The organism is Pseudomonas sp. PSE1(2024) (genome assembly GCF_050990555.1).
GTDB lineage: Bacteria > Pseudomonadota > Gammaproteobacteria > Pseudomonadales > Pseudomonadaceae > Aquipseudomonas > Aquipseudomonas aphyarum.
In genome coordinates this window covers 3,580,290-4,031,705 of sequence record NZ_CP158967.1, presented here as the reverse complement: position 1 = coordinate 4,031,705, position 451,416 = coordinate 3,580,290, and the positions used below count along the sequence as shown (strand labels likewise).

Annotated in this window: 439 protein-coding genes and 3 pseudogenes (2 of these 442 running past the window's edge); 208 read left to right on the top strand and 234 right to left on the bottom strand. The window is 60.6% G+C overall.

The genetic code is table 11. The annotated features are described in order from the left end of the window. Nucleotides 1-67 carry the 3' portion of an ATP-dependent Clp protease ATP-binding subunit ClpA gene (gene clpA, locus ABTV87_RS18265; protein ID WP_007951436.1) on the top strand. The gene continues 2,204 nt to the left of window position 1, outside the view, so only the last 67 of its 2,271 coding nucleotides appear in the window; its start codon lies off the left edge, out of view; the stop codon is at nt 65-67. Nucleotides 68-841: 774 nt separating this feature from the next. On the opposite strand, the gene infA is transcribed toward clpA, so the two are convergent. From infA to aat, 3 genes are all read right to left on the bottom strand, one after another. Further along, complete coding sequence (gene infA, locus ABTV87_RS18260) at nt 842-1,060, bottom strand: translation initiation factor IF-1 (protein ID WP_002553999.1); 219 nt, start codon at nt 1,058-1,060, stop codon at nt 842-844. 112 nt (nt 1,061-1,172) lie between these two features. After that, nucleotides 1,173-1,880, bottom strand: a complete 708-nt coding sequence (locus ABTV87_RS18255) for an arginyltransferase (RefSeq protein WP_221533695.1) — start codon at nt 1,878-1,880, stop codon at nt 1,173-1,175. Between the two features lie 58 nt (nt 1,881-1,938). Then, the gene (gene aat / locus ABTV87_RS18250; protein WP_433898074.1) at nt 1,939-2,619 is read right to left on the bottom strand and encodes a leucyl/phenylalanyl-tRNA--protein transferase; all 681 of its coding nucleotides are present in this window, start codon (nt 2,617-2,619) and stop codon (nt 1,939-1,941) included. 522 nt (nt 2,620-3,141) lie between these two features. Between aat and ABTV87_RS18245 the strand changes: the two genes are divergently transcribed. From ABTV87_RS18245 to cysG, 6 genes are all read left to right on the top strand, one after another. After that, nucleotides 3,142-5,550, top strand: a complete 2,409-nt coding sequence (locus ABTV87_RS18245; RefSeq protein ID WP_045121862.1) for a DNA translocase FtsK — start codon at nt 3,142-3,144, stop codon at nt 5,548-5,550. Between the two features lie 78 nt (nt 5,551-5,628). After that, nucleotides 5,629-6,249 (top strand): outer membrane lipoprotein chaperone LolA, encoded by a 621-nt coding sequence (gene lolA / locus ABTV87_RS18240; protein WP_007958184.1) that lies wholly within the window; start codon nt 5,629-5,631, stop codon nt 6,247-6,249. Nucleotides 6,250-6,273: 24 nt separating this feature from the next. Beyond that, nucleotides 6,274-7,596 carry a replication-associated recombination protein A gene (locus ABTV87_RS18235; RefSeq protein WP_064597723.1) on the top strand — a complete coding sequence of 441 codons (1,323 nt, stop codon included), beginning with the start codon at nt 6,274-6,276 and terminating at the stop codon, nt 7,594-7,596. After that, complete coding sequence (gene crcB / locus ABTV87_RS18230) at nt 7,596-7,970, top strand: fluoride efflux transporter CrcB (protein WP_064380678.1); 375 nt, start codon at nt 7,596-7,598, stop codon at nt 7,968-7,970. The genes ABTV87_RS18235 and crcB overlap by 1 nt, the downstream gene beginning before the upstream one ends. A gap of 15 nt (nt 7,971-7,985) precedes the next feature. Continuing rightward, nucleotides 7,986-9,266 (top strand): serine--tRNA ligase, encoded by a 1,281-nt coding sequence (gene serS, locus ABTV87_RS18225; RefSeq protein WP_007958190.1) that lies wholly within the window; start codon nt 7,986-7,988, stop codon nt 9,264-9,266. Beyond that, entirely contained in the window at nt 9,267-10,661 is a 1,395-nt protein-coding gene (gene cysG, locus ABTV87_RS18220) for a siroheme synthase CysG (RefSeq protein WP_007958191.1), read from the top strand. Between the two features lie 45 nt (nt 10,662-10,706). Here the strand turns inward: cysG and ABTV87_RS18215 are convergent, their stop codons facing one another. The 8 genes from ABTV87_RS18215 to ABTV87_RS18180 form a co-directional block, all read right to left on the bottom strand. Further along, nucleotides 10,707-11,708 carry a glutathione S-transferase family protein gene (locus tag ABTV87_RS18215; RefSeq protein WP_433898073.1) on the bottom strand — a complete coding sequence of 334 codons (1,002 nt, stop codon included), beginning with the start codon at nt 11,706-11,708 and terminating at the stop codon, nt 10,707-10,709. A gap of 91 nt (nt 11,709-11,799) precedes the next feature. Further along, nucleotides 11,800-12,801, bottom strand: a complete 1,002-nt coding sequence (locus tag ABTV87_RS18210) for a glycosyl transferase family protein (protein ID WP_433898072.1) — start codon at nt 12,799-12,801, stop codon at nt 11,800-11,802. After that, a complete protein-coding gene (locus ABTV87_RS18205; RefSeq protein WP_433898071.1) occupies nt 12,798-13,133 on the bottom strand; it encodes a TusE/DsrC/DsvC family sulfur relay protein in 336 nt (111 codons plus the stop codon). The genes ABTV87_RS18210 and ABTV87_RS18205 overlap by 4 nt, the downstream gene beginning before the upstream one ends. After that, nucleotides 13,130-13,423, bottom strand: coding sequence for a sulfurtransferase complex subunit TusB (gene tusB, locus ABTV87_RS18200; protein ID WP_007958198.1), 294 nt, complete (start codon nt 13,421-13,423; stop codon nt 13,130-13,132). Before tusB ends, ABTV87_RS18205 begins: the two co-directional genes overlap by 4 nt. Next, a complete protein-coding gene (gene tusC / locus ABTV87_RS18195; protein WP_433898070.1) occupies nt 13,423-13,779 on the bottom strand; it encodes a sulfurtransferase complex subunit TusC in 357 nt (118 codons plus the stop codon). The genes tusB and tusC overlap by 1 nt, the downstream gene beginning before the upstream one ends. 1 nt (nt 13,780) lies before the next feature. Then, entirely contained in the window at nt 13,781-14,173 is a 393-nt protein-coding gene (gene tusD / locus ABTV87_RS18190) for a sulfurtransferase complex subunit TusD (protein WP_045121864.1), read from the bottom strand. Between the two features lie 100 nt (nt 14,174-14,273). After that, the gene (locus ABTV87_RS18185) at nt 14,274-14,975 is read right to left on the bottom strand and encodes a YoaK family protein (protein ID WP_007958213.1); all 702 of its coding nucleotides are present in this window, start codon (nt 14,973-14,975) and stop codon (nt 14,274-14,276) included. A 24-nt stretch (nt 14,976-14,999) separates the two neighbouring features. Continuing rightward, a complete protein-coding gene (locus tag ABTV87_RS18180) occupies nt 15,000-15,329 on the bottom strand; it encodes a DUF6388 family protein (RefSeq protein ID WP_433898069.1) in 330 nt (109 codons plus the stop codon). A gap of 135 nt (nt 15,330-15,464) precedes the next feature. Between ABTV87_RS18180 and ABTV87_RS18175 the strand changes: the two genes are divergently transcribed. Then, nucleotides 15,465-15,815: a hypothetical protein gene (locus tag ABTV87_RS18175; protein WP_007958217.1), complete on the top strand. Its 351-nt coding sequence runs from the start codon at nt 15,465-15,467 to the stop codon at nt 15,813-15,815. 63 nt (nt 15,816-15,878) lie between these two features. Here ABTV87_RS18175 and ABTV87_RS18170 read toward each other — a convergent pair whose 3' ends face one another. Next, complete coding sequence (locus ABTV87_RS18170) at nt 15,879-16,304, bottom strand: GNAT family N-acetyltransferase (RefSeq protein ID WP_011334932.1); 426 nt, start codon at nt 16,302-16,304, stop codon at nt 15,879-15,881. A 137-nt stretch (nt 16,305-16,441) separates the two neighbouring features. Between ABTV87_RS18170 and ABTV87_RS18165 the strand changes: the two genes are divergently transcribed. The 4 genes and pseudogenes from ABTV87_RS18165 (at nt 16,442) to ABTV87_RS18150 (ending at nt 19,538) form a co-directional block, all read left to right on the top strand. Then, on the top strand, nt 16,442-16,879 hold the full coding sequence (locus tag ABTV87_RS18165) for a hemerythrin domain-containing protein (RefSeq protein WP_007958228.1): 438 nt from the start codon (nt 16,442-16,444) through the stop codon (nt 16,877-16,879). Between the two features lie 222 nt (nt 16,880-17,101). Further along, nucleotides 17,102-17,737, top strand: coding sequence for a lytic polysaccharide monooxygenase auxiliary activity family 9 protein (locus tag ABTV87_RS18160; RefSeq protein ID WP_007958235.1), 636 nt, complete (start codon nt 17,102-17,104; stop codon nt 17,735-17,737). 40 nt (nt 17,738-17,777) lie between these two features. Next, a pseudogene (locus ABTV87_RS18155) lies at nt 17,778-18,779 on the top strand (chitinase); the annotation flags it as partial. 168 nt (nt 18,780-18,947) lie between these two features. After that, nucleotides 18,948-19,538 (top strand): NUDIX domain-containing protein, encoded by a 591-nt coding sequence (locus ABTV87_RS18150; RefSeq protein WP_064380653.1) that lies wholly within the window; start codon nt 18,948-18,950, stop codon nt 19,536-19,538. Here ABTV87_RS18150 and ABTV87_RS18145 read toward each other — a convergent pair. Continuing rightward, complete coding sequence (locus ABTV87_RS18145) at nt 19,535-20,050, bottom strand: methylated-DNA--[protein]-cysteine S-methyltransferase (protein WP_433898068.1); 516 nt, start codon at nt 20,048-20,050, stop codon at nt 19,535-19,537. The two genes, ABTV87_RS18150 and ABTV87_RS18145, sit on opposite strands and share 4 nt — an antisense overlap. A 136-nt stretch (nt 20,051-20,186) precedes the next feature. Between ABTV87_RS18145 and ggt the strand changes: the two genes are divergently transcribed. The 3 genes from ggt (at nt 20,187) to ABTV87_RS18130 (ending at nt 23,643) form a co-directional block, all read left to right on the top strand. Next, on the top strand, nt 20,187-21,914 hold the full coding sequence (gene ggt, locus ABTV87_RS18140) for a gamma-glutamyltransferase (RefSeq protein WP_102718740.1): 1,728 nt from the start codon (nt 20,187-20,189) through the stop codon (nt 21,912-21,914). A gap of 66 nt (nt 21,915-21,980) precedes the next feature. Then, nucleotides 21,981-22,514 (top strand): cysteine hydrolase family protein, encoded by a 534-nt coding sequence (locus ABTV87_RS18135; protein ID WP_007958242.1) that lies wholly within the window; start codon nt 21,981-21,983, stop codon nt 22,512-22,514. A 109-nt stretch (nt 22,515-22,623) separates the two neighbouring features. Then, a complete protein-coding gene (locus ABTV87_RS18130) occupies nt 22,624-23,643 on the top strand; it encodes a lysozyme inhibitor LprI family protein (protein ID WP_433898067.1) in 1,020 nt (339 codons plus the stop codon). 9 nt (nt 23,644-23,652) lie between these two features. On the opposite strand, the gene ABTV87_RS18125 is transcribed toward ABTV87_RS18130, so the two are convergent. Further along, on the bottom strand, nt 23,653-24,294 hold the full coding sequence (locus ABTV87_RS18125; protein WP_041475350.1) for a TetR/AcrR family transcriptional regulator: 642 nt from the start codon (nt 24,292-24,294) through the stop codon (nt 23,653-23,655). Nucleotides 24,295-24,418: 124 nt separating this feature from the next. On the opposite strand from ABTV87_RS18125, the gene ABTV87_RS18120 reads away from it, so the two are divergent. Both ABTV87_RS18120 and ABTV87_RS18115 read left to right on the top strand, forming a co-directional pair. Then, nucleotides 24,419-24,877, top strand: a complete 459-nt coding sequence (locus tag ABTV87_RS18120) for a GNAT family N-acetyltransferase (RefSeq protein ID WP_433898066.1) — start codon at nt 24,419-24,421, stop codon at nt 24,875-24,877. Between the two features lie 122 nt (nt 24,878-24,999). Next, a complete protein-coding gene (locus ABTV87_RS18115) occupies nt 25,000-25,614 on the top strand; it encodes a hypothetical protein (protein WP_085602563.1) in 615 nt (204 codons plus the stop codon). A 52-nt stretch (nt 25,615-25,666) separates the two neighbouring features. On the opposite strand, the gene ABTV87_RS18110 is transcribed toward ABTV87_RS18115, so the two are convergent. Both ABTV87_RS18110 and ABTV87_RS18105 read right to left on the bottom strand, forming a co-directional pair. Continuing rightward, nucleotides 25,667-26,212, bottom strand: coding sequence for a hypothetical protein (locus ABTV87_RS18110; protein ID WP_085602565.1), 546 nt, complete (start codon nt 26,210-26,212; stop codon nt 25,667-25,669). 77 nt (nt 26,213-26,289) lie between these two features. Continuing rightward, the gene (locus tag ABTV87_RS18105) at nt 26,290-26,586 is read right to left on the bottom strand and encodes a DUF7693 family protein (protein WP_085602567.1); all 297 of its coding nucleotides are present in this window, start codon (nt 26,584-26,586) and stop codon (nt 26,290-26,292) included. Nucleotides 26,587-26,761: 175 nt separating this feature from the next. Here ABTV87_RS18105 and ABTV87_RS18100 point away from each other — a divergent pair, with 175 nt between their 5' ends. Next, nucleotides 26,762-28,207, top strand: a complete 1,446-nt coding sequence (locus tag ABTV87_RS18100) for a SulP family inorganic anion transporter (protein ID WP_433898065.1) — start codon at nt 26,762-26,764, stop codon at nt 28,205-28,207. Nucleotides 28,208-28,333: 126 nt separating this feature from the next. Here ABTV87_RS18100 and ABTV87_RS18095 read toward each other — a convergent pair whose 3' ends face one another. Next, complete coding sequence (locus ABTV87_RS18095) at nt 28,334-28,858, bottom strand: carboxymuconolactone decarboxylase family protein (protein ID WP_433898064.1); 525 nt, start codon at nt 28,856-28,858, stop codon at nt 28,334-28,336. Nucleotides 28,859-28,992: 134 nt separating this feature from the next. On the opposite strand from ABTV87_RS18095, the gene ABTV87_RS18090 reads away from it, so the two are divergent. After that, nucleotides 28,993-29,814, top strand: a complete 822-nt coding sequence (locus ABTV87_RS18090; RefSeq protein WP_433898063.1) for a cupin domain-containing protein — start codon at nt 28,993-28,995, stop codon at nt 29,812-29,814. 3 nt (nt 29,815-29,817) lie between these two features. On the opposite strand, the gene ABTV87_RS18085 is transcribed toward ABTV87_RS18090, so the two are convergent. Next, a complete protein-coding gene (locus ABTV87_RS18085; protein ID WP_085602576.1) occupies nt 29,818-30,711 on the bottom strand; it encodes a DMT family transporter in 894 nt (297 codons plus the stop codon). Between the two features lie 89 nt (nt 30,712-30,800). On the opposite strand from ABTV87_RS18085, the gene ABTV87_RS18080 reads away from it, so the two are divergent. Together ABTV87_RS18080 and ABTV87_RS18075 are read left to right on the top strand one after the other, a co-directional pair. Then, nucleotides 30,801-32,132, top strand: a complete 1,332-nt coding sequence (locus ABTV87_RS18080) for a PLP-dependent aminotransferase family protein (protein WP_433898062.1) — start codon at nt 30,801-30,803, stop codon at nt 32,130-32,132. 55 nt (nt 32,133-32,187) lie between these two features. Then, nucleotides 32,188-32,574 (top strand): c-type cytochrome, encoded by a 387-nt coding sequence (locus ABTV87_RS18075; RefSeq protein WP_433898061.1) that lies wholly within the window; start codon nt 32,188-32,190, stop codon nt 32,572-32,574. 49 nt (nt 32,575-32,623) lie between these two features. Here ABTV87_RS18075 and ABTV87_RS18070 read toward each other — a convergent pair whose 3' ends face one another. Continuing rightward, nucleotides 32,624-33,508 carry a LysR substrate-binding domain-containing protein gene (locus ABTV87_RS18070; protein WP_221533710.1) on the bottom strand — a complete coding sequence of 295 codons (885 nt, stop codon included), beginning with the start codon at nt 33,506-33,508 and terminating at the stop codon, nt 32,624-32,626. A gap of 160 nt (nt 33,509-33,668) precedes the next feature. Here ABTV87_RS18070 and ABTV87_RS18065 point away from each other — a divergent pair, with 160 nt between their 5' ends. From ABTV87_RS18065 to ABTV87_RS18055, 3 genes are all read left to right on the top strand, one after another. Beyond that, entirely contained in the window at nt 33,669-34,970 is a 1,302-nt protein-coding gene (locus tag ABTV87_RS18065) for an NAD(P)/FAD-dependent oxidoreductase (protein ID WP_433898060.1), read from the top strand. Between the two features lie 51 nt (nt 34,971-35,021). After that, nucleotides 35,022-36,110: a polyamine ABC transporter substrate-binding protein gene (locus ABTV87_RS18060; RefSeq protein WP_433898059.1), complete on the top strand. Its 1,089-nt coding sequence runs from the start codon at nt 35,022-35,024 to the stop codon at nt 36,108-36,110. Nucleotides 36,111-36,212: 102 nt separating this feature from the next. Then, nucleotides 36,213-36,548 (top strand): hypothetical protein, encoded by a 336-nt coding sequence (locus tag ABTV87_RS18055; protein ID WP_127798661.1) that lies wholly within the window; start codon nt 36,213-36,215, stop codon nt 36,546-36,548. Nucleotides 36,549-36,621: 73 nt separating this feature from the next. Here the strand turns inward: ABTV87_RS18055 and ABTV87_RS18050 are convergent, their stop codons facing one another. Next, nucleotides 36,622-36,984 (bottom strand): hypothetical protein, encoded by a 363-nt coding sequence (locus ABTV87_RS18050; RefSeq protein WP_085602588.1) that lies wholly within the window; start codon nt 36,982-36,984, stop codon nt 36,622-36,624. A 269-nt stretch (nt 36,985-37,253) separates the two neighbouring features. Between ABTV87_RS18050 and ABTV87_RS18045 the strand changes: the two genes are divergently transcribed. Further along, nucleotides 37,254-37,730, top strand: coding sequence for an Hcp family type VI secretion system effector (locus tag ABTV87_RS18045; protein ID WP_433898058.1), 477 nt, complete (start codon nt 37,254-37,256; stop codon nt 37,728-37,730). A gap of 61 nt (nt 37,731-37,791) precedes the next feature. Here ABTV87_RS18045 and ABTV87_RS18040 read toward each other — a convergent pair whose 3' ends face one another. Both ABTV87_RS18040 and ABTV87_RS18035 read right to left on the bottom strand, forming a co-directional pair. After that, complete coding sequence (locus ABTV87_RS18040) at nt 37,792-38,193, bottom strand: hypothetical protein (RefSeq protein WP_433898057.1); 402 nt, start codon at nt 38,191-38,193, stop codon at nt 37,792-37,794. Nucleotides 38,194-38,319: 126 nt separating this feature from the next. Then, nucleotides 38,320-38,889, bottom strand: a complete 570-nt coding sequence (locus ABTV87_RS18035; protein ID WP_433898056.1) for a chorismate mutase — start codon at nt 38,887-38,889, stop codon at nt 38,320-38,322. Between the two features lie 66 nt (nt 38,890-38,955). On the opposite strand from ABTV87_RS18035, the pseudogene ABTV87_RS18030 reads away from it, so the two are divergent. From ABTV87_RS18030 to ABTV87_RS18010, 5 genes and pseudogenes are all read left to right on the top strand, one after another. Further along, a pseudogene (locus tag ABTV87_RS18030) lies at nt 38,956-39,114 on the top strand (phosphotyrosine protein phosphatase); the annotation flags it as partial. Nucleotides 39,115-39,131: 17 nt separating this feature from the next. Then, nucleotides 39,132-39,692, top strand: a complete 561-nt coding sequence (locus tag ABTV87_RS18025; RefSeq protein WP_433898055.1) for a nucleotidyltransferase family protein — start codon at nt 39,132-39,134, stop codon at nt 39,690-39,692. A gap of 116 nt (nt 39,693-39,808) precedes the next feature. Beyond that, complete coding sequence (locus ABTV87_RS18020) at nt 39,809-41,164, top strand: MATE family efflux transporter (RefSeq protein WP_433898054.1); 1,356 nt, start codon at nt 39,809-39,811, stop codon at nt 41,162-41,164. A gap of 91 nt (nt 41,165-41,255) precedes the next feature. Then, complete coding sequence (locus ABTV87_RS18015; RefSeq protein ID WP_433898053.1) at nt 41,256-41,813, top strand: YceI family protein; 558 nt, start codon at nt 41,256-41,258, stop codon at nt 41,811-41,813. 65 nt (nt 41,814-41,878) lie between these two features. Next, complete coding sequence (locus tag ABTV87_RS18010) at nt 41,879-42,565, top strand: GNAT family N-acetyltransferase (protein ID WP_085602605.1); 687 nt, start codon at nt 41,879-41,881, stop codon at nt 42,563-42,565. A 70-nt stretch (nt 42,566-42,635) separates the two neighbouring features. On the opposite strand, the gene ABTV87_RS18005 is transcribed toward ABTV87_RS18010, so the two are convergent. After that, a complete protein-coding gene (locus tag ABTV87_RS18005; RefSeq protein WP_433898052.1) occupies nt 42,636-43,076 on the bottom strand; it encodes a hotdog fold domain-containing protein in 441 nt (146 codons plus the stop codon). Nucleotides 43,077-43,232: 156 nt separating this feature from the next. Here ABTV87_RS18005 and ABTV87_RS18000 point away from each other — a divergent pair, with 156 nt between their 5' ends. Next, complete coding sequence (locus tag ABTV87_RS18000) at nt 43,233-43,859, top strand: TetR/AcrR family transcriptional regulator (protein WP_433898051.1); 627 nt, start codon at nt 43,233-43,235, stop codon at nt 43,857-43,859. A gap of 193 nt (nt 43,860-44,052) precedes the next feature. On the opposite strand, the gene ABTV87_RS17995 is transcribed toward ABTV87_RS18000, so the two are convergent. Then, nucleotides 44,053-44,685 carry a TetR/AcrR family transcriptional regulator gene (locus ABTV87_RS17995; protein WP_433898050.1) on the bottom strand — a complete coding sequence of 211 codons (633 nt, stop codon included), beginning with the start codon at nt 44,683-44,685 and terminating at the stop codon, nt 44,053-44,055. Between the two features lie 100 nt (nt 44,686-44,785). Here ABTV87_RS17995 and ABTV87_RS17990 point away from each other — a divergent pair, with 100 nt between their 5' ends. Beyond that, nucleotides 44,786-45,370 carry an NAD(P)H-dependent oxidoreductase gene (locus tag ABTV87_RS17990; protein ID WP_433898049.1) on the top strand — a complete coding sequence of 195 codons (585 nt, stop codon included), beginning with the start codon at nt 44,786-44,788 and terminating at the stop codon, nt 45,368-45,370. Between the two features lie 3 nt (nt 45,371-45,373). On the opposite strand, the gene ABTV87_RS17985 is transcribed toward ABTV87_RS17990, so the two are convergent. Together ABTV87_RS17985 and ABTV87_RS17980 are read right to left on the bottom strand one after the other, a co-directional pair. Beyond that, on the bottom strand, nt 45,374-46,492 hold the full coding sequence (locus ABTV87_RS17985; RefSeq protein WP_221533722.1) for a P1 family peptidase: 1,119 nt from the start codon (nt 46,490-46,492) through the stop codon (nt 45,374-45,376). Between the two features lie 39 nt (nt 46,493-46,531). After that, the gene (locus ABTV87_RS17980; RefSeq protein WP_433898048.1) at nt 46,532-47,635 is read right to left on the bottom strand and encodes a polyamine ABC transporter substrate-binding protein; all 1,104 of its coding nucleotides are present in this window, start codon (nt 47,633-47,635) and stop codon (nt 46,532-46,534) included. Nucleotides 47,636-47,747: 112 nt separating this feature from the next. On the opposite strand from ABTV87_RS17980, the gene ABTV87_RS17975 reads away from it, so the two are divergent. Then, complete coding sequence (locus tag ABTV87_RS17975; protein ID WP_433898047.1) at nt 47,748-48,521, top strand: helix-turn-helix transcriptional regulator; 774 nt, start codon at nt 47,748-47,750, stop codon at nt 48,519-48,521. Between the two features lie 6 nt (nt 48,522-48,527). Here the strand turns inward: ABTV87_RS17975 and ABTV87_RS17970 are convergent, their stop codons facing one another. Then, nucleotides 48,528-49,469, bottom strand: coding sequence for a class I SAM-dependent methyltransferase (locus ABTV87_RS17970; protein WP_433898046.1), 942 nt, complete (start codon nt 49,467-49,469; stop codon nt 48,528-48,530). A 188-nt stretch (nt 49,470-49,657) separates the two neighbouring features. On the opposite strand from ABTV87_RS17970, the gene ABTV87_RS17965 reads away from it, so the two are divergent. Both ABTV87_RS17965 and ABTV87_RS17960 read left to right on the top strand, forming a co-directional pair. After that, nucleotides 49,658-50,071 carry a response regulator gene (locus ABTV87_RS17965; RefSeq protein WP_085602624.1) on the top strand — a complete coding sequence of 138 codons (414 nt, stop codon included), beginning with the start codon at nt 49,658-49,660 and terminating at the stop codon, nt 50,069-50,071. A gap of 63 nt (nt 50,072-50,134) precedes the next feature. Further along, nucleotides 50,135-50,803, top strand: a complete 669-nt coding sequence (locus ABTV87_RS17960; protein ID WP_221533725.1) for an HAD family hydrolase — start codon at nt 50,135-50,137, stop codon at nt 50,801-50,803. Here the strand turns inward: ABTV87_RS17960 and ABTV87_RS17955 are convergent. Beyond that, complete coding sequence (locus ABTV87_RS17955; protein WP_127798626.1) at nt 50,797-51,456, bottom strand: methyltransferase family protein; 660 nt, start codon at nt 51,454-51,456, stop codon at nt 50,797-50,799. The two genes, ABTV87_RS17960 and ABTV87_RS17955, sit on opposite strands and share 7 nt — an antisense overlap. Nucleotides 51,457-51,588: 132 nt before the next feature. On the opposite strand from ABTV87_RS17955, the gene ABTV87_RS17950 reads away from it, so the two are divergent. After that, the gene (locus ABTV87_RS17950) at nt 51,589-52,506 is read left to right on the top strand and encodes a pyridoxal-phosphate dependent enzyme (protein WP_433898045.1); all 918 of its coding nucleotides are present in this window, start codon (nt 51,589-51,591) and stop codon (nt 52,504-52,506) included. Between the two features lie 254 nt (nt 52,507-52,760). Here ABTV87_RS17950 and ABTV87_RS17945 read toward each other — a convergent pair whose 3' ends face one another. Continuing rightward, nucleotides 52,761-53,132 (bottom strand): endonuclease domain-containing protein, encoded by a 372-nt coding sequence (locus ABTV87_RS17945; protein ID WP_433898044.1) that lies wholly within the window; start codon nt 53,130-53,132, stop codon nt 52,761-52,763. A gap of 127 nt (nt 53,133-53,259) precedes the next feature. Here ABTV87_RS17945 and ABTV87_RS17940 point away from each other — a divergent pair, with 127 nt between their 5' ends. Beyond that, nucleotides 53,260-53,859, top strand: a complete 600-nt coding sequence (locus ABTV87_RS17940; RefSeq protein WP_207983178.1) for a DinB family protein — start codon at nt 53,260-53,262, stop codon at nt 53,857-53,859. On the opposite strand, the gene ABTV87_RS17935 is transcribed toward ABTV87_RS17940, so the two are convergent. Then, nucleotides 53,774-54,700 (bottom strand): LysR substrate-binding domain-containing protein, encoded by a 927-nt coding sequence (locus tag ABTV87_RS17935; RefSeq protein WP_085602635.1) that lies wholly within the window; start codon nt 54,698-54,700, stop codon nt 53,774-53,776. The genes ABTV87_RS17940 and ABTV87_RS17935 overlap by 86 nt on opposite strands. 63 nt (nt 54,701-54,763) lie before the next feature. Beyond that, the gene (locus tag ABTV87_RS17930; protein ID WP_085602637.1) at nt 54,764-55,657 is read right to left on the bottom strand and encodes a LysR substrate-binding domain-containing protein; all 894 of its coding nucleotides are present in this window, start codon (nt 55,655-55,657) and stop codon (nt 54,764-54,766) included. Nucleotides 55,658-55,769: 112 nt separating this feature from the next. Between ABTV87_RS17930 and ABTV87_RS17925 the strand changes: the two genes are divergently transcribed. The 3 genes from ABTV87_RS17925 to ABTV87_RS17915 are packed head-to-tail and all read left to right on the top strand — an operon-like array spanning nt 55,770 to nt 58,022. Then, complete coding sequence (locus ABTV87_RS17925; protein WP_210709800.1) at nt 55,770-56,792, top strand: aldo/keto reductase; 1,023 nt, start codon at nt 55,770-55,772, stop codon at nt 56,790-56,792. Next, nucleotides 56,789-57,586 carry an SDR family NAD(P)-dependent oxidoreductase gene (locus tag ABTV87_RS17920; protein ID WP_085602641.1) on the top strand — a complete coding sequence of 266 codons (798 nt, stop codon included), beginning with the start codon at nt 56,789-56,791 and terminating at the stop codon, nt 57,584-57,586. The genes ABTV87_RS17925 and ABTV87_RS17920 overlap by 4 nt, the downstream gene beginning before the upstream one ends. A gap of 25 nt (nt 57,587-57,611) precedes the next feature. Then, nucleotides 57,612-58,022 carry an SRPBCC family protein gene (locus tag ABTV87_RS17915; protein WP_102718238.1) on the top strand — a complete coding sequence of 137 codons (411 nt, stop codon included), beginning with the start codon at nt 57,612-57,614 and terminating at the stop codon, nt 58,020-58,022. Nucleotides 58,023-58,159: 137 nt separating this feature from the next. On the opposite strand, the gene ABTV87_RS17910 is transcribed toward ABTV87_RS17915, so the two are convergent. Continuing rightward, on the bottom strand, nt 58,160-59,554 hold the full coding sequence (locus tag ABTV87_RS17910) for a sensor histidine kinase (protein WP_207983173.1): 1,395 nt from the start codon (nt 59,552-59,554) through the stop codon (nt 58,160-58,162). Continuing rightward, on the bottom strand, nt 59,532-60,215 hold the full coding sequence (locus tag ABTV87_RS17905) for a response regulator transcription factor (RefSeq protein WP_007952956.1): 684 nt from the start codon (nt 60,213-60,215) through the stop codon (nt 59,532-59,534). Before ABTV87_RS17905 ends, ABTV87_RS17910 begins: the two co-directional genes overlap by 23 nt. Nucleotides 60,216-60,405: 190 nt before the next feature. Between ABTV87_RS17905 and ABTV87_RS17900 the strand changes: the two genes are divergently transcribed. Beyond that, nucleotides 60,406-60,714: a hypothetical protein gene (locus ABTV87_RS17900; RefSeq protein WP_433899869.1), complete on the top strand. Its 309-nt coding sequence runs from the start codon at nt 60,406-60,408 to the stop codon at nt 60,712-60,714. 193 nt (nt 60,715-60,907) lie between these two features. Continuing rightward, nucleotides 60,908-61,846 (top strand): hypothetical protein, encoded by a 939-nt coding sequence (locus tag ABTV87_RS17895; protein WP_085602646.1) that lies wholly within the window; start codon nt 60,908-60,910, stop codon nt 61,844-61,846. Between the two features lie 165 nt (nt 61,847-62,011). On the opposite strand, the gene ABTV87_RS17890 is transcribed toward ABTV87_RS17895, so the two are convergent. After that, complete coding sequence (locus tag ABTV87_RS17890) at nt 62,012-63,034, bottom strand: terpene synthase family protein (protein ID WP_433898043.1); 1,023 nt, start codon at nt 63,032-63,034, stop codon at nt 62,012-62,014. 48 nt (nt 63,035-63,082) lie between these two features. Continuing rightward, complete coding sequence (gene uppS, locus ABTV87_RS17885; protein ID WP_170929399.1) at nt 63,083-63,835, bottom strand: polyprenyl diphosphate synthase; 753 nt, start codon at nt 63,833-63,835, stop codon at nt 63,083-63,085. Nucleotides 63,836-64,145: 310 nt separating this feature from the next. Here uppS and ABTV87_RS17880 point away from each other — a divergent pair, with 310 nt between their 5' ends. The 4 genes from ABTV87_RS17880 to hcnC all read left to right on the top strand — a co-directional run bounded on the left by ABTV87_RS17880 (nt 64,146) and on the right by hcnC (nt 67,904). Then, a complete protein-coding gene (locus tag ABTV87_RS17880) occupies nt 64,146-64,685 on the top strand; it encodes a hypothetical protein (RefSeq protein WP_085602650.1) in 540 nt (179 codons plus the stop codon). Nucleotides 64,686-64,931: 246 nt separating this feature from the next. Continuing rightward, nucleotides 64,932-65,246 carry a (2Fe-2S)-binding protein gene (gene hcnA, locus ABTV87_RS17875; RefSeq protein WP_207983171.1) on the top strand — a complete coding sequence of 105 codons (315 nt, stop codon included), beginning with the start codon at nt 64,932-64,934 and terminating at the stop codon, nt 65,244-65,246. Then, nucleotides 65,243-66,652 carry a cyanide-forming glycine dehydrogenase subunit HcnB gene (gene hcnB / locus ABTV87_RS17870; protein ID WP_085602652.1) on the top strand — a complete coding sequence of 470 codons (1,410 nt, stop codon included), beginning with the start codon at nt 65,243-65,245 and terminating at the stop codon, nt 66,650-66,652. Before hcnA ends, hcnB begins: the two co-directional genes overlap by 4 nt. After that, nucleotides 66,645-67,904, top strand: coding sequence for a cyanide-forming glycine dehydrogenase subunit HcnC (gene hcnC / locus ABTV87_RS17865; RefSeq protein WP_085602653.1), 1,260 nt, complete (start codon nt 66,645-66,647; stop codon nt 67,902-67,904). Before hcnB ends, hcnC begins: the two co-directional genes overlap by 8 nt. Nucleotides 67,905-68,058: 154 nt before the next feature. On the opposite strand, the gene ABTV87_RS17860 is transcribed toward hcnC, so the two are convergent. After that, nucleotides 68,059-69,867 carry a monovalent cation:proton antiporter-2 (CPA2) family protein gene (locus ABTV87_RS17860; protein WP_179694481.1) on the bottom strand — a complete coding sequence of 603 codons (1,809 nt, stop codon included), beginning with the start codon at nt 69,865-69,867 and terminating at the stop codon, nt 68,059-68,061. Nucleotides 69,868-70,031: 164 nt separating this feature from the next. Here ABTV87_RS17860 and ABTV87_RS17855 point away from each other — a divergent pair, with 164 nt between their 5' ends. Further along, nucleotides 70,032-70,946 (top strand): LysR family transcriptional regulator, encoded by a 915-nt coding sequence (locus tag ABTV87_RS17855; protein ID WP_039767273.1) that lies wholly within the window; start codon nt 70,032-70,034, stop codon nt 70,944-70,946. Here ABTV87_RS17855 and ABTV87_RS17850 read toward each other — a convergent pair. The 5 genes from ABTV87_RS17850 to ABTV87_RS17830 form a co-directional block, all read right to left on the bottom strand. Then, complete coding sequence (locus tag ABTV87_RS17850) at nt 70,936-71,706, bottom strand: substrate-binding domain-containing protein (RefSeq protein WP_085602657.1); 771 nt, start codon at nt 71,704-71,706, stop codon at nt 70,936-70,938. The genes ABTV87_RS17855 and ABTV87_RS17850 overlap by 11 nt on opposite strands. A 10-nt stretch (nt 71,707-71,716) precedes the next feature. After that, nucleotides 71,717-73,009, bottom strand: a complete 1,293-nt coding sequence (locus ABTV87_RS17845; protein ID WP_064380585.1) for an MFS transporter — start codon at nt 73,007-73,009, stop codon at nt 71,717-71,719. Between the two features lie 143 nt (nt 73,010-73,152). Next, nucleotides 73,153-74,214 (bottom strand): M48 family metallopeptidase, encoded by a 1,062-nt coding sequence (locus tag ABTV87_RS17840; RefSeq protein ID WP_433898042.1) that lies wholly within the window; start codon nt 74,212-74,214, stop codon nt 73,153-73,155. A gap of 238 nt (nt 74,215-74,452) precedes the next feature. After that, the gene (locus tag ABTV87_RS17835) at nt 74,453-75,289 is read right to left on the bottom strand and encodes a M48 family metalloprotease (protein ID WP_433898041.1); all 837 of its coding nucleotides are present in this window, start codon (nt 75,287-75,289) and stop codon (nt 74,453-74,455) included. 24 nt (nt 75,290-75,313) lie between these two features. After that, on the bottom strand, nt 75,314-75,910 hold the full coding sequence (locus ABTV87_RS17830; protein WP_039767265.1) for a LemA family protein: 597 nt from the start codon (nt 75,908-75,910) through the stop codon (nt 75,314-75,316). 204 nt (nt 75,911-76,114) lie between these two features. Here ABTV87_RS17830 and ABTV87_RS17825 point away from each other — a divergent pair, with 204 nt between their 5' ends. Both ABTV87_RS17825 and ABTV87_RS17820 read left to right on the top strand, forming a co-directional pair. Then, nucleotides 76,115-76,423: an RcnB family protein gene (locus ABTV87_RS17825; RefSeq protein WP_064597595.1), complete on the top strand. Its 309-nt coding sequence runs from the start codon at nt 76,115-76,117 to the stop codon at nt 76,421-76,423. 100 nt (nt 76,424-76,523) lie between these two features. Then, nucleotides 76,524-76,988, top strand: a complete 465-nt coding sequence (locus tag ABTV87_RS17820) for a hypothetical protein (RefSeq protein ID WP_221533742.1) — start codon at nt 76,524-76,526, stop codon at nt 76,986-76,988. Between the two features lie 3 nt (nt 76,989-76,991). Here ABTV87_RS17820 and ABTV87_RS17815 read toward each other — a convergent pair whose 3' ends face one another. Continuing rightward, on the bottom strand, nt 76,992-78,068 hold the full coding sequence (locus ABTV87_RS17815) for a sensor domain-containing diguanylate cyclase (RefSeq protein ID WP_258711965.1): 1,077 nt from the start codon (nt 78,066-78,068) through the stop codon (nt 76,992-76,994). A 160-nt stretch (nt 78,069-78,228) separates the two neighbouring features. Here ABTV87_RS17815 and ABTV87_RS17810 point away from each other — a divergent pair, with 160 nt between their 5' ends. Beyond that, nucleotides 78,229-78,567 carry an FKBP-type peptidyl-prolyl cis-trans isomerase gene (locus ABTV87_RS17810; protein WP_007952931.1) on the top strand — a complete coding sequence of 113 codons (339 nt, stop codon included), beginning with the start codon at nt 78,229-78,231 and terminating at the stop codon, nt 78,565-78,567. 72 nt (nt 78,568-78,639) lie between these two features. On the opposite strand, the gene ABTV87_RS17805 is transcribed toward ABTV87_RS17810, so the two are convergent. From ABTV87_RS17805 to ABTV87_RS17780, 6 genes are all read right to left on the bottom strand, one after another. Next, on the bottom strand, nt 78,640-78,930 hold the full coding sequence (locus tag ABTV87_RS17805) for a hypothetical protein (RefSeq protein WP_256578410.1): 291 nt from the start codon (nt 78,928-78,930) through the stop codon (nt 78,640-78,642). A 43-nt stretch (nt 78,931-78,973) separates the two neighbouring features. Next, entirely contained in the window at nt 78,974-79,213 is a 240-nt protein-coding gene (locus tag ABTV87_RS17800) for a pyocin S6 family toxin immunity protein (protein ID WP_085602667.1), read from the bottom strand. Between the two features lie 15 nt (nt 79,214-79,228). Then, nucleotides 79,229-80,452, bottom strand: a complete 1,224-nt coding sequence (locus ABTV87_RS17795) for a colicin E3/pyocin S6 family cytotoxin (protein WP_127798599.1) — start codon at nt 80,450-80,452, stop codon at nt 79,229-79,231. 209 nt (nt 80,453-80,661) lie between these two features. Further along, a complete protein-coding gene (locus ABTV87_RS17790; protein ID WP_127798597.1) occupies nt 80,662-80,943 on the bottom strand; it encodes a hypothetical protein in 282 nt (93 codons plus the stop codon). A gap of 9 nt (nt 80,944-80,952) precedes the next feature. Further along, the gene (locus tag ABTV87_RS17785; RefSeq protein ID WP_433898040.1) at nt 80,953-81,324 is read right to left on the bottom strand and encodes a DUF6124 family protein; all 372 of its coding nucleotides are present in this window, start codon (nt 81,322-81,324) and stop codon (nt 80,953-80,955) included. 435 nt (nt 81,325-81,759) lie between these two features. Further along, entirely contained in the window at nt 81,760-82,860 is a 1,101-nt protein-coding gene (locus tag ABTV87_RS17780; RefSeq protein ID WP_433898039.1) for a cytochrome P450, read from the bottom strand. Between the two features lie 79 nt (nt 82,861-82,939). Between ABTV87_RS17780 and ABTV87_RS17775 the strand changes: the two genes are divergently transcribed. After that, nucleotides 82,940-83,701 carry an ArsR/SmtB family transcription factor gene (locus tag ABTV87_RS17775; protein ID WP_433898038.1) on the top strand — a complete coding sequence of 254 codons (762 nt, stop codon included), beginning with the start codon at nt 82,940-82,942 and terminating at the stop codon, nt 83,699-83,701. Here ABTV87_RS17775 and ABTV87_RS17770 read toward each other — a convergent pair. Continuing rightward, nucleotides 83,698-84,441, bottom strand: a complete 744-nt coding sequence (locus ABTV87_RS17770; protein ID WP_433898037.1) for an SDR family NAD(P)-dependent oxidoreductase — start codon at nt 84,439-84,441, stop codon at nt 83,698-83,700. The two genes, ABTV87_RS17775 and ABTV87_RS17770, sit on opposite strands and share 4 nt — an antisense overlap. A 262-nt stretch (nt 84,442-84,703) precedes the next feature. Here ABTV87_RS17770 and ABTV87_RS17765 point away from each other — a divergent pair, with 262 nt between their 5' ends. Next, a complete protein-coding gene (locus ABTV87_RS17765; RefSeq protein ID WP_085602681.1) occupies nt 84,704-85,924 on the top strand; it encodes a putative DNA modification/repair radical SAM protein in 1,221 nt (406 codons plus the stop codon). Then, nucleotides 85,921-86,760: a TIGR03915 family putative DNA repair protein gene (locus tag ABTV87_RS17760; RefSeq protein WP_433898036.1), complete on the top strand. Its 840-nt coding sequence runs from the start codon at nt 85,921-85,923 to the stop codon at nt 86,758-86,760. The genes ABTV87_RS17765 and ABTV87_RS17760 overlap by 4 nt, the downstream gene beginning before the upstream one ends. Before the next feature lie 52 nt (nt 86,761-86,812). Here the strand turns inward: ABTV87_RS17760 and ABTV87_RS17755 are convergent, their stop codons facing one another. The 5 genes from ABTV87_RS17755 to ABTV87_RS17735 all read right to left on the bottom strand — a co-directional run bounded on the left by ABTV87_RS17755 (nt 86,813) and on the right by ABTV87_RS17735 (nt 93,023). After that, on the bottom strand, nt 86,813-87,832 hold the full coding sequence (locus ABTV87_RS17755) for a branched-chain amino acid aminotransferase (protein ID WP_085602685.1): 1,020 nt from the start codon (nt 87,830-87,832) through the stop codon (nt 86,813-86,815). A 236-nt stretch (nt 87,833-88,068) separates the two neighbouring features. Beyond that, nucleotides 88,069-89,442 carry a dihydrolipoyl dehydrogenase gene (gene lpdA / locus ABTV87_RS17750; RefSeq protein WP_221535598.1) on the bottom strand — a complete coding sequence of 458 codons (1,374 nt, stop codon included), beginning with the start codon at nt 89,440-89,442 and terminating at the stop codon, nt 88,069-88,071. A 4-nt stretch (nt 89,443-89,446) separates the two neighbouring features. Beyond that, the gene (locus ABTV87_RS17745; RefSeq protein ID WP_433898035.1) at nt 89,447-90,727 is read right to left on the bottom strand and encodes a dihydrolipoamide acetyltransferase family protein; all 1,281 of its coding nucleotides are present in this window, start codon (nt 90,725-90,727) and stop codon (nt 89,447-89,449) included. Then, on the bottom strand, nt 90,728-91,786 hold the full coding sequence (locus ABTV87_RS17740; protein WP_003224000.1) for an alpha-ketoacid dehydrogenase subunit beta: 1,059 nt from the start codon (nt 91,784-91,786) through the stop codon (nt 90,728-90,730). It lies immediately after the preceding gene. 1 nt (nt 91,787) lies between these two features. Beyond that, nucleotides 91,788-93,023, bottom strand: a complete 1,236-nt coding sequence (locus ABTV87_RS17735; RefSeq protein WP_007965287.1) for a 3-methyl-2-oxobutanoate dehydrogenase (2-methylpropanoyl-transferring) subunit alpha — start codon at nt 93,021-93,023, stop codon at nt 91,788-91,790. A gap of 185 nt (nt 93,024-93,208) precedes the next feature. Between ABTV87_RS17735 and bkdR the strand changes: the two genes are divergently transcribed. Further along, nucleotides 93,209-93,697, top strand: coding sequence for a Bkd operon transcriptional regulator BkdR (bkdR, locus tag ABTV87_RS17730; protein WP_085602691.1), 489 nt, complete (start codon nt 93,209-93,211; stop codon nt 93,695-93,697). 14 nt (nt 93,698-93,711) lie between these two features. Here bkdR and ABTV87_RS17725 read toward each other — a convergent pair whose 3' ends face one another. Continuing rightward, complete coding sequence (locus tag ABTV87_RS17725; RefSeq protein WP_258711959.1) at nt 93,712-94,572, bottom strand: tyrosinase family protein; 861 nt, start codon at nt 94,570-94,572, stop codon at nt 93,712-93,714. A gap of 127 nt (nt 94,573-94,699) precedes the next feature. Next, entirely contained in the window at nt 94,700-95,563 is an 864-nt protein-coding gene (locus tag ABTV87_RS17720) for an MBL fold metallo-hydrolase (RefSeq protein ID WP_433898034.1), read from the bottom strand. 98 nt (nt 95,564-95,661) lie between these two features. Here ABTV87_RS17720 and ABTV87_RS17715 point away from each other — a divergent pair, with 98 nt between their 5' ends. Genes ABTV87_RS17715 through ABTV87_RS17705 form a run of 3 tightly spaced genes read left to right on the top strand, consistent with a single transcriptional unit; the run spans nt 95,662 to nt 98,093 of the window. Then, a complete protein-coding gene (locus ABTV87_RS17715; protein ID WP_007952897.1) occupies nt 95,662-96,000 on the top strand; it encodes an ArsR/SmtB family transcription factor in 339 nt (112 codons plus the stop codon). Nucleotides 96,001-96,038: 38 nt separating this feature from the next. After that, nucleotides 96,039-97,283: an FAD-dependent oxidoreductase gene (locus ABTV87_RS17710; protein ID WP_433898033.1), complete on the top strand. Its 1,245-nt coding sequence runs from the start codon at nt 96,039-96,041 to the stop codon at nt 97,281-97,283. Between the two features lie 9 nt (nt 97,284-97,292). After that, nucleotides 97,293-98,093, top strand: coding sequence for a sulfite exporter TauE/SafE family protein (locus tag ABTV87_RS17705; RefSeq protein WP_433898032.1), 801 nt, complete (start codon nt 97,293-97,295; stop codon nt 98,091-98,093). 47 nt (nt 98,094-98,140) lie between these two features. Here the strand turns inward: ABTV87_RS17705 and ABTV87_RS17700 are convergent, their stop codons facing one another. The 7 genes from ABTV87_RS17700 to ABTV87_RS17670 all read right to left on the bottom strand — a co-directional run bounded on the left by ABTV87_RS17700 (nt 98,141) and on the right by ABTV87_RS17670 (nt 105,393). After that, nucleotides 98,141-99,421, bottom strand: coding sequence for a TRAP transporter large permease (locus ABTV87_RS17700; RefSeq protein WP_221535593.1), 1,281 nt, complete (start codon nt 99,419-99,421; stop codon nt 98,141-98,143). Beyond that, on the bottom strand, nt 99,421-99,948 hold the full coding sequence (locus ABTV87_RS17695) for a TRAP transporter small permease (protein WP_127798573.1): 528 nt from the start codon (nt 99,946-99,948) through the stop codon (nt 99,421-99,423). The genes ABTV87_RS17700 and ABTV87_RS17695 overlap by 1 nt, the downstream gene beginning before the upstream one ends. A gap of 78 nt (nt 99,949-100,026) precedes the next feature. Beyond that, a complete protein-coding gene (locus tag ABTV87_RS17690; RefSeq protein ID WP_085602705.1) occupies nt 100,027-100,998 on the bottom strand; it encodes a TRAP transporter substrate-binding protein in 972 nt (323 codons plus the stop codon). 61 nt (nt 100,999-101,059) lie between these two features. Further along, nucleotides 101,060-101,953: an SMP-30/gluconolactonase/LRE family protein gene (locus ABTV87_RS17685; RefSeq protein WP_085602707.1), complete on the bottom strand. Its 894-nt coding sequence runs from the start codon at nt 101,951-101,953 to the stop codon at nt 101,060-101,062. A gap of 47 nt (nt 101,954-102,000) precedes the next feature. After that, the gene (locus ABTV87_RS17680) at nt 102,001-102,825 is read right to left on the bottom strand and encodes an NAD-dependent epimerase/dehydratase family protein (protein ID WP_085602709.1); all 825 of its coding nucleotides are present in this window, start codon (nt 102,823-102,825) and stop codon (nt 102,001-102,003) included. A 149-nt stretch (nt 102,826-102,974) separates the two neighbouring features. Then, nucleotides 102,975-104,270, bottom strand: coding sequence for an OprD family porin (locus ABTV87_RS17675; RefSeq protein WP_433898031.1), 1,296 nt, complete (start codon nt 104,268-104,270; stop codon nt 102,975-102,977). A gap of 172 nt (nt 104,271-104,442) precedes the next feature. After that, nucleotides 104,443-105,393, bottom strand: coding sequence for a polysaccharide deacetylase family protein (locus ABTV87_RS17670; RefSeq protein ID WP_433898030.1), 951 nt, complete (start codon nt 105,391-105,393; stop codon nt 104,443-104,445). Between the two features lie 196 nt (nt 105,394-105,589). On the opposite strand from ABTV87_RS17670, the gene ABTV87_RS17665 reads away from it, so the two are divergent. Then, nucleotides 105,590-107,245, top strand: a complete 1,656-nt coding sequence (locus ABTV87_RS17665; RefSeq protein ID WP_433898029.1) for an MFS transporter — start codon at nt 105,590-105,592, stop codon at nt 107,243-107,245. Next, nucleotides 107,242-108,384 carry an HlyD family secretion protein gene (locus ABTV87_RS17660; RefSeq protein WP_127798562.1) on the top strand — a complete coding sequence of 381 codons (1,143 nt, stop codon included), beginning with the start codon at nt 107,242-107,244 and terminating at the stop codon, nt 108,382-108,384. Before ABTV87_RS17665 ends, ABTV87_RS17660 begins: the two co-directional genes overlap by 4 nt. 2 nt (nt 108,385-108,386) lie before the next feature. Here ABTV87_RS17660 and copD read toward each other — a convergent pair whose 3' ends face one another. The 3 genes from copD to ABTV87_RS17645 are packed head-to-tail and all read right to left on the bottom strand — an operon-like array spanning nt 108,387 to nt 110,092. Further along, nucleotides 108,387-109,244 carry a copper homeostasis membrane protein CopD gene (gene copD / locus ABTV87_RS17655; protein ID WP_433898028.1) on the bottom strand — a complete coding sequence of 286 codons (858 nt, stop codon included), beginning with the start codon at nt 109,242-109,244 and terminating at the stop codon, nt 108,387-108,389. Between the two features lie 3 nt (nt 109,245-109,247). After that, nucleotides 109,248-109,610 (bottom strand): copper homeostasis periplasmic binding protein CopC, encoded by a 363-nt coding sequence (gene copC, locus ABTV87_RS17650; protein ID WP_108562568.1) that lies wholly within the window; start codon nt 109,608-109,610, stop codon nt 109,248-109,250. A 47-nt stretch (nt 109,611-109,657) separates the two neighbouring features. Next, the gene (locus ABTV87_RS17645; protein ID WP_085602722.1) at nt 109,658-110,092 is read right to left on the bottom strand and encodes a GNAT family N-acetyltransferase; all 435 of its coding nucleotides are present in this window, start codon (nt 110,090-110,092) and stop codon (nt 109,658-109,660) included. A gap of 146 nt (nt 110,093-110,238) precedes the next feature. Between ABTV87_RS17645 and ABTV87_RS17640 the strand changes: the two genes are divergently transcribed. Continuing rightward, nucleotides 110,239-110,859 carry a TetR/AcrR family transcriptional regulator gene (locus ABTV87_RS17640; RefSeq protein WP_007952885.1) on the top strand — a complete coding sequence of 207 codons (621 nt, stop codon included), beginning with the start codon at nt 110,239-110,241 and terminating at the stop codon, nt 110,857-110,859. A gap of 125 nt (nt 110,860-110,984) precedes the next feature. Here ABTV87_RS17640 and preA read toward each other — a convergent pair whose 3' ends face one another. The 3 genes from preA to hydA all read right to left on the bottom strand — a co-directional run bounded on the left by preA (nt 110,985) and on the right by hydA (nt 115,246). Beyond that, complete coding sequence (gene preA / locus ABTV87_RS17635; protein ID WP_433898027.1) at nt 110,985-112,259, bottom strand: NAD-dependent dihydropyrimidine dehydrogenase subunit PreA; 1,275 nt, start codon at nt 112,257-112,259, stop codon at nt 110,985-110,987. Continuing rightward, entirely contained in the window at nt 112,260-113,627 is a 1,368-nt protein-coding gene (locus tag ABTV87_RS17630; RefSeq protein ID WP_433898026.1) for an NAD(P)-dependent oxidoreductase, read from the bottom strand. 179 nt (nt 113,628-113,806) lie between these two features. Then, nucleotides 113,807-115,246 carry a dihydropyrimidinase gene (gene hydA / locus ABTV87_RS17625; RefSeq protein ID WP_433898025.1) on the bottom strand — a complete coding sequence of 480 codons (1,440 nt, stop codon included), beginning with the start codon at nt 115,244-115,246 and terminating at the stop codon, nt 113,807-113,809. 621 nt (nt 115,247-115,867) lie between these two features. Here hydA and ABTV87_RS17620 point away from each other — a divergent pair. Together ABTV87_RS17620 and ABTV87_RS17615 are read left to right on the top strand one after the other, a co-directional pair. Continuing rightward, nucleotides 115,868-117,352, top strand: coding sequence for an NCS1 family nucleobase:cation symporter-1 (locus tag ABTV87_RS17620; RefSeq protein WP_433898024.1), 1,485 nt, complete (start codon nt 115,868-115,870; stop codon nt 117,350-117,352). Nucleotides 117,353-117,477: 125 nt separating this feature from the next. Continuing rightward, entirely contained in the window at nt 117,478-118,764 is a 1,287-nt protein-coding gene (locus tag ABTV87_RS17615; RefSeq protein ID WP_433898023.1) for a Zn-dependent hydrolase, read from the top strand. Here ABTV87_RS17615 and ABTV87_RS17610 read toward each other — a convergent pair. From ABTV87_RS17610 to ABTV87_RS17570, 9 genes are all read right to left on the bottom strand, one after another. Next, nucleotides 118,754-118,951: a hypothetical protein gene (locus ABTV87_RS17610; protein WP_433898022.1), complete on the bottom strand. Its 198-nt coding sequence runs from the start codon at nt 118,949-118,951 to the stop codon at nt 118,754-118,756. The genes ABTV87_RS17615 and ABTV87_RS17610 overlap by 11 nt on opposite strands. A 150-nt stretch (nt 118,952-119,101) precedes the next feature. Beyond that, a complete protein-coding gene (locus ABTV87_RS17605) occupies nt 119,102-120,490 on the bottom strand; it encodes an amidohydrolase family protein (protein ID WP_433898021.1) in 1,389 nt (462 codons plus the stop codon). Nucleotides 120,491-120,502: 12 nt separating this feature from the next. After that, nucleotides 120,503-121,858 (bottom strand): nucleobase:cation symporter-2 family protein, encoded by a 1,356-nt coding sequence (locus tag ABTV87_RS17600; protein ID WP_007952866.1) that lies wholly within the window; start codon nt 121,856-121,858, stop codon nt 120,503-120,505. A gap of 245 nt (nt 121,859-122,103) precedes the next feature. Beyond that, nucleotides 122,104-123,153 (bottom strand): CobW family GTP-binding protein, encoded by a 1,050-nt coding sequence (locus tag ABTV87_RS17595; RefSeq protein ID WP_433898020.1) that lies wholly within the window; start codon nt 123,151-123,153, stop codon nt 122,104-122,106. A 66-nt stretch (nt 123,154-123,219) separates the two neighbouring features. Next, nucleotides 123,220-123,843, bottom strand: coding sequence for a UbiX family flavin prenyltransferase (locus tag ABTV87_RS17590; RefSeq protein ID WP_433899868.1), 624 nt, complete (start codon nt 123,841-123,843; stop codon nt 123,220-123,222). An 11-nt stretch (nt 123,844-123,854) separates the two neighbouring features. Beyond that, entirely contained in the window at nt 123,855-125,240 is a 1,386-nt protein-coding gene (locus tag ABTV87_RS17585) for a UbiD family decarboxylase (protein ID WP_433898019.1), read from the bottom strand. A gap of 261 nt (nt 125,241-125,501) precedes the next feature. Continuing rightward, nucleotides 125,502-126,407 (bottom strand): amidohydrolase family protein, encoded by a 906-nt coding sequence (locus ABTV87_RS17580; protein WP_007952854.1) that lies wholly within the window; start codon nt 126,405-126,407, stop codon nt 125,502-125,504. Between the two features lie 4 nt (nt 126,408-126,411). Beyond that, on the bottom strand, nt 126,412-127,341 hold the full coding sequence (locus ABTV87_RS17575) for an amidohydrolase family protein (RefSeq protein ID WP_007952852.1): 930 nt from the start codon (nt 127,339-127,341) through the stop codon (nt 126,412-126,414). 229 nt (nt 127,342-127,570) lie between these two features. Beyond that, nucleotides 127,571-128,461, bottom strand: coding sequence for a LysR substrate-binding domain-containing protein (locus ABTV87_RS17570; protein ID WP_433898018.1), 891 nt, complete (start codon nt 128,459-128,461; stop codon nt 127,571-127,573). A 118-nt stretch (nt 128,462-128,579) separates the two neighbouring features. On the opposite strand from ABTV87_RS17570, the gene ABTV87_RS17565 reads away from it, so the two are divergent. From ABTV87_RS17565 to ABTV87_RS17540, 6 genes are all read left to right on the top strand, one after another. Next, the gene (locus tag ABTV87_RS17565; RefSeq protein ID WP_011334796.1) at nt 128,580-129,044 is read left to right on the top strand and encodes a (2Fe-2S)-binding protein; all 465 of its coding nucleotides are present in this window, start codon (nt 128,580-128,582) and stop codon (nt 129,042-129,044) included. Then, on the top strand, nt 129,044-131,251 hold the full coding sequence (locus ABTV87_RS17560) for a molybdopterin cofactor-binding domain-containing protein (RefSeq protein WP_433898017.1): 2,208 nt from the start codon (nt 129,044-129,046) through the stop codon (nt 131,249-131,251). The genes ABTV87_RS17565 and ABTV87_RS17560 overlap by 1 nt, the downstream gene beginning before the upstream one ends. Before the next feature lie 6 nt (nt 131,252-131,257). Further along, nucleotides 131,258-132,148 (top strand): LysR family transcriptional regulator, encoded by an 891-nt coding sequence (locus ABTV87_RS17555; RefSeq protein ID WP_007952844.1) that lies wholly within the window; start codon nt 131,258-131,260, stop codon nt 132,146-132,148. Nucleotides 132,149-132,225: 77 nt separating this feature from the next. Next, entirely contained in the window at nt 132,226-133,716 is a 1,491-nt protein-coding gene (locus ABTV87_RS17550; protein WP_433898016.1) for a helix-turn-helix transcriptional regulator, read from the top strand. Between the two features lie 179 nt (nt 133,717-133,895). Next, on the top strand, nt 133,896-134,138 hold the full coding sequence (locus ABTV87_RS17545) for a DUF1652 domain-containing protein (protein ID WP_084776931.1): 243 nt from the start codon (nt 133,896-133,898) through the stop codon (nt 134,136-134,138). Nucleotides 134,139-135,052: 914 nt separating this feature from the next. Beyond that, entirely contained in the window at nt 135,053-135,649 is a 597-nt protein-coding gene (locus ABTV87_RS17540) for a trimeric intracellular cation channel family protein (protein WP_433898015.1), read from the top strand. Nucleotides 135,650-135,694: 45 nt separating this feature from the next. Here the strand turns inward: ABTV87_RS17540 and ABTV87_RS17535 are convergent, their stop codons facing one another. Both ABTV87_RS17535 and ABTV87_RS17530 read right to left on the bottom strand, forming a co-directional pair. Further along, on the bottom strand, nt 135,695-136,462 hold the full coding sequence (locus ABTV87_RS17535; protein ID WP_085602758.1) for an SDR family oxidoreductase: 768 nt from the start codon (nt 136,460-136,462) through the stop codon (nt 135,695-135,697). A 38-nt stretch (nt 136,463-136,500) separates the two neighbouring features. Beyond that, entirely contained in the window at nt 136,501-137,568 is a 1,068-nt protein-coding gene (locus ABTV87_RS17530) for a phosphotransferase family protein (RefSeq protein ID WP_085732037.1), read from the bottom strand. A gap of 190 nt (nt 137,569-137,758) precedes the next feature. Here ABTV87_RS17530 and ABTV87_RS17525 point away from each other — a divergent pair, with 190 nt between their 5' ends. Beyond that, complete coding sequence (locus ABTV87_RS17525) at nt 137,759-138,154, top strand: DUF4280 domain-containing protein (RefSeq protein WP_007958887.1); 396 nt, start codon at nt 137,759-137,761, stop codon at nt 138,152-138,154. A gap of 144 nt (nt 138,155-138,298) precedes the next feature. Here ABTV87_RS17525 and ABTV87_RS17520 read toward each other — a convergent pair whose 3' ends face one another. From ABTV87_RS17520 to tssB, 13 genes are all read right to left on the bottom strand, one after another. After that, nucleotides 138,299-138,841, bottom strand: a complete 543-nt coding sequence (locus tag ABTV87_RS17520) for a toxin-antitoxin system YwqK family antitoxin (protein WP_433898014.1) — start codon at nt 138,839-138,841, stop codon at nt 138,299-138,301. A 12-nt stretch (nt 138,842-138,853) separates the two neighbouring features. Then, a complete protein-coding gene (gene tssI / locus ABTV87_RS17515) occupies nt 138,854-140,863 on the bottom strand; it encodes a type VI secretion system tip protein TssI/VgrG (RefSeq protein WP_433898013.1) in 2,010 nt (669 codons plus the stop codon). A 54-nt stretch (nt 140,864-140,917) separates the two neighbouring features. Next, nucleotides 140,918-141,868 carry a hypothetical protein gene (locus tag ABTV87_RS17510; protein WP_085602766.1) on the bottom strand — a complete coding sequence of 317 codons (951 nt, stop codon included), beginning with the start codon at nt 141,866-141,868 and terminating at the stop codon, nt 140,918-140,920. 20 nt (nt 141,869-141,888) lie between these two features. After that, on the bottom strand, nt 141,889-142,803 hold the full coding sequence (locus ABTV87_RS17505) for a hypothetical protein (RefSeq protein WP_433898012.1): 915 nt from the start codon (nt 142,801-142,803) through the stop codon (nt 141,889-141,891). Between the two features lie 36 nt (nt 142,804-142,839). Further along, nucleotides 142,840-143,673, bottom strand: coding sequence for a hypothetical protein (locus ABTV87_RS17500; protein WP_085602770.1), 834 nt, complete (start codon nt 143,671-143,673; stop codon nt 142,840-142,842). Nucleotides 143,674-143,798: 125 nt separating this feature from the next. Beyond that, nucleotides 143,799-145,295: a hypothetical protein gene (locus ABTV87_RS17495; RefSeq protein WP_258711938.1), complete on the bottom strand. Its 1,497-nt coding sequence runs from the start codon at nt 145,293-145,295 to the stop codon at nt 143,799-143,801. A gap of 77 nt (nt 145,296-145,372) precedes the next feature. Then, a complete protein-coding gene (tssH, locus tag ABTV87_RS17490) occupies nt 145,373-147,913 on the bottom strand; it encodes a type VI secretion system ATPase TssH (RefSeq protein WP_433898011.1) in 2,541 nt (846 codons plus the stop codon). Between the two features lies 1 nt (nt 147,914). After that, the gene (gene tssG, locus ABTV87_RS17485; protein ID WP_433898010.1) at nt 147,915-148,940 is read right to left on the bottom strand and encodes a type VI secretion system baseplate subunit TssG; all 1,026 of its coding nucleotides are present in this window, start codon (nt 148,938-148,940) and stop codon (nt 147,915-147,917) included. Then, the gene (gene tssF / locus ABTV87_RS17480) at nt 148,904-150,697 is read right to left on the bottom strand and encodes a type VI secretion system baseplate subunit TssF (protein WP_433898009.1); all 1,794 of its coding nucleotides are present in this window, start codon (nt 150,695-150,697) and stop codon (nt 148,904-148,906) included. The genes tssG and tssF overlap by 37 nt, the downstream gene beginning before the upstream one ends. Further along, nucleotides 150,681-151,124, bottom strand: coding sequence for a type VI secretion system baseplate subunit TssE (tssE, locus tag ABTV87_RS17475; RefSeq protein ID WP_007958868.1), 444 nt, complete (start codon nt 151,122-151,124; stop codon nt 150,681-150,683). The genes tssF and tssE overlap by 17 nt, the downstream gene beginning before the upstream one ends. A 15-nt stretch (nt 151,125-151,139) precedes the next feature. Then, entirely contained in the window at nt 151,140-151,637 is a 498-nt protein-coding gene (locus tag ABTV87_RS17470) for an Hcp family type VI secretion system effector (RefSeq protein ID WP_007958866.1), read from the bottom strand. A 76-nt stretch (nt 151,638-151,713) separates the two neighbouring features. After that, nucleotides 151,714-153,198 (bottom strand): type VI secretion system contractile sheath large subunit, encoded by a 1,485-nt coding sequence (gene tssC, locus ABTV87_RS17465; protein ID WP_433898008.1) that lies wholly within the window; start codon nt 153,196-153,198, stop codon nt 151,714-151,716. Between the two features lie 29 nt (nt 153,199-153,227). Further along, the gene (tssB, locus tag ABTV87_RS17460; protein ID WP_007958861.1) at nt 153,228-153,770 is read right to left on the bottom strand and encodes a type VI secretion system contractile sheath small subunit; all 543 of its coding nucleotides are present in this window, start codon (nt 153,768-153,770) and stop codon (nt 153,228-153,230) included. A 228-nt stretch (nt 153,771-153,998) separates the two neighbouring features. Here tssB and ABTV87_RS17455 point away from each other — a divergent pair, with 228 nt between their 5' ends. Genes ABTV87_RS17455 through tssA form a run of 5 tightly spaced genes read left to right on the top strand, consistent with a single transcriptional unit; the run spans nt 153,999 to nt 161,509 of the window. Further along, the gene (locus ABTV87_RS17455) at nt 153,999-154,445 is read left to right on the top strand and encodes a type VI secretion protein (RefSeq protein WP_085605091.1); all 447 of its coding nucleotides are present in this window, start codon (nt 153,999-154,001) and stop codon (nt 154,443-154,445) included. A 46-nt stretch (nt 154,446-154,491) separates the two neighbouring features. Continuing rightward, on the top strand, nt 154,492-155,823 hold the full coding sequence (gene tssK, locus ABTV87_RS17450) for a type VI secretion system baseplate subunit TssK (RefSeq protein WP_433898007.1): 1,332 nt from the start codon (nt 154,492-154,494) through the stop codon (nt 155,821-155,823). A gap of 18 nt (nt 155,824-155,841) precedes the next feature. Further along, nucleotides 155,842-156,606, top strand: coding sequence for a DotU family type IV/VI secretion system protein (locus ABTV87_RS17445; RefSeq protein WP_085602784.1), 765 nt, complete (start codon nt 155,842-155,844; stop codon nt 156,604-156,606). Then, entirely contained in the window at nt 156,603-160,424 is a 3,822-nt protein-coding gene (locus ABTV87_RS17440) for a type VI secretion system protein (RefSeq protein WP_433898006.1), read from the top strand. The genes ABTV87_RS17445 and ABTV87_RS17440 overlap by 4 nt, the downstream gene beginning before the upstream one ends. Beyond that, on the top strand, nt 160,421-161,509 hold the full coding sequence (gene tssA, locus ABTV87_RS17435) for a type VI secretion system protein TssA (RefSeq protein WP_433898005.1): 1,089 nt from the start codon (nt 160,421-160,423) through the stop codon (nt 161,507-161,509). Before ABTV87_RS17440 ends, tssA begins: the two co-directional genes overlap by 4 nt. Here tssA and ABTV87_RS17430 read toward each other — a convergent pair. Together ABTV87_RS17430 and ABTV87_RS17425 are read right to left on the bottom strand one after the other, a co-directional pair. Beyond that, entirely contained in the window at nt 161,506-162,474 is a 969-nt protein-coding gene (locus ABTV87_RS17430; protein WP_007958849.1) for a 2-hydroxyacid dehydrogenase, read from the bottom strand. The genes tssA and ABTV87_RS17430 overlap by 4 nt on opposite strands. Nucleotides 162,475-162,646: 172 nt before the next feature. Continuing rightward, nucleotides 162,647-163,030, bottom strand: coding sequence for a tautomerase family protein (locus ABTV87_RS17425; protein WP_433898004.1), 384 nt, complete (start codon nt 163,028-163,030; stop codon nt 162,647-162,649). 273 nt (nt 163,031-163,303) lie between these two features. Here ABTV87_RS17425 and ABTV87_RS17420 point away from each other — a divergent pair, with 273 nt between their 5' ends. The 3 genes from ABTV87_RS17420 to ABTV87_RS17410 all read left to right on the top strand — a co-directional run bounded on the left by ABTV87_RS17420 (nt 163,304) and on the right by ABTV87_RS17410 (nt 165,256). Beyond that, nucleotides 163,304-163,498 (top strand): hypothetical protein, encoded by a 195-nt coding sequence (locus ABTV87_RS17420; protein ID WP_074688773.1) that lies wholly within the window; start codon nt 163,304-163,306, stop codon nt 163,496-163,498. A 51-nt stretch (nt 163,499-163,549) separates the two neighbouring features. Next, nucleotides 163,550-163,720, top strand: coding sequence for a hypothetical protein (locus tag ABTV87_RS17415; protein ID WP_167748742.1), 171 nt, complete (start codon nt 163,550-163,552; stop codon nt 163,718-163,720). A 255-nt stretch (nt 163,721-163,975) separates the two neighbouring features. Further along, on the top strand, nt 163,976-165,256 hold the full coding sequence (locus ABTV87_RS17410; protein ID WP_039767145.1) for an HAAAP family serine/threonine permease: 1,281 nt from the start codon (nt 163,976-163,978) through the stop codon (nt 165,254-165,256). A 301-nt stretch (nt 165,257-165,557) separates the two neighbouring features. Here ABTV87_RS17410 and acnB read toward each other — a convergent pair whose 3' ends face one another. Beyond that, nucleotides 165,558-168,167 (bottom strand): bifunctional aconitate hydratase 2/2-methylisocitrate dehydratase, encoded by a 2,610-nt coding sequence (gene acnB / locus ABTV87_RS17405; RefSeq protein WP_045121882.1) that lies wholly within the window; start codon nt 168,165-168,167, stop codon nt 165,558-165,560. Nucleotides 168,168-168,636: 469 nt separating this feature from the next. Here acnB and ABTV87_RS17400 point away from each other — a divergent pair, with 469 nt between their 5' ends. Beyond that, entirely contained in the window at nt 168,637-169,107 is a 471-nt protein-coding gene (locus ABTV87_RS17400; RefSeq protein ID WP_085602792.1) for a DUF1289 domain-containing protein, read from the top strand. A 45-nt stretch (nt 169,108-169,152) separates the two neighbouring features. Here the strand turns inward: ABTV87_RS17400 and ABTV87_RS17395 are convergent, their stop codons facing one another. Continuing rightward, nucleotides 169,153-170,016, bottom strand: a complete 864-nt coding sequence (locus tag ABTV87_RS17395; protein WP_085602794.1) for a universal stress protein — start codon at nt 170,014-170,016, stop codon at nt 169,153-169,155. 159 nt (nt 170,017-170,175) lie between these two features. Here ABTV87_RS17395 and ABTV87_RS17390 point away from each other — a divergent pair, with 159 nt between their 5' ends. The 3 genes from ABTV87_RS17390 to ABTV87_RS17380 all read left to right on the top strand — a co-directional run bounded on the left by ABTV87_RS17390 (nt 170,176) and on the right by ABTV87_RS17380 (nt 172,919). Further along, nucleotides 170,176-170,784 carry a tRNA-(ms[2]io[6]A)-hydroxylase gene (locus ABTV87_RS17390; protein ID WP_085602796.1) on the top strand — a complete coding sequence of 203 codons (609 nt, stop codon included), beginning with the start codon at nt 170,176-170,178 and terminating at the stop codon, nt 170,782-170,784. 140 nt (nt 170,785-170,924) lie between these two features. Beyond that, nucleotides 170,925-171,632 carry a response regulator gene (locus ABTV87_RS17385; RefSeq protein WP_007958821.1) on the top strand — a complete coding sequence of 236 codons (708 nt, stop codon included), beginning with the start codon at nt 170,925-170,927 and terminating at the stop codon, nt 171,630-171,632. Continuing rightward, complete coding sequence (locus ABTV87_RS17380; protein ID WP_221534263.1) at nt 171,633-172,919, top strand: ATP-binding protein; 1,287 nt, start codon at nt 171,633-171,635, stop codon at nt 172,917-172,919. 34 nt (nt 172,920-172,953) lie between these two features. On the opposite strand, the gene ABTV87_RS17375 is transcribed toward ABTV87_RS17380, so the two are convergent. Both ABTV87_RS17375 and moaA read right to left on the bottom strand, forming a co-directional pair. Further along, nucleotides 172,954-173,853: a bestrophin family protein gene (locus ABTV87_RS17375; RefSeq protein ID WP_127798524.1), complete on the bottom strand. Its 900-nt coding sequence runs from the start codon at nt 173,851-173,853 to the stop codon at nt 172,954-172,956. 29 nt (nt 173,854-173,882) lie between these two features. Beyond that, nucleotides 173,883-174,881, bottom strand: a complete 999-nt coding sequence (moaA, locus tag ABTV87_RS17370) for a GTP 3',8-cyclase MoaA (protein ID WP_262161108.1) — start codon at nt 174,879-174,881, stop codon at nt 173,883-173,885. A 357-nt stretch (nt 174,882-175,238) separates the two neighbouring features. Between moaA and ABTV87_RS17365 the strand changes: the two genes are divergently transcribed. From ABTV87_RS17365 to ABTV87_RS17350, 4 genes are all read left to right on the top strand, one after another. Continuing rightward, nucleotides 175,239-177,563 (top strand): FdhF/YdeP family oxidoreductase, encoded by a 2,325-nt coding sequence (locus tag ABTV87_RS17365; protein WP_433898003.1) that lies wholly within the window; start codon nt 175,239-175,241, stop codon nt 177,561-177,563. Between the two features lie 109 nt (nt 177,564-177,672). Further along, entirely contained in the window at nt 177,673-179,088 is a 1,416-nt protein-coding gene (locus tag ABTV87_RS17360) for a cytochrome ubiquinol oxidase subunit I (RefSeq protein WP_433898002.1), read from the top strand. A gap of 17 nt (nt 179,089-179,105) precedes the next feature. After that, entirely contained in the window at nt 179,106-180,122 is a 1,017-nt protein-coding gene (gene cydB, locus ABTV87_RS17355) for a cytochrome d ubiquinol oxidase subunit II (protein ID WP_085602805.1), read from the top strand. Further along, nucleotides 180,109-180,264, top strand: coding sequence for a DUF2474 domain-containing protein (locus ABTV87_RS17350; protein WP_102687029.1), 156 nt, complete (start codon nt 180,109-180,111; stop codon nt 180,262-180,264). The genes cydB and ABTV87_RS17350 overlap by 14 nt, the downstream gene beginning before the upstream one ends. Before the next feature lie 183 nt (nt 180,265-180,447). On the opposite strand, the gene ABTV87_RS17345 is transcribed toward ABTV87_RS17350, so the two are convergent. Next, the gene (locus ABTV87_RS17345) at nt 180,448-181,299 is read right to left on the bottom strand and encodes a CAP domain-containing protein (protein WP_433898001.1); all 852 of its coding nucleotides are present in this window, start codon (nt 181,297-181,299) and stop codon (nt 180,448-180,450) included. A 198-nt stretch (nt 181,300-181,497) separates the two neighbouring features. On the opposite strand from ABTV87_RS17345, the gene ABTV87_RS17340 reads away from it, so the two are divergent. Beyond that, nucleotides 181,498-182,118, top strand: coding sequence for a cell wall hydrolase (locus tag ABTV87_RS17340; RefSeq protein WP_127798514.1), 621 nt, complete (start codon nt 181,498-181,500; stop codon nt 182,116-182,118). Here the strand turns inward: ABTV87_RS17340 and ABTV87_RS17335 are convergent. Next, complete coding sequence (locus ABTV87_RS17335; protein WP_433899867.1) at nt 182,115-183,002, bottom strand: LysR family transcriptional regulator; 888 nt, start codon at nt 183,000-183,002, stop codon at nt 182,115-182,117. The genes ABTV87_RS17340 and ABTV87_RS17335 overlap by 4 nt on opposite strands. Before the next feature lie 103 nt (nt 183,003-183,105). Between ABTV87_RS17335 and ABTV87_RS17330 the strand changes: the two genes are divergently transcribed. After that, nucleotides 183,106-184,506: an MFS transporter gene (locus ABTV87_RS17330; protein ID WP_433898000.1), complete on the top strand. Its 1,401-nt coding sequence runs from the start codon at nt 183,106-183,108 to the stop codon at nt 184,504-184,506. Here the strand turns inward: ABTV87_RS17330 and ABTV87_RS17325 are convergent. The 4 genes from ABTV87_RS17325 to ABTV87_RS17310 form a co-directional block, all read right to left on the bottom strand. Next, entirely contained in the window at nt 184,451-185,866 is a 1,416-nt protein-coding gene (locus ABTV87_RS17325) for a heavy metal sensor histidine kinase (protein ID WP_433897999.1), read from the bottom strand. The genes ABTV87_RS17330 and ABTV87_RS17325 overlap by 56 nt on opposite strands. Beyond that, a complete protein-coding gene (locus ABTV87_RS17320; RefSeq protein ID WP_007950581.1) occupies nt 185,863-186,534 on the bottom strand; it encodes a heavy metal response regulator transcription factor in 672 nt (223 codons plus the stop codon). Before ABTV87_RS17320 ends, ABTV87_RS17325 begins: the two co-directional genes overlap by 4 nt. A 12-nt stretch (nt 186,535-186,546) precedes the next feature. Further along, nucleotides 186,547-186,804 carry a DUF2790 domain-containing protein gene (locus tag ABTV87_RS17315; protein ID WP_085602814.1) on the bottom strand — a complete coding sequence of 86 codons (258 nt, stop codon included), beginning with the start codon at nt 186,802-186,804 and terminating at the stop codon, nt 186,547-186,549. A 147-nt stretch (nt 186,805-186,951) separates the two neighbouring features. Next, on the bottom strand, nt 186,952-187,665 hold the full coding sequence (locus ABTV87_RS17310; protein WP_227232878.1) for a murein L,D-transpeptidase catalytic domain family protein: 714 nt from the start codon (nt 187,663-187,665) through the stop codon (nt 186,952-186,954). 151 nt (nt 187,666-187,816) lie between these two features. Between ABTV87_RS17310 and ABTV87_RS17305 the strand changes: the two genes are divergently transcribed. Further along, nucleotides 187,817-189,430 (top strand): L,D-transpeptidase family protein, encoded by a 1,614-nt coding sequence (locus ABTV87_RS17305; protein WP_085602816.1) that lies wholly within the window; start codon nt 187,817-187,819, stop codon nt 189,428-189,430. Nucleotides 189,431-189,460: 30 nt separating this feature from the next. Here the strand turns inward: ABTV87_RS17305 and ABTV87_RS17300 are convergent, their stop codons facing one another. Further along, nucleotides 189,461-190,201: a hypothetical protein gene (locus ABTV87_RS17300; protein WP_085666530.1), complete on the bottom strand. Its 741-nt coding sequence runs from the start codon at nt 190,199-190,201 to the stop codon at nt 189,461-189,463. On the opposite strand from ABTV87_RS17300, the gene ABTV87_RS17295 reads away from it, so the two are divergent. Then, nucleotides 190,200-190,400 (top strand): hypothetical protein, encoded by a 201-nt coding sequence (locus ABTV87_RS17295; RefSeq protein ID WP_221534277.1) that lies wholly within the window; start codon nt 190,200-190,202, stop codon nt 190,398-190,400. The two genes, ABTV87_RS17300 and ABTV87_RS17295, sit on opposite strands and share 2 nt — an antisense overlap. Before the next feature lie 289 nt (nt 190,401-190,689). Here ABTV87_RS17295 and ABTV87_RS17290 read toward each other — a convergent pair whose 3' ends face one another. Both ABTV87_RS17290 and ABTV87_RS17285 read right to left on the bottom strand, forming a co-directional pair. Then, nucleotides 190,690-191,205, bottom strand: coding sequence for an HvfX family Cu-binding RiPP maturation protein (locus tag ABTV87_RS17290; RefSeq protein ID WP_221534279.1), 516 nt, complete (start codon nt 191,203-191,205; stop codon nt 190,690-190,692). Between the two features lie 57 nt (nt 191,206-191,262). Then, nucleotides 191,263-191,466: an HvfA family oxazolone/thioamide-modified RiPP metallophore gene (locus tag ABTV87_RS17285; RefSeq protein ID WP_007950576.1), complete on the bottom strand. Its 204-nt coding sequence runs from the start codon at nt 191,464-191,466 to the stop codon at nt 191,263-191,265. 241 nt (nt 191,467-191,707) lie between these two features. Between ABTV87_RS17285 and glsB the strand changes: the two genes are divergently transcribed. Both glsB and ABTV87_RS17275 read left to right on the top strand, forming a co-directional pair. Beyond that, on the top strand, nt 191,708-192,616 hold the full coding sequence (glsB, locus tag ABTV87_RS17280; RefSeq protein ID WP_258711927.1) for a glutaminase B: 909 nt from the start codon (nt 191,708-191,710) through the stop codon (nt 192,614-192,616). Nucleotides 192,617-192,685: 69 nt separating this feature from the next. Then, nucleotides 192,686-194,188 (top strand): aldehyde dehydrogenase family protein, encoded by a 1,503-nt coding sequence (locus ABTV87_RS17275; RefSeq protein WP_085602827.1) that lies wholly within the window; start codon nt 192,686-192,688, stop codon nt 194,186-194,188. Between the two features lie 48 nt (nt 194,189-194,236). On the opposite strand, the gene ABTV87_RS17270 is transcribed toward ABTV87_RS17275, so the two are convergent. The 3 genes from ABTV87_RS17270 to cynS form a co-directional block, all read right to left on the bottom strand. Further along, on the bottom strand, nt 194,237-194,896 hold the full coding sequence (locus ABTV87_RS17270; protein ID WP_007950573.1) for a carbonic anhydrase: 660 nt from the start codon (nt 194,894-194,896) through the stop codon (nt 194,237-194,239). A gap of 11 nt (nt 194,897-194,907) precedes the next feature. After that, nucleotides 194,908-195,144 (bottom strand): DUF2790 domain-containing protein, encoded by a 237-nt coding sequence (locus tag ABTV87_RS17265; RefSeq protein ID WP_433897998.1) that lies wholly within the window; start codon nt 195,142-195,144, stop codon nt 194,908-194,910. An 84-nt stretch (nt 195,145-195,228) separates the two neighbouring features. After that, nucleotides 195,229-195,693: a cyanase gene (gene cynS / locus ABTV87_RS17260; RefSeq protein ID WP_011334741.1), complete on the bottom strand. Its 465-nt coding sequence runs from the start codon at nt 195,691-195,693 to the stop codon at nt 195,229-195,231. A gap of 120 nt (nt 195,694-195,813) precedes the next feature. On the opposite strand from cynS, the gene cynR reads away from it, so the two are divergent. Then, the gene (gene cynR / locus ABTV87_RS17255) at nt 195,814-196,692 is read left to right on the top strand and encodes a transcriptional regulator CynR (RefSeq protein WP_433897997.1); all 879 of its coding nucleotides are present in this window, start codon (nt 195,814-195,816) and stop codon (nt 196,690-196,692) included. Between the two features lie 74 nt (nt 196,693-196,766). On the opposite strand, the gene ABTV87_RS17250 is transcribed toward cynR, so the two are convergent. Beyond that, the gene (locus tag ABTV87_RS17250) at nt 196,767-197,096 is read right to left on the bottom strand and encodes a hypothetical protein (protein ID WP_085602835.1); all 330 of its coding nucleotides are present in this window, start codon (nt 197,094-197,096) and stop codon (nt 196,767-196,769) included. Between the two features lie 127 nt (nt 197,097-197,223). Here ABTV87_RS17250 and ABTV87_RS17245 point away from each other — a divergent pair, with 127 nt between their 5' ends. After that, nucleotides 197,224-197,595, top strand: a complete 372-nt coding sequence (locus tag ABTV87_RS17245) for a hypothetical protein (RefSeq protein ID WP_052026217.1) — start codon at nt 197,224-197,226, stop codon at nt 197,593-197,595. A gap of 12 nt (nt 197,596-197,607) precedes the next feature. Here the strand turns inward: ABTV87_RS17245 and ABTV87_RS17240 are convergent, their stop codons facing one another. Both ABTV87_RS17240 and ABTV87_RS17235 read right to left on the bottom strand, forming a co-directional pair. Next, a complete protein-coding gene (locus ABTV87_RS17240; RefSeq protein WP_433897996.1) occupies nt 197,608-198,111 on the bottom strand; it encodes a GNAT family N-acetyltransferase in 504 nt (167 codons plus the stop codon). Between the two features lie 47 nt (nt 198,112-198,158). Further along, the gene (locus ABTV87_RS17235; RefSeq protein WP_433897995.1) at nt 198,159-200,102 is read right to left on the bottom strand and encodes a DNA topoisomerase III; all 1,944 of its coding nucleotides are present in this window, start codon (nt 200,100-200,102) and stop codon (nt 198,159-198,161) included. A 278-nt stretch (nt 200,103-200,380) separates the two neighbouring features. On the opposite strand from ABTV87_RS17235, the gene ABTV87_RS17230 reads away from it, so the two are divergent. Then, complete coding sequence (locus ABTV87_RS17230; RefSeq protein WP_433897994.1) at nt 200,381-201,787, top strand: serralysin family metalloprotease; 1,407 nt, start codon at nt 200,381-200,383, stop codon at nt 201,785-201,787. Between the two features lie 94 nt (nt 201,788-201,881). On the opposite strand, the gene ABTV87_RS17225 is transcribed toward ABTV87_RS17230, so the two are convergent. Beyond that, the gene (locus tag ABTV87_RS17225) at nt 201,882-203,096 is read right to left on the bottom strand and encodes an MFS transporter (protein ID WP_085602844.1); all 1,215 of its coding nucleotides are present in this window, start codon (nt 203,094-203,096) and stop codon (nt 201,882-201,884) included. A 182-nt stretch (nt 203,097-203,278) separates the two neighbouring features. On the opposite strand from ABTV87_RS17225, the gene ABTV87_RS17220 reads away from it, so the two are divergent. Further along, a complete protein-coding gene (locus ABTV87_RS17220; protein WP_085602857.1) occupies nt 203,279-203,647 on the top strand; it encodes a DUF427 domain-containing protein in 369 nt (122 codons plus the stop codon). Nucleotides 203,648-203,701: 54 nt separating this feature from the next. Here ABTV87_RS17220 and ABTV87_RS17215 read toward each other — a convergent pair whose 3' ends face one another. The 4 genes from ABTV87_RS17215 to ABTV87_RS17200 form a co-directional block, all read right to left on the bottom strand. Next, nucleotides 203,702-204,328, bottom strand: a complete 627-nt coding sequence (locus tag ABTV87_RS17215; protein WP_433897993.1) for a hypothetical protein — start codon at nt 204,326-204,328, stop codon at nt 203,702-203,704. 38 nt (nt 204,329-204,366) lie between these two features. Continuing rightward, the gene (locus ABTV87_RS17210) at nt 204,367-205,209 is read right to left on the bottom strand and encodes a hypothetical protein (RefSeq protein ID WP_433897992.1); all 843 of its coding nucleotides are present in this window, start codon (nt 205,207-205,209) and stop codon (nt 204,367-204,369) included. Between the two features lie 155 nt (nt 205,210-205,364). After that, nucleotides 205,365-206,987 (bottom strand): MFS transporter, encoded by a 1,623-nt coding sequence (locus ABTV87_RS17205; protein WP_085602859.1) that lies wholly within the window; start codon nt 206,985-206,987, stop codon nt 205,365-205,367. Nucleotides 206,988-207,068: 81 nt separating this feature from the next. Further along, nucleotides 207,069-208,718, bottom strand: a complete 1,650-nt coding sequence (locus tag ABTV87_RS17200) for a GMC family oxidoreductase (RefSeq protein ID WP_433897991.1) — start codon at nt 208,716-208,718, stop codon at nt 207,069-207,071. A 133-nt stretch (nt 208,719-208,851) separates the two neighbouring features. On the opposite strand from ABTV87_RS17200, the gene ABTV87_RS17195 reads away from it, so the two are divergent. Continuing rightward, nucleotides 208,852-209,739, top strand: coding sequence for a LysR family transcriptional regulator (locus ABTV87_RS17195; RefSeq protein WP_258711914.1), 888 nt, complete (start codon nt 208,852-208,854; stop codon nt 209,737-209,739). A 99-nt stretch (nt 209,740-209,838) separates the two neighbouring features. Continuing rightward, nucleotides 209,839-211,101: an MFS transporter gene (locus ABTV87_RS17190; RefSeq protein ID WP_433899866.1), complete on the top strand. Its 1,263-nt coding sequence runs from the start codon at nt 209,839-209,841 to the stop codon at nt 211,099-211,101. Between the two features lie 21 nt (nt 211,102-211,122). Here the strand turns inward: ABTV87_RS17190 and ABTV87_RS17185 are convergent, their stop codons facing one another. The 7 genes from ABTV87_RS17185 to ABTV87_RS17155 are packed head-to-tail and all read right to left on the bottom strand — an operon-like array spanning nt 211,123 to nt 217,414. Then, entirely contained in the window at nt 211,123-212,490 is a 1,368-nt protein-coding gene (locus tag ABTV87_RS17185; RefSeq protein ID WP_085602865.1) for a sensor histidine kinase, read from the bottom strand. Beyond that, nucleotides 212,487-213,149 (bottom strand): response regulator, encoded by a 663-nt coding sequence (locus ABTV87_RS17180; RefSeq protein WP_085602867.1) that lies wholly within the window; start codon nt 213,147-213,149, stop codon nt 212,487-212,489. The genes ABTV87_RS17185 and ABTV87_RS17180 overlap by 4 nt, the downstream gene beginning before the upstream one ends. An 11-nt stretch (nt 213,150-213,160) precedes the next feature. After that, nucleotides 213,161-213,805 carry a tetratricopeptide repeat protein gene (locus tag ABTV87_RS17175; protein WP_085602869.1) on the bottom strand — a complete coding sequence of 215 codons (645 nt, stop codon included), beginning with the start codon at nt 213,803-213,805 and terminating at the stop codon, nt 213,161-213,163. Continuing rightward, on the bottom strand, nt 213,802-214,611 hold the full coding sequence (locus ABTV87_RS17170) for an SDR family oxidoreductase (protein ID WP_085602871.1): 810 nt from the start codon (nt 214,609-214,611) through the stop codon (nt 213,802-213,804). Before ABTV87_RS17170 ends, ABTV87_RS17175 begins: the two co-directional genes overlap by 4 nt. Next, nucleotides 214,598-215,272 (bottom strand): TenA family transcriptional regulator, encoded by a 675-nt coding sequence (locus tag ABTV87_RS17165; RefSeq protein ID WP_221534310.1) that lies wholly within the window; start codon nt 215,270-215,272, stop codon nt 214,598-214,600. The genes ABTV87_RS17170 and ABTV87_RS17165 overlap by 14 nt, the downstream gene beginning before the upstream one ends. Further along, the gene (locus tag ABTV87_RS17160) at nt 215,269-216,750 is read right to left on the bottom strand and encodes an AMP-binding protein (RefSeq protein WP_433897990.1); all 1,482 of its coding nucleotides are present in this window, start codon (nt 216,748-216,750) and stop codon (nt 215,269-215,271) included. The genes ABTV87_RS17165 and ABTV87_RS17160 overlap by 4 nt, the downstream gene beginning before the upstream one ends. Next, nucleotides 216,740-217,414, bottom strand: a complete 675-nt coding sequence (locus ABTV87_RS17155; RefSeq protein ID WP_085602876.1) for a thermostable hemolysin — start codon at nt 217,412-217,414, stop codon at nt 216,740-216,742. Before ABTV87_RS17155 ends, ABTV87_RS17160 begins: the two co-directional genes overlap by 11 nt. Before the next feature lie 206 nt (nt 217,415-217,620). Here ABTV87_RS17155 and ABTV87_RS17150 point away from each other — a divergent pair, with 206 nt between their 5' ends. The 6 genes from ABTV87_RS17150 to ABTV87_RS17125 all read left to right on the top strand — a co-directional run bounded on the left by ABTV87_RS17150 (nt 217,621) and on the right by ABTV87_RS17125 (nt 223,112). After that, nucleotides 217,621-218,169 (top strand): cytochrome b, encoded by a 549-nt coding sequence (locus ABTV87_RS17150; RefSeq protein WP_258711908.1) that lies wholly within the window; start codon nt 217,621-217,623, stop codon nt 218,167-218,169. A 135-nt stretch (nt 218,170-218,304) separates the two neighbouring features. Continuing rightward, nucleotides 218,305-219,996: a DUF2599 domain-containing protein gene (locus tag ABTV87_RS17145; RefSeq protein ID WP_433897989.1), complete on the top strand. Its 1,692-nt coding sequence runs from the start codon at nt 218,305-218,307 to the stop codon at nt 219,994-219,996. A 75-nt stretch (nt 219,997-220,071) separates the two neighbouring features. Then, on the top strand, nt 220,072-221,310 hold the full coding sequence (locus ABTV87_RS17140) for a DUF2599 domain-containing protein (protein ID WP_433897988.1): 1,239 nt from the start codon (nt 220,072-220,074) through the stop codon (nt 221,308-221,310). 114 nt (nt 221,311-221,424) lie between these two features. After that, on the top strand, nt 221,425-221,727 hold the full coding sequence (locus ABTV87_RS17135; RefSeq protein ID WP_007950555.1) for an ArsR/SmtB family transcription factor: 303 nt from the start codon (nt 221,425-221,427) through the stop codon (nt 221,725-221,727). 63 nt (nt 221,728-221,790) lie between these two features. Further along, entirely contained in the window at nt 221,791-222,786 is a 996-nt protein-coding gene (locus ABTV87_RS17130) for a zinc-dependent alcohol dehydrogenase family protein (RefSeq protein WP_433897987.1), read from the top strand. Continuing rightward, entirely contained in the window at nt 222,783-223,112 is a 330-nt protein-coding gene (locus ABTV87_RS17125) for an antibiotic biosynthesis monooxygenase family protein (RefSeq protein ID WP_433897986.1), read from the top strand. Before ABTV87_RS17130 ends, ABTV87_RS17125 begins: the two co-directional genes overlap by 4 nt. A gap of 69 nt (nt 223,113-223,181) precedes the next feature. Here ABTV87_RS17125 and ABTV87_RS17120 read toward each other — a convergent pair whose 3' ends face one another. Beyond that, nucleotides 223,182-223,538 carry a hypothetical protein gene (locus tag ABTV87_RS17120; protein WP_221534320.1) on the bottom strand — a complete coding sequence of 119 codons (357 nt, stop codon included), beginning with the start codon at nt 223,536-223,538 and terminating at the stop codon, nt 223,182-223,184. Nucleotides 223,539-223,710: 172 nt separating this feature from the next. Here ABTV87_RS17120 and ABTV87_RS17115 point away from each other — a divergent pair, with 172 nt between their 5' ends. Then, complete coding sequence (locus ABTV87_RS17115; protein ID WP_433897985.1) at nt 223,711-225,252, top strand: phospholipase effector Tle1 domain-containing protein; 1,542 nt, start codon at nt 223,711-223,713, stop codon at nt 225,250-225,252. Further along, a complete protein-coding gene (locus ABTV87_RS17110) occupies nt 225,252-225,905 on the top strand; it encodes a DUF2931 family protein (RefSeq protein WP_433897984.1) in 654 nt (217 codons plus the stop codon). The genes ABTV87_RS17115 and ABTV87_RS17110 overlap by 1 nt, the downstream gene beginning before the upstream one ends. Nucleotides 225,906-226,471: 566 nt before the next feature. Here the strand turns inward: ABTV87_RS17110 and ABTV87_RS17105 are convergent. The 3 genes from ABTV87_RS17105 to ABTV87_RS17095 all read right to left on the bottom strand — a co-directional run bounded on the left by ABTV87_RS17105 (nt 226,472) and on the right by ABTV87_RS17095 (nt 228,487). Next, the gene (locus ABTV87_RS17105; protein ID WP_085602893.1) at nt 226,472-226,711 is read right to left on the bottom strand and encodes a hypothetical protein; all 240 of its coding nucleotides are present in this window, start codon (nt 226,709-226,711) and stop codon (nt 226,472-226,474) included. Nucleotides 226,712-226,775: 64 nt separating this feature from the next. Then, nucleotides 226,776-227,879: a DNA alkylation repair protein gene (locus ABTV87_RS17100; RefSeq protein ID WP_221534324.1), complete on the bottom strand. Its 1,104-nt coding sequence runs from the start codon at nt 227,877-227,879 to the stop codon at nt 226,776-226,778. 2 nt (nt 227,880-227,881) lie between these two features. Then, on the bottom strand, nt 227,882-228,487 hold the full coding sequence (locus ABTV87_RS17095) for a glutathione S-transferase (protein ID WP_433897983.1): 606 nt from the start codon (nt 228,485-228,487) through the stop codon (nt 227,882-227,884). A 409-nt stretch (nt 228,488-228,896) separates the two neighbouring features. Between ABTV87_RS17095 and ABTV87_RS17090 the strand changes: the two genes are divergently transcribed. The 3 genes from ABTV87_RS17090 (at nt 228,897) to ABTV87_RS17080 (ending at nt 231,451) form a co-directional block, all read left to right on the top strand. After that, on the top strand, nt 228,897-229,301 hold the full coding sequence (locus tag ABTV87_RS17090) for a TraR/DksA family transcriptional regulator (RefSeq protein ID WP_039767046.1): 405 nt from the start codon (nt 228,897-228,899) through the stop codon (nt 229,299-229,301). 228 nt (nt 229,302-229,529) lie between these two features. After that, a complete protein-coding gene (locus tag ABTV87_RS17085) occupies nt 229,530-231,134 on the top strand; it encodes a methyl-accepting chemotaxis protein (RefSeq protein ID WP_433897982.1) in 1,605 nt (534 codons plus the stop codon). A gap of 113 nt (nt 231,135-231,247) precedes the next feature. Continuing rightward, complete coding sequence (locus tag ABTV87_RS17080; protein ID WP_085602902.1) at nt 231,248-231,451, top strand: hypothetical protein; 204 nt, start codon at nt 231,248-231,250, stop codon at nt 231,449-231,451. A 6-nt stretch (nt 231,452-231,457) separates the two neighbouring features. Here ABTV87_RS17080 and ABTV87_RS17075 read toward each other — a convergent pair whose 3' ends face one another. Together ABTV87_RS17075 and ABTV87_RS17070 are read right to left on the bottom strand one after the other, a co-directional pair. Then, nucleotides 231,458-231,694, bottom strand: a complete 237-nt coding sequence (locus ABTV87_RS17075; protein WP_007950543.1) for a DUF2789 family protein — start codon at nt 231,692-231,694, stop codon at nt 231,458-231,460. Between the two features lie 39 nt (nt 231,695-231,733). Then, nucleotides 231,734-231,997 (bottom strand): hypothetical protein, encoded by a 264-nt coding sequence (locus ABTV87_RS17070; RefSeq protein ID WP_085602904.1) that lies wholly within the window; start codon nt 231,995-231,997, stop codon nt 231,734-231,736. 408 nt (nt 231,998-232,405) lie between these two features. Between ABTV87_RS17070 and ABTV87_RS17065 the strand changes: the two genes are divergently transcribed. The 3 genes from ABTV87_RS17065 (at nt 232,406) to ABTV87_RS17055 (ending at nt 234,212) form a co-directional block, all read left to right on the top strand. After that, nucleotides 232,406-232,876, top strand: a complete 471-nt coding sequence (locus ABTV87_RS17065) for a hypothetical protein (RefSeq protein ID WP_007950541.1) — start codon at nt 232,406-232,408, stop codon at nt 232,874-232,876. Next, complete coding sequence (locus ABTV87_RS17060) at nt 232,873-233,070, top strand: hypothetical protein (protein WP_085602906.1); 198 nt, start codon at nt 232,873-232,875, stop codon at nt 233,068-233,070. The genes ABTV87_RS17065 and ABTV87_RS17060 overlap by 4 nt, the downstream gene beginning before the upstream one ends. Before the next feature lie 128 nt (nt 233,071-233,198). Continuing rightward, complete coding sequence (locus tag ABTV87_RS17055; RefSeq protein WP_115078290.1) at nt 233,199-234,212, top strand: ABC transporter substrate-binding protein; 1,014 nt, start codon at nt 233,199-233,201, stop codon at nt 234,210-234,212. Nucleotides 234,213-234,249: 37 nt separating this feature from the next. On the opposite strand, the gene ABTV87_RS17050 is transcribed toward ABTV87_RS17055, so the two are convergent. Further along, complete coding sequence (locus ABTV87_RS17050) at nt 234,250-236,382, bottom strand: TonB-dependent receptor (RefSeq protein WP_433897981.1); 2,133 nt, start codon at nt 236,380-236,382, stop codon at nt 234,250-234,252. A 93-nt stretch (nt 236,383-236,475) separates the two neighbouring features. Beyond that, nucleotides 236,476-236,862 carry a DUF2946 domain-containing protein gene (locus tag ABTV87_RS17045; protein ID WP_085602912.1) on the bottom strand — a complete coding sequence of 129 codons (387 nt, stop codon included), beginning with the start codon at nt 236,860-236,862 and terminating at the stop codon, nt 236,476-236,478. Nucleotides 236,863-236,956: 94 nt separating this feature from the next. Here ABTV87_RS17045 and ABTV87_RS17040 point away from each other — a divergent pair, with 94 nt between their 5' ends. Then, nucleotides 236,957-237,397: a DUF3995 domain-containing protein gene (locus tag ABTV87_RS17040; protein WP_007950535.1), complete on the top strand. Its 441-nt coding sequence runs from the start codon at nt 236,957-236,959 to the stop codon at nt 237,395-237,397. Here ABTV87_RS17040 and ABTV87_RS17035 read toward each other — a convergent pair. The 7 genes from ABTV87_RS17035 to ABTV87_RS17005 form a co-directional block, all read right to left on the bottom strand. Further along, nucleotides 237,394-237,756 carry a Na+/H+ antiporter subunit G gene (locus tag ABTV87_RS17035; RefSeq protein ID WP_007950534.1) on the bottom strand — a complete coding sequence of 121 codons (363 nt, stop codon included), beginning with the start codon at nt 237,754-237,756 and terminating at the stop codon, nt 237,394-237,396. The genes ABTV87_RS17040 and ABTV87_RS17035 overlap by 4 nt on opposite strands. Then, entirely contained in the window at nt 237,753-238,031 is a 279-nt protein-coding gene (locus tag ABTV87_RS17030; RefSeq protein WP_007910754.1) for a K+/H+ antiporter subunit F, read from the bottom strand. Before ABTV87_RS17030 ends, ABTV87_RS17035 begins: the two co-directional genes overlap by 4 nt. Continuing rightward, nucleotides 238,028-238,516, bottom strand: coding sequence for a Na+/H+ antiporter subunit E (locus ABTV87_RS17025; RefSeq protein WP_007950533.1), 489 nt, complete (start codon nt 238,514-238,516; stop codon nt 238,028-238,030). Before ABTV87_RS17025 ends, ABTV87_RS17030 begins: the two co-directional genes overlap by 4 nt. Beyond that, on the bottom strand, nt 238,513-240,192 hold the full coding sequence (locus ABTV87_RS17020) for a monovalent cation/H+ antiporter subunit D (RefSeq protein ID WP_221534341.1): 1,680 nt from the start codon (nt 240,190-240,192) through the stop codon (nt 238,513-238,515). Before ABTV87_RS17020 ends, ABTV87_RS17025 begins: the two co-directional genes overlap by 4 nt. Further along, complete coding sequence (locus ABTV87_RS17015; RefSeq protein ID WP_003192163.1) at nt 240,189-240,533, bottom strand: Na+/H+ antiporter subunit C; 345 nt, start codon at nt 240,531-240,533, stop codon at nt 240,189-240,191. The genes ABTV87_RS17020 and ABTV87_RS17015 overlap by 4 nt, the downstream gene beginning before the upstream one ends. Next, complete coding sequence (locus ABTV87_RS17010; protein WP_221534342.1) at nt 240,533-243,433, bottom strand: monovalent cation/H+ antiporter subunit A; 2,901 nt, start codon at nt 243,431-243,433, stop codon at nt 240,533-240,535. Before ABTV87_RS17010 ends, ABTV87_RS17015 begins: the two co-directional genes overlap by 1 nt. A 105-nt stretch (nt 243,434-243,538) precedes the next feature. Then, on the bottom strand, nt 243,539-244,477 hold the full coding sequence (locus ABTV87_RS17005) for a DMT family transporter (protein WP_221534344.1): 939 nt from the start codon (nt 244,475-244,477) through the stop codon (nt 243,539-243,541). A gap of 85 nt (nt 244,478-244,562) precedes the next feature. On the opposite strand from ABTV87_RS17005, the gene ABTV87_RS17000 reads away from it, so the two are divergent. From ABTV87_RS17000 to ABTV87_RS16985, 4 genes are all read left to right on the top strand, one after another. After that, nucleotides 244,563-245,126: a helix-turn-helix domain-containing protein gene (locus ABTV87_RS17000; protein ID WP_007950529.1), complete on the top strand. Its 564-nt coding sequence runs from the start codon at nt 244,563-244,565 to the stop codon at nt 245,124-245,126. Nucleotides 245,127-245,342: 216 nt separating this feature from the next. Further along, nucleotides 245,343-246,746: an LLM class flavin-dependent oxidoreductase gene (locus ABTV87_RS16995; protein ID WP_221534345.1), complete on the top strand. Its 1,404-nt coding sequence runs from the start codon at nt 245,343-245,345 to the stop codon at nt 246,744-246,746. Nucleotides 246,747-246,936: 190 nt separating this feature from the next. After that, a complete protein-coding gene (locus ABTV87_RS16990) occupies nt 246,937-247,251 on the top strand; it encodes a hypothetical protein (protein ID WP_433897980.1) in 315 nt (104 codons plus the stop codon). A 173-nt stretch (nt 247,252-247,424) separates the two neighbouring features. Further along, entirely contained in the window at nt 247,425-248,852 is a 1,428-nt protein-coding gene (locus ABTV87_RS16985) for an FAD/NAD(P)-binding protein (RefSeq protein WP_221534348.1), read from the top strand. A gap of 64 nt (nt 248,853-248,916) precedes the next feature. Here the strand turns inward: ABTV87_RS16985 and ABTV87_RS16980 are convergent, their stop codons facing one another. From ABTV87_RS16980 to ppnN, 5 genes are all read right to left on the bottom strand, one after another. Beyond that, a complete protein-coding gene (locus tag ABTV87_RS16980) occupies nt 248,917-249,168 on the bottom strand; it encodes a hypothetical protein (protein ID WP_085602928.1) in 252 nt (83 codons plus the stop codon). Between the two features lie 108 nt (nt 249,169-249,276). Continuing rightward, complete coding sequence (locus tag ABTV87_RS16975; RefSeq protein WP_433897979.1) at nt 249,277-250,011, bottom strand: substrate-binding periplasmic protein; 735 nt, start codon at nt 250,009-250,011, stop codon at nt 249,277-249,279. A gap of 162 nt (nt 250,012-250,173) precedes the next feature. Beyond that, on the bottom strand, nt 250,174-250,551 hold the full coding sequence (locus ABTV87_RS16970) for a hypothetical protein (RefSeq protein ID WP_085602932.1): 378 nt from the start codon (nt 250,549-250,551) through the stop codon (nt 250,174-250,176). A gap of 151 nt (nt 250,552-250,702) precedes the next feature. Further along, nucleotides 250,703-251,440 carry a response regulator gene (locus tag ABTV87_RS16965; RefSeq protein WP_433897978.1) on the bottom strand — a complete coding sequence of 246 codons (738 nt, stop codon included), beginning with the start codon at nt 251,438-251,440 and terminating at the stop codon, nt 250,703-250,705. A 59-nt stretch (nt 251,441-251,499) separates the two neighbouring features. Then, nucleotides 251,500-252,873: a nucleotide 5'-monophosphate nucleosidase PpnN gene (gene ppnN / locus ABTV87_RS16960; RefSeq protein ID WP_007950520.1), complete on the bottom strand. Its 1,374-nt coding sequence runs from the start codon at nt 252,871-252,873 to the stop codon at nt 251,500-251,502. 211 nt (nt 252,874-253,084) lie between these two features. Between ppnN and ABTV87_RS16955 the strand changes: the two genes are divergently transcribed. Beyond that, the gene (locus tag ABTV87_RS16955; protein WP_433897977.1) at nt 253,085-253,606 is read left to right on the top strand and encodes a DUF3087 domain-containing protein; all 522 of its coding nucleotides are present in this window, start codon (nt 253,085-253,087) and stop codon (nt 253,604-253,606) included. Here the strand turns inward: ABTV87_RS16955 and ABTV87_RS16950 are convergent. Then, nucleotides 253,603-253,989 (bottom strand): DUF2784 domain-containing protein, encoded by a 387-nt coding sequence (locus ABTV87_RS16950; protein ID WP_433897976.1) that lies wholly within the window; start codon nt 253,987-253,989, stop codon nt 253,603-253,605. The two genes, ABTV87_RS16955 and ABTV87_RS16950, sit on opposite strands and share 4 nt — an antisense overlap. A 155-nt stretch (nt 253,990-254,144) precedes the next feature. On the opposite strand from ABTV87_RS16950, the gene ABTV87_RS16945 reads away from it, so the two are divergent. The 3 genes from ABTV87_RS16945 to ABTV87_RS16935 are packed head-to-tail and all read left to right on the top strand — an operon-like array spanning nt 254,145 to nt 255,341. After that, entirely contained in the window at nt 254,145-254,843 is a 699-nt protein-coding gene (locus ABTV87_RS16945; protein WP_221534353.1) for an AzlC family ABC transporter permease, read from the top strand. Continuing rightward, a complete protein-coding gene (locus ABTV87_RS16940; RefSeq protein WP_164872179.1) occupies nt 254,843-255,154 on the top strand; it encodes an AzlD domain-containing protein in 312 nt (103 codons plus the stop codon). Before ABTV87_RS16945 ends, ABTV87_RS16940 begins: the two co-directional genes overlap by 1 nt. A gap of 40 nt (nt 255,155-255,194) precedes the next feature. Continuing rightward, the gene (locus ABTV87_RS16935) at nt 255,195-255,341 is read left to right on the top strand and encodes a hypothetical protein (RefSeq protein WP_258711893.1); all 147 of its coding nucleotides are present in this window, start codon (nt 255,195-255,197) and stop codon (nt 255,339-255,341) included. A gap of 44 nt (nt 255,342-255,385) precedes the next feature. Here ABTV87_RS16935 and ABTV87_RS16930 read toward each other — a convergent pair whose 3' ends face one another. From ABTV87_RS16930 to ABTV87_RS16915, 4 genes are all read right to left on the bottom strand, one after another. Beyond that, a complete protein-coding gene (locus ABTV87_RS16930; RefSeq protein ID WP_041475322.1) occupies nt 255,386-255,658 on the bottom strand; it encodes a hypothetical protein in 273 nt (90 codons plus the stop codon). A 267-nt stretch (nt 255,659-255,925) separates the two neighbouring features. Next, complete coding sequence (locus ABTV87_RS16925; protein WP_221534357.1) at nt 255,926-256,606, bottom strand: SOS response-associated peptidase; 681 nt, start codon at nt 256,604-256,606, stop codon at nt 255,926-255,928. Nucleotides 256,607-256,659: 53 nt separating this feature from the next. Beyond that, on the bottom strand, nt 256,660-257,499 hold the full coding sequence (locus ABTV87_RS16920; RefSeq protein ID WP_433897975.1) for an ABC transporter permease: 840 nt from the start codon (nt 257,497-257,499) through the stop codon (nt 256,660-256,662). A gap of 61 nt (nt 257,500-257,560) precedes the next feature. Next, nucleotides 257,561-258,547: an aliphatic sulfonate ABC transporter substrate-binding protein gene (locus tag ABTV87_RS16915; RefSeq protein ID WP_085602940.1), complete on the bottom strand. Its 987-nt coding sequence runs from the start codon at nt 258,545-258,547 to the stop codon at nt 257,561-257,563. A gap of 293 nt (nt 258,548-258,840) precedes the next feature. Between ABTV87_RS16915 and ABTV87_RS16910 the strand changes: the two genes are divergently transcribed. From ABTV87_RS16910 to ABTV87_RS16900, 3 genes are all read left to right on the top strand, one after another. Next, complete coding sequence (locus ABTV87_RS16910) at nt 258,841-259,788, top strand: ABC transporter substrate-binding protein (RefSeq protein WP_433897974.1); 948 nt, start codon at nt 258,841-258,843, stop codon at nt 259,786-259,788. Nucleotides 259,789-259,922: 134 nt separating this feature from the next. Continuing rightward, nucleotides 259,923-260,822, top strand: coding sequence for a polysaccharide deacetylase family protein (locus tag ABTV87_RS16905; RefSeq protein ID WP_433897973.1), 900 nt, complete (start codon nt 259,923-259,925; stop codon nt 260,820-260,822). Between the two features lie 123 nt (nt 260,823-260,945). Further along, nucleotides 260,946-261,188 carry a DUF1652 domain-containing protein gene (locus ABTV87_RS16900; RefSeq protein WP_007950507.1) on the top strand — a complete coding sequence of 81 codons (243 nt, stop codon included), beginning with the start codon at nt 260,946-260,948 and terminating at the stop codon, nt 261,186-261,188. Nucleotides 261,189-261,191: 3 nt separating this feature from the next. On the opposite strand, the gene ABTV87_RS16895 is transcribed toward ABTV87_RS16900, so the two are convergent. Further along, complete coding sequence (locus tag ABTV87_RS16895) at nt 261,192-261,554, bottom strand: NUDIX hydrolase (RefSeq protein ID WP_127798447.1); 363 nt, start codon at nt 261,552-261,554, stop codon at nt 261,192-261,194. Between the two features lie 197 nt (nt 261,555-261,751). Here ABTV87_RS16895 and ABTV87_RS16890 point away from each other — a divergent pair, with 197 nt between their 5' ends. Next, the gene (locus ABTV87_RS16890; RefSeq protein WP_007950503.1) at nt 261,752-261,940 is read left to right on the top strand and encodes a hypothetical protein; all 189 of its coding nucleotides are present in this window, start codon (nt 261,752-261,754) and stop codon (nt 261,938-261,940) included. 59 nt (nt 261,941-261,999) lie between these two features. Here ABTV87_RS16890 and ABTV87_RS16885 read toward each other — a convergent pair whose 3' ends face one another. Continuing rightward, on the bottom strand, nt 262,000-262,239 hold the full coding sequence (locus ABTV87_RS16885) for a hypothetical protein (protein WP_007950501.1): 240 nt from the start codon (nt 262,237-262,239) through the stop codon (nt 262,000-262,002). A 176-nt stretch (nt 262,240-262,415) separates the two neighbouring features. Here ABTV87_RS16885 and ABTV87_RS16880 point away from each other — a divergent pair, with 176 nt between their 5' ends. Then, nucleotides 262,416-262,751 carry a hypothetical protein gene (locus tag ABTV87_RS16880; protein WP_085602948.1) on the top strand — a complete coding sequence of 112 codons (336 nt, stop codon included), beginning with the start codon at nt 262,416-262,418 and terminating at the stop codon, nt 262,749-262,751. Between the two features lie 62 nt (nt 262,752-262,813). Here ABTV87_RS16880 and ABTV87_RS16875 read toward each other — a convergent pair whose 3' ends face one another. Next, nucleotides 262,814-263,362 carry an RrF2 family transcriptional regulator gene (locus ABTV87_RS16875; RefSeq protein WP_221534365.1) on the bottom strand — a complete coding sequence of 183 codons (549 nt, stop codon included), beginning with the start codon at nt 263,360-263,362 and terminating at the stop codon, nt 262,814-262,816. Nucleotides 263,363-263,699: 337 nt separating this feature from the next. Between ABTV87_RS16875 and ABTV87_RS16870 the strand changes: the two genes are divergently transcribed. Further along, entirely contained in the window at nt 263,700-264,905 is a 1,206-nt protein-coding gene (locus ABTV87_RS16870; RefSeq protein ID WP_433897972.1) for an NAD(P)/FAD-dependent oxidoreductase, read from the top strand. A gap of 55 nt (nt 264,906-264,960) precedes the next feature. Here ABTV87_RS16870 and ABTV87_RS16865 read toward each other — a convergent pair whose 3' ends face one another. The 3 genes from ABTV87_RS16865 to ABTV87_RS16855 are packed head-to-tail and all read right to left on the bottom strand — an operon-like array spanning nt 264,961 to nt 266,241. Continuing rightward, nucleotides 264,961-265,239: a Rho-binding antiterminator gene (locus tag ABTV87_RS16865; protein ID WP_433897971.1), complete on the bottom strand. Its 279-nt coding sequence runs from the start codon at nt 265,237-265,239 to the stop codon at nt 264,961-264,963. Nucleotides 265,240-265,243: 4 nt separating this feature from the next. After that, a complete protein-coding gene (locus tag ABTV87_RS16860; protein ID WP_007950496.1) occupies nt 265,244-265,501 on the bottom strand; it encodes a DUF2024 family protein in 258 nt (85 codons plus the stop codon). Beyond that, complete coding sequence (locus ABTV87_RS16855) at nt 265,501-266,241, bottom strand: hypothetical protein (RefSeq protein ID WP_433897970.1); 741 nt, start codon at nt 266,239-266,241, stop codon at nt 265,501-265,503. The genes ABTV87_RS16860 and ABTV87_RS16855 overlap by 1 nt, the downstream gene beginning before the upstream one ends. A gap of 117 nt (nt 266,242-266,358) precedes the next feature. Between ABTV87_RS16855 and ABTV87_RS16850 the strand changes: the two genes are divergently transcribed. Then, nucleotides 266,359-266,925 (top strand): MarR family winged helix-turn-helix transcriptional regulator, encoded by a 567-nt coding sequence (locus ABTV87_RS16850; protein ID WP_258711887.1) that lies wholly within the window; start codon nt 266,359-266,361, stop codon nt 266,923-266,925. A gap of 185 nt (nt 266,926-267,110) precedes the next feature. Continuing rightward, nucleotides 267,111-267,716, top strand: a complete 606-nt coding sequence (locus tag ABTV87_RS16845) for a DUF6338 family protein (protein ID WP_433897969.1) — start codon at nt 267,111-267,113, stop codon at nt 267,714-267,716. Nucleotides 267,717-267,858: 142 nt separating this feature from the next. On the opposite strand, the gene ABTV87_RS16840 is transcribed toward ABTV87_RS16845, so the two are convergent. Continuing rightward, nucleotides 267,859-268,758: a LysR substrate-binding domain-containing protein gene (locus ABTV87_RS16840; protein ID WP_007950480.1), complete on the bottom strand. Its 900-nt coding sequence runs from the start codon at nt 268,756-268,758 to the stop codon at nt 267,859-267,861. Between the two features lie 126 nt (nt 268,759-268,884). Between ABTV87_RS16840 and ABTV87_RS16835 the strand changes: the two genes are divergently transcribed. Together ABTV87_RS16835 and ABTV87_RS16830 are read left to right on the top strand one after the other, a co-directional pair. Continuing rightward, complete coding sequence (locus ABTV87_RS16835; protein ID WP_433897968.1) at nt 268,885-270,252, top strand: MFS transporter; 1,368 nt, start codon at nt 268,885-268,887, stop codon at nt 270,250-270,252. Between the two features lie 24 nt (nt 270,253-270,276). Next, the gene (locus ABTV87_RS16830) at nt 270,277-271,551 is read left to right on the top strand and encodes a glucarate dehydratase family protein (RefSeq protein ID WP_085602979.1); all 1,275 of its coding nucleotides are present in this window, start codon (nt 270,277-270,279) and stop codon (nt 271,549-271,551) included. A 42-nt stretch (nt 271,552-271,593) separates the two neighbouring features. Here the strand turns inward: ABTV87_RS16830 and ABTV87_RS16825 are convergent, their stop codons facing one another. After that, nucleotides 271,594-272,478, bottom strand: a complete 885-nt coding sequence (locus ABTV87_RS16825) for a LysR substrate-binding domain-containing protein (protein WP_085602981.1) — start codon at nt 272,476-272,478, stop codon at nt 271,594-271,596. 159 nt (nt 272,479-272,637) lie between these two features. On the opposite strand from ABTV87_RS16825, the gene ydiJ reads away from it, so the two are divergent. Next, on the top strand, nt 272,638-275,667 hold the full coding sequence (gene ydiJ, locus ABTV87_RS16820) for a D-2-hydroxyglutarate dehydrogenase YdiJ (protein WP_085605105.1): 3,030 nt from the start codon (nt 272,638-272,640) through the stop codon (nt 275,665-275,667). A gap of 115 nt (nt 275,668-275,782) precedes the next feature. Next, nucleotides 275,783-276,952: a DUF1624 domain-containing protein gene (locus ABTV87_RS16815; RefSeq protein ID WP_433899865.1), complete on the top strand. Its 1,170-nt coding sequence runs from the start codon at nt 275,783-275,785 to the stop codon at nt 276,950-276,952. 6 nt (nt 276,953-276,958) lie between these two features. On the opposite strand, the gene ABTV87_RS16810 is transcribed toward ABTV87_RS16815, so the two are convergent. Beyond that, nucleotides 276,959-277,864 (bottom strand): LysR family transcriptional regulator, encoded by a 906-nt coding sequence (locus ABTV87_RS16810; protein ID WP_085602983.1) that lies wholly within the window; start codon nt 277,862-277,864, stop codon nt 276,959-276,961. Nucleotides 277,865-277,994: 130 nt separating this feature from the next. Between ABTV87_RS16810 and ABTV87_RS16805 the strand changes: the two genes are divergently transcribed. Continuing rightward, a complete protein-coding gene (locus ABTV87_RS16805; protein WP_433897966.1) occupies nt 277,995-278,825 on the top strand; it encodes an oxidoreductase in 831 nt (276 codons plus the stop codon). A 120-nt stretch (nt 278,826-278,945) separates the two neighbouring features. Here ABTV87_RS16805 and ABTV87_RS16800 read toward each other — a convergent pair whose 3' ends face one another. Then, nucleotides 278,946-280,337, bottom strand: a complete 1,392-nt coding sequence (locus ABTV87_RS16800; RefSeq protein ID WP_433897965.1) for an aldehyde dehydrogenase family protein — start codon at nt 280,335-280,337, stop codon at nt 278,946-278,948. 103 nt (nt 280,338-280,440) lie between these two features. Here ABTV87_RS16800 and ptrR point away from each other — a divergent pair, with 103 nt between their 5' ends. Together ptrR and ABTV87_RS16790 are read left to right on the top strand one after the other, a co-directional pair. Next, on the top strand, nt 280,441-281,322 hold the full coding sequence (gene ptrR / locus ABTV87_RS16795) for a putrescine utilization regulator PtrR (RefSeq protein WP_007950470.1): 882 nt from the start codon (nt 280,441-280,443) through the stop codon (nt 281,320-281,322). 88 nt (nt 281,323-281,410) lie between these two features. Further along, nucleotides 281,411-282,073, top strand: a complete 663-nt coding sequence (locus tag ABTV87_RS16790) for a M24 family metallopeptidase (protein WP_433897964.1) — start codon at nt 281,411-281,413, stop codon at nt 282,071-282,073. Between the two features lie 45 nt (nt 282,074-282,118). Here the strand turns inward: ABTV87_RS16790 and ABTV87_RS16785 are convergent, their stop codons facing one another. Continuing rightward, entirely contained in the window at nt 282,119-283,684 is a 1,566-nt protein-coding gene (locus tag ABTV87_RS16785) for an aldehyde dehydrogenase (NADP(+)) (protein ID WP_433897963.1), read from the bottom strand. After that, nucleotides 283,681-284,319, bottom strand: a complete 639-nt coding sequence (locus ABTV87_RS16780) for an isochorismatase family cysteine hydrolase (RefSeq protein WP_221535716.1) — start codon at nt 284,317-284,319, stop codon at nt 283,681-283,683. The genes ABTV87_RS16785 and ABTV87_RS16780 overlap by 4 nt, the downstream gene beginning before the upstream one ends. A 99-nt stretch (nt 284,320-284,418) precedes the next feature. Here ABTV87_RS16780 and ABTV87_RS16775 point away from each other — a divergent pair, with 99 nt between their 5' ends. Then, nucleotides 284,419-284,916, top strand: a complete 498-nt coding sequence (locus ABTV87_RS16775; RefSeq protein ID WP_207983034.1) for a winged helix-turn-helix transcriptional regulator — start codon at nt 284,419-284,421, stop codon at nt 284,914-284,916. A gap of 70 nt (nt 284,917-284,986) precedes the next feature. Here the strand turns inward: ABTV87_RS16775 and ABTV87_RS16770 are convergent, their stop codons facing one another. The 6 genes from ABTV87_RS16770 to ABTV87_RS16745 form a co-directional block, all read right to left on the bottom strand. Next, complete coding sequence (locus ABTV87_RS16770; RefSeq protein WP_433897962.1) at nt 284,987-286,402, bottom strand: purine-cytosine permease family protein; 1,416 nt, start codon at nt 286,400-286,402, stop codon at nt 284,987-284,989. A 288-nt stretch (nt 286,403-286,690) separates the two neighbouring features. Next, on the bottom strand, nt 286,691-287,839 hold the full coding sequence (gene argE / locus ABTV87_RS16765) for an acetylornithine deacetylase (RefSeq protein WP_433897961.1): 1,149 nt from the start codon (nt 287,837-287,839) through the stop codon (nt 286,691-286,693). Further along, nucleotides 287,836-288,513, bottom strand: coding sequence for a DUF1028 domain-containing protein (locus ABTV87_RS16760; protein ID WP_433897960.1), 678 nt, complete (start codon nt 288,511-288,513; stop codon nt 287,836-287,838). The genes argE and ABTV87_RS16760 overlap by 4 nt, the downstream gene beginning before the upstream one ends. A 27-nt stretch (nt 288,514-288,540) precedes the next feature. Then, nucleotides 288,541-288,957: a RidA family protein gene (locus ABTV87_RS16755; RefSeq protein ID WP_007950460.1), complete on the bottom strand. Its 417-nt coding sequence runs from the start codon at nt 288,955-288,957 to the stop codon at nt 288,541-288,543. Nucleotides 288,958-289,015: 58 nt separating this feature from the next. Then, the gene (locus ABTV87_RS16750) at nt 289,016-290,323 is read right to left on the bottom strand and encodes a flavin-containing monooxygenase (protein ID WP_085603004.1); all 1,308 of its coding nucleotides are present in this window, start codon (nt 290,321-290,323) and stop codon (nt 289,016-289,018) included. 259 nt (nt 290,324-290,582) lie between these two features. After that, the gene (locus tag ABTV87_RS16745; protein ID WP_085603006.1) at nt 290,583-291,401 is read right to left on the bottom strand and encodes an alpha/beta fold hydrolase; all 819 of its coding nucleotides are present in this window, start codon (nt 291,399-291,401) and stop codon (nt 290,583-290,585) included. 181 nt (nt 291,402-291,582) lie between these two features. Here ABTV87_RS16745 and ABTV87_RS16740 point away from each other — a divergent pair, with 181 nt between their 5' ends. The 8 genes from ABTV87_RS16740 to ABTV87_RS16705 all read left to right on the top strand — a co-directional run bounded on the left by ABTV87_RS16740 (nt 291,583) and on the right by ABTV87_RS16705 (nt 305,250). Then, a complete protein-coding gene (locus ABTV87_RS16740) occupies nt 291,583-292,032 on the top strand; it encodes a winged helix-turn-helix transcriptional regulator (RefSeq protein WP_085603008.1) in 450 nt (149 codons plus the stop codon). Nucleotides 292,033-292,183: 151 nt separating this feature from the next. Further along, nucleotides 292,184-293,890: a ShlB/FhaC/HecB family hemolysin secretion/activation protein gene (locus ABTV87_RS16735; RefSeq protein WP_433897959.1), complete on the top strand. Its 1,707-nt coding sequence runs from the start codon at nt 292,184-292,186 to the stop codon at nt 293,888-293,890. Nucleotides 293,891-293,914: 24 nt separating this feature from the next. Then, a complete protein-coding gene (locus tag ABTV87_RS16730) occupies nt 293,915-302,530 on the top strand; it encodes a DUF637 domain-containing protein (protein ID WP_433897958.1) in 8,616 nt (2,871 codons plus the stop codon). Next, nucleotides 302,527-302,880: a DUF596 domain-containing protein gene (locus ABTV87_RS16725; protein WP_221535665.1), complete on the top strand. Its 354-nt coding sequence runs from the start codon at nt 302,527-302,529 to the stop codon at nt 302,878-302,880. The genes ABTV87_RS16730 and ABTV87_RS16725 overlap by 4 nt, the downstream gene beginning before the upstream one ends. 136 nt (nt 302,881-303,016) lie before the next feature. Then, nucleotides 303,017-303,655: a hypothetical protein gene (locus tag ABTV87_RS16720; protein WP_258711880.1), complete on the top strand. Its 639-nt coding sequence runs from the start codon at nt 303,017-303,019 to the stop codon at nt 303,653-303,655. A 221-nt stretch (nt 303,656-303,876) separates the two neighbouring features. Then, a complete protein-coding gene (locus tag ABTV87_RS16715) occupies nt 303,877-304,356 on the top strand; it encodes a hypothetical protein (RefSeq protein WP_258711879.1) in 480 nt (159 codons plus the stop codon). A 122-nt stretch (nt 304,357-304,478) separates the two neighbouring features. After that, complete coding sequence (locus tag ABTV87_RS16710; protein ID WP_258711878.1) at nt 304,479-304,949, top strand: hypothetical protein; 471 nt, start codon at nt 304,479-304,481, stop codon at nt 304,947-304,949. Beyond that, complete coding sequence (locus ABTV87_RS16705; protein WP_258711877.1) at nt 304,942-305,250, top strand: hypothetical protein; 309 nt, start codon at nt 304,942-304,944, stop codon at nt 305,248-305,250. Before ABTV87_RS16710 ends, ABTV87_RS16705 begins: the two co-directional genes overlap by 8 nt. A 104-nt stretch (nt 305,251-305,354) precedes the next feature. Here ABTV87_RS16705 and ABTV87_RS16700 read toward each other — a convergent pair whose 3' ends face one another. Both ABTV87_RS16700 and ABTV87_RS16695 read right to left on the bottom strand, forming a co-directional pair. Next, on the bottom strand, nt 305,355-306,398 hold the full coding sequence (locus ABTV87_RS16700) for an LLM class flavin-dependent oxidoreductase (protein ID WP_007950451.1): 1,044 nt from the start codon (nt 306,396-306,398) through the stop codon (nt 305,355-305,357). 67 nt (nt 306,399-306,465) lie between these two features. Continuing rightward, complete coding sequence (locus ABTV87_RS16695) at nt 306,466-306,951, bottom strand: flavin reductase family protein (protein ID WP_064597301.1); 486 nt, start codon at nt 306,949-306,951, stop codon at nt 306,466-306,468. A 325-nt stretch (nt 306,952-307,276) separates the two neighbouring features. On the opposite strand from ABTV87_RS16695, the gene ABTV87_RS16690 reads away from it, so the two are divergent. Together ABTV87_RS16690 and ABTV87_RS16685 are read left to right on the top strand one after the other, a co-directional pair. Next, nucleotides 307,277-308,683: a purine-cytosine permease family protein gene (locus ABTV87_RS16690; protein WP_433897957.1), complete on the top strand. Its 1,407-nt coding sequence runs from the start codon at nt 307,277-307,279 to the stop codon at nt 308,681-308,683. A gap of 252 nt (nt 308,684-308,935) precedes the next feature. Next, nucleotides 308,936-310,036, top strand: a complete 1,101-nt coding sequence (locus ABTV87_RS16685) for a polyamine ABC transporter substrate-binding protein (protein WP_007950448.1) — start codon at nt 308,936-308,938, stop codon at nt 310,034-310,036. Nucleotides 310,037-310,157: 121 nt separating this feature from the next. On the opposite strand, the gene ABTV87_RS16680 is transcribed toward ABTV87_RS16685, so the two are convergent. Next, the gene (locus tag ABTV87_RS16680) at nt 310,158-311,147 is read right to left on the bottom strand and encodes a TerC family protein (protein ID WP_085603028.1); all 990 of its coding nucleotides are present in this window, start codon (nt 311,145-311,147) and stop codon (nt 310,158-310,160) included. Between the two features lie 159 nt (nt 311,148-311,306). Between ABTV87_RS16680 and ABTV87_RS16675 the strand changes: the two genes are divergently transcribed. Continuing rightward, on the top strand, nt 311,307-312,290 hold the full coding sequence (locus ABTV87_RS16675) for a Dyp-type peroxidase (RefSeq protein ID WP_433897956.1): 984 nt from the start codon (nt 311,307-311,309) through the stop codon (nt 312,288-312,290). A 38-nt stretch (nt 312,291-312,328) separates the two neighbouring features. Here ABTV87_RS16675 and ABTV87_RS16670 read toward each other — a convergent pair whose 3' ends face one another. Both ABTV87_RS16670 and ABTV87_RS16665 read right to left on the bottom strand, forming a co-directional pair. Continuing rightward, nucleotides 312,329-314,041, bottom strand: coding sequence for an amidase (locus ABTV87_RS16670; protein WP_221535673.1), 1,713 nt, complete (start codon nt 314,039-314,041; stop codon nt 312,329-312,331). Nucleotides 314,042-314,179: 138 nt separating this feature from the next. Next, complete coding sequence (locus ABTV87_RS16665; protein ID WP_064597283.1) at nt 314,180-314,968, bottom strand: AraC family transcriptional regulator; 789 nt, start codon at nt 314,966-314,968, stop codon at nt 314,180-314,182. A gap of 84 nt (nt 314,969-315,052) precedes the next feature. Here ABTV87_RS16665 and ABTV87_RS16660 point away from each other — a divergent pair, with 84 nt between their 5' ends. Beyond that, nucleotides 315,053-316,051: a bile acid:sodium symporter family protein gene (locus ABTV87_RS16660; protein WP_085603035.1), complete on the top strand. Its 999-nt coding sequence runs from the start codon at nt 315,053-315,055 to the stop codon at nt 316,049-316,051. 3 nt (nt 316,052-316,054) lie between these two features. Here the strand turns inward: ABTV87_RS16660 and ABTV87_RS16655 are convergent, their stop codons facing one another. Further along, nucleotides 316,055-316,978, bottom strand: coding sequence for a LysR family transcriptional regulator (locus ABTV87_RS16655; protein WP_221535674.1), 924 nt, complete (start codon nt 316,976-316,978; stop codon nt 316,055-316,057). 130 nt (nt 316,979-317,108) lie between these two features. Between ABTV87_RS16655 and ABTV87_RS16650 the strand changes: the two genes are divergently transcribed. Continuing rightward, nucleotides 317,109-317,384, top strand: a complete 276-nt coding sequence (locus ABTV87_RS16650) for a DUF2798 domain-containing protein (RefSeq protein WP_085603039.1) — start codon at nt 317,109-317,111, stop codon at nt 317,382-317,384. Between the two features lie 12 nt (nt 317,385-317,396). On the opposite strand, the gene ABTV87_RS16645 is transcribed toward ABTV87_RS16650, so the two are convergent. Then, nucleotides 317,397-318,002 (bottom strand): LuxR C-terminal-related transcriptional regulator, encoded by a 606-nt coding sequence (locus ABTV87_RS16645; protein ID WP_433897954.1) that lies wholly within the window; start codon nt 318,000-318,002, stop codon nt 317,397-317,399. A gap of 113 nt (nt 318,003-318,115) precedes the next feature. Here ABTV87_RS16645 and ABTV87_RS16640 point away from each other — a divergent pair, with 113 nt between their 5' ends. Next, nucleotides 318,116-319,753: an ATP-binding response regulator gene (locus tag ABTV87_RS16640; protein ID WP_221535676.1), complete on the top strand. Its 1,638-nt coding sequence runs from the start codon at nt 318,116-318,118 to the stop codon at nt 319,751-319,753. On the opposite strand, the gene yecR is transcribed toward ABTV87_RS16640, so the two are convergent. Beyond that, the gene (gene yecR, locus ABTV87_RS16635; RefSeq protein ID WP_007950440.1) at nt 319,725-320,033 is read right to left on the bottom strand and encodes a YecR family lipoprotein; all 309 of its coding nucleotides are present in this window, start codon (nt 320,031-320,033) and stop codon (nt 319,725-319,727) included. The two genes, ABTV87_RS16640 and yecR, sit on opposite strands and share 29 nt — an antisense overlap. A gap of 60 nt (nt 320,034-320,093) precedes the next feature. Continuing rightward, nucleotides 320,094-320,408: a hypothetical protein gene (locus ABTV87_RS16630; RefSeq protein ID WP_007950439.1), complete on the bottom strand. Its 315-nt coding sequence runs from the start codon at nt 320,406-320,408 to the stop codon at nt 320,094-320,096. A 444-nt stretch (nt 320,409-320,852) separates the two neighbouring features. Here ABTV87_RS16630 and ABTV87_RS16625 point away from each other — a divergent pair, with 444 nt between their 5' ends. Further along, nucleotides 320,853-321,521, top strand: coding sequence for a hypothetical protein (locus ABTV87_RS16625; protein ID WP_433897952.1), 669 nt, complete (start codon nt 320,853-320,855; stop codon nt 321,519-321,521). Between the two features lie 396 nt (nt 321,522-321,917). Here ABTV87_RS16625 and ABTV87_RS16620 read toward each other — a convergent pair whose 3' ends face one another. The 3 genes from ABTV87_RS16620 to ABTV87_RS16610 all read right to left on the bottom strand — a co-directional run bounded on the left by ABTV87_RS16620 (nt 321,918) and on the right by ABTV87_RS16610 (nt 325,664). Continuing rightward, nucleotides 321,918-323,096 carry a trans-sulfuration enzyme family protein gene (locus ABTV87_RS16620; RefSeq protein ID WP_221535677.1) on the bottom strand — a complete coding sequence of 393 codons (1,179 nt, stop codon included), beginning with the start codon at nt 323,094-323,096 and terminating at the stop codon, nt 321,918-321,920. Continuing rightward, nucleotides 323,093-324,469 (bottom strand): pyridoxal-phosphate dependent enzyme, encoded by a 1,377-nt coding sequence (locus tag ABTV87_RS16615; RefSeq protein WP_085603045.1) that lies wholly within the window; start codon nt 324,467-324,469, stop codon nt 323,093-323,095. Before ABTV87_RS16615 ends, ABTV87_RS16620 begins: the two co-directional genes overlap by 4 nt. A gap of 259 nt (nt 324,470-324,728) precedes the next feature. After that, a complete protein-coding gene (locus ABTV87_RS16610) occupies nt 324,729-325,664 on the bottom strand; it encodes a Ppx/GppA family phosphatase (protein WP_007957392.1) in 936 nt (311 codons plus the stop codon). Nucleotides 325,665-325,959: 295 nt separating this feature from the next. Between ABTV87_RS16610 and ABTV87_RS16605 the strand changes: the two genes are divergently transcribed. Together ABTV87_RS16605 and map are read left to right on the top strand one after the other, a co-directional pair. Next, a complete protein-coding gene (locus ABTV87_RS16605; protein WP_011334623.1) occupies nt 325,960-326,220 on the top strand; it encodes a ParD-like family protein in 261 nt (86 codons plus the stop codon). Further along, the gene (map, locus tag ABTV87_RS16600) at nt 326,217-327,008 is read left to right on the top strand and encodes a type I methionyl aminopeptidase (RefSeq protein WP_085603048.1); all 792 of its coding nucleotides are present in this window, start codon (nt 326,217-326,219) and stop codon (nt 327,006-327,008) included. Before ABTV87_RS16605 ends, map begins: the two co-directional genes overlap by 4 nt. Before the next feature lie 141 nt (nt 327,009-327,149). On the opposite strand, the gene ABTV87_RS16595 is transcribed toward map, so the two are convergent. From ABTV87_RS16595 to ribBA, 5 genes are all read right to left on the bottom strand, one after another. After that, a complete protein-coding gene (locus tag ABTV87_RS16595; RefSeq protein WP_433897951.1) occupies nt 327,150-328,304 on the bottom strand; it encodes an ABC transporter ATP-binding protein in 1,155 nt (384 codons plus the stop codon). Nucleotides 328,305-328,321: 17 nt separating this feature from the next. Further along, on the bottom strand, nt 328,322-329,131 hold the full coding sequence (locus ABTV87_RS16590; protein WP_007957396.1) for an ABC transporter permease: 810 nt from the start codon (nt 329,129-329,131) through the stop codon (nt 328,322-328,324). A 6-nt stretch (nt 329,132-329,137) separates the two neighbouring features. After that, nucleotides 329,138-330,085 (bottom strand): ABC transporter permease, encoded by a 948-nt coding sequence (locus tag ABTV87_RS16585; protein WP_085603052.1) that lies wholly within the window; start codon nt 330,083-330,085, stop codon nt 329,138-329,140. After that, the gene (locus tag ABTV87_RS16580) at nt 330,082-331,107 is read right to left on the bottom strand and encodes an ABC transporter substrate-binding protein (RefSeq protein ID WP_134023306.1); all 1,026 of its coding nucleotides are present in this window, start codon (nt 331,105-331,107) and stop codon (nt 330,082-330,084) included. The genes ABTV87_RS16585 and ABTV87_RS16580 overlap by 4 nt, the downstream gene beginning before the upstream one ends. Before the next feature lie 166 nt (nt 331,108-331,273). Then, nucleotides 331,274-332,383: a bifunctional 3,4-dihydroxy-2-butanone-4-phosphate synthase/GTP cyclohydrolase II gene (gene ribBA, locus ABTV87_RS16575; RefSeq protein WP_433897950.1), complete on the bottom strand. Its 1,110-nt coding sequence runs from the start codon at nt 332,381-332,383 to the stop codon at nt 331,274-331,276. 65 nt (nt 332,384-332,448) lie between these two features. Here ribBA and ABTV87_RS16570 point away from each other — a divergent pair, with 65 nt between their 5' ends. Both ABTV87_RS16570 and ABTV87_RS16565 read left to right on the top strand, forming a co-directional pair. Then, nucleotides 332,449-332,742, top strand: coding sequence for a DUF1330 domain-containing protein (locus ABTV87_RS16570; RefSeq protein WP_248740711.1), 294 nt, complete (start codon nt 332,449-332,451; stop codon nt 332,740-332,742). A gap of 138 nt (nt 332,743-332,880) precedes the next feature. Beyond that, nucleotides 332,881-333,363, top strand: a complete 483-nt coding sequence (locus ABTV87_RS16565; RefSeq protein WP_433897949.1) for a hypothetical protein — start codon at nt 332,881-332,883, stop codon at nt 333,361-333,363. Between the two features lie 57 nt (nt 333,364-333,420). On the opposite strand, the gene ABTV87_RS16560 is transcribed toward ABTV87_RS16565, so the two are convergent. From ABTV87_RS16560 to ABTV87_RS16530, 7 genes are all read right to left on the bottom strand, one after another. Continuing rightward, nucleotides 333,421-333,984: an NUDIX hydrolase gene (locus tag ABTV87_RS16560; RefSeq protein ID WP_007957402.1), complete on the bottom strand. Its 564-nt coding sequence runs from the start codon at nt 333,982-333,984 to the stop codon at nt 333,421-333,423. A gap of 1 nt (nt 333,985) precedes the next feature. Then, complete coding sequence (locus ABTV87_RS16555; protein WP_085603063.1) at nt 333,986-334,738, bottom strand: GntR family transcriptional regulator; 753 nt, start codon at nt 334,736-334,738, stop codon at nt 333,986-333,988. Between the two features lie 58 nt (nt 334,739-334,796). Continuing rightward, nucleotides 334,797-335,186, bottom strand: coding sequence for a carboxymuconolactone decarboxylase family protein (locus ABTV87_RS16550; RefSeq protein WP_085605114.1), 390 nt, complete (start codon nt 335,184-335,186; stop codon nt 334,797-334,799). 133 nt (nt 335,187-335,319) lie between these two features. Beyond that, entirely contained in the window at nt 335,320-335,805 is a 486-nt protein-coding gene (locus tag ABTV87_RS16545; protein ID WP_074688589.1) for a flavin reductase family protein, read from the bottom strand. 12 nt (nt 335,806-335,817) lie between these two features. After that, the gene (locus tag ABTV87_RS16540; RefSeq protein WP_085603065.1) at nt 335,818-337,299 is read right to left on the bottom strand and encodes an aldehyde dehydrogenase; all 1,482 of its coding nucleotides are present in this window, start codon (nt 337,297-337,299) and stop codon (nt 335,818-335,820) included. After that, entirely contained in the window at nt 337,296-338,129 is an 834-nt protein-coding gene (locus ABTV87_RS16535) for an alpha/beta fold hydrolase (RefSeq protein WP_085603067.1), read from the bottom strand. The genes ABTV87_RS16540 and ABTV87_RS16535 overlap by 4 nt, the downstream gene beginning before the upstream one ends. A gap of 32 nt (nt 338,130-338,161) precedes the next feature. Further along, on the bottom strand, nt 338,162-338,752 hold the full coding sequence (locus ABTV87_RS16530) for an amino acid synthesis family protein (RefSeq protein ID WP_007957412.1): 591 nt from the start codon (nt 338,750-338,752) through the stop codon (nt 338,162-338,164). Nucleotides 338,753-339,077: 325 nt separating this feature from the next. Here ABTV87_RS16530 and ABTV87_RS16525 point away from each other — a divergent pair, with 325 nt between their 5' ends. Both ABTV87_RS16525 and ABTV87_RS16520 read left to right on the top strand, forming a co-directional pair. After that, on the top strand, nt 339,078-340,106 hold the full coding sequence (locus ABTV87_RS16525; protein ID WP_085603070.1) for a WD40/YVTN/BNR-like repeat-containing protein: 1,029 nt from the start codon (nt 339,078-339,080) through the stop codon (nt 340,104-340,106). Nucleotides 340,107-340,134: 28 nt separating this feature from the next. Next, nucleotides 340,135-342,519 carry an efflux RND transporter permease subunit gene (locus tag ABTV87_RS16520; protein WP_007957414.1) on the top strand — a complete coding sequence of 795 codons (2,385 nt, stop codon included), beginning with the start codon at nt 340,135-340,137 and terminating at the stop codon, nt 342,517-342,519. 84 nt (nt 342,520-342,603) lie between these two features. On the opposite strand, the gene ABTV87_RS16515 is transcribed toward ABTV87_RS16520, so the two are convergent. The 3 genes from ABTV87_RS16515 to ABTV87_RS16505 all read right to left on the bottom strand — a co-directional run bounded on the left by ABTV87_RS16515 (nt 342,604) and on the right by ABTV87_RS16505 (nt 346,413). Then, nucleotides 342,604-343,323, bottom strand: coding sequence for a FadR/GntR family transcriptional regulator (locus ABTV87_RS16515; protein ID WP_115078210.1), 720 nt, complete (start codon nt 343,321-343,323; stop codon nt 342,604-342,606). A gap of 93 nt (nt 343,324-343,416) precedes the next feature. Continuing rightward, complete coding sequence (locus ABTV87_RS16510; protein WP_433897948.1) at nt 343,417-344,379, bottom strand: IS110 family transposase; 963 nt, start codon at nt 344,377-344,379, stop codon at nt 343,417-343,419. A gap of 297 nt (nt 344,380-344,676) precedes the next feature. Then, nucleotides 344,677-346,413 (bottom strand): IlvD/Edd family dehydratase, encoded by a 1,737-nt coding sequence (locus ABTV87_RS16505; RefSeq protein ID WP_433897947.1) that lies wholly within the window; start codon nt 346,411-346,413, stop codon nt 344,677-344,679. A 193-nt stretch (nt 346,414-346,606) separates the two neighbouring features. Between ABTV87_RS16505 and ABTV87_RS16500 the strand changes: the two genes are divergently transcribed. From ABTV87_RS16500 to ABTV87_RS16465, 8 genes are all read left to right on the top strand, one after another. Further along, nucleotides 346,607-347,929, top strand: coding sequence for an MFS transporter (locus tag ABTV87_RS16500; RefSeq protein WP_007957417.1), 1,323 nt, complete (start codon nt 346,607-346,609; stop codon nt 347,927-347,929). Between the two features lie 36 nt (nt 347,930-347,965). Further along, complete coding sequence (araD1, locus tag ABTV87_RS16495) at nt 347,966-348,958, top strand: AraD1 family protein (protein ID WP_433897946.1); 993 nt, start codon at nt 347,966-347,968, stop codon at nt 348,956-348,958. Between the two features lie 9 nt (nt 348,959-348,967). Then, nucleotides 348,968-350,548: an aldehyde dehydrogenase (NADP(+)) gene (locus ABTV87_RS16490; RefSeq protein WP_433897945.1), complete on the top strand. Its 1,581-nt coding sequence runs from the start codon at nt 348,968-348,970 to the stop codon at nt 350,546-350,548. Nucleotides 350,549-350,777: 229 nt separating this feature from the next. After that, complete coding sequence (locus ABTV87_RS16485) at nt 350,778-351,086, top strand: DUF5629 family protein (protein ID WP_085605117.1); 309 nt, start codon at nt 350,778-350,780, stop codon at nt 351,084-351,086. Beyond that, nucleotides 351,083-352,258, top strand: coding sequence for a lactonase family protein (locus ABTV87_RS16480; RefSeq protein WP_433897944.1), 1,176 nt, complete (start codon nt 351,083-351,085; stop codon nt 352,256-352,258). Before ABTV87_RS16485 ends, ABTV87_RS16480 begins: the two co-directional genes overlap by 4 nt. 156 nt (nt 352,259-352,414) lie before the next feature. Beyond that, nucleotides 352,415-352,594 (top strand): hypothetical protein, encoded by a 180-nt coding sequence (locus ABTV87_RS16475; protein WP_011334602.1) that lies wholly within the window; start codon nt 352,415-352,417, stop codon nt 352,592-352,594. Nucleotides 352,595-352,849: 255 nt separating this feature from the next. Beyond that, nucleotides 352,850-353,062: a hypothetical protein gene (locus ABTV87_RS16470; protein WP_085603084.1), complete on the top strand. Its 213-nt coding sequence runs from the start codon at nt 352,850-352,852 to the stop codon at nt 353,060-353,062. Next, nucleotides 353,059-353,316, top strand: coding sequence for a hypothetical protein (locus tag ABTV87_RS16465; RefSeq protein ID WP_433897943.1), 258 nt, complete (start codon nt 353,059-353,061; stop codon nt 353,314-353,316). Before ABTV87_RS16470 ends, ABTV87_RS16465 begins: the two co-directional genes overlap by 4 nt. 5 nt (nt 353,317-353,321) lie before the next feature. Here ABTV87_RS16465 and ABTV87_RS16460 read toward each other — a convergent pair whose 3' ends face one another. The 10 genes from ABTV87_RS16460 to ABTV87_RS16415 form a co-directional block, all read right to left on the bottom strand. Continuing rightward, nucleotides 353,322-353,906 (bottom strand): glutathione S-transferase, encoded by a 585-nt coding sequence (locus ABTV87_RS16460; protein ID WP_221535534.1) that lies wholly within the window; start codon nt 353,904-353,906, stop codon nt 353,322-353,324. Continuing rightward, the gene (locus ABTV87_RS16455) at nt 353,903-357,544 is read right to left on the bottom strand and encodes an AAA family ATPase (protein ID WP_433897942.1); all 3,642 of its coding nucleotides are present in this window, start codon (nt 357,542-357,544) and stop codon (nt 353,903-353,905) included. The genes ABTV87_RS16460 and ABTV87_RS16455 overlap by 4 nt, the downstream gene beginning before the upstream one ends. Next, nucleotides 357,541-358,785 carry an exonuclease SbcCD subunit D C-terminal domain-containing protein gene (locus ABTV87_RS16450; RefSeq protein WP_433897941.1) on the bottom strand — a complete coding sequence of 415 codons (1,245 nt, stop codon included), beginning with the start codon at nt 358,783-358,785 and terminating at the stop codon, nt 357,541-357,543. Before ABTV87_RS16450 ends, ABTV87_RS16455 begins: the two co-directional genes overlap by 4 nt. Nucleotides 358,786-358,880: 95 nt before the next feature. Further along, a complete protein-coding gene (locus tag ABTV87_RS16445) occupies nt 358,881-360,521 on the bottom strand; it encodes a BatD family protein (RefSeq protein WP_433897940.1) in 1,641 nt (546 codons plus the stop codon). Beyond that, a complete protein-coding gene (locus tag ABTV87_RS16440) occupies nt 360,518-362,254 on the bottom strand; it encodes a vWA domain-containing protein (protein ID WP_085603096.1) in 1,737 nt (578 codons plus the stop codon). The genes ABTV87_RS16445 and ABTV87_RS16440 overlap by 4 nt, the downstream gene beginning before the upstream one ends. After that, the gene (locus tag ABTV87_RS16435) at nt 362,251-363,330 is read right to left on the bottom strand and encodes a vWA domain-containing protein (protein WP_085603098.1); all 1,080 of its coding nucleotides are present in this window, start codon (nt 363,328-363,330) and stop codon (nt 362,251-362,253) included. Before ABTV87_RS16435 ends, ABTV87_RS16440 begins: the two co-directional genes overlap by 4 nt. Beyond that, nucleotides 363,323-363,820, bottom strand: coding sequence for a DUF4381 domain-containing protein (locus tag ABTV87_RS16430; RefSeq protein WP_007959331.1), 498 nt, complete (start codon nt 363,818-363,820; stop codon nt 363,323-363,325). The genes ABTV87_RS16435 and ABTV87_RS16430 overlap by 8 nt, the downstream gene beginning before the upstream one ends. Further along, nucleotides 363,817-364,761: a DUF58 domain-containing protein gene (locus ABTV87_RS16425; RefSeq protein ID WP_007959332.1), complete on the bottom strand. Its 945-nt coding sequence runs from the start codon at nt 364,759-364,761 to the stop codon at nt 363,817-363,819. Before ABTV87_RS16425 ends, ABTV87_RS16430 begins: the two co-directional genes overlap by 4 nt. A gap of 5 nt (nt 364,762-364,766) precedes the next feature. After that, nucleotides 364,767-365,726 carry an AAA family ATPase gene (locus tag ABTV87_RS16420; RefSeq protein WP_007913915.1) on the bottom strand — a complete coding sequence of 320 codons (960 nt, stop codon included), beginning with the start codon at nt 365,724-365,726 and terminating at the stop codon, nt 364,767-364,769. Between the two features lie 280 nt (nt 365,727-366,006). After that, nucleotides 366,007-366,360: a hypothetical protein gene (locus tag ABTV87_RS16415; protein WP_003225678.1), complete on the bottom strand. Its 354-nt coding sequence runs from the start codon at nt 366,358-366,360 to the stop codon at nt 366,007-366,009. Nucleotides 366,361-366,876: 516 nt separating this feature from the next. On the opposite strand from ABTV87_RS16415, the gene ABTV87_RS16410 reads away from it, so the two are divergent. Further along, nucleotides 366,877-371,763: an NAD-glutamate dehydrogenase gene (locus ABTV87_RS16410; RefSeq protein WP_207982997.1), complete on the top strand. Its 4,887-nt coding sequence runs from the start codon at nt 366,877-366,879 to the stop codon at nt 371,761-371,763. An 84-nt stretch (nt 371,764-371,847) separates the two neighbouring features. Here the strand turns inward: ABTV87_RS16410 and ABTV87_RS16405 are convergent, their stop codons facing one another. The 5 genes from ABTV87_RS16405 to ABTV87_RS16385 form a co-directional block, all read right to left on the bottom strand. After that, nucleotides 371,848-372,393, bottom strand: a complete 546-nt coding sequence (locus tag ABTV87_RS16405) for a hypothetical protein (RefSeq protein WP_085603102.1) — start codon at nt 372,391-372,393, stop codon at nt 371,848-371,850. Between the two features lie 244 nt (nt 372,394-372,637). Continuing rightward, nucleotides 372,638-373,351, bottom strand: a complete 714-nt coding sequence (locus tag ABTV87_RS16400) for an ATPase (RefSeq protein ID WP_433897939.1) — start codon at nt 373,349-373,351, stop codon at nt 372,638-372,640. Nucleotides 373,352-373,579: 228 nt separating this feature from the next. Next, the gene (locus tag ABTV87_RS16395) at nt 373,580-373,999 is read right to left on the bottom strand and encodes a cupin domain-containing protein (RefSeq protein ID WP_433897938.1); all 420 of its coding nucleotides are present in this window, start codon (nt 373,997-373,999) and stop codon (nt 373,580-373,582) included. A gap of 203 nt (nt 374,000-374,202) precedes the next feature. After that, complete coding sequence (locus ABTV87_RS16390) at nt 374,203-374,496, bottom strand: putative quinol monooxygenase (protein ID WP_007959339.1); 294 nt, start codon at nt 374,494-374,496, stop codon at nt 374,203-374,205. A 120-nt stretch (nt 374,497-374,616) separates the two neighbouring features. Further along, complete coding sequence (locus ABTV87_RS16385; protein WP_433897937.1) at nt 374,617-376,053, bottom strand: PLP-dependent aminotransferase family protein; 1,437 nt, start codon at nt 376,051-376,053, stop codon at nt 374,617-374,619. A 311-nt stretch (nt 376,054-376,364) separates the two neighbouring features. On the opposite strand from ABTV87_RS16385, the gene ABTV87_RS16380 reads away from it, so the two are divergent. Further along, complete coding sequence (locus tag ABTV87_RS16380; RefSeq protein ID WP_007959341.1) at nt 376,365-376,805, top strand: carboxymuconolactone decarboxylase family protein; 441 nt, start codon at nt 376,365-376,367, stop codon at nt 376,803-376,805. A gap of 155 nt (nt 376,806-376,960) precedes the next feature. Here ABTV87_RS16380 and ABTV87_RS16375 read toward each other — a convergent pair whose 3' ends face one another. Beyond that, nucleotides 376,961-377,275: a hypothetical protein gene (locus tag ABTV87_RS16375; RefSeq protein WP_433897936.1), complete on the bottom strand. Its 315-nt coding sequence runs from the start codon at nt 377,273-377,275 to the stop codon at nt 376,961-376,963. A 123-nt stretch (nt 377,276-377,398) separates the two neighbouring features. On the opposite strand from ABTV87_RS16375, the gene ABTV87_RS16370 reads away from it, so the two are divergent. Genes ABTV87_RS16370 through ABTV87_RS16360 form a run of 3 tightly spaced genes read left to right on the top strand, consistent with a single transcriptional unit; the run spans nt 377,399 to nt 379,665 of the window. Continuing rightward, nucleotides 377,399-378,145, top strand: coding sequence for an STN domain-containing protein (locus ABTV87_RS16370; protein ID WP_433897934.1), 747 nt, complete (start codon nt 377,399-377,401; stop codon nt 378,143-378,145). After that, nucleotides 378,142-378,693, top strand: coding sequence for an RNA polymerase sigma factor (locus tag ABTV87_RS16365; protein ID WP_011334580.1), 552 nt, complete (start codon nt 378,142-378,144; stop codon nt 378,691-378,693). Before ABTV87_RS16370 ends, ABTV87_RS16365 begins: the two co-directional genes overlap by 4 nt. 33 nt (nt 378,694-378,726) lie before the next feature. After that, complete coding sequence (locus tag ABTV87_RS16360; protein ID WP_433897933.1) at nt 378,727-379,665, top strand: FecR family protein; 939 nt, start codon at nt 378,727-378,729, stop codon at nt 379,663-379,665. Between the two features lie 141 nt (nt 379,666-379,806). Here the strand turns inward: ABTV87_RS16360 and ABTV87_RS16355 are convergent, their stop codons facing one another. Next, nucleotides 379,807-380,415: a prepilin-type N-terminal cleavage/methylation domain-containing protein gene (locus ABTV87_RS16355; RefSeq protein ID WP_433897931.1), complete on the bottom strand. Its 609-nt coding sequence runs from the start codon at nt 380,413-380,415 to the stop codon at nt 379,807-379,809. Next, nucleotides 380,412-380,864 carry a type II secretion system minor pseudopilin GspH gene (gspH, locus tag ABTV87_RS16350; RefSeq protein WP_433897930.1) on the bottom strand — a complete coding sequence of 151 codons (453 nt, stop codon included), beginning with the start codon at nt 380,862-380,864 and terminating at the stop codon, nt 380,412-380,414. The genes ABTV87_RS16355 and gspH overlap by 4 nt, the downstream gene beginning before the upstream one ends. A 133-nt stretch (nt 380,865-380,997) precedes the next feature. Here gspH and ABTV87_RS16345 point away from each other — a divergent pair, with 133 nt between their 5' ends. The 4 genes from ABTV87_RS16345 (at nt 380,998) to ABTV87_RS16330 (ending at nt 386,172) form a co-directional block, all read left to right on the top strand. Further along, nucleotides 380,998-381,429, top strand: coding sequence for a type II secretion system protein N (locus ABTV87_RS16345; RefSeq protein ID WP_433897929.1), 432 nt, complete (start codon nt 380,998-381,000; stop codon nt 381,427-381,429). A gap of 273 nt (nt 381,430-381,702) precedes the next feature. Then, on the top strand, nt 381,703-383,532 hold the full coding sequence (locus ABTV87_RS16340; RefSeq protein WP_433897928.1) for an AAA family ATPase: 1,830 nt from the start codon (nt 381,703-381,705) through the stop codon (nt 383,530-383,532). A 574-nt stretch (nt 383,533-384,106) separates the two neighbouring features. Beyond that, complete coding sequence (locus ABTV87_RS16335) at nt 384,107-385,069, top strand: hypothetical protein (RefSeq protein WP_433897927.1); 963 nt, start codon at nt 384,107-384,109, stop codon at nt 385,067-385,069. A 197-nt stretch (nt 385,070-385,266) separates the two neighbouring features. Beyond that, nucleotides 385,267-386,172, top strand: coding sequence for an SMEK domain-containing protein (locus ABTV87_RS16330; protein WP_433897926.1), 906 nt, complete (start codon nt 385,267-385,269; stop codon nt 386,170-386,172). 192 nt (nt 386,173-386,364) lie between these two features. Here ABTV87_RS16330 and ABTV87_RS16325 read toward each other — a convergent pair whose 3' ends face one another. Then, complete coding sequence (locus tag ABTV87_RS16325; RefSeq protein ID WP_433897925.1) at nt 386,365-386,847, bottom strand: GNAT family N-acetyltransferase; 483 nt, start codon at nt 386,845-386,847, stop codon at nt 386,365-386,367. 546 nt (nt 386,848-387,393) lie between these two features. Here ABTV87_RS16325 and ABTV87_RS16320 point away from each other — a divergent pair. Beyond that, the gene (locus ABTV87_RS16320; protein ID WP_085730684.1) at nt 387,394-387,780 is read left to right on the top strand and encodes a DUF6124 family protein; all 387 of its coding nucleotides are present in this window, start codon (nt 387,394-387,396) and stop codon (nt 387,778-387,780) included. Between the two features lie 195 nt (nt 387,781-387,975). Here ABTV87_RS16320 and ABTV87_RS16315 read toward each other — a convergent pair whose 3' ends face one another. The 6 genes from ABTV87_RS16315 to gspI form a co-directional block, all read right to left on the bottom strand. Then, on the bottom strand, nt 387,976-388,389 hold the full coding sequence (locus ABTV87_RS16315) for a hypothetical protein (protein WP_433897924.1): 414 nt from the start codon (nt 388,387-388,389) through the stop codon (nt 387,976-387,978). Between the two features lie 51 nt (nt 388,390-388,440). After that, nucleotides 388,441-388,782, bottom strand: a complete 342-nt coding sequence (locus tag ABTV87_RS16310; protein ID WP_433897923.1) for a hypothetical protein — start codon at nt 388,780-388,782, stop codon at nt 388,441-388,443. Continuing rightward, nucleotides 388,779-389,402 carry a hypothetical protein gene (locus ABTV87_RS16305; protein WP_433897922.1) on the bottom strand — a complete coding sequence of 208 codons (624 nt, stop codon included), beginning with the start codon at nt 389,400-389,402 and terminating at the stop codon, nt 388,779-388,781. Before ABTV87_RS16305 ends, ABTV87_RS16310 begins: the two co-directional genes overlap by 4 nt. Nucleotides 389,403-389,438: 36 nt before the next feature. After that, nucleotides 389,439-389,936 carry a PAAR domain-containing protein gene (locus ABTV87_RS16300; RefSeq protein WP_433897921.1) on the bottom strand — a complete coding sequence of 166 codons (498 nt, stop codon included), beginning with the start codon at nt 389,934-389,936 and terminating at the stop codon, nt 389,439-389,441. Nucleotides 389,937-390,287: 351 nt separating this feature from the next. Next, nucleotides 390,288-390,650: a DUF6124 family protein gene (locus tag ABTV87_RS16295; protein WP_025109836.1), complete on the bottom strand. Its 363-nt coding sequence runs from the start codon at nt 390,648-390,650 to the stop codon at nt 390,288-390,290. A 605-nt stretch (nt 390,651-391,255) separates the two neighbouring features. After that, the gene (gspI, locus tag ABTV87_RS16290) at nt 391,256-391,636 is read right to left on the bottom strand and encodes a type II secretion system minor pseudopilin GspI (RefSeq protein ID WP_433897920.1); all 381 of its coding nucleotides are present in this window, start codon (nt 391,634-391,636) and stop codon (nt 391,256-391,258) included. A gap of 146 nt (nt 391,637-391,782) precedes the next feature. Between gspI and gspG the strand changes: the two genes are divergently transcribed. The 9 genes from gspG (at nt 391,783) to ABTV87_RS16245 (ending at nt 414,117) form a co-directional block, all read left to right on the top strand. Continuing rightward, nucleotides 391,783-392,241, top strand: coding sequence for a type II secretion system major pseudopilin GspG (gene gspG, locus ABTV87_RS16285; protein ID WP_085610505.1), 459 nt, complete (start codon nt 391,783-391,785; stop codon nt 392,239-392,241). A 7-nt stretch (nt 392,242-392,248) separates the two neighbouring features. After that, entirely contained in the window at nt 392,249-393,202 is a 954-nt protein-coding gene (gspK, locus tag ABTV87_RS16280) for a type II secretion system minor pseudopilin GspK (RefSeq protein WP_433897919.1), read from the top strand. Then, nucleotides 393,199-394,344: a type II secretion system protein GspL gene (gene gspL, locus ABTV87_RS16275; RefSeq protein ID WP_433897918.1), complete on the top strand. Its 1,146-nt coding sequence runs from the start codon at nt 393,199-393,201 to the stop codon at nt 394,342-394,344. The genes gspK and gspL overlap by 4 nt, the downstream gene beginning before the upstream one ends. Further along, nucleotides 394,337-394,882, top strand: a complete 546-nt coding sequence (gene gspM, locus ABTV87_RS16270; protein WP_433897917.1) for a type II secretion system protein GspM — start codon at nt 394,337-394,339, stop codon at nt 394,880-394,882. Before gspL ends, gspM begins: the two co-directional genes overlap by 8 nt. Next, the gene (gene gspD / locus ABTV87_RS16265; protein WP_433897916.1) at nt 394,879-397,230 is read left to right on the top strand and encodes a type II secretion system secretin GspD; all 2,352 of its coding nucleotides are present in this window, start codon (nt 394,879-394,881) and stop codon (nt 397,228-397,230) included. Before gspM ends, gspD begins: the two co-directional genes overlap by 4 nt. Beyond that, nucleotides 397,227-398,633, top strand: coding sequence for a type II secretion system ATPase GspE (gene gspE, locus ABTV87_RS16260; protein ID WP_039768906.1), 1,407 nt, complete (start codon nt 397,227-397,229; stop codon nt 398,631-398,633). The genes gspD and gspE overlap by 4 nt, the downstream gene beginning before the upstream one ends. Continuing rightward, entirely contained in the window at nt 398,633-399,844 is a 1,212-nt protein-coding gene (gene gspF / locus ABTV87_RS16255) for a type II secretion system inner membrane protein GspF (protein ID WP_433897915.1), read from the top strand. The genes gspE and gspF overlap by 1 nt, the downstream gene beginning before the upstream one ends. A 485-nt stretch (nt 399,845-400,329) precedes the next feature. Further along, the gene (locus ABTV87_RS16250; RefSeq protein WP_258711857.1) at nt 400,330-401,439 is read left to right on the top strand and encodes a substrate-binding domain-containing protein; all 1,110 of its coding nucleotides are present in this window, start codon (nt 400,330-400,332) and stop codon (nt 401,437-401,439) included. Between the two features lie 189 nt (nt 401,440-401,628). Next, nucleotides 401,629-414,117 carry a filamentous haemagglutinin family protein gene (locus ABTV87_RS16245; protein WP_433897914.1) on the top strand — a complete coding sequence of 4,163 codons (12,489 nt, stop codon included), beginning with the start codon at nt 401,629-401,631 and terminating at the stop codon, nt 414,115-414,117. 48 nt (nt 414,118-414,165) lie between these two features. Here ABTV87_RS16245 and ABTV87_RS16240 read toward each other — a convergent pair whose 3' ends face one another. The 3 genes from ABTV87_RS16240 to ABTV87_RS16230 all read right to left on the bottom strand — a co-directional run bounded on the left by ABTV87_RS16240 (nt 414,166) and on the right by ABTV87_RS16230 (nt 415,836). After that, nucleotides 414,166-414,507: a type II toxin-antitoxin system RelE/ParE family toxin gene (locus ABTV87_RS16240; RefSeq protein WP_081493596.1), complete on the bottom strand. Its 342-nt coding sequence runs from the start codon at nt 414,505-414,507 to the stop codon at nt 414,166-414,168. Continuing rightward, the gene (relB, locus tag ABTV87_RS16235; protein WP_007959401.1) at nt 414,440-414,634 is read right to left on the bottom strand and encodes a type II toxin-antitoxin system RelB family antitoxin; all 195 of its coding nucleotides are present in this window, start codon (nt 414,632-414,634) and stop codon (nt 414,440-414,442) included. The genes ABTV87_RS16240 and relB overlap by 68 nt, the downstream gene beginning before the upstream one ends. Nucleotides 414,635-414,888: 254 nt before the next feature. Continuing rightward, entirely contained in the window at nt 414,889-415,836 is a 948-nt protein-coding gene (locus ABTV87_RS16230) for a SphA family protein (protein ID WP_007959403.1), read from the bottom strand. A 212-nt stretch (nt 415,837-416,048) separates the two neighbouring features. On the opposite strand from ABTV87_RS16230, the gene ABTV87_RS16225 reads away from it, so the two are divergent. The 11 genes and pseudogenes from ABTV87_RS16225 to ABTV87_RS16175 form a co-directional block, all read left to right on the top strand. After that, on the top strand, nt 416,049-417,083 hold the full coding sequence (locus ABTV87_RS16225; RefSeq protein ID WP_007959404.1) for an AraC family transcriptional regulator: 1,035 nt from the start codon (nt 416,049-416,051) through the stop codon (nt 417,081-417,083). Between the two features lie 57 nt (nt 417,084-417,140). Further along, on the top strand, nt 417,141-418,028 hold the full coding sequence (locus ABTV87_RS16220; protein ID WP_433897913.1) for a Dyp-type peroxidase: 888 nt from the start codon (nt 417,141-417,143) through the stop codon (nt 418,026-418,028). Between the two features lie 9 nt (nt 418,029-418,037). Continuing rightward, nucleotides 418,038-419,006 carry a Gfo/Idh/MocA family protein gene (locus ABTV87_RS16215; protein WP_433897912.1) on the top strand — a complete coding sequence of 323 codons (969 nt, stop codon included), beginning with the start codon at nt 418,038-418,040 and terminating at the stop codon, nt 419,004-419,006. A 95-nt stretch (nt 419,007-419,101) separates the two neighbouring features. After that, nucleotides 419,102-419,848: a GntR family transcriptional regulator gene (locus ABTV87_RS16210; protein WP_085603142.1), complete on the top strand. Its 747-nt coding sequence runs from the start codon at nt 419,102-419,104 to the stop codon at nt 419,846-419,848. A 2-nt stretch (nt 419,849-419,850) separates the two neighbouring features. After that, the gene (locus ABTV87_RS16205; protein WP_433897911.1) at nt 419,851-421,581 is read left to right on the top strand and encodes a fumarate reductase/succinate dehydrogenase flavoprotein subunit; all 1,731 of its coding nucleotides are present in this window, start codon (nt 419,851-419,853) and stop codon (nt 421,579-421,581) included. A gap of 25 nt (nt 421,582-421,606) precedes the next feature. Continuing rightward, a complete protein-coding gene (locus ABTV87_RS16200; protein WP_007959413.1) occupies nt 421,607-421,852 on the top strand; it encodes a 4Fe-4S dicluster domain-containing protein in 246 nt (81 codons plus the stop codon). Nucleotides 421,853-421,962: 110 nt separating this feature from the next. Further along, nucleotides 421,963-423,366, top strand: coding sequence for an ABC transporter substrate-binding protein (locus ABTV87_RS16195; RefSeq protein ID WP_433897910.1), 1,404 nt, complete (start codon nt 421,963-421,965; stop codon nt 423,364-423,366). A gap of 125 nt (nt 423,367-423,491) precedes the next feature. After that, nucleotides 423,492-424,265, top strand: coding sequence for an ABC transporter permease (locus ABTV87_RS16190; RefSeq protein WP_085654177.1), 774 nt, complete (start codon nt 423,492-423,494; stop codon nt 424,263-424,265). Further along, nucleotides 424,265-425,113 carry an ABC transporter ATP-binding protein gene (locus ABTV87_RS16185; protein WP_085603153.1) on the top strand — a complete coding sequence of 283 codons (849 nt, stop codon included), beginning with the start codon at nt 424,265-424,267 and terminating at the stop codon, nt 425,111-425,113. The genes ABTV87_RS16190 and ABTV87_RS16185 overlap by 1 nt, the downstream gene beginning before the upstream one ends. Then, complete coding sequence (locus ABTV87_RS16180; protein WP_433897909.1) at nt 425,110-426,072, top strand: HEAT repeat domain-containing protein; 963 nt, start codon at nt 425,110-425,112, stop codon at nt 426,070-426,072. Before ABTV87_RS16185 ends, ABTV87_RS16180 begins: the two co-directional genes overlap by 4 nt. Then, nucleotides 426,069-426,338 (top strand): annotated as a pseudogene (locus tag ABTV87_RS16175) (DUF971 domain-containing protein); the annotation flags it as partial. The gene ABTV87_RS16180 and the pseudogene ABTV87_RS16175, both read left to right, overlap by 4 nt. A gap of 7 nt (nt 426,339-426,345) precedes the next feature. On the opposite strand, the gene ABTV87_RS16170 reads toward ABTV87_RS16175, so the two are convergent. After that, nucleotides 426,346-428,004, bottom strand: a complete 1,659-nt coding sequence (locus tag ABTV87_RS16170) for a phosphoethanolamine transferase (protein ID WP_433897908.1) — start codon at nt 428,002-428,004, stop codon at nt 426,346-426,348. 317 nt (nt 428,005-428,321) lie between these two features. Between ABTV87_RS16170 and ABTV87_RS16165 the strand changes: the two genes are divergently transcribed. From ABTV87_RS16165 to ABTV87_RS16150, 4 genes are read left to right on the top strand one after another with little or no spacing between them, the layout of a single operon-like run. Continuing rightward, complete coding sequence (locus ABTV87_RS16165) at nt 428,322-429,140, top strand: hypothetical protein (protein WP_139834452.1); 819 nt, start codon at nt 428,322-428,324, stop codon at nt 429,138-429,140. Beyond that, nucleotides 429,133-429,660 (top strand): hypothetical protein, encoded by a 528-nt coding sequence (locus ABTV87_RS16160; RefSeq protein ID WP_433897907.1) that lies wholly within the window; start codon nt 429,133-429,135, stop codon nt 429,658-429,660. Before ABTV87_RS16165 ends, ABTV87_RS16160 begins: the two co-directional genes overlap by 8 nt. Next, nucleotides 429,647-431,260 carry a hypothetical protein gene (locus ABTV87_RS16155; RefSeq protein ID WP_433897906.1) on the top strand — a complete coding sequence of 538 codons (1,614 nt, stop codon included), beginning with the start codon at nt 429,647-429,649 and terminating at the stop codon, nt 431,258-431,260. The genes ABTV87_RS16160 and ABTV87_RS16155 overlap by 14 nt, the downstream gene beginning before the upstream one ends. Then, nucleotides 431,226-431,603, top strand: a complete 378-nt coding sequence (locus ABTV87_RS16150; RefSeq protein ID WP_433897905.1) for a hypothetical protein — start codon at nt 431,226-431,228, stop codon at nt 431,601-431,603. The genes ABTV87_RS16155 and ABTV87_RS16150 overlap by 35 nt, the downstream gene beginning before the upstream one ends. Before the next feature lie 47 nt (nt 431,604-431,650). Here ABTV87_RS16150 and ABTV87_RS16145 read toward each other — a convergent pair whose 3' ends face one another. Continuing rightward, entirely contained in the window at nt 431,651-432,388 is a 738-nt protein-coding gene (locus ABTV87_RS16145; protein ID WP_085603165.1) for a TorF family putative porin, read from the bottom strand. Nucleotides 432,389-432,490: 102 nt separating this feature from the next. Continuing rightward, on the bottom strand, nt 432,491-434,245 hold the full coding sequence (locus ABTV87_RS16140; RefSeq protein ID WP_433897904.1) for an amidohydrolase: 1,755 nt from the start codon (nt 434,243-434,245) through the stop codon (nt 432,491-432,493). 103 nt (nt 434,246-434,348) lie between these two features. Between ABTV87_RS16140 and ABTV87_RS16135 the strand changes: the two genes are divergently transcribed. The 8 genes from ABTV87_RS16135 (at nt 434,349) to ABTV87_RS16100 (ending at nt 443,221) form a co-directional block, all read left to right on the top strand. After that, nucleotides 434,349-435,266, top strand: coding sequence for a LysR family transcriptional regulator (locus ABTV87_RS16135; protein WP_273901140.1), 918 nt, complete (start codon nt 434,349-434,351; stop codon nt 435,264-435,266). 188 nt (nt 435,267-435,454) lie between these two features. Further along, on the top strand, nt 435,455-436,072 hold the full coding sequence (lexA, locus tag ABTV87_RS16130) for a transcriptional repressor LexA (RefSeq protein WP_039768874.1): 618 nt from the start codon (nt 435,455-435,457) through the stop codon (nt 436,070-436,072). Then, nucleotides 436,072-436,689, top strand: a complete 618-nt coding sequence (imuA, locus tag ABTV87_RS16125) for a translesion DNA synthesis-associated protein ImuA (protein WP_085603171.1) — start codon at nt 436,072-436,074, stop codon at nt 436,687-436,689. The genes lexA and imuA overlap by 1 nt, the downstream gene beginning before the upstream one ends. A 7-nt stretch (nt 436,690-436,696) precedes the next feature. Next, nucleotides 436,697-438,112, top strand: coding sequence for a Y-family DNA polymerase (locus ABTV87_RS16120; RefSeq protein ID WP_085603173.1), 1,416 nt, complete (start codon nt 436,697-436,699; stop codon nt 438,110-438,112). After that, nucleotides 438,088-441,186 carry an error-prone DNA polymerase gene (locus ABTV87_RS16115; protein ID WP_433897903.1) on the top strand — a complete coding sequence of 1,033 codons (3,099 nt, stop codon included), beginning with the start codon at nt 438,088-438,090 and terminating at the stop codon, nt 441,184-441,186. The genes ABTV87_RS16120 and ABTV87_RS16115 overlap by 25 nt, the downstream gene beginning before the upstream one ends. A 294-nt stretch (nt 441,187-441,480) precedes the next feature. Next, nucleotides 441,481-442,167: a CsgG/HfaB family protein gene (locus ABTV87_RS16110; protein WP_162130490.1), complete on the top strand. Its 687-nt coding sequence runs from the start codon at nt 441,481-441,483 to the stop codon at nt 442,165-442,167. 29 nt (nt 442,168-442,196) lie between these two features. Further along, nucleotides 442,197-442,565: a DUF4810 domain-containing protein gene (locus ABTV87_RS16105; protein WP_258711848.1), complete on the top strand. Its 369-nt coding sequence runs from the start codon at nt 442,197-442,199 to the stop codon at nt 442,563-442,565. After that, nucleotides 442,562-443,221 carry a DUF799 domain-containing protein gene (locus tag ABTV87_RS16100; RefSeq protein ID WP_007959444.1) on the top strand — a complete coding sequence of 220 codons (660 nt, stop codon included), beginning with the start codon at nt 442,562-442,564 and terminating at the stop codon, nt 443,219-443,221. The genes ABTV87_RS16105 and ABTV87_RS16100 overlap by 4 nt, the downstream gene beginning before the upstream one ends. 148 nt (nt 443,222-443,369) lie before the next feature. Here ABTV87_RS16100 and ABTV87_RS16095 read toward each other — a convergent pair whose 3' ends face one another. From ABTV87_RS16095 to ABTV87_RS16065, 7 genes are all read right to left on the bottom strand, one after another. After that, nucleotides 443,370-444,029 (bottom strand): flavin reductase family protein, encoded by a 660-nt coding sequence (locus tag ABTV87_RS16095; protein ID WP_011334531.1) that lies wholly within the window; start codon nt 444,027-444,029, stop codon nt 443,370-443,372. 11 nt (nt 444,030-444,040) lie between these two features. Next, nucleotides 444,041-445,528 (bottom strand): amidohydrolase family protein, encoded by a 1,488-nt coding sequence (locus ABTV87_RS16090; protein WP_433897902.1) that lies wholly within the window; start codon nt 445,526-445,528, stop codon nt 444,041-444,043. Further along, a complete protein-coding gene (locus tag ABTV87_RS16085; protein WP_433897901.1) occupies nt 445,525-446,721 on the bottom strand; it encodes an amidohydrolase family protein in 1,197 nt (398 codons plus the stop codon). Before ABTV87_RS16085 ends, ABTV87_RS16090 begins: the two co-directional genes overlap by 4 nt. Nucleotides 446,722-446,872: 151 nt before the next feature. Further along, a complete protein-coding gene (locus ABTV87_RS16080) occupies nt 446,873-447,925 on the bottom strand; it encodes an extracellular solute-binding protein (RefSeq protein ID WP_221534872.1) in 1,053 nt (350 codons plus the stop codon). An 18-nt stretch (nt 447,926-447,943) separates the two neighbouring features. Then, nucleotides 447,944-448,732 carry an ABC transporter permease gene (locus ABTV87_RS16075; RefSeq protein WP_007959453.1) on the bottom strand — a complete coding sequence of 263 codons (789 nt, stop codon included), beginning with the start codon at nt 448,730-448,732 and terminating at the stop codon, nt 447,944-447,946. Next, a complete protein-coding gene (locus ABTV87_RS16070; RefSeq protein ID WP_007959454.1) occupies nt 448,729-449,646 on the bottom strand; it encodes an ABC transporter permease in 918 nt (305 codons plus the stop codon). Before ABTV87_RS16070 ends, ABTV87_RS16075 begins: the two co-directional genes overlap by 4 nt. A 1-nt stretch (nt 449,647) precedes the next feature. After that, complete coding sequence (locus ABTV87_RS16065; RefSeq protein ID WP_096819984.1) at nt 449,648-450,733, bottom strand: ABC transporter ATP-binding protein; 1,086 nt, start codon at nt 450,731-450,733, stop codon at nt 449,648-449,650. A 140-nt stretch (nt 450,734-450,873) separates the two neighbouring features. On the opposite strand from ABTV87_RS16065, the gene ABTV87_RS16060 reads away from it, so the two are divergent. Next, nucleotides 450,874-451,416: the 5' portion of a GntR family transcriptional regulator gene (locus tag ABTV87_RS16060; RefSeq protein WP_085603191.1), read on the top strand. 147 nt of this gene lie beyond the right edge of the window; only the first 543 of its 690 coding nucleotides appear in the window; the start codon lies at nt 450,874-450,876; the stop codon falls past the right edge of the window.

Sequence of the window (451,416 nt, the reverse complement as noted above, 5' to 3'; positions counted from 1 at the left end):
GGTTCACATCGACATCAAGGATGGTGAGTTGACGTTTGACTTCGAGACCACCGCAGAAATGGCTTGATGGCCGGGAAGTGAAAAGGCGCCTTCGGGCGCCTTTTTATTGTCTGTTTGTTTGGTGTGAATATCCGTTGTTGCGGTAACGGCTTCTTAGGGTTCCGCCCTTACGGCGGGTCACTTTTGGCAAACGCCCCAAAAGTAACCAAAAAGTCTCTAACCCTGACGTACGGCCCCTCGCTGAGGCTCGGGGTTCCTTCGCTCCGTGATTGATCCGGGGGCATCGCCTACGGTTTGCTTCGCTGCACCTCCTCTCGATGCATGCGGCTGCGCCGCACGGTCGCTGCGCTCCCACCCCCGGATCAATCCCTCCACTCAGCCTGCCGACGGGCCCTGCGATCAAAAGCGGTACTCGAGCTAACGCTCATCGTGTTGCGTGGTGAGGAGCGGGGGCTCTTGATCTGGCTTTTGCTTTGGCTTTTGATTTTGATTTTTTGCCCCTTCGGCAGGCCGAGCGGAGGTGTCCATCAGGGGGTAGGCGCGTAGCGCCGTGCGGCGAAGCCGCATACATCGAGAGGAGGTGCAGCGAAGCAAACCGTAGGCGATGCCCCCTGATGGACACCGTAGCGAGGGAACACTGAGCCTAAGCGAAGTGCCGTACGCCGGGGCGTAGACTTTTTGGTTACTTTTGAGGCGTTTGTCAAAAGTGACTCGCTGTAAGAGCGAAACCGCCAGCGGCAGCTCCCGAAGCAACGGATATACCCCCAAAACTCAAGCACAAACCCAAAACCCAGACAAACAAAAACGCCCGGCAAATGCCGGGCGTCTTGTATTGACTTGATTAGCGAGCGCGGTAAGTAATACGCCCTTTGCTCAAGTCATAGGGCGTCAGCTCGACGCGCACTTTGTCACCGGTAAGAATACGAATGTAGTTCTTGCGCATCTTGCCGGAAATATGCGCGGTTACGACGTGCCCATTTTCCAACTCCACACGAAACATGGTGTTGGGCAGGGTGTCGACGACAGTGCCTTCCATTTCGAAGCTGTCTTCTTTCGACATGCAGTAAAGCCCTCGGTATCCAATGAATGGCCCGGTGCAACTGCGCCAGGCAAAAGCGGCGTGCATTGTGCCCGAAAAATGGGGTTTACGCCAAGGGGTTTAGGGTTTGCGTTTAGTTCAGGATGACCCAGCGCTGATTGATCAGCAGTTCGATAGGCCGATATTGGGTCTTGTAGCTCATCTTTTTGCAGTTTTTGATCCAGTAACCCAGGTACACCGCCTCAAGCCCCAGGCGCTGGGCTTCGGCGATTTGCCAGAGGATCGCGTAGCGCCCAAGGCTGCGGCGTTCTTCCTGCGGTTCGTAAAAGGTGTAGACCGCCGACAGGCCGTTGGGCAGCAGATCGGTCACGGCAACTGCGAGCAACCGTCCGTCGAGCCGGAACTCGTAGAAGCGTGAGAAGGGCAGGTCGCGTACCAGAAAAGTCGAGAATTGATCGCGGCTCGGCGGGTACATGTCGCCGTCGGCATGGCGCTGTTCGATGTAGCGCTGATAGAGGTCGAAGTACTCTTCGCTGAACGCCGGCTTGACCGGGCGCACCTGCAAATCGATGTTGCGCTTGAAAATGCGTTTCTGCTGCCGGTTGGGGTTGAACTGCGCCACAGGAATGCGCGCAGGCACGCAGGCATTGCAGTTCTGGCAATGCGGGCGGTACAGGTGATCGCCGCTGCGACGAAAGCCCATTTCTGACAGGTCTGCGTAGACATGCACATCCATGGGCTGGCTCGGATCGAGAAACAGGGTCGTCGCCTGTTCCTCGGGCAGATAACTGCAAGAGTGAGGCTGAGTGGCATAAAACTTCAACCGCGCCAACTCGGTCATGATCAACCCTCAAGGGTAAGCTGGTGAATTAAGTGTAAGCCACGCGCGCAAAAGTCGCTCAGCAAACCCAGGTCGCGTGATTGGGTTGATCGAGGTGTCGGGCCAGATATTCAGCGAATGCAGAGCGGGAAATCGCCCGGGCGCCAAGGCTGTGAAGGTGGTCGGTCGGCATCTGGCAGTCGATCAGCACGAAACCCGCTTCTTTCAGATGTTGCACCAGCGTGGCAAAGCCGTACTTGGAAGCATTGTCCGCGCGGCTGAACATCGACTCGCCGAAGAACAGTTGCCCCATCGCCAGGCCGTACAGGCCGCCGACCAGTTCGCCCTCATCCCAGACTTCCACCGAATGGGCAAAGCCGCGTCGATGCAATTCGATATAGGCGTCCTGCATCGCTTCGGTGATCCAGGTGCCATCGGCGTATTCCCGGGGAGCGGCGCAGGCGTGGATTACGGCGTCGAAATCCTGATCGAAGGTCACTTGATAACGCTGTTTGCGCATCAATTTGCCGAGGCTGCGCGAGACGTGCAGTTCGTCGGGAAAAAGCACGGTGCGCGGATCCGGCGACCACCAGAGAATCGGCTGACCTTCGGAAAACCATGGAAAGCAGCCGTGACGATAAGCCTGGATCAAGCGATCGGCGGAAAGGTCACCACCGGCCGCCAGCAATCCGTTGGGATCGCGCATGGCCTTTTCCAGTGGCGGGAAAATCAGTGAATTGCGTTGTAACCAAGTCAGCATGGCGTCCAGGCTTGCAGAAGGGGAGGGCGGTGGGCGCTGGGCCCGCGGTAAAGTGTGCCGGGAAATGACGCGAATGTCCTCCGTTGCAGTGCGGCTTTTGCGTAGCTGCAACTTGAGCATCCGGATGCGGTCGTAATCGGGCGTTGCACCGGTGCGGGCAAGGTTGCCGATGCCAATGTGTGGCGCTCAGGGGAGATAAGGCGCGAATGCTTCGCTACGTTCATCAAATACACCTCATAAGCCTTTGTCACAAAAGGTAATGCATGCTCAAATTGAACGCCGGGTGTTGTGCGTTTGGCTATGCTTGAACCTGGGGCCTGGAAGCATGGCATCGAACGCGCAAACCCGTACAATGCCGGGCTGTTACAGAATATTCGCCGCGTGCCGTGTTTATAAAAGGCGGGGCGCAGTGTTAAAAGTAGTCTCCGTTGCGCCCGTCAATTTTTTTACCTGCCTGGATTGGGCAGTTTTTTATCGTCATTCAATAGATGGACGCGCCTCTGGCGCAGGAAAAGAAGCGTTTTGAAGAAATCCACGGAAGCACCAAAAACAGTCGTTCCGCTCTGGCGCCAACAGTTGCACTACCGGCTCAAGGAAGGTGCATTGATCGCCATCGGCGCCTTGTGCCTGTTCCTGATGATGGCGTTGCTGACCTACGGCAAGGACGATCCGGGCTGGAGCCACAACAGCAAGATCGACGACGTGCAGAACTTCGGCGGCCCGGCCGGTTCCTACAGCGCCGACATCCTGTTCATGGTGCTGGGTTACTTCGCCTACATCTTCCCGTTGTTGCTGGCGATCAAGGCGTATCAGATCTTCCGTCAGCGTCACGAACCGTGGCAGTGGAGCGGCTGGCTGTTTTCCTGGCGCCTGATCGGTCTGGTGTTCCTGGTGTTGTCCGGCGCTGCGCTGGCGCACATCCATTTCCATGCTGCCACTGGTTTGCCCGCTGGCGCCGGTGGTGCGCTGGGCGAAAGCCTTGGTGATCTGGCCCGCAATGCCCTGAACATTCAGGGCAGCACGTTGCTGTTCATCGCACTGTTCCTGTTCGGCCTGACGGTGTTCACCGACCTGTCGTGGTTCAAGGTGATGGACATCACCGGCAAGATCACCCTCGACCTGTTCGAACTGTTCCAGGGCGCGGTCAACCGCTGGTGGTCGGCGCGTACCGAGCGCAAGCAACTGGTCGCGCAACTGCGTGAAGTCGACGATCGCGTGCATGACGTGGTTGCACCGACGGTCACCGACAAGCGCGAGCAGGCCAAGGTCAAGGAGCGTCTGATCGAGCGCGAACAGGCTCTGAGCAAGCACATGTCCGAGCGCGAGAAACAGGTTCCGCCGGTCATCGCGCCGGCCCCGGTCAAGGCGCCGGAGCCAAGCAAGCGCGTGCAGAAAGAGAAGCAGGTGCCGTTGTTCGTCGACAGCGCCGTGGAAGGCACCTTGCCGCCGATCTCGATCCTCGATCCTGCAGAAAAGAAACAACTCAATTATTCGCCCGAATCCCTGGCGGCGGTCGGCCACTTGCTGGAGATCAAGCTCAAGGAATTCGGCGTCGAAGTCACCGTGGATTCGATTCACCCCGGTCCAGTCATTACCCGTTACGAAATCCAGCCTGCTGCGGGTGTGAAGGTCAGCCGTATCGCCAACCTGGCGAAAGACCTTGCACGTTCGCTGGCCGTGACCAGCGTACGGGTGGTCGAAGTGATTCCGGGCAAGACTACGGTCGGTATCGAGATTCCCAACGAAGACCGGCAGATCGTGCGCTTCTCCGAAGTGCTGTCGACGCCCGAGTACGACAACTTCAAATCGCCGGTCACCCTGGCCCTGGGCCACGATATTGGCGGCAAGCCGGTCATCACTGACCTTGCGAAGATGCCTCACCTACTGGTGGCCGGTACCACCGGCTCCGGTAAGTCGGTGGGCGTGAACGCGATGATCCTGTCGATCCTGTTCAAGTCTGGCCCGGACGACGCCAAGCTGATCATGATCGACCCGAAAATGCTCGAGCTGTCGATCTACGAAGGCATTCCGCACCTGCTGTGTCCGGTCGTGACCGACATGAAAGACGCCGCCAACGCCCTGCGCTGGAGCGTTGCCGAGATGGAGCGTCGCTACAAACTGATGGCGAAGATGGGTGTACGAAACCTGTCCGGCTTCAACGCCAAGGTCAAGGAAGCCCAGGACGCCGGCGAGCCGCTGAGCGATCCGCTGTACAAACGCGAAAGCATCCACGACGAAGCGCCGCTGCTGCAGAAGCTGCCGACCATCGTCGTGGTCGTGGACGAATTCGCCGACATGATGATGATCGTCGGCAAGAAGGTAGAAGAACTGATCGCCCGTATCGCGCAGAAGGCGCGTGCGGCCGGTATCCACCTGATCCTCGCGACCCAGCGGCCGTCGGTGGACGTGATCACCGGCCTGATCAAGGCCAACATCCCGACTCGGATGGCGTTCCAGGTATCCAGCAAAATCGACTCCCGGACCATCATCGACCAGGGCGGCGCCGAACAACTGCTCGGCCACGGTGACATGCTCTACATGCCGCCGGGCACCAGCCTGCCGATCCGGGTTCACGGCGCCTTCGTGTCCGACGATGAAGTTCACCGGGTGGTGGAAGCCTGGAAACTGCGCGGCGCGCCGGAATACAACGACGACATCCTCAACGGTGTCGAAGAGGCGGGCAGTGGTTTCGAAGGCAGCAGCGGCGGCGGTGACGGCGACGATCCGGAAGCCGACGCGCTGTATGACGAAGCCGTGCAGTTCGTACTGGAAAGCCGCCGTGCCTCCATCTCCGCTGTACAGCGCAAGCTGAAGATCGGCTACAACCGTGCCGCGCGCATGATCGAAGCCATGGAAATGGCCGGGGTCGTGACGTCGATGAACACCAACGGTTCCCGCGAAGTCCTGGCCCCTGGCCCGGTACGCGACTGATTCGATACCCTGATCCAAATGCAATGGACGGTGCATGAAGCGCCGTCCACTTTCCCACGAGTATTCAAGAGGACTCCCATGCGTCTTATCCGCATGTTGCTGCCGGTACTGGCTCTGACCACCCTCACGGCTCACGCCGATGACAAGGATGTGGCTCGCCTGACCCAATTGCTCGAAACATCCAAGACCCTGACTGCCAATTTTTCCCAGCTGACCCTCGACGGCAGCGGCACCCAGTTGCAGGAAACCACCGGCGACATGACGCTGCAGCGTCCGGGCCTGTTCTACTGGCACACCAATGCGCCAGCCGAGCAGACCATGGTGTCCGACGGCAAGAAGGTCACCCTGTGGGACCCGGATCTGGAACAGGCCACCATCAAGAAGCTCGATGAGCGCCTGACCCAGACGCCAGCCCTGTTGCTGTCCGGCGACGTTTCGAAGATCAGCCAGAGCTTCGACATCAGCGCGAAAGAGGCCGGCGGCGTGATCGACTTCACCTTGAAGCCGAAAACCAAGGACACCCTGTTCGACAGCCTGCGTCTGTCGTTCCGCAACGGTCTGGTCAATGACATGCAACTGATCGACAGCGTCGGCCAGCGCACCAACATCCTGTTCACCGGTGTGAAGGCCAACGAAGCGGTCCCGGCATCGAAGTTCAAGTTCGACATCCCGAAGGGTGCCGATGTGATCCAGGAATAAACACAGAGGTTTCAACGGTACGTGATGGATCTGTTTCGCAGTGCACCGATTGCCCAGCCACTGGCCGCCCGTTTGCGGGCGACCAATCTGGATGAGTACGTCGGTCAGGAACACGTGCTCGCTCGCGGCAAGCCTTTGCGCGAAGCGCTGGAGCAGGGTGCCCTGCATTCGATGATCTTCTGGGGCCCGCCGGGCGTGGGCAAGACCACGCTGGCGCGGTTGCTGGCGGAAGTTTCGGATGCGCACTTCGAAACGGTCTCGGCGGTCTTGGCCGGGGTCAAGGAGATCCGTCAGGCGGTGGAAATCGCCAAGCAGCAGGCCGGCCAGTACGGCAAGCGCACGATCCTGTTTGTCGATGAAGTGCACCGCTTCAACAAGTCTCAACAGGACGCCTTCCTGCCGTACGTTGAAGACGGCACGCTGATCTTCATTGGCGCCACCACCGAGAACCCTTCTTTCGAACTGAACAACGCATTGCTGTCGCGGGCGCGAGTCTACGTACTCAAGAGCCTCGACGAAGCGGCGTTGCGCAAACTGGTGCACCGCGCGCTGACTGAGGAGCGTGGTCTGGGCAAGCGTCATCTGACCCTCAGCGATGAAGGCTTCCAGATGCTGCTGTCCGCCGCCGACGGTGATGGCCGGCGCCTGCTGAACCTGCTGGAGAACGCCTCGGACCTGGCCGAAGACCACAGCGAGATGGGCACCGAGCTGCTGCAAAGCCTGCTCGGCGACACTCGCCGACGTTTCGACAAGGGCGGCGAAGCGTTCTACGACCAGATTTCTGCGTTGCACAAGTCGGTGCGCGGCTCCAATCCGGACGGCGCGCTGTACTGGTTTGCGCGAATGATCGACGGCGGCTGCGATCCTCTGTATCTGGCCCGGCGCGTGGTGCGCATGGCCAGCGAAGACATCGGCAACGCCGACCCCCGCGCCCTGAGCCTGTGCCTGGCCGCGTGGGAAGTGCAGGAACGTCTCGGCAGCCCGGAAGGTGAGTTGGCAGTGGCTCAGGCCATCACCTATCTGGCTTGCGCGCCGAAAAGCAACGCGGTGTACATGGGCTTCAAGACCGCGCTGCGCGCCGCCGCCGAACACGGTTCGCTGGAAGTGCCGCTGCACCTGCGCAATGCGCCGACCAAATTGATGAAGCAATTGGGCTACGGCGACGAATACCGTTACGCCCACGACGAACCGGACGCCTACGCGGCCGGCGAAGACTATTTCCCGGAAGAACTCGACCCGATTCCGTTCTATCAACCGGTGCCGCGCGGCCTGGAGTTGAAGATCGGCGAAAAGCTCAACCACCTTGCCCAACTTGATCGTTTAAGCCCCCGGCAGCGGAGAAAATAGTGGTTCCATTGATCGTTGCAGTCTCCGTCGGCGGGATTGCCGGCACCTTGTTGCGCTTCGCCACCGGTAATTGGGTCAACGCCAATTGGCCGCGGCACTTCTATACCGCGACGCTGGCCGTTAATATCGTGGGCTGTCTGCTGATTGGCGTGCTGTACGGCCTGTTTTTGATACGCCCGGAAATACCGATCGAGGTACGTGCCGGGTTGATGGTCGGCTTCCTCGGGGGGCTGACGACTTTTTCATCCTTTTCACTGGATACGGTGCGCCTGCTGGAAAGCGGGCAAGTGCCGCTGGCCCTGGGCTATGCGGCCATCAGCGTATTCGGCGGGCTGCTCGCGACCTGGGCCGGCCTGTCCCTGACCAAACTTTGATAACGAGAAACCGACATGCTCGATTCCAAACTGTTACGTAGCAACCTTCAGGACGTAGCGGACCGCCTGGCTTCCCGTGGTTTTGCCCTGGATGTCGCGCGCATCGAAGCGCTGGAAGAACAGCGCAAGACCGTCCAGACCCGCACCGAAGCACTGCAGGCTGAGCGTAACGCGCGTTCCAAATCCATCGGTCAGGCCAAGCAGCGTGGCGAAGACATCGCGCCGCTGATGGCGGACGTCGAGCGCATGGCGGGCGAACTGAGCGCCGGTAAAGTCGAGCTGGACGCGATCCAGACCGAACTGGACTCGATCCTGCTGGGCATTCCGAACCTGCCGCACGAATCGGTACCGGTCGGCGAAGACGAAGACGGCAACGTCGAAGTCCGCCGCTGGGGCACGCCGACCGCTTTCGACTTCCCGGTTCAGGACCACGTGGCCCTGGGCGAGAAGTTCGGCTGGCTCGACTTCGAAACCGCCGCCAAGCTGTCCGGCGCGCGTTTCGCGCTGCTGCGTGGCCCGATTGCCCGTCTGCACCGCGCACTGGCGCAGTTCATGATCAACCTGCACGTCACCGAGCACGGCTACGAAGAGGCTTACACGCCTTATCTGGTTCAGGCCCCGGCGCTGCAAGGCACCGGTCAACTGCCGAAGTTCGAAGAAGACCTGTTCAAGATCGCTCGCGAAGGCGAGGCCGATCTGTACCTGATCCCGACCGCCGAAGTGTCGCTGACCAATATCGTGGCCGGTGAAATCGTCGATTCGAAACAGCTGCCGATCAAGTTCGTTGCCCACACCCCGTGCTTTCGCAGCGAAGCCGGCGCGTCGGGTCGTGACACTCGCGGCATGATCCGTCAGCACCAGTTCGACAAAGTTGAAATGGTCCAGATCGTCGAGCCGTCGAAGTCGATGGAAGCGCTGGAAGGCCTGACCGCCAACGCCGAGAAAGTCCTGCAACTGCTGGAGCTGCCTTACCGCACCCTGGCGCTGTGCACCGGCGACATGGGCTTCAGCGCGGTCAAGACGTACGACCTGGAAGTGTGGATCCCGAGCCAGGACAAGTACCGTGAAATCTCGTCGTGCTCCAACTGCGGCGACTTCCAGGCCCGCCGCATGCAGGCGCGTTTCCGCAACCCGGAAACCGGCAAGCCTGAGCTGGTGCACACCCTGAACGGTTCCGGTCTGGCGGTCGGTCGTACCCTGGTTGCCGTGCTGGAAAACTACCAGCAGGCCGACGGTTCGATCCGCGTGCCGGACGTGCTGAAACCGTACATGGGTGGCCTTGAGGTCATCGGCTAAATGAAATATCTGCCGCTGTTTCACAACCTGCGCGGCAGTCGTGTGTTGGTCGTCGGTGGGGGGGAGATTGCCTTGCGCAAATCCCGCCTGCTGGCCGATGCCGGTGCGCTGCTGCGGGTGGTCGCACCTGAAATCGAAGCGCAACTGCGCGAACTGGTAGCCGCCAGCGGTGGCGAATGCCTGCTGCGTGGCTACGCCGAAACGGATCTGGACGGTTGCGGGCTGATCATTGCCGCCACCGACGACGAAGCGTTGAACGCGCAGGTCTCCGCCGATGCCCATCGGCGTTGCGTACCGGTCAATGTGGTCGATGCGCCGGCGCTGTGCAGTGTGATCTTCCCGGCGATCGTCGACCGTTCGCCGCTGATCATCGCGGTCTCCAGTGGCGGCGATGCGCCGGTGCTGGCCCGGCTGATCCGCGCCAAGATCGAAACCTGGATTCCTTCGACCTATGGCCATCTGGCCGGTCTGGCTGCGCGGTTTCGCGATCAGGTCAAAGGCCTGTTTCCCGATGTGCAACAGCGTCGCGGTTTTTGGGAAGACGTGTTCCAGGGGCCGATTGCCGATCGTCAGCTGGCTGGTCAGGGCGCCGAGGCCGAGCGTCTGTTGCAGGCGAAAATCGACGGCGAAGCGAGTGTTACCACTGGCGAGGTGTATCTGGTGGGCGCAGGGCCGGGCGATCCGGATCTGCTGACTTTCCGCGCCTTGCGCCTGATGCAGCAAGCCGATGTGGTGCTGTACGACCGCTTGGTGGCTCCGGCGATTCTTGAACTGTGCCGTCGCGATGCCGAGCGTGTCTACGTCGGCAAGCGTCGCGCCGATCACGCTGTGCCGCAGGATCAGATCAACCAGCAACTGGTGGATCTGGCCAAGGCCGGCAAGCGTGTGGTGCGGTTGAAGGGCGGAGATCCGTTCATCTTCGGCCGTGGCGGCGAAGAGATCGAGGAACTGGCGGCCCATGGCATCCCGTTCCAGGTGGTGCCGGGCATTACGGCGGCCAGCGGTTGCGCGGCGTATGCGGGGATTCCGCTGACTCATCGCGATTATGCGCAGTCGGTGCGTTTCGTCACCGGGCACTTGAAGGACGGTTCGACCGATCTGCCATGGGCCGACCTTGTCGCGCCGGCGCAGACGCTGGTGTTCTACATGGGCCTGGTGGGGTTGCCGGTCATCTGCGAGCAGTTGATCAAACATGGTCGTGCTGCCGATACCCCGGCCGCGCTGATCCAGCAGGGCACCACGGTCAATCAGCGGGTCTTCACCGGCACGCTGGCCGACCTGCCGCGTCTGGTGGCGGAGCATGAAGTGCATGCGCCGACTCTGGTGATCGTCGGCGAAGTGGTGCAACTGCGCGAGAAACTGGCGTGGTTTGAGGGCGCTCAGGGTCAGATCTGACGACTCTGAAGGGATCGTTCCCACGCTGTGGGAACGATCCTGCTCTCAACCTCTGCGCCAGACCCCTTTGCCGCCCAACCGGTCCCGGTCATGGGCAACAGTGAAATCCTGCTTCGGCCCCTTCGGCACCACCCCGGTCGGGTTGATGGTCTTGTGGCTGCCGTAGTAGTGATTCTTGATGTGCTGAAAGTCCACGGTCTCGGCAACGCCCGGCCACTGGTACATCTCACGCAGCCAGTTCGACAGATTCGGATAATCGCTGATCCGCCGCAGATTGCATTTGAAATGCCCGTGATACACCGCATCGAAGCGAATCAGCGTGGTGAACAAGCGCACGTCCGCCTCGGTCAGGTATTCGCCCGTCAGATAACGATTGGCGCCCAGCACTTGCTCCAGATGATCCAGCTCGGCAAATACATCATCGAACGCTTCTTCATAGGCCTTCTGCGAGGTCGCGAAACCGGCGCGGTACACACCGTTGTTCACGGCAGGGTAGATCCGCTCGTTCAGCGCATCGATCTCGCTGCGTAATGGCGCTGGATAGAAGTCCAGATCGTTGCCGGTCAAGTCATCGAAGGCGCTGTTGAACATGCGGATGATCTCCGCCGATTCGTTGCTGACGATGCGCTTGAGCTTCTTGTCCCACAGCACCGGCACGGTGACGCGGCCGGTGTAGTCGGCGGTGTCGGCGGTGTAGCGCTGGTGCATGAAATCGAAGTGGTCGAGTTTTTCGCCGGTCGAACCGAGGTTCTGGTCGAAGGTCCAGCCGTTTTCCAGCATCAGCCAGCTAACGACGGAAACATCGATCAGGCTTTCCAGGCCCTTGAGCTTGCGCAGAATCAGCGTGCGATGCGCCCACGGACAGGCGAGGGAGACATAAAGGTGATAACGCCCGGCTTCGGCAGTAAAACCGCCTTCACCACTCGGGCCCGGCTCGCCGTTGCGAGTGACCCAGTTGCGACGCTGCGCCTGTTCGCGCTGGAACGCGCCGTCCTTGCTGCTTTCGTACCACTTGTCCTGCCAGCGGCCGTCGACGAGTAAACCCATGATCAAGACTCCAGAAACCAATATTCGTTGGAGTCGAGTCTATTCCGATGAGTTCGAACAAAAAGCGCAAAGATCGGGCGTTAATGATCGGTTAAATCGATTTGTCCCGCGCGGCCCAGTATTGCTCGGCGGTTTCGAAAGCCTGCTCACGGCTCTGACCGAGGCCGCGCAGTGCCAGCGCCATGGTCGAAATCAACGCCATTTGCGGGTAACTGTCGACCACATCGCCACGCCAGACGGCCTTCAAATGCTCGATATCCAGCGAAGAAGGTTTGACGTGACGCTGCGCCGACAGCTGCGGCCATTCCTCGTCCCAGCTCTCGCCGCCGGTGGTGCCGTACAGGTGACTGTCGGCATCCGGGTTGATCTCGATTTCGCCGCCGTCACCCTTGATCACGATCGCCGTGTCGCCGAGCAGGCCGCTGGCATCGCGGTGCACCGCTTGATAGCCGGGGTGGAAAATACTCTGCAGGCCGCAACGCGCGCCCAATGGATTGAGGATTCGCGCCAGCGAATGGATCGGCGAGCGCAGGCCGAGGGTGTTGCGCAGGTCGATCATCCGTTGCAGCTGCGGCGCCCAGTCCACCAGCGGCATGAACGCCAGGCCACCGTTATCCAGCGCCGTGCCGACCTGTTGCCAGTTGCGGCACAGCGGAATGTTCAGCTCACCGAGCAATTGTTCGGAGTACAAGCGCCCGGCGGTGTGCGCGCCACCGCCGTGCATGAAGATGCGCACGCCGTTCTGCGCCAGGCACTTGGCGGCCAGCAGATACCACGGCAGATGACGTTTCTTGCCGGCATAGGTCGGCCAGTCCAGATCAACGTTCAGCGCCGGGGCCTGCAAGCGCTCGCGCAGGGCCTCGGTGAAGCCGGCCATTTCCTCGGCGCTTTCTTCCTTGTGCCGCAGCAGCATCAGGAAAGCACCGAGCTGGGTTTCTTCGACCGCTTCGTCGAGCACCATGCCCATGGCTTGCCGCGCTTCCTCGCGGGTCAGGTCACGGGCGCCGCGCTTGCCCTTGCCGAGGATGCGCACGAACTGGGCGAACGGATGCTCGGCGGGCGTTTCGAGGGTCAGCGCTGGATAGTCGGTCATAGGCAATTCGTCGGTTTGGGCAGGCCCGCCAGTTTCGCGGCGAGTTTGGCAGGGGTGCCTTTGAACAGTCGGTTCAGGTGCAGGCTGTTGCCTTTCTCCGCGCCGAGTTTGAGCGCGGTGTACTTGATCAGCGGCCGGGTGGCCGGCGACAACTGGAATTCGGCGTAGAAGCTGCGCAGCAGTTCGAGGACTTCCCAATGTTCCGGGCTCAGCTCGATGTCTTCGGCAGCGGCGAGGGCGCTGGCGACTTCGGCCGACCAGTCGTTGAGGTCGACCAGGAAGCCGTCCTTGTCCAGTTCAATGGCGCGGGCGCCGACATTCAGCGCATTCATAGCCAGCTGTTGACCTTGTCGTGGTGGATCGACAGCTCGACGAAGGCCGGGTAATCGATGGCTTCGGCCCAGTCCGGAATCTGCACGGCACGGGCTTGCGCGTCTTCGGCCAGCACGAACAATTTCACCTTACGCGATTCCAGCGCACTGAACGGCGCAGTGCCGGGTTGCAGCGCATAAGCGGCATCGCCAGACAGCAACAGCGCATCGGCAGCGCCCAGCAGGCGCAGGCAACTGGTCAGGCGTTCGTCGCCGAACGGGGAGTGGGACAAAACATGCAAAGTCGACATCAGAGGGTGATCACCTGGTCGTAACGGTCAATAAGGGCGGTGATTTGTTCGGCGGCCAAAGGCTGCGCCTCGTCCAGCGAACGATCGCCGAGGCCGCGAGCACTGGCGCTTTCGGCGCAGTAGAACAGCTCTTCGACACCGAACATCGGCAGCGCTTGCAGATTGGCGCTCAGGTCTTTCTGTTGCAGGGCCTTGGCGTTTTGTCCGGTGGCCAGTTGCAGCACGCCGTCGTCGAGAAACAGCAGACCGATCGGCAGATCGAAGGCGCCGCCGGCCAGCACGATGTCCAGCGCTTCGCGGGCGCCGGGGCCGGACCACGGCGATTGGCGGCTGATAATCAGAAGGGACTTGGCCATGTCATGCGCCTCCGAAACAGATGAGGCGGTCGGCATCCTGCACCGCATCATGCAACTGGCCGAGGCCGGACAATTCCCACGGTGCGCTGACGGCCACGGCGTCACGTTGATAACGCCCGGCTTCCTCGGTATTCAACACGCCACGGCGCAGGGCTGCGGCGATGCACACCACGCCGTCGAGGTTTTGTTCGGTGATAAAGGTTCGCCACTGTTTGGGCAGGTCCAGTTCGTCCTGCGGCGTGACCACGGCGTCGGACGCGTTGTGGACTCCGTCCTGATAGAAAAACAGCCGGACAATCTCATGCCCGCCGGCCAGCGCGGCCTGAGCGAACAGCAGGGCGCGGCGCGAGGAGGGCGCATGGGCGGCGGAAAACAGCGCAATGGCGAACTTCATGACGGACTCGATCAGCAAAACTGCGGCCATGATAAAGCTTTCTCGGTGGGGCGGCGAAGCGGATGTTTCCCGCGCCCGTTTCGATGCAAGCAGGTGTCCGTCAACGCGGCATGTAGCCCAACTGCCAACGCCGCGGAATCTTCAGGGTCAGCAGCCCCAGTACGGCGGCAAACAGTCCGCTGACCAACATCGCCTTGAGCCCCAGATGATGTTCCAGCACTGCCCCCAGAATGGCGCCGACCAGCATCCCGCTCCACGGCACCAGTTGCACCCGCCAGCCGCTTCGCCGTTCGCCGAGCACCCACCGGCCCAATCCACGGCCGAATCGGGACAGGGCGCCGGTGACGTACGTCAGCCCGACCGGCAGACCGTTCACTTCTTCCACCGCCGCGTTGAGCATGCCCATCGCAATGATCGCCGCCAGCAGGGCCGGCAGTTGCGTGTCAAAGGGCCAGGCCGCCAAACAGAGCAGGGCGGCGATGGATAGCAGCAACGGCAGCGCCCGCCGACCACCCAGTCGGCTGACCACAACCCCGAGGGCATTACCGACAATGAACGTGGCGACCAGCAGGATCAGCCTTAACGTCAGTGCGCTGTCGCCATCACTGATCGCCACCGCCAGCCGCGTGGTGTTGCCGCTCATGAAGGAAACGAAATCGCCGCTGGCCATGAAGCCGATGGCGTCGGTCATGCCGGCCAGTACCGACAGGCTGGCAACCAGCGCCAGGCCCACACGGCCGCGCCATTTCTGTATATGAAGATGCCCGGGGCTGGCGCGGTGGGTCGAGGTGGAAGGCAACATCGAGGCAGCGTCCTTGAGCGGGGTTTACGGTTCTATGCCATACAGCTCGCAATACTCAAGCCAGTCCATGCCGGCCATTTCCGCCACTTCGCGATGCACTTCCAGGCGTTGCGCCTGATACTCCTCGGGCGTCGCGGCGGTGAGCTGCAAGGTCAGTTCCCAGGCAAACAGACCCTGGCTTTCGGCCTCGGCTTCGAACGCTTCGTGCAGGCGTTCTTCGCGGTACTGCGCTTGGGTTTCGCCCTTGGCCTGGGCTAGCAGCGGGTTGAGGTGATCGAGGGCTTCGCGCAGTTCCGGACGCGCATCGAGAAACAGTTTCAAGGCCTGTTCGTGTCGCTGGTCAGTAGGCGCCATGGGCTTTCCTTGTAAGGCTGATGACCGTTAATGTGCCGCAGCGGCCGGTATGTGTCGCGTTCTAAATGCAGTAAAGCAGAACGATTTTTGGCGTTGCGGTGATACAGTCCGCTTTTTTCCGAATGAGCGAATGCAATGCGAATGCTGATGGTGGCACTGGCGGCAACCCTGCTGGCCGGTTGCGCGGGTTCGGCGATGGAAGACGCCCGCACGCAAACCCCTTACAAGACCCTGAATTCGGATAAACCCGAAAAAGTCGTGGCCCAGTGCGTGCAATTCGCCTGGCAGGACGAAGCGGTGTTCGGCGTGGACGCAGCGGCTTATCTGCAACCGGGCAAGAAGGGCGGTTCGACGGTCTACACGCGTTCGGCGGAGTCGTTCGTCGACTTGACCACGGATGCGTCCGGCACGGTTTTGAATTACTACGCGCAGAAGGATGATTTTGTGGCCAAGCGCCGCTTGGCGGCGCTGGCGACCTGTCTGTAACGGGCAGCTGAATGCGTTGACGCTACGCGACCCTCGCCAGCCTGCGGGCGGGGGGCGCTGAACTCAATCAATCAAACGCTTCTGGAAGAAATGTCGCTTGTGCCCCAGCGGATAATCCACAATCTCGCCACACTCGGTATACCCCAGTTTTTTGTAGAACCCGGGCGCCTGAAAATCAAAGGTATCGAGCCAGATCCCTACGCAGTCTTTTTCCCGGGCGAATTCCTCGACCATGTTCATCAGCTTCGAGCCGATTCCCTGTCCCCGGCCTTCTTCCGGCACCGCCAGCAACTCGATAAACAGCCACCGATAAAACGTGTGCCCATAGAGGCCACCGAGGATCGCGTCGTTATCGTCGCGCACGAGCAACGCGACCGGTTCGTACAGCGAAGGCCCGGCTTTGGCGATGTTATGGGCACGCAGGGGCGCCAGGATGGCTGCGCGCTGTTCTTCGGTAGGGTCCTGTGACAGCTCGATCCGCAACGTCATGTTGTCTTCCTTGTAGTAATGAATCGGCAGCCTATCGCGCCGCAGCCGATTGAAGCAATCGCTTGGAACCGTCGCTCCTGCGCCGGGGTCTAGCCCTTTAGGGCGTCCATCCGGAACGCGTTTGCCTGGGAGATTCCATGAACATTTTCGAAGCCCTGCGTGAAAGCCACGATCGTCAGCGGACCTACGCGAAATCGTTGATCAAGACCAGCGGTGACACCCCGGAAAGGGTGGAGGCCTACAAGCAACTGAAGGCTGAGCTTCAGGCTCACGAAACGGCCGAAGAGCGCCATTTCTATATCCCGCTGATGGAGTTCGACAACGGTGTCGACCTCAGCCGCCATGCCATCGCCGAGCACCATGAAATGGACGAAATGATGGAAGAGCTCGACGAGACCGAGATGTCCAGCCCGGCCTGGCTGGCCACGGCGAAAAAGCTCTCGGAGAAGGTCCATCACCACCTGCAGGAAGAAGAGCAGAAGTTCTTCCAGATGGCCGGCAAGCTGCTCGACGACAAACAAAAGGAACAGCTCGCCGGGCAGTATCAAAAGGAGTTCGAGGCGCAGCTTCCCTGAACCGGTGAATGCAGGTTTTTGTAATGACGCGGTGTAGTCTTTTTGCCATGCGTCAGGTGAGCGTCGTCGCAAAGCACTGTGTTTATATACAGTATTTTCGGCGTTTTCGAGTTTCGCCGAGGCCGACTGCGACAAAACCACCGATGGACAAAAAATCCCCCTCCGTTAGCTTGAAGGCCTCTCCTCGGACAGGAGAGTTCTTAAATCAACGGAGTGAAAAACATGAACCAACCACAAGCTCAAACCCAACTGCGACACGGTCGCGTCATTTCCCCTGCAAGCCGCGGCGCGGTGGCGATCGAGCAAGGATTGCTCGGCGGCTGGCAGGTCAATGAAATGGAAGGCGGCAAGAACTTCCCGGCACTCGCGGCCGGCCCGTTCCCGGCGCCATTCGAAAGCGACAATCCGAGCGTCGTACCGCCGGCTGACGGCTATATTCTCAGTGGCGGCAAGAACGACGCACGTGATTGTGTGAACTTCACCGCAGAAGAAATGAGCAAGAAACTCGGGCGTCCGTTCTCCTGGCCGCTGCTCAATGTCACCCCCGGTCAGACCCTTGAGGTCAAATGGGAGTACACCGCGCCGCACACCACCCGCGGTTATCGCTGGCTGATCACCAAGGATGGCTGGGACCCGAAACAACGCATCACCCGAGCGCAACTGGAAGCGCAACCGTTCGCCGAGGATTTCTATCCGCAAGTGCCGTACTACAGTCATTCGGCGGAATTGAAAGCCAAGGTCAATCACGCCGTGAAACTTCCGGGCAACAAGCAGGGTCATCACGTCATCGTCCTGATGTGGATCGTCGCCAACACCGGCAACGCCTTCTATCAGGCCTTCGATGTGGACTTCAAATAAGCCCGCAACGTCAATCCCACACGTTCTGAAGGATTAGAACATGTCAAACATCGACTTCACCCTATTGAAAAACCAGGCCAGCGACGCGGCGTCGCTGATGCCGACTCTTGCCGGCAAGAAGATCCTCATGGGCTTCTGGCACAACTGGCCGGCCGGCCCGAGCGATGGTTACCAGCGCGGCCAGTTCGCCAACATCGCGCTGGAAAACGTGCCGAAGGAATACAACGTGGTCGCGGTGGCCTTCATGAAGGGCAGCGGGATTCCGACCTTCAAGCCGTTCAACGTTTCCGATGCCGAGTTCCGTCGTCAGGTCGGCGTGCTCAACAGTCAGGGGCGGGCGGTGCTGATTTCCCTGGGCGGTGCCGATGCGCACATCGACTTGCGCGCCGGTCAGGAGCAACCGCTGGCCAATGAAATCATCCGTCTGGTGGAAACCTACGGCTTCGATGGTCTGGACATCGATCTTGAACAGAGCGCGATTGATTTCGCTGCCAACAAGACCGTCCTGCCGGCCGCGCTGAAACTGGTCAAGGATCACTACGCCGGCCAAGGCAAGCATTTCATCATCAGCATGGCGCCGGAGTTTCCGTACCTGACCACCTCCGGCAAATACGTCGGTTATCTGCAGGCGCTGGAAGGCTATTACGATTTCATCGCTCCGCAGTTCTACAACCAGGGCGGCGACGGGGTCTGGGTGCCGGAAGCCAATAACGGCAACGGGGCGTGGATCGCCCAGAACAACGACGCGATGAAAGAGGACTTTCTCTATTACCTGACCGAGAGCCTGGTGACCGGTACTCGCGGTTTTACGAAGATCCCGGCGGACAAGTTCGTCATCGGCCTGCCGTCCAACGTCGATGCGGCCGCTACCGGCTACGTGATCGACAAAACCGTAGTCGGCAACGCGATGAAACGCCTGGCGGTCAAAGGGCATCCGATCAAGGGCCTGATGACCTGGTCGGTGAACTGGGACAACGGCACCAGCAAGGATCGCGTGCCGTACAACTGGGAATTCAGTCGGCGTTATGGACCACTGATTCACGGGGCGCCGTCTACGGCGCAGGGCACTGATGCCGCAACGGTGAACGTGGCACATCAGTAGTCAATGAACGAAAAGCCCGGTAGCGCTGCCGGGCTTTTTTTTCGTCGGCGGTTCGCATCAATTCACCTACCATGGCCATCTTCCGATGACAAAAAAGGATCAGGCGTCATGTCCAACACAGCCGAGCGGGTCAACATCGTCGATACCCAGGTGTTGTCCCACGACTGGTATCTGCTGAAGAAAATCACCTTCGACTATCACCGCAACAACGGTGACTGGCAGCGTCAGACGCGCGAGGTCTACGACCGTGGCAATGGCGCGGCGATCCTGCTGTTCAACCGCGAGCAACGGACCGTGGTGCTGACCCGGCAGTTCCGTCTGCCGGTGTTCGTCAACGGTCATGACGGTTTGCTGATTGAAGTGGCGGCCGGACTGCTTGAAGGCGCGGCGCCAGAGCAGCGCATCCGCGACGAGGCCGAGGAAGAAACCGGTTACCGCGTGCATGACGTGAAGAAGGTGTTCGAGGCCTACATGAGCCCCGGCTCGGTGACCGAGAAACTGCACTTTTTCATCGCCGAGTACGATGCCTCGTCAAAGGTCAGTGAAGGGGGCGGTCTGGAAGAGGAAACCGAAGAGCTGGAAGTGCTGGAGTGGCGTTTCGACGACGCGCTGGCGGCGTTCCAGCGCGGCGAGATTTGCGATGCCAAGACCATCATGCTGCTGCAATACGCGGCGATGAATAACCTGTTCGGCGGTTAAAACAGATCGCCGGTTTTACCGATGTCCGACCACTGGCCACCCTCCAGGGTCAGCAAGCGCTCTTTGGCTTCAAGGCCTCCGGCAAACCCGGTCAGTTTTCCTGAGGCGCCGATGACTCGATGGCACGGCGCAATGATCGAAATCGGATTGCGCCCGTTCGCCGCGCCGACGGCACGCACCGCACTCGTGTGGCCGATCTGTTCGGCGATCTGGCTGTAGGTGCGGGTTTCGCCAAACGGAATGGTCAGCAGCGCGGCCCAGACCTTTTTCTGGAACTCGGTGCCGGCAAAGTCCAGCTCCAGATCGAACGCGTTTCGCGTTCCTGCAAAATATTCTTCCAGCTGACGCGCGGTTTTCATCAGCACCGGATTGTCCGGTGATTCGCTCATCGGCCCGAGGCGCACCCGGTTCGGTTTGTCGTTTTCCCAGAGGATGGCGGCCAGACGTGAGCCGTTCGCGACCAGCTTCAACTCGCCGACAGGCGAGGGCAGGGTGATGAACGTATAGGCCATGGGAAAAACTCCGGTACGGGGGCGAAAACTGCGCCCAGCATACTGCCGGATCGGGGAGGCGCAAACCGTAATCGCGGCCATACTGGCTGATGCTCTTGAAGCGCTTTCCTACCTTATAAAAAGAAGAGACCGACTCATGAAGTACGAACCTTTTGCCAAATCGCTGATTGCGACCTCATTGGCGCTCAGCTGCCTCATGGCCCACGCCGCCTCGGTTGCCCCGGTCGCCGCCGAAAACGGCATGGTGGTCACCGCCCAGCACCTGGCCACTCACGTGGGTGTCGACGTGTTGAAAAGTGGCGGCAACGCGGTGGATGCGGCGGTCGCCGTGGGCTATGCACTGGCGGTGGTTTACCCGGCGGCGGGCAACCTCGGTGGTGGTGGTTTCATGACCATTCAACTGGCGGACGGACGCAAGACCTTCCTCGACTTCCGCGAAAAAGCCCCGCTGGCCGCGACAGCCAACATGTACCTCGACAAGGACGGCAACGTCATTCCGGATCTGAGCACCCGTGGCCACCTCGCGGTCGGCGTTCCGGGCACTGTGTCCGGCATGGAGCTGGCGCTGAGCAAGTACGGCACCAAGCCGCGCAAGGAAATGATTGCCCCGGCCATCAAGCTGGCCGAAGACGGTTTTGCGCTGGAACAGGGTGACGTCGAGCTGCTGGAATACGCCACTGACGTGTTCAAGAAAGACATCAAGGATTCCGGTGCGATCTTCCTGAGCAACGGCGAACCGATGCAGGTCGGGCAGAAACTGGTGCAGAAGGACCTGGGCAAGACCCTGCGCACCATTTCCGAAAAAGGCGCCGACGGTTTCTATAAAGGCTGGGTGGCCGACGCCATCGTCACCTCCAGCCAGGCCAACAAGGGCATCATCACCCAGGCCGACCTCGACAAATACAAGACCCGCGAACTGGCCCCGGTGGAGTGCGACTATCGCGGCTATCACGTTGTGTCCGCACCGCCGCCAAGTTCCGGCGGGGTGGTGATCTGCCAGATCATGAACATCCTCGAAGGCTATCCGATGAAGGATCTGGGCTTCCATTCGGCCCAGGGCATGCACTACCAGATCGAGGCGATGCGCCACGCGTACGTGGATCGCAACAGCTATCTTGGCGACCCGGATTTCGTGAAGAACCCGATCGAGCACCTGCTGGACAAGAACTACGCGACCAAGCTGCGTAACGCGATCCAGCCGCAGAAGGCCGGTGTGTCGGCAGAACTCAAACCCGGCGTCGCCCCCCATGAGGGCAGCAACACCACGCACTATTCGATCGTCGACAAATGGGGCAACGCGGTCTCGGTCACCTACACCCTCAACGACTGGTTCGGTGCGGGCGTGATGGCGAGCAAGACCGGGGTGATCCTCAACGATGAAATGGACGACTTCACCTCCAAGGTCGGCGTGCCGAACATGTACGGCCTGGTGCAAGGCGAAGCCAACGCCATCGCTCCGGGCAAGGCTCCGTTGTCATCGATGAGCCCGACTATCGTCACCAAGGACGGCAAAGTGGTGATGGTGGTCGGTACGCCGGGTGGCAGTCGCATCATCACCGCGACCCTGCTGACCATGCTCAACGTCATCGACTACGGCATGGGCCTGCAGGAAGCGGTCGATGCGCCACGCTTCCACCAGCAGTGGATGCCGGAGGAAACCAACCTCGAAGACTTCGCCGCGAGCCCCGACACGAAGAAGATTCTCGAGAGCTGGGGCCACAAGTTCGCGGGCCCGCAGGACGCCAACCACATCGCCGCGATCCTGGTCGGTGCACCGTCGCTGGGTGGTAAACCGGTCGGCAAGAACCGCTTTTACGGCGCCAACGATCCACGGCGCAACACCGGGTTGTCATTGGGTTACTGAGCAGAGTAAAAAGGGGGCGGGCACACGTCCGCCCCTGTCTCAAGGACCGATCAAGGAAGGCTCACCATGACCACCGCATTGCTGATCATCGATGTCCAGCGCGCCCTGTGCACAGGCGAATACGAATGCCACGACATCAAACGGGTGATCGATACCATCAACGGCCTCAGCGCCCGCGCGCGTCAATCGGGTGTGCCGGTGGTGTTGATCCAGCACAACGAAAAGGACAGTCCGTTAGCTCACGGTGCCGAAGGCTGGCAACTGGCTGACGGCCTGGCCACCACACCCGGCGATCTGCGCGTCGACAAGACTGCGAACGACTCGTTCTACCAGACCAACCTGCAGAAACTGATCCCCCGGGAAGATTTCGACCGCCTGGTGATTTGCGGTCTGCAAACCGATTACTGCGTCAACGCCACCGTGCGCCAGGCCCATCAACTGGGCTACGACGTGGAGCTGGCGGCCGATGCGCACTCCACCGTCGACAACGGCAACATGAGCGCCGAAGACATCATCGCCGAACACAACAAGGACTGGGCGCACCTGACCGGTTCCGTGGCGCGGATCGATGTTAAGCCGGCGGCCGGGATCACATTCTGACTCGTTCTTGCGCAAGAGCCCGGTTGCCCGCGAGCAACCAGTGAAAAATCCAGAGCATCGACAGCCCGGGCCCGGCATACTGCCGCCGCCTCAGGAATGGAATCTGTCGATGCTCGCTTTCAATCTCCGTCACGCCTTGCTGCTGACCTCTCTCGTATTTGCTACCTCCTCGCACGCTGCCAGTTTCGACTGTGCTGGCGCTTCCAGCCCGGTTGAAAAAGCCGTTTGTGCGGATCCGTATACCTCGAGTCTCGATGAAAAACTCGGGGCGCTCTGGCGGACAGCGGTGGCGCAGGTAGCTGATCCGCAAGCGCTCAAGGCTGATCAGCGTTCATGGTTGAAACAACGCAATCAATGCGCTGCCAATAGCTCCTGCCTGCGCCGTGAATATTTGATGCGTCTGAAAGCGCTTGAATACGTGGCCAAGCCTTTCAGCTGGGATGCCACCTGGCAGATGATTCCGTGGGGCGTTTCATCGGCGGCAGAAGTCACAACCAAGCGTGTGGACGCCACGCATATTGCCTTTGATGTTTCTGCGTCAAATGGTGGCAACTCTGGTGATATGGACGGTGTGGCCACAATTGACGGTGCCGTAGCGCATTTCGCTGAAGGCAACTGCACCCTGAAGTTCAGCGCGCTCAACGGTTTGCTGGATGTTGATTCCGACGGAGGTGAGGGGGCTTGTGGTGGCGGGATGGGCGTTTACTACGATGGAAGGTATGTGGCATCTGACCAACCGATCGCGATTGAATACGACTTGCTGAGCCTTGGCGTTGTGCGTACGCAGCAAGAAGATCTGGCATTACGCACGTTGCTCAAAAATGACTATCAGACGCTGCTGCAAAATAGCGGCTCAATGGCAGCCGGCGAGACCTCTGGTGATGTGCCGGGGGGTGAGGTCAATGAGTTCTGGCTGCGAGGCCTGGCTTCCAGCAACGCGGCGATTCTGATGAGCGCGCCGGGCGGCCGAGTTTGGCTGGTGTTATTGGTTTTCGATGAGCAACGCAAAGTCAGGGCGCGGTATTACACCAACGTTCCCAAATGGAAAAAGCGGGTGCCTGATGTGCTGCTGGCATGGCGTGAACGTTTGGCGGGGGATGCGACACTACCTCTGGACCTGATGCCCTGACTCTCCCGTTCAGGTCGCAAACATCAACCTGCGAACATCACTCACCGGCTCGGACACCGCTCCGCTCAACACCAACCGCGTAATCGTCTCCGCCGCCACCGCATAATCCTCATCCTGCGGCACCTCCCGCCCGGTGATGCGCCCCATCTGCCAGCCAATGTTGGTGTAGGTGCGCGTCGCCGACCAGATAAACAGCATTAAATGCTCTGGATCGACCGGCGCCAGCAGCCCGCGATCGATCCAGCTGCGCAGGCACTCGACATTGCGCCGGGCTTCGCCGTGCAGCAGGTCGCGGCATTCGTCGGGCAACTGGCGGCCACCGAGCAGCAACTCTCCGCTGAAAACCTTGGCGATCGCCGGATGCTCGCGGGCAATGCGGATACGGGCGGCGACGTAGGCGCGCAGGCCGATCAGCGGATCATCACTCTCGCGCAGCACCGCCGAGGCTTCCAGCAACGGTTCGACGAAGCCGAGCAGCACTTTGCCGTAAAGGTTTTCCTTGCTCTGGAAGTAGTAATACAGGTTGGCCTTGGGCACACCGGCACGGGCGGCGATGTCGCGGGTCTGGGTCGCGTCGAAGCCGTTGGCGGCGAATTCTTCACTGGCGGCGGCCAGGATCAGTTGCTGGTTGCGTTCGCGGATGCTGCTCATGGACGGCATGGAGGGTCTGGCCATTTCGGGTTCGCAATATACAAAACCATATAGCGAATAAGCCAGCGAACTCGCTCCTCAGCGCTATGCTGGTTTCAATTTCGGTAACCTCAGGAAAGTGACAATGACCCTTCAGGCACTGCGCGCCACGACGATTCACCTCGACGCGGTGGCGAAGCTGTTCGACGCCTATCGCGGTTTTTATGGCCAGCCGTCAAATCTCGAGCAATCGCGGACCTTCATCGCCGAACGCATGGCCTTTAATGAATCGGCGATTTTTCTGGTTGAGGATGAAAGCGGTGAGGCGCTGGGATTCGTGCAGTTGTACCCGACGTTTTCTTCGATAGACGCCCATCGCACATGGCTGCTCAGCGATCTGTTCACTACGCCGGCCGCCCGTGGTCGTGGGGTCGGGCGATTATTGATGAACACCGCCCGCGACTTTGCCGTCGAAACCGGCGCCAAGGGCCTGGTGCTGGAAACCGCCACCGACAATTTCACCGCCCAGGGATTGTACGAATCACTCGGCTGGGTGCGCGATACGGGCTACTACACGTACACCCTCGATTTGCGCCAAAGCTGAGTCGGCGCGAACTTTTTCACGGTTTTCCCGAATCAGGTCTTTTCCCGGACGTAGACGATCACTAGAATCCGCCCCGGCGCTCCGCAATGGAGGCTCTTTGATATCACTTTAGGGACGACATCATGCAATTCGGGAAAATCCTTGCGCTGGGTCTGGTGCTCGCGCTGGGCGGCTGTGCCAGTTTCACCAAGGACGAAGTGGCCCCGGTCACGCTGCCATCGATGGCCAGCTACGCCAACAAGCCAAACGTCTATGTCGATTTCGACTTTTACCAGGGCGAGCCGAAAAGCGCTTCAGCCGTGGAAATGCCACAAGCTCGTGACATGCTCAAACCGCAACTGCAAACCGTCCTGAAGGATTCCGGTTTGTTCGGTCGTGTCACCTTCGACAAGTTCGAGAAGCAGCCCGGTGACTACAGCCTGCGCCTGAAAATGTACAACCATCCACCGAATGGCGGTCAGATGGTGCTGGCGTTCATCAGTGGTCTGAGCATGACGATCATCCCGGCCTATGCCACCGACCAGTACACCATGAGCCTGGAAACCCTCGATCAGCAAGGTCAGCCGCTGTCCACCGCGAGTAACCACGACGCGGTCGGCACCTGGATGGGCATCTGGTTCCTTCCGCTGGCGTTCAATACACCGAAAGCAGCAGTGACCGATACGTTCACTCGGCAGGTCAATGCGTTGCTCAAGGAATGGGCCGACAGCAACCGTCCGAAATATTCGGGTATCTGACTCACTCCAGCAGCAAAAAAAAGAGCCGCAATCGCGGCTCTTTTTTTTGCCCTTACTTCAGGGCCTGAATGAACTGTGGATCGCTGTACAGATTCTTCAGCAAGTCCTGCAGCATCGGGTTGTAAGCGTTGGTCGCGTTGGGAATCGCGATAACACCGAAAAAGCTGCTGTCCCACTGATGGCTGACATCTTTGGTGGCGTCGTACACCACATCGTTGCCATTGCGCAGGGTGAAGCGCGCAGCGATGGTGCCGTCACCTGTGCCCATACCGGCGTTCAACTGGTTCTTCACCACCAGCACTTGCAGATGACGGGTCGCCTGCGGGTCGAGCAGACCGGCCTTGCGCAGTTCTTCGGTGATCGCGTCCTGGATATGCGCCGGGATGCTGCCTGTCGGCGACTTGATCGGGTTGGCGCGGACCATCAACGAGCCTTCACCCGACTCGGCGGTAACCTGTGGATTGCTGATCGCGTGCAGCGGCGGGGTTTGCTTGAGCTTCTGAACGTTGTCGAAGCTTGGCTCGTAACGGGTCATGGTCATGCCACAGCCTTGCAGGAGCAGAGCAAACAGCGGGACCAACAGCAGCGATTTTTTCACGGCAGTTCCTTGCGCGTTGAGAAGGGGGGCGAATTATGGGCAGAGTGCCATCATTGGGCAACTCTGTTTGCCGTCCATCATTCACGTTGACGCAACAAACCCTCGATCTGCGCCAGCTCCCAGGTACTCAGCAGACTGACCGGGTCGGTGCCGAAACGCTGCCGGGTGTCGAGCGTCCACTCGCGACCGTCCGGGCAAAGACAATCAGCGCAGTGATGCAAGCGCCGGCCGTCGAAGTCCAGGTGCAAACGCCAGCCTTCGATGTCGACCGCAACCCGATCCGCTCGCGCGTCCATCACCCGCAAGGCACACACGCCCAACGCGGCATCGCGCAAGCGCTGGCACACTTCGCGGCTGGTCAGTTCGGTCGACATCCGGTGCTCCAATGGCTTAAAACAGCGCGCCAGCATAGAGCGAACGCCAACGGTTGTCAGCGATCACTGGCCCACGCCGGGGCATTTGCGTAACATCTGCAACCCTCTTTTTCCGCGGCGCTCTTTTGCGCAAATGCATGCGGCCGCGCCCGTCGGCCGCTCTGTCAGGTAAGCCATGAAACCGATTCGTCTGCGCGCCGATGTCCTGGCCGGACTCACCACCTCGTTTGCCCTGTTGCCCGAATGCATTGCGTTTGCGCTGGTGGCTCACCTCAACCCCCTGATGGGCCTGTACGGCGCCTTCATCATTTGCACGCTGACTGCGTTGTTCGGTGGCCGACCGGGCATGGTCTCCGGCGCGGCCGGTTCGATGGCGGTGGTGATCGTCGCGCTGGTGGTGCAACACGGCGTGCAGTACCTGCTGGCGACGGTGTTGCTCGGCGGCTTGATCATGATGGCGTTCGGGCTGTTGCGGCTGGGCAAACTGGTGCGCATGGTGCCGCACCCGGTGATGCTCGGGTTCGTCAACGGTCTGGCGATCATCATCGCGCTGGCGCAACTGGAGCATTTCAAGAGCGGTGAACAGTGGCTCAGCGGCACGCCGCTGTACCTGATGACCGGGCTGGTGCTGCTGACCATGGCCATCGTCTACATCCTGCCGCGCCTGACCCGCGCCGTGCCGCCGGCGCTGGTGGCGATCCTCGGCGTCGGATTGCTGGTCTACCTGTTCGGCCTGCCAACCCGCACCCTCGGCGACATGGCGCACATCGCCGGCGGCCTGCCGACGTTCGCGCTGCCGGACATCCCGTGGACGCTGGACACCCTGCGCATCATCGCGCCCTACGCGATTCTGATGGCGTTGGTCGGCCTGCTGGAAACCCTGCTGACCCTCAATCTCACCGACGAAATCACCGAAACCCGTGGCTATCCGGATCGCGAATGCGTGGCGCTGGGCGCGGCGAACGTGGTTTCCGGTGCGTTCGGCGGCATGGGTGGTTGCGCCATGATCGGACAGACCGTGATCAACCTGAGTTCCGGCGGGCGCGGGCGTTTGTCCGGGGTAGTGGCCGGGGTTTTGATTCTGCTGTTCATTCTGTTTCTGTCGCCGCTGATCGAGCGGATTCCGCTGGCGGCGCTGGTGGGAGTGATGTTCGTGGTGTCGCAGCAGACCTTTGCCTGGGCTTCGCTGCGGGTGCTGAACAAAGTGCCGCTCAACGATGTGCTGGTGATCATCGCGGTAACTACCATCACGGTGTTTACCGACCTGGCCACGGCAGTGCTGTGCGGGATCATCATTGCGGCGCTGAATTTTGCCTGGCAGCAAGCGCGCGAGTTGTACGCCGATGAACATCTGGAAGCGGACGGCAGCAAACTGTATCGCCTGCACGGCACGTTGTTTTTTGCCTCGACCACGCCGTTCCTCAATCAGTTCGACCCGGCCAGTGACCCGCAACGGGTGACGCTGGATTGCCGGCACCTGAGCTTTGTCGATTACTCGGCCATCGCCGCGCTGAAAACCTTGCGCGAACGCTACGCCAAGGCCGGCAAGCAGTTGCAGGTGTTTCACCTGTCCGAGCGCTGCAAGAAGTTGTTGAAACGCGCCGGGGTCGATCACGACTGACGCGTCCGACGCAGTACAAAATTCAATGTGGGAGCGAGCTTGCTCGCGATAGCGGAGTATCAATCGACAAAGATGCTGACTGATCCACCGCCATCGCGAGCAAGCTCGCTCCCACTGTTTTTTGCATTACGCTGGATTTTCGATTGCGGGGAAATCGATGTCGGTCAGCGCCACGTTGTTCAGGTAGTTGGTGAGGGTTTGCGCGGCGACGACGGCGATCACTTCGATGATCTTCTTGTCGTCGATGCCGGCGGCGCGGGCGGCGGCGATCTGTTCATCGCTCAGATGACCACGGGTTTCGGTCAGTTGATGGGCGAGGGTGGCAAAAGCATTCAGCCGACCGTGACGCGCTTCGATGATTTCTTCTGCTGCCAGCCCGGCCTTGCTGGCGAACAGGGTGTGCGCCGCCAGGCAGTAATCGCAACCGTTGACTTGTGAGGTGGCCAGATACACCGCCTCTTTTTCCTTGGCGCTCAGTGAGGTCTTGCCCAGAGTGGCCGAGATTTGCACGTAGGCATCCAGCGCGACAGGCGCAGTGGCCAGGGTCTTGAACAGGTTCGGCAGGAAGCCGATTTTTTTCTGCACGCCTTCAAGTGTCGGGCGAGTGGCGTCGGTAGCGGTTTCGAGGCTGAGAGGGGCGATGCGGCTCATGGTGATTCTCCGAAAGTCCGGTGCGAAGTGCGCCGGGGATGGAGTGAATGCTACGGAGCGCGACTGGTGCCTTGGGTGCAAATCGTCGAGGATATGCGACAGATCGTCCAAACCTGTCCTTGCGAGAATCAGTCATGGATCGCCTTTCTACGTTGCTCAGCCATTTCGGCGTCAATGCCGGCACCTTTCACAGCGGCACGTTTTGCGGGGTGAGCGCCTACGGCGGTGATCAGGTGTGCGGGCATGTGCACCTGTTGCAGGCGGGCGAGTTGTTGCTCAAACCGGGTAATGATCCTGAAATCTCGCTCAACGAACCGACCCTGATCTTTTTCCCCCGCCCCATGGCCCATCGCTTGTTCGCCAACGAAGCCATGGGCACGCAACTGGTGTGCGCTTCCCTGACCTTCGACGGCGGCGCGGGCAATGCTTTGGCGGCGGCGCTGCCGGATTATCTGGTGCTGAAACTCGCCGACCTTCCGGAAATGACCAACACCCTGGAGTGGCTGTTCAAGGAAGCCTTCGATGGGCACTGCGGGCGCGAAGCGGTGATGGATCGGCTGTTCGAATTGCTGGTGATTCTGCTGCTGCGCCACCTCATCAGCAGTCGCAACCAACAGCCGGGGATGATGTCGGGACTGGCCGATCCGAAGATTTCCCGAGCCTTGAACCTGATGCACGAGCAACCGGCCAAGGCCTGGAGCGTCGCTGAACTGGCGAGCGCCGCCAACCTGTCCCGCGCCGGTTTCGCCGAACACTTCCGGCGGGTGGTGGGGCAGACGCCGGTGGATTATCTGGTGAGCTGGCGGATCAGCCTCGCGCAAAAACGCCTGCGCGAGGGACGGCCGATTGCCCTGATCGCCGAAGAGGTCGGTTATGAAAGCCCTTCGGCGCTGGCCCGGGCGTTTCGGCGTAAGACCGGGCTCAGCCCGCGAGAATGGAAATCCGGTGCGAGCTGAAAACTATTTGGCGAATTTCTTCGCCCCGGCCACGCACAGGATCACCCCCAGGGTGACCACGAGCATGCCGACGCTGACATGTTCATGCAGCAAGGTCGCGGCCAGTGCCAGGCCAAAAAACGGTTGCAGCAATTGCAGCTGTCCGACCGCCGCAATTCCGCCCTGAGCCAGCCCGCGATACCAGAACACAAAACCAATCAGCATGCTGAACAGCGAAACGTACGCCAGACACACCCACGCCGACACACTGATACCGCTGAACGAGGCGGGCGCCAGCCACACGCTCAGCACGGCCATCACCGGCAGCGACAGCACCAGCGCCCAACAGATCACCTGCCAGCCGCCGAGGGTGCGCGACAGTTTTGCGCCTTCGGCGTAACCGAGGCCGCAGGCGAGAATCGCCGCCAGCATTAGCAGATCGCCAGTGGGCGAGGCGGTCAGGCCTTGCGAGATAGCGAAGCCGACCACCAGCGAACTGCCCAGCACCGAAAAAATCCAGAACACCGGACGCGGCCGTTCACCGCCGCGCAACACGCCGAAAATCGCCGTCGCCAGCGGCAGCAATCCTACAAACACAATGGAATGCGCTGACGTCACGTATTGCAGCGCCAAAGCCGTCAACAACGGAAAACCCACAACCACGCCCAGCGCGACGATCAGCAACGACAACCACTGATCCCGCGCCGGACGCCGTTCGCGAAACAACCACAGCAAGCACAACGCCAGGGCGCCGGCGATGGTCGCGCGGATGACGGTGAGAAATACCGGGTCGAATTCCAGCACCGCCAGCCGCGTGGCCGGCAGCGAGCCGCTGAAGATCACAACGCCGATGAAGCCATTGATCCAGCCGCTGGTTTTTTCCAGGGCCGGGGTGCCGAGTTGGGTGGTTCGTTCCATACGCATTGCGCTCAGTGGTGGGTTGCGTTGAAACAATCCTAGGGACGAGAATCAGGACAATCAAAGAATTGTCATGGATACAGCCCGACATGCCGCGCTCCCGTTACAAGACCCTCGTCGACACCTACGCGGCGGACATTCGCAGCGGTCGTCTGCTGCCCGGCACTCGCTTGCCGACTCATCGGCAACTGGCAGCGAGCGAAGGGCTGGCGCTGGTCACGGCTTCGCGGGTGTACGCCGAACTTGAGGCCATGGGCCTGGTCAGCGGCGAAGCCGGGCGCGGCACGTTTGTGCGGGAAACGTCGTTGTTGCCGGGGCAGGGCATCGACCAGAAAGACGTCGCGGTCGGCATGATCGACCTCAACTTCAACTACCCGTCATTGCCGGGGCAGGCCGAGCTGCTGCGCACCGCGTTGCGGCAACTCGCGTTGTCCGGCGACCTTGAAGCGCTGCTGCGTTATCAGCCCCACGCCGGTCGCCAGCATGAACGGGCCTCGGTGGCGCGGCATCTGCAAATGCGGGGTTTGAGTGTCGAGGCCGAGCAGGTGCTGATCGTCAACGGCGCCCAGCAAGGGCTGGCGGTGACGCTGATGGCGCTACTCAAGCCCGGCGATGTGATCGCTGCCGACGCGTTGACCTATTCGGGATTCAAAGTGCTGGCCGAAGCGCTGCACCTGGAAGTGGTGGCGATTCCCGTCAATGAGCAGGGCCCCGATCTGGCGGCCTTAGACAAACTCTGCCGCCAACGACCCGTGCGTGCGGTTTACAGCATGCCGACCCTGCACAACCCACTGGGCTGGGTGATGCCTTTGGAGCAACGTGAGGATTTGATCGAGATTGCCCGCCGGCATGATCTGACGATCATCGAGGATGCGGCCTACGCCTTTCTGGTCGATAACCCGCCGCCCCCGTTGGCAGATCTGGCACCGGAGCGCACGGTCTACGTGTCGGGCCTGTCGAAAAACATCGCCACCGGCCTGCGTGTCGGCTTCATCGCCGCGCCGGTCGAGCAGGTGGCGGCGCTGGAACGGATCATCCGCGCGACGACCTGGAACACCCCCGGCGTGATGACCGCCATCGCCTGCGGCTGGCTCGACGACGGCACCGTCACCTTGCTCGAAGCGCAAAAGCGCAGCGACGCCCAGGCCCGGCAAGTTCTGGCCGCGCAGATCCTCGAAGGCCTGCCGACTGTCGGCCATCCTTCTTCGTATTTTCTTTGGCTGCCGCTGCCGGAAGATGTTCGGGCCGACCACATCGTGGTCGAATTGATGCACGAACAGGTTTCCGTTACCACCGCCGAACCTTTCGCCGTGTCTACCCATGTGCCCCACGCGATTCGTCTGGCGCTGGGCTCGGTGGACATGCTTGTCCTGCGTCAAGCCTTGCTCAAAGTCCGCAAGGTCGTGGGCGCCTACCTGTAGCGCAACTTGCCGCGCACGATTACCCTTGGCGCCGCCGACGATCTGGAAAACCCTGATGAAAAACGCTGCATTAACGTTCGCCCTGATCCTCAACGCAGGCCTGCTCAGCACGCCAGCACTGGCTGCCGGGGACGCCGAGGCCGGCGCAAAAATCTTCCCGCGCCTGTGCGGCGGCTGCCACCAGGTCGGCGAATCCGCCCGCCCGGGCTTCGGCCCGGAACTCAACGGTATCATCGGTCGCCCGGCCGGGACGTCGGCGAATTACGTGTATTCCGACGCGATGAAAAACTCCGGCCTGACCTGGAACCGTGAAACGCTGACGGCGTATCTGAAGGATCCGAAGGGCGTGGTGCCGGGGACGCGGATGATCTTCTGGGGACTGAGTGACGAGGAGAAGATCGATAATCTGTTGGCGTATTTGCAGACGTTCTCTCAGCAATGAAGATCCGGTGAGGGAGCTGCGTAAGGCAGCTCCCGCGTGAATATCGTACTCATGTCGCGCGCTCAGCCTGCCCGGCAAACCACCCCATCACCACCGCACAAGCCGGATGCGCAGCCGCCGACGGCTGCAAGCACAACGAATAAATCCCTCCGGTTTTCAGCGGTTGCCCGAACGGCACCACCAGCACGCCGCGCTCGATGGATTCCGCCGCCAGCGTCATGTCCGTCACTGCGACGCCCAATCCCCGCGCCGCCGCATCCAGTGCCAGTTCATCGAGGTTGAACGGGATATGCCGGTAATCCTCCAGCGGTTTGCCGTCGTTCGCCGCCAGCCATTCGATCCACGCCTGACGATCCGCCGAGCGATGCAGCAGCGGGAAGCGCAGCAGTTCTTCCACTGAGCGCGGCGCATCGGCAAGGCTCGGGGCGCAGACCGGCACCAGGGTTTCCTGAAACAGGGTCAGGCAATCCGGATCGCTCGATTCGGTCGGCAAGTAAAGGATGTAGGCGTCACTGTCGCTGGTCGGTTCGACGATTTCGGTGGCGACGGTTTCGATGGCCAGCGAAACCTCGGGATGACGCAGGTAAAAGTCGCTGAGTTTGGGCAACAGCCAGCGCACCGCCAACGACACATGCATGCGAATGCGGAACGGGCGTTTCTGCGGTGTCAGGCGTTCTTCGAGGGTTTTCAGCTGCTCGAAAATGCTCCGCGCGCTGGCCAGAACCTGCTCGCCTTCCGGGGTCAGGCGCAGGCTGCGGCTGGTGCGCAAGAACAACGGGACGTTGAAGTGGCTTTCCAGCTGCTGGATCTGCCGGCTGACGGCGCTTTGAGTCAGGCACAGCTTCTGCGCGGCCAGGGTGAAGCTGCCGGAGTTGGCGACCTCTACCAGCGCCTGCATGGCTTGCAGCGACGGGACGTGGCGAATTTTATCCATGCGTTTTCCGAATGGCTCGATGATTTCTTAGCGTTGGTGAGGCGTTCGAAGACCTTATAGATTCTAGCTCTGGTGGTGATCTTCACAACGTGGGCATGCGATTCACGCATGGCCATGGTTGGAAGGCAAGCCGCCGAATGACCGTCGAATGAGGTGATGCATGGAAAATGTCAGTGGCTGGATCGCGCAAACCGCAAGCGCTGCGCAGCGGGATCGCCTGAGCGGTGCGCAAAAGGCCGACTGGCTGGTGATCGGCGCCGGAATCACCGGTCTCAGCGCCGCCCATCATCTGGCCGAGATGCACCCGCAGGCACGGATTGTCGTGGTTGATCGTCAGCGAGCGGCGCAGGGCGCTTCGGCGCGCAACTCGGGTTTTGTCGTCGCCCATGAACATCCGGCGGACAGCGAATTGATTGGCGGGCAGGGCTTTGCCGGATTTGAAGTCGACACGATGATTTCCCGCGCGGCCAGTGAAGAAGTCCGAGAACGGATTGCCCGTCACGCCATCGATTGCGACTTCCGTGACAGCGGCTATTTCTTCGCGGTCAACGATCCGGCCAAGCTCAATCAGGTCGACGCCAAACTGGCCACGCTGCGCGTACTCGATGCCCGCGCGGAGTTTCTGCAAGGCGAGGAGCTGAGCCGCAAACTCGGCACTCCTCACTATCAGGCTGCGATTTGGTGCGGTAACGGCAACGCGTTACTGCAACCGGCCAAATACGTGAAGGGTTTGCTCGATGCACTCCCGGGCAATGTCAGCGTGTACGAAAACACCGACATCACGGGGCTCGAGCGTTTGAGTCAGGGACGGATTCGGGCCAATTCACTGGATGGCAGCATCGAGGCAGGAAAGGTACTGGTCTGCCTGAACGCCTTCATTCCACGGGTCGGCATCGATGACAGCGCCACGTTTCCGATGGAACTGAGTGCCAGCCTTACGCGCCCGCTCACGGACCAGGAGTTCGCTGCTATCGGTTCGGTCGAACCGTGGGGCGTGCTGTCGACTCGTCCGCTGGGCGCCACGGTTCGGCTGACGCCGGATCGCCGGGTGATGATCCGCAACACCGCCGAATACCGCACGCGGGACCTCTCCAGCAGCGAACTTGCGCTGCGTCGTCAACACCATGTCCGGGGTTTGCAACGGCGCTTTCCGTTCCTCGGCGAGCACGACATCCAATACACCTGGACCGGCCATTTGAGCGCGACCCGCAGCGGTCAGGCGTATTTCGACCAGGTGGAAGAGGGCGTGTTTGCCGTCGCCGGTTGCAACGGCTCGGGCGTGGCGCGCGGAACCTTGTGGGGGCGACTGCTGGCGGAACTGGCATGCGGCGTCGATTCGCCACTGCTGCAATCGGTAAGGCAACGGGCCCAGCCCGGCTGGCTGCCGCCGCGACCTTTCTTCGATATCGGCGCCATGGTGCGCATGCGCGTGGAGGCGGTCAGGGCCAGAACAGAAATCTGAAAATTCGCACATCCCACAAGAACAAAAGCCACTCAATTCAGGTGACAGAACATGCGCGTCCACACACTTTCCCTGGCGGTCTTGCTCGCCACCGGTTCCTCGTTCGCCCTGGCCGATGAAACCGTCAACATCTCCAACTGGAGCAGTTACATCGCCGACGACACCCTGGCGAACTTCACCAAAGACACCGGCATAAAGACCACTTACGACATCCACGACAGCAATGAAGTGCTGGAATCGAAGTTGATGACCGGCAATACCGGTTACGACGTGGTCAGCCCGTCGAACCACTTTCTGTCGCGGCTGATCAAGGCGGGCGCCATCCAGAAACTCGACAAGTCGCAGCTGCCGAACTGGAAGAATCTCGATCCGCAGTTGATGCAGAAACTTGAAGTCAACGATCCGGGCAATCAATACGGTTATCCGTACATGTGGGGTACCGCCGGTATCGGCTACAACGTCGAGAAGATCAAGGCGATCTTCGGCAACACCGATGTCACGCGTTCGTGGAAGCTGTTTTTCGAAGAGGACAACATCAAGAAGTTGAGCCAGTGCGGTGTAGCGATCATCGACAACCCGACCCAAGTGTTGCCGATCACGCTCAACTATCTGGGCTTGCCGCCGCACAGCCACGAACCGGCGGATTACAAAAAGGCCGAAGCCGCTTTGTTCAAGATTCGCCCGTACGTGCAGTACTTCCATACTTCGAAGTACATCAGCGATCTGGCCAATGGGAATGTTTGCGCAGTGATCGGCTTCAACGGTGATGTTGTGCAGGCGGCTGCCAGTGCCCGGGAAGCGAAGAACGGTATCGACATCGCTTATTCGATTCCCGAAGAAGGCACGACCCTGTGGTTCGACATGGTGGTCATGCCGAAAAACGCGCCCCACGAAAAGAACGGCTACGCCTACATGAACTATCTGCTTGAGCCGAAGGTGATCGCCAACATCAGAAACAGCATTCACTACGCCAACCCCAACGCGGCAGCCGATGAGTTTCTGACGCCGGCGGTGAAACAGGATTCGGCGATCTATCCACCCAAAGCGGTGATGGACAAGTTGTTCACTGTGGAAGAACTGCCGGCGGCGATTGCCCGACTGACGACGCGCTTGTGGACCCGGCTTAAAACCAACACTTGAATATGAAACATGGCCTGGTTTGATACTAATGCGCCATCACTTGCGGTAAAGTGCGCGCCGCCCGAGAGACGGATCCCGGGCGTTTTCCCATGGAGTCTTGAAGTGAAATACCTCAGCAAAGTCGTCGCCGCCGCCCTGATCGGTGCGGTTCTGGCAGGTTGCACCGGCACCCCGATGAACACTAAACAATACGACAGCAGCCAATACACCGTGATTGGCCACAGCGAAGCCACCGCCACCGGTCTGCTGCTGTTCGGCGTCATCCCGATCCAGCAGAACAACCGCTTCGTGCGCGCCCAGACTGCCGCGATCAAAGCCAAGGGCGGCGACGCCATGATCAACACCCAGGTTCAGGAAAACTGGTTCTGGGCATGGGTTCTGACCGGTTACACCACCAAGATCTCCGGTGACGTGGTCAAACTGAAAACCGTTCAATAAGTACCGGTTGGACGTGAAAAAGCCCGGCTGATCAGGCCGGGCTTTTTGTTTGTGCAGCGGTAGAGCGTTTGACTCATGCGACGCGGCGTTCGATCAGACGGTCGGAACCACCTTCAGCGACGCGGCGTTCGATCAGACGATCCGAACCACCTTCAGCAACGCGGCGTTCGATCAGACGATCGGAGCCACCTTCAGCGACGCGGCGTTCGATCAAACGGTCGGAACCACCTTCAGCGACGCGGCGTTCGATCAGACGATCGGAGCCACCTTCAGCAACGCGACGTTCGATCAAACGATCCGAACCACCCTCAGCTACTCGACTTTCAATCAACCGGTCCGAACCGCCTTCGGCGATCATGGTGTGTGCGGGTTTGGCTGCAAAAGCGTTGACTGCAAGAACCGAGAAAGCGATGCCGAGAAGGATTTGGCGTTTCATGATCGTGTGCTCCAGGGGTGTTGTTTGTTGGGTATGGAGCCGATATTACGCCGGGGATTTTTTATGAGAACTTCATTGCGCTGATGGTGACTATCGACGCAGGCGATGCAGCGAAATCGATAGTAAACAGTTGAGCGGTGTCGCGATTAAAACACGCTTGAAGTTATGGGAAGTGTCTGTCAGTTAACGACTTTCACTTTCGGAAGCACCCTACATAAAGTGATGGTTACATCCACTAATCTGTTGCTCTTGCACAAGGAGTGACAGGTATGGCCAATCACAGTTACATGACCATCGAAGGGAAAACCCAGGGACTTATCTCGGCAGGGTGCTCGACACCGGAAACTCTGGACAACAAAGGTCAGGCCGGACATGACGATGAAATCAGAGTGTTGGCCTTTGCCCACAACCGGATGAACACCGACAAACTGATCCACAGTCCTGTCGCAATCACCAAGTGGATTGACCCGTCTTCGCCCTTGTTGGCGCGGGCACTCTCCAACAGAGAGGAAATCGACTGCTCTGTCAGCTTCTATAGAACTTCGCCGTATGGCATCGAGGAAAAGTACTTCACGATAAAGATCGGCGGGGGAGTGATTGCCGACATCACCCTGGACGTTCCCCATGCCATCCAGCAAAACGACGTTGCTCCACAGGAACGCCTCGCCATCCGCTATCGCGATATCACCTGGACCCATCATCTGGCGGGCACCAGTAGTTACAGTTTCTGGGACGCCGAGGAGTGAATAAGGCAGGCAAAGAAAAGCCCGGCTGATCAGGCCGGGTTTTTCTATATGCGCTGCTTACTTATGCAACGCGGCGTTCGATCAGACGGTAGGAACCGCCTTCAGCAACGCGGCGTTCGATCAAGCGATCGGAACCACCTTCAGCGACGCGACGTTCGATCAAACGATCAGAACCACCTTCAGCGACGCGACGTTCGATCAAACGATCAGAACCACCTTCAGCGACGCGACGTTCGATCAGACGATCAGAACCACCTTCAGCAACGCGGCGCTCGATCAGACGATCCGATCCACCTTCAGCAACGCGGCGTTCGATCAAACGATCCGAACCACCCTCAGCCAAGCGACTTTCAATCAACCGATCCGAACCGCCTTCGGCGATCATGGTGTGGGCGGGTTTGGCTGCAAAAGCGTTGACTGCAAGAACCGAGAAAGCGATGCCGAGAAGGATTTGGCGTTTCATGATCGTGTGCTCCAAGGGTGTTGTTTGTTGGGTATGGAGCCGATGTTACGCCGCGGATTTTTTATGAGAACTTCATTGAACTGATGGTGACTATCGACGCCAGCAATGAATGCCAAGACCCTTGTTCTAGGGCACCAGCGACCGAATGCACAGCTCTCCGGTGGCGCGGGTCAGGGCCAGTTCATGCAGCGCATCACGGGTCAGACCGGTGCGCGCCTTGGCCAGCCACGCCGGGCAGTTCCGGTCGTGGCGATAGGGCGTGAAGTCGGCGTATTGCTGCAGCAGACGGGTTTGCAACTCATCCAGACGCGGTCGAATCTGCTTGCCCAGATCCGGGCGCGGCGTGTCCGGCGCGGCACCGGCTGCCTGCCACTGTGCGAGCAAACCGTATTGCACCAGTTTGTTGGCCTCCATCTGTGCGGCGATCAACTGCGCGACGTCTTCCGGGTCGAGCTTGCGTTCGGCGGCCAGCTTGCGGGCGTTGTCGATCACCTGCGCCTCACGGGGACTGTCCTGGATCGGCTTGCCGCTGTCCCATTTGGTCAGGGCGACGAGGTCGCCGATGTTCAGGCGTTCGTTCAGAGTTGCTACTAAAGGTTGCAAGGATTCGGGTACGGCACCCGTTGTGGCAGCTTGCGCGGTGTTAGTGACCAGCACCAGGAGCGTGCAGGCGAGCAGGCGTGGAGATTGAAGCATGATAAATTCTCGAACGTTGTAGAGTTGGAAAAGCGTCATGGTCGAGTATTGGCATGGAGTCAGCCGGTGTTGAAAGTACTTTTTATTTGTAGCCAGAATCGTTTGCGCAGTCCGACAGCCGAACAACGGTTCGCTGATTGGCCCGGCGTGGAAACTGCGTCGGCGGGTACCGATCGCGAGGCGGGTGTCCCGGTCAGCCCTGAACTGTTGCATTGGGCTGACCTGACGACCGCAGAAACCCAATGATGCTAAAAGCCAATCTTCATGCACTCATGGCAAGTGATCGCGCACGCATGCAAATTCTTGAGATTGTAAGAGGATTGCAGCTGCCTGATTGCTGGGTCGCCGCTGGATTCGTACGTAGTCTGGTCTGGGATCATCTTCATGGACGGGTGTTCTCTGCATTGCCTTCTGATGTAGACGTCATTTGGTACGACGCGGATGACGCAAGTCCAGAGCGGGACGCGCAGTTGGAGTCATTATTAATGACGCTGGACAGCAGCATAAGTTGGTCGGTCAAGAATCAGGCAAGGATGCATCAGCGTAACGCCGATCAGCCCTATGCTTCTGCAACCGAAGCAATGATGTTCTGGCCTGAGACGGCTACAGCCATAGGCGTCAGACTTGGTGCCAACGGCATTATTGAAATAGCTGCACCGTTGGGCCTGCAGGATCTGTTTTCCCTCGTTGTCCGCCCTACGAGCAGGTTCCTCGCCGAGAAACATTCGATCTATCCGGAGCGTGTCCGCGCCAAGTGCTGGCATCTTGATTGGCCGCTTTTGCAGATCATGATGGAACGATGAACTCAGCTTCATACGCTTTTAATCAGACAGAAAAATCTTCACTGCTATTACCTCCGACAAGTCTCAAAACATCTAGCGTAATATCCAGGCAATCTTCCACCCGAGACGGACCCTCAATGCAAACCCCCGCTCAATCCCCCCTTTGGAAAACCTACCTGCTGTTCCTGGCCCCAATGGTGCTGTCGAACTTCCTGCAATCGATGTCCGGCACGGTCAACAGCATTTACATCGGTCAGATGCTCGGCACGCAGGCGCTGGCGGCGGTGTCGGGAATGTTTCCGATCATTTTTTTCTTTATCGCGCTGGTCATCGGTCTGGGCGCCGGGGCAGGGGTGTTGATCGGTCAGGCGTGGGGGGCGCGTGAGTCGCATATGGTCAAGGCGATTGCCGGGGCGACGTTGTTGTTGGGGGTGTTGATCGGGCTGGTGGCGGCGGTGCTGGGCAGTGTGTTTGCGCGTCAGGCCTTGCAGGGTTTGGGCACTCCGGCGGATGTGCTGGATGATGCGGTGGCCTATGCCCGGGTGATGATGTGGACCTTGCCGGTTGTGTTGGTGTACGTGCTGTTCACCCAGTTGTTGCGCGGGGTGAGCGACACGCTGTCGCCGATGCTGGCGCTGTTGCTGTCGACCGTGGTCGGGCTGGCGCTGACCCCGGCGTTCATTCGCGGCTGGTTCGGCTTGCCGCAACTGGGGATTCAGAGCGCGGCGTTCGCCGGTCTGGCCGGTACGCTGGCGGCGATGGCGTGGCTGTCATGGAGCCTGATCCGCAAGGGCCATCCACTGGCGCCGGATCGCGAGTTCTTCGCGGCGCTGCGACTGGACGGCGCGATTCTCGGCAAGGTGTTGCGCATCGGTCTGCCGACCGGGGTGCAGATGATCGTGCTGTCGCTGTCGGAGCTGGTGATTCTGGCGCTGGTCAACCAGCATGGCTCGCAGGCGACGGCGGCGTATGGTGCGGTGACGCAGATCGTCAACTACGTGCAGTTTCCGGCGCTGTCGATTGCGATCACCGCGTCGATTCTCGGCGCCCAGGCGATCGGTGCCGGACGGCTGGAGCGGATGGGGCCGATCCTGCGCACCGGGTTGTGGATCAACGTGTGCCTGACCGGCGGCTTGATCCTGGCGGGTTACCTGTTGTCGCACTGGTTGCTGGGGCTGTTCCTGACCGAAGACTCGACCCGGGCGATGGCCGAACACCTGTTGCACATCATGTTGTGGAGCCTGTTGATCTTCGGTTTCCAGGCGATCATCGGCGGCATCATGCGCGCCAGCGGCACGGTGCTGGTGCCCGTGGGCGTGGCGATCATCTGCGTGCTCGGCGTGCAGTTGCCGGCGGCCTACTGGCTGGACGGGCAGTTCGGTTTGCAGGGCGTGTGGATGGCGTTCCCGATTGCGTATCTGGGGATGCTGGTGTTGCAGACGCTGTATTACACACGGGTGTGGAAGCATCAAAAGATCGAGCGGTTGGTGTGACGGACTGATCCGGGTGGGCGTTGGCGGAACTGGCGCAAGTGATGGATGTTTGCTTAAGTCATTCGAGACCCATCGGGCGCCGGAGCATTCCATGTCGATTCGATTGTTGTTGGCTGCCGCGTGTTGCCTGATTGTCGTCCCTGCTGCAAATGCGGTGGAGTACACCCGGGTCAACACCACCGCCAGCCAGATCAGTTTCACCTATAACCAGATGGGCTCGCGGATGTACGGCACGTTCGGCAAGTTCGACGCGACGCTGGACTTCGACACCGACAACCTCGCCAGCGCCCGCACCACGCTGCACATCGACCTCACCAGCATCGACGCCGGCAGCGAAGACGCCAACACCGAACTGGTGAAACCGGCATGGTTCGACACCGATAAATTCCCTGTGGCGGTGTTCGAATCGACCCGCTTCAGTCCGGCCGGCGACAACCGTTATCTGGTCGACGGCCACCTCACCCTCAAAGGCATCACCCGTGAGGTGCAGGTGCCGGTGCAACTCAAACCCGACAGCAGCATCGGCATCTTCGACGGTGAACTGGTGCTCAAGCGCGACGAGTTTGGCCTCGGCGCAGGGGAGTGGGCGGACACCGTGGTGTCGAAGGACATCGACATCAAGTTCAAAGTGGTGGCGCCGCAGCAGTGACGCGTTCGGTCCTCAGCGCGTTGGCGCGGTATGATGGCGGCGTTTTCCGCCGGAGTCCGCCCGCCATGCCCCGCATCACCCACTACAAATCCCCATGCCCCGAAGGCGTCAACAGTCAGATCCTGCAGATGGTGGTCGACAACCTGACCGACATCAGTGCCATCGGCCTCGGCCCGAGCAACCTGCTGTACAACGTCTATCAGTACGCGGTCGGCTACGAGGTGCATCTGTATCTGGAGGCGTTGAACGGCGAGAAGGGCACCGAGGTGGAACTGCTGGTGGCCACCGACGACGATGATCCGGAGCAGGTGCTCGGCTTCCTGTTGTACCTACCGGTGCAGGGTGATTGGGAGGCGTGCAACGTGGCCTATCTGGCGGTGCGCGAGGGGCATCGGCGTCAGGGCGTGGCCCGTTCGTTGATCGCGGACATGGTGGCGCGTTACCCCCATGCCGAGCTGACCTGCAGCGTCGGCAAGGTGCCGTATTTCGAGGCGCTGGGCTTTGAAGTGCTGGGCCAATTGGAGACGCAGGTGCTGATGAGCACCCGGCACTACCGCAGCAACGGGCTGCGCGGTTTTATCGACACGACGCCGATTTACCGTTCGCTGGAAGTGCAGCAGATCCACACCTACCTGCTGCAAAAGCACGGCAAGCGGGCGATGCTCGATGCCGAAAAACAGCGCGACCGGCATCTGGATCAGGTCACTCGGCGCACCGAAGAATTTGTCCGCCAGCGCCTGACCGTTCACTGATCCCTTCTCTTTGAAACGACGAAAGCCCTTGTTGCGATCAGCGCAGCAAGGGCTTTTTGTGCGTGTGAAATCAGGACAGTTTCACGTTCATGGTGATCCGCGCCGTGAACACTTTCTTGCCTTCGGCGTCGTGGACATCCACTGGCACGATCTTGTCGCCTTCGGTCTGCCAGTCCAGTCCTTCGCCATTGGCCACGGCGGTAACGTCGGTCTTGGCCTTGGCCAGGTATTCGACGGTCATGCCTTTTGGAATCCAGCGTACGCCGGCGGGAATCGACACGTCAGTCATCATCCCTGCCGCCAGTTCAGCGGCATTGCACAGGGCGATAGCGTGCACGGTGCCGAGGTGGTTGGTGATCTCGCGGCGGTACGGCACTTGCACCTGCGCGGAACCTGCCCGCAACTCGGTCACCAGCGGATTGATGGTGCTGAAGTACGGTGCGACCTGGCAGGCCATCTGGCTGAACGCCTGGGAACCGACACTGTTGAACATGCTGAGAAACTGACTCATGGGTGAAGCCTCGCGGTTAGGGGATTTACAGAATCATGTTCCGTTACAGAATATTGTTCTGTAACGGAACGGTATTCTGTCCGCGGGAAATCTGTCAACCTGTGCGCGTTTCGATCATCGGCACGGATGTGCCCTTTACCCGGAATTTCAAGGCCCATGGACACCGCAGATCTACTCGAACGCAGCTACCCCGGCCGCCGCGCCGAACTCAAGCGCGACATCTTTCGCAAGGCCCTGCGCCTGTTCAACGAGCAGGGCATCGAGGCCACTACCATCGAAATGATCCGTGCCGAGTGCGACACCAGTGTCGGGGCGATCTACCACCATTTCGGCAACAAGGAAGGGCTGGTGGCCGCGCTGTTCTTCACTGCGCTGGAGGATCAGGCGCGCCTGCGCGACGCTTATCTGGCCGACGCGACGACCACCGAAGAGGGCGTGCAGGCGCTGGTCTACAGCTACGTGGATTGGGTCGAGAACCAGCCGGAATGGGCGCGGTTCCAGTATCACGCGCGTTATGCCGTGACCCGGGGCCCGCACAAGGATGAACTGGCCGAGCGCAACAAGACCCGCAATCTGGGCCTGCGTACCTGGCTGGCCGAGTCCGGGCGCGTGGCTGAACTCAATGAATGCCCGGCCGAGCTGTTGCCGTCGCTGATCGTCGGGCAGGCCGACAGCTATTGCCGCGCGTGGTTGTCCGGGCGAGTGCAGGGCAGTCCGAAGACTTATCGTGAATTGCTGGCCCAGGCCACGTGGCGTTCGATCCGTCGAGAACCCGAACGCTGATTTTCAGAGACAAAAAAAGAGCCTCAAGACTCTTTGATGGGGAGGAAGTAGAGCCCGCGAGGCTCAAGATGCGCATGAAGCCAGGTGCGGGCTTGATTGGGGTTCAGAGCACCCGCACCTACGCAACGGCTTGGCGGACCAAGCGACTGCGTAGTTCCATCGTAGGAAGGTGGGAGGACGCGCTCAAGTACCGTCAGTCACCTGCCTGGGTGGCGCGGGCGGCGGCTCTTTCGACCATCGCAATGATGGTTGCCAACAGCTCGTCACGGGCCTGTTCGGCGCTGATTTCATCGGTGGCTGCCGCTTGCGACAGGGCTTCGGCGGCGCCGAGCATGGCGCGCAATCCTGCTTGTCCGATCTCTGCGCCGTCAGCGAATGGCGAAAGCACACTGCGGCATTTCTCCAGAAAGATCGCCTCGTATTCGCGCTTGATCTTCTCCAGTTCCGGCGTACTCGCCAGGGCCGCAATTACCCCCGGAATCTCGTTGCCCTGGGTCAGCACGCAATCAACATACGCCGTGGCAATCACCGTCGCGGTGCCGCTCAAGGTCGCTTCGGCATTGGCCAGCGCCGCGTCCATCAGCGCCGTCTGGCGCCGGTCGAAATCCTGATACAGGGCGGCGAGCAAACCGGCGCGGGTGGTGAAGTGGTCGTAGACCACCGGTTTGGTCACGCCGGCCTTTTCCGCCAGATAACCGAGAGTCAGGGCGTCGGTGCCTTCTTCGCTAATCAGCTGCCAGGCCATGTCGAGCAACTGGCGCTGGCGGTCTTCCCGGGACAGGCGTCGACGGGGTTGTGCGGATTCGGGGATTTCAGTGGTTGACATTGCTTATATACCAAACGTAACTTACTTAAGGTAACTTACTAAACGTAGCTTATCGAAAGGATAAGCCCTTGGTCAGCAATCACCAACCGGAGATTTCCCCATGCACGCATTGATTGTTGTAGATCACGATGATCCACGTTCGCTGACCCACGCATTGGCGCAACAGATTGCCAAAGGCCTGTCGGAAAGCGATCCATCCCACACCTTCGAAATCGCCGACCTGCACGCCGAAGAATTCGACCCGCGCTTTGGCGTGGCCGACTGGGCGGTGCATCACCGCGAATCCGCGCCACCGGCGGACGTGCTGGCCGAGCAGGCACGCATCGACCGCGCCGATGCGCTGGTGCTGGTCTATCCGGTGTTCTGGTGGTCGATGCCGGCGCTGCTCAAAGGCTGGATCGACCGAGTGTTCAGCAATGGCTGGGCGTACGATTTCGACGGTGATAAGACGCAAAAGAAGCTCGGACGATTGCGCGTGCACCTCGTCGGACTAGGCGGGGCGGATGTGCGCACTTACGAGCGCCATGGCTACGGCGCGGCGATGAAGACACAGATCGATCACGGGATTTTCGATTACTGCGGAGCGACGGTGGCGGGCTCGGCGTTGTTGTTGGAGTCCGAGTCGAGCGATCCGGCGAGGCAGTTGCAGGCGGCGCGCGAACTCGGACTTGGGTTGTTCCGCTGAATGTCAGCGAGCGCCCGGCCACCCGGCTTTATCCAGGGCCGCGAGCAGGGTGGCGGCATCCAGCCCCGGCACCGAATGCCCGTTGCCTTCGGTGCTCTCGCTGGCCAGCAAGGCGTTGATGATCGCTTCTTCCACCGCCTCGGTCGCCGCCAGAAATAACTCGCTGATGTGGTCGTTGTTGACCATCCGCAAGCCGTCGCAAGTCGATGCACCTTTGCCTTCGTAAGCGGCGGGCGGGATATGACCGTTGCCGGTGGCGAAGGCGATGAAGATGTCACCGCTGTGATCCTCATTGCCGCCACCGGTGCGCGCCAGACCGAGGCTCGCCCGTTGCGCCAGTCGCGTGCATTGATGTGGCAACAGCGGTGCATCGGTGGCGAGGGCCACTACGATCGAGCCCATGCCCGGATGCGGCAACGAAGCCCGCAAGAATGGTGAATCCACTTGTTCCATGTAGCGCCCGACCGGGTAGCCGTCGACCCGCAACTCGCTGCGAATCCCGTGGTTGGCCTGCACGATCGCGCCTACTGTCCAGCCGCCCTGAGCCTTGCTCAAGCGGCGCGACGCGGTGCCGATCCCGCCCTTGAATTCATGGCAGATCATGCCGCTGCCACCGCCCACCGCGCCTTCCTGCACCGGGCCGTCAACGGCATTGCTCATCGCTTCGGCCACATGCTTGGGCTTCACATGAAAGCCGTTGATGTCGTTGAGCAAGCCATCGAAGGTTTCCAGCACCACCGGCATGTTCCAGTAGAGCCGACCGTCGTCCGGTTGCTGCGCGCGATCCAGTTCGATCAAGGCATCGCGCACCACGCCGAGGCTGTGGGTGTTGGTGAAGGCGATCGGACTGGTCAGCAGGCCGGCTTCGCGAATCCACTCCAGTCCTGTGGCATCACCGTTGCCGTTGAGTACGTGGACGCCGGCGAAACACGGTTGTGCGTTGGTCGAACCGGCGCGGGGTTCGATCAGGGTGACGCCACTGCAGATGTCACGACCGCTGGCGCTGCGGCCGCGCACGTTGCTGTGGCCGACCCGTACGCCGGGTACGTCGGTGATGGCGTTGAGCGGGCCGGGTTGCAGTTGACCGATGCGGATATGGAGATCGCGGGCACGTGGTTTCATTGATGTTCTCTCTGTTGAAGGCAGTGATTCGAAGGGTTGTTACTGGCCGTTCTTGACCTTGCTCCACACCCGCGTACGCACCCGTTCGGTGGCTTTGGGCAAGGGTTCGAGGGTGTACAACGTGGCCATCGCCGTGGCTGACGGGTACACCGCCGGGTTGTCGCGGGTGGCCTGGGCAACCAGCGCCGTGGCAGCGCGGTTGCCGTTGGGGTAGGACAGGTGATCGCTGACCGGCGCAATCACATCGGGCCGCAGCAGGTAGTCGATGAACGCCAGGCCTTGGGCCGGATGCGGTGCGTCCTTGAGCAAGACCAGCGTGTCGAACCACACCGGCGCGCCTTCTTTCGGCAGGCTGTACTGAATCTTCACGCCGTTGCCGGCCTGCTCGGCGGTGGTCTTGGCTTCGAGCATCGCGCCGGACCAACCGACCGCCACGCAGATGTTGCCGTTGGACAGATCGCTGATGAATTTCGAGGAGTTGAAGTAGGCAATGTGCGGGCGCAGTTTCAGCAGCAGCGCTTCGGCTTTCTGATAATCCTCGGCCTTGGTGCTGTTGGGTGGCAGGCCGAGATAGTGCAGCGCGACCGGGAGCATTTCCGACGGCGAATCGAGCATCGCCACGCCGCACTCGCCGAGTTTGGCCAGGTTCTCTTCCTTGAACACCAGATCCCAGGAATCCAGCGGGGCCTTGTCGCCCAGCACGGCGCGCACCTTGTCGACGTTGTAGCCGATGCCGTTGGTGCCCCACAGGTAAGGCACTGCGTACTGGTTGCCGGGGTCGTTGTTGGACAGTTTGTTCAGCAGGTCGTTGTCGAGGTTCTTCCAGCCTGGCAGTTGGTCGCGGGGCAGCGGGGCGAGGGCGCCGGCCTTGATCAGGGTCGGCAGGCTGAAGTTGCTCGCCACCACCACGTCGTAGCCGCTGCGGCTGGTCATCAGTTTGCCTTCCAGTACTTCGGCACTGTCGAAGGTGTCGTAGACCGGTTCGATACCGCTGTCACGCTTGAAATCATGCAGGGTGTTCGGGCCGATGTAGTCGTACCAGTTATAGACATGCACGCTCGGCGCATCGGCCGCCTGCGCACTCAGCGCCGCGGACAAAATGCCCATCAGACCCAGGTTGATATACCCACGATGACCACGCATGATGCGGCACTCCTGGCCTGTTGGCAGGCCGGTGATGAACAGGAGTGGTCAGCCTATCGGGCGGGCCGCGCCGCACCCATTCCCATCATGGGTTACTCAAAAGGGGTAGAGCGTGGACGCGTTGCTGCAGGAATTGCCAGTGCATCAGAGCCTGTCGCGAGTGTTCGCTTCGGTCGGTCAGGACGGTTTCTGGCGGGCGCTGGTCGATACGCTGCGGTTGCTGGTGCCGTTGGACAATGCGCTGGTGGCGGTGATGCAGACGGGGCGGCCGCCGCAATTGCTGATCGACTTCGACAGTCAGGGCCGTGCCGACGAGCAGGAAGAACTGGCCGGTTACTGCGCCGGCATGTACCTGCTTGATCCGTTCTATCAGGCCGCCTGCGCCGGGATCTCCGACGGTTTGCACAGCCTTGCATCCGTGGCGCCGGACCAGTTTCTGCACAGCGAGTACTACCAGAGTTACTTCCGCTCGGTGGTCGGCGCGGATGAGCTGCAATTTCTGGTCAACCTCGACGACGGCGTGCTCGGCTTGTCGATGGGCCGCTCGACGGCGTTCGGTTTGCAGGAGCAGGGGCGCCTGCTCTGCGTGCGGGATTGGGTGCTGTCAGCGATGCGTCGACATGTGCAGTTGATGCCGCCGCAAGGCGCGGCGGTCGAGGCGCCGGTCGGCGATATTGCGGCGCTGCTCGACCGCTTCGACGCCCGTCTGACCGCGCGCGAGATCGATACGGCGCGTCTGATTCTTCAGGGCTTTTCCAGCAAGGCCATCGCCCAGCACATGCACATTTCGCCGGAGACCGTGAAGGTGCACCGGCGCAATCTCTATCACAAGCTCAACGTCACCGGGCATGGCGAGTTGTTTGCGCTGGTGTTGCGGCCGCGCTGACCGGAATCAGCGGATCTGCTTGAACAGCAGCGCCTTCAGACCGCTTTCCGGGTCGATATCCGGAAACTCCGGCGGGTTCTCCAGCCGTTGCTCGAAGCGCAGGCTCGGTGCTTCCTGGGTCACGCCGTCGATCAGGAAGTCGGAACCGAACGAAGGATCGTTCATGCAGGCCAGCACCGTGCCCTGCGCCGTCAGCAGTTCCGGCAGACGGCGCAGCACGCGCTGGTAATCTTTGGTCAGCAGAAAACTGCCTTTCTGGAACGACGGCGGGTCGATGATCACCAGATCGTATGGGCCGCTGTTGATCACCTTGCCCCAGGATTTGAACAGGTCGTGGCCGAGGAAGCTCACCTTGCTCAGGTCATGCCCGTTCAGTCGGTGATTGTCGCGGCCCCGGCTCAGCGCGGCGCGGGACATGTCGAGGTTGACCACGTGACTGGCGCCGCCCTCGATGGCCGCCACCGAAAAACCGCAGGTGTAGGCGAACAGGTTCAGCACCCGTTTGCCCGCCGCGTGTTCGCGCACCCAGTTGCGCCCGTAACGCATGTCGAGGAACAGCCCTGCGTTTTGCTTGCGGCCCAGATCCACGCGGTATTTCAGCCCGCCCTCGACGATGGTCATTTCGTCGATTTCTTCACCCAACAGCCATTCGGCGGTGCTTTGCGGCAGGTAACGGTGCTGGATCAGCAAAGTGTGGGCGCCGGACTGCTGCCATGGCGCCGAACCGGTGATCTCCAGCAGCAGGCGCTTGAGGTCTTCCAGCTGCGAAGCCTCGGGTTCCTTGAACAGCGACACCAGCACCACGCCTTGCAGCCAGTCCACGGTGACTTGCTCCAGCCCCGGCCAGCAACGCCCACGCCCATGGAACAGGCGCCGGGTTTCGGCCGGAGCCGAAGTCAGCGCGGTGAGCAGGTGAGCATGGAGAACGGCGAGGGCTTGAGGGTTCATCAATCGGGATCGGCCAGCAAAAGGGCGCGCATTTTAACCGCAATAACGTGTCGGTGACTGCCCGTCGAACGGCTGTTATCGAAAAGACCTGTATCAAAAATGAATTTCTGTAGAAGGCGCTGCTCATACCAGATAAGCAGCGGGATCAAGCCGCTAAATCGTTCATGCAATTCAGGGAGTGCCAGTTCATGTGTCCAATTCCGACGTCGAGCGCGCACCTTCCTGGCGGGTTGATTCTGGTAGTCGAGGACGATCCGTTGATTCTGGAGTTTCTGTGCGAAATTCTTCAGGAGGAAGGTTTCAAGGTCGAGCCGCAGACCAGTGCCGATGCGGCTTCGCAATATCTGGAGAAGCACGCGCCGGAAGTCGCGTTGCTGCTCACCGACATCACCATGCCCGGCACCCTTAATGGCGCGGACCTGGCCAATCTGGTCGGCGAGCGCTGGCCGGACAAACCGGTGATGGTCATGTCCGGTTATGAAACACCGGAAACCTCGGGCGTGAAGCATCCGGTGGCGTTTATCAAGAAGCCGTGGGCCATCGGCCAGTTGCTCGATTGCGTGGACGGTGCGTTCAAGTCCAAGGCGCCGCGTCTGCACTGAAGCACCGCGCAAGTGCTACATTGCCGGGCATCGTTGCCCGGCCCCTTGCGAGGAAGTGATCTTTTGTCTGCTCACGATGCTGTTTTCAACCGCGCGTTCGGCGCGTTCCTGTTCGACATGGACGGCACCGTCCTCAACTCCATCGCTGCCGCCGAGCGGATCTGGTCCGCCTGGGCCGTGCGCCATGGGGTGAACGTCGAGACGTTCCTGCCGACCATCCACGGCGTGCGCGCCATCGACACCATCACGCGTTTGAACCTGCCGGGCGTGGACGCCGAGGCGCAAGCGGCGTTCATCACCGAGGCGGAAATCGAAGACGTCGAAGGCATTGTCGAGATTCCCGGCGCAGCGGCGTTTCTCAAATCGTTGCCGGCGGATCGCTGGGCCATGGTGACCTCGGCGCCACGGGATCTGGCGCTGCGGCGGATGGCGGCGGCGGGGATTCCTGAACCTGCGGTGATGATCACCGCTGAAGACGTGACCGCCGGTAAACCGGATCCGGCGGGTTATCGACTGGCGGCCAAACGTCTGGGCCTGGAACCGGCGGACTGCCTGATTTTCGAAGACGCCACCGTCGGCATTCAGGCCGCCGAAGCCGCCGGTGCGCCGTTGATGATCATCACCACGACTCACCAGCATCCGCTTGAAACCGCACACGCGACCATCGCCAGTTACCGCGAAATTGCGCCGAGCATCGACAGCGACGGCCAGTTGCGCCTGCAACCTCAATAAACCCCCGGCACCAAGCGCCAGCTGCGGGCGCAATAGGCGTCGTATTCGGCGCCGAACTGCGTGCGCAGCAGGGCCTCTTCGGAGTGGATGCGGGCGATCAGCGGGATCAGCGTCAGCGCCGCCAGCAACAGGCCTACCACCGAGCGAAAGGCCAGGGCCCAACCGATCGCATTGACCACCAGCCCCAGATAACTGGGGTTGCGCAGATGCCGGTAGATGCCCTCGGTCACTAGCCGATGCCCCGGCTGAATCGCCACCAGCCCGCTGAACCGATGGCCCAGCACAAACACAGGCCACAAGCGCAATCCACCACCAACGATAAACAGCAACGCGCCCAGCCAACGGGTACCTTCGCGGCCGACGGTCCAGAAACCGATGCGGTCGCAGTAAGCCGGCAGAAAGGCACTGACCAATCCAATGACCGCGAACGCCGGAATCACCCAGCGATTGGCCCGGTCCTCGCGCTCGCCGGTGCTCAGATTCACTTCCGTAAACAACGACGCCACCACCATGGCCAGCGTGGCCAGGGCCACCACGACCAACGCGCCGTGAGAAAAAAACACCGCCACGCCACCGATGCCCCACATCGCCAGGCCCAGATAGGCGAGGGTGGCGAGCACTGCGACCACGGTCATTTGCGCAGACATTTTCATAGGCACCTCACAGCTGTTCCGTTCAGTGTAGATCCCGGCACGATCCCCGGCGTTTAACCGCCGGCAGGGCCGTGAACTAAACTTCAGGCAGAGACGTTCCGATCATCCGATCCGCCGCTTCGGGAGTCCGCCATGCTGCACATCCGCACGCCGCTGATCCTCCATCCGACCCTGTCGACCGCGTCCCGGCGCATCTGGCTGAAGCTGGAAAACCTGCAACCGTGCGGCTCGTTCAAGTTGCGCGGGATGGGCTTGTTGTGCAGTCAGGCAGCGGCGCAGGGCAAGCGCAAGGTCGTGTGCCCGTCCGGCGGCAATGCCGGGCTGGCCACGGCGGTGGCAGCGGTCAGCCTCGGCCTGCAAGCCTGCATCGTGGTGCCGCACACCACACCGGAAGCGACCCGCGCACGTATTCGCCGCACCGGCGCGGAGGTTATCGTCCACGGCAAAGTCTGGGACGAAGCCAATCAGAGGGCGCGGGAACTGGCCAGCGCGGCAGACACCGAATACGTGCCGGCCTTCGACCACCCGGTGTTGTGGGAAGGGCACAGCTCGATGGTCGACGAAATTCTCGACGACTGCCCGCAGGTCGATACCGTGGTCACGTCGGTCGGCGGCGGTGGTTTGCTGGCGGGAATCCTCACCGGGCTGCTGCGCCACAACCGCCGAGACTGCCGCATCATCACCTGCGAAACCACTGGCGCCGCCTCGCTCGCTGCGGCCGTCCAGGCCGGTCACCCGGTGCGCCTGAGCCGCATCGACACCGTCGCCACCTCCCTCGGCGCCGCGCAGGTGGCGGCTTGGCCGGTAGAGCATATCGGCGAGTTCGATCATGAATGTCTGGTGCTGTCGGATGACGACGCGATCATGGGCGTGGTGCGATATGCCAGCGATTTGCGGCAATTGGTGGAGCCTGCGTGCGGGGTTTCGCTGGCGGTGGCGTACCTCGATCATCCCGCGCTGGCGGGGGCTCGGGATGTGGTGGTCATTGTTTGTGGTGGGGTGAGTATCAGTGCGCAGCTGGTGGCGGGGTGGGCGCGGTTGGGGATTTGAACGCTCAGGGATTGCGCGTCGACCGCTGGCCCTCACCCCAGCCCTCTCCCGGAGGGAGAGGGGGCCGACCGAGGTGTCTTAAGAGGTACATCGACCTGAAAAACCGAGTCGATTATGCATTCCAGGCATCGATCTGAAACACAAAGTCGATTACGGATTCACCGCAGATTTTTCAGGTCGATGTATCCCGACAATATCCCCCAATCGGCTCCCTCTCCCTCCGGGAGAGGGCTGGGGTGAGGGCGCTTTTCGGATCAGGATCGCGATCTCAATACCTCGGCAACCCGCACAATCTGCTCCAACACATCCCCCATCTGCCGAATCACCTCCAGATTGCTAAACCGCACCACCTCAATCCCCAACCGCTGTAGATAAACCGTACGCCGCCGGTCATGAATCTCTCCCGCCTCCTCAAAATGCTGCCCCCCATCCAGCTCCACGGCCAACTTCAATTCCACACAATAGAAATCCAGCACAAATGGCGGGACCGGCACCTGCCGGCGAAATTTCAGCCCCGCCACCTGCCGCGCCCGCAGCTTCTGCCAAAGCAGTTGTTCGCAATCGGTCTGGGAGGTGCGCAAGTGGCGGGCAAACTGGCGTTGGGCGAGCGTCGGGCGATTTTGCATGCTTCACGTCCTTGTGAAGGGGATGGAGATTTCACTGTAGACCCGACCAATAGTCAGCACCACCGCCATTCCCGCCAGAGAGGTCTATCCTAGGCGGAGCCCTTTTTCGTGCCTACGGTGACCCGCGATGATCAATCTGGCCACGGCCCATCTGCTCACGGACTACAAGACCTGGGCCAATCAGCGTCTGTTCGATAGCCTGCAAGCGCTGCCGGCTGGGGAGACGACGAGGGAGCGCAAGACGGTTTTCAAGAACATGATCGGTACGCTGAACCACATCTACGTGGTCGACCGGATCTGGCAAGCGCACCTCGAAGGGCGCGAGCATGGTTTCACGACGTCCCATGATCTGGTGCACGCCGACCTCGGCGAGTTGCGCCAGGCCCAGCAGGAAGTCGATGGCTGGTATCGCACCTGGAGCGCGCAGCAGACCGAAGCGTCGCTGAACCGCTCGATTGATTTCAAATTCGTCTCCGGCGATGGCGGCACCATGAATGCCGGGGCGATCCTGATGCACGTGATCAACCACAACAACTACCACCGTGGCTGGGTGGTGCAGATGTATTTCGAGATCCCGCAGATGCCGCCGATGACTGATCTGCCGGTGTACCTGCGCGAGGTCGACCCGGGGTTCAAGCCGATCAGTGCGCCTGCGGTGGAAGAGGCGCCGACATGTGATGGGCAATCAGCGAGCGCAACCAGCGTTCCGCCGGATCGTTGTCGTTGACCCCGTTCCAGACCATCGACAGCTCCGAAGGCACGATGTCGAACGGCGGGTCGTCGGCACGCAACACGCTGCTGCCTTCGACCAGCGCGCAGGCGGCGAAGTCCGGCACGGTGGCGAGCATGTCGGTGCCGGCCAGAATCGCCCGCAGCGGAGCGAATTGCGGCACCGCCAGCACCACGCGCCGGGCGCGGTTGATTCGCGCCAGATCGTTGTCGATGGCCCCGCCCAGATCCCCGGAAAACGACACCAGCGCATGGGGGCGTTCGCAATACTCGTCTAGGGTCAGTGCGCCGGGACGGTCGTCGCCGCGCAGGATCTTGCAGCGCAGATCCCGCAGTTTTTTGCGTTTGGCATTGGCCGGCAATTCGGTGGTGTAACTGACGCCGACGGAAATTTCCCCGGACGCCAGCATCGACGACATCAGCAGGAAATTCACCCGGCGAATCACCACCACCACGTCCGGTGCCTCTTCACGCAATTGCTTGAGCAACGGCGGCAGCAGGCCGAACTCGGCGTCGTCCGACAGACCGATGCGAAACACGTCGCGGCTGCTCAGCGGGTCGAAATCCTTGGCCCGGCTGACCGCCCCTGAAATGGTGTCCATCGCCGGCTGCAATTCCTTGAGGATCGCCAGCGCCCGCTGGGTCGGCTCCAGCACGCGGCCGTTGCGCACCAGTAACGGGTCGTCGAACAGGTCGCGCAGTTTCGCCAGTGAAGCACTGACGGCGGGCTGGCCGAGGAACAGCTTTTCCCCGGCGCGGGTCAGGTTTTTTTCGAACATCAGGGTTTCGAAAATCACCAACAGGTTCATGTCCACGCGACGCAGGTCATTGCGGTTCATGCCAGAAGACTCGCTGGTTTTTTGGGTCTTCTCAGTAAAGCAGCAAAGTCTTGGGCTGTCGGGTCACTGGGCGGGATCGACCCCGGTCAATACCTTGCGAAACGTTTCCACCAGCGGCCGCAGGTTGATCCGGTGCCACGCCGCCCATAACGGCGTGGTGAACGCCAGCCACGGCACTTCCCGCAGCACCACGCCCGGCGGCGCGTTATGGCTCAGACCTTTCTGAATCATCGCGATCCCCAGCCCCGAGGCCACCAGCCCCAACGCGGTAAACGGCTCCGTGGCCTGCATCCGCACATCCGGGGTGAAACCTGCGCGAATGCAGGCGCTGACGAACTCATCGTCGGCCCCCTGGCGAGGCTGCACGCCGATCCATTCCTGATCGGCCAGATCCGCCGGGGTCAGCGATGGCAGTTGGTTCAGCGGGTGATGTTCGGGCAGCGCCAGCAGCATCGGGTCGTCCAGCACCTGAAAGCCCAGCAGATCCGGGTCGTCGATCGTCGGCGGCTCACTGACCAGCGCGATATCGAGGCTACGCTGACGCAGGCCTTCGAGTTGTTCGGCGGAACTCAGGTTGTACAGCGCGACATGCACGTTGGGTCGATCCACTCGCAGCACGCGCAAGGCATTGGGCAAGACCCCGGCGTGCATCGCGTTTTCGATGTAGCCGATGCACAGGCCGCCTTCTTCGCCACGGCCCAGGCGTTTGCCGAGGGATTCCAGGCGATTGGCGTGGGTCAGCAGGGCGCGGGTTTCGGCGAGAAAGGTCTGGCCGTCGCGGGTCAGGCGGATGCGCTGCTGGCTGCGTTCGAACAGGGTCAGGCCCAAGCGCTCTTCGAGCTGGGCGATCTGCCGGCTCAGGGGCGACTGGGAAATGTGCAGGCGCTCGGCGGCGCGGCCGACGTGTTCTTCCTCGGCGACGGCGACGAAGTAGCGCAATTGGCGGATGTCGATCATGTCAGACCTTCAGGGACTCAAGTGCTGCGGATTATGTCTTGGACGGTCTGAGTGGCGCAATCTAGGATCTGCTCAACGGTCAACACCGACCACGAACTACGAGGACAGAATCATGAGCTTGAAAGACAAACTCCCCGGCCAACTCGGCTTCGGCACCGCGCCACTGGGCAACATGTTCCGCGCCATTCCTGAAGAAGAAGCCCAGGCCACCGTGCACGCGGCGTGGGAGGCCGGCGTGCGTTACTTCGACACCGCGCCGTTCTACGGCTCGGGCCTCTCGGAAATCCGCCTCGGCGAAGCACTGTCCCGCTACAAGCGCGACGACTATGTGCTCAGCACCAAGGTCGGCCGGGTGATTCTCGATGAAGTCGAAGACGCCGCCGCCCGGGATCTGGGCGAGAAAAGCGGGGTGTTCGAACACGGCCGCCCGAACAAGATCGTCAACGACTACAGCGCCGACGCCACCTTGCGTTCGATCGAAGACAGCCTCAAGCGTCTGAAAACCGATCGCCTCGACATCGTCTGGGTCCATGACATCGCTCAGGATTTCTACGGCGACCAATGGCTCGAGTACTTCAATCAGGCCCGCACCGGTGCCTTCAAAGTCCTGACTCGCCTGCGCGAAGAAGGCGTGATCAAGGGCTGGGGCCTGGGCGTGAACAAGGTCGAGCCGTGCGAGTTGACGCTGGACCTGACCGAGGCGCAGCCTGACGGCTTCCTGCTGGCCGGCCGCTACACCTTGCTCGACCACGACCGTGCCCTGCAGCGCTTGATGGATTCGGCGCGGGCGCAGAACGTTGAAATTGTGGTCGGCGGCCCCTACAGCTCGGGGATCCTGGCCGGCGGTGCGCACTTCGAATACCAGAAGGCCAGTCCTGAAATCGTTGCCAAGGTTGAGCAGATCAAACGCATCGCCGCGGCCCACGGCGTCGATGTCAAAGCGGCTGCACTACAATTCTCGCTGGCCAATCCGGCCGTGGCGGCAGTGATTCCCGGCGCGAGCAAACCGGGGCGGATCGCTGAAGATGTGGCGGCGCTGTCGGCGGTCATTCCGGCCGGTTTCTGGCAGGCCATGCGTGAAGCGAAACTGGTGTCCGAACGTGCACCATTACCCATCGACGAGGTGAAAGCATGAAGATCGATCTGAGCGGAAAACTGGCGATTGTCAGCGGCAGCACGGCGGGCATCGGTTTGGGCATCAGCCAGTCGCTGGCCGAAGCGGGCGCCACGGTGGTGGTGATCGGTCGCGATTCGGCCAAGGTCGAACAGGCGCTGGCAAGCATTCGAGACAAGGTGCCGGGCGCGCAACTGCGCGGTCTGACGGCGGATCTGGGCACGGCCGAAGGCGCGCAGAAACTGTTCGCCGCCGAACCGAAAGCCGACATCCTGGTGAACAACCTCGGCATCTACAACGCCGTGGACTTCTTCGACGCGCCGGACGATGAGTGGACGCGCTTCTATGAAATCAACGTGATCTCCGGCGTGCGCCTGTCGCGGCATTACGTGCCGGCGATGGTCGATCAGGGCTGGGGCCGGGTGATCTTCCTGTCTTCGGAATCCGGCGTGGCCACCCCGGCGGACATGATCAACTACGGCGTGACCAAAAGCGCCAATCTCGCGGTGTCCCATGGCCTGGCCAAACGCCTGGCGGGCACCGGGGTTACGGTCAACGCGATCCTGCCGGGGCCGACCTTCACCGACGGTGTCGAGGAAATGCTCAAGGATGCCGCCGCCGAGTCTGGCCGCAGCCTGCGTGACGAAGCCGACGCCTTTGTGCGCCGGGCCCGTCCGAGCTCGATCATCCAGCGCGTCGCGGATGTCGAAGAAGTCGCGCACCTGGTTACCTACATCGCTTCACCGCTGTCTTCGGCCACCACCGGCGCCGCTTTGCGGGTCGATGGCGGCGTAGTCGACAGCCTGACAATCTGAATTTATCGAGAGAGACTTTTTATTTATGGCAACAGCATCAGCAACGATCGACATCCCGGCTTCGGCCGATCAGGTCTGGCAATTGATTGGCGGCTTCAACACCTTGCCGGACTGGCTGCCGTTCATTCCCAACAGCGAACTGAGCGAAGGCGGGCGCGTGCGCACTTTGCAAACCGCTGACGGTGCAGTGGTGGTCGAGCGTCTGGAAACGTTCGATAACGCGGGCAAAACCTACAGCTATTCGATTCTGCAGGCACCGTTTCCGGCCACCGATTATCTGGCGACGATTCGTGTGGAAGCCCAGGGGCAGGGCGCGAAGGTGACGTGGTCGGGACGCTTCACGGCCAAGGGCGTGAGCGATGAGGAAGTGGTGGCGCTGTTCAGCGGGATCTATCAGGGTGGCCTCGAAGCGCTGCGCGCTAACTACCCCGCTTAAGTTGATGATCGTTCCCACGTCGAGGCGTCGAACCGTCCGCGTGGGAATGCAGCCCTGGACGCTCCGCGTCCCTTCCAGAGCTGGAACGCGGAGCGTCCCTTGAGGCATTCCCACGCAGAGCGTGGGAACGATCTATCTCAAGATTGTGAAATCAGGCTCTGCCGACAATCCAGCACCAGCTTCGCCCCGCCCAGATCGCTGCGTCCCACCTCAAGACTGAACCCATGCAGGTTGACGATCGCCGCGACGATCGACAGCCCCAGGCCAAAGCCATTTTGCAGTTGCCCGCCCTCGGCGCGGTAGAACCGCTGGAACACCGCCTCCCGTTCCGACTCGGGAATGCCGGGCCCGGAGTCATGCACTTCGATCCGCGTATGCCCCGCATCATTGACCCCGCGCAGCACCACCGTGCCACCGGCCGGGGTGAACTTGATCGAGTTGCTCAACAGGTTCGCCAGCGCTTCAAACAACAGCGCCCGATCACCGTTCAGCATGGGTAGGGTTTCCGGCATGTTCAGCTCGAAACGCAGCTCGTCGTCTTCAGCCAGCGGCAGATAGAACTCGTGCAGTTCCTGCAGCAACAACACCGGATCGAGCTCGACAAACCCCGAACGCCGCTGACGATCCTCCAGTTCGGAAATCCTCAGCAACCCGCGAAACCGCGCCATCAGCGTATCGGCCTCGGCCAGCACCAGATCCAGTTGCGCCGCTTCCGGCGAGCCTTCGCCAGCCTGCTGTTGCATGCGATACAACTGCGCGCGCAAACGGGTCAGCGGGGTGCGCAGGTCATGGGCGATGTTGTCGCACACGCCTTTGACTTCATTCATCAGGCGCTCGATGCGATCAAGCATGGCGTTGACGATGGCGGCGAGCATGTCCAGTTCATCGCGGCGATTGGACAGCGGCAAACGGTGCGTCAGGTCGCCAGCGACAATCGACTGGGCGCTGGCCTGGATCGCCCGGATTCGCCGCAGCGGCCGACGACGCAGCAAATGCCAGCCGATGATTCCCGGCACAATCGTCAGCGAAACGCCCCAGAGCAAGGCATGCAGAATGATCTTCGTCACCGCGAACAGCGAACCGTTGTCGCGCAACAGCACCAGCCAGCGGCCGTCGCGGGTCGGGGTGGCTACCGCGTCGCAGCTGTCGTTAGGCAGGGTCGGGTCGTCGGAGTCGGCGCATTCGCTGAGCATGTGGATCTTGCCGTCCAGCGGCAGGCCCTCGGGGATCTTCTGCAATGCGCCGCCGAGGTAGCGATGCTGGGCATCAAACAGCCCGTAGGCGTCGATGCCGCGAATGTCGAAGGTCATGCTGGCGGCAAGCGCGTCTTCCAGCTGATCGCCGCGAAAGTGCGAAAACAGATGCTGACGTTGCATCAGCGAGTGCTTGGCCAAATTGTCGAGATAACCGGACACCTCGAAGTACATGACCCCCATGAGGATCGCACTCCAGGCCACGAACAACGAACTGTACAGCGCCAGCAAACGGCTGCTGGAAGAGCGCCAACCGTCAGACGGGTTCGGCAATGACATAACCCGAGCCTCGCACCGTGCGGATCAGCGGGACATTGCCCGGCGGGTCGATCTTCTTGCGCAGGCGGCCGATGTGCACGTCGATCAGGTTGGTGCCGGGGTCGAAGTGATAGCCCCAGACCTCTTCGAAAATCATCATCCGCGACAGGATCTGGCCGCTGTTGCGCATCAGGAATTCAAGCAACTTGTACTCGGTCGGCAACAGCGTCAGCACCTGCTCGGCGCGGCGGGCTTCGTGGCTGATCAGGTCGAGTTGCAGATCCGCCACCTGCAACGTGGTCGGCTGCGCGCCGTTGCTGTTCTGGCGGCGCAGCAACACTTCGACCCGGGCAGCCATTTCGTCGGTGGCGAACGGTTTGGTCAGGTAGTCATCGCCGCCGGCGCGCAAGCCGCGCACACGCTCGTCGACATCGGAGAGGGCGCTGATCATCAGGATCGGCGTCGCCACGCCCATGGTGCGCAGGGTGGTGACGATGGCCAGGCCATCAAGCTCCGGCAGCATGCGGTCGAGGGTAATCAGGTCGTAGTTGCCGCTGACAGCGCGGTCCAGGCCTTCACGGCCGTTGTCGACCCAGTCCACGTCGAGGCCGTGGCTGCTCAGTTCGGCGACAATTTCCCGGGCGGTCACGGCGTCGTCTTCGATGGTCAGGATGCGAGTCATGGTGGGCCTGCTGGTCTGTTCAAACGCAATGGCAGCATTTTGCCAAGATTTTGCGCGGGCGCTTTAAATTAACTTTCATGTTTTAGCCGTCATTAGTCGCAGTCGCCGAATTATTTTGTGAAACGTTGATATCATCTGGCCACATTTTTCAAGGAGTGAAGCCGTGAGCCGGTTGATTCGTGGTGGCTGGATGCCGATGGCCGGGATGTTGCTGGCGCTGCTGAGCGCTTCGGCACTGGCCGCCAACACCCCGTGTTCCGGGAAGAAGGGCGGCATCGCTCGCTGCGACGGCGATCTGTTCCTGTGCAATGACGGCTCCATCAGCGGCTCGAAAAAGAGCTGCGCCGCCATGTTCGGCATCCGCGAACAGGTGAGACCGCAGCAATTTCTGCAAAGCAACGATGGGTGTGATTGCGGCACCGGCTCGTTCTGCACCGGGCCGCGCGGCGGCGTGTATTGCCTGACTCCGAGTGGCAAGAAAAGCTACAAACGCAAATGACCGGGGTTTTGTGCCAATGCATAAAACCCGCTGTTATCGACCCGTTGTTGCAATTTGCATGGTCTTAGGAAGTTCAGACTTTTTAAGCAATTGAATTCAAACGATTTATTTAATGTTGGCGACTGGCACGGTCACTGCAATTCCTCTGATGACGAGTTGTAACACCATTTTTCATGCCTGGAGCACTACAACAATGAATAGATCCTCTGATGGGTTTTATCCTGCCTACGAAGGAGAGTCGAGCAACGTCTCGGGCGTGTCCTGGGGCGCGATCTTCGCAGGGGCTGCCGCTGCAGCGGCACTTTCGCTGATTCTGGTGCTGTTGGGATTCGGTCTGGGCTTCTCCGCCGTTTCACCGTGGGCCGGGGAAGGCGTCAGCGCCAAGGGCCTGGGCATTTCAACGATCATCTGGCTGGCCGCCACACAAATCATCGCCTCGGGACTGGGTGGCTACATCGCCGGTCGCCTGCGGGTGAAATGGGCCAACATGCACGGTGACGAGGTGTACTTCCGCGACACCGCCCATGGCTTCCTCGCCTGGTGCGTGGCGACATTGGTGACCGCGACGCTGGTGGTTGGCTCGGTCAGCAGCATCGTCAGCGGTGGTGTACAGGCCGGTGCAAGCGTTGCCGGTGGCGCAGCCAGTGCGATGACACAAGCAGCCGGCACTGCAGCGGCCAACACTGACAGCGATCAGTACGGCTACTTCGTCGACAGCCTGTTCCGCGACGATCGTCCCGCCGCCGTCAGCGATGACGCCGCCCGTGGCACCGTGACCCGAATCTTCGCCCAGAGCCTGGCGAACGGTCAGCTCAGCGCCGAAGACCGCACCTACCTCGCCCAACTCGTGGCCCAGCGTACCAACCTGACCCAGGCCGACGCCGAACGTCGGGTCGATGAAATCTACGCCCGCACCCAGAAGGCAATCGCCGACGCCAAGGTTAAAGCGCAACAAGCCGCCGACACCGCCGCCAAAGTCGCTGCCCTGACCTCGCTGTGGATGTTCATCGCGCTGCTGGCCGGTGCGTTCTTCGCCAGCCTCTCGGCCACCTTCGGCGGTCGCCGCCGGGATGCGGTCGAGTACGTCGAAGTCGAAACCTACACCACGACCACGCTGCCGCCAGTCCGTTAATCAAGGAGAACCACCATGCGCTCACTACTGCTGTTTTTCCTCGGTGTTCCAATCCCGATCATCATCCTGATCGCCCTGTTCGTGCACTGATTCCTTGAGGCACATGCCTTGGCCGCTTCCACCTTCGGGTTGAAGCGGCTTTTTCGTCGAGCATGGGCGGACGATCTAACCAACGTTAGCGTAGTGCTTTGAGAGGGCATACCGAGGAGAGTTGAGTGCCCAATCGTAATGCCCTCTCAACTCTGAGCGCATGGCATTAAGAAAATGAAGACATTGCAGGCTTGCATGCTGGCTGCAAGTTTGTTCCAGGTGTAAAAATTCCGCCATCAGTTTGTTATGGCTATCAGCTGCGAAGTTTATGGCGTCCTGTGCATCAAGTCCTTTGTGGAAAATTAGAGTGGCAGGGTAGTTGAGAGATAATGTATGAGGCTCGTCCCGTTCCTTTGGAAAAGAAAAAATGTCATTGCAATACGCCGTCAAACTGGTAGTTATTGCAATCAGTTTGCGAATTTCTTTGCTTTGGTATTCTTCAGAAGGTACTTCGCGTTGCATTGCTACGTCTTGAAGTGCAAGTCCAAGGGGTGTGGCTGTCGTAAATTTTCTTCCACTAAGATATTCGTTCGGTGTTGGGAGTTTATTTGCCTGGTGCCACCCGGCCTCCCATATAAGACCGAGGAAATAGTAGCTGGCTGCTTCAGCGCAGCGCATATATTGAGTGGCTGAGCAAAAATTTTCTAAACGCTCCCATAGATCAGCAGTTGCGTCTCCCAAAGTATTCAAAAGCGCTATTTGATCCGATGGGTAAATCGAAAAATCGAAAGTTTTTCTGTCGAATGTTCTTGGTGCGTCCATTATTTCACGCAGCCAAAGCTTAACGCGGCAAAGCTCTGCAGGTTGTTTTCCGAGAAAACCACAGTCAGCAATGATGTCGTCGATAACGAAAAGCCATCCGAATACATAGGTTATGAGTTGCAATCCATCAGCTGTGGCGTTGGGATATTCTCTCGCGGCAAATTCACCGAAGCGACCATGGTGAACGGCAAATGCAAGTTTTTCATTTTCTAGTAATTTGTGCAGGGACAACCACTCGATCATTTGTGTATCGACTAATTCTGCTGACGGATGTTTTTCGGATGGGAAAGGATAATTCAGGAAAGGGAAATCAAGATGGTTTTTTGTCGAGAACATAACGCGCGGCCCCTTGAAGTTATCATTGTCGATGGATAATTTTTATAGTTAATAACCAATACGACGCTGCCGTATTGCGAAACTTTGCAGTGCTAGATCAAAATCCTCACGGCTGAAGTCTGGCCAGTAAGCAGAGCAAAAGTGCAGTTCGCTATATGCGCATTGCCACAGCATAAAGTCGGAAAGACGTTGCTCTCCTGAAGTTCTAATTACCAAATCCGGATCGGGATTTGCTGCGCTGTATAAGTTATTTTTTATTTCATCGATTGAGATTTTATAGTTCGGCGTCCTTGGCGAGTTTTTATGAATGCGTGTAGCCAGTATTTCTTGAAGTGCGTGAATGATTTCCAGTTTTCCGCTATATGCCACGCCTATGTTGACGCGAGTTCCACTGATTGTTCGGGTGCTTGATTCCGCATCAGAGATGATCTTGATCAATTTTTCTGGAAGAACACTTTTCTCGCCAAAAAAAGTCAAACGCCATTTGCGGCTGTCGACGAGTTGCTCAATCACTTCGGCGATGGTTGTCAGTAGATCCTCAACTTCGGAAGGTTCACGTTTCAAATTGTCTTTAGAGAGAGGCCATAATGTAACCAGGGGAATGGAGTTTTCTTCACACCATGAAAGCAGCCTGTGTACTGCCTCACCTCCTTTGCGATAACCCTCTCGCGTGGACACTCCATTCGCTCGTGCCCAGCGTCTGTTTCCGTCGAGAATGACTGCCAGATGCTGAAGCCGCTGATTGGTTGAGTTGAGAGAAAGATTCAAAATTTCTGAAGGCTTTTGGCTCGCAGTATTCATCATCGATCGTCCTTGATTTCTGTCTTGTCCAGGTGGGACGAGGAGGTTAGGCGCCACTCAGGATGCGGGCTTTTCAAAAAGTGCATAACTGTAAGAAATACCAATCTTTTATATCGTTATTGACTAAAGAAGACGTGATTTGAACCTTTTTTGATGGATGTCGTGATGTCTTGGTCAGCTGTTACGAATCGCGGGGATAACAAATTATCCCGCGTGCATCTGAGGTTTTTGCTTTCTGGTAGGTAAGCGGCGATTATCTCGCGGCAGAAGTGGGATGGCCGTTTCTGTCTTTTATTTAAGGATGAAGACGTTGGACAAGAAGGAAATCAAACGCCAGCTGGATGAGATGCTCGATGCAGGACGATCGAAAAACGAAACCTTCAAGGCGTTTTCCGGTGGAGCGGTCAAGGATCGGGTCCTGGCTTACTGGATCGGTTCGCGAATTGACCCTCAGCTGCGCCGGCAGCATGCGCGCAAGGTCACGATCCTGATCGTCCTGACCTGTATTCAGGCACTGCTCGGCGCGCTCGCCGGTTTTTTCATGGGGCTGGACATCGGTGTCGGATTTGCCCTGGTATTCACGCTGATCGCCGCCGGTATTCCGCTGCTGTTTGCCTGGGGCTTCTATAAATATTCCGCTCAGGCTTACACCATTTACGTGATCCTCACGCTCAGTCAGATTTCTCGCCTGTTCAAAGGCTATTCCGAGGATCCGGTATCCACCCTGATCGGTGCAGGCCTGACCTTGGCGATGGTGTTTTTTGTGGCGTGGCTGAAAACCAAACTGTTCCCCGATCTTGGTTTCATCGGGTCGAAAAAGATCAAGGGCCAGTTCGTCTTCTCCAACTGATCGGCGGCAGAACCGCACAGTCATTTCCATGGCCTGGATCAATATTCGTCGGCGCAATATCCCCTACCGTGAAATTTCCAGGCCCTTGCCGCTGGATCGACTACATTGCTCGCGCGCACTTTGCTGCGCGAGCGGAACCAACCTGCCGGCCCGATAGAGAGCGATAACCCCCACGAGCCGGCGAGGTGTAGTGCAGCAAGGAGCTGTTTCAACCTCACCTGAACCTTTTCACGGATGATCATCGCAATGCACTGCCTAGAAAGAACCTTCGATATCCAGCCTTTGGCGCAGGCGGATATGACTGTCCACATCAACGGCCAGCCGGTCACCGCCGCCATCGGCGAAACCGTGCTCAGCGTCATTCAGTCCCTCGGCGTGCGCCAGGTCGCGCGCAACGATCACAACCAGGTCAGCGGTGCCTATTGCGGCATGGGCGTGTGCCAGTGCTGCCTGGTGAAAATCAACGGCCGGCACAAGCGCCGCGCCTGCCAGACCGTGGTGCGCGAGGGCATGCTGATCGAAACCCAGGTCAACCGTATTCACGGGCAGGAGGTGGTATGAGCCTGCATCCGGTGATCGTCGGCGGTGGCCCGGCGGGAATGGCCGCGGCCATCGAACTGGCCCTGCACGGGGTGCGCTGCACCTTGCTCGAAGAGGCCTCGCGTTTGGGTGGAGTGGTCTATCGCGGGCCGCTGCGTGACGGTGTGCAGCTGGATTATCTGGGGCCGCGCTATTCCGAGGCGTTGGGCAAACTGCACGGTGATTTTCAGGAGCAATCCGGGCTGATCGACGTGCGCCTCAACCACCGCGTGGTCGGCGCCGAAGGCACGCGCTCGCTGGTGGTGCTGGACGGTGACGAGCGTCTGCACGAAATCGAATACCCGCAGCTGCTGCTGGCCGCCGGTTGCCACGAACGCAGCGTACCGTTTCCCGGCTGGACCTTGCCCGGCGTGATCATGCTTGGCGGCCTGCAATTGCAGATCAAAAGTGGCGTGGTCAAACCGCAGGGCCCGGTGGTGATCGCCGGTACCGGGCCGTTGTTGCCGCTGGTGGCGACCCAGTTGCATGCGTCGGGCGTGAGTGTGGCCGGGGTCTACGAGGCCTGCGCATTCGGCAAGATCGCCAAGGAAAGCCTGGCACTGCTGAACAAGCCGCAGCTGTTCCTCGATGGCTTGAGCATGCTCGCCTACCTGAAACTGCACGGCATCCCGATGAACTACGGCTGGGGCGTAGTCGAAGCGCACGGCGAAGGCGAATTGAAAAGCGTCAGCGTGGCGCCGTACTCGGCGACGTGGGAGCCGGACATGAGCCGCGTCGAACGCTTCGAAGCAAAGACCCTCGCGGTCGGTTACGGCTTCATTCCGCGCACGCAACTGAGTCAGCAGATGGGCCTGGATCACGGCTTCAGCGACGACGGTTACCTGCGCGCCAACGCCAACATCTGGCAGCAAAGCAGCGAGCCCCACGTGCATCTGGCCGGTGACATGGGCGGGATTCGCGGCGGCGAAGCGGCGATGCTCGCCGGCAAGATCGCTGCCACTTCGATCCTGCTGCAACGCGGCGTGCTGGAAGAAGAGCTGGCGCGCGTCCGTCGCGACCGTTATCTGGGCAAACTCAAAGCCATCGTACGATTCCGCGCGGCGGTGGATCGCTACACCGAACGCGGCGTCGGACAGACCGCATTGCCGGCTGCCGACACGGTGATCTGCCGCTGCGAACACGCGACCCGCGCCGACATCGACCGCGCGCTGGAGCAGGGCGTGCAAGACATCGCCAGCCTGAAAATGCGCACCCGCGTAAGCATGGGCGACTGTCAGGGACGGATGTGCGTCGGCTATTGCAGCGACCGCTTGCGTCAGGCCACCGGGCGCAAGGATGTCGGCTGGCTGCGGCCACGTTTCCCGATTGATCCGATTCCTTTTTCCGCGTTCCAGTCCCTCGGCACGGAGGCCGTTTCCCATGAGTAAGTTCTATGACGTGGTCATCGCCGGCGGCGGTGTGATCGGCGCGTCCATCGCCTATCAACTGTCCAAGCGCAAAGGCCTCAAGGTCGCGCTGATCGACGCCAAGCGCCCGGGCAACGCGACCCGCGCCTCGGCCGGTGGTCTATGGGCGATTGGCGAGTCGGTGGGCCTCGGTTGCGGGGTGATTTTCTTCCGCATGATGTCGGCCAATCGCAAGCGCGAAACTCAGGGCGCGGCGGTGGCGGTGGACTCCAGCACGCCGCACATCCTTCCGCCGTCGTTCTTCGATTTTGCCTTGCAGTCCAACGCGCTGTACCCGGCGTTACACCGCGAGCTGCGCGACAACCACGGGATGGATTTCAAGTTCGAAAAGACCGGGCTCAAATTCGTGATTTACGACGATGAAGACCGGTTGTACGCCGAGCATATCGTCGGCTGCATTCCGCACCTGGCCGATCAGGTTCGCTGGCTCGATCAGGCTGCATTGCGCGAGTCCGAGCCGAGCGTCAGTCATGAGGCTCGCGGGGCGCTGGAGTTTCTCTGCGACCATCAGGTCAGCCCGTTCCGCCTGGCCGACGCCTACGCCGAAGGCGCCCGGCAAAACGGCGTGGACATGTACGTCAACACCAACATCACCGGCGTGCTGCATCACGGTATGCGGGTGACTGGCGTACAGACGGCCGAAGCCGGGGTGTTTCACTGCAAGACCCTGATCAACGCCGCTGGCGCATGGGCGGCGGATTTGAGCGAGTGGGCCACGGGCATTCGCATTCCGGTGAAACCGGTGAAAGGCCAGATCCTGCTGACCGAGCGTCTGCCGAAAATCCTCAACGGTTGCCTGACCACCAGCGATTGCTACATGGCTCAGAAGGACAACGGCGAGATCCTGATCGGCAGTACCACCGAGGACAAGGGCTTCGACGTCACCACCACCTGGCCGGAAATCGCCGGGCTGGTGCAGGGCGCGGTGCGTTGTTTGCCGGAACTGGCGGACATCAACCTCAAACGCACCTGGGCCGGGCTGCGGCCGGGCTCGCCGGACGAGTTGCCGATTCTCGGGCCGATGGCCGGGGTGGAGGGTTATCTCAACGCCTGCGGGCATTTCCGCACTGGTGTGCTTACGTCGGCGATTACCGGGGTGTTGCTGGACAAACTGGTCAACGATGAACCGCTGCCGCTGGACATCACGCCGTTTCTGGCGGACCGGTTTGAAGTGGCGCCCGTGCAGGAAGAGCGGGCGCTGGAGATGGCCTGACTTGTGATCGTTCCCACGCTCCGCGTGGGAATGCCTCAAGGGACGCTCCGCGTTCCAGCTCTGGAAGGGACGCGGAGCGTCCCGGGCTGCATTCCCACGCAGAGCGTGGGAACGATCAGGGTCAGGCGGTCGGGCGCGCGCAGTGTGCGGGAACTCAGGACTTGCCCGATTGCTCTTCCAGTTGATCCGACTCGAACAACCGGGCCAGTTCCGCCCGGGCTTCCTGAGCGGTCTGCAGCACTTTGGCCGCGTCGTCGTACACCGCGTGTTGAGCCTCGAGCACCTGTTCGTCATGGTGCTTGAAGCGCTTGATCCGCGCATCGGCCTGGGCCTGGGTCAGACCGAGGCCAACCAGCGTGCGGCGGCTCATTTCCAGACTTGAGTAATAGGTCTCCCGGATCGGATCGGCGCCGACATCCACCAACCGATGAACATGCTGCCGGTTACGCGCCCGGGCGATGATCTTCATGTGCGGGTAGAGCTTGCGCACGATCTCGGCGGTCTTGATGTTGGTCTCCGGGTCGTCCGTGGCAATCACGAAATATTCCGCCTCGCCGACCTTGGCCGCGCTGAGGATTTCCGGGCGCATCGGGTCACCGTAGAACACCGGCACGCCACCAAAACTGCGCGACAGTTCGATGGTTTCCACCGAGGTGTCCAGCGCGACGAACTTGATGTTCTGCGCCCGCAGGATCCGCGCCACGATCTGGCCCATCCGGCCCATGCCGGCGATCACCACCCGTGGAGTTTCGGTTTCGATCTGGCGGAATTTCTCCGGTACTTCCACCGGCTGCACCTTCGGGCTGACCAACCGTGCGCAGATCAGCAGCAACAACGGCGTGACCGCCATCGACAGGGTGATGGTCAGCACCAGCAAGTCATACAGACGCGGTTCGAACAGACCCTGATCGCGGCCGATCTTGAACACCACGAACGCAAATTCACCGCCCGCCGCCAGCACGATGCCGAGGCGAATTGCACTGACCTTGTTCAATCCACCGGCCAGACGCCCGACCACAAACAGCAACGGCAACTTCAGTGCGATCAGCAATAGCGTCAGACCCAGCACCGTGATCGGCGCACTGAGCAGCAGACTGAGGTTGGCGCCCATGCCGACGCTGATGAAAAACAGCCCCAGCAGCAGGCCTTTGAAGGGTTCGATTTGCGCTTCCAGTTCATGGCGATATTCCGAATCCGCCAGCAGCAGGCCGGCGAGAAATGCGCCCAGCGCCATTGAAACGCCGACCATATCCATCAGCCACGCGGTGCCGATTACCACCAGCAACGCGGTGGCGGTGGACACTTCCGGCAGACCGGTTTTCGCCACTACGCGGAACACCGGGCGCAACAGATAACGTCCGCCGATCACCACCACGGCGATGCTGCCCAGCACCTGCAAACTGTGGCGCACATCGTCGGCGGTGCTGGTGTGGTGATCGACGCCCGCGAGCATCGGCACCAGCGCGATCAGCGGAATCGCGGCGATGTCCTGGAACAGCAGAATCGCAAACGCCAGGCGACCGTGGGGGCTGGTCAGCTCTTTGCGCTCCGCGAGGCTTTGCAGGCCGAAAGCGGTGGACGACAGGGCCAAGCCCAGGCCCAAGACAATCGCGCTGTTCAACGGCTGGCCGAACACCGACAACGCCAGCACGCCAATCACCGAACCGGTCAGCAGCACCTGCGCCAGACCCACGCCGAACACCGATTTGCGCATCACCCACAACCGTCGCGGCGACAGCTCAAGGCCGATGATGAACAACAGCAGCACCACGCCCAGTTCCGAGATATGGCTGACGCTTTGCGGATTGCCGATCAGGCCCAGCACCGACGGGCCGATGATGACCCCGGCAAACAGATAACCGAGCACCGCGCCCAGTTGCAGGCGCTTGGCCAAGGGAACGGTGAGCACGGCGGCCAGGAGAAAGACGACGGCGGCTTGCAACAGATTGCCTTCATGGGGCATGAGCGGAACTCCAGTAACGCGGTACGGCGGGGGGCGACAAGGATAAAGGCTGAAATGATTGCAGATCTACCGCACAGCCTGCTTGAGCAGATGTGCTTCTGTAATAATTTGCATCAATTGGTTACATTTATAGCCTCAGCGAATCAATTCCTCCCGAGTCTTCCATGGCCATCAACTTCGACCTCAACGACCTGCAAGCCTTTCGCGCCGTGGTCGAGCAGGGCAGTTTCCGCAAGGCCGCCGACACCGTGCGCCTGTCGCAACCGGCCCTGAGCCGGCGCATCGAAAAGCTCGAAGACGCCCTCGGCGTGAAGCTGTTCGAACGCACAACGCGCAAGGTCAGCCTGACCCAGGCCGGACGCGGTTTCATGCCCAGCGTCGAACGCTTGCTCGACGATCTGGACGTCGCGTTGCTCGGCATCAGTGAAGTCGCCTCTAATCGGCAGGGCCACGTAACCGTCGCTTGCGTGCCGTCGGCGGCGTATTACTTCATGCCGAGCGTAGTCGCCCGTTATCACCAGCAGTTCCCGCGAATCAAAGTCAAAGTCCTCGATTCCAGCGCCCACGACGTGCTGAGCGCGGTGGTCAATGGCGAGGCGGATTTCGGCCTGAGTTTCATGGGCACCCAAGAGGCGGGCGTGGATTTCGAGCCGTTGGTGCAGGAGAGTTACGTGGTCGCGTGTCGCCGCGATCATCCGCTGGCCGGGCGCAGCAGCGTGACCTGGGACGAGTTCTACCGGCAGGATTACATCTCGCTCGACAAGACTTCGGGCAACCGTTTTCTGCTGGATCAGGCCTTGGCCAAAGTGGTGCCGCAGCGCCCGAGCATCTGCGAGACGCGGCATGTGACGACCATGATCGGTCTGGTGGAAGCGGGGTTGGGCGTGGCGGCGGTGCCGCTGATGGCGATGCCGGCGGCGGATCATCCGATTCTGACGCGGGTGCCGCTGACCGAGCCGCAAGTGATGCGCAGCGTCGGCATCATCAAACGCCGGGGTCGTACGCTGACCCCGGCGGCACTGGAACTGGAGCGGCTGGTGGTGGAAATGAAGGTCCAGCCGCCGACGGTCAGCGCTTGACCGAATCCAGCCCGGTGGCCTGTACGTCAGGCTGGGCGGCGGGTGCGGCGAGGTATGCGAGCAACGCCTTGGCTTCCTGCGGGTGCTGCGCACCTACCGGAATCCCCGCTGCAAATCGTGTCACCGACTGCACCGATTCAGGAATCTTTGCCACAAAACTCACACCCGGCACCGGCAGCAATTCGCTGACCTGCTGAAAACCCAGTTGATAGTCGCCAGTGGCGACCACCGAGCCCACCGGGATTTTCGGGATCATCTTCGCCTTGGGTTTCAGCTGATCTTCGATGCCGAGTTTCTTGAACAGTTGCTGCTCGATGTACACGCCACTGGCGCTGTCGGAGTAGGCTACCGATTTCGCATCAAGCAGGGTTTTCTTAAGGTTGTCGACGTTGCTGATGTCCGGTTTCGGCGCGCCTTCGCGCACCACCAGGCCAATTCGCGAATCCGCCAGTTCCACCCGCGACGCCGGATCGACCTTGCCTTGCTTGATCAGATCATCGAGGGCGTAGCCGACCATGATCACCACGTCGGCCTTTTCACCACGGGCGAGGCGATTGGGGATTGCCTCCGGCGCCTTGCCCATCGACGGGCCGAGTTGGGTGTCCAGCGTGTTGCCGGTGGCGGCGGCGAATTTCGGCCCGAGGATCTTGTAGGCGGCAGTGAAGCCTCCGGAGGTCATGACTCGCAGTTCTTCGGCCTGGGCCGCAACGTTGAACGCAAGACCGGCGAGCAGGGCTGTAACGGTAAACAGTTTTTTCATGGTGATGTTCTCAGGCAGTAACAGGTTGCAGACGACCGCCGGCCCGGCGATACAGATAAAGCGTCGCGCCCAGTGCGCAGAGCGCGCCGATGCTCATCCAGTAACCCGGTGCGGCTTTGTCGCCGGTGTACTGGATCAGGAAGGTCGACATCGCCGGGGTGAAGCCGCCGAACACCGCCGTCGCCAGGCTATAGGCCAGCGAGAAACCCGCCACCCGCACTTCCACCGGCATGATCTCGGTCAGCGCCGGAATCATCGCGCCGTTGTACAGGCCGTAGATAAACGACAGCCACAACAGCGACAGCAGCATGTGGCTGAAGCTAGGCGCCTGCACCAGGTACGACAGCGCCGGATACGTGGTGGCCAGGGCCAGCAACGCCATGGCGATCAGCACCGGACGGCGGCCGACGCGATCGGACAATGCGCCGCCAATCGGCAGCCAGAAGAAGTTGGAAACACCCACCAGCAGCGTCACCAGCAACGCATCCGATGTGCTCAGGTGCAGCACGGTTTTGCCGAAGGTCGGTGCGTACACGGTGATCAGGTAGAACGCAGTGGTAGTCAGGGCAACCATCAGCATCCCGCCCAGCACCACGCCCCAGTTCTGACCGAGGGTGCGGAACACTTCCTTCATGCTTGGACGATGTTTGCGAGCAGCAAACTCTTCGGTTTCCGCGAGATTGCGCCGCAGAAAGAAGATGAACGGCACGATCATGCAGCCGACGAAAAACGGAATCCGCCAGCCCCAATCGGCGACCGCTTCCGGCGCCATCCATTGGTTCAAACCGTAACCGAGCGCTGCTGCGACGACGATGGCCACCTGCTGACTGGCCGACTGCCAGGCGGTGAAAAAGCCTTTGCGACCGGGCGTGGCGATCTCCGAGAGATACACCGAAACCCCGCCCAGTTCGGCACCGGCGGAGAAGCCTTGCAGCAGCCGCCCGATCAACACCAACGCCGGGGCGAACAGGCCAATGGTTTCGTATCCGGGCACCAGCACAATCAAGATCGTGCCGCTGGCCATGATCGACAGGGTGACGATCAAACCTTTGCGCCGACCGACGTCATCGATGTAAGCGCCGAGCACGATAGCCCCCAGCGGACGCATCAAAAAGCCTGCGCCGAACACCGCAAAGGTCATCATCAGGGACGCGAACTCACTGCTCGCCGGAAAGAACACCGCCGCGATCTGCGTGGCGTAGAAACCGAACAGAAAGAAGTCGAACTGTTCGAGGAAGTTACCCGAGGTCACCCGGAAAATGGCGCCGGCTCGCGAGCCGCCGTGTGGGATTGAGGCTGTCATAGAAAAGTACTCCACCGCTTTTATGACGTGCGCGACGGGGAGGCGGCGCACGGTTCTTATTGGGGCGGATAGTGGCGCGCAGGGATCGATTTGTTAATTGCATTGTTGGCATGGATTGATGTGCTATGCAGATCAATGGCGTGCTATGGCAGCTGTTTCGGCGGCGCTGCCTGTACGGTTCTGGCGATCATCGAGTCTTGCGCTGGTGCGGCGATGCTCACAAAAATCCCGTCCCAGTCAGGGTCTATCCTGCGAATGCGTTCACGCAGATCCGGATGACCCGAGAGCAGAAGAGAGCTGGAAGTGCCAGGGCCGAAAAACAGGTGGCTGAACTCGGCGGCGCGGGCAGCCTTGAGGGTCGAGCCCATTTTGTACCCGCCGATTTTCTTCAGTGCTCCGGCGATACTGTCGGGGTTGCGGGTGTATTGCACGGCGGTCGCATCGGCCAGGAATTCGCGTTGCCGGCTGACCGCAGCCTTGATCAGGTTGCCGAAGAACGTCCCGGAGAATCCGACAATGCACAGCGCGGTGCCAAACATGCTGACCAGAATGGTCGGCTGCTTACGATTGGCAGATGAGTGTGGCGTGTCCTCAAGACCGCGCAAGAGATGGTTTCCCGCCAGCCCGATCACCATGATCCCGTGGACGACCGCGACCAGTTGAGTGTTCAGGCGCATGTCGCCGTTATAGATATGGCTGAATTCGTGGGCGATCACGCCTTGCAGTTCATCGCGTGACAAAAGGCTTATCGCACCTTGAGTGACGCCGATCACTGCATCCTGAGGGGTGAAACCGGCGGCAAATGCATTGATGCCCTGATCCGGCAACAGGTACACGCAAGGAACGGCGGTGCCAGAGGCCAAGGCCATTTCCTCCACCACGTTGACCAGGCGGCGCTCTTCCAGAGTCCGCGCGTCATGGTTGATCAGACGACCACCCAAACGGCGCGCGACCACTTTTCCGCCCCCTGTCAGTTCGACGTATTTGACCAGCCCGCCGAGCAACACAACAGCCGTTACCAGCGCTGCAATGATCGCGAAAAACTGCCAGTTTTCCGCCAGATCCTCGAGCGTTTTGCCGTACGAGATCGGCAGAATCAGGAGCATGAAGGACACGAGAATCAAGCCGAGTACGGCGAGAAACATCAAGATCACGAGCTGCACCGAGCGACGTTTGGCCCGGCACTGTTGTTCAAAGAAATTCATCTGACCATCCGTGGACGTGGAGGCTGAATCAATCCGCGGTTGCCGCCATCTGATCTGGCACCGGTTTGCCCGCTGCGGCAGCCGTCGTAAAACTCCCGTCCCACTGTGGATCGATCCGACGAATCCGCACGCTCAGATCAGGGTGGGTCGCAAACATCCGGCTCAGCCAACCTGATCCGCCTGTGCTGAAGAACAAATGACTGAATTCGGCGGCACGGGGGGAGTTGATGATGGAGCCTTATTTATGGGCGCCGATTTTTTTCAGGGCGCCGACAATGCTTTGCGGATTGCGCGTGTATTGCACCGCGCTCGCATCGGCGAGGAATTCACGCTGGCGACTGACAGCCGCCTTGATCAAATTCCCATAGAGATTTCCGATAAATCCGGCCACGCACAGTGCGAAACCGAGCGCAAAAACCACCAGCATCAACCGCGCGTCGCGTTTGTCGCGCTTGAGCAGGCTGGCCATTATGTAAGTGCCAGCCAGCCCCAGCACCAACAGGCCGTGCACCACCGCTACTAACTGCGTATTGAGGCGCATGTCACCGTTGAAAATGTGGCTGAATTCGTGGGCGATCACCCCTTGCAGTTCTTCTCGGGTCAGTAGTTTCACTGCGCCACGGGTCACACCAATGGCCGCGTCCTCCGGTGTAAATCCGGCCGCGAAGGCATTGATGCTTTCGTCGGGTAACAGATACACCGCCGGCATGCAGGTGCCGGAGGCAATCGCCATTTCTTCGACGACGTTCATCAACCGCTGCTCGTCCAGGGTTCGCACATTGCCATTGAGCAGGCGGCCACCCAGTTTTTCCGCGACGACCTTGCCGCCCGCGCGCAGCTGCCGATATTTCAGCAGACCGCCAATCACCACGACGCTGCTGATGAACGATGCGATAACGGCCATTGCCAGAAACGCGTCCGCCAGCGTGCCAGTCCCGCTCAGGTAATCCTCAAAACCATTGAAGACGAAGGGCAGGCTGGTCATCCCGATCAGCATGACAATCGCCAGAATCATCATGCACACCAGCCGTTGCGTCTGGTTTCGGGCCTGGGTTTGTCGTTCGAAAAAGTTCATCGGGCCATCCATGGAGAGAAGAAGTCAGAAAGAAACGTTGGGCGCGGTCTTGATGGCCAGCGTATCGGCAAACTTCAACGGAACCGCATCCTCGCGATGGCCAAAACTGGCCGCCAGCAGCACCGCCGGAAAGCTCTGCTTGAGCGTGTTGTAGGCCATCACCGCGTCGTTGAACGCCTGCCGCGCGAAGCTCACCTTGTTTTCGGTGCTGCTCAGCTCTTCGCTCAGTTGTTGCATGTTCTGCGAAGCCTTGAGTTCCGGATAAGCCTCCAACGTCAGGTTCAAGCGACCCACCGCGCTGCTGAGTGCGCTGTCCGCCAGCCCCAATTGCGCGATGTTCTGGGCGCTGCCCGGTTTCGCCTGTGCAGCCTCAAGTCCGGCCACGGCGGCATTGCGCGCGGCGATCACCGCTTCAAGGGTTTCGCGCTCATGGGCCAGATAACCCTTGGCGATGCTGACCAGATTGGGGATCAGGTCATAACGGCGTTTGAGCTGCACTTCGACCTGGGCAAATGCGTTCTTGATCTCGTTGCGCCGGGCAACAAGTTTGTTGAAAAGACTGACAGCGTAGAGCCCCAGAAGCGCCAGCAACACCAGATTGACGATGAGATAGATTTTCACGGTGATGTCCTTGTTCACTCTGTGGGGGCGCGCGATCTTATCGCAAATGGATGCCGTTGACTGTATTCGCCCGGTGGCGGACGAGCCCGGATCGCGTTCCGGGGCGCGACTACAATCTCCGGTTCAGCATCATCAAAAAACAAGGAATGATTCCAGAACCCCGCAGTCGGAGTTCAGGTATCACAAATCTCAGGAGGTTCACCGATGAACAACAAGACCCTAATCGCCAGCCTGGCCCTCGTCGCCGGCATCGCCGGGATCAGCCCCCTCGTTCAAGCGGCGCAAACCTCGAACGACACCGTCGAACAATCACCGACCGGCAACCGCGAACTGAACGTCAACGACCGCGCCCCGGATATCTACCAGCGCAGCGAAAAAGCCATCAAAAACTGGAAACAGAAAGGCCTCAAGCAGCCGGAACCGCAGGCGCAGTGGGTGCAGATCAATGACAAATACGTGATGGTGATGATCACCAACGGGACTATTGTGGCGATTCAGCCGGTGGAGCGCTGACCTCAAGCAACAATTGGCCATGGACGGTTGATTGCATTCGAGCGCCGTTCCGGTAAAACGCGAGGGGCGTTTCGAGTGACTGGATGTCAGGAGCAATTCGTTGGACAAGAAACCCCTTTATCGCAAAGAAAACACCACCGCCCATAACGTTTGGCGCAATAACCCGGGCGGGCATTACCGGCATCAGCGAAACACCAAGGCTGAAATCCATAGCGAGGCTACACGCGGTTCGATGCATGGCATCAAGCATCATGGCTACGATTACACGCCGTTGTTTCGCTTTCTGTTGTCGCGTGTCGGCGGTGATTGGGACGAGATTTTCAGTGAAGCCGTGTCGCGGCTGGATCGGCAGGAACCCGTGTTCTGGATGGTCGCTCTGCATGAACATGAGCGAAGGGATGTGGTGGGGGTGGGTGAGTCCAGTATCTACAGCGGGTTATACGTCGATGAGAACAAGCGCCTGCAAATCGTCAATCCCGCCCTCAAAGCCGAAGACATGACGCCCAGTTGCCAGTGCTGCACGCATACCTTCAATGGCGTTGTATTCGGTACGCCCGAGCGCTGAAATTCAATCAGCCCGGCCATGACTGAGCGTCTGCCCGCCGCCCAATCGATACTGATTATTCCCGCTGCGCTTGGCCTCATACATCGCCAGATCCGCAATGTGCAGCAAGCGGTCCATGGTCGGTGCGTGGTCGGGGAAGACGGCGACGCCGAGGCTGGTGCCGATGTGGCGTTGTTCGTTGCCGATGGGGATTGGCGGGGACAGTTCGATGAAGATTTTCTGGCAGATGCTGCGCGCTTCGTCCTGCAGGTTCAGGCCGGGGGCGAGGCCTTGCAGGATGACCACGAATTCGTCGCCGCCGATCCGTGCGACGGTGTCGCTGACCCGCAGGATGCGTTTCAGGCGCGTGGCGGTGGTGATCAGAACGCGGTCGCCGGCGGCGTGACCGTAGCGGTCGTTGATCGCCTTGAAGCCGTTGAGATCGATAAATACCAGCGCCACCCGCGTTTCGGTCACGCGGGCATGTTCGAGTGCTTCCGATAGCCGTTCTTCCAGCACCAGCCGATTCGGCAGGCCGGTCAGCGGGTCGAAATGAGCGAGGTGCTGGAGGTAGCTGGCCGAGGCCTTTTCTTCGGTGATGTCGCGCACCACGCCCATCATCTTGATCACCGCGTCGTGATCGTTGCGCACCACATTGCCGGTTTCCCGCAGCCAGCGAATCGTGCCGTCGGGCCAGACCACGCGGTATTCCTCATCGTGGTTTTCACCGGTCTCCAGGCAACGCAATTCCCCGGCGCGCACCCGGGCGCGGTCGTCGGGGTGTACGCAGGAGCAGAACAGTGCGTAGGAGGGTGTCACTTCGCCGATCTTGAACCCGAACATGCCGAAGATCGCGTCCGACCAGTAGAGCCGGTCGGTGTCGACCTCCCAGTCCCAGGTGCCGATCCGGGCGAAATACTGGCTGCGCTTGAAGCGGTCGGCGTCGCCATCCTGCCGGATGTTCTGGCCCTCGGCCGCACGTGTGAGCAGTTCGCGATACTCGGCGAGTTGCTGACGAAGCTCGCGCACTCGGCGGATCAGAACGGCGATCACGACCATCAGCACAACGACAATGGCGAAGCTGATCCAGAGTTGAGTCATTCAAGCGTCGCTGTCATGGCGTATCGATCCGGGAGTGATGGCGTGTCGCTATCTTAATTCACGGCCAATGCCGGAAACAGCGGCAACCTTGGGTCAAACGGTTGCCAATGGCCGGCATTTCTGGGAAAACGGCGGCCAGCGGAACAATAGAGCGAATGTTATGAATGATGAACTGCAGATAATCGATCTTCAGCCCGGTGACGGAAAAGCCGCCGTCAAAGGCGCGTTGATCACCACCCAATACACCGGTTGGCTGGAAGACGGCACCGAATTCGATTCGTCCTGGAGCCGGGGGAAGCCGTTTCAGTGTGTGATCGGCACGGGCCGGGTTATCAAGGGTTGGGATCAAGGGATCATGGGCATGCAGGTGGGCGGCAAGCGCAAGCTGCTGGTGCCGGCGCATCTGGGTTACGGCGAACGGACGATGGGCAAGATTCCGCCGAATTCGAATCTCGTGTTCGAGATTGAGTTGCTGGAGGTTTTGACGCGGGAGGATTGAAGCTCGTGGGGGAGTACGTTGTGATGAGGGGCGTTCCTGATCACAACGTCCTGCATGCAAGGGCCCGATGAATCAGGTAAATGCCTCAATGTCGTCAAGCGTGTCTGCGATCACGCCTTCCAGGGAGGGGAATCTTGTCTTTGCTTCTTCCAGGGCCGCGAAGGCAATGTCTTTGTCCAGTTTGCCGTGCCTTCGAGCAATGTGGCCCAAAGCGGTAATGGCAGATGCGACAAGCGACTCATTGCTGCTGGCGAAATACTTCAGGCAGGTTTGCTGAGCCCAGATTCTGTCTGATTCGTTCAAGCCAATAGAAATCAATCCAGCGACAACATTCCTTTCCACGCCGCTTTTAAGAATCCTCACTGCTTCATCGTGGTTCTGTTGGTTCTTGATAGAAAAGACTCAACTATTCCCGAACCCCGATAAAAAGATCTAGTTCAGTTGGTAGGTGTTCATTAAGGACTGACGCAATTTGCCGGACCTGACCGTCATTCAATATCCATTCTCCGGCCTCGCTTTCTTCCAGGCTTTCCCAACCCAGCAACGCTAAAACCGCAGCTTCTGCCTCAGGCTTCACCGTCAGTTCAAACTTCAAAGAGTCGTCCTCTTCATCACCTTTCAAAAAGCCACTTATCCATAAAAACATTAAAAGCCTCCTGTATTACTTCGGGGTAGATCTCTCGGGGTCTGCGGGATCTATTTGTTCACCGGTTTCGTGGTTGAATTCACCAAGGTGTTTGCCTTGTTTGTTGTAAAGCTCAATAGCGCCAGTCTTGCTATCCCATTCATATATTCGCCCCTTCCGGTCCTTCCAGCGGCTTCGCTTGCCTCCTCCACCCTGAACGCTGCTTTTTGATTTGACTGGTTGGGCATCCGGGAATGCGGGCAGTGTGCGTGGGGGCCTGTGGTATTTGATATCACCGCCCAGTGCTGGCCTGGAGAGCACAACATACAGAGGCTGCACCCCGGAGTCAGCCGGAAACACAAGGATGAAATCCTCGTACTCCGGCGGATAGATCGGGTTGACGATGATTTTGTCTGCTTGCTCAGTCGGCGGATAAATCCAGATAGTCGGAGTTTGTGGGGCACCTTCCAGCGGTGGGATACCCGAGGTGCTGGATGAATCGACGGCAGGCGTCCAGGTCAACGTGACGCCATTGCCAAAGTCAGCCACTTGGCGAGAGCCTTGGGCTGTGAACTGCACAACCGGAATCATTTCCCAGTCAGGGCGCTTTTGAGTGTTGTACCCGTACCCTTTGAGACTGCCATCGGGCTGTTGCTCTACCTGTAGTCGAATACGTGTTCGGCCTTCCTTCAGCGATCTGAGCTGTTCTTCGGTATAGAGTGAACTGTCACCAAGATTGGATGGCCACAAAAGTGCAACCATGCCCGCCAAAGCACCTGCGGCAACACCGCCCGTGATTGCGCCCACACTGGATATGGCGCTTGTGCTGGTGCCAATAGAAGCCGAGCCTCCCAAGAGAAGCGTGCCTATAGCAGACGGTAACTTGGCACCACCTATTCTTTTGAGGGTGATATTTCCCGCCGCGTCTAATTCGCGGCCACCGAGCAAGGTGAATGCTCCAAAGTCAGCCAGTCGTTCGACCGGGATAAACCCTGCGGGGCTTTCATGGTTGATGACGCCGTCGGGGAGGTTGCAGCTCTTGGTAAATACACACCCTAGGGCGCTGTGTTGATTCGGTTGTTGAGACTGCCGAAGAAAGCGATCTTCGTAGGCTTGTTGCCTGGCCTGCATCTCGTCGTACTTTTTTTGTCTGGCGTTCTGCTCTGCCAGTTCGGTAGCAGTCATGTAGCGGGTAGTGATGTGGTGCCCGTCGCCTGAGGGGGGATTTTGTATTCGGGGAATATCTGATTTTCGAGCCATGAGCGTCCTTGTTCCAACTTTTAAAGCGTTGGGAACGCTATCTGAATGAGCATTTGAAAGATGTAGGACGGTTCTGAAGCTCAAACGGTTGTTACAAAATGACGCTCTCGGCAAGATCCGTGGAGCGATTTCTTATGAGTTGTAAACACAAAACCCGCTGCCTCCCTCAACGGAGGCAGCGGGTTTTTTCTTGCCTTATGCCCCAGGTGTTACGCAGCCATCGCCATCTCATCCAGCGTCGCGGCAACCGTGCCGGTCAGGCTTGGAAATCTGCGTTTTACGCTGGTGAGTGCCGGCAGCAGGCGGGTGCGGTCCAGTTCGCCATGGTCTCGGGCGAGTTGGGTGAGGGCGGTGAGTGCGGCGCTGACGATGGATTTCCGTTCGCTCTCGAGCAGTAGCAGACAGGCTTTTTGGGCCCATTGGCTGTCTTTCTCGTTGAGGCCGATGGAGATCAGGGCGGCGACGATGTGTGCATCGGATTTGCTTTCCATGGGTGTTCCTCAGGTCGTGGCATCGAGAGTGTCCAGCGCCCGGTTCACCGCAAGTTCGCCACACATCACCACTTGGGCGATGCCCAGCACGGTGCTGCGGTAGGGCGGGTCCAGCAGTGCGGCGAAGTCGCTGAGCATCACGCTGGCCGAAGTCATCGATTCGCAGGCGTGGGCCAGCAGGGCATGTTGATCCAGGTCGGGGGCGACGTGGAACATGCGGCCGGGGCAGTGTTGTTTCGGGGCGGTGGGTTTCAGGTAGTGATCGAGGGCGCGTTCGGCGGCTTCGTGGAGTTTTTTTGAATCGGTGGAGGAGTAGGGCGAAGTCGGGTCTGATTCGGACGGTAAGTCTGTTTCCGGTGGATTAGGCGTTGGCTTGATCATTTGCTCAGAGTCTCCAGTAATGCTGGCACCCATTTCGCGACTAAACGATTGGGTGGCAGCCATGCGCAGGTTAGTCGACCGGGACTCCAGGCTTTACCGGCGCACCCGAAGGCGCCCTGCGCACAGCTACCATTGAGCGCAGGCGCAAAAGCACCTGACTGAATGACTGCATGCGAAGTTGGAGAACACCGAGCGACTAAACCCGTTCACTGACCATTCAGTGATGCGAATCAAGTTACGGGCAGGCTCCAAACTGCACAAGCCGGCGGATTCTGGCGTAGTTGTAGGCAAAGGCGCAAGGCGATGTAGCCTCTCGGATGAGGGCAAAATGATGCTTCATTTTTCAGTCCGCCATCGCGAGCAAGCTCGCTCTCACAGGGTTGTGCGTTCTCTCAAATTCCCTGTGGGAGCGAGCTTGCTCGCGATGGCAAATGTTCATGCACCGACAATGCTGAACATCGGAATTCTCCCGTTCAGCGAAGGCCGGTAGTGCCACGCGAGTCTTCCCGGATCAATGTCGCGGGCGAGGATTTCGGTGAGCGTGGCGCTGGCGATCGTCATTGCCAGCATCTGCCCGGGACATTGATGCCGACCGCTGCCAAACGTGAAACTGCGGCGATTCGGGCGATCAGGCATGAAGCGATCCGGGTTTTCATTGAGTGCCGGGTCGCGATTGGCCGAAGCCAACAGCACTAGAATCACGTCGCCGGTTTCCAGCCGCACGCCGTCGATTTCACAGCTGTTTGCCACAAATCGGCGGGTGTTCTGTACCGATGGATCGAAGCGTTGGACTTCAGCCAACAACGAATCCACTGACGCGTTGCGTAATTCAGGCTGACGCTGCAACGCCACCAAAGCATTGCCGATAAGCCCGGCGGTGGCCTCGAACGTCTGCGAGCAGAGGCCGATCAGGTTGGCGAGCAGCACGTCCTCATCGCCGACGAATCGCTGTTGGATGTCGGCGAGAAACGGGTTCGGGTCCGCCAGCAACTCAATGAAGTACCCGCGCAATTGCTCCGCCGCCCGATGCGCTGCCGCCAGTTGCAGTTCATTGCTCAGCGGCGACAGGCACGTCGCGAAATCCGCCGTCAGTTCACTGATTACGCGGGCCTGCGCCGGGGTGAATCCGAGCATCGATGCAACCACGCACACCGGGCCGCGAAACATGGCTTTATAGAGGCCGTCGGCATCGTTCGTTATCAGCCGCGCGGACACCAGAGCGCCGACTTCTTCCCGATCAATCAACCCCAGCGGCGGCTCGATAGCCGAACGCGGGCAACGCTGAGCTTCGCTGTCATTCATACGCATCAAAAGGCCAAACACCTTGCCCGCCATGCCATCGACGATGGCTTTGGGCACCGGCTCCTGCACCGGGCGCACCCGGCAATCCGGATGCGCCAGCACTGCGCACACCGCCCGGGCGCTGCTGGCCACCCACAGTTTCAATCCGTGATGAAAGGTCAGCCCGCCCGCCGCGCGCAGTTCGGCGTAGTAGGGATAGGGATCGGCGTGAGTCGCAGCGATGATCGGGTCCATGGATCGCAACCTTGTCGGTGGGGAAAGTGTTGCTACTATCTCCAGTCCTTGAGGGCGATGATTCGTCCGGGAGCGAAATATGCACACAGAACATCAAGACATCGGCGTCTCGCAAGTGGCCGCCGCCATCGCGGAACCGGCGCGGACCAAAATGCTGTGCTCGCTGATGGACGGCCACGCCCGCACCGCCACAGAGCTTGCAACCCTCGCCGACGTCAGCGCCTCGACCGCCAGCGCTCACCTGGCCAAGCTCAAGGACCTGGCGCTGGTGCGCCTGCACGTGCAGGGGCGTCACCGTTATTACAGCCTTGCCGACAAGCGCGTGGCCCAGGCGCTGGAAGCGCTGATGGTGATCGGCCAGAACCCCGCGCCGACCTTCAAACCGCACACGCCGGATCGCCTGCAATTCGCCCGCACCTGCTACGACCATATGGCCGGGACGCTCGCGGTGTTGTTGCATGACCGCCTGCTTGAGGCGGGATGGCTGGTGGAAACCGATGAGCAGGTTTATCGCCTCAGTGACAGCGGCGAGGCGTTTTTTGAGGGGCTGGGCATTGAGGTCAAGGATCTGTCGACGTTGCGTCGACGGTTCGCCTGCCCATGTCTGGACTGGAGCATGCGTCGGCCGCATCTGGGCGGTTCGCTCGGGGCGGCGTTGTTGCAGGCGGCGTTGAAGCGCAAATGGGTGACGCAGGATCTGGACAGTCGCGCGCTGACATTGACGGTGCAAGGGCGCCGAGAATTTGCGTCGCGCTGGGGTCTGGTTTTGCCGGAGTCCGGGCGGGATTCGTCAGGTCGCCAGTTAGCTGATTCCACGCCCGGATCGGTGCATGCGCGTTAGCTCAAGGTGTATCCGCTGTCGACCACCCAATCCTGACCGATGACGCCGCGTGCGCCATTGCCCAGCTGGAAAAGAATGACGTCGGCCACTGCCGCAGGTTCGAGAAACTGCCCGCTCAAAAGACGTTTGTTGACGCCTTGGGCGATGTCCCCGAGCGCTTCGTCACTCAGGCCCAATGTCGACCAGATCGGCGTTGCGGTCGGGCCGGGGGAGACGCAATTGATGCGCACGCCATGAGGGGCCAGCTCGACCGCGAGGGTTCGGGCATGGGCGATCAACGCCGCTTTTGATGCGATGTAGGCGGCCAGCCCCGCGAAACTGATTTGGGCCAGAAAAGTACCGATGAACACCACCGAAGCGCTGTCTGCAAGGTGCGGGCGCAGGGCGGCCAAGGTGTTCAGGGCACCTGCGCCGTTCACCGCCCATTGGCGATCGAACGCCGAGCTGTCGAGCCCGTCGGCGAGTTCTGCGATACCGGCATTGGGCACCACGAAACTCACTGGGCCCAGACTCGCAGCCTGCTCGGCCAAGGAGGCAAGGTCAGAGGCTTGAGTGACATCGCCGGGTTGCCAGACCAGTTGTTGCGGATACCGCTCAAACAGTTCGGCCAGTGCGCCGAGTTTTCGCGACATGGCCAACACGCGTGCGCCTTGATCCAGCAGGCGTTCGGTAGCAGCCAGGCCTATGCCCGAACTGGCACCGGTGATGACGGCAAGCTTGCCCTGAAAAACATGATCCATGTTCGACTCCCGTTTTTGGTCTTCAGCCAAATGGCTACGGGGAGTCAGTCAATTTTCGGGCCATGCCGGACAGCCTTTAATATCAAGGGCTACGCAGGGTTGATAGTCATTATGACGCTTGTGGAATCTAGTCAATCTGACTGCCTTTGAGTCAAATTGACCTGACTGCTGCGGCGCGACATTCCGACGAAGAGCGGCATTGCGCCTTGTGTGAGCCAATCGCTGTCTATACTGTATATGCGAACAGTATCGAGTCCGTGCCATGCAAATCATCGACAAGCTCAGCATCCTCGCCGACGCCGCCAAGTACGACGCCTCCTGCGCCAGCAGTGGCGCGCCCAAGCGCAGCTCCGAGGGCAAGAGCGGGCTGGGTTCGACCGATGGCATGGGCATCTGCCACAGCTACACGCCTGACGGGCGTTGCGTGTCGCTGCTCAAGGTTCTGCTGACCAATTTCTGTCTCTACGACTGCCAATACTGCGTCAACCGCCGCTCCAGCGACGTGCCGCGTGCGCGTTTCACGCCCGAGGAAGTGGTGACGCTGACGCTGGATTTCTACCGGCGCAATTGCGTCAGCGGGTTGTTCCTCAGTTCGGGGATCATCCGTTCGGCGGACTACACCATGGAGCAACTGGTGCGTGTCGCGAAGCTGTTACGCGAGGAGCATGAATTCCGTGGCTACATTCATCTCAAGACCATTCCCGATGCGGATCCTGCGCTGATCGAAGAGGCCGGGCGTTACGCCGACCGCTTGAGCGTCAACATCGAATTGCCCACCGATGCCAGCCTGCAAACCCTGGCGCCGGAGAAGCACATCGGTTCGATCAAGCAGGCGATGAACACCATCTACACCGGTGTGCAGACCGTACTCAATGAACCTCGCGCACCGAAGTTCGCCCCGGCCGGGCAGAGCACGCAGATGATCGTCGGTGCCGATGACACCGACGACAGCACCATCCTGCACAGCGCGCAGGCGCTTTACGGCAACTTCCGACTGCGCCGGGTCTATTACTCGGCCTTCAGCCCGATTCCCGACAGCCCGAAAAGCGTGCCGCTGGCCGCACCACCACTGATGCGCGAGCACCGCTTGTATCAAGCTGATTTCCTGTTGCGCGGTTATGGCTATACCGCCGGTGAGTTGCTCACGGGGCCGGGCAATCTGGCGTTGGACATCGACCCGAAACTGGCCTGGGCGCTGCAGAATCGTGAGGTGTTTCCGCTGGACCTCAATCGCGCTGAACCGGCGCTGATCTCACGTATCCCCGGCATCGGCCTGCGCACCACCGAACGTTTGGTGGAGCTGCGTCGGCAGCGGCGCATTCGCTACGAGGACGTGGCCCGCATGCGCTGTGTGCTGGCCAAGGCCAAGCCGTTCATCATCACCAGCGATTACCACCCGCAGCAGGCCGAGGTCACCAGCCAGATGCTCTATCAGCAGTTGCGCGACCGGCCGATGCCACAGCAGATGGGGCTGTGGGGATGATCAATCTCGATTGCGACGACCTGTTCGACAGCTGGCGCCAACAGGCGCGCTGGCTGCTCAGCCATGAAGTCGATCCGAGTCTGGTGAGCTGGGCGTCGGAAGGGGTGAGTGATCTGTTTGCCAGTGACGTGGCGGTGCCCGAAGGACAGGGGCCGTTTCAGGCGCGGATTCCGCGTGCGTTGCTCGACACCCTGGAACAAGCATCTCGTTACCGGGGCGATCAACGCTGGAGCCTGCTGTATGAAGTGTTGTGGCGAGTCAGCCACGGCGATCGCACCGCAATGATGGCCGGCGACAAACTGGGCAGCGAGTTGCAGCGGCGGATCAAGCAGGTGCAGCGCGAAGCCCATCATCTGCATGCATTCGTGCGTTTCATCGAGCGCCCGGCGGAGCTGCCGGGCCCGCAATACGTGGCGTGGCACGAGCCGGCCCACGACATCCTGCACAGCGCCAGCGAACACTTCATCGGGCGCATGGGTCGGCATCGCTGGCTGATCGCTACGCCCCGCGACGGGGTTTATTACGATGGCGAACAACTGAACCATCAACGGCAGTGCCCGGTGGAATGGCAGCAACTGGCGCAGAACGTCGACGATCCCCACGGTGACTTATGGCTGACGTACTACAGCCACATCTTCAACCCGGCGCGGCTGAACGAGAAAGTCATGCAAGGGCATTTGCCGACGCGGTTCTGGAAGAACCTGCCAGAGGGGGAACTGATTCCCGGATTGATAACCCAGGCGCGAATGGGCAAGCAGCAGAACGGACAGGCGAGCGGGATTGCCGGTCGCGCGGGCAAGCGGATTGCCATGAAGGCCAGCGAGCGAGGCGAATGAAAAAGCCCCCATCGATTTCTCGATGGGGGCTTTTGTGCATCTGGCCGTCAGATCAAACCTTGACGATCCAGCCTGCTGGCGCTTCAACGTCGCCGGTCTGCACGCCGGTCAGCTCTTTGTAGAGCTTCTGGGTCACAGGGCCGACTTCGGTTTCGCTGTGGAACACGTGCAGGTGGTCGTTGTAGCTGATGCCGCCGATCGGGGTGATCACCGCAGCGGTACCGCAAGCACCGGCTTCCTTGAAGTCCGACAGCTTGTCGATGAACACGTCGCCTTCGACCACTTCCAGGCCCAGACGGGACTTGGCCAGTTCGATCAGCGACAGACGGGTGATGCCCGGCAGTACCGATGGCGAGTTCGGGGTCACGAACTTGTTGTCGTGGGTGATCCCGAAGAAGTTGGCCGAACCGACTTCCTCGATCTTCTTGTGGGTCAGCGGATCCAGGTAGATGGCGTCAGCGAAGTGCGCTTTCTTGGCTTGGGAGCCCGGCATCAGGCTGGCGGCGTAGTTGCCACCGACCTTGGCGGCACCGGTGCCTTGTGGCGCGGCGCGGTCGAAGGTGGAGATCTGGAAGTTGTGCGGGGTCAGGCCGCCCTTGAAGTAGGCGCCAACCGGGATCGCGAATACCGAGAAGATGAACTCCGGTGCGGTACGCACGCCGATGTTGTCACCTACGCCGATCACGAACGGGCGCAGGTATAGCGCGCCACCGGTGCCGTAAGGCGGGATGAAGCGCTCGTTGGCGCGAACCACGTCCTTGCACGCTTCGATGAACTGCTCGGTGGACACATGCGGCATCAGCAGGCGGGCGCAGCTGCGTTGCATGCGCGCGGCGTTCTGGTCCGGACGGAACAGGTTGATCGAGCCGTCCTTGCAACGATAGGCCTTCAGGCCCTCGAAGCATTGCTGGCCATAGTGAAGGGCAGTGGAGCCTTCGCTGATGTGCAGCACGTTGTCTTCGGTCAGGGTGCCTTTGTCCCACTCGCCATTGCGAAAGTACGACAGATAGCGTTTGTCGGTCTTGATGTAGTCAAAACCCAGCTTGTCCCAGTTGATGCTTTCGTTACCCATGACACCCTCTATCACTGAACAACCGCCGAAGCGGTTCAAGGCTTCTGACGTTTTTTTGGATGGGCACAACAATACTTCATTCTTGAGCGGTTTCGCAGCCCGAAATCTCAGCCTTTGATCGTTCCCACGCTCTGCGTGGGAATGCAGTCCGGGACGCTCTGCGTCCCAACAGCCGAACGCGGAGCGTCCGTGGAGGCATTCCCACGCGGAGCGTGGGAACGATCTGCGACCGAGCGTTACAGGTGCAACGCGTGCCCAAGCGCACGCAACGCCGCTTCCTGCACCGCTTCACCCAGGGTCGGGTGCGCGTGGATGGTGCCGCCGATGTCTTCCAGTCGCGCACCCATTTCCAGGCTTTGCGCGAACGCAGTCGACAGCTCAGACACCCCGACACCCACCGCCTGCCAGCCGACAATCACATGATTGTCCCGACGAGCGACTACCCGCACGAAGCCGGTTTTCGATTCCAGCGTCATCGCCCGGCCATTGGCCGCGAACGGGAAGTTCGACACGATGCAGTCAAGTCCCGCCGCCTTGGCCTCGTCCGGGGTCTTGCCGACGACCACCAGTTCCGGGTCGGTGAAGCACACGGCAGCGATGGCGGTGGGGTTGAATTCGCGGGTCTTGCCGCTGATCAGCTCGGCAACCATTTCGCCCTGAGCCATGGCGCGGTGGGCCAGCATCGGTTCGCCGCTCAGGTCGCCGATGGCGTAGACGTTGCGCATGCTGGTCTGGCAGCGGCTGTCGATCTTGATCGCCGAGCCGTTCATGTCCAGGTTCAGCGCTTCGAGGTTCCAGCCCTGAGTGTTGGGTTTGCGACCGACGGCCACCAGCACCTGATCGGTTTCCAGGTTCAGGGTGTCGCCGTTCGGATCGCGCACCTGCAACGTACCGTCGAAGCCCAATACGCTGTGCTTCAGGTACAACTTCACGCCCAGTTGCTTTAGCGCATCGTGCACCGGTTGGGTGAGTTCGGCGTCGTAGGCCGGCAGGATCCGATCCTGCGCCTCGACCACGCTGACCTCGGCGCCGAGCTTTCGGTAGGCAATGCCCAGCTCCAGACCGATGTAACCACCGCCGACCACGATCAGACGTTTCGGTACCGACTTTGGCGCCAGCGCTTCAGTGGACGAAATGATCGGCCCGCCAATCGGCAGGATCGACAGGTTGACGCTTTTCGAACCGGTGGCCAGCACCAGGTGTTCGCACTGGATGCGGGTGTCGCCGACTTCCACGGTCTTGCCGTCGATGACCTTGGCCCAGCCATTGATGACCTGAACCTTGTGCTTCTTCAGCAACGCGGCGACGCCGGTGGTCAGGCGATCGACGATACCGTCCTTCCATTCGACGCTTTTGGTGATGTCGATGGTCGGCGCCGAAACGCTGATGCCCAGTGCCGAATGCTGGTTGTGGTGTTGAGTCTGGTGAAACTGTTCGGCCACATGAATCAGCGCTTTCGACGGAATGCAGCCGATGTTCAGGCAGGTGCCGCCCAGCGATTCGCCCTCGACCAGAATGGTCGAAATGCCCAGTTGCCCGGCGCGAATGGCCGTCACGTAACCGCCGGGGCCGCCGCCGATGATCAGCAGCGTGGTGTTCAGAGATTGCATGCCATCACTCCACAAACAGGGTCGCGGGTTGTTCGAGCAGACCACGAATGGCCTGGATGAAGAGCGCCGCGTCCATGCCGTCGACCACGCGGTGATCGAAGGAGCTGGAGAGGTTCATCATCTTGCGGATCACCACCTGGCCTTTGACGACCATCGGGCGTTCGACGATTTTGTTGACGCCGACGATCGCCACTTCCGGCAGGTTCAGCACCGGGGTGCTGACGATGCCGCCAAGGGCGCCGAGGCTGGTCAGGGTGATGGTCGAGCCGGACAGTTCATCGCGGCTGGCCTTGCCATTGCGGGCAGCGTTGGCCAGGCGGGAGATTTCTGCCGCGCTGTCCCACAGGCTGCGCGCTTCGGCGTGACGCACCACCGGCACCATCAGGCCGACATCGCTTTGGGTAGCGACGCCGACATGCACCGCGCCGAGGCGGGTGATGACCTGGGCTTCGTCGTCGTAACGGGCGTTCATTTGCGGGAAGTCGCGCAGGGCGACGACCAACGCGCGCACCAGGAACGGCAGCAAGGTGAGCTTGCCACGGCTCGCACCGTGTTTTTCATTCAGGTGGGCACGCAGTTCTTCAATCGCGGTGACGTCGATTTCTTCGACATAACTGAAGTGCGCGGCACGCTGAGTGGCGTCCTGCATGCGCTGGGCAATCTTGCGGCGCATGCCGATCACTTGAATCTGTTCTTCATCGTTGCGCTGAGCGTACGCGGCAGCGACCGGCGCCGAAGCGTTCGACTGACCCTGCGCCAGATAGGCCTCAAGGTCTTCGTGCAATACGCGACCGGCCGGGCCGGAGCCGCGCACCAGACGCAATTGAATGCCCAGGTCCAGCGCATGTTTGCGCACGGCCGGTGAGGCCAGCGGGCGCTCATCGGCTTCGCGGGCAACCAGCGGGCCCTGGCAAACGGCAGCCGCCGGACGCACTGCGGCAACAGCAGGTTTGCTTTCAACGTCAGCTTCAACTTTGGGGGCGACTGGAGTTTCTTTCGCCGCAACAGGCGCCGGTTTGTCCGACTCCTTCAGATTGCCTGCACCTTCAACCTCGATGCTGATCAGAATACTGCCGACCGCCATCACTTCACCCGGCTGACCGCCGAGTGCAATCACCTTGCCGTGGACTGGCGACGGAATGTCGACCATCGCCTTGTCGGTCATCACATCCGCCAGCACCTGATCTTCAACGACCAGATCGCCGACCTTTACGTGCCACTGCGACAGTTCTACTTCTGCGATGCCTTCGCCGATGTCCGGCATCTTGATAACGTGCGTGCCCATTCAGACCTCCATGACCCGTTTCAGCGCCGCGCCCACTCGGGACGGCCCAGGGAAATACGCCCACTCCTGCGCGTGCGGGTACGGGGTGTCCCAACCGGTGACGCGTTCGATCGGCGCTTCCAGGTGGTGGAAGCAATGCTCTTGAACCAGCGACACCAGTTCGGCGCCGAAACCGCAGGTGCGGGTGGCTTCGTGAACCACGACGCAACGACCGGTTTTCTTCACGGATTTGACGATGGTTTCCAGGTCCAGCGGCCACAGGCTGCGCAGGTCGATGACTTCAGCGTCAACGCCGCTTTCTTCGGCGGCGACTTGCGACACGTAAACGGTGGTGCCGTAGGTCAGGACGGTCACGTCCTTGCCCGGACGGGTGATCGCGGCAACGTCCAGCGGCACGGTGTAGTAACCGTCCGGCACCTGAGCTTGCGGGTGTTTCGACCACGGGGTTACCGGACGGTCGTGATGGCCGTCGAACGGGCCGTTGTACAGGCGTTTTGGCTCAAGGAAGATCACCGGGTCATCGTTTTCGATGGAGGCGATCAGCAGGCCTTTGGCGTCGTACGGGTTGGAAGGCATGACCGTGCGCAGACCGCAGACCTGAGTGAACATCGCCTCGATGCTCTGGCTGTGGGTTTGGCCGCCGTAGATGCCGCCGCCGCAAGGCATGCGCAGGGTCATCGGCGCGGTGAACTCGCCGGCCGAGCGATAACGCAGACGGGCGGCTTCGGAAATGATCTGGTCAGAGGCTGGATACACATAGTCGGCGAACTGAATCTCGGCGACCGGGCGCAAGCCATAAGCACCCATGCCCACGGCGACACCGACGATACCGCTTTCGGAGATCGGCGCGTCGAACACCCGCGAGGTACCGTACTTGGTCTGCAGGCCTTCGGTGCAACGGAACACGCCGCCGAAGTAGCCGACGTCCTGGCCGAACACCACAACGTTGTCGTCACGCTCAAGCATCACATCCATGGCCGAGCGCAGGGCCTGGATCATGGTCATGGTGGTCGTGGTCATGGCGGTTTCCAACTGAATATTGTTGTTGTGATCGTTCATGTCAGATCCCCAACTGCTGACGCTGGCGCTTCAAGTGCTCCGGCATCTCTTTGTAGACGTCTTCGAACATGGTCGCGGCGCTCGGAATCTGGCCGCCGGCGAGGGTGCCGTACTGTTCGGCCTGTTTCTGTGCGGCGATCACTTCGGCTTCGAGCTCGGCGCTGACAGCGGCGTGCTCTTCTTCCGACCAGTGGCCGACCTTGATCAGGTGCTGTTTCAGGCGGGCAATCGGGTCGCCCAGCGGGAAGTGGCTCCAGTCGTCGGCGGGACGGTATTTGGAAGGATCGTCGGAGGTCGAGTGCGGGCCGGCGCGGTAGGTGACCCATTCGATCATGGTCGGGCCGAGGCCACGGCGGGCGCGTTCGGCAGCCCAGGCGGAGGCGGCGTAGACCGCGTAGAAGTCGTTGCCGTCAACCCGAAGCGAAGCGATGCCGCAACCGACGCCGCGTCCGGCGAAGGTAGTGGCTTCACCACCGGCGATAGCCTGGAAGGTCGAGATCGCCCACTGGTTGTTGACCACGTTGAGGATCACCGGCGCACGGTAAACGTGAGCGAAGGTGAGGGCGGTGTGGAAGTCCGATTCGGCGGTGGCACCGTCGCCGATCCAGGCCGAGGCGATTTTGGTGTCGCCCTTGATCGCCGAGGCCATGCCCCAGCCCACGCCCTGAATGAACTGAGTGGCGAGGTTGCCGGAAATGGTGAAGAAGCCCGCGTCCTTGACCGAGTACATGATCGGCAACTGACGGCCCTTGAGCGGATCGCGCTCGTTGGACAGCAGCTGGCAGATCAGGTCGACCAATGGCACGTCACGAGCCATCAGGATGCTTTGCTGGCGGTAGGTCGGGAAGCACATGTCGTCGATGTTCAAGGCCAGGGCCTGGGCGCTGCCGATGGCTTCCTCGCCAAGGCTCTGCATGTAGAACGACATTTTTTTCTGACGCTGGGCGACCACCATGCGGTTGTCGTAGATCCGGGTCTTGAGCATGGCACGCATGCCTTTGCGCAGGATCTCGACCGGCACGTTTTCGGCCCATGGGCCGAGCGCGTTGCCCTGGTCGTCAAGCACGCGGATCAGGCCACGGGCCAGGTCGGCGGTGTCGGCGGGTTCTACGTCGATGGAAGGTTTGCGCACCGTGCCGGCATCGGTCAGATGCAGGTAGGAGAAATCGGTTTTGCAGCCTGGGCGGCCCGAGGGTTCAGGGACGTGCAGACGCAGCGGTTCATACGCTTGGGTCATGGCTTCTACGCTCGATCTTGTGAATTTCTTGTAGTGAGCTGGCAGTCATTCTTCGATAAAAGAAATCTTGTCCTACAACAATCATAGGCCCGGGCAAGAAGAATATTTCTCTCTGTTTCGTTGCGCTGAAGATCATTTGCAGATAGAAATTCTGCATAAACATAAAAAGCAGGTGGTTTTGTCTCATGCGCAAACTGGACCGTACCGACATCGGCATTCTCAACAGCCTTCAGGAGAACGCGCGCATCACCAACGCCGACCTGGCCCGTTCGGTCAATCTGTCGCCGACGCCGTGCTTCAACCGGGTCAAGGCGATGGAAGAACTGGGGCTGATCCGCGAGCAGGTAACCCTGCTGGACGCCGACCTGCTGGGGTTGCACGTCAACGTGTTCATCCACGTCAGTCTCGAGAAGCAGGTAGAGGAAGCGCTGCAGCATTTCGAGGAGGCCATTTCCGACCGTCCTGAAGTCATGGAGTGCTACCTGATGGCCGGCGACCCGGATTATCTGATCCGGGTGCTGGTGCCGACCATTCAGGCGCTCGAACGCTTCATGATGGACTTTCTGACCAAAGTCCCCGGCGTGGCGAACATCCGGTCAAGCTTTGCGCTCAAGCAGGTGCGCTACAAGACGGCGTTGCCGTTGCCAGCGAATGGCCTGATCCTCGGGAGCTGAGTGCTCAGCCCTGATCAGAGATCGGCATAGCCGTAATCCAGACTTGCCGTGTTCAAGGTCTGTTCGACCCTGAAAGGCTGCAGCCAGGGCGCAGGCTCGTTGTCCGGGCTGAACATCAGCGTTGAGCCGAGCATCCCGTGCGGTGCGTTCTCGGGAAACGCGATCACCGGTTCTGTCGGGTGGTTGCGTTTCCAGCGCTCCCAGAGATAGTCGAGATAGCAGTGATGCAGGAAGAACACAGGGTCGTTGGGGGAGGCCGCTTCTCTCATGTTGCCTCCAATCCAGGCATGGACACCGTTGTGCATTGTTTCCATGAGGTTTTCCCATCCGGCCGGTTCGGACCAATACGGCGTTCTGTTCAACACGGACTCGACGTCCTGCGCAGAGGGCAGCGGCGGGGCATCGGCTCCGAAGTTGCGCCGCAAGCCGGCGTCACCCGTCTCACCGTCCCAGACCTTTATGCCGAATAAACGACGCTGAAAGGCAAACGGCCCAATAGTGACCCGCTGGTTTTGCGCCGGGTCGCCATCTCTGCCCATGAAGTCGTCGGTAAAGGGGTCGTCCGCACCACTCATGCTCCAGTTCCAGTACGGCAGCGTGATGGTCGGGTTGTTTGCGGCGGCTTGCAGTTCCAGCTCGAACTGGCGAATCAGGATGCGGTGCCAAGGGAAAAACAAGGGGGTTCCATGAGGGTTGGGAAAGATCGGGTTGCCTCGCCCCATGGAATTCTTGTGGATTTGTACAAAGTCGTCGTAGCGACTTTGCTGGCCAGGGCGCAGAACGCTGGGACTCTGGTTTTTCAGTATCAGAATGGCATTTACGAAGGCGTGCTTCTGTTCCGGCGTCAGGTCGCGATGGTTACGGCGAATATCCATATTGCCAAATCTCCATGAGTTGATTACCCCATGAAGTCTGCCTGTCGGCCGAGATTACGCCCAGTTCACGGGATCCGACGTGACAGGTACGAATACCCTTGTTTCCGGTCCCCTCAATGATTTTTTCTTACACAGCGTTGATCGGAATCTTCAGGTAGACAACGCCATTGCCTTCCGCCGGCGGTAAATTTCCCGCCCGCACGTTGACCTGAATCGCCGGCAGCAACAGCGTCGGCATGCCCAGCCCTGCATCGCGCTTGGTGCGCATCTCGACAAACGCGGCTTCATCGACGCCGTCATGCACGTGGATATTGCTTTTACGTTGTTCACCCACGGTGGTCTGGCACTGCGAGTCGCGACCTTGCGGCGGGTAGTCGTGGCAGACGTAGAGCTTCACGCTGGCAGGGAAGGCCAGCAATTTGTGAATCGAGTTGAACAGTTGATGCGCGTTGCCGCCGGGGAAGTCGCAGCGGGCGGTGCCGACGTCGGGCATGAACAGCGTGTCGCCGACCAGAATCTGTTCGCCGTCGATCAAATAGGCCATGTCCGCCGGGGTGTGACCGGGGACGTGCAGGGCGGTGGCCTTGAGATTGCCGATCCGGAACGACTCGTTCGGCGCGAACAGATGATCGAACTGCGAGCCGTCGACGCGAAATTCCGGTTCCAGGTTGAACAGCGCCTTGAACACGTTCTGCACTTTGCTGATCGACTCGCCAATCGCGATTTTCCCGCCCAGTTCTCGACGCAGATAGGGTGCGGCGGACAAATGATCGGCATGGGCGTGAGTTTCCAGCAGCCACTGCACTTGCAGGTTATGAGCCCGCACGAAGGCGATGATCTTGTCCGCCTGAGCCGTGCAGGTGCGGCCGGCGGCACCGTCGTAATCAAGCACCGGATCGACGATTGCGCACTGCCCGCCGTCGGCCTCGTAGACCACATAGCTGTAGGTCGAAGAGGCGGGGTCGAGGAAAGCTTCAATCAGCGCGGGCATGGACGCGGTCCTGTGCAGGAAGGTGAAAAGTCAGGTTGCAACACTTTATGTAAACACATAATGTCCGCAGCTTAAGTGACGTTGAAGGCATCCTGCAAATGCAATCCAGTCTGACCGAATGTGAAGTCGCCCAACTGCGCGCCTCGGCCTCCAAGGCCTGTTCGCTGCTCAAGGCATTGGCCAACGAAGATCGATTGTTGATCCTGTGCCAGTTGACCCAGGGCGAGCGCAACGTTGGCGAGCTGGAGAAAATGACCGGCGTGCGTCAGCCGACCCTGTCCCAGCAACTGGGCATCCTGCGCGATGAAGGGCTGGTCGCGACCCGTCGTGAAGGCAAGTACATTTTTTACGGTCTCGCCAGTCACGAAGTGATCCAGGTGATGAAAACCCTTTCCGGACTCTACTGCGGAGCCGTGCTCAAAAGCTGGGCGCAATAGACCCGGCTATCCTTGCGTGCAGCCATAAGGAACAAACAATGAACGATCAACACTGGGGCCCATCCATCAGTGCGGACATCGTGGTCATCGGCGGTGGCACTGCCGGCATCGGTTTTGTCGCGAGTCTGCTCAAGCGCGATCCCGGCCTGAAAATCACGGTGATCGAGCCGAGCACCCTGCATTACTACCAGCCGGCGTGGACGCTGGTCGGCGGTGGCGCCTTTGATGCCAAAGACACCGCCCGACCGATGAACAAAGTGATGCCGCGTCAGGCCACCTGGATTCAGGCAGCCGTGACCGGCATCGACCCCAACCAGCGCCGTCTCACCCTCAACGATCAACGCACCGTCACCTATCAGAACCTGATCGTCTGCCCCGGCCTGCGCCTGGCGTGGGAGAAGATCGAAGGCTTGCAGGAAAGCCTCGGTCAGCACGGCGTCACTTCCAACTACAGCTATCAGCACGCGCAATACACCTGGGATCAGGTGCAGAAACTGCGCGGCGGCAAAGCCCTGTTCACCCAGCCGCCGATCCCGATCAAGTGCGCCGGCGCGCCGCAAAAGGCGTTGTATCTTTCCTGCGATCACTGGCTCAAGCGCAACGTGCTGAGCAAGGTTGACGTCGAGTTCAATCTGGCCGGTGCCGCGCTGTTCGGCGTCCCGACCTTCGTGCCGCCGCTGATGAAGTACATCGAAAAATACAACGCGCGGCTAGCGTTCAATTCCAATCTGGTGAAGGTCGATGGCCCGGCGAAAACCGCCTGGTTCGACGTCAAGGATGCGGACGGCAATGTCACCCGACAGGCCAAGACTTTCGATCTGCTGCACGTCGTCCCGCCGCAGGTTTCACCGGATTTTATCGCGCAGAGTCCGCTGGCCGACGCCGCCGGATGGTGCGAGGTCAACCCGCACACCCTGCAACACCCGCGCTATCCCGAAGTGTTTGCCCTGGGCGATATCTGCGGCACCACCAATGCGAAAACCGCCGCGGCAGTGCGCAAGCAGGTCGTGGTGGTGGCGGAAAACCTGCTGGCGGTGCGCAAGGAGCTGGCGCTGCCGCTGAAGTACGACGGCTACGGTTCCTGCCCGCTGACGGTGGAGAAGGGCAAGGTGATTCTCGCCGAGTTCGGCTATGGCGGAAAACTGCTGCCGACCTTTCCCCTCGACCCAACCGTGCCGCGCCGTTCCGCGTGGTGGCTGAAGGCGACGCTGCTGCCGTGGTTCTACTGGAACGGCATGCTCAAGGGCCGCGAATGGCTGACAAGCCTGTCCAGGGTCGACTGAGAACACTCTATGTTGCTGGCAAGTCTGTTTGGCGTGGTGATGGGATTGATCCTCGGTCTGACCGGGGCCGGCGGCGGGATTCTCGCGGTGCCGGCGCTAGTGCTCGGGCTGGGCTGGACGATGACGCAAGCGGCTCCGGTGGCGTTGTTCGCCGTTGGCAGCGCAGCGGCGGTCGGTGCGATCGACGGTCTGCGCCATGGTCTGGTGCGTTATCGCGCGGCGCTGTTGATCGCGGCGCTCGGCGCGGTGTTTTCGCCGGTGGGCATCTACTTCGCCCATCAGTTGCCGGAAAAGGTTTTGATGATCCTGTTCAGCCTGCTGATGGTGATGGTGGCGTGGCGCATGCTGCGCCGTGAACGCCAGCAAGAAGGACCGAGCGACCATGGCCACGCCAGCTGGGGCCAGAAGAACTGCATGCTCAATGAACAGACGGGTCGTTTCGACTGGACCGCCAAATGCACCGCGACCCTCGCGGCACTGGGCGCGGTCACCGGTGTGGTGTCCGGGTTGCTGGGGGTGGGTGGCGGGTTCCTGATCGTGCCGGCGTTCAAGCAACTGACCGACGTGCAGATGCGCGGCATCATCGCCACGTCCTTGATGGTCATCAGCCTGATTTCCGCCATCGGCGTGATTGGTGCGTTTCATGCCGGAGTGCGCATCGACCATCTGGGCGCGTCGTTCATCGTCGCCAGCATCGTCGGCATGGTTATCGGCCGCAAACTCTGTGCGCGAGTACCGGCGAGGACGTTGCAGGTGGGGTTTGCCAGCGTATGTCTGGTGGTCGCCGCATACATGTTGCTGCGGGCGTGAGACAAGATCTGTGGCGAGGACCTGGCGCCCTCGCCACAGCGTTAGCGTTACAACACCAGATGCGGTAACCACAGCGACAGCGCCGGAACGTAGGTCACCAGCATCAGCACCAGGAACAGCACGGCGTAGAACGGCAGCAGCGCCTTCACCGTGCTTTCGATACTGACCTTGCCCACCGCCGAACCCACGAACAGCACGGCTCCTACGGGCGGCGTTATCAGGCCGATACCGAGGTTGACCAGCATGATCATGCCGAACTGCACCGGGTCGACACCGATACCGAGAATCACCGGCATCAGGATCGGCGTGAGGATCAGGATCAGCGGCGCCATGTCCATCACGGTGCCGAGCAACAGCAGCATGACGTTGATGCACATCAGGATCACGTAGCGGTTGTCGGACAGGGTCAGGAACAGCGTGGTGATCTTCGCCGGGATCTGCATCAGGGTCATGATGTAGCCGAAACTGGCGGCGAAGCCGATCAGGATCATCACGATGGAAATGGTGCGCACCGTGCGGTGCATCAGTTTCGGCAGTTCACTCCACTTGTAGTCGCGGTAGATGAACATGGTGACGAAAAACGCCCACAACACGGCGATGGCCGCCGACTCGGTGGCCGTGAAGATCCCCGAGAGAATGCCGCCGAGAATGATCACCATCGCCATCAGCCCCCACAGCGCTTCACCGCAGATCTTCAGGGCTTCACGCAGCGGGATCACTTCGCCCTTGGGATAGTCGCGTTTACGCGCAAAAATCAGGCACAACACCATCAGGCACGCGCTCATCAGCAGACCCGGCACCACGCCGGCCATGAACAGTGAAGCAATCGAAACGGTGCCACCGGCGGCCAGCGAGTAGAGCACCGAGTTGTGGCTCGGTGGAGTCAGCAGAGCCTGCACCGAACCACTGACGGTCACCGCTGTAGAGAATTCCCGAGGGTAGCCCTTGCGCTCCATTTCCGGGATCAGCACCGAACCTACCGACGCGGTATCGGCCACCGACGAGCCGGAAATCGCGCCGAAAAAGGTCGAGGCCATGATGTTGACCAACGACAGCCCGCCCCGCACGAACCCCACCAGGACCCCGGCGAACGCCACCAGCCGTCGCGACATGCCGCCCTCGGCCATGATTGCGCCGGCGAGCACGAAGAACGGAATCGCCAGCAGCGAGAATTTGTTCACCCCGCCCGCGACCTGGATCATCAAGGCCTGAAACGGGATGTCGATCCACCATGCGCCGATCAGCGCCGACAGCCCGAGCGCGTAGGCAACCGGCATGCCGATCAGGATCAGTGCGATAAAACTGCCCAGCAGAATCAATGCGTCCATCAGGCAGCCCCTTCGTTTTCTTCAACCAGGTCGAACCGCACCACGCGGCGATTGCTTTGATCGCCGAGCAAGAGTTTTTCCAACACGAAAATCAGCGTCAGCGCACCACCCACCGGGATCGGCATGTAGGTGATGCCGACCCGCAATGTCGGCAGGGCGCTCATGAACTGGTTCCACGTCGACAGGCACAGCTTGGTGCCCCAGATGGTCATGAACAGGCAGATGGTGCCCATGAGCACTTGCGAAACGATGCTCATGGTGCGGCGCATATTCGGTTGCAGGCGATCGGTGACCATCGCTACCGCCATGTGCGCGCCGGCGCGATAGCTGGCGGCGGCCCCGATGAAGGTGAAGACCATCATCAGCAGGATGGCGGTGGGCTCCGGCCAGCTTGAGCCGGTGCCGAGGACGTAACGGGCGAACACGCCCCAGGGAATGATCAGGGAAATGGTCAGCACCGACAGACCGGCGACCCAGATGCAGGCCATGTAGATCCGGTCATTGATGCGCAGCAGCAAATTCTTCATCGGGTTCCACCGTAACCGGGCAGGCGTGAGCGTCGAGCGACGCCAGTGCTGCCGGGCCTTGTATTGAGGGCAGGGAGGTTACTGAACGGCTTCGATGCGCTTGATCAGGTCGACGTAGGGCGCGCCGTATTTTTCGCGGATCGAAGCGGTGGCCTCGTAGAAGGGTTTCTTGTCGACGGTGATGAACTCGACGCCGGCAGCCTTGAGTTTCTCTTCACTGCTGGCCGACTTGGCATCCCACAAGGTGCGCTCCTGGGCCTGCGCAGCCTTGGCGGCTTTTTTCACCAGCGTCTGCTGATCGGGGCTGAGTTTTTCCCAGGTGATTTTCGACATCACGATGGGCTCGGGCAGGATCAGGTGCCCGGTCAAACTGTAGAACTTGGCGTTCTGGTAATGGTTGTGTTCGAGCAGGGTCGGCGGATTGTTTTCCGCGCCGTCGATGACGCCGGTCTGCAGGGCGCTGAAGATTTCGCCGGTGTCCATGGCAATACCGTTGCCGCCCATGGCGTTGATGGTTTCGATGAACATCGGGTTGCCCTGCACGCGGATTTTCATGCCCTTGAGGTCTTCGAGGCTGCGCACCGGTTTCTTGGTGTAGATGTTGCGCGTGCCGCCATCCATCCACGCCAGCGCCACGAGGTTGAATTCGGAGTTAGTGATCTTGTCGAGGATTTCGTCACCGATTTCACCGTCGATGATCTTGCGCATGTGCGCCTGATCACGGAACACGAACGGCATGTTGAATACGTTCACGTCCGGCACCACCGGCCCGACGATCCCGAGGCTGACGCGGGCCATCTGGATGGCGCCGACCTGGGCCTGTTCGACCACTTCCTTTTCCGAGCCGAGTACACCGCCGGGGAACATCTTGAAGGTCAGCTTGCCGTCACTTTCGGCAACCAGGGTTTTGCCCAACTGTTCTTCAGCGACCACGGTCGGATAACCGGCGGGGTGGATGTCGGCGAATTTGATTTCCAGCGCCTGAGCGGCGCTGCCGAGGGTGAGCGCGAGGGGGAGAGCGGCGGCGAGCAACGTGCGTTTGAAGTCCATGAGGGGGTTCTCCAGTCTTGTTATTTTTTTGTTCAAGGCACAGCAATGCAGCAAGGACGGGTTACAGCAGATCGTCGAACATTGGCTCCGGCAGGCCTTTGACGCCGGGGTTGAGGGCGAACACACCGCCGGCAAGGGACTGCGGATCCTGGTCGTCGCCGGGGCGGATCGAGGTCACGAACAAGGTGTCCATCCGGCTGCCGCCGAAAGCGCACATGGTGGGTTTTTTCACCGGTACCGGCAGCGAGAGGTCGAGCCGACCGTCGGGGGTGAAGCGATGGATCAGGCCGACATCGTTGGCGCAGATCCAGTAACAGCCATCGGCATCCACGGCAGCACCGTCGGGGCGGCCGTAAAAATGGTTCATGTCCACGAACACCCGGCGGTTGGAGGGTGTGCCTGTCTCGGTGTCGTAATCGAAAGCCCAGATCAGTTGGACCTTCGGGTGCGAGTCCGACAGGTACATGGTTTTGCCGTCCGGGCTGAAGCCCAGACCGTTGGGCACGATGAAGCCATCAAGCTGTGCCTCGATCACGCCTGTTTGCCCGGCACCGTAACGATAGAGCCGGCCCTCGGGCAGATTCAGGCCCATGTTCAGCACCATGCTGCCGGCCCAGAACCGACCCTGGCGGTCGCAGCGGCCGTCGTTCAGACGCATGTCCTGGCGGTTGTGTTCCACGGTCGCGAGCAGGTCGCTGTCGAGGCTGCCATCGCCATTCGGTTGTAAATGAAAGAACCCGCTCTCCATCCCGGCAACCCAACCGCCCTTGCTGTGGCGGGCGATGCAGGCAAGCATTTCGGGAGTCTTCCAGGCATGAATGTGGCCAGTGTCGGCGCTCCAGCGCTGCAGGCCGCCGTTGGGGATATCGACCCAGTACAAGGCGTTTTCCTGTGGCACCCACACCGGACTTTCACCCACCGCGTTGCGGGCGTCGACGATCAATTCGGCTTGCATACTCATTCCCTTGGTGTGTTCTTTTGGCGACGGATCAAACGCAGCGATCAATCGCCGAACGGGCCGGCCGCAACGAAGGCGCCGCCCTGATAGATACGCGCCGGGTCATCGCTGGCGGGCATTGGCTGCGCCTCGACCTTGTCGCGAAACACTTCGGACGTATCTCTGGCCTCGAAACCGAGGTGGCTGGCGAAGCGGTTGTCCCACCACACGTCCTTGTTGGCGGACATGCCGTAGACCACGGTGTGTCCGACATTCGGCGTGTACAGCGACTGTTCGAGCAATTGGGTGAGGTCGTCGAAGCTCAGCCACGTGTGCATCATTCGGCGGTTCTGCGGTTCGGGAAACGACGAGCCGATGCGGATGCTGACGGTTTCGATGCCATATCGATCGAAGTAGAAACTGGCCATGTCTTCGCCATAGGACTTGGACAGACCGTAGTAGCCGTCGGGGCGTCGAGCGGAGCTGGCGTCGAGGTGTTCGTCCTGTTTGTAGAAGCCGATGACATGGTTGGAGCTGGCGAAGATCACTCGCTTCACACCGTGTCGGCGTGCCGCTTCATAGATATGGAATACGCCGCAGATGTTGGCGCCGAGGATTTCTTCGAAGGGGCGCTCCACCGAGACGCCGCCAAAGTGCAGGATTGCATCTACGCCTTCGACCAGTTGATGCACGGCGGTTTTGTCGGCGAGGTCGCAGATGACGATTTCTTCGCGATCATCGATGGCCGGGGCGAGGGCGGCGATGTCCGACAGGCGCAGCACATTGGCATAGGGGCGCAGACGTTCACGCAAGACTTTGCCCAGGCCACCGGCGGCGCCGGTCAGCAGCAGGCGATTGAACGGAGTTGGGGTGGTGGGGGTGGACGTCATGGCAATCCCTTACGCGTTGTTATTAGGTTTGTTGTAGGTTGTCGTATGACTGCGCTGAAGTATCGGTAGGGTTTCCGGAACTTGTCAACGCGACTTTCGGTGTAAGTGACGGAAGGCCGATTTACCCTCCGTTCAGCCCATGCCAGGGTTTACAACAACGAAATCGGGTAACTGATGAAGATCCGGTTCTCATCAAATTCATTGGTGCTGAAGTCCCGGCGAATCGTCGCGTTGCGCCATCTGACGTTGAGGTTTTTCAACGGCCCGCTTTGCACGGTGTAGGCCAGCTCCGATTCACGACCCCACTCCTTGCCATCGGTGATTGTGCCGGTGTGTACGTTGTCACCGCTGATGTAGCGGTTCATCAGCGTCAGCCCGGGGACGCCGAGGACCACGAAGTTGTAGTCGTGGCGGATCTGCCAGGAACGCTCCTGCGCGTTGTCGTAACTGGCGTTGTAGCTGTCGTTGGCAAGGGTGCCGCCGCTGGTGCCGTTGACGCGCATCCAGGCATCGTCGCCACTGAGTTTTTGCAGGCCGATGTAGAACGTGTTGCCTCCGTACCGGGCCGAGAGCATGGCGAAAGCGGTTTTGTTGTCGAGGTCGCCGGCCTGGGCGCTGCCATCTTCCTTGCCGGTGAAGAAACCGAGGTTGGCGCCCAGCGTCCAGTCGCCCAGTGGCTGGCTGTGGCTGATGTTGAAGTACTGCTGTTGGTAGATGTCGCTGAGTTCGGCGTACCACAGACCGACAAGCGTGCGTTTGTCGTTGAAGGTGTATTCGCCGCCGCCGAAGTTGAAACGGTCGGAGGTGAATGCGCCTCGGCCGTTCATCGACATGTCTTCCATGCTGGCATCGTTGCGCGGGCTGTTGCCACGGAACTGGCCACCGTAAAGGGTCAAACCATTGATTTCGGTAGAGGTGATCTGGCCGCCGCGAAACGTCTGGGGCAGGGAGCGGCCATCATCCGAGCGCAGGATCGGCAACACCGGCATCCACTCGCCGACCTTCAATTCGGTCTTCGACACCTTGGCCTTGAGCGCCACGCCCAGGCGCCCGAAATTGTCCGCCGGGCGCCCGTCATCGTGGATCGGCAACAGCTGAGTACCGCCCGTGCCTTTGCCTCCATCGAGCTTTTGCGAGTACAGCCCCAGTACGTCCAGGCCAAAGCCGACAGTGCCCTGGGTGAAACCTGATTTGGCGTCGAGGATGAAGTTCTGCGTCCACTCTTCAGCCTTGCCCTGCGGGTAATTCGGGTTGACGAAGTTGCGATTGAAGTAGGCATTGCGCAGGTTCAGGGTGGCTTTGCTGTCTTCGATGAAGCCCTCGGCATCGGCGCTCATCGGCAAGACGAGAGCGAGACTGCTGCAGCCGATCAGGCCCAGGGTGGAACGCGGGCGGGAGGCAGAAAAACGGGACGTGCGGACGGAATTGCAGACGAGTGTGCTCACGGTAACGCTCCCTGTTTCATTTCTTGTTTTTATTAGTTGTTATACGTCGTCGTACAACATGGTTGCGGATAGTTGCGATGTTTTCCGCAAAAGTCAACAGCCAGTTTTGCGATCACATTTCGTGAGCTGGCAGCCCTTTCAGATGCTATGAAGAGGGCTGCTTTCGGCGGTTTTACCGGTTATAGAGCGCCTCGGTGTTGTCGATCAGCGGGTTTTTCTCGGTCAGGACGATCTGGGCAATCTTGTCCTTGCGCATGAATGTCACCTTCGGATGAGATTGCGCATAACGGATAAAACGCTCCATGGCCTCGACCATCGCCGGGGTGCCGCCGATGCGGTCGTGCAGACTCACCGACATCATCCGCCGCTTGCTCGCGCCTTCGGCGTAGAGGCGATCGAATTCCAGCACCAGTTGCTGGTAGAACTGCTCCGCGGAGAAGTGTCGGCCCTCGACCAGCACGATGTCGTTGTTGCGCAGGGTGTACGGCACCACGGCGAATTTTCGCCCGCGAACCATGGTCACGAACGGCTCATCGCGGCTGACGTCGTCGATGTGGTAGGTGAAATTCAGATCCTGCAGCACCTTCAACGTATTGGGACTGCGCCGCAGCCAGTTGGCGTTGTAGCCGACCGAGCGCTGGCCGGTGATTTTCTCCACCGCTGCGACGCCGTCGCCTATGAACTGCTTTTCCTGGGCGTAATTCATGTTGTACGAATCGGCCCAGCGCATGCCGTGGGCCGCCAGTTCATGGCCGCGCTCGGCAATCGCCTTGGCCAGTTCCGGGTGCTTGAGCGCCGCTTCGCCGACCACGTGGGAGGTGACTTTGATGCCAATGCGATCCCACAGATCGAGCATGCGCCACAGGCCTTCCTTGTAGCCGTAATCGAACCAGGTCTGCGCCGGCAGGTCCGGATAACCTTTTGCCAGCGGTGTGCCGGAGAACGGGCTTTCAGCGCCCTCGGGCTGGCCGCCGGTTTCGAATTGCATCGACACCGAAATCACCAGTTGCGAGCCGTCCGGCCACGGGCGTTCCTGGGCGAAGGCGAGGGCGGGCAGCAACAGTGCGGCGGCCAGCAGGTTTTTCAGCAGACGCGGGGAGCGTTGCCAACGGGGAGTGGTCATATCGGGCACCTTGCAGGTTGAGAAGTGCTGCAAGGTTGGCATTCGCCAGGCCCGGGAAAAATCCGCTGCGGGCGAGATGACTTTTAAACAAAATTTACGAATCCACCCCAAACCCCTGTGAGCAGGCAGCCACAGGGATATGGGTTTGGCTACCGTTTTGCGGCACACTCAAGCCATCACCGTACAAGGCCGATCAATGAACCAATACGCCCCGCGCAACTGGCAGCCGCACGAGAAGCCCAGTCTGCCCGGTTCCCCCTCGACGCCGCTGCACTCCAACCCCAAGCGCCTGGCCTATGCGCTGGTCGGGTTGCTGGTGGCGTTGACCGGTGGCTTGGGCAATTCGTTGGTGGTTGCCAACCTGCCTTACCTGCAAGGCGCGCTCGGGGCGACCACGGCGGAGATGGCCTGGCTGCCGGCAGCGTACGTGATGACCAACGTATCGATGAACCTGCTGCTGGTGAAGTTTCGCCAGCAGTTCGGCTTGCGGGCGTTCACCGAGGTGTTTCTGGTGCTGTATGCGCTGGTGACCTTTGGCCATCTGTTCGTCAATGACCTGAATTCGGCGATCGCCGTGCGTGCGGCCCACGGCATGGTCGGCGCGGCGTTGAGTTCGCTGGGCCTGTATTACATGGTGCAGGCGTTCCCGGCCAAATGGCGGATGAAGGCGCTGGTGCTGGGCCTCGGCACCTCGCAGTTGGCCTTGCCGCTGGCGCGGCTGTTTTCCGAAGACCTGTTGCAGATCGCCGAATGGCGCGGCCTGTACCTGTTCGAATTGGGCATGGCACTGCTGTCACTGGGCTGCGTCTTGATGCTCAAGTTGCCGCCGGGTGACCGGTTCAAGACCTTCGAACCGCTCGACTTCCTTACCTTCGCGATCCTTGCCAGTGGCGTGGCCCTGCTGTGCGCCGTGTTGTCCCTCGGCCGGATCGACTGGTGGCTGGAAGCAGACTGGATCGGCATCGCCCTGGCCGCGTCGATTGTCCTGATTCTCGCGGGGCTGGCCATCGAACATAACCGCAGCAACCCGATGCTGATGACCCGCTGGCTCGGTAGCGGGGTGATGATCCGTCTGGCGCTGGCGGTGATCCTGATTCGCATGGTGACCTCGGAGCAATCCACCGGCGCCGTCGGCTTCATGCAAAACCTGAACATGAGCAGCCAGCAGCTTCATAGCTTGTACGTGGTGATGCTGATCGGCAGCGTCGCCGGGCTGCTGACCAGTGCGCTGACCATCGACCCGAAACACCTGCTGATGCCGCTGATCATTTCGCTGGCGTTGATGGCCACCGGCTCGATCATGGACAGCTCATCGAACAACCTGACCCGCCCCGGCAACCTGTATTTCAGCCAGTTCCTGCTGGCGTTCGGCAGTACCTTTTTCCTCGGCCCGACCATGGTGCTGGGCACGCGCAACGTGCTGACCAACCCGCGCAACCTCGTGAGTTTTTCGGTGTTGTTCGGGATCTGCAACAACCTCGGCGGCCTGATTGGTGCGGCGTTGCTGGGGACGTTTCAGATCGTGCGCGAGAAGTTTCATTCCAGCCACATCGTCGAGCAACTGGTGCTGTCCGATCCGCGTGTCGCCGCCCGGGTGCAGAGCGGCGGGTCGGCGGTCGGTTCCCTGATCGCCGACCCGAGCCTGCGCAACCTGCAAGGCATTCGCAGCCTGGCCAACGCCGCGACCCGCGAGGCCAACGTACTGGCCTATAACGATGTGTTCATGCTGATCGCGGTGATCGCGATCCTGACCATGATCTGGATTTCCATCCGTGCGCTGTGGCTGATCAGCACCACCCGAGCCGTCGCCCCGACACCTTCCGTACCTTCCAGCGGTGCCACTTCTTCATGACCGAACCGACTACCACGACCACCAATGCCATCGCCGCCACCCCTGAAGGTGTGGCGCCGCCGTCATCACCGAACACCGAGCCGCGCTCGTTGCGGGTGCGGATCATCTCGTCGCTGGGCTTCGCCGCGATTGCCATCGTCGGTGTGCTGATCGTGTTGTACGCCTGGCAGTTGCCGCCGTTCAGCAGCGCGGTCGAGACCACAGAAAACGCCCTGGTGCGCGGGCAGGTGACGATCATCGGCCCGCAGCTTAGTGGCTATGTGTTTGAAGTGCCGGTGCAGGATTTCCAGTTCGTGAAGGAAGGCGATTTGCTGGTGCGTCTTGATGATCGTATCTATCAGCAACGCCTCGACCAGTCGCTGGCACAACTGGCGGTGCAGAAAGCTTCACTGGCCAACGTCGTGCAGCAACGCAACAGCGCCGAAGCCACGATCAAGCTGCGGCAGGCGGTGGTGGCCGACAGCGAAGCGCAGCTGCGTAAAAGCGAGGCGGATCTGCGACGCAACAAGGCGCTGGTCAATGACGGTTCCGTGTCCAAGCGCGAGATGGACGTGGCGCTGGCCGCCAACGCCCAAAGCATTGCAGCGGTGGCGCAGGCCAAGGCCAATCTGGAAATCGCCCGGCAGGATCTGCAAACGGTGATCGTCAATCGCGGTTCGCTGGAGGCGGCGGTGGCCAGTGCCGAGGCGGCGGTGCAGCTGGCGCGGATCGACTTGTCCAACACCCGGATCATCGCCCCGCGTGACGGTCAGCTCGGGCAGATCGGCGTGCGCCTCGGCGCCTACGTCAACTCCGGGGCGCAGTTGATGGCGCTGGTGCCGAACCAGAAATGGGTAATCGCCAACCTCAAGGAAACCCAGATGGACAATGTGCGCGTCGGGCAACCGGCGAGCTTCACCGTCGATGGCTTGAACCACCGCAAATTCACCGGCCACGTGCAGCACATCTCGCCGGGCACCGGTTCCGAATTCGCGTTGTTGCAGGCCGACAACGCCACCGGCAACTTCGTGAAAATCGCCCAGCGGGTACCGGTGCGCATCACCATCGATCCGGATCAGCAGGAGAGCGAGCGCTTGCGGCCGGGGATGTCGGTGGTGGTCAGCATTGATACGGCGGCAGGTGACACCCAGAAACACTGACCTCAGGCGGCGATCATCGGCGGCAAGGTGCCGAGCACCGAAACCGCCGCCACGGCGCCGATCCCCAGCAGCCATTCGAGCATGACGCTGCGCTTGAGGGTGTCGATCCGCTGTTCGCAATCGTTGATCCGCAGGCGATTGAACAGCGCCAGTGCAAGCATGCCGAACACCAGCAGCGCCTTGATCAACAGGATCAGGGCGAACCCCGAGAACAGCGGCGTCGGCCACCATTGGCCGGTGAGCACGCGCACGTTGATCAGCCCGGTGATCAGCAGGCCGGCGACCAGCCCGTAGCCGAGACCGCTGAACCGCTGCAGCACTTCACGCACCTTTTCGCCGGACTGGCGCAGGATCAAAACCAGCATCAGCAGCCCACCAAGCCACGCTCCGACGCAAGTCAGGTGTATCACTTGATTGAGGATCAACATCTGCCCACTGAAACCGTCGAGCATCGCGCCGTGACCGACCGGTGCCAGTGTCATCAGCAGCAGTGCGCTCAGGCCCAGCCGCAATGGCCGGTTCGAACGCCACGGCGTAAACAGCAACGCCAGCAACAGCGCATTGATCAACAGATGCCAGCGCCAGACCTGACCGAAAAACGTATGACCGAGAACCAGCTCGACGGTGGCCGGATCAAACGCGGCAGCCGCCGAACCGGCCATGCTGGCGGTAATCAACAACGCCCAGGTGACGCCGCTGGCCAGGGCAATCGCCGCCAGCCAGCGAGCCAGTCGCGCGAGGTGCCGATCCAGCGCCGGCGCTTCACCCTTGAGCAGCAAGGGGCGGAACAGCCAGGCCCCGAACAGCATCAACACCACGATGAAATGCAGGAACCGGCACAGCACCAGCGCTTCACTCATGAATTATTGGCCAACCTTGAACTGATAGGCGCCTTCGCTCTTGTGCGTGTCGACCGACACCGCGTGCCATTCGACCTTGTACTCGCCTGCAGTCAGCGGTGCTTCGGGGGTGACGATCAGGGTTTTCTTGTCGCCTTCGGTGGTCAACGGTTTGACCGCCACCGGCTTGCCGTCGTGGGTCACGGTGACTTTGGTGAAGCTGGCTTCGACGCCTTCGGAAAACACCAGACGCAGATCTGCCGGCGCGGCAACGGTGCTGTCGGCTGCCGGGGTCTGACTTTTCAGATGCGCGTGGGCGAACGCCTGGGAAGTGACGACCAGCGAAGCCAGCAGCGCGCCAGCGGTGAACAGTTTTTTCATCGACATGGAAAGATTCCTTTCAGTGAAATGGCGGGCTGAGTATAGAACGTGGATCACAGGGCTTTCAGGCGCATGTGAATGACCGGAAACGGCCGGCCTTCGCCGTCGAGCGCCGAGCGGCCGATGTCTTCGAATCCGTAGTGCCGGTAGAAGCCGTGGGCTTGCGGATTCTGTTCGTTGACGTCGACCTTCAGTAGTGGGCGGCGGACGTGGTCGAGCAAGCGTCGGCCGATGCCCTGGCCACGAAACGCCGGGTCGATGAACAGCATCTGCACGGTGTCATCGTCGGTAGCGATGAAGCCTGCCGGGGAGTGATCGGGGTTCTCGAAAACCTGCACGTCCAGGGCGGGCAGGTAGGTGTCACGCACCAGCGGGAACAGCCGATGGATGTCGTCTTCCGGGAGGAAGTCGTGGGTGGCACGCACCGAGCGCTCCCACAATGCGGCGAGCTGCGGATCATCCGCAGCGATGCGCTTTCGAATGGTCATGGACAGATCCTTCAGTGTCTGACGGGGAGAAGGAGGGCGATCCTAAACCAGAAAAAAGCCCAAGTGTGTGAAGAATCGTTCTCGGCTGTCGCCCCTTGCCCAGAGCGGATGCTAGTCTTCAACAACGTTGTCTTCAGGGAGCCCTCATGGGCAATCACAAGATCGAAATCCGCCGCACCAACGTCGACAAGATCCTGCTGGCGGCGGAAAAAGTCTTCGCCGAAAAAGGTTTCGGCGGCACCGCCATGGCCGACATTGCCGCTGAAGTGCAGCTGCCGCGATCCAACCTGCATTACTACTTTTCGACCAAGAGCGAGCTGTACAGCGCGGTGCTGTTCGACCTGCTGGAAGTGTGGAAGCAGGACGCGCTGTGCTTCGAGATGTTCGACGATCCGCGCGTGGTGCTCAGCAGCTACATCCGCGCCAAGATGAACCACTCGCGCAGCCGGCCGTATGGCTCGAAAGTCTGGGCCAACGAAATCATCCATGGCGCGCCGACCCTTGGCGAGGCGCTGGATGTCAGCCTGTATGACTGGGCGAAGATGAAGGAGGCGAAGATCCGGCAGTGGGTGGAGGACAAGCGGATTCTGCCGGTGGAGCCGTCGAGTTTGTTGTACATGATCTGGGCGTCGACGCAGCACTATGCCGACTTCGATCATCAGGTGAATATTTTGAATGAGCACCAGCCGTTGTCGGACATGCAATTCGAGCGGGCGGTGCAGACGGTGACTAGCGTGATTTTGCGGGGGATAGGGTTGGAGCCGTAACTGATCGTTCCCACGCTCTGCGTGGGAACGCCTCAAGGGACGCTCCGCGTTCCAGTGGGACGCAGAGCGTCCCGGGCTGCATTCCCACGCGGACGGTTCGACGCCTCGACTTGGGAACGATCAATCTAGACAGCAACGTGATACGGATTCCTCGGATCATGATTCCAGTCCAGAAACGGCTTGCCCGTCTCCATCGGCACCATCTCGATGCAATCCGCTACCGGACAAGTGATCTGGCACAGATTGCACCCCACACACTCATCATCGATCACTTCATATTGATGCGTGCCATCGGCCTGTTTCAGGCTGCTGATCGCCTGGTGTGAGGTGTCCTCGCAGGCAATGTGGCAACGCCCGCAACCAATACACGCCTCCTGGTCGATCTTCGCGATCACCTGATAGTTGATGTCCAGGTACTTCCAGTCCGTGGTGTTACCCACCGCGCGCCCGGAAAAATCGGCGATGCTGGTGTAACCCTGACTGTCCATCCACCGCGACAAGCCATCCTTCATCTCATCGACAATCCGGAAACCATGCAGCATCGCCGCCGTGCACACCTGCACCGCGCCGCTGCCCAAAGCGATGAACTCCGCTGCATCGCGCCAACTGCCAATGCCGCCAATGCCGCAGATCGGCAGGCCCTGGGTCTGCGGGTCACGAGCGATTTCCGCAACCATGTTCAGCGCGATCGGCTTGACCGCCGAGCCGCAATAACCGCCGTGGGTGCTTTTGCTGCCGACGGTGGGCAGGGCGACCATGTGTTCGAGGTCGACGCTGGTGATCGAGTTGATGGTGTTGATCAGCGACACCGCATCGGCGCCGCCCCGGTGTGCGGCGCGGGCGGCGACGCGGATGTCGGTGATGTTCGGTGTCAGCTTGACGATCACCGGCAGCGAGCAATAGGTCTTGCACCAGCGCGTGACCTGCTCGACGTACTCCGGCACCTGACCGACCGCCGCGCCCATGCCGCGCTCGGGCATGCCGTGGGGGCAGCCGAAATTCAACTCGATGCCGTCAGCGCCGGTGGCTTCCACCAGCGGCAGGATGTGTTTCCACGACTCTTCTACGCACGGCACCATCAGCGACACGATCAGCGCGCGATCCGGCCAGTCCTTCTTCACCTGAGTGATTTCCCGCAGGTTGATTTCCAGCGATCGGTCGGTGATCAGTTCGATGTTGTTGATGCCCAGCACTTCGCGGTTGTTGCCGTAATGCGCCGAGTAGCGCGACGACACGTTGACCGCCGCCGGGTCTTCACCCAGGGTTTTCCAGACCACGCCGCCCCAGCCGGCCTCGAAGGCGCGCACCACGTTGTAGGCCTTGTCGGTCGGCGGCGCGGAGGCCAGCCAGAACGGATTGGGGGCTTTGATACCGGCGAAGACAATCGAGAGATCGGCCATTTACGCAGCCTCCACATTGAGCATCAGTTGAGCGTTGATCGCCTCGGCGGCGCGCTTGCCGTGTTGCACCGCTTGCACGGTCAGGTCCTGATCGAGGCTGGTGCAGTCACCGCCGGCATACACGCCGGGGATGCTGGTGCGCAGGTTTTCATCGACCTGAATCCGTTCGCCCTGATGCTTGAGTTCGCGGGCCAGCGGGTCGGCGAGGGCACTGCCGTCGAAGGCCTGGCCGATGGCTTTGAAGATCGCATCGGCGGCCAGCTCGAACGTTTCGCCAGTGGTTTGCAGGCGACCGTCCACCAGATGCGTGCGGGCGAAGCGCATGCCGCGCACTTTGCCTTGAGCGTCGAGCAGCACTTCGTCCGGTTGCGCCCAGGTCAGCAGCCGCACCTGATTGGCCTTGGCGATGTCCTGTTCATGGCCGGTTGCGCCCATGTCCGCCGCGCCACGGCGATAGACCAGATTGACGTCACGGGCGCCGAGGCGAGCCATTTGCACGGCCATGTCGATGGCGGTGTTGCCGGCGCCAAGGACGATGCAATGTTCGGCCAGCGGCAGTTGCGACAGGTCATCGGCCTGGCGCAGTTCGCGGATGTAGTCGGTGGCGGCGAGCAGGCCGGGCGCGTCTTCGTGGGCCAGGCCGAGTTGCTTGCTGGCGTTCAGGCCGAGGCCGAGGAACACCGCGTCGAACTGTTGATGCAGTTCGCTGAGGGTAAGATTTTCACCGAGTTTCTGGCCGTGACGGATTTCGATGCCGCCGATTTGCAGGAGAAAATCCAGTTCCTTCTGTGCGTAGTCGTCGACCAGTTTGTACTTGGCGATCCCGTATTCGTTGAGCCCGCCGGCCTTCTCCCGCGCTTCGAAAATCACCACGTCGTGACCGTGCATGGCGCTGCGATGGGCACAGGACAAACCCGCCGGACCAGCCCCGACCACTGCGATGCGTTTGCCGGTAGCGGCGGCGCGCTGGAACGGGTGCTCGGTGAAATGCGCGTTGTCCACGGCGTAACGTTGCAGCAGGCCGATCAGCACCGGCGCGCATTCGTGGGCGTTGTTGCGCACGCAGGCTTGTTGGCAGAGGATTTCGGTCGGACAGACCCGCGCGCAACTGCCGCCGAGGATGTTCGCCGAGAGGATTTTCTGAGCCGCGCCGGGCACGTTGTCCTGATGGATATTGCGGATGAACGACGGAATGTCGATCTCGCTCGGGCACGCATTCACGCACGGCGCGTCGTAGCAATACAGGCAGCGCGAGGCTTCCAGATGCGCCTGACGGTCGTTGAGCGGCGGCGCCAGATCGGTGAAATGGCCGGCGAGGGCGGCCGCACTTTCGTGCGGGTGCGGGAGATGGTTCAGGGTCTCGATCACGGTTTTTTGCCTCACGGTTATTTGAGGTTTTCTGCCTCTGTCGGGCAGTGGTTTTTTGATCGTTCCCACGTCGAGGCGTCGAACCGTCCGCGTGGGAATGCCTCAAGGGACGCTCCGCGTCCAGTGACGCGGAGCGTCACGGGCTGCATTCCCACGCAGAGCGTGGGAACGATCGGGGATCAGCGCTTGACGGCCACAGGCCTGTGCATCTCAGCCCGTTTGCTCAGCAAATCAAACACCGCCGGATACGCCGGCCGTTCGATATAGCGGCCCGCGCCACGCTCGGCGCGCAGGTCTCCATCGGCCCAGACCACCCGGCCCTGGCTGACGGTATGGCTCGGCACACCGGTCACGGTCTTGCCTTCGAAGATGTTGAAGTCCACCTGCTGATGGTGGGTCTTGGCGGAGATGGTGCGCGTGCCTTGCGGATCCCACAGCACCAGGTCGGCATCGGCGCCGACGCGGATCGCGCCCTTGCGCGGGTAGAGGTTGAAGATTTTTGCAGTGTTGGTGGAGGTGAGGGCGACGAAGTTCTGCATCGACAACCGTCCCGAATTCACCCCTTCATCCCACAACACCGCCATGCGGTCTTCGATGCCGGCGGTGCCGTTGGGGATCTTGCTGAAGTCGTCGCGGCCGGCGGCTTTCTGCTCGGCGCAGAAGCAGCAATGGTCGGTGGCGGTGGTGTGCAGGTTGCCGCTTTGCAAACCATGCCACAGCGCGTCCTGATGCCCGCGCGGGCGGAACGGCGGGCTCATCACGTAACCCGCGGCGGTCTGCCAGTCCGGGTGCTGGTAGACGCTGTCGTCCAGCAGCAGATGCCCGGCCAGCACTTCGCCGTAGACCGGTTGACCCTTGCTGCGGGCATAGGTGATTTCGTCGAGGGCTTCCTTGGTCGAGACGTGCACCAGGTACAGCGGCGTGCCGATGGTTTCCGCTATACGGATCGCCCGGCTCGCGGCTTCACCTTCAACCTGCGACGGCCGCGACAGCGGATGCGCTTCCGGCCCGGTGATGCCCTGGGCCATCAACTTGCGTTGCAGGTGATAGACCAGCTCGCCGTTTTCCGCGTGCACGGTCGGCACGGCGCCGAGTTCCAGGCAGCGCTCGAAGCTCGCCACCAGCGTGTCGTCGGCGGCCATGATCGCGTTCTTGTAGGCCATGAAATGCTTGAAGCTGTTGATCCCGTGATGGCTAACCAGCTCGGCCATTTCCTCGCGCACCTGCTCGCTCCACCATGTGATCGCGACGTGAAAGCCATAGTCGGACGCCGATTTTTCCGCCCAGCCACGCCACTGGTGAAAGGCTTCGAGCAGTGACTGCTGCGGATTAGGAATCACGAAATCGATGATCGAGGTGGTGCCGCCGGCCAGGCCTGCGGCGGTGCCGCTGTAGAAGTCTTCGCTGGCCACGGTGCCCATGAACGGGAGTTGCATGTGGGTGTGCGGATCGATGCCGCCGGGCATCAAATATTGGCCGCTGCCGTCGAGCACTTCGGCGCCGGCGGGAATATCCAGGTTTTCACCAATGGCTTTGATCACGCCGTCAGCGCAATAGACATCGGCGCGGTAACTTTCATCATGGGTAACAACGGTGGCGCCACGGATCAACAGAGACATTCCGAGTTCCTCGCAGGCATGACCGACTTGTGCCGGTTCTAGTGTTTTATTGTTTGCAGCGCCAAATGCGTAATCTTGTCAGCGCTGTCAGGAATAGACGCTAGTCGCAGTTCTGCAATTGATCAAGATTATTTTTTATAAGCTTATGACTATTTTAAAGCATTGAAAAATAACGATAAAAATACAAAATCACCAAAATGGTGAGGCGCTTCACCATTTTGACGCACTTGACAGGTTGGAAATATGAGCAAGATTTCCTATGTGAAATCAGCCGCTTGAAGTTGAGCGGAGAGTGATGCTTCCCGAAGAAAAATAATGCAGTGCACCAGATTGAGTCCTGACAGTTCGGACAACTTGCCTGGCATTTAGCCTGAGTGTTCAGTCAAGTTTTCGCGGCCTCACCAGGTGAATAATTAAAACTGATGAACATCAGTCAGTTGCAAAAAAATAGAGGCACGGCCCGATGCGCAAGCGGGGCACCCGGCACGTTTATTGATGCCGCCGCTGACACCATGGCCGGTGCATGAAAGTTGTCAGTTCCTCCGGCCATCGTCCGGCTCGCACCTGCGTGTGCAGCCGTCTGATGAGCAAAAAAATAATCAGAAGAACAGTGGAGCGGCCATGCAACAGAACAGATCGCAAGTGACCGAGCGCGACGGCTTGTTCGAACTCGAAGCCGGCAGCGACGTCCTCGACAGTCCCCGTTACAACCACGACATGGCACCGACCAAGGTGCGCGAACGAACCTGGAACAAATGGCACATCACCGCGCTGTGGGTCGGCATGTCGATCTGCGTGCCGACCTACACCCTCGGCGGCGTCCTCACCGCGTATTTCGGCCTGAGCGTCGGCGAGGCCTTGCTGGCGATTCTGTTTGCCAACGTCATCGTCCTGATCCCTCTTACGCTCAACGCGTTTCCCGGCACCAAATACGGGATTCCGTTTCCGGTGCTGCTGCGTTCGTCGTTCGGAATTCTCGGCTCCAACGTGCCGTGCCTGATCCGCGCGCTGGTGGCGTGCGGCTGGTTCGGCATCCAGACCATGTTCGGCGGGCTGGCGATTCACCTGTTTCTCGGCTCGGTGTTCGAGGGCTGGAAATCCCTCGGCGGGACGGGGGAGGTGATCGGTTTCATGATCTTTTGGGCGCTCAACCTGTGGGTGGTGATCCGTGGCGCCGAGTCGATCAAATGGCTGGAAACCCTGTCGGCACCGCTGCTGGTGGCAGTCGGCATCGGACTGCTGGTGTGGGCCATGCCGAATGTGTCGATGACTGAATTGCTGGCGATTCCGCCGAAGCGTCCCGAGGGCGCGAGTGTGGTCAGTTACTTCGCCGCCGGGCTGACGGCGATGGTCGGTTTTTGGGCCACGTTGTCGCTGAACATTCCCGACTTCAGTCGTTATGCCCGTAGTCAGAAGGATCAGATCCTCGGGCAGATTTTCGGCCTGCCGCTGACCATGTTCCTGTTCGCCGCACTGGGCGTGGTGATGACCGCCGCCTCGGTGAAGCTGGTGGGCGTCAGCGTCTCCGATCCGGTGACTTTGATCGGCCACATCCAGAGCCCGGTGTGGGTCGCGGTAGCCATGGCACTGATCATCATCGCCACGCTGTCGACCAACACCGCCGCCAACATCGTCTCGCCAACCAACGACTTCCAGAACATCGCGCCGAAGGTGATCAACCGCACCAAAGCGGTGATCCTCACCGGGTTCGTCGGCCTGGTACTCATGGGCCACGAACTGCTGAAGAAACTCGGGCTGATCGTCTCCGATGTCAGCCTGGAAACCGTGTATTCGAACTGGCTGCTGGGCTATTCCAGCCTGCTCGGGCCGATCGCCGGGATCATGGTGGTGGACTATTTCCTGATCAAGAAACAGCAACTGGACCTGGCCGGCCTGTACCGCGACGACGTGTACCCGGCGTGGAACTGGTCCGGCTTCATCGCCTTCGGCGTGCCGGTGGTGCTGACCCTGCTGTCGCTGGGCAGCAGCGCGTTCAGCTGGTTCTACAGCTACGGCTGGTTCACCGGCTCGGCGCTGGGCGGGTTGATCTATTACGGGTTGTGCGCGATGCGTGCGACTCCGGTGCCCGTCAAATCGCCGTTGTAATGATCGTTCCCACGCTCCGCGTGGGAATGCAGCCCGGGACGCTCCGCGTCCCCACAGCGGACGCAGAGCGTCCATGGATGAATTCCCACGCAGAGCGTGGGAACTAGCAGCCTGAGGAGATCCCCATGAACGCAGCCGTAGACGTTCTGCAATCGACCCATCAGCACATCAACCGCGACCGCTTGTGGGCGTCGCTCATGGAGCTGGCCAAACTCGGCGCCACGGTCAAGGGCGGGGTCTGTCGCCTGGCCCTGACCGACCTCGACCGCCAGGCCCGCGACCTGTTCGTGCAGTGGTGCAAGGACGCCGGTTGCAGCGTCACGGTCGATGAAGTCGGCAACATCTTCGCCCGTCGTCCCGGCCGCAACCCGAACCTGCCACCGGTGATGACCGGCAGCCACATCGACACCCAACCTACCGGCGGCAAGTTCGACGGCTGCTTCGGCGTGCTGGCGGGGGTCGAAGTGCTGCGCACCCTCAACGACTTGGGCGTGGAAACCGAGGCACCGCTGGAAGTGGTGGTCTGGACCAACGAAGAAGGCTCGCGCTTCGCCCCGTGCATGATGGGCTCCGGCGTGTTCGCGGAAAAATTCACCCTCGAAGAAACCCTGGCCAAGGTCGATGCCGAGGGCGTTACGGTCGGTGAAGCACTGAACGCCATCGGTTACGCCGGACCGCGCAAGGTCAGCGGGCATAAGGTCGGCGCCTATTTCGAAGCACATATCGAGCAAGGCCCGATCCTGGAGGACGAACAGAAAACCATCGGCGTAGTGCTCGGCGCACTGGGGCAGAAGTGGTTCGACCTGAAACTGCGCGGCGTCGAAGCCCACGCCGGCCCGACCCCGATGCACCTGCGCAAGGACGCCCTGGTCGGCGCCTCGGTCATCGTTGGTGCAGTCAATCGCGCAGCGCTCGGTCATCAACCCCACGCCTGCGGCACGGTCGGTTGCCTGCAAGCCTATCCCGGCTCGCGCAACGTCATCCCCGGCGAGGTGCGCATGACCCTCGACTTCCGGCACCTGGAACCGGCACGCCTCGACTCGATGATCGCCGAGGTCAGGCAAGTCATCGAAGCGACCTGCGAAGAGCACGGCCTGACCTATGAACTGACCCCGACCGCCGACTTCCCGCCGCTCTATTTTGAAAAAGGCTGTGTCGAAGCGGTACGCGGCGCCGCCAAAGGTCTGAGCTTGTCGCACATGGACATCGTCAGCGGCGCCGGCCACGACGCGATTTTCCTCGCCGAACTCGGCCCGGCCGGGATGATCTTCGTGCCGTGCGAAGGCGGCATCAGCCACAACGAAATCGAAAACGCCGCGCCGGACGATCTGGCGGCCGGCTGTGCGGTGTTGCTGCGGGCGATGCTGGCTGCTTCGGCGGCGGTGGCCGGGGGACAACGCGCTATTCCTTGATCGCCGACCCCTTGCGACGGTTACTGCCTTTCGGATTGCCAACGTCCAGCAATCGTCTTTCCACCAGCACATTCTCGAGCGCCTGGCGTTCGGCCGGCGCCATCTCGTGCTCGCGCCTTTTCAGCTCCAGCAGAATGGGGCTGGACCAAGTGCGATAGGTCTGTTCGATGAGGCGGTTGGACGTCATCAGTCTCTCCTTGATCAAGAGCCCGGTGTAACTGGTAGGGGCTCAATCCGATGAGGTACTAACGTTAGTCGACAAAAGCGCAAGGCGCTAATGCCACCGGTGGGAGCTGACGAGGCGAATCGTCGCACCGCCGCTCCCACCGGTCATGCATCAATCGTCGACCTTCATCATCGCCTGCACACCCTCCCAGGCCTCGGCTCGCATCCGCTCGATATCCAGCCCTGGAATCACGCCGTTGTCGACGACGATCCGCCCACCCACCAGGCTGTATTTCACGGCGATCGGCTCACCCGCGACGACCGGTGCGACGGCGCTGTCGTGGAAGCCGTAGAACCGTGGGTGGTCGAGGCTGTAGATCACCAGATCCGCTGCCTGACCGACTTCCAGCGTGCCGACCGCGCCGAGGCCGAGCACTTGCGCGCCGCCGGCCGTGCCCCAGTGAATGACGTCTTCGGCGGTGGTGGCCGAGGCGCCTTGTTCGGCGCGGTGGATCAGCCACGCGGTGTTGGCTTCGCCGACCATGCTTCCGGATTCGTTGGAGGCCACACCGTCGACGCCGAGGGAGATCGGCACGCCGGCCTCATACATTTGCGGGATCGGCGCGACACCGCTGCCCAGCCGGGCGTTGCTCACCGGGCAATGGGAGACGCCGGTGCCGGTCTGGGCGAGCATGCGGATTTCTCCCGGTTGCAGGTGCACGGCGTGGGCGAACCACACGTCGGGGCCGAGCCATTCGTGTTCGGCGACGAACTCCACCGGCAGGCAGTTGTACTTGTCGCGGCAGAAGTTCACGTAGTTCTCGGTTTCCGACAGGTGCGTGTGCAGGCGCAATCCCATGCCTCGGGCGGTGTGCGCCAGTTCGCGCAACAACGTTGGCGGCAGCGAGAAAGTCGGCGTGGTTGGCGCCACGACCACCCGGCGCAAGGCATCCGGGGTGTCCTGGTGGTAGCGCGATTTCAGCCGTTCGATATCGCCGACCATTTGCTCCAGGGATTCCGGTTGCAGCGCGGTTTTCGAGAAGCCCGGGTGTGCGCTGGCGGACTCCAGTGCACCGCCACGGCAGAGCACGAAACGCAGGCCGAATTCCTCGGCGAGGTCGAACAGCAGGTCGCCGGTCTCGGTGCTGCCGTGGGCGTGGTAGAGGTAGTGGTGATCGGCGCAGGTGGTGACGCCGGACAGCTGCAGTTCGACCATCCCCAGCCGCGCGGCGATCCGCGCCAGTTGCGGAGTGAAGCGGTTCAGGCGCGGGTAGGGCACGCTGGCCAGCCAGCCTTGCAGGTCCTGATTCAAGCCTTCGGGCACGGCTTTGAGCAGGTTCTGGAACAGGTGATGGTGGGTGTTGATCCAGCCCGGGTAGACCACCGAATTACGCGCGTCGATCACTCGCTCACCGGGTTGCGGCTCAAGGTTGGCGGCCATTTCCGCGATCCGGCCGTTGACCACGCGGATGTCCACGGCGCCGGCCCGGGCACGGGGTCCGCGCAGGCCGGTCATCACCGCCACCGGGTGCTTGATCAGGATGTTTTGAAGTTGAGTCATGGGCAGCTCCAGTCAGAGGATGTGCGAGGCGGATTTGCCGGGTGTGGTTTCTGGCACGCTGACGCCGTTGAGCGCCGCGTTGAGCAGCACCGACACCAGGCAGGCGATGACCACGCTGCTGTGCAGGAACGGCTGTGACCACTCGGGCAGTTGTTTGAACAGGGTCGGGGCGAGCACCGGCACCAGGGCGGCGGCGATGGTGAAACCGACGATCAGCACGTTGTAGCGATTGCGCTCGTAGTCGACCTTGGCCAGGGTCTGGATCCCCGCCGCCGCGACCACGCCGAACATCGCGATGCCGGCACCGCCCAGCGCGGCGGTCGGCATCGAGGCGATGATCGCCCCGGCCTTCGGCACCAGCGCAATCGAACACATCAACAGGCCGCTGATCGCCACCACCCAGCGGCTGCGCACGCCGGTCAGGATCACCAGCCCGACGTTCTCCATGAAGGCAATGAACGGAAACGCGGCGAACATCCCGGCGATGGTGCTGGCCAGGCCATTGGCGCGCAGGCCGTTGATCACCTGTTTGTCTTCGACCGGTTTGTCGACGATGTCGCCGATGGCCACGAACAGCCCCATGGATTCGACCATCTGCACGATCATCACCACCACCATGGTGGCGATGGGGATCAGGCTGAAGGTCGGCAAGCCGAAGTAGAACGGGTAGGGCACGGTCAGCCACGGCGCGTCCTCGACGCTGTGAAAGTTGCCCATGCCCAGGCCGTAAGCCAGACCAGCGCCCACGAGCATCCCCACCAGCACCGCCATGTTGCGCAGCAACGGGCTGCCATAACGGTTGACCAGCAGGATGGTCAGTAGCACCACCACGGCCACGGCGAGAAACGCCGGCGCGCCGAAGTTGCTCGCGTTGCGCCCGCCGCCGACCCATTCATAGGCAATCGGGAACAGCTGCAGACCGATCACCGTGACGATGCAGCCAGTTACCACCGGCGGGAAAAACCGTCGCAAGCGGCCCACGAACGGCGCGATCAGCATGGTGAAAATCCCCGCGCCGATCACCGCCCCGCAGACCCCGGCGAATCCCACCTCCGGGTTGCTGCCGATGGCGATCACCGGCCCGACGCTGCTGAACGCCACGCCTTGCAGAATCGGCAAACGCACGCCGAACTTCCAGAAACCGACGGTCTGCAACAGGGTGGCGATGCCGGAGCAGAACAGCGTGGTGCTGATCAGCACCACCGTGTCGGCGTGGGACATCTTCAGGGCACTGGCCACAATCAACGGCACGGCGATGGCGCCGATGTACGAGACGGCCATGTGCTGCAGGCCGAGGGTGAGCATCTGTCGCACCGGCAATACGCGGTCGACAGGGTGGACGGTGGAGGAGGAACTGGCTGACGACATGGGGAATCACCTCTAGCTGTTGTTATTCGGTACAGCGGGGTATTCGTCTGATGCTGTCTTCAAAACACCGCAATCCTTGTGGGAGCGGGCTTGCTCGCGAAAGCGGTGTGTCAGTCGACATCACTGTTCAATGACCCACCGCATTCGCGAGCAAGCCCGCTCCCACAGGTTTTGTGTTGTTCAAGAAATCCGGCATCGGTCATTCGTGCTGCGAAGCCGCCATCCACCGGCTCCGATGCCGGGTTTCAGCCGGCCAGGCAGGCGGCGAAGCCCTGGTTCAGCGCCGCCCGATCCAGGTCGCGGCCGATGAACACGATCTTGCTCGAGCGCGGCTCGCTGCCCCACGCGGTCGAGGCGCGGAACTCCACCAGGCTGTGCACGCCTTGCAGCACGTAGCGCTGGTCTTCGTTGGCCACCGCCAGCACGCCTTTCATGCGGTACAGGTTGTCGGCTTGGGAACTGCGCAACTCGCTGATCCAGCGGTGGAACGCCATCAGGTTGACGGCGCCGTCCACGGCGATGCCCACCGAAGACACGCTCGGGTCGTGCTCGTGGTCGGGCTCTTCAGCGTGATGGTCATGGTCGTGGTGATCGTGATTGTGCTGATCCGCGCCGATTTCCATCAGCTTCTGCGTGCATTCAAAGGCGCCGATGCCGAGGATTTTCGACAGGTCGATCTGCGCGTGGGTGGAGGTCACCAGATCCGCCGTGGCGTTCAATCCACGGATCTTGCCGCGCAGGGTTTCCACCTCTTCAGCGCTGACCAGATCGACCTTGTTGATGACGATGCGGTCGGCGCAGACGATCTGATCCACCGCCTGATTGTCGACGCCGTCCAGTTGCAGATCTTCCAGGTGCTGGGCGATGTGCTTGGCATCGACCATGGTCACGATGGCGTCGAGTTCGACTTCCTCGGCAATCGGGTCGTTGATGAAAAAGCTCTGGGCCACCGGGTACGGGTCGGCGAGGCCGCTGGTCTCGATCAGGATGTGGTCGAGTCGCACCGGACGCGCCACCAGTTCGCGGACGATGCGCACCAGATCTTCGCGGACTTCGGCGGTGCAGCAGACGCAGCCGTTGACCATTTCGTAGATTTCTTCGGTCTCGGAACTGAGCACCAGATCGCCGTCGATACCGACCTCGCCGAACTCGTTTTCGATCACCGCGATCTTGCGGCCGTGGTTCTCCTTGAGGATGTAATTGAGCAGGGTGGTTTTGCCGGCACCGAGGAACCCGGTGAGGATGGTGACCGGGATTTTGGTGTTCGGGGTCGGGGCGTTGAAGGGGGTGTTCATATGCAGCTCCTTGATGTACGCAGATTTGCTTTTTGTGGGAGCGGGCTTGCTCGCGAAGGCGGCGGGTCAGTCGATTTCAGCACTGACTGACACACCGCCTTCGCGAGCAAGCCCGCTCCCACAGGTGATTTGTGTGATTGATGGTTCTCGCCATCGGCGGGCGACGGCGGCATCGAGGCCGAACAGGTCGAGGATGCGGCCGAGGCTGTGGTCGACCATTTGCGCCAGGCTGTCGGGGCGGGCGTAGAAGGCCGGCACCGGCGGGGCGATGATGCCGCCCATTTCGGTGACGGCGGTCATGTTGCGCAGGTGGGCGAGGGTCAACGGCGTCTCGCGGGCCATCAACACCAAAGTGCGGCGCTCCTTGAGGGTGACGTCGGCGGCGCGACCGATCAGCCCCGACGACGTGCCAGTGGCGATCTCCGCCAGCGTCCTCATTGAACACGGCGCAACCACCATGCCCAGGCAACGGAACGAACCGCTGGCGATCCCGGCGGCCACGTCATCGGCGCGGTGGTAGTGGCTGGCGAGAGCGGTGACGTCGGCCAGTTTGTAGTCGGTTTCGTGGGCCATGGTCAGCAGCGCGGCGCGGCTGATGATCAAGTGGCTTTCGATGTTCAGCTCGGCCAGCAACTCCAGCAGGCGCACGCCGTAGATGAAGCCGGACGCGCCGCTGATGCCGACCACCATCCGCTGGCGGTTCACGATGGCAGACCTTCAAGCAGTTGCCGCGCGCGTTCGATCACGTCCTGATCGAGCTGCGCCTTGATCCCGTCGAACCCCGAGCCACGCGTGGCATCCAGCCCCATCCGCGATGTGGTGCCATTGACCGAGGACGACGGGTCCAGCGGGCTCCCGGGCAAACCGTCGATGGTGAAAATGTCGAGGTGCGGCTGGAAATGCGTGGCCAGCGCCCACAGCACCTGGCTGTCGTCGGTGAGGTCGATATCGCTGTCCACCGCGATCACGGTTTTCAGGTACGGATCCCAGCCGAGCAGGGCCAGCATGATCTGCCGGGCCTCGCCGTCACGGCTCTGATCCAGCGCCACGTAGCAATGAAAATGCGTGCCGGAGTTCGGGTAATGCACGGCGGTGACGGCGGGAAAGCGCGCCTTGAGTTTCTCGCTCATTTCCGCTTCACGGGGCAGCCGCGCGAGGGTCAGGTGTTCGGCGTAGCGTCCGCCCATTACGTCCACCAGCCACGCGTCCTTGCGCCGCAACAAGGTGTCGATGCGCAGCACGTTATTGGTCGAGCGGTCCGAGGAATAACCGCTGAATTCGCCGAACGGGCCTTCTTCGGCATAGGCCGTCGGGTCTATCGCGCCTTCGAGCACAAACTCGGCGTAAGCCGGCACGCCGATGCCGTAGCGCGGAGTCTTCACCAGTTCCAGCGGCGCACCGAACAGCCCGCCGGCCACCGCGCGTTCATCGCTGCCGTAGGGCAGGCGTGCAGCGGCGGCGAGCATGAACAGCGGGTGTGCGCCGACCACCATGGCCACGCGCAATTCTTCGCCACGTTCGCGGGCGGTCTGCAACATCCGCCACAGATGCCCGCGTGAATGCAGGCTGGTGGCCAGGGCCTGACGGGCATGACGCATCGAGCGGTGGTAGCTCATGTTGGCGATGCCGGTGAGCGGGTCCTCGGCGATGATGATCGCGTTGGTGATGTACGGGCCGCGATCACTGTCGAAATGCTTGAGCATCGGCAGCAGCGCCAGGTCCAGGGTTTCGCCTTCGAAGACTTCGTCGAGCACTGGGCCGGTTTCGACGTAGCGTGGCGGGATCGGCTGGTTGGCGCGGTTCTGGAAGGTTTCGTGCAACTGCGCGGCACTGACGCCGAACAGCCGGGCGATACGCCGTCGGGAGGCGAACAGATTGGTCGCCACCGGCACACCGAGGTTACCGACGTTTTCGCAGATCAGCAGCGGATCGCGGCCCTGAGTGGCGAGGGCATCGACCAGGGCGGTGACGTCCTGATCGGCAGAAAGGGGTTGGGTGATGGTCAGCACATCGTCCGGATACTGGCGGCGATAGGCGTCGATGAATACGTGAAAATCCTGAGAGTCGCCGAGCGTCGAACGGGTCATGGTTTCACCTCGTAAAAAGCAGGCACGCAGGGGTGAGGCTGGCGTTCGATCGACAAGCCGTTGGCCTGCCGGTCGAGCGAACGCCGGGTCATCTTCGCGCCTGTAAAGTCGCTGTGTGGCCTGTCGTGACACTGTTCCCTTGTGGGAGCGGGCTTGCTCGCGAATGCGGTGTGTCATTCAGCAATTACGGTGACTGATCCACCGCTTGCGTCGGATCGCCGCCCGGAGCAAGCCCGCTCCCACATTGGAATGTGCGTTTACCTACAGGTAGGTCGTGGTCAGACGAATGTCCGCCTCGGCCAGATCCTTCGGCGGCGGGGTCGGTTCGATCCCGCACAGCCGGGCGATGTTGTTGCCCAGGTAATCCTCAAGGTGATCTTCGTCGATCCCCAGGCCCTGCGGCGCCGGCGAGCACAGCACTTCCAGCTCGCGCAGCCACATGCCCGGTTCGTTCGGCGGCGAGTCGGTGCCGAACACGATCTTGTTGCGCGGCAGCTCCTTGGCGAATTCGACGATCCGCGACTGGAAGCACCAGCCGGATTCGCAGTACACGTTCGGCGTGTCCATCGCCATCCAGAACGCCTCGAACGAGTAGTTGCCACCGGTCTGGATGCCGAAGTGACCGATGATGAAATTGACCATCGGGAACTCGCGGATGATCGGGTAGAACATCGTCGGAATGGTGTACGGGCCGTCACCGGTGTGGATCAGCACCACGATGTTGTACTTGGCGCAGACCTTCATCGCCGGACGCAGCCAGTCCAGCGCCCGGTCGGGGCGATAGCCGTGCATGTTGGCGTGCAGCTTGAGCATCTTGAAGCCGTATTCCTTGATGTGGAATTCCAGCTCTGCCGCACCGTTTTCCGGTCCCCAGCGCGGGTTGAAGTTGAAGTTGCCGATGAAACGGTCCGGGTACTTCACGCACAGTTCGGCGACGTACGACATGTAGTCGCGCACGCCCTCGCGGCCACGACGGTTACCGTCGCGATAACCGGTGTTGCCCGGTGGCGGCTGGATGAAACCCATGTCGATCCGGCGCGGCTTGCCGTTGATCATGTACGGGCCGTCCATCAATTTGAGCATGCGCTCGCCGGTGAACGGTTCGCCGGTATGACGCCAGGCCTCGTCGACCAGGTTGGTGGGGTGCAGATGGGTGTCGATGATCATCGGTTCAGCTCCTGGCCAGTTGGGTGGTGACGGGGCGCTTGAGTTGCGCCTCTGCTTCGGAAACGGAACGCGGCGGCGGGGACGGCTCGAGGCCGATCATCCGTGCGGTGTTGTTGCCCAGGTAGTCTTCGAGGGTGTCCTCGTCGAGGTTCAGGCCCTGCGGCGGCTCGTGGCAGAGCACTTCGAGCAGGCGCAGCCACATGCCCGGTTCGTTCGGCGGGGTGTCGGTGCCGAACAGGATCTTGTGGGTCGGCAGGACCTTGGCGAACTCAACGATCCGCGATTGCAGGCACCAGCCGGATTCGCAGTAGACGTTGGGCAGCTCCATCGCCCACTGCATCGGTTCGAACACGTAGACGCCGCCGGTCTGCACGCCGAAGTGGGCCATGATGAAATCGACGTTGGGGAATTCCTTGATCATCGGCACCCATTCCGACGGGATGCTGTAAGGCCCGTCGCCGGTGTGCAGCTTGACCGGGATACCCAGCTCGGCGCATTTCTCGAAGGCCGGACGGACCCAGTCCAGCGCACGGTCGGGACGGTAGGCATGCATGTTGGCCTGCATCTGCACCATCTTGAAACCGTGTTCCTTGACGTAGCGCTCGATCGCCTCGACGCCGTTTTCCACGCCGCAGCGCGGGTTGTAGACGAAGCAGCCGATGAAACGGTCCGGGTAGGTCTGGACCATTTTCAGGGTGTAGGCCATGTAGGCGTCGATGGATTCACGGCCCGACAGTTCGCCGTCGGTCCAGGTGTAAATGGTGTTGCCCTGCGGTGGCTGGATGAAGGCTTTGTCGATGCGGCGAGGCTTGCCGTTGACCATGTACGGGCCATCCATCATCTCCAGCAGACGCTCGCCGGTGAACGGGTCACCGTCATGCCTCCAGGCGAGGTCCACGAGATCCGTGGGATAGCAGCTGATATCGATGATCATTGAAGTCGATCTCCTGATAGCGGGGAAGGGAGCCTTGCGGCTCACAGCATCCACGTCCCGGGCAATCGGCCGTTTCTATGCGCAGCACTCGCGCATTCCCTCGCCTGTTCGCATCCGGCCCGGGTGGGTGGTTGCTTGAGGCGAGTATTGGAAGGCGGGGGAGGGTTCGTACAATATTAATTGGGTGGGGTGGTGATACTTGTTCGATATGGGCTTGCCAGCGATGGCGTCAGTGAAGTGTTTGCATGGCCAACTGCTTGATCACTTCAACAACAGGCGCGACCCGCTCCGCCTGCCCATGCGGCCACACCGCATAAAGATTGTAATGCGCCGCAATCTGCGCTTGGTTCAACGCCACCAGCCGCCCGCTGCGCAACGCATCGGCAGCCAGCAATCCACGCACCAGCCCTGCACCGACACCCGCTTCAGCCGCCGCAATCAGATTCGCCGCATTATCGAAAATCACCCGCGCCGGCGGTTCGGTCGGTGTCATCCCGGCCGCATCCAGCCATGGAATCCACGACCGTCGCGTATACCCCAACAGTGGCAGTTCAAGAATCTGCGCCGGGCCCAGTGGCACCTGCAAACCATGCCGCTCAAGCAACGCCGGAGACGCCACCGCCAACACCCGATCCCCGCAGATCTGCGTCATTTCGCAATCGTCCCAATCGCCATAGCCATAGCGCAGCGACAGGTCCACCCGTTCGAACGTGCTGCGATCACTGCGCGGCATCGACAGGATTGTCACTTCGTAATCCGGCAAGCCGTCGAGAAGTTGCGGCAGGCGCGGATTGAGCCAGCTCTGCGCCAGTTCGCTGTCCACATCCAGGGTCAGCCGCTGAGCCACGCTGCGGTTTTTCACCGAGGACAGCGCCCGGTCAATCTGCGCCAGGCCATCCGACAGCACGCTGGCAAACAGCTGCCCGGCGTCGGTCAGGTTGCTGCCGCCGCCTTCGCGCACGAACAGCGGCTGGCCGATGAAGTCTTCCAGGGCGCGGATCTGCTGGCTGATCGCGCTGTGGGTCAGGTCGAGCTTGCGCGCGGCGCTGGAAAAACTGCCGCTGCGCGCCGCGTGGATGAACGCGCTCATGGACTGCACCGACGGGTATCGCTTGTACATGTTGTTAGTCCTGCTTACACCGGTTGGCAGAAATCGTCGCTGGCCGCGCGTTGCCGGGGGTTTCAATAATCGGTCACCAGGCCCGCACAAAGACGGGCCGCTCTTTTGGAGCCTGACAATGATTGCATTCACGGTTAACGGCGAACGACGCGAGCTGGATGAGGCGTCCCCCTCCATGCCCTTGTTATGGGTGTTGCGTGATCAGTTGAAACTCACCGGCACCAAGTTCGGTTGCGGCATGGGCCTGTGCGGTGCCTGCACCGTGCACCTGAACGGCGTCGCGGTGCGTTCCTGCCAGTTGCCGCTGGCCGCCGTCGCGGGCCACAGCATCACCACCATCGAGGGCCTGTCGCCTAGCGAAAGCCATCCGCTGCAACTGGCCTGGGTCGCCGAAGATGTGCCGCAATGCGGCTACTGTCAATCCGGGCAGATCATGTCTGCTGCCGCGCTGCTCAACACCGGCGCACCGGTCAACGACGACTCGATCCGCAACGCCATGTCCGGAAATATCTGCCGCTGCGGCACCTACGGGCGCATCAACAAGGCGATCAAACGTGCGGCGAATGCGCCGAAGGAGGCGTGATGAGCCTCGTCGAAAATGCCGGTTTTGAACTGTCGCGTCGGGTATTTCTAAAACAAACGGTGACGGTCGCGTCCGGTCTGGCGATTGCGCTGTATCTGCCATCCGGCGCTGCTGCGACTGAACCGAAATCCTCGGCCACTGAATTCGAACCCAACGCCTGGGTGCGCGTGCTGCCCGACGGCACGGTGAAACTGGTGGTGCACAAGCACGATTCCGGCACCGGCACCCAGACCGCGCTGGCCGCATGTGTGGCCGAGGAACTGGACGTGAACCCGATGACGGTACAGGTCATCACCCCGGAAGATCCGTTCTTCGAAACCTACATTCATCCGGTCTGGAAAGTCTTCTCTACCGGCGGCAGCACCAGTGTTTCGCTGGAATACGATCGCCTGCGCATGGCCGGCGCCACGGCTCGGGCGCTGCTCATCAATGCGGCAGCACAGCAGTGGAAAGTCAGCCCCGACAGCTGCTCCACCGAGGAAGGCCGGGTCGTGCATGCGTCGAGCAAACGCAGCCTCGGCTACGGCGAACTGGCCGGCGCGGCGGCGCATCTGCCGGCACCGGCCAACGTCACGCTGAAGGATCCGGCGCAGTTCAAATACATCGGCAAGTTGCGCCACAAACGCGATGCGGCAGCCAAGGTTTGTGGGCGCTTCAAGTACAGCATCGACGTGCAGTTGCCGGGGATGCTGGTGGCAGTGATTCAGCGCGCACCGGTGGTGGGCGCGAAGGTTGTCGCCGTGGATTCGGCGGCCGCGTTGCAGGTGCCGGGTGTGCGCAAGGTGATCGCGATTCCCGGTCGGCCGGACGTGCTCGGTGGCAACCTAGAAGGCGTCGCGGTACTGGCCGAAACGTTCTGGGCTGCGCAGCAGGGACGCCAGTTGCTGGAGATCAAATGGAGCGACTCGCCGCTGGCCGGCTTCGACAGCGCCGAGCTGAGCAAAGCGCAGATCGCGGCGATCAGCGACCCGGCAACGCAAACCGTCAAAGCCATGGCCCAGGGCGATGTCGCCGGGCAATGGCCGGGTGCGGCGAAGCTGCTCGAAGCCGATTACACGATGCCCTACAAGGTGCAAAACCCGCTGGAGCCGATCTGCATCACCGCGCAGGTCAAGGACAAGTCGATCACCTACTGGGGCGGTGTGCAGGTGCCGTCGTCGGCGCTGGAAGCGGCGCAGACCGTGTGCGGCATCGGCAAGGACAAGGTCACCATCCATGAGCTGGTGTCCGGTGGCAGCTTCGGTGCGCGGGAAGCCAAATACTGGCTGTTCGAGGTCGCGTATCTGGCGCAGAAAACCGGTGTGCCGGTGAAACTGCTCAACAGCCGCGAAGACGAAATGCACGCGCTGTTCAATCACCCGGCCACGCTGCATCGGGTGAAAGGCGCACTGGATGCCCAGGGCAAACTCACCGCGCTGCAACTGCATGCGGTGTCACCGGCCTCGCCGGAACAGTGGGAGCCGGGCTATTTCGAGCGCCCGGATCACATGGATTACAGCACCACCGAAGCGATCACCGCGTGGGACTTCGCCTACCGTCCGCCGCACCTGGAACTGAACTGGGTCAAACACGAAAGCAACGTGCCCAGCGGTTGGTATCGCTCGGTCAGTTTCATTCCCAACGTGTTTGCCGTGGAAAGCTTCATGGATGAACTGGCCCATGCGGCCGGTAAAGATCCGCTGGCATTCCGGCTGGCCAACATGCAGGAGCGGCCACGGCATGTCGCGGTGCTGAAACAGGCGGCGGAACGCGCCGGCTGGGGCCAGAAACTGCCGCCGGATACGGCGCTGGGGATCGCCACCAATCAGGGCTACACCAGTTTCATCGCCGTGGTGGCGCGGGTCGCGAGGGTGGACGGCAAGGCCCGGGTCGAGAAGCTGACCTGTGCAGTCGATTGCGGCCTGGCGGTATCGCCCGGCGGTGTCGAGGAGCAGATTTACGGCGGATTGATGTGGGGCCTCGGGCATGCGCTGTTCGATCGTCTCGACATCCAGCAGGGCAGGGTGGTGCAGAGCAATTTCCACGACTATCGCGTCACGCGCATGTCGGACATGCCGCCGGTAGACATTCTCGTGCTCGATGGCCAGCCGGACAAACCGGGTGGCGTCGGGGAGCTGGGCAGCCCGTCGGTGGTCCCGGCGATTGCCAATGCGCTGTTCAGCCTGACCGGGGTGCGTCAGCGTTCCACGCCACTGAACCTGGGGTAAGCCGCCATGGACCTGCGTTTGCTGCGGTACTTCATGGCCCTGGCCGATGAGCTGCACTTTGGCCGCGCCGCCGAGCGGCTGCACATCTGCCAGCCGCCGCTGAGCCAGCAGATCCGTTTGCTGGAGGAAGAACTCGGCACGCCGCTGTTCGAGCGCAGCCACCATCGGGTCGAGCTGACGGCGGCGGGGCAGATGCTCAAGGAACAGGCGCCGCTGGTGTTCGAACAACTCGAAAGGGCGCTGGACCTGACTCGCCAGACCGGGCGCGGGCAACTGGGCGAGCTGGAAATCGGCATGATCAGTTCGGTGATGGTCGGCGTGCTGCCCAAGGCGCTGCACCTGTTTCGCGAGCGCTATCCGCAGGTCACCTGGCGTCTGCATGAGATGACCCCGGCGGCGCAGGTCAAGGCGTTGAAGGAAAAACGCATCGACGCCTGCGTGTTCCGCGTCGGCTATGACGACCCGCAGTTGCGCAATGAATTGCTGATCCATGAGCCGATCCATGTGGTGATGCCGCAGGATCACCCGCTGGCCCGGCGCGAGGTGCTGGCGCCGGCTGATCTGGCGCAGGAGCCGTTTGTGGCGCTGGAATTGAAGCAGTCGCGGTTCGCCAATTTTCTCTATCAGTGCTGCATTCAGGCCGGGTTCACCCCGCAGATCCGCCAGCAGGTGATCGAGGTGCAGACCCTGCTCAGTCTGGTTCGTGCCGGGTTTGGCGTGGCGCTGTTACCCGCATCGATCGAGCAGTTAGCTCCCGCCGGACTGGTGTTCCGGCGCCTGACCCCGGCGTTGCCGCAAGTGCCGCTGTACGCGACGTATCGGGCGGACGATGCCTCGCCGGTGCTCAAGCTGTTTCTCGATACGTTGCGCGAGCTGGTCGATCACACATCGCGGTAATCAGGGGCAAAGTTGCTCGGCACGATCACAACGGCCTGCGGTCGTAAACTTCACATGCGCGAACTTGTGGAGAACCAATGAGCCGGGACGTCCTGACCACCGAAACCAATCGCCGTCAGTTGCAGCAGATCATCGCCGGGCTGTCCGACGGGGTGATTCTGCTGGAACTCGACCAGACGATTCTCTGGGCCAACGAAGCCGCGCTGGCGATGCATGGCGTCAGCCGGATCGGCGAGTTGGGCAACAATGCCGGGGAATACGTCGAGCGCTTCAACCTGCGCTATCGCAACAACCACACGCTGACACCGGAGCAATACCCGATCAGCCGCGTAGCCACCGGCGAAACCTTCAGCGACGTGTTGGTCGAAGTCACCCCGAACAGTGATGAGGAACGCACCTGGGTGCACAGCGTGCGCAGCATGGTGCTGACCGATCGCGACGGCGACATCGAGTCGCTGGTGCTGATCATGAGTGACGTCACCGACTGGGCCAACGCCGAACAGCGTTTCGAAAAAACCTTCAATGCCAACCCGGCGCCGGCGGTGATCTGCCGTCTCAGCGACTTGCGTTATATCAAGGTCAATCCGGGGTTCCTGGAGATGACTGGCTACACCCGCGATCAGGTGATCGGCGCCTCGACCTATGAGCTGGATATTCTCGAACAGGCCGAGCGCAAGGGCCTGGCGATCCAGCGCCTGCGCGATGTCGCGACCATTCCGCAGATGCAGGCGGAATTGCGCTTGCCGGACGGCGGCAGCAAACAGGTGATCGTCGCGGGACAGCCGCTGGTGCTCAATGACGAGGACTGCATGCTGTTTTCCTTTGTCGACATGGAGCCCCGGCACAAGGCCGAAGTTGCGCTGCGCCAGAGTGAGGAACGATTCGCCAAGGCCTTTCGCCTGACGCCGGTGCCGATCCTGATTTGCAGCGCCGAAGAGCAGCGGCTGATCGACGTCAATCAGGCGTTTCTCGATACCCTGGCGTACGAGAGCGACGAGGTGCTCGGCAAGACCGTCGCCCAACTGGACTTCATCGATGAACCGGCGGAGCGCGCCCGGTTGCTGGCGGCGCTGGAGAAGACCGGCCGCGTTGATCGCGTCGATATGCGGATCCGCAGGAAAGACGCCGAGCTGCTGGAGTGCGCGGTGTCCGCTGATACCGTCAACATTCAGGACACGGTGTGCTATCTGCTGGTGCTGATGGACATCACCGAGCGCAAGCGCACCGAGCTTGAGCTGGTGGCGGCGATTGAAGAGGTGATGAAGGATGCGTCGTGGTTCAGCCGTACGCTGATCGAAAAACTGGCCAATGTGAAGAAGGTCAATTCGCCGCAACTGCCTAGCGTTTCGTTCACCGATCTCACGGCTCGCGAGCGTGATGTGCTGGGGCTGATCTGTGAGGGGCTGGCGGACAAGGAGATTGCTGCGCGGTTGAAGCTGGCGCCGAACACGGTGCGCAATCATGTGGCGACGGTGTATTCGAAGCTGGATGTGCACAGTCGCAGTGAGGCGATTGTCTGGGCTCGCGAGCGTGGGTTGTTTTCGGGGGGCGGTCGGGGGCAGCGGTAAGGTGCAAATGCACTAGTTCATGGGGTGCAAATTCGGGTGTTTGATCGGGCGGGGTGTTCTTAGTCTGGTGAGGTGCGATGCATTTTTTTGGTGATCGTGTCTTTTTGGAACCTGCTAATGGATCAGCCCTTTATGAATGTGTTGTTGGTTGTTGAGTCTGGTTGTGCGGAGCTGGCGCGATGATTTATCTGGCGCAGTTGCGGGCTCGGCTTGAGCGTAGTTTTTCGCCGTTGGCTTGTGAGTGTGTGGTGGATGGGGATCATTCGCTTACGGTGAAGTTGTATGAGCCGGTTTCGGGGCGGGTGGATCTGGTGATTAGTGGGTTGAGCCTTGGTGCCTTGCGTACTCCGGAAGCGGTGGATGCTTTGATTGGTGAGTTGCGGTATGAGCTTGAGAGTAATTCTTTGCGGTCGCCCAGTTGAACTTGGCGGCCTTTGGGCCGACCAGGTTCTTGTTCGGTTTGGGTGAATATCCGGTTTTTCGGGGGCAGCTGCTGGCGGTTTCGCCCTTACGGCGAGTCACCTTTTCCAAACGCCGAAAAGGTAACCCAAAAGGCTTTACCCTGACGTACGGCCCTCGCTGTGGCTCGGGTTCCTTCGCTCCGGGATTGATCCGGGGGCATCGCCTACGGTTTGCTTCGCTGCACCTCCTCTCGATGCATGCGGCTGCGCCGCACGGTCGCTGCGCTCCCACCCCCGGATCAATCCCTCCACTCAGCCTGCCGACGGGCCCTGCGATCAAAAGCGGTACTTGAGCTAACGCTCATCGTCGTGAGTGGTGAGAAGCGAAGAGCGGACTGCGTTTGCTTTGATCGTTCCCACGCTCCGCGTGGGAATGCAGCCCGGGACGCTCTGCGTCCCAATCTGACATTCACCTGTAGGTGATGGCTTGTCGGCGGTGGTGATGGATTAGTCGACTCATCCCGAAAATCGACAGCAAATCCTGCCAGTTCGAGCCATTTCACTGGCACTTGCAGTCCACTGGTCTATAAGGAATGAGTGGTTCGGTTTCCATAACCGGGCGTTGTCCTGCTCGGCGACGGGAGTTTTCTTCCATTCATCGCGGGTCATCCTATGAACAATCCTGGGAAACGCGTGTGTTTTTCGTTGTTGTCGGCTGTCGGTCTGGTGCTGCTCAGTGGCTGCGCCAGTCCTCCACCCCCTCCGCCGGCAGCACCGCCTCCGCCTCCTGAGCGGACTTGTCAGGTCATGGAAAATACCGAGGTCGCCGGTGATGCGTATGCCGACGGGCAAGTGACTCGACACATCACCAAGACCCGTTGCGTCACTCAATAAGCCGGGCGCCTGTGAAGGCGCGGGTCGAGTGGATTGTGCTGGTGGCCGATCTGGTCGGCACGGCGGTGTTTGCGGTTGAAGGCGCGATTGCGGCGATGCGCAGTCAGCTCGATCTGCTCGGGGTGATGGTGATTGCGTTCATCGTTGCGCTCGGTGGCGGGGTGACGCGTGATCTGTTGATCGGTGCGACGCCGCCCAAGGCTGTGGCGGACTGGCGCTATCCGGCGCTGGCGTTTGCCATGGGCGGGGTGGCGTTTGTTTTTCATGAGCGGGTGCTGGGCTGGTCCGGTTCGACTCTGATCGTGCTGGATGCGGCGGGGCTGGCGTTGTTTGCGGTGGCCGGGGCGCAGAAGGCGTTGAATTTCGGGATCTCGCCGTTTGTGGCCATGCTGATGGGCACGATTACCGGGGTCGGCGGCGGGGTGCTGCGTGACATTGTGCTGGCGCGGGTGCCGGTGGTGTTGCAGGCGGATCTGTATGCCAGTTCGGCGTTTGTCGGCGCGGCGGTGTTGATTGTCGGGCGCAGGCTGGGTGTGCCGCCGGTGGCGGCTGCGTTGCTGGCGGGGGCGGCGTGTTTGTTGCTGCGGCTGTTGTCGGTGCATTTCGGCTGGCAGTTGCCGAAGGTGCCGGAGGCATGAAAAAGGCAGCCCGTGGGCTGCCTTTTCTTTTACGTCAGAAGCGGATCAGGACAGGAAGCCGCCGTCCACGTTCAGCGATACGCCGGTGGTGTAGCTCGAGGCATCGCTCGCCAGGTACAGCACGGCGCCGGCCATTTCGCTTGGGTCGGCTACGCGTTTGAGCGGGATCTGGGTCAGGGCCTGTTTCAGGATCGCGTCGTTTTTCACCAGGGCCGAGGCGAACTTGGTGTCGGTCAGGCCCGGCAGCAGGGCGTTGCAGCGGATGCCGAATTGCGCGCATTCCTTGGCGAAGACTTTGGTCATGTTGATCACGGCGGCCTTGGTCACCGAGTAGATGCCCTGGAAGATCCCCGGCGAAATGCCGTTGATCGACGCCACGTTGATGATGCTGCCGCCGCCGTTTTCGCGCATCAGCTTGCCGGCTTCCACCGACATGAAGAAGTAGCCGCGGATGTTCACGTCGACGGTCTTCTGGAAGGCGCCGAGGTCGGTGTCCAGCACGTTGCAGAACTGCGGGTTGGTCGCGGCGTTGTTGACCAGGATGTCCAGGCGCCCGAACTGTTCCTTGATCCCGGCGAAGACTTGGCTGATCTGTTCCATTTCGCCGATGTGGCAGGCGACCGCTGTGGCCTTGCCGCCGGCGGCGGTGATGGCGTCGGCCACGTGCTGGCAGCCTTCGAGCTTGCGGCTCGAAACGATCACATGGGCGCCTTGCTGGGCCAGCAGTTTGGCGATGGCTTCACCGATGCCGCGGCTGGCGCCGGAGACGAAAGCGATCTTGCCGTCGAGGTCGAACAACTGAGTCTTGGACATGGGATTCCCTTGTAGTAAGCCTTGTTAAAACGCCGTCATCAGAGGCTGGATTTGGCAATGACCTGCAGGCTCATCTGCTCCAGCAGTTTGTTCATGTGAATGAACTGCGCGAAGCGTTTGTCCTGGGTCTGGCCATGGAAGAAGCGGTAGTAGATCTGCTGCACGATGCCGGCCAGGCGGAACAGGCCGTAGGTGTAGTAGAAGTCGAAATTGTCGATCTGGATGCCCGATCGCTCGGCGTAGTAGTCGACGAATTCGCGGCGGGTCAGCATGCCCGGGGCGTGGCTTGGCTGGCGGCGCATCAGTTGCACCGGTGCCGGGTCGTCGGCCTGGATCCAGTAGGCGAGGGTGTTGCCCAGGTCCATCAGCGGATCGCCGAGGGTGGTCAGTTCCCAGTCGAGCACGCCGATGATCTGCATCGGGTTGTTCGGGTCGAGGATGACGTTGTCGAAGCGGTAGTCGTTGTGGACGATGCTGGAGGTCGGGTGATCGGCCGGCATCTTGTCGTTGAGCCAGGCTTTGACCTGTTCCCAGTGCGGTGCGTCCGGGGTCAGGGCTTTTTCGTAGCGCTCGCTCCAGCCTTTGATCTGGCGGGCGACGTAGCCTTCAGGCTTGCCCAGATCACCGAGGCCGCAGGCGTTGTAATCGACCCGGTGCAGTTCGACGAAACGGTCGATGAAGCTTTTGCACAGGGCTTCGGTTTTCGCTGCATCCAGACCCAGTTCCGGCGGCAGGTCCGAGCGCAGGATAATGCCCTTGACCCGTTCCATCACGTAGAACTCGGCGCCGATCACTGATTCGTCGGTGCAGTGCACGTAGGCTTTCGGGCAATACGGGAAGCCGTCGCGCAACTGGTTGAGGATGCGGAATTCGCGGCCCATGTCGTGGGCGGACTTGGCCTTGTGGCCGAACGGTGGACGGCGCAGGACAAATTCCTGGTCCGGGTATTCCAGCAGGTAGGTCAGGTTCGACGCGCCGCCGGGAAACTGGCTGATCTGCGGCGTGCCGGTCAGGCCCGGAATGTGCGCCTTGAGGTACGGATCGATCAGGCTGGCATCGAGTTCTTCGCCAGAGCGGATACGGGTGGACTGGTCAGTAAGCGCCATGCTTATCCCTTCTGCTTATTTTGGAGGCCAGACATCATTGGCTAATCTAATGGCGCGCTCGGGTGGTCACAAGCGCGGTTCGGTCTTATAGGTTAGCGTGTTGGACGATAATCACCTTTGGGAATGTGCGCGGCGGGCCGCTGGCGACTAAGGTTTAGCGGGTATGCCTTGTTCACGAAGGAGCTTTGAAATGGGCTGCCCGCAAGTCTGTGCCAGCGCCACCCTGCAATGCAGTTTCGGCGCCGCGCCGGCGGTGCTCAACGTGCTGCCGGTCAACCGCACGCTGACCGGCGGGATGCCGGCGGCGAACATCATGGATCATATTCCGCTGGTCAACGTCACCACGTTCGGCATGTGCATGAGCATGGCCAACCCGATGGTCGCCGCAGCCACGGCTGCGGCGCTGGGCGTGTTGACGCCGATGCCATGCATTCCGGCGACCGCCACGCCGTGGATCCCCGGCGGTGCGCCGACCCTGCTGCTGGGCGGGATGCCGGCGATCGATGCCAACAGCACGTTGATGTGCAACTGGGCGGGGGTGATCAAGATCGTGATGCCGGGGCAGATGCAGATGTTGATTCCCTGATTCTTGCATTGAGTGTGCTGGCCCCATCGCGGGCAAGCCCGCTCCCACAGTGGTCGGTGTTGTTTACACAATTGCATTCACGACGCAGACCCTGTGGGAGCGGGCTTGCCCGCGAAGAGGCCAGTCAATACAACCTTAAAAATTTCAGGCCTGCTGGGGATCTGTCCATTTGCGAAACCACCAGCGCACCCGGGAAATCGGTTTGCCATCGGCATCCAGCGGCCGTCCGTCCTCGGCGAACCCCTGTTCGGGTTCCATCAACTGCCCATTCAGATAACGCGCATCCACCGCCGGTTTGCCGTTGGGATGAAAGCGCTGATAACGCCCCTCACGCACGCCGTCACGATAGAACTCGGCTTCCGCCACTTGGCCGTCGGGAAAGTAATTGAACGACTCGCCATGCAATAACCCACGCCGATAAGTGGCCTTGCGCTGCAGCCAGCCCTCTGGTGCGTAGAAACTGGCGATGCCTTGCAGCTTGTCGCGCACAAACGGCATCTGCGCCGAGACCTTGCCGTTGGGGTGATAGAGGAGGGACGTGCCCTGCAATTCGCCCTGGCTGTAATTCAGGTCCGCCTGTTTGCGCCCGTCATCCTTGATGTTCAACGGGCCGTCGAGCTGACCGTCCTGCAAACGCCCCTTGAGCTGCTTGTCATCCTGCTGCAGATCCAGCGGTGTGATCGCCATGGCTTCTCCTTGTCAGTTGACCTGCACCAGACCGCCCTTGATGGTCAGCATGCCGCCGCCGTCCACGGTCTGTGAGGCCGCGCCCTTGTTGGTCAGGCTGATGCCGGCGTCGTTGGTCAGAGTGGTTCCGGCCTTGTTGTCCAGCGAAGTGCCGGCCTGATTGGTCATGGCGGTGCCGGCCTTCTGGGTGATCGAGGTGCTGGCGGACGTGGCCAGATCCGCGCCGCTCTTGATCGTGAAACTGCCGCCGCTTTGCAGGGTGAGGGTGCCGCTGACCTTGATCGTCAGGTTGCCGTCGACCGTCAGGCTGTAATCGCCGGTGACCTTGTCGGTGTAGTTGCCGCCGGTGCTGTGGTTCTGGTCGGCGCCGACTTTCACGGTGCGACTGTCCTTCACATCGAGGCTGTCGCTGCCGGTCTGGATCGTGACGCTGCGTTTGCCTTTCTCCAGCGTCACGGTTTCATCGCCGTCCTTGACCGTGCGGGTGCGAGCGTTCTGTACCGTGAGGGTTTCGTCGTGGCCGACGGTGGCGGTGGTGTCGTTGAGCACGTTGATCTTCAGATCTTTCTGCGCTTGCAGGAACACTTCTTCGGCGTCTTTCTTGTCCTCGAAACGCAGTTCGTTGAACCCACCGCCGCCCTTGGATGACTGGGTCTTGATCCCGGATTGGGTCTGGTTGGCGGGCAAGGCATAGGGCAGGGCGTTATCGCCGTTGTACACGCAACCGGTGACCAGCGGCCGATCCGGGTCGCCGTCGATGAAGGTCACGATGACTTCCTGACCGATCCGCGGCACGAACTGCATGCCGAAACCCTTGCCGCTCCACGGCAGCACCACGCGAACCCAGCAGGAACTGGTTTCATCGTTCTTGCCGTCGCGATCCCACGGGAACTGCAACTTGATCCGGCCGTATTCGTCGGTCCAGATCTCTTCGCCGGACTTGCCAACGACGATGGCGGTTTGTGGATGCATGCGCGGTTTGGGCGTGAGGCGTTGCGGACGAAATGGCGTGGCCTTGGGGATCGCTTCGAAGCGGTTGCGATAGCTTTCATGACTGGCGTCGTGGGTGACTCGCGTGACGACCCAATCGACGTTCAGGCTTATGTCTTCGTGGCCGTCGAGGGTGAACCAATGGCCCGGCACCAGCCAGCGACAGTCGCTCTCGCCGACGAAGCGTTTCTCCTCGCTGCGCAGCCCGTCGACCCGCTGCTTGGTCAACGCATCGCCCCGAGCCTTGGCGTTGTAACCGCCGGGATGCTCATAGATCGAACGCGGCCCAGCCACGGCCTCTGCCTGCCCGAAGAGCGAAGTGGTCGGCGTGGTGAATTCGTAATCCGTCGCCTTGTACACCCCGGCCACGGCTTGCAAGCAGACCTGGCCTGAGCGGATGCCGTGCAGCTCGCGCTCACCCATTTGCTGGCCTAGGTATTTGACCTTCGGCCCGTTGGGGATCTGCACGAAGGCGTCGGTGCTGTCGCCCAGCACCAGCGTGTGCTTGCCGTCCCCGTGGGTGAAAAACCAGAAGATGCCTTCCTCTTCCAGTAGCCGCGAGACGAAGGCGAAGTCGGTTTCGCTGTACTGCACGCAATATTCCCGTGGGGTGTAGCTGCCCGTCAGTGAGAGTTTGAAATCGGTGAAACCGTGAGCCTTGAAAATCGTGGTGACGATGTCCGAAGTCGCGAGGTTCTGGAACACCCGGTTATTGCTGGCCAGGGTCAGCCACCAGAGCCATGGCCTTAGAACCAGCTGATAGCGCTCGGCGCTGGCGTCAGCGGGGAGCTGGCGGATTTCGGCGACCAGTGCGTCGAAGGGACGGAGTTGGGCGTCGTTGTGCAGGGTAGTGGTGACGTGGCTGGCGATAGCGCTGGTCAGGGTGAGAGGCGTGCCGTCGTTGAGTCCGTTGAGGACCTGCGAACCCAGCACATTGAGCGCTTCGTCGCCGGACAATGACTCGGGATAAAGCGCTGACACCGCGGCAGCAGTGAGGGAGAGGGTAGTGTTGCTGTCGGTGGAACGGGGCATGGCGTAATCCTTTGAGGGGTGTCCCTTTTCCAGCATCCCGGAAGCTCATGGTGGCTACCATTCACTATCCTGATGTAGCCCGACACTGGTGCACATGTCGTTTTTTTTACCATCAAACAACGTGCCTACGTAGAGACCGAACCGACTCAGATGCGTTTTATCAATTTCGGGCCGATCTCCTTCTCCACCTCCCTCATCACGATTATCGGTTTGAGGTGTTTCCAGATCGACGCGGTACTGAGCCTTGATCCAGGGTTTATAGAAGCCAATCCAGGCATTGCAATATGCGCACGCTTTTTTCAGACCACCCAAAGCAACTTGTGTATGGGGATTGAATGAGCCGACGCCCAATTTTGATTCGGTCAATATGCGCAAAAGTTTCAACTCGGCATGAACTTCGCGGCTGTCATTGATAATGTTGATCTCATTTGCCCCGGCGTTGTAAGTGTGGAGCAGCAAAGACTTGGTTTTTGCCTGACGAGCCAGGTTGGTCATGGCACCGGCTTCGGTGAATTTACGCAAGCACCAAGCGATACGACTTTCCTGGGCCGTGGCCGTCAACGGCAACGTTGCACCGGTAATGAGTCGGTGTGCATCTGCCACTTCCGTGACTGTCAATGCAGGAAATTGAGCAGGCAATCCTGCATACCTGAATGACTGTTGTTCCGGCCCACTGTATTTAAGGGTGTACCCCTTGCCGAACTTTTTCTTCCGTTTACTGGTGGAGTAATCCGGCCCCAGAATTGCGTTGCAATAGCGCACGCATGACACCAGGGTAGCGTGATCGATGACGCCAAAGGCACTGAACAGGTTTGCAACCGCCACATGCTCGCCTTTGTTACAGGCGAAATACAAACTCTCGCCCATTCTCATGCACTGCACTTCCTCGACTTTCACACTGGAGTTGTTGTCCAGGTCGCCGTCCCAATTCAGTTGACGGGCAGCAGAGGCGATTACGGTTGAAATCGCCACCAGGTCTTTACTGTTATAGGCAGGAATTGGCATTTACGTCCTTGTGGCCCGAACTATTCCAGGCTGGCGTTGAGGGTGAAAATAACGGGGAAGTGATCACTGCGGATTGGATGTCCCAGACAATACGGGGCAATTTCCAGGATGTTGCCGAACGAGTCGCTGGTCTGGCGAAGGCTCGCATCGCACTCTGCCCGCCAATGCTGGGCAAACAAGACGTAGGCATAGTCGAGCAGCAACAGAACCGGCTGCAGCTCACAGACCTCGATACCTTGAGTCAACATATAGTCGGGCAGATAGGTTTTGGCCGTGAGTTGTGTGTCATGGCCGTAGCCTTGAAGGATGCCCAGCTCGTGAGTGGCTTTTGCGAGTGTTACGTTCTTTATGCTCAGGTGGGTGTAGCCCGGGCTGGTCGGCACCAGGCGATCCATGCCTTTGATTTGCGCGTACGTCTGCGTGGGTATCAGATTCAGGTCACCGCCAAAAAACAGCAGTTTCTTGATGCCAAGCAACTCGGCGTTTTCCTGGATGAAACCGATCGTGTCCACGATATTGCCCGGCGCCATGAACGAGGCATTGGCATGATAGAAAGCGAAACCAAAAGTTGATTTGATGTGCCGTATGATCAGCGGCGCGCGTTGTTCGGTGTGGGACAAAATATAGTTGTCGGTAACGTTCTCGAACTCGGCACTGACATCGTTCCGTATCAACACCATGGAGCCGAGGGTCGTATGTTTTTTCTTGCCGCCTTCCTGCGTCAATATTGCAATGGCGGTGTAACTGCCGGTCAGATCGGCAATCAGGCTTTCATTGATGTTTCCGGTTTTACCCGCTTCGAACAGCGCGATGATATGCGGCTTTTTCTGCGCGATATAAAAATCCAAAAACTTCTTTTTATCGGCATAGGCTTGCGAGTGGATACCCTTTTGATTATCGAAGTGTTGGGCGTTCCAGATCATGATCGAGTACATGCACGCCTCCCTGAGTTTTCGTTACATTCAGCGAACCTAGATGCAACGGCGCCACCGATACCAGGTCGCTCCATTGTCCAGCACAGTCGCCCTCACAGGCGTGCGCCCGGTCATCTGCTCCTGATAGCTCCAGTGCTTCCTGTTGAAGAAAGTGATCTTGACGCCGGACAGAAGCTGGTCCGCACCGGTCAGTATCGTGAGTAGTTTTTTGGCGCGATCCTTGACCCAGGCTTTACTGTAATTTTGATTCTGCTGGGCATTCATTTCATTGGTAAAAAGCACCATGGAGGCATATAGCTCGGCGGCTTTTACAAAGTGTTTCGAGAACTTTATTTCTCTCAAACGACTGAAGTCGTCTACGTTGGCATCCCCTGGATCATCACTGCGATGTTGGGGAAGCGGGCCTTCGAGAATATTCCACGCTGACCATGAAATGGCTTCAAAGAGGTCGGACTGTTCCTCACCGTCAAGTTCATCGGCGACAGCAAGAAGACCATTGGCAATTTGTCCAACCACCGCTTTCCATTGTGCATAGGTCTGGGTTTCCAACTGCGGGGAGGGCATCAAGGTGGTCTTGATTGCCTTTAGCTTTCTTTTGATCTCCGGGAAGCGCCCACCTCTGGCTCGCTGGCTGAAAAGATCTACGCACATGTCGAGCAGATCGTCATCGGCTATGACATACAGCCAGTTCCAGAAATCTCTCAAACTGTTGAAGGGTATCTGGTGATGCCAGGTCAACGGGAATGAACGCTGTGTTGTTTCCGGCACCAGATCAATCTTCCTTGAATATTGCACCGTCAGGTCGGAGTGAACCCATTCCCGGTGGCCGTTGCTCGGAAAGCGAGTTGTGATGATGGGTGAACAAGCCATGTCGTGTTTTCTCCCTTACCCGCGTAACCGTTGCGCTGCGCCTGGCGAGCACTGTTCTGAGCATCCCGCAAGAAGTCAGGACGGCGCTTTTCCACCGTCCTGTTCCTGTCACGTACGCTTACCCATCACTTCCCGGCATTTTTAGCCTCAGCCGCCTTGGCCTGTTGCCACATCGGAATCGCCTTGAACGCGGTCACCATGTCGTAATCCAGCGCCACCGGTTTCGCGCCTTGCGCGGTGTTCGGCCCCATCGGGGTCTTGCCGTCACGGCTCTGGAACCAGCTCATCCAGAGTTTCGAGCCGGGTTCGGCCATGACCAATGCTGCGTCAGGATCGCTGCCCGAAAGCGGCGGATCGATGGTTTGCGGTGGGTAGCTGGAGGTGGGCAGCAAGAAAGCGGTCATCGGATACTGGGCGCTGCTGTGGCAGCCCAGGCATCCAGCGCTGGCCAGTCCGGCCGGGAAGTAGTGCGATCCAGTCCAGGCGGGAGTCACGACGGCGCCGTCATTCGGGCCTGACAATCGGCCGTCCCATCCCAGGGTGGAAACCGAATAGGCCGGCGACTTGGGATTGACCCAGTTTTCGCTGAGTTTCTGATTGACCGTGACGGGAGGCGTCAGCGCAGTGGGCGCGGTGTTGATGACGTCCGGGTTGCCGCCCCAGGTGGCGCCCAGCGGAATCATCTTGTCCCAGGCGTCTTTACCCGGTGCGTTCTTGTCGTAGACCAGCGTCGAAAACACCCACCCGGTTTGCGGGGACGCGACGCTGTCCTTGACGATGATGTCGAACTGCATCAGCGACACCTTGGTCATCGCCGGTTGAGTGGTGGTGCCCTTGAAGTCTTTGCCGACGCATTGTGTTTTATTCAGCGCGCTGCCATTGCTGGTGTTTACCGGTGCGTAGATTTCCCATTGGGCGGCGCCTTCCATGGGGGCCCAATCGCTGCCACAGGCACTGACCATCGCGAACTTGATGATGACGCTGCCTTCGGCAAACTGCGTGGTGCTCGTTTCCAGCACTGGATTCATCGCACGTTCAGGGGTTTTGCCCCAGATATCGCCGAGGGTTTTCGCCGCGCGGGTGTCGTACAGCGTCAGCACATACGTGGTCACGGGCAGGGTCTGATCCGTCAGCGTGCCGGCGGGAAAACCTGACCCGACATACACGCCACGAATGGGCTCACGCTCTATGCCCAGCCAGATCGAGTCGAACCAGCCGCTGCCCTTGTAGTTCCAGTTGGCGTAGTCGTAGACGATCTTGCGCATGTCAGGCGAGACGTAGTCTTTGAGTGCCTGAACGTAGGCGCCGGCGTTGGCCTGGGTGATCTTGCCGTTGCCGGTGGTCTTGCTCCACGGGAATGAGGTGCCGGTCGGCAATTGGGTCGGATAATCATGGCTGAGCGTGAACAGCGGCCCCTTGTAATCCGGCGGCGGGGAAATGGCCGAAGTGAGAAAGGGGTCGATCTGCAAGTTTGCGTCATTGAGCTTTTCGACCGTGGAGGTCAGGAAGGACACCTTGCCCACCAGCTCGTCTTCCGAATGTCGAGTGTCCGCCTGGGCGGACAACGGTATTGCGATACAGGCGCCCAGCAGACTCATCGGGTATTTCAGGCTTTTTTTCATGACATTATCCTTGTCAGTTTTGGAAGAACGCCTTCCTTTCATCACGGTTTTCGTGCACTTGCTGCGGACGCGGGGCGTTACTCCAACACCCACTCCGCCAATTTCCCTGTCACCTGCGTCATCAACACGTTCTCGACATCCCGCGCGCCTGCTGCGCTGCATTTGGCGAGCACGGCTTTGACGATTCCCGAATCAAACTCGAACTGCTTGCCCGTCGCAGCCTTGTAGCGACCGCGCAATTTTTCCAGCTTCGCCAACACGATCCCCTCCAGCGTCGCCTCATCCAGCGGCCGATACGCGACCACCGTCATGCGCGCCAGAAACGCCGGGCGGAAGGCTTGCAGGAGGACTTTGTGCAGCGCTTCGTTGAAGGCTTCCGAGCCGAGTTGTGCAGTCGGTGTATCGAGCAATAACTCGGCGCCGACATTGCTGGTGGCGAGCATCACGGTGTTCTTGAAGTCGACCACCAACCCGGTCCCGTCTTCCATCAAGCCCTTGTCGAACACGTTGTAAAACGCTTCCAGCACATCCGGATGCGCCTTCTCGATTTCATCCAGCAACACCACCGAATACGGTTTACGCCGCACGGCTTCGGTCAGCACGCCGCCGCTGCCGTAACCGACGTAACCGGGTGGCGCGCCCTTGAGCTGGCTGACGGTGTGGGCTTCCTGATACTCCGAGAGATTGATGCTGATCAGATTGCGTTCGCCGCCATACAGCGCGTCGGCCAACGCATACGCGGTTTCGGTTTTGCCCACGCCCGTGGGGCCGACCAGCAGGAACACGCCGACCGGTTTTTGCGGATCGGTGAGCCCGGCGCGATAGGCCTGCAAACGTTGCGCGATGGTGTTGAGCGCGGTGCTCTGGCCCATCACTCGCTGACCCATGCGTGTGCCGAGCGTGCGCACGGCGTGGGCTTCGTCGGCGAGCATTTTGCCGACGGGGATGCCGGTCCAGCCGGCGATCACGGCGGCGACGGTTTTGCCGTCGACCTGCTCGGGCACCAGCGGATCGTCCTGGCGGATCGCATCGAGCCCGGCTTCCAGACGCAGCAGTTCGGCGGCCAGATGATCGATGCGGCTGTCGATGGCTTCATCCGGTTTGTCGCTGTCGGCGCGTTCACTGAGGTCAAGTAATTCGCGGCGAGTGTCGAGCAGTTCGCGCACCGCCACGCGCTCTTCGCCCCAGCGGGTTTCCAGTTCGCGGATGGCCTGGACGTTGGTCTTCGATTCGCTTTCCAGCAGGGTGATGCGCTCGCGGTGATCAAGCCCCGTGGCCTGTTCCCGGCGCAGGCGTTCGACTTCTTCTTTGAGGCTTTGCTGACGGTGGCGCAGGCTCTCCAGCGGCGGCGGTACATCATGCTGGCCGAGGGCGACCCGGGCGCAGGCGGTGTCGAGAACGCTGATGGCCTTGTCCGGCAACTGGCGGCCGGAAATGTAGCGATGCGAGAGCTTCACCGCTTCATGGATCGCGGCATCCAGCACCTGCACGCCGTGATGCTGTTCGAGTTTGGCGGCGACGCCCCGGAGCATTTCCACGGCGGTGATTTCGTCCGGCTCTTCCACCTGCACAAGTTGGAAGCGGCGGGCGAGGGCCGGGTCTTTCTCGAAATATTTCTTGTATTCCATCCAGGTCGTGGCGGCCAGCGTGCGCAATTCACCTCGGGCCAGCGCGGGTTTGAGCAAGTTGGCCGCGTCGCTACCACCCTCGGCACCGCCAGCGCCGATCAAGGTGTGGGCCTCGTCGATGAACAGGATGATCGGTTTGTCGGCGCTGCGAACCGCGTCGATCACGCCTTTGAGTCGCTGTTCGAATTCACCTTTGACCCCGGCCCCGGCCTGCAGCAAACCAAGGTCGAGCACCCGCAAACTGACTTCCTGCAACGACGGTGGCACATCCCCGGCGGCGATGCGCAGCGCCAGGCCTTCGACCACGGCAGTTTTGCCTACGCCCGGCGCACCGACCAGAATCGGGTTGTTCTGCCGGCGTCTCAGAAGAATGTCGATGCACTGACGAATTTCGCCATCGCGACCGACGATCGGGTCGATGCGCCCGGCATGGGCGTCGGCGGTCAGATCCTGGGTGTATTGATCGAGCACCGAGTCTTGCCGTGGCGTTGGACTCCCCGAAGACACGGAACGCGGGCCGACATGCTCGCGGGAGTTTTCCGTCCACTCCAGCAGGTTTGCGCGCAATGCTTCTTTCGGAATTCGCAGCAATGACGATGCACTGTTGAGCAGCAGGCTGCGGCGCTCGTCACGATCAATCAACGCCAATAAAAGCAGCCCGGAACGAATGCTGTCGATCCCCAGCACACTGGCCTGTACCACCGCGTCTTCAAGCAATCCCAGCGTGTGCGAAGACAGCGCCGGTGTGCGCGTACTGCCAGCCTTGAACAGGTCCAGCGCCTTGTTGATCTCCGCCGTCAGCGCATCACGCTCCAGCCCGAAGCGCGGCAGCAGAAAGGCAAAATCGCCGCCCTCGATATCCAGCAACTCCAGCAACAAATGCTCGATCTCGACAAAGTGATGCCCGCGCTGCAAGCACCGTTGCGCGGCACGTTCGAGGGCGCGGCGGTTGTCCGCGTTGAGGCGTCCGATCAGGCTGGCCAGTTCCATTTCAGGTGATCTCCAGCTGACGCAGGCGGGTTTCGATCCGTTGCACGGCCAGGCTGGTCTGCCGTTGCAGGCCGCCGTTCCAGCTCAACAGAGCCGGGGTTTGGCGGCCGAGTTGCAGTGGCCCGGCACCGCGCACCAGCAGCATCAGTTTCACGTCCAGATCCGGACCGAAATACAGTGCCGCGAGGCTCGCCAGTGCCGGATGCGCTTCGCCGTCCGGCAAGAAGCGCGCGGCCTGCGTCGATGGCAGCGGCCCCAGCGTCAGGCGAATCCCGGCATGTTCATCCCAGACCCGAGTACCGGCGACTGCGCTGCGACCCAGTTGCAGATTGCGTCCGCCAGCCTTCATGACGCTGCGGCTGGCGCGTGGGATTTCACGCCACGCCCCTTCATAGGCGCTCAGTTCCACCGTCACGGAAAACTGCTCACGGACAATCGCCGCGAACCCCGCCAATGAGCGGCGGCCATCGGCGTACAACGCCGTGCAGGCCAGAACGGCGCAGTCAGGAATCGCCTGGCGCTCCTGCAGGGACTTGGGCAACAACCCGGTCAGCGCCCGCAGTTGCGCCTGCACCGGCGAGGCGCCGGGCGTGGTGAAACCGAGGGCGATCCGGTGTTTGCGCATCACCTTGTACAGCAGGCTCAACAGCCGATGCTGGAACAGGTCGAGGAACTCGGCGGGCGCATGATCCTTGGCCCGCGCCCGCTGCTGCAGCCATTCCTGATAGGCGTAAGGCAGCGGGCCGTCGGGGCCGCCGAGGCCGAACATCGGCGAGTTCAGGGTCAGCGGTTCACCGGGGTTTTCCTCCAGGCTTTCGATCTGGCTGGCGGCGAACAATGGCGTCAGCGGCCCGCGCAATTTCAGCGCTTCGGCCTGTGGCGATGTACCCGAACCGAGGGCGTCGGCCTGCGGCTGTTCGCGCTCCAGCAACAGCAACGCCTGCAACCATTCGAACGCCTGCGGATCACGGCGCAGGCGCTGGCTCAGGGTCAGAGCGACAGGGGCATGCCGGCTTGGGGTTGCCATGCCTTGACCTCCTTGTCTGCCTGCATGAGTACCGTGCGCACGAAGCGATTGGCCGTGGCGTACACCGAAAAGAATTGCGCGAGCACTCCTGAAAACAACACCGCGCTGCTGCCGACGAAATGCTCTGGATCGAGCTGCAATTGCACTTCGAGCCCGTTGCGCCAGCCGCGCCAGGCGTCGGCGCCGACATGGCCGATCACCCGCTCGCATCCGAGGCTCAACAAACCTTCAATTTGGCGCAGGGCGCTGGCCTCATCGCGCAGGTTGTGCAGTGTCAGGATTTCCTTCAGCGCATCCAGTGCCTGCGGCCCTTCGACCAGCGACAGATGATTGAGGGTCAGTTGCGAGACCAGCCGCCAGCGCGAATCACCGTCCAGACGCGGCAGGCTTTGCGGGCTCGGCGGATTACGCAGGCGTGCCCACGCCACCGGCCCCGGCCGTTCGAAACCCAGCGGCGTACCGGCGGGCAGGCTCTGGGCCAGATGCCGATTGGTGCACAACAGTTCGGCGGTCAGGCTGTAATCGGGCAGGTCGGTCTGCGGTTCGAAACGGGTGTCGACGACACTGATCAGCAGATCGCTGCCGAGCCGGTTCGGCGTCTGTCCGTTGACCCGTCGCGCGTGCCAGTAACGTTGCCGGTCACCGCTGCTGTGCTGGCTGCCGAAATACGCCGGCAGCCGCTGCACACCGCTGGCGGAGCTGGCGCGCACGCTGCGGATGCTGTGGATTTCGACGCTGTTTTCCCGGTGGCTGTCGGCGACCAGTCGATACTCGCTGCGGGTGCCGTCCGGGCGCAAAGGCTCCGAAGTGCGCGGGAACAGGTTGATAACCGGCGCGCAGCCGAGGGCGATATCGCTGGCCTGCAAATGCAATCGGCCGGCCGGAGCACGATCAAAAACGATGTACAGATACAGCGTCTGGCTGTCACTCGAAACACCGGACAGCGGCAGATCAAAGAAGTGGAATTTGTCCGGGAATGCGAAGTACTCGGCCAGCAGACGCATGCCCGGATGCACGCCATCTTCGTCCGGCAGCAGCACTTCGTCGTCGGCGAATCCGACGACCTTCGGCAGGCCTTTCACGCGGGCGGGAATGCTCCCCGGCGAGCCGGCCAACACCTGCACCGCGTGGGCGCCGAGCAGATCATAGAGGCTGGCGTTGACCACCGGTGACGCGGCCAGGTGAATGCGCAGTTGTTCGATGCCAAGCTCTGACCACTGACTGTCGCCGAGGCAACGCAGACTCAGGCGCAACGCCGAGCGGGACTGCGCCACACCGGTCAGCGCCTGGGCTTCATCGCTACCCAGCAACAAGGCTTCGCTGATTTCTACCGGCCACAACCGCACGGCTGCACTGGTGCGAAAGTGAATGCTCTCGCCCTTGCTGGTGGTGACGAACAGCGGCGTGTCCCGGGGCAGGGGATAGCCGCCGTCGAGGTTGCCTTTGCTCGGGTCCGGTTCGAACTGGACGATCGCGCAGGACGGCAACGGGCGCATGGCCAGGGGATAAAGCTGTTCGAGCAATGCGTCGCTGAACTCGGCGTAGTCGTCATCCAGCCGTCGTTGCAGGCGTGCGGCGAGCAGGGCGAAACCTTCCAGCAAACGTTCGACGTGCGGGTCCGGGCATTCGCCGGGAGACAACTCCAGACGTCGCGCGACTTTCGGATAGCGCTCGGCAAACTGTCCGCCGGCATGTCGCAGCCAGGTCAGTTCGCGCTGGTAATAGTCGAGCAGTTGCGGGTCAATCGAGTCGCTCATGGCGCACCTCCAGCCCTTCGTTGCCGGGCTCGATGACAAACGCCACCGGCCAGTGCTGCGTGCCGCTGCGCAACTCGCCGAGCAGGCGAATGCTCAGGCGCTGCGGGTGCTCGGGCAGGGGATTGACCTGAACCTCGCCGAGCAGCAGGCGTGGTTCGAAATGGGTGATGGCTTCGCGAATGTCCCGCGCCAGACGGCGACGGTCATCGCTGCGCTGTTGTTGCAGGGCGCTCCAGTCCGCGATGCCGTAGTCGATGACGCTGGGCGGGGAGGTCAGGGTGCGCGGGCCACGGCGGGTGTTGAACAGGCGCCCGAGCTCGGTGTGCACCGAGTCGAGCAGATCCTGCCGATCGAACTCCCGCGCGCCGTCGCCCTCGCTCGAGGCGAGGCGTTCGAACAGCGGTGGAAGTAAGCCGGTGCCTGCCATGGCCGCGCCGCCGGGTTAGCTGACGAGCTTGTTGGCGGCCATGTCCCAGGTCGAGGCAGCCGTGCCTTCCTTGGTGCCGTCGTCTTTCTGCGCGGTGAGTTCCCATTTGATCTTGGTGAAGTTCAGGGACAGGGTTTCCACCGGTTTGCCGCCGGTACCGCCACTGACGCTGACGTTGGAAATCACCACGTTGGTCAGGGTGTAAATGATGAACGGCAGCAGTTGCCCGCTGCCTTCGGCGGCGTTGCGGCCGATGGTGATCTTGGCTTCCGGGATCGGCTTGCCGGCACAGCAGTATTCGTTGAGCGACGGTGTGGAGGTGTCGACGAATTTGGTCAGGGTGAACTCGCCGACGTGGGGCTTGCCGGAGGTGCGCTCCGAGTTGCTGACGTCGTTGGTGACTTGCATCGCCACGTTGTGGCTGTAGGACATGACTTCGATCTTGTCCGCGTAACCCTCGAGCAGGCTGTCGCCTTTGATGTCGCCGCCGAGGTCGAGAATGATTGCATCCATCGCTTGAAACTCCTGAAAGGTGTCGTGCCAGGAAAACAGGGGAGCGCCCGCAGGAAATCCTGCGGGCGCAGGCAGGTCAGGCGGCTACCGGTGGCGGCAGCGTGGCAACCAGGCGGATCGACGCGGTCAGCTCTTCGAGCTGGAAGTGCGGCCGCAGGAACACCGTCGCGCGATAGGCACCGGGCTTGCCGGCGACTTCGGTGACGTCTACCCGCGCTTCACGCAACGGGTACTGCGCCTTGATTTCCTGCGGCGCGTTGTCGTTGATCAGCACGTAGTCGGCGATCCAGTTGTTGAGGTAGGTCTGCACGTTGTCGCGGGTCATGAAGCTGCCGACCTTGTCGCGCATGATCACCTTCAGGTAATGGGCGAAACGCGAGGCTGCGAGCACGTACGGCAACATCGCCGAGATCCGTGCGTTGGCGTTGGCCTCGTTGGTGTTGTAGACCTTGGATTTGTTGGTGGTCTGGCCGCCGAAGAACACCGCGACGTCGCTGTTTTTCTTGTGGCACAGGGCGATGAAGCCGAGGTCGTTGAGCTCCTTCTCGCGGCGGTCGGTGATCGCGACTTCGGTCGGGCACTTCAGAGACAGATCGCCGGAACTGGTGCGGAAGGTGTGCGCCGGCAGGCCTTCGACCGCGCCGCCGCCTTCAGCGCCACGGATCGCCGCGCACCAGCCGTACTTGGCAAAGGCTTCGGTGATGCGTTGCGACAGCGCCCACGCGGCGTTGCCCCACAGGTATTTGCTGTGGTCGGTGCCGTTGGTGTCTTCGACGTAGTTGATGCCTTCCACCGGCGACGTGTCCGGGCCGTAAGGCAGACGCAGCAGGAAGTGCGGCAGCACCAGGGAGACGTAACGCGAGTCTTCGCTTTCGCGGAACGAGCGCCACTTGATCAGCTCCTGGCTCTCGAACACTTTCGACAGATCACGTGGCACGGCCAGTTCGGTGAAGCTGTTCATGTCGAACAGACGCGGGCTTGCGGCAGCGATGAACGGGGCGTGGGCAGCGGCGGCAACGTTCGACAGTTTCTCCAGCAGGCCGATGTCCTGCGGGTGCCGGCCGAAGGTGTAGTCACCCACCAGCAGGCTGAACGGATGGCCACCGAAGGTGCCGTATTCCTCTTCGTAGATCTTTTTGAACAGCGCGCTCTGGTCGAATTCAACGGCTTTTTCCAGGTCGTTCTGCAGCTCTTTCTGGGTCACGTTGAGCAGGCGCAGTTTCAGCCGGGTGCTGGTTTCGGTGTTCTGCACCAGCATGTACAGGCCACGCCAGGATGCTTCGAGTTTTTGCAGGTCCGGGTGGTGCAGCACTTCGTTGAGCTGGGCGCTGATCAGCTCGTCGATCTGGCTGATGCGGTCGTTGATCATCGCCACGGTGTCCTTGTCGATGGCCATGCCTTCGTCGAGCACCTGGGTGGCGAATTCCGCGAGCATGTCGCGGGCGTAATCCTGCTGACTGTCGTCATGGGCCATGCGGCCCTCGGCGATGATTCGATCGAGCAGGGATAAAGTCTCGGCGGCAGCATTTTCGCTGGCTTGATTCTGGGCGGCGGCGGGCATGGCGAATTCTTCCTCGGTCAGGTGGACGATCAGGCTTGCGGTTCGGCCGGAGCTTCGGCATCAGCGGCCGGGACAGCGGTGTCCGGGCGGGCCGACTTGATCTCTTGCAAGCCTTCGGTGTTGGCGATGACGTCGCGCAGCAGCTTGTCCAGATCGTCATTGCCGTCGAGTTTGGTCAGCAGGTCGCGCAGGCGCTGTCGGGCTTCGAACAGGCGCCGCAGCGGCGTGACTTGCTCCACCACCTTGACCGGGTCGAAGTCGTCGATGTGCTTGAAGTTGAGTTCGATGTTGAGCTTGCTGTCGTCGCCGCTGAGGGTGTTGTTGACTTGCAGCGTGGCGCGGGGAGCGATGGAGGCGAGGACGTCGTTGAAGTTGTCACGGTCGATTTCGGTGAAACGGCGCTCGGTCAGTTTTGCCAAGGGTTCGAGCGGCTTGCCCGAGAGGTCGGCGAGGATGCCGACCACCAGCGGCAATTCCTTTTTCTCGATGGCGTTGCCGATTTCGACGTCATAGGTGATTTGCACTCGGGGCGGGCGAACCCGGTCGAGCTTGTGCTGGGTACTTTCTGCCATGTCGGCGGACTCCGATGCGATGAGCGGGCGCAATGCATCGGGGAGGCCCGTTCATCGCTTTCCCTTGCTGGACCACAGGTTAGAAAGGGTGGCAGATGACCTGTCGTTCCTTTGACAAACCTTCCTCATTCGGCTGTAGGAACCGAACTACCCAAGACGCTAGAACAGGTCTATAAAAATGCAAGCGAAAAACTTTTTTGGACTGACTGGCGAAAAGGAAAATTCATTTTGTCTGCACGACTTTTTCTAATGATCGGGTTTGCGCTGCTCGCCGGCTGTTCGTTTTTCGGGCCGAAAGTCGATCTCGACAGCCTGACCCTCGACGTCGCGCCCAAGGCCAATGACGACACCCCGATCGCCGTGGATTTCATCGCGGTCAACGATCCGGATCTGCTCAAGCAACTGTCGGGCATCAGTGCCCGCCAGTGGTTTGCCGAGCGCGAGCAGTATCAGCGCGACTATCGTCAGCTGATGAGCGTGTGGGGGCTGGAGCTGGTGCCGGGGCAATTCATCGACCGCCAGCCGTTCCCTTTGGGGGGCAAGCGGGCGGCTGGACTTTTGGTCTTCGCCAGCTATAACACTCCCGGAGCGCACCGCCTGCGGCTGGACGATCAGAGCGACGCATGGCTCAAGTTCGACAGTCGCGAGATGAGCCTGGTCAGCAAGGAAAACTGAAACACACCGTCCGCCGCCGGTTCGCGGTGCAGTCGAAGGGAGTCGTATGAGTCTGCTACCTGACGCGGTCTGCTGGCATGAAGGCATGCAATTGCTGCCACAGCATTTTCAGTTACAGGGCCTGCGGGCCGAGGCGCTCGGCGCGCATCTGGCTCAGGCGTGCAATCCGTGGTTTTTTGGCGTCAGCCACATGGAGTTCGACCCGTCGGCGATGAGCGCCGGGGTGGTGCGGGTGCTGTCGTTGCAAGGGACGATGCCGGACGGTCTGCCGGTCAATCTGCAAGTCGGTGTCGACCCGACGCTGGAGCTGGACGTCGCTGCCGCGATCGACGCCACGGACGATGCGACGGTGACGGTTTATCTGGCGATCAGTCCGCTGTGGCGCGCCGGTCAGTTGCTGCCGCTCAAGGGACGTCTGCAATCGGTGGTCGGCGAGGCGTTACCGGACCTCACCAGCGGCGAATTTCCTGAATCGATCACGGTGTGGCGTCCCAATCCACGCCTGTGCACGCAACTGAACAAAGCCGATTCAATCTGCCTGCCGCTGCTGAAAATCCGCAAGGAGGGCGGTGGTTTCCTGCCGTTGCCGTACACACCGCCGACACCGGTGTTATTGCCTGAATCGCCATTGGGTCGGCGAGTGGCCGGGCTCTGTGCGCGGGCACGGGAGAAGTGCCTGTTCCTCGGCGGGCGATTGCGTCAGGCGCAGCAGGCCGGCAATCAGGATGACGCGCTGGAAATCCGCCGGCAGATGACGGCGTTATGGGCGCGGCTGCCGGAAGTGGAAGGGGCGCTGATCAGTCGTGTCGCTTATCCACAAAACATTTATGTGCAACTGCTGGGGCTCGCCGGTGCTTGGTCGGCGCTGGATCCGCTGGCGGGTGTGCCGGCTTTTGCGCCATTGGATTTCCTCGAATTGCAACGCGGTTACGAACCGCTGCTCGACTGGCTGGAAAACACCCTGGAACTGATCCGCGCCGGTTACCGCAGCATCGCGTTCGAGCGCGGTGAGCAGAGTTTTTCCATTCAGTTGCCGGACGAGCAACCGAGCCAGCGTCTGGTCATCGGCCTGCGCATGCCCAACGGTGCCAGCGAGCAGGCGGCCGGCGAATGGCTGCGGGGCGCGATCATCGCTTCGGCGCCGCACATCGCGTTGCTCAGCCGCCAGCGCATGAGCGGTCTGACGCATCAGGCCATGAGCCGCAGCGAGCAGGTGGCCTACAGCGTCGGCGACGACACCCGGCTGTTCGTGGTGACCGCCGAAGGCAGCTGGTTCGACGCGCAACTGCCGCTGATGATCGCCGCGCCGGCCACCAAGTTGACCAGCAGTCCGTGGCAAGTGGTGTTGTTTGTCGCCCAGAACAGTGAACGTGCCTGATCACACAAGGAACGTCGTATGTCGCAAGGAAGTGCCGCAAGCCTCGGGTTGCAGGACGCTCCGCTGAGCAGTGCGTTCCGCCACACCTGGCAACAGTGGTCGCAGGACTGGAGCCAGTTGCCCAAGGACAGCGAGGACGAAGCGGCGCTGGTCGAAACCGTGGTCGAACTCTCGACCCAGGCTTCGCAACGGCTGTGGCGTACCGCGTTTGCCAAGGTGGGTGATTCGGCGACCGAACAGGTCAAGGCACTGGTGTACGCGTTTGTCGCGCTGGTCGATGAAACCCTGCTGTTCAGCCCGTGGCCGGGCCAGAGTGCCTGGCAGGAAAAGCCCCTGGAGTCGCGACTGTATTCCAGCCGTCAGGCCGGCGAGCAAGTGCCGGCGGCGATTCAGACCTTGCTCGATGAACAGCAACCCACCACCCGCGATCTGGCCAACGTGTATTTGCAGTGCCTGATCCTCGGGTTCCACGGACGCCTGCGCGGTGAGCAGGGTCAGGTGCAACGGGAAAAATGGCGGCGGGCGCTGTTCACGTTTGCCTGGCAGGACGAGGCCGATTACGCCGCTGTCAGTCAGCGACTGGTACAGCCTTCGCTGGCGACACCCTTGCAGTTGCCGGTACGCACAGCGTTGCCCGACGGCTTTCGTCTGGCGCTGGGCATACTGGCGATGATTCTGTTGCTGACCGGGTTAGGGCAGTTTCTGTGGCGCGACATCCGTCAGGAACTGGAGCCGGTGTTGCAGGCGCCCGATACGCTGACGGCGCCGGAGCAAGACTCATGAGTACCCTGACGATCGTGGCCTGGGTGGTCGCCATCCTCCTGCTGCTGGTGATCATCGCGGTGGCGGTGTGGTGGCTGCGCACCCAGAGCGGCGCGGCGATCCGCAGTTTCTACGCCGCCGTGCGGCACATGGAACAGGAGCAGGGCGCCCACGACCGGTACCAGATGCCGTGGCTGCTGATGCTTGGCGATGAAACCCAGGGCGCGCAACTCGCCACTCAGTGGCGTTTGCAACCCACCGACAAACCGGCGTGGTTCGGTCGCTGGTGGTCGGATTCCGAAGGTGCGGTGCTGGTGGTGCCGCAGGCTCTGTTTCTGCCGGAAGACGGCATGCACCTGCAACGCGGCGGCTGGTGGCGCCTGCTCGGGCTGATCCTGCGCCTGCGCAGCAAGCGTCCGCTGGACGGGGTGATCTGGACAGTGCCGGTCAGTCGGTTGAGCAATCTGGAACAAGCCACGCAACTGGGGCTGGCGGCGCGTCGGCGTTTCATCGATCTGTTGCAGCGCTTTGGTCTGAGCCTGCCGGTGTATGTGGTCATCACCGGGCTGGAAGAACTGCCGGGGTTTCAGGAGCTGATCAGCGCCTTGCCGGACGAGGCTCGCGATCGCACCTTGGGCTGGTCGTCGCCCTACGCCCGCGATGCGGTGTGGCAGGGGCAATGGAGCGATCAGGCGCTGGATCGGCTGCACCGTGCGGTGGCGGAAGCAGTGATCGAAATCGGCACCTTGTCCGGGCATCTGAGTGCCGATCTGTACGCCTTGCCGGAACGTCTGGAAACCCTGCGCCGTGGTTTGCAGAACGTGCTCGAACCGGTGTTTCAAGGCAACGCTCAGGGCGAAGCACCGTGTTTTCGTGGGGTTTACCTGACGGCCAATCAGCCGGCCGACGATGCGCTGGACGGTTTTTCTGCCGATGACAGCGGCCTGCAGCAAAGTGCGTTTGTGCGTCAGTTGTGGCGCCAGCGAATAGTCGGCGAACGCGGACTGGCCCAGGGCGTGCCGCGCCTGTTGCGCTTGCGCCAGCGCTGGCAGCGAGTGACCGCCGGGGTGGCGCTAGTGGTCGGGGTGGTGTGGGCGGTGGCGATGCTCTGGGTCTGGCACGCATCAGTCAAGGACGCCCATGAACTGGCGCGACTGCTGCAAAGCGCGCAGAAAAATTACGTGGCGGTCACCGACGACGAGCATCGGGTCGAGCCGACCCGGCGCAATGTGCAGAACTTCTGGCGGGTGCTGGAACGGGCGCCGCACTGGCACTACGTTTCGCTGGCTTTTCCGACGTCATGGTTTTCCTCGCTGGACGGGAGACTCGAGCAGGAAGTGTTCAGGTCGACCCAGCGCCACATGCTGCAACCGCTACACGATCTGCTGGTCGCGGAGCTGGCGAAAATCAAGGCGATTCGCGCCACCGACCGACGCACCAGCGTCGAAAGCGAAGACCCGGCGCAGTGGCAGAATTATCAGAAGGCCACGGATCTGGTCGAGCGGGCCTTGCGTCTGGAACAACAGAACCAGTTGTTCGCCCAGGTGCAGAATAATCAGCGGGCGCCGCTGGAAGACCTGGCACAGCTGAGCAACAGCGCGCTGTCACTGAACCTCAACGCCGGCACCTTGCCCCACGCCGCCTACTACAACCGACTGCTCGCGGCCAATGATGGCGGCGACTTGCAGGCGCTGGATCTGAGCGTTGAACGGCCGTTGATCGTGAGTAATTTCACCGGGCTGATGGAGCGCTGGCTCGATCAGTATTTTCTGGCCGACAACTTCGTCAGCAAGGCCGGTTACCTGAAATTGCATCTGGAACAGCTTGAAGCCGGGAGTGGCAACAGCCTTACCGAACTGGAAGACCTGCGCGCGCTGATCGACGACCTGCAAGCGGCGATCGCCCTGACCAACTCGACCTGGAGTCGCGGCAAGGGTCAGGAGCTGGTGCCGGGTTATCGCGAGTTTCTCGACAAGGTGCGCAAGAGTTCATTGCTCGGCCCGGCTGTCGAACAGCAGCTCGATGCACAGGCCGGCAAGTTACAGCAGAGCTTTCGCGATCAATGGATCGCCCAGGTGGGTTCGCGAGGCAATCTGCTGGTGCAGCAGGGCAGCGGGCAACTGGCGTTGCAGGATCAGGTGGTCAAGCTCAACAACGCGGTGCAGGCGCTGTTCAAGCGTGACTTCGTCTCGATTGCCCTGCGCGCCAGTCAGGACAGCGTCAACCGGCAAGGCCAGACCGTGGACGGCGATGACCTCAACGAGTCGTTGAATTATTTCGCCAGCTACAAGAGCTACGTCGCCGAAGAGTTGCCGCGCATTCCGCCGGCCTACCGCGAAGCATTGCTGCAAGCCGCCGAAACCGCCGCCGCGCAAGCGATGTGGTTGAGTCTCAAGGATCACGATGACCAGACCCATCCCTACGCGGTGTTCAACGTGCAGGCCGTGCAGGCGATGAACCTGCAAAAGGCCTTTGTCGAGGTCCATCGCAGTGATCTGGCGGCGCGTCTGCAAGGGGCGCTGAACCGCCGGGCGATGGCGCAGATTGTGGGCGGGCTGGATGAAATCACCGCGCAGCCGCTGTTCGGTGGCCGCACGGAAATCAGCCAGTGGGACGGCTCGAAAAACCTTGGCCTGCAACTCTATGGCGCCAGCGATGTGCAGGATTTGAAGCTGAGCCTCAAGCAACAGTTCAACACCATGCTCGGCATCACCGAACGTCGCGCCCCGGCGCTGGAATGGCTGAAGACCCAGCAGGGCAACCTGTCGGCGCTGGATTACGAGCGCGTGACCCAGTTCAGCGCGCTCAACGACGAATTGCTCAAGTACAAGGATTCCAACCCGGCCAGTTCGCCGGCGCAGATCGAGCAACTGGTCAGCCGCGACTTCATTGAAATGGACACCGGTTCCTGCGTGCAGGTGTTGCAGACCGCCAATCTGACCGGCGGACGCGGCACCCTGGCGATGCGGGCGGTGGAGCTGCAACAGTCGGCCCTGCAACGCTGCCAGTTTCTGCAACAGCAACAGGCGGCCGCCGCGTGGAACGAGCTGGCCACCTACTTCAATCAATACCTGGCCGACCGCTTTCCGTTTGCCAACGGCGTGCAGGCGCAGGATGCCGACCCGGCGCGGGTCCAGCACTTTCTGGAAATCATCGACAAGCGCTTGCCGGTGGCCCAGGCCGGACTGGTCTTGAGCCAGACCCCGGAGCGGCTGGCGGCGGAAGATTTTCTCAACCGGGTGAAGCAGGCCAGCGTCTGGCTGACGCCGCTGTTCGTGCGCGACAAGAGCGGCATTCTGGGCGTTGAGCTGGACGTGCGCTGGCGCACCGATCGCGAAGAAGAGAAGGGCGCCGATCAAGTGATTGCCTGGGGCTTGCTGGCCGGCAATCAGCAGATCAGCTATCCCGCTGCCGATCAGCCGAACCTGCGCTGGATGCCCGGTCAGCCGATCCGCCTGACCTTGCGCTGGGCGCGCAACGGCAAGGAGCGTCCGGTCAACGACCCGCTGCAGCCGAACCTGGTGGTGCGCGATCTGGAGGCCGGTTGGGAGTATGGCGGGCCGTGGTCGCTGCTGCGCCTGATGCGCGCGCACTTCTCGGTGCAGCGCCAGCCGAGCATGGATTACACCGATTTCCCGCTGAGCCTGCGCCTGCCGGTTACCGCGCAGAACGACAGCGTCACCAGCGAATTCACCCGGATGTTCGTGCGCGTGTCGCTGATGAGCCAGGGCTCGAAACTGCCGTTGTCGATTCCGCCGTTGCCGACCCGCGCGCCGCGTTCACCGTTCCAGGTGACCGGCACCACCGCCGCCCTCGAAACGCAGAAGGAGGATTTGTGAGCCTGCCATCGACCCCGCTGCCGGACCTGATCGATCAGTTGCTCGCGCCCATCAGCGACGACGCGCCCTGTGGTGCGGATCTGCGCTATGAGCGCGAGTACGACCAGTTGCGTGATCTGCGCCGCGAGGACGACGCGAGTTTGCCCACGGGTGTCTGGCAGTCGACCCTGAAACGCGCCAACTGGCCGGAAGTCGAGCGGCTGACCACCACGTTATTGCTCGAACGCAGCAAGGACCTGATGCTCAGTGCCTGGCTGGGCGAGGCCTGGCTGCATTTGCAGGCACTCGATGGACTGCCGGGCAGTCTGGCGCTGATTGCCGGTCTGTGTGAGCGTTATCCCGAACATCTGCACCCGCAGGCCGACGACGGTGATCAGTCGTGGCGGGCGATTCCGCTGGAATGGCTGGTGCGTCGCTACAGTGAAGTGCTGCTGACCCGGGTGCCTTTGTTTGGCGCCTACAGCAGCGATTTTGAGAGTTATACCCTCGAAACATGGCGGCGGATTCAGGTGCAGCAGGTGCAGGCCAACGACTCCAAAGGCGCCAAGGCGTCGGCCGAAACGGCGCGCAGCGAGCACAAGAAACTCATCGAGCAGGTGCGGGCCACGCCCATGGCATTCTGGCTGCGCCATCAAGGCAATCTGCTGCTGAGCCTGCAACACCTGCAGCGTCTGGATACCTGGTGCGATGCGTATCTGGGAGATCAGGGACCGGGGCTCGGACCGTTGCAGGACACCCTTCAAGCGTTGTTGACCCTGGTTCAGGAGTTCATCGCCATGCACCCACAACAACCACTGTCGGCACCGCCGCCTGCGCCGGTCGTGGTCTCACCGGTTGAAGCGTCTGTCACGGCCACGCCCGAAGCCGCGCCAGTGCCGCGCGAACCGGCCAGCCGCGAAGAGGCTTATCGGCAATTGCTGCTGATCGCCGAGTACCTGGCCCGCACCGAGCCCCACAGCCCGGTGCCATATCTGATCCGGCGCGGGGTGGAGTGGGGCAACAAACCATTGAGCGAGCTGCTTGGCGAGCTGATTTCGGCAGACGCCGAATCCCGGCGCCTGTGGACTTTGCTCGGCGTGCTTTAGTGCACGCGCTGGTTGTTGAGTTTCGGCGGCAACTGCAACGGCGTCAGTACCGGTTGTCCGGAGAAGAACGCCACCAGATTTTTGCCCACCAGCTCCACGGTGCCTTGGGTGGCTTCCGGTGACAGACCGGCGACGTGCGGGGTGAGAAGCACATTGCTCAGGCCTTTCAGCGCATCGGGCACTTGCGGCTCGTGATCGAACACATCCAGCGCCGCCCCGGCGATTCGACGTTGCTCCAGTGCGCTGATCAGGTCGGCAGTGGCGATCACGCTTGCGCGGGCAATGTTGACGATAAAACCGTTGGGCCCGAGGGCATCGAGCACCGGACGGGTCACCAGATGCTGGCTGCCGATGCCGCCGGGCGTGGCGACCACCAGAAAGTCCGAGGCCCGGGCCAGTTCGGTCGGGGTCGAGCAGAACGCGTAAGGCACGTCACTGCGCACCTGACGGTTGTGGTAACTGATCTCCATGTCAAAGCCCAGACCGGCGCGTTTGGCAATCGCCATCCCCACCGCGCCCAGACCGAGAATCCCCAGGCGCTTGCCGGCCAGCGACGGGCGCATGATCTTCGGCCACTCGCCCCGACGCACGGCGGCATCGCAGCGCGGAATGTCACGCACCAGCGCCAGCAGCATCGCCATGGCGTGGTCGGCCACCGATGAAGCGTTGACACCGGCGCCGTTGGTCACGGTCAGCCCCCGGTCGCTGGCGGCTTGCAGGTCTACCTGCTCGTAACCGGCGCCGATCACGCAGATGATTTTCAGCGCAGGCAAGGCAGCGATTTCTTCAGCGTATAAGCCCAGCGGGCCACGGGTCAGCACCGCGTCGATCCGTGCCCCGTGAGTGGCGATGGCTTGCGCCCGCTCGGCAGGGGTCGGCGCGAGAATCAGGTGAAAACCCTGACGTTCGAGGATCGGCAAATAGTCATTGATGGTTTCAACCAGTACCAGAACGGTGGCGGGCATTGCTCGGCTCCTGTGATCGTCGGTATTCGGGCGCAAAAGTCGGTTCAGAGTGCTGATTCCAGAGCGGTTTGGCAATGGCTGGCATGGCCCCGCATCAGGCAGTGTAGGAGCTGATGCGGGGAGCGCGCGGGTGCTTCGTCAGAAGGTGATGTCGGCGCTGGCGGTCACAGGATCAGGTCACGTACTGGGCGATGCCGTTGCCGAACGACCAGTTCTCTTTTTTCACTTCCACCAGATTGATGAACACGTCTTCCTGGCGCACGGCCAGTTGCTGGTTCAGGTTGCGCGCAATGGTCTGGAACAGCCGTTGTTTCATTTCCACGGTGCGGCCTTCGCTGATGGTCAGCTGGATGAACACGATGCCGTCGCTGCGCTGGATCCCCAGGTATTGCGGGTCATAGACGAAGTGCTGGTCGTCGTGCTCGGCCAGCACCTGAAAGTTGTCGTGTTCCGGCACGTTGATCTCGCTGCGCAGGGCGGCGTAGATCAGTTCGCCAATGCGTTTGGCGAACGTCGGGTCCGGGTTTTTCTTGATGTCGACGCGGACGAGAGGCATGGGATGGCTCCACAGGCGAGGGGACTGGACGGGGATGTCAGTCAATTCGCCATTGGGTATAGCCGAAAAATGCCAGACGGTGAGGTTGTTTAAAAACGTTAGGAAATGGACGCACCGTCCTGCGGGATTTACGGATGTTGCCTACGAGTGCTGCCGGATTCATCCGCTATACGGCGGGGTGAGAAGCGCGGAATTATAGAGAGCAGGACGGGATGCGTTCTTCATGACGAAGCAGTAATCCGGACGGAAATTGCCATCAGCCAAGGAAGGCCAATGCTTCATAACGATCGTGAAAGCCTGGAACTCGACAGGTTGGAACATGAGTCACGAAAGCTCGTGGCTGAAAGACAAAAGCTGCTGGCGGAGGAAAAGAAGCTGAGATGGGAGGCGAACCTGTATCCAGTCGCGGTATTTGGTGGGGTGTTGACTGCATTCACTGCAGTAGCAGGATTTTTTTTCAAATTTTGAGTGTTCGCCTTTCAAAACAGTCAGGCCCAGGGAACCCAGAGGAAGATCAGCATGAGTACATATGACCGCAAGGCCAGAATGGAACGCTCAGAGCGAGAGCACGATGAGTGGGTCGAAAGAATGCGCATCAAACACAAAGGTGAAATGCTTCCGATGTTGGGGTTATTTGGCTTCGGCATCTTCTGCATGTCCCTTGGCTTCATATTGGCCCGATCGATCTGATCGGGTTTTTCCATGGCTCATTCGGCGCCGGTACATGCCATAAAACGACATATGGCGTATCTGGCGCCGACAGTCTTTTTCCCAAAAGCGACAAGCCTCCGATCTGCTCCGCACAACCATTCCTCAGCTAAGTCTTTGCTTCTGCTCATTTATCGCGGAGAATCGCGCCCCTGTTTCGGCCGGAGCATGTCTGTCGGTTTTTTCCGACGCGTCCTGACCGAGTGGCAAGTGACCGGAATGCGGAGATCCGACCGGATGAATGATCAGGCCAATAGCGTCGAACAACGCTTTGAAGCGGCAGCACCAGCCGAACTGTCGAGCTGGAATCGCCATGACACTACCTGGATGTTGGGACTGTTTGGGACGGCCATCGGCGCCGGCACCCTGTTTTTGCCGATCAACGCAGGTCTGGGTGGCTTCTGGCCGCTGGTGATCCTCGCGCTGCTGGCCTTCCCGATGACGTTCTACGCACACCGCGGTCTGACCCGCTTCGTGCTCTCCGGTCGCGAAGGCGCCGACATCACCGACGTGGTGGAACAGCATTTCGGCATCAAGGCCGGCGCGCTGATCACCCTGCTGTACTTCTTCGCGATCTTCCCGATCCTGCTGATCTACAGCGTCGGCCTGACCAACACGGTCGCCAGTTTCCTCGAACACCAACTGCACATCACGCCGCCACCGCGCGCGCTACTGTCGTTCGTGCTGATCCTCGGCCTGCTGGCCGTGGTGCGCTGCGGCGAACAAGTGATCGTCAAGGCCATGAGCCTGATGGTGTATCCGTTCATCGTCGCGCTGCTGTTCCTGGCGGTGTACCTGATTCCGCACTGGAACGGCGGCATCCTGACCACCGCTTCGCAAGTGCCGGCACCGTCCGCGCTGCTGCACACGCTGTGGCTGGCGATTCCGGTGATGGTGTTCTCGTTCAACCACTCGCCGATCATCTCGGCGTTTGCGGTGGATCAGAAGCGTCGTTACGGTGTCCACGCCGACGAGCGTAGCTCGCAGATCCTGTCCCGCGCCCACCTGCTGATGGTGGTGATGGTGCTGTTCTTCGTATTCAGCTGCGTATTGACCCTGTCGCCAGAGCAACTGGCGGAAGCCAAGGCGCAGAACCTGTCGATCCTGTCGTACCTGGCCAACCACTTCAGCAACCCGACCATCGCGTTCGCGGCGCCGCTGATTGCGTTCGTGGCCATCTCCAAGTCGTTCCTCGGTCACTACATCGGTGCCAGCGAAGGCCTGAAAGGCTTGATCGTCAAGAGCGGCAAGCGTCCAGGCGCCAAGGCCCTGGACCGCATCGTGGCGGCGTTCATGCTGGTGGTGTGCTGGATCGTGGCGACCCTGAACCCGAGCATCCTCGGCATGATCGAAACCATCGGTGGCCCGGTCATCGCGGCGATCCTGTTCCTGATGCCGATGTACGCGATCCGTAAAGTGCCGGCGATGGCCCGTTATCGTGGGCAGATGTCGAACGTGTTTGTCACCGCGGTGGGTCTGGTGGCGATTTCGGCGTTGATCTACTCGCTGACTGCTTGAGGCTCAACACAAGATCCCGTCTGATCTTGTGAAAAAGAAAGGCCGATCTGCCTCGCAGGTCGGCCTTTTTTGTGCCTGCGATCTTCGCGGGCAGGTTCGGTCCCAAGATGATCGTTCCCACGCTCTGCGTGGGAATGCAGCCAAGGACGCTCTGCGTCCTGAACCGTGACGCAGAGCGTCACAAGAGGCATTCCCACGCGGAGCGTGGGAACGATCAGCGCGGGGCGAGGCCCCATCCGGCAGGCATAAAAAAAACGCCGCACATCTCGCGATGGGCGGCGTTTTTCATTGCGTTGCAGCGTTAGGCTTGAACGACAGGGATCTTGGCGTTCGCAGCAGCTTCACGGAACTCGGCAATCTGGTCGAAGGACAGGTAGCGGTAAACGTCGGCCGCCATGCTGTCGATCTTGCCAGCGTATTCCATGTATTCCTCGACGGTCGGCAGGCGACCCAGGATCGAAGCAACGGACGCCAGCTCAGCCGAGGCCAGGTAGACGTTCGCGCCGTCGCCCAGACGGTTCGGGAAGTTACGGGTCGAAGTCGACACCACGGTGCTGTTCGGCTCAACGCGTGCCTGGTTACCCATGCACAGCGAGCAGCCTGGCATTTCCATGCGGGCGCCGGCCTTGCCGTAGATGCCGTAGTAGCCTTCTTCGGTCAGTTGGTGAGCGTCCATCTTGGTCGGCGGCGACAGCCACAGACGGGTTGGCAGCTGACCCTTGACCTGATCCAGCAGTTTACCGGCAGCGCGGAAGTGACCGATGTTGGTCATGCACGAACCGATGAACACTTCGTCGATCTTCTCGCCAGCAACGCTGGACAGCAGACGGGCGTCGTCCGGATCGTTCGGCGCGCAAAGTACAGGCTCGCTGATGTCGGCCAGATCGATTTCGATGACTTCGGCGTATTCGGCGTCGGCATCGGCTTCCATCAGTTGCGGGTTGGCGATCCAGGCTTCCATCGCTTGAGCACGACGTTCCAGGGTACGCGCGTCGCCGTAGCCTTCGCCGATCATCCAGCGCAGCAGGGTGACGTTGGACTGCAGGTACTCGGTGATCGACTCTTTCGACAGCTTGATGGTGCAACCGGCAGCCGAACGTTCGGCCGAGGCGTCGGACAGTTCGAACGCCTGTTCCAGGGTCAGACCTTCCAGGCCTTCGATTTCCAGGATGCGGCCGGAGAAGGCGTTTTTCTTGCCTTTCTTCTCGACGGTCAGCAGACCGTTCTGGATGGCGAAGTAAGGAATGGCATGAACCAGGTCACGCAGGGTGATGCCAGGTTTCATTTTGCCTTTGAAGCGCACCAGGATCGATTCCGGCATGTCCAGCGGCATGACGCCGGTGGCAGCGGCGAACGCGACCAGACCGGAACCGGCCGGGAACGAGATGCCCATCGGGAAACGGGTGTGCGAGTCACCACCGGTACCGACGGTGTCCGGCAGCAGCATGCGGTTCAGCCACGAGTGGATGATGCCGTCGCCCGGACGCAGGGAAACACCGCCGCGGGTCATGATGAAGTCAGGCAGGGTGTGGTGGGTGGTCACGTCGATCGGCTTCGGATAAGCCGCGGTGTGGCAGAAGGACTGCATCACCAGATCAGCGGAGAAGCCCAGGCACGCCAGGTCTTTCAGTTCGTCACGGGTCATCGGACCGGTGGTGTCCTGAGAACCTACGGTGGTCATCTTCGGTTCGCAGTAGGTGCCAGGACGAACGCCTTTGCCTTCTGCCAGACCGCAAGCCTTGCCGACCATTTTCTGCGCCAGGGTGAAGCCCTTGGTGCTTTCAGCCGGTGCTTCAGGCTTCTTGAACAGATCGAACGCTGGCAGACCCAGTTCGGCGCGAGCCTTCTCGGTCAGGCCACGGCCGATGATCAGCGGGATACGGCCGCCGGCGCGGACTTCGTCCAGCAGGACCGGGGTCTTCATTTCGAAGGTGGTGATGACTTCGTCGGTACCATGCTTGCAGACTTTGCCTGCGTGCGGGTACAGGTCGATCACGTCGCCCATGTTCATGTTCGATACGTCGAACTCGATTGGCAGTGCGCCGGCATCTTCCATGGTGTTGTAGAAGATCGGAGCGATTTTGCTGCCGAAGCAGAAACCGCCAGCGCGCTTGTTCGGCACGTAAGGGATGTCGTCGCCGAAGAACCACAGCACCGAGTTGGTCGCCGATTTACGCGAGGAACCGGTACCGACCACGTCACCGACGTAGGCGATAGGGAAGCCCTGGCCGCGCATTTCTTCGATCTGTTTCATCGGGCCGGTCTTGCCTTGCTCGTCCGGAACGATGCCGTCACGGGCCATTTTCAGCATGGCCAGAGCGTGCAGCGGGATGTCAGGACGCGACCAGGCGTCTGGAGCAGGGGACAGGTCGTCGGTGTTGGTTTCGCCGGTCACCTTGAAGACGCGCAGGCTGATCTTGTCGGCCAGCACAGGGCGCTTTTTGAACCACTCGCCGTCAGCCCAGGATTGCAGCACGGCCTTGGCGTGAACGTTGCCGTTCTTGGCTTTTTCAGCCACGTCGTGGAAGGCATCGAACATCAGCAGGGTGTGCTTGAGTTCTTCGGCGGCCACTGGTGCCAGCTCGGCGTCGTCCAGCAGTTCAACCAGGGTCACGATGTTGTAGCCGCCCTGCATGGTGCCGAGCAGTTCTACAGCGCGTTTCTTGTCCAGCAGAGGGGAGGAGACTTCGCCCTTGGCCAGTGCGGAGAGGAAACCGGCCTTGACGTAGGCGGCTTCGTCCACTCCTGGTGGTACGCGATTGGTGATCAGGTCAACGAGGAAAGCTTCTTCGCCAGCCGGAGGATTCTTCAGCAGCTCGACCAGGCCTGCAGTTTGTTCGGCGTTAAGCGGCTGGGGAACGATACCCAGGGCTGCACGCTCTTCGATATGTTTGCGGTAGGCTTCAAGCACAGTTATTACCCTCATCAGTGGTCCCAAATGGGTGTCCGGGACGCTCATCCCGAAATTGCCGTACTCATGCTCCTCACGACGTTGTGGGTCGTTCGGCCAGAATTACCGGCAATTCCTTACAGAAGCTGCTTTCAAAGTTTTACGCCTGCAGAACGGGGAGCTGATGAGGGTTGGCGTTTGGCTTTTCCCCGCTGGAAAAACCTTACGCCAACACCGCTCTGAAGGAACGACTGTGCTCGTGACGCTTTGAAAACAGCTTCTAACGGACATTGGCGCCTAAAAAGGCTGGCTGATTCTACGGCAAAAAAAATTTAAAGGTAAGTCGCGCTCTATTGGACTTTGGTTGCGTTGTGCGCGGCTGGGGCAAACCTTGATCCAGCGCTTGTCCCTGACGTTTGAGGGGTGATGAATGCCGGACAAAGGGCTAACATGCCGACCTGTTCCGCGTTTCAAGTGTTTTGCCCATTCTATGCCCAATCAGACCATCAAGACCCCCTGCGTCGGCCTCTGCTCCACCGTTTACGGTGATCTGGTGTGCCGTGGCTGCAAGCGTTTCCACCACGAAGTGATCCACTGGAACGGTTACAACGAGGAAGAAAAGCGCGCGGTCTGGCTGCGTCTTGAGCAATTGCTGTCACAAGTGATGGCCAGCAAGGTCGAGGTCTTCGATCCGGCGCGCCTGCGCCTGCAACTGGAACAGCGCAAGATCCGCTTCGTGCCGCATCAGTCGCAATATTGCTGGGCGTATCAGCTGATCGCCCGGGGCGCGCGGGTGATCATTAATCTGGAAGCCTACGGGATGGTGCTGCTGCCGGAGTTTCGCGACTGGAACCTGCCGGAACTGCGCGATGCCATTGATCGGGAATTTTTCCTGCTGTCGGAAGCGCACTATCAACGCTACATTGCGCCCGGTTTCCTCAAGGATGCCCTCGGCGACTGAGCATTACCTGTGGCGAACACGCTCGCCACAGGATCACAACAATGCTTAATGTTTCACCGCCAACTCCACCAGATGGTCTTCAACCTCCTGCGGTTTGAGCACCAGCACATCACTTTCCAGTTGATCCAGCACCTGTTCGGCCGTATTGCCGATCAACGCACCGGATACCCCGCTGCGCGCCACCGTGCCAATCACCGTCACCGCCGCCTGCAGCTTGTGCGCCATGAACGGAATCAGCACATCCGCCGGGCCTTCCTCGACATGCAGATGCTCGTCGTCGATATCGAATTCAGCCTGAAACGCCCGGCATTGCTCGCGATAGCGCGCCTCGATGGTTTCCTTGAGCTGGAAGGTCGGGTCCGCTGCCGACAGCATCGGCGACGGATGAGCGGTAATCACGTGCAGATGCCCCTTGGCCAGGCTGGCGATGTCGAAGCCGTGGTCGATGATCGTGGTGTGCAGATGACGGTGTTCGCCATCGGCATTGCCCACGTCGACCGCTGCCAGAATCACCTTGTCCTTCCACGAACCAGCGGTTTTCACCAGCAGCACCGGGGTAGGGCAGTGGCGCAGCAGTTTCCAGTCCGCCGGGGTCAGCAGGGCCTTTTTCAGCGAGCTGTCGGGGAAGTGCTGCTTGATCACCAGCCCGCAGCCTTCGGCCTGCTGCACATCAATGATGGTTTCGTGCAGGCTCTCGTTCCACGCCTGCTCGGTGGTGACGCTGTAGCCGTCCGCCAAGAGCGCGGCCTTGAGCACGCTGAGCATGCCGGCGTGATCGTGCTTCTTGTCGCAGACCAGCAGGTGCAGATGGGCCTGGGTCACCCCGGCGATCAGCTTGGCGCGCTTGAGCGCCAGGCTTTCCGCGTGTTCGGGTTCGATGACCACCAGAATGCTGCGAATGGCTTGCATGAGTGAGTCTCCAGCAATGAAAAGGCACGGCGTTGCACAACTATAGTTGCTGCGCATCCGTCTGCGACTTGATGCATATCAACGCGGGCGGCTGGTGGTCTGCGGGCAGGCCGGTATAATCGGCGCCCTTCGCTCGAACACCTTTTGACCGTGAGCCCCATGATCCTTCCCGAAATCCACGAATTCCTTGGTTGCCGCACGCCCGACGCCTGGGTTGAAGCCGCGCTGGCCGATCAGGAAACCCTGCTGATCGACCACAAGAACTGCGAGTTCAAGGCCGCCAGCACCGCGTTGAGCCTGATCGCCAAGTACCATTCCCACGTCGATCTGATCAACATGATGTCGCGTCTGGCCCGGGAAGAACTGGTGCACCACGAGCAGGTCATGCGCATCATGAAGCGGCGCAAGATCGAACTGCGCCAGCTGCACGCCGGCCGTTATGCCTCGAGCCTGCGCAAAGTGGTGCGCAGCCACGAACCGGTAAAACTGGTCGACACTCTGGTGGTCGGCGCCTTCATCGAAGCGCGCAGTTGCGAGCGGTTCGAAGCGCTGGTGCCGCATCTGGACGAAGAACTCGGCAAGTTCTACTTCGGCCTGCTGAAAAGCGAGGCCCGGCATTTCCAGGGTTACCTGAAACTGGCCTACCAGTACGGTGACGCCAAGGACATCGCGCAGGTGATCGAGAGAGTCCGCGCCGCCGAGCAGGACCTGATCGAGTCGCCGGACGAGGAATTCCGTTTCCACAGCGGCGTACCCGTCGCGGCATGAATTGTTAAAAACTCTTAAGAGTATGAAACTTCAACGAAAACCGGCCCCAGGGGCCGGTTTTTGCTGCCTGCGATAAACGTCTCGCCATTGAATGCCCGCATAATGTCGCCCACTTCACAAAGCGGTTGGCGGCGGTTGTTATGGATAACCTGGGTTTTGGCAGAGTCCTGCTGGTGGAAGACGATGAGCGGCTGGCCGCGCTGATCGCCCACTTTCTCGAACAACACGGCTACGAGGTGCGCACGGTGCATCGCGGCGATCTGGCCGTGGCCGCGTTTCTCGAATTCAAGCCCAAGGTGGTGGTGCTCGACCTGATGCTGCCGGGGCAGAGCGGCCTGCACGTGTGCCGGGAAATCCGCAGCGTGTCGGACACGCCGATTGTCATCCTGACGGCCAAGGAAGACGACCTCGACCATATTCTGGGCCTGGAGTCCGGGGCCGACGACTACGTGATCAAACCGATCAAGCCGCCCGTCCTGCTCGCGCGCCTGCGTGCCCTGCAGCGCCGGCAAGTCCCGGAAAGCGGCGTAGTGAGTTCGCTGGAGTTCGGCAACCTGATCATCGACCGCAGTTGCCGCGAAGTGCGTCTGGCGGGCGAGCTGATCGAGCTGACCACCATGGAATTCGAGCTGCTGTGGCTGCTGGCCAGCGCTGCCGGCAAGATCCTGTCGCGCGATGACATTCTCAACCGCATGCGCGGCATCGCCTTCGATGGCCTCAATCGCAGCGTCGACGTGTACATCAGCAAGTTGCGCAACAAACTCAAGGACAACCCTCGCGAACCGGTGTGCATCAAGACCGTGTGGGGCAAGGGTTACCTGTTCAATCCGTTCGCGTGGGAGTTGTAGATGCTGCGGTTATTTCTCGGGCTGTTTCTGGTGATGACGGTCGGGCTGGTGGCGGCGCTGCAAACCGTCGAACACACCTTCAACGCGTTGCTCGACAACCAGATGCAGGCCTACAACCGTGAGGCGGTACGCGGACAGGCGTGGTCGCTGATCGAACACATGCGCGACCAGCAGGGCTCAGCGCGCGAGGCGCAACTGGAGGCGTTACGGCCGCACTACGGGCTGACGCTGAGCCTGGTCGAGGCTGACCAACTGAACCTCAACGATCAGGAGAAAGCCGAACTGGCCCAGGATCTGCTGGTGATCCGCGATGACTACACCCAGTTCATCAGCAACATCGACGGTGGTTCGCAGTTGCTCAGCATCAAGCTGCCTCCCGAGCCGAGCCTGATGCCGTTCTACATTGCCGGGGCCTACCTGATGCTGGCCGTGCTGCTCGGCATCGTCCTGTACTTCTGGGTTCGCCCGCACTGGCGCGATCTGGAAAAGCTGCGCCTGGCCGCCGAGCGCTTCGGCGACAACGATCTTTCGGTGCGGATCCAGCTGTCCAAACGCTCGAACATCCGCGACCTGGCCGGCCACTTCAACCTGATGGCGGCGCGCATCGAAGGCCTGATCGCCAATCAGCGCGAACTGACCAACGCGGTCTCCCACGAACTGCGCACGCCGATTGCCCGGTTGTCGTTCGAGCTCGATCAGCTCAAGCAGCAACCGGACGCCAGCCAGAACCGCGAACTGATCGCCGACATGTACGCCGACCTCGGCGAGCTGGAAGAAATGGTCTCCGAACTGCTGACCTACGCCAGCCTTGAACGCGGTGCGACGGTGATCACCCGCGAAAATATTCAGGCCGCCAACTGGCTCGACAGCGTGGTCGGCAGCGTGGCGCTGGAAGCCGAGGCCGCCGGGGTGCAGCTGTTGATCGTTGATTGCCGGGTCGATGAAGTGCGGATCGAGCCGCGCTTCATGGCGCGGGCGGTGATCAATCTGCTGCGCAATGCCATTCGTTATGCCGAGCAGCGGGTCGAGGTGTCGCTGGTGCGCATCGGCGATCAATACGAAGTGCAGGTCAACGACGACGGGCCGGGTGTGCCGCTGGAAGGACGGGAGAAAATCTTCGAACCGTTCTCGCGCCTGGACGCCAGCCGCGACCGCCGTACGGGCGGCTTCGGCCTCGGCCTGGCGCTGGTGCGACGGGTGTCGCAATCCCATGGCGGGCAGGTCGAGGTCGGTGATTCACCGTGGGGCGGCGCATCGTTTCGCATGACCTGGGCACATCTGGATTGATGACTTTCGCTTCTCCGAAGGGGGAGGCAGTCGATTAACTGAGGACGTAGTCCACCGGTTTCAGCGCTGGCGGCAACGGTTCCGTTCCCAGCTCCGCCAGAATATCCCGCTCGATACCCCGCACCAGCGCATCGGTCGGCAAATCGTTTTCATCCCGGCCGAACGGGTCTTCCAGCTCATCGGCAATCGCATCCAGACCAAAAAAGGTGTAGCTGACAATCGCCGTGAACAGCGGAGTCAGCCAGCCCAGCGGTTCGGCCATGGCGAACGGCAGCAGGATGCAGAACAGGTAAATCGTGCGGTGCAGCAGCAAGGTGTAGGGGAAGGGCAGCGGCGTGTTCTTGATCCGCTCGCACACTGCTTGTGCCTGGGTCAGGCTGGTCAGGTGATTGGCCAGCAGCATGTAGCGCCATTCGCTGAGATCGCCTGATTCGTGCAGATCGGAGCATTGCTGACCGACGGTTTGCAGGATGCGCCCGCTGTAGTCCGGCACCTGCGCATCGTGCTGCGGGGTGATCCATTCGGCGCTGGCGGCGGCTTCATCTTCCCGGCGCAACCGCGCATTCAGCGCATGGGCGAAACCAGCGAGGTTGAGCAGCAACAGACGGCGCTGCGCCGATTCGCGGATCACATGGGTCTCGCGAATCACCGAGCGCACATGCACGATCACTTCGCCCCAGGCCTTGCGCGCTTCGTACCAGCGGTCGTAGCAGGCGTTGTTGCGAAAATTCATGAAGATCGACAGCGACAGACCAAGCAAGGTGAACGGCGTGGCGTTGACCTTGGTGAAGTTGCTCGGGTGAAGCATTTCCACCAGCACGATGGCCGACGCCAGCAGCGTCACCATCAGGGCGCGCAGGGCGATGCGCTTGGCAATCGAGCCCTTGAGGGTGAAGAGAATGGCGAATTGATTGACCTTGGGTCGGATGATCATGCGGCTCTCTGCCTTGAAAACGTGGCGGATCAGCCGCCGGTCATGTTCATGAAACGCACCACTTGCACGTCGTCGTTCACTTCAAAGTTGTGCCGGTAAGGCTTGAGTTTCATCGCTTCGATGATGGCTTTCTCCAGCCGTTCCGGTTGGCCCGGATGAGCGCGCAGCACTGCCTTCAAGTCCACCGAATGCTCGTTCCCCAGACACAGTAGCAAACGCCCCTCGACGGTCAGCCGCACCCGGTTGCAGGTGCCGCAGAAGTTGTGGCTGTGGGGCGAGATGAACCCCAGCCGAATGTGCGGCGCTTCGGCTAGCCGCCAGTAGCGCGACGGGCCTTGGGTCGACTCGGCAGAATCGATCAGGGTGTAGCGCTCGGCGATCTTTTCGCGCACCTGGGTACTGGAAAAGAACGACTCGGCGCGGCTGTGTTCGCTGATGATGCCCAGCGGCATTTCCTCGATGAAGGAAATGTCCAGATCGCGCTCGATGGCGAACTGCACCAGATCGTTGATCTCGTGATCGTTGCGGCCCTGCATCACCACGCAGTTGAGTTTAGTGCGGGTAAATCCGGCGGCGCGTGCGGCGTCGATGCCGTCGATCACCTGGGCCAGGTCGCCGGTACGGGTCATCTGCTTGAAGCGCGCGGCATCGAGGCTGTCGAGGCTGACGTTGAGGCGTTTGACCCCGGCGTCGAACAGCGGGCTGGCGAGTTTGCCGAGCTGCGAGCCGTTGGTGGTCAGGCACAGTTCGCGCAGGCCGGGCAGGGCGGCGATCTGCTTGCACAAGCCGACGACGCCGGGGCGAATCAACGGCTCGCCGCCGGTCAGGCGGATTTTGCGGGTGCCCAGCGCGACGAAGCTCTGCGCCAGTTGATAGATCTCCTCCAGCGTCAGTACCCGTTGGCGCGGCAGGAACTGCATGTCTTCGGCCATGCAATACACGCAGCGAAAGTCGCAGCGGTCGGTGACCGACATGCGCAGGTAGTCGACGCGGCGGTTGTAACCATCGATCAAGACGCGCTCTGACATGACAGCCTCGCTTGGGTGAAATCCGCTATTGAAGGGATTGGGTTGGCGCAGATTATGAGCAACTTGAGACAGCGTCCAATCACTCTTAATGACCGGCCGATTGATGCTGTCGATGATGAAATAATTATTCCGGATTTATCGCTTCTTGGTTTTGCAAGTGCCCGTATTTAAAGGCTTTAACGCCGTGATAGATGCTTTCGATAACGCAGTCATTAATAGCGATTAGACAAGTTTTTGCAGCGGTTCCTATCCTTGGCCCCGTCAAACGAAACGACCGCTTTTTTAACTTGAAAGTCAGTCGTCGCTGTTTAAACCCGATCAGGTTTTTGCCTGTGTGCATCGTCATGGAGAAGTCCCATGTCACAAGTCGACCGTTACAAACCCTACAAGGGCGCCGCTGCGGGTTGGGGCGCTGTCATCAGCCTCACCAAGAACTGGCTGGGCAGTGAAAACGCCCTGAAAAACATCCGCGCCATGCTCAAGACCAACCAGAACGGCGGCTTCGACTGCCCCGGTTGCGCCTGGGGTGAAGCGCCCGGCGCGAGCATGCTGAAGTTCTGCGAGAACGGCGCCAAAGCGGTGAACTGGGAAGCCACCGGCCGCCTGGTCGATCCGGCGTTCTTCAACAAGTACACAGTCTCGACCCTGGCCGAGCAAAGCGATTACTGGCTCGAATATCAGGGCCGGATCACCCATCCGATGCGCTACGACGCGCGGGTCGACCGCTATGTCGAAACCACCTGGGATGACGCCTTCGCGCTGATCGCCAAACACCTCAAAGGTCTGAAATCGCCCCACGAGGCCGAGTTCTACACCTCGGGTCGCGCCAGCAACGAGGCGGCGTTTCTCTATCAATTGTTCGTCCGCGCCTACGGCACCAACAACTTCCCGGACTGCTCGAACATGTGCCACGAAGCCAGTGCGGTGAGCATGGGCGAGAGCCTGGGCGTCGGCAAAGGCACGGTGGTCTATGAAGACCTGCACCACGCCGACGCGATTTTCGTGATTGGCCAGAACCCCGGCACCAACCACCCGCGCATGCTCGAACCGCTGCGTGAAGCGGTGAAGCGTGGCGCGCAGGTGGTGTGCATCAACCCGCTCAAGGAGCGTGGGCTGGAGCGTTTCCAGAACCCGCAAAACCCGATCGAAATGCTCAGCAACGGCTGGGAAGCGACCAACACCGCGTACTTCCGTCCAGCCTTGGGCGGCGACATGGCGATGATCCGTGGCATGGCCAAGTTCTTGCTGCAATGGGAACGTGAGGCCCAGGCCACCGGCGGCGAACCGGTGTTCGATCACGCGTTCATTGCCGAGCACACGTCGGGTCTCGACAGCTATCTGGCTGAAGTCGATGCCACGAGCTGGGAGCACATCGTCGAGCAGTCCGGCGTGCCGCTGCATGACATCGAACTGGCCGCGCGCATGTATGCCCGGGCCAAGAGCGTGATCATGTGCTGGGCCATGGGCCTGACCCAACACGTGCACTCGGTGCCGACCCTGCAGGAAGTCATCAACCTGCAACTGTTGCGCGGCAACGTCGGCCGTCCGGGCGCCGGGCTGTCGCCGGTGCGCGGCCACAGTAACGTGCAGGGCGACCGCACCATGGGCATCAACGAACTGGCCCCGACCGAGCTGATGGACGCCCTGGAAAAGCGCTTCAACTTCAAGGTGCCGCGCATGCACGGCCACAACACGGTGATGGCGATTGGCGCCATGGAACGTGGCGAAGCCAAGGTGTTTATCGGTCTGGGCGGCAACTTCGCCCAGGCCACGCCGGACACTCCGCGCACCCACGCCGCGATGCGCAAACTCGACCTGAGCGTGCACATTTCCACCAAGCTCAACCGCAGCCATCTGGTGACCGGACGTGACGCGTTGATCCTGCCGTGCCTCGGCCGTACCGACATCGACGTCCAGGCCGAAGGCCCGCAAGGCGTGACCGTGGAGGACACCTTCAGCATGGTGCACTTGTCGTTCGGCCAACTGAAACCGAAGTCGGCCCATCTGAAATCCGAGCCGGCGATCATTGCCGGGATCGCCGCCGCGACATTGGGCAAACACCCGATCGACTGGGAATGGGCGGTGGGCGACTACGGGCGCATCCGCAACCTGATTGCCGATGTGATTCCGGGCTTCGAGAATTTCAACGAGAAGCTGCTGATCCCAGGTGGTTTCCACCTCGGCAACAATGCCTCGGACCGGGTCTGGAAAACCGAATCCGGCAAGGCCCAGTTCACCCCGTGCGTGCTGCCGGAGCATCTGGTCAGCGAAGGCGTGCGCAACCTGCCGGTCAAACCGCATCTGATCCTGCAAACCATGCGTTCCCACGATCAGTACAACACCACGCTGTACGGCCTCGACGACCGTTATCGCGGTGTATATGGGATGCGCGACGTGGTGTTTGCCAACGAGCAGGACATCCGCCGACTGGGTTTCGAACCGGGGCAGAAGGTTGATCTGGTGGCGCTGTGGGGCGACGAGCGCGAGCGTCGGGTCAGCGGTTTTACTCTGATCGCCTACGACATTCCGGCCGGGCAAGCCGCTGCGTACTACCCGGAAACCAATCCGCTGGTGCCGCTGGAAAGCTACGGTGACCGCACCTATACGCCGACCTCGAAATTCGTGGCGATCCGCCTCGAAGCCGCCGAGGCGAGCAACCTGATTCCGTCGTCGGTGGCGTAACCGACTCACGCGATCCAACCCTTTTGCATTTTGACTGGCTGCAGGCGTTCGCGCCTGGCGGTGGCCCGGCCGTGTGCTGCCGCTTTTCAGCCTTGATGAGGACATCATCATGTTCAACCTGGAGGCACTGGACCTGGCGCGAATTCAATTCGCGTTCACGGTTTCGTTCCACATCATTTTCCCGGCGATCACCATTGGTCTCGCGAGTTTTCTCGCGGTGCTCGAAGGCCTGTGGCTGAAAACCCGTAACGACACTTACCGCGATCTCTACCATTTCTGGTCGAAGATATTCGCCGTCAACTTCGGCATGGGCGTGGTGTCGGGGCTGGTCATGGCGTACCAGTTCGGCACCAACTGGAGCGGGTTTTCCGACTTCGCCGGCAGCGTCACCGGGCCGTTGCTGACCTATGAAGTGCTGACCGCGTTCTTCCTCGAGGCCGGGTTCCTCGGGGTGATGCTGTTCGGCTGGAACCGCGTGGGCCGTGGCTTGCACTTCTTTGCCACAGTGATGGTCGCCATCGGTACGTTGATTTCGACCTTCTGGATTCTTGCCTCCAACAGCTGGATGCAGACGCCGCAAGGCTTCGAAATCGTTGACGGTCGAGTGATGCCGCTGGACTGGCTGGCCATCGTGTTCAACCCGTCGTTTCCGTTCCGTCTGGCGCACATGGCGATTGCCGCATTCGTTGCCACGGCGTTCTTCGTTGGCGCTTCGGCGGCCTGGCATTTGCTGCGCGGCAATGACAGCAAACCGGTGCGCAAGATGTTTTCCATGGCGCTGTGGATGGCGCTGATCGTCGCGCCGATTCAAGCGGTGGTCGGTGACGCTCATGGCTTGAACACCCTGGAACACCAACCGGCGAAAATCGCCGCCATCGAGGGCCACTGGGAAAACGCCGACAACGGGCCGACCCCGCTGGTGCTGTTCGGCATTCCGGACATGCAGGCGGAGAAGACCCAATACGCGATCGAGATTCCGTACCTCGGCAGCCTGATCCTCACCCACAGCCTCGACAAGCAGATCCCGGCACTCAAGAGCTTCCCGAAAGAAGACCGGCCGAACTCGACCGTGATTTTCTGGAGCTTCCGCGTCATGGCCGGGCTGGGCATGTTGATGATTCTGGTGGGTGTGCTGGGCCTGGCGTTGCGGCGCAATGGCAAGGTCTACCGTCATCGCGGCTTCCAGCGTTTGGTGCTGCTGATGGGGCCGAGCGGTCTGATCGCGCTGCTGGCGGGTTGGATCACCACTGAAGTCGGGCGCCAGCCGTGGGTGGTGTACGGCCTGATGCGCACTCATGACGCGGCGTCCCATCACTCGGTGGCGCAGATGAGCACCTCGCTGGCGCTGTTCGTCGTCATCTACTGCTCGGTGTTCACCGTGGGCATCGGTTACATGATGAAACTGGTGAGCAAGGGCCCGCAGCCGCACCACGAACATCCGCCCGAAGGCACTCAGGTGCAGACCCCGCGCCGGCCACTTTCGGCGGTTACCGACAACCTCGAATCCGCGACCCGGATCCACTGAAAAAGGAGCGTTGAGTCATGGGTATTCAAGGTATCGATCTCTCGTTGATCTGGGGCGTGATCATTGCCTTCGGGGTAATGATGTACGTGATCATGGACGGCTTCGATCTGGGCCTCGGGATCCTGTTCCCGATGATCAGCGACGAGCAGGAGCGCGACGTGATGATGAACACCGTCGCACCGGTGTGGGACGGCAATGAAACCTGGCTGGTGCTCGGCGGTGCGGCGTTGTATGGCGCGTTTCCGCTGGCGTACGGGGTGATTCTGGAGGCGCTGTATCTGCCGCTGATCTTCATGCTCGCGGGGTTGATTTTCCGTGGTGTGGCGTTCGAGTTTCGCTTCAAGGCGCCGGCTGAAAAACGTCATCTGTGGGACTGGGCATTCATCGGCGGTTCGCTGCTGGCGACGTTCTCCCAGGGCGTGGTGATCGGCGCGTATGTGGCGGGGATTCCGGTGGTGGATCGGCAGTTCGCCGGTGGCGGTCTCGACTGGCTGGCGCCGTTCCCGCTGGTCTGCGGTGTCGGTCTGGTGATTGCCTACGCATTGCTCGGCAGCACCTGGCTGCTGGTCAAGACCGAAGGCATGCTGGAGTCGCGGATGCGTCACTACAGCCGTCCGCTGGCGTGGCTGTTGCTGGCGATGGTGGTGGTGATCGGCGCGTGGACGCTGCAACTGCACCCGGAACTGGCCGGCCGCTGGTTCAACCATGCGCACCTGACCGTGTTCGCCGGGCTGGTGGTATTGGCGGTGCTGTCGCTGTTCGGTCTGTTGCGCTCGCTGCGTCAGCGCCACACCCACTGGCCGTTCGTGTTCACCCTGATGCTGATGTTCCTCGGTTACATCGGGCTGGCGCTGAGCATCTGGCCGAACATCATCCCGCCGTCTGTCAGCCTGTGGGCGGCGGCATCACCGGCCACTAGTCAGTTGTTCGCCTTGATCGGCGCGCTGTTCATCCTGCCGGTGATCCTGATGTACACCTTCTGGAGCTACTACGTGTTCCGCGGCAAAGTGAGGATTGGCGATGGCTACCATTGATTCGCGTGAGGTGAAATCCAGCCCCTGGTACAAGCGTCTGGGCTGGCTGCTGCTGATCTGGTTGGGCAGCGTGGTCTCGCTGGCGGTGGTGGCGAGCCTGCTGAAACTGGCGATGTATGCGGCGGGGATGAGAACCCACTGAGCATAAAAAAACCGGAGCCTGATATGGGCTCCGGTTTTTTTTTCCAGAATTCCGAGTTCATAGGCTGACCCTGTGGGAGCGAGCTTGCTCGCGATAGCAATGTGTCAGTTACATCAACGGTGAATGACACACCGCCATCGCGAGCAAGCTCGCTCCCACAGTGTTCAGTGGTGGTTTTAAGACTTATTCGCCACCAAACATCGCCGTCCAGTAAATGCCGGCGCTGCTCTTCGGATCGACTGCATAGGCCGCGCCCAGCTCACGGTACTGCGGGTTCATCAGGTTGGCGCAATGGCCGGGGCTGGCGAGCCAGCCGGCGACGACTTTCTGCACCGTGTCCTGCCCGGCGGCGATGTTCTCGCCGACCTGCTGGCCGCTGTAACCGGCCAGTTCGGCGCGGTCGCCGGGGGTACGGCCGTCGCGGGCCTTGTGGTCGAAATAATTGTTGTTGGCCATCTCGCGGCTGTGTTCCTGGGCAACGCCGCCGAGCACCGCGTTCCACGCCAGCGGCGCAGTCGCTGCGAAGGCCTGACCGCCGCACTGGCGCGGTTGGGCGCGGGCGGCGTTGAGTTGTTCGAGGAGTTTCTGGCCTTCAGCCTGACCGTCGCCGAGGCGGGCGGACAGCAGTGGCCGGGCGAGGGTGATGCGCCAGTCACGATCAGCGCGACTCACGCCGATATCGACGAACTGCGGATCCAGCACCACCTGACAGAAGCTCTCCTGAATCGCCTTCATCGCCGACGCCGCATCCCTTGGCCCGTTCAGGGTAATCGCCTGCACGTTGACCATCGGGTAGCGGGCGCTGGACATCGCCTGCTGTAAATCCACCACACCGCTGGCCGGCAGAATCAGGCGCGGATCGGCCGACAGCGGCGGTAATTCGCTGGACGCCTGGCTGCCACAACGTTGCGGCTGGCTGCGGTAGCTGTTGATCGATTCGATCAATTGCGACTCGTCGGTGGCCATGGCCGAAGTGGCCAGCGCCAGGCCCACGGACAACGCGGCGAGTCGCAGAACGGATGGCATGAAGCGCATGGAAATCTCCCTTGGGCTGAGTGCGCACATCATGCGCGAAAGGGCCCCGGTTCGTGTAATGTCTTTTTCTTCACGACGCGGATTTTTCTGTAGAACGATTCCGTGCAATTTGCCGTCTACACTCTGCGAAGACCCCGGAAACCGGGCGTCTCAACCACGTAACACTTCGCCCGCATGGGCCCTGCCGGAAGAATGATCATGCGATTGAACGGGTTGCTTTGCTGTCTTGCGTTGACCCTGCTGAGCGGCGCGGCACTGGCCACCGATCAGGCTCCGATCAAGGAAAAGGCCGAAGCGAAAGCCGAGGTTCTGGAAGAGAAGGCCGCCGACAAACCCGACGCGCCTCCGGCGCCCAAATCCGAGGCCATCACCCCGACTGAAGCACAGGCAGTGGACCCCGCTGGCGCCGCACCGCTGGACGATCCGATCACCTGTCTGGCACGCAGTATCTATTGGGAAGCCAAGGGCAAGGACAATGCCGACATGGAAGGCGTGGCCAGTGTGGTGATGAATCGCCTCGGGCATGACGGCTTTCCAGGCACCGTCTGCGAGGTGGTCAAGCAGGGCTCGGAAAGCAAAAGCTGCCAGTTTTCCTGGTGGTGCGACGGGCGTCCGGATCAGGTCAAGGAAGATGCCGAATACGCGCTGGCCAAGGAAATCGCCGGCAAGGCGCTGAACCGACAGCTCACCGATCGCACCCACGGCGCGCTGTATTTCCACGACCGCAACGTTCATCCGAGCTGGGCCAAGGAATACAGGAAAACCGCCGAGACCAGAAAATTCCTGTTCTACAAACCCGCAGGCGGGGACGCGCGTTAGGCGCAGACTTCCCGCACGCAATTGCGCAGCCAGCGATGCGCCGGATCGGCGTCCATGCGCGGATGCCAGAGCATCGACACGCTGATGTCCGGCATCCGGAATGGCAGGGCGAAGCTGTGCAAACCCGTTCGCAGTTTGCTGGTGTGACGCTCCGGGACGGTGGCGATCAGGTCCGACTCACGGACCAGCGTCAGCGCCGCCGAAAACCCGCCGAACGAGGTGACGATATCCCGCGTCATGCCGAAGGCGAGCAATGCCTCGTCCACCGGGCCGCTGCTGCGCCCCCGTCGTGACACCAGAATGTGCTGGCCTGCGGCAAAGCGTTTGGCGCTGACCTTGCCGCTACTCAATGGATGCCCCTCGCGTACCACACCAATCCACTGATCGCGGAACAGGATGCGGCTGTGCAGCGTCGGGTCGGTGCTGTCGTCGACCACGCCGGTTTCCAGATCCACCCGGCCTACGCGCAATAGCGTGCTGTCTTTGTCAGCCTTTTGCACAAAGCGCAGGCGCACGCCGGGCGCCTCTTCGGCGATGCGGGCGAGCAGGGCGGCGGCGAAGGTTTCGACAAAACCGTCGGTGTTGCGCAGGGTGAAGGTGCGGCGCAACTGGCCGGGATCGAGCACTTCTGCCGGGCGCAAAACCGCTTCGGCTTCCTGCACCAGATAACTGACCCGGTCACGCAGCTCCAGCGCACGCGGGGTCGGCACCAGTCCGCGACCGGCGCGCACCAGCAGCGGATCCCCGGTGGTTTCGCGCAGCCGGGCCAGCGCCCGGCTCATGGCTGACGGACTCAAGCGCAGGCGTTCGGCGGCGCGGGCGACGCTGCCTTCGCTCAGCAGCACGTCGAGGGTGATCAACAGGTTCAGATCCGGCGCATTCATGACATGGCGTTCCATGCAGGTATCAAGTGCAAAGCATGCGTCTTGCGCCTTGTATTGTCGAGGCTCAGGCTATGTCCCATGACTTCTGCCCAGTGAGCCCCCCATGCACCGAGAACCCCTGAGCCCTTCAGCCCGCTGGGCGGTGACCAGTCTGGCGCTGTCGATGCTGATGCCGTCGCTCGACACCAGCATCGCCAACGCCGGATTGCCGACGCTGGCGGCGGCGTTCGATGCGACGTTTCAACAGGTGCAGTGGATCGTGCTGGCCTATCTGCTGGCGGTCACCACGTTGATTGTCAGCGTCGGGCGTTTGGGTGATGGGTTTGGGCGGCGTCGCTTGCTGTTGATCGGCATCGGCATCTTTACCGCCGCTTCGCTGGCCTGCGCACTGGCGCCGAGCCTTGCCTGGCTGATCGGTGCGCGGGCGGTACAAGGCCTGGGCGCGGCGATCATGTTCGCGCTGACGGTGGCGCTGGTGGCCGATGCGGTGCCCAAATCCCGGGCCGGCAGTGCGATGGGGTTGCTGGCCACGATGTCAGCGACCGGCACCACCCTCGGGCCGTCGCTCGGCGGGCTGTTGATGGCGCATGTCGGCTGGCAGTCGATCTTTGTGATCAACGTGCCGTTGGGCTTGCTCAATGCGTGGTTGGTGTATCGCTATCTGCCGAAGGATCGGATCGTACGTTCGGGTGTTGCATTTGATTATCCCGGCACCGCCATACTGATGCTGACGCTGGCGGCCTATGCGCTGGCGATGACAATCGAAGGACTTACCCCGACGTTGCTGTTGCTCAGTCTGTTGGGTGTGGGGTTGTTCATCCTGGTCGAGAAACGGAGCAAGGCGCCGCTGATTCACCTGTCATTGTTCACCGACACGCGAATCAGCAGCAGTCTGGCGCTGACCTTGCTGGTGACGACAGTGATGATGACCACGCTGGTGGTCGGGCCGTTTTACCTGAGCCGAGGTTTGGGTCTCACCAGCACGCAGGTAGGACTGGTGTTGTCGATCGGGCCGTTGCTGGCGGCGTTCAGCGGCGTACCGGCCGGGCGTCTGGTGGATCGTTTCGGCGCGCGGCGAATGGTGCCGGGTGCGTTGCTCGGCCTGGCCTGCGGATGTGGTCTGTTGGCGCTGTTTCCGGTGAGTTTCGGAGTGCTTGCATACGTGCTGCCGATCACGGTGGTGGCCTTGAGTTATGCGCTGTTCCAGGCTGCCAACAACACCGGGTTGATGTCCGGCGTTGCTCAGGATCAGCGCGGCGTGGTTTCGGCCATGCTCGGGTTGTCGCGCAATCTGGGCCTGATCACCGGGGCGGCGGCGATGGGCGCGGTGTTTGCACTGGCCACGGACGATCCGACTCAGGCACCGACCGCGGTCATCGCAGGCGGCTTGCACATGACCTTCGGTGTGGCCACGGCGTTGATGTTCGCGGCGTTTGCGCTCGGTGCCTTCACGCACCTGCGTCTCGCGTCTCCCGTGCCGGAAAGAACAGTTCAAAGCAGGTGATGCCGTCGGCGCTGCTGACGCTGTAGCGGCCCTGATGCAACTGCATGATGGTCGCGACAATCGACAGGCCCAGTCCGTTGGATTGGGCGGAGCGCTCGCGGGACGGATCGACGCGATAGAAACGCTCGAACAGCCGCGACAAATGTTCCGCCGGAATCGTCGCGCCCTGATTGCGTACCCGCAGGTAGCTACCGTCCGCTTCGGCGATGGCTTCGACCTGCAACGTTGAATCCGCCGCGCCGTACTTGATCGCGTTGGCGCACAGATTGGCCAGCGCCCGACGCAGCAGCATCGGTTCGGCCCAGATCACGCCGCTGCCACTGGCCTCGATGGTGACACCGACGTCCGCCGCCAATCCCTCGAAGTAGTCAGCAATGCGCTGCATTTCATCGCCGGCGTCCAGCTCCTGACGCTGGCTCAATGCGCTGGCCGGGTCGGTACGGGCGAGAAACAGCATGTTGTCGAGCATCCGCGCCAGCCGTTCGAGTTCTTCGACGTTGGAGGCGAGCAGCTGCTGATAGGCGTCGACGCTGCGGTTCTGTTGCAACGCGACCTGGGTTTCACCGAGCAGGTTGTTGATCGGCGTGCGCAGTTCGTGGGCCATGTCGGTGGAGACCTGACTGAGTTGCGCAACCCCTCGGTCAAGTCGGTCCAGCATCGCATTGAAAGACTCGATCATCGGCTGCAATTCCCGAGGCGTGCCTTGGCGGTCGAGGCGTTCGCCGAGGTTGGCGATGCCGATCCCGTGGGCATGCCGGGCAATCCGCCGCAATGGCAGCAGGCCGCGATACACCAGCAGGCAGCCGACCAGCGCCAGCACGATCGCGGCCAATGATGCGAGGCCGTACACACTGAGCCGGTAATTGGCGAGCATTGCCGTGCGCTCGGTCATCAGGCGTCCGGTGAGCACCTGCAGGTTGCCCAGATCGCCCGAGTCGATGGTCGCCGCCACCGCCGAAAACGGCACACCGTCGACGCTCGGCAAGTGCTGTACATCGCTCAGGGCCATCGGATGATCGATCGGTACGGCGGGCAAGTTCGGGGTGGCGAGGTTGCCGGGGTTGACCACCAGCAGCGGCGGCTGGCCGGGTGCGCCGATGGTCAGCAAGGCTTCGCGGTTGCCCAGCATATTCTGGAACAGCGCCGGTTTGGTCTTGATCAATTCCAGCGTGTTGCTGTCGTTGAGGATGGTGCGCAACTGATCGATGCGACTGACCAACTGGATATCGTCGCGGCGGGTCAGTTGCTCTTCCAGCTGGTTGTAAAGCGCCGCGCCGAGGCCTGCCAGCGCCGCGAAGGCGAGCACGGCGAAGACCAGCGCCAGACGCAAGGTCAGGGAATAAGTGCCGGCGATTTTCATGGCTGAGTATCGAAGCGGTAGCCGATGCCGCGCACGCTGTGGATCAGCTTGAGCGGGAAAGGATCGTCGATCTTCGCCCGCAGGCGGCGCACGGCGACATCGACCACATTGGTGTCGCTGTCGAAATTCATGTCCCACACCCGCGAGGCGATCAGCGAACGCGACAGCACCTGGCCGGTGTGGGTGGCGAACAGTTGCAGCAGGGCGAACTCCTTGTTGGTCAGGGTGATCCGGTTGCCGGCGCGGGTGACCCGACGCTTGAGCACGTCGATCTGCAGATCGGCCACCTGCAATTGCTCTTCTTCATGGATCGGCCCGCGCCGGGTCAGGGTGCGCAGGCGTGCCACCAGTTCGGCGAAGGAAAACGGCTTGATCAGGTAATCGTCGGCGCCCAGTTCCAGGCCTTTGACCCGGTCGGCGATGTCGTCGCGGGCAGTCAGGAACAGCACCGGCGTGTCGGTTTCCTTGCGCAGCCGGCGCAGGACTTCCCAGCCATCCATTTTCGGCATCATCACGTCCAGCACGATCACATCGAAGTCGAATTCCAGCGCCAGGTGCAGGCCGTCGGCGCCGTCCCGGGCCAGGCTCACGCTGTAGCCCAGTTCCTGCAAGCCGTTGAGCAGGTAATTGCCTGCCTTGGGTTCGTCTTCGACAACAAGGATATTCATGGGCACTGTGCCTCAATTGTCATTGATGCAGCCGCTGCCTTGCACCTGATAGTCCAGCACATGTTCACGGCCCTGGTGGTCGAGGTAGTTGAGCTGCGCGGGGATCACGCCGCAAGCCTGGGAAATATCGGTGCTGGAGAGGACTTTGTCGACATCCAGGTGCACGTAGAAGCCGTTGGTGTCGTGAATGACCGTGCGCTCAGGCATTTCAGCGGCGAACACGGAACCGGTGGCGAGGAGGGCGGTGAAGGCGAGGATCAGGGTTTTCATGATGGGTCACTCGAGTCGTTGAAGTTGATCGGCGTTCTGGCCGGGACAACTTCAAGCTACCGGGCGATCCGCTCGGCAAACCGACAACTCGATGACAAATCTGTAATAAACCGAACCTGTGGGAGCCAGCGCACTCCCACAGAGTATTCAGCTGGCGTGGGTGCTGAGAATGCTCGCGATCTGTTGCGGCTGGCAGTTGAGGTACGGCGAGGATTTCAGCCACTGCTGATCCGGGTACCAGGAGAACATGAATTGACCATTCTTCAGGCTGTCGATCACCCGTTTGGCAACCTGCGGTCGCACCGCCGGGCAACCCTGGCTGCGGCCCAGACGGCCGGTACGTTTGCTCCAGAACGGGTTCACGTAGTCGGCGGCGTGGATCACGATGGCGCGGTCACGGGCCATGTCGTTGATGCCCGGTTCCAGACCGTCCATGCGCAGCGAGTAACCGTGGGTGCCCTGGTAACTTTCCTGGGTGCGGAACAGGCCGAGGCTGGACTGAAAACTGCCTTCACGGTTGGAGAATCGGGTGGCGAAGTTTTCCCCGGAGTTAGAACCGTGGGCGACCAGATCGCGCAGCACCAGTTTTTTCCGGGTCAGGTCGAAGATCCACAACCGGCGCTCGGTGGACGGCTGCGAATAGTCGATGATCGCCAGGTGACGGGACTGCTTCGCGCCGTTGTTGATCGCACATTGCATGGCGTTCAAGGCACCTTTCAGCGCCTGGGGATTGAGTTCCGGAGCGGCGTGCGCGAGGCTGGTGTACAGAACCGGCGAAGAGGTGCCGGCGGCAAAGGCTGGACTGGTCAGCACGCCAATGGCGGTGGCAGTCAGCAGAAGTCGGCGCAAAAACGTCAACATTTAAAGTGAGTCTCCACTTGCTACTTGTTTGGCACTTAGGCTCCTGACGTCCAGTCGTCCCCGGCAAGCCCGCGAATCGGGCCTGACTGTTCACCGCACCTGAGGTAAGGTTGACCGTCAATCAGGACGGCCATGGATTGGAGTAAAGCAGTTGTTCAAAAAGTACGCATGCTACTTGAGCATTTGTTTGCTCGCTGCGCCGTTTGTCGCTTGCGCCGAAGAGCCGTTGCCGGGACTCCCGACGCTGCCGCCCGTGCCGACGGAAATGCCCATCGAGCCGCAGAGCCCGTTGCAGGCTGCGCTGATCAGTCTGCCCCAGGCGTGCCCGACGATCGGCACCAGCCTCAGCGGCCCGGCGCTGGATCAGTTGCGCGCCTTCTACCAGCAGCAGGACTGGCTGCCGGTATGGGCCGATGGCGGGCAATTGCCGGCCTTGCATGCGCAATTGCAGCTGTTGGCCGACGATGGCCTGAACCCGAAACGCTACCCGGTGGCGCTCACTGCCCCGCAGGACGGCGAACTGTGCGCCGACATCGAGATCAGCCGTTACTACCTGCAAGCCCTGCAGGATCTGCATTACGGCCGCCTGTTGCAATCGCACTTCGAACCGCTGTGGCATTCCGACGAAACGCCACGCGACCGACAGGCCGAATTGCTCGCCATCGCCGTACCGGGCGTGCGCAACGTTCCGGCCGCCTTCGATCTGGCCCGCCCGCAGCTGGCGCAGTACCAGAATCTGCGTCATCTCTACGCAGCTCAACGCCTGAAAGCCTTGCCGCAGTGGACATCGGTGGGCAACGGCCCGTTGCTGCGTCCGGACATGGAAGACAAACGCGTGCCGGAACTGGCCCGACGGCTGTACAGCGAAGGCTACCTGAGCAGTGTGGTCGGCACGCCGGACAACGCTTATCACGGCGTATTGGTGGAGGCGGTGAAGAGCTTTCAGGCCAACCATTCGTTACAGGCCGACGGAGTGGTCGGTCCGGGAACGATTGCCGAACTCAACATCAGTCCGCTGACCCGTCGCGAACAGTTGCGGGTCAACCTTGAACGTTTCCGCTGGATGGCTCAGGACATGGAGCCGGACGGTCTGCTGGTCAACGTCGCCGCTGCCGAACTGACGCTTTATCAGGGTGGCTTGCCGGTGTGGCAGACCCGCACCCAGGTCGGGCGCGCCGAGCGCCAGACCCCGCTGCTCAAATCCCGAGTCACGCGCCTGACCCTGAACCCGACCTGGACCGTGCCGCCGACCATCTGGAAGGAAGACAAACTGCCGGAGATCCGCAAGGACCAGACCTTCCTCAGCCGTCAGAACCTGCAAGTGCTCGACGCCAACGGCCAGCCGCTGGCCGCCGCCGACATCGACTGGGACAACCCCGGCAACATCCTTCTGCGTCAGGACGCCGGGCCGCGCAACCCGCTGGGGCAAATGGTCATTCGGTTCCCCAACCCGTTCTCGGTGTACCTGCACGACACGCCGAGCAAGGCGCTGTTCGACAAGGGGCCACGGGCGTTCAGTTCCGGCTGCGTGCGGGTCGAGCATCCGATGAAGCTGCGCGATTTCCTGCTCAGCCCGGCGGAGAAGGCGCGTACCGACACCTTGCTCGCCACCGGCACCACCCATGAATTCCGCCTGAGCAATCCGGTGCCGATCCTCATGACCTACTGGACGGCACAGGTCGATGGCCAGGGTCGTGTGCTTTACGCGCCGGACATCTACAGCCGAGACAGCGCGTTGCTGGCGGGGCTGGACCGGGCGCATTGATTTTTGCGGTTTGACTCGCCTGGCGGCAGGTCATTTTTTGAGGAAGGACAGGATGTTTGTCTGTGTCCCTTTCGAAGCGGCGCCGCTCAGGATTTCGCTCATGGAAAACAACTTGCTGGGATTGTAGGTGCCGCCGTTGTAGAGCATGACACCGTTCACCGTTGCCTCGAAAAACGCCCTCCGGAGTTTCAGATGGCAAATACTGTTCTTGAGGTCAGTCAGGACGGCATCGGCACTGGCATTGACCAGATCGGACATGTTTCGGACGTCGAACAGCAGGATCTGCATGACCTTGCTCCCCATCAGTTTTTTTCTAGCCGTCAATTGATTCTCAATGCTGCGCCCGCCAAATCCCTTGTCTGTCCAGAAGGTATCGGACATATAGATTTTGAAGTTGTTGACTCGCGGCGTTTTCAGTTCGATGGCGTAAAAAACGCTGTTCAACATGACGAAATAGTCCGGGTAGGAGACTCTTCCCGCCTGGCAGTAACCTTCTGCCATCGGATTTTCTTCGCGACCGATGACCAATTCGCCACCGGAAGTTTGTCTGACAGTGAACGCCCCATCTCCGGTGACACCTGGCTCAGGAACAGTGCAGGTGCTTTCCGATCCCGGGTTGTAAGCGCCGAAATTTTTGTCCCGTCGCAGGAAGGTGTAGCCGACCCCCTGCAACACCTCATAGAGCACCGCTTGGGATTCGCTCTCTTTGATCACCGCCCGATGATGTAGATATAGCTCGTCGTCCCGCTGTTTGTATTCGGTCACTTCCATGGCCATCGAGGATGAGGCTGCTGCCGCCATCATCGGATCTGAGGATGAAGCGAACCCGAACGAAGGGCTTGATGATGGGGACGGGGTGGAAAATGGCGCGCCGATGAATGGCGCAAGTGTTGAAGAAAACGGATTCCCGCCGAGCGAAATTGAAGGTGGAAACGATGTGCCCGGCATATTCAACGGCACGGTGTTATGAGCGCTGTTGATGCGCACGCAGGGCATGCTGCTGAGTGTGGAGGGCGGCATCATGTGGTGCTCGGATCGGATTATTCTCCGATTGCACTGGCTGCAAACCGCAAGACCCCATTCTGACTCGATGATCTTTTCATCACTGGCGCACCAGTGCATGCCTTCACATTGATAGAAATGTGTCATTCCCTGACCCTGCTGTTGTCACGCATGGAAGACACCACGGCAGCACCCGTGGGATCTCAATCGAGCCTAGCAGAAGTTGGCGGGTGCGCACTGGCGGCGGAGGGTGAGCTTCAACGATTGGTGCGCTTCCAGAAGAACCGCGCCAGCCACGCATCCACGCTCAACTTGCCTGCCCCGGCAAACACCAGCGGCACCAGCGCAGCCAGATAAATCGCCGGCAGTTTGAAGTTGCCGAACCCCTTGTTGGTGATCGCGTAACCCTGGGCCAGTTCACTCAGCGATGACCAGTCCGCCGGCCAGTGCACGGCAGCGGTGGCAACGACGGTCACGACAATCAGCGAAATCGCCGAAATCCGCGTGCCGAATCCGACCAGGATTGCCAGTGCGCAGATCAGCTCGGCCCACATCGACAGCTCCCAGTTCAGCGTGGCGGGCAAGTGGTCGAAGGGAAACGGAAACCGCTCCTGAATGTCTTCGAACCAGTTCTGGCCGTTGAATTTCTCCAGTCCCGATTCGAAAAATTCCCAGGCGATGAACAGGCGCAAGGTCAGCGGCGCGAGCCACTGGCCGGCGCGGTCGAGGTTCACATGCAGGCCTTTGACGGCCGACGAGAGAGCTGTGGTCATGGGAAGGCTCCATTCATTCAAGAGAAAACGGGGCACCGACGTGCCCCGAAAAAAGGGTTACTCGCCGGCGCCGCACTTGCCTTCGCCGCATTTGCCTTCCGAGGTTTTTTCCGCAGAGTCGGCCTTGGCCTGGGTCTGGCTGTAGCCGTGATCCAGTTGCTTGACGCTGAACGCTTCCGAGGCCGAAGCTGCGTTGGACAGGGCCAGGCCACCGGCAAGCAGCAGGCCGAGAGTCAGGGAGGTTTTCGAGAGCTTGGTCATGGTGAATCTCCGATGCGATGTTTGAGTTCAAAGGCTTGATCGGGGCTGCCGATCGACAGGTTCATTTGAACGCCGGGCTGTATCGCTGATGTGTCGCGAAGGGCCGGATTTGTGCGCGGGATGTGTCGGGCGTCGGGCCGTACACACTGCGATACACAGCGCCGGTGTGATTCGATTGCCGGGCGCAGCGTCTAGCCACGGTGTCCCCGCAATCCCATGGGGCGAGACTTCGGAACCCGGCATGCAAGCGCTGTTGAACGAGATCCTTGACGCTGTCCGGCCCCTGATCGGGCAGGGCAAGGTGGCTGACTACATTCCCGCCCTCGGCACCGTGCCGGCCAATCAACTGGGCATCGCCGTGTATGGCAACGACGGCGAGATGTATTGCGCCGGCGACGCCGAGACGCTGTTCTCGGTGCAGAGTATTTCCAAGGTGTTCAGCCTGGTGCAGGCCATCGAACATTCCGGCGAGGCGATCTGGGAGCGCCTGGGCCACGAGCCGTCCGGCCAGCCTTTCAACTCGCTGGTGCAGTTGGAATTCGAGCGTGGCCGCCCGCGCAATCCGTTCATCAATGCCGGGGCGCTGGTGATCTGCGACATCAACCAGTCGCGCTTTGCGGCACCGGCATTGTCGATGCGCGATTTCGTGCGACGGTTGTCGGGCAACCCGCAGGTGATGGTCGACGGCAAGGTCGCCGATTCCGAATACCAGCATCGCGCGCGCAACGCGGCGATGGCGTACCTGATGCAATCCTTCGGCAACTTCCACAACGACGTTGAGGCGGTGCTGCGCAGCTACTTCAGCCACTGCGCGTTGCGCATGAACTGCATCGACCTGGCCCGGGCCTTCTGTTTCCTGGCCAACGACGGTTTCTGCAAACACAGCGGTGAGCAGATTCTTACTCGCCGCCAGACCCAGCAAGTCAACTCGATCATGGCCACCAGCGGCCTCTACGACGAGGCCGGCAACTTCGCCTACCGCGTCGGCTTGCCGGGCAAGAGTGGCGTCGGCGGCGGCATCGTTGCGGTGGTGCCGGGGCAGTTCTCGGTGTGCGTGTGGTCGCCGGAGCTGAACACGGCGGGCAACTCGCTGGCAGGGATGGCGGCGCTGGAAATGCTCAGTTCGCGGATTGGCTGGTCGGTATTCTGAGGCCGTGTTGCTTTGAGGGAGGCCAACCTATACATTTTCCGGCCGCCCTCAATATGGTGAATCCGCTCCATGTCTCTCGCGCTCGAACGTCTCGTCGCTGGCACGCCTATCCCTTTCGCCGGTAACCGCGTCACCGTGGTCAGCCCCGAACTGGCCGAGCGTTTCCGACCCGGCGACCACCTGCTGGTGGAGCAGGTGAGCGGCGAGCTGTTGCTGATTCCGGTGGTGGATCAGCAGGCCGCATCGGTGGCGATCGAGCGTGCAGCGGCGGCGTTTACTGCGTTGTCCGCTGTGCCGGATGAGGCCATCAGCCGCTTCTTTGATCTGTTCGCGCAACGTCTGGAAAACCCGGACGCCTGGGCGCTGATCGAAACCGCCAACCTCGCCGACATCGAACGAGCCAAGGCTCGCGGTCGTTCCACTACCCGTTTGCTCGCCGACGAGCGCATGCGCCGCGACATGATCGCCGGCCTGCGCGCCTGGCGTGATGCGCCGGCCACCCGTGGCAAAGTGATCAGCAGCGTCGAGCATGACGGCTGGAAGGTCGAGCAGGTGGTGTCGCCGCTGGGCATCGTCGCATTCGTGTTCGAAGGCCGGCCAAACGTCTTCGCCGACGCCGCCGGTGTATTGCGCACCGGCAACACCGCCGTGCTGCGCATTGGCAGCGATGCGCTGGGCACCGCGCAAGCCATTGTCACTCACGCCTTGAACCCGGCGCTGGCCGATGCCGGTCTGCCGGCGGGTGCGGTGTCGCTGGTGGAGAGCGTCAACCACGCCGCCGGTTGGGCGATGTTCGCCGACCGGCGTCTGTCGCTGGCGGTGGCCCGTGGTTCGGGCCGTGCGGTCAGCCAGTTGGGCAGCATCGCCCAACAGGCCGGCACCGCCGTCAGCCTGCACGGCACCGGCGGCGCGTGGCTGATTGCTGATCGCGATGCCGACGCCAAGCGCTTTGCCGCTGTGGTGCGCAACTCGCTGGACCGCAAGGTTTGCAACACGCTGAACGTCTGCCTGATCCAGCGCGACCGCGCCGCCGAACTGGTGCCGCTGTTCCTCGACGCCTTGCAGCAAGCCGGTACCGCGCGCGGTCAGGGCTGCAAACTGCACATCGTCGAAGGCAGCGAAAGCTACCTGCCGAGCGACTGGCAGAACGCGACGGTCGAGGTCTATCGGGCCGAGGGTTACCAGACCGAAGCCCTGGCCGAACCCTTGCCGGAAGCGCAATTGGGCCGCGAGTGGGAATGGGAAGAAACCCCGGAAGCCAGCCTGATGATCGTCGACGATCTGGATCAGGCCATCGCGCTGTTCAATCGCTACAGCCCGCAGTTCACCGTGTCGTTGATCAGCGAAGATGCGGCGGTTCAGGAGCGTTTCTACAGCGCGGTCAACGCGCCGTTCGTGGGTAACGGCATCACCCGTTGGGTCGATGGCCAGTACGCGCTGAACAAGCCGGAACTGGGCCTTTCGAACTGGGAAAGCGGCCGCCTGTTTGCCCGCAGCGCGATCCTCTCCGGTGACGGCGTGTTCACCGTACGCAGCCGCATGACGCAAATCGATCTGAGCGTAAAACGCTGAACAGAACAACGCCGCGCCCGTCGCAATGACGGGTGCGGCGTTGTGTTTTCAAGCAGCATCGACTGCCTGACCGTACACCGCGCACGTCGACGGTTGCTCGGCCAGCGAGACGAAGGTACGGCGGTCGGCACTCAGCGCGTCGATCGAGCCGGTCTCGATGTCGTACACCCAGCCATGCAGATTCAGCAGGCCTTTCTCCTGGGCCAGGCGCACGCTCGGGTGAGTCTGGATGTTCGCCAGTTGCGCGATCACGTTTTCCCGCACCATCGAACTCAGCTTGGCCGCGTCATTGGCGTGTGGCCGCGATTCGTTGACCACTTTCGCCGACTCTGCGTGTTGCAGCCAGCCGCTGACGGCGGGCAGGTGATCCATGCATTTGCACTGGGCGATAGCAGTCATGGCGCCGCAGTCGGAGTGGCCGCAGATCACGATGTCGGTCACGCCGAGCACGGCTACCGCGTATTCCACCGTCGCTGAAACCCCGCCCGGATGCGGGCTGTAGGACGGCACGATATTGCCGGCGTTGCGGATCACGAACAGCTCGCCGGGTTCTTGCTGGGTCAGCAGTTCCGGGACGACGCGGCTGTCGGAGCAGGTGATGAACAAGGTGCCCGGGGTTTGGGTGGTCGCCAGGTGTTTGAACAGTTCGGTGCGTTGCGGAAACGCTTCGTTCTGGAACTTCAGGAAGCCTTCGATCAGGTTTTTCATGGTGTGTCCTCTCAGTTCGAACAGCCGGAGCCGAATTCGCTGTATTGAAGAATGTGTTTTGCGCCGTGGCTGTCGAGGTAAGTCATCTCGACCGGCACTACGCCGCAGACGTCGGCGACCGGGGTGATGCTCACGACTTCAGCGATATCCAGCGACATGCCGTAGCGATAGGCGACGGCCTCTTCATCAGCCTGGGCCTGGGCGGCAAGGCCGGCGAGCAGGGCCAGGGGCAACAGAATTTTTTGCATGGGGCAGCCTCCAGACGGATGTGGTGACGACTTGGTAATTGAGGTTTGGAGGGGCCCGCACGCGGGATGCGGGCCCGGGATGGATCAGAACGGACGCAGCGGGAGGAACTTGCCGTCGAGGGTGACCACGGCGCGGGAACCGCCTTCAGGGTCTTCGACTTTCTTGATGTCGAGCTTGAAGTTGATCGCGCTGATGATGCCGTCGCCGAACTGCTCGTGAACCAGTGCTTTCAGCGTGGTGCCGTAGATCTGGATCATCTCGTGGAAGCGATAGATGGTCGGGTCGGTCGGCACACCGTCGAGGCTGCCGCGCAGCGGGATGATCTGCAGGGCGGCGACGTCTTCGGCACTCAGCTCAAGCTTGTCGCCGACCACTTCGGCAGCGGCTTTCGGCAGTGGATGCTGGCCGAGGAGGGCGGCGGTGACGTAAGCCAGGCTCAGGCCGGTGCCGTCGGCCAGATCCTGCCACGACAGGTTTTTCTGTGCCTTGGCATCCAGGGCGCGGGTGGTCAGAGCGATGCGGCTGTCGTTGTAGGCTTGGGATTGCATGGTGCTTCTCCTTTCGGGGTTGGCTTGCTGTGTGGGATTCATCTTCTGCCGATTGATCCATAGCGTCCAAGACCGATATACAATGCAAAGCATAAGCACTGCCTATAGATGGAGCGTTCCATGCTGCTGCGACATTTGCGATACCTGCTGGCCGTGGCCGATCACGGCGGCTTCACCCGGGCGGCCGAGGCGCTGCATGTGTCGCAGCCGACCCTGTCGCAACAGATCCGCCAACTGGAGGAAAGCCTCGGTGTGGATCTGTTCGACCGCACCTCGCGCTCGGTGAAACCGACTGATGCCGGTCAGGCCTATATCGAATGCGCGCGACGGGTGCTGGTGGAACTGGAGGCGGGCAAGCGCGCGTTACATGACGTGAAGGATCTGTCCCGAGGCTCGCTGCGACTGGCCATGACGCCGACGTTCATGGCGTACCTGGTCGGGCCGTTGGTGCGTGATTACGTGGCGCGGTATCCGGGGATTCATCTGGAAATTTTCGAGTTGTCGATGGACGACATCGAGGCCGGGCTGGCGGATGACTCGCTGGATATCGCGATTGCCTTCACACCGGTGCGCAATCCGGACATTGAGTGCATTCCGGCGTTTGTCGAGACGTTGGGGGTGATGGTCGGGCGTGAGCATCCGCTGTACGACAGCGCTTCAGTGCTGACCCCGGATGACATTGCGCAGCTGGATTTTGCCTTGCTGGCGCCTGACTTCTTCACGCGTTTGTCGATCGATGAGTACTTCCGCCACAACGGCATCACGCCCAAGGTGCAGATCGAGGTGAATTCGGTGAGTACGTTGCTGGAAGTGATCCGGCATGCGCCGATTGCGACCATGTTGCCGGAGGCGATTGCGACCGAGGACCGGGCATTGCGTCGGTTGCGGGTCGAGAGCGAGGCGCCGCAGCGGGGAGCGGCGTTGTTGCGGCGCCAGAATAACTATCACAGTGCGGCATCGGTGGCGTTCATGGAGATGGTGCTGGAAACCCGTTCATGAGCATTGTTTGCGAGCAATAAAAAAGGGCCTGCTCCTTATCGGAAGCAGGCCCTTTTGTTTATTGAAGTTAGAACTTAGTAGAACCGATCAATCACCCGAACTTCGTTCTTGTTCTGCATCGAGTCCCACGCCTGTTTCAGCGTTTGCAGAACATTACCGATGAAGTCCTTGTCGGCCGCGGCTTTCTTGCCGACATAGCCGTGGCCGCGGCGGTACATCTTCAGGCGGGCCAGCAGGTTCTGGTTGTTCCGGTCGAACTCTTCTTCACCAGCATGGGGCGACAGGCAGTCGATATGGACCTGACCCGACTTGCTGATCCACAGAATATGGCTGTCGTGGCTGTCTTTTTGCGCAGCGAACATACGAGCCAGTTCTTCGATAGTAGGTTGATTGTTCAGATTCATGATATTGCCCCTTGACCAGTCTGGTGATCTTTCAAAGTTGATTCGCTAATACAGGTAGCCCATCGGTTAGTTGATCCCTGGCACCGAAACCAGGACGTCAGCGGTCGCCCGTGTGAAGTACGGGGTCATGCGTCTGTTGCATGTAGTCGTGTTGAATAACTGCTACGCAATAGCGTCACAACGAGGAGAAGCAGCGAAAACCGGGAGGCTCCTTGACGACGTTTTCAGGGTCGACCACAAGCGTCTTGAGAATTTTCGCCAGCGCTTCTCGTCCTTGTACTGGACGTTCAGGCCAGGTCAGCTTCTTCAATCTGCCTTGTGGGCAGCGTGTATCCGGAAAAAACAGCTCGGCGGTCAGACGAGCTTGCTCAAGCGTGTTGCCAGTGCTCCCGATCGGGGAGACGTCTGCATCATGCAAAAGCAAAACGACGCCGTCAACGGTTTTGTAGTGATTATTTTTGGTCACTACATATTGTCGGACAAAGTCATTCTGGAATGAAAAAAGCGGCGTTCAGGCAGCGGGAGAAAGGTTGCGCAGGCAGTAAAACGTGCAGGGATAGCCGTCCACTGTTTTGGTCTGGCGGGTAAAGTCGCCGCCGCTCAGCTCGGGGATGAGCCGGGCCCAGAACCGCTGTGCAGGCAGGTTGGCGTCGACATGGAAAATCTGCCACCGACCGGGCAAATGGCTCAAGAGGGCAGAGGCGACAAACTGCGCGACGCCTTGGCCACGCCAGCGTCGGCTGACGAAGAAATAGCCGATGTTGTAGTCGGCGCCTTCGATGAGGAGGTGGTCATCCACGGTCACGAATCCCGCCAGTTCGCCGTCGACGTGGATCAGGAATGGTCGCGTCGCCGGCTGGCGCCAGTAATCGTCTTTCAACTGGATCGGGAAGAACCCATGCCCGCCGAGCTTCAGCGGGAGCCACTCGCTGAAGTCATAGGTGTAGAACTGCATCAGGTTTTCGAGGGTGTCCAGTTCGTCGCGCCGGGCGACGCGCAGTTCGATGACAGACATGCCGCTGACTCCTGACCATCACTGCAGAAACAGTAGCGTGCGGCGGGCTATTTGGCTGCCGGTTTCGCCGAGCGTTTGCTGGTTCCGGTGGTTTTACGCCGGGTGGTCTTGCGTTTGTTCTTCCACGGCGCAGCGGCCTTGCCTGCGGGCGGCGGGCCGCTGATGGTCAGGCTCAGCCCGGCACAGCGGGTCACTTGCTTGCTCATCCACGCCGCCTGCTTGGTGACGAACTCTTCCAGACTCATCTCGCCGCTTTGCACCATGTCCAGCGCCTGCTCCCAGATCGCTGTGGTGCCGGGGTCGGCAATTGCGCGCGGCACGGCGTCGATCAGGCTGAACGCGGCAGGTGTGGCGGACAGCGCCTTGCCGTTCTTCACCAGATAACCACGATCCAGCAACCCTTGAATGATCGAGGCGCGGGTGGCTTCGGTGCCGATGCCGGTGGTGTCCTTGAGTTTCTGCTTGAGCAGCGGATCTTCCACCAGTTTGGCGACGTTCTTCATCGCCTTGATCAGGTCGCCTTCGGTGTAGGGCTTGGGCGGCTGCGTCCACAGGTCCTTGAGTTTCACGTCTGCGATTGCGCACTCGGCGCCTTGGGTGAACGTCGGCAAGGTTTGCGGGGCCGGCGCTTCACGACCCTTGGCCGGTGCCAGCGCTTCGGGCAACGCGCGTTTCCAGCCCGGTTCGATGATCTGCTTGCCAACCGCGCGCAAGGCTTCACCGGCGCAATCGAAATCGGCCTGGGTGCGGTCGTATTCGTGATTGGGCAGGAACTGCGCCAGATACCGCGCGCGAATCAGCGTGTAGACCGCGCGGTGCTTGCCGGTCAGGCGTTCGAGATTTTTCGCGGCAGCGGTCGGGATGATGCCGTGGTGAGCGCTGACCTTGGCGTCGTTCCAGGCGCGGGAGCGGCGTTGCGGCTCCAGATGCTCGCGTAGCGCTTCGAGGCTAGGGTCGGCCTGACGCAACGCCGCGAGAATCCCCGGCGCCTCGCTGTGCTGGCTCAGGGGCAGGTAGCCGCAATCGCTGCGCGGGTAGGTGATGACTTTGTAGGTTTCGTAGAGGGCCTGGGCGATGTCGAGGGTTTCCTGGGCACCGAGGCCGAGCTTCTTCGAGCAGACTTCCTGCAAGGTGCCCAGATCGAAGGGCAGGGGCGCCACTTCGCGCATGCGCTCGGTGCGCAGTTTGACCACTCGGGCGCTGGCAGCGCTGCTGATTGCGGCGGTTGCTTGCTGAGCGAGGGCTTGATTGAGGCAGCGATCCTGATCGTCACAGGCATCGTTCGGCGCACGCCATTGCGCCGTGAACGGCGTGCCGTTGTGCAGCAGTTGCACATCGATGGCCCAATACGCGACCGGCACGAAATCGGCGATGCTGCGGTCGCGATCCACCACCAGCCGCAACGTCGGCGTCTGCACGCGGCCCACCGGCAGCACGCCTTGATAGCCGGATTGCCGGCCAAGCAGGGTGAACAGTCGACTCATGTTCATCCCGATCAGCCAATCCGCCCGCGAGCGCCCCAGTGCCGAGTGATACAGGCTGAAGGTTTCAGCGCCCGGTTTCAGCGCCGCCAACGCCTTGCGAATCGAGGCTTCGTCCAGCGCCGATAGCCACAAGCGGCGGATCGGCCCGCGATAGCGGCAGTGCTCGACCAGCTCCCGGGCGATCATCTCGCCTTCCCGGTCGGCGTCGGTGGCGATGATCAGTTCGCTGGCCTCGCCGAGCAGGCGCTTGACCGCCTTGTACTGGCTGGCGGTACGCGGCTTGACGGTCATTTTCCATTTGTCCGGGATGATCGGCAGGTCCGCCAGCACCCAGCGCTTGTATTTGGCGTCGTAGGCGTCCGGCGGGGCAGTTTCCAGCAAGTGGCCGATGCACCAGGTCACCGTGACATCCGTTCCCAGCCAGCAGCCGTCGCCCCGACGCTTTGCGCCGAGCACGGCCGCAATGTCCTTAGCCTGGGAGGGTTTTTCACAGAGGTACAGCCGCATAACCACCGTCGTCGATCATTGCCCGAAGAGGCGCACAGGATGGCCTGACTCGGGCGAACGGGCAACTTTTATCTGTATGGATATACAGATAAAAGGATTGCCGGTCATGACAGCCCGCGTCGGGGCAATCCGGGACGCTATCGAGAAATTGATTAGCGCCCCCGTTGGCGGCTGTGGCAGGTTCAATCCGCCTAACAGGGCGAGTGACAGGACGATCTCGCCAGAAGATCGCCGTTTTTCTGTCTGATACTGACTCTTCAGAAACAAGGACGTACACCATGTCTCAACCTTCCTCCCAGGCCAGCAGCGCCTTCACCGCCGTCGACACCTTCAGCCACCTGTATGACCGTGGCACCGGGACCGTCAATGGCAAACCGTCGTTCACCGCCGACCAGGCTGCCGACGAAATCCTGCGCAAGGGCATGTCGTGGCAGGATAAGAATGCCGACGGCAAGATTGATCTGACCTACACGTTCCTGACCGACAAACCGTCGAACTACAACCCGAAACTCGGCAACTTCAGCGAGTTCAGCGCCCAGCAGAAAGCACAGGCCGTGCTGGCGATGCAATCGTGGTCGGACGTGGCCAATGTCACCTTCACCGAAGGCAAGGGTGGCGACGGTCACATGACCTTCGGCAACTACGACGTCAGCACCGGCGGCGCAGCGTTCGCCTACCTGCCACAGGGCAGCAGCTACGACGGCCAATCGTGGTACCTGATCAACGATCAATACCAGGTCAACAAGACTCCGGACACCAACAACTACGGGCGTCAGACCCTGACCCACGAAATCGGCCACACCCTTGGCCTGTCGCACCCGGGCGCCTACAACGCCGGCAACGGCAACCCGACCTACGGTGACGCCAAATACGCCGAAGACACCCGTGGCTACAGCCTGATGAGCTACTGGAGCGAGGCCAACACCGACCAGAACTTCAGCAAGGACGGCAGCGGTGCCTACGCCTCGGCACCGTTGATGGACGACATCGTCGCGGTGCAGAAACTCTACGGCGCCAACTTCGAAACCCGTGCCGAAAACACCGTGTACGGCTTCAACTCCAACGCCGATCGCGACTTCTACAGCGCCACCTCGAACTCCTCCAAAGTGGTGTTCTCGGTGTGGGACGGCGGCGGTAATGACACGCTGGATTTCTCCGGCTTCAGCCAGAACCAGAAGATCAACCTCAACGAAGGCTCGTTCTCCGATGTTGGCGGTCTGGTGGGCAACGTGTCCATCGCCCACGGCGTGACCGTGGAAAACGCCATTGGCGGTTCGGGCAATGACCTGCTGATCGGCAACGCAGCGGCCAACGACCTGATCGGCGGTGCCGGCAACGACATCATTTACGGCGGTGGCGGCGGTGATTCGCTGTGGGGCGGTGAAGGCGCGGACACCTTCGTGTTCGGCGCGGCCAGCGACTCGACCATGACCGCGCCGGACTGGATCATGGATTTCACCAGCGGCCTGGACAAGATTGACCTGTCGGGCATCGCCGGGTTCGCCACCGGCGTGGCCACGCTGAACTTCGTCAGCGGCTTCACCGGGCACGCCGGCGATGCGATCCTCACTTACTTCGAACAGACCAACCAGACCAGCCTGATGATCGACCTGACAGGCCAGGGGGCGGTGGACTTCGCCGTGGGTGTGGTGGGGCAGGCTGTGGCGACCGACATCGTCGCCTGATCTGAAAACGGAAAATCTGAAACGAAAAAACCGCAGTCCTTCGCAGGCTGCGGTTTTTTTGTTTTTGGACATCGCTCTACGACAGTGAAATCGGTTACTGCTCGGTCTCGAGGATCGACGTGGCGTGGGCATTACGTACTCTGGCAAACCACCAGAGAGCCGCCACGCCCAGCAGCGTCGCCAGCACGGCCAGAATCAGAATCACACGTTGCGTCCCCAGTGGCGCAGCGAGCAGTGCGACCAGCAGACCGGCCAGCGGTTGCGACAAGTTGTTGAGCAGGGTGATCACGCCCACGGTCTTGCCGAAGTCCTGAGGGGGAATGACTCGCTGGCGAATGCTGCGCATGTAAACGTTGAACATCTTGTCGAAGCCGACGATCAGCAGGAAACCCAGCACATAACCCGCCAGGTTCGGGCTCAGGGCGCTGATGAAGGCGCCGGCGGCGAGCATCGAATAGGCAACGCCACCCAGTACGCGCAAGGGCAATACCACCCGGGCGAGGAAAAACAGAATCACGATGGTGGTCACCGCGCCAGCCGCTTGCAGCACGGCGTAGTCGTCCTTGCCGGCGCTGTATTGACCGAGCACCATGGCCGCCGAAGTGGCCAGGGTGACCCCGACAATCAGGTTGACCCCGACTGCCAGGGTGATGATCTTTTTCAGCTCCGCCAGTTCGCGGATATGCCTGAAAGCGATGCGCAGAGGCTGCAGCCAGATGTCCTGATGCTGCTCGAACACCTCCAGGGTGATACGGCTGAAACGTTGCCACACCAGCATGCTGAGGTCGGCCAGCAGGAACAGTCCGGCCACCCACAGCACCACCCAGTGCCAGGCCGAAACCTCCAGCAGCAATGCCGCCACCAAGGGCCCCAGAACCAGTCCGGTCTGGTCGGCTATCTGCGAGTAGGAAAGGGTTTTGGTGTAGCTGTAGTGCTGGAAAATATGCGGCATCAGCACTTCGCGGGCCATGATGCCCTGAGTCGTCAGCACGCCGCACAGCGCTGACAGCACCACAAGCCATGCGATACCGCCGAAGACGGCATAAAGCCCTACTGCCAGCACGCAGAGCAGCGCCCGGTAGACCTGACTGATGTGCAGGATTCTGATGGGCGAGAACTTGTCGCACAGGGCCCCGCACAGCGGAAACGCGAGAAAGCGCGGCAGCGACTCGACGAAGAATGCGAGCCCCGCCCAGGACGCGCTGTTGGTGGTCTGGAATACCACCAACGGCACGATGAACAACAGGATCTGATCCGCCAGCCGCGACAGGAACAGCGAGATGAAAAAAGCCAGGTAATCCTTACGCATGATGACACTCCTGTGGGTGGGCGTTTTGGTCGTTTTGCGCGTGATATGAAACCAGAAACCGCCGCTCTCGCAAGCGGCGGTCATATCTGATCGAAGAAAGGCCGTTCGGCTGTGAACCCGACGAAATTCCCCCGCATGGGTTATACCTGAACCGGTGCCTTCGCCGCAGTCAGGAGAAACCGATGAAAACTTCCGGTCCCAGCCCAGTCATCACCATCGCCGAGCAGCCAGGCTGCCTTCTTGTGAAATTCCACGGCATACAAGTCGCCGCGTCGGCCCGAGCGCTGGTGCTGCTCGAAGCCAATTACCCGCCGGTCTACTACATCCCCCGCGAGGACATCGACGAGAAGTACTTCGCCCGCACCGACCACACCACCTACTGCCCGTACAAGGGCGATGCCAACTATTTCAGTCTGCAAGTGCCGGGGCATGAAGGGGCGAATGCGGTGTGGACGTACGAACATCCGAAGATTTCGGTCAGCCAGATCAAGGACTACGTGGCGTTTTATCCCGATCAGGTGAAGTTTGAATTGCTCGAGGCGGAGGTCTGAGTTTGCCGGCCGTATTTATTCGGCCGGCAAACAATTATGTCAAATGACGCGCAGTCAGGATTGTTTGCTCGTTTCGGCATTCACAAGCAGTAGTGCGATCATCGGGTAGTGCTTGTTGTCGTGACTGGGTGTTTTCTGGGCGTCGATGGGGCAGGCCCAGGCGAGTGCGTCGTGGGGCAATGTCTGAAGCATCTTCGCAAATTCCAGAATTTGCCCGGGAGTTGCCACGCAGCCTGGCGAATATGGGGCAATAAACACTGCGCCCAACTTGGGGTCGTGATAGTCCACCCGCAATGCGTCGGCCTTCGCCAATCTGCAACGTTCAATGATTCGATCTCGAGCGTACGGCACATTGTTGATGGGGACGTAAGCCACTTTGGCTTCAATACAGAAACCATGGTTGTCATCGGCAACGTACAGGTCATTGCGCCCTATCAATGACGCGTTTTCACTCGCCTCCGTTGCGACTTTGTTGATCTGATATTCCTCGATTGCCGTCCAGTCGGCTTTCCACGCAGCTCCGGCGAGAATACTGACGTTGGCTTGCTCGTTGTACCAGTAGGGCAAGTCATTTCCGTCCCAGATGTCGACATAGCGGTGGGTGCATGCGATCCAACTGTAAAGAACAGGCTCGAGCGGCCGCACAGCGGCGCATGGAATTTGGACATGTCCATTGTTCATCTGCGGATCATCCTTGTGGTGGGGAGAGTTGAACCGGGTTAGAAGAGATAGCTGAAAAAGCCTTTGGATTGTCGAGCGCTGATCTCACGCGCGAAAAGATTGCGGGTCGATTTGAAGAATGCTTGTTCCGCATTGAAGTTGTTTTGTTCGGTGGTCCTGAATAGAAGATTGAGTTCGACGACCGGCTTGGCGTAGACAGAAACTTCTTCAAGCATTTTTTGTTGATCCGCTGATGATTCAGCGTCAGAGGAGGCAACTTTGCGCAGGAGCGCCATCATATCGTTGCTGTTGCTTGCTTCGAGGTAAGGCTCCATGGAGAGCTTCATCTGCTTGTCGATTTTTTCTACCGATTTGTCACGCACACTTGCCAGTCTTTTGAATTTTTCATAGGTGCCTGGCACCAGTGCGAGCTCTTCATATTTGATGTAGAGGTCGATGCGGCATTGACGTACCGCAGTGGCAAGTTCTTCGCTGCTTTTGGCCAGTTTTTCATTGGTTTTGTACAGGGCTCTGGGCACGGCATCGTAACCGGGCTTCGACGCCAGTTCCGGGTGGGTCAGAATGTGCTTTAGCTCATCGAACTGTAATTTGTAGGAGCCCGCAAGCTTGCCGTATTGATCTGCCAGTTCCAGATGCTTTGAAGAGCAGGAGGCGTGCAGCGCCCGCATCGGCCGGTAATAGCTGTCAATAATGTCTTTTTTGTCGCCGAGGGAGCTCTTGTAACCTTCGAGGATGCCGCTGAAGAGGAAGGAGCCAAAAAGTACCGGGACGATGGCTTGGCCGAACCACGCAAGAAATTTACCACCTCGATTTGTTTTGCCAGGTTTGTTGTTGTCTTCGGCATTGTCGGGTGACGTATCGGGCGTCGACAAGTTGGCCATTTTCCTGATCCTTTAGGAGGGGGTGAGTAATGAAGGAAGGGAGCTGCATTAAGTGATGCTGGATGATATGTAAATGCCACTATGCTGTCGATGGCAGAGGAACATCCACAAAAAAACCGCTTCAGGCCTGACCTGAAGCGGATCCGTTGTGCCAATCAGTTCTTGTCCAGATCGATATTCTTCGTCTCACGCAGACAGATCATTCCGACCACCAGGCTCACCCCGGTAATCAGCACCGGGTACCACAGCCCGTAGAAAATATCCCCGGTGTACACCACCAGCGCGAACGACACGGTTGGCAGGAAACCGCCGAACCAGCCGTTGCCGATGTGGTACGGCAGGGACATCGAGGTGTAGCGGATGCGGGTCGGGAACAGTTCGACCATCAGCGCCGCGAGCGGGCCGTAGCACATGGCGGAGATGATGATCAGGCCGACGATCAGGGCAACGATCATCGGTTTGTTGATCTGCTGCAGGTCAGCCTGTTGCGGGTAGCCGGCGAGGGTGATGGCGCCGCGCAGTGCCGCCTCGTCGAAACCGTCGAGCTTCACATCGCCGACGCTCACCTGCACCGCGCTGCCCGCCGGAGCGGCGACGCTGGAGTAGGGCAGGCCCTGCTTGACCAGGAAGGTCTTGACCTTGTCGCACGGGCTGTCGAATTTGGCCTTGCCCACCGGATCGAACTGGAAGGTGCAGGTCGCCGGGTCTGCCACCACGGTGATCGGTGCCTGCTGGCTGGCGTGGTCGATGGCCGGGTTGGCGTAGTGGGCCAGGGATTTGAAGATCGGAAAGTACAGCGCCGTGGCCAGCAGCAGGCCGAGCATCAGCACCGGTTTGCGTCCGACTTTGTCCGACAGCCAGCCGAAAATGATGAAGAACGGCGCGCCGATCACCACGCTGATGATCAGCAGACTGTTGGCCACCGCCGGGTCCATTTTCAGGAACTGGGTGAGGAAGAACAGCACGTAGAACTGCGCGGCATAGAAGGTCACCGCTTGCCCGGCGTTGATGCTGAACAGCGCGATCAGCACGACCTTGAGGTTTTCCCATTTACCGAAGGATTCGCGGATCGGCGCCTTGCTGGTCTTGCCTTCCTCTTTCATTTTCAGATAGGCCGGCGACTCGTGCAGGCTCAGGCGAATCCAGGTGGAAATGCCCAGCAGCACGATCGACAGCAGGAACGGAATACGCCAGCCCCAGACTTCGAACTGATCGCCAGTGAAGTAGCGGCAGCCGAGCACCACCAGCAGCGACAGCAGCAGACCGAGGGTCGCGGTGGATTGAATCCAGCTGGTGTGGAAACCGCGCTTGCCGATCGGCGCGTGTTCCGCCACGTAAGTCGCAGCGCCGCCGTATTCGCCGCCGAGGGCCAGGCCCTGCAGCATGCGCAGTATCACCAGAATGATCGGCGCGGCGATGCCGATGCTGGCGTAAGTCGGCAGCAGGCCCACGGCGAATGTCGCCACACCCATCAGGATGATGGTCGCGAGGAAGGTGTATTTGCGCCCGATCATGTCCCCCAACCGACCGAACACCAGCGCCCCGAACGGCCGCACGATGAAGCCTGCGGCAAACGCCATCAGCGCGAAGATGAACGCGGTGGTGTCGTTGACCCCGGCGAAAAACTGTTTGCTGATGACCGCCGCCAGGGCGCCGTAAAGAAAGAAGTCATACCACTCGAATACCGTCCCCAGGGACGAGGCGAAGATGACCTTTCGGGTATCGGGGCTGGCGTCCGTGCTGCGCACGGCGTCCAGAGGCTGAACGTGTTCTGACATATCGGTATCCCTCACAGTGATTGTTTTTGTTGTTTCCACTGTCGGCGCCGGCCTTGTGGGCGTGCGCCGCTGTTCCTTTGGTCAAGAGAGTGCGGTCAGTGCTTTTTCTTCGGCGGGAAAACTCCGGGCGGTTGGGTTGAGAATCAGCTGTGCCGCTTTTTCAGCAATCATCAGCGTAGGCGAACAAGTGTTGCCCGAGGTAATGCGCGGCATGATCGACGCATCGGCAATTCGCAGGCCCGGCACGCCGTGCACTCGCAATTGCGCATCGACCACCGCGTTCGCGTCGTTACCCATGCGACAGGTGCCGACCGGGTGGAAAATCGTCGTGCCGATCTTCGCCGCCGCTTCGTGCAGTTGTTCTTCGGTCTGCAGGCTGGCACCGGGCAGGTATTCCACCGGGTTGAAGGCTTGCAGGGCGGGGGCACTGACGATGCGTCGGGTCAGGCGAATCGCGTCGGCGGCCACGCGAAGGTCTTCGGGATGGCTGAGGTAATTGGGCTGGATCAGCGGTGCGGTTTGCGGATCGACGGAGCGAATCTCGACCCGGCCACGGCTCTGCGGACGTAGATCGCATACCGACGCGGTGAACGCGGGGAAGCTGTGCAGCGGCTCGCCAAAGCGCTCCAGCGACAGCGGCTGCACGTGATATTCGAGGTTGGCCGAAGTCTGTTCCGGCCCGGAGCGGGCAAATGCGCCCAACTGACTCGGCGCCATCGACAACGGCCCGCTGCGGTCATAAAGATAACGCAGGCCCATGCCCATCTTGCCCCACACGCTGCCTGCGATCTGGTTGAGGGTGCGGGCGTTTTCCAGTTTGTAGATCAGGCGCAGTTGCAGGTGATCCTGCAGGTTGCCGCCGACGCCCGGCAGTTCATGCACCACGCCGATACCGAGCTTTTCCAGCAGCGGACGCGGGCCGATTCCGGAGCGTTGCAGAATGCTCGGCGAGCCCACAGAACCTGCGCACAACACGATCTCCTTGCGCGCCTTGAAACTCTTTTGTTGACCCTGCCAACGGGCGCTGACTTTCGAAGCGCGGCCGTCTTCGAACAGAACGCGATCCACTTCGACTTCGGTCAATATCGTGAGATTGTCCCGATCGCGAATCGGCTTAAGAAACGCCTTCGCCGCATTCCAGCGCACCCCGGCCTTCTGATTCACCTGAAAATAGCCGCAACCTTCGTTGTCGCCCTGGTTGAAGTCATCGATGCTGGCGATGCCGCTCTGTTCGGCAGCGCTGCGGAACGCATCGAGAATCGGCCACGACAGGCGCTGGCGTTCGACCCGCCACTCACCCTTGTCGCCATGAAAGTCCGCCGCGCCGGCAAAGTGGTTTTCGCTCTGCTTGAACAGCGGCAGCACGTCATTCCAGGCCCAGCCCGGATTGCCCTCGGCAGCCCAGCCGTCATAGTCGTTGGCCTGGCCGCGCATGTAGATCATGCCGTTGATCGACGAACAGCCGCCCAGCACCTTGCCGCGCGGATAACTCAGCGCGCGGCCATTGAGGCCCGGTTGCTCTTCAGTCTTGAAGCACCAGTCGGTGCGCGGGTTGCCGATGCAGAACAGGTAACCCACGGGGATGTGAATCCACGGATAGTTGTCGCGCCCGCCGGCTTCCAGCAACAGCACGCGCTGCTGCGGATCCGCCGACAGTCGATTGGCCAGCAAACACCCGGCCGGCCCGGCGCCGACCACGATGTAATCGAATTCATCGAGGGAAGTCTGCATTCCCTGACCTCGCTTATTGTTTTTGTTGTCAGTCATCCTAGTTGTTAGCTTTCGTCAAAAGAATGTTAGTTTTTGCGCAGCCGCTGTGCGTTTTCAAACAGCGCTCCCTGACGATAGCCGACAAGGACAAGCCATGTTCGACTGGAACGACCTGCGGTTCTTTCTTGAGTTACAACGCAGCGGCCGCTTGCTCACGGCTGCCCGCCGCCTGAACACCACGCACGCCACCGTCGCCCGGCATATTGAGGCCATCGAAAAAAGCCTCGGTACCGCGCTGTTCGTCCAGCACGCCCAAGGTTACGAAATGACACCAGCGGGGGAGGCGCTGCTCAAGCATGCCGAAGCAATGGAAAACGTCGCGCTGTTGGCTCAGGAAGAAATCACCCAATCCACGGCACCGCTGGGCAAGATCCGCGTTGGTGTCACCGAAGGCCTGGGCATCATGTTTCTCGCCAGTCGCATGATCGGGTTGTTCGAGCGCTATCCGGGGCTGGAAGTGGAACTGGTGGCGGTGCCGCGTTTCGTCAGCATTCTCAACCGTGAGGCGGAAATCAGCATTCACCTGGAACGGCCGGCGGCGGACATGCTGGTCACCCGCAAACTGACTGATTACAAGCTCGCCCTCTATGCGAGCCAGAGCTATCTGGACGGTGCGCCGCCGCTGCGCAGTCGCGAAGATCTTGGACGGCATGCGTGGATCGGTTATGTCGATGATCTGCTGTTCAGTCAGGAGCTGATGTTTCTCAACAGCTTCTGTCGCAATCCGCGGGTGGTGTTTCACAGTACCAGCGTGATCGCCCAGCAACAGGCGGCGCGCTCGGGGCTTGGGATTGCGGTGCTGCCTTGTTACATGGCCGCGTCGGATCCGGATCTGGTGGCGCTGCTTCCGGATGAGAGCATCGAGCGCAGTTACTGGATCAGTACGCGGCGGGAGTTGCACAAGTCGGTGCGGTTGCGGGTGGTTTGGGATTACGTCGTGGGTTTGTGTGAAGGCGAGCGCGAGTTGTTGATGGGGCAGTAACGGACGGCTGTTTCATGCAACTAAAACGCCCGGCAAAAGGTCATTCGATTTGCGGAGGTTGAGTCATCTCGCAGAACCTCGACAATGAAGACGTTACCCGTGGCCACTCACCTCGATCGCCGCAATAACCTGTCCCTCGACAGCCTGAATTTCTTCCTCGCCGACGTGCGTGACGGGCTCGGTCCCTATTTGGCGATTTACCTGTTGGCGGTTCACCACTGGGAGCCGGCGAGCATTGGTCTGGTCATGACCATTGCCGGGATCGCTGCGCTCATCACGCAGACCCCGGCAGGCGCGCTGGTCGACAGCACACGCTTCAAACGGGCGCTGATAGCGATTGCTGCGCTGGTGGTCACCGGAAGCTGTCTGCTGCTGCCGTTCGTGACGTCGTTCAGCCTGGTGGCGGTGACGCAAGCCATCAGTGCCGTCGCCGCTTCGATCTTCGCGCCAGCCATTTGCGCGATCACCCTTGGCATTACCGGGCCTCGCGCGTTTACGCGAAGAACCGGGCGCAACGAAACCTTCAACCACGCCGGCAACGCTTGCGCCGCGTTGTTGGCTGGTTTGTCCGCGTACCTGTTCGGCCCGGTCGCGGTGTTTTATCTGATGGCAGTCATGGCGCTGGCCAGTGTGATTGCCGTCTCGTTCGTATCGGCCGACGCGATTGACCACGATCTCGCCCGAGGTCTGGAGCCCAGCGAAACGGGGCAGGGCAAGCAGCCTTCGGGGCTTTCCGTGTTGCTCACCAACAGACCGCTGCTAATGTTCGCGATTTGCTGCGCGCTGTTTCATCTGGCAAACGCGGCGATGTTGCCGCTGGTGAGTCAGAAACTGGCGCAGGCCAATCTGCAGATGGCCACGCCGCTTACGTCCGCCTGCATCGTCGCGGCGCAACTGGTGATGGTGCCGGTTGCACTGCTGGTGGGGGCGAAAGCGGATCTGTGGGGACGCAAGCCGTTGTTGCTGGCAGGGTTCCTGATCCTGCCATTGCGCGGCGTGTTGTATGTGCTGTCGAACGATCCATGGTGGCTGGTTTCGGTGCAGTTGCTCGATGGCATCGGCGCGGGGATTTTCGGCGCGCTGTTTCCGGTGGTAGTGAAAGACCTGACGTTGGGCACCGGGCATTTCAATGTCAGCCTTGGGGCGATTTCGACGGTGTTTGGTTTGGGGGCTGCGCTGAGCAACAGCCTGGCGGGGATTGTGGTTCAGGAGGCGGGGTACAGCGCTGCGTTCCTGACCTTGGCGGGGGTGGCGCTGGCGGCGCTGGTGCTGCTTTGGGTGGCGGTACCGGAGACGGTGTCGCGCTCCAATACCGAATCAAAGGTATTGCACAGCAAGGCGCCACCGATGGTTGCGCCATGACTCAACGGTCGCAAGACTTGTTCAACCGGCGGGAATCGACAGCGTCGCCCTCAGACCGCCCTCGACCCGGTTTTCCAGTGTGATTCGCCCGCCCAGACGGGTCGCGATGGTATGGACGATGGTCAGCCCCAGCCCCGCACCTTGGGGATTGCCCCGGCTGTAGAACCGTTCGAACAACCGCGCTCGATCCGCTTCATCGATTCCCGGCCCCTGATCTTCAACGCTCAAATGGTAGAAGCCGTCGGCCTGGGTCAATTGCACGCCGATCACGCCCTGTTCGGGAGAGAAATTGGCAGCGTTGGTGATCAGGTTGTTCAGGGCGATGTCGATGGCGGCAGCATCGGTGAGGGCATTGAAGGAGGGGGCGCTGACGTCGAAGGCCAGTTCCAGATGTTTGCTCAACAGCCACGGCGTCAGTTGCACCAGACTGTTGCGTACGATTTCACCGAGATCGATGCGTTTGTTGGCAGGCGCCTTGGCCTCTGGTTCGAGGCGGGCCATGGTCAGCAACTGATTGACCAGGCGGCTGGTGCGATCCACCCCGGCGATCAAAAACTCGAGTGACTCGCGCCGCTCCTGTTCAGTGCCGGCCTCCAGCAGGTTTTGCGCATGGACACGCAGTACCGCCAATGGCGTGCGCATTTCGTGGGCGGCGTCGGCGATGAAGCGCCGTTCACGGCCCAGCACTTCCTGGATCTGCGCGAGCATGCGGTTGAGCGCGGCCTGCATCGGTTCCAGCTCGCTGGGCAGGGGTGTCAATTGCAGCGGTTCGAGGGAGCCACTGTGGCGGGCGCGCAGGGTTGCGGCCATGTTGGCCAAGGGTTTGAGACCCCAACCGATGGCCAGCCAGATCATCGCGGCAAGGACGAGGCTGCCGATCACGTTCGGCCATAGTGTGTGGCGGACGATCCGGTCAACCAGATCCGCTCGCACGTCGCCACGTTCGCCCACCCAGATGCGCAGCCCGTTCTGTTTGTCTTCCAGGATAAAGGCCCGCCAGTGGCGCTTGTTCAGATCCTCCACGTCGCTGAAGCCAGGCTGGATCGGCGGCGTGCTGAAGGAGGGCGCGCTGGCGGTATGCACCAGGACCTCGCCCTTGGTATTCCAGACCTGAAAGGCGAGTTTTCTTTCGTAGGGGTGGCCGTCACCTTTTGGCACAGCTTCAGCCAATGCCGAGTTGAACGCCCGATACAGATCCGCGTGTTCCTGCCCCGGCAACGGCATGCGCATCACGCCTTGCAGCAGACGCGCATTCTGCGCCAGTTGCGCGTCGTAGACTTCGGCGATTTCGTGGTTGCTGTCGTGCAGGTTGAACAGGCTGAGCACTGTCAGCCCGGCAAGCATCAGACCGATGATCAGAGTCAGAGTACGGCGCCGGATCGAGGTCATCGGCGTTCCTCCACCAGATAACCCACACCGCGGATGGTGCGGATCAGGTCGGTGGAGAATTTCTTGCGCAGGTGGTGGATGTGCACTTCCAGGGTGTTGCTTTCGGCTTCTTCGTTCCAGCCGTAGAGCAGTTGCGTCAAGTGATCGCGGGTCATGACCCGGCCGGGTGGCGACAACAGTTCATGCAGCAGCTGATATTCCTTGGGCGTGAGTATCACCGGCTGGCCCAGATAGCTGACTTGCTGGGTGCCGGGGTTGAGGCTGATGCCGGCGTGTTCGATAAGCATCTGCGCGCGTCCGGCACTGCGTCGCAGCAGGGCGCGCAGACGGGCCTTGAGCTCGGCCAGGTCGAAGGGCTTGATCAGGTAGTCGTCGGCGCCAGCGTCCAGTCCCGCGATGCGGTCTTCCGTGGCATCGCGTGCGGTGAGGATCAGCACCGGCAGGTTCGAGCCGCTGGCGCGCAGACGGCGTAACACTTCGAGACCGTCCATGCGTGGCAGGCCGAGATCGAGCACCGCCAGGTCAAAGGTCTCGCTGAGCAGGGCGTGCAGGGCGCTGCTGCCGTCCTTGAGCCAGTCGACGGTGTAGCCCTCGCGCCCCAGCGCCTGATGAATGCCCTCGCCAAGGGCCTCGTCATCTTCGATCAGTAATAAACGCACACGAACCCCTGTCAGTCGAGTTTCTTGTTCACGTCCACCAGCAACGCGGCGATCTCTTTGCGGCGCCCGGCGTCCGCACTTTCCCTGCCCGGACGGGGAGCGGCCTGCTGGGCTTTTTGCAGCGCTGCCCTGGCTTCAGCGTAGCGTTTCTGACGGTAGAGGTGGTCGCCCCAGAAGTACAGGCTGTCGATGCCGTCGGGGTTGAGTTGCAAAGCCTGTTTGAGCAGTTGTTCGGCTTTGTCGCTGTCGCCGAAACCGATCGGCCAGCCCGGTACCCGGTCGTACAGCGCGGCCAGGCTGGTGTAGGCTGAACCTTGCAGCGCCTTGGGATCGAGGGTCAGGGATTTTTCCAGATCGGCCTTGGCGTCCTTGGCTTTGCCCAGGGCCCCAAGTCCGCCCTCGGCACCGGCCCAACTGCTGGTGACGATGCCTTTCCAGATCCAGGCCTCGGCGACGGCCGGACGTTCCGTGGCGAAGTGCGTTGCCTGGACGGCCAACTGTTCAAATGCAGCGGCGCGCTGTTTTTCCGGTGTTTCGTACTGGATGTGCGCCCAGCTCTGCTGGATGCTGTTGAGGCGTTGCTGATCGGCGGCGTCCATCGCCAAGGCTGATTGACTTAGGGCGCCCAGCAGCAGGCATGCGAAGAGTCTTTTCATGGTTTTGGCGTCTCGTTCTCGGGTTTTTCACTCAGGCGACGGATCAACGGCAATTGCTTGCGCAGACCGCGATCCACCAGATTGGGCAGCAGGCTGTTGAGGCGCACGAAAAAGCGCTCCGGCCAGCCCAGATAGAGGTCGCGGCGATCACCGGCAATCGCATGGATCACGGCGGCGGCGACGGCCTGCGGATCGTCGACGCTGGCTTTGAGTGCATCGTTCAATGCCTGCGCAGCGGCACTGTTCATGCTGGTGCGGGTGGCGCGCGGTGCGACATACAGCACGCCGACCCGGGTGTCCGCCAGTTCCCGGCGCAAGGCCTCGGAAAATCCGCGCAAGGCAAACTTGGTTGCGCAATAACTGGCATAACCGGGATAGCCGATTGAACCGTAGGTAGAGCCGACATTGACCACCATGGCGCTGTCGGCCTGCTTGAGCAGCGGTAGCAACAGTTTGGTCAGGCAGATCGGCGCACTGATGTTCACCGCCAGCATGGCGTTGATGTCGCTGTCGTCGAGCTGTTCCAGCATTGCGAAGTGATTGACCCCGGCGGCGTTGATCAGCAGGTTGATGCCGCCGATGGCCTCGGCGGCGGCCAGCACCTTGCGCCGGTCGCTGAGGAATGTCAGGTCGGCAGCGACCCAGCACAGATTCTGTGGGTAAAGATCGAGCAACGGGCGCAGCGATTCCTGATGTCGCGCCACCGCCAGGACTTGCGCACCGGCGGCGCACAGGGCACGGGTGATGGCCAGTCCGATGCCACCACTGGCACCGGTCAGCACCACACGGGCTTCATGCAGCTGCATGTTGAACCTCCGTGTCACGGGGCAGGCTTCGGAACATGTCGGTGTAGAGCCGATAGACGACTTTCGAGGCATGAATCACCGCCGCCTGATCGGCCGGATCTTCCAGCTGATTCATCAACCGGCGATAGGTGTGCATGTGCTCGATGTCGAGCGAACCGTGGGAGCTGAGATAACTGAACGCCGTTTCGGGCAGCGCCAGTCGTTCGCGAATGCTGCCTGCCGCGTGTGTGGCCAAAGCGATGCTGGTGCCTTCAAGCACATTCACCATGCCGAACAACCCCACCGGGTTGCCCCGGGCGATCAGGTCGTAGAGGAAACTGACCATCAGCTCGATCGGCAACGAAGGCTGACCGTCCCGGACCGCGTCACGATCACCGCCACAAGCGGCGATGTCGTCGAGTACCCATTGCTCATGACCGTATTCGTCCTCGATGTATTCGCACACGGCTTTGCGCAGCCATTCCAGGTGCGTCGGCAGTCGCGCACCACAGGCCATCATCAGCGGTACGGTGTGGCGCACGTGGTAGTAGGCCTGGGCGAGAAACGCGCGATAGCTTTCAAGGCTGACCTTGCCTTGCAGCGCGTCGAGAATCACCGGCAGGTTGAACAACTCGTGGCGTTCCTGTTGTGTGGCTTCTTGCAGGGTGTCGAAAAAACTCATGGTGCCGATTCCTCGGAAAGGACTGATTCAGTGAGCAAGGTGCGGTACTGCGCGACGATCGCATCGCGGCGCGGGCGGCCGTTGGCGGTGAGCAGGCCATTGGCGGCGGTGAAGGGTTGTTTGAGGCGCGTCCAGTGATGCACTTGGGCGTAATCGGGCAATACCTCGTTGGTAGCGGCGACGGCGGCTTCCAGTTGTGCATCGGTGCAATCAGGGCGATGTGGCCAGAGCAGGGCGTGGTTGTGTGGCAAGGCCTCGCCATACACAAAGGCCTGAGCGATGTGATGGCGCTGGGTCAGTTCGGACTCGACCCATTCCGGGTTGACGTTGCGCCCGAAGCTGGTGACGAACTGATGCTTCTTGCGGCCCTTGAGGTAGAGAAAACCTTCCGGATCGAATTCGCCCAGATCACCGCTGGGCCACCATTCATCACTGAATGCCGGTTCGCCCAGGTAACCGATCAGTGTCGAGCCCTTGATCAACACCTCTCCGTCTTCGGCAAGGCGTACGTCGACATGGGGCAGGGGCCGGCCGACACTGCCCGGACGCCGAGCCCCGGGCCGGTTGAGGCAGACCACCGAGGCGCACTCGGACAGGCCGTAGCCTTCGTAGACCGGCAGGCCGACCCGTTGCGCGCGGTGCAGCAGATCCTCGGAAACCCGTGCGCCACCAACGGCGGCAAAACGCAGCGATTGCGGATCGAAGGCTTTCTGTTCGGCAGCGCTGACCAACAGCAAAAGCAATTGCGGCACCAGGATCAGACTCTCGGGCGCCCGGTGGGCCAGGCAGCCGAGCAAGCGCGGCAGGTCGACGCCGCTGGCGCCCTGGATGCCCAGGATTTTCTGGCTCGGCACGCTCAGCGTCGCCCCGGCGTACAGGGCCGCATAACAGCCAAGGTTTTCCAGCAGGATCGCCAGTGGCAGCAACGCCACGTGATGTTGAGGGGCTGTGGTTTTGCTGGCCTCTTCCAGCTCCCGAGCGACCCGCAGCAGACTGTCCGCGCTCTGGCACACGCCCTTCGGTGTACCGGTGGTGCCGGAAGTGAACGTCAGTTTGGCGGTGCCGACTGGCAGGCGGTTCGGGCCTTCAAAGGCGCGGCACCAGAATTCACCGCGTTGTTCATAACCGGCGGCCAGCAATTCTGGCTCCAACTCCGGTTCGGCGATCACTCGCTCGGCCTGGCTTTGCTCAAGGCAATGGGCACGTTGTGCCGGACTGAAGAACGGTGGCAGGGTCACGCACGTCAAGCCTTCAAACAACGCTGCCAGATCCCAGAGTATGGCTTCGACGCCGTTGTCCAGCGCCAGGGCGATAACCTTCACGTTTTCATCGCGCAAGCGCTGCTGGCGGTACATCACCTCGGCGTACAGCGTCGTGTAGCTGATTTTCAGCGTGTCGCCCCACAACGCCAGGGCGTTGTCATTGCGCCCTGCATGGCTGCGCAGGGTTTCCTGAAATCGTTGACGTTCAAGCGACATGGCAGGCTCCCTCAACGGATGTCGGCAATCCCAGCCGGCTGAACAGACCGATGTTGCGAAGATGGATGAAACCGGAGCGGATATTGCCCACGTGCACCCAGGGTTTGCTTTCGTAGTAACTGCCCCAGTGGTGACGGTCATCGCCCAGACGCTCCGGGTCAGCGGCGCACAGCGTTACCGGTTTCAGACCCAGGCGATGGAAGCTGTTGACCAGTCCGATATTGCCGGTGAAGGTCACCCATTCCAGACCCCCCATGGCCAACAGGTAAGTGATGGCAATGATGCTCAGGCGTGCGCTGCCGGTGTCGTTGGCGGCAAGGTTGCCGACTTCGACAATGCCGCTGCGCTCCACCGGACGGTCGGCCGCCGCGCTGATCAAGGGCTCGATCGGCTCATCCAGGTAACGTTCGAGAAACAGCGATTCAAGATGCGCGCGGCGTACGCCGGCCACCGCGCACAGTTCGCCGGAGTCGTTGTGCACGCCAAACAGTTCGGGCATGAAATGACGAATATCGGCGCCATGAGCCTTGTGAAAGCGCTGTTGAATGAACGCTTCGAACGATGCCCGCTGAGCGTCGCCCGGCAGCGAGCTGGACAATCGCATCAGTGTTTCGGCATGGCCGAAGTGCAGGGGCAGGGGGATGTTCCAGTCAGAATCGGGCATGGGCTGAAGGCCTCCCTCAATAGGTTTGAGTGGAGTATCCGGGCCATTTCTTAACGAAGTCTGAAGGTGAAAAAAGGTTTACGAAACCGTTGATCTTCAGACTGTCTTAAGACTGTCAGGGCAGGGTAACGCCGTCGGTTCGCCCGGCAACCGGATCGAAACGGCCGAACGAGTCCGCCGTCGCTCACAACAATCACGAGGCACCTATGACCCACGACATGGCCGCACCCCGTTATGGAAAACTGTCGATCACATTGCACTGGCTGATGCTGGCGTTGTTCGTCGGCGTATACGCTTGCGTTGAAATCAAAGGATTCATGCCCAAAGGCAGCGAAGCGCGAGGCCTGTTAATGGGGTTGCACGGGGTGTTTGGCGCGAGCATCTTCGTCCTGGTGTGGGTCCGCCTTCTCGGACGCCTGTCGCCGCGTCCACCGATTACCCCGAAACCTCCTGCCTGGCAGACCGCAATCGCTCACCTGATGCACTTGGCCCTGTATGTGCTGATGATCGTCACACCGGTGCTGGCCTGGCTGATGCTCGCCGCTGGCGACAAACCCTTTCCGTACTTCGGCCTTCATTTACCGGCGCCGGTGGTGGTCGATCCGGACATGGCCAAACAGATCAAGTATTGGCATGAGCTGCTGGGCAGTGCGGGCTATTGGCTGATCGGCCTGCACGCGGCGGCGGGGCTGTTTCATCACTATTGGGTGCGGGACAACACGCTGCTGCGCATGCTGCCGTCGCGTCAGCGGTGAGTTCGGTGTTGAGTTAAGTGTTCAAGAAGTGAGGACATGTTCACAACGTTCCGGTCAGCGGTTTGACCGTATGGATTGAGCTAACTACGCTGCCTTTCATGGAAGTGTCATCTCGCACGACAAGGAGTGTCGGTTATGCGCGCAGCCGTTCGTTCGCCTTTAATTCTGAGCCTGTTCCTGCCCTTGGCATTCAGCGCCGTGGCGGCCCAGCCACCTCTCGACCCGCTGGAAACCCTGAACCGCATCAACCGCAACTACAATACCCTCAAGGATGCCTGCCAGGAGCCCGACACCGGTGCTGCTCGCGGGCTCTATTATTGCAGCGGGGTGACGTTGCGCATGGTCAACGACGGGCCGTTCAACCCGTGGGACTACAGCCCTTACGCGATCAAGATCGGTGCGACGTCCTACTCGTGGATCCGCAAGGATCTGAGCACCCGGATTCTCATTCACCCGGCCGGTTTCATCCTGCGCAATCCCACTGATGCGGCGGCGCTGCAATTGCCGGTCAAGGAGCAAGGCTTCACCTGTATCTACGCCTTCGATGGCGGCACCGGGCCCGAGCGCAAGTGGTATGGCTGCGGCTTTTTCGACAGTCGCGAACCGCCGCGCGCCGCTCAGGGAACGATGAACAACAAGAACGCCGCGCTGGCCTACGGCACTTGCGCGGAAGCCGGCGTGACCACCGCCGAGCAGTGGACCAACAAGTACACCGGGTTGATGAAAGGGCCGATCCAGTACGGCCAGTGTTCCTGGAACGCGGAAAAGCCCAGCGACTGGAATGCGATGATCCGCGTCCACGAATCGCGGGTGAACACCACCAACAAAGACCCCTTCGCCTTCAGTGCGCAGGTCAACGAATTCATGTTGAAGAACGCTTCGTCGACTAACGACGGCAGCGAGAATATGAAGTACATCGACGCCTTCATCTACAACGTCAACAGCACGCAGAACTTCGCCACCCGCGGCGATCAGGCGCCGCCGAAACCGGAAAACGGCTTGAACAGCGCGCGCAACTTCCAGAAGAAACTCCAGGCTCAGGGGTACAGCGTGCCGGTCCTGCGACTGGACTTCACCAAACCGCCGGAACAGCGTTTCAGCTACGTTGCGGCGGATCAGGCGATTGATCTGACAGCCGCTGGCAACGGGCAAACCACGCCGGCTCCGGTGCCTCGCTACATTGTTTCGGCCAACTGGGTCGAACGCCACGACCCCGGCACGGGCAAGAACGAGTGGACCCTGAACGTCACGCCCACCGCTCAGGGCAAGGCGATTCAGGCCAGCGATCAGGAGGCTTTGTACAAGGAATTGTTCGCGCTGCGCGGTGCCGACAGCCAGTGGCGCGACAACGAAAAATCCGCCGGCAGCATGCGTCAGCAATTGAGCTGCCTGGTGCAGAACTACCCCGGCAAGACCGAATGGAATCTGGAACCGTTCCGTCCCGTGGTCACCCCTCAGGAAGCGGCGAAGACCGGTTGTAATCCGCTGCCGGTGAAGGCACCGCAATACATCGCATCTGCCGACTGGGTCAAACGCTACGACCCGGGCACCCGTCAGGACGAATGGACCTTGAGCGTCGTGCCGACCGCCGCCGGACGTGCCTTGCCCAACGAACAGATCGACGTCTTGTACCAGCAGTTATTTGCCCTCAGAGGCGCCGATGGCAACTGGCGCGACAACGAAAAATCCGTCGGCAGCATGCGCCAGCAATTGAACTGCGTACTGGTGAATTACCGCGCCAAGACGCCATGGAATCTTGAACCCTTCCGGCCTGCGCTCTCGGACAACGAGACACGCTCGGCAGGTTGCAACCCGGTTTCGCGTTAAGCCCGCCCGATGCAGCAGGACGTCGCATCGGGTTGAGCAGGGAAGGTCAGAAGCACCATCAGGGAGAAACACGTCATGAAAGAGCGCTGGAACAGGATCGTCCCGTTACTCGCGGTTCCATTGTTTCTGCACGCGACCTCGGCCAGTGCCGAGTCCTGTGAAGAAACCCTCAAACGCGTTGAAAGCTTGTACAACAACACCACCGCCAGTTGCGGCAAAGACCCGGCTTCGGACTGTTCGGGATTGCTGATCCGCGGCACGCACCGGGCCGACCCGGCGAAAGGGCAGAAGTGGGATGTGTGGAACCCAAGCCCCAAAGCGGTCGAACTGGGCACGTTTGCCGCCTCCTACATGCGGGCTGATGGTATCAGCTACGAAGACCCCGGCATGAGCACCCAGAACGGGTACATCATCACCCCGGTCGATATGGTGCGCGATCCGGAAAATCCGGTGCATGTTTACTGCGCATTTCCCAACGATGCCTGGACCGATTTTCGCGACGATCGCGGCTGCGGCAACAACAAGAACACCAGCCCGACCGAAGCGGTCTGCCAGGCCATGGCGCCGCCGATCACCAACGTCAACGCGTGGGTCGCGCACTTCACCAAGTTCAACAACAACCGCCAGCAGGATCAGCTGCAATGCGGCTTCAACATGCGCAATCCGATGAGCAGCCAGGATCGGGTCAACGCGTTCCAGAACTTCATGGGCGCCCGGCGCGTCATCAACACCCGTGAGTTCCAGACCCAGACCGAGCTGCGCCTGGGCAACCCGAAAACCGATGAATTGCCGATCCTGGCGTTTTTCTACAGTGATTCCCGGGGCTTGAACGATGCGCTGGCCAACCAGCGCGATTACAAGAACAAGACCGGCAAGGATCGCAACATCGTCAAGATCGACTTCCCGAGAACCCCGACCGCCAAGGCCACGTTCTCGTGCATGCAGACGGCAGCGCCACCGGCGCAACAGTTCTGCGAGAAGTACATCGAGTCCAGCACCTGGGTTCAGCGTGACGACCCTAAACTCGGGCCGAAAACCTGGTCTCTGGAAGTCGTGCCGACCGCCTGCGGTCGCGCGATCAAAGACGACCAGACCGACCGCATGTTTGCCGAGCTGTACAACAAACACAAAAACGACGAGCAATGGCGCCAGTACAGCGTCAACGGCGGGTCATTGCGCCGGCAGCTGGTCTGTCATCTGGCAGCGACGTTTGATGGCAAGCCTGTGAGGAACAAGCCGGAGTGGAACCTTGAACCGGCGCGGCCGTATGTGGATCAGGCGACGGCGGTGGCGCAGCGGTGTAATCCGTACTGAGGTTTTTTGCGGTGAAATCCGGTCTGCCGATGCCGTGGGTGTCGGCAGACCGTTCTGTTTTCCGCTGGTCAATCAGCGTATTGACATATCGAATAATCTCGATATTCTCGCGACATGGACCTGATCGAAGTATTCAAAGCACTCTCAAACCCGGTACGGCTTGAAATCCTGAAAGGCTTGAAAGACCCCGTAAAGAACTTCCCCCCGCAGGACGAGGGCGACGTACACACGGTGGGCGTGTGTGTGAGCAGTATTCAAGAGGGCATCGGACTCTCGCAGTCAACGGTGTCCGGTTATCTTGCAACGCTGCAGCGCGTGGGCCTGGTTGAAGTCAGGCGCATCGGTCAGTGGACCTACTACAAGCGCAATGAAGCCAACATCAGCGCTTTGGCCGAGGTCATAGGGAAAGAGCTGTAAAAAAATTTACCGCATTATATCGAGATATCTCGATATCCCTTATTGTCGATACGAGGATTCACCATGAAAGCGATGCTGCTTGAATCATTTGGCAACCCGGAATCGTTCACACTCTGCGACGTGCCCAAACCCGTGCCGGAAGCGGGGCAAGTGCTGGTCCGGGTACACGCCACCTCGATCAATCCATTGGATTATCAAGTCCGACGCGGCGACTATTCCGACCTGGTGCCACTGCCGGCCATCACCGGACATGACGTCTCCGGCGTAGTCGAAGCCGTCGGCCCCGGCGTGACGGCTTTCGCCCCCGGAGATGAAGTCTGGTACACGCCGCAAATCTTTGACGGCCCCGGCAGCTATGCCGAATACCACGTAGCGTCAGCCAGCATTATCGGCAAAAAGCCTTCATCGCTGAGCCATCTCGAAGCGGCCAGCCTCAGCTTGGTAGGCGGGACGGCGTGGGAAGCCCTGGTCGTGCGGGCAGCGCTCAGAGTGGGGGAGAGCATTCTGATCCACGGCGGCGCGGGAGGCGTCGGACACGTCGCCATCCAGCTCGCTAAAGCGATGGGTGCCAAAGTGTTCACCACTGCGCGCGAAGCAAACGCCGGGTTCGTCCGCCGCATGGGCGCCGACGTGATCATCGACTACGAAAAGGACGACTACGTCGACGCCATCCTGCGAGAAACCAATGGCCTCGGAGTGGACGTGGTATTCGACACCATCGGCGGCGACACACTCTCGCGCAGTCCCGACGCCCTCGCACAACTTGGCCGCGTGGTCTCGATCGTCGACATCGCCAAACCACAAAACCTCGTTCAGGCCTGGGGCAAGAACGCGAGCTATCACTTCGTTTTCACCCGCCAGAACCGCGGCAAGCTCGATGAATTGAGTGCCCTGGTGGAGCGCGGTCAACTGCGGCCTCATGTTGGCGCGGTGTATTCGCTTGCGGAGATTCCGCTGGCCCATGCTCGGTTGGAAAGTCCCAACAATGGTCTTCAAGGGAAGATTGCGATTGCGGTCGAGCCGGGGCTTCGGGCAGGTTCTGTGGGGGATGCGTCATGATTTATGAGATCGCTTTGTTGCCTGTTCACGCAGAACGCATTGATGAGTTCCGGCGCGCATTTGCCGAGGTTGCGCCTTTGCTCCGCCGCGCGAATGGGTATGGCGGGCATATGCTTGCGCAGGGGATTGAAACGCCGGAGCGGTTCAATTTGATCGTGCGGTGGGAATCGCTTGAGGCGCATACGGAGTTTGAGGCGGGGGAGGATCACAGGGTCTTTATGTTGGGGCTGGAGGAGTATTTTTCGGAGGAGCCGCAGGTTTATCACATTGAGGGGGCGGGTTTTAGTGCGGGTGAAGGTGATGGGGGGCTTTGGCCCGGAAACTGAAACAGGAGCCCTTCAGAAAAAGGGAGCAGATTCACTACCTGAATCTGCTCCCTTTTTTGTTCGTTAAGCTCAACCGTTGGCGTTTGCTCTCTTTTCCGCCGTCACGATGCAAGCCTTGTAGAAATTGGAATGGAAATCGCTGATCGCTTTCTGCTGCAAGCTCTCGCTTGAGTATTGAGGAATCTCGTACGCCTCGCGGATCAACGACTTGAACACCTCACCCACGTACTCGTTCTGCTTACCTGCCGCTTCGGCCAATTCCAACACCGAAGCCATGGGCACGCCTTGCTGCCTGGTTTTCATGACCTGTTTGGCCGAGTTTTCTATTCGTTGGCACTCTTCGAGCTCTTCCTGCGGTACAGGAGAGGCAAGGGCGGAAAAACTGATGGCGAAGGTGACTGCTGTTGCCAGACATTGTTTGTGCACGAGGTGTCGTTCCTGGTTTTGAGGCTGAACCATATCATTCGTGGCTCGGCGCCACCATTGCAGGCAGGGAGAAAGAGCGCCAAGTGCTGGCACGCGGCCACGCCTTGCGTCCCCCGATTTCCGCTGTCACCCTTCGGCCCGTTCTTCAAGGATCAGAAGAAGGAATCAAGGATTGAGTGGCTACATTCCCAACCCGCCTAAAAACTATCGCAACAAAGGAACCGACCCCGTCGATATTCATGCCCAGCGTTGGGCTGAGTATGAGAAACACGGGAAGGAACCTGCATCGGCACGTGAAAAAATCGGCATAGCCCTGCGGATCGGAGTGTTCTTCGATGGGACGGGGAATAATGCCAATAACGCTGCGGCCGGACTTCTGTGTGGTGCTCATCATCCGATAGCGGCTAAAGATATCGATGCAAGCTGCAAGCCGTATATGAGTGATCCGGATAGTAGTTATGGCAATGATGTCAGCAATATCAAAAAGCTGAGTGAGCTGTATGACACGCCTGAGGCAGCCGAAGGTGAGGGCACGCGAAAACGTGCTTTTCGCATGGTGTATGTCGAAGGGATCGGCACCCTTTCAGGTGAAAAAGACAGCACCTTGGGAGCTGGTACTGGGCGTGGCGAAACCGGAGTTGCCGGTCGTGTTCAATCTTCGTTCGTATTGATCAAGCAGCGGATCAAGGAGGCGCTGGACGAAAATCCGGGCTGTGAAATTGTCTCCCTGACATTCGACACCTTCGGCTTCAGCCGTGGTGCGGCAGCCGCTCGGCATTTTGCAAATGAAGTCGTGCGCGGCAAACAGGGTCCTTTAGGAGAGATCCTTCGAAATAACGCAGCTTCCTTGAGTTCGACTTTCAGCGATCAATATAAAAGCGATATCAATATGGGATTTATAGGCCTGTTCGATACCGTTCCTTCCATTGCTGGCTGGTCCAATTTGGGCAACATCAAAAGCCCCGTTGCAACAGGTATCAAGCTTTATCTGGATCAACGCTATTTCACTGATGTCCTCCAATTGGTCGCGCGTGATGAGTGCAGGGGAAATTTCGCCCTCAGCTGTGTAACGCCAGATCACCAGGAGATTATTTTGCCCGGTGTTCATTCCGATATTGGTGGGGGCTACCTCGAGGAAGCGGATGAGTGCGTACTCGTCAGCCCGATGCAGACGCTTGAGGAGTCGCTTAACACTGATGTCGTAACCACCTCGATTTATCAAGATGCTTTAACTGTGAAAAATCAGTGGCTCGCCAATGGCTGGCCTTCAGAAATGCTGGAAATCGTCACGCCACCGCCACTCCTTATGCCGAATAGTCCACAGGATCGATCTAGTCCACAGATCAAGCGCGTCTATGCCGCCGTTCAGCTCAAACGCCCTGTGAGCGGGATGCTTTCCAGAGTGTGTTTACGCGTGATGCATCAACAGGCGAAAGCCAAGGGAGTTCGCTTCAACGATATTCCTGAGACTCCCGAGTTTTCTATTCCTGCGGAGCTTCAAGCTTTGTGTGATCGTTTTGTCTCTGGCGACTACAGCACCACCCCACAAGAGGAGCAAATCCTCAAACTCAAGTACATTCATACGTCAGCCAACTGGAACCACCCACTTGGCCGAAGGGATGGAAGTGGCGTGAAAGCGGTTTACATCAACGCTCCCACGTCAGATGCAATTCGAGTAAAACACCCGCACGTACCTGACTGGACGCTTTGGTAATGAAGCTACTTGTAACCCTGCTGTGCACACTGCTCACGACCGGTTGTTCCGCAGACCCGCTTTCAGCGAAAAACGACCCAAAATCCCCATGGTGGGAGCTGGGTTTCACAGAGCCTCACTACATGAAGGTTTGGGTGGAAGATACTTCGGTGGAAGACATCAAAGGAAAAACGTTCCTACGCACCGGCGGGGGATCCGCCTCGGGCGGGCAACCAGAGGATGGCACAGAGTCAGCCCGAGGTTGGCATGGCGTAGGCGGCTCTGCAAAAGCAGTGGTAGGGGCCGATCTTCCCAAGCGTATCTTTGTTCGTTGGCAATCTATTGTGGAGCCTCAGACCTATCGTGTTTGGGTTGAAATACCGGAAGAAGCCAGGCAGTTGATGCTGACATCTGTCAACCAGCGATGCGCGAAAACGCCGGAGGAAACGGCGACCTATATTTCTTCAGTTTATCTGGGGTTGGCGCCGGGCGGAGTTGTGCAAGTGTGGGTTAGGGACTCTTGTCATCACCCGGTCAAAGTGGCTAGGGCGCAAGCTGAGATTGAACCGCTGGGTCCAAGCCAAGGCAAAAACCAGGGACGTTACGCCTATCCGGTCAGTGAAAAATCCAAGCGTTATATCGAAAAATTCGGCATTCCTTATGGCAGTTGGTAATTCTTGGAAAACGGGGGTGAGTCGAAGAAGATAGGACGGATCTCTTGATAAATAGATGCGTCCTGTTTTTTGCATGTTTTTTTTGAAACGATCCTTCTACAGTGATCGAATACTGGATGCCACTTTGAAGATAATAAAAGCTACTCGCTTTGATGACGTCGACCACGACCTCGGGTATGAGTATCGTGGTTATAACTATGAAATACAGAGCGAAGAGGACATGTTTCTGATCAGGATTTACGATGACGAACCCGGACAGGCAACGGTAGTGCGCCCGACATCGATGTCTAAAAATAAAAAGCTCAGAACGCTAGTCGAGCTCTTACAATCCGAGCTGGGAGTGTCCAGGGTTTCGCTTTACCAGGGGGATATAGGGTGTTGAACCGAGATCGATCTTGAAAGTTTGACATTCCTTCCCGCCTGAAGCCGGCTGGAGGGATTGCCAAGCGTCTGTAGATACTTCTGGTAAAAAACAGTCAGAAAGTAATTTCGTCCCTGTTTGAAAGGTTGCGAAAAGTTGAAGGCGTCCAGCTGGATCAAACGGAATAACGAAAAAATTTGCAGGTTTATCTCTTGTTGAACATTTCATACACCAATTTAGCCAGCTCCTCTGGTGATGTTGTCTCTTTTCTCAACACTTCATAACCGCGATCTCGCGCAACGATAGCCAGTTTTCCTGAGTCGGAAATTTCAATATATGGCCCGCCAAACTCATCGGCTTCAGTAGTGAGCGGGAAGCTGTTGTACGGATTTCTCTGTTCAATCGCATATTTAAAAAAGCAATCGATTGTTTGTTCAAGCTTCATGGCCAGGTCCTCTTTTTACTTTGTTGGCGTCCGAGAGCAACGTCAGAGAGGAACTTACAGTTCGTCAGCAGTTGATATCAACCGCTGTACTCCCCAACCGCTCCCCATTAACCACCACATGCACCGCATGTATCCCCGCATAGTGCTTCCGCGTAGTGAAATCCTTAATCACCTGCCGCCGCGCAACAACCTCACTCCCAAACCCCGCCAACTCCAACATCTTCAACTTGAAAACCTTGGCCGATGTCCCGCCATTCGCCTTCACATAGTCAATCGCATAATCAATCACCAACCGCTGCTCCACTGGCACCAACGACTTCACCGTAAACGACAAGGTAATCGTCTCCCCAAGCCGCACAATCGCCGGTTCCACCTTCACATCCAGCAACTCAACCTCAGCCTTCGCCCCTGCGCCTATAACTGCTAGCGCCCGCAAATCCCCCTGTTTGATCAAACTCCGCAACGCATGCTTGGCAATCCACGCCGTTTGCTTGTTCTCCAGCGACCACCCCTCAACCGTATCCAGCACCCACTCCGGATGTTCTTTCGTCACGTCATTCAAATGATTCGCCACGGACTTGCGCACATACAAACTCTCATCCGCCTTCAACCGGTCGAGAATCCCGGCAGCCAACAGCGGATCAGCCTGCACCGATTCCAGTCGAAACGACCACGGCAGACGAGGGCGGCTGCCTTCGCTGGCAAGTCTTCGGACGTGGTGGTTTTCGTCTCGGGTCCAGTCGTGCATCAGTTCCAGCGAGCGTTCCAGGTCGCTGCGCAGGAAGTGGCGGATGGCGAATTCGGAGGAGCCGAAGGTGGTGAAGTACTTCAGGGCGTCCATCGATGTATCGAACGCGTGCGTGCCGTAGCTCGCGACGTAGTGCGGAAGGCACATGCTGACGAAGCCGCTGTTCAGGCGTGGGGCAAGTTCGCGTAGTACGTCGAGGGAATCTGCGTAATCCAGCGGGAGCACGTGATGCAGGCTTTCGCTGACGCGGGCCATGCGTTGCATGACGGAGAGATCGGCGAGGCCGTTATGGGCGTGTTTGAGAAATGCTTTGGCCTTGAACGCCGGGTACACGGCGCTCATTTCTGTGGCGATGTGTTGCAGGCGTTCGGCGTTGAAGATTTCTTTGAGGGCCGGGGCGGCGGTTTCGGTTGTGCTCATGGTCAGGTCATCGGGGTGCTGATGAACGCTTGGGTACTTTCGGCGTACGCGGTGTATTGGGCGATGCGCGGGAAGCGATCCGCGTCGATCTGGTCGGGGACGACGAGGCCGGTGAAGCTCCAGGCGACGGCGAGGGTGATGCCGTCCTGTTGGAGGGGGCCGTCGGTGGGCAGCGGGTGTTTTTCGAGTTCGTGTTCGAGGGCGGTGAAGGCGGCGGCGAGTTGGCCTTCGACGCGTTCGACCCACGGCTGGTACTGGATGTCGGTCGGGCGCAGGTTGCGTTCGTAGTAGAGCTGCACGGCTTTTTCGCAGGCGGCGAGGCCGAGGCCGATCAGGCGCAGGGCTTTGACCCGTTGCGACAGGTCGGCGGGCAGCTGGGTTTTGCCGGAGAGGGATTCGAGGTAGTCGAGGATCAGGGTCGAGTCGATCAGTACTTCGCCGTCATCGAGCACCAAAGTCGGGGCCTTGACCACCGGGTTGATCTGCTGGAAGCGCTCGAAATGGCGAAACACCGATACCGGGTCGTGTTCCAGTTCAATACCCAGGCACTTGGCGGAGATCGCCACGCGGCGGACATACGGTGAGTCGAGCATTCCGATCAGTTTCATGACGCGTTCCTTCAAGTCGAACCGGGGAGGGCATAACGTAGCCGAGGTTGGGGGGATTTGTCAGTCTTTGGAAAAGGCTGCTGTCGCCGTCAACGACCGTAACGAATTGCGACAAAGCGCCGCTCGTCCGACGTTTGTCTTCTATATACAGCCGCTCGACTGAATTTCTTGCTATAAACGCACTCCGATGAGCGCTGTGAAGCCGGTGTCAGAGCAGTTTCCGGGCCTTGTCGGACAAATTCCCGGTATTTACAGTTGCTGAGGCCTCAAACGGGCCTTAGACTGCCGCCCCTTCGTAAATTGAGTGCCGGGTGGCGTTTGCAATAAACGATGCCTTTCCGACGACCGCAGGCGGTTCGCCGGAACGCTCCCTAATTCGCCTTAATGCACGTTTTTTATAGAGATATCAATGACAAAGGACAAGTTGCTGGCCATGCCGGCAGATGACTACATGAATGCCGAGCAACACGCTTTCTTTCAAGAGCTGTTGCAGAACATGAAAGTCGAAACCCATGAGCGCATTGAGCAGAACCGTATTGCCATCGAAAGCCTGGACACCCCGGCTGACCCGGCGGACGCCGCATCGGTGGAAGAAGAGCGCACCTGGCTGGTAAACGCGATCGATCGCGACCAGCGCATGCTGCCGCAACTCGAGCAGGCCCTTGAGCGTATCAAGGAAGACAGCTTTGGCTGGTGCGACGACAGCGGCGAGCCGATCGGCCTGAAACGTCTGCTGATCAGCCCGACCACCAAGTACTGCATCGAAGCTCAAGAGCGTCACGAGCAGATCGACAAGCACCAGCGTCAGGCCTGATTCCTGAGGCGACCCCTTCAATGCGGGTCGTCGCGAAAAGATCGCAGCCTTTTGCAGCTCCCCCGGGAGCTGCAAAAGGCTGCGATCTTTGCTTTTTCTCGTCTGCCGGAAAGTCCCCGCACGATTCCATTGACCTGCCACAGACCCACGACTAACGGACCATGGATAATGGCGTTGTAGTGGCGTTTAATGCAGTCACAACAATGAGAACAAGCGTGGGGTAACGAAATGACGAGAGATGGATCTCTGGTTGCGGCTCTGCCTGCACCAGTTGTTTTGCCGAAGAATCGCTGGCTGACGCCGACCCTGCAAAGCATCGCCCTGATGCTGTTGCTGGCCGGGATGAGCCTGGGCGAATGGCCCTTGTACGTCGGCATGCCGCTGGCGGTACTGATTGTCTGGCTTCCGCGCCTGCGTTCCCGGGCGGTCCCCGATGCGCAACCTGTCGACAGCAGCAGCGCGATGTCCGAGCTGACTCGCGATCTTTCCTACACCACCAGCCATAACGCGCTGTCAGCCGCCGGCGTGGCATTTTCCGTCAAGGAATTGGCCGGCAAGCTGCAATCGCAACTCGACGCCGCCGCGCAGATCGTCAACAACGCTGAAGTCATGATCGCCACTGAGCAGGCCACTTCGCAGCTCAGCCGCGAGGCATTGGGCGCTGCCAGCGAAGCCCATCACAGCAGCGCAGCGGGGCGCACCGAACTGGTGGATTCGATCTCGCGCATGCATCAACTCAGCCAGCGCGCCAATGCCAGCCGCGAACTGATCGAAGCCTTGAGCCAGCGCAGTGATGACATTCAGCGCGTGACGCTGGTGATTCAATCCATCGCCAGCCAGACCAACCTCCTGGCATTGAACGCCGCCATCGAAGCGGCCCGGGCCGGTGAGCACGGTCGCGGTTTTGCGGTGGTGGCGGATGAAGTGCGCGGTCTGGCGGCCCGTACCGCGACGGCCACCGGCGAAGTGGGCGAGATGGTCGCCGACATCCAGCAACGCACGGCGCAGGTGGTGGAGCAGATTCGTCAGCTCTCCGACGATTTGCACACGGGTGTCGAGCAGGTCGAACACACCGGTCAGCACCTGGAAAACATCGCGCGACTGGCGGCCGGGGTGGAAACCCAGGTCGGCGAAATCGCCCGAGGCGCAGAAACCAATCGTGAGCAGCTCGACAGCCTGTTCACCGCCATCGAGCAGATGCGCAGCGATCTGGCGATCAGCGACCAACAGACCCGGCGCCTGGCCGAGGCGGCCGTGCAGATGGAAGGGCAGGCAGAAACCATCAGCGAACGTCTGGCTGAAGTCGGGCTGGATGACTATCACCAGCGCATCTACGACCTCGCCCGCGAAGGGGCCAGTCAGATTGCCGCGCGGTTCGAGGCCGATGTCGAACAAGGGCGTATCAGCCTTGAAGACCTGTTCGACCGCCAGTATCAGCCGATTCCCGATACACAACCCGCGAAGTTCCAGACCCGTTTCGACCGCTACACCGATCAGGTGCTGCCGGCCATTCAGGAACCATTGTTGCCGCGCCACGAAGGTCTGGTGTTTGCCATCGCCTGCACGCAGCAGGGTTACGTGCCGACCCACAATCAGGCGTTCAGCCAGCCGCTGACCGGGAATGCACAGGTCGACACCGTCAACAATCGCACCAAGCGCAAGTTCGCCGACCGCACCGGCATCCGCTGCGGCAGCCATCAGCAACCGGTGCTGTTGCAGACTTACACCCGCGATACCGGCGAGCTGATGCATGATTTGTCGGTGCCGATCATGGTCAAGGGCCGGCATTGGGGCGGGTTGCGTCTGGGCTACAAACCCGAAAATCCGCGCTGAGGCATTGTTGCCGGAACTGCAATTAAGCTGTGCAGCGGCGTCGCTGTTTCCTCTTGATCCAAATCATTAACATGCCTACATAGTTAGGTTGCTAATGAAGTTGGGAGGTCAGCATGCAATGCAGAGTCGATGTCGCGGTGATGATCGGCAGCGGTGTTCCCGCCGGGCTGCGCGCGATGGGGCAAAGTGTCTGCTGGGTGGTGCTGCTCAATGGCGAGCAGCGCGGCACCGCTTTTGCCAGTCGCGACGAAGCCGAGGAGTGCAGGGCGGCGTGGCTCGCGCAATTGGGCGCCAGAGCCGGAGACAGCCTGCACTGATTGAAATCATTTGCCCCGGTGCAGGCGCACGTTAAGTTCATCGACCATCACCGCTTCTTCACCATCAGCACGCAGCCATTCCTTGAGCAATTGCGCCTGCTGCGGGCTCCAGAATTCGGCGTCGATCAGTTTGGTACCGGCTTCCAGCGGATGGGCTTCGATGAAGTCGTCGATCGCCGTTTCCTCCGAAGGCAGCCCTAATTGATCGAACAGGGTTGTCAGGTTGTAGGCAGGCAGTTCCATGGTGTGCTCCTTGAAGAATGGCGGGGTCGATCACTCTCTTTATCTGAGGTGCTCACTGGCCAGGAGTTCGATTCGCGATTCCAGTGAACGGGCGAGGGCGCAGGCGGCGTTGTGATTCTCGCGGAAACCTCTGACAAGCCCCGTCGACTTTTCCCTGATATGGAAAAAGCCGTTGCCCGCCGGGATCACCTGAAACAAAGGTGCCTGACCGCAAGACTCGATTGTAGGAACTGTCTCGAACACTGGAGCGTTCAAGGCAAAGGCGGGTTCGTGAGTCACGGCAAAATGCGTCATAGTGCACATATGAAGTCCTTTTCATGGATTGACCCGCATTTACAGGGTGTTGCGGGTAGTCGCGAACAGCATCGCTGCTCTAGAATCGCCAACACCTGTTGACGGCATGGCGCTATCTAAAGCAATTTTTTGCGTGCGATATGTCGGAAAAGTGATTTTCTTGGTGAGTTTTTTCCCTAAAGTTCGTAGTCAGTTTTCTCTGGCCGGCCGTGACGCGTTTTCCTTCAACATTTGGAGAACGTCTTTGCAGGTTTCGCGAGTGGCATTCCAGTAGTCTTGTGCAACTCGCGTTGAATGAGCACTTTGCTCGCTCAGGCGTATATTCGAGTCATCGCGCAACACCTTCGGCCTGGCCGACTTTTTCTGCCGTGCGCGCTTTTCGCGTACGGCACTCTTTTCAAGTGTGGGGATGTTTCTTTGGCAGTCAGTAACCTCGATATGCATGCTTTGTTCGTGCTGGGTGATTTGCGGGCAAAGCTGGTCAAGCAGTTTCAATCGCGTTTTGTTTACATCACCGAGCAGAACGCCGAAGGCATTTACGTTGCCGAGATCGACACCGAAAGCGCATTGGTGGTCGATGACAAACCTGGCCTCAAGCTCAAGGTCGGCGATCATTTCAGCGCATCGGTGCTGCCGAGCCGTGAAGGCGGCAAGATGGACATCCGCTTTCGCGAAATCAAAATGACCGTGTATGGTCTGGGCGACTACGCGTTTGTCACCACGGCCGACGGCCATGCCATCGTGTTCAAGGAAGGCCACAGCGCGGTCACCGTGTTTGCCGCCAACGAGCAGTTGCAGGAAGGCCTGACCAAGACCCTGAAAGCCGTCACCGCCAAAGCCGCCAAGTGGCGCAAGGGCGAACTGGTGACGTTCAAGGCCAGCGAGTGAGCCGCGCCGATTTCCATTTGCAGAACCTCGACAGCGCCCGTGAGGAAGCACGTCGATTGTTCACGGCAAAGGCTGAATTGAAGGGCGCCTGGCTGGGATGGGTCGCCTCGCAGATCTATGCCCTGCAGCCTGCGGAATACGCCAGCATGGTCAGACGCGAGCTGAAGAGCCTGCAGGAAATTTCTGAAAAGTAGCCTTGTCCGTGTCATGCCCCTGAAAAAGCAGGAACCTCGTCTACAGTCAGTTGACTGAGTATTCAGAGGCTTGCGGTCTTCTGTCAGGCCATCCTGCTATTGCTGTGAACAGCACGAGGTGCAAAAGCATGAACGGATTTCGACGGTTGCTGGCCGCTGGCCTGACCACCTTCGGCTTGATGACGGCGGTGCCTGCGGTGAGCGCGGCACAGGCGCCGATCCACTTTGCCGACCTGAACTGGGAAAGCGGAAGCCTGATCACCGATGTCCTGCGCATCATCGTCGAGAAGGGCTACGGCCTGCCGACCGACACCTTGCCGGGCACCACCATCACTCTTGAGACCGCACTGGCCAACAACGACATTCAGGTCATCGGCGAAGAATGGGCCGGACGCAGTCCGGTGTGGGTCAAGGCCGAGGCCGAAGGCAAGGTCGCCAGCCTGGGCGACACGGTCAAAGGCGCCACCGAAGGCTGGTGGGTACCGGAATACGTGATCAAGGGCGACCCGGCGAAGGGCATCAAGCCACTGGCGCCGGACCTGCGCAGCGTCAGCGATCTGAAGAAGTACAAGGATGTGTTCAAGGATCCGGAAACCCCGAGCAAGGGCCGGTTCCTCAACAGTCCGATCGGCTGGACGTCAGAGGTGGTGAACAAGCAGAAGCTCACGGCTTATGGCTTGCAGGACGATTTCGTCAATTTCCGCAGCGGCTCCGGTGCGGCACTCGATGCCGAAATCAGCTCATCGATCCGTCGGGGCAAACCGGTGCTGTTCTATTATTGGTCGCCGACGCCTTTGCTCGGCAAGTTCAAACTGGTTCAACTGGAAGAACCGCCGTTCGATGCCGAGGCCTGGAAGACCCTGACCGACGCCGATAATCCCAATCCGAAACCGACCCGTTCATTGGCCTCGAAGCTGTCGATCGGGGTGTCCACACCGTTCCAGAAGCAGTATCCGCAGATTGCCGAGTTCTTCAGCAAGGTCGATTTTCCGATTGATGACCTGAACAAGGCGCTGGCCGAAATGAGCGAGAAACACACGGCGCCCCGGGACGCAGCGGTGGCGTTCATGAAGGCGCATCCGGATGTGTGGCAGGCGTGGTTGCCGAAGGACGTGGCGCAGAAGGTCCAGGCAGGTTTGTAGCGGTGTGGCGAGGGCGTCAGGCCCTCGCCGAGTTGAATCAGAAGCGGGTTTGCACAGCCAGCTCCAAGGTGCGCGGTGTGCCGAGGTAATACGCCGGCGACACATGGGCGAACTCGGCGTACACCTCATTCGTCAGGTTGCGCACCCGCCCGGTCACGGTGGTGTGCGAATCCACCTTGTAGCTGAGGAAGCTGCCAAATAGTGTGTACGACGGCACGGTCATGGTGTTGGCCGTGTCGGCGAACACCGATGCCACATACCGAGCATCGACCCCGCCTTGCCATTGCGGCGAGAAATCGTAGGTCAGCCACAGATTGCCGACCCGGTCCGGCACGTTGGTCGGTGTGTTGCCCTTGCGGGAAACCACTACGCCGGCGGCGTTCTTTTCGTTGAACTCATCGTATTGCGCATCGACCCAGGCGAAGTTGCCTTCGGCCAGAAGCTTGTCGGTGATCCGCAGCGAGCCGGCAATCTCGATGCCCTTCGAAGTCTGCTGGCCGACCGGAATGCTGCTGGTCGGGTCCAGTGGATCCGTCACCGCGAAGTCTTTGCGCTCGATGGTGTACGCGGCCACTGTCGCCGAGCCGCGTCCGTTCAGGTAGTCGAACTTGCTGCCGATTTCCCATTGCTTGCCGGTCGAGACATCGAAGTCCTGGGTGCCATTGGGTTGCTCGGCGGCGGTGCTGTATTGCACGTACACATTGGCTGACGGAATGAACTGATACGTCAGGCCGGCGCGCCCGGTGACCGGCTCCCAACTGCGTTTGAGATGGCGCGGGTTGCTCGCGGTCACCGTGCGATGGTTGGTCACGTCGAGGTCGATATCGTCGTAGCGCAGGCCGGTGAGCAACGAAAGCTTGTCGGTCAGTGCCAGGCGGTTTTCGGCAAACAGCGCTTTGGTCGTGACTTCGTTGGTCTTGTCGCTGACAAAACCCGGCATCGTTCCGGGGATGTCATAGAAATGCCCCGGTCGGTAGTTGTTCGGGTCCACCGCGCTGGCGCCTTTGACGTTCAGCGGCGAGTTGGTGGTCTGATTGACCTTGTACTCGAAACCGCCGGACCAGGTGGTGTCGAGGCCGAACAGGGTGTTGTCGTGGCGCAGTTCGAACTGGTTGCCATTCTGCTCGCCCTGGTGTCGAACCTGATACGCAGTGGAGCGGTTCACCGCACTGTTGTCGGCGTTGTATTGATAGGTTTCCAGGTTGCGGTAATCGCGCTGGCTGTCGAGGTGATAGAGGGTGTTGCGCAGGGTGGTGCTGTCGTTGATCCGGTAGTCGATGATCGAGCGCACCCAGATCGTCCGCTGCTCGTAGCGGCCGTCCTCGACGTTGTAGTTGTTGAAGCGGTTGTGCTTGTCGATCTTCAACTCGCCGGCCTTGGGGTTTAGCACCGGGGTGCCCCAGTAAGGGCTGTCTTCGTGTTCATCCTGATATTCCAGGGCCAGGGTGTGCGACAGGTTTGGCGTCAGGTCGCTGAGCAAGGAGAACGCCACGCTCCAGGCATCGCGTTCCTGGCGGTCGATGTAGCCGTTGCTGGTGTTGTGACTGACGTCGAGACGCGCGTAATGCTGCATGTCGGCGCCGGGGTCGGTCAGCGCGTGGTTGAGGCCGAACGCGGTTTCGGTTGTGTCGTAGGTGCCGTAGCTGACCCGACCTTCTGCGGCCTGCTCGTCGCGGGTGGCCAGTTTGGTCACGTAGTTCAGCGAGCCACCGACCGAGCCGGCGCCGTTGATCAGCGATGACGGGCCGCCGACCAGTTCCACCCGGTCATAAATCCACGAATCCACGGGCCGCGCCAGTCCGCCGGAAACGTTGACGCCGTTGAACATCTGGGTGATCTGGCTGCTGGTAAAACCGCGATAGGAGACGAATCCGCCAAAGCCCGGCGGCGCACTGGCGTTCACCCCCGGCAAGGTGTTGGCCGCGTCCTGAAAGTTTTGCGAACCGTGACGTTCGATGTCATTGCGATTGGCTATCGCCACCGAGGCCGGAGTGTCGCGCACGCTGAGGCCAAGGCGCGAGGCCATGCCGCTGGACTGGTCGAGGCTCAGGCCCGGTTCGGCGCCGGACTCGCCGTCAATGGTGATCGGCGCCAGATCCACGGTGGATTGCGCCCAGACGTTGACGGACAGGCAGCCGCACAGGCTCGCCAGCAAGGTAAGTTGTTTCATCGATTGAATCCTGAATGCTTGTCTAGGAGTCAGCGCACAGGCGAACGCCGCGCGTTGGCGCAGTGGGCTGACAAATCAAAAAGGCAAGGACACTCAGGCGAGCGGTGGGGCGCGAGGATTGGCCGAAGGCCAGATGAAGCGGGCAGGGAGGTCGGCGCTGACGATGACCGGCAGCGGCGGACTGTGTTGTTCCGGCAGGATCGCCAGGGTCAGACTGGAGTTGAACGCCGGGCCCATGCCGCCGGTGGAGCACAGCGGGCATCCGAAGGCCTTGGCCAGGGTCGGCAGTTTTTCTTCGGCGGGATTCGAGGCGAGCGGCGCCTGGGTGCTCGGGTCGACGGCGCAGAACTGGCCGCCGATACCGTTGAGCTGCATGCCGACCATTTGTCCGTGACCGATGCTGCAGGCGAACACGTTGAACAGGACGCAGCAATAGAGCATCCAGGCCAGCAGTGAGCGATCGGTACGGGTGAATTTCATGGGGCGGCACTTTACCGCACCGCCGACCGGTCGTGCACATGGAAAAATGCCGACTAGGATGTTTTGTTCAAATCCCTTTAAAGGATTCTCGACCATGACCTTTGTGTTGGCTCAATGGCTGGTGACGATATTTGCGGTGATCAGCCTGATGCATGTGTACTGGGCGATGGGTGGACAGTGGGCGGCTGTGGCGGTGGTGCCGCAGGTTCCGGTGGACAACGGCGGGCTGACGCTCAGGCCGGCGTTCAAGCCGTCAGGCTGGATCACGCTGGTGGTGGCGGCAGCCCTGCTACTGATTGCCGCACTGGTGTGTATGCGAGTGGGGTGGTGGCTGCCCGCCGTGCATCACTGGGCGCTGCAATGGGTGATCAGCGCGATTGCGCTGCTGATGTTTGCGCGGGCGATCGGCGATTCGGAGCTGGTGGGGTTTTTCAAGGAAGTGAAGGGGTCGCGGTTTGCCCGGCTCGACACTTGGGTTTACTCGCCGCTGTGTCTGATATTGGGAGCCGGGCTGTTGGCTGTCGCCTGGATCTAGCTGCCGGTTTCAGTACGCCGGCTGCTCACCTCGGCCGGCACATCATCGCCGGCCATGCGTTTACGGAACAACGCCGCCCGCGCCAAGAGCAGGGTGGTCACCGGCACGGTGATCGACAGCAGAATCGGGATCAGCCATGCGTGCAGCACCGGCCCGGACTTGAGCGCGGAAAAACAGATGATCGATGCCAGCGCCACGCACCACGCGCCGAGGGTCGAGGCCAGCGCCGGCGGGTGCATGCGCTGAAAGTAATCTTTCATCCGCAGCAGGCCGGTCGCGCCGATCAGGGCGAACACGCCGCTGAGGACCAGCAGGATCGCCACCGGGATTTCCACCCAGAGAGACAGTTCAGCGTTCATTCGATCACCTCGCCACGCAGGAGGAATTTCGCCAGGGCAAACGAGCCGACGAAGCCGAACAGCGCGATCAGCAGCGCCGCTTCGAAGTAGGTGTCACTGGAATAACGAATCCCCAGGGTCAGCATCATCAGCATGGCGACGATGTACAGGTAATCCAGCGCCAGTACCCGGTCCTGCGCCGACGGGCCTTTGAACAGGCGCACCAGCGTGAGGACCATGGCCAGGGAAAACAGGAACAGCGTCAGCAGAATCGCATTCGACAGCAGCGGGCTCATTCGAAAATCTCCATCAACGGCCGCTCGTAAGTGACCTTGAAGTGCTGGATGAATTGCGCCTCGTCATCCAGATCCCAGACGTGCAGCAACAGAATGCTGCGATCCAGCGCCAGCTCCGACCACACCGTGCCGGGCACGACCGTACAGATCATCGACAGCGCCGCCAGACCGTTGGCATCGCGCAGGTCCAGCGGCACTTTGATGAAGCGTGAACGAAGCGGCCGACGACCGGCATTGAGTACGCCCCAGGCCACCTGAAGGTTCGAGACGATCACATCGCGCCCGACCAGCAGAAACAATCGCAGGATAGTGCCGGGACGGCGGATGTGAATCCGCTGCGGGCGCAGTTTGCGCATCATCAGCGGGGCGCAGAAACCGAGTACGGCACCCAGCAGCAGGTTGCCCGGGCTGACCGACAGGTTCAGCACCAGCCACAGCAACCACAGCGCAAGCGACAACCACGGAGCAGGAAACAGACGCTTCATGGTTGTACCTCCAGCAGCGCAGCCTTGGCTTCCGGGCTCGGCACGGCACGGGTGCCGAGTACCGCCATCACGTATTGCTGCGGATTGTTCAGAGCGTCGGCCGCTGCCTGGGTGTAACGCAGCAGCGGTTCAGCCTTGAAGGTCAGCGCGATGCTCAGGCCGAGCAGCAGGAAAATCGGCGTGCATTCCAGTTTGCGCAGCAGCGGCGATGGTCGCTCCTCTGGCGACCAGAAGCGCTGGATCCCCAGACGCGAGAACGCCATCAGCGAGCCGAGCCCGGTAAGGATCAGCAAGGCCAGCAACGCCCAGGCGGCATTCGAGATCGGTTCGCCCGCGCCGAGGCCCAGCGGGTTGAGCAGGGCGCCGATCAGGCTCAGCTTGCCGATGAAACCGGACAGTGGCGGCATGCCAATGATCAGCAGCGCGCAGGCAATGAAGCTCAGGCCGAGGAACGCCATGGTCCATGGAATCACCTGACCGACCACGGCTTTCTGCTCGTCGTCGAGGTTGATGCCCTTGACCGGACGTTGCCACTCCTGCGGACGCGGCAGCAGTTCGTTTTCGTCTTCCAGCGGCACTTCGATGGCGGTGCGCGAACGCTCGATCAACTCGGCCAGCAGGAACAGCGCGCTCAACGCCAGGGTCGAGCTGACCAGATAGAACAGCGCGGCGCCGATCAGGTTCGGCTGGGCGAAACCCACGGCCGACAGCAGGATCCCCGCGGACACCAGAATGCTCAGGCTGGCCATGCGTTCCAGACGTTGCGCGGCAATGATCGCCACGCCTGCGCCGGCCATGGTGGCCATGCCGCCGTAGATCAGCCAGTCACCACCAAAATACGCCGAAGCACCGGCCTGGCCCGAGAACAGCAGCGTCCACAGACGTAAAAGGGTGTAGACGCCGACCTTGGTCATGATGGCGAACATCGCCGCCACCGGCGCGCTGGCCGACGAGTAGGCCGGCACCAGCCAGAAATTCAGCGGCCACATGCCGGCCTTGGCCAGGAACGCCACGGCCAGAATCCCCGCGCCGGCGTGCAACAGGCCACGGTCTGCTTCCGGCACCAGCGGGATCTTCAGGGCCAGATCTGCCATGTTCAGGGTGCCGGTCACACCGTAGATCAACGCCGCGCCGATCAGGAACAGCGACGACGCCAGCAGGTTGATCGAAATGTAATGCAGCCCCGACGACACCCGCGCCCGGCCCGAGCCATGAAGCAACAGGCCGTAGGACGCCGCGAGCAGGACCTCGAAGAACACGAACAGGTTGAACAGGTCCGCGGTCAGGAATGCACCGTAAAGGCCCATCAACTGAATCTGGAACAACGCGTGGAAACTCGACCCGGCGCCGTCCCAACGGGCCATGGCGAACAGCAGGGCGCTGACGCCGATGATTCCGGTCAGCACCAGCATCAGCGCCGACAGGCGATCGACCACCAGCACGATGCCGAACGGTACCTGCCAGTTGCCCGGCAGGTACACGCCGATGGATCCGGGCACGCCGGTGGTCTGGGTCCATTGCAGCAGCATCACCGAGATGCCGAGGCCCAGGAGGCTGGAGAACAGGTTGATTTTCGCCTTCAGCGGTCGGTGCTTCTCGCCGAGCATCAGCATGATGGCGGCGGTCAGCAGCGGCAGCAGGATCGGTGCGGCGATCAGGTGAGTCATCGCCGTCATTCCTTGGGCTCCCTTCCGTCAACGTGGTCGGTGCCGGTCAGGCCCCGTGAGGCCAGCAACACCACCAGAAACAATGCGGTCATGGCGAAGCTGATGACGATGGCCGTCAGCACCAGCGCCTGGGGCAGCGGGTCGGTGTAGTTGAGCAGATCCTGCGGCACGCCGTCCTTGATGATCGGCTCCTTGCCGATGAACAGGCTGCCCATGCTGAAGATGAACAGGTTGACGCCGTAGGACAGCAGGCACAGGCCCATCACCACCTGGAAGGTCCGTGGCCGCAGGATCAGCCAGACCCCGGACGCGGCGAGTACGCCGATGGCGATTGCGATGACTTCTTCCATCAGACGGCTCCTTTGGCGGCAGCGGTTTTGTGGCCCCGGACCGATTGGTGGGCGAGGGCGGTGAGGATCAGCAAGGTCGAGCCGACCACCACGGCGTAGACGCCGATATCGAAGAACAGCGCGCTGGCGATATGGATGTCACCCAGCAATGGCAAGCTGAAATGCCAGGTGTGGGTGGTGAGGAACGGATAGCCGACCGCCATCGCCCCGAGACCGGTGACGGTGGCGAACAGCAGGCCGGTGCCCATCCAGCGCAGCGGTCGCAGGCTCATTTGCGCCTCGACCCACTGGGTGCCGGCGACCATGTATTGCAGGATGAACGCCACCGACATCACCAGGCCGGCGACGAAGCCGCCACCTGGCTGGTTGTGCCCGCGCATGAACAGATAGAACGACACCACCAGCGCAATCGGCAGCAGCAGGCGCACCAGCACCGCCGGCACCATCATGAAGCCGAGCGCGGTGTCGCTGGCCGAGCGCGGGTTGACCAGATCGGTGACCACGTCGGGGGCGAGCAAGCGCTGCTGGGCCGGCAGTTGCAGGCTTTCTTTCGGTGGGCGGAAGCGACGCAGCAGGGCGAACACAGTCAGGGCTACGGCAGCGAGCACGGTGATTTCGCCAAGGGTGTCGAAACCACGGAAATCCACCAGCATCACGTTGACCACGTTGCTGCCGCCGCCCTCGGGCAGGGCACGGCTCAGGTAGAACGAGGAAATGTCGTTCGGCGTCTGCCGGGTCAGCATGGCGTAGGACAGCAGCGCCATGCCGCCGCCGACGGCAATCGACAGCAGCAAGTCGCGCAGACGCCGTACCCGCGCCTTGCGCAGGCTGCTTGGCAACGGCGAAACCTCTTCGATCCGCCGTGGCAGCCAGCGCAGGCCGAGCAGGATCAGCACCGTGGTCACCACTTCGACCACCAGTTGCGTCAGGGCCAGATCCGGTGCCGAGAACCAGACGAAGGTCACGCACGTCATCAGGCCGCAGACGCTGACCATGGTCAGGGCGGCGAGACGGTGATACTTGGCTTGCCATGCGGCGCCGAGGGCGCAGGCGATTGCCAGCAGCCACAGGGTCACGAATACGATCGAGCCAGGAATCTTCGGCCGATCGCCCCAGCTCAGACTGCTGTGCAGCATCGGGATCAGGCCGGCCAGCACTGCCGCCAACACCATCAGGAACAGCTGGGCTTGCAGACGCTTGGTGCCGATCCGCCGCTCCACCCGCCGGGCCAGACGCATCATCGCAACCAGACTGCGCTCGAACATTCGCTTGCCGTTGAGGCGGCCCGCCAGCGGCGGATACTTGAAGCGGCCGCGCTTGAGCTGGTTGCGCAGTAGCAGATACAGCACGATGCCGCCGGACATGGCGATCAGGCTCATGATCATCGGTGCATTGAGGCCGTGCCAGATCGCCAGGCTGTACTCCGGCAGCACGCCACCCACCACCGGCAAGGCGGCAGCGGCCAGCAATGGGCCTACAACTTGTGCCGGGAAAATCCCCACCAGCAAACAGGTGAAGACCAGCAACTCGACCGGCGCACGCATCCAGCGCGGCGGTTCGTGCGGGGTGTGCGGCAGGTCGGTGGCAGTCGGGCCGAAGAACACGTCGACGGTGAATCTCAGCGAGTAGGCAACGCTGAACATCCCGGCAATGGTCGCGACGATCGGCAGGCTGGTTTCAACCCAGGCGGTGGCGTTGATGAACACGGTTTCGGCAAAGAACATTTCTTTCGACAGGAAACCGTTGAGCAGCGGCACGCCGGCCATGGACGCACTGGCCACCATCGCCAGGGTGGCGGTGAACGGAATCAGTTTGAACAGGCCGTTGAGCTTGCGGATGTCGCGGGTGCCGCTTTCGTGGTCGATGATCCCGGCGGCCATGAACAGCGAGGCTTTGAAGGTCGCGTGGTTGAGAATGTGGAACACCGCCGCCACGGCGGCCAGCGGACTGTTCAGGCCCAGCAGCAGCGTGATCAGGCCGAGATGGCTGATGGTCGAGTAGGCCAGCAGTCCCTTGAGATCGTTCTGGAACATTGCGCAGTACGCGCCGAGCAATAGCGTGGCGGCACCGGCGCCGCTGACGATGTAGAACCATTCTTCGCTGCCGGACAGCGACGGCCACAGCCGGGCCAGCAGGAAAACCCCGGCCTTGACCATGGTCGCCGAGTGCAGGTACGCCGAAACCGGTGTGGGTGCCGCCATTGCGTGCGGCAGCCAGAAGTGGAAGGGGAACTGGGCGCTTTTACTGAGAGCGCCGATAAGAATGAGGGGAAGCAGGATGGGGTAGAGGGCATGTGCGCGAATCAGATCGCCGGCGGCCAGGACCTTGTCCAGGTCATAGCTGCCGACCACATGGCCGAGGATCATGACCCCTGCCAGCAAGCACAATCCTCCCGCGCCGGTAACCATCAACGCCATGTAGGCGCCGCGGCGCGCGTCGTGGCGGTGGTGCCAGTAGCCGATCAACAGGAACGAGAAGAGGCTGGTCAGCTCCCAGAAGAACACGATCTGGATCAGGTTGCCGGAGATCACCAGCCCGAGCATGGCGCCCATGAACGCCAGAAAGAACGCGAAGAAACGCGGCACCGGATCGTCCGGCGACATGTAATAACGGGCATATAAAGAAACGAGGGTGCCGATGCCCAGCACCAGCATCGAGAACAGCCAGGCGAAGCCGTCCATGCGCAGGACGAAGTTCAGACCCAGGCTGGGCAGCCATGTGAATTCTTCGCGAATCACGCCGCCGTGGGCGATCTGCGGGTACAGCATCGCGACCGAGACAGTGCCGATCAGTGCGACCAGACCTGCCAGCAGGGATTCGGCGTTACGTGCGTTGTGCGGCAGCACGGCTGCCAGACAGCTGCCCAGAAAAGGCAGAAGCAGTAGAACTATCAGGGACATAGGCTTCTAATCTGCGGAAGTTTGTGAAGCATCATACGTGCCAGCTCCCGGATCGCCAAACGCGAGGATGTCTCTGAATCCTACAAAGTAGCCGTAAAACCCCGTTTAGCCTTCGGTCTCGTGCTCCAATTCTTCCGTGACCGTTTGTGTCTCTTTGCCTTTGGTCTTCAATTCACTGACGATCACCGCCGCCACGATCAGTCCTGCGCCCACCAGTGCAATCGCTGGGAGACGCTCTCCTGCGATACGACCGACGATCCCGGCCCAGACTGGTTCACCGGCGTAGATCAAGGTCGCGCGGGTCGGCGAAACACTTTTCTGCGCCCAGTTCATCGCCACCTGAATTGCCGCACTCATCGCGCCCAGGCCCAGAGCCGTACTCAGCAGCAGCCACGAGAAATCCGGAATCGCCTCGCCGGTCGGCACCACCATCAAAAACGACAGCACCGAAGTCGTCGCCAGCTGCACCACGGTTACCCGGCGCACATCGACTTGCCCGGCATAGTTACTGATAAGGATGATTTCGGCCGCTATCGCGATGGCGCTGATCAGCGTGGCGATTTCACCGGGGCTGAAATTCAGCGAAGCACCGGACGGCCCGGAGAGCAGCATCAGCCCGGTAAACGCCAGCATGATGCCGATGCTCGGCATCAAACCCGGGCGCCGGCCGAGAACCAGCCATTGCAACAGTGGCACGAACGGCACGTAAAGCGCGGTGATGAACGCCGACTGACTGCTGGGAATGCTCTGCAAACCGACAGTCTGCAAGCCATAACCGAGCAGGATCGCCACGCCGATAAAGGCGCCGGCCTTGAGTTCGAACAGGGTCAGTTCCCGCAGGTGTTTCCAGGAGAACAGCGAAACAATGCCAGCTGCGGCGGCAAAGCGCAGGCCGACGAAAAACATCGGACCGCTGACGGTCATCGCGTGCTGCACCAGCAGAAAGGTGCCGCCCCAGAGCATGGTGATCAGCACCAGCACGCACTCGGCTTTGCTGAACCGGGAAAAACGCAGGGGAGTTTTGGGGGAGTTGGCTGACGTCATGACCTTGCGCACTTTTAAGGAGGGGACGCACAATGCGCCAAATGTTGCGCAGTATACTGCCCAACCCCAGCCAGTGAGCAATATAGTGCACAAAGATTCTGTACAACGGGCTTCGGTCCTGCAACACGTCAGCCAGAACGTCCGGCGCCTGCGCCATGCCGCCGACATGAGCCAGACGGCCCTCGCGGAAAAGTCCGGGGTCAGCCGGCGAATGCTGGTGGCCATCGAGGCTGGCGAAAAGAACGTCAGCCTGACCACCCTCGATCGCGTCGCCGAAGCTCTCGAAGTGGCCTTCAGCGATCTGATCCAGGCGCCTGACAACCGCGATCCCGGCCGTATCAACGAACTGGCCTGGGCTGGCAGCATCCCCGGCAGCAAAGCCGTTTTACTGTCCAAGGCCAACGCCACCCGTGCGGTTGAACAGTGGGAATGGTGCCTGCAACCGGGCGAGGTCTATCCCTCGCAACCGGACGCCGAAGGCTGGAGCGAGCAGATTTTCGTGTTCGAGGGCTGCCTGACGCTGATGCTCGGCGATCAACCCCAGCGCATCGCGGCCGGGGAGTTTTTCATGTTCGCCAGCAACCAGCCGCACACCTATCGCAATGACGGGGAAGTGGCCGCGCGCTTCGTGCGCAATGTGGTGATCTGACTGTTGCATGGCCGACAGCGGATAAACAGTTTGCTCCATCCTGCGTGCAGACTGCTTTAAGTTGTTATCTCAATCTATTGATAAATAAAGAAAATATATTCAGGCACGACTCCTGCTATGGGTTCTGGATCCTCATCCGGAAACCACGGAGTCGCCTCACATGACCGCCTCAATTCACACCTTCAAACGCCTCCTGACAATCGGGAGTGCCATCTGATGCCCCGCGAAATTCGTCTCAACGCCTTCGACATGAACTGCGTCGGTCACCAGTCGCCGGGCCTGTGGGCTCACCCTCGGGACCGCTCGTGGCAGTACAAGGATCTGGAGTACTGGACCGAACTGGCGAAAATCCTCGAGCGCGGCAAGTTCGACGGCCTGTTCATCGCCGACGTGCTGGGCATCTACGACGTGTACAACGGCAATGGCGAAGCAGCCATCCGGCAGGCGGCGCAGGTGCCGGTCAACGATCCGTTGCAACTGATCCCGCCGATGGCGCTGGTCACCGAACACCTGGGTTTCGGCCTGACCGCGTCGTTGTCCTTCGAACATCCGTATCCATTCGCCCGACGCCTGTCGACCCTCGATCACCTGACAAAGGGCCGGGCCGGCTGGAACATCGTCACCTCTTATCTGGAGAGCGGCGCGAAGAACATCGGCCAGCAAGCCCAGACCGAACACGACGCGCGCTACGACTTCGCCGAGGAATACCTGGAGGTCTGCTACAAACTCTGGGAAGGCAGTTGGGAAGAGGGTGCGATCCTGCGGGATCGCGAGCGGCGGATTTTCAGTGACCCGAGCAAGATCCACGAGATCCGCCATCACGGTAAACACTTCCAGGTGCCGGGCATTCACCTCTGCGAGCCGTCGCCGCAGCGCACGCCGGTTCTCTACCAGGCGGGAGCTTCCAGCCGGGGCAAGCAGTTTGCCGCCGAGCATGCCGAATGCGTTTTTGTCGCTGCCCCGTCGAAAGTGCTGCTGAAGAAAACCGTGGCCGACATTCGCCGCCGCGCCGCCGAGGCCGGGCGCGATCCGTCGAAGATCCTGATCTTCAACCTGCAAACCGTGATCCTCGGCGAGACCGACGCCAAGGCCAAAGCTAAGTTCGAAGAATACAAATCCTGGGTCAGCTACGAAGGCGCGATGGCGTTGATTTCCGGCTGGACCGGCATCGATTTCAGCCGTTTCAAACCGGACGAACCCCTGAAGCACGTGCACACCAACGCCATTCAATCGGCGGTCGAGGCGTTTTCCACGGCGGATCCGAACAAGGTCTGGACCCCCAACGAACTGGCTGACTGGGTCGGCATCGGCGGCTTCGGCCCGTTGTTCGTCGGCAGCCCGGAAACGGTGGCGGACCTGTTGCAGGAATGGGTCGACGAAACCGACGTCGACGGCTTCAACCTGGCCTACGCGCTGACCCACGAAACCTTCATCGATGCCGTCGAATTGCTGGTGCCGGAGTTGCAGAAGCGCGGTGTCTACAAAACCGAGTACGCGCCGGGGACCTTGCGCGAGAAGCTGTTTGGCAAAGGGCCGAGACTGCCGGAGATTCATCCGGGCAGTGGCTATCGAAACCTCGGCGAGCTGCATCGGCAGGAGAAAAAATTCGCGTCGGTCTAGATGTCGATGGGTGTTCAGCTATGAGGAATGTGATGAGACCACTCGTCGGACAAAGCAAGGAACCTGTAATTTCTGACAGTAGACGTTGATTGGGTAGCCGCTCCTAATAAGCAGGAGCGCGGGTCACGGCAGGTTATGCCTGTCGAGCACGAAGCGACTTTAACGAAAATCAACTGAAAGGAATTAACTTATGTTGGGTCCCATGCAAATCTTAGAAGCTGATGGAAAAGGAGTTGTCGAACTTTCGAAAATTGGCTCTCACGCTACTGGCGTGATCTCCCCCTTACCAAACCCGGCGCAAGGAGATAGGGCAGATGTTAATGCCGGCGGTAAGAGTATCGCTCAAGTACCACTCAATCTCTCCGGTGAAACCAGATTTCCAATACCGAAGAGTGTTTTATTGGACTTCGCGGATATTGGTGTGACACCGTTTTATTACAAGGCCGAGGACCAATTCGGTAATTCTGAGGAATCCGAGAAGAAAGATTTTGTAATTAAACAGTAAAACACAGTCAGCAGGAGACTCCCCCCGAAATGCCCGGCTCGATTGATGTCGACCAGGCATTTTCTGTGTCTTCGGTTTTGGCTTTGTTTAATTAAGTTGCCGCCAATAGCTTCCTGAGAGCTATCAGCGATGGTATTACCCTCATTCACTCCTTTGCGAACGGTGAAAACCGCATGAATGAGGTTTCAAATGAGCATTCGACCACGTCTGTCAGTCACGCCGACATCCTGATTGTCGGCGGCGGCCTCAGCGGCACGATGCTGGCGGTGCAATTGCTGCGTTTGCCGGGGCGCAGAAAGATTCTGGTGATCGAGCCCCGGGCCGAACTGGGCCGGGGCGAAGCGTACAGCGCGGTGGAGCTGGGCCACACGCTCAATGGCAACGCAGCGCGGATGAGCGTTGACCCGGACAATGCCGATGACCTGACTCAATGGCTGACCGATCACATCGCTGGTGGTGGCTGGCCCGAGTCGGATCAGCAGCATGTGCCGGTCAGCGAACTGTTTCCGCCACGGGGGCTGTTTGGCGTTTACGTGCAGCAGCGTCTGGCCGAAGCGCAGCAGGTGGGCGCGCAACACGGTTCGACGGTCGAGCATGTGCGCGCCGAAGTGGTCGATGTTCAGGCCTCCAGCGATTCCGTGCAGCTCACCTTGAATGACGGCCAGCAACTGCACGGCGCTTTTGCCGTGTTGGCAACTGGGATGTTCCCGGCTGCCCGCACCCCGCAAAAAGAATCCAGCGGTCTCAACGCGGCGGCGCTCGATCCGTGGGATGTCTCGGCCATGCGTCAACTCGATCCGCAATCAACGGTGCTGATCATCGGCTCCGGCCTGACCATGGTCGATGCCGTGGTGTCGCTGGAGCAGGCCGGGCATCGCGGGCCGATCGAGGTGTTTTCCCGGCATGGGCTGTTGCCCCATGTGCGTCGGCAACCGCCCGCGTGGGTGGACTTCCTTGCCGAGGATTACAGCATTCGCACGCCAAGGCAGTTACTGCGCGAATTGCGCCGACATTGTCGCGACGCCATCGCTCAAGGCATTGACTGGCAGGCGCCGCTCGACACCGTGCGTGCGCACATTGGCCGGTTATGGAGTCAGGCCAGCGATGTGCAGCGCCGGCAATTCGTGCGGCATGTCCGGCCGTGGTGGGAAAGTCATCACCATCGTTCGCCACCGCTGAGCGCTGAATTGGTCGAGCGTCTGCACCGGGAAGGGCGATTGCGCATTCATGCTGCGTCTTACAAGGGACTTGAGCCGGTATCGGGCGAGGGCGTGAGTATCCGCATTCGTCCTCGCGGCGAGGCTGAAACCCGAGTAGTGCAAGGCGCGGCGTTGATCAACTCCAGCGGCATCGAATACGACTGGCGCCGGGTCGCGCGACCTTTGCCGCAGCAGTTGTTGGCGCGCGGCCTGGTTCGACCGGGACCGTTGGCGTTGGGGATCGAGGCCGCAGTGGACGGTGCTGTGCTGGATGAAGAGGGCCGGGTCTCGAACCGCCTGTTCGCCATGGGCCCGCCGCTGCGTGGCATGTGGTGGGAAAGCACCGCTGTCACCGATGTCGCGTCGCAGGCCAAGGCACTGGCCGCGCGATTGGTTCGCTGATACCCAAATGCAGGAAACCCCGCTTCGGCGGGGTTTCCTGTTTCTGGCAGCTCAAACCTATCACTCAGTAGCGCTGATATTTGGAACCGAATTCCGGGCGGTTTTCTGCGACGTACAGCTTGGCCTGTTCAGCGTTTTGTTGCAGGTTGAGGTTGCCCTTGTGTTCGGCATCGATGCTGACGGTGTCGACGTTCAGGGTGCCCGACTGGCCAACGGTCGCCGACGCGACAACCGGGGTGCTGGCGTGTGGGGCTGCTATGGCGGAGGTGGCGCCGATCAGGGAAACGATGAAGCCGAGTGCGATGATGTCTTTCATGATGTTGCTCCAGAGAGTGGGGAGAAGATGGAGCCCACTCTAGTGCTGGAGGGTTTTGATGTGAAAACACCCTTGCGCATAGTCGTTATCGAAGGCGTTGATGCCTGATCAGCGCGGTAGGGTATTGCTCAGCCAGCGCTGGCGCAGCTGCTCCAGACGGCCGTCGGCCCGGAATGTATCCAGCGCCTGCTGCCAGCGTGCGACCTGTTTCGGATCGGTCTGCGGCGAAAAGGCAATGTAGGTGTTCTGTTTCATCAACGGGATCTGGTACTGCAAGCGTCCCGGCTCCATGCCTTGCTCGCGGGCAAGGGCGGCCTTGGACCAGGTATCGGAGACCACGAAATCGGTACGCCCCAGGCTGAACAGTCGCATCATCTGCTCCGGGGTTTCGACGCCGTAGAGGTTGTTCAGGTCTTGCCCTTGCAGGTAGCTGTAGACCAGCCATTTGCGCGGCACGGTGATCCGGCCCAGGTGATCGGCTTCACGCAGGCTGTGCACGGGAGGCTGGAGATTGTCGCGGGCGTACAGCGCGGTTTCGACTTCGATCAGCGGCCCGACCCATTGATAGCGATCGTCGCGGTCGTCGGTACGCAGCACGGTGAATACGCCGGTGTCGGGCGTGTCGCTGGCCATGCGCAGGGCGCGCAGCAGCGGGACTTGTTGCAGATGGATGCGGTCGCCGGTCTGGGTCGCCAGGGCCTGCACCACGTCAACACCGAATCCTGCGAGCTGATTACCTTGCATGAAATGCAGGGGCGGATGGTTGTCGGTGAGCAGTTGCAGATCCGCCGCGGTGGCCGTCAGGGCCAGCATGGACAGCAGACAGGCGGCAAATCGTTTCATGGATCGTCCCTGAACAAATCAATCGCGCAGCTTAGTACGAGCCATGACGGCTGTCGTGGGGAAACAGCGGGGCTTTTGTGTCAGAGAACAAGGCTTATCGGTAGTGAACGCTGCGGGGGCAGAGCGCCCCCGGCAGGAATCGACAACGGCGGGTACATACGATCAGTAGCGCTGGTACTTCGAACCGAACTCGGGACGGTTCTCGGCGACCAGTACGCTGCGGGCCGAACGCTCGCGCAGTTCCTGCAAGCGGTCGGCGCCACCTTCAGCGACGCGTTCGCGCAACTCTTGCAAACGGTCAGCACCGCCTTCGGCTACGCGTTCACGCAGTTCCTGCAAGCGGTCGGCACCGCCTTCAGCGACGCGTTCACGCAGTTCCTGCAAGCGATCCGCGCCACCTTCGGCAACGCGATCCTTCTGCAGGTTTTCCGAGCCGTATTCGGCAACCAGCGGTTGGGAGCTGGCGGATGCCAGGTCGGCCAGGGCCAGGCCGCTGAGCAGGCTGATTGCGAGTACCAGGGATTTCGAGGACTTGAACATGGTGCTTCTCCTTGCGTTTGAGATGAATGAACCAGTGCTTTCTGGTGGGTTCATTCAAACGCGAGGGTGTATCGCTGATATGTGGTGTTACGGCCCGAAAACACGGGTTACGTATCTGCGCGGCGAATTTATACAGAGTGATACAAATCCGTCAGGATTCGGCGTGCATCTCCACGGCGAAGGAGAAAACATAACCCTCGTTGCGCACGGTCTTGATGTAGGTCGGCTCGCGAGAGTCGTCCAGCAGACGTTGACGCAGGCGACTGACCAGCAAATCGATGGAGCGGTCGAACAGGTCGGCGTCGCGACCCTGAGTCAGATTGAGCAACTGGTCGCGGCTGAGCACCCGTTGCGGATGATCGAGAAATACCCGGAGCAGGCGATACTCGGCGCCACTGAGAGCGACCATGGTGTCGTCTTCATCGAGCAGGTGGCGGGCGGTGGTGTCCAGGCGCCAGCGGCCGAACGCGAGCAGGCGCCCGGTTTCGGTGATCAGCAGATTGGGTGGCAGCATTCGCGTGCGGCGCAGCACGGCGTTGATCCGCGCCAGCAATTCGCGGGCAGCGAAGGGTTTGGTCAGGTAATCGTCGGCACCCATTTCCAGGCCGAGGATGCGGTCGGTCTGGTCGTCGCGGGCGGTGAGCATCAGGATCGGGATCGCCTTGTGCTTGCCGGCGCGCAGTTCGCGGCACAGCACCAGCCCGTCATCGCCGGGGAGCATGATGTCGAGCACGATCAGGTCGACCGTGTTGGCTTCCAGAAAACTGCGCATCTGCCGGCCATCGGCGACCACGGTGCTGCGCAGGCCGTTCTTGGTCAGGTAATTGCCGACCAGCTCGCGGATCTCGCGGTCATCGTCGACGATCAGGATGTGGTTGATGTGATCCATGGTTCGCTCTTTTTATAAGGAGTGCCCGAAGCGTTGCGCTTCGGGCTGGTCGCTTCGGGTCAGGACACCACGCGATAGCACGGCACATACGCCGCGCCGCCCGGCAGTTTCATCCGGTGCTGGGCGACGAAGGCTTTGAGCAGCAGATCGAGCGGCTGCATGATCGCGGCGTCGCCACGGATCTGGTACGGCCCGTGTTCCTCGATCAGGCGAATGCCCTTGTCCTTGACGTTGCCGGCGACGATCCCGGAGAACGCGCGGCGCAGGTTGGCCGCCAGTTCATGAGGTGGCTGGTCGCGGTGCAGCTTGAGGTTGGCCATGTTTTCGTGGGTCGGATCGAACGGGCGCTGGAAGCCTTCGTCGATCTTCAGCAGCCAGTTGAAGTGGAACGCGTCGGCGCGTTCGCGGCGGAACTGCTTCACGGCCTTCAGGCCCGCGGTCATCTGCCTCGCCACTTCGGCCGGGTCGTCGATGATGATTTCGTAGTGCTTTTTCGCCGCTTCGCCGAGGGTGGCGGTGACGAAGGCGTCCAGTTGTTCCAGGTATGGCGCGGCATGTTTCGGCCCGGTCAAAATCACCGGGAACGGCAGGCCGGCGTTGTCCGGGTGCATCAGGATGCCCAGCAGGTACAGGAATTCTTCGGCGGTGCCGGCGCCGCCCGGGAAGATGATGATGCCGTGGCCGACGCGGACGAAGGCTTCCAAGCGTTTTTCGATGTCCGGCAGGATCACCAGCTCGTTGACGATCGGGTTCGGCGCTTCGGCGGCGATGATGCCCGGTTCGGTCAGACCGAGGTAACGGCCACCGTGAATCCGCTGTTTGGCGTGGGCGATGGTCGCGCCTTTCATCGGGCCTTTCATCACGCCGGGACCGCAACCGGTGCAGATGTCGAGGCTGCGCAGGCCCAGTTCGTGGCCGACTTTCTTGGTGTATTTGTATTCTTCGGTGTTGATCGAGTGGCCGCCCCAGCACACGACGATTTTCGGCTCGACGCCCGGGCGCAGGGTGCGCGCGTTGCGCAGCAGGTGGAAGACGTAGTCGCTGATGCCCTGGGAGGTGCTGAGGTCGATGCTCAGGGCGTCGAGTTCGTTTTCGGTGTAGACGATGTCGCGCAGGGCGCTGAACAGCATTTCCCGGGTGCTGGCGATCATTTCGCCGTCGACGAAGGCGTCGGCCGGGGCGTTCAGCAGTTCCAGGCGCACGCCGCGATCCTGCTGGTGGATGCGGATTTCGAAGTCCTTGTAGGCTTCCAGAATGGTTTTCGCGTTGTCGACATGGGCGCCGGTATTGAGGATGGCCAGGGCGCACTGGCGAAAGAGGGTGTAGGTGCTGCCGGTTCCGGCCTGGCTCAGTTGCTGAACTTCACGTTGGGAAAGGGTTTCGAGGCTGCCTTTTGGGCTGACCGAGGCATTGATTACGTGTCGTTGGGTCATGCAGTGATCCTTAAAACGATGTCATTGCCGGCATGGCCAATGGCATCCGAATAGTGTGTATCCATGAATGAAGATGGCACGATCTGCGTGGTATCGCCATGTCCCCGTTGGACTTTGAAAAGATGAAAAGGCGCTCCAGCATAGCTAAATCCGCCTCAGAGGCGATAATGCGCCGGCCTCTTTTTATTTCAAGCCATGGAAGCCTGTCGCGATGTTCGAGATTCAACCGATCGATGCCATCACTTATCGCCAGCAGACCCGGCGCAGCACGCTGATCATCGCGGTGCTGTTTCTGGTGCTGGCGATGGCGTTTTCGACGGCGGCGGTGGCGCTGTTCGGCGAGCCGGGCGGGGATAACCTGCGGTTCAATGTCGGCGGGGTGTTTGGCGCATTTCTGCTGACAGCGGCGTTGCTGCGCGGGCGTTTCTGGAACCAGACCTGGATGGCCCCGGCGGTGTACGGCTGGCGGCTCAAGCGCAGCCTGATGAGCGTCACCAACGTGATGCATCAGGTGACGGCAGCGGTGGAGAAGGGTGATCCGGTGGCGATGAAGGTGCTGCGTTTCTATCACCTGGGGCTGACCCAGATGCATGAACTGGACGGTAACTCCAGCGATCACGCGCAATTGCACCGGGAAGTCGAAGCGCACAAGACGCGGATGGAGGCGCTCGGTCTGGACACCGATCAGACGCGCCTCGATCCGGCCTGGCTGGAAACCTTGAAAGCGCGCTAGAACGGAATGCGTGCGGCGCGCCGGAGTTTCCAGCGGCGAATCAGGCGCCCGTACACCAGCAGGTTGACTACCAGCACCACGCTGCCCAGCACCAATTGAATCTGCGGCGTCAGCCCGGCCGGGTAGATGATCGGCCAGATGTAATGCTCGATGAAGCCACCCGCGTATTCGGTTTGTCCTGCAGCGTGGCGCATCAGGTTTTCCCAATAGGTCAGCGGACAGGTCAGGTGCAACACCTCGACCGCCACACCCCAGGCCGCCGCCGGCAAATGCAGCCAGATCAGCCGCGGCCACTTGAGCACCAGCAGCCCGCCGAACAGCACAAACAAAATGAACAGCAAATGAAACAGCACCAGCCCGTCGGCGGCTATTCGATACAGCATGTCGTCTCCCTGACGCGTGTGTGAATGGTTGTCATGTTACGCCGGTAAACGACTGACGGAAGGAAGGATTTGCGCCAACTGCGCAAGATTGTTCAAGCCACCCACGGGCATTTGCTGGCAGAGTCCGGGGTCTTGTCTCACGGTTGAAGCGTGTTATGTCTGACTCATTAATGCCGCGCAGTGCCTTTCTTCGCGGAGCCGCGGCGATCATGCCGTTATCGCTGGCGACGGCGCCGTGGGGGCTGTTGGCCGGCTCCATGGCGATTGAAGCCAACCTCACGCCGCTGCAAGGGCAGGGCCTGTCGAGCATCGTGTTCGCCGGCGCTGCGCAATTGGTGGCGATCGGCATGCTCAAGGGCGGCGCGGGGATTTTCTCGATTCTGCTGACCACGCTGCTGCTGACTTCGCAGCATCTGCTTTATGGAATGAGCATGCGCCACGTGATTTCGCCGTTGCCGGGGCGCTGGCGTATCGGTCTGGGCTTTTTGCTCACTGATGAACTGTTCGCGCTGACCAGTCAGCATGATCGTCAGCAGTTCAACCGCTGGTACGCCTTGGGCGTGGGTCTGACGTTTTACATCGCCTGGAACCTCTTCACCCTGGCCGGCATCGTGCTCGGCAGCAGCATTCCGGGGCTTGAGCATCTGGGGCTGGACTTCTCGATTGCCGCGACCTTCATCGCCCTGATCACCCCGGTGGTGCGCAATGTGCCGACGGTGGTCTGCGTAGCGGTGTCGCTGTTCTGCTCGGTGCTGTTCAGCTACTGGCAATGGGGTTCGGCGCTGGTGCTGTCGGGCCTGGCCGGCATGATCGCCGGGTTTATCTGCAACAAGCTGTATCGGGAGCGCACATGATGGTCTGGGCAGTGATTTTCGGCATGGGGATTCTGGTGTTCCTCAACCGTTACGTGTTTCTCGAACCGCGCCTGCCGGTGCGTTTGAGCAGTAACGCGCGGCAGTTTCTCGGGTTTGCCGTGCCGGGGATGTTGACCGCGATTTGCGGGCCGATTGTATTCATGCCGGACAAACAACTGAATCTGCAGTGGGATAACCCTTATCTGCTGAGTTCACTAGTGGCAATCGGCCTGGTGATCTACACGCGTAATACATTGCTCAGCATGCTATTGAGCATGGCGTTCTTCTTTCTATTGCGCTGGTGGCTTTAAGTTCTACGCTTAATGGATGAATTCCATTAGCGAGGTGAACATGGCAATCGAGCAGAAACGTCCCGAAAAAGATGACGAGCCGAGCGAAGAAGAGCTCGAGCGGGAGAAACACAAGGAGCAGACCTGGAAGCATGACGACAGCCGCGAGTTGTCCGACCGTGATCAGGAACGCCCGCTGAAACCCTGAACGCCACAACGAAAAGCCCCGCGATTGCGGGGCTTTTCGTTTTATCAAAGATCTTCCAGCTGCGTGAAATCGGGGTGGGAGGCCCGATAACCCAAGGTCTTGTCGATCCAGGCATTCAGCTCGTTGACCATCACCGGCGGGTGGCAGGGATAGTTTTCGAGGGTGGCGCGCAGGATGCGGTCGATATCGGGTACGTCACGCAGGTTTCGAGTCTTTATGTAGTGGCCGATAAAACAGTCGAGTTGAAAGCGTTCTGTCGTAGACAGATGAATACACTCCAGGCCTGTGACCTGTTTGATTGCAAAATCGTCGCGCAACTTAATTCTCTGCAAGGCTTGTTAGTTTGTGGGGTATTCCTGGTTTTGCTGACTCTTTGGTCAACTGGTATGCCAATAGGAAATGCGGCGCGCATGCTATCCGTAGTGTTTCTAAAAGTATGTATGACGATTGAAATGTCAGACAGGCGGTTAGTTCACTCAAACGACTGTTTCAGCTCCCTGTTTCGCGAATGAAACACCGCGTGTAACGCGCAGGATTCAATTCGTGGATTCCTGTTCTTGATAACGCACCGCACCGGCATTTATTTACGTCACCGCTTCAATCAATTCCGCGCCCTGATTGCGGGAGTTGCCCACCGCTTTGCCGACTTTGTGCCATTGGAACGCTTCGCTGGGTTCGGCTTCGAACAGCAGCATCTGCTCGGCGCGTTCGGTGGGCGTGGCGGGATCGAGCCATTCGTGCACCCGATCGGCGCACAGCACGATCGGGCGCCGGTCATGCACATCGAGCAAGCCGCCTTCGCTGTTGGCGGTGATGATGACGAAGCCGTCGTCTTCCCGTGGAGGTTCGCCGGGTGTCGGAAACTGGCCGATGGCGGCACAGAAAACCGGTTGATGATCGGCGCGACGAATCAGCCAGGGCTGTCGGCTTTTGTCGGGGGCATCGACCCACTCGAACCAGTTGTCGACCGGCACGATCAGCCGATTACGCCAGATCGCTCGAAAGAACGGCCCGTGTGCGACTTTTTCCAGCCGCGCGTTGATCGGTGCGGCGCGATCCTTGGCCCAGTGCGGACGCCAGCCCCAGCGCAGATTGTCGGCGTATAGCCGTTGTTCGTGTTGATGGAGGATCGCCAGCGACGTCGTGGGTGCAGCGTTGTAATGCGCCAGCGGTGCGTCGCCGACGTGATTGATCAGCGCATCGGGAATGCTCAGCACCGCGACGAAATCGTGGATGCCCCGGTATTGCGACAGTCTTCCGCACATTGGCCGACCCTCCGGCGAACAGCTGCCTGAAGGTTTGAGCTTAGTTGCACGGTTCAATCCTTGCTGCCCTGGCCGGTGAACGCGTCGCGCCAGACCAGCCAGCGGCGTTCCAGTATGGCCAGCAGGCCGTCGCTGAGTTTGCCCAGCAGCGCCAGGACGATGATCGCGGCCAGCACGATGTCCGGCCGCGAAGTTTCGCGACCGTCGCTGAGCAGGTAGCCCAGCCCTTTGGTCGCCGCGATCAGTTCGGCCGCGACCAGAAACATCCACGACAGGCTCATGCCGCTGCGCAATCCGGTGAACAGGCCGGGCAGGGCAGCAGGCAGCAGAATTCGTCTGACCAGTTGCAGCGGACTGAAACCATAGATGTGCCCGACCTCCACCAGTTTGCGGTCGATGTTGCGGATCGCCGCGACCACGTTGACGTACACCGGGAAGAACGCACCGATGGCGATCAGGACAATTTTCGAGGTCTCGTCGATCCCCAGCCACAGCAGCAACAGCGGCACCCAGGCCAAGCTGGGAATCGAACGCAGCGCGGCGAAGGTCGGTTCCAGATAGGCCTCGGCTTCGCGGCTGAGGCCGACCCACGCGGCAAACACCAGCGCCAGACTCGCGCCGATGGCAAACCCCAGCAGCACGCGAATCAGGCTGGCGCCGATGTGTTTCCACAAGGCACCTTCGGCCAGATCGGTGAGGGTCAGGGCGATCTCACTCGGCGCGGGCATCTGGTAGGACGGCAGCCAGCCGATGCGTACGATAAATTCCAGGGCGATCACGATCAGCAGTGGCAGCGCCAGGCCTTTAAGGCGCCGGCGCCAGAGTGGATTCAACGGAAAGGGTTTTCGGCGTGGGGCCGACAAGGCGAGGCGGGCGGGAAAGTCGTTGCTCATGGACGGTTCTCCGCTCACGACAAATCCGCGACGGGCGCGGATTTGTTGTGAGCCTGATCGGTTACTGGGCGGCGGCGACTTGCTGGAAACCGGTGTCGATCAACTGATCGATGACCTGATCGACATTCACCCCACGGCGCACCAGCTCTTCGGAGACCAGAATCGGCGCGGCGGCTTTCGACGCCAGCACGTCCTTGGCGGTCAGTTGCGGGCTGCTCAGGTCGGTGCGCGACAGTTGCAGCTTGGCCACATCCAGCGGCAGACCGGATTCGCTGGCGAGCAACTTGGCCAGTTCTTCGGGGTTCTTCACCGACCACTCGCGGGCCTGCTCATAGGCCTTGATCACGGTGTCGATGGTTTGCGGGTGCTGCCTGGCGTATTGCTCGGTAACGCTGACCACGCCGTAGCTGTTGAAGTCGCGATTGCGGTACAGCAGGCGCGAACCGGCCTGCACCTGACTGGCGGCCATGTGCGGATCGAGGCCGGCCCAAGCGTCGACATCGCCTTTCTCCAGGGCGGTGCGGCCGTCCGGATGTTGCAGGTGCACCAGTTCCACGTCGTCCTTTTTCAGCCCGGCCTGTTGCAGGGTGCGCAGGGTGAACAGGTACGGATCGGTGCCTTTGGTGGCGGCGATTTTCTTGCCCTTGAGGTCGCCGACGGACTGGATCGGCGAGTCCTTGCGCACCACCAGCGCGGTCCATTCGGCGCGGCTGTAAACGTAGACCGATTTGATCGGGCTGCCATTGGCCCGGCTGAGCACGGCAGCGAGGCTGGCCGACGAGGCGAAATCCACGCCGCCGCTGTTGAGGTATTCCAGCGAGCGGTTGCTGCCCTGGCTCAGCACCCAGCTGACTTTGCTCTGGGGCAGGGCTTTTTCCAGGTAGCCCAGGTGTTTGAGCGCCAGGCTGACCGGCGAGTAATAGGCGTAATCCAGATGCACTTCGGCCGGCGGCGCTTCGGCAGCGTGGGCGAGCGGTTGCAGGCTCAGGGCTACTGCGCAGGCCGCGAGCAGCGTTTTGACGCGGGAAAACGGTAAGAGGGATTTCATGGGCACGCTCCGGCAAGGCAACAGATTCTTATGTCCAAAAAGATATTTTTATCGAATGCTTCCTGCATGAATGGAATATTGCAGGCTCTGTGCCATGTGCGCTTTTTCCCGTATTTACGGGGTCTAACGCCGGTTTTGCAGGTTTGAAGTGTTGCGGGGAGAACACTGTGCCGAGCCACTGTTGCTCGGCCAACAGTGCGGCGGGAAGGTGCTGAGCTTATGCGCTAATCGAATTTTAAATCTGATTTGTAAGAGCGTTATGGTCTATAAAAATCCCTTCTGCAGGACTCGCCATGAAGCTCTCACGTTTCCTACGCGCCGCGTTGGCCAGCGCACTGTTTGCCACGCCATTGACCTACGCTGCCGAACCCTTGGTCCTGCACGTCGGCGACCAGAATTACTACAACATCCGCGCGTCCATAGAAGCGTCCGGCGTGTTGAAGGACGCGCCTTACACGGTCGACTGGAAACATTTCCAGGCCGCCGCGCCGTTGGCCGAAGCGTTGCAGACCGGGTCGCTGGATCTGGGTTTTCTGGGGGATTCGGGATTTTTGTTCCTGGCTGCCAAACAGGCGCCGGTGAAACTGATCGGTGTGTCGCGACAGAACCCGGACACCATCGCCCTGTTGGTGCCCAAGGATTCTCCGGTGAAAACCATTGAGGACCTGAAGGGCAAGAAGGTCGCCTACTGGCCGGGAGCCTGGAGTCAGCAATTGACCTTGCGGGCGCTGGAGCAGGGCGGTTTGCCGGAGAATTACGTCGACTTCGTCAAATTGATGCCGATTGATGCAGCCGCCGCGCTACCACAAGGCAGCATCGATGCGTTCCCGGTCTGGGAACCCTACATTTCCCAGCAGATCGTGTTCTCGGGTGCGCGGCCGATTCTCACGGCGAAAAACCTGATGCCGGGCTTGAGCGCGATTGCGGCCTCGGCGCCGTCCATCGACAGCAAGCGTGAAGCGATCGCCGATTTCCTCGGGCGCCTGAAGCAGGCCCGGGCCTGGGTCGACAGCCACACCGACGAATACGCCGACCTGTGGGCGAAGAAAGCCAACCTCGATCAGCAGGTTTCGCGGCACTGGTTACGCCAGGCGCACATGACGGTCGGCCCGGTCGATCAACAGGCTGCCGCCGATCTGCAAAGCACCGCCGACTTTCTGTTCAAGGTCAAGGCGCTGCCGGCTCCGCTGGCCACGGCGGGGATCATCGACAGCTCGTTTCAACAGGCACTGGCACGCTGAGCGAGCGCCGGAACCAAACCCTGTGTATCTTTATCCAACCTCGGCCCATCTCAATGGGTCGCAGGGAGGCAGTAGCGGCGAAGGAGTTTTGCCAATCGACAACATGACCGCAACGGTCGGGCTCAAGGCAAAACATGACACAGTGGTTCAAGCTTTTCTGCGCGATGGCGGTAGCCGTCGGGCTGGCCGGATGCATCGCCGCTCCCATCGAAATGACCGCGCAGACCGAAGCCCGGCTCAAGGCCCAGGCGCCTGTGCGCTTTCTGTTGACCTTCGATGACGGGCCCAGCGCTTCCAGTTTTTTCAATCCAACCGACACCGTGCTCGACAGCCTCAAGGACAACCCGCTGCAGCCGGGGATCAAAGCGGTGTTTTTCGTGCAGACCCGCGCGCCGCGAGCGGGCAACAGCGAGATCGGCCGGCGGGTCATGCGCCGCGAGCACGCCGAAGAGCACATTCTGGGCTTTCACACCGCCACCCATTGGCACACCAATCATCGATTGCTCGACCCGGATGAGCTCGAAACCACGTTGACCAACGGCTCGGCGGACATCGCGGCGATCACCGGCGCGCCGCCGACATTGCTGCGTCCGCCGTTCTGGAACTTCGACAAACGCACCTTCGCCGCCTATCAGCAGCACCACATGCAGGTGTTGTTGACCGACCTGAGCGCCAACGACGGCAAGATCTGGGGTTTCAACGCCAGCCCCCGGCGGCGGGCGAACATGCTGCGCCAGCTGTCGGAAGTTCGCGAACGGATTGCCCTCGGTGAATTGCCAACGGTGGACGGAGTGATTCCGGTGGTGGTGACCTTCCATGACCTCAACCGCTACACCGCCCGCCACACCCGCGAGTACTTGCAGATTCTGCTCGACAGCGCCGCCGCCACCGGTGTGCGACTGGCGGACAAACCGTTCTATGGCGATCGCGCGACACTGGAAAAAGCCGCGCTGGCGCGCACGGTGGGCGAGTCGTCGAAGCCGGTGAATCTGCCGGGGATCTGGAACTGGATTTGGGACCATGACTCGCATTGAGAGCGGCGACTTGAAGATGTGAAGCGGTTGGCAAATTTTGCGGGTGTCGGTGAGAGCAAGGCGACAAAAGCTCATCTATGCTGATCGGGTCGCCCGAGCCTTCGCCTGTGAGGCGTGCCCCCCATGATTGCCATTACCGACATTTGCCGCATCGTCGAATCCGGCTTTTCGCCGCTGTATTGCGATTGCACCGAAACGGCGCAGGGACTCTTGCAGATCAAGGTTTACGAACCCGACAGCGGGCGGGTCAACCTGTTGCTCAACGGGGTGTCCCCGGAGCATCTGGTCACCATTCGTGACATCTCCAATTTCATCGGTGAATTGCGCACCGAGATGAGCGCCGGTCGCCGGGCATTCGCCGGTTGAGGGTTAAAGACGTCGCTGAAAGGCGCGGACGATGCTCAGCGTGGCGTCACTGACGTTCAGATTCTGCACCGCATCCAGCGGGTGCCAGAGACAGTCGACGATTTCATTCAGCGGGCGAACCTGATCAATGTTCAGCACCGAAGCCTCGTAGACGTGGTGGCGGGTGCTGCCGTTCTGCAATTCCATCAGATAGAGCATGTCATCGCTGTCCAGCCCGGTTTCCTCCTTGAGTTCTCGGGCGGCGGCTTGCGCGCGTGTCTCTCCCGGTTCGACGGTGCCCCCCGGAAGCGTCCAGCGGCACCTGGGTTTGCGCACCAGGAGAATGTGTCGATCCTGCTCGCAGATGACGGTTGCTCGTACTTTCATGTGTTACCCGATTGCTGGTTGTCATAAATCTGTCATGAATTAGCAATATTTGGGCCGCTACCGCTTTAGAGCTTCTGAGTGCCTGGCAGCGGCAAAAGTGCCGGAGACTTGACGCGGCCGCGGTGCGACGTTCGGTCGGCACGGCAGCGCGTCGCGGGTGTAAGGTGGAAAAGTTCGTTACCAGACAGGAGGTGCCTATGAGCATGGCGATGCTGAATAAAATGCACATGAATGGCTACGATGTACTCAGCGTGAACAACGGCCCGTGGCGGGTCTGCACGCAGGGTGACCGGCTCGCTTCGTTTGCCAGTCGCGAGGAAGCGCTGGCGTACGCCGCCGCGCTGCCGGGGTACAAAAGCCGCGCACGCGGTCGCAAGGCAGACTGAAGGTCTGTGAAGAAAAAGCCCCGGTTGTCCGGGGCTTTTTGCTGTGGGCAGGGTGAGGTTCAGTGGACTTTGGTTCGGCTGATGGCGCGGGCTTTCACTTCCCGGGCATACAGTTGCAGGCGTTCTTCATCGCTTTGCAGCACTTCGCAGGATCTGAGCACCGCCTGGGCGTCGGCCTCGTTGCCCGACTGACGCAGTTGCTCGGCGATGCGCTTGAGGTCCACCGCCGACCATCTCAGGTCCGATGCCACGCTTTGCAGGTCACGCTGAAGTTCGTGTTCGTATTCATTGAGCCGCATGATCACCTCCGGAACATTCTCGGTAAAACAGAGTAGCCCCATTTTTCCGGTGTGGGGCAAGGTCGTCTGTCGGTGAGCTGAATGGCCCCGGTTCTCGGTTTGTACAGGCAGAGCGCTACGATGGATGTCCGAACAGTTAAAGGGTACATTCGCGTTTTTCAGAAGAAGGAATCACCATGCGGATGTTGATCGGGGGGATGCTGATGGCGGCATTGGCCGGTTGTTCGCTGCCTGCGTCACTGGTGCCGGGCGAACCGAATGTCAGCAAGATCAGCGGCAAGACTCCCAAGGACTACGCCGCGTGTGTATTGCCTCTGTGGCAGCAGGACGTTGCCAAGACGTCCCAGACAGCGATTTCCAATGGCTACCGGATCACCGCGCCGAGCATCGTCACTGCCGACGAGATTCTCGATGTTGTCAAGTACAAGGACGGCAGCCGCGTCTCCCTGTATCAGGGGCCGCCGTGGGCGAAGTCCGGGTCGTTGCGCAAAGCGGTGCGCGACTGCCTGTAAGGTCGAATAAAAAAGCAGAAACCGGTGATCGGTTTCTGCTTTTTTTTGCCTGCTGATCGAGCTCAGTCCGAGATGTCGGTAAGCGGAATGCCGGCGCCGCCGGTCTTCTTTTCCCGACGATCCTGCATCCAGTCTTCCACCTGGCTGTTGAAGCCCGCCGGCGCCTTGCGCCCGACCTTTCTGGCGATGTCGAGGATGGTCTGCTGGGCGAGGGCTTCTTCCATGCGCTTTTGCGCGGTCATCATCGCGGCGTGAATCGAGCAGGTGCCGTCCAGTGCCCAGTCCGGCGGCGAGCCGTCGAACAGCGCGCAGCGTCCGCGAATGTCCCGGCATTCGAAAATGTTCTTGGGACCATCGATGGCATTGACGATGTCGAGCAGGGTGATTTCATCCGCCGGACGCGCCAGGGTGAAGCCGCCGCGCACACCGCCGGTGGATTCCACCAGTTTGCCTTTGGCCAGTTTGGTGAAGATCTTCGCCAGGTAATCCAGCGGCACCCCTTGCAGCTCTGCCAGGTCACGCACGCTGGCTTCACGACTGTCACCGCCGCTGCCCACCAGAAAGGTCAGGCAGTGAATGCCGTACTCGACCCCCGCACTGTAAAGCGACATAACTATCTCCGACTGTATTTGTCGCCGATGTTATCAGGGTTGTTCGTGGCAAACAAATCGGGAACGCCTTGGGTTTTTGGCTCTGAGGATCCCGTTTTTCTTGGTTTTCAGCTAAATCAATGAGTTGTGGAGGGCGGATACGCTCAATCTGAGCTATCGAAGTTTTCGATGCTAATCATCACAAAATCTGACTTGTCGGATTTAAAGGCGACCAATACAGTCGCCGTTATCCGGTGAGCAGCCTTCCGCGTTCTTGAAAAATACAGACGTGTCCGCTCCCGATGATGTGAATCCTTCAACCTCATTCAGTGACTTGGCTTCGTGCCTGGAGAGAACAATGAAACAGCACATTCTGGTAATCGGCGCAGGTTTCGGTGGCATGTGGACGGCATTGAGCGCCACGCGTCTGGTCGACATTCACAATCGGGACAACATCGACGTATCCGTGTTGGCGCCGCAAGCCGAGCTGCGCGTTCGTCCACGTTTCTACGAGCCGAATGCCCACACGCTGGCTGCGCCGCTGGGCGATCTGTTCGATGCGGTTGGCGTCAACTTCATCAAGGGCGCGGCGAACACCATCGACGTGCAGGCGAAAACCGTGGGCTACACCGACGCAGCCGGTGCGCAACAGGTGTTCAACTACGACAAACTGGTGCTGGCCTCCGGCAGCGGCCTGGCCCTGCCAGACACCCCGGGCGTGGCGCAATATGCGTTTGACGTCGACCAGATCGAAGCCGCCATCCGCCTGGAAAACCACCTGGATTCGCTGATCGGCCAGCCTGAAAGCCAGGCACGCAACACCGTGGTCGTCGCCGGCGGCGGTTTCACCGGTATCGAAACCGCCACCGAAATGCCGGCGCGTCTGCGCGCTGTGCTGGGCGCTGATGCCAAGGTTCAAGTGATCATCGTTGACCGTGCGCAGAAAGTTGGCGCGTCCATGGGCGAAGCCATCAGCGTGTCGATTGCTGAAGCGAGCGAAGAACTGGGCGTTGAATGGCGACTGGGTGTGTCGGTGCTGTCGGTCGATGAAAACGGCGTGACCCTGTCGGACGGCCAGCGCATCGAGGCAAAAACCGTGGTCTGGACCACCGGTGTGCGCGCCAGCTCCCTGACCGAACAGATTCCTGCCGAGCGCGATCGCCAAGGTCGCCTGCACGTTGATGCCAACCTGAAAGTCATCGGCCAGGACGACATCTTCGCCACCGGCGACGTGGCTTACGCGGCCACCGACGACATCGGCAACTTCGCCCTGATGACCTGCCAGCACGCGATTTCCCTCGGTCGTCACGCCGGCAACAACGTAGCGGCGCAGATCCTCGGGGTCGACCCGACGCCGTACAGCCAACCGAAGTACGTGACCTGCCTCGACCTCGGCGCCTGGGGCGCGGTGTACACCGAAGGCTGGGATCGTCAGGTGAAACTGGTGAAAGAAGAGGGCAAGTCGCTCAAAACCCAGATCAACACCCAATGGATCTACCCACCAGCGGCTGACCGTGCCATCGCGCTGGCGGCTGCGGATCCGATGATCCCCGTCGTCGCGTAAAAACGGCGTGGCACAGAAAATCCCGCCCGGTTGATGCCGGGCGGGATTTTTTCGTTCAGATTCCGCAAACCCCTCCGGCAAGGACCACCCGACCGAACTCGACGTTGGCCTCCAGAGGTGTGATCGCGAGCAGTTGGTCGAGGCGAATTTCCTGTTGCGCGCCTTGTTGCTCGATCACCAGGAATTCTTCTTTGTCGCTGCTGGTTCGCGTGGTCACGGCCCGGGCCATCAGCTGCTGACCGTCAATCAACTCGATGTCCAGCTGATAGCCGCGCAGGCAGGCGATTTCCAGGTAGTCGTGCAGATCACAGTTCAACGGCTGATAACGGGTCATGGCGTTACTCCTCGAAACCTTGCAGGGTGATGATGAAATAGCCGTCTTCGGCGATGGCCTTGGCGACCTGCGGATTGGCCGGCTCGCTGTGGCAGAACAGACACTGGCTCTGGGAAATGTCTTCGTCCTGCAAGCCGTTGTCCATCAGGAACTGCCGGGCGTAGGCCTTCGCCGCTTCGGCTTCGCGATCGGTCAAAACATCGAAATGAAGATAGCGGCCATCTTTGGTGCGCACGTGGGTATCGAATACTTTGACGAACATTATTGGCTCTCCTGCATTTTCCAGGTGCCGGGCAGCGAGAGGTTGCCCGAGGCGATGTCGTAGACGCTGCTGACACACAGCAACGGGTTGTGCAGGTCGGCATTGACCTTCAGCGCTGCGGTGACGCCGTCATAGTTGAAGCTTTGCGGGAAACCGACGGCAGCCAGCGGCACGCGGATCTGTGCGGCATTCTGTTTCACACTCAGGTCGTAGCCGGGGGAGTCGATGTAAATCGGCGCGCCGGGCCAGGTCGCGGGTAGTTTCGGTTTGGCGTCCTTGGGGATGTCGCGCACTTTCAGCCCACCGGGGCCGCAGCTTTCATCCTTGCTCAGGACCACCCAGTGCGAGTGCCAGAGGCCGCCGTCGTTGTCCTTCTTGCCGTCCTTGTTTTCATCCAGCTGCGGGGTGTCATCGAAGTCCGGGTGCGAGGTCAGGGCGAGGGCGAGGATGCCGGAGTTCGCTTCAAAACCGACGGCGCCGCTGTCCAGGCTAGTGGGCCAGACGTAGCTGTAAACCTCGGCGCCGGCGAATGAACCCTTGGCGGTCGGCACGCGGCTGCCGGCCTTGCCATCGACCAATTGTTCGAAGACCAAGGTGTTGCCGTCCTTGAAAACACGGGTGTGGACCAGGTCGAACGCGGCGTCGGTTTTACCGGGTTCGCTGTGAATGCCTTCAGGTCCGTGGGCCCAGGTTTGTGTTGCCAGAAGCGTGCTGATGGTCAATGCCAATGCGCTTTTCATGGGATGCCTCGATGTGCGGTTTAAGTTTCGAATCGACACCGTAATCCTAAGGTGGCACTGTTTTTTGTCAATAAGGTTTTTAAACGATACTATTTATCAATCCCATTGAAACAGGCGATGACCGTGTTGTTTGACCTGCTGGAAAGATTGTCGAGCCTGACCCGTGTGTGGTTTCGCGAGCACCCGCTGCTGGCCGAACTGCAACCGATTCAACTCAGTGCGCTGCTGTATCTGGCGCGGTGCAACCGCTATTCGAATACGCCGCTGGCGGTCACCGATTACCTCGGCCTGACCAAGGGCACCGTGTCGCAGTCGCTCAAGGCGCTGGAGACCCATGGCTTTCTGACTAAGGTTCCGGACGCCCGAGACAAACGCAGCGTGCATCTGGAATTGACGACTACTGCGCGCGAGCTGATCGATGCGGTCATGCCGCCAGATTTCCTGAGCAATGCCGCGCAACGCATGGGCGCGCGTGCCGGCAATCTGGAGGTATTGTTGCTGGAGTTGCTGCGCCACATTCAACACAGCGAAAACGTACCCAGTTACGGGCTTTGCCGGACTTGTCGTTTCCACCAGACAACCACTGCCGGCGCCGTCTGCGGATTGACCGGCGAAGCGTTGGCCCCGCCGGAAATCGAACTGATCTGTCGCGAGCATCGGTTACCTGAAGAAATCCCTGTTTGATCTTCTTTGTGCCACGGCTGTGACTAATCCTCACGGCTCCCTGTTTTCTCTACGATGCGTAATGCCCGGTGACACTTGATCGCAAGCGTCTTTCCAGCGTGCACTAGGCTTTGAATGCCGGCCCATTACGGGCCGGCATTGCTGTTTTGGGAGGACTGTTTTTTTGATTCAAGGAGCGACCGATCATGGATGATCTGGTGAAAGAAGTGGTAACGCTGTTGCAGTATCTGATCCCGGGGTTTGTCTCGGCCTGGATTTTCTACACCCTGACGGCGTTCAAGCGGCCGGATACGTTCGGGCAGATTGTGCAGGCGTTGATTTTCACGTTTGTGATTCACGGGATGGTGCTGGGGATTGGGGCGGTTTGTGTGTGGGTGGGGGAGAAGGGGTTTTCTGTAGGAAAATGGGATGCGAAAGCTGAAGCGTCGTGGGCATTTTTTGCTTCGCTGCTGCTTGGGTTGATGGATTGCTGTCTGGCAACCAATGGCAAATTGCATAGGTGGTTGCGCAGTAGAAACGTAACGAAACAATCTTCCTATCCCAGTGAATGGTTCTGCGCTTTTGCTCAATATGACCGATTCATCACCCTTCATCTGGAGGATGAAAGGCGCGTTCTAGGCTGGCCAGTCGAGTGGCCGCCGGAGTCGAACACCGGGCAGTTTTTGATGAGGTTTCCACGCTGGCTCAACGAAGATGGCAAATTGGATCCTATTGGCGCCGAATTTTTGCTGATAGATTCCGCGAAGGTTAAATGGGTTGAATTCAGCCCGGCATCAGAGGGTTCATCATGACCGCCAGAGCACCGCAACCAATGCCACAACATCTGGAGCGACTTTTCGTAGGGCCCGACGGGAAACTGTTGGAGAAACCATTGATCACGGGCCCCAAGGCACCGCCACCGCTGAAGTACGCTCCATATCCGCATCCCAATCCCTAGCCCCATCCATCCTTCACCGCCCGGCGAATGCCCTCCAGCAACATCGCAAACGCCGGGTTGTCGTTGTTCTCCCGCCAGATCAGATGCAGTTCGCTCTGCACCCCTTCGCCCAGATCGATCTCGCGAAACACCACATTCCTGAACACCACGCTGGTCGCGCAACGCGGCACCAGTGCCAGCCCCATGCCCGCGTTGACCAGCGCCAGAATCGTCAGCGAAGACCCCAGCCACTGCACGTAATCCGGAGCGACCCGGGCCGAGCGCAGCATGCCGGTGAGCAATTCGTTGAACGGCGGATAGGCCGCGTGGGAATACATCAGGAACGGCTGCCCATCCAGGTCCTTCACTGAAACCTCGTCAGCCTCGGCCAGCCGATGACCACTCGGCACCGCCAGCACAAACGGCTCACGCACCAGGCATTCGGTGGCGTAGCCCGGCTCCAGCAATGGCGCGCGGACGATGCCCAGATCGATGCGTCGGGCGCGCAAGGCTTCGTGTTGTTGATAGGTGTTCATTTCAGTCAGGTCGATCTTCACCTGCGGCTGCTTGAGGCGCGCCTCGGCGATGACCTTGGGCAGAAACTCGTACACCGCGCTGCCGACAAAACTGATGTTCACCGAACCGATATCACCCTCGGCAAAACGTCGGGCGGTGACGGCGGCCTGTTGCGCGCGTTCGAGCAGGTTTTGCGCCTCGATGAAGAATGCGCGGCCGGCAGCGGTGAGCGCCACACTGCGCGTACTGCGGGTAAACAGTTCGACACCCAGGTGATGTTCCAGCAACTGGATCTGCCGGCTCAATGGCGGCTGGGTCATGTTCAACCGCTCGGCAGCGCGACGAAAGTTGAGTTCGGTGGCGACAGTGGTAAAGCAGCGCAATTGGGTCAGTTCGAACATTGATCTAATCCAGGTATCAATCGAATGCCAAGTTAGATTAGACGGGATCAATTGCCCCGTCCATGATCGCTCTACGCCTCAAAGGCCACCGCTATCCCTACAAAAACAAAGATCGGGAGTCGCCCCTTGAATACCCTCCAGAGTCCGCCGGACATCACGGTACTCGCCCGCGCCGCCGCCAAGGTCAAGCGCCATGTGCTGCCGTTGTTCGTGGTGATGTTCATCGTCAACTACATCGACCGGGTCAACATCGGCTTCGTGCGCAGTCATCTGGAAACCGATCTGGGTATCGGCGCCGCTGCCTATGGCCTTGGCGCCGGTCTGTTTTTCATCGGTTACGCCTTGTTTGAAGTGCCGTCCAACATGCTTCTGCAACGCTACGGCGCCCGCGCCTGGCTGACGCGGATCATGTTCACTTGGGGCGCCGCGGCGATGGCCATGGCGTTCGTCAAGGGTGAAACCAGTTTCTATGTGCTGCGCTTCATCCTGGGCGCAGCCGAGGCCGGGTTCTTCCCGGGAATCATTTATTACTTCACCCAATGGCTGCCGGCCTCTGAGCGCGGCAAGACCATGGCGGTATTTCTCAGCGGTTCGGCAATTGCTTCGGTGATTTCCGGCCCGGTGTCCGGCGCGCTGTTGCATATCAGCGGTCTGGGCATGCACGGCTGGCAATGGATGTTCCTGATCGAAGGCGCCGCGTCGGTGGTGCTCTGCGGGTTTGTCTGGTTCTGGCTGCAATCCCATCCGCGTCAGGCCAAGTGGCTGAGCGAGGAGGAGCGCGAGGCACTGGTGACGGCAATCGCCGAGGAGCAGCGTGCCCGTGAAGCAACTCACGTCGCCAAACCATCGATGTTCAAACTGTTGGCGGACCGGCAGATCGCGCTGTTCTGCTTCATCTATTTCTCCATCGCCCTGACCATCTACGGCGCCACTTTCTGGCTGCCGAGCATGATCAAGAAAATGGGCAACCTCGGCGACTTCCAGGTCGGGCTGTTGAACTCGGTGCCGTGGATCATTTCCATCGTCGCGATGTACGGCTTTGCGGCGCTGGCCGGCAAGTGGAAATTCCAGCAGGCGTGGGTCGCGCTCACTCTGGTGATCGCCGCGTTCGGCATGTTCATGTCCACCACTGGCGGGCCGATTTTCGCCTTCGTCGCCATCTGTTTTGCGGCCATCGGCTTCAAGGCTGCTTCGGCACTGTTCTGGCCGATTCCGCAAAGCTATCTGGATGCGCGCATCGCAGCGGCGGTGATCGCGCTGATCAACTCCATCGGCAACCTCGGCGGCTTCGTTGCGCCGACCGCGTTCGGCTTTCTGGAGCAGACCACCGGCTCTATCGAGGGCGGTCTGTATGGCCTGGCCGCGACTTCGCTGGTAGCGGCAGTAGTGATCTTCTTCGCCCGCATGGCGCCCGGCGCCAAAGGCAAAACCCCGGCAAAGCCTGAACCCGAAACCGCCGTTGCGCCGACGGCCAACCCGGTGGTGAGCCACTGATTCCGACTCAACAGGAGCGTCATTTTGAAAATCACTCGCGTAACCGTCACTCCGATCGCTTTCCGTGATCCGCCGCTGCTCAATGCCAGTGGCATCCACGAACCGTTTGCCCTGCGCTCGATCATCGAGATCGAGAGCGACAACGGCTACATCGGCCTCGGCGAAAGCTATGGCGATGCCCCGGCGCTGGCGATCCAGCAACAGTTGCAGTCGCAGTTGATCGGCCTTGATCCGTTCAACCTCAATCAGTTGCGTCGGATCGTTCAGGCGACGGTTGCTGCCAACAAACCGGCCAGTCTGGCGGGTGCTGAACTCGCCCCCGGTTCTCACGCCAGCAAGGCCGTGAGCAACGCGTATTCGGCGTTCGAAGTGGCGTTTCTCGACTTGCAGGCGCGCTATTTGAATGTGCCGTTGGTGGATCTGCTGGGCGGGGCGGTGCGTGATGAAGTGCCGTTCAGCGCCTATCTGTTTTTCAAGTACGCGCAACACGTCGATTCACCGTACAAGCCGGACAACTGGGGCGAGGCGCTCAACGAGCAGCAGATCGTCGCCCAGGCCGCGCGAATGATCGAGGCGTACGGTTTCAAGAGCATCAAACTCAAGGCCGGTACGTTGCCGCCGGAACACGAAGTGGCGTGCATCAAGGCGCTGAAAAAGGCCTTTCCCGGTTATCCGCTGCGCATTGATCCCAACGGCAACTGGTCGCTGGAAACCTCGATCCGCATGGCCGAGTTGCTGGGTGATGATCTGCAGTATTACGAAGATCCGACCCCGGGCCTTGAAGGGATGGCCGAGTTGCACAACCGTACCGGGTTGCCGCTGGCGACCAACATGGTGGTCACCGATTTCGACGAGTTCCGCCGCAGCGTAGCTTTGAACAGCGTGCAGATTGTCCTCGCCGATCACCATTACTGGGGCGGCCTGCGCGACACCCAGACCCTGGCGAAAATGTGCGACACCTTCGGCCTCGGCGTGTCGATGCATTCCAACTCACACCTGGGCATCAGCCTGATGGCGATGGCTCACGTGGCGGCCGCCGTGCCGAATCTGGACTACGCCTGCGACACCCATTACCCGTGGCAGGAACCGGATGAAGAGGTGATCAAGGGTGGCAAACTGCCGATCGTCGACGGCTGCGTGAAGATCACTCGTGCACCGGGCCTGGGGTTGGAGCTGGATCACGATCAACTGGGCAAGCTGCATGACCAGTACCTGACCTGCGGCATCCGCCAGCGCGATGATGTGCGGCAGATGCAGCGCTACAAACCTGACTGGAAAGCGGTGAAACCGCGGTTCTGATCGAGCAAAACCAGAGGGCGCCTAACGGCGCCCTCTGTTGTTTCAGAGCGTGCGCATCAACCAGTCGCGAAACGCCTTCAGCGATGGCAGCGACTCATTACGCGCGGGATACACGAGGTAATAGCTGCGCCGGCTGCTGATCGGTTCGCCCAGTTGCAGCAGCTCGCCGTTGTGCAACTCATCCTCCACCAGAATCCTCGGCACCAGCCCGATGCCGATATTGGCGCGCACCGCCTGGATCAAGTGCGAGGTCATCTCGAAACTCGGCCCGATGCGCATGCTGCGATGGGGCAGGGCGTGATGGCTGAACCACTCGGACCAGGCCTGAGCGTTGCTGCTGACGTTGAGCAGCAGTTGCCCGGCGATATCCTTGTCGGAAGCCAGACGTTCGGCATCGGACAGCTGCGCGCTGGCGATCACCACCAGTTCTTCGGTGTGCAGACGGTGGGCGGTCAGCCCCGGCCAGTCACCGCCGCCGACACAAATCGCCGCGTCGATTTCGCTGGTGTCGAAGTCGATGGTTTCGATGCGTGAATGCAGGTGCACGGTCATGCCGGGATGCGCGGTGTAGAAATCCTTCAAGCGCGGCAGCAGCCATTTCGAGCCGAAGGTCGGCAGTGTCGCCAGGCGCAAACTGTGGATGCCCGAGCCAAACGCCATGGCCTGCAACGTCGCGCTGCGAATCTGGCCGAGGGCTTCGGACAGTTCGCGCTGATACATGCGCCCGACGTCGGTAAGGATCACCCGTCGGCCTTCGCGGCTGAACAGGCGCATGCCGAGCATCTTTTCCAGAATCTGCACCTGCCGGCTGACCGCGCTCTGGGTCAGCGACAGTTCGTGGGCGGCGCGGGTGTAGCTTTCATGGCGTGCGGCGGCTTCAAACGCCAGCAGCAACGACATCGAGGGAGTGAGGGTTCGCGGATTCATTCGTTTTAGTCATGGATTGCGGGTCGATTTTACGGTTGTCCCGGCGTCGCTCTGCAATGAACATAGGACCTATGAGATGGCGGGAGCGTGACGCAATCATTCATTGCGCACAACTGTTCACCGCCACACGGCCCGTTTTTGACCGAGATTGCCCTCCCGATGATTGCCCAGCTGTCGCCTTCCACCGCGCTGAACACCGATTACCAACAGTTTCTCAAAGCCCTTGAAACCAGCGGTTTTCGCGGCGAAATCAGTGCCGACTACGCCAGCCGCGTGGTGCTGGCCACCGACAACTCGATCTATCAGCGCTTGCCGCAAGCGGCGGTATTCCCGCGTGACGCCGACGACGTAGCGCTGCTGGCGCGTCTGATCGCCGAACCGGCGTACCAGAAAGTGGTGATCACGCCTCGCGGCGGCGGCACCGGCACCAACGGCCAGTCGCTGACCGACGGCATCGTCGTCGACCTGTCGCGGCACATGAACCGCATCCTCGAAATCAACGTTGAACAGCGTTGGGTGCGGGTGCAGGCCGGCGTGGTGAAGGATCAACTGAACGCCGCGCTGAAATCCGCCGGGCTGTTTTTCGCCCCGGAACTGTCGACTTCGAACCGTGCAACCGTCGGCGGCATGATCAACACCGACGCCAGCGGCCAGGGCAGCTGCACTTACGGCAAGACCCGCGACCACGTGCTGGAGCTGCACATGGTCCTGCGCGGTGGCGAGCGTTTGCACGGCCGCCCGCTGGAAGAAAGCGAACTGGCAGCGGAATGCGCCCGCGAGGGCCGCGCCGGCGAGGTGTATCGCTGCGCGCGGCAGATCATCGATGAGCAGGGTGAGTTGATCCGGGAAACTTTCCCCGACCTCAACCGTTGCCTGACCGGCTACGACCTGGCGCACCTGCGCGAGGCCGACAATCGTTTCAACCTCAACAGCGTGCTGTGCGGCGCTGAAGGTTCGTTGGGGTTTGTGGTCGAGGCCAAGCTCAACGTATTGCCGATCCCCAAGCACACGATGCTGGTGAACATTCGCTACGCCGGCTTCATGGATGCCTTGCGCGATGCCCGGGCGCTGATGGCGCTCAAGCCATTGTCGATCGAAACCGTCGACTCCAAAGTGCTGTTGCTGGCGATGCAGGACATCGTCTGGCATGGCGTCGCCGCATACTTCCCGGAAAGCGCCGAGCGGCCGACGCTGGGGATCAACCTGGTTGAGTTTTGCGGTGACGATCCCGAGGAGCTGCAAGGTCGGGTCGAGGCCTTCGTCCAGCACCTGGGCACCGACGCCACCGTCGAGCGCTTGGGCCACACGCTAGCTGTCGGGCATGCGGCGGTGAATCGCGTCTACGGTATGCGCAAACGCGCGGTGGGTCTGCTCGGCAACGTCGCCGGTGAAGCGCGACCTCAGCCGTTTGTCGAAGACACCGCTGTGCCGCCGCAGCACCTGGCCGAGTACATCGCCGAACTGCGCGACCTGCTCGACAGCCACCAATTGCAGTACGGCATGTTCGGCCACGTCGATGCCGGCGTGCTGCACGTGCGGCCGATTCTCGACATGAAGGATCCGCAACAAGCCGCACTGGTGCGCCCGGTGTCGGACGGCGTCGCCGCGTTGACCCAGCGTTACGGCGGCCTGCTGTGGGGCGAGCACGGCAAAGGCCTGCGTTCGGAATACGCGCCGGCCTTTTTCGGCGAGTTGTACCCGGCGCTACAAGCCTTGAAGGCGGCGTTCGATCCGTTCAACCAGTTCAACCCCGGCAAGATCGCCACGCCGAACATTCCCGGCGCGGCGTTGTTGAAGATCGACGAAGTGACCCTGCGCGGCGAACTCGACCGGCAGATCGACGAAAAAGTCTGGCAGGACTACGGCGCGGCCATGCACTGCAACGGCAACGGCGCCTGCTACAACTTTGATCCCGACGATGCGATGTGCCCGTCGTGGAAAGCCACCCGCCAGCGCGCGCAATCGCCCAAGGGCCGCGCTTCGCTGATTCGCGAATGGCTGCGTTTGCAGGGCGAGGCGGGTGTTGATGTGTTGGCCGATGCCAGCCGCCGTCCGCCGTTTTTCAGCACATTGCTGCAGCGCTGGCGCAACAGCCGTGCGCAGGAACAGGACTTCTCCCACGAGGTGTACGACGCCATGGCCGGGTGCCTGGCGTGCAAGTCCTGTGCGGGGCAGTGCCCGGTGAAAGTGAACGTGCCGGACTTCCGCTCGCGGTTTCTCGAGCTGTACCACACCCGTTATCTGCGGCCGGCGCGGGATTATCTGATTGCCTCGCTGGAGTACACGATTCCGTACATGGCGCGGATTCCGTTTCTCTACAACGGCTTGATGGGGGCTTCGTTCAGTCGTCGCTTGATCGAGCGCCTTGGTGGCATGGTCGATGTGCCGTTGCTCAGCCGTTTCGATTTCCACGCGGCGATGCGCCGCTGGCAGGTTCAGCCGGCGTCGGTCGAGGTACTTTCGGCGCTGACCCAGGCACAACGTGAACGCAGCGTGGTGCTGGTGCAGGATGCGTTCACCCGTTACTTCGAAGCACCGCTGCTGGCGGATCTGATCGAGTTGATTTCGCGCCTCGGCTATCAGGTCTATCTGGCGCCGTTCAGTGCCAACGGCAAACCGCTGCATGTGCAGGGTTTCCTGTCGGCGTTCAATCGCGCGGCGTTGCGCAATGCCGGGCAGTTGCGCGCGCTGGCCGAGATCGGCGTGCCGTTGGTGGGGCTCGATCCGGCCATGACCCTGGTCTATCGCCAGGAGTATCTGAAAGTGCCGGGGATGGAGAAATGCCCGGAGGTGGCGCTGGTGCAGGAGTGGTTGCTCAAGGTCATGCCGGAGCAGGCCGATCAGCGCCGCGACGACACTTTCCGCCTGCTGGCGCACTGCACCGAAAAAACCAACGCTCCGGCCGCCACCCGCCAATGGGAGCAGGTGTTCGAACGTGTCGGCCTGAAGCTGGCGACCCAGGCCACCGGTTGCTGCGGCATGTCCGGCACTTACGGACACGAAGCACGCAATCGCGAGACGTCGGCAGTGATCTACGAGCAATCCTGGGCGAAGCAGATCGAGGCCCCGGCGGAGAAGGGCGAGGCGCTGGCCACCGGGTATTCCTGCCGCAGTCAGGTCAAGCGCCAGGCCGATCAACAGTTGCGCCATCCGTTGCAGGTCGTGCTGGAAACCCTGCGCACAGCGTGATCGCTGTTTGAGAACCGCTAGCGATTGGATCGGCTTTTCATGTTATAAGGTAACGCAAATTATGCGGCCGCTTTCGGGCGGTCGCATCGATCAACCTTTCGATTGCGATACCTCCATGACGATTGCGGTTCCCCGTTCTGCCCCCTCGGCGACTGGCCGGTTGCTGTCCATTGATGCGCTGCGTGGCCTGGTGATTCTGTTCATGTTGCTGGACCACGTGCGCGAAACCTTTCTGCTGCATCGCCAGGTCTCCGACCCGATGGACATCGCCAGTACCGAGCCGGCGCTGTTCTTCAGCCGTACCCTGGCGCATCTGTGCGCGCCGGTGTTCGTGCTGCTGACCGGGTTGTCGGCGTGGCTGTTCGGCGAGAAGTACGACGGCAAGGCTGACGTCAGTGCCTTCCTGTTCAAGCGCGGTTTGTTTCTGATCGCGCTCGAATTCACCCTGGTGAATTTCGCCTGGACGTTCCAGCTGCCACCGACCGTGATCTACCTGCAAGTGATCTGGGCGATCGGCCTGAGCATGATCGCGCTGTCGCTGCTGGTCTGGCTGCCACGCTGGCTGCTGCTGACGTTGAGCGTTGCGATCATCGCCGGGCACAACCTGCTCGACGGACTGCATTTCGGAGCCGAGTCGGCGCTGCACGTGCCGTGGGCAATCCTGCATGACCGCGGCTGGATCGAGGCCGGCGAGACTTTGCGCCTGCGCACCTCGTATCCGTTGTTGCCGTGGATCGGCGTGATCGGGTTGGGTTACGCGCTGGGGCCGTGGTTCGCTCGCGCAGCCGATGCCGGCGTGCGCCAGCGCCGTTTGTTGATCGGTGGCATCGCCGGGGTGCTGGGCTTTGTCGCACTACGGCTGGTCAACGGTTACGGCGAGAAACCCTGGGCATTCGGGGACGGCGGTCTGCAAACCCTGATGAGCTTTTTCAACATCACCAAATACCCGCCGTCGCTGTTGTTCATCGCGCTGACGGTGAGTGTCGGGCTGCTGCTGTTGCTGGTGTTCGAGCGTGCGCAGGATCGACGCTGGATTCGCTGGCTGACGGTGTTCGGCTCGGCGCCGATGTTTTTCTACCTGCTGCACCTGTATGCGCTGAAGGTGCTGTACCTGATTGGCGTGGCGCTGTTCGGGCTCAATCAGGGCACCTATTTCGGTTTCTCGTCGGTGACGGCGGTGTGGCTGGCGGCGGTGGTGCTGGCGGTCGCGTTGTTCCCGGCCGTGCGCTGGTTCTCGGGATTGAAGGCCCGGCGCCGCGACATTGCCTGGTTGAAGTATCTCTAGAACGGCTTAGCCCGTTTTGCCTTCGCGGGCATTGCGGGCGAAATCGATAAACGCCTTGAGCGGCGCCGGTACGTGGCGTCGGCTCGGGTAGTACAGATGGAGGCCGGGATAGTACGGGCACCAGTCCGCCAGCACCTGTACCAGCCGCCCACTCGCCAGGTGTTCCCGGGCCATGTCCTCGAACACATAGGCCAGACCCAAGCCCTGCAATGCGGGGCCGATCATCAGGCTGACATCGCCCAGGGTCAGCGGGCCGTTGACCTCGATTTCCTGAACGATGCCACCGCGTTCGAATTCCCAGCGGTACAGCGCGCCGCTGGGAAACCGGTGACGGATGCAGGGCAGGGCGTGCAGATCCTCCGGTTTTTGCGGCGCGGTGTGCCGCTCCAGAAACGCCGGTGAAGCGACCACCACCGAACGCAGGGTCGGGCCGATCGGTAGTGACACCATGTCCGCCTCCAGCCGATTGCCGAACCGCACCCCGGCATCAAAACCGCCGGCGACGATATCCAGCAGCGCGTCGCTTTCGACCACTTCCAGGCGGATGTCCGGATAGGCTTGCAGGAACGCCCCGGCAATCGGCAGCAGCACCAGTTCGCACGCTTGGCGCCCGGCAGTGATGCGCAGGTTACCGGAAGGTTTGTCGCGAAAGTGGTTGAGGTCTTCGAGGGCGTCGTCGATGTCGCGAAACGCCGGTTTCAGCCGCGCATACAGCCGTTCGCCAGCTTCGGTCAGGGCGACGCTGCGGGTGGTGCGATTGAACAGGCGCACACCGAGGCGATTTTCCAGAGCCCGCAATGAATGGCTCAGGGCCGACGGTGTCAGGCCCAGATCCACCGCTGCACGACTGAAATTCAGATGCTGGGCAATGCAGAGAAAGATCGACAGATCCGCCGTGGACGGGTTTTTCATTTGTGAACACCTTTCACAAAGTCATGCAAATTTGTTGGGATTATCACATCAGTAGCACGGCTTTAAAGTCGACTCAACTCATCAAGAAGGCCCGGCAATCTCGCCAGGGTCACCGATAGGAGGAGTTGATATGCGTACCTGGCTGATTACCGGAGCTTCCCGTGGTTTTGGCACCCTTATCGCTGAACAGGCCCTGCGTGCCGGTGACGCGGTGATTGCCACCGCCCGCAACCCGCAAGACATCACCGACCGCCTCGGCGATCACCCGAACCTGCTGGCGGTGCGGCTGGACGTCACCCGTGAAGAGGAGGCGCATCAAGCGGTGGCAGCAGGCATCAAGCGCTTCGGCCGTATCGACGTGCTGATCAACAATGCCGGCTTCGGCGTGTTGGGCGCCGTTGAAGAAACCAGCGCCAGCGAAACCGAGCGCCTGTTCGCCACCAACGTGTTCGGTCTGCTCAACGTCACCCGCGCTGTGCTGCCACATATGCGCGCCCAGCGCAGCGGACGGGTGATCAACATTTCATCGATTGGCGGTTATCAGGCTTACATGGGCTGGGGCGTCTACGGCTCGACCAAGTTCGCGGTGGAAGGCATCAGTGAAGCGTTGCATCAGGAACTGGCGCCGCTGGGCATTCATGCCACGGTGGTCGAACCGGGCTTCTTCCGCACCGACTTCCTCGACGAGCAATCGCTGATCAAGACCGCACTCGTGCTGCCGGACTACGACGAAACCGTCGGCAAGATGCGCACCTTCGCTGAAGCGGCCAACCATGCACAACCGGGCGATCCGCTGAAGTTTGCCGAAGCGATGCTGGCATTGGTCAACGCGCCGAATCCGCCGCAGCGGCTGGCGCTGGGCAGCGACACGATTGCGCGGATCGAAGCGAAGAACCGCTTGGTGGCGCAGGAGTTGGCCGAGTGGAATAAGCTGGCGCTGTCCACGGATTTCAAGGACTGACACAAAACCTGTGGGAGCGGGCTTGCCCGCGAAGGCGGAGTGTCAGGCACCTTAAACGGAGACTGACACTCCCTCTTCGCGGGCAAGCCCGCTCCCACAGGGTTTATCGGATCGACCGGATCAACGGCGATCCAGCCACACCGTCTGCGCATTGCAGAACTCGCGAACGCCGAAGTGCGACAGCTCACGGCCGAAACCGCTTTTCTTCACGCCGCCGAAGGTCACGCGCGGGTCGCTGGCGGAGTAGCCGTTGATGAACACGCCGCCGGTTTCCAGTTCGCTGGTCAGTTGCTGGGCCAGGGCGACGTTGGCGGTGTAGATCGTGGCAGTCAGACCGAACTCGCTGTCGTTGGCCAGTGCCACGGCGTGAGCGCAATCGCGGGCGGTGATGATCGAGGCCACCGGGCCGAACAGTTCCTGCTTGAACGAAGTCATGCGGTCGGTGACATCGGCCAGTACGGTTGGCTCGTAGTAGTTGCCCGGCCCTTGGCCTTTGCCGCCGCCGAGCAGCAGGGTGGCGCCTTCTTCCAGGGTGTCGCGCACTTGTTGGTCCAGTTCGTCACGCAGGTCGAAACGGGCCATCGGGCCGATGTAGTTGTCGGCGGACAACGGATCGCCCATCTTTAACTGGCGGGTGGCTTCGACGAATTTGCGGGTGAATTCTTCGACCACGCCTTCTTCGATGATCAAGCGTTTGGCGGCGGCGCAGACCTGGCCAGAGTTCTGGTAACGACCGATGACTGCGGCTTGCACGGCTTCGTCGATATCGGCGTCGTTGAGCACGATGAACGGATCGGAACCGCCCAGTTCCAGCACGCATTTCTTCAGCGCGGCACCGGCCTGTGCGCCGATGGCCATGCCGGCGCGGACGCTGCCGGTCAGGGTCACGGCAGCAATGCGCGGGTCAGCAATGGCGGTGGACACGCCTTCCGGGGTGACGTTGATCACTTCGAACACGCCATCGGCAAAACCGGCGCGGGTGAAGGCGTCGCGCAACAGATAGGCGCTGCCCATCACGTTCGGCGCATGCTTGAGCACGTAGGTGTTGCCGGCGATCAGCGCCGGGACTGCACCGCGCAGCACTTGCCAGATCGGGAAGTTCCACGGCATCACGGCGAGGATCGGGCCGAGTGGGCGGTACTCGATGCGCGCCTTGCCGCCTTCGACCGGCGTCGCTTCGGCGTTGAGCATGGCCGGGCCGTGTTCGGCGTACCACTCGCAGAGCTTGGCGCATTTCTCGATTTCACCACGGGCCTGGGCGATCGGCTTGCCCATTTCCCGGGTGATCATGGTCGCCATGGCTTCGCTGCTGTCACGCAGGGCACCGGCCAAGGCGGTCAGGGCGCGGGAGCGATCCTGCAGCGGTTTGCGTTTCCACTTGTTGAAGCCGAATGCGGCGCGGGTCAGCGCGGCGTCGAGAGCTTCGGCGGATTCGAAGGCGTAGTGACCGATCTGCTCGCCGGTGGCGGGGTTGATCGAGATGGCGTGGGTCTGGCTGGAAATCGGGCTCATGGCATCGTCCTGCGAGGTCAGTGGATGCGCTCAGAGTAGGGTGGCGTTTGGTTTCTGGAAACTGAATAATAAAGAGCGTTTCTTTCACGATTGGAGAATGGCTGTGGATCTGGTGCAACTGGAAATCTTCAAGGCCGTTGCCGAGCACGGCAGCATCAGCGCGGCGGCGGCGCAGATCCATCGCGTGCCGTCGAACCTGACGACCCGCATCAAGCAGTTGGAGGAAGACCTGGGCGTCGACCTGTTCATCCGCGAGAAAAGCCGCTTGCGCCTGTCGCCGGCCGGCTGGAGTTTTCTCGAGTACGCGCGACGGATTCTCGACCTGGTCCAGGAAGCGCGCGCCACGGTGGCCGGCGAGGAACCGCAAGGCGCATTCCCGCTTGGCTCGCTGGAAAGTACGGCGGCGGTGCGGATTCCCGGTTTGCTGGCGACCTACAACCAGCAACACCCGAAGGTCGATCTGGACCTGTCGACCGGTCCGTCCGGGACGATGATCGACGGTGTGCTTTCCGGGCGACTGGCGGCCGCGTTCGTCGACGGCCCTGTCTTGCACCCGGCGCTGGAAGGCATCCCGGCGTTCGAAGAGGAGATGGTCATCATCTCACCGCTGCATCACGGGCCGATCCAGCGCGCGGCGGACGTGAACGGCGAGAACATCTATGCGTTCCGCTCGAACTGCTCCTATCGCCATCACTTCGAAAAATGGTTCAGCACCGATGCTGCGGTGCCGGGCAAGATTTTTGAAATGGAGTCCTATCACGGCATGCTCGCCTGCGTCAGTGCGGGTGCCGGCCTGGCTTTGATGCCGCGCAGCATGCTGCAGAGCATGCCCGGCTGCGCGACGGTCAGTGTATGGCCGCTGGCGTCGGATTTCCGCTATCTGACGACGTGGCTGGTATGGCGGCGGGGCACGGTTTCGCGCAGTCTGAGCATGTTTGTGCGCTTGCTGGAGGAGCGCGGTGTGGTGCGCGCAGAAGAAAATTGACACGTTGTGTCATGGTTGTATCTTAGGCGTCCTGTTTCGCAATATAAAAAACTATACAGCGCTAACGATTAGCCAGAAGGAATCAGCGATGACCACAGCCCTGAGCGGAAAAGAAGCGGTAGGTGAGCGTTTTGTGCTGGAAACCATGCGCCACGCCCAGCAGTTGACCTGGAAGGCCGTGGACGAGATTGCCAAGGTGATCAAACCCGGGATGCGCGAGTCGGAGGCCCAAGCACGAGGCAAAGAGATTCTCGTTGAACTGGGCATGGACCGGATCTGGCATCCGCTGTTGATCCGCTTCGGCGCCAACACGCTGAAGACCTTCAAGGAGCGTTCCGACGGCGATCCGGTGCTGGGCGAGAACGACATTTTCTTCATCGACATGGGCGTGGTCTGGGAAGGGCACGAAGGCGATGCCGGGGCGACGTATGTCACCGGTTCCGATCCGCAGATGATTGCCTGCGCAGCGGCCTCTAAAGAACTCTTCGACAAGGTCGAAGCCTTCTGGCGTCAGGGCGTGACCGGTGTCGAGCTGTATCGTTACGCCACCGATCAGGCCGAGGCGATGGGCTGGAAGCTGAACCTGGACATCAAGGGCCACCGGGTCAGCGATTTCCCTCACGCGATCTATCGGGGTGGCAATCTGGGTGACTTCGATCAGGCTCCGAATGCCGGTGTGTGGATTCTGGAAATCCAGATTGAACACCCCGAGCTTCTGTACGGTGCTTTCTATGAAGACCTGCTCATTTGATTGAAAAGCTTGCCCGGTTCGGTGATTCGCCGAACCGGGCATTTTTTATTGGCCGTCGATGCTGCGGGGCAGTTCGAGCGGATTACCGTCGCGCAATACCTGCGGCAGCAACGCATCCGGAAAGCCCTGATACGCCACCGGCCGCAAGAAACGCTCGATTGACGTCATGCCGACCGAGGTGAAGCGACTGTCTGAGGTGGCCGGGAACGGCCCGCCGTGCACGGTGGCGAAAGTCACTTCCTGCGGATGAGCAAAGGCGTTGACCACAATGCGCCCGGTGCGGCGTTCGAGGATCGGCAGCAGACGTCGGGCCAGATCCAGATCGCGGTCTTCAAGGTGAATGGCTGCGCTGAGCTGACCCTTGAACGAACGGGCAACTGCCAGCAGCTCTTCTTCATCGTTGACCGTTACCAACAGCGCCGCCGGACCGAACACTTCATGGGCCAGCGCGGTTTCGCTGAGGAAGTGCTGGCCGCTGACTTCCAGCAACGCCGAGCGTCCCTCAAACTGGCCATCCGTCGGCGCGCCGACCGCCACCAGCTTCGCCCCCACGCTTTCCATCGCCACCAGTCCTTTGACGTATGAACCGTGAATCCCCGGCGTCAACATCGTGCGTGCCGGTGCTTCACTGACCCGTTTGATCATCGCGCTGCGCAACGTGTGCAGACCTTCGCCTTCGATTGCGACCAAGATCGACGGACACAGGCAGGCTTGCCCGACATTCACCAGCATCCGCTCGACAAAGCCATCGCCGATCTCACCGCCGCGCGCGGCCAGCGCGGCGGGCAAAATGAACGTCGGGTTGACGCTGGTCATTTCGGTAAACACCGGAATCGGATCAGGCCGCAATTGCGCGCGGCGATAAAGCGCCATGCCGCCCACCTCTGAACCGGTGAACGTCACCGCTTTAATCAAAGGATGATCGACCAGCGCCTCACCGATGGCATTGCCGCCACCGCGCACCATCGAAAAAACACCCTCGTGCAGGCCATGCATCTGCACCGCTTTGCGGATAGCGCGAGCCTGGATTTCCGAGGCCCCGGGATGCGCGTTATGCGCCTTGAGAATCACCGTCGCGCCGGCCGCGAGTGCCGACGCAGTATCGCCGCCGGCCACTGAATAGGAGATCGGAAAATTGCTCGCACCGAAGATCGCCACCGGACCGATGGCGATTTTCTGCAGGCGATGATCCATCCGTGGTCGCGGCTGGCGATCAGGTTGCGCCGGGTCGATCGCCAGTTGCAGAAAGCGCCCCTTGCGCACCACCTCGGCGAACTGACGGAACTGGGTCGCGGCCCGGGCGGCTTCGCCTTCGAGCTGCGCCTGAGGCAGGCCGGTTTCCAGCGCCGCACGGGCGGCCAGTTCCTCACGGACGGCGTCGAGATTGTCGGCGATGCTTTCCAGAAACGCCGCGCGTTCGGCCAGCGAGGTGTGGCTGTAGCTGTCGAAGGCCGCATCGGCGAGGGTTGCCGCCTGATCGACCTGCGTCGCACCGCCGAAGGCGAATTCCGGTTCGATCAGCGTATTGGTTGCCGGATTCAGCGCCTTCATCGTGCCCTCGGTGGCGTGCACGTCAGCGGCGCCGATCAGCAGGTGGCCGGTCAGACTCATTTCGCTTCACCCTGCGACTGAAGAGTGGCGATCAGTTCGTCTGTAGTGGTGATGACATGAGCGAACGTCGGGCCGTTGAGTTCGTGGGCAGCGTGCATCATTTCTTCCTTGAAAGCGGCAGTGGCATCGCGCACCAGCGTGACGTGATAGCCGAGTTCCGATGCATAGCGCGCGGTGGCTTCGATGCAGGTGTTGGCCAGCAGGCCGACGATGATCACATGGGTGATGCCTTGCTGTTTCAGGCGAAAATCCAGGTCGGTGTTGGCGAAACCGCTGGAGCCCCAGTGTTCCTGAACCACGATGTCGCCGTCCTTCGGCGCGAAATCCGGGTGCCATTCACCGCCCCATTCGCCGCGCGCGAAGTGGTGCATGTGCATGATCTTTTGTTGGGTCGGGGTTGGGTGATCCCAGTTCTCGTAGTCGCCTTTGACCCAGCGGTGATGGGGTACGATGACGACCGGAATCGGCAGGGCCCGCACGGCGCGATCGAGTTTGCGCAGGTTGTCGAGCAGACCGTTCTGCTCGGCCATCGGCTTGATCAGCGGAAAGATCTTGCCGCCGTCCGAAAGAAAATCGTTGTACGGATCGACCAGCAGGTAGGCGGTTCTGTCGAGCGGATAGAGAGGTTTCGACATGACGATGTACTCCGGCAATGAGAGTGATCGATGCTCAGGGCTTGTTCCCGCATCGTGTTGATATGATAATCATAGTAACTGTGAAAGAGGCAAGCCCTGATGGCTGTAAACGATAGTCTTCCCGACACGCTGTGCCCGATTTCCCGGGCCGAGTCGATCGTCGGCGACCGCTGGACGGTGCTGGTTTTGCGCGAATTGTTCATGGGCAGCCATCGCTACGACGAGATCCTGGCCCAGACCGGCGGTACGCCGCAGATGGTCGCCGCCCGTCTGAAAAGCCTGGAGGCGGACGGGCTGGTCGAGCGCCGCTTGTACAACGAGCGGCCGAAACGCTACGAGTACCACCTCACCGCGAAGGGCGAGGCGTTTTACCCGGTGGTGATTGCGTTACGCGCCTGGGGCGAGACCTGGTGCAAGTCGCCGGAGGAAGGGCTGGCGGTGAACATGACCCACAAGAATTGCAACCACAGCGCCGGCCTCGGGCCGTTGTGCGATCACTGCGGTGAGGTGTTGCGCCGTGAGGATCTGATCAGCCAGCCGCAAGAGGCGTACGCCGCGGAACGACAGGCGCGGCGTGAGGCGTTCAAGGCGAAATAGGCGATTCCAGCCAACGCAAAAAAGGCCCTCACTTTCGAGGGCCTTCGTGTATCAGCGCAAAACGGATGACTTACAGATTGTTCACCAGCTTTCCGGAGGTCAGCCGCCGACGATAAGCACTGTCACGGGTCGCCAGCCAGAAATACAGCGGCGAGGTCACCAGCAAGCCAACCACCCACGACAGGTCCGCGCCGTTGATGTGCGCCGACACCGGGCCGACGTACAGCGGCGTGTTCATGAACGGAATCTGCACCGCGATACCGATCGCGTAAGCCAGCAAGGCCTGCGGGTTGTAACGGCCGTAGATGCCGCCATCGACCTGGAAGATCGAGCCGATGTCGTACTGGCCTTTGTGGATGGCGTAGAAGTCGATCAGGTTGATCGCGGTCCACGGCACCAGTACGACCAACAACACCAGCACCATGTCGACGAAGTGGCCGATGAAGTCTGCCGAAGCGCCGACCGCAGCGAAGCAGCAGGCCAGCAGGACGATGATCGAAATCACGGCGCGGCTCTTGGCGGTCGGGATCCAGCGGTAAGCGAAAGTCTGCACCAGGGTGATCAGCGACAGCACCGCGCCATACAGGTTGAGGGCGTTGTGGCTGATCACGCTGAGCAGGAACAGCACCAGCATCAACGGGCCGATGGCGCCGGTGGCGAGTTTCACCGCGTCCATGGTGTCCATGCCCACCGGGGTTGCCAGTACGGCGACCGCGCCGAACACGAACGACAGGCTCGAACCCAGCGCCGATCCCAGATAGGTCGTCCAGAAGGTCGCCGCCACCGGCACATTCGCCGGCAGGTAACGCGAGTAGTCCGACACGTAAGGCGCAAACGCGATCTGCCACAGCGCCGCCAGCGACACCGTCGCAAGCCAGCCCGAGATGTTGAAGCTGCCGCGAGTGAGGAAATCATCGGTCTGGATGTGGGTGAGGATGTAACCGAAACCGACCACGATGCCGATTCCCAGCACCCAGGTGCCGATGCGGTTGAGCACGTGGATGAAGCGGTAACCGATGATCCCGATGATCCCCGAACCCAGCGCGCCGATGACGATGCCGACCGGCACCGGAACGCTGTCGACCACGCCATGCAGCGACTTGCCGGCGAGCACGATGTTGGAGGCGAAGAAACCGATGTACATGACGCCGGCGATTAACACCACCAGCAGCGCGCCGAGGGAGCCGAACTGCGCGCGGCTCTGGATCATCTGCGGAATGCCCATCTGCGGGCCCTGCGCCGAGTGCAGCGCCATCAACACACCGCCGACCAGATGGCCGACCAGAATGGCGACGATGCCCCACACCAGGTTCAGGTGAAACAGCTGCACGCCGAGGGCGCCGGTGACGATGGGCAGCGGCGCGATGTTGCCGCCGAACCAGAGGGTGAACAGATCCCGAACCTTTCCGTGGCGATCTTCGGGCGGCACATAGCCGATCGTGTGTTTTTCAATGAGCGGTGCGGACGTTGTTGCAGAGGTGGCCATGACGAACTCCAAGGCAAGGACGAGTACGTGGACGTACTTCAGTGAGCGCCGGCACGGACGGCGCATTTCTTGTTGGGGTCGATCATGGGCAAGGAAAGGGGAGAGATAAATTAGTAGTTTTGTTGCTTCAGGCGTTAAAAAAACGAGGCTCTCCGGTCAGCTGAAAACGCTCTGTCTCAAGTGTTTTAGCGCCATGAACGACAACGCAGCTGATCTCCATCGGAGCAGCTGTCTGTCGGTGTTATTGCGGCTCGGCTGCGGACTTGATCCAGCAGCCAGACCGGTCTTTCAAAGGCGAATAGACGCCAACATTCGATGCAGCATTTCATCGCAAGCCGCGAGCTGATCGACGCTGACGAACTCGTCCGGCTTGTGCCCCTGATCCATGCTGCCGGGGCCGCACACCACCGTGGGAATCCCCACCGCATCAAACAGTCCGCCTTCGGTCCCAAACGCAACAGTGCCGAAATCGTCCGAGCCGCAGAACGTGGCGATCAATTCCGCAGCTTTGCTTCGGGCATCGGTGGCCAGCCCTGGATAGGCCGACAATTCGCTGAAACGGATATCGCTCTGCTCGCTGACGGCCCGCATGCGCGGCAGCATTTGCTGTTCGGCGTAGGCCTTGAGTTGCTGTGCGACAAGCGCCGGATCCTGCGAGGGCAGGGCGCGGATTTCGAAGTCGAAACGACAGTCGGCGGGGACGATGTTCAACGCCTTGCCACCGTTGATCACGCCGGTTTGCACCGTGGAGTACGGCGGGTCGAAACGCGGGTCGAGGTGTTCATCCTTGAGTTGCCGACCGATGCGTCCCAGCTCGCCGATCAGCTCGGCGGCGCATTCGATGGCATTGACTCCGAGTGGCGCGTAAGCCGAGTGACAGGCATGACCCTGGACATCGCAGCGCATCGCCAGTTTGCCCTTGTGCCCGAGCACCGGTTTGAGTTCGGTCGGCTCGCCGATGATGCACAGCAGCGGTTTGACCGGACGCTGCTCCAGCACCTTGAGCAACGAGCGCACGCCGAGGCAGCCGACTTCTTCGTCGTAGGACAGGGCAATGTGCACCGGCATACGCAACGGTGCTTTGAGCAACGACGGCACCAGCGCGAGCACGCAGGCGATGTAGCCCTTCATGTCCGCGGTGCCGCGACCGTAAAGCTTGCCGTCGCGTTCGCTCAGTTCGAACGGTGGCAGCGTCCATGGCTGACCATCGACTGGCACCACATCGGTGTGCCCCGACAGCACGATGCCCGGCTGATCGGCCGGGCCAATCGTGGCGAACAGATTGGCCTTGCTGCGCTCATCGTTGTAGATCAGCTCGCACGGCACATCGAAACTTTCGAGGTAGTTACGCACGAAGTCGATCAATTGCAGGTTGGACTCGCGGCTGGTGGTGTCGAACCCCACCAGCGTCTTGAGCAACGCGACGCTGTCGCTCATCGGTCGTCTCCGGCAACCCCGTAGCCCGGCGCCTTGGCCGGATCGAGGGCGCGGTCGATGTAGTCCTGAAGCTGCGGGCGATAGGCGTCCCAGAGTTTTTGCAATTGACCGATCGGGTTCTCATCGGCCCAGTCCACCCGCAGGTTGACGATGGGCCAGGTCAGCTCGCCGACCACGACCACGGCTGCCGAATGTACCGGACCTGCTTCACCGCCCAGGGCCTGGGCGGCGTGCAGGGCCTTGATCAGGCGATCGGCCAATTGGCCTTCGCCTTCTTCGAACGCGCTGACCATGGCTTCGATCACCGAGCGCCCGGCGAGCATGTTGCCCGCCGCCACGCATTGCTCGCCGGATACGGCGTTGTGCACGCCCAAGGTTTGCGCGCCGCTGAAATGCGCGGTCTGGCCGAGGTGGTTGATGGCCGTGATCTGCCGGTACTGACTGTAGCCGTTGCGGGTCAGCACCTTGTCCAGCGCCGCCTCGGGCGCCAGGCCTTGCTCCATCAAGGCGAGCACTTCCGGGCCGAGCGACGGCAGGGTGATGTTCTGGCTCGACACCGCGCCGACACCCGGCAACAACCACGGGCAGCGGGCGCCGACGGCAATGCTGGAGGAGCTGATGGCGATGCCGAACTGACCGGTTTCGGGGCAACGGGCGGCGATGGAAAATGTCATGTGTGGCCTCCTTTCGCTAAGGTCGAATTACTCGGGAATCACCGCAACCACATCAATTTCCATCAGCCACTGCGGCTGACCCAGAGCCGACACCACCAGACCGGTGGAGATCGGGAACACGCCCTTCAGCCATTTGCCGACTTCCTGGTACACCGGCTCGCGGTAGCGCGGGTCGATCAGGTAAGTGGTGGTCTTGACGATATGGCTCAGGTCGCTGCCGGCCTCTTCGAGCAGTTGCTTGACGTTGCGCATGGCCTGTTCGGTCTGCGCGCGCGGGTCGCCGAGGCCGACCAGCTCACCATCGAAATTGGTGCCGACCTGACCACGGACATACACGGTGTTGCCGGCGCGTACGGCCTGGCACAGGTCGTTATCCAGGGTCTGGTTCGGGTAAGTGTCCTTGGTGTTGAACATGCGAATGCGGGTGTGGGTTGGCTGACTCATGTGCGGCTCCTGACGAAATCGGACCCGGCGCGACGGGCGCCGGGATTGAAGAAGGAAATCAAGCGTCGACGGTGTCGACAGCGTTGTTGTGCAGCGCGGCTTCGCGTTGTTCGGCATCGCGATAGGCCAGGTATTTGCGCTGGGTGGCGATGTGATCGGCCACGTGCTTGGCGTCGTGCCACACACCCCAGATGAACGACGAGCCGCGTCGCGACTGCCACGGCAGACCGAGGAAATACACGCCCGCTTCGCTGGACACGCCGCGCTGGTGCTGCGGCTTGCCGTTGTCGTCGAACGCGGCAACTTTCAGCCACGAATAGTCCACGGCAAACCCGGTGGCCCATATGATCGAAGTGATGCCGGCGGCGGCCAGATCGAGATCGGCCAGCGGGTTTTTCACGCATTCAGGATCCGGATACGTTTCGCGGGCCTCCGGTTCCAGCGGCAGATCGAGGCCGTTGCGTTCGATGTAGGCGTCGGCGGCATCCAGCAGCGCGAGGTAGTTCTCGTCGCCACGCTTGAGGTTGTCGCGCAGGTCCTGTTTGAAGGTCACCACGCCATCGCTGAACGATTCGGTGACGCCGACCAGGGTCATGCCACGGTGGGCCAGACCACGGAAATCGATGGTGCGGCCACCGTGGGCGCCGCTGACGGCGATGGTCACGTGCTCGCGGCCGGGTTTCATCGCGGCCTGGTCCCACTCGCCGAGTACGCCCAGCCACCAGCAGAAATCACGGTTGCGGTAAGCGCGAGGAGGGCGATCGTGAGCGCCGACCGAGAGGTAAACCTGCTTGCCCGAGCGCTGCAATTCATCGGCGATTTGCACGCCCGACGAACCGGCACCGACCACCAGCACTGCGCCGGCAGGCAGTTGCTGCGGGTTGCGATAATCAGCCGAGTGGATCTGCAGCAGACGCTCATCTTTCGGCGCAATCGCCGGGATCACCGGACGCTGGAACGGACCTGTTGCAGCGACGACGCGGGCCGCTTCGATCACGCCTTCGGAGGTCTCGACGGTGAAGCCCGGGCGCCCGACATTACGCACCACGCTTTTCACATCGACGCCGGTGCGGATCGGCGCGTTGAATTTCTTCGCATAGGCTTCGAAGTAGTCGGCGACGCGTTCCTTATGGGCGAAACCGTCCGGATCGACGTCGTCGAATTCCATCCCCGGAAACCGGTCGTGCCACGCCGGACCGTTGGCCACCAGCGAATCCCAGCGCCCGGTGCGCCAGCGTTCGGCAACGCGGTTGCGCTCCAGCACCAGGTGCGGCACACCGAGTTTGCTCAGGTGTTCACTCATGGCCACACCCGCTTGACCGGCGCCGACAACAAGCGTGTCTGTTTTTATTATTTCAGTGGTCATCTCTGATCCCTTCTCACGAGGCCGTTGGATTCAGGTCGCTGTCGACCTGTTCTCTGTGCTTGGGATCAGACTAGGGAGGGGGTGGTTATCGGTAAAATATTATTAAGCTGGCATGTGAAGATAAAAACGTGATGCAGAGGCCTGAAAGCCCCGGAAATACGGGGCTTCGCCCTGGCACCGGAATCCGGGACAACAAAAAAAAGGACCGCCGACAGGGTTGTCGACGGCCCTTTTCAAGGCGTGTTCAGATCACAAGGACTCAGCGATCGAGAAACGCCAGCAGGTCTTCATTCAATTGCTGCGCATGGGTCACCGCAAAGCCGTGCGGTGCGCCTGCGTAGACTTTCAGCTCGGCGCCCTTGATCTGCGCAGCCGCTTGTTTGCCGGTGGTTTCGAACGGGACAATCTGATCGCCATCACCGTGAATCACCAGCGTCGGCACATCGATTTTCGCCATGTCCGGGCGGAAGTCGGTTTCCGAGAAGGCGGTGACGCAATCCACGGTGCCTTTGAGCGAGGCCAGTAGCGCGATGTTCAGGGTTTGCGTCAGCACGCCATCGGAGACTTTCTGACCCTGATTGGTGCCGTAGAACGGGGCGTTGAAGTCAGCGATGAACTGCGCACGATCCTTCAGCAGGCCGGCCTTGATCCCGTCGAACACCGACTTGTCGACGCCTTCGGCAAAGTCCGGTTTCTTGCCGAAAAGCGGCGTCACCGCGCCCAGCAACACCAGCCCAGCGACGCGCTCGCTGCCGTGGCGCGCGATGTAGCGGCTGACATCGCCGCCACCCATGGAGAAGCCGACCAGGGTCACGTCACGCAGATCCAGGTGCTCGATCAGCTGCGCGATGTCGTCGGCGAAAGTGTCGTAGTCGTAGCCGGTCCACGGTTGCTCGGAACGACCGAAACCACGACGGTCAAAGGCGATGGTGCGATAGCCGCGGCTGCTCAGGTACTCCATCTGGTATTCCCACATGTCGCCATCCAGCGGCCAGCCGTGGCTGAACAGCACGGGCTTGCCGCTGCCCCAGTCCTTGAAATAGATCTCGGTGCCGTCTTGGGTCGTGAACGTGCTCATGAAAACTCCTTGGGTGTGGGCCTGCGTGGATGCCGTGATGGCAGCGTTCACTATCGCGACAAAGGGCATTGGCCACTTGTACGCAGGTGCTAAGTTTCGTGTCGCACGCGTTAACGGTTTGGCGACATGAGTTGTAAGATGCAACCGCATCGAACCTGCCGTTTTGCCGGAGACACCCCAAATGAAGCGCAAAAGCCTTGCGGGCAATGCCTGCCCGATCGCCCGCACACTCGACCTGATCGGTGACTGGTGGTCGTTGCTGATCATCCGCGATGCGCTGGAAGGCATTTGTCGTTTCAGCGATTTCGAGAAAAGCCTGGAGATCGCCAAGAACATGTTGAGCACCCGGCTCAAAGGGCTGGTGGAACGCGACATCCTGCGCCTGGTGCCGGCGTCCGATGGCAGCGCTTACAAGGAGTACGTGCTGACTGAAAAGGGCCGGGCGTTGCAAACCGTGATCGTTGCGCTGTCGCAGTGGGGTGGGGAGTTCATGTTCGAGCCTGGCGAGCCGGGGTCGGTGATGGTGGATGCGCAAAAGCGTCAGCCGATCAGGAAGCTTGAACTGCTGTCGGCCGATGGTCGGGTGCTGGCGCCGGACGATGTGGCGACGAAACTGGCGGTTGAGCACTGAGAGGAAACTGAAAAGCAGGTCCCGGATGACATTTACTGATGCCGCTGGTCGGCAATACACATTTAGTAATAACAAAAATTGACGTCAGAATAGTGGCTCATTACTATCGCGCCACTATTTTGATATCAGTTTCCGTCTCGAGGGATCGAACATGTACTCACCCGCCCTTGGGGCGAGGTTGTGCCTGGCTTTGCTGTGCCTGTCTCCGCTTAACGCTGTATTTGCTGCACCCACTCCTGGTGAAACCGACCTGATCCGTGAACGCCAGGATCGACTGCTCGACGAGCAGCGCCGTCGCCTCGAAGAACTCAAAGACCTGCCGGGCAAGGAAGCCAGGCCAGTTCAACCGGTTACGCCGACCGACACCCGTTGTTTCCCGATCAAGGACATCGAGCTCAAAGGCGCCGACAGCCTGTCGGACAGTGACAAGGCGCGTCTGCTCAAACCGTACATCGGCCAGTGCCTGGGCGTGGCGCAGCTCAATGAACTGCTCAAGACCATTACCGACCATTACATCGGGAAGGGGCTGGTGACCAGCCGTGCCTATCTGCCGCAGCAGGATCTGTCTGCCGGGCACCTGAAAGTGCTGGTGGTCGAAGGCAAGCTCGAAAGCCTCAAAGGGGCCGAGAACAGCAAGCTTTCCGAGCGTGAACTGGCGATGGCCTTTCCCGGCAAGGCCGGCGAACTGGTCAACCTGCGCGAGATCGAGCAGATGGTCGATCAGCTCAATCGACTGCCGTCCAATCAGGCCAGGATGGAATTGTCTCCGGGCAAGAACGTCGGCGGCAGCGACGTGCTGGTCAACAACGCGGCGCAAAAGCCTTGGCGCGCAGGCCTGTCGCGCAGCAACGACGGCCAGCGCAGCACCGGTGAACAGCAGTGGGGCACCACGTTCGATTGGGACAGCCCGTTGGGTCTGGCCGACCAGTTGAGTCTGCGCGGCGGCCACGACGCGATGACCGATCACCAGCACACCTCCAACAACTCGATGCTCAACTACAACCTGCCGTGGGGCTGGTGGAATTTCAGCTACACCTACAGCCAGAGCGAATACCGCTCGCTGATCGCCGCCAGCGGCTTCAATTTCAAGCAGACCGGTGACAGCGAAAACCATCAGCTGCGCGCCGAGCGGGTGATCCACCGCGACTCGGTCAGCAAGACCTCCCTCAGCGCCGGACTTTCATATCTGCGCACCAACAACTTCATCGAAGACAGCAAGCTCAAGCTGAGCAGCAACCGCATCAGCGAAGCGCAGTTCGGCTTCAACCACGGACGTCGTATCGGCAGCGCCTTCGTCAACTTCGACGCCGGCATGCAGGAAGGCATCGGTGCATTCGACGCTCAGGGCAGCCACGACCCGGGCCCCGGCGAGCCGGACGCGCGCTACCGCAAATACACCGCGACCCTGAGCTATCTGCAGCCATTCAAAGTGTGGGGCGAGTCCTTCACCTTCAGCAGCCTGATGACCGGTCAGCGCAGTGAGGACGTGTTGTTCAGCCCGCAACGCACCAGCCTCGGCGGGCTGTCGTCGATCCGTGGCTACAAGGATCAATCGCTGTCCGGCGACAGCGGCGGCTACTGGCGCAACGACCTGCGCTGGGCACGCCCGGTGAGCGCCGAATGGCTGCGACCGGTGTTCGCCGAGTACGGCACCAGCCTCGGCTACGACCAGGGCGTGATCCGTGGCGACCGCTACAACGGCGACCAGCACGGGCGCATGTCGAGCAACTCGCTGGAGCTGTTTGCGCGTGGCGAACACGTGGCAGCCAGTGTGACTTTTGCCCATTCCCTGGAACGACCGGCCGCACTGACCGAGCGCGAAGCGCCGATCTATTTCCGCCTGGATTTCTTTATCTAATTCTGCCTGCTGCGAGATTCTAATATGGACATTCGCCACCTGGCTTTTCTGGCCAGTCAGCCTTCTGCTGCCGTAAAAAACCGCGAACGCTTCTGGGGCATGCCCAAACGCGGCCTGGCGTTCCTGCTGGCCAACGTCATGTTCTGGCAGCCGATGTGGGCGCAGGCAGACGGAATTGTGGTCAGCGCGCCCGGCACCACGCTCGACCGGGCTGGCAACGGCGTGCCGATCATCAACATTGCCACGCCCAACGGCGCAGGGCTGTCGCACAACCAGTTCCACGATTACAACGTGGACGCCCAAGGCCTGATCCTCAACAACGCGACCAGTCGTACTCAGCTGACGCAGATGGGCGGGATCATTCTCGGTAACCCGAACCTGCGCGCAGCAGCTGCGCAAACCATCCTCAACGAAGTCAACGGTGGCAGTCCGAGCCAGTTACGCGGATATACCGAAGTGGCGGGGCAGTCAGCGCGGGTGATCGTCGCCAACCCGTACGGCATCAGCTGTAACGGTTGCGGCTTCATCAATACACCACGCGTCACCCTCACCACCGGTAAACCGGTACTCGATGGCGCGGGTCGGCTGGATCGTTTCCAGGTCGATCAGGGCAGCGTTTCCATCGATGGCAAAGGTCTGGATGCCAGCGCCGTCGACAGCTTCGAAATCATTACCCGCAGTGCGCAGATCAACGCGCAGATTCACGCCAAACGCCTGAACATCACCACCGGTCGCAACGATGTAAACGCCGAAACGCTGAACGCCACCGCGCGTGCCGATGACGGCAGCGCCAAGCCGCAGCTGGCGATCGACTCTTCGGCGCTCGGCGGGATGTACGCCGGGGCAATCAAACTGGTCGGGACCGAGGCCGGTGTCGGCGTGAAACTGGCAGGCGAACTGGCGGCCAGCGCCGGTGATATCCAGATTGACGCCAATGGCCAACTGACGCTGGCCAAAGTCACGGCCAGCAATGCGGTCGACATCAAAGCCAAGGGTCTCGAAGCCCAGCAGTCCGTTTACGCGGGCACGCAACTGGCGGTGCAAACCGCACAGGATCTGGTCAACCAGCAAAGCCTTGCCGCCAGAGACAGCGTTCGCCTGACCAGTGGCGGCAAACTGGTCAATGCCGGCGTGATCGAGGCCGGGGTGAATGCGGACAACAGCCGCAACAGCAATGGCGATCTCACCCTCAACAGCGGCACCGTGAGCAACCGTGGCAGTGTGTTGGCCAGTCGCTCGCTGAGCGCCAATACCGCAGGTTTGTTCGATAACCAGAACGGTATCGTTCAGGCCAAAAACGTCGCGCTGAGCGCCACTCGCCTGGTCAACCAAGGTACTGGTGCGCGGATCTACGGCGAAACCAGCCTTACTTTCAACGTCCCGGCCATCGTCAACCTCAGCGGCTTGATCCGCTTCGCCGATGGCCAGGCGGCAACACTCTCCGTCGACAATCTGGACAACCGCAAAGGCCGGATTGAAATCGCCGGCGGCAGTTTGAAACTCAATGCGCGGGCGCTGCAAAACGACGACGGCAAAATCATTGCCGGACGTCTGGATATCGATACCCGACAACTCGACAACGCTGGCGGCCTGATTGCTGCCAGCCAAAGCGCAACCAAGGTTGTCGCCCGCGAGCGTCTGGACAACGGCAAAGGCAAGATCCAGGCAAAAACCGACCTCGTCGTATCGGGCGCGGAGCTGCTCAATCAGGGCGGTACGTTGGCCGCCGATTCGATTCGGATCACCGGCACTCGGCTGGACAACAGCAGCAAGGGTGTCATCAGTGCCGAAAACGGCAATGTCGATCTGACGCTGGATCAGGATCTCGACAACCACGACGGCAAGGTTCAGGCATCGAAACGCTTGAGCGTCGCTGCCCAGAGCATCGACAACCGCAATGCCAGCCTGACCGGCAAAACCCTCGGGTTGACCAGTCGCGGCAAACTCGACAACACCCAAGGCACGATCTCATCCGATGACAGCGTGCTGGCCAGCGAAGACCTGGACAACACTCAGGGCCTGATTCAGGGCAACACGACCCTGAACCTGACCGCCCGTGATCTGGACAACACCAACGGCCAACTGCTCGGCGGTGTTGTCGATGCGACGCTGGACAATCTCACCAGCAATGACAAGGGCGCGATCAGTGCCGAGACCGGCAAGCTCACGCTGGTCGTCAACAAGCACCTGAACAATGCCTTGGGTCGATTGCAAGCCAGCCAGGGTGACGTGGATGTTCACGCCGGCAGTGTCGACAACCGCAAGGGTGTGGTGGCTGCGCAACAGTTGCTGTTGGTCGCTCGCAATGGCCACATCGACAACCGTGGCGGGCGGGTGATCGGCGATCGCCTCGACCTGCAAGCCGCCAGCCTCGATAACGGCGAGGGCGGTCTGTTGGCGGCGGGTGTTGACGGCGCTCGGCTGATTCTCAAGCAAACCGTTGCCGGTCAGTCGCAACTGCTCAATCAAAAGGGCCGGATCCAGAGCGACGCTGACCTGTACATCGAAAGCGACACGGTCGACAACCGTGCCGGTGTCCTGCTGGGCAAAACCATTGAAGTCAACGCGACCGAACTGAACAACAGCGACAAGGGCGGCATCGTCGGCACGGGCGGTGACATTACGCTGAAAATCGCCGGGGTCTTCAAAAACGTCACGGGCGTGGTCGACGCCGCCGAGCAACACCTGCTGCTCGAACAACTGGTCGAACTCGACAATCGCGGCGGCACATTGCGCGGCCAGCGTCTGGACATCACCAGTACGTCCATCGACAACCGTGACGCGGGCCAGATCATTGCGGGCAGCGATGGTCTGAAAATCGTCGGCAGCACCGTGCTGAATCAGCAGGGTGCAATCCTCGCCAATGGCAGCCACGCAGAACTCGCGCTCGGCGCCGGCAACCTGCAGAACCAGGGCGGTACGCTACAGGCCGACACCCTCGACATCACCAGCGCCGACCTCGACAACAGCGCAGTCAACGGCAAGGCCGGTTTGATCTCCAGCCTGCTGGGCGATTTGAAGTTGACGGTGACACGTCTGACCAACCGCGCCGGCAAGATCTTCGGCAAAGACCAGGTCGTTTTCGATGGCTCCAGCCTGGACAACGCGGGCGGTGAGATCAGCGGCAATCGACTGGGCCTCGAAGCGGTCAGTCAGATTCTCAATCAGGGCGGACTGATCGAGTCGGCGACGGACCTGAAACTGATCGGCGGCCAACTGAACAACAGCGCTGGCGGGCAGATTCGTGCACTGGGCGGAGCGTCCAGCCAGATCAAACTGACTGGCAACCTGAACAACCAGAACGGCGTCATCGAGATCGGCAGCCAGGATCTGGAACTTGCCGGCGCCCAGCTCAACAACCTCAGCGGCAGCGTTCGTCACGCCGCTCAAGGGCTGTTTGATCTGGATCTGAGCAACCTGACCGGCGCTCAAGGCAGTCTCACCGGCCTGGGCAAAGGCGTTTGGGATATCGCTTCGGTCAATGGCGTGGGCACCTGGCAATTGAACGGCGGCCTGACCTACACCAGCACGCAGGGTCTGACACTCAACGCCGGGGATCGTATTGCCAGTGCCTCGGCACTCAAACTGAATGTTGCAAGCCTGGAAAATGCCGGCGAACTGGCCAGTGACGGTGACCTTACGCTGAGCCTGGGTGGCAACCTGATCAACAGCGGACGGGTGTCCGCCAAACAGAAACTGGTTATCGGCGCCAACGACCTGATTCAGCGGGATGGCCGTCTGGTCAGCGGTGGCGACACCGAGCTGACGCTGAGCGGCACGCTCGACAACCTGGGTCGACTGATTGCCAACCAGAACCTTACAGTCTCCGCTGTACGGATCGACAACAAAGGCACGTTGGGCGCACAAGGCAATCTTCTGTTCAATGCCACCAACGGCATCAGCAACGGCCCTGACACGCTGCTGTTCAGCGGCGGCACGATGGAGCTGCACGGCAACAGCCTGAGCAACTTCTATGGCGATATCTACAGCCGCGGCAAGCTGACATTCGACGCTGTGGGCGGTGGCCGGGCCTCATCGTTCAGCAATCTGTCGGGCACCCTCGAAGGTGAAGGTGACATCGACATCAACGCCGTTTCGTTTGAAAACGCCAAGGCCGAATTCGAAATCACCTCGGGGCAGTCGTCCGGCAGCCTGAGCTGGGTGTGTGGCCAGCATTGCGGCGGCGGTGACGGCTGGAAGCGCGGCACCATTACCATCACCACCGATTTCAACGACCAGGTCTTGAAGGACTCTCGCGCCGCACGGTTTGTCGCTGGCAAGAACCTCACCATTCATGCCAATAACGTCGAGAACCGCTACAGCCTGCTGGCCGCGAACGGCGATCTGACCGTGTCTGCCGACAGTCTGCTGAATCAGGGGGCCGTGTCGCGCTCGGGCCATCGGGTGGTGAAGATCGGTACTCCCGGGCACATCGACAACAGCCTCTGGGACAAGATGGAGTTCACCGACATCCCGGCCTTCAACGCGGCAACCGCTGCGGGCAACTTCGACGAGGAGCGCTTCAACGAACTGGTCAGCCGCTCCAGCGACTCACGCTTTTCGCAGATGAGTGACGTCACCACTTGGGATGAAAACGGCAACAACGTCTATTCGGCGGTGCTCCAGGCCGGTGGCAAAGTCAAACTGGACGTCGCTCACAGCATCCAGAACGGCACGCTCTACGACAACACCTACGATCAACTGACCGGCAAGCTCTCCAGCGATCAGACGACCTCGGTGGGTGGCATCAACATCAACCTGGGCAAGCACAGCACCGACGCCAGCGCCCAGGCGCCGAAAGACGTCACTCGGATCGAGCGCGTGGACGCCGATGGCGTGAAGCAGATCAGCTTCGTGCCTGTCGACTTCAAAGGCGTGCCGTTTGCCGCTGTGGATCCGACGGCGTCCTCGACATTCCGTCTGCCGAAAGGCCCGTACGGCATGTTCGTGCAGAGCTCGAATCCGCAGAGCCGTTACCTGATCGAAACCAACCCGGAGCTAACCCAGTCCGCGCCGTTCATGAGTTCCGATTACCTGCTGGGCAAACTCGACTTCAGCGCCGATGAAGCTGCGCGCCGACTTGGCGATGGCCGCTACGAGACGCGACTGATCAGCGACGCGGTGATGGCCCAGACCGGCCAGCGCTTCCTGGCCGGTGGATTGAACAACGATTACGAGCAGTACCGTTATCTGATGGATAACGCGCTCGCCAGCAAAAATGAGCTGAACCTGTCGGTAGGCGTGAGCCTGACGTCCGAGCAAGTGGCGGCATTGACCCACGACATCGTCTGGATGGAAGAACGCGTTGTCGACGGTCAGAAAGTGCTGGTGCCGGTGCTCTATCTGGCCCAGGCCGAGTCACGCAACGTGCGTGGCGGCAGTCTGATCCAAGGTCGTGACCTGGAGCTGATGGCGGGGAATGATCTGGTCAACGTCGGCACGTTGCAGGCGACCAAGGATCTGTCTGTCGACGTCAAAGGCAGTCTTTATCAGGGTGGGCTGGTCGAAGCCAACGAGCGCATCACGCTCATGGCCTCCGACAGCATTCGCAACGCATTGGCCGGTGAGATTCGTGGCAATCAGGTCAGCCTCACCAGCCTCAAGGGCGACATCGTCAACGATCGCACCGCCGTCGCCGTACGTGACGGCGCCGGCATGCGCACCCTGGTGGACGACGGCGGCAACATCAGCGCACGCGACACGCTGACGATCAAGTCGGGCAACGACCTCGTCAACTCGTCGTCCATCAGCAGCGGCGGCGACGCCACCCTGAGCGCCACTCGCGACATCAACCTGTTGGCGACGCGCAACGAAAGCGAACTGCACGAATCGTTCGATGGCGGCCATCGCTCGGTCATCACCACCACCGTGGAGAACCTCGCGTCCAGCGTGAAGAGTGGCGGCAACCTGAAGCTCGACGCCGGCCGTGACCTTAACGTCGTGGCCAGCACCGCCGAGGCCAAGGGCAACCTGACCGCCGACGCCAAACGCGATATCTACCTGTCCTCTGCGGGCGACGAACACAACGTCGAAACCCACAGCAAGGACGGCAAGAAGCGCGTTCACGAAGAAGACAACCACACCGTCCAGAAGGCTGCCGAGTTCATTGCCGGTGGCGATGTCAAAACCAGCTCCGGTCGCGACACGACCCTGGTGGCAAGCAAGATCAGCGCAGGCAATGAAGCCTATGTCTACGCGGGCAATGACCTGAATCTGCTGGCCGCGCAGAACAAGGACTACACCCTCTATGACATGAAGGAGAAGGGTGGTTTCGGCAACCTGAAACTGCAGCGCGACGAAGTCACCCAGATCACCCATGTCGGCAGTGAAATCAAGACCGGTGGCAACCTCTCGCTGGTCAGCAAGGGTGACCAGGCCTATCAGGTGGCGAAGCTCGACAGCGGCAAGGACATCATCCTGGACAGTGGCGGCTCCATCACCTTTGAAGGGGTGAAGGATCTGCATGACGAGAGCCATACCAAAACCAACAACAACGCAGGATGGGTATCTTCCAAGGGACGAGGCAATACCGACGAAACCTTGCGCCAGACTCAGATGATTGCCAAAGGCAGCATTGTGATCAAAGCGGTTGATGGGCTGAAGATCGACATCAAGGATGTTAGTCAAGAGTCCGTCAGCCAGACCATCGACGCTATGGTCAAGGCCGATCCGCAATTGGCGTGGTTGAAAGATGCTGAGTCTCGCGGTGATGTCGATTGGCGACGGGTGAAGGAAATCCATGAGTCTTTCAAGTATGAAAACTCTGGGCTGGGCCCGGCAGCACAGATAGCAATTGCGATCATGATGTCGTTCGTCATGGGCCCCGGAGGCCTGGCCTTGGTCGGCGGTGGAGCCGGCGGGGCGTTTGCCACGGCTATGGCCACCACCGCTGTGACCAGCACCATCAACAACAAGGGTAACCTGGGGGCTGCTTTCAAGGAGACCTTCAGCGCTGACAGCCTGAAAAACGCGGCAATCGCCGGGTTTACGGCAGGCGTGCTCAACTATGCAGACGCCAACTGGTTTGCGGGTGGAACCAGCAAGACGGCAAACATCCTGACGAGCAGCAACATTACTGACGTCGCAATCCGTACGACCGGTCGGGCGATCATCACCAGTGGCATTTCGACCGCCATTGGCGGCGGCAGCTTTGGTGACAGCTTTGGCGCGGCACTGGTGGGGCAGGCGGGTAGCGTCGCCATGGCAACCGGCTTCAATTGGGTGGGTGACACCATCAAGTTTCCAGACGGCAGTCTTGAGAAAACCGTCGCGCATGCGCTGATGGGAGGCTTGCTTTCGAAGGCAACTGGCGGTGATTTCGCCACTGGTGCGGCAGCGGCGGGACTCAACGAAGCGCTGATGAATCAACTCGTCAACTTCGCGGATGGCAACGATCAGTTGCACCTGATGATGTCACAGCTAACCGGGCTGCTTGCCGCCGCAGCGGTGGGTGGGGATCTCCAAGAGGGCGCCGAAATTGCCAGGAACGCCACACAGTACAACTGGCTGCTACACAAAGAAGTCACAGTGGCGGATAAAGCTAGAGCAGCTTGTGGTGCAGGTGATGGTGCTCAAGCGTGTCGGGACAATGTCACCCGGGCGGTCGCAGCATTGGATGCCGAAAGACAGCGTGATATGGAGGAATTTGGACGTAAGATTCAGCTGCAAGCACTTCAGGAAGGGTGGACGCTCGAGCAATTCAATGCAGCCAAGGCCAGTTATTTTTCAGGTATTGATCCAAAAGAATTGACCAGTGTTTACCCTCCATCGACGGACCCCGGATTTTTGGCCAGAGAAGGATGGATAGGGTTCCAGAACCGAGCTGTTGAGTGGCCAGGAGGAGTGGTTGACACCGCAAAATCGTTCTGGAATGCCGTTTCATCACCTTTCGACACGCTGGGTTCCATCGCAGGCGGTATTAGCGGGGTAGCGCTCGGGTTCAAGGACTGGATTACCAGTCCGATCCCTTCGCATACCCTCGAAAAGGAGTTTGACAAAGTAGCGACTGCCTCCGCCGAGCAGTTAGGTGGTATGGTTTTTGACACGAGTACCGGATTTGCTACGGCTTATATTGGAGGGAGAGCTGTTGAGTGGATTGGTGGCAAGTGGGTTGATGTAAAAGGTAACTTAGACGTTGATGGCAAGGTAAGCTCGATAGTAGATGCTGAAAAAAATGCGCTATCTCGTATTGAACAGAACCCCAAAGGCCCTGATTTAACAGGTAAGCAGACTGGTACAATTCTGCAGCTTCAATCTGAGAATCGGATTAGGGATCTTGCATCTCAGTACAATAGCCCCACACTTCAACCAAGGGATTTTCAACTGAACATAGGTGGGAAGACGCTACAAGCTGATCCCCAGCTTAGTATTGGTGCCCCTGTTTATTCTGGCGCTGCTACGTCAGATGTGATGAGCTACTTTAGGCAATTGACTGGAGGAGACAGTATGCCGAGCGTAAAGTCTATTCCAGGGAAAGGCGATGTTTACGCTGCGACGATCACTTCGGGAGCTAACGCAGGCAGTAAAATCACCTTGAGAAACTTTTCGAGCTCAAGTCAGCAGTCAGGTGCGGCCTGGACCATAGATGTAATAAATCCCTCTATTAATGCTGGCAAGCGAATCGAGATTAAATTCAAATGAGTATTGATTTTTTGTATTCTGCTATTTTAAGAAGTTCATTCGGTCTCTCAATGGGGGCGATCTGGCAGCATTTGAGCGTAGAGCTATCTAGTTTGAAAGCAAGCGATGAAGAAAAAGCAGATATTTTCTTCGAGGTATTGAAACGCTTGATGCTTGAAGGGCATTTAAGGCTGGCTCTGGATGGGAAATATCTCTCAGGTAGTGTGAGTGAACAAATCGACATCATCAAACTTGCATGGCCAAGCTGTCCTGCAGAAGATGAACTTGATGGTTTTGGATTTTGGTTTTTGACGGCTGCTCCGGCTGGAGTAGTGTGGGTCACACCTGACGGCGAGGAAGTGTGGGCGTGATTCGTTCAAGAAAAAAGGAGCCGGACTCTGAAAAGTACCCGCTTTTTCCTATTTGTTTAATAGTGTAGAAAAAAGTAAAAAAGGGGCAGATTTATTTTATTTAATAAATCTGTCCCATTTTTTAGAAGGTTTAATAATGGATCCGAGAATCTATGAATTGCTCAATGGTATTCCAGAAAATGCAGACTATGCCGCAGAAGCAGGAGATCTGGATGTTGAGGATATTCCACAGGATAGACTCGACTCTGTGAAAGAGCTACTTCGTGAATCGAATGATGAATTAGTACGATTTTATGCTGCAAAGCTGTTAACGAGCTGGGGCGCTCGTGAAGGCCTGGTCGCCTTGGAAGAGTTTATGAGAAAGCCTGAAGTTTTTGAAGGGCTATATGTTCACCGGTTACATGGTTATGATGATACCTATCGCCATATATTAATGGCGGTGACAATGTACTTTGCAAATGTCGCTGATAAAGAAGGGAAAGAAGTCGCAAGGGTACAGGTTTGCGATCTCCTTCTGAAGATTGTTGCGTTAGCCGGAGTGAGGCCTTTCGAGATTTCCGAAATGCTTCGCTTTGTTAGGCGTGAAAACTATATCGAATACTTGGCGCCACTAAAGCAGTATCTTCTGTCGATAATTGATCATCCAGAGGTGCATCGTTGGAAAATTTATGATGCCCTGGAGTTTTTTATGACTTTCGATTCGGAGTTTGTCGTGTCTTTATTGAAAAGTAAAAATCTGTCTATTGATGATTTTAGCCCCCTGAGTCAAAGCTAATGGCGGTCTAGGTCAAGAAAGGGCAGAAAGTTGTCAGAACTATTTAATCAAATAAATCTGACCCCTTTTCGCTTTTCGATGAGACCCCTTTTCGATCAAGGTGAGGAAGTGAGAATTTTCCCTAGTGACAATACGTGTAAACCATTATGAGCCATCATGAGAGTTACCCCATATAATGGGTTGCACCTATATTGCCGTCAGTATCACTCGCAGGAATTCCTTTGGGTTCAAGTAATGAAATATTGGCGAGGTCACTGGATAAATATCTCGTTTGCGGTAAAAAGGGGATTTATAAATTTGAGTTTGGGCCAGATCTCCATTTGGCCTGGAGCTCAATTGATGGTCTTGGTGACGGTGGATATCGTTTTTCTTTTACCGCTCTGGGTACAGCGTCATTTGGAAACGCAGACGAGTGTGCCCTATATATTATGATCCGGGGCGGTAAGGTATACGCTATTAAGGTCTATGCTCCTGAATATCCGAATAACTCCGGCTCAGCATTGGTATATCAAGGAAAGCTCTCTTCCGGCTTTGGCCTCGGTGATTCCGTTTCGGATTTGTCAATATATGCCGATCTAAGTTTTGATGAAGACGAAGAGTGGTTTGTTTCCGGTGCTTTTCCAGGGCTTGAGATTAGCGGTTGGGGAGTGCCGCTGGAGGATTATCCTGAGCAAATAATCACGGCGATCGCAATTGTATGATGTCTCGGGTAAAGGATAAAAAAGGAAAGCCCAAAGGGAGGTGGATTTGTTTGATTATATAAATCTGTCCCCTTTTTTGGTCCTGGTTGTCAAAACTGCATCAACATGTTTGGAGAAGAATCATGGAGATGGATCAGGAATTTTTGGAACTCCATGATTTGGACTGGTTTACGTCGTGCCTGGACGGAACGGTATTGCATTTTGCGACAGGTGGATGCGGTTTTGTTCCGGATTTTGTAAGGCAATCAGTTTCAGTCTATGAAGAAATATATGATTATATTCTTTCAAGATCTGCTGGTTGTGGTGTTGAAGTTGTTGAGGAAAATCTACCAGGATTTGATAGCGATATACAGCGCCAACGTTATTTGAAATCTTTTTCTGAAATGGCCGGTAGAGGGGTCTTTAGTTATGATGTTTCTAATGATGGAGGATATAAGCTGGTAGCTAAGCCGGTCGTTCCTTTGCAGTTGTCGGATCTCCCAAGCCAAGTGAAACATTGTATTTTCCGATCCTCAATGCAAGCTCTTAGCATAGTTTCGCCGTTGGATATTGAGCTCAGACACAATCCTGCTAATGGAGCGGTTGATGTGTAAACCCAAAAATTCACTGGTTGCAGCGCTTTTCAAATATCGCCACGGTGTAGGTGTTGCCTTGTTGGCGGCGGCACTCATCAACGGTTATTTTCAGTTCAATGGCAGCTGGGGACGTTTTTTCACTGTGCTCGCGGTTCAGCTGTGGTTTGCGCAGGGGGTCTATTGCTACTTCTGCGGTGCAAGCATTTCAATTGCCCCGGGTGGGTTGGGAAGAAATGCAGATCCCGAGTGGCGTGCGGCTTTGGCGGCCTTTGCCTTCTTTCTATACGCCGTATTTTTCTTTCTGGATTACCAGTATTAGCGACTGATCCGACAGAGCCATCGTTGCCTCCCTCCCAGAGCTGAAACCCCAAATGAAAACGCCCCGAATAGCTCGGGGCGTTTTTGTATGCCGGGCGGCAGGGTCTATCTGAACGCCGGCACCACATGCTTGATAAACAATTCCAGCGATTTCTTCTTCTCCGCGTGCGGCAAGCTGTTGTCACACCAGAAACTGAACTCATCCACCCCCAGTTCCTGGTAGTACTTGATCCGTGGAATGATCTCTTCCGGCGTGCCGATCATGGCGGTTTTGTGCAGGCTCTCCAGCTCAAACTCCGGCCGTCCGGCAAACTTCTCTTCCGGGCTCGGGGCGAGGAAGCCGTTCACCGGCACTTCTTTGTTGCCGAACCAGGCATCGAACGTGCGATAGAAACGTGAGATGGCTTTAGCGCCAACCTTCCAGCCTTCCGGGTCATCCGCCGAGTGCACGTGGGTATGACGCAGCACCATCAATTGTGGACGCGGCACGTCCGGATTGTTGTCCAGCGCGGTCTGGAACTTGTTCTTCAGATCGAGGACTTCTTCGTCGCCCTTCATCAACGGCGTGACCATCACGTTGCAACCGTTGGCCACAGCGAAATTGTGCGAGTCCGGGTCGCGGGCGGCGATCCACATCGGCGGGTTCGGTTTCTGGATCGGTTTCGGCACGCTGGTGGAGGTGGGAAATTTCCAGATCTCGCCGTTGTGGGCGTAGTCGCCTTGCCACAGGGCGCGGACCACCGGGACCATTTCCCGTAACGCCTGACCGCCGCTGGAGGCGGGCATGCCGCCAGCCATGCGATCGAATTCCACCTGGTAGGCGCCGCGGGCCAGGCCAACTTCCATCCGGCCGTTGCTGATCACGTCGAGCAACGCGCATTCACCGGCAACCCGCAGCGGATGCCAGAACGGCGCGATGATGGTGCCGGCGCCCAGGTGAATGGTGGTGGTCTTGGCCGCGAGGTAGGCCAGCAGCGGCATCGGGCTCGGCGAGATGGTGTATTCCATCGCGTGGTGTTCGCCGATCCACACGGTGCTGAAACCGCCGGCCTCGGCCATCAACGTCAGTTCGGTCAGGTCTTCGAACAGTTGACGGTGGCTGACGCTTTCGTCCCAGCGTTCCATGTGTACGAACAGGGAAAATTTCATGACGCTACCTCGAATCTCTTGTGGTCGGCCGGTCGCTTGCCGGCCTGTTTAAGTGCAATCGTGCGGGTCAGGCGAAGGCGGGAAGGGCGCCCATCTTGCCGTGGCAGTACACCAGCGGGCCGGTGTCCTGCTGAGGGACGATGAGGTTTTTCACCGCGCCGACCATGATCGCGTGGTCGCCGCCTTCGTATTCGCGCCACAGCTCACATTCGATGATAGCTGTCGCGTTGGCCAGGATCGGGTTGCCCAGTTCGCTCAGCGTCCACTCGATGCCCTGCGCCTTGTCCTTGCCTTTGCGGGCGAAGGCGTAGGCTTCGCTCTGCTGGCCGCCGGACAACACGTGAATGGCAAAGCGTTTGTTCTTGATCAGGACGGGATAGGAATCGGAACTGTAGTTGGGGCAGAACAGCACCAGGGCCGGGTCCATCGACAGCGAACTGAAAGCGCTGGCGGTCAGGCCGACGATCTGGCCGTCGTCATCCAGCGTGGTGATGACAGTAACGCCGGACGGGAACGAGCCCATGACTTGTTTGTAGACGGCAGCATCGATCATTGGTCAATCCTCGAGTGCGGTGGAGCGTGTTTTTATGTGTTTATGGGTCTGATGGTATACCGTAATACATCGATTGCAAGCGCTTTTTTGGTGAAACGATAAACGTGGTTCATCCGTCGGAAACTCAGCATTTACGGGGCTTTGCTCTAGCCTTGAACGCTGGCTATCAGGGAGGATGCCGGATCAGATGCCGTCGCAAACAGCGGATCAGTCTTGTGAAAATGTTGGAATACCATAATATGGTCTGCATCTGAGGGGCGGCCAAGAAGCACCCCCGGTTTGGCTTCATACAACGATAAGAACAGACCCAATCGAGTTCATTTTTATGTCCCAGATGTCCCGGCAAGATCCGTTGATCGAGAATCACACGGTCGACTACGTCCCACTCGCGGAACGCCACGGGAAGGCCCGCGACCTTTTCACCCTATGGTTCAGCACTAACATTGCGCCACTGCCCATCGTCACCGGTGCCATGGTGGTTCAGGTGTTTCATCTCGACCTGTTCTGGGGGCTGCTGGCGATTGCGCTGGGGCACATGATTGGCGGCGTGGTGATCGCACTGGCGTCGGCGCAAGGCCCGCGCATGGGCATTCCGCAGATGGTCCAGAGTCGTGGCCAGTTCGGGCGTTACGGTGCGCTGTTGATCGTGTTCTTCGCGGCGATCATCTATATCGGCTTCTTCATTTCCAACATCGTGCTGGCCGGCAAGTCCATCGTCGGCATTGCGCCGTCGGTGCCGGCGCCGCTCAGCATCCTGATCGGCGCCCTCAGCGCCACGGCGATTGGCGTGATCGGCTACAACTTCATTCACACGCTCAACCGCATCGGCACCTGGGTGATGGGCAGCGCACTGCTCGCCGGTTTCATCTACATCTTTGCCCATGAGTTGCCGGCGGACTTCTTTACCCGGGGCAGCTTCAACCTGTCCGGATGGCTGGCGACGGTGTCGCTGGGGATCATCTGGCAGATCAGCTTTTCACCGTACGTCTCCGACTATTCCCGTTACCTGCCGGCGGATATCGGGATCAGCAAGCCATTTATCGCGACTTATCTGGGCGCCACGCTGGGCACGATTCTGTCGTTCACCTTCGGCGCGGTGGCGGTTCTGGCGACCCCGGACGGCACCGAAGCGATGGCGGCGGTCAAACAGTCGACCGGTTGGCTGGGGCCGATTCTGATGGTGCTGTTCCTGCTCAACATCATCAGTCACAACGCGCTGAATCTGTATGGCGCGGTGCTGTCGATCATCACCTCGATCCAGACCTTTGCCAGCCAATGGACGCCGAGCATCAAGGTGCGGGTGATCTTGTCGAGCGTGGTGCTGGCGGGTTGCTGCCTGGTGGCGCTAGGCGCGTCTGCGGATTTCATTTCCGAGTTCATCGGGCTGATTCTGGCGCTGCTGCTGGTGCTGGTCCCGTGGGCGTCGATCAACCTGATCGACTTCTACCTGATCAAGCGTGGCAGCTACGACATCGCCTCGATCTTCCGCGCCGACGGTGGCATTTATGGGCGTTTCAACCTGCACGCGATCATTGCTTATTTCATCGGCATCATCGTGCAGCTGCCGTTCGCCAATACATCGTTGTATGTCGGGCCGTATGCCAACCTTGTGGAAGGTGCGGACCTGTCGTGGCTGGTCGGCCTGATCGTGACATGCCCGCTGTATTACTGCCTGGCGACCCGTGGGCAGACGCAGCAGAGCAGGGCGGCGCGGTTGGGTTTTACCGACTGAGGGTTCGCAGGCGGTTCAAACAATGCCCGGCACTTCGTCGGGCATTGTTGTTTCCGCATTCCGGCGGTCATGCAAATTGGCCATTTCGATCCCCTTTTGGCCAACGGGCTACTGTGCCGCGTCTACGCTGTCAGGAAGAATCGAAGCCACAACTAAATGCTGCACCTTCCTTGCCCTTGGCTGATTTGCAAGCCGCTGCCGTGTACAGAACATAAAAACCATCGACTCACGCTGCATTCGGGGAAACACAACATGGTCACGATGAAACGCATTCTGGGCGCCACTGTTTTCGGGCTGACGCTGCTGGCGAGCGCCGTACAGGCCGAACAGCGCGAACTGCGGGTGTACAACTGGGCGGATTACATCCTGCCGTCGGTGCCCAAGGATTTCGCCGCCAAAAGCAACATCAAAGTGACCTGGGATACCTTCGACACCAACGAATCCCTCGAAGCCAAGCTGCTGACCGGCAACTCCGGCTATGACCTGGTGGTGCCGTCGAACCAGTTCCTCGATACCCAGATCAAGGCCGGCGTGTTCCAGAAACTCGACAAGTCCAAGTTGCCGAACTGGAGTCACCAGGACCCGGCGCTGCTCAAATTGCTAGACGTCAACGACCCCGGCAATCAGTACGGCGTGCCTTACATGGTTGGCACCGTGTTGATCGGTTTCAACCCGGCCAAGGTCAAGGCTGCACTCGGCGAGAATGCGCCGGTGGACAGTTGGGATCTGGTGTTCAAACCGGAGAACATGGAGAAGCTGAAATCCTGCGGCGTGGCGATGCTCGATTCACCGACGGAAATCCTGCCGCTGGCCCTGCATTACCTGGGCCTGGACCCGAACAGCCAGAACCCGGCCGACTATGAGAAAGCCAAGGACCTGATGCTCAAGGTTCGTCCTTACGTCACCTACTTCAACTCGGCCAAGTACATGACCGACATCGCCAACGGCGACATCTGCGTGGCCATCGGTTATTCCGGCAGCTTCTACCAGTTCGGCAACCGCGCCAAAGAAGCGAAAAACGGCGTAGTGGTCGACTGGCGCCTGCCGAAGGAAGGCGCGCCGATCTGGTTCGACACCTTCGCCATTCCGAAGAGCGCGAAGAACGTCGAAGAGGCCCACGAGTTCCTCAACAACCTGCTTGATCCAAAGGTCATCGCTTCCATCAGCGACTTCCTCGGCTACCCGAATGCCAACAAGGATTCGCTGCCGCTGATCAACAAGGAAATCACCGGCAACCCGAACCTGACACCGACCAGCGAAGCGCTGAAGAAGCTGTACGTGGTGCAGCCGTTGCCGCAGAAACTGGAGCGGGTGCGGACGCGGGTGTGGACCAGCATCAAATCCGATAAGTAGCAGTTCACATTACTGTGGGAGCGAGCTTGCTCGCGATAGCGTTGTGTCATTCAACAGATTAGTTGGCTGATTTGACGCCTTCGTCGGAACGCCGCCCGGAGCAAGCTCGCTCCCACAAATTTTACTTCGCCTGACCTTCCTGCGTTTCGCTCTCGGGCGACTTGTCCTTTGTCAGGATCAGACTCAGCACCACCGACGCCAGAATCAGCCCGCCAACAATCGCCAGCGACCACTCCACCGGCATGTGAAACCACGGCATCACCGTCATCTTCCCGCCGATGAACACCAACACCAGCGCCAGTCCGTACTTGAGCAGATGAAAGCGGTCGGCCATGTCCGCCAGCAGAAAGTACAGCGCCCGCAGGCCCATGATCGCGAAGATGTTCGAAGTGAAAATGATGAACGGATCGGTCGTCACCGCGAAGATCGCCGGGATGCTGTCGACCGCGAACATCAGGTCGCTGGCCTCGATCAGCACCAGCACCAGAAACATCGGCGTGGCCCAACGCACACCGTTCTGCAGCACAAAAAAACGCTCGCCGTGAAAGCCGTTGGTGATCCGCAGATGCCCGCGCACCCAGCGCAAGAGCGGGTTGTTATCGAGGTCCGGTTGCTGCTCGGCGAACACCAGCATCTTGATCCCGGTGATGATCAGGAACACACCGAACACATACAGCAGCCAGGTGAATTGCGACACCAGCCACACCCCGGCAAAGATCATCGCCGCGCGCATCACGATTGCCCCGAGCACGCCATACAGCAGCACCCGGCGCTGCAACTCCGGCGGCACGGCGAAATAGCTGAAGATCATCACGAAGACGAACATGTTGTCGATCGACAGCGACTGCTCGATCAGATAGCCGGTGAGAAATTCCAGGGTCTTGACCTTGGCGATTTCGGGACCGAATTCGCCGTTGAGATACCACCAGAGCAATCCGGCGAAGGCCATCGCCAGCATGCACCAGGCGATCACCCAGGATGAGGCTTCACGTACCGAGACCCGATGCGCCTTGCGCCCACCGAAGACGAACAGGTCGACGGCCAGCATGGCGAGGACAAAAACGATGAAGGCGACCCACATCCAGGGTTCGCCGATGTTGATGGGGTGCATGCCGTTCTCCCTGTCTTTATGTTTTTCGGGGTAGACGGGGCCATGCTAGTAGGAGCCTTCCGACAAAGAAAAATCGTTTATTTCGTGGGTATTGTTCGTGAATAACGAAGTGTCGGACGACACGGGCAGAGCGCGGGTAATACTGCATTCAACACTTCTTTGCTAACCTCGCTGTCGAGTCAGTCCACCAATCCGGGAGCTACGATCATCGACACGCCAGATCCACAAGCCGTCTGCAGCCCGATCACCAGCGCTGCCATCTTCATCGTAGCGAACCTCAACGCCGAGGCCGAGGCCGCCGAAAAAGTCCGCGGCTGGTGCGCCGATATCGCCGGCCTGACGCGCTCGGTTGGCAAGCGCGTGCCTTCGGGAAACCTGTCCTGTGTCTGCGGATTTTCTTCCAGCGCGTGGGATCGTCTGTTCGGCAGTCCGCGCCCGGCGTCCCTGCATGACTTTCGCGAGCTCGGCGTAGAAGGGCGGCGTGCGGTTTCCACGCCTGGCGATCTGTTGCTGCACATTCGCGCCGATCAGATGGACCTGTGTTTCGAACTGGCGACGCAGTTGATGTCGGCGCTGGACGGCGCCGTGACGGTGACCGACGAGGTGCAGGGTTTCCGCTATTTCGACATGCGCAGCATCATCGGTTTCGTCGACGGCACGGAAAACCCGGTCGGCCGCAAAGCCGAGCATTTCACCCTCGTGGGCGATGAAGATCAGACGTTCAGTGGTGGCAGTTACGTGCTGGTGCAGAAGTACCTGCACAACATGAAGGCGTGGAACGAATTGTCGGTCGAAGCGCAGGAGCGGGTGATCGGGCGCACCAAACTGTCCGATATCGAGCTGGACGATTCGGTCAAACCGAGCAATTCCCACAGCGCCTTGACGACCATCACCAAGGACGGCGAAGAAGTGAAAATCCTGCGCGACAACATGCCGTTCGGTAGACCCGGGGCGGGGGAGTTCGGCACTTATTTCATTGGCTACGCGCGTTCGCCGGAACCGCTGGAGCAGATGCTGGAAAACATGTTTGTCGGCAAGCCACCGGGCAATTACGACCGGTTGCTGGACTTCAGCACCGCCGTCACAGGGAGTCTGTTCTTCGTGCCTTCGGCGGATTTGCTGGAAGAACTGGCAGAGCGATAAAAAAACGGCGGGATCAATCGATCCCGCCGTTTTTGCATTTACTTGCCTGCCGACAGTGCTGGCGTACGCGGCGGCACTAGACGTTTCGAACCCGTCGCCTCGAACGCTGCTGCCAGGCGCAGCAACGTCGAATCGTCATAAGCGCGACCGGCAAACGTTAGCCCCACCGGCATGCCGATGTCAGCCATCACGCCCATCGGCACGGTTACGGTCGGCACGCCGAGGTGGCGGATCGCGAGGTTGCCGTTGGCGACCCAGATGCCGTTGCTCCAGGCGATGTCCGCCGAGGCCGGGTTGACGTCGGCGTCGGCCGGGCCAACGTCGGCATTGGTCGGGAACAGCACGGCGTCGAGGCCGAGGCGATCCATCCAGTCTTCGAGGTCGAGCTTGCGGGTTTTCTCCAGGCCGCGCAGGCCGTCCGGCAACGTCGGGATCTGATCCCACGGCGTGATGCCGCGTTCGGCCATGCGCACGTATTCGTCCATGCCGGCGGCGAGATCGCCTTCACGGTTGGGCAGGGTGCCCGGGTCGTGCGGGAAGATTTTCGGCCCGTCGACGTCTGCCAGACGGTTGAGTTTCGGGTCGCCGTTGGCGCGCAGGAAATCATCGAAGGCCCAGGCCGACAGGTCCCAAAGTTCGTGGTGCATGAACTCTTTGGAGACGATGCCGCGATTGAACACGGTCGGTGCACCCGGACGATCGCCCTCGCAGTTGGAGACCAGCGGGAAATCCACTTCGATGACTTCGGCACCAGCGGCTTCGAGGGCCTGACGCGCCTGTTTCCACAGATCGATCACCGAGGCGCGGGTGTTGATGCGCTGCCCGGTCGGGCCGCCGATGCCCGGCTCGTCGCTGGTGCCGGCCTCAGGGTCGGCGTTGATGTACATGCGCGGCACGCCCAGGCGTTTGCCGGCCAGTGCATCACTTTTCACGGCGAGTTCAAGATAGGAAGCAGGGCGCACCGAGGCGACGCTCGGGATCGGCACCCACGGTTGCAGGCGCCACAGGTCGCCACGGGTGTCGGTGTCTTCGGCGACCACCACGTCGAGCACTTCCAGCAGGTCGGCCATGGTGCGAGCGTAGGGCACCACCACGTCCATGGTCGGCGTCAGCGGCCAGTTGCCGCGTACCGAAATCACCCCGCGCGACGGGGTGTAGGCGCACAGGCCGTTGTTCGAGGCAGGGCCGCGACCGCTCGACCAGGTTTCTTCCGCCAGACCGAATGCCGAGAAGCTGGCAGCGGTGGCAGTGCCGGCGCCATTCGACGAGCCGGAAGCAAATGGCGCAGTCAGATAAGCGGCGTTGTACGGGCTTTCGGCGCGGCCATAGACGCCACGCTGCATCCCGCCATTGGCCATCGGCGGCATGTTGGTCTTGCCCAGGCAGATCGCACCGCCAGCACGCAGGCGTTCGATGGTGAACGCGTCGCGCTGGGCCACCAGATCGGCGAAGGCCGGGCTGCCGGACGCGGCGGTCAGGCCTTTGACCAGATAGCTGTCCTTGGCGGTGTAGGGGATGCCGTCCAGCGGACCGAGGGTTTCGCCCTTGGCGCGACGGGCATCGGAAGCTTGCGCTTCTTTCAGCGCTTCAGGGTTGCGCACGATCACTGCGTTCAGGGCAGTGGCGGTGTCCGGGCCGTCAAAGGCGTCGATGCGCGCCTGGTACGCCTGGACCAGTTCAACCGCCGTGGTCTGGCCGGATTCGAGCGCCGCGCGCAATTGAGCAATGGAAACTTCAGTGACTTCGATCATGCTGTTACCGCCGACAGGTTCGCTAAAGGGTGGTTGATCATTGTTATCGTCGAAAGATGTCAAAGATTCTTGATGGGCGAAACTCTACCCTGAAATTTGCCCAATGGCATGCATAAAGTCGATAAATATCGGTTAATTTCATCGGAAAAACTCTCCCGGCGTCTCGCCGAACTGTTGGCGAAACGCCGCGATAAACGCCGACGTCGAGTCATAACCACAGGCCAAAGCCACGTCGGTGACGCGTTCGCCGCGCTCCAGCGGTGTCAGCGCACCCAGCAGACGCAGGCGCTGACGCCAGGTGCGGAAGGTCAAACCGGTATCGCGCAGGAACAGCCGAGTCAGAGTTTTCTCGGTAACGCCGAACTTTTCGCTCCAGTGCGCCAGGGTCGTCTGCTGTTCCGGATGTTGCTCCAGACTCTGATAGATCTGCCGCAAGCGACTGTCCTGCGGCAATGGCAGCATCAGGTCGATGGGCGGCGCCTCGGCCAGTTGATCGAGGATCACCTGGGCCAGACGCCCGTGCGGGCCGCTCTGGTCATATTCGACAGGTATCTGACTGAAGGCCCGAATCAGCTCACGCAAAAGATCGCTGACGCCGAGCACATGACAACGCTCCGGCGCCCAACTGGCGACGCTGCAATCGATGTACAGGCTGCGCATTTCCGTGTGCGGCGAACTGAAAACCCGATGCGGCACACCCGCCGGAATCCACACCGCCCGCTCCGGCGGCGCAACGAAACGACCGACGGCGGTCTGCACTTCGAGCACACCCTGTATCGCGTAGGACAACTGCACCCACGGATGGCTGTGGCGGCGGGTCAGCGCGCGATTGGGCAGCGATTCGGTGCGCCCGTACAGCGGACGCGGCAGGCTCGGCAGCCCGGGAATGCTGCGTCTGACGCTCTTGTCGTGTCCTTTTGGCGGCATCTGTGGGTTCTTCGGCGTTAGTCGGTAATTTCCAGTCACGTTAGAGTCGCTTCCACGTACTGGCAACCCCCGGATGAACAAACCATGACGCGCCCACGATTTTTGCCCGACAACTTCACCCTGACCCTGATCGGCGTGGTGCTGCTGGCCAGCTTCCTGCCCGCCAGCGGTCAGGTCGCGACCGGTTTCGGCTGGCTGACCAACATCGCCATCGCGCTGCTGTTTTTCCTGCACGGTGCCAAGCTGTCGCGCGAATCGATCATCGCCGGCGCCGGCCACTGGCGCCTGCATTTGCTGGTGTTCGGCCTGACCTTTGTCCTGTTCCCGCTACTGGGGCTGGCGCTCAAGCCGCTGTTGTCGCCATTGATCGGTGATCAGCTGTACATGGGCATGCTTTACCTGTGTGCGTTGCCGGCCACGGTGCAATCGGCGATTGCCTTCACCTCGCTGGCACGGGGCAATATTCCGGCGGCGATCTGCAGCGCGGCGGCATCCAGCCTGTTCGGGATTTTCCTCACGCCGCTGCTGGTGACGCTGTTGCTGAACGTCCACGGTGACGGCGGCTCGACCCTCGACGCGATCGTGAAAATCAGCGTGCAATTGCTGCTGCCATTTATTGCCGGTCAGATTGCCCGTCGCTGGATCGGCGCCTGGGTCGGTCGCAACAAGAACTGGTTGAAATTCGTCGATCAGGGCTCGATTTTGCTGGTGGTCTACGGCGCGTTCAGCGAAGCGGTGAACGAGGGCATCTGGCACCAGATTCCGGTGATCGAACTGCTGGGGCTGGTCGTGGCGTGCTGCGTCCTGCTGGCGCTTGTGCTGCTGGCGTCCACAGTGCTGGGCAAACTGTTCGGTTTCAATCTGGAAGACCGCATCACCATTCTGTTCTGCGGCTCGAAAAAGAGTCTGGCCACCGGTGTGCCGATGGCGCAGGTGTTGTTCGCCGGCAGCACGATTGGCGTGCTGATTCTGCCGCTGATGCTGTTCCATCAGATTCAACTGATGGTCTGCGCAGTGCTGGCGCAGCGCTATGCGAAGCGGCAGGAATCGGTGCCTGAACTGATGGCGCAGGTTGATCCTTGATCCTCATCGAGCGGGCCAGCGGGTATGCAGGAACTCCTGCAAAAATTCGGTGAAGGCCTTGACCTTGGAAGTCATGGCGGCGCGCTCCTGCACACAGGCATAGATCTCGAGCGGCGCGGCGCTGGCAAAGGTCGAGCCGCCGCCCGGTTCGAATAAAGAGACCAGTTGACCACTCTCCAGATAGGGCGCGGCAACGAATTCCGCCAGTCGGGTGATCCCGGCACCATGAGCAGCCATTTGCGCCAGGGCGTCGATATCGTCGCTGATGGCGGTCGCATTGATCCCAGCCTCGAAGCGCTGACCCTGCTCAACGAACCACCAGCGCAGTAGCCGTCCGTCCAGCGGATAGCGGAACGCCAGGCAGGCGTGTTGCTGAAGATCCGCCGGAGTCGACGGGCGACCGGCTTTTTGCAGGTAGTCAGGGCTGGCGCAAATCACGAACGGCACTGTCGCAACCTTGCGCGCGATGATGCCGTCTTCCAGTTGCGGCTCGATGCGCAGACTCAAGTCGATACCTTCGTGGAGGTGATTGATTTTGCGGTCGGTCGTCGAGAGCTCAAGCGTCAACTGCGGGTAGCGTTCGGCGAAACCGGCAATTACCGGGGCCAAAACATGGCGTCCGAACCCGGCGGTGGAGGCAATACTCAAGTGTCCCTGGAGTTGCGTCTGCGCGTGGCTGATGGCGCTCTGCGCGGACTCCAGATCGAGCGCGATACGTTTTACTTTCTCGAAATACACCGAACCGCTCTCCGTCAGCGCCATGCTGCGGGTGGTGCGTTGCAGCAGGCGTGTGTCGAGGTGATTCTCAAGGCGACCAAGGGTCTGACTGACGGCGGCGGCACTCACCCCGAGGGTTTTGGCGGCGCCGACAATCGATCCCGCCTCAACGACTTTGATAAAACAATCGATTGCACCCAAGAGGTTCATGCGTTGATCCTGGCAAAGACGAATTCATAAGATTTTGTTTATAAAATGCTCACGGCGATCAGTCTAGTTGCGGGGTGGCAGACTTGTTAGGGTGCTCGGCGCCTATCCACTTCGGTCAACAAGGACTGACATGAATCAGAGACTCTCTCCAAGAACCACAGTATTCAGCCCGCGCAAGCTGTCTGCCCGTGCCATGCCGTACGTATTCGCGTTGTACATGGCGATCATCATGGCGTTTCTTATGTCGCTGGTAATCACCGCCTCCAATTTCGGGATTGATGCTGATTACCTTAGCAATACGCTGCACGCCTACAAACTGGCGATGCCCGTGGCGTTTCTGTGCATTCTCGTGGTCCGGCCGATTGTGGTGAAACTGGTCGCACTGACCGTCCACCCGCAAGGCTGAACTGGAGGCAGGCTACAAGGCTCCGGAATATTTCACCGCCGCCGCTGCCCGCGACGGCACGTTGAGCACCCGCAACAACGACGACACATGAATCCGCACTGTGAACGGCGAAATATCCAGTTCACGGGCGATTTCCTTGTTGGTCTTGCCTTGGGCGATCAGCCGCAGCACATCCTGCTGACGCGGGGTGAGGGCGGTGCCGGTGTCCAGCGGCAGCAGGCCGGACGGGGCGAATTTCACCAGTACCTCACCTTCACGAATCGCCCGGATCGCCTGACCCATCTCATCGGGTGCGATGTTCTTGCCGATAAAACCATCGATGCCGGCGGCCATGACGTCGCCGATCAGCGCTTCGTCATCGACCATCGACACCACAATCAGCGTGGTTCGCGGCAGACGCCGACGCAGTTCCGCGAGCTGGCTGACACAGGTCAGGCCGGGAAAACGCAGGTCGAGGATCAAGGTGTCGGGCTCATCGCCGGCCGGCAGCAGGGCAAGCACGGCGTCGAGGTCGCCGGCTTCTTCGATCAGGGCTTTGGGCAGCAGACGCTGGACGGTGCGCAGCAACGCTTCGCGAAACAACGGGTGATCGTCGGCTATGATGATTCGGCACGTCATGGCGCAACCCTCCCTGGGTCTGTATTGCTCATGGCATGCACCTTAGCATCGGGCGAAGGCATTGCCTGTTGATTCGTGCGTTTATGACGACTGCTGCACAAGGACGTTCCCCCATGAAGTTCGAAAAGAACACCGAGCTCGACCAGGCCAATCTGCGCATCATCATCGCCAGCATCGCGCTGGTTTACATGGCCGTGCTCGGTTTCCTGCCGGGCCAGCGCTTCGATACCTATCTGCCGGTGGTCACCTACATTTCCCTGTTTCTGCTGGCATCCGTCGTGCTGCGCCAGGCCATCGTGCGCTGGCCGGGGCATTATCCGGCGCGGCGGATTTTCGGCATGCTCCACGATTACACCGGCACCAGTTTCGGGTTGGTGGTCGGTGGTGAGGCGGCGTTGCCCATTTATGCCGTCATGGTCTGGGTCAACCTCGGCAACGGCATGCGCTACGGCTCGCGCTACCTGGCGATTGCCACGGTGCTGGCATTGCTGGCGCTGCTGGCGGTCTATCGGTTGACGCCGTACTGGCAGGCGCAACCGTTCATGGTGTTGATGCTGATGATCACCAGCACGGTGATTCCGGTGTATGCGCACCTGCTGCTGGAGCGTACGCGCAAGGCATCTGAAGAAGCGGTTGCTGCGAACCTTGAGAAGTCGCGTTTCCTGGCTCAGGCCAGTCATGACCTGCGTCAGCCGATCCATTCTATCGGCCTGTTTACCGCATGCCTGCGCGAGTCGCGGCTGGGCGAGGAGGAGCGGCGGCTGGTGGACAGCATCGACCGTTCGCTGCTCAACGTGTCGCAGCTGTTTCGCTCGATTCTCGATCTCTACACCCTTGATAACGGGCGGATTTTGCCCCGGTTGCAGACGCTTGAACTGGGCGAATGGCTGGCGGATCTGATCCGCCAGAACGCCGAAGCCGCACGCTGGGCGGGTGTCGAACTGCGCTTGCGGCCTTGCGAGCACTGGGTGCGCACCGATCCGGCGTTGCTCGCGACGATGGTGCAGAACGTGCTCTCCAACTGCTTCAAATACGGTGCGCACCGGCCGGTGCTGATCGGTGTTCGCAAGCGCGGCGCAGGGTTGGCCATCGCGATCTATGATCGCGGCAGCGGGATCGCCGAAGAGCATTTGCCCAAGGTGTTCGAGGAGTTTTATCGGGTACGCCAGCTGCGCGACAAGGACGTCGAAGGCGTGGGCCTGGGGCTGTCGATTGTCCGGCGTCTGGGGCAATTGATCGGTGTCGACGTCGCGATCCGCTCACGGCTGGGGCATGGCACGGCGGTGACCTTGCATGGACTGCCACTCGCGCCGCCGCAGGTGCCGGTCAATCGGGAGGAGGCTCGGCAAATCGGTTTGCTGACGGGGTTGAAGGTGTGTCTGGTGGAAGATGATCGCAACGTTCTGCTGGCGACCTCGGCGTTGCTCGAGCGCTGGGGCTGCGTTGTGCAGGCGGAACTGAGCGGGCAGGGCCTGGTCACGGACTGCGACATCATCGTTGCCGACTATGACCTCGGCTCCCACAGCACCGGCATCGAGTGCATCGATGAAGTTCGCCGTCAGCGCGGTTATGCGGTGCCGGCCATGATCATCACCGGGCATGACATCGAAAAAATCCAGGCGGCCCTGCATGATCGCCAGATCGCCATTCTGTCCAAGCCGGTACGCCCGGCCGAGCTGCGCGCGACCTTGCGCGCGCTGCGCGACCGGCAGACCGAAGCGGTCAGCGCTTACACAGATAGTCTTGCGTGATGGTGGTTTGCAGGCAGTTGTACTGACCCATGGTGCGGCAGATGTTTTTCTCCGAGCCCGAGACTTCGGCGCTCTTGTAGCCCCAGACCTTGCAGCGGCCTTCAGCCGTGGCCAACCCTTGAGCGGCGGAGGTTTGTCCGCTCTCGAACTGGCCCAGTTCATAGGAGACCTGGACAACGCCGTCGGTCTTGCTGCCGCCGGTGGCTTCCCATTGCTTGGGGGTGGCGCAGCCGGTCAGAACGACGGCCGCGAGGCTGAGGGTGGCGATGAGTGTTTTCATGATCGAGCGGTATCCTTTACCGGGTGAGACGAGGCGTTGGTACGGTTTTTCTGCGCCGGATTACTGGTACGGAATCGGTGACGCACCTTTGGGCAGGCAAGACAGGGGAGGCGTCATGATGCCCATGCTAGCGACGGCCATGATTACGCCGCTGGGCTGCTCGCAGTTGTATTCGCCGGCGGCGGTGTAGGCCGTGTAATAGGTGAGGGTGCTGTCGTTGCGTACGTTGGCGATTTTACTGACCGGCTGGCCAATGACCGTCTGGGCACGTTCTTTCATGCTGTCTTCGGTGGGTTTTACGGTCTGGCAACCGGCGGCGCCGAGGAGCAGGGCACTGAGGACTGTGATTCTGGCAAGGCTGAAGTGCGGTTTCATGGTGTTTCTTCCTTGGTGTTGTTGTTTTTCCAGGCACAACGATCCCGCGCACTGCACAGCGGCAATGTTGGGGAGCGTCAGGGGTTGCGAGGGAATATAACGCCAGGGACCGGGGTGGTCGATTAGCACAAATGTGCTAGTGCGGCGCAACCAGCGGTGGGCTGGTTGCGCCGATAGCGGTTATTGAGGACTGTTGAACTGGTCGGAATAGCTGCCGCTCATGAGGGCGGAAGCGACCTGGTCGGAGCCGACGCCTGCGCGGGAATAGGCGAGCCGGTTGGCACCGACCTTGTCTGCGCCATCGGCGGCGAGGGCGCGTGCGCCGACGTGGTCGGAGCCGTCAGAAGCGACTGCTCCAGCGCCAACGTGGTCGGAGCCGTCAGAAGCGACTGCTCCGGCGCCGACATGATCTGAACCGTCAGAGGCGACCGCTCCAGCGCCAACATGATCGGCACCGTCGGAGGCAACAGCCCCAGCACCGACGTGATCCGCGCCGTCAGAGGCAACAGCTCCAGCACCGACGTGATCCGCGCCATCAGAGGCAACAGCCCCAGCGCCAACATGATCGGCACCGTCGGAGGCAACAGCCCCAGCACCGACGTGATCCGCGCCGTCAGAAGCTACTGCTCCGGCGCCGACGTGATCGGCACCGTCGGAGGCAACAGCCCCAGCACCGACGTGATCCGCGCCGTCAGAAGCTACTGCTCCGGCGCCGACGTGATCCGCGCCGTCAGAAGCTACTGCTCCGGCGCCGACGTGATCTGCACCGTCAGAAGCAACGGCGCCTGCGCCAACGTGGTCCGCGCCGTCAGAAGCAACCGCCCCCGCACCCACATGATCCGCCCCATCCGACGCCAATGCCTGCGCCTTCGCAGCCCAGACATTGGGCATTGCCACCGTTGCCGCAACTGCCAGGACGAGGCCCGGCCAAAGCGTGTGCTTCATGATTTTCTCCACGCCCCATCAGCCAAACAGCAACCGAGCGTTACCCGTCATTCGTTCATTGACGGAAGGCTCGTCGGCCCGGGGTCAACCAGATTGGTGAATGGCACGGGGGCACCGGAGGGGTGCACGGGTGTCGACGGTTTACAGGAAATCTGGACAGCGAACTGAAAAGTATAGTTCGCCCTTGGCGAGAGGCAGGCTGAAGGGCCGTGAAGGCGATAGTCGGTTAGCTTCCTTGCAGGCCGGCGCTAGAAAACAATCAGTCTAAAAACCGCGTAGCGCAATGTCGCGCGTTTGCTAGGCTCAAGAATGTAGGCGAAGACGCAGACTGATGCGCAAGCGGATAGCAAGGGGACGTGGGGCGCGTTCCGAAGGGTACACGGTTAGAAAGATCTCCGCGCTGAGATCCAGCCCTTATGCCGTGTGAAGCAGCCGAGACCGTACCCCTTTCAATTTGGTCCGGTACTGTGAGAAGCCTGATAAACCTTGTAAGCCAGAGACCAGCACTGGCCGCCTACTCAAACACCAAAGCCCGCCTCGTGCGGGCTTTGACGTTTTCGGGCGTTAGATACTGGCCAGCGCTTGCGCCAGATCCGCGCGCAGGTCTTCGATGTCCTCGACGCCCACCGACAGACGCACCAGACTGTCACCGATGCCGAGCTTGGCACGGGTTTCCGCCGGAATGGTCGCATGAGTCATGATCGCCGGGTGCTCGATCAGGCTTTCCACACCGCCAAGGCTTTCGGCCAGAGCGAAGATCTGCACGTTCTCCAGGAAGCGGCGAGCGCCTGCCAGATCACTGTTCAGATCCAGGGAAATCATCCCGCCGAAACCACGCATCTGACGCTTGGCCAGTTCGTGCTGCGGATGGGATTCCAGGCCTGGGTAGTAGACGCGTTTGACCTGCGGCTGCTGTTCCAGCCAGCGCGCCAGATCCAGTGCGTTGCTGCAATGACGCTCCATACGCAGCGCCAGGGTCTTCACGCCGCGCAGGGTGAGGAACGCGTCGAACGGGCCGGAGATTGCGCCGACGGCGTTCTGCAGGAAGCCCAGACGCTCGGCCAGCGCAGGATTGTCACCGACTACCGCGATCCCGCCGATCACGTCGGAGTGACCGTTCAGGTATTTGGTGGTCGAGTGCAGCACGATGTCGAAACCCAGTTCCAGCGGACGCTGGATCCACGGACTGGCGAAGGTGTTGTCGGCCACGCAGAGGATCCCGCGCGCCTTGCAGATGCGCGCGATGGCGGCGAGGTCCGACAGGCCCAGCAGCGGGTTGGTCGGGCTCTCCACAATCACCATGCGCGTGTCGTCCTGCAACGACGCTTCGAACGCCGACAGATCCGCCAGATCGACGAAGCTGAAACGATGCCCGGCACTGCGCTGACGCACCTTGTCGAACAGACGGAACGTGCCGCCGTACAGGTCATTGCCGGACACGATGTGCGAGCCGGCGTCGAGCAGTTCGAGCACGGTGGAAATCGTCGCCAGCCCGGACGCGAAGGCGAACGCCTGGGTGCCGCCCTCCAGATCCGCCACGCAACGCTCCAGGGCAAAACGCGTCGGGTTGTGCGAGCGGCCGTAGTCAAAACCCTTGTGCACGCCAGGGCTGTCTTGCAGGTACGTCGAGTTGGCGTAGATCGGCGGCATCAGCGCGCCGGTGGTCGGGTCCGGCGTTTGCCCGGCGTGGATCACGCGGGTGGCGAAGCCCTGTTGACGGGCGTTCTTGTCGTGCTGGCTCATGCCAGGGATCTCCGTAATTGATTGAGCATGTCGACGCGGGTGATCAGGCCATGGAAGCCTGAAGCGTCGGCGATGATGGCCACCAGGCCGCTGCTGAGCACGGCTTCCAGTTCAGCCAGCGTGGCGCCGGGGGCGAGGGTTTGCAACTTGTCCGTCATCGCTTTGGCGACGGGTTTGCTGAAGAGCGAAGCGTCTTCGTGCACACGCACCAGAATGTCCGACTCGTCGATCACGCCGACCAGTTGTTTGCCATCCACCAGTACCGGCAACTGCGAGACATCGGCCAGGCGCATGCGCTGGAACGCGGTCATCAGCGTATCGTCCGGGCCGACGCTGACAACTTTGCCGTCTTCGAAACGTCGGGCAATCAGGTCGCGCAGGTCGCCGTAGCGTTTGCGTTGCAGCAGGCCCTGATCGGTCATCCACTGATCGTTGTAGACCTTCGACAGGTAGCGAGTGCCGGTGTCGCAGACGAAGCTGACCACGCGTTTCGGCTCGGTCTGTTCGCGGCAGTAACGCAGCGCGGCGGCGAGCAGGGTGCCGGTGGACGAGCCACCCAGAATGCCTTCGGCTTTCAGCAGCTGGCGCGCGTGATCGAAGCTTTCTTCGTCGCTGATCGAGTAGGCGCTGCGCACGCTCGACAGGTCGGTGATCGACGGGATGAAGTCCTCACCGATGCCTTCCACCGCCCAGGAACCGGCGGTGCCCAAGTGCTTGCTGCGGCTGTATTCAGCCATCACCGAACCGACCGGATCGGCCAGGACCATTTCAAGATCCGGTTGTACGCGTTTGAAGAAACGGGTCAGACCGGTCAGGGTGCCGGCCGAGCCAACGCCGACCACGATCGCGTCGAGGTCATGCTCGGTCTGGGCCCAGATTTCCGGCCCGGTGCTGCACTCGTGGGCCAGCGGGTTGGCGGGGTTGTTGAACTGGTCGGCGAAGAACGCACCGGGAATGTCCTTGGCCAGACGGGCGGCGACATCCTGGTAGTACTCGGGATGACCCTTGCCGACATCGGAGCGGGTGATGTGCACTTCGGCGCCCATGGCCTTGAGGTGCAGGACTTTTTCGGTGGACATTTTGTCCGGCACCACCAGCACGACGCGGTAGCCCTTGGCGCGGCCAACCAGGGCCAGGCCCAGACCGGTGTTGCCGGCGGTGGCCTCGACGATCGTACCGCCCGGTTGCAGTCGACCGTCGCGCTCAGCGGCGTCGATCATGGCCAGACCGATGCGGTCCTTGATCGAACCGCCGGGGTTCTGTGATTCGAGTTTGAGAAACAGGGTGCAGGGACCGGTATCGAAGCGGGTGACTTGTACCAGCGGCGTATTGCCGATCAGCCCAAGTACGGCAGGGCGTGAATCCTTTGACATCTCTTCACCTCTTTGTGGTGTTGATCGCGTTCCATTCGCGGGGAAAAAGCTCGCGTGCAACATAGGCTCAGACCTGAGCTGTCGCAACCTTTAAACGGCCGGAAATACAGCCATTTCGATCTAACGATAGAACGAAATTGGACAGGGGAAGGAAGTGATTTGCAGGGGTTTATACGCAGGCGTCATCGAGTATTGAAAGGGCGTCTTCAGCGTCACGAAGCGCTTGATCCGGCAGTGAAAATCCTGCAGCGAAAATCGCTCAGTGGTTGCTCATCAGGCCGTGCAGCACGCCCAGTCGCAAGCCGGGTTCGGAGGGCACCATTTGCGAGATGCCGAACACTTTGAACGCTGCCAGCATGACCACCAGACCGCCGGGCAGGATGCTCTGGCGATGGGGTTGCAGGCCGGCCAGTTTCAGCTGTTGAACATTGCTGACTTCCAGCAGGCGCAACGACAGCCGCAGCAGGCCGCCGTAGGTGATGCCGCTCTCGCCATGATCGTTCAGGCGATTGGCCTTGAGCACCTTGGCGAGCATCCGCGCGGTACCTGAAGAGCCAATCGTCTGCTGCCAGCCCTGGGCGCGATAACGGCGAGCGACCTTTTCGAATTGCAGGATGGCCACCCGTTCGGCTTCTTGCAGCGCACCGGGGGAAATCTCGCCGTTGCGAAAGTAGCGCGTGCTCAAGGTACCGCTGCCGAGGGCGATGCTTTCGGTCAGCAGCGGTTGCGCGCCCTGGCCCAGAATCAGTTCTGTGGAACCACCGCCAATGTCGACCACCAGGCGCATGTCATCGGCGACCGGCAAGGTGTGGGCCACACCGGCATAGACCAGACGCGCTTCTTCATGCCCGGAAATCACATCGATGCGAAACCCCAGATGCCGTTCCGCGCTGGCCAGAAACAGCTGCGCATTGTCCGCCTCGCGCACCGCGCTGGTCGCCACTGCGCGCACGCGACCGGGCTCGAAACCGCGCAGCTTCTTGCCGAACCGCGCCAGCGCCTGCCAGCCGCGATCCAGCGCCATTTCATCCAGTGCCCGGCCGTCGAAGCCTTCGGCCAGCCGCACCGGCTCGCGCAAGGTTTTGACCTCCTGAATCATGAAGCCCTTTCTGCTGCGCACCGACTGGCCAATCATCATGCGAAAGGCATTGGAACCGAGATCGATGGCGGCAAACAGCGAGGTGTCTTCTTTCATGGGGATCCTTGCAAATCTTCCGTCGGGAGGCGCGGGACGGTTTGCGAGGATTCTGCCGTGGGTTCGATGACAACCTGATGACGCGGGTGGGGCGGTTCAGTGAATTCATCGCTGTCATGACACTGTCATTATCGGCTGCCAATACTTGGCCCCAATACATCGCGTGCTTTTCATGATTCGGCTGCCTTCCGGGCAGCTTTTTTTTGCCTGCGATTTAACGGGCGCGCAAGATTTGCAATCCCGGACGATGCACGATTAATATACGATCCATATACACTTCGTATCGGATATTGCCATGGGCATCGTAAAAATTTCAGAGGACATGCACGAGAATCTGCGCATCTCCAGCAACGCACTCAGCCGCTCGATCAACGCGCAGGCCGAACACTGGATGCGCATCGGCATGCTCGCCGAGCTGTATCCCGACCTTGATCACCACGCCATTTGCCGGTTGCTGATTCGCGCCGAGCAGTCGGGCGGTCTGGATCTGCAGCAAGTCTGCGCATTGGCGGATGCCGCGCAGAACGCCTCGGTCAAAGAGGCGGCCAAGGCATGAGAAACCCGATCAAGATCAACACCCAGGCCGAAATCGCCCAATCCCGAGAGGCCGGCAGACTGGCCGCCGAGGTGCTGGCGATGCTGGTACCGCACGTCAAGGCTGGCGTCACCACCGATCAGCTCGACCAGTTGTGCAACGACTACATCGTCAATGTGCAGAAAGCCATTCCGGCCAACGTCGGTTACCACGGCTTCCCGAAAACCGTCTGCGCGTCGGTCAACGAAGTGGTCTGCCACGGCATTCCTTCGAAGCGCGTGCTGAAGGACGGCGACATCGTCAATCTCGACATCGCGGTGATCAAGGACGGCTGGTTTGGTGATACCAGCCGCATGTACGTGGTCGGCGAGCCGACGCCCGAGGCGCGGCACCTGATCAAGACCACTTACGACGCCATGTGCGCGGGGATCCGCGTCGTTCGGCCGGGCGCCACGTTGGGTGACATCGGACATGCGATCCAGACGTTGGCGGAGAAGGAAGGGTTCAGCGTGGTGCGCGAGTATTGCGGGCACGGGATCGGCAAGGTTTATCACGATGAACCGCAAGTGCTGCATTACGGTTATCCGGAGCAGGGCTTGAAGCTGAAGGCGGGGATGATCTTCACCATCGAGCCGATGCTCAATGCCGGTAAGCGTCATGTGAAGAGTCTGGCGGATGGCTGGACGGTTGTGACCAAGGATCAATCGTTGTCGGCGCAGTGGGAGCACATGGTGGCGGTGACGGAGGATGGGTTTGAGGTGTTGACGGCTTGGCCGGACAAGATCGAAGGCTATCCGCCAGTCAACTGATTGGCGCAGAACTTGTGGGAGCGGGCTTGCCCGCGAAGGGGCCAGCAAATTCAGTATTGATGTTGAATGTGCCGGCCTATTCGTCGGATCGCCGCCCGGGGCAAGCCCGCTCCCACAGGGTTCCGTTGTTTTCTGAAGAACTTAGTGTGATCCGGCAGCTTTGTTCAGATCACTTTCGGCCCACTCGGTATAGACGCAAGCATCCGCCGTCGCCCACCGCACCCGAACCGGATCCCCAGCCTTCAACGGCATCCCCGCCGCCGACAACGCCTTCACCGTCATCGAAGTCCCACCCGAAGTCACCACACTGCACGTCTGGCTTTCACCCAGAAACAACACCTCAACCACCTTCGCCGAAACCTCGTTCCAGCCCGCTGCCAACGGCTCACTCGCCGCCTGCTGCACACTCAACGCCAACGCCTTCTCCGGACGCACCATCAGCAAAACATCCTGCCCGGTCTGCAATCCAGCGGTCAGGCGAATCGACAGCGACTGCCCCTCAAAACTCGCCGCCGCATTACCCTGCGCCTTGAGCTTGAGAAAGTTCGAGTTACCCAGAAACGACGCCACAAACGCATTCGGCGGATTCTGATAAAGGTCATACCCGCTGCCGAGCCCGACAATCTTGCCGTGACTGAAAATTGCGATGCGCTGGGACAGGCGCATGGCTTCTTCCTGGTCGTGGGTCACGTAGACGATGGTGATGCCGAGGCGACGGTGCAGCTGGCGCAATTCATCCTGCAAGTCTTCGCGAAGCTTCTTGTCCAGCGCACCGAGCGGTTCGTCCATCAGCAGAATGCGTGGCTCGTAAACCAGCGCCCGTGCAATGGCGACCCGTTGCTGCTGGCCGCCAGACAGTTGCGAAGGGCGGCGATGGGCGAATTGCTCCAGCTGCACCAGTTTCAGCATCGCATCGACGCGCTTGTCACGTTCAGCGGCGGCGAGTTTGCGGATCGCCAACGGAAACGCGATGTTGTCGCGCACTGACAGATGCGGGAACAGCGAATAACGCTGGAACACCATCCCGATGTCGCGCTTGTGCGGCGGCACGTTGATCAGCGACTGGCCGTTGACCAGGATCTCGCCGCTGCTCGGGGTTTCGAAGCCGGCGAGCATCGACAACGTGGTGCTTTTGCCCGAGCCGCTGGAGCCGAGGAAGGTCAGGAATTCGCCGTCCTTGATGTCCAGCGAGATGTTGTCCACGGCCGCGAAATCGCCGTAGTGCTTGTTCAGGTTGCGCAGGCTGACCAGGGGTTTGTCGTTCTGCTGGGATGCGTCTTTGATCACGGCACTCATGTCGTACTCCTGGGCGCTCAGGCGCTGATTTCGTTGCGCCGGCGCAGGGCGGCGGCGATCACCATGACCAATACCGACAGGCCGATCAGCAGCGTCGATGCGACGGCGATCACGGGCGTCAGGTCCTGGCGCAGGGTGGTCCACATTTTCACGGGAAGGGTTTGCAGGGTCGGGCTGGCCATCATCACGCTGAGCACCACTTCGTCCCACGAAACCAGGAAGGCGAAGAGGGCGCCGGCCACCATCCCCGGACGAATCGCCGGAAAGGTCACCTTGAACACCGCTTGCAGGCGTGACGCACCGCAGATCACCGCTGCGTCTTCAATCGACTGATCGAACAGTTTCAGCGAGTTGATGATCGAGATAATGGTGAACGGCAGCGCGACGATCACATGGCTGACGACGAAGGCGAACATCGTGCCGGTGTAGCCGAGCTTGAGGAACAGCGCGTACACCGCCACGGCGATGATCACCAGCGGCACGATCATCGGCAGGGTGAACAGACCGTAGAGCATTTCCCGGCCGGGGAAGCGTCCGCGCACCAGCGCGAAGGCCGTCGGCAAACCGAGGGCAACGGCGCAGATCGTGGTCAGCACCGCGACCTTGAGGCTGGCCAGCGCTGCGCTCATCCAGTCGGCGTTGGAGAAGAACTGCACGTACCATTTCAGCGTCCAGCCCGGTGGCGGGAACACCAGCCACTGGGAAGAACCGAACGACAGCAGGACGATGAACACGATCGGCAACAGCAGGAACAGGCCGATCAGCCCGGTGGTGAAATACAGGCCGAAGCGCATCCGGCGACTCATGGCATTGGGCGTCAGGAGCATGTCGGCTTACCTCGCGTTACTGGCGCCAACCGGGGATTCCGGTTGCAGCTTCAGGTAGACATAGAACAGCACCAGCGTGATGACGATCAGCAACGCGGCGCCGGCGCTGGCCAGGCCCCAGTTGAGGAACGACTGCACCTGCTGAATGATGAATTCCGGCAGCATCATGTTCTGCGCCCCGCCCAGCAGCGCCGGGGTGACGTAGTAACCGAGCGACATTACGAACACCATCAACCCGCCGGACGCCAGACCCGGCCGGCACAGCGGCAGGAACACCCGGAAGAAGTTGGTCCACGGGCTGGCACCACAGATCGAACCGGCCTGCAGGATCATCGGGTCGATGGCCTGCATGGTCGCCTGCAACGGCAGCACGATGAACGGGATCATGATGTAGCTCATGCCGATCACCACGCCGGTCAGGTTGTGCACCATTTCCAACGGCTGATCGATGATGCCCATCGCCATCAAGGCTTTGTTGATGACGCCCGAAGCCTGCAACAGCACCAGCCAGGAATAGGTGCGGGCGAGGAGGCTGGTCCACATCGACAGCAGCACGATGTTCAGAATCCAGCGGCCCCAGCCCCGTGGCACCAGGGTGATTGCCCAGGCCAGCGGGAAGCCCAGCAGCAGGCTGAACACCGTCACCAGTCCCGCCACCGAAAAGGTGTTGAACAGCACCCGGGCGTACGCCGAGTTAGCGAACAATTGTTCATAGTTGCCAAGGCCCGGCACTGGTTCCAGCACGCCGCGCAGCAACAAGCCAATCAGCGGGGCGAGAAAGAACAGACCGAGGAACAGCAGCGCCGGCGCGAGATTGCCGGCGCCGCGCCAGCGTTGCTTGAGGGACGGGGCTTGCGCCATGGCACTCGCCTTTTTGCCTTCAGCCAGGCCGGCAGCGCTCGGGGCGCTCCCGGTGGCAGTGGAGGGACGGGACGCGGTGGCCGCCATTTTCATTTGACCAGCCATTCGTTCCACCGTGTCGCGATGGCCGGACCGTTCTTGGCCCAGTACGCGAAATCAAGAGTGATCTGATCCTTAGCGTAGGCAGTCGGCAGGTTCGGGGCCAGCGTCGAGTCCAGACGCGCCACGCTGTCGACGTTGACCGGGGCGTAGGCGGTCAGGTTGGAGAAATCGGCCTGGCCTTTGGCACTGCTGGCGCTGGCCAGGAACTTCATCGCCGCGTCCTTGTTTTTCGCGCCCTTTGGCACCACCAGAATGTCGGCCATGACCAGGTTCTGTTTCCAGCTCACACCGACCGGTGCGCCGTCTTCCTGCAGGGCGTGGATCCGGCCGTTCCAGAACTGGCCCATGCTCGCTTCACCGGAGGCCAGCAGTTGCTGCGACTGCGCGCCGCCGCCCCACCAGACGATGTCTTTCTTGATGGTGTCGAGTTTCTTGAAAGCGCGATCAAGATCCAGCGGGTAGAGCTTGTCGGCCGCTACGCCGTCGGCGAGCAGGGCCAGTTCAAGCACGCCGGGGCTTGGCCATTTATAGAGGGCGCGTTTGCCGGGGAAGGTCTTGGTGTCGAACAGCGCGCTCCAGTCCTGCGGCTTGTTGGCGCCGAGCTTGCCCTCGTTGTAGCCGAGGACGAAGGAGAAGAAGAACGAGCCGACGCCGTGGTCGCTGACAAAACGCGGGTCGATCTTGTCGCGCTGGATCTGTTTGAAATCGAGGGGTTCGAGCAGGCCTTCGGCAGCGGCGCGCAGAGCGAAGTCGGCTTCGACATCGACCACGTCCCATTGCACGTTGCCGCTTTCGACCATGGCCTTGAGTTTGCCGTAGTCGGTCGGGCCGTCCTGCACGACGGTGATGCCGCTGGCCTTGCTGAACGGATCGGCCCAGGCCTGTTTCTGCGCATCCTGGGTGCTACCGCCCCAGCTGACAAAGTTCACACTCTCGGCGGCCATCGCGGCCTGACCGGTCACGCTCAGCAGTCCCGCGAAAAAGATCGCGGTTGCAGCTTTGTTCAACACCATTTTTACGCCCTCATTGTTGTGTTTTTGAGCGGGCTTGCGTTGTTGCCCGCCTGTCGGGAGCAGTAGCTGGACGGTTTTTCAGGTCATCCGGTCTATGGAATATCATATTATGGTATTCCAATCTTTGTGCAAGCACTTTGCCGTACCGGCTATCTGGCAAACGGGGTTATTCGGTGAAGGGAATGCTCTCGACCACCTCAAGATCGTAGCCAGTCAACCCGGCATATTTCAGCGGCGGGCCCAGGTGGCGCAGCTTGCCGACGCCCAGGTTCTGCAGAATCTGCGCCCCGGTGCCGACCTCCGAATAGATCCGCGATTGCGAGCGACTGAACTGCCGAGGCGGTTGAGTCAGTTGCGGAATGCGCTCCAGCAGCGCCTGGGAAGATTCATGATTGGCCAGCACCACCACAACGCCATGCCCTTCGGCCGCGACCCGTTGCAACGCCGCCCACAACGTCCAGTTCGTCGGCCCGCTGTACTCGGCGCCGACCAGATCCCGCAGCGGATCGATCACGTGCACGCGCACCAGCGTCGGCTCTTCGCGGCGCAGTTCGCCCATGACCATCGCCATGTGCACGCCGCCCTCGATGCGATCTTCGAAAGTAATCAAACGGAACGTGCCATGCACCGTCGGCAGTTCCCGCTCGCCGATGCGTTCGATGGTGTGTTCGGTACTCAGGCGATAGTGGATCAGGTCGGCAATGGTGCCGATCTTGATCCCGTGCTTGCGGGCGAAGACTTCCAGATCCGGACGACGGGCCATGGTGCCGTCGTCGTTCATCACTTCGACGATCACCGAGGCGGGCGTGAAACCAGCCAGCCGCGCCAGATCGCAACCAGCCTCGGTGTGACCGGCACGGGTCAACACGCCACCTTCCTTGGCGCGCAGCGGAAAGATATGGCCCGGCTGCACCAGGTCTTCTGCGCGTGCGTTCGGCGCCACCGCAGCGGCCACCGTACACGCGCGGTCGGCCGCGGAAATCCCGGTAGTCACGCCGACCGCCGCTTCGATGGAGACCGTGAACGCGGTGCTGAATACACTGCCATTGCTCGGCACCATTTGCTCCAGCCCCAGTCGCTGGCAATGATCGTCGGTCAACGTCAGACAAATCAGCCCTCGAGCCTCACGGGCCATGAAACTGATCGCCTCGGGCGTGCAACACTCGGCGGCCAGTAGCAGGTCGCCTTCGTTTTCCCGATCCTCGTCATCGACCAGCAACACCATTTTGCCGAGGCGATAATCTTCGATGATTTCTTCGATGCTGTTGAAGGCCATGCTGGACTCTCGATATGGGTGAAATTCGTGGTATACCATAATACAAAATCAACCAAGAGGTCACTATGAAGGCGTACTGGATTGCACACGTGGACATCACCGATCCCGATCACTACAGCCAATACACGCAGCGCGCGCCGAAAGCGTTCGCCGAGTTCGGCGCGAAGTTTTTAGCCAGAGGCGGGCGCAGCGAAGCAATGGAAGGACGGACGACGCCCCAGCGCAGCGTGGTGATTGAATTCGAAAGCTATGAGCAGGCGGTGGCGTGCTATCGCTCCGCGGCGTATCAGGAAGCGAAGAGCTATCGCGAGGAATGGGCGAGGGCGGAGATCATCATTGTGGAAGGGATGGCGCCGTAACGGCTTGCCCACTAGCCCTCAGGAACCACAGAATCGAACGTGGCGGCGATCTTTTGATATTTTTCAGGATCAGGAGATCGCCCGCAGAAAGGAATTTAATGCCTGCGGTTTTACACGATGTGCTCTAAGGGAATATTGATGCGCATGACAAAAGGAATGTTTGCAGGTAGGCGAGTAGGCCCCTGGCTAGTGGCGGCTCTATTGGTAAATGCAGTTTTGCTGGCTTTTCTGATTTTCGGGAACAGTGCGAAGGGACGCGATCTGGAGATGGTTAAAACCAAAGAACCACTGCTGATCGAAGGGCAAGGTGGCGATGACAATTACTATGTCCTGCCCATGGGAACAACGCTATATCACGATAAAAGCTTTCCTGAAGGGCACGATCGTTATGTTGTATATCTGAATCACAAAGGTGTCATTGCCCACGAAGAAGTCCCAATGAAGCCTGAATATGGCGGTTCTTTTATTGATCCTCTTTGGCTCGCCAATATTGATGCCGATACCTTGAAGGACATTTTCAAGCGTTTCCCGCTCTCCAAGAAAGACATCTCCGCTGCTCTCAAAGCCAATGAAATCACCAAAGATGATTTGGCGGATATCATTCGTGCGATGCCGGATTGAGTGAACAGCTGTCGAGGACCCGGGCCCAGCTCTGCATCTCTGGCAAGTGACGTTTAATCAACGCATGAAATGAATCTTGCCGCTGTCGTCATTGCCCATGTACATGCCATAAACCCCGGCCTGGCGTTCCTCGATGTAGCGTTCGAGGATCTGCCGGATCGCCGGGTAATAGATCTGCTCCCACGGGATGTCTTCCGGGGCGAAGAACTTGCAAGCGAGGGTTTCCGGGCCGTACTGGCCGGTGATCTCCAGCGCGAGGGCGCGGAAGATGATGTAGACCTCGCTGATCTTCGGCACGCTGAAGATCGAGTATGGCGAGACGATTTCCGCGCGCACGCCGCTTTCTTCCCAGACTTCGCGCAGGGCGGCCTGTTCGGTGGTTTCGCCGCTTTCCATGAAACCGGCGGGCAAGGTCCAGGTGCCGGGGCGCGGGGGAATCGCTCGTTGGCACAAGAGGTATTTGCCGTCCTGCTCGATGATGCAGCCGGCGATGATCTTCGGGTTTACATAGTGGATGTAGCCGCAGCCGCGGCACATCAGGCGCTCGTGCGTATCGCCCGGCGGCACCTGCTGACCGAGGTCAGCGCCACCGCATTTCGGGCAAAAGCTCGGGCTGAACATGTCAGTGACCTATGCGCGGTTCTTTCAGCGCGATGGGCAGGGTGATCGGTGGAGTGGCGCCGGTCTCTTCCTGCTTGCGCTTGAGGTAGTCGAGGGCCACGGCAGCCGCAGCGCGCACGTGATCGACGCACGCCTGATGCGCCGCCAGCGGATCGCCGCTCTTGATCGCCTCGACCATTTTTTCCATTTCGTGGTTACTGGCGCCGCGACGGTTTTCCTGGGAGACCGACGTCGCCCGCAGGTAGCTGATGCGCGCCTGCAACTGACGCAGCTGAGTGGCCGCGACATGGTTGCCCGAGCCTTCCAGCAGCACGTCGTAGAAACCCTGTACCGAGTCGATCACCTGTTGCAGTTCGCCGTCCTTGAGCGCCTTGCGGTTCTCGTCGAGGGCTTTTTCCAGGGCCTTGATGTCCTTGGCCTTGGCGCGCAGGGTGAACAGCTGGACGATCAGGCCTTCGAGTACGCAACGCAGCTCATAGATGTCGACCGCATCGGCGAGGGTGATGATCGCTACGCGCGGGCCTTTGGCGTCAGCGAACTCGACCAGACCTTCGGATTCCAGGTGACGCAAGGCTTCACGCACCGACGTACGGCTCACGCCCAGGCGATCGCACAGATCGCGCTCCACCAGGCGATCGCCCGGCAGCAGCTGGAAGTTCATGATGGCGCTTCGCAGTTTATCCAGCACGATTTCGCGCAGGGTGACGGGGTTGCGATTGACCTTGAAGCTGTCGTCGAGTGGCAGGCGTTTCATGGGGTCCGCTCTTTAAGGTGGCTGTCCATGCCAGACGGGCATCAAAACAGCCGAGGGGTTAACTGGAGGCCTCGGCGTCGGCTTCGGCGAAGGCTTCACGGGCGAGCCGGAAACTGTCCACGGCTGCCGGGACGCCGCAATAAATACCGACCTGAAGCAGAATTTCGCGTATTTGCTCACGACTCAGGCCGTTACGCAAGGCGCCGCGCACATGCAGTTTCAGTTCGTGCGGACGGTTGAGCGCCGAGATCATCGCCAGGTTGATCATGCTGCGCTCCTTGAGCGACAGGCCTTCGCGTCCCCAGACGTGACCCCAGCAGTATTCGGTGACCATTTCCTGCAACGGGCGGGTGAAGTCGTCGGCGTTCTCGATCGAGCGCTGCACATAGGCTTCGCCCAGCACCTGGGTGCGGATCTTCAGGCCCTTTTCGTACTTGTCGTTGTTCATCATTACCCCTCACACCACCATTCCCTGTGGGAGCGAGCTTGCTCGCGATAGCGTCAGCACCCGCAACATTGATGTCGACTGACACTACGCCTTCGCGAGCAAGCTCGCTCCCACAGGGTTTCGCATTATTTTCTCAACCCAGTGTCGGCAACGCGCCGAGCTTGCCCTTGTGATAAATCATCGGCGTCACCGGCTGCTCCGGCAGGATCAGGTTCTTCACCGCGCCAACGATGATCGCGTGGTCGCCACCGTCGTATTCACGCCACAGTTCGCACTCGATGATCGCCGTGGCTTTGGCGAGGATCGGGTTACCGAGCTCGCTCAAATGCCACTCGATGCCGTTGGCCTTGTCCTTGCCTTTGCCGGCGAAGGCGTAGGCCTCGGCGGTCTGGTCGGCGGACAGCAAATGGATCGCGAAACGCTTGCTGTCGCGCAGCACCGGGTAGGTGTCGGAAGCGTAGTTGGGGCAGAACAGCACCAGCGCCGGGTCAATCGACAGCGCACTGAAGGCGCTGGCGGTGATGCCGACGATGCCGCCATCCGGGTCAAGGGTGGTGACCACCGTGACCCCGGACGGAAACGAGCTCATGACGTCTTTGTAAATGCCGGGTTCGATCATGTCGCAGGACTCCTAACGCATCACAAACGGATCAGGCATCGGCGCCTGGGAGAGGTTGATCCACACCGTTTTCAGTTCGGTGTAGGCCAGCACCGAATCGATGCCGCTTTCGCGTCCATAGCCACTGTTCTTGAAACCACCGATCGGTGCCATTGCCGACACCGCGCGGTACGTGTTGACCCAGATGATCCCCGAACGCACGTCCCGGGCCAGGCGATGGGCGCGGCCCAGATCGCGGGTCCAGATGCCGGCGGCGAGGCCGAACTGTGAGTCGTTGGCAATCGCCAGCGCTTCGGCTTCATCCTTGAAACGGATCACCGAGGCCACCGGGCCGAAGACTTCTTCCTGCATGATCTTCATCGAGTTGCGATCGCACTCGAACAGCGTCGGCTCATAGAACCAGCCGTCGCCCACACCGCTCGGCCGCTTGCCGCCCAGACGCAGGCGCGCACCTTCGGCAATCGCATCAGCCACCAGACCTTCAACCACCGCCAGTTGCTGCGCGGTGGCCATCGGGCCCATTTCGCTGCTGTCGTCCTGCGGGTTGCCGATGCGGATGCGCTGGGCGCGCTCCACCAAACGGCTGACGAACTCGTCGTAGATTTCATCCTGCACCAGCAGTCGCGAACCGGATACGCAACTCTGCCCGGACGCCGCGTAGATCCCGGCGATGGCGCCGTTGATCGCGCTGTCGAGATCGGCGTCGGCGAAGATGATATTCGGCGACTTGCCGCCCAGTTCCAGCGACAGTTTGGCGAAGTTCTCGGCACTGCTGCGCACCACATGCCGGGCCGTGGCCGCGCCGCCGGTGAAGGCGATCTTGCGGATCAGCGGATGACGGGTGAGGGCGGCGCCGGTGCTCGGGCCGTAGCCGGTGACGACGTTGACCACACCCGGCGGAATCCCGGCTTCGAGGGCCAGGCGCGCCAGTTCCAGAATGGTCGCCGAGGCGTGCTCGGAGGGTTTGATCACGATGGTGTTGCCCGCCGCCAGCGCCGGCGCCAGTTTGATCGCAGTCAGATAAAGCGGGCTGTTCCACGGAATGATCGCGGCGACCACGCCCATGGCTTCGTGCACGGTGTAGGCGAACAGATCGGGTTTATCCAGCGGCAGGGTGCCGCCTTCGAGCTTGTCGGCGAGGCCGGCGGTGTAGTGGAAGAACTCCGGCAGATAGCCGACCTGACCCCGGGTTTCGCGGATCAGTTTGCCGTTGTCGCGGCTTTCCAGCTGCGCCAGTTGTTCCTTGTTTTCAGCGATCAGGTCACCGAGACGACGCAGCAGTTTGCCGCGCGCGGTGGCGGTCAAACCACGCCATGCCGGGCTGTCGAACGCGGTCTGCGCGGCTTGCACGGCGCGCTCGACGTCGGCTTCGTCAGCGTCGGGCAGTTCGGCCCAGGGTTCGGCCAGCGCCGGGTTGAGGCTTTCGAAAGTCTTGCCGGAGAGGGCGTCGACCCATTCTCCGCCGATGCACATCTGGAAGCGTGCGAGCGTCATGCAACGATCCCCTTTATATGGTTTTGTCGGGCGTGTGCGGTGTCGAGAAATTCCAGCAGCGTCTGGTTCACCAGCCGTGGCGACTCTACCGGCATCATATGCCGTTGCTCGGGCAGCACGGCAACCTTCGCGCCGGGAATGCGCGCGGCCAGTTGCTCGGCCATTTCCGGGGTCGATCCGGGGTCCAGCTCGCCGGTGGCGATCAGCGTCGGCGCCTGGATGCTGCCCAAGTCGTCGGCGCGGTACATGTCCTGGGTGGCGAACAGTTCGTAGGTGGTCAGGTAGCCTTGCGGATCATTGCCGGCGAGGGTCTGGCGGATCGCGGCTATTTGCGCCGGGTTGGCCGCCTGATATTCGCGGCTGAACCAGCGCGACAGCGCCGCTTCGGCATTCGCATCCGGCCCGTGTTCGGCGGCTTGCGCGGTGCGGGCGATGACGCCGGCGCGCTGCTCTTCGCTGCGGTTGAACACGCTGTTGAGCACCACCAGGCTTTTCAGGCGTTCCGGGTAATGCAGGGCAAACGCCCGCGCCACCAGACCGCCCATGGAAAAACCGATCACCGACGCCTCGGGCAATTGCAGGTGGTCGAGCAGCTCCAGCAACTGATCGGCGTAACCGAGCAGGGCGGTGCCGCTGGCCGGTCGCGGGCTGGCGCCATGGCCGAGCATGTCGTAGGCGATCACCCGGTATTGCGTGGCCAGGCCAACAATCTGGCCGCCCCACATTTCTTTGTTCAGGCCCACGCCGTGGATCAACACCACGGGTTGGCCTTGGCCGGTCGCCAGATAACTGGTGCCGGCCGGGGTGAGTTCAGCGGTGAGCCGAATCATGGAGCGCTCCTGCAATGCCTTTTTTATTGTGATTACTGGGCTTTTTCGGCGGCCAGTTCTTCCAGATCTATGTAGCGGTTGCCGATGCGCGGGTGCAGGCGACCACCGTCGGCGCAACCGAGCACCACGACGATTTCGTCGGCGCGCGGGGCGTCTTCGATCTGCATTTCCAGGGTGATGTAGTGCGAGCGCAGGCCTTCGTCGTCCTTGTGCATCATCGGGATCTGAATCGAAGTGCCCGGACCGCCGCGCTTGTTGGTGAAGCTCAGGTAACTCTTGGCCTTGACCGCTTCGCGGTAGTGATTGCCGAAGCGCAGGGTGTGGATCACCGCCGACGCGTGCTCGATTTCGCCATCGGCGCCGACCACCGCGGCTTTGCCGTAGGCCTCGATCTTCTCGGCACCGCCGATGATGCCCACCAGACGCTCGACCATCATCGCGCCGAGGTCGGAGCAATTGGCGCGGATCTGCGGCTTGAGGTCTTCGACAAAGCCGTTGCCGACCCATGGATTCTTCATCACGACGGCCAGGCCGACCATGGTCACCGGGGTATCGGACGCCTTGCCGCCTTCGATGAAGGTTTCTTCGACATAGCTGACGATCTTGCGAATTTCGAAACTCATGAGCTGCTCCGTAGGGGATAAAGAGTGTCTGTGCGTCTTATGGTATACCATAATACCGATCGTGCAAGTCCCCCTCGCAAGAATCCCTGCCATCAGTCGGACGAATGCCCGCGCATTCAGCTGCCGCTGTAGTCCCTTTCGGTTAACAAAAGATAACGTTGCGCCGATTGTCAGACGTTTCGAATGCCCGATAGGATGAGCCAGCTTCCGAAGGGGCTCTGGATGGCGGGTTTCAGGACTATGCTTGTGACCAGGCAGTCACCGTGAGCACCCTTGCGGCGCCCTTTAAGGTCCATGACCAACAATAATAAACAGGGGAAGGTCTATGAGTCGTTGCCGCCCGCCGGCGTTACGCAACACCGCGTTGCTGGCCACAGCACTCTCTCTGCTGGGCTTTGCCACTTTGTCGGCGCCGGTTCTCGCCGCCGAAGCGCCCGCCGACGTGGTCTATTCCACCGAATCGGCCAAGGCCTCGAAAAGCCTGATGCTCGATGTCGTTCACGCCGGAACCCGGCTGGTGGCGGTCGGGGATCGCGGGCACATTCTCTATTCCGACGACCAGGGCAAGACCTGGACCCAGGCCAAAGTGCCGAGCCGCCAGTTGCTGACCGCCGTGTATTTCGTCGATGACAAGCACGGCTGGGCCGTCGGCCACGACGCGCAGATCCTCGCCAGCGAAGACGGCGGCCTGACCTGGACCAAACAGTTCGAAGACCTCAAGCGCGAATCGCCGCTGCTCGACGTCTGGTTCAAGGACGTCAACAGTGGTCTGGCCGTGGGTGCCTACGGCGCGCTGCTGGAAACCACCGACGGCGGCAAAAACTGGGAAGACGTCAGCGATCGCCTCGACAACGAAGACCAGTTCCACCTCAACGCCATCGCTTCGGTAAAAGACGCCGGCCTGTTCATCGTCGGCGAGTCGGGCAGCATGTTCCGCTCCGCCGACTGGGGCCAGACCTGGGAAAAACTCGAAGGCCCGTACGAAGGCTCGCTGTTCGGCGTGATCGGCACGGCGCAACCGCAAACCCTGCTGGCTTACGGTCTGCGCGGCAACCTTTACCGCTCCACCGATTTCGGCAGCACCTGGGAGCAGGTCGAACTGAAAGCTGCGCGCGGTTCGCTGGAGTTCGGCCTGTCCGGCGCCACACTGCTCGAAGACGGCTCCATCGTCATCGTCGGCAACGGCGGCTCGGTGGTCAGCAGCAGTGACAACGGCGAAACCTTCAGCGTATTCAACCGTCCGGATCGCATCTCGCTGTCGTCGGTCACCGCCGCCGGCAACGGCAATCTGATCCTGAGCGGGCAGGGTGGCGTTCGGGTCACTTCGTCGAACGGCGCCGAGCTGGGCAAATGAGCCGAATCAATAATAAGAAGGCGGGGCTATGACTTCCTTGAGCACTCATCATCAGGACAAGGCGACGTTTCTCGAGCGCCTGATCTTCAACAACCGCCCGGCAGTGATCGTGATCTGCCTGCTGGTTAGCATTTTCCTGTTCTGGCAGGCCACGCTGATCCGTCCGTCCACCAGTTTCGAAAAGATGATCCCGCTCAAGCATCCGTTCATTGAAAAGATGATGGAGCACCGTAACGATCTGGCGAACCTGGGCAACACCGTGCGTATTTCGGTGGAAGCGAAGGACGGCGACATCTTCTCCAAGGAGTACATGGAGACCCTGCGTCAGATCAACGACGAGGTGTTCTACATCTCCGGCGTCGACCGTTCCGGCCTCAAGTCGCTGTGGAGCCCGAGCGTGCGCTGGACCGAGGTGACCGAGGAAGGTTTTGCCGGCGGCGAAGTGATCCCGCAGAGCTATAACGGCTCCCAGGACAGCCTCGATCTGCTGCGCAACAACGTGCTCAAGTCCGGTCAGGTCGGGCGTCTGGTGGCCAACGACTTCAAGTCGAGCATCGTCGACATCCCGCTGCTGGAGTCCTACCCGGACCCGCAGGATCAGGGCAAGCTGCTGGCGCTGGACTATCGCCAGTTCTCCCATGAGCTCGAAGACAAGATCCGCAACAAGTTCGAAGCGCAGAACCCCAACGTCAAGATCCACATCGTCGGCTTCGCCAAGAAGGTCGGTGACCTGATCGACGGCCTGGTGATGGTGGTGATGTTCTTCGGCATCGCTTTCGTCATCACCCTGATCCTGCTGCTGTGGTTCACCAACTGCCTGCGCAGCACCGTGGCGGTGTTGAGCACCACGCTGGTGGCGGTGGTCTGGCAACTCGGGCTGATGCACTTCTTCGGGTTCGGCCTCGATCCGTATTCGATGCTGGTGCCGTTTTTGATCTTCGCCATCGGCATTTCCCACGGCGTGCAGAAAATCAACGGGATCGCCTTGCAATCCGGTGAGGCGGACAACGCGTTGACGGCCGCACGGCGGACCTTCCGTCAGCTGTTCCTGCCGGGGATGATCGCGATTCTGGCGGACGCCGTCGGCTTCATCACGCTGCTGATCATCGACATCGGTGTGATCCGCGAGCTGGCCATCGGCGCTTCCATCGGCGTGGCGGTGATCGTGTTCACCAACCTGATCCTGCTGCCGGTGGCGATTTCCTATGTCGGCATCAGCAAGCGCGCCATCGCCAAGAGCAAGAAGGACGCGCACCGCGAACATCCGTTCTGGCGCCTGCTGTCGAACTTCGCCAACCCGAAAGTCGCCCCGATTTCCATCGCCTTGGCGCTGGTCGCTTTCGGTGGCGGTCTCTGGTACAGCCAGAACCTGAAGATCGGCGACCTCGACCAGGGCGCGCCGGAACTGCGTCCGGACTCGCGCTACAACAAGGACAACAACTTCATCATCAGCAACTACTCGACCAGTTCCGACGTGCTGGTGGTGATGGTCAAGACCAAGTCCGAAGGCTGCTCGCGCTATGAAGCCATGGCGCCGATCGACGAGCTGATGTGGAAGATGCAGAACACCGAGGGCGTGCAGTCGGCAATCTCGCTGGTGACCGTGTCCAAGCAGATGATCAAGGGCATGAACGAGGGCAACCTGAAATGGGAAACCCTGTCACGCAACCCGGACGTGCTGAACAACTCCATCGCCCGGGCCGACGGCCTGTACAACAACAGTTGCTCGCTGGCACCGGTGCTGGTGTTCCTCAACGACCACAAGGCCGAAACCCTGGATCGCGCGGTGCATGCGGTGCAGGACTTCGCCAAGGAAAACAACAAGGAAGGCCTGGAATTCATCCTCGCGGCCGGTAACGCCGGGATCGAGGCGGCCACCAACGAAGTGATCAAGAAGTCCGAGCTGACCATTCTGATCCTGGTGTACATCTGCGTGGCGGTCATGTGCATGATCACCTTCCGCTCGTGGGCGGCGACCTTGTGCATCGTGCTGCCGCTGGTGTTGACCTCGGTGCTGGGCAACGCGCTGATGGCGTTCATGGGTATCGGCGTGAAGGTTGCGACGTTGCCGGTGGTGGCGCTGGGCGTGGGGATCGGCGTGGACTACGGCATCTACATCTACAGCCGTCTGGAAAGTTTCCTGCGTGCCGGCCTGCCGTTGCAGGAAGCCTATTACCAGACCCTGAAATCCACCGGTAAAGCAGTGCTGTTCACCGGTCTGTGCCTGGCCATCGGCGTGTGCACCTGGATCTTCTCGGCGATCAAGTTCCAGGCCGACATGGGCCTGATGCTGACCTTCATGCTGCTGTGGAACATGTTCGGTGCGCTGTGGCTGCTGCCGGCACTGGCGAAGTTCCTGATCAAGCCGGAGAAACTGGCGGGGCAGAAGGGGAATTCGTTGTTTGCTCACTGAGCCGGTTGGCTGAAATGAAAAAGCCGCAACCTTTAAGGGTTGCGGCTTTTTTATGTCTGCGGTGAGGGCAAGCGGTCTCAAGGCTTAAGAAAGATCCGCCCCCAGCACAACACTCAAGGCACTGCGCGCATCATCCAGCTGCACCAACGTCGCATGTCGCGCCCCCAGCGCATCCCGATTCTCGATGGCCGTCAAAATCGCCTTATGCCGAGGCAACGCCAGTTCATGCAGGTTCGGCCGCTGGTTCGAATGCTTCAGCGCCTCGGCAATCGCCACCGACAGCATGTTGCACAGGTTCGCCAGCAAGTCGTTGTGAGTCGCATCGGCAATCCGGCTGTGAAAATCCAGATCCGGTTGCAGCAAGGCTTCCGGGGTCGGCGCGGCTTCCATGCGTTGATAAGCCTCGGCAATCGACGCAATGTCGGCATCGGTGGCGTGCTGGGCGGCGAGGGCGGCGGCGGCCGGTTCGATGATGCTGCGCACGCTGGTCAGGACGTTGAAGAACTCGTTCTGCGGGCTGCTTTGCATCAGCCAGTGCAGCACGTCCGGGTCTAGCATGTGCCATTCGCGGCGTGGCTTGACCACGGTGCCGACGCGCGGTTTCGAATACACCAGGCCCTTGGCGACCAGCACTCGGGTGGCTTCGCGCAACACCGGCCGGCTGACCGCGTATTCCTCGCAGAGCAAGGCTTCGGCGGGCAGCTTGTCGCAGGGCAGAAAGCGTCCGGAAACAATCTGCATGCCCAGTTCCTGGACGATGCGCGAGTGCATGCTTTTACGGTCGGAAGGTTTGCGGTAATCCATGGGGAGTGGCGCGATCCTGAGCGATGGAGATGCCGCGCATCATAGCAGGCACCACACAGTCTTGAGGCAGATACAGAGCAAATGTGGGAGATTCTATGTTGCAGGGGAACCCTGCAACCTTAAATTGGGTTGGTATTCGCTCTGATTTTTCATGAGGGCGAATGCCACCCGGCAAAGCTTGCGGGCGAGGATGACCAAGGCCTGGGTTCTGGCCAGACCTCTTGCCAGATAGGATTCATAGAACGGTTTCCAAACAGGGGATCGACAAGCTGCCATAGCTGCATTGTGTGCAAGACGCCGTAATTCCCCGTCACCTTTTTTGCTCAAGTGGCGAGGACTGTGTTTCTTGCCTGAGTCCTTTGCCTTCAAATCCATTCCCAGAAAGGCGATGAACGCATCGGCGCTGGGGAACTCACCTCGCATATACGTAGTTGCCAAGCCCGTTGCCGTGAGTTCACCAATCCCTTCAATCGCTTTGCAGCGTCTGATGTTTTCGCTAATGCCGGCCTCTTGGCTGACTTTGCGAAGTAATTCCTGAATGGCCTGATCAAGCTGTTTGAAATGCTCCAACCCATGGGCCAAAAGATCTTCAAGGAGAGGTTCGTTTGACCAGCTCAGCATGATACTGACTCGGGCCTTCATCAGCTGCGCACGCTTGTTAAGCAGACTTTTCAACACCGTGTAGTGCCGTGGTGGTGGGCTCCAGACCCGCAGCCGGTGCTGTTCACTGGTTAGATAACGCGCCAGAAGACGTGCATCACAAGGGTCGGTTTTTGCACGCTGACCGATGCTTTCGCGGTAATGGCTCACCCGGTAAGGGTCCACGACGTAAACCCGATGCCCCATACCATGGGCCAGTTCGGCCGTGTCCAGGTGGTAGAGATTAGTGGCTTCCAGGGCGATCGAGCTTTGTGCGGGCAAGGTCTTCAGCCAACGACCTACAGACGTGCGGTCATTGTTGATGACCTGGGTAATTTCCAGATCTTCGCGATAAACAACGATTTCGGCCTTGGCCACATCGACACCAATCACCGTTGGCGAGGTAAGGATTGTCATGACGAATCCTCGGAGCTAGGGTTTAAGAGCTTGTCGGGGTCTACCGTAGCGCTGGCTTGCCTCTATCGTCGGTTTTACCGATGAATTCCTTATCGGCGCTTTAGGTAGAAAGGGCGGGACGAGAAGTCTCCCACGGTCCGTACTGGCTAGAGTCGGAATCGAGCTTTTAGTCCCGCCCACCCCTTCAAGTCTAAACATACAAGCGGGCTTGCTCGCGAAAGCGGTGTGTCAGACAAACACAGGTTGCTGACAATCCGCTTTCGCGAGCAAGCCCGCTCCCACAAGGGGACGGCGGTGTTAGTGGGAATGGCGCGGGACTTCAGCCCCTCGGCAACCTACCAAGAAGTCGAAATCGCAACCTTGATCCGCCTGCAGCACATGGTCGATGTACAGCTGACGATAACCACCCACCAACAGCTGCTGCGGCGGTTGCAGATCCGCCATGCGCGCTGCCAGTTCAGCGTCCGAAATATCCAGGTGCAAACGCCCGCTGGCGCAGTCCAGCTCGATCCAGTCGCCTTCCTGCACCGCCGCCAAAGGCCCGCCGGCCGCTGCTTCCGGGGCGACGTGCAACACAACCGTGCCGTATGCCGTGCCGCTCATGCGCGCGTCGGAAATACGCACCATGTCGGTCACGCCCTGCGCCAGCAGCTTGGCCGGCAGCCCCATGTTGCCGACTTCGGCCATGCCCGGATAACCCTTCGGCCCGCAGTTCTTCATCACCAGAATCGAGTTCTCATCGACGTCCAGTTCCGGGTCGTTGATCCGCGCCTTGTACATGTCGAAGTTCTCGAACACCACCGCGCGGCCACGATGCTGCATCAGTTCCGGCGTGGCGGCTGACGGCTTGAGCACCGCGCCCAGTGGCGCCAGGTTACCGCGCAACACGCAGATGCCGCCGTCGGCGCGGATCGGATTGTCGAGGGTGCGGATCACTTCGTCTTCACCGTAGATCGGCGCGTCCTTGGTGTTCTCGCCAATGGATTTGCCGTTGACGGTCAACGCGTTCGGATTCGGAATCAGATTGGCCTCACCGAGGCGCCGCAGCACGGCCGGCAAGCCGCCCGCGTAGTAGAACTCTTCCATCAGGAAGCGCCCGGACGGTTGCAGGTCGACGATGGTTGGCATGCCGCGACCGATGCGGGTCCAGTCGTCCAGATCCAGCTCGACACCGATGCGCCCGGCGATGGCTTTGAGGTGGATTACCGCGTTGGTCGAACCGCCAATCGCCGCATTGACCCGAATTGCGTTTTCGAAGGCTTCCTTGGTCAGGATCTTCGACAGTTTCAGATCCTCTCGAACCATCTCGACCGCACGCATGCCGGACATGTGCGCCAGCACATAACGCCGCGCATCCACCGCCGGAATCGCCGCGTTGTGCGGCAGCGAAGTACCCAGTGCTTCGGCCATGCAGGCCATGGTCGACGCGGTGCCCATGGTGTTGCAGGTACCGGCCGAGCGGGACATGCCGCCCTCGGCCGCGAGGAAATCGTCAATCGTGATGGTGCCGGCCTTTACCTGCTCGCTGAGCTGCCAGACCACGGTGCCGGAACCGATGTCCTTGCCCTTGTGCTTGCCGTTGAGCATCGGCCCGCCGGTGACGACAATCGCCGGCACGTCGCAACTGGCCGCGCCCATCAGCAGGGCCGGGGTGGTCTTGTCGCAACCGGTCAGCAGCACCACGCCGTCAATCGGGTTGCCGCGAATCGCTTCCTCGACGTCCATGCTCGCCAGGTTGCGGGTGAGCATGGCGGTCGGGCGCAGGTTCGATTCGCCGTTGGAGAACACCGGAAATTCCACCGGAAAACCACCAGCCTCGATCACCCCGCGTTTGACGTGCTCCGCGATCTGGCGGAAGTGCGCGTTGCACGGGGTCAGTTCCGACCAGGTGTTGCAGATGCCGATGATCGGCTTGCCGTGGAACTGATGGTCGGCGATGCCCTGATTCTTCATCCAGCTGCGGTACATGAAGCCGTTCTTGTCGGCCGTGCCAAACCATTGGGCGGAGCGCAGGGTGGGTTTCTTATCAGACATGATCGATTCTCTTATTGTAAGACTATTGTTTGCGAGCTTCGGCTAAACATAAGCGCAAAATCGACGGTTTGGAAGTGTTGTTGCGTAATTAGTATTACTATATAGTCGATTTCGACGGAGGGATGGCCCTGGCGATTTTCCGCGAGAGGCGTCCCCCGAGGTTCCATAAAAACAACAATCGGAGACCGATCTCATGAGCCAGGAACTGCGGCTTGTCCGGCGCATCACGCTGAAACTGATTCCCTTCCTGATCCTGCTGTACCTGATCGCCTATGTGGATCGCTCCGCCGTCGGCTTCGCCAAGCTGCACATGGGCGCCGACATCGGTATCGGCGATGCCGCCTACGGCCTCGGCGCCGGGCTGTTTTTCATCGGCTACTTTCTGTTTGAAATCCCCAGCAACCTGATGCTCGAACGCTTTGGCGCGCGGCGCTGGTTCGCGCGGATCATGATCACCTGGGGCGCGATCACCATCGGCATGGCCTTCGTCCAGGGCCCGCACAGTTTCTACGTGATGCGCTTTCTGCTCGGCGCGGCGGAGGCGGGGTTCTTTCCCGGCGTTCTGTACTACATCACCCAATGGTTCCCAGTGCGCCATCGCGGCAAGATCCTCGGGCTGTTCATCCTTTCCCAACCCATCGCGATGATGATCACCGGCCCCGTGTCCGGCGGCCTGCTGGGCATGGACGGCATCCTCGGCCTGCATGGCTGGCAGTGGCTGTTCATCGTCATCGGCACCCCGGCGATCCTGCTGACCTGGCCGGTATTGCGCTGGTTGCCGGACGGCCCGCAGCAAGTGAAATGGATGGACCAGGCCGAGAAGGACTGGCTGACCGGCGAGCTGAAAAAGGACCTGCAGGAATACGGCCAGACCCGTCACGGCAATCCGCTGCATGCGCTGAAAGACAAACGCGTGTTGCTGCTGGCGCTGTTTTATCTGCCGGTGACCCTGAGCATTTATGGCCTGGGCCTGTGGCTGCCGACCCTGATCAAACAGTTTGGCGGCAGCGATCTGGTGACCGGTTTCGTGTCATCGGTGCCGTACATTTTCGGGATCATCGGCCTGCTGATCATTCCGCGCAGTTCCGACCGTTTGAATGATCGCTACGGCCATCTGGCGGTGCTCTATGTGCTGGGCGCGATCGGCCTGTTCCTCAGTGCCTGGCTGTCGTTGCCGGTGGCGCAACTGGCGGCGTTGTGTCTGGTGGCGTTCGCGCTGTTTTCCTGCACGGCGGTGTTCTGGACGCTGCCGGGGCGGTTCTTTGCCGGCGCCAGCGCGGCGGCCGGGATTGCCTTGATCAACTCGGTGGGCAACCTCGGTGGCTACATCGGCCCGTTCGTGATCGGCGCCTTGAAGGAATACACCGGCAACCTCGCTTCGGGCCTGTACTTCCTGTCCGGGGTGATGGTGTTCGGGCTGATTCTGACGGGCGTCGTCTATCGCTTGCTGGAGCGCAAGCATGTGCTGCCAGTCGAGCAATTTGCAGCGAGCGCACGCGGTGCGACACGCACCTGATTTCGATCCGGGATTTGTTTTAACAGGAGAAACATCATGCATCTGGTTCAATTCGAATTGAGTAGCGGCGAGCGCCGTGTCGGGGTGGTCGAGGACGGTCTGGTGCGTGAAGTGCAGGATGCGCGCACGGTCCGCGATCTGGCCCTGGCCGCGATCGAGGCCGGCAGCACCCTCGCGCAGCAAGTGCAAACCCTCGGCCTGGGCATCAGCCACGATTACGCCGAGCTCTTGACCAAACTGCGCATCCTGCCGCCGCTGGATCACCCGGACCCGGCGCACCTGCTGGTCAGTGGCACCGGCCTCACGCACCTCGGCAGCGCCTCGGCCCGGGACAAGATGCACCAGCAGGCCGGCGATGAAGCGGCGATGACCGACACCATGCGTATCTTCAAGTGGGGCGTGGAGGGCGGCAAACCGGCGGCGGGGCAGGCGGGCGTGCAGCCGGAGTGGTTCTACAAGGGCGACGGCAGCATTGTCGTGCGTCCCGGTCAGCCGTTCCCGCTGCCGCCGTTTGCCGAAGACGCCGGCGAGGAACCAGAGATGGCCGGGCTCTACATCATCGGCCACGACGGCAAGCCGTATCGCCTCGGTTTCGCGGTGGGCAACGAGTTCTCCGATCACGTCATGGAGCGCAAGAACTACCTGTACCTGGCCCACTCGAAACTGCGCAGTTGCAGCTACGGCCCGGAACTTCGAACGGGTGAATTGCCTCAACACCTGGCGGGCACCAGCCGCATCCTGCGCGACGGCGAAGTGCTGTGGCAGAACGAGTTCCTCAGCGGTGAGGCCAACATGTGCCACAGCCTGGCGAACCTCGAATACCACCACTTCAAGTACAGCCAGTTCCTGCGCCCCGGTGACGTGCACATTCACTTTTTCGGCACCGCGACCCTGTCGTTCGCCGATGGCATTCGCACTCAGCCGGGCGACGTGTTCGAGATCAGCCAGGCCGAATTCGGCGCACCGCTGGTCAACGGCATCGCCCCGGTCACAGCGGCATTCGAACCGGACAGCATCGGTACCCTTTAAGGAGATCCCATGACTCAGATTCTCGGTCACAACTACATCGGCGGTCGTCGCAGTGCGGCGGGCGACGTCAAGCTGCAAAGCGTCGACGCCACCACGGGCGAGGCACTGCCTCACGACTTCATTCAGGCCACGGAAGCGGAAGTGGACGCCGCCGCCAAGGCCGCTGCGGCGGCGTATCCGGCGTATCGCAGCCTCAGCGCCGAACGCCGCGCGCAGTTTCTCGATGCGATTGCCGATGAGCTGGACGCACTGGGCGATGATTTCGTCGCCGTAGTCTGCCGCGAAACCGCACTGCCGGCCGGGCGGATTCAAGGTGAAAGAGGGCGCACCAGCGGCCAGATGCGCTTGTTCGCCAAAGTCCTGCGGCGCGGTGATTTCTACGGTGCGCGCATCGACCTGCCGTTGCCGGATCGTCAACCGCTGCCACGTCCGGATCTGCGTCAGTACCGCATCGGCCTGGGGCCGGTGGCAGTGTTCGGCGCGAGCAACTTTCCGCTGGCATTCTCCACCGCCGGCGGCGATACCGCATCGGCGCTGGCGGCCGGTTGCCCGGTGGTGTTCAAGGCCCACAGCGGCCACATGGCCACCGCGGAACTTGTTGCCGACGCGCTGATTCGTGCAGCAGAGAAAACCGCCATGCCCGCTGGCGTGTTCAACATGATCTACGGTGGTGGCGTCGGCGAATGGCTGGTCAAACATCCGGCTATTCAGGCGGTAGGTTTCACTGGTTCGCTGCGGGGTGGACGGGCGCTGTGCGACATGGCCGCCGCCCGTCCGCAGCCGATCCCGGTGTTCGCCGAGATGTCGAGCATCAATCCGGTGATCGTGCTGCCTCAGGCCCTGGCCGTGCGTTCGGAAACTGTCGCCCGCGATCTGACCGCGTCGGTGGTGCAGGGCTGCGGTCAGTTCTGTACCAATCCGGGCTTGGTGATCGGCATCCGCTCGCCACAATTCACGGCATTCGTTGAGCAAGTCGCGGCGCTGATCGGTGATCAACCGGCGCAAACCATGCTCAATGCCGGCACGCTGGGCAGCTACGGCAAGGGCCTGGAAAAACTCCTGGCGCACGCCGGCATCGAGCATCTGGCGGGCAATCCGCAACAGGGCAATCAGGCGCAGCCGCAGTTGTTCAAGGCGGAAGTCAGCCTGCTGATCGATGGCGATGAAGTGCTGCAGGAAGAAGTGTTCGGCCCGACCACGGTGATCGTCGAAGTGGCCGACAAGGCGCAGCTGAGCGCGGCGTTGCAGGGCCTGCATGGACAACTGACGGCGACAATCATCGGCGAGCAGGCGGATTTCGAACGCTTTCCGGAGCTGACGCCGCTGCTGGAACAGAAGGTCGGGCGAATCCTGCTCAATGGTTATCCGACCGGTGTCGAAGTCTGTGATTCGATGGTTCACGGCGGGCCGTATCCGGCGACGTCCGATGCCCGCGGTACCTCGGTGGGTACGCTGGCAATCGATCGTTTCCTGCGCCCGGTGTGCTTCCAGAACTACCCCGACAGCCTGCTGCCGGAACCGCTGAAAAACGCCAACCCGCTGCGTATTCAGCGGCTGGTCGACGGCAAGCTATCGCGCGACGCCCTCTAACTCACGCCACATGATCGTTCCCACGTCGAGGCGTCGAACCGTCCGCGTGGGAATGCCTCGAGGGACGCTCCGCGTTCCAGCTCTGGAAGGGACGCGGAGCGTCCCGGGCTGCATTCCCACGCAGAGCGTGGGAACGATCAAGAGCTGGAGCGTTGGAGCGATCAGGGCGGGAGCTCAGCGCCTGCTTTGAGCTATCATTGGCCCTTTCCCCCTGAAAGACATGATTGCCATGACTGCCGTAACCGACACCCTTCTCAACGCCCTCGAACACTGCGGTATGGTCGAAATCGACGGCCTGCACGCTTTCGAATTCGCCCTCGACGAAGACGACAACCTGCACATCGAATGCATCGATGGCCGGGCAGCCAAGCATTGGGAGTTCACCCCGGCTCAGGTGGCAGCGGCGACGTTTGATGAAGATCTGCAGAGCTGGCTGATCGTCGGTTTTTCCAGTGACACCAAAACCGTTGGCGAACACCGTCTGGTCTGCCTCGGCGATGTACTGAGCAGCGCCGACGACGAGGATGAAACCGAATGAACATGCGTAAATTCTGGCCATTGCTGATGGCCGGCAGCGTCGGCGCGATGGGGCTTTCCAGTGCCTCGGCCGAAAGCTTCCAGTTGCTGGTCGGCTCCTACACCGCCGGCACCAGCGAAGGCATCTACCGGATGAACTTCGACAGCGCCACCGGCCAGATCGACGCCAAGCCGCTGCAAGTGATCAAGAGCGAAAACCCGTCGTGGCTGACCCTGTCCAAGGATCAGCACCGGGTGTTCGTGGTCAATGAAAACGGTCCTGGCCAGACAGATCCGGTCGGCCGCGTCAGCAGTTATTCTATCGATCCGAAGACCCACGTCCTGACCCTGATCAATCAGGTCCAGAGCCTGGGCAACGAGCCGACCCATTCGAGCCTCAGCGGCGACGCCAGCCATCTGTTCGTCAGCAACTACTCGGTGGTTGAAGATCCGGGTGGCACCCTCGCGGTGTTGCCGGTGGGCAGCCACGGCAAGCTCAAACCGGTGGTGCAGATGAGCGCGCACCCGGCGAGCCGGGTCAATCCCGAGCGTCAGGCCTCGAACCATGTGCACTCGACGGTGTCCTCGCCGGACGGTCGTTACGTGTTCTCCAATGACCTGGGCGCCGACAAAGTCTTCATCTACCAATTCGACCCGAAAGCCAACCCGGACCTGCCGCTGACCCCGGCGAAAACCGCGTCGGTGCAACTGCCAGCCGGCAGCGGCCCGCGTCACCTGCTGTTCAGCGCTGACGGCAAACATGCCTGGCTGACCATGGAAATGAGCGCTCAGGTCGCGGTATTCGACTACAAGGACGGCGTGCTGACCCAGACCCAAATGGTCGATCTGGCTGCCGGCCAGCCGACCTCGGACAAGGCTGCCGCCGCGCTGCACGCGTCCGCCGATGGCAAATTCCTCTACGTCAGCAACCGTGGCACCGCCAATCAGTTGCTGGTGTTCGCCATCGACCCGGCCAGCGGCCAGCTCAAGGAGCTGCAACGACGTTCGGTGGAAGGCGATCACCCGCGTGAGTTCAGCCTCGATCCAAGCGGCAAATTCCTGCTGATCGCCAACCAGAAGAGCAACCAGATTGTCGTGGTCGAGCGCGACGGCAAGACCGGTCTGCTGGGCAAAACCGTGCATAAACTGCCGATGGACGCCCCGAGCGATCTGAAGTTTCTCGTGCGTCAATAAGCCGCAGGCCCCGGTCTACGGGGCCTGAAGCGTTGTATTAATCCTGCTGATAACAGGTAATGTTGCAAAGCATTTCAAGCGATCAACCCTCGAGCGTTAAGTTTGCTTCACGGCCCAACCGGGCAAGCAAGCCAACTGAACACGAGGGTTACCGCCATGAACTTCAATCTCTTCTCGATCATCGCCGCTTCCGCCATCTCCGCCACCGTGGCCCTGCCTGCCAGTGCCAACGTTGAAATCAGCGACAAAAAATCCCATACCCAGAGCTACACCCAGAAATACCTGCAACAAAGCGCCAACTTCTACGCCGCGCTGGATCACAAAGCCCAACACTGAAATTTCCGTCACACCCTGGAACTGCCCAAGGCTGCGATCCTTTGATCTTGTTTCCCAAAAAGCAAAATCAAAAGATCGCAGCCTTGGGCAGTTTTTTGCCTGCGCAGCGGCCGGCGATAGCTATTTTCAAACGGCGAGATAGACCGGCTAAATAATCAACCAAGCTGATGGTTACTATGGAAAACCCTGAGTGGTTACCCCGGCTTTTTTGATCGATTCTGTGGACCTCGAAACATTGTCCACGGAGCACACATCATGGCCACTTCAATCATCACTTCCGCCAAACGCGGCGCCTACGTGGCCATCGGTCTGTACCTGGTCATGGTGCTGTTTGTCAGTCTGGCGTCGCAGTCGCAACACAGCTTCGAAGCACCGATCGACGTCGCCCATCCCGGCATCCAGTTCGAACTTCGCTCGCAAAACGCGGCGGTAGATTCAGCTGAACTCGCGGGAGTCGGCGGAGCATGAAAGGCTACAGACTCTGGGTCATCGCCGGACTGGCGTTCATGACCAACGGCGCTTCCCTGTTGGGATTCGGCCAGGGTTCGGTCGGCGGACTGGCCCGGGCCATAGAGGCCAACCACACCATCGCTCACAACATCGAACGGGCCAATGCGCTGGGGCTGCTGGCCGGCAATCCGCCGGTGAAAATCCCCAGCGGTTTTCTCGGCCCGTTCGAAGTGGATTGCTCGGCCATCGGCATGTGTGAAGTGCTGGCGTAAAGCGCCTACTTTTTCATGATGCCGGTGAACAGCTCCGACTCCAGAAACCGCTGCAACCAGGCCTGCAACCGCACGTAAGGCGTCTGCGCAAACCAGTCACGATCAACATGGGCGAACTGGCGAACGAACGGCAACAGCGCGATATCGGCCAGGCTCGGATGATTGGCCAGCAAGTAAACGCGACCCTCAAGCAATTCATCCAGTTTCTGCAAGAACAGAGCACCTTCGGCGCGATAAACCTCCATCGGCTGTTCCGGATAGCGCTCGGCGTACTTGTAGCGATTCAAGTGAACCTTGAACACTTGATCGTTGGCTTCGATCAACTCGGCGATCCTTGAATCGCCACCTAGCAACCAGTCATCCGGATCATTCTGCGCCAGCGCCCAGCGCATGATCTCCAGGCTTTCATCGATCACCTGACCGCCCGCATCCAGCACCGGCACCGTGCCCTTGGGCGAGATCGCCAGCATCTGGGCCGGTTTGGCTTTCAGGCTGACTTCGACGATCTCCACCGGCACACCCGAATAACGCAGGGCCATCCGCGCCCGCATCGCGTACGGGCAGCGGCGGAAGGAATACAGCGTGTTCATTTCACCTCCAGTGTGCTCAAACCGTTGCCCTGGCGCTGTACCTGAATCTGCACCGGAATCCGCTCGTGCATTTCCTGCACGTGGGAAATCACCGCGACCTTGCGGCCCTGCGCCTGCAAGCCGTCGAGGGCGTCCATGGCTAGTTGCAGGGATTCGGGGTCGAGACTGCCGAAGCCCTCGTCGATGAACAGCGATTCGATCTTCAGTGTGCTCGACGCCATCGAGGCCAGACCCAGCGCGAGGGCCAGCGATACGAGGAAGGTTTCGCCGCCGGACAGCGAATGCACCGAGCGCAGTTCGTCGCCCATCTCCGTGTCCATCACCAGCAGGCCGAGCATGCTGCCGCCGCGCTTGAGGCGATAGCGCTTGACCAGTTGCCGCAGCTGCACGTTGGCGTGATGCACCAGCAGGTCGAGGTTGTAGGCCTGGGCGATCTTGCGGAAGGTGTCGCCGGTGGCCGAGCCGATCAGCGCATTGAGCCGCGCCCAGCGCTGATACTCGGCATAGGCGTCGGCGATCTGCTGCGCCAGCGCCTGATTGGCGTTCTGGCGGCGCTGGTCTTCGGCTTGTTCGGCGCGCAGCTCGGCGCATTGCTGTTCGCTGGTCGTGCACTGGTTTTGCAGGTCGGCGAGGGCGCTGGCGAGTTGTTCGGCATCCAGATTGCCGTTGTGTTGAGCCTGATGATCAAGCAGGCGCTGATCGCGTTCCTGCAACAACACCTTGGCCTGTTCAACGGCTTTTTCGTTGCGCTGCAAGCGCTGGCGCAGTTCATCGACTTGCGCGTCATCGACCCGCAGCAGGTCTTCGAGGCCGCCGTCATCCAGTTCCGGATGGCGTGCGCGCCAGTCGGCGATCTTGCCGGCCAGATCGCGGTCTTCGGTTTCCAGCGCTTGCAGACGCTCCTGCTGCGCTTTCAGTTCGGCGGCGATTTGCACGAGCTGCGTACGCGCTTCCTGCAACGCCTGAGTCGTCGTGGATTCGGCGTTGCGCGCCTGTTCCACCGCCTGTTCCAGTTGCTGCTGCCAATGCTCGGCGCAGGTGTGATTGCCCAGCAATTGCGCAAGCTTCTGCTGGCTGGCGAGTTGCTGCTCGGTCAGCGTGTTGAGCTGCTGCTCAGCATTTTGCAGCTGTTGTGCACGGCCCTGTTGGCGGTCCTGTTCTTTCTCGAGTGTCTGCTGGCGTTGTTGTTGCTCGGCCAGTTCTTCCTTCTGCTGATCGACTTGCGCCAGACGTTCGGCAATCTGCCGGTCAAGCTGCATGAAGGTCGCGGCCGGCTCGGCGCGCAAGGCGTCGAGGGTGTCGCTCGGCAGCAGAGTGGCAAAGGCTGCCAGTTCTTCGTCCAGGCGCTGGCGGTCAGCGCTCAGCTCGCGCTGCTGATTGCTCAGGTGCTGCGACGCTTGCTGGTGCGCCGTCTCGGCCTGACGCAATTGCTGGGTCAGCCGCGCCGCATCCTGTTGAAGCGTGAGCAGGGCGGTCTGGCGCTGTTCGTCCTGGGTGATGCTTTGATTTAGCTGTTCATTCTGGCGGGTCAACCACGCTGCGCGTTTATCACGATCCTGATTCAACAACGACGCAGCCAGCGGATGCGCCTCGATGCTCGGCGTCAGCGCTTGCTGTTGGGCGGCCAGTTGTTCCTGCTGTTGCAGCAACTCTTTCTGTTGGGCAATCACGCCACCGACACTGGCACGCAGTTCGGTGAGTTTTTCCTTCAGTTGATCGACCGCCTGCTGCGCGCGGGCCTGCTCGCTTTCATCATGACGGCCAAGACTTTGCAACAGGGCTTCCGGCTGGTGATACGGATGCTCGTTGCTGCCACAAACCGGGCACGGCTGGTCGTCCTGCAACTGCGCGCGCAGCTCTTCGACACTGGCACTGCGGGCCAGACGCTGACGCTCGAGCAGTTCACGGGTGACGCTAAGAGTCTGTTCGGCGACGGTCAGCTCGGACTTGGTTTTCACCCCGTCCTGGGTCAGGCGCTCGCGCTCCTGTTGCGCATCGAGCTGACGCTGTTGCAGTTCGGCACTGCGTTTGTCCAGCTCCTGCTGACTGGCCCACAGGCGCGTCAGGTCTTCGATGGCGCGCAGTTGCTTGCGGTTGTCCTGCAAGAGATTGCCGAGGATGCCGATCTGCTCGGCGACGGCGTCCGGCTCGGCGCCGGCCTCCTTGAACAGCACTTCCAGCTGCTGCTTTTGCGTGGCGAGCGCTTCGCTGGCGCGAGCGGCGTTTTCTTCGAGGGAAGCGAGTTCGCCTTGGCCTTTGTTCAATCGATTGCCGATCAGCATCAGTTGCTGCAAGCGGTCGCGATAGGCATTCCACGCTTCGCTCAACGGTGCCAAGTGAGCGCTTTGCTCAAGATCGGCGGCAATGCGCTGCAAGCGATCGGCGACCTGTTTTTGTTGATCGAGCAGGGCCTGGATCGCGCTCTGGCCCTGAGTGCAGGCTTGCTCAGCGGCTTGCTTCGCTTCGGTGCCGGACGCGACATCCTTGGCGAGGCGGGCGAGGGTGCTTTGCTCCTCGAACGCCTGACGCAACAGCGGCGCGCCTTCGCTCTGCTGCGTTTGCGCCTGGGTCAGGGCAATCTGCGCTGCGGCGAGATCCTGTTCCAGTCGAGTCTGGCGCTCAGCCAGTTCGCCTTGTTGCTGGGTGTGCGCGTGAATCTGTGCGGCCAGCGGCGTCAGCTGGGTATCAAGTTCGGTTTTGCGGGCGAACTGGTGCCGTTGCGGGGCAAGTTGTTCGAGGCGGGTGAGCTTCAGACGCTCACCGGCCAGCGACTCCCTTTCGTGCTCGGCGCTGCGCAGTTGTTCGGCGGCGGCTTGTTGCGAGTCTTGCAGCCGCAGCAGTTCCTTGAGCCAGTCATGCTGCTGCTCGATTTGTTTGAGCTGCGCCTGCTGCAACTTGAGTTGTTGCTGGGCGGCATTGAAGCGCTCGTCGAGTTCTGCGCGAGCCTCGGGGGCCAGCGGGGTTACGCCGGTGGCCTGATCCTGCAACTGCTTGTGGGCTTCGCGGGCCTCCTTGGTCTTGTCGAATGCGCGGCGGCCGAGGCGGGTGTAGAGCGCGGTGTCGGTGAGTTTTTCCAGCAGTTCGCTGCGGTCGTTGTCGTCGGCTTTGAGGAACGCACTGAATTCGCTCTGGGCCAGCAGCACGGCGCGGGTGAATTGTTCGAAGTTCAGGCCCAGCGCGGCTTCAAGCTGAGTCTTGTACTCGCCTTTCTGGCTGGCGAGCAGTTGGTCCTGATCGATGTCGCGCAGGCTCTGACGGCTGGCCTGCAACTTGCCGCCGGCCTTTTCCCGGGCGCGGTTGGCTTCCCAGCGCGCGCGATAGCGACGGCCGTCGACGCCGACAAAATCCACTTCGGCAAAACCTTCGCCGGTGCCACGACGCAGCAGGGTGCGCGGGTCGCCGGTGGCGATTTCGCCGTCGGCGTCCGGCACCTTGGCGTCACGCCCGGTGTTGTTCAGACGCGGCACGGCGCCGAACAGCGCCAGGCACAGCGCATCGAGCAGAGTACTTTTGCCGGCGCCGGTCGGGCCAGTGATTGCGAACAGGCCGGCGCTGGCCAGCGGTTCGGCGGTGAAGTCGATCTCGAACGGGCCGGCCAGCGAAGCGAGGTTCTTCAAACGAATGGCGAGAATCTTCATGGCTGCTCGCCCTCCATCTGTACGTCTTGCAGCAGCTCGGCGAAGTCCTTGAGGGTTTGCTCATCGACCTCGCTGCCGTAGTTGTCGAGCCAGGCGCGGCTGAACAACTCCTGCGGCGTGAGCTGGTCCAGTTCGATCAGCGCGCTGCCGTCCTCGGCACCGTCAGCGCCACGGTTACCGGCGTATTCGGCGGCGATCCGCACCAGTCGCACAGCCTTGCCTTGCAGGGCACTTTCGACCTGATGGCGCAGATCCGGCTGAGGCTCGTCGAGGCGCACCCGCACTTCCAGCCACGGCTGACGCTGGGTTTCGGCCAGCAGGTCGATGTTCGGCAGGTCGGCCAGTTGCAGCAGGATTTCCGCCAGCGGCGCAGGGCCGAGACGTTGCAGATTGACGGAGCGGGGGATCAGCATTGGCTCGACGCTGACCAGGGTCTCACCGTCCAGAACGACGTCGAGCACCTGGTGCTGATAACTGATCTCCGAAAACGACAACGGGATCGGCGAGCCGCTGTAGCGAATCCGCTCTTCACCGTTGACCTTCTGTGGCTTGTGCAAATGGCCGAGCGCGACATAGCTGATGCTCGGCCCGAACAGGCTGGCGGGCAAAGCTTCGGCGTTGCCGATGATCAGGCTGCGCTCGGAGTCTTCCGACACCGAGCCGCCGGCCATGTGCGCGTGGCTGATGGCGACCAGTGCCTGGCCCGGTTGGCGTTTGTTATTCGCCGCTTCGATCAGCCATTCATGCACCTGACCAATGCCACGCAGATAGTTGTCACCCAGATGCGCGCCGGTCACTTCGGCAGGCCGCAGGAACGGCAGCGCCAGGCACCACGCGGCGATTTCGCCGGACGCATTCGGCAGCGGCAACAAAAGACGCTCTGCATCCAGTTGCCCGTCATCCAGCCACAACACTCGGCCCAGCGCATGCGTGCGCAAACGCCGCATCAACGGCGCGGGCAGTTCGATCCGCGAACCGGAATCGTGGTTGCCGGCGATCATCACGATGGTCAGCAACGGCTGCTGCTCGTGGGCGCTGACGATGAAGTCGTAGAGGCGTTCCTGGGCTTTGACCGGTGGATTGACCGTGTCGAAGATGTCGCCGGCGATCAGCAGCACGTCCGGCTGCGCCAGCTTCAATTGGCGCAGCAGCCACTCGAGAAAACAGGCGTGCTCGAAATCGCGCTCCTGGCCGTGCAGGTTCTGCCCAAGGTGCCAGTCGGAGGTGTGAAACAGACGCAAGGCTGACTCCGCAATATAAAGAGGTGATGGCCGCAGGAAAAAGGCGCGGCGAAAAAGAAGAGAGTTTACGGGCAAAAGCCTCGATCGGACTGCAACTACTTCGGATAAAGCGGCGGCAACCCGCTGTCCCCGACCGGATCCTGCACCCGTTCCGCCGTCGGAATCGTCCGGATCGCCCGCCACAGATCCTCACCCTGCCAATGCTGCCCGGTCTCGCTGTACAGCGCGCCGTTCAAGCCGTCGAGTGCATCCGACAGGGGGACAAACCGCGCCGCCATATCCGCCAGGGTTTCCGGCTGTTGGCGGGCCCAGGCGTCGAGGGCCTGGCGGGTGGCGTGGGGGTCGTTGGCCTGGCTGGCGCGTTTGATGTCGTCGAGCAGGGTGCGCGGGCTCGGGCCGGTTTGTGCGGCGCGCAGAATTGCCGGTTGCCAGCGGGCACGCCACCAGAGGCCGAAGCCGAGCAGGGTGGTGCAGGCGAAAACGAACGTGCTGAGTTTCCACCACCACAAGGCTTCGCTGTCGGCCGCGCTGAGCGGTTGCGCGCTGCCCGTCGGGGTGTCGACTTGCAGGCTCGGGTTGTTCGCCACTTGCAGGGTGCGCGCCGGCAGGCTGGTGTGTTCCAGGTGATCTTCGAAGGTGTTCCACCAGACCACGTCTACCGTTGGCAATTCGATCGAGCCGCTGCGGCTCGGCACCAGCGCTTCGCGTTCTTCTCGGCTGCCGATCAGGCCGCGGTCGCTGCTCTGGTTGTTCAGCACCGGTTGATCCGGGTAGCGGCGCAGGCCATTGGCCTCGGTGGCGGGCAGGGCGGGCAGTTGCGAACTGGCCAGGCCTTCGACCTTGAGGGTCAGGCTGCGGGTCAGGGAGTCGCCGACCTGAGTGTGTTCCGGCTCCGGGTTCCAGCTCTCGCTCAGGCTCAGGCTGCGGGCCGGCAGCCACGGTGCGTCGCTGGGGTAGGTCATCGGTTTCGGTTTGACCGTCAGCGACGTGGCGCTGGAGCTGACGCGCATCAGTTTGCCGGGCTTGGGCCCCTGCGCCGTGGCGTCCTGCGAGGGCTGGGTGTCGACCAGTGTGGCGCTGAACGTCTGCGGGGCGATGCTCAGTAAACCGCTGTGCTGCGGATAGATCGCATAGCGCATCTCGATCACGCCATGGCGCACACCGTTGATGTCTTTTTCATAGGTGCGCATGTCGCCCAGTTGCTCGATGCGCGCGTCGGCGATCTGCAACGGCGTCAGGCTGCTGTCGTCGTACAGCGACACCGAATGGTAGATGCGCAACGTCAGGATGGCCTGGGCCTGCACATAGACGTTGGTCTGGTCGAGGCTGGCTTCGATGAACACCGGTTCGCGGGCATTGTTCTCTTCGCGGGTGTCGCTCTCGATCACCTGCACGGTGATCGGCTGGCTCTCGACTTCACCCAGTTTCAGCGGCGGGATTTCAACGCTGCCGTTCTGCTTGGGCAGCAACGTGATGATCCAGCGAGTGGTGGCGCGGTTGTCACCGTTGAGCGTGTTCAACTGGTTGACCTGACGCGTGCCGCGCACTTCGAACAGCGGCTCCAGCGGGCTCAGGTCCGGTTTGCCGAACTGCGTGACATCGTTGGATTCGAGGGTGAGTTCGACCGTCTCGCCGGAATTCAGGCGACTGCGATCCACACTGGCCGTCAGCTCGGCCGCCTGAGCGGTGGCCGTGCAGATCAGCAGGGGCAGCAAGAGAGCGGTGAAACGGGTCATCGAATGTTTTCCTGATCCTGATGTTGTTGCTGTTCGTACCAGAATTTGCGTCGCAGCAGTTCGCCCGGGTCATCCGGGATCTTGCCCAGCCATTGTTCCAGCGCCTGCTGTTGCTCGCCTTCGAGGTTGTCCTCATTGGGGCGCAGCAGCGGCTGGGTGTTCTGCTCCTCGCCCGGTTCGCTGTCCGGCAGCTCGTTGGCACCCGGCAACGGCGGGGTAGTCGGTGGCGGCTCGCTGGCGGACTCGCCGGTTTGCGGCTCGCTGTGGGTTTCGCTTTTGACCGCTGGTGGTGGTGCGGTCGGTGGCGGTGGTTCATCGCCCGGTATGTTTGGCTGCGCCGGTTTGTCTTGCGGTTCGGCCGGCGGCGGGGCGTTTTTCTGTTTCAGCAGGTTTTCCACCAGCGCCTTGTTGGTCAGCGCCGGACGCAGATCCGGCTGACGTTCCAGGGCCTGTTCGTAGGCGTCCAGCGCTGCTTCCAGCTCGCCGCCTCTGGCCAGGGCGTTGCCACGATTGTAGTGGGCGTGGGCGTCATTGCCCTCGGCGAAACGCTGAGCGGCGCCACTGTAGTCGCCGGCCTCGTACAACGCCACCCCTTGCCATTGCGGATCTTCGAAATGCTTCGCCGCTTCGGCCGGGCGCTTCTGTTTGAGCAGATGCAGGCCTTGCTGATCGGGGCGCAGCCACAGGTCTTCGAAGTCGAAGGCATAGCTCGGTTGCGGCAATGCCAGCAGCAACGGCAGGCAGAACAACCAGCCACGCCGCCCGGCGCACGCGGCGAGCAGCAACAGTGGCAACAGCAGCCAGTAACCCTGATCGGCCCAGGTGTCGAGGCGCACGGTCTGGCCATCGTTGCGCAGGCTGCGCGGGCCATCGAGCAGGCCGAGGTCGCCCAGATCGGATTCATCCAGCCGTGCGCTGCGGTACTCGCCGCCGACTGCGTTGAGGAATGCGCCGAGGCCCGGGCTGTCGAGTTGCGGTACCCGGATCGCGCCCTGGGCGTCCTTGAGGAAACTGCCGTCCTCCTGAGCAATCGGTGCACCCTCGGCGGTGCCGATGCCGAGCATCAACAACTGCGCCGATTGGCCGCTGAGCGCATGGCGAATGCCCTGGCGTTCTTCTTCCGACAGCGAAGAACCGATCAGCAGAATCCGCCCCTGACCCAACGCACCCTGCTTGAGCAACGCCAACGCCTTGCTCACTGCCAGATCGGCGCGATGGCCGCTTTCCGGCATCAGCGAAGGCTTGAGCGCGTCGAGCAGGTTGCGACTGGTCGCCAGGTCATCCGACAGCGGCACCAGCGTATGGGCGCTGCCGGCGTAAACGACGATGGCGGTCTGGGCGTCGCTGCGCACTTTCAGCAGGTCGAACAGCTTGCGCCGGGCCTGTTCCAGTCGCGTTGGCGGCGAATCGGTGGCGAGCATTTCCGGGGTCAGCTCCAGCACCACCACCAACGGATCGGCGGGTTTCTGGCTGGTCTGTTCGACCCGCTCCCAGCTCGGCCCGAGCAACGCCAGAATCGTCAGCAGCCAGGCCACGCTCAGGGCGACCCACGGCAACTTGCTGTCGCGACCGCTGCCGCCACTGAGCAGCGTGGCGTGAAAGGCCGGCGGCAGAATCATCTGCCAGCGACCTGCGCGCTTCTGTCGGTGCCAGAGCTGCCAGATCAGCCAGCCGAGCAACGGCAGCAGCAACAGCCACCAGGGGCGGAACCAGTGCGGCCACAGGGCGATCATCGGCGCCTCCGCAAACGCAGGCGCTTGAGGCGCTCGCGCCAGTCAGGCAGGGGGCTTTGCAGATACAGCTCCTTGGTGAACAGCCGTTGCAGCGGGTTGTCCGGCCACAACACACGGGCGACCAGCAAAATGCTCAGCAGCAGCGCGAATGCCAGCGGCCACTGATACAACGCCTGTGCCGGACGGGCCTGGGTCGGTTGCTGAGTCACCGGTTCGAGCTGATCGAGGGTGTCCTTGATCGCTTGCAGTTGCTGGCCGTCGCGAGCGCGGAAGTACTGGCCGCCGGTGACCTCGGCGATGGCCTTGAGCGCCGGTTCGTCGAGATCGAGGGTCGGGTTGCCGCCGAGCAACGCCGTGGCGCCGCTTTCTTCAGGATCGGCACCGATACCGATCGGATAGATTTTCACACCTTCGCTGGCGGCCAGTTTTGCGGCGGTCAGCGGGTCGATTTCGCCGCCATTGTTCGCGCCGTCGGTGACCAGAATCAGCACCCGGCTCTGGGCCGGACGCATGCGCAGGCGCTTCAGGGCCAGGCCGATGGCGTCGCCAATCGCGGTGTTCTTGCCGGCGATGCCGATCCGCGCTTCGTCGAGCCAGACCCGCACGGTGCGCCGGTCAAACGTCAGCGGCGCTTGCAGGTAAGCCTGGCTGCCAAACAGGATCAGGCCGACGCGGTCGCCATCGCGGCTTTCGAGAAAATCACCGAGCAAATGCTGAACCAGCGACAGGCGACTGACGTCTTCGTCGTTCCATTGCATGTCCGGGAAGTCCATCGAGCCGGACACGTCCACCGCCACCAGCAGATCACGGCCGCTGGCGGCAATCGGCAGCGGTTCGCCGAGCCATTGCGGGCGGGCGGCGGCGATCAGCAGAAACAACCACAGCAGCATGAACGGCGCTTGCTGGCGCCACGCTGGCAGATTGGCCCGGGCGCGACGGCGGGCGAGGCCTTCCAGGTCACCCAGAAAACTCACTTTCAGCGCCGGCTCGCCGCTGTCGGCCACCGGCAGCACAAGGCGCATCAGCCACGGCAGCGGCAACAGCAGAAAGATCCACGGCCAGGCGAACTCAAACATGTTTGCGGATCCAGGTGTCGACTGCCTGGGTCAGGCCGGCGATGGCTTTGTCGTCGAGCTTGCACTCGGGTTTGTAGGCGCCTTCGACGAGCACCATCCAGCGGGTCAGGCCGGCGGCGGGGCAACGGTTGTCGAGAAACGCCAGCCATTTGCGGCCGTTGAGGGTGTGGCTCTGGCTGTAGGGATAGTGGTTGCGGCACAGGCGCTTGAGCAGGCCGTTGAGCTGCTGCAGCCAGGCACCGGCCGGGGCACCGTCGTAGGGTTTGGGCATCTGCGCCAGTTCGGCGAGTGCGGCGATGCGCACCGGGTCGAGTGGCAGTTCGGCGCGCACGATCGGTTTCTTCTTGATCGGAATGAAACGTCGCAGCCGCCAGATCGCGAAACCGATTACCGGCAACAGTAAAAGCAGCAACCACCAGCCCGGCGCCGGCGGCCAGAAGGCAATCGGTGGCGGGGAGATCAGCGGTTGCAGTTGTTCGAGGCCGTTCATCGACCTTTCCCCGGACGCTGCGGGTTCAGGAACTCGCGCATCTGTTCGACCATTTCGCTCTGGGTGCTCAGCGGCATCAGCAGTACGCGCAGCTTCTGCGCGAGCAACTCCCAGCGGGCGATGCGCGCTTCGGCCTGGGCGCGGTAGGTCTGGCGCAGGTCGAAGTTGAGGGTGTCGAGTTCCAGCTGCGCGCCGCGTTCGGCGAATCTCAGCAGCCCAGCAGCGGGCAGGGCGTGGTCCAGCGGATCGGAAAGCGGCAGCATCAAAAGGTCGCAATGGCGCGACAACAGGCTCAATTGCTGCTCGGCGCTGTCGGACAGTGCGCGCTCGTCGCAGATCACGATCACCAGACTGCCCGGTCGCAGCACTTCGCGGGCCCGGCGCAACGCCACTCCAAACGCATCGCGATCCGGCTCCCGCTCGCTGTGCAGCGACTGATTGACCTTCACCAGCCGGTTGAGCAGTTGCAAAAGGCTCTGCTTGCTGCGACGCGGTTTGATTTCGTAGTGCTCGTTGTCGCCGAACACCAGCCCGCCCACCCGGTCGTTGTGACCCAGCGCGGCCCAGCCGATCAGCGCCGCTGCCTGCGCTGCGAGCACCGACTTGAACATCAGCCCGGAACCGAAAAACAGCCGCGTGCTTTGCTCGACCATGATGAAAATCGGCCGTTCACGTTCTTCATGGAACAGTTTGGTGTGCGGTTCCTGCGTCCGCGCGGTGACGCGCCAGTCGATGGTGCGCACGTCGTCGCCGGCCTGATAGACCCGCACCTGATCGAAGTCGACGCCACGACCACGAAACTTGGAGTGGTGCAGGCCGATCAGCGGACTGCGCTGGCTCGGCGTGGAAAACAGCTGCACTTCGCGCACGCGGTGACGCATCTCGATCAGCTCGGCGAGGCTGATGCGGATGCCCGGTTCGGACGGCAGAGAGGCGTTCATCGGGGTCAAGCGACGGCTACGACGTCGAGAATCCGTTGCACCACCCGATCCTGGTCGATGCCAGCGGCTTCGGCCTCGAACGACAGAATAATGCGGTGACGCAACACGTCGAACAGCACAGCCTGGATGTCTTCCGGGCTGACGAAGTCGCGACCGGCCAGCCAGGCATGGGCGCGGGCGCAGCGGTCGAGGGCAATGGAGCCACGGGGGCTGGCGCCGTAGGCGATCCACTCGGCCATTTCCGGGTCGAACTTGGCCGGGTTGCGCGTGGCCATGACCAGTTGCACGAGGTATTCCTCCACGGCGTCCGCCATGTACAGGCCGAGGATTTCCTTGCGCGCGGCGAAGATCGCCTGCTGGCTGACCCGGCGTTCGGGCTTGGTTTCGCCGTTCAGGGCTTCGCCACGGGCTTGTTGCAGGATCCGGCGTTCGACGGCGGCGTCCGGGAAACCGATTTTCACGTGCATCAGGAACCGGTCGAGCTGGGCTTCGGGCAGCGGATAGGTGCCTTCCTGCTCGATCGGGTTCTGCGTGGCCATCACCAGAAACAGCGGCGACAGCTCGTAAGTACTGCGCCCGACGCTGACCTGACGTTCGGCCATGGCCTCAAGCAGCGCCGACTGAACCTTGGCCGGGGCACGGTTGATTTCGTCCGCCAGCACCAGGTTGTGGAAGATCGGGCCTTGCTGGAACACGAAACTGCCGGTTTCCGGGCGATAGATCTCGGTGCCGGTGATGTCGGCGGGCAGCAGGTCCGGGGTGAACTGGATGCGATGGAACTGGGCTTCGATGCCCTCGGCGAGTTCTTTGATCGCTTTGGTCTTGGCCAGACCCGGAGCGCCCTCGACCAGCATGTGGCCGTCGGCGAGCAGGGCGATGAGCAAGCGCTCGATGAGTTTTTCCTGGCCGAGAATCTGCGTTGAAAGAAAGGTTCGCAGCGCCAGCAGCGCTTCACGATGTTCCATCGATGACTGTTCCTGGAAAGGGTGGCCACAGGCGTTCGGATAACGCCGGGGCTGGGGGCGTTACTTTAATCCATCGCAGGGGGTGGCGACTAACGGCATTTTGCGCAAAGTGCGGGAAATGACCGGGGCAATTGTTGGAATTTTGTAGGGCGGGGGATGTGCGGTGTTCTTTCGGGCCCTATCGCGAGCAAGCTCGCTCCCACAATGAACCATGTTCTCCTGACAGAACGCGGTCACTGTGGGAGCGAGCTTGCTCGCGAAGGCGCCAGTTCAGACACCCTCAAATCTGGCTGATGTAAGTGCCAGTACCATCAAGAATGTTCTTCAGGGTTTCCTCAACCTCGGCCAGATCCACCATGTCCGGATTGAAGGTGATTTCCAGCACATCATCCCCGTTCAACGCATCGGCATCGGCGGCCGCGATTTCGATCTTCAGCAGAGTCTTGGTCAAGGTGACCTTGACGCCATCAAGGGTCGACGGCTCGCCATCCAGGGTGATCTCCAGCTCGTCCTCGTCCGGGTAGCGGCTCATCAGGAACATGTCGCCCTTGTCGCTGTGGCAGCAGAGCATGGCCATGTTGTCTTCTTCGTCGTCGCACGGGTTGACGATCAAAAGGGCGGTGGTCATTTGCATGGGGAATTCCTGCCTCGGCGGGCTTGTTGGTCGCAATTGGGCGCGATTCTGCCAGCCCCCGGGAATTTCTGCATGTGAGAGTGTCAGAGGATGTGTCGTGAACGCGACACAGGTCAATGGTCATTCCTGGCACGCCTGTACCGTAAAAACGGGCATTCAGACCGGCGTTCCGCCCTATGAATGCTAGTGTTTACCGATGCGCAGGCCTTGGTTTACGTGCCAATGACCGAATATGTCGCAGCACCGCAAGCAGACACATTGTCGCACCCATTAAGCTGCGCAACGGATGAGCACCCGTAAAGGCATTGCCAGGGCCCCGCGAGCGGCGCCGGGCAGTCGTTTTTGCAGATGCCCATTCATGGAAGGTGAATGTGACCTGAGTGTCTCGTCCAGCTTCACCCACCTGTCACCCTGTTTCCTCTGCCCGAGAATCAGGAACAGGGCGACGGAACGCCCCGAAAGGGGTTTTGTACGCGACGCTTTCCATCAATAACAAGCCCAAGCGGAGTACCACAGATGGCGTTCTTCACCGCAGCCAGCAAAGCCGACTTCCAGCACCAACTGCAAGCGGCACTGGCGCAGCACATCAGTGAACAGGCACTGCCACAAGTGGCGCTGTTCGCTGAACAATTCTTCGGCATCATTTCCCTGGACGAGCTGACCCAACGTCGCCTCTCCGACCTCGCTGGCTGTACTCTTTCTGCGTGGCGCCTGCTTGAGCGCTTCGATCACGCGCAACCACAAGTGCGCGTCTACAACCCCGATTACGAACGTCACGGCTGGCAGTCGACCCACACCGCGGTCGAAGTGCTGCACCATGACTTGCCGTTCCTGGTGGACTCGGTGCGTACCGAGCTGAACCGTCGCGGCTACAGCATCCACACCCTGCAGACCACCGTGCTCAGCGTGCGTCGTGGCAGCAAGGGCGAGTTGCTGGAAATCCTGCCAAAAGGTTCGACCGGCGAAGGCGTGCTGCACGAGTCGCTGATGTACCTGGAAATCGACCGCTGCGCCAACGCGGCCGAACTGAATGTGCTGACCAAGGAACTGGAACAGGTTCTGGGTGAAGTCCGCGTCGCGGTCGCCGATTTCGAGCCGATGAAGGCCAAGGTGCAGGAAATCCTCACCAAGCTCGATAACAGCGCATTCGCCGTCGATGCCGACGAAAAGAACGAAATCAAGAGCTTCCTGGAATGGCTGGTGGGCAACCACTTCACCTTCCTCGGCTACGAAGAATTCACCGTGACCGATGAGCCGGATGGCGGCCACATCAAGTACGACCAGGATTCCTTCCTTGGCCTGACCAAACTGCTGCGCACCGGCATGACCTATGACGAGCTGCGCATCGAAGACTACGCCGTCAATTACCTGCGCGAACCGACCCTGCTGTCGTTCGCTAAAGCCGCGCACCCGAGCCGCGTACACCGTCCGGCCTACCCGGATTACGTGTCGATCCGTGAACTCGACGCCGACGGCAAAGTGATCAAGGAACACCGCTTCATGGGCCTGTACACCTCGTCGGTGTATGGCGAAAGCGTGCGGGTCATCCCGTTCATTCGCCGCAAGGTCGAGGAAATCGAGCGTCGCTCGGGCTTCCAGGCCAAGGCTCACCTGGGCAAGGAACTGGCACAGGTTCTGGAAGTGCTGCCGCGTGACGATCTGTTCCAGACTCCGGTCGACGAACTGTTCAGCACCGTGATGTCGATCGTGCAGATCCAGGAACGCAACAAGATCCGCGTGTTCCTGCGCAAAGACCCGTACGGTCGTTTCTGCTACTGCCTGGCCTACGTGCCGCGCGACATCTACTCCACCGAAGTTCGCCAGAAGATCCAGCAAGTATTGATGGAGCGCCTGAAAGCCTCCGACTGCGAATTCTGGACCTTCTTCTCCGAGTCCGTGCTGGCCCGCGTGCAACTGATCCTGCGCGTCGACCCGAAAAACCGCATCGACATCGACCCGCTGCAACTGGAAAACGAAGTGATCCAGGCCTGCCGCAGCTGGCAGGACGACTACGCCGCCCTGACCGTCGAAACCTTCGGCGAAGCCAACGGCACCAACGTGCTGGCCGACTTCCCGAAAGGCTTCCCGGCCGGCTACCGCGAGCGTTTTGCAGCGCATTCGGCCGTGGTCGACATGCAGCACCTGCTCAACCTGAGCGAGAAGAAGCCGCTGGCCATGAGCTTCTACCAGCCGTTGGCCTCCGGCCCGCGCGAGCTGCACTGCAAGCTGTATCACGCCGATACCCCGCTGGCCCTGTCCGACGTACTGCCGATCCTGGAAAACCTCGGTCTGCGCGTGCTGGGTGAATTCCCGTACCGTCTGCGTCACACCAACGGTCGCGAGTTCTGGATCCACGACTTCGCGTTCACCGCCGCCGAAGGTCTGGACCTGGACATCCAGCAACTCAACGACACCCTGCAGGACGCGTTCGTCCACATCGTCCGTGGCGATGCCGAGAACGATGCGTTCAACCGTCTGGTGCTGACCGCCGGCCTGCCATGGCGCGACGTTGCGCTGCTGCGTGCCTACGCCCGCTACCTGAAGCAGATCCGCCTGGGCTTCGACCTCGGCTACATCGCCAGCACCCTGAACAACCACACCGACATCGCTCGCGAACTGACCCGGTTGTTCAAAACCCGCTTCTATCTGGCGCGCAAGCTCGGCAGCGATGATCTGGACGACAAGCAACAGCGTCTGGAGCAGGCCATCCTGACCGCGCTGGACGACGTTCAAGTCCTCAACGAAGACCGCATCCTGCGTCGTTACCTGGACCTGATCAAAGCGACCCTGCGTACCAACTTCTACCAGACCGACGCCAACGGACAGAACAAGTCGTACTTCAGCTTCAAGTTCAACCCGCACTTGATCCCTGAGCTGCCGAAACCGGTTCCGAAGTTCGAAATTTTCGTTTACTCGCCACGCGTCGAAGGCGTGCACCTGCGCTTCGGCAACGTTGCTCGCGGTGGTCTGCGCTGGTCCGACCGTGAAGAAGACTTCCGTACTGAAGTCCTCGGCCTGGTGAAAGCCCAGCAAGTGAAAAACTCGGTCATCGTGCCGGTGGGTGCGAAGGGCGGCTTCCTGCCGCGTCGCCTGCCACTGGGCGGCAGCCGTGACGAGATCGCGGCCGAGGGCATCGCCTGCTACCGCATCTTCATCTCGGGTCTGCTGGACATCACCGACAACCTGAAGGACGGCAAACTGGTACCGCCGGCCAACGTCGTGCGTCATGACGACGATGACCCGTACCTGGTGGTCGCGGCGGACAAGGGCACTGCAACCTTCTCCGACATCGCCAACGGCATCGCCATCGACTACGGCTTCTGGCTGGGTGACGCGTTCGCGTCCGGTGGTTCGGCCGGTTACGACCACAAGAAAATGGGCATCACCGCCAAGGGCGCGTGGGTCGGCGTACAGCGCCACTTCCGCGAGCGCGGCATCAATGTCCAGGAAGACAGCATCACGGTGGTCGGCGTGGGCGACATGGCCGGTGACGTGTTCGGTAACGGCCTGTTGATGTCCGACAAGCTGCAACTGGTTGCCGCGTTCAACCACATGCACATCTTCATCGACCCGAACCCGAACCCGGCCACCAGCTTTGTCGAGCGTCAGCGCATGTTCGACCTGCCGCGTTCGGCCTGGTCCGACTACGACACCAGCATCATGTCCGAAGGCGGCGGCATCTTCTCGCGCAGCGCGAAGAGCATCGCCATCTCGCCACAGATGAAAGAGCGCTTTGATATCCAGGCCGACAAGCTGACCCCGACCGAACTGCTGAACGCCTTGCTCAAGGCGCCGGTGGATCTGCTGTGGAACGGCGGTATCGGTACTTACGTCAAAGCCAGCACCGAAAGCCACGCCGATGTCGGCGACAAGGCCAACGATGCCCTGCGCGTGAACGGCAACGAACTGCGCTGCAAAGTGGTGGGCGAGGGCGGTAACCTCGGCATGACCCAACTGGGTCGTGTGGAATTCGGTCTCAATGGCGGCGGTTCCAACACCGACTTCATCGACAACGCCGGTGGCGTGGACTGCTCCGACCACGAAGTGAACATCAAGATCCTGCTGAACGAAGTGGTTCAGGCCGGCGACATGACCGACAAGCAACGCAACCAGTTGCTGGCGAGCATGACCGACGAAGTCGGTGGTCTGGTGCTGGGCAACAACTACAAGCAGACTCAGGCCCTGTCCCTGGCGGCCCGTCGCGCTTACGCGCGGATCGCCGAGTACAAGCGTCTGATGGGCGACCTGGAAGGCCGTGGCAAGCTGGATCGCGCCATCGAGTTCCTGCCGACCGAAGAGCAACTGGCCGAACGCGTTGCCGAAGGCCATGGCCTGACCCGTCCAGAGCTGTCGGTGCTGATCTCGTACAGCAAGATCGACCTCAAGGAGCAGCTGCTGGGCTCCCTGGTGCCGGACGACGACTACCTGACCCGCGACATGGAAACGGCGTTCCCGCCGACTCTGGTCAGCAAATTCTCCGAAGCCATGCGTCGTCACCGCCTGAAGCGCGAGATCGTCAGCACCCAGATCGCCAACGATCTGGTCAACCACATGGGTATCACCTTCGTTCAGCGACTCAAAGAGTCCACCGGCATGACCCCGGCGAACGTGGCTGGCGCTTATGTGATCGTGCGTGACATCTTCCACCTCCCGCACTGGTTCCGTCAGATCGAAGCGCTGGACTATCAGGTTTCCGCTGACGTGCAGCTGGAGCTGATGGACGAGCTGATGCGTCTGGGCCGTCGCGCTACGCGCTGGTTCCTGCGTGCCCGCCGCAACGAGCAGAACGCTGCCCGTGACGTCGCGCATTTCGGTCCGCACCTGAAGGAGCTGGGCCTGAAGCTGGACGAGCTGCTGAGCGGCGAAATCCGCGAAAACTGGCAAGAGCGTTATCAGGCGTACGTCGCCGCCGGTGTTCCGGAATTGCTGGCGCGTATGGTGGCGGGGACTACCCACCTCTACACGCTGCTGCCGATCATCGAAGCGGCCGACGTGACCGGTCAGGACCCAGCCGAAGTGGCCAAGGCGTACTTCGCCGTGGGCAGCGCGCTGGACATCACCTGGTACATTTCGCAGATCAGCGCCTTGCCGGTTGAAAACAACTGGCAAGCCCTGGCCCGCGAAGCGTTCCGCGACGACGTCGACTGGCAGCAACGCGCGATCACCATCGCTGTTCTGCAAGCGGGCGGCGGTGATTCGGACGTGGAAACCCGTCTGGCACTGTGGATGAAGCAGAACGACGCCATGATCGAACGCTGGCGCGCCATGCTGGTGGAAATCCGTGCCGCCAGCGGCACCGACTACGCCATGTACGCGGTGGCCAACCGCGAGCTGAACGACGTGGCGCTGAGCGGTCAGGCAGTTGTGCCTGCTGCGGCGACTGCGGAGCTTGAGCTTGCTTGAGTAGCCGTTGAATGAAAAAGCCCCGCTCTCGAAAGAGGCGGGGCTTTTTATTTATGGCGGGTTTATGCGCGGGTCTGCGAGATATCAATCCTCGTCAATCAAATCCTCGTACGTGTCAGGCGTAGCGCCGGGGTAATCAACATTCCTTTGCAGGATTTCGAGGTTGAACTTCAGGGTTGTACCTGCGCGCTCACTGAAATATTGAGCGTTGCTATTGGACTGGATGATTCCGGCATTTCGGGCTTTCAGGTAAATATTTGCGTTGTTTGTGCCCAGGTCATCAAGTGTGATGATTCTTTTGTTGTCATCCAGCAAGTTGAAGGAGGTTGTTTTTCCGCCAGCACCCGGCATGGCGCTGAGCTTCCCGGTAGCGCCTTTGCTGATGTAGTGAGCAAAGTAACCATGACCGCGAATCTCGATGTTGTAGTAATCCTCGTAACATGCGAAGTAGGCAATGAATTTGGGGTAGGTTCGGGTCGGTCCAACCGGGTGGCGCGGTTGGGACGGCAGCGTGGTAAGGACATTGGCTTCGCTGGCAGGGTAGCTTTCATTCAGCAGATTCCGGAAAGTCAAACGGCTGCCGTTATATTCCAGGTGTGCGTAAAACGATCTTTTTTGATTCAGGCTCATAATGATCTTCCATGATGTCGAGTGGGTCTTGCGTGGTGTGGCGACTAATCTAATTGAGGTTTTTTCAGATGGAAGTCTACAAGCGTTGCGAGGTATTGCTGTGTGAGGGATATGACGGCTGAGGGCAGTTTTAAAGCGGGTTTGAATGCTGTTTTATACTTCTATTTTAATATGTGTATTTCGAAGTAATACCTCTCCCTGGCGATCTCCTTTTCGGGAGATGCCAGGGATCAAAGGGGGGCTGTCAGTGCAGGTTTTGCCCTTGCTCGTGATCAAGCATCGACACGTTACCTGCCGACCTGGTCAATAAATTACTGAGCGACTGGTCAAACTTCTGCAGCGCCCGAACTTGTACGTTCTGCTGTTCATTGATATCCGCAACGATATCTTCCGAACGTTTGTAATCCGCCCATAACGGACTCAGCGCTCTGGCGTCCGTCCCTTTGGCCGTGCCGATATAGTTGAACTTCCCGTCATAAAAGTCCGCACTCACATCCGCCTTGACGTCCGAACTGCGCGACGTAATCAACTGGCTGTGAGTGTCGACGATCGCCACCACATCCGGGTTGGCCGCCCGCAGGCTCTGCATGTCCGGGTACACCGTGACCGAGCCGAACTGGCGTTGCAGCGAGGCTTTCACCCAATCCACCGCCATGTCTGGTTTGGAGGTGGCGACGTAGGCATCGTGGATCGGCTGCACCAGCAGACTCTGGCCGAAACCGGTGCCGGCGTTGGCCTGGTAGTTGCGCAGGTAGTCGCGGTTGGTCTGTGTGCTCGGGCTGTAAATCACGCCCAGCGACACGCCAGGGCCGGCCTTCACGGTGGTCATATGGCTGCGGCCAACCGGGTGGGGCAGCAAGGTGTCGAGCGACGATACCGCTTTGGGCGCGGTGGGGACCGAGCAGGCCGTCAGTGTCAGCAGTGAAAGGAACAGAGTGCTGGCGAACACAGGTTTCATGGTGTTTCTCCCGTGAAACAACTTCAGTCGGAAAGTTTAAGTTGCCACTCTTCGCGGCAGTTGAATCAGACTAAACCTGTGGCGGTTTTATGAAACGACCAATCAGTGAAGTTATCAGGAGACCAATAGTTTGATTTGCTGTAAGCCGCGCAGGTTAATTGCGACCAGCATTAAAAACGCTCAAATCGACGATTTGAGCGTTTTTATTTATGGCTGACGTAACAGCAATCAGTTTTCCAGAGGGATCAACACTTTCTCATCGGGCGACAGCACCATGAACACCAACAACTTGGCCGGCTTGCTCTTGCTGGCGTTTTTCGAGATCAAATGCTCGGAACCGGCCGGCTCGTACCAGTACTGACCCTTCTTGTAGGTGATCGGTTGTTCACCTTTGACCTGGGAAACGATCTCGCCTTCAAGCACGTAGGCCATGGCGGTGCCGTCGTGTTTGTGGGCGATCGAGGACTGGCCGGGTTTGTAATCGACTTCGATCATCATGGCTTTTTTGCCGGGGACGTTTTTCAGCATCTGATCCTGCAGCACCGAGATTTTCTCGGATGGGGAATCGGTGCCGTGGGCCAGTGCCGAAGCGCTGATGGTGAGGGCCAGAACGGCGAGCGGGGCGGCAAGCAAGTGCAGGACTTTCATGGTGATCACCTGATAAGTGGGGGAGTCGGTAATCACAGTAGTCTGCGGGCCGGGGTATTCAAACGGCCAATATTCGGGAAGTTCGGGTGACCAATCTGGGGGATTTCAGCGCATTCAAATACGCCATCGCGAGCAGGCTCGCTCCCACATTCAACCGTATTCAAATGTGGGAGCGAGCCTGCTCGCGATGGGGGTCTTTAAGGTCAAACGATCGGAAAGGAGTTGAAATCCACGCTATTGGCCAGACGACTGTCGATCAGGTCGATGAAGCCCTGGGCTTCCGGGCGATTGAAATGCGCCTGCATCGCCGCTTCCGACTGCCAGCGGGCGCTGACCGTCCAGCGGTGGCTGTCCTCGGGGCAGCGGTCGACCATGTAGGAATCGCAGCCCGGCGTTTCGCGCAGGGTTTCGACGATCTTCTGCAACTGCTTGCCCAGCTCCTCCGATCGGCCGGCTGCAGCCTGCACCTGTACGGTGTTGATCACTTCGTTGGACATTGCTCACACTCCTGAATCAGGCCGGACGAATCCTGCTCATTGAGGGATAACGCTTGTGCAGGATAGGCCTGCCCCCCCGGATCACCAATAACCAATCGGCGGTTAATCGTTTAGTCCAATCTACCCAACGACCTGTTGCAGAATGTCGCGCAGGCGGTCGAGCGCGATATCGATGTCCAGGGTTTCGATGGCGCCGAAACCGAAGTACATCCCGCTTTTGGCCGGCTGCTGATAATAGAAGCCGTCGATGGCGTACAGCCCGACTTCGACCTTTTTCGCCAGTTCGATCACCAGCGGCAAGTCGATCGGCACCTTGCAGAACACCGCCATGTGAAAACCCGCGCTGGGCGGCACGGCCTCCAGCCAGGGCGAAAGGTCGGTGGCCATGCGCGCCAGAATCCGTTCGCGGCGCTGGGCATAAATGGTGTGGCAGCGGCGGATGTGCTTGAGCAGACACCCTTCGGCGATGAACTTGGCCAGCGCCCATTGCGGCAGGGTGGAAGCGTGCAGATCGGTGAGCTGCTTGGCGCGAATCACCGCCTCGAGAATCGCCGGCGGCAGGATCGCGTAGCCCAGTCGCAGCTCCGGCAGCAGGGTTTTCGAGAAGGTGCCGACGTAGGCGACGATGCCGCGCTGATCGAGCTTGTGCAGCGAATCCGTCGGTCGGCCCTCGTAGCGGAACTCGCTGTCATAGTCGTCCTCGATGATGATCGCGCCCAGCTCATGAGCCCGTTCGAGCAGGGCCTCGCGCCGCGCCTGACTCATCGGCATGCCCAGCGGGAACTGGTGCGATGGCGTCACGTAAATCAGCCGGGTGCCCTCGGGAATCCGCTCGACCTGAATGCCCTCGGCATCCACCGGCACGCCGACCACCGTCGCCCCGTGAGTGCCGAACAGCAGCCGCGCCGGCGGATAACCCGGATCTTCCATCGCCACCAGACTGCCGGGACGGATCAACACCCGGGTGATCAGATCCAGCGCCTGTTGCGCGCCGTTGCAGACCACGATGTCCTCGTCCTGGCAGTTCACGCCACGGGAAAACGCGATGTGCCGGGCAATCGCATTACGCAGCGCCGGCAGGCCCTCCGGCACACTGTAAAAACCTTTGGAATGGGCCATCTGCCGCAGCGCGTGAGAGACGCAGCGGCGCCAGTCATCCTGTGGAAACTGGCCCTTGCTGGTGGCGCCGCCGATGAAGTCATAGCGCAGCGAACCCTCGAGCGTTGGATGGCGCAGGAACACCGGCAGATTGCGCCAGCTCTCGATTACTTCGGAGCTGGCCAGTTCGGAATGGCTTTGCTTGCGCTGTACCGGCGTCGAGCGGGCGTTGACGTAAGTGCCTTTGCCGATCACGCCGGTGAGGAAATTCTCGTAGGTGAGCTGCGCGTAAGTGTCGGAAATGGTCTTGCGCGAAATCCCCAACTGCTCGGCGAGCAAACGGCTGGGCGGCAACTGGGTGCCGGCGGCCAGACGCCCGGATTCAATGGCGCCGCGCAGTTGCTGGTACAACTGACCGGCCAGATCCTTGCGGCCATTGATCACGACATGCAGTTCCATACCGACGGGGCGCTCCGGGTGATTGAGTGTGCCGGCCAGATTACTCCCGAATGCGGGCGGGGCAGAAGTTGCGTAGTGCAATTATCCGGAATTGGCGCAAAACCCTGTGGGAGCGAGCTTGCTCGCGAAAGCGGTGTCTCAGTCGACATCGATGTTGAATTTAATGCCCCCATCGCGAGCAAGCTCGCTCCCACAGGTATCGTGTTTGGCTCGGGTTCAGTGGTCTGCCGTTTTTTCGTGGAATTGGGGCTGTAACGTTGTCGAATCAGCGCTTACCGTGAAATGACTCTTCTGCTGCCCGAGGCCCGCCCATGTCCCCGCGTCTGGATTACTACAGCGCTTCACCCAAAGCCATGAAAGCGATGATTGCCCTGGAAGCGCTGACCAGCAGCCTGAGCATCGAACCGCCGCTGCTGCACCTGATCAAGATCCGTGCCTCGCAGCTCAACGGCTGTGCGTTCTGCACCGACATGCATTCGGTGGAAGCACGGCGGGCAGGGGAGACGGACCGGCGCCTGTACGCGATCGCAGTCTGGCGCGACAGCGGCTTCTTCAACCTGCGCGAACGTGCGGCGCTGGCCTGGACCGAGGCAGTGACGCTGCTGGCGGACAGCCGGGTGCCCGACGATGTTTACCAGCAGGCGCGGGAACAGTTCAACGAGACTGAACTGGTGGACCTGACCATGGCCGTGAGCACCATCAACAGCTGGAATCGTCTGGCGGTGAGCTTTCGCCAGATTCCCAGCGATTGATCACGAGCCATCAATCGCTGCGCCCCCTAACACGCTGATCGTTCCCACGCTCCGCGTGGGAATGCCTCTGGGGACGCTCCGCGTCCGGTGACGCAGAGCGTCACGGCTGCATTCCCACGCGGGAGCGTGGGAACGATCAGGCGATCAGGTGAAAGCTAGTTCGGTGGCCGCTGCGGTTTCACCGACGTGCCAAAGGTGTTGCCCATCCGCGTACTGGTGGCCGCCGGCGTCGCCAGTCCCACCTGATTCGGCGGGCGCTTGTTGACCGGCACATTCATCGCTTCCTGATTCTTCTGCGCAACTGCCGCACCATCTGGGTTGTTGCCCATCTGCTGGCTCAGGCAGTCGTAATTCGGCGCCTTGTAGCCACCCACCGTCACCTCAACGCAGCCCAGCGGTTCCTCCGCGTGTGCACCGCCCAACACCGCCAGCAACAACCCGCCGAAGACGACTTTCCAGACTGATTTCATGCCTGCCTCCTGGCCGGCCCGAAGGGGCCGCTCTAGCCCAAGAGTCTAGTGCAACGACGGCGCCGATCCCGTGATGGTTTTTTTGCAGTGGCCGTCACACCAGATTCATAAACAGCCCTCAGGATGACGGTTTTCAGGGATACATCAGCCGTGCAGCGAGGCCGTGCCAGGGAGGATGTTGTGCGCTCAGCGCTCGTGCGCCAGCTCTGTCTGGGGCTGCTGCTTGGCTTGTTTCTAAGCGGCGCCAGCGCCGACCCGATGCCGGCGACGATGCGCATGACACTGCACATCCCAGCCCAGGAACTGGCCCGTGCCCTCGATCAGTTCAGCCGCGCCACCGGCATGGCGGTGCTGGTCGACAGCCAGTTGAGTCGCGGTCGACGCTCGTTGGCGGTGGATGGCGAATTCACTGCTGCCGAAGCGCTGCGCCGGATGCTCGGCGGCAGCGGCTTGATGGCCAAGTACAGCCGCGACGACGCGTTCACCTTGCAGGTTGCGCAAATCGAGGAAGTGCCAATGCCGGCGGAGAAACCGACCCCCGCCAGCGCAGCCGTCAACCGCAGTTACGCCACAGCGGTGCAGGCCGCGATTGAACGCAACCTGTGCCGCTCGCCGCTGACCCGGCCCGGCAGTTTTCGTGCGGTGTTGCAGCTGTGGATCGGCCGTGACGGCGTGGTGCAGCACAACCGGTTGGTCACCTCGACCGGCGATGTTCGGCGCGATGCAGCGCTGGTAGACAGTTTTCACACGCTCAAGATCGACCGGCCGACACCCGGCGCACTGCGCCAGCCAGTCACGTTGCTGTTGTTACCCGAATCGTCAGGAAAGCGCATGGAATGCACACAATGGGAAGGAGTTTCCGGGGGATGAAAGACGCCGGACAAAGTTCGATGGTCCAGTTGTTCCTGACGTCCTACGAGGACTTTCGGGTGCGCCTGCGACGCCGTCTCGGCTCGGAAGACCTGGCCAACGACGTGCTGCACGAAACCTACCTGCGGGTCGACCGCATGGAAGCGCCGCCGAACCTGCTGCGGCCCAACGCCTACCTCTATCGCATGGCCCTGAACATCGCCGCCGACCGCCGCCAGGCCGATGCGCGATTGCTCACCGGCAGCGAAGTCGAAGAACTGCTGCAAGTCAGCGACGAAGCGCTGGACCCGATGCGCGTGGTCGGCGGCCAAAAGGAAATCCAGTCCCTGCTCAGCGCCCTCTACGAACTGCCGGCCCGGCGCCGCCGGATCTTCATCGCCGCACGCCTGGAAGAAGCGCCGCACCTGGAAATCTCCCAGCGTTTCGGCATCTCCACGCGCATGGTCGAGAAGGAAATCAAGGCTGCCCTCGGACACTGCGCGGCCAAACTGGAAAGAAAAGTGTTTCAGCGGTTCGGTCGCGGGGCCGGAAAACCGTCTAGTGAATGAAGCTCCCGATCAACCCGTCGAGTACCTGCGCGTTTGAACATCTTCCGTCTGACACCTGCCGAGCCCACGCCTGCCGAGCGTCTGCAAAGCGAAGCCCGCGACTGGCTGATCCTGCTGACCTCCGGCCGCGCCACGGTCGCCGATGCCCGAGCGCTGCGCCAGTGGTGCGCCCAAAGCCCCGAACACGCCCGCGCCTTCGAAGAGTGCAAAGCGTTGTGGCATCTGCTGCAACCGGCGGCGGAAGCGATGCAGGCGCCACGACGGTTTGGACGCCGGGCGTTTCTCGGCGGCGCGATTGCCGCGTCGGCGGCGTTCTTGCTGGTGCGCGGCACGATTCCGGGCGGGTTCTCCGGGCTTGGCGCGGATTACATCACCGAAGTCGGTCAGCAACGTCGCGTCGAACCGGCCGATGGCTTGAGCTTGGAACTGAACACCCAGACCCGCATCAACCAACGCTCGGTGGATGAGGGCGTGCAAGGTTTTGAACTGGTCAGCGGCGAAGTCGAAGTGCAGACCGCACGGCTGCCGATGGCGATGCAGGCCGGTGGCGGCTGGTTGCGGGCGAGCAGGGCGCGGTTCAACCTGCGTAACCTTGATCAGCAGGTTTGCGTGACTTGCCTCGATGGCGCAGTAGAAGTGGAAGTTGAAGGTCGTAGCCTGCACCTGGAACCGGGCCAGCAATTGACCTATGACGCGCAACAGGTTGGCACCGTGCAAAGCGTCGACACGGCGGCAGTAACCAACTGGCGCCAACAGGTCCTTGTGTTCAACGGGGCTACCCTCAGCCAGATGATCGACGAGATCAACCGCTACCGCCCAGGCATGTTGCTGCTGCTCAACCGCGAGCTCGGCCAACGCCGCGTACAAGCACGTTTCTCCCTCGACCAACTGGCCGGCGTAGGCGCATTGATCCGCGATGCCTACGGCGTCAAATGCACCGAGTTGCCGGGCGGCGTAGTCGTCCTCAGCTAACTAAAAACAGTACTCACAAACACCCTATATCCCTGTGGGAGCCAGCCTGCTGGCGATGAGGGCAGCACATCCGACATCTCATTGCCTGACCCACCGCATCGCCAGCAGGCTGGCTCCCACAAAGTTCAACGGTGACCGCCGCTACTGCAACGGCCCCATCACCTGCCGATACTTCTCCACCCCCTGCGGCGTCTCCCGAGTCAACCGCACCTCCAACCCCAACGGATCCTCCCGCCGATTCCCGCTCAACTGCCGCCACCCCTTATCCATCTCCCAAACCCGCACCTGCAAATCACTCACCTCACCCAACACCGCCACCCCAGCCGTAGGCGCCGGCAACGGATACCGACTCCGCGCCGGCGCCACCGCGCGATACAACGTGTTCCCCTTGAGCCACCAGCGCACCCGCTGCAGCGCCCCCGGCTGATCCGCCGCGCTCCGAATGATGTCCAGCCGAAATCCCTTGCTGTCACTGCTGCGCACCGTAACGGCAGGCGGCGCCGTCGCCGGTTCATCCTCGGTGCCAACCTTCTTCGGCTCCGTCAGCTCGATCCCGGCGCGCATCTCCACATCCCGCTGCATCTGATTCAACGCCCGCAACAGGCTGTCACTCTGCTCGCCACTGGCCTGCAAATGGCTGTCGGCGCGCGTGACACTGTCCAGCCCCTTCCAGGCAATCAGACTGACCACCGCCATCAACAGAATCGCGACCATCACCTCGATCAGCGTAAAACCTTCTTGTCTGTTCATTGCACGCTAATCCGGCCCGAAGCATCGCGCAGCACACTCAACCGATTGAGCCCGTCAGACAGCGTCAACTGCAGCGGCGGATTGATCCACTCCGCGTTCAGCACCACTTTCTGCTTCGGCTCCACCCGCACCTCCAGCTTCGGACTCTGCCAAGGACGCGGCCGCAACTGCGGGTCCCGATTGAAATGATCAAAACCCTTGCCACTGTCACTGCGCCGACTGAACCGAAACCCCTTGCCATCGCTCAACCACGCAATCGGCCGGCCATCCGCACGGGCCTCAGCCTGGGCAATCTGCAGCAACTGCGCCACGCGCTCGGCATCCTTGCGCAGCAACTGCAACGGATCGGGCTTGATACTCAAACTGATCGCCGCACTGGCGATACCGATGATCACCAGCACCACCATCAACTCGATCAGCGTAAAACCCTGCTGCCTGCTCCGGTTCATCGAATGCGCACTCCCTTGCGTCCAGCCCCGTCCCAAAAAACCATCCTGCACGGCCAACATGTAAGGCGTGTGAAATAAAACCGTGAGAATTGCCGCGTAGTCTGGTCACCGGGACTAAAAGGAGATTCAGCCCATGAGATTCACCGCACGCTTTTCACCCCCCCAAATCATCCAGGCCGCCGCACTGCTGGCCGCCCTGGTCGGCATCGCCACCTGGTCATCCCTGCTCCTGACCACCGCCGAATCCCACACCCCGGCGGCCACGCCGCAACTGCTCGCCGCACGCAGCGACAACCCGGCGTTGCAATGGTTTTCCAACCGCACGGCGCCGGTGGAAATCAAAGTCAGCGGCGTGATGGCGGGGAGTCGCGGGGCGGTGGCGATACTCAGCCTCAACGACGGACCACCTAGGAGTTTTTTGCAGGGGGAACGGGTGAGTCCTGGGGTGAAATTGGTGGCGGTGGAGGGGGATGGGGTGGTGATTGAACAGGGTGGGGAGAGGGTGCGGTTGGAGGTGGAGAAGTTGGGGGAGGGGGTGGAGATGCCTAGGTTGGTTAGGCCGTGATTTTTTAGCTACTACGGCTCCACTGAAAAGGCCGATTGCTGTAATTCGCCGCTGATGCCTCAACTAGTTGACGTTGAGCGGTAGCCACATTAGTAACGACTGACGAACTCGGAAAACTGTGAGAAACCGAGAGCGATAAATGACCCTCTGGCCCTTGCTGATCAAAGTCGTTGCGAAATCTTCGATACGTTGGCTGCGCGCAGCTGTGCATTTCTCTGCCTAGACTGGCTTTAGTTCGTCCTTGTTGACTTAACTTCAGATAGGGAAATCACGATGCGCCTCAAGTCCGTCAAGCTAACGCACTTCCGCGGTTATCGCACCGTTACGGTGATCCCTGCCAATGAAGCCATGACTGGCATCGTCGGTCGTAACGACTATGGCAAATCCAGCATTCTCGAAGCCTTGGCCATCTTCTTTGAGACGGAAGGGTTTAAGCCTGATAGGAGCGACATGAACTGCTTCAGCCTGGCGGAAGGTGCTGACCAATTTGAAATCGCGTGCGAGTTCGATGGGCTTCCCGAGCGTATGGTTTTGGACGAGGTTGCTGAGACGACTTTGGCAGATGAGTACCTTCTGAATGCAGAGGACGCGCTGGAGATTGTCAAAACTTACAAGGCAAGTACCGGAAAACTCGAGCGGGTAGCCCTTCGTTGCCAGCATCCTGCGGACCCGGAATTGGCAACCCTACTCAGTCTGAAGATGGCCGATCTTAAAAAGCTTGGGGAGCAGCGCGGGATAGCCGAACAGGTTGCCGACAAGCGAGTAGCCTCACTGTGGCGCCAGGCCATTCGCCGTGCGGCCGGGCAGATAGCCTGTCAGGACACAATGCTAGATATCAGCAAAGCGCTTTCGACTGACAACAAATCCATCTGGGAAAAGGTCGAGGCACAGTTACCTGTCTTTGCGCTGTTCAAAGCGGACAGGGAGAGTAGTGATGGCGATGCCGAAGCAAAAAATCCGCTGCAGCAAGCGGTCAAGGAGGCTCAGGCCGAACTTCAAGGCCAAATCACTGAATTGGAGCGTCAAATTGAAGCCAGCGTATTAGAAGTGGCTGCTCGCACCCTCGACAAGTTGCGAGAGATGGCACCTGAGCTTGCCAACGAGTTGACACCGCGCTTCAAGGATAAGCCGAAGTGGGTATTCAACTTCACCTTGGATGGTGAGAACGGCATACCGATCAACAAACGCGGGAGCGGCGTACGTCGCCTCATTCTTCTCAACTTCTTCCGCGCTGAGGCGGAGAAAGCCGTAGTGGGCACCCAGCGCGACGTCATCTATGCCATTGAGGAACCAGAAACCTCTCAGCATCCGAACTATCAAGTGATGTTGATGCGGGCACTACTTGAACTGTCTCTGCATCCCAACAGGCAGATCATCGTTACCACTCATGTGCCAGCCCTGGCTGGTCTTATGCCTATAGAGGGAATTCGTTATGTAACCAAGGGCGAAAACGGTTACCCGATCGTCAAAATGCCTAATAACGACGTACTGAAGGAAGCTGCTGAAAGCCTCGGTGTGCTTCCTGAGACAGGTCTTGAGCGCGCGCGTGCGGTCGTATTGGTAGAGGGTAAGTCAGACGTGATCTTCCTTAGGCATGCAGCCAATACGCTCAAAGCTGCTGGGCAGCTTGCCGCTAGCTTGGAGGATCTTGGAATCGTCCCAATTCTGATAGGTGGCTGCGGCAGCGTAAAACATTGGGTCACCCTCAATCTCGCAGATGATCTTGGACTTCCATGGTGCGTTTTTTTGGATTCGGACATCGGGGGTACTGCCGAGCAAATGGCTGCGATTGCCAAGCGCAAGGGAGAGGTCGAGGCGCGAGGCCGATCGTTCTACTCCACGCGCAAACGAGAAATCGAAAACTACCTTTGCCCCGATTTGATCGAGGCCCAACTCGGAGTCAGAGTGGTTTTTTCCGATACCTGCGACGCCAAGAAGTTAATCGGATCAGCAGCGCGTATTAACCCTAACGACGTCATTGACCGATTCTGGCCGTTGATGAGTGCTGATCAAATCCTCCAGCGTTCCAGTTATCGAGAGAACGATGTTGATCGCTCCGAGCTTAAAGAGCTAATTGAGGGCTTGCAGACCTTAATCGCTTGAAGACCGTGCGCCAGAAGCAGCATATTTGAGGCCATTACCTTTACCGAAGCCTGGTTGATCTGTTTCGCGGCTGGCCGCTATCGGCCAAAAGCGGTCATTCCGCCTGTTTGATATTGGACGACTCAAGTATTCCGAATTTCGCATCTCCGATGTAGGCGCTCATACGCGATTCGATGCCAAGTGCAGCGACGTCCGACGTGACTACTGACGAACTCGCATGCTCGGTGGACGGAGCGGCTGCCCGGCTATGCAAACGCGAACACCAGATGTGCGACAGGACCTGGCTCTATTACGGAGCTAGGCATCCAGCAGTTCGCATTGGAAAGCAGTGAGGTGCTATCGAAGGAAAGGGCGCGAGGTAACCAAGACAGGGCTCTTTGGATCGATTTTGCTCTAGTGCTGATGAAAAAAACTGAGTAAAAAAGAGTTGTTCATATGGGATAGCTCTGCTTTCATGGCACGATGTTCAGCTTTTTCAGTGCGACACCGCAGAAAATACCCTGCCACTGCCGGGCTTTTGTCAATGGAGAGCGCCTGAAGTTACGTCAACTTTCAACCAAGCAATGAAGGCCCCATGGAAGAAAAAGAATCGATCCAGTTGGTGATTGAGTCAGAGCAAGATGCAATAAATTTGATTGAACTTGCTCTAAATGGCGAATTTAAAGATAAGGATGTTTCTTTTGATTTTCAGGGTTGGCCGAGCCTCGATATTAATATCAAAGGCGAGCGATACCATAGCACTTTACCTGTTGGCGTAATGAAAGGGCTGGTTGAATATCAAGGAGTGCTCAATAGAGCATACGCAATCGTATCTGAAAACGAATCTGCAAAGTCGATGTCTGACTCCGAGAGGAAGGACCTCGAAGTGGTATTTCAGGTATCTCAAGGAAGTTCCGAAATTGTAGGTGCTATCGCCGAGCAATTCGGTACATTAGCGGAGCAAGCAATGCTAACCATGTCAGGCGATGAACTTGTCATAACCATTCTTGGGCTGGGATTGATTTTTGGTTTGTCGAAAGTGGCTTTGGCAAAATTTAAAATTAATGGTGAACTCAAGGCTGAAAAGCAGCGACTTGATTATGCCGAAAATATTGTAGAAAAGAATGTAACTCTCAGCAAAGTGAACTCAGATCTTAATAAAGCCTTGGTTACGGTAGTTAAGGGCGCTTACGATGCAGATCGTTTGACTTTGGGGAGCATAGATCTGGATGAAGAAGAAATAAAAAGCATAACGCAGCGAACCAGATCTTCCACCGAGAAGATCAGAATCGACGATCTCTTTCTAGTGAAAAAGCTAGAGACTGCGTCTAATCGGTGGAAGTTGGTTTTTCAACACCCTAATTACGGCCTCATCAATGTTGTTCTTTATAAGAGTCAAGAGGCCGAGCGGGTGTTGGATGAGATTCAACATGCATTTCGCTCAGAGACGGCTGTGCATCTTTATATGCTAGGCGCATTTAAAGGTAAAAAGCTGATTTCCGCAGCCGTTGTGGGCTCGCCAACTTTAGGTCTGTTGTATGAAGATGATGAAGCATAAATAAAGCTCATTCCAAACTAAGTCCGTCTAGTGCGGGATTTTTTGTATATCTTCTTGCACAAGAAGCTTTTTAGTTAACTAACATAGCTTCGGAAAGCCTCGGTTTTCTGGACCATGCTTCTTGCTGTTCTTCAAGGCCAGGGTCTGGTTGCGAGAAAATAAATCAGTCTCCTTTTTTCTATATTGTAGAGGTGTATATGTTTGATGGCGCTGTCAGAAATTTGCAATCCAGCATTTCGCTATTGCAACTTTACATTTTGAATCGTCAGAAATCCGGCTTTAAGGATATGGAGCGGATGTTAGAGGTGCTCTGTGCTCAGCTTTTTAAAGCTGTAGAAGTCGGGGATTTTATCAACATGAATCAAATCAAGGTAAATTTTCCTGCCATCGACCTTGCAGATGATGCCAAGTCAATCGCAATCCAAGTCACCTCTAATGCAACTCCGGCCAAAATCAAGAAAACAATCGCTGCTTTCGAGAAAAAAAACGAAGACGGAATTAGCTTAAAGGACAAATATGCAAAGCTATATATATGGGGATTTTGTAAAGCTTCCACAATCGAAACCCCGTTACCCGCTTACTGTGAAGTCGTAGGGTGCGAGTTTGTTGTAGACAAGCTTGTAGATCTAGGTGATGCTGAAAAGGTAGTTGCTGTGCTTAATGCTGTAATTAAACACGAAACAGCGCCCATGCTTCACCCTTGGCAGGATGTTGATTGCTTGAAAGTTATGCTTTTGCGAATCAATCGTGATGCCATTAAGCATCAAATGATATGTGAAGGTAGTGTTGAAAAAATGATTGGCGGTCTTCAGGAGATAACTCAAATAATTACCACCGGAAAGCTGAATGGCCGACAAGAAAGTAAGCCTTATTCGGAGTTTAATGACCATAATATCCAAGACTTTCTCACGGATACGCTCCAAAAAATATCAAGAATAAAAGCGATCGTAAATGCTAAAAAAGACCCTGAGGGAAATTTCGTTTGCCTAAATTTTCAAGATAGGGAAAATATTGACAAAATTAAAGCTTCCATTGCAGACGAAGCTACAAAGATAGCAAAGCAATACAAAATAAAGCTTCGAATCGAAATGACCTGCGTATGAATAAATGCTGTCCGTGAAGGCATGCCAATGGCATGCCTTTTTAACGTCTTTACACTCCGATTAAACGATCGCGTCAGCCAGAAATTATGCCCCAAGAAAAAAGGGGGACAGATTTATTTTCCAGAAAAGAGATCAATCCCCTTTGTTCATCTAACGGCGCAATCTCTGACCTGCAGCCGTATCAAGATCAGCCTAGTCGCTCAAATTAACGGCATTACCGTTAGCCCGGACATAATAATTATCGAATTCACCGCTTTCGACGAACACGAAGCCATGGCGAGTGTAAAAACGATTTGAAGCGCTTTCCTTCAGAGCACCTACCTTGATGGGACGCCCGGTCTCATCAGCCTCTCTGAAAATCTGGGTAAGAACTTCAGAGCCGATTCCTGCTCCTTGAGCACTGGGTATCACATACAAGTGGTCAAGCAAAAGCTCGCTCTGGTGGTCTTTGATTACGACAAAACCGACCAGATCACCTGATACTTCTATGCGGCGAGTGCTGTTAACGTCGAACCCAGCAACAAATCGTTCGCGCGCACGATCTGGGTTAAATCGTCCAAGCCGTTCAAGGCTCTCGCGCATGGCCTCAATCCTGATGGCTACCAGATCTTCCAGGTCGTTACTGGAAGCTGCGCATAAAACGACAGCGGAGATTTGATCAGCGGAGGCTGGCATAACAAGCACCCTAAACATGGCCGGTCAGTCATTATGCAGAGAACAGATTCCGCATAACCACTACTGCTTCGGTTCAATGGAGGCGATGGCTCCCTATCAGCTTCAGGGGGATGTGTTCGACGGACGCTTACGTTTGTTGGGGCAGGGGACGGATCTGTCGTGGGGGCCGAGACGCAATGAGAATTCCGATAAACACGAACGTTTAAAAAGACATCTCCAGACACTCTCTCAGGCTACATATCCTTGCGCCGTTGCCTACAGCTACGCCAGAATCCGCCGGCTTGTGCGCTTTGTACCTGGTCTTTATCGTCTACGTGTCGCTGGCAACCCAGCGACCGGGTTTAGCGACCCGACCAGGTATAAGTTCAACGACGCTCCTGTTTGTCGCAGACATGTGCGATGACGATATGGTGGCTGTGCGTGGGAGGCCTTCGGGTCTGCCGGGTCTTATACCTCTCGGTTCGCTAACCCGCGCACAGCTGCCACCCTTACTTGTTTAGCGACAGGTGTTGGTGGTTCCACCAGGTATAAAAATGGAGCTTCACCATGATCAAACCAACACCCAACCCGCCCGAAACCGATTCGGTTTCCCCCTACGAATCCATCGATTCCAGAAAACTCCACGAAGCCGCCGACCGCGCGCTCGACCATTACCTCTGTCCACCCGGCTCCACGCCGCCCCCACGCAGAACCCGCGGGATGTATGCCGTGACTGCGGACAACAAAAATGAAGAACTGCTGATTGATGCCAGTGAAACTCTCGCTTCGGCCCAAACCATTGCCCAAAACATCGCCAGTCTGGTGCCGGCCTCGCAGCGTCGGGCATTGGTGGGCATTGCGCAGTTGATCATGCTCGGGGAGTTGGCGGTGAATCGGGCGTTGGATAATTTGCAATTGCCGGTGAAGCAGACCTCGGGATCACCTGCTGATTAAGCTGGTGTCAATTCTGGCGCCTTCGAGAGCAAGCTCGCTCCCACGGGATTTATGTAGATCACAGATATTGTGTAGGGCGCTGAAGCTGTGGGAGCTGGGCTGGCAGAGAGCGTGATCGCACACGCACTGTTTGTGATGCCTGATGGTCAGTGGGGAAGAGGGGGCCGATTTATTTCAATCGGTCTTTTTTGTTTCTTAGCCCGCGTCGCCGCTATCTGGCTCTGAATGCACATCCGGACATTCATCGGTCCATCGCGTAACCGTCATGTCTTTGAGCTGCTCACCCATGGTGTCAACGCGCAGGCAGGCGCCTTTCTTCGAATAGAACAGGATGCAGCGCGAGCTATCAAACGAGCAGGTATCGAGTTCCAGGAAATTGCGTGCAGCCAGCTCGCGCTCGACACCACTGTATTCATAGCCATCGCTGGTGTGCATCCGGGTTGGCTTCCATCCTTGTTTGATCAACTTCGGTCTGGCCGACACCAAGGGCTCATCGACGGCGATGCCTGCTGGCCCATGCTTGACGTTTGTCGCTTGCGAGCCGCCGGCAAACGCAAAGCTTGTACCCGTGCAATACATTGCGAGGAGCAGGAGAGTCGGGGTCTTCATTTGATCGTTCCACAAAAAGGAACAGGTTTCTGTCCCCTTTGATTTCTGGATTCAATCCTTTTCAGGGCATTTGAAGTTCCAGGAATAAACCTTCATGTCTTTGACTTCTTCACCAACAGTTCCTACACCTAAGCAATCTCCGTTCTTGATGTAGTTGAAGCTGCAGTAACGGACGCCTTCCGTGCAAGACTCGATTTCACTGAAGCCTTTTCTTTGGATGACGCTTTCAACCCCGAACTCACCGGAGTAGGTCGGATTCGGCTTCCAGCCATTTTTGATCAAAGCTTTTCGGGCTTTCGAAAATGGCATTCCCTCTTTGATAGGAAGGTCTGCTGCGCTAGAAAAAAAACTGACGCAACATAAAAGGCTGATGGCTAATATTTTTAGTTTCATTTAACAGTACCACCAAAGCCTTTATATATTTTTTCTACTTCGTCGTAGTCGGTATAAGGTTGGCCGGAAGGCTTTCCGTTGATTGGTCGGTTTCCCAACCCCGGTCCCATAGGCAACGCTTCCCATTTTTTTGATGCTTTTCCAACTGCCGTTTTTAAGTCGCCGCCGATCAGCGGTTCGATGGCACTCACGTTGCGCAGGAGCTCAACGGCAATCAAATCCTGGGTTCCGGGGCTGAAGTCAGTTAGCCCCATTGCTTTGATGGAGAGTTCCGACCATGTGGCTTTCGTGATTTGGTACCTTCCAGAAGCTGTCGTTGAACCACCATGACCTGGTCCTGGGTGAGTAGACTCATCACTGAATGTCCACTTCCCGGATTTCCAGCCGGCTGCCCAGCCATACCCGAATTTCGCGTGATAATCGCCACCCTCGACTTTTGCCAACGTATCCAGAAAGGCCTTCACATTTTGATTCTTTAAGAACTCCGCATTCTCGGCACGCCTCTTTTGTTGCTTTGCATCTACGGATACAGCTTTAGGGCTGGAGTCTTTGACAGGTGTCACCGTTCTAGTGGCTACAGGTGACATTTTTCGGCCGTTTTGGCTAATGACTTCAGCCATGAGGAAAACTTCCGTTATTTGCTTTGACATCCATGTTCAATCCTCCAAAAACAGTTGGATCGTTTCGGCGAGGTGTGAGCTAACTACGTGCGTATACCCCATTGAGTCGCTGACACCGTGCTCAATACTGCCGTCAGCTCGCTGAATGGCGTAATCAAGATTAGCCAGGGGCTCCCCTGACTCGTCGTCAATAAGCCTGAACTTGTCGTTGAAGTGCACCGGCATTGGCATCAGGCCGCTGAAGGGCGCTGATACGATGGTGTCGCCAATAATGACCGTGCCGGAGCCACCTACAACCACGTTGCCGTGGCCACCGGTACTGTCTTTAGTAGCGGCATTCAGGCCATTGATAAAAACCGTCGAGCTGACCGCGCCGGTGATCGGGCTACCGCATGCGGATTTATCGGTCATCCGAGCGGCGGGAAGGCCGTCGAAATTGACATTGGGAGAGCCGCTGACTATGGGATTTGTGCCGTGCCCCGGGAGCGGGCAACTGGTGGGATCTGTCACTCGGGCTGCAGGTTTTCCACTCACGGGAAGTTCCTTTTCAAAGATTCAGTTGTCCTTGGCCTGATTGGATTAGAAATTCCGGCCACTGAGATAGTGCGAGCATCAAACGTTTGGTAGAGCGGGAGCATCAGAATCCGCACCCTGTACGTTTGCGTCGCACAGGATGCCTTAGGCAAATGTTGCGCTCAACATTTCTTACAATTCTTCGGTTGACGGGTTGTGAATGATCTTGAGGCGAGTAGCCCGTAACGCCTTCGCGTTCGGATCGGTTGAGGCTTTTGGTATAGAGAAAAACGCATTTGGCCGAGGTCGTCAGTCACACCTGACAACCTCGGCCATTTTCTTTTCGTCTATTGAGCTACAGCACTCAGACGCTTACGCCTTTACCTCAACATGATCCAACGCCTGATTCACCGCCAACTCGCTCAACATCACCAACTGCGCAATCCCTATCGCGGTCTTGCGATGGGCAGGCTCAAGTGTGGCGGCGAAGTTGTTGAGCATTTCGCTGGCCGATCCCAGTGATTCGCTGGCGTTGGCCAGGAGGGATTCGGTGTTGTACGCCGGGTTGGCCAGGTACATGGGGTCGTGTTTGTGGTGGCTGCCCATGATGCGTTGCTGTGGGGTGAGGTAGTGGTCGAGGGCGCGTTCGGCGGCTTCGTTGAGGGTTCGGGAGTCGGGGAATTGGTAGGGGGAAACTGGGTCGGTTTCGGGTGGGTTTGGTGTTGGTTTGATCATAGATGTAACTCCTCATGCTTCAAAAAAGGGAGGCCATCCAATTTCGCTACCAAACGAAGGTGGCGGCCATGCTCAGGTTGGTAGACCGGCACATGAGGAACCCGGCGCACCCGAAGGTGCCCTGTGCATGACCACCATAAAGCCGAGACGAAACGACGCCGCGAATGGTGATGCTGTGCAGAACTCATGTGCGGGCTACCAAACCCGATCACTGTTTTTCAGTGACCCGGAAACGATAAGACCCGCGCATTAGACGCACAAGCCGGCGGATTCTGGCGTAGTCGTAGGTAATGACGCAAGGTTGTGTAGCCTTGAGGACGTTACGGTTGGTGTCTTTTAAACGGGGTTTTTGGGCGCGTTAAACGGGTGGGTCAAGAGCGGCCCTCACCCCAGCCCTCTCCCGGAGGGAGAGGGGGCCGACCGAGGTGTCTGGCGTTGTACATCGACCTGGGCGACCGAGTTGATTATGGGTTTGGAGGTAGGCGTTCGAGTTGATTATGGGGTTCAACGCGGTGTGTGCGAGTTGGTGAAGATTTTCATGTGGTTGTCGGAAATATCTCTCGGTACATTCTGCTGCATACCAGCGGTCTGACGTTTCGGGAGGGCTAGGGATTTTCGGGGCGGCTGAGTAACGTCTCCAACCGCGCCAACGCCGGCGCTTCCTGGCTGCGATCAAACACCTGCACACCAACCTTCAACAACCGCCCATTCTCCGCCCCCCCAATCACCTGCTCACACCGCAACAACAACCGCCCCTGATCACACTCCACCGCCTTAACCCCCATCGGCAATCGCCCCTCCAACCGAAGTTCAGCCATCCGACTCTGCGCCGCAATCATCGCAATCGAACGATCCCGCAAAACCCCGCTGCTCTGGGTCATCAACCCCGCCACGCGCACGGCGGCGGACATGGCGACGGCGATGATCGCCAGCGCGACGAGCACTTCAATCAGGGTGAATCCGGCTTGTGGGGAGGGGGTGCGCATCGGGGGCTCGGGCAGTCGGGCAGCCCTTGACGCTAACGCCCGTGCTTGACGGCTTGACGACGAAAACACCCGAGGATTTTCAACATCCCTGACATATCTTCTTGCAACACTGCGCGTCGAATCGAATCAAGCCAGGGAATGACGAGATGGATATCGCGCAATTCAAACAGCCCAGTCGACCGAGCCGGATGCCCCGTGGGCAGCAGGGTTTCACGCTGATCGAGATCATGGTGGTGGTGGTGATTCTCGGGATTCTGGCGGCGATGGTGGTGCCCAAGGTGCTCGACCGGCCGGATCAGGCGCGGGCCACGGCGGCGAAGCAGGACATTGGCGGGTTGATGCAGGCGCTGAAGCTGTATCGCCTCGATCACGGCACTTACCCGAGCCAGAGCCAGGGCCTGAAAGTGCTGGTGGAGCGGCCGGCTGATGCGAAGAACACCAACTGGCGCTCGTACCTGGAGCGCCTGCCGAATGACCCGTGGGGTCGTCCTTATCAGTACCTCAATCCCGGTGCCAACGGCGAGATCGACATCTTTTCCCTCGGCGCCGACGGCCAGCCTGACGGCGACGGCGTGAATGCCGACATCGGTTCCTGGCAGTTGTAAGGCCGTCATGAACAGCCAATCGAACCAGCAGGGGATGGCGATCATCAGTGCGCTGCTGATTGCGGCGGTGGTCGCGGTGATCGCCGCCGGCATGCTGACGCGCCAGAGTGTTTCGACCCGGGCGCTGGAAGCCGAACAATTGCGCGTGCAGGGCCGTTGGGTGTTGCACGGCGGGTTGGAGATCAGCCGGCAATTGTTGTGGGATGCGCGGCAGCGCGATCCGCTGACCCGACTCGATCAGCCGTGGGCGCAGCGGTTGAACACTCAGGGTTTCGAAGGGCGGCTGGAGGACGAGCAGGGCAAGTTCAACCTGCGCAATCTGGTGGCCAACGAGCGGATCGATGACGCGCAGGTGCAGGCGTTCGAGCGCTTGTGCGAGTTGATCGGTGTCAGCAACGGCTTGAGCCGGCGCATCAGTCAGCGGGTGATCGGCTCTTATCCGCACCTGTTGAATGCCCAGGTGGTGGACAAGCCTGTGGCGAAAAACACCTTCGACAGCGGGCGCGCCACGTCGCCGTCCGCGTCGCGTAAACCGCAGGCGCCGACTTTGCCGATGCTGCGCACGCTTGACGATTTGCGCAGTGTCGACGGGGTCAACGATGCTCTGTTGGCGAAACTGGCGCCGTACCTGACGGTGATTCCGGCGACCACCTGGCTCAACGGCAACACCGCCACGGCGCCGGTGCTGGCGGCTTATGTGCCGGGGTTGTCGCTGGAGCGGGCGCAGGCGTTGATCAATGAGCGCGACGCCGGGCGCTGGTTTATCAATCGCGGGGATTTCGTCAATCGCCTGCGCCTGCCGCAACTGGAGATCACCAGCGTCAAGGTCGGCATCACCAGCGACTGGTTTCGGCTGCGCGGGCAGGCGCGGCGGGATCAGCGGCGGGTCAGCCTCGATGCGTTGCTGCATCGCAGTGAAGACCGCTTGCCGCAAGTGATTTGGTCGCGGGTGGGCGTATGAGCCAGTTGCGCGTGAGTTTGCCGCCGCTGGCGGAGCTGAGTCTCGACAGTGACGTGGATTGTGCGTGGCTGGATCGTCAGGAGCAGGTCACACGCAAGGAACGCGTGCGGCTCGGCGCACTGCCGAAGCAACCGCTGGTGTGCTTTCTGCACCCGTCGGACAGCCTGCTGGCGAGCATTGATCTGCCGCCGCTGCCCGCGAACAAGACCGCTGCGGCGGTGCAATGTGCGGCGCAGGCGTTGATGCTCGGTGACAGCGCCGAGATGCACATCGCCCACAGCGCTCGCAATGAAAGCGGCCAGGTGCAGATTGCCTGGGTATCACGCAAGGATTTGCAGCACTTCGGGCAATTCGGCTTGAACCTCAAAGGCCTGTACCCGGCGGCCTACAGTTTGCCGGTGATGGTGGGCGGCGTCGGCTGCCTGTACGACGAGCATCTGTTGCTGCGCCATGGCCCTAATGCGGCGCAGGTGCAGCCGATGATCGACGAAGCATGGTTGCTGGAAACCGGTCTGCCGGCGCACTGGATCGGTGACGGCGCGCCGGAAGCGGTGCAATCGACGTTGGCCGACACGCAACGTTGCTCCGGTCCGTTGCCGAATTGGGGCCTGCACGGCGGCCTCCAACAACCGGGCACCGAACATCGCGGCTGGGGCAGGGCGCTCGGTTGTTGTGCGCTGGCACTGGCGGTGTGGGTGATCGGTTTGAATCTGTACGCGGCCCGCGAAGCCGGGCAGGGCCAGCAGCTCAAGGCGCAGATGGCGCAGCGGGTAAAGCAGGCGTTTCCCGAGTTGCCGGTGATCCTCAATCCGCTGCAACAGGCGCGTCAGCAAATCGCGGCTCGCCAGCAAGGCGCGGTGGATGCGCCGGGGCAGGATTTCACGCGACTGGTGTCGCAGGCCGGCAGTGGCATGCCGTCCATGGCGGGCACGGTGCAGCGGCTGGAGTTTGTCGACGGCGCGCTGCAATTGAGTCTGCTGCCCGAGGCCCGACGTTCGGGCAACGACAAGGATTGGCAAGGCACGCTGGCCCAGGCAGGCATCAGCATCAGCCCGAATGACGACGGCTGGGTCCTGCGCCCGGCCGGCGAGGCGACCGCCGCGACCGACAACGACGACAGCAGCGGAGCCGAAGATGAATAGCCCATCGCTTGCGAAATACCGCGCCGGTTGGCAGCGCTTCAACGTTCAGATGCAGGCCCGTTGGCAGCCGTTGGCCGTGCGGGAAAAACGCATGGTCGGCGGCATGGCGGCGCTGATGCTGGGGTTGTTTGTGTGGGTGGCGTTGGTTCAACCGCCGCTGAAGAAGATCGCCGCGTCGCAAGTCGAAACCCCGAAATTGCGCGCCCAGGCCGAAGCGCTGGAAGTGCTGTTGCGCGACGTCAACGTGCGCCCGGACGGGCAGAATCTGGAGCAGTCGCTGCAGCAAACCTTGCAGGCCAGCGGACTGGGCGGCCACTACCAATTGGCGGCCGCGTCCGCCGGTTGGCAGTTGACCTTCGACGCGGCACCGGCCGACGCCGTACTCGACTGGCTGCTGAGCCAGCCCCGGAATTTTTCACTGCAAGTGGTCGAGGCCCGTCTGCAACGCGCAGACGACGGCGCGACCGATGACACCGCCGGCACTCTGTCGGGCACCGTACGCATGGATCAGGCGCTGGGCGCTAAGGAAGCTTCATGAAGGGGTCAGGATCCAAACGCATGGCGTTGCCGATGCTGTTGATGGCATTGAGCGCGTGCAGCAACACCACGCCACCGAATCAACCGCCGCTGCTGGTGGACAGCGAACTCGGCCGGCCGCTGGCCAACACCCAGCGCAGTGGCGACGCGGTGCTCGACCGCGAGCGTGCGCAGGCTCAGGTCAGACCGGCGCCGAAGCAGTTGCACAACATCACCGAGCGCGCCCGCAGCGGCGGCGCGGCTCGGGGTACGACGTTGCCGACCAATCCGTTGGGCGATCAACCGGTGACACTGAATTTTGTCGATGCGGATATTCAAGCGGTGGTGCGGGCGTTGTCGCGCTCGACTGGTCAGCAGTTTCTGGTCGACCCTCGGGTCAAGGGCAATCTGACGCTGGTCTCCGAAGGCCAGGTGCCGGCGCATCAGGCTTACGACATGTTGCTGGCGGCACTGCGCATGCAGGGGTTCAGCGTGGTGGATGTCGGCGGTGTGGCGCAGGTGGTGCCGGAGGCCGACGCCAAGTTGCTCGGCGGGCCGATCTACAGCGCCGACAAACCGGCCGGCAACGGCATGCTCACCCGCACGTTCCGCCTGCAATACGAGAACGCGGTGAACCTGATCCCGGTCCTGCGCCCGATCGTGTCGCCGAACAACCCGATCAACGCCTATCCGGGCAACAACACTATCGTCGTCACCGACTACGCGGAAAACCTGACGCGGGTCGCGCAACTGATTCAGGGCATCGACACCCCGAGCGCCATCGACACTGACGTGGTGCAGATCCAGAACGGCATCGCTGCCGACATCGCGCCGATGGTCGCCGACCTGCTCGACGCACCGGGCAATGACCCGACGCAAAAAATCGCGGTGATCGGCGACCCGCGCTCCAACACCATCATCATCCGCGCCGGCAGCCCCGAGCGCACGGAGCTGGCGCGCAACCTGATCTACAAACTCGACAACGCCCAGAGCAACCCGAGCAACCTGCACGTGGTGTATCTGCGCAACGCTCAGGCCGGCAAACTGGCCCAGGCGCTGCGCGGTTTGTTGACCGGCGAGAGCGACAGCGGCACCAGCGACAATGCGCGTTCGGTGCTCAGCAACATGGGCAGTTCCACCAACTCGGGCGGCGGGCAAAACGGCCAGAGCGGCACGCAAACCAACAGCAGCACATCGACCACCAACAGCGGCAGCACCGGTGGCAGTTACGCTCAGGGCAGCAGCGCCACCAGCGGCAGCAGCAATGCGCAAAGCAGCGAGCAAAACGTTGCCTTCAGTGCCGGCGGCGTGACCATTCAGGCGGACGCCACTACCAACACCTTGCTGATTTCCGCGCCGGAGCCGCTGTACCGCAACCTGCGCGAAGTCATCGATCTGCTCGACCAGCGCCGCGCGCAAGTGGTGATCGAGAGCCTGATCGTCGAAGTCGGTGAGGACGACGCCAGCGAATTCGGTGTGCAATGGCAGACCGGCAACCTCGGCGGCAAAGGCGTGATCGGCGGCGCCAACCTTGGCGGCTCCGGGATCAACGTCAACGGCAAGACCAGCCTCGATGTGCTGCCGCAAGGCCTGAACCTCGGCTACGTCAACGGCACCGTCGACATCCCCGGCATCGGCAAGATTCTCGACTTGAAAGTGTTGGCCCGGGCCCTGAAGAGCAAGGGCGGCACCAACGTGTTGTCGACGCCGAACCTGCTGACCCTGGACAACGAAGCGGCGAGCATTTTCGTCGGCCAGACCATCCCGTTTGTCAGCGGCAGCTACGTCACCGGCGGCGGAGGCACCAGCAACAACCCGTTCCAGACCGTGACCCGTGAAGAGGTCGGTTTGAAGCTCAACGTACGGCCGCAGATTTCCGAGGGCGGCACGGTGAAGCTCGACATCTATCAGGAGGTCAGCAGTATCGACGAACGCGCTTCGGCGGCGGCCAATTCGGCGGGGATCGTCACCAGCAAACGGGCGCTCGATACCAGCATCCTGCTGGATGACGGGCAGATCATGGTGCTCGGCGGTTTGCTGCAGGATGGCTACAGCCAGAGCAATGACGCGGTGCCGTGGCTCTCGAACATTCCGGGGATTGGCGCACTGTTTCGCAACGAGCGTCGTTCGATCACCAAGACCAATCTGATGGTGTTCCTGCGCCCGTACATCATTCGCGACAGCGCGGCGGGGCGCAGCATCACGCTCAACCGTTACGACTTCATGCGCCGCGCTCAGGGCGGTCTGCAACCGCAGCGCAGCTGGGCGATGCCGGACATGCAGGCGCCGCAATTGCCGACCACCGCCCAAGGCGTGCCGGCACCGGTGTCCGGCCCGCGCGCGACGATCAAAGCGGTGCCGCTGCAATGAGCGCATTGCCTTACGCCTGGGCCAAGGCGCAGCGGATTCTGCTGCGCGACGGCGTGCTGACGGTGTGCCCGTCGACGCCGGGCTGGTCGATCAGCGAGGTGCGCCGGCAGTTCGGCGCGGCGAAGCTTGAGCGGGTGCGCGATGACGAACTCGACGGCTTGCTCGCCACGGCCTACGCCGATACCGGCAGCGCGGCAGCGGTGGTCGGTGCGGCGGAGAACGAAGTCGACCTCGACCGCCTGATGCAGGACATGCCGGAAATCACCGACCTGCTCGACACGCAGGACGGCGCGCCGGTGATCCGCATGATCAACGCCTTGCTCACGCAAGCGGCGCGGGACGAGGCGAGCGACATTCACATCGAACCGTTCGAAACCCATTCGGTGGTGCGCTACCGGGTCGACGGCACGCTGCGCGACGTGGTCTCGCCACGCAAGGCGTTGCACGGCGCGCTGGTGTCGCGGATCAAGATCATGGCCCAGCTCGATATCGCTGAAAAACGCCTGCCGCAGGACGGGCGCATTGCGTTGCGCGTAGCGGGGCGGCCGATCGACATTCGTGTTTCCACCGTGCCTACCGGGCATGGCGAGCGGGTGGTGATGCGTTTGCTCGACAAACAGGCTGGGCGTCTGCATCTGGAAACCCTGGGCATGGACGCGCAGGTGCTGGCCAAACTCGATCACCTGATCCGCCAGCCCCATGGCATCGTGCTGGTCACCGGCCCGACCGGTAGCGGCAAGACGACGAGTTTGTATGCCGCACTGGCGCGGCTCGATGCGAGCACCAGCAACATCCTCACCGTGGAAGACCCGGTGGAATACGACTTGCCGGGCATCAGCCAGATTCAGGTCAACGCCAAGATCGACATGACCTTCGCCCTCGCGCTACGCGCTATTTTGCGGCAGGACCCGGACATCATCATGATCGGTGAGATCCGCGACCTCGAAACCGCGCAGATCGCGGTGCAGGCTTCGCTGACCGGTCACCTGGTGCTGGCGACCCTGCACACCAACGACGCGGTGTCGGCGGTGAACCGCTTGGTCGACATGGGCGTCGAGCCGTTTCTGCTGGCCTCGTCGATGCTCGGGGTGTTGGCCCAGCGGCTGGTGCGGCGGCTGTGCAATCAGTGCAAACAGGAAGATCCGGCGACGCCCGGCACTTGGCGTCCGGTCGGTTGTGCGGCGTGCAATCACACCGGTTACAGCGGCCGGACCGGCATTCACGAGTTGTTCTGTATCGATGACGACATCCGCACCCTGATTCACCAAGGGGCAGGGGAGCAGGCGTTGCGTGCGGCGGCGAGCAAGGCCGGGATGTTCAGCCTGCGGGAGGACGGCGAGCGCTGGATTCGCAGCGGTGCCACGGCGCCGGAAGAAATCCTTCGTGTGACACGGGACGCCTGATGAATCGCTATCGTTTTGAGGCCGCCGATGCCAGCGGCAAGATCGAGTCCGGGCATCTGGAAGCGGAGAGTCAGGGCGCTGCGTTTGGCGTGCTGCGCGGTCGTGGTTTGACGGCGTTGTCGGTGGAGAAGGAAAGCAACGTCTCCCAGCACGGCGGCGGTGGAATGTTCAGTGCGCGGCTGTCGGACAACGATCTGGCCTGGGCCACGCGACAACTGTCGAGCCTGCTCGGCGCCAGTCTGCCGCTGGAGGCCGCGTTGAGCGCCACGGTCGAACAAGCGGAGAAAAAACACATCGCTCACACACTCAGCGCCGTACGTGCCGACGTGCGCAGCGGCATGCGCCTGGCCGAAGCACTGGCGGCGCGACCACGGGATTTTCCGGAAATTTACCGGGCGCTGATCGCGGCGGGCGAGGAGTCTGGCGATCTGGCGCAGGTGATGGAGCGGCTGGCGGATTACATCGAGGAGCGCAACAACCTGCGCGGCAAGATTCTCACTGCGTTCATCTATCCCGGTGTAGTCGGGCTGGTGTCGATCGGCATCGTGATTTTCCTGCTGAGTTACGTGGTGCCGCAGGTGGTCAGCGCGTTTTCCCAGGCGCGGCAGGATCTGCCGGGGCTGACGCTGGCGATGCTTAATGCCAGTGATTTCATCCGCGCCTGGGGCTGGTTGTGCGCCGGGATCATGGCCGGTGCGTTCTGGAGCTGGCGTCTGTATTTGCGCAACCCCGCGGCGCGTTTGAGTTGGCATCATCGGGTGCTGAAGCTGCCGCTGATCGGGCGGTTTGTGTTGGGGCTGAACACCGCCCGGTTCGCCTCGACGCTGGCGATTCTCGGCGGCGCCGGGGTGCCGTTGTTGCGCGCGTTGGAAGCGGCGCGGCAGACCTTGTCGAATGATCGTCTGAGCCTGAGCGTCAATGAGGCCACCGCCAAGGTGCGCGAGGGCGTCAACCTGGCAGCAGCGCTGAAAGTGGAGAACGTGTTCCCGCCGGTGCTGATTCACCTGATCGCCAGCGGCGAGAAAACCGGCGCGCTGCCGCCGATGCTCGAGCGCGCTGCGCAAACCCTGTCCCGCGATATCGAACGCCGGGCGATGGGCATGACCGCGTTGCTGGAGCCATTGATGATTGTGGTGATGGGCGGGGTGGTGCTGGTGATCGTGATGGCGGTGTTGTTGCCGATCATCGAGATCAACCAACTGGTGCAGTAGGGGTGTGTCTCTTGGTTTGATGTTGTCTGTTCCGGCTCCTTCGCGAGCAAGCCGCTCCCACATTTGAAATACATACTCCTGTGGGAGCGGGCTTGCTCCGGGCGGCGATCCGACGAAGAGGCCGGTCAGAGCAATAAATAATTCAGGTTTTTTTCAGCGGCCTCAGCATCACCCGACCCTGATTCTCCCCATCCTCGGGTTCTCCTTTCTGTCATCTGCAACGGCCCTTCAAGGGCTGTGGCCGATTCCCCCGAAATGCCCGCCGCAGACACTCCGCACAACCGCGAAAACACCCGAGAAAATCCCTCGAAAAACAGCCTGCACCTCCCGAGGTTTTTTCCTTTATCTGTCACCGGAAACTGCGAATTTCTCAGTGCGACTTAACCACGGACCCCGCTTGCGATGGTCGGCGGTGAGTCTTCCCAGTGTCATGCAAGTCCCCTGAAAACCTGTGTTCACAACCAACGTTGAAAAGGAGATTCCTCATGTTCAAGCGCACTCTGATCGCAGCTTCCCTGACCGTTGCCGCTCTGGCTTCCGCTCAAGCCATGGCCGTTACCGGTGGTGGTGCAACCCTGCCAGCCGCTCTGTACAAAGGTTCGTCCGACAGCATCCTGCCAGCCAACTTCAGCTACGCAGCCATCGGCAGCGGCGGTGGCAAGACCGCTTTCCTGACCAACAACCCGGCTGGCTTCAGCACCACTGGCACTGTGCACTTCGCCGGTAGCGACTCGATCCTCAGCGCTTCGGAACTCAGCACCTACAGCAGCACCTACGGCGCTTCGTTCGGCCCGCTGATTCAACTGCCTTCGGTTGCCACTTCGGTTGCCATCCCTTACAAAAAAGCCGGTCAGACCGCTCTGAACCTGACCAGCGCTCAACTGTGCGACGTGTTCTCCGGCGCCAAAACCACTTGGGGTGCTCTGTTGGGCACTTCCGATACCACCGCCATCCGCGTTGTTTATCGCAACGTTTCCAGCGGCACTTCGGAAATTCTGACCCGTCACCTGAACGCCGTCTGCCCGACTCAATTCGCCACCAACACCACCTTCACCGCCGCTCGTATCGGTGGCATCGCGCTGCCTTCGAACTGGGTCGGCGTTGCCAACACTTCCGATGTCGCCACTGCCGTGAACGCAGTTGACGGCTCCATCGGTTACGTCGGTCCGGACGGTGTCGATGCCACCAGCAACGCTGTTGTTGCCCGCGTCAACGGTGTTCAGCCGACTTCGGCCAACGTCAACCTGGCACTGGCATCGGTTACCGCTCCTTCGACCGCTGCCCAGGCTGCCAACCCGGCCAACTGGTCGCCAGTGGTTGCCAACCCGGCTCTGGGTTACAAGCTCGCTGCCTACACCAACTTCATCTTCGGTCAGTGCTACAAGGATGCAGCCGTGGCCGCCGACGTCAAAGCCTTCCTGACCAAGCACTACAGCATCCCGGGCAACAACGCCGCGACTCAGGCTCACAAGTTCGTCGCAGTGCCTGATTCCTGGAAAAACGCTGTAACCGCCAACTTCATCACCAACACCTCGGGCAACAACCTGGACATCAACAACACCACCGTGTGCAACACCATCGGTCGTCCTTTGTAAGCTCGCGCAGTCGTAACAGAAATGGCGGCAACCTTCGGGTTGCCGCCATTTTTTTTGGCTGGATACACCTCAATCATGAAGTTTGTGTGACATCCGTTCGGTCGCGCCCCTCGCCAACTGCCTATGACGTAACAGCAGGTTTTTGCATGCCTGCGGCCTTGTGTGGCAATCAAAAAGGATCTCGTAGTGATGCTCGCTCGCCCATCCCGTCGTCGTACCAGCGTTCTGTCCTCCAAGCGTAAAACCGTCGAGCCGTCGCTGTGGTTGCTCAAACCGTTGGCGCACGCGGTGGCGTTGTGTCTGGTGGCGGGCAGCGCGCAGGCGCAGACGGCGTTCAGTTCGGGCTGGTTTGCTGCCAAGGGCGCGGCGCAACAGGCTGCGGCGGCGCGTCCGAGCGTGGGTGGCTTGCCTGGAATGACACCGCCGCTGGCCCAGCAGCAGAAGGCCAATGCGCAGTTGCAGCGCTCGATTCAGACCCTTAACAACACGGTCGCCGCGATTGCCGCGCAGCAGGCGGCGCAGGCGGCTGGGCGCGCCGCCGCGTTGGGCACGGTGCAGTTCGTGCCGGACGGCCTGGGTGAGGGCGGTCTGAAAGTCGACAACAGCCTGACCCAGGGCTGGCAGAACGCGAAAGGCCCGCAGCAGACCCAGGTCGATGGCAAGACCACGGTGAAGATCGAGCAGACTGCCGACAAGGCAATCCTCAACTGGGAAACCTTCAACGTCGGTCGCAACACCACGGTCGATTTTGCCCAGCAGTCGAACTGGGCAGTGCTCAACCGGGTCAACGATCCAAACGCCCGGGCCAGCCAGATTCAAGGCCAGATCAAGGGCAACGGCACGGTGATGCTGATCAACCGCAACGGCATCGTGTTCAGCGGCAGCAGTCAGGTGAACGTGCGCAATCTGGTAGCGGCAGCGGCGAACATCACCGATATCCAGTTCCGTGATCGGGGTCTGTATTTCGACAGCACCGGCAGTCAGCCGACATTCACCGATGCGGCCGGCAAAGTGCTGGTGGAGCGCGGCGCCTCGATTGAAACCCATAAACCGTCGGCTTCCACCGATGCCGGAGGCTATGCGCTGCTGCTCGGCAACGAAGTGCAGAACAACGGCAGCATCAGCACTGCCAAGGGTCAGACCGTGCTGGCCGCCGGTGACCGTTTCTACATCCGCAAGGGCTCGGGCACCGAAGGCAATGCGCTGTCGACCACCTTTGGCAGTGAAGTTATTCCGGGCTTCAAGGCCGGTGCCGTGGCGGGCAAGGTCAGCAACAACGGATTGATCCAGTCCGCGACGGGCGACATCACCCTGACCGGTCATGAGGTGGTGCAAAACGGCGTATTGCTCGCCAGCACGTCAGTGGCGACGCGGGGCACGATTCACCTTTCCAACCCGAGCACCGATACCAACGGCAGTGTGACGCTGGGGCAGGGCAGTGCCACGGCGATCATGCTCGACAGCAGCGACATGACCGCCCTCGACAGTCAGCATCAGGCCGCGCTGACGGGCGTCACGGCCAACAACCGGATCCGTGGCGACCAGTCGCGTATCGAGATTTCGAGTGGCGGCAGCGTCGAGTTCCAGAGCGGCTCCATCACCCTCGCCACAGGCGGCCAGGTCGCGGTCAGCGCGCAGCGTCGCAGTCTGGTGCGTGACGGCGCGATGATCGATGTGTCCGGTGCCATCGGCGTCAAGGTGGCGATGGAAAACAACAGCATCAAGATCAACGTGCAGGGCAACGAGCAGCGTGATGCGTCGGTCAACCGCGAGAAGGGCGCGCTCAACAGCAACGACATCTGGGTCGATATGCGCGAGCTGGTGTATGTGCCGGCCGGCACCAACGGCTATGCCACGGATCGCTGGTACACCGCCGGCGGCTTGCTGGAAGTCGGTGGTTATCTCGGCACCCAGGGTCACAGCGTCGGCGAGTGGATGGCGCAGGGTGGCACGGTGAGTTTCGCCGGCAACGACGTGGTCACCGAAAAGGGTTCGCTGATCAACCTGTCCGGCGGCACCCTGGATGTACAGAGCGGGCAGATCCGCCAGAGCTGGCTGCGTGGCGCAGACGGGCGCTTGTACGAAGTCTCTCGTGCGCCAGGGGATCTGCTCTACACCGGCTTGTACAAAGGTTATGAAGACAACAGCGAGCGCTGGGGCCAGACCAGCTACTTCTACAACCCGCTGATCGCCCCGCGTTCACGCTTCGAGTCGGGTTACACCGTGGGCCGCGATGCCGGGCAACTGGTGATTTCCACTGCCAGCGCCGTGCTCGACGGGCAGATGATCGGTGATGTGTACCAGGGCGAGCGGCAGAATCAGGCGCCGAAACCGGTGCTCGACGGTTATCAGCAGAGTCAGACCGCACTGGCCCGGCGTGCGCAATTGATTGTCGGCAGTTACGACCCGACCTTCGTCGCGGCGTCGAACGGCCTGCTCTACAGCCTCAATCCATTGCTCGATCAGGTGCAGATCGGTGGCACGCGCCCGGTCGCCGGCAATGATCTTGACTTGACCGGCGCGGTGTCCGATACCCGCAAGGGCAAGCTGTATCTCGATAACGATCAGCTCAACGGATTCCGCCTCGGTGCGCTCAAGGTTTCGGCCAAGGATCAGATCGCCGTTGACGGTGCGCTTACGGTCGACAGCGGTGGCGACATCACCCTCTACGCCCCGGATGTGCAGGTCGGCGCCGATCTGACTGCACGCGGTGGCAGTCTGCGCCTGGGCAACGTACTCAATCAGTTCAACGGCGGTACAAACACCGACACTCGCCTGGCGGCCAAAACCGACAAGGCGATACAAACCCGCATCGCCGAGGGCGTGCTTCTCGATACACGAGGCCTGTGGAGCAACCTGCGCACCAACCCGGACGATAACGCCAGCCTGGCGTATCTGAACGGTGGCCTGATATCGATCCGCAGCAGCGGCGATATCGACGTCGCTGCCGGCAGCCTGCTCGACGTTTCTTCCGGTGGCGCTGTGCTTGCCAATGGCAAGACGCGGGGTGGCAAGGGCGGCGACCTGACGCTGGAGTCGAGCGCCATTTCCGCGCCAGGAAAGACCCGTCTGAACCTCGACGGCGAACTGCGTGGGTACGGCGTCACGGGCGGCGGCACCCTGACGGTGCAGGCCAACAAAATACTCATCGGGCAAACGGACAAAACCCTGGCGGACAACACCCTGCAACTGTCCGCCGACCTGTTCAGCAAGGGATTCTCCGCCTACAACCTGATCGGCCTGAGCGGACTCGACGTTGCCGAAGGCACCGCAATCGACGTGAACTTGCCGGTCTACCGTTTCGGCGACGCGGCACCGAACGTGATCAGCAGCGTTGATCCGCGTACGGCGCTGGAGCTGTGGACTCCGACGCTGTTCCAGGAAAACCCGACCAAGGGCGTTCTGACTCAACGCGCCGGTGCCAGCCTGACGTTGCAAGGTGGCGTGACATTGGACGACCTGATCGATGCCGCCAACAGCACCCTGACGCTGGGCCGTGGCTCGCGCATCAGCGTCGACCCGGGACAAAGCATCAAACTGCGTGGCGCCGGGCAGATCACCGTCGGTGGTGAGCTATATGCAAGGGGCGGCACGATTGACATCCGTCAGCAACAGTTCGGCTCGATCAAGCCGGCGACGTCCATCCTGGTTGCCGATCCGAAGGCCCACGACCGTTCGATCTGGATCGGTGAGCAGGCCGTGCTGGATGTATCCGGCCAAGTCAGTACCGCAACGGACGTTCTGGGGCGCACCTATGGCCAGGTGGGCAAGGGCGGCAGCATCGTCATCGGCGGCGAGATCGACTCGAAGCTCGCCACAGCCACCGCTGCCGATGCTTACGTGATCGTACGACCAGGCGCACGGCTGGATGCCTCGGGTGCAGAGGCGTTGCTCGATATCGCCGGCCAGGGGCCGACCCGCATCGCTACTGACGGTGGTCGCATCAGCCTGAGTTCTTACAACGGTCTGTTCATCGAGGGCAGTCTGCGTGCGGTGGCGGGTGGTCTCGGGGCCGCTGGAGGACGTCTGGACATTGCCCTGGAATCACCGTTGTACGCGGACTCTGCGGACAACAAGGTGCGAGCGCCAAGGGAGATGATCATTGCTCAAGGCGCGGCTGATCAGCGATTGGGATCGGACCTGGAACCCGGCCATAGCGCTGACGGTTTGCGCTATGGGCAGGCGCGCTTGAGTGCCGATGGTTTGATGAGTGGTGGTTTCGATAACCTGAGTCTGCTCAGCAACGGTCTGCTGTCGTTCGACGGTGACGTGAATCTGCACATGAATCAGAGCCTGAGCCTGTATGCGGGCGCCTTGTCTCTGGCCGAGTCGTCGAACGATGCAACGCGTGTCGATGTCAGCGCACCCTATCTGCGCCTGTCCGGAGTCGGCACCTACTACGGCATCGTCGGTAAGGTTCGACCTCAGGCAACACTCAATCCGACGACCCGACTGTCAGAGGCCAGCTTCAATGCATCAGCGAATCTGCTGGATCTGAGTAACGGTCTGTCGTTCGGTACCCAGGGCGTGATCCGGCAAGTCAGCGGACCTGCCGCTGAATACAGCCGAAGGGCTTTTGGCCAGGTATCGCTCGACAGCAGCGGTGATCTGCGTTTCCTGGCACAGACCGATGGCGCGGAGAAGACCCGCCTGTGGACGCCGGGTGACTTGAGCCTTGGCGCTGCACAGATTTATCCCGCCAGCGGCGTCCAGGCTGAAGTGCGTGTCGGTTATCAGGGCTCGATTACGGCGCCGGCGCACACGTTGCGCATCAGCGGACGGGGTGCGGCGCCCGTTGCATTGCCGTACTCGGTGTTCGGCAAATTGAGTCTGTATGGCGGATACGTCGAGCAGGGAGGGGTGATTCGCGCACCGCTGGGCCAGATTTCCCTGGGTGACGACCTGTTGACCCAGACCCGCGAGGTTCATCTGCTTCCCGGCAGCCTGACCTCGGTCAGCGCTGCCGGCCTGGTCATGCCGTATGGCGGCACCACCGATGGCATCGACTACCTTTACAACGGCAAGTCCGTCGCCCTTGAGGGGATCACGGGCGAGAACACAGGCGTGGCAATCCGCTCGCAATTCATTGACGTACAGAGCGGCGCGATCATTGACCTTTCGGGCGGTGGCGATCTGCGCGGCGCCGGTTTCGTTTCCGGGCGTGGCGGCTCGACCGATGCGCGTTTCAACCCGCTGGTACGCAACGCCGCTGACGGTACGTTCAGCTTGCCGGGGCTGGCAAGCAACCCTGTCTACGCCATTGTTCCGGGCAATCAGAGTACCTACGCGCCCGTGCTCGCCGAAGCCGGTGCGGTGGACCCGCGTATCGGCCAGCAAATCACCCTTGGCAGCGGTGTGCCGGGGCTGCCGGCGGGCACTTACACACTGTTGCCTTCTACCTTCGCGCTGCTGCCCGGCGCGTTCCGGGTCGAGGTCAATGGTCAGGCCGCGCCAGGCGCGACGGCAGGCTCTTTGCAAATGCGCAATGGGTCGTGGACCAGCAACGCACAGATGTCGATTGCCAATACCGGGCTGCGCGACAGTCTGGCCAGTCAGGTCATTCTGACGTCGGCTGATGTGTTACGCCGTTATTCGCAGTACAACGAAACCGGATTCACTGCATTTATCCAGAGCGACGCCGCGCGCCGTGGCGTGCCAAGGGCGTTGGCACCGATGGATGGCAAGACGCTGGATTTGCGTCTTGTCGCTGGCGGCAAGCAAGACATTGCGCTTCAGTTCGCGGGTAACGCGTTATTCGCGGCAGCCGAAAATGGCAGGGTTGGCACAGCGGTGGTACGCAGTGGCAACGCCGGCGCAGATTTTGAAATCCTGGGTGCAGGGCATGCACCCACCGAAGGTTTCAAAGGCGTCTCTCTCTATGCCGATACCCTGAACAACCTGAATGCAGGACGTCTGACCGTCGGTGCAATGCCGAATGTGCGGTACACCGTGGAAGGTAATCTCATCGGTTTCCTGGGTGATAACTCCAGCATCGTTCTGCGTGAAGGGGCCGTGTTGTCGGCGCCGGAAGTCCTGTTGCGCACGACATCGGGCGCCGGCGGGATAACGGTCGAGGCGGGGGCGGGCATCAATACGCTGGGGCGCGGCAATGTCGCCTATGACTCCGCGGATGGCTATCTCTATAAACCGGGGTCCGCCAGCATGTTGTTGGTGTCCAACGGCTGGACCAATGTGCTGGCACCTGACCTCGGCAGCGGCGGCAACGTTCGTATCGGCAGCTGCGCGTCGGGCGCATGCAGCAACCCGGCGCTGCTTTATTCCAATGGCAGCATTACCGCCGCCACCAACGATCAGTTCGAGCTGGGTGAGACAGTACGTTTCGGTACCCGACACCTGGCGCTCGCCGTTGGCGCGGTGAATGTCGGCAATGCAGCGTCGCTGGCGGCGGCAGGCAACCGCGTACCCAATGGCCTGGTACTGAACCCGACTGTGCTTGACCGCCTGTTACGCGGCGACACCCAGTATGGTGCGCCAGCCCTTGAAACCCTGAGCCTGACCGCTCGCGATGCAATCAACTTCTTTGGCAGCGTGACCCTCGATACGCTGGATCCGCAGACCGGTCAGAGCAAGTTGCAGAATCTGTTACTCGTGACACCTGCGATTTACGGCTTGGGCGATGCCAATGATGTGGCGACCATCCGTACCAGCAATCTGATCTGGAACGGTGCCACTCAAAACCCGGGCACGGTGATCAAAGAGGGGGCCGGCACCGGAAAGGGGACGCTGGATATTCAGGCGCAACGCATCGAGCTGGGTTACGGGCCGATGCCACAACCCAATGGTCTGGATCAGAACAATCGTCTGGCGCTGGGTTTTGCCAACGTCAACCTGAGCGCCAGCGACCGTATCACCGCCAATCACAAAGGCAGCCTGGCGGTTTATCAGCAGCAGGGCGTCTACGACCCGGTCAAAGGCTACACCTACAGTGGCGGCAATCTGAATCTGCGCACACCGTTGCTGACCGGTGAAGCGGCATCGGTCAGTCTGCTCAAGGCCGGCAACAGCCTGACGCTCAGTGGCGCCGGGGCTGTCGGAGTGGCCAATGCCCTGGGGGCGGAGTTGAATCTTCAAGCCCGCGACGTCGTGCTCGACAGCCGTATCGCATTGGCCAGCGGCAAGCTGACGGTGAAGTCCGAGGGCGATCTGACCCTGGGCAGCGGAGCCGTGCTGGATATGGCCGGGCGCACCTTGCCGTTCAACGATGTCAGCAAGTACAGCTGGGGCGGCGATGTTTCGCTGTACAGCGCCAACGGAAATATCCGTCAGGCTGCGGGCTCGCGCATCGATCTGTCGGCGCAGAACAATCAGGCCGGCAACCTCAGCGTCGTCGCATTGGCGGACGCAGCCGGGATGGTCGACCTGCAAGGCGAGATTGTCGGCGGTAGCAGCGGTTACTACGACGCCGGGGGCACGTTGGTGCCGTACAAGGCCGGGGGCGTGGACATTCGTGCTCAACGCCTGGGCGGTGACGCCACTGAACAGTTCGCGGCGCTCAATCAGCGGTTGAACGCAGGTCAGGTGTTCGGCAGTCGCAGCCTGCAACTCAAGCAGGGCAATCTGGTGATCGGCGACGGTCTCAAGGCTGGCGAGGTCAATGTGTCGGTGGACAATGGCAGCCTGACGGTGGCCGGTCTGATCGATGCCAGCGGCGAACGTGTCGGCAGCATTCGTCTGTCGGCGAAAAACGGTCTGACCCTCGCGGGTAACAGCGTGCTCGACGCCCATGGTCGCGTGCTGCGGGTGGACAGCTACGGCAAGATCATCGATGCGCCGAACCGTGCCACGGTCGAACTCGGTTCCGGCGATGGCGTGCTCACGCTGGGCAGCGGCGCACGCATCGACCTGCGCCACGGTACCGATGCCGTGCCCGGTTTCCTCGCAGGGCAACATGACGGAATGCTGCGCGGCACGCTGGAACTGAACGCGCCACGCCTGGGCAACAATGACATCGCCATCGACGCCAGTGGTGCGCTGACCATTCAGGGCGCGCGTTCTATCGGGCTCAATGGTGTGCGCCGTTACACCGATGCCCGTGATGGTGTCGATCAGGCCGTCAGCGGGCGGCCTTATCAGGTCATCGATCAAGCCATGCTCGATCGCATTCACGGTGACAGCAACAACTTCATCAACGCCGCGCTGGGCAACAGTGATCTGCTGCAACGCAAACTGGCCGGGCTGAACAACGCCACCTACGCCGATGCATTCCATCTGCGGCCGGGCGTGGAAATCGCCAGCAAGACTGCCGACGGTGATCTGGTGGTGGAGGGCGATCTGGACCTTTCGGGCTATCGCTACGCCAGTCTCAATCCGCACACGCGGCTGAACCCTGCCGTTTACGGTTCAGGGGAGGCCGGCAGCCTGGTGATCCGTGCCGGCGGCAACCTCGATATTTACGGCAGCATCAACGACGGCTTCGCCCCGCCACCGGAAACCGTCGATGATGCCGGTTGGAAACTGATTGCCGGTGTGCAGCCGTTTGGCGGCGATCTGATCGTTCCGGGCACCGGCGTTTCGCTGGCCGAGGGAACGAGGTTCCCGGTGGGTGCAACGCTGAACTATGACGTGGCGATTCAGAGTGCGACCTTCGCCAGCGGTACGTTGCTGCCAGGTCAGGTGACCTTGAAAGAATCCTATACCTTCAGCGCCGGTACGGTGCTGGCTGGCGCCATTCACGACCAGAACGGCAATCTGCTGTACGCCGCAGGAACATTGCTCAGCGACAGCGTGACCTTGCCAGCCACTACGCGTCTGGGTGCAGGCATTCGCCTGAACAAGGCGACCGCACTGGACGCGATGACCTGGCCCAAGGGCGTGCCGCTTCCCGGGACTGTCGATGCAGACACCGGCAACACTGGCGGCGTTCTGTTGAGCGGTTCACTGGCCTTGTTGCGCGGGTCGCTGATTCCGTCAATGACGGACGTGAAGCTGGCCGACGGTACGTCACTGATCGAGTTGCGCCCGTTCAACGGCACGCAGCAGGGCAAGAACTGGGCAGTGGCGAGCATGTTGCCGTCTGGCAGTGCGTCGTGGTCGATGCGTGTGGTGGCCGGTGCCGATCTTGAGGCCGCCGATAACCGCATGGTCAAACCGGTGACCAGCGAAGGCAATTTGCGACTGGCGGATACGCACTATGGCGTGACGGTCACTCAAGGTGCCGCGAAACTGGTCTGGGCCGTCGGTAACCAGTATGGCTTCCCCGCCTATGAACCGATCCCCGAGGAGTACCTGATTCTGTGCGAGATCGGCCCTGGCGATTGCGCGCCGATGGCACGCTGGGTCTGGGCACCGGGCAGTGGCATGGGCGCCGATTACGAGCCCGTTCCGGATGACTACCTGATCCTCTGCGAACTGATGCCGGAATTGTGCCTGGAAAACAATCCGCAAAAATCCGCCAAGGCTCACACCCAGATGTTCAGTGTGCTGCGCACCGGTACGGGCGATCTCGACTTGATCGCGGCGGGCAATCTGAGCATGGACTCACCTTTTGGTGTGTACACCGCAGGGACGCAGTCGGCCAATGTCGATCCGCTCTATAACCAGCCACGCGGGCACCTTTCCGATACCAACTCGGTTCTGGGCAGCACGGGGGCCGACTACGAAAAATGGGTCAACGGTGGTACTGACAGCCTTTATCAGGCCTGGTATCCACAGCTGGGCGGTAACCTCACGGTCAATGCCGGTGGATCGATTTCCGGCGACTCGGTAGGGCATAAAGAGCAAACCACTTCCGGCGGTTTCCGCGACCAGATCGCCAGCGTCGCCGTCGGTAACTGGCTGTGGCGCCAGGGGACGGGCAGCGCCGATGTTCCAACCGCCTGGTGGATCAACTTCGGCAGTTACATCACTCAGCCGATACCGAACTCAACCAGCACCGACCCGTACCTGGTCGGGTTTACCGGCTTTGGTACGCTGGGCGGCGGCAACATCAGTTTGCGCGCCGGGGCTGACGCGGGCCTGTTGAAGCCCATGGGCGATTCGCGCAATTACCTGCGCAGTCAAGGGCTGATCGTGGCAGTCGGCAGCACAGGCAGAATCGGCAGCGATGGTAGCGTGCAGATGACCGGTGGCGGTGACATGGATATCCGCATAGGCGGTCAGCTCAACCCGTCGCTGCAAGCCCGGGCGGGTGATACCGGCACGGCGCGACCATTCCACGATCTGCAAGGTACGCTGATCAACCTGCGCGGCGCGGCACAATTGAGTGGCGGGGCTGTGGGCGGAATTGATCTGCAATACGGCGCGGCCTCGCAATTTAATGACCCGCGGGAGACGCGCGCTTTCGATCCGTTTACTTCCACGCTCAGCAAAGCTTCCGGTGGCCTGGTATTGATTCCCGGCGACTCGGGCATGAGCCTGAGCACCCGTGGCGATCTGGTGTTGGGCGGGGCCGGCGATCCGGGGCGAGTGAGCCTGCAGAACGCAACCCCTGTTTTCGACAGCAATGGGGACATCCAGAGAGGCGGGATCCTGAGCGGTTTTTCGTTGTGGACCGACCATACGGCGATCGACTTGTTTTCGGCGGGGGGCAATCTCACGCCCAGTACGCAGATCGCAGAGTTCGACGGTTCCAACAATCTGATCACTGGGCGAAACACTTCGCCTACGGACGGCCGGTTCGTCTATCCCTCCATCCTTCGGGCAGTGGCGGGGCAGGGGTCCATTTATGCCGGTCCGTCCGCCGCTTTTGACGGCGGACTTGGCAACAACCCGTTTAAAGCCTATTCGTTGCTGCTGGCGCCGGCGCAGTCAGGTCAGCTGGAATTGTTGGCGGGTGACTCGATCTACGCGGGTGGCTATGCGATCAATCAATCCGGTGCCAGTCCTTTGGCCATCGCTACACCATTCAATCCGGCGTTCAATCGCTTTGATGCCAATTCGCCAGGCTCACTGGTGGCCAGCAATTACAGCCGCGACGGTGTTGTTCCGGACGGAAACACGCGTTACCCGCTGTTCGCATTCGGTCCCAACAGCTATTCGGGATTGAGCAATGTTCAGCAGCCTGCACGCTTCTATGCGTTGACCGGTGATCTTGTGGGTGTACGCACAGGTGAGACCTTGAATTTCGAAATATCCAAACGTACCTGGTATGAGGCCGCCGGGCCGGTCTGGATGATCGCCGGTCGTGACATCGTCGCGTCAGGGACCAATCTTGGACAGCCAACCTCCGTGCAGCCCGAAGAGATGGGTATCAACCGCGAAAACATCACGTCCACCGGCAACCTGTTCGTCCACAATGATCCACGAGACGTATCGCGAGTGTCGGCGGGTCGCGACATTCTCTACAGCAGCTTCGATATCGCCGGGCCCGGTGTCCTCGATATCAATGCAGGGCGTAACATCCTCATGGAAAACCGCGCCAGCATCACCAGCCTCGGCTCGCTGGTCGCAGGCGATAAACAACCGGGCGCCAGCGTGGTATTGCAGGCGGGGGCAGGGGCGCAAGGTCCGGATTATTCGCGGTTCATCGCCCGTTACCTGAACCCGCAGAACCTCGCCGACCCGAATGCGTCGCTTAACGGGCAACCGGGCAAAGTGGTCAAGACTTACCTCGACGAGCTGCAGAGCTGGCTGACCCTCGGCTATGGCTTCAGCGGCAACGCCGAACAGGCGCAAGCCTTCTTCGCTGCACTGCCGAGTACCGAGCAGGCGATCTTCGCCCGTCAGGTGTATTTCGCCGAATTGCGTGCCGGCGGTCTTGAGTACAACGACGTCGACGGCCCGCGCAAAGGCAGTTACCTGCGTGGTCGCAATGCCATTGTTTCGCTGTTCCCGACCGTCGATGTGGCCGGTAACCCGATCCGTTATGACGGTGATATCACTCTTTATGGGGGCGCCGGGGTCAAGACGCTGTTCGGTGGTGACATCCAGATGCTCACCCCGGGCGGTGGTCAGGTGTTCGGCATCGAGGGCGCGGCGCCACCGTCCACGGCGGGGATCATCACCCAGGGTTCGGGCAACATTCAGCTCTATTCCCAGGGCAGCATTCTGCTGGGACAGAGCCGGATCATGACGACGTTTGGTGGCTCGATCCTTGGCTGGTCAGCCGAGGGCGACATCAACGCCGGTCGCGGTTCGAAAACCACCGTGGTCTACACCCCGCCGAAACGCGTTTACGACACCTGGGGCAACGTGACCCTGTCGCCATCGGTGCCGAGCACCGGCGCCGGTATCGCCACGCTCAACCCGATTGCTGAAGTGGCGCCGGGGGACATCGACCTGATCGCGCCGCTGGGCACCATCGATGCGGGCGAGGCGGGGATTCGCGTCTCGGGCAACGTCAACATCGCCGCGCTGACGGTGGTCAACGCCGCCAACATCTCGGTGCAGGGCAAGGCGACCGGCGTGCCGGTGGTCTCGGCGGTCAACACCGGGGCGATCACCTCGGCCAGTTCCGCTGCGTCCTCGGCAACCCAGGCGGCCGAAGACGTCGCCCGTCAGCAGCAAGCCGCGTCGCGCCAGAATCAGGCTTCGGTATTCACCGTGCAGGTGCTCAGCTTCGGCAACGAACAACTGGCCCCGACCCGCGATGGCGCCAGCCGCGCACCGACACCGGGCTACAACCCCAACAGCCCGGTGCAGGTGCTGGGCGCCGGGGCGCTGGATGAACAGGCGAAGCAGCAGCTGACCGAGGAGGAGCGGGGACAGCTGACGTTGTAAAGGACTCTCGTGTAGTACGCTTCGGGCGGCCGTTTGGCCGCCCTTTTTTTATGTTGCTGAAGTTGAGGGGTATTTTTGTCGGGCGTGAAGCACCCTCAGTATTTTGATATGGCCATTCACTCGATAAACCAGCAGATAGTTCGGATGAATCACCATTTCGCGAGTGCCAGGTACTCGGCCGGGTCGGTAACCATAAGGTATTGATGAAAGTCGCTGTGCTGCTGCACCCACCTTGTTTCTTAGCGAAATTGAAGCGTTGGTGTTGTGTTGCTCGATGTATTTGAAGATATCAGCCAGTTGACGCGAGGACTTGCTGCTCCATTCAAGCAGCAGAGCGGCGCTTCCTGCGCATCTCTTCCAGCATCTGGTCGAGCATTGCCATAACTTCATCATGGGGAATGCCAGGACTTGGATCATCAAGTGCATCCTGTACCTCCGCACGAAACCAGCGATCGTAGCTCTCTGCCTCTTCTTCGGATTCGAAGTCAGAGTAAAACGGGGAATGCAATATGCTCATAGTGATCTCCGTGATCAATTTCAGCAGTTTAAGGGGGAATGGCCCATTGTCGTCACTGGCAGACGATGTACCCCATGAGCCCTTGAAGAACCATGGGATAACGAAGCCCAGTATCTGCAAGCACCCCTTTGAAATCTGCCGGACGTTTCCCACCGTTGTCCGGCAATCTCGACCGCCGCTGTAGGCCTATTCCTCCTCTCTGTTTTTCAGGTTCCCAGCCTACAAATCCGCGCGCGCCTTCCTACAAAATGCACTCAGAACGCATACGGAATACTCACCTTCGCCCACAACATTTCCCCCTCTGGCCGGTTCTCCACGTCGAATTCCTTGGCCCAGCGAATCTCGGCGCTGGCGTACTTGAGGAAGGTGAAGTGCAGCGCCGGGCCGATGGCGAAGACCTTGCCGCGTACGCCGTCGTTCACGTCTTCGCCGGCGAATTGCACGGTGTGGCCGAACTGTTTGTCGTCGGTGGTCTGCTTGAGGTAGTAACCGTTGATGCCGAGCATCAGGTCGTCGGTGATCTTGTAGCTGGCCGAATAATCGAAGTGGAAGATCTGCCCGGATTTGTAGTCGGTGTCCTTGTTCTTCTCGTTGAAGCTGTAGGTGGTCTTCATCGAGACTTCGGTCTTGTCCGTCGGCAGCCAGGTGAAGGAGAACAGCGGTTTGTAGGTGTAGAAATTGTTGCTGGTGTTGGCCAGCCGGTCGACGCTGTATTCGCCGGTGGGCACGGTGATTTCCACGGCGGCGCCGAGGGTCAGGTCCTTGCCCATGTCCCACAGGATGATCGGCGCGATGGTGGTATCGCCCATGCCTTCACGGGTGTCGCTCAGGCCGAACACCGAGACTTCCTGTTTGAGCCACGGCTGGGCGATGTAACCGGCCAGGCGCCCGCCGAAGATCCGCACCGGGCTCAGGTAGTCGAGGCGCGGGATCACGGCGGTGGATTCGATCTCGACATTCGGCACCTTGCCGCCGAACGAGCTGATGTTGAGCTTCCGCGCCTTGTAGTGGTTGTAGTAGAGGTTGAAGGCGACCATGTTCTCCGGAAGGCTGTCGACTTCCATCGGCAGCATGAAGAAGCCGTCGGTGCCGGGGCCGATGTTGTCGACGCCGGCTTCGGTGGCCAGCGCCGGCAGGGTCGCGGCGCAGCCAAGCAGGCTCAGCGCCAGTCGCAGAGGGAATGTCGCGCGGTTCGGGGTCATGTCCGTCCTCATTATTATTGTGTTTTGGGCGCAACGCCGGCACGCAGGGCGCCCGGCCACTATAGAAATAAGCCCTTGGCGCACGCCGCGGCAGGGTATTGGCGGACACGGAAGGGGGCTTCTGCGGACAGCCCGTCAACCCTGTGCTAACTTCCTTCGACATAACCGGTAACAAAAATAACAATTCAGCGTGATCCGGAATGTCAGCCTCCATGAACGTAAAAGTCCAAGACCCGACCTTCGAACTGGCGCTGGTGTCGCCATTTCTCCTGCAAACCCTGGCCGAAGTCGCCGCCAACAAGGGCATCGAGCCGCAAAGCCTGTGCCGTGGCCTGGGTTTTGATTTCGAGGATTTGCAGGATCCGGCGCAGCGGATTTCCTACCGCCAGGCCGTGGCCATGATCCAGCGTGCGCTTAAGGCTTTACCCAATCAGGGACTGGGCCTGTGGGTCGGGGCGCAGAACGTGCTCGGTACGCTGGGGCTGCTCGGGCATGTGTTGTCGCTGTGCAAGACCTTGCGCGACGCGTTCGAAATCGGGGTTCGGCATCAACACACTTCCGGCGGAATCGTTGTTTCCAGCGTCGATGTGGTGGGCGATCAGGTGTACGTCGACGTCGAATGCCGGTTGCCATTCGCCGAAGTGCAGGTGTTTGCGGTTGAAGAGTTTTTCGCCAGCCTGCTGGTCTACGGCCGGGCGCTGGTGGGCGAGACGTTCAAGCCGATTGCCGTGGAGTTCATGCACGCCGCGCCGGATTACGTGGATGAGTACCGGCGGCTGCTGGGGCCGGAGGTGCGCTTCGGGTGTCTGCACAATCGCATGCTGATCGACGTGCAATGGCTGGATGTGAACCTGCCCAATCATCATTCGCTGGCGCTGCGTCAGGCGGTCAAGTTGCTGGAGCTGGAAGCGGCGCAGGTTCACCAGAAACTCGATCTGATCCAAGCTGTGGAGCGGGCGATTGCCCGGGATCTGAGTCGGGGCAGTCACATTGAAAAGATTGCTGGTGACTTGAATATGAGCAGCCGTACTTTGCGCCGGCGGTTGACTGAACATTCGCTAACGTTTGAGGCGCTGCTGGAGCAGGTGCGCCAGGCACGCACCATGAGTTTGCTGGCCAATCCTGATATGCCGATCGAGCGGATTACCGAGGAAGTCGGTTACAGCGACGTTCGCAGTTTTCGGCGGGCGTTCAAGCGCTGGACGGGGAAGAGTCCGAGTGCGTGGCGCAGCGAGTGCGTCATCTGATCCCACACAAATCCTCCGGCTACAGTTAAACTCCGCGCTCTTTCCCAAGGAGTTCACATGAGTTACTACCAGCCGGGCATCCTCGCCACCCCAGTTCCGCCGCAAGCACGTCACCTGTTTTTCGCCCTCGAATCGGTTGAAGCGCTGCCGCAGGCGATCGACAACCTGCTGAACCTGGTGGACGGCAAGTCGGCGGTGGTCGGTTTCGGTGAATCCCTGGCCAAGGCCCTGAATGTGAACATCGACGGCCTGCGCAGCTTCCCGGCGCTGACCGGCGTCGGCGTGGAAAACCCGTCGACCCAGCACGCCCTGTGGGTCTGGCTGCACGGCGTCGATCGTGGCGAGCTGCTCAACCGCAGCACCGCGCTTGAGGCCGCACTGGCCCCGGCGCTGCGTCTGGTGCAGATGCAGGAAGCTTTCCGCCACAAGGACGGTCACGACCTCACCGGTTATGAAGACGGCACTGAAAATCCGCATGACGAAGCCGCCATCGCCGCCGCACTGCAAAGTGAAGGCGCTGACGGTCTGGTCGGCGGTAGCTTCGCCGCGATCCAGCAATGGCAGCATGACCTCAAGGGTTTCCATGCGCTGTCCGCCGAAGACAAGGACAACATCATGGGCCGTCGCCTGAGCGACAACGAAGAGATCGACGACGCGCCGGTGTCCGCCCACGTCAAACGCACCGCCCAGGAAAGCTTCGCCCCGGAAGCCTTCGTCTTGCGTCGTTCGATGCCGTGGATCGAAGGCGACCGCGCCGGCCTGATGTTCCTGGCGTTCGGTTTCTCCCTCGACGCCTTCGAAGCGCAATTGCGCCGCATGAGCGGTCTGGAAGATGGCATCACCGACGGTCTGTATCGCATCAGCCGGCCGATCACCGGCGGCTACTACTGGTGCCCGCCGCTGCAAAACGGCCACCTCGACCTGCGCGCACTGCGCATCGGCTGAGGCACAAGCATGAACGTGGTGCGTTGGGGCATGATCGGTTGCGGCAGCGTCGCTGAACGCAAGAGCGGGCCGGCCTTCTACAAGGCGCCCGGTTCGGCGTTGGTGGCGGTGATGGGGCGACGCCTCGAAGCCGTGACCGATTACGTCACGCGCCACGGCATCGCCCGGACGTACACCGACGTCGATGCCCTTATCAACGACCCCGAGGTGGACGCGGTGTACATCGCCACGCCCCCCGACAGTCACCACGCCTACAGCCTGAAAGTCGCCGCCGCCGGCAAGCATTGCTGCGTGGAAAAACCCATGGCCCTCAACGCCGGGCAAAGCCGCGAGATGCAGCAGGTGTTTGCCGACGCCGGTCTGCACCTGTTCGTCTCCTATTACCGCCGTTCGCTGCCGCGTTTCCAGCAGGTTCGGCAATGGCTGGAGCAGGGCCGCATCGGCGAAGTCCGGCACTTGAGCTGGACGCTGACCAAGGCACCATCGCCCAAGGATCTGGACGGCAGCGCAAACTGGCGCACCGATCCGGCGGTGGCCGGTGGCGGGTATTTCGCGGATCTGGCCAGCCATGGGTTTGATCTGTTCCAGTACCTGCTCGGCGACATCGTTGAAGTCGCCGGCTTCACCGCGCGCCAAGCCGGGTTGTATGCGGCGGAAGATGCGGTCAGCGCCAGTTGGCGATTCGCCTCGGGCGCGTTGGGCATGGGCTGCTGGAGCTTTGTTGCGGACCGGCGCGAGGATCGGGTCGAGATCATCGGCAGCCAAGGGCGAATCGGTTTTTCGGTGTTCGACGAGCATCCGGTCGAGCTGCATGCCGATGAACACATCAGCCTGGAAATCCCCCATCACGAACACATCCAGTGGCACCACGTGCTGGGCATGAACGCGCAGATTCGCGGTGAGTCGCAGCACCCGGCAATCGCCGCCGAAGCCCTCAAGACCGATTGGGTCATGGATCAGATCCTCAAGCGCCACTGAAGGCGCATCTAAGGTTATGCCCAAACAATATTTCTCAAGCTTGTCATAACGTCTCTAAGATCACGTCATAACTCGTTATAACAAGTGATCCCGTGATGACCGATAACGTTCTCTCCCTTGGCAGCGTTCCTCTGCACACCCAACTGCGCGACGTGCTGCGCGCCCGGATTCTCGACGGCGAATACCCGCAAGACAGCCAGATGCCGTCCGAAAGCGAGCTCGGCACGCTGTTCAAGGTCAGCCGCATCACCGTGCGCCAGGCCCTGGGCGATCTGCAGAAAGAAGGGCTGATCTTCAAGATCCACGGCAAAGGCACCTTCGTCGCCAAACCCAAAACCTTTCAAAACGTCAGCACCCTGCAAGGCCTCGCCGAGTCCATGACCGGCCGTGGCTACGAGGTGATCAACCGCCTGCGCAGCTTCAAATTCATCGCCGCCGACAAACTGGTCGCCGAGCGTTTGCAGGTCGCCGAAGGCGAAATCGTCGCGCAGATAAAGCGTGTACGGCTGATCAACCGTGAGCCGATCTCGCTGGAAATCACCTACCTGCCCAAAGCCGTCGGCGAACGGCTGGAGAAGGCTGATCTGGTCACCCGCGACATCTTCCTGATCCTCGAAAACGACTGCGGCATCGCCCTCGGCCACGCCGATCTGGCCATCGACGCGGTGCTGGCCGACAGCGACCTGACCCAGGCGCTGAACGTCGAGGCCGGCTCGCCGATCATGCGCATCGAGCGTCTGACCCACGACGCCAACGGCCAGCCGCTGGACTTCGAACACCTTTACTACCGTGGCGATGCGTTCCAGTACCGCCTGCGGATCGACCGGCAAAAAGGGGCCTGAACATGACCCGCAATACTCTCGAACAGGAATACGACATCGTCGTGATCGGCGGCGGCACCGCCGGCCCGATGGCCGCGATCAAGGCCAAGGAAAAGAACAAGGAATTGCGCGTGCTGTTGGTCGACAAGGCCAACGTCAAACGCAGCGGCGCGATCAGCATGGGCATGGACGGCCTGAACAACGCGATCATTCCCGGCCACTCGACGCCGGAGCAGTACACCAAGGAAATCACCATCGCCAACGACGGCATCGTCAATCAGGCGGCGGTCTATGCCTACGCGACGCACAGTTTTGAAACCATCGAACAACTCGACCGCTGGGGCGTGAAGTTCGAGAAGGACGAAACCGGCGATTACGCGGTGAAGAAAGTCCACCACATGGGCGCCTATGTGCTGCCGATGCCGGAAGGGCACGACATCAAGAAAGTCCTCTATCGCCAGTTGAAGCGGGCGCGGGTGAGCATCACCAACCGCCTGGTCTGCACCCGTTTGCTGACCGACGAGGAGGGCGCCGTCAACGGTGTGATGGGGTTTGACTGCCGCACCGCCGACTTCCATGTGATCAAGGCCAAGGCAGTGATCCTCGCTTGCGGTGCGGCCGGGCGACTCGGTCTACCGTCCTCGGGTTACCTGATGGGCACCTACGAAAACCCGACCAATGCCGGCGACGGTTACGCGATGGCGTATCACGCCGGTGCGGAACTGGCGAACCTCGAGTGCTTCCAGATCAACCCGCTGATCAAGGATTACAACGGCCCGGCCTGCGCCTATGTCACCGGCCCGTTGGGCGGCTACACCGCCAACAACAAGGGCGAACGCTTTATCGAGTGCGACTACTGGAGCGGGCAGATGATGTGGGAGTTCCACCAGGAACTGGAAAGCGGCAACGGTCCGGTGTTCCTCAAGCTCGATCACCTGGCCGAGGAAACCATCCAGAACATCGAGGAAATCCTGCACAGCAACGAGCGCCCGAGTCGCGGCCAGTTCCACGCCAATCGCGGCACCGATTACCGCACGCAGATGGTCGAGATGCACATCTCGGAAATCGGTTTTTGCAGCGGCCACTCGGCGTCCGGGGTGTGGGTCAACGAGCGCGCCGAAACTTCGGTGAAAGGTTTGTACTCGGCCGGTGACATGGCCGCTGTGCCGCACAACTACATGCTCGGCGCATTCACCTACGGCTGGTTCGCGGGTAGTAACGCTGCCAAGTTTGTCGCCGGGCGCGAGTTCTCCGCGCTGGATGCCGAGCAGATCGAAAAGGAAAAAGCCCGGGTCTACGCACCGCTGGATCGCGAACACGGTCTGCCGCCGGCCCAGGTCGAGTACAAGCTGCGACGCTTCGTCAACGACTACCTGCAACCGCCGAAAGTGACCAAGAAAATGGAAATCGGCCTGCAACGCTTCAGCGACATCGAGCGCGATCTCAACGAGATGAAGGCCAACAACGCCCACGAACTGATGCGCGCCATGGAAACCAGCGTGATTCGCGACTGCGCCGAAATGGCCGCCCGCGCCTCGCTGTTCCGCGCCGAAAGCCGCTGGGGCCTGTACCACTACCGCGTCGATCACCCGCAACGGGACGACCGCGAATGGTTCTGCCACTGCCACCTGAAGAAGGGCGAAGACGGGCGCATGACCAGTTTCAAAAAAGCCGTCGAGCCTTACATCATCCCGCTCGATGCCGAAGAAATGCAGGCTTACGACCGCCTTCGGGTCGGCGCTTTCGCCGCTTGATGCACCACTAGAGAGAGTCCGAACCATGGCCTATCAAGCCCAGGAAATTTTCTTCCGCTCCAATGCCCCCGTCACCGTGGACGAGGACAAATGCATCGCCGAAAAGGGCTGCACCGTGTGCGTCGACGTCTGCCCGATGGACCTGCTGGCGATCAACCCGGCCACGCAAAAGGCCTACATGGCGTTTGATGAATGCTGGTACTGCATGCCTTGCGAAAAGGACTGCCCGACCGGCGCGGTGAAAGTCGAAATCCCGTATCTGCTTCGCTAAAACGCTATCCGGCAACACCGGACGCCTGATTCAACACACCCCTCGTTTCCCACCGCGCCCTGATCGCGGCGGAGACGAACATCCTATAAATGATTCGAGGGGATTCAACCATGTTGCGTGCAGCAATCGCCGGTCTGGTACTGGCTTCGTTCACCTTGTCGGCCTCGGCCGAAACCATCCGCATTGCCATCGGCACCCAGGACACCACCATCAACTGCGCCGCCGGCGGCCTGTTGATTCGCGAGCTGGGCCTGCTCGACAAATACCTGCCTCACGACGGCGCCTACAAGGACGCCAAGTACGACGTGCAGTGGAAGAACTTCACCAGCGGCGCGCCGCTGACCAACGAGATGGTCGCCGGCAAACTCGACTTCGGCGCCATGGCCGATTTCCCCGGTGCGTTCAACGGCGTAGCGTTCGAAACCGCCGGCAAACACAGCCTGTTCATCAGCGTGCTGTCGGGCAGTATCAAGGGCAGCGGCAACGGCATCGTGGTGCCGAGCGCGTCCGGCGTGCAGTCGTTGAGCGAGCTCAAGGGCAAGACCATTTCCGTGCCGTTCGCCTCCACCGCCCACGGCATGTTGCTGCGCGCCGTGGCGGAGCAAGGCTGGGATCCGCTGAAGGACGTGAACATCATCGCCCAGCCGCCAGAGGTCGCAGGCTCCGCGTTGCAGGCCGGCAAGATCGACGCCCACGCCGACTTCGTGCCGTTCGCCGAACTGTTCCCGAGCCGCGGCTTCGCCCGCAAGATCTACGACGGCGCCCAGGCCAATGCGCCGACTTTCCACGGTGCGCTGGTAGATCAGGCCTACGCGAAAAAGTACCCGGAAATCGTCGTCGCCTACCTGCGTGCCAGCATCGAAGCCAATCAACTGCTGGCCGCCGAACCGGAGAAATACAGCGAACTGATCGCCAAGGTCACCGGCGTCGATGCCGAGGTCAATTACCTGTTCCACGGCCCGCTCGGCGTGCAGACCCGCGACCTGAGCTGGAAGCCGGAATATCGCCAGGCTGTGGGCACCGCGATTGACACGTTGAAGCTGCTGAAGAAGGCCGATCGCGGGCTCGATCTGAATACCTTTATCGACGATCAGTACATCCGCGCGGCGTTCAAGGCTTCGAATCTGGATTACACCGCGCAACTGGCCAACTACGCGCAAACGCCGTTGAAGTCGGTCGATGCGGTGACTGGGAAAGCCATATCGGATTTCAGCCATGTCGCGGAAATCTGGGTGCGGGGTGAGGACAAGGTCCGGCGGTATGCCTCGGCTGAGGAGGCGTTTACCGCACTGGCCGGCCTGAAGGCGGAAGGCAAGAACATCCGGGCGGTGTATGCGCAGGCGAGTGACAGCGGGATCAAGTTGCTGGCGGAACAGGCGTGGTTTGCCAGTGATGCGAAGGGGCGCCTTAGCGCGTTTTTGCTCAAGGGGCAGGCGCAGCAATACGCGTCGGCGCAGGGCGGGAAGGTGTTCGACTTCACCGATGCCACGACCCAGGCCGTTGCCAGTCGTTAACTCAAACGTAGATCGTTCCCACGCTCTGCGTGGGAATGCCGCCATGGACGCTCTGCGTCCACTGTGACGCGGAGCGTCACGGGATGCATTCCCACGCAGAGCGTGGGAACGATCAGAGGTGATATATGTTTTCACGCTGGATCCCCCGAGCCGCCTCATTGCTCCTCTGCCTGCTCTTCTGGCAACTAGCCGCCAGCCACCACTGGAACCTCGGCCTGGTCACCTTCGCCAACGTCCCAACCCCGCTGGCCGTGATCGAAGCTGCCCTCGGCCTCGGCGACTCCGGCAAGCTCATCCAGCACCTGACCGCCAGCCTCGGCCGGGTCTTCGCCGGCTACCTCGCCGCACTGGTGATCGGCATCGCCCTGGGCCTGGCCATCGGCCGTTCAAAGTGGGCCGAAGACTTGCTGCTGCCGCCACTGGAAGTGTTGCGCCCGATCCCTGCCGTGGCCTGGATTCCACTGGCGATCCTGATGTTCCCGTCGTCGGAACTGTCGATGGTCTTCATCACCTTCACCGGCGCGCTGTTCCCGATCCTGCTCAACACCGTGCACGGCGTCGAAGGCGTCGACCCGCGCCTGATCGCCTCGGCCAAAAGCCTCGGGGCCGGGCGTCGGGCGATCCTGCTGGAAGTGATCCTGCCGGGCGCCGCACCGAGCATCATCACCGGCCTCGCCATCGGCATGGGCACGTCGTGGTTCTGTCTGGTGACCGCCGAAATGATCTCCGGCCAGTTCGGTATCGGTTACTACACCTGGGAGTCCTACACCATTCAGAACTACGCCGACATCGTGGTCGGCATGTTGCTGATCGGCGTGTTGGGCATGGGCAGCAGCCTGCTGATCAAACGCCTGGGCGGGCTGTTCACGCCCTGGCACCGACCACGAGGAAAAGCCTGATGAGCGTGATGCAAACTCCGGAAGGGCGGATCGACATCCGACAGTTGTCCATCGTCCTTGGCGAAGGCCCGCAAGCCTTTGAAGCGGTGCAGGGCCTGGATTGCCAGATCGAGCCGGGCCAGTTCGTGTGCATTCTCGGCCCGTCCGGTTGCGGCAAATCAACCTTGCTCGGTGCGCTGGCCGGGCATCTGCAGCCCCATGGCGGGCAGTTGAAAGTCGATGGCGCCGAAGTGTCTGGCCCGTCACCGCAGCGCGGCATGGTGTTCCAGCATCACACGCTGTTCCCGTGGCGCACCGTGCGCGACAACGTTGCCTTCGGCCTGAAAATGCGCGGCATCGGCAAGGCCGAGCGCCATCGCGCCGCCGACGACATCCTCAAACTGGTCGGCCTCGAAGGCTTCGCCGAACGCTGGCCCGATCAACTTTCCGGCGGCATGCAGCAACGGGTGGAGATCGCCCGGGTGCTGGTCAATCGCCCCCGGCTGTTGCTGATGGACGAACCCTTCGGCGCACTGGATGCGCTGACCCGACTGAACATGCAGGAACTGCTGCTGGATATCTGGACGCGAATTCGCACCACCGTGGTGTTCGTCACCCATGACATCGATGAAGCGCTGTTCCTCGCCGATCGCTTGCTGGTGATGAGCGCACGGCCGGGGCGAATTATCGAAGACTTGCGCCTGGATTTCCCCCGGCCACGCACCACCGAACTGGTGACCAGCCACGAGTTCTCGCGCCTCAAGCGCCACTGCCTCGACCTGCTGCGTCACGACAACGACCGACCGCTGCCGCGCCTCAATCCGCTCGGTTTGCCTCCTGAAAACTCCTTGCCGCGATTTGCCCTATGACCTCATTTTTTGCTGTGACCGATAACGACGACATTCTCGCCCTGCAACCGCGCCTGACCGCCGATGACGCCGGTGTGCGGCGGATTGCCCTGATCGATCTGGCCGACCTCGAAGAGCCGGACGGTCTGCTCTGGCTGGTCGAGCGCCTGGCCGAAGACCCCGCCGAAGAGGTGCGTGCCGAAGCGGCGCGTTTATTGGAAGCCTGGGAAGACGAGCCGGTGGTTGAAGCGTTGTGCCAGGCGCTGACGGATCCGTCGCCGGCGGTGCAAGCCGCAGCGGCGCAGAGCCTGAGCCTGCTCAAGACCGAAGCGGCGGGCAGGGTGATTCTGCCGTGGACCGCCCATGCCGAAACCGGCGTGCGGATTGCTGCGTTCCGGGCCTTGCGTGAATTGCGTTTCCCCGGCGCTGCGCCGGCCGCGATTCAGGCGCTGAACGATGCCGACGCCAGTGTCCGCCGCGAAGCCGTTGGCGTGCTCGGCTGGCTCAAGCAGCTCGACGCACTGCCGGCCCTGGCCCGATTGGCGAGTGATGACCCGGACACCGAAGTGCGCCGCGCCGCTACCGGCGCCCTGGGTTTGGCAAGTGACGCCGAAGTGCTGCCCGCGTTGCGTCAGGCCCTGCAGGACCACGCCTGGCAAGTGCGCGAAGAAGCCGCGACCACCCTCGGCAAGGTCGGCCATACCGACGCCGGGCCGGCGCTGATCGAAGCCTTGGCCGACGACTACTGGCAGGTTCGCCTGCGCGCCACCCGCAGCCTCGGGCGCCTCAAGTACGTCGCAGCCCTCGACGCCCTGATCGACACCCTCGGCCATCGCATCAGCAACCTGCGCAAGGAAGCCGCGCTGGCCCTCGGCGAATTGAACGATCGCGGGGCAGTGGCGGCGTTGCAGGCCGCGCAGGACGACGGCGACCCGGAAGTGCGCAAAGCCGTGCGGATTGCCTTGAGTCAGCTGCAATGAATCCGCTGTCGGTCGGTAATTCCCAAAGTGAACACCGGTTGCGGCTGAGCTGGCCGGATGGCCGCGAGCAGTTGCTCGATCATGCCGAACTGCGCCGCCAGTGCCCGTGCTCGCAATGCCGGGCGTTTCGCCTGCGGGGCTCGCCACCGTTGGTTGACCCGCGTGTGCGGGTCATCGAATTGAACGCTCAGAGCTACGGCCTGCAACTGGTGTTCAGCGACGGCCATCAGCGCGGGATTTACCCGTGGGCCTATCTGGCGCAGCTGGATGGGATCACTGGCCCGCCGTCATCGCCGGCCGGCAGCCATGGAAAATATCCAGCCCCGGCTGATACAGCGACGTCCTGACCTCGAACAACCCGAGCACCGAATGGAACAGGTTGTCGTGGCTCAGATCCGACTGGCCGCTTTTGCCTTGCAGGCAACCACGGTCGATGCCGAGTTGCGAGAGGGTGTTGTTGCCGAACCACATCACCATCGGCACATGAGTCTGGGCTTCCGGCGCCAGCGCATAGGGCGCGGCGTGCAGGTACAGGCCGTTCTCGCCCAGCGATTCGCCATGGTCGGACACGTACAGCATCGACGTATCGAGGTGGTCCTGATTGCGCTTGAGCAGCTCGATCACCTTGGCCAGGAAATGGTCGGTGTAGAGGATCGTGTTGTCGTAGACGTTGACCAGTTCGTCACGGCTGCAACTGCCCAGCTGATTGGTGTGGCAGATCGGTTTGAAGCGCTCCATGTCCTTCGGATAGCGCTCGTAGTATTCCGGGCCGTGGCTGCCGTCGGCGTGCAGGACGATGATCGCGTTGCCCTTGAGGCTGTCGATGTAGCCTTGCAGGTCGGCCAGCAGCGCTTCGTCGAGGCAGTTGTTGCCGTCGCAGAACGGCCCCGGCTGGTTCTTCGCGATGTCGCGGTTCGGCACGCGCAGGCAGGTGCCCTTGCAGTCGCTGTTGTTGTCCAGCCACAGCACCTGCACGCCGGCCCGTTGCAGGATGTCCAGCAGGCCTTCGTAGGTTTTGCCTTTCTTGTCGCTGTAGTCCTCGCGCGGGAACATCGAGAACATGCACGGCACCGACACCGCCGTCGAAGTGCCGCAGGAATGCACATTGGTGAAGTTGAGGATGTCGAGTTTGCTCAGCTCCGGATTGGTCTCGCGCTCGTAACCGTTGAGCGAGAAATGGTCGGCCCGGGCGGTTTCGCCGACCACGAACACCATCAGCGATTTCTTCTCGCGAGCGGCTGCCTTAGCGCTCATCACTGCGTCTTCGCCGATGGCCTGCACCACGAAATGCTTTTTGATCCCCAGCCGCTGCTTGGTGTATTTGCTGATCGCGTAGATGTAGTTGGTCGGGTTGATGAAGTGGGTGAGCTTGTCTTCCTCGCGAAAGATCGGCGCGTAGGTCGAATAGAACGCGCCCACCGAAGCGCCGATCACCAGCACGCAAGCCGCGATCACCAGAACCTTGTTCAGCAAACCCCGAAAGAACGGCCGATAAACCACCGGCCAGCGCCAGATCAGCACGGCTGGCAACACGCCGAGCAACAGCACGTAAGCCAGCAATTTGCCGCTGAACAGCGCCGTGGCTTCCCCGGGATTGGTTTCGAACACGTTCTGGATCATCACCGTGTCGATGGTGATCCCGTATTCGTTCATGAAATACGCCGCGCAGGCCGAGAGCAGGGCCACCAGCGTCAGCACCGGTTTCAGCGTCCAGCGAAACGAGATCAGCGTCAGCAGCAGTGTGATCGCCGCCCAGAGAAACAGCCCGAAGGACGCGAAAAACGCCAGTTTGTGCACGCCTTGCAAGGTGATCAGCGTTCCCAGCGCCTTCCAGGTCGCCAGGTTGTACAGCGCCACCAGTGCCAGCGAAAACAGCAGCACCAGGCGGGTCGGAGTGATGGACGGTAAACGCAGTCCTTTGCCCAAAGCCATTTCGATACTTTCCTCTACGTCAGTCGAAAACCCATACGGTTACGCGCGTAACTATAGAAGAACAATAGTAAAAAAATCGTAAACATCCTGCAGATGGTCAGACTGGAGGGAGGGTGGGAGACGGCTGGCGCTTTGAATTAGCCATCTGTCAATTTTGTTTGTTAAAAAATTGACGATGGCAACACTTGGCGTTTAATAGAAAACGGGCAATAATGCCATGTGGCCACTATCTACAAATTAGAACTATAGTCAGTGTTTGCTGCAATGCAATTAATTCAGCTTATAAAACGATTTGCCAGAAGAGTAATGGTAAAAATATGAAAGTAGGGAAGCTAAAGGGTGTTGATGTAGTTAATGGTGATGAATATCTAATTTGTAAGGTTGATTTTTTCTCTGAAGATCTTGAGGCTTCAATTAGAAGGAACTTATCGAGGATTTGTAATGGGGCAGAGCAGAGTAAAAGCGCAAGTCGGATGTATAGCTATTCTACAACGTTAAGTTGTTTCTTTTCTCGCTACGAAAACAAAGCAGATACTACAAAAAAAGGAATGCTTGGAGAGCTCCTTACACATATTCTCGCGATTGAGCTGTTTTCGGGTTTTGAAACAATATCTCCTTATTTTAACTTGGAGGAGAAAAGTATTAGAAAAGGGTTTGATTTGCTTCTGTTTGATCCAGGGGAAAGTGCTGTATGGATTACCGAAGTGAAGTCTGGTCATTTACATAAAGATAAAGATCAGACACAAACCACTCAAGAGCTACTTGCTGCTGCTAGGAATGATTTGAATGTGAGGCTTAATGAGAATGAGCTTAATCACTGGCAGAATGCAATTCATGCGGCGAGAGTGGCCGTCGAAGGGGTTAAAGACTATAAGTCAGCTGTAATTTCTATCTTGGAAAATAGAGGGGAGTGCGTGCTGGATAAGCGCGCCTCCAGTAAGGATAACTCTGTAATTTTAGTCGCGACACTTTTTCATGATGTGTCTCAGCCCGTCGATGTAGAGAAGGTCAAAGAAATTTCTATAAATCTCGCTGCAAAAAAGATGTTTAAGAGATTTGTTTTGGTTTCTATTCAAAAAAACACTATAGAAAAAATAGAAGATTTTCTGAAGAGGGAGGCGCTTAATAATGCCTGAACGTAAGCCCGCAGAGTTGACTTTAAGACAGCTTGCTAATACGTCATTTTCTGGTATTTATAGAAAGTTGCTATCGAAAGAAAAGCTTTCAGACAGGGAAAGTATTCAGCTTTTGTCGATTTCCATTGTTTTGATTAATCAGCAGTGTTCGAATCTTAAGAGGCTCGGCTATCGGATTGCTTTGTTTTATGGGAATGTTTCCGGTAATTACGATGCCTTGAATGAAATAGCTATAAATAATGGCTTGATTCCAGTTTCCTCAGTTATTTCCGCTGAAGAGGAATTGGGTGGAGATAGAAAAGACTCTTTTGGTTTTAATTATATATCTAGCTATATTGATAATTTTCGCGATGGGGGTATGGTATTAACTGAGCAGCAAATGGATCTAAGGAGATATTTTTTAGAAAAGAATGAAGGGTCAATTGCAGTTATTGCACCTACTTCTTATGGGAAGTCTGAGCTTATAGTTAAGGCTTTTCAAGATAATCCAAAAGCAAGTGTGTGTATTGGTTCCTTCTAAGGCACTGTTGGCGCGGACTAAGAAAAGAATCATTGATGCGGAAATTCCTGAACTTGGGAAGATAGTTACACATCCGGAAATGTACAATGAGTTGAAGCCGGCTCGTGCATATGTACTGACTCAAGAGAGATTGGCTAGACTCCAAACGGATCAACCGAATCTACATTTTGATATTGTGTTTGTCGATGAGGCACATAATCTTTTAGCAAGTGACAAGAGGAGTGAATTGCTTGCCTCGGTTATTTGTATTGCTTACTCTAGAAATCCTGCCGCTGCATTTAAATACCTGACGCCTTTTCTCAATGATGAGTTGAGTTTAAGTTTAAGATTTGTAAAGGAAAATTTGTCAGCTTTTAGAATTAGCGAGTATTTGAAGTCTGAAAGATTCTATTTGTGCGACTTTCGTGAGGGTAAAGGGGATCGCATTAATTCGTTGTATGATCATTTTTTGGATAGGTGGTATAGCACGAACAAGGTGTACTCCGATTATTTTGATTTTATTCGTATGAATTCTTTAGGAAAAAATATTGTTTATGCGAACAAGCCTAAAAGTATTGAGATGTTTGCGGTAGATTTCGCCCAAAGCTTGCCGCCTGTGGAATGCCCACTGATTCAAAAGGCTTGTATAGAGTTGGAGTTGAATTTTGATAAGCGCTATTTGCTGATTGAGTGCTTAAGGAAGGGGGTTGTTTATCATCATGGTTCAATGCCTGATACGGTGAGATATTATGTTGAGCGACTTTTTTCTAGTTCGACGCATTTGAAGTATTTGGTTTCAAGCTCTACATTGCTCGAGGGTGTTAATTTACCTATCGAACGGTTGTTTATTTTAGATCAAAGGAAGGGCAGAAGTAATTTAGATGCGTCTCAGTTTAAGAATCTTGTTGGTCGGGTTAATAGATTTAGCGAGGTTTTTTCCCAGAAAGGTCGTGATGCATTATCTCGATTGGAGTCTCATGTTTATCTAGTAGGGACGGACAAGTACTCCAGTAAGCGCGCTGATTTGCAGGGGTTCTACAAAAAAACGGTCAAGGTTACAAATAAAGTTTTTGACAAAGTCTCGAATACGCTTCTCTTGTCGACAGAGATAAATGAGCTGAATAAGGCGGAGTTAAAAGAGGCTGTGGAAAGGCTGGAGAATTTAGAGCCGGGAGCCACTTCTAGTAAAGATGTCCGTAGAGTCAGCACTCAAGTTGGGAAGCAACTAATCGCAAACAGTGTTACGGAAATTGATATTTTTGCTAAAGAGGAAAAAATTCAAAAATCGATCGAGGAATTTTTTGCGGAAAACTCTTTGATTTCTTCTCCGTATGAGTTGATGTTGGCAATAAAGATGTTTTTTATAGATAACCTAGATGAAGGCAAAGGTTATTCTGACTTGTATCGATTGAAAAATGAAGAGGCACTAAAATTTTATTCCATGCTGATTGGTTGGAAGCTCAACAAGTACACTATAAAGCAAGTGATTTATAACTTTGTAAAGTATTGGAATGATCGTGGCGAGGGTGAAAAAAATCTAGTATTCGTGGGTAAGTGGGGTGACACTAAATTTCCAGATAGTCATTATGAACACTGGGTGGATATGTCAAAGAAAAAATGATAAGGAGAAGATAAATCTTGCAATAGTTAGAATAAAAGAAGAGGATGATTATTTTGATCATAAAATATTCAGATTTGTTGAGATATTAAACGATCAAAAAGTGATTGATCCAGATTTTTTTAAGTTGGTTAAATATGGCACTGTTGATGATGTTAAAATTCGTTTGATAAGAGATGGGTTTAGCCGTAGCCTTGTTGATTTGATTCTAAAAAAATATCGTAAGACTGTTTCATTTGATGAATTTAACCAAGTTGTCGTATCTCCAAGGTTGGTCGGGTTAATGCGCAGCGAAGACGAAAGTGACTTGCTAATACTCGAAGCTACAATGAATTTAAGGACTTAACTTAAAAAATGCTCCCACCAGATCTGGGAATCATGGTGGGAGGTAGGTCAGAAGGATTTGCTGACGCTGGCGACGACCGTCGCCGTGCACACGTCCTTGAAGCCCCAGTTGCTCAGGCACTGGCTCTGCGAGAGGTCGGTGTCGATGTAGCTCAGGCCCAGCACCATGCCGGCCAGGCTGTGGGTCAGTTTGACTTCCCACTCCCGGTAGGACTCTTCGCTATGCCCGGACGCCGAATACATATGCGGGTCCTTGAAGTCCATGTTGCCGTAGCGCAGCTTCAGCCCGGAATCCAACGGCAGTTCGGTTTCATAGCCGATGTAGCTGTAGAGCGAACTCTGTTTGCTGTCGATGCCCGGCGCGTCACTGGAGTAATAGGCCGCGAGTTTCACGCCGTAAGCGCTGAGAATCGAGTACACCTCGCTCTGGTTGAACTGGCTCTCCTTGGGGTACGCGTATTTGATGTAGCCCAGATCCAGGCTCACGGCCTCGGTCGCCTGCCACAACCAGCCGGCGTAGTAATCGACTTCCTGACGGGTTTTCAGGCCGCCACCGAAATCGACGTTCGAGCTCCACGCGCCGAGGTACAGGCCGCTGCTGTGGGCCAGGGTCAGGCCGGCCTGTACGGCCGGGTCGTTCTGGGTCTGGGAGATGCCGCGGGTGCGGTAGTCGCTGGCCAGGGTCAGGTCGACCAGCACCGCGAAATCATCGTTCAGGGGAATCGCGTGGCTGCTCAAGGGCAGCAGGCTCAAGGAAGTGAGGGCGAGCAGGGGCAAGGCTTTCATGTGAAGTCCCGTTGTTGTGGTTGTTATGGGCAGGAAGCGGGCAAGGCTGCGCCGAACCCCGGCGGCTGGCGCGGGGTCGGGCAGCGGATACGGCGATTGTTATTAGAGGGTAGGGGCGTAGACCTGACGGCCGGCGAACCAGGTTTGCAGGACCTGGGTGTCATGCAGGGCCTTGTCGTCGACGCTGAACACGTCGCGATCGAGCACGATGAAATCGGCCTGTTTGCCGGGGCTCAGCGAGCCGATCTGCTTTTCCAGGCCGATGGTTCGCGCGGCATTGGCGGTGTAGGCGTAGAACATGGTTTCGCGGTCCAGGCGTTCGTCGGCGTTGAGCACGCCCAGCGGCCCGGTGCGGGTGATGGCCTGGGCCATGGCGTTCCACGGGTTCGGCGAGGACACCGGCCAGTCGCTCGCGCCGGCAATCGTCGCGCCCTGCTTGAGCAGCGAATGCGCCGGGTATTGATAGCGAAAGGCGAGGGCGCTGACGTAAGGCTTGATCATGTCGGTGGTGTAGTCGTCGGCGCTGGCCCACAGCAGTTGCATCGAGGCAATCACGTTCAGCGGTTTGAAGCGGGCGAACTCCTTCGGGTTGACCATTTGCAGGTGGGTGATCGAGTGCGTTACGCCGCTCTGCCGGTCCTTGCGCGCCTGGGCGATACCGTTGAGAGATTCGCGCACCGCACGGTCGCCGATGGCGTGGATGTGCACCAGCCAGCCGCGCTGGTCGATGGCGCTGACCAGTTCGCCGAAATGCTGTGGATCGATCAGCAACTCGCCCTGTTTGTGCGAGTTGCTGTAGGGATCGATCATCGCGGCGCTCTGGGCCGGGTATTCGATCACGCCGTCAGCGAAGATCTTGATCCCCGGCAGCGTCAGGTTGGGGATGCCCTGAAATTGCCGGCGCACTTTGTCGAGGGTGTCGAGATCGACCGGGACGCTTTTCGGGTTGGCCACCAGCAGCGCGGCGACGTGGGCAGTCATGCCGCCGCTGTCCGACAGGGCTTTATAAGCTGGCAATACGCCGACAGTTTTCTCGGTGGGCTTGAGGGCGAATACCGGCTCGCCCGGCGCGGCGTTGGCGGCGGGGTCCATCCACGCGGTGATGCCGAGGCTGTTGTTGAAACGCACCGCCGATTGCGCGGCCTTGAGCATGTCGGCCGGGCTCGGCACCGGCATTTTAGAGGCGACCCGATCCCAACCGGCGTCGACCACAAAGCCGTTCGGTTCACCGCTGGGCAGTTTGCCGATGGTGTCTTTTTCCGCGTCCGGCAGGGTTTTCAGCAGCGCGGCGTCGATGCCCGCACGCTTGAGCATCACATTGTTGGCCCACGCCGTGTGGTGGTCGCTGCCGGTGAACACCACCGGCACGTCGGTCCATTCGCCTTGGTTGAAGATTTTGCCCAGCGCTTCAGCCTTGGCCCAATACGCCGAGCTCATGCCGGCCACGCTCAGCACATCACCATGCCGGGCCTTGCCATCGTCGCGCCAGCCGCGCAGGCGTTTTTCCAGTTCATCCAGACTGACCACGTCGTCTTCCATGTTGGCCGAGACCATTTCCAGCCCGCCGAAAATCGCGTGGGAATGGCTGTCGATCAGGCCGGGCATCAACGCCTGACCTTTCAGGTCGATGACCTGGGTGCCGGGCTCGATCAAGGCCTTGATCTGCGCATCCGTGCCGACTTTCAGCACCTTGCCGTTCTCCACGGCCAGCGCCTGAACCTTCGGTTGAGCGCGATCGGCGGTGAAAATCTTGCCGTTGAGCAGCACCAGATCGGTGGCGGCCATGGCTTCCATCGAGGCAAAACTCATAGCGGCAATCAGCAGATTTTTTGTGAAATGCGGGATGAATCTTTTCATTGAACATTTCCTTGTTATTGCGTCTGATGGCCAGATTAGTGGCTGCCAACGCCCGACAGAACGCCTCCCTCACGAAAAACGTTTTTGCCTGAATGGAAAAAGCATGGACAAGCTCGGTGCACTGAAAATGTTCGTGGTCACCGCGCAGCTCGGCAGTTTCAGCCGCGCTGCCGAACAACTGGGCAAGACCCCGTCGGCCCTGACCAAAGCGGTCAATCACCTGGAATCCGAACTCGGTGCGCGGCTGTTCGAGCGCAGCACGCGGCGGATTCTGCTGACCGAGATCGGCCGGCTGTATCTGGAAACCGCACGCCAGGTGCTGCAACGACTGGACGAGGCCAGCGAGGAAATCGAGCAGTTGCAACACGGTCTGCGCGGCAGCCTGAAAATCACCGCGCCGCTGGCCTACGGGCGGGCGTTTCTCGATCAGGTGTGTGACGGCTTTTTGCAGCAATACCCGCAGATCAGCCTGCAAGTGGATTTGTGCGACGAATTCGTCAATCTGCTGGAAAGCGGCTACGACCTGGCGTTGCGCGAGGGCCATGACGACTTGCCGGGGTTGATCGCGCGGGTGGTCGGCAGCAATCGCCTGGCGCTGTGCGGCAGCCCCGAATACCTGGCGCGCAAGGGCCTGCCGGTGACGCCGCAAACCCTCGATCAGCATGAATGGCTCCTGTACCGGCATCCGTTGCTCAGCCGCGAATTCTGGTGGGCCGAACGCGACGGTCAGCGTCTTAGCCTGGCGCAACCGGCGGCGCCGCTGTTGCGCAGTGACAATTACGACCTGCTGCTGGCCAGCGCTCTGGCCGGGCGTGGCTTGCTGCACACACCATTGTGGAGCGCTGCGCCGTATATCGCCGACGGGCGACTGGTGCGGGTCATGGCTGATTACGAGATCGACCCGGACAGCTTCGGCCCGCACATTCTGGCGGTGTACCCGAGCCATCGACGGGCGACGGCCAAGGTTGTGGCGTTTATCGACTACATCGCGGAGTTTCTGGCGGAGCGCGGTTTGAGCTGACTCCGTGCTTCTGATCGTTCCCACGTCGAGGCGTCGAACCGTCCGCGTGGGAATGCAGCCCGTGACGCTCCGCGTCACTGGACGCGGAGCGTCCCTAGAGGCATTCCCACGCAGAGCGTGGGAACGATCAGTCACCAGGGTTTGAGCTGACTGGCGGTGCTTGTCAGGAAAATCCCACAGGAGTACAAATGTACTCCATGACGACTCTGACTCCCCGCCGTACCGCCATTCTGACCTTTATCCGCGAACGCATCGCCGAACACGGTCAGCCCCCAAGCCTCGCTGAAATCAGCGAGGCTTTTGGTTTTGCCTCCCGCAGCGTGGCGCGCAAGCATGTGCTGGCGCTTACCGAAGCCGGGTTCATCGAGGTCAATCCGCATCAGGCCCGGGGCATTCGCCTGCTCGGGCAGCCGGCGCGGCCGGAACTGCTCGAAGTCCCGGTGCTCGGGCGGGTGGCTGCCGGTGCGCCCATCGGCGCCGATGCCGACCTGCACAATCGGCTGATGCTCGATCCGGCGCTGTTCTCCCGCACACCCGACTACATGTTGCGAGTGCAGGGCGATTCGATGATCGAGGACGGCATTCTCGACGGCGATCTGGTCGGCGTGCGGCGCAACCCCGAAGCGCTCAACGGCCAGATCGTGGTGGCGCGACTCGATGGCGAGGTCACTATCAAACGTTTCGAGCGGATCGGCGATGAGGTTCGCCTGTTGCCTCGCAACCCGGCGTATCAACCGATTGTGGTGCGGGCCGATCAGGATCTGGCCATCGAAGGGGTGTTCTGCGGTCTGGTGAGGCAAGGCTGATGGGTGCCGTCGTTGCGCTGGATACGCTGTTCAATGGTGGCCAGGTCTGGAAGGGCCGGCCTGCGCCACCGGCCGCCAGCCCGCAACCCACCGGGCACGCGGCGCTGGACGCAGCGTTGCCCAGTGGCGGCTGGCCGGAGGCGGCGCTGAGCGAAATCCTGCTGGCCGGGCCCGGTGTTGGTGAGTTGCAACTGGTGTGGCCGACGTTGGCGCGGCTGTCGGCGGCGGGCGAGCGCATCGTGCTGGTGGCGCCGCCGTTCGTGCCATACCCGCAGGCCTGGGCCAATGCCGGGGTCGATCTGCGCCAGTTGTCGGTGATCCAGGCCAGCGAGCGCGATGCCTTGTGGGCGGCAGAACAATGCCTGCGCTCGGGCAGTTGCGGCGCGGTGCTGTGCTGGCCGCACAAGGCCGATGACCGAGCTCTGCGCCGTTTGCAGGTGGCGGCGGAAACCGGCCAGACCCTGGCGTTCGCGTGGCGGTCATTGAGCGAAGCGGTCAACCCGTCGCCGGCCGCGCTGCGCATTGCCATCGATGCGCGCCCGGCGCAATTGCGTGTGCTCAAGTGCCGGGGCGGTCTGGCGCGCAGCGCACCGATTGCCTTCGCCGTGGGGCATTGAGGTCGCCATGCGCTGGGTTTGCATTCTGTTCCCGCAATTGGCCCTCGACGCCGTGTTGCGTCAGCGCCCCGATCCCGAGCAACCCTTGGCGCTGCTCAGCGGCCCGGCCCAGCGCCGGGTGCTGCAAGCAGTCAATCCGGCGGCGCGGGCACTGGGCTTGCGTCCGGGGCAGTCGATGACGGCCGCGCAGGCCATGAGCAAAGGGTTTGCCACCGTCGATTACGACGCGGCCGAGGTCGAGCACTGGCAGCAGTTTCTCGCCGCCTGGGCCTATCGTTTCAGCGCACAGGTCAGCGTGCATTACCCGCGCACCGTGGTGTTCGAGATCGAATCGAGCCTCGGGCTGTTCGGTTCCTGGGCGCAGTTCGAGGCGCGGTTGCGTACCGAGTTGACCGAGCTGGGCTTTCGTCACCGCATCGTCGCCGCGCCCAATCCGGTGGCGGCGCGGGTGTTGGCCAACGCCTATGACGGATTGGTGGTGCCCGACGGTGAAGCCCTGCGCCATCACCTCGGGCAATTGCCGGTCGACCGCATCGGGCTTGAGCCGAGCGTGGCCACGGCGCTGTCGCGCATGGGCCTGCGCAACCTTCATCAGGTGCAGAACCTGCCGCGTCAGGCCCTGGCCCGGCGTTTCGAGGCACCGATGCTCAAGCATCTGGACACGCTGTTCGGCGCACGGCCGCTGGCGCTGGCGTTCTACCTGCCGCCGGATCGCTTCGATGTGCGCATCGAACTCAATTTCGACGTGCAGTCCCATCAGGCGCTGCTGTTCCCCTTGCGCCGCCTGACGTCCGATCTGGCGGCGTTTTTGTGCGGGCGTGACAGCGGCGTGCAGCGCTTCGATCTGCACCTGGAACATGCGGGGCTGCCGGACACATTGATCAAAGTCGGCCTGCTCAGCGCCGAGCGCGATCCGGCGATGCTCTTTGAACTGGCCCGTGGCCGACTGGAGCAGGTGCAGGTCGAAGCCCCGGTGCGCGGTTTTCGTCTGCGCGCCGAGGACCTGCCGAGTTTCGTGCCGCAGTTTCAGGAACTGTTCGACGACCGCCCGCAGCAGACCTTGCCCTGGGAACAATTGCGCGAGCGCCTGCGCGCACGGCTGGGGGATGAGGCGGTGCAGGGCCTGCGCTTTCAGGCCGATCATCGACCGGAGTGCGCGTGGCAGAACGCCGATGACAAGCAGCGTTGCCCTGCATTGCCGGGCGTGCAGCGTCCGGGCTGGTTGTTGGGCGAGCCGCAGTCCGTGCCGGAAGGTTCGGCGCGCATCCTCATGGGCCCGGAACGCATCGAGTCCGGTTGGTGGGACGGTGACGACGTGCGCCGCGACTATTACCTGATCCAGAACCGCGCCGGCCAGCAAGGCTGGGCGTACCGGGCAGTGGGTGAGGGCGGTCCGTTGTGGCTGCAGGGCTGGTTCGCGTGAACCAGGGTTATGCCGAACTGCACTGCCTGTCGAATTTCAGTTTTCAGCGCGGTGCCTCCAGTGCGCTTGAGCTGTTCCAGCGCGCGAAAAAACACGGCTATCAGGCGTTGGCGATCACCGATGAATGCACCCTGGCCGGGATCGTCCGTGCCTGGCAGGCGGCCAAGTCCGTTGAGTTGCCGCTGATCATCGGCAGCGAAATCCGCATCGAGCACGGCCCGAAACTGGTGTTGCTGGTGGAGAACATCGAGGGATATCAGGCGTTGTGCGGCTTGATCACCCAGGCTCGACGGCGCACGCAGAAAGGCCAGTATCAAATACTGCGCGAGGATTTCAGCGAGCCGTTGCCGGGATTGCTGGTGCTGTGGGTGCCGGATGCGGTCGATGAGGTGGAAGAGGGCCGCTGGCTGAAACAGACCTTCGGCGAAAGACTGTGGCTGGCGGTGCAGTTGCATCGCGGGCAGAACGATCAGCAACGGCTGGTTGCACTGCTGAGTCTGGCGGACGAGCTGCAAGTTCCAGCCGTGGCCAGCGGTGATGTGCACATGCACGCCCGTGGCCGGCGGGCCTTGCAGGACACCATGACTGCGATCCGCCATCACGTTCCGGTGGCCGAAGCCGGGTTGCGCCTGCACCCCAACGGCGAGCGGCATTTGCGCAGCCTCGATGTGTTGAGCGAGTTGTATCCGCAAACCTTGCTGGACGAATCGGTGAAACTGGCCCGCCGCTGCACCTTCGATCTGGGCGAGTTGCGTTATCAATATCCGAAGGAGCTGGTGCCTGAGGAACACAGCGCCAGTTCCTGGCTGCGCCACCTGACCGAACAAGGCATCGCCTGGCGCTGGCCGAAAGGCGCACAACCCAAGGTGCTCAAGCAGATCGACGATGAGCTGGAGCTGATCGCCGAACTCGGCTACGAAAGCTACTTCCTCACCGTGCACGACGTGGTGCGCTACGCCCGGGAGCAGAAAATCCTCTGCCAGGGCCGGGGTTCGGCGGCGAACTCGGCGGTGTGTTTTGCCTTGGGCATCACCGAGATCGACCCGGATCGCACCACGCTGCTGTTCGAGCGTTTCATGTCGAGGGAACGCAACGAGCCGCCGGACATCGACGTGGATTTCGAGCACGAACGCCGCGAAGAAGTCCTGCAATACGTGTTTCGTCGTTATGGTCGCCGTCGTGCGGCGCTGACGGCGGTGGTCAGCACTTACCACGCTTCCGGCGCGATCCGCGATGTGGCCAAGGCGCTGGGCTTGCCGCCGGACCAGATCAATGCGCTGGCCGACTGCTGCGGCCACTGGAGCGATGAAACCCCGCCCGTGGAGCGCCTGCGCGAAGGCGGTTTCGACCCCGAAAGCCCGCTGCTGCACCGGGTACTGAGTCTGACCGGGCAACTGATCGGCTTCCCCCGGCACCTGTCGCAGCACCCCGGTGGTTTCGTGATTTCCGAGCAACCGCTGGACACGCTGGTGCCGGTGGAAAACGCCGCCATGGCCGACCGCACGATTATCCAGTGGGACAAGGACGATCTCGATGCGGTCGGCCTGCTCAAGGTGGATATCCTCGCCCTCGGCATGCTCAGCGCGATCCGCCGCTGTTTCGATCTGCTGCGCCGTCATCGCCATCAGGACCTGAGCCTTGCGACGATTCCACCTGAGGATCGCCCGACCTACGACATGATCAGCCGCGCCGACACCATCGGCGTGTTCCAGATCGAATCCCGGGCGCAGATGTCGATGCTGCCGCGCCTGCGCCCGCAAACCTTCTACGACCTGGTGATCGAGGTGGCCATCGTGCGGCCGGGGCCGATCCAGGGCGGGATGGTTCATCCGTACCTGCGCCGGCGGAACAAGGAAGAAGAGGAAACCTATCCGTCACCGGAACTGGAAGTGGTGCTCAAGCGCACCCTCGGCGTGCCGCTGTTTCAGGAACAGGTGATGCAGATCGCGATTGTCGCCGCCGATTACAGCCCCGGCGAGGCCGACCAGTTGCGCCGCTCCATGGCCGCGTGGAAACGCCACGGCGGACTGGAACCGCACAAGGAACGGCTGGCCGCTGGCATGAAGAAAAATGGCTACAGCCCGGAATTCGCCGCGCAGATTTTCGAGCAGATCAAGGGCTTCGGCAGCTACGGTTTTCCTGAATCCCACGCCGCCAGTTTTGCCTTGCTGACCTATGCCAGTTGCTGGCTCAAGTGCCACGAACCGGCGGCGTTCGCCTGTGCGCTGATCAACAGCTGGCCGATGGGTTTCTACAGCCCGGATCAGATTCTTCAGGATGCGCGCCGGCATCATTTGCAGATCCGTCCGGTGGACGTGCGCGCCAGTGACTGGGATTGCAGCCTGGAGCCGATTGCCGGCGAGCAGCCGGCCATCCGCATGGGCCTGCGGATGATCAAGGGCTTTCGCGAGGAGGATGCGCGGAGCATTGAAAGCGCTCGGGCGAGGGGCGCGTTTGCCGATGTCGCCGACCTGGGCGAACGTGCCGGGCTCGACAGTCGCGCCCAGGCGCTGCTGGCGGATGCCGGCGCGCTTCGCGGCCTGGCCGGGCACCGCCATCGGGCACGCTGGGAAGTGGCCGGGGTGCAGAAACAGCTCGGGTTGTTTGCCGGGTTGCCGAGTCAGGAAGAGCCGGATGTGCTGCTGCCGACGCCGAGTGTCAGCGAAGACCTCTTCACCGACTACGCAACGCTGGGCACCACATTGGGGCCGCATCCGCTGACGTTGTTACGCGACGAGTTGCGGGCCCGGCGCTGTCGCAGTTCCCGGGAGTTGCTGGACGTCGAGCATGGTCGGCCGGTCAGCGTGGCGGGGCTGGTGACCGGGCGTCAGCGGCCGGGCACTGCCAGTGGCGTGACCTTCGTGACCCTGGAAGACGAATTCGGCAACGTCAACGTGGTGGTCTGGCGCGATCTGGCCGAGCGTCAGCGTCAGGTGCTGGTCGGCTCGCAACTGCTCAAGGTCGATGGCCGCTGGGAGCGGGAAGGCGAGGTGCGGCATCTGATCGCTGGACGCTTGAGTGACCTCAGTCCGCTGCTCAACGGAATTCGGGTGCAAAGCCGCGATTTCCACTGACACCCACAAGAATGTGATCGTTCCCACGTCGAGGCGTCGAACCGTCCGCGTGGGAATGCATATCGTGACGCTCTGCGTCACAGTGGACGCGGAGCGTCCATGGCGGCATTCCCACGCAGAGCGTGGGAACGATCGGTAGCTGACGGCAACTGGCTGATTTGCAAGCCAATTTGCTGACGTCAAAAAAACCTGTCCTCACTGATGGCACTTTGGCATAATGCCGCCCCTTTCCCGATCCCCCACAACATCACCGTGCGGGGACACATCGAATTTCAGAAGGAATGCACAGTGAGAATGATCTCCCGGATGTTGGTCTCGGGCGTTGCGATTGCCGTCCTCGGCACCCTGGCCGGCTCGCTTTCCGGTTGCGCCACCGAAAGCTCCCGCGCATTGCCGGTGGCCAAGGTGGAAAGCGCCTCCCAGGCCTGGTCCGGTGTGCGTATCCCGATGGCCGTGGGCAAGTTCGACAACCGTTCGAGCTACATGCGCGGGATCTTCTCCGACGGCGTCGACCGTCTCGGTGGCCAGGCCAAGACCATCCTGATCACTCACTTGCAGCAGACCAACCGTTTCTCGGTGCTGGATCGCGACAACATGGGCGAAATCCAGCAGGAAGCGGCGATCAAGGGCCAGGCCCAGCGTCTGAAAGGCGCCGATTACGTGGTCACCGGTGACGTCACCGAGTTCGGCCGCAAAGAGACCGGCGATCACCAACTGTTCGGCATTCTTGGCCGTGGCAAGACCCAGGTCGCCTACGCCAAGGTCAATCTGAATATCGTCAACATCAGCACCTCCGAAGTGGTGTATTCGACCCAGGGCGCCGGCGAGTACGCCTTGTCCAACCGCGAAATCATCGGTTTCGGCGGCACCGCTGCCTACGACTCTACCCTCAACGGCAAAGTCCTCGATCTGGCCATGCGCGAGGCGATCAATCGTCTGGTTGATGGCATGAACGCCGGTGCCTGGAAACCGGGCAACTGATAGACGCCCATCGCAAGGAGCAACACACCATGAATCTGTCTCTGTCCCGGTCGCTGATGGTCTTGACGCTGACTGCCAGCGCCTTGCTGGCCGGCTGCAGCAGCCCGCAAACTCTTTATCAGTGGGAAGGCTACCAGCCACAAGTCTACGAATACTTCAAAAGCGAAACGCCGAAAGAGGCCCAGGCCGAAGCGCTGGAAGCCGATCTGCAAAAGATCCGTGCCAGCGGCAAGCCGGTACCGCCGGGTTACCACGCTCATCTCGGTCTGCTGTACCTGAGCATGGGCAAGGACGATCAGATGGTGCAGCAATTGCGCACCGAGAAAACCCTGTTCCCCGAGTCTGGCACCTACATGGATTTTCTGCTTAAGAACGCCAAGACCGGAGACGCCCAATGATCTCGCGTGCCTTGAAGCTGCTGGCCGCAGGCCTGGCGCTGACCGTTCTCGGTGGCTGCGTTGCACCGAAAACCGTGGACTATTCGGCGTACAAGCAAGCACGGCCGAAATCCATTCTGGTGCTGCCGCCGCTGAACACCTCGCCGGACGTCAAGGCGTCCTACAGCCTGCTGTCGCAAGTGACGTTCCCGCTGGCCGAAGCCGGTTACTACGTGCTGCCGATCACCCTGGTCGACGAGACGTTCCGCCAGAACGGCCTGACCACGCCGGATGACATCCATGCGGCGCCGGCCAACAAGCTGCAGGAAATCTTCGGTGCCGACGCGGCGCTGTACATCACCGTCAGCGAGTACGGCACGCGCTACATGGTGATCAGCAGCGAAACTGCCGTCACCGCGAGCGCCAAACTGGTCGACCTGAAAACCGGCGTCACCCTGTGGACCGGAGCGGCCCGGGCGTCGAGCGAGGAGGGCAACAACAGCAACGCCGGTGGTCTGATCGGCATGCTGATCACTGCGGCGGTGAAGCAGATCATTAACAGCTCCACCGATGCCGGCTACCCGATTGCCGGCGTGGCCAGCAATCGACTGCTGTCGGCCGGGCACCCGGCGGGCCTGCTGTACGGGCCACGGTCGCCAAAGTACGGCACTGACTGAAACACAGGCTGCTGATCGTTCCCACTCTGATCGTTCCCATGCTCCGCGTGGGAATGCATACCGTGACGCTCTGCGTCACAGTGGACGCGGAGCGTCCATGGCGGCATTCCCACGCAGAGCGTGGGAACGATCAAGCAAGCAATAGCTTTCAGCGCTGTGGCCAGAACCGCTCGCCACCCCCCGGCGCTTCCGTCCACGCTTGCAACGAGCGGGTCGGCAGGTCGAAATAATCCCGGGTCCGCGCATAACCATGCCCCCCCATGCGCCCGATCGCATCCAGCCCCAATTGATCGATGTACAGGGTTTTCGGGTCGATCAACTCGTCGCGCACATGCGCCATCAACACCTCGCCAAAAATGATCTCCCGCGATTGGCCGATGTTCAGCGCCATCATCCGCCGACACTCCAGTGCCACCGGTGCTTCGCCGATTCGCGGGCATTTGACCGAGGTGCCGGGAATCGCCGTCAGGCCCGCCGCGGTCAACTCATCGAAGCCCGGCGCGAACGGCACGGCGCAGACGTTCATGGCTTCCACCAATGCATCGCTGACAATGTTGACGGTGAATTCCTGATTCATCTGGATATTGCGCGTGGTGTCCTTCGGGCTCTGGTCGCCGTAGTTCTCGACGCCGAGCGCGAGAATGGGCGGATCCGCCGACAGCGCATTGAAGAAGCTGAACGGCGCGGCATTGACCCGGCCTTCGGCATCGATGGTGGTGACCAGTGCAATCGGGCGCGGCACCACGCTGCCGATCAGAATCTTGTATTTTTCCCGTGGGCTCAGTTGGCTGAAATCGAAGCTGTGCATGGCAGTGTTCTCTAAAGAAGTGGATCGATGGCGCTCAACGGTGCTTCGGCGCTGTAGTCGTCGGCGAACGGAATGGCCGGCTGGAACAGGGTTTTCCAGTCCGGTCGGCCAAAGGCCCGGTCGCTGTGGCTGCGCATCAGTTTTTCGTATTGGCGTTGGGCCTGGCGTTGCAGAGTGGGGTAGTCGACGCCGTTGACCTGACCGTCGTGCATCACGCAGCGACCGTCGATGAAACTGGCGATGCAGTCGTCGCCGCGCCCGGCCAGCAGCAGATTTTTCAGTGGATCGAACAGCGGCCCCAGGTGCAGGCCGCGCAGGCTGAACACGGTGATATCAGCCTTGGCGCCGGGGGCCAGGCGACCGAGGTCGTCACTGCCCAACGCCTTGGCGCCGCCGAGGGTCGCGGCGTTATACAGATCGAGGCTGCTGGTCAGCGCCGAGCCGCCCTCCATCAACCGGGCGATGTTCAAACCGTGGCGCATGTTGGCCAGCAAGTCCGCCGGCCAGGTGTCGGTGCCGAGGGCGAAGTTGATGCCTTTGGCGCGATAGCGGCCAAACGAATTCAGCGCCTCGCCGTCTCGGGCGAACACCAGCGGGCAGTGCACCAGACTCGCGCCGCCGTCGATGACCCGCTGCAGATCGTCATCGCCCGAGGTGTAGATGCCGTGGGGCAACAGGCTGCGCGGAGTGAGCAAATTCATCCGCTGCAACCAGCCCAGCGGCGAGGTGCCGCGCAACTGTTCGACCATCGCCACTTCACCCAGCGCCTGACAGCAATGCAGGCGCATCGGCGCGTTCAGTTCGCGACTCAATGCGGACGTGCGCTGAAGCAGCGCCGGGGTGCAGGTCTGAATACGATCCGGCAGCAGCGCACCACGAATCAACCCGTTGTGCGCGCCATCGAAATCCTTGAAAAACCGTTCAGCCGCATCCAGTCCCGCCAGGCCCCGAGCCTCATCCCAGTGATGGGCGAGGGTGCCGTCGGCGCGCCAGTAACTCATGCCGCTCATGTAGCAGGGGCCGAGATAGGTGCGCAGCCCCAATTCGCCGGCCACGTCGGCGACGGTGGCGAACTCGTCGTAGGTCTCCGCCCATTCGCGGTAATACATCGAAGTGATCGGCATCGCCGTGGTGATGCCGTTGCGGATCAACTGGGTGAAGGCGTAGCGGTATTTGAAGACTTCTTCTTCGGGGCTGAATGACTCACGCGGGCCGGTCGCCAGATATTCCGCCGACCACATGCGACCCATGCTGCGTTCGTCGCCGTTGTCCAGGGTCAGCACGGTGGAGTCGAGATCGCCGAGGGCATCCAGGTCGATGAAACCGGGGCCGATCAGCGCATTGCCGTAGTCGATCCACTGATCCACCGGCCCTGGGTAACCGCGCCCGACAAACTCGATGCGCGAGCCAGCAAACACCACTTCGCCGTCACGCCACAGCACATGCCGCGTGCCGTCGAAACCGACCACGCAACCGGCCTTCAGGCCGATCCGTTTCACAGACGACTGCCCAGCAGACGACCGCCGCTGGCGATCAGTTCGCCGCCGCGATACACCTGACGCACCGGCCGCGCGACCACCGCTTCTCCAAGCGTTTCCACCGGCATCAACAGAAAGTCTGCCGGCCGGCCGATTCCAAAACCATACTCTTCAACACCCAATGCGCGCGCACCATTGACCGTCGCCGCTTCGAATGCCGCCGCCAGTTCATCGTCCTTACCCAGGTCGAAACGGAACGCCAGCAGCATCGCCCGTTCCAGCATGTCGCCGTTACCCATCGGCGACCACGCATCACGAATGCCGTCGGAGCCGAGGCACACGTTGACGCCGGTCTCACGCAGCGCCAGAAACGGTGGAACCGCGCAATCGGCCGGCGCCGAACTCATCAACGAAATGCCCAGCGCGGCGAGGCGTTCGGCGACCGGTTTGACCTGGCTCCACGGCAACATGCCGAGGCAATAGGCATGGCTGATCATCACCCGGTTCTGCAGGTTGAACCGCTCGGTGTAATCGGCGATCCGGGCGATCTGCCACAGGCCCAGTTCACCTTTGTCGTGCAGGTGAATATCGACGCCGCGCTGGAATTCGCTTGCCAGTTTGAACACGAAATCCAGCTGCGCGATCGGGTCGTTATCGATGCCGCACGGGTCGAGCCCGCCGACATTCTCCACGCCCAGCGCCATGGCTTCGCGCATCAGTTCGGCGGTGCCGGGGCGGCTGATCAGGCCGGTTTGCGGGAACACCACCAGTTGCAGGTCGATCAGGTCGTTGTAGGTTTCGCGCAGTTGTTGCATGGCATCGACATGGCGCAGGCCGAATTCCGGGTCGATGTCGACGTGGCAACGCATGGTCAGCGAACCCCGAGCGATGCAGTTTTCCAGCAGGGCGCCGGCGCGTTCGGCGATCGGCGCTTTCACTTCGCGCAATACGCGGCGCTCGTTGCTGATGTAGTCCTTGAGCGTCGGGCCGGCGCTGTTCGGGCGCCAGGGTTGGCCGTACAGGGTTTTGTCGAGGTGGACGTGGCTTTCCACCAGCGGGGCGGTCAGGAGCTGGTTCTGGCCGTCGATGTCGGTGGCGGCCAGCGGGGTGTTCGAGGCCGGGCGGCGTTGGGTGAACTTGCCGTTTTCGATCAGCAGGTCTTCGGCGGGGGCGCCGTAGGGGCGGATGTTTCTGAGCCAGCGGGGGTGGGACATACAAACCTCATACAAGTCTTTAATTTTTTGTTGCCTGGGCCGGCCTCTTCGCGAGCAAGCTCGCTCCCACAGGGGACGGGTGTCGATCACAGATCCAATGTGGGAGCGAGCTTGCTCGCGAAGGCTGCGACTCGGTTTCGGATTAGGTTCTTTAACCCTTAAGCTTCGACCAGATCCGATCCTGCAGCTCCCGCGCCTTGTTGCTGCATTCCTTCTCCGGCCGCAGTCGCGAGGCGTATTCCTCGGGCATGTTGATCGCGTCCATGACCTTCCATTTCGCATCCAGCAACTGATCGCTCTGAATCCCGTTGGCATAGGCAATCGCGTTGGACACGGCCGCCGCGTTCTCGGGCTTCATCATCCAGTCGATGAAGATCTTCGCGTTGCCCGGATGCGGCGCGCTTTTCGGTACGGCGAAGTTGTCCTGGAACATTGCCAGGCCTTCTTTCGGGTACACGTATTTGATGGTGCTCTTCTGCAACGTGGCGCGGGCTGTCGAGCCATTCCAGTTCTGCATCATGATCACTTCGCCCGAGGCCATGCGGTCGACGGTGTTGTCCGAGCTGTACATCTTCAAAAACGGCTTCTGTTTTTGCAGCAGTTCGAGGATGCGCTTGGCGTCCTGCGGGTTTTCCGTGCATTCGTCGACGTTCAGGTAATGGCTGGCGGCGTTAATCACGCTGCTGGAAGTGTCGAGGGCGGCGAGCTGGCCTTGCAGCTCCTTGCGAGGTTCGAAGAACTCTTTCCACGAATCGTCGAGCTTGCCCCCCGGTACCCGGGCGCTGTCATAGGAAAACCCGGTGGTGCCCCACAGATATGGCGCCGAGAACTTGCGGCCGGGGTCGAAGCTTGGGTCGCGGAACGGGCCTTTGACGTACTGGAAGTTGTTCAGGGTCGGGGCGTCGATTTCCAGCAGCAGGTCCTGCTTGATCAGCGTCTGCATGATCGACTGCGACGGCACGATCACGTCATACGCCGCGCCGCCGGCCTGCAACTTGGCGAGCAGGGTTTCGTTGCTGTCGTAGCCGTCCATGGTGACCTTGATCCCGGTTTCCTTTTCGAACTTGGCCAGCAGGTCCACCGGGTAGTAATCGGTCCAGTTGTAGAAGAACAATTGCTTGGGCTCGGCGGCATGGGCGCTGAACGCGGTGAAACAACTCAGGGCCAGACCGGAAATTGCCAAACGCATGCTTTTGGTTTTCATGAACAGAGCGCTCCAGGTTTATTGTTGTTTGCCGCGTTGGCCAAGCCAGAAGGCCAGCACCACGAGCACGATGGAAATCACCAGCATCAGGGTCGAAATCGCGTTGATCTCGGGCGTCACACCGGCCTTGATCGCCGAGAAGATGTACACCGGCAACGTGGTCGAACCGGGCCCGGCGACGAAGAAGGTCATGATGAAATCGTCGAGGCTGACCACGAACGCCAGCACCGAGCCGGACAACACCGCCGGCCACAGCAACGGCAAGGTCACGCGGCGGAACACTTGCCACGGGTTGGCGTACAGATCGTTGGCGGCTTCCAGCAGGCTCTTGTCCAGATCATTGAGCCGTGCGCGGATCGGCAGGTAGGCGAACGGAATGCAGAAGCCGATGTGCGCGACGATCACCGTCATCAGCCCGAGCTTGATCCCCAGCGCCATGAACAGCAGCAGGGTAGCCACGGCGGTGACGATCTCCGGCAGGATCAGCGGCAGGTTGATCCCGCCTTCGACCATTTTCTGCCCGTAGAACGGCCGGTAAGTCGCCAGCGCCGCCAGCAGTGCAATCGTCGTGGCGCAGACCGTGGCGATGGTCGCGACGATGATCGAGTTCAGCGCCGCCGTCTGGATCGACGGGTTGGCCAGGATCCGTCCGTACCAGGCGAACGAAAACTCGGTCCATACCGTCGCCGAGCGGTTGGCGTTGAAGCTGTAGGCGATCAACACCAGGATAGGCACGTACAGGTAGGCAAGGATCAGCAGGCTGATTTCCCGGGTCGCCGGGAGTTTTTTCAGGTGCAGAGAGATCATGCTTTCGCTCCCCGGTTCAGGGTTTTCGCCGCGCTGCGGCTGTAGAGGGCGTAGAGCACCAGCGACAACAGCAGAATCCCCAGCAACAGGAACGACAGCGAACTGCCCAGCGGCCAGTTGCGCGCGGTGCCGAACTGTTGCTGGATCAGGTTGCCGATCATCAGGGTCTTGCCGCCGCCGAGGATCGCCGGGGTGATAAAGGCGCCGAGGCTCGGCACGAACACCAGCAACGCGCCGGCAATCACACCGGGCATCGACAACGGCAGGATGATCCGCCGCAGTGCGTGCCAGCGGTTCGCGCCCAGGTCGTAGGCGGCTTCCACCAGACGCCAGTCGAGTTTTTCCAGGGTCGAATAGATCGGCAGGATCATGAACGGCAGGAAGCTGTAGACCAGACCGACGCTGACCGCGAAGTCGTTGTAGAGCAGGGTGATGCCGCCGGCACTCGGGAACAGCGCGTTGAGGCTTTGAGCGACCCAGCCCTGTTCGCGCAGGATGATCAGCCACGCGTAGTTGCGGATCAGCAGGTTGGTCCAGAACGGAATGGTGATGAGCAACACCATCAGGTTGCGCCGACGCGGGGTCAGGCTCGACATCCACAGCGCCACCGGAAATCCGAACAGAAAGCACAGCACCGTGGTGCCGCCGGCCTGGAACACCGAACGCAACAGCGCCTGGGCGTAGACCCAGTTCAGTTCCAGTTCACCGTCGAAACCTTCCTGGAAAAACAGCTGCACGTAACTCTGCAGTTGCCATTGGGCCTGCCAGTCGACGCCGCCGTAGGTGTTGCGCGGCAGCAGGCTGATGTAGCCCATGATGCCCAGCGGAATGGCGATCAGGGCGAGCAGGGTCAACACCACCGGGCTGAGCAACAGCGCGCGGTTGAGGGAGGGGGAAGTGCTGCTGACGCTCATCTCAGGCCTCCATCAACAGGCAGGCCTGGGGCGGCAGATGCACCGCCACGCGTTCGCCGACTGCCCGACCACGGTTCAGGCCTTCGTTGTTTTCCCGCAGCATGACTTTGATGTCGTTGTTCAAGCGGCACTGGTACAGCGTCGCGGTGCCGACATACAGCACCGCTTCGATCACCCCGCGCAGGTGATGCGGCTGATCCGCTGTGACCAGTTGCGAGCGCTCGGGCCGAAATGCCAGTTGCACGCTGCTGCCATTGACGCCTTGCGGCGGGCAGGGGATTTCCACCGGCATGCCGTTCGGCACGAAGATGTTTTCGTTGTGCTCGCCACGCTTGAGCTGACCGGGAAGGAAATTGATGTCGCCGATGAACTGGGCGACGAAGCGGTGCTGCGGCCGTTCGTAGATGTCGGTTGGGGTGCCGATCTGCAGGATCTTGCCGGCGGACATCACCGCGATCCGGTCGGACAGGGTCAGCGCTTCTTCCTGATCGTGGGTGACGAAGATGAAGGTGATGCCGGCTTCCTGCTGCACGCGCTTGAGTTCGACCTGCATTTCCTTGCGCAGCTTCAGGTCCAGCGCCGACAGCGGCTCGTCGAGCAACAGCACTTTCGGCTTCGGCGCCAGGGCCCGGGCCAGAGCGACGCGCTGTTGTTGGCCGCCGGACAGTTCCGCCGGTTTGCGCCCGGCCAGGTGCTCCATCTGCACCAGCGCGAGCATTTCGTCGACCCGTCCCGGAATCGTCTTGCGATCAAGACCCTGCATCTCGAGGCCGAAGGCGATATTCTGCGCGACACTCATGTGCGGAAACAGCGCGTAACTCTGGAACACCGTGTTGACCCGACGCTTGAAAGGCGGCAGGTGATTGACCGTTTCGCCCGCCAGACGAATTTCGCCGTCGCTGACGTGTTCGAAACCGGCGATGGTGCGCAGCAGGGTGGTCTTGCCGCAGCCCGAGGGGCCGAGGAGGGTGAAGAATTCGTTGTCGGCGATGTTCACCGACACGTTGTCGAGGGCTGGCGCCAGGCCAGGATCATCAGAATACCGCTTGGATACGTTACGCACTTCAATGGCTATTGGTTGACCCATAATGGTGCAATCCTCTAATTATTGTATGCAATATCTGAATGCAATTTAGAAATACCCGGATTAATCTGCTTGCGCAACCCCCCATTTCCCTGACTGAGTCGTTCGTCGGGTAGCGTTGCCAGCATTGAAGGAGTTTTTGAATGACCGAGAAGAAAACGGAAACCACGGTCGACCGCGTCTACCAAGGGGTTTACGAGGCGATCAGCAAGCGTTCGCTGCGTCCGGGGATGAAGCTGGGCGAGGCGTCGCTGGCGGAATTGTTCAATGTCAGCCGCACGTCGGTTCGTGCCGCGCTCAAGCAACTGGAGGCCGACGGACTGGTCACCACCGAGCCCAATAAAGGTGCATCGGTGTCGCTGCCCAGCGATGAAGAGATCCGTTCGCTGTTCGAAACCCGGCGCCTGATCGAGATCGGCATCGTCACCGAACTGTGTCGGCGCAAGGACTCTGCGGTGATGCAGGACTTGCGCGATCACTTGCTGCTGGAAGACGAAGCCCATGAAGCGGGCGATCACGAGCGGCTGATTCACCTGCTCGGCGAGTTCCACATCAAACTGGCCCGCAGCCTCAACAACCCGGTGTTGCTCGACTGGTTCCAGAAGCTGATTTCCCGCGCCTCGCTGTACGCCGCCGCGCTGGATGACGACAGCCACGAGGCCTGTCGCGACGACGAGCACCTGCGG

Coding starts and splice junctions, on each gene's coding strand:
- ABTV87_RS17580 (WP_007952854.1), bottom strand. CDS start 126,407: ATGATCATCGACACCCATCTGCACCCCACCAACCTGGTCGACGAGGCC.
- ABTV87_RS17265 (WP_433897998.1), bottom strand. CDS start 195,144: ATGCAAAAAATTCTGTTGCCCCTGGCCCTGCTCGCCGGCCTTGCCGCC.
- cynR (WP_433897997.1), top strand. CDS start 195,814: ATGCTGCTGCGACATTTGCGATACCTGCTGGCCGTGGCCGATCACGGC.
- ABTV87_RS17205 (WP_085602859.1), bottom strand. CDS start 206,987: ATGTCAGAACACGTTCAGCCTCTGGACGCCGTGCGCAGCACGGACGCC.
- ABTV87_RS16485 (WP_085605117.1), top strand. CDS start 350,778: ATGACTGCCGTAACCGACACCCTTCTCAACGCCCTCGAACACTGCGGT.
- ABTV87_RS17610 (WP_433898022.1), bottom strand. CDS start 118,951: ATGACGTCCAACCGCCTCATCGAACAGACCTATCGCACTTGGTCCAGC.
- ABTV87_RS16160 (WP_433897907.1), top strand. CDS start 429,133: ATGCCTGAACGTAAGCCCGCAGAGTTGACTTTAAGACAGCTTGCTAAT.
- ABTV87_RS17780 (WP_433898039.1), bottom strand. CDS start 82,860: ATGGACCCGATCATCGCTGCGACTCACGCCGATCCCTATCCCTACTAC.
- ABTV87_RS16480 (WP_433897944.1), top strand. CDS start 351,083: ATGAACATGCGTAAATTCTGGCCATTGCTGATGGCCGGCAGCGTCGGC.
- ABTV87_RS17895 (WP_085602646.1), top strand. CDS start 60,908: ATGAATAGATCCTCTGATGGGTTTTATCCTGCCTACGAAGGAGAGTCG.
- ABTV87_RS17320 (WP_007950581.1), bottom strand. CDS start 186,534: ATGAATATCCTTGTTGTCGAAGACGAACCCAAGGCAGGCAATTACCTG.
- ABTV87_RS16470 (WP_085603084.1), top strand. CDS start 352,850: ATGGCCACTTCAATCATCACTTCCGCCAAACGCGGCGCCTACGTGGCC.
- ABTV87_RS16920 (WP_433897975.1), bottom strand. CDS start 257,499: ATGAGCAACGACTTTCCCGCCCGCCTCGCCTTGTCGGCCCCACGCCGA.
- ABTV87_RS16120 (WP_085603173.1), top strand. CDS start 436,697: ATGCGCTGGGTTTGCATTCTGTTCCCGCAATTGGCCCTCGACGCCGTG.
- ABTV87_RS17720 (WP_433898034.1), bottom strand. CDS start 95,563: ATGCCCGCGCTGATTGAAGCTTTCCTCGACCCCGCCTCTTCGACCTAC.
- ABTV87_RS16685 (WP_007950448.1), top strand. CDS start 308,936: ATGGTCACGATGAAACGCATTCTGGGCGCCACTGTTTTCGGGCTGACG.
- ABTV87_RS17010 (WP_221534342.1), bottom strand. CDS start 243,433: ATGTCCCTGATAGTTCTACTGCTTCTGCCTTTTCTGGGCAGCTGTCTG.
- ABTV87_RS16980 (WP_085602928.1), bottom strand. CDS start 249,168: ATGAAAGACATCATCGCACTCGGCTTCATCGTTTCCCTGATCGGCGCC.
- ABTV87_RS16165 (WP_139834452.1), top strand. CDS start 428,322: ATGAAAGTAGGGAAGCTAAAGGGTGTTGATGTAGTTAATGGTGATGAA.
- ABTV87_RS17050 (WP_433897981.1), bottom strand. CDS start 236,382: ATGAAACAACTTACCTTGCTGGCGAGCCTGTGCGGCTGCCTGTCCGTC.
- ABTV87_RS16785 (WP_433897963.1), bottom strand. CDS start 283,684: ATGAGTCTGACCGGCCACCTGCTGATCGGCGCCGCTGACGTGCACGCC.
- ABTV87_RS16670 (WP_221535673.1), bottom strand. CDS start 314,041: ATGATCGAAGTCACTGAAGTTTCCATTGCTCAATTGCGCGCGGCGCTC.
- ABTV87_RS17350 (WP_102687029.1), top strand. CDS start 180,109: ATGGCTACCATTGATTCGCGTGAGGTGAAATCCAGCCCCTGGTACAAG.
- ABTV87_RS17640 (WP_007952885.1), top strand. CDS start 110,239: ATGGGCAATCACAAGATCGAAATCCGCCGCACCAACGTCGACAAGATC.
- ABTV87_RS17600 (WP_007952866.1), bottom strand. CDS start 121,858: ATGTCGTCAGCCAGTTCCTCCTCCACCGTCCACCCTGTCGACCGCGTA.
- ABTV87_RS16800 (WP_433897965.1), bottom strand. CDS start 280,337: ATGAGCCCGATTTCCAGCCAGACCCACGCCATCTCGATCAACCCCGCC.
- ABTV87_RS18175 (WP_007958217.1), top strand. CDS start 15,465: ATGCGAATGCTGATGGTGGCACTGGCGGCAACCCTGCTGGCCGGTTGC.
- ABTV87_RS16660 (WP_085603035.1), top strand. CDS start 315,053: ATGACGCGCCCACGATTTTTGCCCGACAACTTCACCCTGACCCTGATC.
- ribBA (WP_433897950.1), bottom strand. CDS start 332,383: ATGGCCTTCAACAGCATCGAAGAAATCATCGAAGATTATCGCCTCGGC.
- ABTV87_RS17585 (WP_433898019.1), bottom strand. CDS start 125,240: ATGACCCGTTCGACGCTCGGCGACTCTCAGGATTTTCACGTATTCATC.
- ABTV87_RS17170 (WP_085602871.1), bottom strand. CDS start 214,611: ATGCAGCTGCATGAAGCCCGTGTGGTGCTGACCGGTGCCAGTGGTGGC.
- ABTV87_RS17760 (WP_433898036.1), top strand. CDS start 85,921: ATGATCAATCTCGATTGCGACGACCTGTTCGACAGCTGGCGCCAACAG.
- ABTV87_RS17995 (WP_433898050.1), bottom strand. CDS start 44,685: ATGTCAACCACTGAAATCCCCGAATCCGCACAACCCCGTCGACGCCTG.
- ABTV87_RS17300 (WP_085666530.1), bottom strand. CDS start 190,201: ATGGAAGTGACCGAATACAAACAGCGGGACGACGAGCTATATCTACAT.
- ABTV87_RS17215 (WP_433897993.1), bottom strand. CDS start 204,328: ATGAACAATGGACATGTCCAAATTCCATGCGCCGCTGTGCGGCCGCTC.
- ABTV87_RS18050 (WP_085602588.1), bottom strand. CDS start 36,984: ATGAAACGCCAAATCCTTCTCGGCATCGCTTTCTCGGTTCTTGCAGTC.
- ABTV87_RS17845 (WP_064380585.1), bottom strand. CDS start 73,009: ATGACAGCCTCAATCCCACACGGCGGCTCGCGAGCCGGCGCCATTTTC.
- preA (WP_433898027.1), bottom strand. CDS start 112,259: ATGGCCGATCTCTCGATTGTCTTCGCCGGTATCAAAGCCCCCAATCCG.
- ABTV87_RS16595 (WP_433897951.1), bottom strand. CDS start 328,304: ATGAGTGCCGTGATCAAAGACGCATCCCAGCAGAACGACAAACCCCTG.
- ABTV87_RS16855 (WP_433897970.1), bottom strand. CDS start 266,241: ATGAAAAGCGCATTGGCATTGACCATCAGCACGCTTCTGGCAACACAA.
- ABTV87_RS17660 (WP_127798562.1), top strand. CDS start 107,242: ATGACCGAACCGACTACCACGACCACCAATGCCATCGCCGCCACCCCT.
- ABTV87_RS16935 (WP_258711893.1), top strand. CDS start 255,195: ATGGCAATCGAGCAGAAACGTCCCGAAAAAGATGACGAGCCGAGCGAA.
- infA (WP_002553999.1), bottom strand. CDS start 1,060: ATGTCGAAAGAAGACAGCTTCGAAATGGAAGGCACTGTCGTCGACACC.
- yecR (WP_007950440.1), bottom strand. CDS start 320,033: ATGAAAACACTCATCGCCACCCTCAGCCTCGCGGCCGTCGTTCTGACC.
- ABTV87_RS17275 (WP_085602827.1), top strand. CDS start 192,686: ATGTCTCTCGCGCTCGAACGTCTCGTCGCTGGCACGCCTATCCCTTTC.
- ABTV87_RS16330 (WP_433897926.1), top strand. CDS start 385,267: ATGTTTGATGGCGCTGTCAGAAATTTGCAATCCAGCATTTCGCTATTG.
- ABTV87_RS17245 (WP_052026217.1), top strand. CDS start 197,224: ATGCGTCTGTTGCATGTAGTCGTGTTGAATAACTGCTACGCAATAGCG.
- bkdR (WP_085602691.1), top strand. CDS start 93,209: ATGCGCAAACTGGACCGTACCGACATCGGCATTCTCAACAGCCTTCAG.
- ABTV87_RS17530 (WP_085732037.1), bottom strand. CDS start 137,568: ATGGCGCTTACTGACCAGTCCACCCGTATCCGCTCTGGCGAAGAACTC.
- argE (WP_433897961.1), bottom strand. CDS start 287,839: ATGAGCGACAGCGTCGCGTTGCTCAAGACGCTGGTGGGGTTCGACACC.
- moaA (WP_262161108.1), bottom strand. CDS start 174,881: ATGTCAGAGCGCGTCTTGATCGATGGTTACAACCGCCGCGTCGACTAC.
- ABTV87_RS17745 (WP_433898035.1), bottom strand. CDS start 90,727: ATGGGCACGCACGTTATCAAGATGCCGGACATCGGCGAAGGCATCGCA.
- ABTV87_RS17795 (WP_127798599.1), bottom strand. CDS start 80,452: ATGGCTCGAAAATCAGATATTCCCCGAATACAAAATCCCCCCTCAGGC.
- ABTV87_RS17340 (WP_127798514.1), top strand. CDS start 181,498: ATGCGATTGAACGGGTTGCTTTGCTGTCTTGCGTTGACCCTGCTGAGC.
- ABTV87_RS16555 (WP_085603063.1), bottom strand. CDS start 334,738: ATGAAACGCCTGCCACTCGACGACAGCTTCAAGGTCAATCGCAACCCC.
- ABTV87_RS18085 (WP_085602576.1), bottom strand. CDS start 30,711: ATGGAACGAACCACCCAACTCGGCACCCCGGCCCTGGAAAAAACCAGC.
- ABTV87_RS16615 (WP_085603045.1), bottom strand. CDS start 324,469: ATGTCAAAGGATTCACGCCCTGCCGTACTTGGGCTGATCGGCAATACG.
- ABTV87_RS16790 (WP_433897964.1), top strand. CDS start 281,411: ATGACCACAGCCCTGAGCGGAAAAGAAGCGGTAGGTGAGCGTTTTGTG.
- ABTV87_RS16885 (WP_007950501.1), bottom strand. CDS start 262,239: ATGCGGCTCAATGAATACGAACACGAACTTCAGCGTGACCTGCAAAGC.
- ABTV87_RS16925 (WP_221534357.1), bottom strand. CDS start 256,606: ATGTGCGGAAGACTGTCGCAATACCGGGGCATCCACGATTTCGTCGCG.
- ABTV87_RS17990 (WP_433898049.1), top strand. CDS start 44,786: ATGCACGCATTGATTGTTGTAGATCACGATGATCCACGTTCGCTGACC.
- ABTV87_RS17135 (WP_007950555.1), top strand. CDS start 221,425: ATGGACCTGATCGAAGTATTCAAAGCACTCTCAAACCCGGTACGGCTT.
- ABTV87_RS18005 (WP_433898052.1), bottom strand. CDS start 43,076: ATGAGTCAGTTTCTCAGCATGTTCAACAGTGTCGGTTCCCAGGCGTTC.
- ABTV87_RS16365 (WP_011334580.1), top strand. CDS start 378,142: ATGAAAGACGCCGGACAAAGTTCGATGGTCCAGTTGTTCCTGACGTCC.
- ABTV87_RS17295 (WP_221534277.1), top strand. CDS start 190,200: ATGGCCATCGAGGATGAGGCTGCTGCCGCCATCATCGGATCTGAGGAT.
- ABTV87_RS16560 (WP_007957402.1), bottom strand. CDS start 333,984: ATGTTCAGCCCGAGCTTTTGCCCGAAATGCGGTGGCGCTGACCTCGGT.
- ABTV87_RS17315 (WP_085602814.1), bottom strand. CDS start 186,804: ATGAAAACCCTGATCCTCGCCTTCACCGCCCTCCTCGCCACCGGTTCC.
- ABTV87_RS17835 (WP_433898041.1), bottom strand. CDS start 75,289: ATGAACTTTTTCGAACGACAAACCCAGGCCCGAAACCAGACGCAACGG.
- ABTV87_RS16110 (WP_162130490.1), top strand. CDS start 441,481: ATGATCTCCCGGATGTTGGTCTCGGGCGTTGCGATTGCCGTCCTCGGC.
- tssK (WP_433898007.1), top strand. CDS start 154,492: ATGAGTCTGCTACCTGACGCGGTCTGCTGGCATGAAGGCATGCAATTG.
- ABTV87_RS16385 (WP_433897937.1), bottom strand. CDS start 376,053: ATGGAACTGCATGTCGTGATCAATGGCCGCAAGGATCTGGCCGGTCAG.
- ABTV87_RS16865 (WP_433897971.1), bottom strand. CDS start 265,239: ATGACCCGTTATCAGCCGTTGAACTGTGATCTGCACGACTACCTGGAA.
- ABTV87_RS16810 (WP_085602983.1), bottom strand. CDS start 277,864: ATGAAAAACCCGTCCACGGCGGATCTGTCGATCTTTCTCTGCATTGCC.
- ABTV87_RS16695 (WP_064597301.1), bottom strand. CDS start 306,951: ATGATCGATGCTGCCGTCTACAAACAAGTCATGGGCTCGTTCCCGTCC.
- serS (WP_007958190.1), top strand. CDS start 7,986: ATGCTCGATTCCAAACTGTTACGTAGCAACCTTCAGGACGTAGCGGAC.
- map (WP_085603048.1), top strand. CDS start 326,217: ATGAGAAACCCGATCAAGATCAACACCCAGGCCGAAATCGCCCAATCC.
- ABTV87_RS17620 (WP_433898024.1), top strand. CDS start 115,868: ATGCAACAGAACAGATCGCAAGTGACCGAGCGCGACGGCTTGTTCGAA.
- ABTV87_RS16690 (WP_433897957.1), top strand. CDS start 307,277: ATGTCCCAGATGTCCCGGCAAGATCCGTTGATCGAGAATCACACGGTC.
- ABTV87_RS17335 (WP_433899867.1), bottom strand. CDS start 183,002: ATGAATGCGCCGGATCTGAACCTGTTGATCACCCTCGACGTGCTGCTG.
- araD1 (WP_433897946.1), top strand. CDS start 347,966: ATGCATCTGGTTCAATTCGAATTGAGTAGCGGCGAGCGCCGTGTCGGG.
- ydiJ (WP_085605105.1), top strand. CDS start 272,638: ATGATTGCCCAGCTGTCGCCTTCCACCGCGCTGAACACCGATTACCAA.
- ABTV87_RS17140 (WP_433897988.1), top strand. CDS start 220,072: ATGAAAGAGCGCTGGAACAGGATCGTCCCGTTACTCGCGGTTCCATTG.
- ABTV87_RS17710 (WP_433898033.1), top strand. CDS start 96,039: ATGAACGATCAACACTGGGGCCCATCCATCAGTGCGGACATCGTGGTC.
- ABTV87_RS16815 (WP_433899865.1), top strand. CDS start 275,783: ATGACGATTGCGGTTCCCCGTTCTGCCCCCTCGGCGACTGGCCGGTTG.
- ABTV87_RS16205 (WP_433897911.1), top strand. CDS start 419,851: ATGACCCGCAATACTCTCGAACAGGAATACGACATCGTCGTGATCGGC.
- ABTV87_RS16340 (WP_433897928.1), top strand. CDS start 381,703: ATGCGCCTCAAGTCCGTCAAGCTAACGCACTTCCGCGGTTATCGCACC.
- ABTV87_RS18100 (WP_433898065.1), top strand. CDS start 26,762: ATGAAACCGATTCGTCTGCGCGCCGATGTCCTGGCCGGACTCACCACC.
- ABTV87_RS16395 (WP_433897938.1), bottom strand. CDS start 373,999: ATGAAAGTCCTGCACTTGCTTGCCGCCCCGCTCGCCGTTCTGGCCCTC.
- ABTV87_RS17075 (WP_007950543.1), bottom strand. CDS start 231,694: ATGGAACTGCCTGCCTACAACCTGACAACCCTGTTCGATCAATTAGGG.
- ABTV87_RS17980 (WP_433898048.1), bottom strand. CDS start 47,635: ATGCGTGGTCATCGTGGGTATATCAACCTGGGTCTGATGGGCATTTTG.
- hcnA (WP_207983171.1), top strand. CDS start 64,932: ATGCACTGCCTAGAAAGAACCTTCGATATCCAGCCTTTGGCGCAGGCG.
- ABTV87_RS17665 (WP_433898029.1), top strand. CDS start 105,590: ATGAACCAATACGCCCCGCGCAACTGGCAGCCGCACGAGAAGCCCAGT.
- ABTV87_RS17590 (WP_433899868.1), bottom strand. CDS start 123,843: ATGGTGGTCGGCATCAGCGGCGCGTCCGGCTTCATCTACGGCGTGCGC.
- ABTV87_RS16550 (WP_085605114.1), bottom strand. CDS start 335,186: ATGAACAACGACAAGTACGAAAAGGGCCTGAAGATCCGCACCCAGGTG.
- ABTV87_RS16620 (WP_221535677.1), bottom strand. CDS start 323,096: ATGAGCCAGCACGACAAGAACGCCCGTCAACAGGGCTTCGCCACCCGC.
- ABTV87_RS17395 (WP_085602794.1), bottom strand. CDS start 170,016: ATGCAAGCCATTCGCAGCATTCTGGTGGTCATCGAACCCGAACACGCG.
- ABTV87_RS16140 (WP_433897904.1), bottom strand. CDS start 434,245: ATGAAAAGATTCATCCCGCATTTCACAAAAAATCTGCTGATTGCCGCT.
- gspK (WP_433897919.1), top strand. CDS start 392,249: ATGAACAGCCAATCGAACCAGCAGGGGATGGCGATCATCAGTGCGCTG.
- ABTV87_RS18075 (WP_433898061.1), top strand. CDS start 32,188: ATGAAAAACGCTGCATTAACGTTCGCCCTGATCCTCAACGCAGGCCTG.
- ABTV87_RS16520 (WP_007957414.1), top strand. CDS start 340,135: ATGACTTCCTTGAGCACTCATCATCAGGACAAGGCGACGTTTCTCGAG.
- ABTV87_RS16840 (WP_007950480.1), bottom strand. CDS start 268,758: ATGTTCGAACTGACCCAATTGCGCTGCTTTACCACTGTCGCCACCGAA.
- ABTV87_RS17110 (WP_433897984.1), top strand. CDS start 225,252: ATGAAGCTACTTGTAACCCTGCTGTGCACACTGCTCACGACCGGTTGT.
- ABTV87_RS16645 (WP_433897954.1), bottom strand. CDS start 318,002: ATGACGTGCCGAATCATCATAGCCGACGATCACCCGTTGTTTCGCGAA.
- ABTV87_RS16990 (WP_433897980.1), top strand. CDS start 246,937: ATGTTGGGTCCCATGCAAATCTTAGAAGCTGATGGAAAAGGAGTTGTC.
- ABTV87_RS17905 (WP_007952956.1), bottom strand. CDS start 60,215: ATGACTCGCATCCTGACCATCGAAGACGACGCCGTGACCGCCCGGGAA.
- ABTV87_RS16310 (WP_433897923.1), bottom strand. CDS start 388,782: ATGAAACTAAAAATATTAGCCATCAGCCTTTTATGTTGCGTCAGTTTT.
- ABTV87_RS16065 (WP_096819984.1), bottom strand. CDS start 450,733: ATGGGTCAACCAATAGCCATTGAAGTGCGTAACGTATCCAAGCGGTAT.
- ABTV87_RS17680 (WP_085602709.1), bottom strand. CDS start 102,825: ATGACGTCCACCCCCACCACCCCAACTCCGTTCAATCGCCTGCTGCTG.
- ABTV87_RS17955 (WP_127798626.1), bottom strand. CDS start 51,456: ATGAAAATGTCTGCGCAAATGACCGTGGTCGCAGTGCTCGCCACCCTC.
- ABTV87_RS16355 (WP_433897931.1), bottom strand. CDS start 380,415: ATGAACAGACAAGAAGGTTTTACGCTGATCGAGGTGATGGTCGCGATT.
- cydB (WP_085602805.1), top strand. CDS start 179,106: ATGGGTATTCAAGGTATCGATCTCTCGTTGATCTGGGGCGTGATCATT.
- ABTV87_RS18035 (WP_433898056.1), bottom strand. CDS start 38,889: ATGCTTCAATCTCCACGCCTGCTCGCCTGCACGCTCCTGGTGCTGGTC.
- ABTV87_RS17020 (WP_221534341.1), bottom strand. CDS start 240,192: ATGACGGCGATGACTCACCTGATCGCCGCACCGATCCTGCTGCCGCTG.
- gspG (WP_085610505.1), top strand. CDS start 391,783: ATGGATATCGCGCAATTCAAACAGCCCAGTCGACCGAGCCGGATGCCC.
- ABTV87_RS17310 (WP_227232878.1), bottom strand. CDS start 187,665: ATGTTGACGTTTTTGCGCCGACTTCTGCTGACTGCCACCGCCATTGGC.
- ABTV87_RS16190 (WP_085654177.1), top strand. CDS start 423,492: ATGTTTTCACGCTGGATCCCCCGAGCCGCCTCATTGCTCCTCTGCCTG.
- ABTV87_RS16415 (WP_003225678.1), bottom strand. CDS start 366,360: ATGCAAATGACCACCGCCCTTTTGATCGTCAACCCGTGCGACGACGAA.
- ABTV87_RS17325 (WP_433897999.1), bottom strand. CDS start 185,866: ATGAAAATCGCCGGCACTTATTCCCTGACCTTGCGTCTGGCGCTGGTC.
- ABTV87_RS17360 (WP_433898002.1), top strand. CDS start 177,673: ATGTTCAACCTGGAGGCACTGGACCTGGCGCGAATTCAATTCGCGTTC.
- ABTV87_RS16230 (WP_007959403.1), bottom strand. CDS start 415,836: ATGACCCCGAACCGCGCGACATTCCCTCTGCGACTGGCGCTGAGCCTG.
- ABTV87_RS17950 (WP_433898045.1), top strand. CDS start 51,589: ATGCTGCACATCCGCACGCCGCTGATCCTCCATCCGACCCTGTCGACC.
- ABTV87_RS16455 (WP_433897942.1), bottom strand. CDS start 357,544: ATGAAGATTCTCGCCATTCGTTTGAAGAACCTCGCTTCGCTGGCCGGC.
- aat (WP_433898074.1), bottom strand. CDS start 2,619: ATGCTGACTTGGTTACAACGCAATTCACTGATTTTCCCGCCACTGGAA.
- ABTV87_RS18125 (WP_041475350.1), bottom strand. CDS start 24,294: ATGAGCAGCATCCGCGAACGCAACCAGCAACTGATCCTGGCCGCCGCC.
- ABTV87_RS17470 (WP_007958866.1), bottom strand. CDS start 151,637: ATGGATGCAATCATTCTCGACCTCGGCGGCGACATCAAAGGCGACAGC.
- ABTV87_RS16605 (WP_011334623.1), top strand. CDS start 325,960: ATGGGCATCGTAAAAATTTCAGAGGACATGCACGAGAATCTGCGCATC.
- ABTV87_RS16890 (WP_007950503.1), top strand. CDS start 261,752: ATGAGCATGGCGATGCTGAATAAAATGCACATGAATGGCTACGATGTA.
- ABTV87_RS17935 (WP_085602635.1), bottom strand. CDS start 54,700: ATGAACCGCAATGACCTGCGTCGCGTGGACATGAACCTGTTGGTGATT.
- ABTV87_RS17270 (WP_007950573.1), bottom strand. CDS start 194,896: ATGAAAAACCTGATCGAAGGCTTCCTGAAGTTCCAGAACGAAGCGTTT.
- ABTV87_RS16200 (WP_007959413.1), top strand. CDS start 421,607: ATGGCCTATCAAGCCCAGGAAATTTTCTTCCGCTCCAATGCCCCCGTC.
- ABTV87_RS16955 (WP_433897977.1), top strand. CDS start 253,085: ATGTTCGAGATTCAACCGATCGATGCCATCACTTATCGCCAGCAGACC.
- ABTV87_RS16375 (WP_433897936.1), bottom strand. CDS start 377,275: ATGAAATCAGTCTGGAAAGTCGTCTTCGGCGGGTTGTTGCTGGCGGTG.
- cysG (WP_007958191.1), top strand. CDS start 9,267: ATGAAATATCTGCCGCTGTTTCACAACCTGCGCGGCAGTCGTGTGTTG.
- ABTV87_RS18045 (WP_433898058.1), top strand. CDS start 37,254: ATGGCCAATCACAGTTACATGACCATCGAAGGGAAAACCCAGGGACTT.
- ABTV87_RS17045 (WP_085602912.1), bottom strand. CDS start 236,862: ATGAAATTCACCCGTACCGATCGCTCACTGCTGGCCTGGATGCTCTAT.
- ABTV87_RS16845 (WP_433897969.1), top strand. CDS start 267,111: ATGGATGATCTGGTGAAAGAAGTGGTAACGCTGTTGCAGTATCTGATC.
- ABTV87_RS16215 (WP_433897912.1), top strand. CDS start 418,038: ATGAACGTGGTGCGTTGGGGCATGATCGGTTGCGGCAGCGTCGCTGAA.
- ABTV87_RS17860 (WP_179694481.1), bottom strand. CDS start 69,867: ATGCCCCATGAAGGCAATCTGTTGCAAGCCGCCGTCGTCTTTCTCCTG.
- ABTV87_RS16775 (WP_207983034.1), top strand. CDS start 284,419: ATGGCTGTAAACGATAGTCTTCCCGACACGCTGTGCCCGATTTCCCGG.
- ABTV87_RS17160 (WP_433897990.1), bottom strand. CDS start 216,750: ATGTCGCTTGAACGTCAACGATTTCAGGAAACCCTGCGCAGCCATGCA.
- ABTV87_RS17505 (WP_433898012.1), bottom strand. CDS start 142,803: ATGTACTCGATCATGATCTGGAACGCCCAACACTTCGATAATCAAAAG.
- ABTV87_RS16650 (WP_085603039.1), top strand. CDS start 317,109: ATGAATCAGAGACTCTCTCCAAGAACCACAGTATTCAGCCCGCGCAAG.
- ABTV87_RS16085 (WP_433897901.1), bottom strand. CDS start 446,721: ATGTCCCACCCCCGCTGGCTCAGAAACATCCGCCCCTACGGCGCCCCC.
- lolA (WP_007958184.1), top strand. CDS start 5,629: ATGCGTCTTATCCGCATGTTGCTGCCGGTACTGGCTCTGACCACCCTC.
- ABTV87_RS16760 (WP_433897960.1), bottom strand. CDS start 288,513: ATGACATTTTCCATCGCCGCCCGTTGCCCCGAAACCGGTCAGTTCGGC.
- ABTV87_RS17915 (WP_102718238.1), top strand. CDS start 57,612: ATGGCAACAGCATCAGCAACGATCGACATCCCGGCTTCGGCCGATCAG.
- tssF (WP_433898009.1), bottom strand. CDS start 150,697: ATGAGCGACTCGATTGACCCGCAACTGCTCGACTATTACCAGCGCGAA.
- ABTV87_RS16940 (WP_164872179.1), top strand. CDS start 254,843: ATGGTCTGGGCAGTGATTTTCGGCATGGGGATTCTGGTGTTCCTCAAC.
- ABTV87_RS16900 (WP_007950507.1), top strand. CDS start 260,946: ATGATTGCCATTACCGACATTTGCCGCATCGTCGAATCCGGCTTTTCG.
- ABTV87_RS17030 (WP_007910754.1), bottom strand. CDS start 238,031: ATGAGCCCGCTGCTGTCGAATGCGATTCTGCTGACGCTGTTCCTGTTT.
- ABTV87_RS17615 (WP_433898023.1), top strand. CDS start 117,478: ATGAACGCAGCCGTAGACGTTCTGCAATCGACCCATCAGCACATCAAC.
- ABTV87_RS16680 (WP_085603028.1), bottom strand. CDS start 311,147: ATGCACCCCATCAACATCGGCGAACCCTGGATGTGGGTCGCCTTCATC.
- ABTV87_RS18080 (WP_433898062.1), top strand. CDS start 30,801: ATGCCGCGCTCCCGTTACAAGACCCTCGTCGACACCTACGCGGCGGAC.
- ABTV87_RS17390 (WP_085602796.1), top strand. CDS start 170,176: ATGATCCTTCCCGAAATCCACGAATTCCTTGGTTGCCGCACGCCCGAC.
- ABTV87_RS17375 (WP_127798524.1), bottom strand. CDS start 173,853: ATGATCATCCGACCCAAGGTCAATCAATTCGCCATTCTCTTCACCCTC.
- ABTV87_RS18040 (WP_433898057.1), bottom strand. CDS start 38,193: ATGAAACGCCAAATCCTTCTCGGCATCGCTTTCTCGGTTCTTGCAGTC.
- ABTV87_RS16070 (WP_007959454.1), bottom strand. CDS start 449,646: ATGAGCGTCAGCAGCACTTCCCCCTCCCTCAACCGCGCGCTGTTGCTC.
- ABTV87_RS17785 (WP_433898040.1), bottom strand. CDS start 81,324: ATGATCAAGCCAACGCCTAATCCACCGGAAACAGACTTACCGTCCGAA.
- ABTV87_RS17850 (WP_085602657.1), bottom strand. CDS start 71,706: ATGAAAAAACTGTTTACCGTTACAGCCCTGCTCGCCGGTCTTGCGTTC.
- ABTV87_RS16630 (WP_007950439.1), bottom strand. CDS start 320,408: ATGAAACCGCACTTCAGCCTTGCCAGAATCACAGTCCTCAGTGCCCTG.
- ABTV87_RS16250 (WP_258711857.1), top strand. CDS start 400,330: ATGTTCAAGCGCACTCTGATCGCAGCTTCCCTGACCGTTGCCGCTCTG.
- ABTV87_RS16730 (WP_433897958.1), top strand. CDS start 293,915: ATGGACATTCGCCACCTGGCTTTTCTGGCCAGTCAGCCTTCTGCTGCC.
- ABTV87_RS17685 (WP_085602707.1), bottom strand. CDS start 101,953: ATGCAAGCCGAATTGATCGTCGACGCCCGCAACGCGGTGGGTGAAAGT.
- ABTV87_RS17125 (WP_433897986.1), top strand. CDS start 222,783: ATGATTTATGAGATCGCTTTGTTGCCTGTTCACGCAGAACGCATTGAT.
- ABTV87_RS17510 (WP_085602766.1), bottom strand. CDS start 141,868: ATGCCAATTCCTGCCTATAACAGTAAAGACCTGGTGGCGATTTCAACC.
- ABTV87_RS16755 (WP_007950460.1), bottom strand. CDS start 288,957: ATGAGTCAGCCAACCCACACCCGCATTCGCATGTTCAACACCAAGGAC.
- lpdA (WP_221535598.1), bottom strand. CDS start 89,442: ATGCAATCTCTGAACACCACGCTGCTGATCATCGGCGGCGGCCCCGGC.
- ABTV87_RS16710 (WP_258711878.1), top strand. CDS start 304,479: ATGGAGATGGATCAGGAATTTTTGGAACTCCATGATTTGGACTGGTTT.
- uppS (WP_170929399.1), bottom strand. CDS start 63,835: ATGAATACTGCGAGCCAAAAGCCTTCAGAAATTTTGAATCTTTCTCTC.
- ABTV87_RS17380 (WP_221534263.1), top strand. CDS start 171,633: ATGCTGCGGTTATTTCTCGGGCTGTTTCTGGTGATGACGGTCGGGCTG.
- ABTV87_RS16750 (WP_085603004.1), bottom strand. CDS start 290,323: ATGACCACTGAAATAATAAAAACAGACACGCTTGTTGTCGGCGCCGGT.
- ABTV87_RS16875 (WP_221534365.1), bottom strand. CDS start 263,362: ATGTCGCTTTACAGTGCGGGGGTCGAGTACGGCATTCACTGCCTGACC.
- ABTV87_RS17930 (WP_085602637.1), bottom strand. CDS start 55,657: ATGATCGACATCCGCCAATTGCGCTACTTCGTCGCCGTCGCCGAGGAA.
- ABTV87_RS17005 (WP_221534344.1), bottom strand. CDS start 244,477: ATGACGTCAGCCAACTCCCCCAAAACTCCCCTGCGTTTTTCCCGGTTC.
- tusD (WP_045121864.1), bottom strand. CDS start 14,173: ATGAAGTTCGCCATTGCGCTGTTTTCCGCCGCCCATGCGCCCTCCTCG.
- relB (WP_007959401.1), bottom strand. CDS start 414,634: ATGAGCATATTGCATTCCCCGTTTTACTCTGACTTCGAATCCGAAGAA.
- ABTV87_RS17690 (WP_085602705.1), bottom strand. CDS start 100,998: ATGGACTTCAAACGCACGTTGCTCGCCGCCGCTCTCCCCCTCGCGCTC.
- ABTV87_RS16700 (WP_007950451.1), bottom strand. CDS start 306,398: ATGAAATTTTCCCTGTTCGTACACATGGAACGCTGGGACGAAAGCGTC.
- ABTV87_RS18065 (WP_433898060.1), top strand. CDS start 33,669: ATGGAAAATGTCAGTGGCTGGATCGCGCAAACCGCAAGCGCTGCGCAG.
- ABTV87_RS16475 (WP_011334602.1), top strand. CDS start 352,415: ATGAACTTCAATCTCTTCTCGATCATCGCCGCTTCCGCCATCTCCGCC.
- ABTV87_RS18135 (WP_007958242.1), top strand. CDS start 21,981: ATGACCACCGCATTGCTGATCATCGATGTCCAGCGCGCCCTGTGCACA.
- tusB (WP_007958198.1), bottom strand. CDS start 13,423: ATGTCGACTTTGCATGTTTTGTCCCACTCCCCGTTCGGCGACGAACGC.
- ABTV87_RS17815 (WP_258711965.1), bottom strand. CDS start 78,068: ATGACTCAACTCTGGATCAGCTTCGCCATTGTCGTTGTGCTGATGGTC.
- copC (WP_108562568.1), bottom strand. CDS start 109,610: ATGTCGATGAAAAAACTGTTCACCGCTGGCGCGCTGCTGGCTTCGCTG.
- ABTV87_RS16915 (WP_085602940.1), bottom strand. CDS start 258,547: ATGAAATCCCTCTTACCGTTTTCCCGCGTCAAAACGCTGCTCGCGGCC.
- ABTV87_RS17195 (WP_258711914.1), top strand. CDS start 208,852: ATGTTCGACTGGAACGACCTGCGGTTCTTTCTTGAGTTACAACGCAGC.
- ABTV87_RS17070 (WP_085602904.1), bottom strand. CDS start 231,997: ATGTGCACTATGACGCATTTTGCCGTGACTCACGAACCCGCCTTTGCC.
- ABTV87_RS17235 (WP_433897995.1), bottom strand. CDS start 200,102: ATGCGGCTGTACCTCTGTGAAAAACCCTCCCAGGCTAAGGACATTGCG.
- ABTV87_RS17100 (WP_221534324.1), bottom strand. CDS start 227,879: ATGAGCACAACCGAAACCGCCGCCCCGGCCCTCAAAGAAATCTTCAAC.
- ABTV87_RS16445 (WP_433897940.1), bottom strand. CDS start 360,521: ATGACCCGTTTCACCGCTCTCTTGCTGCCCCTGCTGATCTGCACGGCC.
- tssC (WP_433898008.1), bottom strand. CDS start 153,198: ATGCCCGCCGCCGCCCAGAATCAAGCCAGCGAAAATGCTGCCGCCGAG.
- ABTV87_RS16135 (WP_273901140.1), top strand. CDS start 434,349: ATGGACAAGCTCGGTGCACTGAAAATGTTCGTGGTCACCGCGCAGCTC.
- ABTV87_RS17535 (WP_085602758.1), bottom strand. CDS start 136,462: ATGTCCAAGACTCAGTTGTTCGACCTCGACGGCAAGATCGCTTTCGTC.
- ABTV87_RS18120 (WP_433898066.1), top strand. CDS start 24,419: ATGACCCTTCAGGCACTGCGCGCCACGACGATTCACCTCGACGCGGTG.
- ABTV87_RS17185 (WP_085602865.1), bottom strand. CDS start 212,490: ATGACCTCGATCCGGCGCCGTACTCTGACTCTGATCATCGGTCTGATG.
- ABTV87_RS17560 (WP_433898017.1), top strand. CDS start 129,044: ATGAGCCTCGTCGAAAATGCCGGTTTTGAACTGTCGCGTCGGGTATTT.
- ABTV87_RS16975 (WP_433897979.1), bottom strand. CDS start 250,011: ATGAAACGATTTGCCGCCTGTCTGCTGTCCATGCTGGCCCTGACGGCC.
- ABTV87_RS16725 (WP_221535665.1), top strand. CDS start 302,527: ATGAGTATTGATTTTTTGTATTCTGCTATTTTAAGAAGTTCATTCGGT.
- ABTV87_RS16195 (WP_433897910.1), top strand. CDS start 421,963: ATGTTGCGTGCAGCAATCGCCGGTCTGGTACTGGCTTCGTTCACCTTG.
- ABTV87_RS18165 (WP_007958228.1), top strand. CDS start 16,442: ATGAACATTTTCGAAGCCCTGCGTGAAAGCCACGATCGTCAGCGGACC.
- ABTV87_RS16225 (WP_007959404.1), top strand. CDS start 416,049: ATGAACGTAAAAGTCCAAGACCCGACCTTCGAACTGGCGCTGGTGTCG.
- ABTV87_RS17810 (WP_007952931.1), top strand. CDS start 78,229: ATGAATGATGAACTGCAGATAATCGATCTTCAGCCCGGTGACGGAAAA.
- hydA (WP_433898025.1), bottom strand. CDS start 115,246: ATGTCTCTGTTGATCCGTGGCGCCACCGTTGTTACCCATGATGAAAGT.
- ABTV87_RS17095 (WP_433897983.1), bottom strand. CDS start 228,487: ATGAAACTGATCGGAATGCTCGACTCACCGTATGTCCGCCGCGTGGCG.
- ABTV87_RS16735 (WP_433897959.1), top strand. CDS start 292,184: ATGTACTCACCCGCCCTTGGGGCGAGGTTGTGCCTGGCTTTGCTGTGC.
- ABTV87_RS17240 (WP_433897996.1), bottom strand. CDS start 198,111: ATGTCTGTCATCGAACTGCGCGTCGCCCGGCGCGACGAACTGGACACC.
- ABTV87_RS16295 (WP_025109836.1), bottom strand. CDS start 390,650: ATGATCAAACCAACACCAAACCCACCCGAAACCGACCCAGTTTCCCCC.
- ABTV87_RS16180 (WP_433897909.1), top strand. CDS start 425,110: ATGACCTCATTTTTTGCTGTGACCGATAACGACGACATTCTCGCCCTG.
- gspI (WP_433897920.1), bottom strand. CDS start 391,636: ATGCGCACCCCCTCCCCACAAGCCGGATTCACCCTGATTGAAGTGCTC.
- ABTV87_RS17890 (WP_433898043.1), bottom strand. CDS start 63,034: ATGTTCTCGACAAAAAACCATCTTGATTTCCCTTTCCTGAATTATCCT.
- ABTV87_RS17085 (WP_433897982.1), top strand. CDS start 229,530: ATGACGAGAGATGGATCTCTGGTTGCGGCTCTGCCTGCACCAGTTGTT.
- ABTV87_RS17090 (WP_039767046.1), top strand. CDS start 228,897: ATGACAAAGGACAAGTTGCTGGCCATGCCGGCAGATGACTACATGAAT.
- ABTV87_RS16950 (WP_433897976.1), bottom strand. CDS start 253,989: ATGCTGTATCGAATAGCCGCCGACGGGCTGGTGCTGTTTCATTTGCTG.
- ABTV87_RS16335 (WP_433897927.1), top strand. CDS start 384,107: ATGGAAGAAAAAGAATCGATCCAGTTGGTGATTGAGTCAGAGCAAGAT.
- ABTV87_RS17725 (WP_258711959.1), bottom strand. CDS start 94,572: ATGGATATTCGCCGTAACCATCGCGACCTGACGCCGGAACAGAAGCAC.
- ABTV87_RS16945 (WP_221534353.1), top strand. CDS start 254,145: ATGTCTGACTCATTAATGCCGCGCAGTGCCTTTCTTCGCGGAGCCGCG.
- ABTV87_RS17410 (WP_039767145.1), top strand. CDS start 163,976: ATGAATGATCAGGCCAATAGCGTCGAACAACGCTTTGAAGCGGCAGCA.
- ABTV87_RS16245 (WP_433897914.1), top strand. CDS start 401,629: ATGCTCGCTCGCCCATCCCGTCGTCGTACCAGCGTTCTGTCCTCCAAG.
- ABTV87_RS17920 (WP_085602641.1), top strand. CDS start 56,789: ATGAAGATCGATCTGAGCGGAAAACTGGCGATTGTCAGCGGCAGCACG.
- ABTV87_RS16320 (WP_085730684.1), top strand. CDS start 387,394: ATGATCAAACCAACACCCAACCCGCCCGAAACCGATTCGGTTTCCCCC.
- ABTV87_RS17345 (WP_433898001.1), bottom strand. CDS start 181,299: ATGCGCTTCATGCCATCCGTTCTGCGACTCGCCGCGTTGTCCGTGGGC.
- gspD (WP_433897916.1), top strand. CDS start 394,879: ATGAAGGGGTCAGGATCCAAACGCATGGCGTTGCCGATGCTGTTGATG.
- ABTV87_RS17605 (WP_433898021.1), bottom strand. CDS start 120,490: ATGACTCAACTTCAAAACATCCTGATCAAGCACCCGGTGGCGGTGATG.
- ABTV87_RS16655 (WP_221535674.1), bottom strand. CDS start 316,978: ATGAACCTCTTGGGTGCAATCGATTGTTTTATCAAAGTCGTTGAGGCG.
- ABTV87_RS17330 (WP_433898000.1), top strand. CDS start 183,106: ATGCACCGAGAACCCCTGAGCCCTTCAGCCCGCTGGGCGGTGACCAGT.
- ABTV87_RS18015 (WP_433898053.1), top strand. CDS start 41,256: ATGTCGATTCGATTGTTGTTGGCTGCCGCGTGTTGCCTGATTGTCGTC.
- ABTV87_RS17735 (WP_007965287.1), bottom strand. CDS start 93,023: ATGACCCAAGCGTATGAACCGCTGCGTCTGCACGTCCCTGAACCCTCG.
- hcnB (WP_085602652.1), top strand. CDS start 65,243: ATGAGCCTGCATCCGGTGATCGTCGGCGGTGGCCCGGCGGGAATGGCC.
- ABTV87_RS17210 (WP_433897992.1), bottom strand. CDS start 205,209: ATGGCCAACTTGTCGACGCCCGATACGTCACCCGACAATGCCGAAGAC.
- ABTV87_RS17855 (WP_039767273.1), top strand. CDS start 70,032: ATGGCCATCAACTTCGACCTCAACGACCTGCAAGCCTTTCGCGCCGTG.
- ABTV87_RS16380 (WP_007959341.1), top strand. CDS start 376,365: ATGTCCCCGCGTCTGGATTACTACAGCGCTTCACCCAAAGCCATGAAA.
- ABTV87_RS16720 (WP_258711880.1), top strand. CDS start 303,017: ATGGATCCGAGAATCTATGAATTGCTCAATGGTATTCCAGAAAATGCA.
- ABTV87_RS16370 (WP_433897934.1), top strand. CDS start 377,399: ATGACGGTTTTCAGGGATACATCAGCCGTGCAGCGAGGCCGTGCCAGG.
- ABTV87_RS17365 (WP_433898003.1), top strand. CDS start 175,239: ATGTCACAAGTCGACCGTTACAAACCCTACAAGGGCGCCGCTGCGGGT.
- ABTV87_RS17755 (WP_085602685.1), bottom strand. CDS start 87,832: ATGGGTAACGAAAGCATCAACTGGGACAAGCTGGGTTTTGACTACATC.
- ABTV87_RS16095 (WP_011334531.1), bottom strand. CDS start 444,029: ATGCACAGCTTCGATTTCAGCCAACTGAGCCCACGGGAAAAATACAAG.
- ABTV87_RS17520 (WP_433898014.1), bottom strand. CDS start 138,841: ATGGCGATCACACCGCTGGATCTGCAGCAGGATGACAAGCAGCTCAAG.
- ABTV87_RS16740 (WP_085603008.1), top strand. CDS start 291,583: ATGAAGCGCAAAAGCCTTGCGGGCAATGCCTGCCCGATCGCCCGCACA.
- tssB (WP_007958861.1), bottom strand. CDS start 153,770: ATGGCAGAAAGTACCCAGCACAAGCTCGACCGGGTTCGCCCGCCCCGA.
- ABTV87_RS17425 (WP_433898004.1), bottom strand. CDS start 163,030: ATGCCTCTCGTCCGCGTCGACATCAAGAAAAACCCGGACCCGACGTTC.
- ABTV87_RS16315 (WP_433897924.1), bottom strand. CDS start 388,389: ATGAAGACCCCGACTCTCCTGCTCCTCGCAATGTATTGCACGGGTACA.
- ABTV87_RS17925 (WP_210709800.1), top strand. CDS start 55,770: ATGAGCTTGAAAGACAAACTCCCCGGCCAACTCGGCTTCGGCACCGCG.
- ABTV87_RS16400 (WP_433897939.1), bottom strand. CDS start 373,351: ATGAAACCTGTGTTCGCCAGCACTCTGTTCCTTTCACTGCTGACACTG.
- ABTV87_RS17220 (WP_085602857.1), top strand. CDS start 203,279: ATGAAAACTTCCGGTCCCAGCCCAGTCATCACCATCGCCGAGCAGCCA.
- gspM (WP_433897917.1), top strand. CDS start 394,337: ATGAATAGCCCATCGCTTGCGAAATACCGCGCCGGTTGGCAGCGCTTC.
- ABTV87_RS18210 (WP_433898072.1), bottom strand. CDS start 12,801: ATGACCGACTATCCAGCGCTGACCCTCGAAACGCCCGCCGAGCATCCG.
- ABTV87_RS17200 (WP_433897991.1), bottom strand. CDS start 208,718: ATGCAGACTTCCCTCGATGAATTCGATTACATCGTGGTCGGCGCCGGG.
- ABTV87_RS18205 (WP_433898071.1), bottom strand. CDS start 13,133: ATGAATGCGCTGAATGTCGGCGCCCGCGCCATTGAACTGGACAAGGAC.
- ABTV87_RS18145 (WP_433898068.1), bottom strand. CDS start 20,050: ATGGCCTATACGTTCATCACCCTGCCCTCGCCTGTCGGCGAGTTGAAG.
- ABTV87_RS18000 (WP_433898051.1), top strand. CDS start 43,233: ATGGACACCGCAGATCTACTCGAACGCAGCTACCCCGGCCGCCGCGCC.
- copD (WP_433898028.1), bottom strand. CDS start 109,244: ATGAGTGAAGCGCTGGTGCTGTGCCGGTTCCTGCATTTCATCGTGGTG.
- ABTV87_RS16705 (WP_258711877.1), top strand. CDS start 304,942: ATGTGTAAACCCAAAAATTCACTGGTTGCAGCGCTTTTCAAATATCGC.
- ABTV87_RS16325 (WP_433897925.1), bottom strand. CDS start 386,847: ATGCCAGCCTCCGCTGATCAAATCTCCGCTGTCGTTTTATGCGCAGCT.
- ABTV87_RS17495 (WP_258711938.1), bottom strand. CDS start 145,295: ATGAAAAAAAGCCTGAAATACCCGATGAGTCTGCTGGGCGCCTGTATC.
- ABTV87_RS16910 (WP_433897974.1), top strand. CDS start 258,841: ATGAAGCTCTCACGTTTCCTACGCGCCGCGTTGGCCAGCGCACTGTTT.
- ABTV87_RS18180 (WP_433898069.1), bottom strand. CDS start 15,329: ATGGCGCCTACTGACCAGCGACACGAACAGGCCTTGAAACTGTTTCTC.
- ABTV87_RS16420 (WP_007913915.1), bottom strand. CDS start 365,726: ATGGAACATCGTGAAGCGCTGCTGGCGCTGCGAACCTTTCTTTCAACG.
- ABTV87_RS17545 (WP_084776931.1), top strand. CDS start 133,896: ATGATTTATCTGGCGCAGTTGCGGGCTCGGCTTGAGCGTAGTTTTTCG.
- ABTV87_RS18060 (WP_433898059.1), top strand. CDS start 35,022: ATGCGCGTCCACACACTTTCCCTGGCGGTCTTGCTCGCCACCGGTTCC.
- ABTV87_RS16570 (WP_248740711.1), top strand. CDS start 332,449: ATGAAGGCGTACTGGATTGCACACGTGGACATCACCGATCCCGATCAC.
- glsB (WP_258711927.1), top strand. CDS start 191,708: ATGCAAGCGCTGTTGAACGAGATCCTTGACGCTGTCCGGCCCCTGATC.
- ABTV87_RS16150 (WP_433897905.1), top strand. CDS start 431,226: ATGAACACTGGGTGGATATGTCAAAGAAAAAATGATAAGGAGAAGATA.
- ABTV87_RS17910 (WP_207983173.1), bottom strand. CDS start 59,554: ATGTCATTGCCGAACCCGTCTGACGGTTGGCGCTCTTCCAGCAGCCGT.
- ABTV87_RS17790 (WP_127798597.1), bottom strand. CDS start 80,943: ATGGAAAGCAAATCCGATGCACACATCGTCGCCGCCCTGATCTCCATC.
- ABTV87_RS17290 (WP_221534279.1), bottom strand. CDS start 191,205: ATGACCACAGCTCTCTCGTCGGCCGTCAAAGGCCTGCATGTGAACCTC.
- ABTV87_RS17035 (WP_007950534.1), bottom strand. CDS start 237,756: ATGAACGCTGAACTGTCTCTCTGGGTGGAAATCCCGGTGGCGATCCTG.
- ABTV87_RS17695 (WP_127798573.1), bottom strand. CDS start 99,948: ATGAAGAATTTGCTGCTGCGCATCAATGACCGGATCTACATGGCCTGC.
- ABTV87_RS17575 (WP_007952852.1), bottom strand. CDS start 127,341: ATGATCATCGATATCAGCTGCTATCCCACGGATCTCGTGGACCTCGCC.
- ABTV87_RS17565 (WP_011334796.1), top strand. CDS start 128,580: ATGATTGCATTCACGGTTAACGGCGAACGACGCGAGCTGGATGAGGCG.
- ABTV87_RS16745 (WP_085603006.1), bottom strand. CDS start 291,401: ATGAGCACGTTCACGACCCAAGACGGCACCGAGATCTATTTCAAGGAC.
- tssE (WP_007958868.1), bottom strand. CDS start 151,124: ATGGCAGGCACCGGCTTACTTCCACCGCTGTTCGAACGCCTCGCCTCG.
- ABTV87_RS16565 (WP_433897949.1), top strand. CDS start 332,881: ATGCGCATGACAAAAGGAATGTTTGCAGGTAGGCGAGTAGGCCCCTGG.
- ABTV87_RS18160 (WP_007958235.1), top strand. CDS start 17,102: ATGAACCAACCACAAGCTCAAACCCAACTGCGACACGGTCGCGTCATT.
- ABTV87_RS17400 (WP_085602792.1), top strand. CDS start 168,637: ATGCCCAATCAGACCATCAAGACCCCCTGCGTCGGCCTCTGCTCCACC.
- ABTV87_RS16530 (WP_007957412.1), bottom strand. CDS start 338,752: ATGAGTTTCGAAATTCGCAAGATCGTCAGCTATGTCGAAGAAACCTTC.
- ABTV87_RS17230 (WP_433897994.1), top strand. CDS start 200,381: ATGTCTCAACCTTCCTCCCAGGCCAGCAGCGCCTTCACCGCCGTCGAC.
- ABTV87_RS18095 (WP_433898064.1), bottom strand. CDS start 28,858: ATGAGCCGCATCGCCCCTCTCAGCCTCGAAACCGCTACCGACGCCACT.
- tusC (WP_433898070.1), bottom strand. CDS start 13,779: ATGGCCAAGTCCCTTCTGATTATCAGCCGCCAATCGCCGTGGTCCGGC.
- ABTV87_RS18020 (WP_433898054.1), top strand. CDS start 39,809: ATGCAAACCCCCGCTCAATCCCCCCTTTGGAAAACCTACCTGCTGTTC.
- ABTV87_RS16185 (WP_085603153.1), top strand. CDS start 424,265: ATGAGCGTGATGCAAACTCCGGAAGGGCGGATCGACATCCGACAGTTG.
- ABTV87_RS16590 (WP_007957396.1), bottom strand. CDS start 329,131: ATGCTCCTGACGCCCAATGCCATGAGTCGCCGGATGCGCTTCGGCCTG.
- gspE (WP_039768906.1), top strand. CDS start 397,227: ATGAGCGCATTGCCTTACGCCTGGGCCAAGGCGCAGCGGATTCTGCTG.
- cynS (WP_011334741.1), bottom strand. CDS start 195,693: ATGCAATCCCAAGCCTACAACGACAGCCGCATCGCTCTGACCACCCGC.
- ABTV87_RS16805 (WP_433897966.1), top strand. CDS start 277,995: ATGCGTACCTGGCTGATTACCGGAGCTTCCCGTGGTTTTGGCACCCTT.
- ABTV87_RS17500 (WP_085602770.1), bottom strand. CDS start 143,673: ATGGCTTGTTCACCCATCATCACAACTCGCTTTCCGAGCAACGGCCAC.
- ABTV87_RS16100 (WP_007959444.1), top strand. CDS start 442,562: ATGATCTCGCGTGCCTTGAAGCTGCTGGCCGCAGGCCTGGCGCTGACC.
- gspH (WP_433897930.1), bottom strand. CDS start 380,864: ATGAACCGGAGCAGGCAGCAGGGTTTTACGCTGATCGAGTTGATGGTG.
- ABTV87_RS17840 (WP_433898042.1), bottom strand. CDS start 74,214: ATGAATTTCTTTGAACAACAGTGCCGGGCCAAACGTCGCTCGGTGCAG.
- ABTV87_RS17570 (WP_433898018.1), bottom strand. CDS start 128,461: ATGTACAAGCGATACCCGTCGGTGCAGTCCATGAGCGCGTTCATCCAC.
- ABTV87_RS16895 (WP_127798447.1), bottom strand. CDS start 261,554: ATGAAAGTACGAGCAACCGTCATCTGCGAGCAGGATCGACACATTCTC.
- ABTV87_RS17155 (WP_085602876.1), bottom strand. CDS start 217,414: ATGCCCGATTCTGACTGGAACATCCCCCTGCCCCTGCACTTCGGCCAT.
- ABTV87_RS17740 (WP_003224000.1), bottom strand. CDS start 91,786: ATGAACGATCACAACAACAATATTCAGTTGGAAACCGCCATGACCACG.
- ABTV87_RS16105 (WP_258711848.1), top strand. CDS start 442,197: ATGAATCTGTCTCTGTCCCGGTCGCTGATGGTCTTGACGCTGACTGCC.
- ABTV87_RS17700 (WP_221535593.1), bottom strand. CDS start 99,421: ATGGACGCATTGATTCTGCTGGGCAGTTTTATCGCACTGATCCTGATC.
- ABTV87_RS17715 (WP_007952897.1), top strand. CDS start 95,662: ATGCAATCCAGTCTGACCGAATGTGAAGTCGCCCAACTGCGCGCCTCG.
- ABTV87_RS17595 (WP_433898020.1), bottom strand. CDS start 123,153: ATGAACACCCCCTTCAACGCCCCGACCCCGAACACCAAAATCCCGGTC.
- ABTV87_RS18010 (WP_085602605.1), top strand. CDS start 41,879: ATGCCCCGCATCACCCACTACAAATCCCCATGCCCCGAAGGCGTCAAC.
- ABTV87_RS16640 (WP_221535676.1), top strand. CDS start 318,116: ATGAAGTTCGAAAAGAACACCGAGCTCGACCAGGCCAATCTGCGCATC.
- ABTV87_RS17165 (WP_221534310.1), bottom strand. CDS start 215,272: ATGAGTTTTTTCGACACCCTGCAAGAAGCCACACAACAGGAACGCCAC.
- ABTV87_RS17825 (WP_064597595.1), top strand. CDS start 76,115: ATGAACAACAAGACCCTAATCGCCAGCCTGGCCCTCGTCGCCGGCATC.
- imuA (WP_085603171.1), top strand. CDS start 436,072: ATGGGTGCCGTCGTTGCGCTGGATACGCTGTTCAATGGTGGCCAGGTC.
- ABTV87_RS16970 (WP_085602932.1), bottom strand. CDS start 250,551: ATGTTCAAGTCCTCGAAATCCCTGGTACTCGCAATCAGCCTGCTCAGC.
- ABTV87_RS17145 (WP_433897989.1), top strand. CDS start 218,305: ATGCGCGCAGCCGTTCGTTCGCCTTTAATTCTGAGCCTGTTCCTGCCC.
- ABTV87_RS18070 (WP_221533710.1), bottom strand. CDS start 33,508: ATGGATAAAATTCGCCACGTCCCGTCGCTGCAAGCCATGCAGGCGCTG.
- ABTV87_RS17440 (WP_433898006.1), top strand. CDS start 156,603: ATGAGTACCCTGACGATCGTGGCCTGGGTGGTCGCCATCCTCCTGCTG.
- ABTV87_RS16505 (WP_433897947.1), bottom strand. CDS start 346,413: ATGTCTGATAAGAAACCCACCCTGCGCTCCGCCCAATGGTTTGGCACG.
- ABTV87_RS18215 (WP_433898073.1), bottom strand. CDS start 11,708: ATGGGTTTACTCGTCGACGGCCGCTGGCAGGACAAGTGGTACGAAAGC.
- tssH (WP_433898011.1), bottom strand. CDS start 147,913: ATGGAACTGGCCAGCCTGATCGGACGCCTCAACGCGGACAACCGCCGC.
- ABTV87_RS16585 (WP_085603052.1), bottom strand. CDS start 330,085: ATGAAAATGGCGGCCACCGCGTCCCGTCCCTCCACTGCCACCGGGAGC.
- ABTV87_RS16535 (WP_085603067.1), bottom strand. CDS start 338,129: ATGATTCGGCTCACCGCTGAACTCACCCCGGCCGGCACCAGTTATCTG.
- ABTV87_RS17015 (WP_003192163.1), bottom strand. CDS start 240,533: ATGGAAGAAGTCATCGCAATCGCCATCGGCGTACTCGCCGCGTCCGGG.
- ABTV87_RS16460 (WP_221535534.1), bottom strand. CDS start 353,906: ATGAACACGCTGTATTCCTTCCGCCGCTGCCCGTACGCGATGCGGGCG.
- ABTV87_RS18025 (WP_433898055.1), top strand. CDS start 39,132: ATGATGCTAAAAGCCAATCTTCATGCACTCATGGCAAGTGATCGCGCA.
- ABTV87_RS17415 (WP_167748742.1), top strand. CDS start 163,550: ATGAGTACATATGACCGCAAGGCCAGAATGGAACGCTCAGAGCGAGAG.
- ABTV87_RS18185 (WP_007958213.1), bottom strand. CDS start 14,975: ATGTTGCCTTCCACCTCGACCCACCGCGCCAGCCCCGGGCATCTTCAT.
- ABTV87_RS17080 (WP_085602902.1), top strand. CDS start 231,248: ATGCAATGCAGAGTCGATGTCGCGGTGATGATCGGCAGCGGTGTTCCC.
- ABTV87_RS16465 (WP_433897943.1), top strand. CDS start 353,059: ATGAAAGGCTACAGACTCTGGGTCATCGCCGGACTGGCGTTCATGACC.
- ABTV87_RS16410 (WP_207982997.1), top strand. CDS start 366,877: ATGGCGTTCTTCACCGCAGCCAGCAAAGCCGACTTCCAGCACCAACTG.
- ABTV87_RS16995 (WP_221534345.1), top strand. CDS start 245,343: ATGCCCCGCGAAATTCGTCTCAACGCCTTCGACATGAACTGCGTCGGT.
- ABTV87_RS17055 (WP_115078290.1), top strand. CDS start 233,199: ATGAACGGATTTCGACGGTTGCTGGCCGCTGGCCTGACCACCTTCGGC.
- ABTV87_RS16880 (WP_085602948.1), top strand. CDS start 262,416: ATGCGGATGTTGATCGGGGGGATGCTGATGGCGGCATTGGCCGGTTGT.
- ABTV87_RS16870 (WP_433897972.1), top strand. CDS start 263,700: ATGAAACAGCACATTCTGGTAATCGGCGCAGGTTTCGGTGGCATGTGG.
- ABTV87_RS16240 (WP_081493596.1), bottom strand. CDS start 414,507: ATGAAGTTATGGCAATGCTCGACCAGATGCTGGAAGAGATGCGCAGGA.
- ABTV87_RS16425 (WP_007959332.1), bottom strand. CDS start 364,761: ATGAACGCCTCTCTGCCGTCCGAACCGGGCATCCGCATCAGCCTCGCC.
- ABTV87_RS17965 (WP_085602624.1), top strand. CDS start 49,658: ATGTGTCCAATTCCGACGTCGAGCGCGCACCTTCCTGGCGGGTTGATT.
- lexA (WP_039768874.1), top strand. CDS start 435,455: ATGTACTCCATGACGACTCTGACTCCCCGCCGTACCGCCATTCTGACC.
- ABTV87_RS16525 (WP_085603070.1), top strand. CDS start 339,078: ATGAGTCGTTGCCGCCCGCCGGCGTTACGCAACACCGCGTTGCTGGCC.
- ABTV87_RS17985 (WP_221533722.1), bottom strand. CDS start 46,492: ATGAAACCACGTGCCCGCGATCTCCATATCCGCATCGGTCAACTGCAA.
- ABTV87_RS16145 (WP_085603165.1), bottom strand. CDS start 432,388: ATGAAAGCCTTGCCCCTGCTCGCCCTCACTTCCTTGAGCCTGCTGCCC.
- ABTV87_RS17670 (WP_433898030.1), bottom strand. CDS start 105,393: ATGACCACTCCCCGTTGGCAACGCTCCCCGCGTCTGCTGAAAAACCTG.
- ABTV87_RS17970 (WP_433898046.1), bottom strand. CDS start 49,469: ATGAACCCTCAAGCCCTCGCCGTTCTCCATGCTCACCTGCTCACCGCG.
- ABTV87_RS17150 (WP_258711908.1), top strand. CDS start 217,621: ATGACCCACGACATGGCCGCACCCCGTTATGGAAAACTGTCGATCACA.
- hcnC (WP_085602653.1), top strand. CDS start 66,645: ATGAGTAAGTTCTATGACGTGGTCATCGCCGGCGGCGGTGTGATCGGC.
- ABTV87_RS16305 (WP_433897922.1), bottom strand. CDS start 389,402: ATGGCTGAAGTCATTAGCCAAAACGGCCGAAAAATGTCACCTGTAGCC.
- ABTV87_RS16210 (WP_085603142.1), top strand. CDS start 419,102: ATGACCGATAACGTTCTCTCCCTTGGCAGCGTTCCTCTGCACACCCAA.
- ABTV87_RS16905 (WP_433897973.1), top strand. CDS start 259,923: ATGACACAGTGGTTCAAGCTTTTCTGCGCGATGGCGGTAGCCGTCGGG.
- ABTV87_RS17105 (WP_085602893.1), bottom strand. CDS start 226,711: ATGAAGCTTGAACAAACAATCGATTGCTTTTTTAAATATGCGATTGAA.
- ABTV87_RS17945 (WP_433898044.1), bottom strand. CDS start 53,132: ATGCAAAATCGCCCGACGCTCGCCCAACGCCAGTTTGCCCGCCACTTG.
- ABTV87_RS16850 (WP_258711887.1), top strand. CDS start 266,359: ATGACCGTGTTGTTTGACCTGCTGGAAAGATTGTCGAGCCTGACCCGT.
- ABTV87_RS16405 (WP_085603102.1), bottom strand. CDS start 372,393: ATGAGCCTGAATCAAAAAAGATCGTTTTACGCACACCTGGAATATAAC.
- ABTV87_RS17705 (WP_433898032.1), top strand. CDS start 97,293: ATGTTGCTGGCAAGTCTGTTTGGCGTGGTGATGGGATTGATCCTCGGT.
- ABTV87_RS18255 (WP_221533695.1), bottom strand. CDS start 1,880: ATGACCGAGTTGGCGCGGTTGAAGTTTTATGCCACTCAGCCTCACTCT.
- ABTV87_RS16220 (WP_433897913.1), top strand. CDS start 417,141: ATGAGTTACTACCAGCCGGGCATCCTCGCCACCCCAGTTCCGCCGCAA.
- ABTV87_RS16345 (WP_433897929.1), top strand. CDS start 380,998: ATGAGATTCACCGCACGCTTTTCACCCCCCCAAATCATCCAGGCCGCC.
- ABTV87_RS17555 (WP_007952844.1), top strand. CDS start 131,258: ATGGACCTGCGTTTGCTGCGGTACTTCATGGCCCTGGCCGATGAGCTG.
- ABTV87_RS16770 (WP_433897962.1), bottom strand. CDS start 286,402: ATGGCCACCTCTGCAACAACGTCCGCACCGCTCATTGAAAAACACACG.
- ABTV87_RS16510 (WP_433897948.1), bottom strand. CDS start 344,379: ATGACAATCCTTACCTCGCCAACGGTGATTGGTGTCGATGTGGCCAAG.
- ABTV87_RS16490 (WP_433897945.1), top strand. CDS start 348,968: ATGACTCAGATTCTCGGTCACAACTACATCGGCGGTCGTCGCAGTGCG.
- ABTV87_RS17445 (WP_085602784.1), top strand. CDS start 155,842: ATGTCGCAAGGAAGTGCCGCAAGCCTCGGGTTGCAGGACGCTCCGCTG.
- ABTV87_RS17800 (WP_085602667.1), bottom strand. CDS start 79,213: ATGTTTTTATGGATAAGTGGCTTTTTGAAAGGTGATGAAGAGGACGAC.
- ABTV87_RS16625 (WP_433897952.1), top strand. CDS start 320,853: ATGATCGGCACCGTCGGAGGCAACAGCCCCAGCACCGACGTGATCCGC.
- ABTV87_RS16435 (WP_085603098.1), bottom strand. CDS start 363,330: ATGTTTGAGTTCGCCTGGCCGTGGATCTTTCTGCTGTTGCCGCTGCCG.
- ABTV87_RS16075 (WP_007959453.1), bottom strand. CDS start 448,732: ATGATCTCTCTGCACCTGAAAAAACTCCCGGCGACCCGGGAAATCAGC.
- ABTV87_RS16985 (WP_221534348.1), top strand. CDS start 247,425: ATGAATGAGGTTTCAAATGAGCATTCGACCACGTCTGTCAGTCACGCC.
- ABTV87_RS17775 (WP_433898038.1), top strand. CDS start 82,940: ATGCACACAGAACATCAAGACATCGGCGTCTCGCAAGTGGCCGCCGCC.
- ABTV87_RS16665 (WP_064597283.1), bottom strand. CDS start 314,968: ATGCCGCCAAAAGGACACGACAAGAGCGTCAGACGCAGCATTCCCGGG.
- gspL (WP_433897918.1), top strand. CDS start 393,199: ATGAGCCAGTTGCGCGTGAGTTTGCCGCCGCTGGCGGAGCTGAGTCTC.
- ABTV87_RS16825 (WP_085602981.1), bottom strand. CDS start 272,478: ATGAATCCGCGAACCCTCACTCCCTCGATGTCGTTGCTGCTGGCGTTT.
- ABTV87_RS17225 (WP_085602844.1), bottom strand. CDS start 203,096: ATGCGTAAGGATTACCTGGCTTTTTTCATCTCGCTGTTCCTGTCGCGG.
- ABTV87_RS16515 (WP_115078210.1), bottom strand. CDS start 343,323: ATGGATTACCGCAAACCTTCCGACCGTAAAAGCATGCACTCGCGCATC.
- ABTV87_RS17420 (WP_074688773.1), top strand. CDS start 163,304: ATGCTTCATAACGATCGTGAAAGCCTGGAACTCGACAGGTTGGAACAT.
- tssI (WP_433898013.1), bottom strand. CDS start 140,863: ATGCCCCGTTCCACCGACAGCAACACTACCCTCTCCCTCACTGCTGCC.
- ABTV87_RS17040 (WP_007950535.1), top strand. CDS start 236,957: ATGACCTTTGTGTTGGCTCAATGGCTGGTGACGATATTTGCGGTGATC.
- ABTV87_RS18115 (WP_085602563.1), top strand. CDS start 25,000: ATGCAATTCGGGAAAATCCTTGCGCTGGGTCTGGTGCTCGCGCTGGGC.
- ABTV87_RS17250 (WP_085602835.1), bottom strand. CDS start 197,096: ATGAATCTGAACAATCAACCTACTATCGAAGAACTGGCTCGTATGTTC.
- ABTV87_RS17770 (WP_433898037.1), bottom strand. CDS start 84,441: ATGGATCATGTTTTTCAGGGCAAGCTTGCCGTCATCACCGGTGCCAGT.
- ABTV87_RS16545 (WP_074688589.1), bottom strand. CDS start 335,805: ATGATCGAACCCGGCATTTACAAAGACGTCATGAGCTCGTTTCCGTCC.
- ABTV87_RS16500 (WP_007957417.1), top strand. CDS start 346,607: ATGAGCCAGGAACTGCGGCTTGTCCGGCGCATCACGCTGAAACTGATT.
- ABTV87_RS17025 (WP_007950533.1), bottom strand. CDS start 238,516: ATGAAGCGTCTGTTTCCTGCTCCGTGGTTGTCGCTTGCGCTGTGGTTG.
- ABTV87_RS18090 (WP_433898063.1), top strand. CDS start 28,993: ATGGATCGCCTTTCTACGTTGCTCAGCCATTTCGGCGTCAATGCCGGC.
- ABTV87_RS17940 (WP_207983178.1), top strand. CDS start 53,260: ATGATCAATCTGGCCACGGCCCATCTGCTCACGGACTACAAGACCTGG.
- ABTV87_RS17900 (WP_433899869.1), top strand. CDS start 60,406: ATGCCGATGGCCGGGATGTTGCTGGCGCTGCTGAGCGCTTCGGCACTG.
- ABTV87_RS17525 (WP_007958887.1), top strand. CDS start 137,759: ATGGGCTGCCCGCAAGTCTGTGCCAGCGCCACCCTGCAATGCAGTTTC.
- ABTV87_RS16965 (WP_433897978.1), bottom strand. CDS start 251,440: ATGGATCACATCAACCACATCCTGATCGTCGACGATGACCGCGAGATC.
- ABTV87_RS17645 (WP_085602722.1), bottom strand. CDS start 110,092: ATGACCATTCGAAAGCGCATCGCTGCGGATGATCCGCAGCTCGCCGCA.
- ABTV87_RS17130 (WP_433897987.1), top strand. CDS start 221,791: ATGAAAGCGATGCTGCTTGAATCATTTGGCAACCCGGAATCGTTCACA.
- ABTV87_RS17175 (WP_085602869.1), bottom strand. CDS start 213,805: ATGAAAAGACTCTTCGCATGCCTGCTGCTGGGCGCCCTAAGTCAATCA.
- ppnN (WP_007950520.1), bottom strand. CDS start 252,873: ATGACCCAACGACACGTAATCAATGCCTCGGTCAGCCCAAAAGGCAGC.
- ABTV87_RS16780 (WP_221535716.1), bottom strand. CDS start 284,319: ATGTCGAAACCTCTCTATCCGCTCGACAGAACCGCCTACCTGCTGGTC.
- ABTV87_RS16610 (WP_007957392.1), bottom strand. CDS start 325,664: ATGAAAGAAGACACCTCGCTGTTTGCCGCCATCGATCTCGGTTCCAAT.
- ABTV87_RS18150 (WP_064380653.1), top strand. CDS start 18,948: ATGTCCAACACAGCCGAGCGGGTCAACATCGTCGATACCCAGGTGTTG.
- ABTV87_RS17430 (WP_007958849.1), bottom strand. CDS start 162,474: ATGCCCGCCACCGTTCTGGTACTGGTTGAAACCATCAATGACTATTTG.
- ABTV87_RS16860 (WP_007950496.1), bottom strand. CDS start 265,501: ATGTTCGTCAAAGTATTCGATACCCACGTGCGCACCAAAGATGGCCGC.
- ABTV87_RS16390 (WP_007959339.1), bottom strand. CDS start 374,496: ATGTCCAACGAAGTGATCAACACCGTACAGGTGCAGGCTGCAGCCGGC.
- ABTV87_RS17550 (WP_433898016.1), top strand. CDS start 132,226: ATGAGCCGGGACGTCCTGACCACCGAAACCAATCGCCGTCAGTTGCAG.
- ggt (WP_102718740.1), top strand. CDS start 20,187: ATGAAGTACGAACCTTTTGCCAAATCGCTGATTGCGACCTCATTGGCG.
- ABTV87_RS17385 (WP_007958821.1), top strand. CDS start 170,925: ATGGATAACCTGGGTTTTGGCAGAGTCCTGCTGGTGGAAGACGATGAG.
- ABTV87_RS16080 (WP_221534872.1), bottom strand. CDS start 447,925: ATGAAAACCAAAAGCATGCGTTTGGCAATTTCCGGTCTGGCCCTGAGT.
- ABTV87_RS16430 (WP_007959331.1), bottom strand. CDS start 363,820: ATGAACGGCCTCGAACAACTGCAACCGCTGATCTCCCCGCCACCGATT.
- ABTV87_RS17285 (WP_007950576.1), bottom strand. CDS start 191,466: ATGACCAAGCTCTCGAAAACCTCCCTGACTCTCGGCCTGCTGCTTGCC.
- ABTV87_RS18170 (WP_011334932.1), bottom strand. CDS start 16,304: ATGACGTTGCGGATCGAGCTGTCACAGGACCCTACCGAAGAACAGCGC.
- ABTV87_RS18130 (WP_433898067.1), top strand. CDS start 22,624: ATGCTCGCTTTCAATCTCCGTCACGCCTTGCTGCTGACCTCTCTCGTA.
- gspF (WP_433897915.1), top strand. CDS start 398,633: ATGAATCGCTATCGTTTTGAGGCCGCCGATGCCAGCGGCAAGATCGAG.
- ABTV87_RS16540 (WP_085603065.1), bottom strand. CDS start 337,299: ATGACGCTCGCACGCTTCCAGATGTGCATCGGCGGAGAATGGGTCGAC.
- ABTV87_RS16580 (WP_134023306.1), bottom strand. CDS start 331,107: ATGGTGTTGAACAAAGCTGCAACCGCGATCTTTTTCGCGGGACTGCTG.
- ABTV87_RS18105 (WP_085602567.1), bottom strand. CDS start 26,586: ATGTCGACCGAACTGACCAGCCGCGAAGTGTGCCAGCGCTTGCGCGAT.
- ABTV87_RS17765 (WP_085602681.1), top strand. CDS start 84,704: ATGCAAATCATCGACAAGCTCAGCATCCTCGCCGACGCCGCCAAGTAC.
- ABTV87_RS16440 (WP_085603096.1), bottom strand. CDS start 362,254: ATGATCGCCCTGTGGCCGCACTGGTTCCGCCCCTGGTGGCTGTTGCTG.
- ABTV87_RS18235 (WP_064597723.1), top strand. CDS start 6,274: ATGGATCTGTTTCGCAGTGCACCGATTGCCCAGCCACTGGCCGCCCGT.
- ABTV87_RS16170 (WP_433897908.1), bottom strand. CDS start 428,004: ATGGCTTTGGGCAAAGGACTGCGTTTACCGTCCATCACTCCGACCCGC.
- tssG (WP_433898010.1), bottom strand. CDS start 148,940: ATGGCAACCCCAAGCCGGCATGCCCCTGTCGCTCTGACCCTGAGCCAG.